This is a genomic window from Microbulbifer sp. ABF4_148, from assembly GCF_056158985.1.
This window is the reverse complement of record NZ_JBSWUI010000001.1, coordinates 3,548,014-4,009,386: the sequence shown is the minus strand read 5'-3', so window position 1 is coordinate 4,009,386 and position 461,373 is coordinate 3,548,014. Positions and strand designations below refer to the sequence as shown.

Sequence of the window (461,373 nt, the reverse complement as noted above, 5' to 3'; positions counted from 1 at the left end):
GATGTTTAATAAGTCGTTAGTAGTCGTTTGTGTTGTATGGTCAAGCGACTAAGCGTATACGGTGGATGCCTTGGCAGCTGGAGGCGATGAAGGACGTAGGAGCCTGCGATAAGCCTAGGGGAGTCGGCACACAGACTTTGATCCTAGGATTTCCGAATGGGGAAACCCACCTGTTTTACAGGTATCCCTAACTGAATACATAGGTTAGGGAGGCGAACCCGGGGAACTGAAACATCTAAGTACCCGGAGGAAAAGAAATCAACCGAGATTCCCTTAGTAGCGGCGAGCGAACGGGGATTAGCCCTTAAGCTTTTAATGTTTTAGTGGAAGGTTCTGGAAAGTACCGCGATACAGGGTGATAGCCCCGTACACGAAAAGGCATTTTAAGTGAAATCGAGTAGGTCGGGACACGTGTTATCTTGACTGAACATGGGGGGACCATCCTCCAAGGCTAAATACTCCCAGCTGACCGATAGTGAACCAGTACCGTGAGGGAAAGGCGAAAAGAACCCCGGAGAGGGGAGTGAAATAGAACCTGAAACCGTATACGTACAAGCAGTAGGAGCCCTTCGGGGTGACTGCGTACCTTTTGTATAATGGGTCAGCGACTTATTGTCTGTAGCAAGGTTAACCGCTTAGGGGAGCCGTAGAGAAATCGAGTCTTAATAGGGCGTTTAGTTGCAGGCAATAGACCCGAAACCCGGCGATCTATCCATGGGCAGGTTGAAGGTTGAGTAACATCAACTGGAGGACCGAACCCACTAATGTTGAAAAATTAGGGGATGACCTGTGGATCGGAGTGAAAGGCTAATCAAGCCGGGAGATAGCTGGTTCTCCTCGAAAGCTATTTAGGTAGCGCCTCGCGTCTCACCCTCGGGGGTAGAGCACTGTTTGGGCTAGGGGGTCATCCCGACTTACCAACCCCATGCAAACTCCGAATACCGAGGAGTGCAATCGCGGGAGACACACGGCGGGTGCTAACGTCCGTCGTGGAAAGGGAAACAACCCAGACCGCCAGCTAAGGTCCCAAATATCAGTTAAGTGGGAAACGATGTGGGAAGGCCCAGACAGCTAGGAGGTTGGCTTAGAAGCAGCCATCCTTTAAAGAAAGCGTAATAGCTCACTAGTCGAGTCGGCCCGCGCGGAAGATATACCGGGGCTCAAACTGATAACCGAAGCTGCGGATGCGTGTTTACACGCATGGTAGAGGAGCGTTCTGTAAGCCGTTGAAGGTGAACTGAGAGGTTTGCTGGAGGTATCAGAAGTGCGAATGCTGACATGAGTAACGATAAGGGGGGTGAAAAACCCCCCCGCCGGAAGACCAAGGGTTCCTGTCCAACGCTAATCGGGACAGGGTTAGTCGGCCCCTAAGGCGAGGGCGAAAGCCGTAGTCGATGGAAAACAGGTTAATATTCCTGTACTCGCTATTACTGCGATGGAGTGACGGAGAAGGCTAGGCCAGCACGGCGATTGGTTGTCCGTGTTTAAGGTTGTAGGCTGGGGACTTAGGCAAATCCGGGTCCCTAAGGCCGAGAGCTGATGACGAGTCTCTTTTTAAGAGACGAAGTGGTTGATGCCATGCTTCCAGGAAAAACTTCTAAGCTTCAGGTAATAGTGAACCGTACTCTAAACCGACACAGGTGGTCAGGTAGAGAATACCAAGGCGCTTGAGAGAACTCTGGTGAAGGAACTAGGCAAAATGGTACCGTAACTTCGGGAGAAGGTACGCCGGTTTTGGTGATGGGACTTGCTCCCTAAGCTGAGGCCGGTCGAAGTGACCAGGTGGCTGCGACTGTTTATTAAAAACATAGCACTCTGCAAACACGTAAGTGGACGTATAGGGTGTGACGCCTGCCCGGTGCCGGAAGGTTAATTGATGGGGTTAGCTTCGGCGAAGCTCTTGATCGAAGCCCCGGTAAACGGCGGCCGTAACTATAACGGTCCTAAGGTAGCGAAATTCCTTGTCGGGTAAGTTCCGACCTGCACGAATGGCGTAACGATGGCCACGCTGTCTCCACCAGAGACTCAGTGAAATTGAAATCGCTGTTAAGATGCAGTGTACCCGCGGCTAGACGGAAAGACCCCGTGAACCTTTACTACAGCTTTGCACTGAACTTTGAGCCTATTTGTGTAGGATAGGTGGGAGGCTTTGAAGCAGTCACGCTAGTGATTGTGGAGCCGTCCTTGAAATACCACCCTGGTATGTTTGAGGTTCTAACTCAGGTCCGTTATCCGGATCGAGGACAGTGTATGGTGGGTAGTTTGACTGGGGCGGTCTCCTCCCAAAGAGTAACGGAGGAGTACGAAGGTGCACTCAGCATGGTCGGAAATCATGCAATGAGCATAATGGTATAAGTGCGCTTGACTGCGAGACAGACATGTCGAGCAGGTACGAAAGTAGGTCATAGTGATCCGGCGATTCTGTATGGAAGGGTCGTCGCTCAACGGATAAAAGGTACTCCGGGGATAACAGGCTGATACCGCCCAAGAGTTCACATCGACGGCGGTGTTTGGCACCTCGATGTCGGCTCATCACATCCTGGGGCTGAAGCCGGTCCCAAGGGTATGGCTGTTCGCCATTTAAAGTGGTACGCGAGCTGGGTTTAGAACGTCGTGAGACAGTTCGGTCCCTATCTGCCGTGGGCGTTGGAAATTTGAGAAGAGTTGCTCCTAGTACGAGAGGACCGGAGTGAACGAACCTCTGGTGTTCGGGTTGTCACGCCAGTGGCATTGCCCGGTAGCTATGTTCGGACGGGATAACCGCTGAAAGCATCTAAGCGGGAAGCCTCCTTCAAGATAAGATTTCCCTGACTCCTTGAGAGTCCTGAAGGGCCCTGGAAGACTACCAGGTTGATAGGCTGGGTGTGGAAGCGTTGTGAGGCGTTGAGCTAACCAGTACTAATTGCCCGTGCGGCTTGACCATACAACAGAGATGGTTACTAACGATTTGGATTGTGTCCAATCGAGAGACGCGCAAGAAAGCTCGTAAGAGCATCGACTTGCGGTGTATTACTACAGAGTGTTTTACCGACTTATTTGGGGTTATCGCCGGTCATAAGACCGAGGCAAACAGCGATAACGCGGCAGGCAGAGCCAAGGCTCTTAAGACCGATGCCAACCCAAGCCAGTTTGCCTGACGACCATAGAGTTGTGGAACCACCTGATCCCTTGCCGAACTCAGAAGTGAAACGCAACATCGCCGATGGTAGTGTGGGGATTCCCCATGTGAGAGTAGGTCATCGTCAGGCTTCTAAATAAAAGAAAGGGCCACCCAATCGGGTGGCCCTTTTTTTATTTATCAAACACACAAATGCCTAATGCCGAACATTCTGAGAGTAGGGTGAGGAGCGGTCGCGCAGGCGACGCAAAGCCTGTTTTGCGAGTGACGGACGCCCGGCTACGGATGACCGAGCGGAGGCTTGATCGGACACGCGCATGTTGCGCTATGGGCGGCGGTACCGAGCTCTATTGCCTCACCAGTTCCAATGGGATCTCGGCAAGAATAAGACTATTGCTCATTATTGCGGCATAGAACCCGGCGCAAATACAGACACTAAAGTCCTAAGTGATATCGTTGCGCCTACAGGGTCCGAAGTTGTTCATATTGCGTGCTGACACGTGGCGGATGATGCTGTACATCGGAACGATACCGGCGCTGCAGGCTGTCGTTTTTTTACACTACTGTGACAGATTACCGGTAGTGCTCACTCCCCGCTATGTATCCCAAAGTTATACACAGAACTATCCCAAGAACATGTGAGTAACCGAAAAATTTTAATTTAGTCAGTGCATGGAGGGTGGCGCTCATTTCATTGCGAAGGGTGTCGACGAGGAGCTCTGCGTAAACAGAAAGGCCGTTTTGAACCTGAAAAATTCGCTACGCGATAAAAAGGAAAGATGGCGGGCGACCTGATTCGAACGGAATGTTTTCCGGGTTGTTGTCAGGGGCAGAGAGTGACGGAATATACTGTCGGGCTATCGCGCTGCGGGGCCTAGTCTGGTGTTTTTGGCTCAGTCGCAGGCCATTGCTGGAAGCGGTAAATCGTGCGGAGACGTGGGGTGATTTTCAGGCACTCGCTATTCCGAACCCCTATGATTTTGCGCTGCCCGGATTGACGTATTTTTAATCTTTCTGAACAGGTTGCCTTCAGCCGTGCGCGTGCGAGGTTTTTTCACGACTTATGCACAGGCTTTTCCCGAGAATCTGTGGATGACGCCAAGTGACCACTTTACCCCTTTGGCCGCACCGCTTATGGTGGGTATTCCCTCCCTATCAGTATTTGGTGAATCGAGCGCTCGTAACGCAATGTCTGGCCCTAATCACGACTTTTCCCGCGATTGGACACAGCTGTTTCTGCTGCCTGCGGAACGGTTCCCCTTGCCTTTGGAGTTACTGGAGTTGGAGGGTGTCCTTGATCCGGCGGAACGTGACCGATATACGCGGATGCGGCCAGAGGTGGCCACACGTTTCTTGTTAGGGCGGTACCTGGCCAAGTCGGTGCTCGCAGACAAGCTGGGTTGCAGCAGCACCGGGATTCATTTCCAGTATGCGAAGTCCGGTAAGCCGAGTTTGCCCGGACGTGAGCCCCTGCACTTCAATATTTCGCACAGTGAAGCGGGCGTTGTGTTTGCGCTTTCGAATTCACCAGTGGGTGTGGACATAGAGACGACGCCGTCGGTGTGTTGGGATCGCTCGGATAGCAACCCCAAAGTCCTGCCGTTGCCGCATCAACAACCGGAGCAGTTTCTGCATCCCGCGACGGCGGCCATTGTGAGTGGTGAAAGTAGGGAACACCAAAGGGCTGCGATGTTCACCCTGTTGTGGACGCTGTTGGAGGCGCAGACGAAGTTACTGGGCGGTTCTATCTTTGATGTCTATCGCAAACTGTCCATAGAACGTATTGGGCACACAGTGCCCCTGCAATTCCACGTGAATGCGAGCGCAAATCCTGAGATAGCGGGATGCCGGTCCGAGTGCACCAGGGCGTTTGAGGACCGTTGCCGACAAAGTATCAGTTTTGCGTTTGCCGACTCTGGAAAACTTGCAGGCCCGTGGCCAGAGATGCCGATGAGGAGCCTGGTGTCGCTCGCGCAGAAGTCTGTTCCGCCGGCGCCAGACCTGTATGAATGGCAGTGGGATTTCCGTCATCGATTCATCCCGGTTGCTACCCCGGTGGCGACGACTTACTGGGATTAGCCGGCTACGTTGCCAAAAAAGGCAGCTCACCGCCTGGTCTTTGCCGATAGCTGTTGTTGTCGTTTGCGCACCAGATAGCGAAATAGCAAAACCAGACTGATGAGCACAATCAGAAACTGCGTGGATAACCCCTGCAGGGTCGGGTTGATGCCGAGCCAGCCTACCGTGGGGAAGCGAACAGAGGATGTCGGTATTACGGTGGCATCCTGCAGAGACAGAATGCCCTTTCCTGCCAAAACAAAGGCCAGCAGTAGAAGCAGGCTGGTCAGTACTCGATAGAGTATATGCTGAGGGAGTCTTTTTGAGCCTCGAAGGATGAGTTCGCCCAGCCCAACCAAAATGGTAATACCGGTAATGATCCCGAGCCACACTGGCCAGCGTTGTCCGACGGCGGATTGGGTCATCAGCGCTTCGTACCTCAGCATCAGCTCAAATGCTTCTCTATACACTGCAATGAACGCGAGCAGGGTAACGCTCCAGCGCAGCGCAATGGGGATACGGCCGACGACAGAGCGCCGCCACTCCCCCGAATCAGATTTGCCCTGCATAAACAGTCCCAGCAAAAGCAGTGCGCTGGCAGCGACGAGAGTCAGTGAGCCTTCACTCAGTTCACGAGTTGCGCCTGAAAAGCCTGCAACGTTGCGATCCATAAACCAGGTCAGCAGGCCAGCGCCCAGTGCCGAGATCCATCCGAGGTGTAAAAAATACAGGGTTTTGCTATGTCCACTGTTAATCAGGATTGCTGCCAGCGACACCACGATCAATAGGGTTTCAAAACATTCCCTGAGGAAAATCAACAGACTGGCAAAAAGCAGGCTGGGATTCGAGAGTTGTGTTCCTTCAAGCAGTTCCTGTGCCTCTCTCAGTGATCTTTGCAGGCGCAGCACATGCAGTTCCACATCGGTTGAGCTGGCACTGGTATTCAGCTTGCTTCTCAGTTGAAGCAGGTCTTTTTCAATCGATTGGCTCAGGTCGCGGTCGCGGGCGATGAGTGGTGAGCGGATTAAATCATACCCATCCAGATACGCACTGATCGCGAGGGACTGGGCACTGTCAAAGCGGCCTGCCCGAAACTCGACCAGTGCGCGGTTAAGCTGGCTACTGGCGACTTCCAGTGGGGCGGTAACCCCTGCAGGGTTGAGGGAAAACATCGCCGCGGCTCTGGTGCGGGCCACCGCGACCATTTCCGGGGTGATTCTGGGGCTATCTGCCACCAGAACGTTTGGGCTGAACAGTACCAGGGATTCCAGGTCGATTTCGCTGGGGTCTGCGTTCGCCGTGCCCAGATACGCCATCTTGCCCACGTATATCGCCAGTGACCAGCGTTCCCGTGAATCCAGCATGGGGTAGGCGGCCATACTGGTGCCGTCGATGCCCTCGCTAATCACTGTATATAAGCCGAGCAGTGACAGGTTGTCCGCCCGCTCGCGGTCATGAAAGTCTGTTGGCAGTGGTTGCATGCCGCGTGCCAGAGGCCCGTCGCCATAGCCTTTTTCACCATGGCAAGCGGCGCAATGTTTCTTATATAGCCGCTTGACCTTGCGGCCTGTGAGGATCGAATTGGGTAGAGTAATTTCCGGGGTCAGTTGCAGGAGTGCCTTGCGTAGCAAGGTACTCTGATACTGAATTGTTTCGACCGGTTCCAGCGCCCCCAGGGATTGTTGCAGCGCGGCTGCCATTTGTTGTGCCTCTCTCGCCGCAGTCGAGGGCTCAAGACGGCCGGTGAGTTTTACCAGATCTCCGGCAAAGTCCAGTATCTTCAGATTCTGGTTGATATCGACGACTTCGCCATCGACAACCGCTTCCGCATAGTCAGCACCAATATATTCCGCCAGGTGCAACATACGTCTGAGCTCTGCGGCACTCGGTGGACGCTGGTTTTTTTCCTGCCCTGTGGGGGAAGCCGTGCTCCTATCGGTCTGCTGTTCTTGCGACGATTCTATCTGCGCGGGAATATCCTGTTGCGCCTGAACAGTGGTAACGGCCAGCATCACGGCAAGAAGCAGGAGATGGATAATTCTAGGCACGGGAAGCTCTCGTTATACCGTTAGGTCGCCCTTCCTCACGGCACCACCATGACATCGGAGTTGGCTTTGGACAGGATGCGTTCCGCGGTATTGCCGAGGAGTATGCCACCGGCTCCCTTGCGTACCCCGCGGCCGACCAGCATTAGCCTGGCTTTGTATTTGTCCACAAGGCGATTCACTTCCCTTGCGGGTTTCCCCGTCGGTAGCTTCAGGTCATCACATTCGACTCCGCTCGCGGCGACATTAGCCAGAAGATGTTCGCGCAGGGCCTGAGCATCCCTTTCGGGTGCGGACTTGCTGAAGCCCAGTTCCTGCAGTAGTGGCGAGTACACCAGAGTCGAAATCGCATCCAGGCGCGCGCCCAGTGCTGTGCCTATATCGCCGCCGGCTGTGAGCACACGTTCGTTCAGGCCGCTGTGCTCCGGGCTGTCCAGGCGGGGATCGAGAGAGATGACAATCCGATTGCGTTTCACCCAGGGGGTTTCCACGGCGAGCCAAAGCGGCACCGAAGACCTTTCGATCAGTTGCCAGTCGATGGATCCAAAGCCTCCTCCGCCAAACTGCTTTTGTGCCGTTTTGATGACAACGCCATAGTTGTGGCGAGCCAGATGTTGCATTACCCATTCGACGATACTGTGATGCCAGATAGCGTCCGTCTGTACATTGCTTCCCAGGCCATGACCGGTGCAGAGTTCGTCCTGCCAGCGTTCGCGGCCGCGCCGGAGGTCATTCACGAGGTCTTCGCCTGCCTGCTGAAACCCCGGCATGTTGAGCAGATCCTCATAAATGAAGCTGACGAGGTGTAACCTGGCGCCGGTTTTCTCTGATAGCTCGAGAGCGCGCTGCAGCGCGATCTGCTCATGCTTGGGCTTGTCCAGTAGGACGAGAATGTCTTTCACGGATCGATTTCTCGAATTTTTATCGGAGTTCTCAGTTTAGTTCGCGTCCGCTGGGGTCAATTGATCTGAATCGTTGGTTACGCGTAGAACATCCCATGATGAGGTTTTTGGTGCCAGCATGGCGATTATTGCCACTTGGGAAGTGGTCTCAGGCTCTTGCCAACAATGCATCTGACAACTAACGTGGCGTGGAAACCGCGCTTTTCGCGGTGCGCTTGGATTCTATTGATGACTCAGGGGAGGGGAAAATGACAGATCTGTATGAGATTCCTGTAACGACTCAGGCCGGTGAGGCGACGACGCTCGAAGAGTTTCGAGGCAAAGTGCTGCTGCTGGTGAATACGGCCAGTAAGTGTGGATTCACGCCGCAGTATGAAGGGCTGGAAGAGCTGTATAAAAAGTACGCGGATCAGGGGCTGGTCGTGCTCGGGTTCCCGTGCAACCAGTTTGGCAGTCAGGAACCGGGTTCCGATGAAGATATTCAGTCTTTTTGCTCGCTGAACTTTGGTGTGAGCTTTCCGATGTATTCCAAGATTGAGGTCAATGGGCCGAATGCACATCCGCTCTACGTTGCGCTCAAGCAGCAAGCGCCGGGTATTTTTGGCACCGAAGGCATCAAGTGGAATTTCACCAAATTTCTCGTCGACCGTGATGGCCAGGTAGTAAAGCGTTTTGCTCCGAAAGACAAGCCGGCGGCGATGGACGAGGAAATCGCCAAGCTGCTCGCCTGAACCACTGCGCGATAGGCAATCGGTGGTAGCGGCTCCCCCGGTCGCTACCGAAACCGCTTAACTATTCACCGGCCGCTTTTGCAGTTTGCGCTGCAGCGTGCGCCGGTGCATGCCAAGGCTGCGTGCGGTTGCGGAAATATTGCCATCGTGTTCAGCCAGCACGCGCTGAATGTGTTCCCACTCCATGCGATTCACTGAGGGCGGCTTTGCAGAAATGCTGGCAGCCGGGGCTGTTGCAGGGGCATCTCCGAGTGCTTTCAGCAGATCCAATGTCGATGCGGGCTTGCACAGATAGTCATCAGCACCAAGTTTGATGGCGGCCACCGCGGTGGCGATACTCGAGTAGCCTGTCAAAAGAAGAATTCGGCAGTGGTCACTGGTCTTGCGCAGGGGCTCAATCAGATTCAGGCCGCTTTCAGATCCGATTTTGAGATCAAGAACGGCGGCATCGTATTGGTGGGTTTGGATCCATTGCATTGCGCCATCGACGGACTCGGCATCGTCGATACAGTAGCCTTCCCGTCTCAATGCCCGCGACATCATGTGTCGGGCGGCATCATCGTCATCGACCAACAAGAGTTTGCGCATGCTCACGAGCGACTCGCCTCTTTTTCTCGTCTGTCCTCAAAGGGAATGCTCAGCGTCGCACAACTACCGATAGTGCGACGGGTCAGTTCAAAGCTTCCTCGCAACTGGTGGATAGCGGCGCGTGTCAGTTGCAGTCCAATACCGAGGCCTGGTGTCTTTACGTCTTTGTCGGATTCGCTCTGGAGCGGGCCTCCCCTGTCGACAACAGAGAGCGTCAGCGCCTGGTGGTTCCACCGGGCCTCGACGGTGATCGGTTCGTCGCTGGCATCCGCAGCATTATTGAGTACGTTAGTGAGTGCTTGCTCGAGTGCCAGCGGGATCACCCGGCAGAGGGCCGTGTCTCCCTGAGCTTGCAGCTGATAGCGCGCTTGGGGGCGCAGGAGTTGCCAGCGATCGAGCACCCGCTGCAGCCATTGCCTAATGGGTAGTGCCTCCGCCGACTCGGGGTCACTGGCCCTCGATTTCAGTTGCTGCAAGGTCTGATTGCAGAGCGACAGCTGTTGATCCAGCAGTTCGATATCCTGTTCGCGCTCTTCAGGGCTCGCATCTGCGCGTTTCAATTCCTCAACCAGCAAGCCCATCGTGTGTAGTGGAGTTGCCAGTTCGTGTGCGGTCCCGGCAGCCAGGGTGGCGATGGACATCAGCTGGTCCTGCTGGGCACGTTCCTGTTGCAGTTGCGTCAGGCGCTGATCACGCCGACGGAGTGCTGCGCTCATCTCGCTGACAAATCCGGCAATGAGGAGGGCGGTCAGGGAAAAGGTTGCCCACATGCCGACAATATGCTGACGAAAACCCGCATCGGCAGGCTGCATATGATGAGCGTGGGTATTCTCGGTACCGGGAAAGTAAATCAGCAGCCAGGTGTAGGTCGCGATGCACAGCGCGGCAAAGGACCAGACCAGAACCCTGGGTAGCGTGGCGGCAATGGTGATCAGCGGTACGAGCAAGTACGTGACAAACGGATTGGAAGCGCCACCGCTGACCACGAGCAGGGGGGTGAGCCAAAGCCAGTCGGCGGCAACATGCAGAAAGAATTCACCGCGTGAGATGGGGTGGCGTGCCAGTGTTCGAATACCGCTCGCGACGGTTGCCAGTGCCCCCAGGGCGACAAACAGGGCGAAGCTAAACTGCAGCTGTCCCTGTTCCCGGGATATCAACCAGAGCCCCGTGAGCGCCAGTCCTGTCAGGGTAATCGCCCGCAGCGCCGTGAAACGCCGGAGGTTGTCCAGAGTCGGATTGGAAAATAGTGAATGGGGATTTGCCTGCATGGATACTGGTACCTCGCTGGCAATAGTGTCCCCATTTTGCCCGGCAGGGTAAAGCGAGGCTGTAGACCCAAATTCGCCTTTGGTCACGACGATACCCTCGATTCGGGAGCCTCCGACTTACCAGCGGTAGGTCGCGCTCAGCTGCCATTGCCGGCCATAGCCGGGCATGCGCGTGCCCTGGGCGATTTCCTGCCCGTTAGGACGGTAGATGCCTGCGAGGTGGTCGAAGTAGCGGCGATCGGCCAGATTGGTCATGTTGAGCCCCAGTGACAGGGCTTCGGACACTGCATAGACGGTCCTGGCATTGACCAGCGCGTAGCCGTTTGATTGCTGCTCCGCATTGATCATGCTGGTCCGGTTCTGGGCTCCGCGAGCCACCAGCTCCAGGGTTGTTTGCCAGCCATCCTGTGCATAGGTCAGGTCGAAGATGCCCTCCAAAGGTGCGAGTCGGTAAAGCGGTTCATTGAGGGTGAGGCTGTCGCCGCGCACATAGCTGATACGCGCGCTGGCTTGCAAGCTGTCATTGAATTGCTGCCGGTATTCGACTTCCAGGCCACGCAAGCGGGCATCGGTGTTGGCGAACTGTAAGGGAGCCTTGCCGCCCATCATGGTGGCCACCCGATTGGCGGTCTCATTGCCACTCGGTGTGCCCTGGATGTAGTCTTCGATCTCCCGCCAAAAAGCCGTTACGTACACCGCTACCGCGTCTTTCTGATAGTGCCAGCCAGCGAGGAGTTCTCGCTGGGATTCGTTCCTGAGACGGGTATCACCGATGTATGTGTATCCGTCGCCCAGGCCCCCGGTAGCTTCCATGGGGATCCACAGATAGAGCTCCTGATAGCTTGGGGCCCGCTCTTTTTGGCTGCCGCCAAATGTCAGGCGTTGTGAGCCGGAGAGGTTGATCTGGCCCTCAGCCACCAGATCCAGCAGGTTGAAGGAGCGGTCGCGGGAACTTTGGGTAAATTGCATCGATAGCATGTCAACCATCGCCTGCATGTCCATCATGGGCATCATCAACATGTCGCCGCCCATCATCATCGGCATCGCTGCACTGGCCGCTCCAGCATCCGTGCTGACACGGCTATAGCGTGCACCCAGCTGCCATTGCACGCCGCCGAGTTCGGGGGTTAGTTCGGCAAAAGCGCTATTTCGTTTGCGTTCGACGGCCTGAAAATTTTCTACCCGAAACATGGGATTATTGGGGTTGGTGATATTCGCATCGTGCTCGCTGGCACGCTGGCTGACGCCGGCGTGCCAGTACCCGTGCTGCCACTCCAGTGCCAGGTCTTGCATCGCGCCATTGGCGGCGGTCAGCCGGTGGCGCATAGGATCCGCATTCTGGCGAAGGGAAAAATTATCCATTGCATGGAATATATCTTGCCGTGCATAGCGAATGCGGAAGGCACCTGCTGACGTTTCCCGCTGCGCGCCGAGGCGCCACTGCTCGCTGTCGATCAGGCCGATATCCATGGGCAAAACCGGCGTGCCGGTGTCGCTGGTTTCCAGCTCGACATAGCTGCCCCGCCACTGCCAGCCCAGCGCTTCAGTCGCGCCGAAGACCTCCGCAGTATTGCGGTCATGACGCGTTGCGACGATATCGCCCCCACCAAAGGACAGGTCATCCCCGGACGAAAGTAGTAAACGGGTTCCCAAGTAGGATCCCTCTGAACCGACACTACCCTGAAATGCAGCCATCTGTTGTGCATCGCTACCTGCTTGCAAGGCAAGGCGGCCCTGCAGTCCTCCTCCGGCCGGATAGGCGCGCTCGATATCTACTGCTCCGCCGAGAGCCTCGGCGCCGGCGCTGACTGGCGCAATGCCGCGATAGTGGTGCGTCCGAACCACAAATGCAGGTATGGCGTAGGAAAGGGGACTGTCCATGGCATTGGGGCCGCCGGTGGCTGGCGCCAACCCGTCGATATTGACCCTGACTCGATCTCCGGATACACCGCGAATCTGCAGGATAGAAGTCAGTGGGCCATTGCCATTCGCATTGACGCCAGCATGTTGTTTGAGTGCGCTACCCGCGTCGAGTGCGATGTGTGTTGTGGAACCTTCCGCGTGATAGCGGGTGCCTACAACAGAGACTTCCTCCAGATCCGTGCCGGAAGCAGCGGCGGCCAGTACGAGTGAGGTGAGCATTTGGTGTCCTACCTGACGGTGCTAAAACTTGGTAGGCACAATTGTAAAAACCAAAGCGGCTTCTGGGGATGCGACGGATTGTCGCAGGGGCGGGACTTGCCCGTATCCGGTGTACCCGGCAGGCTGCCAATCGGATAGCAGCCTGCCGGTGATTTATGCGAGCGGAGTCTGTAGCGGCATGATCTCTACGTCATCGCCCTCGGCGACGTCAGCGCCGTCCTGAGGCAGTACGATAAAACAGTTGGCATTCGCCAGCCCGGACAGGATGTGGCTGCCCTGGATACCGACAGGACTGACCGCCAGCTGTCCGTCAGCGCCCGTAGAAAAGACGCCGCGCTGAAAGTCGGCGCGGCCAGGTTTCTTCCGTAATGGTGCGGTCAACCTGGCGCGCAGTGATAGGGGAGTATCGGGCTTGGATCCGCTGACTTGCTGCAGCGCCGGCACTGCCAACAAATAAAATGTTACCAGTGCAGAAACGGGGTTGCCGGGCAACCCGAAGAAGGGCGTGTTCCGCATACGTCCAAACGCGAAGGGTTTTCCCGGCTTCATCGCGATCTTCCAGAGATGGAGTTCTCCTTCTTGCTCCATCACTTCCCGGGTGTAGTCTGCCTCGCCTACCGAAACGCCTCCAGAGGTAATGATCGCGTCTGCTTTTCCTGCTGCATCGTGCAGCGCCGCGGCGATTTTTTCACGCTGGTCCGGCAGTGCGCCGAGGTCGAGTACGTCGGCACCCAGCTGTTGCAGAGCGCTGGCAAGCGCTACGCGATTGCTGTCAAAAATTTCTCCCGGTGCCAGCGGCTCACCGGGTTGCCGCAATTCATCACCCGTCGAAAAAATAGCGACCACGGGCCGCGCGAGAACGCGGACATGGGCGGTGCCTGCCGCTGCAGCAAGTGCGATATGCGCTGTGGTCAAGCGCTGGCCAGCAGGAATCAGAGTGTCGCCGCTGCGCACATCTTCGCCCTGGACGCGAATATTGTCTCCGCGATGAATGTTCTCCGGGTTTGTAAAAGTCACGCGGCCATTTTCCGCACGACAGTTTTCCTGCATCACGACCGTATCCGCTCCTTCAGGAACGACCGCGCCGGTCATGATCCGAATACAGGTGCCAGAGGGCATCTGCCCCGCAAAAGGTGCGCCGGCAAACGCCTTGCCTGCGAGAGGCAGCGAGTTGTTGCCGGTGATATCAGAGTGACGCAGGGCGTAACCATCCATGGCCGAGTTGTCGTAGGGCGGCAGGTCAACAGCGGCAGCAACTGGGTGGGCAAGAATACGTCCCGCCGCGGCGATCAGTGCGACCTGTTCAGTGCGCTCGAGTGGCGTGATGGCTTCCAGCAGTCGTTGCTGAGCTTGGGGCAGGGGCATCATGCCGGGCTGGTTATTGCAGTCGATCGTCATATCGGAACCGGGTTCGGAGGAAATAGAGGGGCAGGGTAACAAAGCAGGCCAGAGCTGCTCAATGCCGGGGCCTTGCGAGGTTTTGGGGCGCCTAAAGCCTCTTGTGCGCCACCTTGGTGCGGCGCGTGGCGGAATTATCCACCGGATTGTTTTTAATGGGGAGAATTGTGCCAAAAAGCTCCATGGGTAGTCGTGCAAATCCCCATCAAGTTGATACACTGGCCACTGGTTAAACACCGAGTCCCCGCGCCTAAGCGCAGCGCACTATTTGCGTATGGTCAGGGGACCGTGTCCTGGATAGTCCACGGGCACCAGGGTTGTACGGGAAACCGGCCAGCCTCCCGACTTGGAAAGGCGTTTAATGTTACAAGATAATTTTGGGCGAAGGTTTTACTACCTGCGCCTGTCCGTTACGGATGTCTGCAACTTTCGTTGCAACTACTGCCTGCCTGATGGTTACCAGTGCGATAGCTCAGTGGAGCGTGAAAACCCCCTGAGTGTTGCTGAGGTAGCCACGGTTGCCCGTGCATTTGCCAGTCTCGGCACTGAAAAAATCCGCCTCACCGGTGGAGAGCCTTCCCTGCGCCGTGATCTCGTCCCGCTGATTGAAACCGTGAGTGCAACGCCGGGAATTCGTCGCGTGGCATTGACCACAAATGGTTACAAGCTGGTCGAAAGTATCGATCAATGGCAGGCAGCAGGTCTCGACCGGCTGAATGTCAGCATTGACTCGCTCGACCCGGCGCAGTTCCACGCGATTACGGGCCACGACAAGCTGGACAAGATTCTGCGTGGGGTCGAGCGCGCCCTGGCCCTGGGCGTCGAAACCAAGATCAACGCGGTTCTGTTGCGCGAGCATAACCTGACACAGTTTCGTCAATTCCTTGATTGGATTCGTACCACGCCTGTCAGTTTGCGTTTTATCGAGCTAATGCGCACAGGTGACAATCGTGAGTTTTTCGCCAGTAACCACGTGGCCGGTGCAGATATCGAGAAGCTGCTCTTGCAGGAGGGCTGGCAACTGGTTCCCTCTTCCCGCGATGCAGGTCCTGCGCGCGAATATGCCCACCCGGATTACTGTGGACGAATTGGCCTGATTACGCCCTATGGCAAAGACTTCTGCTCAAGTTGCAACCGTTTGCGAATCTCCGCCCAGGGCGCCTTGCACCTCTGCCTGTTTGCCTCCCAGGGAATTGATTTGCGTAAAGTGATTGCGAGTGGGGATAGCGCCTTACTGGCAGAGCGCATACGGGCCTGTATTTCCGGAAAAGAAGCGACGCATTACCTCGATGAGGGGTATACCGGTGCGACGCGTAACCTTGCCATGCTCGGTGGATGACGTGTCTTTTCCAAACGCGTGTGGCGTAGTGCTGGCGGGCGGACGCTCGAGCCGAATGGGGCGTGACAAATCGGAACTGAGGGTTACCGGTGCCGGCACATTTTTACAGTGCGCACGCGCTCGGCTCGAATCGCTTGGCCTGGGGGAGGTGATGGTCAGCGGTGCCGGTGGTGTAAAAGATATTGTCCCGGAGCAGGGGCCCCTGGGTGGACTGCATGCGATTGCAAATCGCACGGTGAAGACGGGCTTGCTGGTTATTCCGGTGGATATGCCACGGTTGTCTTCGGAGACTTTGCGGAAACTCCTGCAAGTCGGCACGCAGTCCAGTCAGGCGTGCTATATCGGACAGTTTTTTCTGCCGGTTTGGCTGCCGCTGAACGAAACGGTGAAGCAATTTCTCCAGCGTGCGGTTGACGGAGAGGGACCGAGATCGTTTCGCGCTCTGCTCACCGAGGTTGCTGCCCGCTCGCTGCCACTGTGTGGCGGCGCCGAAGAGTTTGCCAACATCAATACACCATCGGAATACCGTGCTTTGTTTGCGTCCGGAGCAGCCGGCGCGCAGTACGATTTAGAGAATACAGGATAAGAGAGCTGGCTATGTCAGGACATGCTGCGCGGGAATTTGTCCCGCTGAAAATTGCCGTACTTACGGTTTCGGATACCCGTACGGAAGAAAACGATACTTCCGGACAGTTCCTTGCCGAGGCGTTGCGTACCGAGGGACATCTACTCGTCGACAAGAAGATTGTGCCCGATGACATATACCAGTTACGCGCGGTGGTATCAGGTTGGATCGCAGATGCTGGCGTGCAGGTCGTGTTGGTTACCGGTGGAACGGGCTTTACTGATCGTGATTCCACCCCGGAGGCCCTGCAGCCATTGTTCGACAAGACAGTAGAGGGTTTTGGCGAGTTATTCCGGCATATTTCCTATGGAGAGATTGGCAGCTCCACCGTCCAGTCACGCGCATTGGCGGGCCTGGCCAACCATACCCTGATTTGTTGCATGCCGGGATCAACCGGAGCCTGTCGCACGGCCTGGGAGGGCATCCTGCAACAACAGCTGGACGCTCGTCATCGCCCGTGTAATTTCGTCCCGCATGTTCAGGGCGCACAGCAATGTGACCCGCGGAGTGTTTCGTGAAGGATTTGACCCATCTCAATGCCCGGGGCGAGGCCAATATGGTCGATGTCACTGACAAGGCAGTGACTGAACGTAGTGCCACGGCAGAAAGTGCCGTACATATGTCCGGAGGGGCATTCGCGTCTCTGCGTGCCGGGAACAATAAAAAAGGTGATGTGCTGGCTGTCGCACGTATCGCTGGCATCCAGGCCGCTAAAAAAACCGCCGAATTGATTCCCCTTTGTCATCCGCTGGCGCTCACCAAGGTTGAGTTGGATTTCGAGCTGGATGCTGAAGGCCATTCGGTTCGTGTGCGCAGCTTTTGTCGGCTGGCGGGGCGGACGGGGGTTGAAATGGAGGCGCTTACCGCGGCTTCGGTGGCAGCACTCACCATCTACGATATGTGCAAGGCGGTTGACCCGGCCATGGTAATCGGCCCTACAAAACTGTGTGAAAAGGTCGGTGGCAAGCGCGGCCACTGGCGGGCAGATTCGTCTGCCGAGGAGCGTTAGCGACATGATCAAGGTGCTATTTTTTGCCCGGTTGCGTGCACAGTTGGGTGAGTCGCAACTACAGGTTACAGAATTCTCAGGCAGTGTTGCGGCATTGCTGGATCAGATTTGTCGACAGCAGCCCGATTGGGCGCCGTTGCTGCGTGCAGCCGATATTCAGGTTGCGGTGAATCAAGAGATGGCGTCATGGGAGACTCCGGTAAAGGCGCAGGATGAAGTCGCTTTTTTTCCACCGGTGACCGGGGGCTGATTCGGGTGCCGCGATGGAAGTAAGTAACGCAACGACGATGCACGCACACTCACCGGTTACGGCTGTTCCTGATTGGATTGAAGTGCGTGAAATTAAGATTGATGTGGCCGCTGAGTATTCGGCGTTGCGTAGGCACAATACTGAAGACGGTGCCTGCGCGATGTTTACTGGCTCGGTGAGGGATTTTAATGCGGGTGCCGGCGTTACCTCGCTTGCGCTTGAGCATTACCCCGGCATGACGGAAAAGAGTCTCCAGCGTATCGTCGCCGATGCGCGGACACGCTGGTCGCTCGGTCGCGTGCGTTTGGTGCATCGGGTGGGATCGATGACGGTATCGGAAGATATTGTTTTTGTGGGGGTGACGAGTCGCCACCGTCAGGATGCTTTTGCCGCGTGTCATTACATCATGGATCGACTGAAAACCGAGGCGCCTTTTTGGAAGCTGGAATCCGATGGGTCCGGTGAGCAGTGGGTCGAGGCCCGGGACAGCGATACGCAGGAATTGGAAAAGTGGGCGTGCGACTGATAGCGCTGTGTCTTGCGCTGGTAATTTCTGTGCCCGCGACGGCTGAATGTCGCCTCAGGGTTGCTGTGGCAGCGAGTTTTCGCCCGGCACTGGAATCCGTTTTGCCAGACTTCCGCGAAATGCAGCGTTGCGAGGTGCGAGTCACCAGTGGCAGTTCGGGTGCGCTCTATCAGCAGTTACTGCACGGTGCGCCGTTTGATCTTTTTCTTTCCGCAGACAGCCTGCGGCCTGAGTTGCTCGAACAGGCTCAGCAGGTTCTGCCAGGTTCGCGCCATTCCTATGCGTCAGGACGTCTGGCCTTGTGGGCCCCGGGCGCTGTGCAACCAGATGCCGATACCTTGAAGCACTATCGTGGGCATCTGGTGGTGGCAGATCCCCAGGTCGCCCCCTTCGGTGTCGCGGCGCGGCAGGTGCTGCAGAAGCTGGCGGTGTGGCCAGAGGCTGATGTTGCAGAAGAAATCCAGGCGGCCAGCAACCCCGGTAAGTCGATTCAGCTGGCCATGACCACGAATGCCGGACAGGCGTTTTTGCTGCTGGATAACGGTGCTGCGCCGTTGGGTTTCGTTGCAGCCAGTCAGTTATTTACGGCTGGTAAAACGGCGGGCTTCTGGCTGGTACCCAGTGACTGGCATCAGCCGATAGATCATCAGTTGGCGATCCTTAAGTCGAGCCCCCGCCCCGACGCCGCTGCGGCATTGTCGCGGTTCCTGCGCAGCGCTGCGGTGCAGGCGCGCCTGCAAGAGATCGGTTATGCGGGGGCGCGGGGCTGAGATGTCTGCCGCTGATCTTGAGGCAATCTGGTTGACCCTGCAGCTTGCCGCGGTAACCACCCTGATTCTGCTCGCCATTGGTATACCGCTGGCGTGGTGGCTGAGCCAGTGGCAGAGCCGCTGGCGGCATCTGGTCGAGGTGTTGATTACCTTGCCGCTGGTGTTGCCACCGACAGTGCTCGGTTTTTATTTATTGCTGTTGTTCTCCCCCAATTTTCTGCCGGGACGCTGGCTGGCTGAAGTCAGTGGTGGGCCGCTGGTGTTCTCCTTCAAAGGCCTGGTGGTGGCCTCGGTGATTTATTCGCTACCCTTCATGGTGCAACCATTGGTGGGCGCGTTTGCCCAGGGTGGAGCGCGATTGGCGCAGGTCGCGTCGACACTGGGGCTGCCGCCGGTTGCTGCCTTGCTGCGGGTGGTGTTGCCAGCATGCCGTCCGGCACTCATCAGTGCGTGCGCGCTGACCTTTGCGCATACGTTGGGCGAGTTCGGTGTGGTGCTGATGATTGGTGGTTCCATTCCGGGCGAAACCCAGGTGGTATCCATCGCCCTGTTTCAGCATGTCGAAGCGCTTGAGTACGGCGCCGCCCATCGGCTCGCGCTGACACTGTTTGCACTCACGACGGTGCTGTTGCTCGCTGCACGCTGGCTGTCAGCAGGACGCAGTCGCCCCATGCTGTTTGCGGACGGGAGGGTGCAGTGACGGAAAACTGGCTTCAGGTGCGTGACTTGCACACTGCCGCGAACCCGGGTGAAGCCTGGCAGTTCAGTTTGCCGGACAAAGGTTGTATTGGCCTGAGCGGGCCGTCGGGCGCCGGTAAGACGTCTTTACTCGGAGCGCTGGCGGGAACGGGTTCTGCCAGCGGGCATATTGCATGGGGTAAAAACATTTGGCTGGACGGAAGGCTGCGCACCGCTCCCCATCGCCGCGATGCGTGTCAGGGTTTTCAGGACACCCGTCTTTTTAGTGGTGCCTCAGTCGCTGACAATCTGGCGCTGGCGCATCGCTATAGTCGCAGATCGTTGCCGGAAGAGGAGCGGCGGTCTCTGGTGCGGGCTTTTGGCATTGAGTCACTGCTGTCACGGCCCGTTGAGCAGCTCTCGGGAGGGGAAGCCCAGCGTGTCGCGCTGCTGCGTCAGCTCTTTTCCAATGCCAGACTGCAGCTATGCGACGAAGCCCTTTCTGCAGTGGATCGCCCGCAACGATTGCGTGGATTGTTACCACTGTTGGCGGACTTCTGGCGGCGCCATCCGGCACTGGTGATCTGGACCAGTCACTGCGTCGAGGAAATCCAGCTGCTGGCAGCGCAGTGTTTGTGGCTGGAGGACGGTGCCTTGCAGGGGTTGCTGTCGGTAGAGGAGGTGGCGGCCCGACTCGAGGGTGAGCAAATGCCGGCCTTCAGCCGCCTGCGTGCCGAGGTGGTCTCCCAGGAGGGTGGCTTGCTGGCACTCGATTGCGGTGGCGAGCGTCTCTATGCGGATCGCCTGACCGGGTCCTTTCAGTCCGGTCAGGAAGTGCATTTTCTGTTGGCGGCAGCGGACGTGAGTCTGGCCCTGCAGCCACCGGGCCCCTCAAGCATCCTTAACTGCGTGCCGGTCACGGTGACCGCGGTTGCGCGACTGGACAATGGTCGGAAGCGTCTCGGGCTGAGCGCAGGCGAGGTTCATTTTGCCGCGGACATTTCTGCACTGTCCTCCGAGCGGCTGTCCCTCGAGGTCGGTACCCGGTGTTTCGCTCAGTTCAAGGCCGGTGCGCCCCTGGGCCTCTAGCCCGCCTTGCCCCCTGTGTTTCGCCGGGCCTGCATTGATGCAAAATATACCGTAAATTGCTCTCCTGAATAGGATGTTCATTCCTTGCTGATGCTTCAGTGGGTGGGTTTTTGTTTTTTTATCCCTCAGATGGCATTTTCTTAGGATGCGCATTGAAGCGCGGCTCAGCAGCAGGCTATAGTGGCGCCAACTGAGATCAACCAAGTCGGCCGCTATGCAAACCGCACTTTTCAGCATCGGATCTGCTGCCATTACCCCAGTTTTCTCGCTGCGACTGCCCGGTTGTGGCAGATAATTTTATTCCCCCTCCGTCAGACAGAATTCCACACTTATTGTTGATTCGTGCGTGGACAGCGGCAATGACGCTGTTTAGCCTCGGGCCATACTAGGAGAGCCCAGATGAGTACCCAAAAAGAAAAATTAGTCATCTTCGATACCACATTGCGCGACGGCGAGCAGAGCCCCGGCGCGTCGATGACCAAGGAAGAGAAAATCCGCATTGCCCGTATGCTGGAGCGAATGCGCGTTGATGTGATCGAGGCGGGGTTTGCGATCGCCAGCCCCGGCGACTTCGAGGCCGTGCAAGCCGTCGCCGAAACCGTCAAGGATTCCCGTGTGTGCAGCCTGGCCCGAGCCGTAGGGCCCGACATCATCCGTGCGGGTGAGGCGCTCAAGAATGCCAATGCGTCGCGTATTCACACCTTTATCGCGACGTCCCCGATCCACATGAAATACAAGCTGCAAATGGAGCCGGAGCAGGTTCTGCGGCAGGCAGTCGACGCGGTGCGCCATGCCCGTCAGTTTACCGACGATGTGGAATTCTCGCTGGAGGATGGCAGCCGCTCAGAGCCGGAATTTATGTACCGGATTATTGAGGCGGTCATCGCTGCTGGTGCCGGCACCATCAATATTCCCGACACGGTCGGTTATGGTGAGCCAGGTGAATACGGAGCCATGTTCAAGCGTGTTATCGAGAATGTGCCCAATGCCGATAAGGCAATTTTCTCCACACACTGTCACAACGACCTGGGTTTGGCGGTAGCGAACTCGCTCTCCGCGGTGATGAATGGCGTCCGCCAGGTAGAGTGCACCATCAACGGGTTGGGTGAGCGCGCTGGCAACGCTTCTCTCGAGGAAATTGTGATGGCGGTGCAGACGCGACAGGACCTGTTCCCGGTAGAAACCCGCATTGATACTGCCCACATTGTGCCTACCTCGCGCATGGTGTCGTCTATTACCGGATTCCCGGTGCAGCCCAACAAGGCCATTGTGGGCGCTAATGCCTTCGCCCACGAATCGGGTATCCACCAGGATGGCGTGCTGAAGCATCGCGAGACCTATGAAATTATGCGTGCCGAAGATGTGGGCTGGGGGCAGAACCGACTGGTGCTCGGCAAGCACTCCGGCCGAGCGGCGGTGAAGGCGCGTTATGAAGAGCTGGGTATTGAGTTTGAAGATGCCGGCGAATTCCAGGCAGTGTTCCAGCGCTTTAAGGAGCTGGCTGACAAGAAACACGAGATCTTTGATGAAGATCTTCAGTCTCTGGTAACCGAGGTCGAGGCCCCGGTAGAAAAGTTCGGCCTGGAAGCCATCGATGTGCACAGTCGCAGCGGTCAGCGTCCCAAGGCGATGCTGCAGCTGCGCATTGGTGATCAGGAGGTCAGTGCCGAGGCAGAGGGCAGTGGCCCGGTGGATGCCACGTTCAAGGCCATTGAATCCGTGGTGGAGAGCGGTTCCGATCTCAAACTGTATTCGGTCAATGCCGTTACCCAGGGTACAGACTCCCAGGGCAATGTAACGGTGCGCCTGGAGCGTGATGGACGACTGGTCAATGGTGTCGGTGCGGACACAGATATTCTGGTTGCCTCTGCACAGGCGTACCTGGATGCCTTAAACTTGCTCGCTTCCGGAGAGAGTAAGAAAGTAGGCGTCTAATGCACGAGCGACATCGCGCGGAGTATCTTCAGGCACTGGGTGTTCCCAGCTATATGCCGCGCTTTGTCCTGCCGCTGGCCCCCGCGCCGCGGCAGGCCCAGTTGCCGCCCGCGGCGGCACCGGATAAGCCTGTGCCATCTCACTCTGTCGCCCAGTTGGTATCGGCAGAGTCCATCCCCGATCACAGTGGTTCGTCACCCCTGCCTCCCTCCGCCCTCGGCGAGACCAGCCCTGCCGATACTTCGGCGCTGCAAGCCGCTGTGGCCGGGGTGGCTTCTGAAGTGTCTATCGCCCGCAATGCGCCTTCCCCAACCGCAGTGGCCGCGCCACCGCAGCAGGTTTCGCCCTTTGTGCTGAGCTGCTGGTGGCTGGGAGAGGAACTGTTGGCGGTGGATAGTCGCGAGCCGGGCATTGCGCTGCCGGTCGAGTCGCTGTTCAAGAATATTGTCCGGGCACTGGGCTGGGACCAGCTCACCGGGGAGAGCGAGCGATTGCAGTGGCCACTGGCCGAGAACCCGTTCGCTGCGGCAGCGGGAGCCACTGATGCGCGCGATACCTGCAGTGTCTGGTTAGAGGCGGCCAGTGCGCGTCGTCCGGTTAAAGCCATCTGGTTGATGGGCGCTGCCGCGCGCGAGTACTGCGCCCCCATTTCGCTGGCCACTCCTCTGGTCGAGGGCAGTGAGAGCGATTGGAACGGCATCAGAATAATCGCCATGCCCAGTTTGTCTGATCTGCTGCAGGAGCCCGCGCGTAAGCGTGAACTTTGGGCGCTGTTGCAGCGAGCCTATCCGCAACAGACGCGTCGCCAATGACCCCTGCCGAAGGCGGCGGTGGTGAGTTGCGGCTTGCCACCTTGGCCGATTGTCCGCAACTGGCAGTGTTGGCGGCGATGGCCCACCTTCACCCCTGGAGCGAGCAGCAGTACCGCGATAGCTTGAGTGCGGGGCACGAGTGTTGGCTGCAGCTTGATCCGAGCGGAGAGCCGGTGGCTTGTTGTGTGGTGTCTTCCGTGTTGGATGAGTGCGAAATACTGGATATTGCCGTGGCGCCTCATTGGCGTCGAAGAGGTATCGCGCGAGATCTGTTGCGAAAGGTCATGGCCTCGGTGCCTTCCGGAGGGCGGCTGTTACTGGAGGTGCGTGAGTCCAATCGTGGCGCGCGGGCACTGTACCTCAGTTTGGGGCTTCACGAAGATGGCCGGCGCCCAGGCTATTACCGATTAGCGGATGGGGGTAGGGAAGATGCGCTGCTGATGAGTTGGCAGTGTCCTTAAATCCCGGCATTGGTTTCCCCGGACGAGTAATAACCCGCATGTTGCGGCACGAAACTGGCATTGGCCGGTCACAGGGGGGCACCCCTGTCAGCCTCCTGCAGTCGAAATGAGATATTCATGCTGAAGACCAACCATCCCTCACTGCTGGAAGGCTCTGTCGCCGCGCACCTGAAGCGCCTGGCGTTGCCGATGGTGTGGGGCATCCTCGCCACCATGTCGTTCAATCTGGTGGATACCTATTTTGTTGCTCAGCTGGGCAATGGACCATTGGCGGCGATGAGCTTCACCTTTCCCGTAGTGATGGTGATCAATGCGGTGGCCATTGGCCTGGGGGCCGGTACTTCTTCGTCCGTCGCACGGGCGTATGGTGCTGGAGAGCTCGATCGGGTCCGGCGACTTGTCACGGATTCGGCACTGCTCGCGCTGGTGGTTTCCCTGGTGATATCCGTCGCCGGGCTGCTGACCATTGATCCGCTGTTTCGCCTGTTGGGGGCCGAAGACGATATTCTGCCGATGATCTCCGACTATATGGTGATCTGGTACCTCGGCGCGGTATTCAATGTGGTGCCGATGGTCGCTTTGTCGGCATTGCGTGCCATCGGCAATAGCGCCATTGCCGGTCGGGTGATGTTACTGGTCGCCCTGTTTAACCTCATCCTCGATCCGCTGCTGATCTTTGGGTTGCTGGGTTTCCCACGCCTGGAGTTGCAAGGGGCTGCCCTGGCCACCGTGATCGCCCGTGGGGTGAGTTTCTTTATTGCGCTGTATTTCTTGGTGCGACGCGAGCACCTGTTGGCTGCGCCCGACTGGCACTGGCCGTCGGTGCGCGACTCCTGGGCCGACCTGATGCGGGTCGGCCTGCCGGCTGTCGCGACCAATGTCATTATTCCTGTGTCCGGAGGCGTAGTCGTGGCTCTGGTGGCCGCCCATGGCGCCGATGCGGTGGCCGGGTTGGGGGTGGCGATGCGTATTGAGCCCCTGGCATTGATCATCTTCTATGCCCTGTCTTCGGTCGTGGGGCCTTTCATTGGTCAAAATGCCGGTGGTGGCAAGCCTGAGCGTATGCAGGAAACGGTGCAGGTTCTGGCGCGCTTCTGCCTGGGCTGCGGGGCGGTGTTGGCAGTGATGCTGTACTTCGTTGGTCCGCTGCTGGCGCGACAGTTCAGTGATTCTCCGGAAGTGCTTGCGGTGGCGGTCGCCTATCTGGTGCTGGTGCCCTTCAGTTATTGCGGTTATGGCTTTGTCATGTCTGCGAATGCGGCCTTCAACGGCCTCAGTAAGCCTCTACCGGCTACGGTAATTTCTTTCCTGCGTGTGTTGGGGGTGTACCTGCCGCTGGCATGGGTGGGGAATTACCTGTGGGGGGTGAACGGGCTGTTTCTTGCCGCTGCGGCGGCCAATATCCTGATCGGGTTACTGGCCTGGTGGTGGTTGCGGCGCGAGGTCGGCCATCATGGTGCGGGCGTGCCGGCCACAAGCTAACCTCGCACCAATTCCGCCTGTTTATTTCTCCATTGGGCGGGTTGCCCGCTCAAGCCAGCTGCGCGTCTCTTCACTGACCAGTGGCGAGAGGGTTTCCCTGACCCGCTGATGGTAACGATTCAACCAGTCCAGTTCGCCTTCCGTCAGCAACTTGGGATCGATCAGCTTGCGTTCGATCGGCGCCAATGTGAGTTCTGCAAACTCGAGAAAGCCGGGATATCGCTCGCTCTGTGTCACCACCACCAGATTTTCGATGCGGATACCGTATTGGCCAGTCAGGTAGAAGCCGGGTTCGTTCGACAGGATCATACCTGCTTCCAGTGCGACTCCGGTGCTGACCTTGCCGATTCGCTGAGGGCCTTCATGCACGCTGAGGAAGCTGCCCACTCCATGGCCGGTACCATGGGCATAGTCGAGGCCGACATCCCACAGTGCGCGACGTGCGAAGGCATCGATTTGTTCGCCGCAAGTGCCCGCGGGGAAGCGCAGGGTGGCAATGCCGATGTGTCCCTTCAGTACCCGGGTAAAGTTCTCGCGGGCGTGCTCGGGAAATTGTCCAAGCGCCACGGTGCGCGTCACGTCAGTGGTGCCGTCCGGATATTGCCCGCCAGAGTCGATCAGGTAGAGACCTTCCTCGCGCATCGGCAAGCTGGACTCCGGAGAGACTCGATAGTGAACGATGGCGCCATTGGGGCCATAGCCGGAGATGGAGTCAAAGCTGTCATCGGTAAAGCCGGCGCACGCTTCGCGCTTGGCGCGCAATAGCTGTACCGCCTTGAGTTCGTCGAAGTCGCCGCCGGCGACCGCGCCGGGCAGGGACGCAAGAAACTCGCACAGCGCGGCACCATCGCGCTCATGGGCAGATTGGGCACCGGACAGTTCTACCGGGTTCTTGCAGGCCTTGGCACCGGTAATCGGGTCCCGTTCCAGCTGCAGTTCGATATCCAGCGCGCGGAAATGCTGCAGTGTCCAGCAGTTACTGATTGCGGGATCGACCCAGACTTTGGCGACATGCTGGCGCTGTGCAGCGGCGAACAACTCCGACTTTTCACTGACCAGTTCGACGGAGTCACCCAGATGCTGTCGCAGGACATCGCTGACCGCGTTCGGGTGCAGGTACAGGGTGGCCGAACCATCGCGATACAGGAGCCCACAGGAGAGGGCCACCGGCAGGTGGGGAATGTCGTCCCCGCGAATGTTAAACAGCCAGGCGCAGACCTCGGGATTGGCGAGCCACAGTGCGTCCGCTCGGCGCTCTGCGAGCCGCTCGGCGATTCTCTGACGCTTGCTGGCGGAGCTTTCTCCGGCGAGTGATTCCGGGTGTGGCTTGGCGCCACCACTGGGGCTGGCGGGGCGGTCACTCCAGACCGCGTCGAGCGGATTTTCTTCCAGCGGCTGCAGTGTGATGTCCCGTTGTGCCAGTAAATGGCGCAATGCAGCGAGCCCCGGTTCACTGTGCAGGCGCGGATCGAAGCCTAGTGCCTGGCCGGGCTCGAGATTGTCCAGGAGCCACTGGTTAATGGAGGCCGGATTGAGGTCCAGCTGTTCCAGCGGCTGGTCACCAATTTGTTGCTGGGCCTGCAGGGTGTAGCGGCCGTCCACGAACAACGCCGCATGCTCACCGGCCATGGCAGCGAGTCCGGCGGAGCCGGTAAATCCGGTCAGCCAGGCCAGGCGTTCGTCACAGGCGGGGACGTACTCGTTCTGGTATTCATCCCCGCGCGGGATCAGGAATCCCTGTACATGCTGTTGGGCCAGCTGTCCGCGCAGCGCCGCTAGTCTCTCCGTGCTCATGGCATTACCCCCTGGGTTAAATCGCTGGAACAGGGGCCGGTACGCCCCAAATCCATGTTGAAACTGGTTAAAAAGTCGGCACTTTGCCGGGGTTTGGCGTGTATAATGCGCTGCTTGATTTCCTGCGCAACAGCCGAGTTATTACAGCCTAAATATTATGGGTCAGAGTTCTTCCCTCGCCGGTATTGGCGGCCGCCGTACTTTCGCCATTATTTCCCACCCGGACGCCGGTAAAACGACCGTGACCGAAAAGCTGCTGCTGTTCGGAAACGCGATTCAGCTGGCGGGTTCCGTCAAGGGCAAAAAGGGCCCCCACGCGCGCTCGGACTGGATGACCATGGAGCAAGAGCGGGGAATTTCCGTGACCTCGTCGGTGATGCAGTTTCCTTATAAAGACCGGGTCGTCAACCTGCTGGATACCCCGGGACACGAAGATTTCTCCGAAGATACCTATCGGGTGCTTACGGCGGTGGATTCCGCGTTGATGGTGATTGACGGCGCCAAGGGTGTCGAGGACCGTACCATCAAGTTGATGAACGTGTGTCGATTGCGCACCACGCCGATTCTGTCATTCATCAACAAGCTCGACCGCGATATCCGTGACCCGATTGAGGTGATGGATGAAATCGAGGAGGTGCTGAATATCCAGGCGGCGCCGATCAACTGGCCACTCGGTTCCGGTAAAGAGTTTAAGGGTGTCTACAACCTGTACACTGACACGATCCACGTTTTCCAGCAGGGGCAGGGTCACACCATCCCCGAGGACATCCAGATTAAAGGGCTGGATTCCGATGAGGCCACTGAGTTGCTGGGCGAGTACGCCGACGATATTCGCGATGAGATCGAGCTGGTACGTGGGGCTACCCATGAATTTGACCTGGAAGCCTACCTCGCCGGTGAACTGACGCCGGTATTTTTTGGTACCGCACTGGGTAATTTTGGTGTGCGCGAATTCCTCGATGGTTTTGTAGAGTGGGCACCGGGTCCGCAGACGCGGGAAACCAACGAACGCCGTGTCCAGCCTGAAGAGGAAAAATTTAGCGGTTTCGTTTTCAAGATTCAGGCAAATATGGATCCTAAACACCGTGACCGTATCGCTTTTATGCGTGTCTGTTCCGGCACTTACAGTCGCGGCATGAAAATGAAGCACGTGCGTTTGGGTAAAGACGTCAAGATCGCCGATGCGGTGACTTTTATGGCTGGCGACCGCACCCATGTTGAAGAAGCGATTGCCGGTGACATTATTGGTTTACACAATCACGGCACCATCCAGATCGGCGATACCTTCACCGAAGGGGAAGCACTGAAGTTCACCGGGATCCCCAACTTCGCACCGGAACTGTTCCGTCGTATTCGTCTCAAGGACCCTTTGAAGCTCAAGCAGCTACAGAAAGGGCTGCAGCAGCTGTCGGAGGAGGGCTCCACCCAGGTGTTCTTCCCGCTCGATAACAACGACATCATCGTAGGTGCGGTGGGGGTGCTGCAGTTTGAAGTTGTGGCCTATCGCCTCAAGGATGAATACAAGGTCGAGGCGATATACGAAAACGTGAATGTAAATACGGCGCGTTGGGTCGACAGTGACAATGCCAAGGAGCTGGATAATTTCCGCCGAAAGGCGAGCATTAACCTGGCACTGGACGGCGCTGGGCACTTGACCTATCTGGCACCCACGCGAGTCAATTTGCAGCTGGCCGAGGAGCGTTATCCTGAGGTCCGCTTCTACTCCACGCGAGAGCACTGATGGACCGCAACTCCGATGGTAGTGGCGCAATAAAAAAAGAGAGGGCAGTAACCATGACCACTTCGGTTCCCAACGAGATTCCGGCAGAGGTGCCGCGTCTCCAAAGTCGATTTGTCGGCGCGATCGGTAAGGCGATCGTCAAGCTGATGGGATGGCGTTTTGACGGCGAGTTCCCGGCCGAGAAAAAGCTGATGGTGGCGATGGCTCCGCATACTTCCAATTGGGATTTCTTTGTCGCCATGCCGTTTCTCATGGCGATGCGTATCAAAGTCTCTTACATGATGAAGAAAGAGGCTTTTATTTTCCCGTTCAAGCGCCTGTTTGTCGCCCTTGGCGGTTTGCCGACGGATCGCAAGGCGGCAGGTGGCCTGGCGAAACAGATTTCCCATGCCTACCGACAGAACGAGCGGATGTGGGTCGCAATCATGCCGGAAGGTACACGCAAGCGCGTTGCCAAGTGGAAGAGTGGTTTTCTGCGTATCGCCTATGCAGCGGACGTGCCGGTGCTGTTGATTGCCTGGGACTTTCCGAACAAGCGACTGTGTGTTGACTCCCTCTACCGCCCGACCGGCGACCTCGAGGTGGATATGAAGGAAGTCCAGCGTCGTTTCAGCAAGTATCAGGGCCGTATCCCGGAGCACCAGACCCCGCTGGAAAATCACTGAGCAGCTCTGTGGCTTTTGCACCAGAGGTCACCTGGCTGGTTGCGCTGCTGCTGGTAATGGTGGCCTTTATTGCGGGGTTTGTCAGCGCGATTGCCGGTGCCGGGGGCACGCTGACGCTGCCCGCTTTATTGTGGGCCGGTATTCCTCCGCTGGAGGCTTTGGGGACCAATAAATTTCAGAGTGTCTTCGGGACTCTGTCTTCCGCGATCAATTACTTCCAGAAAGGACATCTGGATCTGCGTTCGATGTGGCCCGGGTTGTGCGCCGCCGGTATCGGTGCTGTGGCCGGTACCATGTGCGTGACCCGACTGGGGGCCGAACAGCTGGAGGTGTTGCTGCCGGTCATGTTGATCGGCATTGCGGTCTATTTTGCGCTGTCTCCGCGGATCGCGGATGTGGATGCGCACCCGCGAATGGACACATCGCTGTTCAACTGGCTGGTTGGTGGTGCCATCGGTTTTTACGGTGGTTTCTTTGGCCCCGGGATGGGGTCGATCGCTGCGTTGGCCTATACGGCTTTACTGGGTTACAACATGCGCAGGGCAACAGCGTATGCAAAACCACTGGTACTGATTACGAACGGGACCGCCATGGTGGTATTTGCCCTGGGAGGGCATTTGATCCTCTGGCTTGCGATCGGTATGTCGGTGGCGCAGGCGGTAGGTGCCCGGCTCGGGTCCAATCTGGTGATCAGCCGTGGGGCTGCGCTGGTCAGGCCCGTAATTATTGCGGCAACCGTCGCGGTATCCGTCAAACTTATTATGGAAGCCTGAGCCAGGGGAGGTTGGGGTATGAGCTTGCTCATCACGCTGCTGATGTCATTCGTGATCTTCGCGGTGGTGATTTGGGGCTTGATGCATTTTAAGACGCCCCGTTTTCGTATGGAGCGGGCTGACTTCCTGCACGGCCTGGAAGATGTGATCGCCGGGCAGGCCGATGACAACGAGTGGCGGGTCCTGGTGGGCTATCCCATGCGACATGATCCGCCCCTGGAAGCGCTCAGGCTGGAATGCCTGACGATAGAGGAAACGGAATATACCGGGCTGATGCCCAACCTGTTCACCGCCGCTGGTATCGAACGCCTCAGGGAAGTGCGGGAACAATTACTCGAATTGATGAAACAGAAAACCTGAGAATATTCTCCAAGGATACAACTATGTTAAAACCCTTGATGACCCTGACTGGCGGAATTTGCGCAGCGCTCGCGGTTACCGCGTTGCACGCCAAATCCCTGTCGCCGGCAGATCTCTCTGTCGCCGAAGCGTTGCGAGACCGCGCTTTGGAATCCTCGGATGCCTACAGTCTTGTAGAGTCCCTGACGGTTGAAGTCGGGCCGCGCCCGGCAGGCTCCGAAGGGGATCGCCGCGCAGTGGCCTGGGCCCAGGAAAAAATGAAGGCGTTGGGTTTTGACCGCGTCTATACCGAGCAGATCGAGGTGCCCCGCTGGGCGCGGGGCCATGCGCATGCTCGCGTGGTAGCGCCGTTCCCACAACCGCTGGTGGTTACGTCACTGGGTTACAGTGTCGGCACGCCGGAAGGTGGGATTACTGCGGAGATCGTTGAGTTCGCCGATGTGGACGCGCTGATGAATGCGTCCGAAAAAGACCTGAAAGGAAAAATCGCCTTTATCAACAAGCGTATGGAGCGCACCCGTACCGGAGAAGGGTATGGCCCGGTCGTTGGAGGTCGCAGCAAGGGCATGGCGGCTGCTGCCGAAAAGGGCGCTGTCGCACTGGTGATTCGCTCGGTGGGTACTGACTCCGACCGCTTTGCACATACCGGCATGATGGCCTTCAAAGTGGATGAGCCGATTCCGGCACTGGCGCTCTCAGCGCCTGATGCCAATCTGGTGGAGGCCATGTTGCGCCGCGGCAAGCCAGTGACCCTTCAGCTGGACGTACACAACCGTCAGCTGGAGGACGGTCCCTCTTTTAACGTCATCGGTGAAATCACTGGCCGGGAAAAGCCGGAGGAAGTGGTCATCATTGGTGCTCACCTGGACTCCTGGGACGAAGGTACCGGCGCTCTGGATGATGGCGCGGGCGTGGCGATTGTGATGGAGACGGCGCGTCTGATCGGCGAGTTGCCGGAGCGTCCGCGTCGTACCCTGCGGGTTATCCTTTATGGTGCCGAGGAAATCGGACTGCTGGGCGCCAAGCAGTATGTCGAAGCGCATAAGGATGAGCTCGACAATATCGTCGCGATTTCCGAGTCTGATTTTGGCGCTGGCAAAATCTGGCGATTCGACACCAATCTGCCGAGCGACAAGCTCGATGTGGCGGATCAGATGATGCAGCTGCTCGCGCCGCTGGGGATTGAGCGTGGCCATAACAAGTCGTACGGTGGCCCGGATAGCAGTGTGTTTGTTGCCAAGGGGGTACCGGCGTTCGGCTTGTACCAGGATGGTACCGATTACTTCGATTATCACCACACGCCGAACGATACCCTCGACAAGGTAGATCCCGAGATTCTCAAGCAGAATGTTGCTGCGTGGATCGTCATGTCGTTTCTCGCTGTAGAAATGGAAGAAGACCTGGGACGAGTACCCAGCCTCGATTGAGTTGAATAGCGCCTGATTGGGTGCTGTACCCTCTTTTGGAAACCCCGCCTCGGCGGGGTTTTTTGTACCCGGATGAATGGCCATCGGGGGATTGCGGATGGTAGGCTGGAGTTGTTGACATGCACACCGCAAACCTTTTGCGCCCGCAATGGTGGCTTGCGAATGATGCCGGTTGCCGACCGCTGGAGGGGGGATGAGCCAGCTGAACTGATAACCAAATAAGGAAGGGTTGTGAAAGAAAAAATAATCATCGCGCTGTTTAGTCTGGCGCTCGCATCCTGCGCTTCGGTGCGCCCACAAAATGCCAGCGATTATGACCGGGAACTGGTTGCCCCGGATGAGACGCCGAACTTTGTGCTGGTTGGCAAGCAAGTGTACGAAGAGCCACTGTTGGGGGTTGGACTGGATTATGAAAACAAGCAGTACCCGACGGATAACATCAACGTCTATGTCTATCCGGTAGATGTTGTCTCCTGGGAGGACACCGACTCGGTGATTTCCTCCGAAATGGACGATGTCCTTGAGGAAATTGATCTCGCTATCCAGTACGGTAGCTACAAGTCGCGCTCGGAGCAGGTGCTTGAAGATTTCTCCTTTACCCATGATGGAAAGGAATTCCGGGGAAAGAAGGCCTCTTTTTCACTCGTTACCCCAAGCGAAGTGATGCTGTATTCGAATAGCTATGTATTTGTGAGTAAAGACAAGTACATCAAGTTTCGTACAAGCTTTGATAGTCGAGCGACCGTGAAGTGGGATGGTGACTCTGCTGTAACGGAAATTTTGCCCGCAATTGAGGTTCCCGACGAATCGCAATATATGAAGGCGTTGCGGGAGGAGCACCAGCGCCAGATTCAGCAAGCCTTGATGAACGCATTGCTTCAGGCTGTCAAGGAAGCGCAGTAGGCTGCCCGGTAGCAGGCCGTGGTGGCGGGATCAATGTACCTGCCCGGCCGATTAAATCGACCGCTCTAGTGTTATTTGGCCGCCAGGTCCTGCGTTTCCAGTAAGAGTTTCAGCGGGTCACTGGCAGGGTTTTCAGTGATGTACTGTGCGGAGTCCAGGAACAGTGCGAAGAGTTCATTTTGCGCGCTGACATGCAGCTTCTCGTAGATGTTCTTGCGGTGCTTGCGCAGGGTGTCGATGGCCACGCCCAGCTCCTCGGCGGCCTCTCTGGTACTGGTGCCGCGGAGCAATAAATCCAGCACAGATTTTTCCCGGCCAGTCAGGATACTGCTACCGAACATCTTCAATGCATGGGCGAGACTGGTCTCCAGGGCATGGTTGCTGTGGTTGAACGCTTCAAAAGTGGTGTTGCGTGCGTTCAGTAAAACCAGTTCGCGTACCAGCTCCTCCCCTCCGCGGAGCAGGGATATTTCCTCCGCGGAAAATGGTGCGGACTCCTCGGCTCGCATTAAACAGAGGTGCACGGCGCGATCATTGTCGATATTGATCATGATCACCGCCTCGTCATTGGTATGCAGGTCGGAGTAATACGTGCGGAAGTAGTCACTGTTATGCAGCTCGCCGGTAAATTCCGCCAGGCGCCGCACCCCCGAAGACTTTTCCCCTTTTAGAAACGCCAGGTAGAACGGGTCCAGCTGGTAGCCGCCGTTCCGATAATTGTCGATTTGTACCGTCTGATGGGTCTCGTCCATGTTGTAGTAGAGCGCCCGGGGAGTGGTACCGCGTCGGTAGAACCAGACCTGGGGGTAGTCAATGTGCACTTGCGCGGCGAGCGCCGCGAGCAATTTGGGGAAAAATCCGGTTCCGCCAATCGCGTGGACGACCTCGGACAGATGCAGGTTCCAGTCCGCCAGCGCGCGGTGATCGTGCATTTCAGACCTCGATGGTGCGCAAAAGCCGACAGGATAGGCAGGATTGGCGCAAAATACTTTATTGTTGGTATCAATATTGCACCGCTCTGGGGCGGTTGCTCGCCGAGCCGGCGCAAACGAATAGCGCCTTTTTCGACATTTGGCTTAGCCTAGCGCCATACGGGTACCTTATCTACCCCAGATGGGGCATTGATGTACCTCTTTTAAGTATGTTGTCATCGTTTTAATCATAAAAAGCAAGGGGAATACAATGACCTATCGCCGTCTTAGGGAGCGGGCTGCCAGCCAGCCATTGCTGAAGAAGAACCAGCTGTCATCGGCAGTGACTGCTGCGGTGCTGTCTTCCGCACTGGCCGTGCCGGTTTCTGCCCAGGTTCTGGAGATTGAGGAAGTTACCGTTACCGCGAGTAAGCGTGAAGAATCCGTACAGGACGTGCCGCTGGCGATTACGGCGCTGTCCGGTGAGTTCACCCAGAAAGTGAACCTTGACGATGTCAAAGACCTGGTTTCCTACACCCCTGGTGTAACCGGTAATAGCCAGGACAGCTTTATCGATGCGATCAGCGTACGTGGCATCCGCACTCAGGATTTTGGCGTGGGTGGTGATCCCTCTGCCGCGTTCTTCAAGAATGACCTCTATGAAGGACGCAATGGCTCTGCAGTGACCAGCCTTTACGATATGGAGCGCTCGGAAATTCTGCGCGGTCCCCAGGGCTTCCTGTTTGGTCGTAACTCCATCGGTGGTGCATTCAGTGTCCACACTCGCAAGGCGGAGATTACCGACGGTGTTACCGGCTATTTCGAAACTGACATCGGTCAGAATGGTCGGGTCGTAGTTGAGGGTGCGGCCAACATTGGTGTGAACGACAACTTCGCCATGCGCCTCGCGGCTTACAGTTCTCAGGAAGATGGTTTCGTTAACAATGCCTTCCCCGGCTCCGAAGACCTGATTGCCCACGAGAAGCAGGCCTTCCGTTGGTCCACGACCTTTGAGCAAGACGCGCTGTCTGTGCAGACTATGGTGGAATACGAGACCCGTGAGCAATCCGGTTCCGTCTATCGCGCAGTGGAAGAAGGGGATATCTGGGAAGCGTTCGTGGATTCCATCGGTGACCCGATGATCGGCGGCGATGCCAGCAAAGGTGATGTCGACGTCGATCGTTTCAGCGGTGACGCCGATGATGCCAACGTGCTGACGCTGGGTGTGCGTGTCGACTATGATTTCGATAACTTCACCCTGACCTCCAATACTGGTTACAAGGACCACGATTACTTCTACACCGAAGATTACGATGGTACCCCGCTGAACATTAACGACTATGGCCAGGATCAGGTAGGCGAATACTTCCAGCAGGAAGTTCGGGTAACCTCCAATAGCGAAGGCCCACTGTCGTGGTATGCCGGTGCTTCCTACTACAAGGAAGAGATCGATGCGAAGTTCCTGTTCCGTGGTGACGAAGACTTCATGTGTGCCTACTATGGCAACTACTACTATCCGGGCAATGGCTTCACCGGTTGTTCCGACCTGTATGCCTATTATGGTTACGCCTGGAGCCCCGCGGCCGACGGCAAACTGACCGAGACTGGCAATATCGTTGGCTCCTACTCTGGCTGGGCGACTTACGTCAACCTGGACTACGCGCTGACCGATACGCTGACCTTTGGTCTGGGTATGCGCTATACCAAGGACGATAAAGACTTCGCGATTAGCGTGCCTACCCCGGAAAGTGAGCTGGGCCCCTACTGGGCTTATGGTTTCTCGACTGACGGCTTCATCGATGGCAGTGAGTCCTGGGGCAAGTTGACCTCCCGTGCCATCCTGACATACCAGCCCAATGACGTAGATACCTATTTCGTCAGCTTTACCGAAGGCTTCAAGTCCGGTGGCTTTGGTAGCTTCAACCTGGCCAGTAACGCGGCTGGTGACCCTGCGATCGGTAACACCGAGCTGACCCAGGCCGATGGTTTTGGCCCGAATGTGTTTGACCCGGAAGAAATCGATTCCTTCGAAGCCGGCTACAAGAGCACCCTGTTCGATGGCCGTGCGCTGTTCGACGTGACTGCGTTCATGTACACCTATACCGACCTGCAGGTTGTGACTTTCGATGGTGGTGCTTCCATCGTGAAGAACGTGGGTGAAGTGGATAGCATGGGCCTCGAAACGTCCATTACTGCCGAGCTGAACGATCACTTCAACCTGATGTTCTCCCTCGGTTGGCTCGATAGTGAGGCCAACAAGCTGCAGGACATTTGTGGACTTGAAGACGCCAGCGGCTGTGAAGGCAGCTCCCTGTTCTGGGCGCCGGAAATCGCCGGTGCACTGGTTCTTGATGCGCACTTCCCGTTCGGCGACGGCACCATCACCGGTAGCCTGGAGACCTTCTGGGAATCCGAGCGTGGCGGTGGCTGGGAAGGCCTGGAAAGCACCAAAATCGATGCTTATCAGGACGTTGCGCTGCGCGTGGGCTATGAGTCCAACGCCAACTGGCGTGTCGATGCGTATGTTGAGAACCTGACCAATGAATTTACCTGGGACGGTCTCAACAACAATGGTGGCATTCTGCCGTCGCATTTCTTCGGACCCAAGCGTCCTCGGACGATCGGCATGCGCTTTGGTATGGACTTCGAGTAATTACTCAGCGTCCTGACCAGAAAAAGCGGTAGCGGCTCGCCGCTACCGCTTTTTTTTGTACGTCTCCCCGGCCTATAGTGGCCGACGAAGTATTAGTGGCCAAAGAAGTATCTTGGGGTAACCGCAATGACCGATCAGCGACTCAGCAAAGCCGAATTTCTCCAACACAACCTGTCGAAGGGACTGCAGGCGCTCTCCCGGGGCGATATTGATACCGCGTCCAAGTGCTGTCAGGCGGTGCTTAAGGTGCAACCGGATCTGGTACAGGGGCACTTCCTGGTTGGGTTGGTGGCACTGGAGTCGCAGCAGCCAAAAATTGCTTTCAGTGCATTCCAGTCAGTCGTCAAGCTGCAGAAAGACCATCCTGCAGCCTGGGCACACATTGCCAAACTGTTCATGCGCGACGGGCACTTCCATGCGGCGGGCAATGCATTGGAGACTGCGGAGGCCTGTGTCGGGCGGGATGGTGCGGTCAATGATCTGATCGGTACCGTCTACTCCATGATGGGGTATTACGATGAAGCGAAGCGATGTTTCCAGCGCGCACTCGACGCCGATCCTGACCACCCCGCCTACCTGCTGAACTATGCGAATAACCTGGTTTACCACGGCGAAACGGCGCTGGCCGAGCAGGCATTCGAAGACATTATTGAGCGACAAAACGACAGCCCGCAGGCGCATTGGGCACTGGCGGGTGCGCGCAAGGCCAAAGACCCGACACACGTGGAGGCCATGCGCGCGCTACTCAAACGAGAGGGTATGCCCGATCGGGCCAAGGCATTTTATTACTACGGCATTGGCAAGGAGCTGGAAGATCTCCAGCGATGGGACGAGGCCTTTGAGGCGTTTTCGTCCGGAGCGCAGGCTCGGCGTAAAACGGTTGCCTATGATGAAGTTGCGGAACAGGCGACTTTTGACTTTCTCCAGCAGCATTACACCCGTGCGTGGTTTGATACGCTGGGAGAGGGAAATCCGGATGCTTCGCCCATTTTTGTACTGGGCCAGCCACGTACCGGTACGACGCTGGTGGAGCGTATTATCACTGCCCATTCGCAGGTGCATTCCGCGGGCGAATTGCAGCAATTTGGTCTGGCCGTCCGTCGCCTGACACAATATACGGATCCGAAACGCTTCTCTGCCAAGCTGTTCGAGGGCGCCCTGAATATTGATACCTCCAAGCTCGGTGGTCTCTATCTTCAGTCTGTGGCCAAGGTGCGCGGCGATACGCCGCGTTTCGTCGACAAGCTGCCGCAAAACTACATGCTCATTCCGCTCATTCTGAAGGCCCTCCCCAATGCCAGGATTGTGCACTTGACGCGAGGTCCGATGGATGCCTGTTTTGCCAGCTACAAGCAGCTGTTCGCCGATGCCTACCTGCACTCCTACGACCAGCGTGAAATGGCCCGTCATCATGCGCGCTACCGCAAGCTGATGGATACCTGGCGGGAGCGTTTCCCGGATCGCTTCCTCGATATCTCTTATGAAGACACTGCGCGCGATCTGGAACCCAATGCGCGGCGTCTACTGGCGTTCCTTGACCTTCCGTGGGAAGACGCCTGTCTGGACTTCCACAAGCAGCAGACGGCAGTTTCTACCGCGAGCGCGGCGCAGGTGCGCGAACCCGCACACACCCGCTCCATTGGACGCTGGCGCCGTTACGAAGCCGAGCTGCAGCCAATGCTGGAGGAGCTGCAGGCACAGGGTGTGCAACCCGATTAACGAATGATTCAATCTGACGGACTGACAGCATGAGCAATAACAACAAAGCGCTGAAGCTACCCGATCTGACCCTGTTTACAGTATCGGCAATTCTGTTACTGGAAACGCTTGCCGGGGCGGCTTCAATTGGGGCCTCGAGCCTGTTCTGGTGGGTTTTCCTCGGGGTTATTTTTTATATCCCCATCGGCCTGATCAGTGCCGAGCTGGGCACCACTTACCCGGAGCAGGGGGGGATCTATGCCTGGTTGCGGAGAGCCTATGGAGGTCGCTGGGCGAGCCGGGCGATCTGGGGTTACTGGGTCAATAATGCAATGTGGATGCCTGCAATCTTTATTCTGTTTGCCGGTATTTTTTCCCAGCTGTTTTTCCCCGGGCTGACCCTGGGATGGCAGATTGCCATTGGTATCGCGCTGTCCTGGCTGGCGGTGCTCATCAATATTGTCACACTGGATATCGGCAAGTGGATTCCCGATACCGGAGCAATTCTGAAGATCCTGATTTTTGCCGCAGTGATCGGTGGATGTTTCCTGCATGTGAGTGACCATGGTCTGGCCAACCCGTTAAACACAACGACCTTGATGCCGTCGCTACAGGGTGGGCTGGAATTCATTCCGGTCATTATTTACGGCATGCTGGGTTTTGAACTGATGTGTGCGACCAGTGACGATATCGAGCAGCCCGAGCGCAATGTGCCGCGGGCGGTATTCTGGTCGGGGCTCATTATTATCACCCTCTACGCCCTCGGCACTTTCTCGGTACTGGCGGCGATCCCACTGGAAAATATCAACCTGGTCGAAGGGCTGATGGATACCCTGCAGCTCTTCTTCGGTGGCTCTGCGATGGGGAATGCGTTTGTGATGGCGCTGGGGGTTGCAGCCTTGTTCACGTTCTTTTCCAACGGTGTTACCTGGGCCATTGGTGTTAACCGTGCGGGTGCCAAGGCCGCGGAAGAGGGCGAGCTGCCGGCGATTCTCGCCTACAAGCATCCTCGCTACGGCACGCCCGTTGGTACCGCGGTGATCACCGGTGTGATCAGTACCGCTGTGTTGCTGTTGTATGGATTTATGGCCGGCAGCAATGAGGAATTGTTCTGGTCCCTGTTTGCGTTCAGTGCGGTGCTGTTCCTGTTGCCCTATATCGGCATGCTCCTGGCGTTTCTCAAAATGCGTACTACAGATGCCGAACGTCCGCGCCCCTACCGGGTTCCGGGCGGGGTTGTTGGTGCGACAATCATGGCCTGGACCTGTATTGCTGTGCTGACACTCAGTATTGTGCTGTTTGTCTATACACCGGGTGAGGGTCTGCAGTTGCCGGTGTTGTACGGTGTACTGGCCACACTCATTATCGGTGAGCTATGTATTTTCTGGGCCGAGAAACAACGCGCTCCAGTCGCAGAATCTGTGACAGGATGATTCGGAGCAAGCTGTGGAATCTTATCGCCAGCTGAATTACTGGTTCGATAGCCTCGGCAGAGAGTTGGTACCCAGAGCCTCTCTGGAAGCCGATCGACAGGTCGATGTTGCGATTGTCGGTGCGGGTTATACCGGGTTATGGACTGCGTATTATCTCAAGCGAAATAGGCCTGAACTGACGGTTGCCATCGTCGAACAGGAAGTTGCCGGCTTTGGTGCGTCGGGTCGCAACGGCGGCTGGCTGATGGGCGAATTCAGCGGTTTGGGTGAATACGTTGCCGCGTTGCCGGAAGCGGAGCGCAACACCGCGCTGGGCCTCGCGACCGGTATTGTCGATGAGGTTTCCAGCGTCTGTGCGCGAGAGGGGATTGACTGCGATCTTGCGTATGAGGGATGGCTCGCCAGCGCTGCACGCTTCCCCGTACAGCAAGACAGAGTCCGCGACGAGCTGGAGCACTACTGGTCTTTGGGCTTCACCGAAGAGGATTTCCGTTGGCTCGACGCAGGCGAAGCCCGCGACCTGGTGAATATCCGCGATACTCGCGGTGGAATGTACGCACGTCATGTAGCGGCAATCCATCCGGCCAAGCTGGTACGCGGTTTGGCGGCAGCGGTTGAGCGGATGGGTGTGACGATTTATGAGCGGTCCGCTGCCACCGATATTCAGCCGCGCAAAGTGTGTACAGAGCGCGGTTCGCTCAATGCCCAGATCGTGGTGTCTGCCCTGGAGGGTTATAGCAATACAGTGCGCTCGCCGTTCAAGCGGCATGCCCTGCCGATTGTGAGCCGACTGCTGGCGACGGAACCCCTCGAGGATAAACACTGGCAGGCTATTGGTTTTGGCCGGCGCGTTGTTAGTTCGGATGCCAGCCGGTTGGTGTCCTACATGCAACGCAGTGCGGATGATCGCCTGTTATTTGGCGCACGCGGCAGCTATGACCTTGGTGGTGTGGTACGCCAGGATCCGCGATTGCTGGATGAAGAACTTCGCACGCAGAGACAACTCCTGTTGGATTTCTTCCCTTCCCTGCAGGGAGTGGAGATCAGTCATCACTGGTGTGGGAATCTGGCTTTTTCACGGCGTATGCGGCCTGCCGCAGTGTTTGACGCGGAGTCTGGCATTGCCCTCGCGGGTGGTTATGGTGGCGAGGGGGTCGGTGCATCCAATCTTTTCGGGCGCACGCTCGCAGACCTGATTCTGCAACGGGAAACCGATCTCACGGCCATGCCCTGGGCATTGCGGGCATCACCCAATCATGTGTTGCGAGGGTGGGAGCCGGATCCATTACCCTGGATTGCGTATAAGGCCATCAACGGTATTTATCTCTGGGAAGAGACCCTCGACCTGGGTCAAGGGACCCGCTGGCAGCTGCCGTTCGCGCGGATGCTGGCCCACTGGAGCTCTGCCGCGCTGTAAGCCGACCGAGTGGATCAACGATGCTCACCGCGCAGTCCCAATACAATATCCTGTAGCGCGTCTGTATTGGCCGAGTCCGCCTCCATGGGCTTGCCGGCCACCACACTCACCCGAGACCAGAATCGACGCGGCCAGGTCGTGAAGGCCCTGCCGTCGCGGTGGCTGAAAAAGCTGCCCCACAGGCCGCGCAGCGCCATGGGGATCACCGGAACCGGGTTCTTTTGCAGAATTTTTTCGATACCGGCTTTAAAGGGCTGCAGTTCACCATTACTGGTCAGTTGCCCTTCCGGGAAGATGCACAACAGATCCCCGTCGTTCAGCGCCTGCTCAATTTCCTGAAATGCCCGCTCGTAGCCCTCTGGATCCTGTTGTCGGGAACAAATCGGGATTGCGCGGCTGGTTTTGAACACGAAATGCAGCACCGGAATTTCATAGATCGGCTTGTACATAATGAACCGGATCGGACGGCGAACGGCGCCCGCCAGGAGCAAGGCATCAACATAGCTCACATGGTTGCAGGCGATGATGGCTGGACCTTCGGTGGGGATCTGCTCCAGCCCTTCATGGCGCACGCGATACATGGTGTGCGACAGGAGCCACACCAGCATGCGCATGGCAAACTCGGGTACGCGGTTAAACACGAATACCGCAACCGCCCCGTTCATCAGTGCAATGACCAGGAAGAACTGCGGGATAGTGAAGTCGAGCACTGTGAGGAAAACGATCCCGAGAATGGCGGAGATCACCATAAACAACGCGTTCAGGATGTTGGCCACCGAGATGACCCGTGCGCGCAGCGCCTCTTCCGTGCGGTCCTGAATCAGGGCGTACAGTGGCACAATATACAGGCCGCCAAAAATACCAATCAACACCATGTGTACCAGGAATGTGTGGGCTCCTTCCGCGTGCCAGAACTCGTTGAGAGTGGGGTTTGACAGGGGTTCCAGGTTTCCGCCGATCACGGCAAGGGCGATACCCGCATAGGTCAGGCCCGCCGCACCGATGGGTACCAGCCCCAACTCGATACGTCCGCCAGAGAGTCGTGCGCACAGCAGAGAGCCGATAGCGACGCCTATGGTAAAGCTGCACAACAGCAATGCCACGAGGGTCTCGCTGCCCTCCAGTACATTTTTGCTAAAGCTTGGCACCTGGGTAAGGTACGCCGAGCCCAGCAGCCAGAACCACGAAATGCCAATAATGGAATAGAACACCGCGGGTTTGTGCCGAATCTCGTCAATGACCTTACGTACCGGGGGGACAGGGTTCAGATGGATTTTCAAATCCGGTACCGCGGGAGGCGCACTGGGAATAAAGCGACATGCCCAGTAACCCAGCAGTGCCACAGATACGATCATCATCGCGATCCAGGGGCTGCTACTTTCGGAATTGCTCGCGCCAGAGAGCACCGTACCGACAATGGTGCCACTGAGAATCGCCACGAAAGTGGCCATCTCCACCAGGGCGTTGCCACTCATCAACTCGGAACGACGCAGGTGCTGCGGCAGAATCGCATATTTGATGGGGCCAAAAAAGGCGGACTGTACGCCCAGTAAAAACAGCACGAGTAGGCACAGGGCATTGTTTTGCAAGAACAGTGCGGCGACGCCCAGCAGGCAGATTCCGATCTCTGCCAGTTTGATTCGACGGATGAGGAGGCTCTTGTCGTACTTGTCGGCGATCTGACCTGCGGTGGCGGAGAACAGGAAAAAGGGCAGTATGAAGAGCGCAGCGGCGAGATTATTGAGTGAATTTGCCGCGTCAGCGGTCAGCCGGAAGGCAATAAGTACCATTAAGGCACTTTTGAATACATTGTCATTAAAGGCGCCAAGGAGCTGCGTCAGGAAATACGGCAGAAAGCGCCGGGTGCGAAGAAGCTCAAATTGATTGTTATGTGCCATGCGATTGTCCGTCCGCGGTGCGCTTTCCAGAAAATAGAGGTTTTTCTTTCGAACCTGATTGTTATCGAAGGTTCTATGGAGATTCAACGGATATTTGCGCGTCGCTCGAGTACACCTGGCGTGCCCGATCAGGCTGGTCGGTGAAAATTCCATCGATGGCGTGCTCATCGCGCAGCTGGACCAGGGTTTGTTCAAAGGCAGGCATTCTATTCCGCTTTTTGGTCGGCAGGCCGGCAAACGGAGCGAGCGCATCGGCGCGTAGCGTGAACGGATGGACCTGAAGCTGGTTCTGCCGGGCAAGCTCCACGAAGGGCCGGCCTGCATCGCTAGTTTTCAGCATGCCCAGAGCCGGACCGACACCCTGGGCGTAGCCAGCGATCTTCTCCAGCCCGGCAGCGGTGAGCATCCAGGAGTAGTCATAGGGCGCCCAGCGTCCCGCCTCTTCCTCCATGGTCTCATTCCAGTCATTTTCTGCGATCAACTGCACCAGCGCGATATCCATATCCATTTCAGGCAGCAGATCGGAGCGAACACGCTGGAGTTCATTGGCATCGAAACTCTGCAGGAAAACCTTGTCCTGCGGTTGCGTATAGCCGTATTGCTTCAGGGTCTCCAGGGCCCGGCGGGCGATGTCCTTGCCTTCTCGATGGTGAAACCATGGCTTCTTGATTTCCGGGTAGATTCCGATGTCGTACCCGAGCGTTTTATTCAGCCCCTGAATCAGCTCAATTGCCTCCTCAAAGGTTGCCAGCTCGAAGCTCGATTTCCACAGCGGGAAGCGACCTGCAAATCTCGGTCGGGTGGTGTTGGCGATACGAAAGAAGGGGGAGGTGACCTGGAGCGTTTTCAGTTCGGCCAAGGTGAAATCAATCGCATAAAAATGGCCATCCGCTCGTGCTTTTTCCGGATAGCGGCTGGCGACATCGGTGATATTGTCGAGATAGAGATCATGCATGACGATCAGATGATCATCTTTGCTCAAGACCAGATCCTGTTCGATGTAGTCGGGCCGCATGGCGTAGGCGAGGGCCGTGGCCTCGAGCGTATGTTCCGGCAGATAGCCGGAGGCACCACGATGTGCGATGACCAGGGGCTGCTCCTCTGCTACCAGGCTGGCAGGGCTGCCGATCAGCAGAAGAGCAATGACGAAGAGCGACGTAAAGGGTATTCGGAACATACTAGGGCTAGTGTGTACGGGATTGCGGAATTCAGGTCACCCTAGCCCGGCCATATGACTGTTTGGTGACAGCGCGTGGGGGAGGGAACCTGTGGGCTCACGCAGCGCCGAGCGACACCAGAAGCCCAATCTGCAATTTGCAACAGAGGATGGTTGGTGGCGAACGCAAGGCAGGCGGTCCGCGTTCGCGCAAGGGGCAGTCGCAAACTGCGCGTCCGCCCCTTGTCTCCCGCTATTCGACCGGTGCTTCTGTGGTCCACTGGTAACCGTGAAACTGCTCGCGCAGATCCTTTTTACTGATTTTGCCTGTGGCGGTGTGTGGAAGTTGTTCAACGATGACGCAGTCGTCTGGTTTCCACCAGCTGGCCACTTTGCCATCGAAACTTTGCAGTATCTGCTGCGGATCGGGAGAGGCTCCCGGTGCAGGCACGATCACCAGCAGTGGGCGCTCTGCCCACTTGTCATGGTGCACACCAATGACTGCTGCTTCGGCAACACCTGCGAAGGTCATCGCGACGTTTTCCAGCTCGATCGATGAAATCCACTCGCCGCCGGATTTGATCACATCTTTGGTGCGGTCTGTGATACCCAGATAGCCCTGGGGATCGATTGTGGCAACATCCCCGGTATCGAACCAGCCGTCGGCGGAGAGTGCTGACTCTTCTGCTCGGAAATAGCGCTCACAGACCCAGGGGCCTCTCACTTGCAGCGCACCGAAGGCTTCGCCATCGTGTGGCAGTGCGGTGCCCTGCTCATCCACGATTCGCATCTCCACGCCAAAGCCGGCGCGCCCCTGCTTCAGGCGCAGCGCGCGCGCCTGTTCCGGTGGCAGCCCTTCGGGAACGCGGGCGTTGTATGTTCCCAGCGGGCTCATTTCGGTCATGCCCCAGGCGTGGTGCACGTAGACTCCATGTTGCCGCTCGAACTCTTCCATGATGCTCCAGGGACAGGCAGAGCCGCCTACCACGACACGGCTCAGCGACGGGATAGTCTGTTGCGCGTCTTTGAGGTAGTTGAGTAACGCCAACCAGACGGTAGGCACACCGGCCGCAATGGTCACGTTGTCGTCGCGCATCATACGTGTCAGTGTCTCGCCATCTGCCATTTTTGGACCCGGCAGTACCAGCTTGGCACCGACCGCCGGCACCGCATAGGGTATCGCCCAGGCGTTGACATGGAACATCGGGACAACCGGTAGCACGGCGTCCTCTTCGCTCAAACCGAAAATATCCGGCAGCAGGATGCAGTAAGTATGCAGCACCAGCGCGCGGTGGCTGTACAGTACGCCTTTTGGGTTGCCTGTGGTACCTGACGTGTAGCACAGGGCGGCGGCGGAGTGCTCGTCGAGCTCTGGCCACTCAAACGTGTCGGGCATATCCGCAATCAGTGTCTCGTAGCAGTGCAGATTCGGCAGGCTACTGTCTGGCATATGTGCTGCGTCAGTCAGTACAACAATACCCTCAACGCTCGTCAGTTTGTCGGCGATCGCTTCGAGCAGCGGTACAAACATGGGATCGACAAACAGCCACCGATCTTCGGCATGATTGATGATGTAGGCAATTTGCTCGGGAAACAGACGGGGGTTGATGGTGTGGCAGACCAGGCCGCTACATGACGTGCCGTAGTACAGCTCAAAATGACGGTAATCATTCCATGCGAGCGTTCCAATCCGATCTCCCTGCGTCGCGCCAAGTCGGGATAGCGCATGCGCGAGCTGAGCACTGCGAGCGAATGCTTCACGGTAGGTATACCGGTGATTAGGGTTGTCTAATGTGAAGGATACGATTTCCTGGTCTGGGAAATGCGCAAGCGTATGGCGGATTACACCGCTCAAATTGAGTTGGGAATTCATCATCAGGCCGAACATCGTCACCACTCCTTTGTTATTTTTTTGGCTGGTCTAGTCGTCAGTACAGCTTTGGTTTTTGAGTTACTTTGTTATCCGTGTTTGTCGAAATTGAGTGAGTGCAATTGCATTTGTGCGAAGAGCTGGCGACTCCTTGAACAGCGCCGCCAGCGGTATGGCGATATGGTTACTGCACGATCTTGATCCATTCTCCCGCTTCGGGTTCGCCGCGCGGATAGTATCCATTCAGCAGCCTTAACTGTTCTTCGGCGTATTCACCAATCTCCATATGGCGCGCCAAAGATGAGAAGGTCGTTTTGTCATTCGCCTGTACGTAACGAATCCTTCTCACGTCAGGTTGTTGGATGTCACTTTTACGCAGTGGGCGGAAGCTGCGAATACTGGTTAGGAACAGGTCATCATATTGCTCTGGCGTTTTCTCTTCGGCGGCTTCTGCAGCGAGAATACGTCCTTCCAGCAGATACTGGCGGCTGCCATAGTAAATGACAGCGACACGATCCGGGCTGGTTTCCGTTTGCGCGGGCAATTTTCCGGTATGCCCCTGCAAGCGGTATTGGTTGAGTTGCTCGTCATCCTTGAGTGTGCGCACGTCATAGGCTTCCCGCAAGGCCATATCCGCTGGTTGATTGCCGGACCGCTGATCTACCCGAATGGTGATGCTGGCGGTGCCGTCCGGGGAGGTGCCGACGATGGATGAGCGTTGGTTCTCCACTTTCCATTCCTGTGGGAACAGCAAAGAGAAGCCCAGACGTTTGTGGTTGTAGCGGTTCTTCTCTGACTGCTGTGCATTTCGCCCGTAAACGATACCCTCGGTCTTGTCCCGATAGTTTTCTACCTTCAGCATGCGTTTCTCTTCCGGTACAGCGAGTTCACCGGCGGCGGCTACCGCTTCCTGAAGACGAATGTCATTGCGCGGGTGGGTCGAAAAGACGCCGTGATAGGTTTTTGGCTTCTTGCCCTCAACACGTGCGCGACGACGGGCGAAGGTTTCCTGGTCCTTGAGCAGGCCGATTACGTTAATCATGGACTGCGGATCATATCCGGCGTTATGCATGTACTGTGCGCCAAAGCGGTCGGCTTCCAGCTCCATCTCCCTGCCGTAGCCCTTGACCGCAGCAGTGGTCCACAGGTTGGCCACATCGCCGACGACGCCACTGCCGGTCACCAGCACCGACAGGACAGATGCAACACCGGCACCGGTTGCTGCGGTTTTCTGACGCACTGCATGGCGTGCGGTGATATGGCCGACTTCGTGGGCGAGCACGGCAGCCATCTCTGCTTCCGAGTGCAGGTACGTCAGGAGGCCGCGATTGATATAGATATAGCCACCGGGCAGTGCAAAGGCGTTGATGTCCTGGCTGTCGATAATAGTGAAGTGATAGGTCAGTTCCGGCCTGTCACTGGCTTTCGCTACCTTTTGGCCTACATAGTCCACATAGGCGGTCAAAACCGGGTCGCGGTAAATCGGCGTGCTTTCGACAATTTTCTCGTGCATTTCCTTGCCGATGCGAATCTCCTTCTCCTCCGACATCAGCACCAGGTCTGGTCGGTTGGTAGCGGGATTAAATGCACACCCTGCCATTGCTACTACGACAAGGGACAATAGCAGCTTCGACAGCACATTCTTATTTTGAGTTTTCATTGTCGTTTGACCTCCCTAGCTAGTGGGACCCTGGCCCGGCAGCAAAAACTCCTGCAGCTGGGATGCCATGCCTTTACAGGCATTGGTTTGTACTCGGGCGATGAGTGGAATGGGTACCACGATGGCCGGCATGTAGGACGTTCCCTTTGCGTCTGCATTGAGTTTGCCCGACAGTTCCTGATCCTGGAAGTCCCATACAGATGCCTCGTAATCGGATTCCTTGTCCCAGGTGCCAAAGCCAAAACATCCTGCACCGCCGGTGCCGATTGAGCAGCCGATCGAACCGGCGCTGGCAGTGGTCTCTGTGGAGCCATCAATCCACACAATGTATTTCACTCCGAACTGCTCAAGGCGCTCGCGCACATTGGGAACTTCCATCAGCCGATCGAGAGACTTGAGGTGTAACGGGGCCGTGCGGGGTTCAAACCAGGGATACATGGCATCGACGAACTGCTGTTCGGGTATCACGGTAACACCGCGGTCGGGATCGTGAAGTTCTCGCCCTACACAGTCAATCAGGTCGGGTTCCGTTTCGTAGTCACTGGAGTGGCGCCGCCCAAGAATTACGACCGTATCACCCTCGGCGAGTTCACCGGAACTGCGGCGGTACTCATCGATGACTACGGTTGTGCATCCCGTTAGCCAGAGAAGACTGAAAAAAAATACAATCCTGGACATGGCAACCTCCTGTTAGTCCACGGGTTGATCGTTGCTGGCGGCATCCTGCGGAGCCTGCAGTGAGAGTGCACGCTGCTTGCTGGCCACCAGAGCTTGTATTTCCGGGATGCGTGCAAAACCCGTGTACAGTGTCGCACCTGCATCTCTCAGGGCGACATCAATGGCCTGTGCTAGCGCGTCTTCCTGGGACTTGAGAAATGCTGTTGGGGTTTTTCCATACGCGGTAATCACCCAGTTGGCGACTTGTTCGCCCTGTGGGTCATAGGCATGCATGTCGTATTTGATCCATACCTCGAAAATATTGACCCGAGTTTCCCTCGGCATGGTGAACTGAAGCTCCCGCACCTCCGGGACAATCACCAACTCCACACTGCCGGGTAACTCCTGTGGGTAACGCGCCAGCGGTATCGCATCGGTAAACATGGATGTCAGCACCGTTTCGAAGAGGTTCTTCTGTGCCTGGCCAGTGTTGATGTTCCATTCCTCGCGATCTTCACTATCTTCGTGATAGGTGAACTTTCGGAAATCCTCACTCAGGTAGAACCCTACGGTAAGCGGATACTGATTGCCCACCGGCTCAGGGTACTTACTGGAAACATTGATTGTATGTGAGCAGCCGCTGATCACCAGAGAGGTGGCAATGAAAAGCCATTGCACAGGCCGCATAATTCCATTTCTTCCGACAACCATTCTTCTCTCCTGAGCAGGGTATTACCTGCGGAAATCATTCAGTCCCACAAAAGTGCCCCCATTGCGATAGGTCAGTTCACGCATCAATGCAGCAAATCTCAGGCCGGTGGTCTGAAGATGCTCCGGGCGGGAAAACTGAATGGGGAATCCGATGGCGTGAATACGGACATTGCGCTTTTCTTCGCCATGCTGGGCATTGACGCGATCCACGGCGAGCATCACATTGCGAATTGACCGGCCGGTGAATTCATCTCCCAAAACATAAATACTGATTTTTTTATCCGGGTCATAAAAACTTCGGACGGCTTTCTGGATGCCTTCGACAGGGCTGGAGTTGCTGAAGGGATTCCAGGAGCCCAGGCGTTTGAGAATCGCTGAACGACGACCGGGCGTGTCGGGAATCCATTTGCCCCGGTAGTTGGAGAACATATAGTCCCCCATATCGTTCATGACCTGAATCCCCTTAACATTGGGATACAGATCCAGCGTGTTGACCATCTCGTCCATCATCCGGTCCCAGCCGTAATTAAACATACTGCCGGAAGTGTCGATAATGAACAGCACGTATTCGCTGTCTACGGGAATACCGCCAATGACATTGTTTTTGCGCTGATAGTTTTCCCCGAGCAGTCGCCGCATTTCTGCCGTCATTGACTGAAGGGCAACGGTCAGCTCGCCCTTGAGTTTGCCTTCCTCGCTTTCTCCCTCTGTACGACTGGCATACTGCGCTTCCAGGGCTTCCAGCTCGCCACGCAGATTGGCAATACGGTCCCGCTCAATATCGAGCTGTTCACGCTTGGCATTCAGGTCCCGATTGAGAATGCGCGTCTCGCCGCGAATCTCCGCAAGCTGTTGCTGCAAGTCCGCCACCCTGCCATCCAGGTCGAGTTCGGCTTCCTCCAGTACGATAGGTTCCACCGTCTTGGCAATCATCAGCAGCAATACGATGGCACCAAAGCCACAGCAGATCACGTCCAGAAACGAAATGCTGAACTCTTCAGAGGAGCGTTTGTTACGATTACGCCTCATGGCCAGTCCCTCGAAGGTGCCAGGAAGGAGCCGTCAGTCTCCATCGCCAGCTTCCAGAATTCGCTGGCGGCGAAAGGGTCGCCCTCCATGGGTGCCAGAATAATGTTGACCGGAACGCCCTTGGGCAGGGCTCTGACCGCCCGATCAAAGAGCTTGCGTCGCTCGCGCGCATCTACCGTATTACCGCGAGGCCGCTTCATGCCCTGTGTGGGCAAGCCGTCGGTGATCAGGATGATGTTGTCAGGCAGTGGTGACATGGTGCTGACTGCGGCAAAAACGCGCTCGAGACTGGTGCCGCCTTCCGGGGTTACCTCGTACAGTGCCTGTACGGCGTCATCGAGCTGGTCCCGATCGTCGACATTCAGCCAGCGATCCTCAGTGCCGGAGAGCGCAGCGCTAAAGCCGGTATTGAATGTGTAAATCTGGTACTGGCTGTCCTGCGGGAACTGTGCGGTAAGCCAGGAAACGGTATCCACGGCGCGCCGCCACTTGTCGGCCTCTCGCTTGGTTCTGGAGGACATATTGCGGATACGGATGACCTTGATGAGTTCGTCCGCCAGCATACTGGCGGAAGAATCCAGCAATACCAGGATCCGGTTACCGCCGAGGCGCAGGCCGGTCAGGTACTGGCGATCTCCATCGCCGACGAATTTCCGGACATTATTACCAAGCTTTTTGTTTTCCGCTTCCAGGTCTTTCTTCGCTTCCTCGAGCTTCTTCAGCTTATCCTGCAGACGCTTGATATCCTCTTCGTCTGTGTTGCTGTCGATCTCCGCAAGGTTGCCCTTGATCTCATCGATTTGCTCGAGGATTCTTCGCGCCAAACCCTGGGCGTCCGCCAGATCATCGGTCGTGGTGTCGAGGGTATTACGGGCAAGTACCAGGTGTTCCCGGCCGAACTCCACTTCTTCTTCCAGCAAGTTCACTTCTGCCGTCAGGTCCTGGTTCTTCGCCTCGATATCCTGATCGGTGCCGTGTTTGATAATCAGGAAAATCAGGGCAACCGCACCAAATCCACAGGACATGATGTCGAGGAACGACAGGCTTGCGGTGCTGAATCGCCGATTCTTACGCGCCATAGTGCTCTACACTGATTGCCGTGATGACCTGTTGTGTCTCCTGGGCGGCTTTTGCATTCTGCGCTGCAACAGCCCCGATGCGATCCCCGGCAGACAGGTTGACCGGTGCATCAATTTCTTCACCGTTCAGCATCAGCTGTGCTCCGGCATCCACTCGCATTGCCAGGCGCCCCGCATGATTGGTCACGGTTGCCGCCGGGTGCGTGGGTGGCGTTGGAGTGACGCTCAGTTTGCCATCCTGCCAACTGACAAATAGCGGCTGCTGGGCAGCCAGTGCACGGTTGCCAAACAGCAAGTGCGTTGCAGCGGCATCGGTTGCGCTGTTGACCTTAACCGCAACCTCGTTGGCGGGTGCGGAGGGGAGGGTGGTTACCAGTCGCAATGCGGCCGTCTCACTGTGTATCTCCTGCCAGCGTTTCGCCACGGCATTGGCGATCGCATCGTGGGGTAGCAGGTGAATACGCTCGGCTAATTGGGCACCGGCGGGAATGTCAGCCCAGCGGTGAGACACAAACACCACGCTGGATGCCTCGCTGAGAGTCTCAATCAGGGCCCTCACCCGGGAAAGGATTGGGGCAGATGCATCCTGCAGTTGGCGCAGGCTCACTTTCGCAGTGCGGTCCTCGAGTTCTGCCAGAACTTCGCCCTGACGCATAGCGTTGCTGATCCATTGCGGCATCAGGTCATAAAGCTGCTGTTCGGCTTCTGCGGAGTGCAGGGGATCAAAACGACACTGCATGATAAAGGCGTCGGTGAACACTCGTGCCCAGGCATCCTGAAGATGCTGCAGCCCTGCGTCACTGGCCGCTTCCGCCATATCCAGTACCGCCTGCTCATGGATGGCGACACGGCTGACCAGGGTCTGGTGACGCTGAAGCTCTACGTGCAGGTGCACCCCCCGCGGGGCCACACTGGACAGGCAGGCGGTGGCGCTATCTACCAGCCCGACCGCATTAACGGGGCTCTCGTTGACGATACCCAGAAGCAGGGCCAGCTGTTCCCGGGTAAAGTTACCGGGTACCGCGAGCATGACTTCCTGGGGCAGGTCGCAATGATCCGCAATGTCGACCAGCTGGCAGTAGGCCAGGTCGGCATGGTGGCGGCAGCGCGCATTCTCTGAACTCAGGGTTTCCAGGCTGAGCCGCCGCCAGAACTGGTTGTTGACTTGCGTTGGATGGCTTCGTGCCCGCATTTGTGCTGCGGTCCCTACGAGAATCTTCTGTGGCTCCACCACGGCGATTCCGGGACTTTCCAGTATTTCATCCGTGCCGCTAAACACCCGCAGCCCACTGTCATTGATTTCCAGTACACCTTGACCCATTGGGTTACTCCTGTCTGTTTAGGATCGCCGCGTTGATCCCGCGACGAACACTGGCACTCAGCTTACTTTTAGGAAGCGCAGCAGGTTGTTGTCACAGTAATTCTGCGTGTCGAGCACCAGTCGTTCCTGCATGAGCTGCAGCTGATGCGTAAAGAACATGATGACAATACTGATGACGAGCGCCACAAAGGTTGAGTTGAAAGCCACACCCAGACTGACAGTCACACCGGCAATGTCGCCCTCGACAGCGCGATGGGCCTGTGACAATGCCTCGCCGATACCACGTACGGTACCGATAAAGCCGATCGATGGAATTGCCCAGGTGATATAGCGGACCATGGCCAATTCCGAATCGAGGCGATCGCCCTCCGTTTCGCATACTTCTTTCACCGAGTTGGAGACGGCGGCGACGTTTCTGGTTGAGCTGAATCGTTGCAATGCAGTCAATAAGGCACGCGGTAGTAGAAAACTGCGCTCTTCTTCCGGTAGCGCCTGTATTGGGCGCGACAGGTCTCGCGCATCTTCCGGCAAAATCGGTGTGCCTTCACGGACATTGAGTAGCGCCTTGTCGAGTAATTTGCGCTCGCGCAGGCTGCGCTGGGCCTTCAAACCCATGATTGCCAGCGCCCAGAGCATCAGGACGAAACAGGCTTCCTGCTCATAGTCCCGCAGCACGATATACATGGAGCGTTGCTGGATATAGGTTTCTCCAGCCTCTTCGCGTGCGAGCTGCTCGGCGATCAACGCGTCGGCATTGGGGCGGATAATGGAAACGTAGATCGCGTGCACCAGAATCACCGCGCCCAGCAAGGCGAAGAGCTGGAACACAAAATCAGACGACTTGAATTTCATGGCTTTCTACTCCGTTCCGAATACGCGACAGTGATGCCTGTTCGGAAATACATTGTGTTGTTCTTGGCGCATAGCGCTTAAATATCGATAGGGAATGAGACTGATAAATCTTCAGAAATCTCTTCGGTTGCCCTGTAATCGTCGGGGTTTTCCTCGGATTGTCTACGTGGCTGGCTCTTTGGCGCAGGAGTTTTCACTTCTGCCTGCGCGATTTGTGTATCGGCTTCATTCTGCTGTTCTTCTTGTGCCTGGGGGGCCTGCTGCGACTCTTCCTGTTGTTCGTCAGACTGGGCCAGTGTCACCGGAGCCAGGCACAGCATGGCCGGCAGGCATACGGCGGCAGCGAGGCGCCAGTGTAATAGCTTGAGCAAGTGATGCTTGTGAATAGGGTTCATTGCCATAGTCTCCTTACTCTACCCAGCGTGCGACTCGAAAGCCGACATCGTTGCGTGGTTCCGCACCGTAGTCGCGGTAAGCGAGCCGCAGCTCGGTGAGGCCGGCGTGGCGCCAGCTGGATCCACGAATGACATGGTAGTCACCATCTTGCGGGCCCACGGGATTCTCCTCGCGGCGCATCGAAAGCCCGGTACCAATGGTGTACAGGTCATGAATCCACTCGGACACATTGCCGCCGAGATCAAAAATTCCCTGTGTATTGGGTTGGTAGCTGGCAACCGGTGCGGTCGCCGGGAAACGGTCGCTGTAACTGCGCAATACCGCCGGCACGAGTTGCGCGGCACTGTTATCGGCATAGTTTCCGGAATTCTTGCCAACCGGTAGCGAACTGCCCCAGGGGAATTTGCGCATGGCACCATTCTCGAAGCGGGCTATCCAGGCCCATTCGGCTTCAGTGGGCATACGAAAGCCATTGGCATCAGGATTAAAACCGGTGATGCGGCCACTCTGTGTCAGGTAAACCGGCTCCAGACCATCTCTTTTGCTCAACCAATTGCAAAACATGGCTGCGTCAGTCCAGCTGATGTTAACCACCGGCAGGTTGTCATTGTCGAGGCTGACACCACGCACGTGGCTGGAGCTGTGCATGCGCTTGAAGCGCCGGAACTCCCGATTGGTGACTTCGGTTACGCCGAGATAGAAGGGGCGCGTCAGCGAGATCTGGCGGAGCACTTCATTGGCCTGGCGGCCCTGCTCACGTCGTGAAGACCCCATGGTGAATTTCGCATTCGGGCGCAGCAGGACCATGCGACCCCCTGCGCCATGATTGATTTCTGCGGGTACCTTGCTCCAGCGTGATTGCTCTGCGGTGAGCAGCACTGCACGAATACTCTGCTCCAGTTTGGCACTTGGAACCACTGTGGTCTGGAAGTCTTCATAGCCATTCTTGCGCACAAGAATCGAATGGCTGCGGGCGGGCAAGGTGAAGGTTTCTCCCGCGGTACCAGCAAGTTCTCCATCAATGTACACCTGGGCTTTCGGAGGGCTGCTGGTGACTTTGACTCGACCGAACACTGCACTGAGGTTGACGTTGAGTTCGCGCGAGATTCCGGGAGTCAATTCGACTCGACGCTCGATTGACCCAAAACCATCCTTGAACAGGCGCAGTTGGTGTACGCTCCCCGGCGCGAGTTCCAGCTCGATGGGTGTTTGTCCGCGAAACTCACCGTTGACGGTCACACTGGCACCAGAAGGGGTACTGGATAGCTGCAGCAGGCCATCGGCAGCGGCCAGCTCCACAGGTGTCAGCGCCTGGTCGACCCCGGCAGTGACGGCAACCGGAATACGGGCCGTCTTGTGCTCGGGTAGAGAAATTTCCACGACCCGATCACCCTGGATGAGCTCGGCATCGAGCGGTGTTGTACCAATGACCTGGCCTTCCACAGTGACCGTTGCGCCGGGTGGTTGGCTGCTGATTTTAACGTTGGCCCAGGCAGGGCGGAGCTTGGCCTGCAACCGCTGGGTATTGTCGAGGCCCTCGATATCCACTTCCTGTGTAAAGGGCAAATAGCGGTCGGTAACGACGGTAATCCGCTTGCGGCCGGCAGGAATATTCTTTGCCAGCCCCTGTTCACTTTGAATTTCCTCGCCGTTCACCAGAACCCGGACGGGCACGGGAGGATCGGCAACCACCTGCAGATGGCCCGGCAGGCGCTCCAGCTTAATGGCATGGCGACTGTTTTTTTCACTGGAAACTTCGACTTCGCCGCTCTGCGGCAGGTAACCCGTTGCACTGACGGTATAGCTGTAGCTGCCTGGCAGTACCAGATGGCCGTCACCGAGGGGAATCGCCAACCCGCTGACACTGACCTTTGCATCAGCAGGTTGGGTTTCGAAAATGAGCGTGCGTGAAATCAGCAGGTAAACGAGCAGCAGGACACCAAGGATCAAACAGCCCACAACGGCCATGGACCTGCCAGAAAACAAGAGCTGACGCTTGCCGACCTGATCCGCAACGGGGGTAAAGCTCACCGGTTGGATATGGGTGAAGTCATCTTCGGCGCGATTGTCTTCGCGCGCAGGTACCGCTTCCTTCGCTGTCATTCGTATTCCCTGTTACTGCGTACTTATTGAGTTATCGCGTTTCGGGGTATTGGCCTGTGACCAGGTTCCAGGCCTGCGCGCTATTCCTTGCGAGCACTTTTGGGTGCATTAAAGCTTAGCTCGCTGGCGTGCAGTACACGGTCACCTGATCGTGGTTTGGCGCTAATTCCATCTTATCGCGCGCACCAAAATTTAAAAGCCGTTCAGCCATAAACGCTCGCTTTTTGACCGCAGGGAAGGCGAACTGTTCGCATTTGGCCGGTGCAGTTAGCCGTTAGAGGCGCCGTTTATCTTTTCTGCACAGCGAATAACAACCACGGGCGGAGTTTCTCCTGGAGCCACGGTGAATTCCCTGCGTACATCCCGGTAACCATCGCGCCTGCCGACGGCCGTGTAGCGACCCGGTCGCAGGGGAATTTCGCGCTCGGCAAAATTACCCAGCTGCCCCACATGGTAGATGGTCACGCTGGTGCTGCTGTCGGACTGCAAGCGCACTGGCACGGGTATCAGCGCAAGGGTCAGGGCGCTTTCCAGAGACTCAATTTGTTGTGCCAGTCGCGGTGTGCCGGCGTCCAGCTGCCGCGCATCATCGAGCACAGTGCGTGCATAGCGGTTTCGTTCACTGCCACCCAGCGTCAGCGGATCCTTCAGCAGATCTTCCAGTTGGTCATCGAGGTTTGCCCGGGCTTCGGCCCGGGCTTTTCCGGTAATCGCGGAAACCAGGCTGGCATCTTTCTTGACCAGTTGGCTATAGCTCGCCACGGCACCGTGCCATTGCTCGGCGCTTTCCTGCGCGCGCGCCTTACTGAACAGCTGTTCAATCTGTGTCTGTACCAGGCCATTGCGAGCCTGTTGCAGGCCGATGCCAGGCTCTGGTGCGCTGGGCTTCAATGCAGCGGCGCGCTCAAATGCCTCGGTCGCTGCGCGAAACTTACCTTCGGCGATGGCGCCATAACCGGCCGACATGGCCTCGCTGTAATCACGCTCGAGAATGGCCGCTGCCACCAGTGGCAGCATTTCCTTGGCGGGGCGGGTTTCCGGATCGACGGCCAGAGATGCTTTCAGGGAGGTTTTCGCCTGATCGAGTTCTCCCGCCTCAAAGGCGGTTTTGGCTTTCGTGAAGGCCGCCCAGGCCTCCGGCAGTTTCTCTGTCCGCTCTTTGCCTTTGAGTCCTCGTGGATGCCCGTCGGAAATCAACAGAACAAGGTCAAAGGCCTGATGCGCCGCCTCGGCATCACCGTTGTCCAGAGCCGTATTTCCCTCTGCCAGATGTTGTTCTATACGCTCTGGAATACTGTCGCGGATTGCCTGCATCGCGGCGAGCGCCTGGCGGTATTGCTCCAGCGCCTCCATGAATCGACGCTGGCGGTAAATACCATCTGCACCAGACGCGATCTCCTGCGCGGCGGTGAACGCTTCCTCGGCCCACTGCTCGACCTGCCGCTCTCGCAGCTCTTCCTGCATTTCCAGGATGTCCTGCAAAACCTGCTGAACCATCCGGCGTTGCTGGGCAATCTCGGCATCGGTATAGGGCGAGGCCTTAACGGCTGCCGGTGCTGGCGCTGTGCTGATAGCAGGCAAGCTGGCCGCAGGGGTTACGCGAGGGGGTTCGACAGTTTGCGGCAGTATCCAGAAAACGCCGATCAGGCCCAGTACCAGACTGACCGCGATTGCGCCCCTGACCACTCGCTGCTTTCCTGCGCGAGAAGCAGTGCCTGGCGTTCGGGGTGCCGTTGGGCCGCTATCGGGGCTCGTTGAGGCAGTCTTCTGATTGTCCCCACCTGCGCCTCCAAAACTGAAGTCTGCAGGTTGAATCAGGTCGTCATTGTTTTCTGAATCGGCGTCGCGGTGTTGCATAGGTGTTCAGCGGTACAAATTATTCTTGGGGCAGGGCACCATCGCCCGCTGGTGTTGACTCAGCGCAGCGCGAGTGTGCCCTGTCTTTAGTTCTGAGCATCGAGCGCGCGTGGCGTGCGTTCGATACCGGTCTCGTTCAAAAGCGATTTACTGGCAGTGCTTCGCGCTAGATATTGGAATCGATCTCGCCCGTTTCTGCCTGATAAATCTCCCGCAGTATTTCCCGCCATTGCTGGTACTGGTTCTCTACGGTGCCGGACAAGGTGACGGTACGATCCTCGAGCTCGACAATTTGCGGTTCGACTTCAGCTTCCATGGAATCGCCCAGTTCCTGCAATGCTTCGATATGCATTTTGGCCTCACTGCGACGGTCAAAACCGCTTTTAACCAGATAGCCGCCGCCGGCAACCGCGACGTGGCCGGCCTGGCGCGCAGCGCCGCCACCGGCTCCCGCTGCAGCAATACCGCCGATGATGGCGGCAGCACCCATGATGGTGTGATTGCGGGCTTTCCGCTTCAGCTCACGCATTTGCTGAACTTCCTCGAAGCTCAGCGCGCGCCACTGCTGATAGGGGACCTCCATCGAGCGGACAAAGGTGCCGTAGTACCCCTGCAGCGTATCGACAAACAGGTAGTCGCGTTCGCGAATTCGGCGTACCCGTTGCAGCATCGGGTCGTCTTCTGCCGGCAGCGCGCGAAGTTCATAAATACCATCTTTGTTCTGAGTCAGGAAACGGTCGAATGCATGGGGTGAAAAGTTTCGCGCAAACTTCATTTCGGAAATGGTGCGGAGCTCCGCCAGATATTGATCTGACAGGCGCTGACGGTATACCAGCATGTCGTTGGCAACCTGGTTGTAAATGCCCTGGAAAGCATCACCTTCGGTTGGGTGTTTGCGATCATAGGCATACTGCGATGCGAGTTCGCTGTACTCCTTGGTAAACCAGGTGCGGCCGCTCGAGTCAGACACAGTGACATTGATGGTGAGCGTCTCACCATCAGACTGCACGATGCGACCTAGTACTGTGACGTCGATGTTGGTGCGCTGACTGGGAATGACACGGACGGCACCCCAGCCCTGACTGGACTGCAATGATTCCGCCAGCGTGACGGCAATATAGCGGGACTCGGCCTGGCGCAATTCGGGGAAAACCAGTTCGTCTTCACTGGCCTCCGCGGTGTCCAGTCCGGGGTCGAATTGCACAATGCCGACGTCGAGCAGGCGATCTTCTGCGATGGCCTCATCCTCGACGGTGAGCGGTTCAAAGGCCGTGGTGCGGACTTCGGTAGTGGTACAGGCGCCGAGTAGTAGCGCCAGCACGGCGATGGTCGCACTGGGCAACAGAGTACTGGCAGATAGTGATTGGATTCTTAACATGCGGTTTCCCTCTGCATTAACTACTGGCCGTTCTTGTATTTGCGATATTCCTCCCAGAGCCGCTCTTGCAGTTCCGGATCGGTTTCGCGCATGGCAGCCTCCCGAATTTGCCGGGCAACCACATCGTCATCATTGCCATCCGGTATGTCGGCTGGCACGACCGTTGCGGTAGCCTTGTGGTCAAATTCTCCTTTGCGACCTGCGGTCGGGAGACCGGGCCCGGTCGCCTGGCCGCTGGAGTTGTTCTGTTCGGGGCCACCGCCCTCTTCACCGCCGCCTCCGGGTGGTGCGGGTATCTCGGCCTCGGCAGATTCGATCAGGTCTTCCAGGGACTCTCCGGGCGGAGGCTCATCCATGGCTTCTTCTTCCTCAGCAGAGGCCGGCCGATTCCGCACGTAGTCCCGTTCGCGCAGGATCATGCCGTCGTAGCTGACCATAGTGGACTCGAATTCCCCCTCCAGCTCGGCGACGCGCTCTGCAGCACTGGCGGGTGCTTCATTAGGCGCGCTGCTGCCCGAGGATGGCGAGCCGCTGGCCGCGGAAGCCGAGCTGCTACTGCTGCTGGACGACGCGCTGCTCGATGACTGCTGGCTGCTGGCTGCTTCACTGGCGCTGGCGGAGGCACTGTTGCTGGAGGCGGAGCTGCTCGAAGAGGCGCTCGACGAGGTTTGCTCTTCCTCGGAAAAATCGATTTCCTCCGGCGGCTCTCCCTGACTGTTAGTCGACGGATCCGGCGGCATATTACTGTCTTCTGCCTGCTGCTCGGACTCCTGGAAAACCGGAGACGAGCGGCTATCTCGCCGCGCGGTGGGATCGGTCTCTCCCGGCGATCCCGGTCGGCTGCGCTGTTTGGACGTCGGATCGCCCTCACCGCTGGCGGAGGCTGTCTGCTCGCCAGATTCCTCGCCGCTCTCGATGCTGGGCCAGGAGCTACTCGGCATACTGCTGCTGGTGCTTGGCATAGAGGGCATCGACTGGCTGGGCGAGCTGCTGGACGGCGAGTTCGGCATGCTGGCCGTCTGAGACTGACTCTGCGATTGGCTCTGAGATTGGCTCTGAGATTGGCTCTGAGATTGGCTCTGAGACTGGCTCTGCGATGGAGAGCTGGCGGAGGGGGGGGATTGCTGTGCCGGAGGCTGACTCTGTGTCTGCTGGCTCTTACAGCCGCTGAGCACGGTCGCAATGACCACTGCCGAGGCGAAGGCTTGCCAGCGCATGCCCTGGCAGGGTTCACTTTTCTGGGTCTTCCTGGCTGTCATTCTTTTCTCCTGCGCCGCACGGGGCAGCGGTGTGTCATCACGATGGGCAGCGCGTGCCGCCAGAACCTGGCCTGGTGTTTTCGGCAAATAGGTTTGCCGTGATGCGTGCCCCGAAGCTGGTAAAGCCTGTGAACATAATCAGGCACCAGAATCGGTACGCTGCCGGGTATTTTTTTCCTTCTACCTAGTCACGAAAATCCGCGCACTTTTAGAGAGTGACGCGGATCCAATGTTCCAGCCCTGCTCGCGCGAAAGCACAAGCGAGACGCCATTCAGTCAAAAACGAAGCGTTGCACGACTCCCCGTGTATCGACGGGCTCGCCATTCTCAAAGCGGGGCCGGAACTTTGCCCGTTTAATGGCTTTGCGCACGCGTGCGCGCATGCTGACATTGTCCGAGGGGTTCGCACTCAAAATGCGAATATTGCGCGCCTTGCCAAATGCGGTGACGTCATAGGAAACCGTCACGTAAGAGTGGGGGCGGGTATCGCGGTCTTCTTCCAGCATCGGGAGATTCGGCAGCGCAGCCGGACGCCCGAAAATATCGTCAATTTCCTGATTGGTGGCGCCGTTGTCCCACAGTGCATGGTATGCCTCTCCGTAGGTTTTCCGCGCCGAGTGCCATTTGTTAAACATCATGTACCAGTCGCCGAGCTCAACCTTGGCTTTGGCCTCGGCTGCCGGGGGGGAATGGGGATTCTTCTGGTAGACGTCAACAATTCTCGCGATGGCGCGCTTGCCACTGCTGTAGCCAGCTGTGCGCAGGTGATTCAGCTCTGCCTGTCGAGCGCTGGGCGGATCAGCGGGCCCGCCAAAAGAGGTGTTGACCGACATCGCCTGCGCGGGCTCACCTTTATAGGTTGCGAGATAATAATGGGTGGCTTTCAGGCCGCGCAGTGCTTCGACCAGGCGCAGGTCGTCATCGCCATAGTTCTGGGAGATGATGTCGACGGCCATTTTGTAAAAGTTGGTTGCGCTGATCAGATGCTCAAACAGCGTCTCACCGCGTTCTTCCATGTAGGCATTCAGATGCCAACGGCTGAGCCGTTCCACGACCGGCAGCATTCGCGGGTCAGAGTTGCCGTAATTGCGCTCATGAAGCCAGAACAGATACTGCTGGTTGTCATTGGCGTCTTCCCACTGGTCGAGCGCGATTTGACTCTCGATCATTTGCTCGATCATCGGGACCTGATTCAGCGAGTAGAGACCCTCGTTGACCCGATTGATCAGCATGGCTCGCCGAAATTCTGAGATGGCTTCCTCATGCGCGCCGGTTTTCTGCAGCGCAGAAGCCAGGCCCATCAGCTGTTCATCGAGACCGGCGCCGTAGGCGCCATATTGCGCTTCGAGCTCCTCAATGCGATCGCGATAATTATCTACGGCTTCAGAAGGGCGCAGCTGTCTTTTGCGGGTTTCCAGAGGCTTGGAAGCGGCCTCGAGAAAAGCCGCAGGTGGGGCACCGGGGTCGGGCTGGAAAGCATCTTCCTGCGCCCACACGTTGCCACACAGCAGTGCTGTGGCTGTAAACATCAAGCCGGTAGCAATGACCTTGGAGGTATCTGTCTGTGTCACGGTTGAACCACTTCTATTCCATATTGTGTTTTCCCGGCGGGCAAATGCATGCCGCGCGCCAGGCACTGATCCCTGATGGTCCTTCGGACCTCGGGGTTTTCTCTCCCTGAAGTGTGGTTCTCTCTTTCCCTGACAGTGCCCGGATTGTTTGTATCCGGCTGCAGCGTTTTTTTGGCGGGGAACTCCCCGTCAGTGGTGCTGCAGTGACACGGCGTATCATTCAATTGATATCTGTGCCGCGTACTCATGAGTATAGCCAACAGGGTCGCGTCGACCCGCTCTCCTGACCTAAATACGGGGACCCGACGTACTTCGGATTAACCGTCTGTTCGAAGCGCGTTCTCGCGCGCGACGCCACGTGGTCAGTGGTTGAAGATGGCGTCACCGAGCGCCATCTGTTTTTCGCAGGTCTGGAGGCAGTATGGTTGATCTCAACCTCAACACCCGGCTATCTGTCACCTTACTAGAGTTTAATTTCGCGTCAAATTCCCTGAGTGTGCGCCGGTGCAAATTCCTGCGTTTCTCCTGCGTCAGCCCCTCTCTTGCCTTTAGCGCATGATGCATCCTAAAAAAGCCGGTTTTAGATCGCTTGTATTGCTCGCTCTGGCTGGCTGGTGGTTTGAGTATTTGGCGAAAGCGAGGCCAAGCGCCATAATCACCACAGATCACAGAGAGGAGAGTCCATGTGAGCGTACTGATTGATCCGGCGGTGGCGGGCGTACTGCGAGGGTATGAAATGCCGGAGCGCCTCGGATTTGGCAAGGTGATGGCGCCGGTTATGTTTCGCGCCGTCTGCCAGGACGGATGCTGGAGTCAGGGTGAGTTGCTGCCCTATGCACCGCTGAGCCTGGATCCTGCAGCCAAGGTCCTGCATTACGCGCAGTCCTGCTTTGAGGGAATGAAGGCGTATCGCATGCAGGATGGCGGGATCAGCCTGTTTCGTCCCGAGAGGAATGCGGCGCGAATGGCGTACTCGGCTGACCGACTATGTATGCCTCCCGTGCCCGAAGCACTGTTCCTGGAGGGCGTGCGTACAGTCGCTGCTTATTGCGCCAACCTGATTCCCGCCAACAGTGGCGAATCCCTGTATCTGCGTCCTTTCCTGCTGGGCTCCCAGCCGGACCTGTCGGTATCCGCATCGACCTCCTATGAGTTCTACGTGATCGCCAGTCCGTCGGAGGCTTATCACGCGGGCAACATGCGTTTGTGGGTGGAGAGAGAGGACGCGCGTGCTGCCGTCGGCGGCACCGGAGATGCGAAGGTAGGAGGAAACTACGCCGCATCCCTGAAAAGTATTTCTCGTCTCAAGGCGCGAGGTTTTGATCAGTCACTGTGGCTCAATCCGGGTAATCGCCATACTGTGGATGAGCTTTCAGGTATGAATTTTTTTGCCGTGATGGATGGCGAGTTACATACCCCTGAACTGAATGGCGCCATTCTTGAGGGGATCACCCGGGATTCGTTGATCGATCTGGCGCGCCACCTGGGTTATTCCGTGCATGAGCGCGCAATGGATATCGATGATCTCCTGGCGCTCATCGAATCCGGAACCTGCAGCGAGGCGTTTGCTTGCGGCACAGCGGCAATTGTCAGCCCCATCAGTGTGATCGGAGATGGCGAAAAAACGTATGCATTGAAGGAGGTTCCCGGCCCGGTCGCAGAACGACTGCGCAATACCCTGTTGAATATTCAGGAGGGTCGGGCTGACGATGTGTTTGGCTGGATGCAGGCGCTGGAGCCGGCAGTAATGGATATGCCGTAATACCGCATCAATGCCTTGCCCGCGGACGTTATGATCTCGAGCAATACGCGGCGGCGGGAATTTCCGCGCGATCAGGTTAAACAGTTGTTTGATTTCGGTCGCGCAATGTTTGGTGACGGGTGAATCGGTAGCATCTCGCTGAATGTGATGTTTCCTGTGGGAACGTAAAGTTAGCGCGATGTGCAAATACCGCAAATGTCGTTGACTTGGCCGTCCCGAGTGATACAACTGGAATCGCAATAAAAATAAGCTGGAACTCAGGGGACGACCTCTTGCGGTACCCCTCACTTTGACAAGTAGTATCCAGAGCAAATTGAGACTGGTTATCCCCGGTCACCCTCCCTCGGGAGGTCATTAGGAGGTTCAGCGACTCCGGTGACCTTTGGCAGTGAGGTTGGGTGAGGTTCCTCGCGATGTGTGAGGAGAACGGGATGTTAGGTTATGTGTACGGAATGCTGGTGCAGCCGCGCCAGCAGTGGCAGGCAATCGGCAAACTCTCCGAAAAGGGGCTTCGCCGCCAGATACCCTATGTCATCATTCTGGCACTTCTGCCGGCACTGGCATGGTATTTCGGTACCACACAAGTGGGTTGGAGTATTGGCGGTGGAGAGACCGTCAGGATCACGAGTCAAAGCGCGCTCTCGCTCGTAGGCGTGTTTTACGTGGCGATGGTCGGCGGTGTCATCGGGGTTGGCTACTTCATTCACTGGATGGCCAAAACCTACGGTGCCGAGTCCTATCCCATGAAAGGGATGGTGATTGCAGGGTTCACTGCCACGCCAATCTTTATCGCCGGCGTTGCCGGTCTGTATCCCGTGTTATGGCTGGATATCTTTGTCGCCATGATTGCGGTGGCCTACGCGGTGTACCTGCTGTACATCGGGATTCCGATTGTCATGGGGGTATCAGAGGAGCGTGGATTCCTGTTCGCCAGTGCGATTGTTACGGTATCGCTGGTGATGGCGGTGATCGTGATGGTTGGCACGGTTTTGTTCTGGAGCTTTGTGGCCGCGCCAGTTTTCCACTGACGCCGCGAAGACCGCGGGGCCTGGCCCCGCGGTAACCTGCAAATGCTTGTTGATCTTTGGGCGGCAAGGACGTAGTTCACGAATGGCGGGAGATGCTGCGACAGCGCTTCTGGCTTAGTCCGCCGTATATTCCGCGATGGTACCGCCGGTACCGCTTCCTGATATCGTGGCTTTCTCTCCTTCAGGTGCACGGGCTTCCCGCATCGTCATCTCTGTGTTGTTCTTCTCGGCGGTCCGCAAGGCTGTGGGCGCATACTCATATTCCAGTACGAGACCATTGGCGAGAGGCAATTGCTTTGCAATGGCCTGGCCACGGGTTAGCTGGAAATCCGCCAGTGCGTGGACGATGGCTTTGGGCTCGGTGTCCTCACAATGCATCTTCATGGCGTCGATCTTTTGATCTTCATTGATCACGCTATGGAGCAAAATACGCACACGAATACTGTCGCCTTGCAGGGTCAGCTGGTAGCCCGGGCCGGAGGGCAAGCGCATACGATAACGTTGTGCCCCCCAGGGGCCACCGCAACGTATGGCGAGATATTCATTGGATTCACTGGCGCCCTCTACCATGGCGTCAATGTAATTGTCGGTGAGCTGGAGCAGATCCTGTTGCACCGTAATACGCTGTCCGTCAGGCGCGACAAAATCTAAATACAGGTTTTCGGAAGCCTGGACATTGCCACTGGCAACCATTGCCAGGGCGAGCAGGCAGGATTTTTTATCCATCTTTTCAGGCCCGCAACAAACGAATGTGGTGTCGACACTACACACACTGTTGCCCGGGGGCAAGTGTCGTCTAATAAGGTGTCAAATCAGGCGGATTGCGTCGAGGGCGTGACGCGACCTGTCGCCGCTGATGACAGCTGGGCAGGTCGCGAATCAGCACGCGCGTCAGCGGGTAACGGACCGTTAGTATCGAATGATTGATGCAGCGGCGACGTGCGCGCGCCGCTGTGCAGCGCATTCCCGCAATTCGACAGTGACCCAGGCGGGCAACAGGTTGCAGGAAATGCGACTGGTTTCTGCTTCCGCTTCTTGCTGGTTTTTCTCATGGGCTTCCAGCAGGGCGACGTAAGCCCGGAAGCGTGCGGCAATTTTTCTCACGTAATCATAGGGCTCGCGGCCGCGGGCATAGCCGTAGCGGGCCTTTTCATAATACTTTTTCTCCGCGAGCAGCAGCATGGCCCTGTCGACGTTGTCGAACCAGACGTTGCGATCCCAGCCTTTTTGCTCTGCGAGATCCTGGGCATCATAGACATGACCCAGGCCCGCATTGTAGGAGGCCAGAGTAAACCACATCATATTCTCTGGACTGATGCCTTTGTCTTCAAATTTCCGGTGCAGCCATTCCAGGTATTTCATGCCTGCGCGCACGCTGGTTTCCGGATCGAACAGATTTTTCTCCCCAACCTGTTTGCCGGTGCCGGGCATCACTTGCATGAGTCCGCGCGCGCCGACCCAGGACTTGGCCTTGGGGTTGAAGGTGCTTTCCTGGAACATTTGCGCCACAATCAGGCGCCAGTCAAAGTCGTATTTGTCAGAATATTTTTTTACGAAATCATCATACGGCGAAATGGAACCGCGCACCGTCAGGTCTTCAATTTCGTCGCGCTTTTTGGCCGGGTCCTTGAAGTACTTGTTAAACAGTACACTTTTGAACTCCTGGACTTTCTTGTCACCAAAGAATTCTTCCACCGCCTTGAGTAGCTGGGGGTTGGTATCGCGCATCATCCAGGCATAAACGTTATCTTCGACGCGCAGGTCAATAAGGTTGTCCACATCCTGCCGCCAGGCATGTTCGATACGTACGGTGACATCGTCGGCGATGGTGAGGTCATACTCGCCGTCGGCAACTTTATCAAGAATCTCCAGATGGGTGAGCTCTTCCGGGGCAAACTCGACATTCACGTTGTCTACGTTCTTCAGCACATCAACCAGTACATCGTACTGGCTGCTCGATTTTAGAACGTGGATGGTGCGTCCTGACAGATCGTCGATGCTGTCAATCTTGTCATCGACGCGACCCACAATACTCACTTCTTCTTCCATATAGGTCGGCCCGAAGGCCAGGCCTTTGTCTTCGCGCCGTTCTGTTTTCGACAGCAGGGCAGCAGCGATGTCAGCCTTGCCATCGATCAGGTACTGTTGCAGGCTCTCGTGGGTCGGTGCCACAATAATTTCCAGGCGTACATCCAGCCGCTTGGCAAACTTTTCCAGTAATTCAAACTCGTAACCAAGAATACGTCCCTTCCACATGTAATACATACCGGGGTGGTTGCGGGTGATTGCCCTGATGACGCCGCGCTCTTTAATCTTGTCCAGGTCTCCGATAAATCGATCGTCGAATCTTGTCAGGCGAAAATGCCGAATGGCCTTGTTGTACTCTTCCTCCAGCATTGGCGAATTCTTGCGGAAGCCCCAGGCCATCTTGTGGGGCTTTTCACCGATTTTGTTTATCTTGAGATTGTCACGATACTGGGAGATCAAATCGAAAATCGGTTCGTTAATGACCGTGAAGTCGATATGTCCCAGAGAAACCTTCTCCGCGAGCTCGGCATAGTTGGTGTCGACGACCTCGAGCTTCGCGCCAGGAAAGTCCTTGAGTTTCCGACGGGCTATGTCCTCAAAGATGGTACCTCTGGTAACGTATACCGTTTTTCCCGCCAGCGAGTCGGTGCCTTCTTTAGCGTCAGGAGTATCTTTGCGCGAGAGTAATAGCACCTTGGCGTCGGCAATGGGGATAGAGAAATCGATTTCGTTGAGACGTTCCTCGGTCACGGTCAGGTTGTTGGCGATGATGTCGCCCTTACCGGCGATGAGCGCGGGAATAAGATCGTCGAAGTCCTCAACGTAGAGAATGACGGGTTCGAGCCCCATGTGCTCTGCCTTGCGTTTGGCTCGATCGATTTCGATATCCTGAAGCGTGGCGGCGCGGTGCAGGGAGTCTGAGTTGCTGATATCCGCGAGGATGCGCAGCTTGCCGCGCTTGCGAATCGCGTCTAAATCACCGGTTTCGATGTAGTTTTCGAAGGCGGCAATCGGCCATTCACCGGTTGTCTCCGGCGACCACTCGGCTTCCTGGCGGGGTTCGCCGCGCTCGGCGGGGCGGCCGAGTGGAGCATTGGGGTCATCGCGTCCCGTTCTGGTCTCGAGAGCATCTTGATCGGTGCTGGCATCGTCGCCAGTTACTTCCTGAGTATTGTTCTCCGACGTGTTCTGGGCGCTTTGCTCGGACGATGAATCCGCAGTGGACGGTTGCTCTCCGGCGTCGGCGGTATCCGCAGGTTGGGCCAGGTTATCTGACGGATTTGGGGCAGGCGCTTTCTCCCCACAACCTGAGACGATCGTCAGCAGGGTGACGAGGGCAAGAGTGAAAAACTGAGAAAAAAGTTTGGCACGCATGGCGTGTCCCTACAGCGGCATCTCATCAAATTTTAGATGGCGAATAGGAACTGGCATTCATTGTCGGCACGCTTTGGCGTGTGATGCAGCGTTTACTGCGACGCCAAACCGTAAAGGATGGCGCCGGGATAGCTCAATTGGTGTTGAAAGTCGTCGGTGCCGCCGATGCGCTGGTGGGTACCAGCCCCCTGAGGAGCAGGGAAACGGTTCTCTCCAGTAGCGGGGAGTCTGCTGGAATCGCTCCGGAGAGAATTTGATACTCGAGATAAAGCACCGATCCCATGACGATCTGTGCGGCCGCTTCGCTGTCGTTTGCGCCGAGAAGCGTGAAAAACTCCTCGATCATATTCTGATTAGCCTGGTTCGCGAGACGGATGGCACGGGTCAGCTGTTCGTTACGCAAGGCTTCGTTACGAAATGCGAGTTCAATCAGCCGCGCGTCCTTGTGTGATGCCTGGGAACGAACATGCGTCAGCACGAAGCGGGTTAATTGCTGGGTCAATTGCCGGCGACCGGCATTGCTGGCCAGTTCATCTGTCGAGAGTGCCCGGGCGGCCGCAAGACTTTCTGATTGCAGCTGTCTGGTATTTTCCAGCCCCTGCTCGACAAAATAAGTGAAAGCGTCGCTGATTAAGTCATTGAGGTCTTTGAAGTAGTACGTGGTTGCCGCGAGAGGCACGTCGGCTTCTTTCGCGACAGCGCGGTGGCGTATACCGCGAATACCATCTTTTACGATAATGCGCAGTGTCGCTTCGAGGATCGCTTTGCGACGTTGGCGACTGTCAGCACGTTGGGCGGGTCTACCGTGATAGACAAGTTCGGGTTGTCCGACATCAGCCATGGAATCGTTTCACCTGTCAAAAATCGAATTTTTTTAATTATTAGTGCGGCGGGCGTGGCCCGTGCGGGCCACTCATTATTAGCGATTACGGGCGCAGTGAACAGGGGCGACTCTGGCCAATTTAGGGGGAAAAAGATTACAGCCGCTTACGAAAGTGGTCGAACCCGAATGATCATTCAGGAAATCTTGCCGGTGGTTCGCACACGCTTGCTGCCGGTCACAACGACTGGTCTTGCACGCCGGCGTTCGATACCGGCGTCGATGGCATTTTTTGCAGCAATTAGCAGTCCGGTGACGAGGAAGGCTCCAGGTGGCAGCACGGCGACGAGAAAGCCGGGATAATTTTCTCCCAAAAGCGTGACTTTCCAGTCTGCTGCGATCGGGCCCAGCAACAGGTCCATGTCCGCAAACAAGGTTCCCTGGCCGACGATCTCGCGGATGGCCCCGATGACGATCAATACCGCCAAAAAGCCCAGTCCCATCATAAATCCATCGACAATTGAGGGCAGAATAGGATTTTTACTGGCAAATGCATCCGCGCGACCGAGAATTGCGCAGTTCGTCACAATCAATGGGATAAAAATACCCAGCACCAGATACAGTTCGTAAGTAAAGGCTTTCATCAATAATTCGATACAGGTCACAAACGTGGCAATGATCATGACCGAAATGGGCAGGCGTACCGTATCCGACATCTGATTGCGTACCAGGGACACCGCAAGATTGGAACAGGTGAGTACCGCCATGGTGGCGAGTCCGAGCCCAATTGCATTCACCACGGAACCCGTTACCGCCAGCAGGGGGCAAAGGCCGAGTAATTGCACCAGTGCGGGATTGTTTTTCCATAACCCGTTATGGGTGATCTCGCGGTAGGCCGGGGTTGCCATCAGGGCGTCTCCTGGGTTTCTGGCTGCTCTATTTCGACGGCACGTTTGGACACCGGAGCAGAGAAAATCTGCTCGTGATGGGCGGCGACAAATTCCAGCACCTTGCGCACCTGGGCGACGACCGCCCGCGGCGTGATGGTGGCACCGGTGAACTGGTCAAACGCGCCTCCGTCTTTTTCCACTCTCCAGAGGTCCGGTGTCGGGTCTTTTAGTGACGTGCCATTAAATTGCAGTATCCAGTCACTTTTTTTGATATCGACCTTGTCGCCCAGTCCCGGGGTTTCGCTGTGGGAAGTAACCCGGACGCCGGCGATCGAGCCATCGCGATTGACGCCGACCAGCAGGTGGATTGGGCCCGAGTAGCCGTCTTGTGTGACGGTGGGAATAATAACCGCGATGATCTTGCCGTCTTCTTCGCGGGCAAGATTGATGTCCCCCCCCTGGGTCAGGCCCAGCGTGGCCCAGTACTGGCGAGGGATTGGATAAGTGTCGAGTAACAGGTCGTTGCTGTGACGCTCCAGGGGGATGATTTCCAGGAGCGCCTTGGCTGCAGCCTTGCGCATTGCCTCGGCGATGGGTTCACGTGTTGTGACCTGGGTGACGGCGAGGGTGCCTGCGGTGGCGAGTGCAAACAAAGCCAGCACCACGGCGTTAATCGTAATGGATCGCTTGAGCATTACTGTCCCTCCACGTCGGTAGCTTTGCGTGCGGCTTTGTGACCGTAGGTTCGCGGCAGTGTGTAGTTATCGATCGTCGGTGCAGCAAAGTTCATCAGCAGCACAGCGAAGGCGACTGCCTCGGGATAGCTGCCCCAGGCCCTGATTACGTAGGTAATCAGGCCCACTCCAATACCAAAGATCAGGCGGCCGCGGGTACTGGTCGCGCCGCTCACCGGATCGGTGATGATGAAGAAGGCTCCGAACATGGTCGCCCCGGACAGGAGGTGTAGCAGGGGCGATCCCTCACTGAGAGAGCTGCCGCTGTCATAAAAGGCCAGGGACAGTAAAGCGATGGTGGCGAGCATGCCGACCGGGGCGTGCCAGCTGATAATGCCGCGGAACAGCAGGAACAGGCCGCCGGCAAGGAAACCCAGGCTGGCAGTTTCCCAGCCGACACCGGCCAGGGTGCCCCGACTGAACACCGCTTCTTCAGTATAGAGCTGGCTGAGCAGGACCGACTCATTCAGGCGGACCAGCTCGAGCGGTGTCGCGCGGGTAAAACCATCAACGCTATAGCTACCGAATACCAGCGCAAAGGCCTCGCCAATATCAGGGGCGCTGCCGATGATCTCCGCGGGGCCAACCCAGCGGGTCATATCTACTGGGAAGCTGATCAGGAGGACCACGTAGCCGACCATGGCGGGGTTGAAAGGGTTGTAGCCCATACCGCCATACAAATGTTTGGCGAGGACGATGGCAACGGCACTGCCGATTACGGGTATCCACCAGGCGCAGTACGGGGGCAGGGCAATACCCAGCAGCAGTGCCGTCACCAATGCGCTGTAGTCGCGCAGGTAGAACAGTACCGGGCGCTTGCGCACCTTCATGATGGCTGCTTCACAGGCGAGCGCCGTCACCGTGCACAGGACAATATTGATGAGCACGCCAATACCAAAATGCAGTACCAGTGCCAGCACGCCGGGGATGGTGGCGGCGGCGACCTGCAGCATGACTTTGCCCGTACGATCGCCGGAGACGCTGTGGGGGGAGGACAGGCGCATCAGGGACATCAGTTGGATCCCCCACCTTGTTGCTCGCGCATTTTTTCTTCCAGCTTGTTCTGCATTTTTTCCAGTGCGGTGGCAAAGGCGTCGACATTGCTGTCGTTCTCCGCCCTGGCCTTTTCCAGGCGCGCCTCCGCTTTCTTGACCCGCGCCTGCAGTGCTTCGATATCCGCGGCGAGTTTTTCTCCAGGCGTCATCGTCGCGCGAGCGGCGGCAGCAGCCTTGGCTCGCTCGATGGCACCCTGGGCGCGGTCAGTTGCGGGTTCTGCGGACGCGTTTTGGGGCTTGCTACTGGCAGAGGGCGTATCTTGTGCGGCGGTGGACGCCAGACGCTCTGCCTCAGACAGCCTGCCCTGGGCTTCCTGCAGTTTCAGCTCCGCGGCCTTCAATTGGGCGGCCAGCTGGTCCTGTTGGCTGCTTTCACCGGCGGCCTCGGCCTCAGCGAGCTTGCCCTGCAGGCGCTGTACCCGATGTTCTGCACTGGTCAGCGTGCGTTTTGCGCGGGCCAGCTGCTGTTCGGGGGTGGCCTGCTTGGCCTTTACCCGCGCCAGTGCCGCGGCCACAACATCGGCTTCCTCGCGCGCTTCCTTGGCTGCCGTTGTGTCGGCTTGCTGCTCACGCTGTTGGCGCGCGCGCTCTGCGGCTTCCTTGCGGGCGCGACGTTTGGCTTCTTTTTCCTGTTCGGCCTTTTCCAGGCGGAGTTTGCGGAATTCGAATCGCTCGCGGGCGCGATCAGATTTCTGCTTTTCTTCCTCTGCAGCGCGTATATCGCCCTTGGCCGCGCGGTAATACTGCACCAGAGGAATACTGCTTGGGCAGACGTAAGAGCACGCACCACATTCAATGCAGTCAAACAGGTTATAGGCCTGCAGTTTTTCCCGGTCATCGGCTCGTGCATACCAGTAGAGCTGTTGCGGCAACAGCGATGCCGGGCAGGCTTCTGCACAGAAACCACACCGGATACAGGCCTGTGCAGGAGGAGGTGGAGGCAGCTCGGTGTCGCTTGGGACAAGGATGCAGTTGGTGGTTTTGGTGACCGGAGACTGACTGTCCTCGATGGCGAAGCCCATCATCGGGCCGCCGATAATGATGCGCTGCAAGCTGGCACGGTCAACCCCGTGCTGGTCGAGGATATACTCGACTGGTGTGCCGAGCGGGACTTCAATGTTGCGCTGGCGTTGCAGGGTCTCCCCTACCACGGTGGTCACACGCTCAATCAGCGGCTCTCCGAAGCGCACAGCCCGGTAGACGGCACGCGCAGTCCCCACATTCTGGCAAACAATGCCGACATTCGCAGGAAGCCCACGGTTGGGCACTTCGCGGCCAGTCAGTATCTGGATGAGCTGGCGCTCGCCGCCAGAGGGGTACTTGGTGGGATACACCATGATGTTGAAGCGGGTACCTTCGGCCGCCGCACGCATCGCCTCGATGGCCTCGGGTTTGTTGTCTTCGATCCCGATCAGTACGCGCTCCGGCTCATCGAGAATGTAAGCGAGAATCTCTATGCCGGCGATAATTTCCCGGGCGCGTTCGCGCATCAGCATATCGTCGGCGGTGATATAGGGCTCGCACTCGGTACCGTTGATGATCAGAGTGTCGATGTCCGCTCCGCCGGGCGGTGAGAGTTTGACCGCAGTTGGGAAGCCCGCGCCGCCCATGCCGGCGATACCGCAATCGCGGATTTTCTCCAGCAGCTCCTCGGGATCTTTCTGGCGAAAATCCTCACAGGGCTGCAGGTGGCACCAGTGGTCCTCACCATCTGTCTGAATGGTGATGGCATCACCGAGAATCCCGGATGGATGCGGTATGGGTGCAGGCTCGATGGCAACCACCTTGCCTGAGCTGGGGGCGTGCACGGTACAACTGACCAGGCCGTCCGCCTCCGCGATGGGTTGTCCCTTGAGAACGTGATCGCCCAGCTTTACCAGGGGAATGGCCGTGGCACCGGCGTGCTGCGAAAGGGAGACGATCAGTTCCGGCGCGAGCGGAATTTTGCCGATAGGCTCCCCGGTCGACTGATGCTTGTTCTCCGGAGGATGAACACCACCGGGAAAATCATTGGGGACCAGTGCGCGGGCTTCTTCGCGGGCGATCAAGCGCGCTTCGCGGTTTGCACGACGTTCACTGGCACTCTCGCGGGATGAAGGCAGCTGCTCGGTACTCATGCCACATCTCTCCTGTCGCTGGCGATCAACTGCACCCCATCGATGGGCTTGTCCGGGTGCCAGCTTTGCATGGGGAGCTCGAGCGGGACCATGTCGATACAGTCGACCGGGCAGGGCTCCACGCATAAATCACAACCGGTGCATTCATCGGCGATCACCGTATGCATGTATTTGGCGGCGCCGACGATGGCATCGACGGGGCAGGCCTGAATGCATTTGGTGCATCCAATACATTCGGCCTCGCGGATGAAGGCGACTTTCTTGACGTCTTCAACACCATGCTCGGCGTCGAGCTCCATCGGCTCTACATCCAGCAGGTTGGCAAGCTCATTGATGGTTGCCTGGCCACCGGGAGGGCATTTGTTGATCGAGTCACCATGCACGATGGCTTCCGCATAGGGCCGACAGCCCGGGTAACCGCATTGGCCGCACTGGGTCTGCGGGAGCAGCGCATCCACCTGGTCTACCAGTGGGTCGCCCTCAACGCGGAAGCGAACAGCCGCAAACCCCAGCAGTGCGCCAAAGGCGAGCGCCATGCCACCCAGGACGAGTAAGGGTGTGGAAATTTCCGGTAACCAATCCAGCATTGCGATCCTCCTACACCAGTCCGGTAAAGCCCATAAAGGCCAGGGACATCAGCCCCGCGGTGATCATGCCAATAGCGGCACCGCGAAACGGGGTGGGAACGTCTGCGGCGACGAGGCGCTCACGCATGGAGGAAAACAGAATCAATACCAGGGAGAAGCCGACAGCGGCGCCGAAGCCGTACAGGGTGGATTGCATAAAGCTCTGCGCTTTGATGGTGTTCTGCAGGGCAACGCCCAGCACTGCACAGTTGGTGGTAATGAGAGGCAAGAAAACACCGAGTACCCGGTACATCAGTGGGCTGGTCTTCTCAATAAACATCCGCGCGAACTGCACCACCACCGCGATGACCAGGATGAAAGATATGGTGCGCAGGTATTCGATACCAAATGGCGCCAGCAGATAGGTGTTGACCAGGTACGAGCAAATGGATGCCAGCGTCAGGACGAACGTTGTCGCACCGGCCATCCCAACGGCGGTTTCCAGTTTGTTGGAAACGCCCATGAAGGGGCACAGGCCGAGGAACTGCACGAGCACATAGTTATTGACCAGGATGGTGCTGAGCAGGATGACGACAAATTCGCTCATTGAATAGTCCGTAGGATGGTGCGGCGGAGATAGCCCCGCGTTTAGCGATGCTGCCCGGAACAACGCAGCGCCACCGCAAGCTGCTTTTACTGGACGCCGACAACCCCAAATTCGGGCCGGATGGGCGTGCAGCTCGCTATTATCGGTGCTTCGCGCGAGGTGTTCAACTCGCCGCCAGCGCGGCGGGAAGTGCGGGGAGCGGATAGGGCGGGGAGACGCACGATATGGGGATGCTCCGTACCGCGGTTAGAGCGGGGCGGTCCGGGAAACCGCCCATAGTAACCGGTAGTCTTTGCCGGTTGGTCAGGCCTGGCTGGTTTCCTCTTCTGCGGGCACCCGGGCGGTGGACGCCTGTCCATCCGTGGCCGCAGTGGGTTCGGATGGCAGTTTCGCGGCTGCCAATGCGTCGGTTTCGGTGGCGGGCTCCGGCGGGATGTAGGTCGGCACAATGCTTTCCTGGTTTTTCAGCGAGCGACGGTTACGGCGGAGCATGTAGGCTTCCAGCATATCGCTATACAGGTGGATGGAATGGAACCCGGCGATGTGCTTGATATTGAACAGGTTGCCGATCCACGCACGCCAGATGCATTGGATACGCCAGAAAAAATTGGGCGATTGGTCCACGCGCATTTTCTTGAACGGGAAGCCGTAAGTGTCCGGTTCATTTGCTGCAGTTTTGATGAACACCCGGAAACCGGTGTGGTAGTACCCCAGCAGCTTGTGCCGTAGCCAGTTGGCAATATGTTGTGTGCCGTTCAGGGGGATCAGGCGCAGTAGGGCCAGAAACCCGCTGAACCCGTAGCCGAATGGCACCATGGGCACCGGGTCGCCGCCGATCTCGAGGCGGTAAACCGGGGTTTTGACCGCACGGAAATAGGCGCGATCGCCGGTGCGCGGGCAGCCATAGACATAGGTCGCGCCGTCGCCATCGGGGTTTAATTCCCTCGTGCTGATCAGGGCCAGCGCGCCCCCGAGGCTATGGCCGAATGTGAACAGAGGGACCCCGGGATGATCAATCAGGTCCTGTTCCAGCAGCGACCGCACATTCTCGAAGGCTGCCTTGAAGCCGGAGTGCACCCGGCCCTCGTTACCGGCGGGCACAAGGGGAAATTTCAGGTCGGTGACGATGTCGCCAGCCTTCATCTCTGTGCCGCGAAATACGAGTAATAGGATGGGGTGTCCGCCACCATCCATTTTCGCCATTAACGCCTGGGTGTCGCCCGTATCGTAGAAATTAATTGGCTCAAAATTATTGTCGCGCAGGGTTTCGCGAATGCCTTCGGCAAGCATGCAGTTATGACTGTGCAGGTGCCGGCTCCAGGATGCGAGAATGGCTTTGCGTTCACTGTCGGAGTCGGCCTCGCCGAGACGTTTCAATATTGCCGTCAGGTCGGAGTCCGGTGTGAAGGGCTCATAAACCAGGCGCGAGAGCTCTGCGCCGATGTAAGCCATGCGGTCGCTGTAAGCGGCCCGGCCGCGCGGGAGGCCTGTCAGGCGTTTCATTCCTTCGAAATAGGTCATGGGCATTCCTTGTTATGTGCCGGAAACATCCGGAGTCGCCGTCGCAGAGTCTAGCGTGTTTCACAATGGATTGTGAGCACCTCCTGACCGCTTGGGGCGATAGCCCGCTGGCGATCCGGCAGAGTGGGAAGGGCTTCAAAAGTTGCTTTTCGCGCCAAAAGGCAGATCTGACAGCAGGAGATTGCGTACTGGTTATCAGCCACACTTGCGAGTTGCGGATACAGCCCCAATAACGTGTGGCACAAGGTCGGTGAGCTGTAGTGCGATGTGTCCCTGGTGGATCAGCAGCTTACCTTACATTTTCGGAAGATGGAGCGTTCAAATTATGCCCGCAAAAGGTTATACGCCACCCAAGGTCTGGCAATGGGAGAGCGACGATGAAAACGGTGGGACTTTTGCCAAAATCAATCGTCCGGTCGCCGGCCCGACTCATGACCAGGAGTTATCCGTCGGTAAACATCCTCTGCAGATCTACTCGCTGGCAACCCCCAACGGGGTGAAGGTCACGGTGATGTTGGAGGAATTGCTGGCGTTAGGCCATACCGGCGCCGAGTACGATGCGCACCTGATTAATATTGGTGAGGGGCATCAGTTTTCCAGTGGCTTTGTTGGGGTGAATCCCAACTCGAAGATTCCTGCATTGGTGGATCGCAGTGGTGACAAGCCGATTCGTGTTTTTGAGTCGGGAGCGATTCTGGTTTATCTGGCGGAAAAGTTTGGTGAGTTCTTGCCAGAGGATCCGGCCAAGCGTGCCGAATGTTTGAGTTGGTTGTTCTGGCAGATGGGAAGCGGCCCGTTCCTCGGCGGGGGATTCGGCCATTTCTATGCTTATGCCCCGGAAAAGCTGGAATACCCGATTAACCGCTACACCATGGAGGTCAAGCGTCAGCTCGACGTACTGGATCGACAGCTGGCCTACCACCCTTACATTGCGGGGGAGGAATATACCATTGCCGATATGGCGATCTGGCCGTGGTACGGCGTATTGGTACAGGGCAAGCTGTATGATGCGGGGGAATTCCTGGACGTGAACTCCTATACCAATGTCGTGCGTTGGACCGAAGAAGTTGCGGCGCGCCCTGCGGTCGAGCGTGGAAGAATGGTCAACCGGACCTGGGGTGAACCTGAGGAACAGCTGCATGAGCGTCACGATGCTGCGGACTTCGATACGCGAACCCAGGACAAGCTTGCGAAAGACACATAAAAGACACATAAACAGCAACGCCGCGGGCGATTGTACAGCTGAATTTTTCCCAATGGGCCGCCGTTTCGAGCGGCCGCATTTTTCTATTCGGTACCCGTGAAAACATCACTCTGATAATGATTGCAGCGTTTTCGCTGGTTTGATTGATGCCGTTGCGAACGTTCAAGGTATTGGGAAGTTGGATCTCCGCACTGTACCCTTCAACGTTAAAATGTCGGTTTGAAAACCGTTCGGACACTTTTTGAGGATAGCGTGATGAGCCTACCGATGTTGACCGCGTTTTTTGGATGGGCAACCCTGCTCAATCTGGTTGGGTTGGTACTGGTGTTTCTTGTATTGACCTGCGCCTCCGGACTCGTGACTTCGATCCATCATCGTTTTTCGGGTCTCTCTGTCGATGAACTGAAGTCCGTATATTTTCGTTTTCTCGCGGCGTACAAACTTGTGACAATTGCATTCTTTCTCGTACCCTATATCGCCCTGCGGATCATGGGTGGCTAACATCTTATGCGCGATGCCTGGTGCCAGACGCCGATTCACAGGGACAGCAAGCAGGAATTTGGAAAGGGTATTTGGGTAGTAAGTAGGGTAGTAAAGTAAGTAGGGTAGTAAGTAGGATGAATAGTTGTATGACAAGTTGGACGCGCTTTGCCGTACTGTTTGGTTTGGTGTGCGGGGTCGGCCTGTCCGCTCAGGCGTTGGCGGAAACCCGCTTTGTCTGTACCAGTGGCAGCGCAGAGAGAATTATCGAAGTGGTTTACCAAAATGCGCCCCAGCAGATTCCCTGTGAAGTGCAATACACCAAAGGTGAGCGAGTCGAGTCTTTATGGCGTTCCAGCAATCAACCCGGATTCTGCGAGGCGCGGGCACAGGAGTTTGCACAAAAGCAAGAGGGGTGGGGCTGGCAATGTAGCACCGCTGTTTCGTCCGAGCCCAGAGAGAAAGTCATGCAGGAAGAGACATCGGGTGAATGAGGTGCGTTTGCCAGAGCCAAGTGGAAAATAAAAAGGGGTGCTAGGCACCCCTTTTTTGTTTTATCTACGCGCTCGATGCACCTGCCTGTGGGTTTGTGGCTTGCTTGATCAGGAAGATCAGCTGTTCCTTATGCGCCTGCGAGCCCGCATCATTTCCGCGGGTATCCAGTGCTTCCTCAACGCGCTTCAGGGAATAGCGGGCCAGTGCCTGTGATTGCTGCAGTGTCGCGTCTCCTTTGGCAGACAGGCTGGCAATCAGTCGATCGACATACTCCCTTTGCAGGGCCTGCCGGAAGCTGTTGACATTGCCTTTGGCGTCGGCGGCAAATATTGCCGCATTCAAATCACCGTACAGCTCGGTCAGTGAATACTGGTTGCCATACAGAGAGGAATCCTGAATGCGCTTGTGTACGACCGGGTGTAACAGGTGGTCCAGTACCACTTTCTGAATCGCCAGTTTATGGTCATGTACCTTGGGATCCTCTGTCTTGCCGTAGAAGAAGAACCAGCGACGCTGTTGCTGCAACTGACGCAGCAGTTCTGGCGAGGTCCGCAGGGCTTCGGGGGCAAAAACATAGCGGCTCAGCACGTCCATTGCGCGCTTTTGCTCTGTCAGGGAAACCGGCGTGAACGGTGTCTGGTCTTCCCGTTGCCCCACCATGGTTCTATCGGTCATGACACCGCCTACGTAGCGTGAGACCGTCTGTGCGGCACGGCCGTAGTAATTCATGGCAAGGCCCGCGGCGTGTACCAGCTCCTGGCGGGATTCCCCCTCTACCAGCAGTTTGTCCGTCATCGTATCCAGCATTTGCTGGCTGCGCTGGAACTGAATTTCGGAATAGCCGATCGCGTCGTCGCTCATATCCCAGATATTGATGCGTGGATCAATACCGGCACCGGGTGCCCGCATATCGTCGGCATCATTGGCAAACGCCAATGCCGGGTCACTGGAGCGCGCAAGGATGGCGGCCAGTCGGGTAGCTTCCTGCTCCGGATCATCCACAGCTGGCGAGTAACCGTATTCGATCGCCCAGCGATCATAGGCACCCGGCTGGACGGTGTAGAACTGCCCGTGTGATTCACCATGTGGTGCCAGATTGGGCGCAGGGTAATCCATAACCGATGCCAGTAAGCCACCATCACGGGTTTTTGTCGGGTTGAACACGTCAGCCAGAGAAGTCATTTGGCTGGCGATGAAGTTGTGGTTCAGGCCGAGCGTATGGCCAACCTCGTGCAGGATCAGGAAGTACAAAAACTCTTCTGAGTAGCGATCCAGCGTGTTGGCCTCCACATTCGCAGCAGACAGTGCGGCAAACCCCAGTGCCCCGCCTGCATAGAGTGCGGAATGGTCATGGGTCGGCAGGGCGCCGGATGCCGCATTGGCCGTCGGCAGGTCAAACAGGCGGGATTCAACCGACCGCATTTGCATCGCTACCAGTTCCAGCATGATATCGGCACCGAGGATCTGACCGGTCAGCGGGTTGGCGACCGAGGGACCATAGCCGCCGAACAGCGGTTTGGGCGAAGCGGTCCAGCGCAAAACGTTATAGCGCAGGTCGCCAGCATCCCATTCTGCGTCATCTGGCTGCACTTTTACCTGTATTGCGTTCTTGAAACCCGCCTGTTCGAATGCCTGGTTCCAGGCGAGTGTGGCATCACGGATGGTATCCCGATACTCGAGTGGGGTGGTGTTCTCAATCCACCAGACGATAGGCTCGACCGGTTCTGACAGCGCTGCGCTCGGGTCCTGCTTGACCAGATGCCAGCGCTGGATCAGATCGCCGTAAGGCGCGACGGTACCAGCGGTCATGTCTTGCTTGAGGGCAGAAAAGTAACCCAGTCGCGGGTCATCCCTGCGCGGTTGGAAATCACTTTCGGGAACCTGGATCAGGCTGTGACGCACGCTGAGCGCGAGGCTACGTGGGTCACCGACGGCGTAGTCTGTGATGTTCAGGCCGTATTCTTTGGGCAGAATCGGCTCCGGGTTTTCATAGACATACTCCACCACTACGTCGGTGTTCTCCGGGTAGTTGTGTAATGCCACGAAGCGGGTCTTGTCGTTGTTGAGCTTGCCCAGTGTCAACTTCTGTCCTGGTTTTGCTTCCGGGTCGGGTGATGGCTTGAGCTGGCTCAGCGCTTCGGACAGGAACAGACTGTCGACGTTAATGTACAGCGCGCCACTCTCTTTATCTTCTGCCTCGATTTTCAGAGAAGCCAGCAGAGGACGGTTGATATTGGCCCGACTGGCACGGCTGACCGCATTGTTGTCATCGAAGGTGAATACGGTGTTTTCCTGCCGAATGTGAATTTTGTCGAAGTGTCGCTCAAAACGGATAACCTGTGGCTGATGATAGGCCCCTACAAATTGGCCAAAGTCACCGACACTACCCGGACCATTGGTTACCTGCATATAGTGCACAACATCGACATCAAGCTGGTCGGGCTTGAGGGCAAGATGCAGACTGCCGGTGGCTTTGTCCTGGTAGAGGTTGAATAGTCCTGCCTTTGAGTGTGCATCACCGGTAATGGCAGCGACCGATTTGGTTTCTGCTTCCCCACCAGCTGCTGAGGTCTCAGTTTTATGTCCACAGGCGACAGCGAAGAAGCTGCAGCTGGCGATCAGCGCAAGCGTGGACGCAAGATGGCGTTTGGCCATAGGTGACTCCCTGATTATCTGATTATTTGGGTACCTCTATTGGCTGGATACTGCTGGCCGGATATAACCTGACGAGTGAAACAGAGTTAGACCGGACCTGTCTACGTTTCCGCGATTACAGCGGATTTCGAGTGTCGAAATTGGCGCTATAAAGACTCGAGTAGCGCAAACAGGGTTTCTTCGATCGGCACGGAAAGCTTGAGAGAAAGCATGCTGTCTGCCCGGGTACGGCCAAGCGACAATGCCGCAATCGGCTGTCCGCGTTCATTGGCCTGCCGACAAAACCGAAAGCCTGAATACACCATGAGCGAAGAGCCGACAACGAGTAAAGCGTCACTATCGCGCAATGCCTGTGATGCCTCCGCGACACGTTCCGTTGGCACGCTGTCGCCAAAAAAAACGACGTCAGGTTTCAGGGTGCCTTCACACCGTGGACAATTGACGATGCGAAATGTCGAAAAATCGACTTCCAGATCGGCGTCGCCATCTGGGGCGGTCTGGGCCCGGAAGTGCTGGAAGGCGGGATTGAGGGAAAAATGGCGCTCATGGATATGGTCGCGGCTACAGCGAAATGCACAGGCCATGCAGATGACTTCATCGGCGCGCCCGTGTAAGTCGATGACCCGCCGGGTTCCTGCGCGTTGATGCAGGCGATCCACATTCTGTGTCACCAGTAATTGGATGTGACCATGTTGTTCGAGTGCAGTGAGAAAGTGGTGTGCCGGGTTCGGTACTGCATTCCGCAATAGTGGCCAGCCCACCAGGCTGCGCCCCCAGTAGCGCCGACGCGTTTCCTCCGAGTGCATGAAATCATGATGCTGAACGGGTTGTGGACGCTTCCACTCCCCTTCCTCATCGCGGTAATCCGGGATGCCCGACCCGGTGCTGACGCCAGCGCCAGTGAGGACGAGCAGTCGCGGATGCTGTCGAATAAAGTTTGCCAGCTGCTCTGCAGCGAGTGCAATTTCCGCGGTATTGGCCATAGTCGGGGAGCTCATGGGCAGAGGACGTCGATCAGTGATTTACACATTGCAGTGTACACCGCGTGAGGGATCGTTTCCGCTGCAGGTCCGCCGAGTGTCGAAACCGCAAGGGGTTACCAGGTGCGCATAGACAGCGCGAAGCGCACCAGTTGTGTGGAATTCGGATAGTTGAAAAAACGCTGGGCAATAAATCCGGCGGCGCAAGCCAGCCCCAGGGCGACCGGTATCGGCACCCGGGCGATCTGCTGTTGAAGATCACTGTGCTGATGCTGCAGCAGCTGGCAAGTTGACTGGCGTTGCTGATCCATATCCCGGGCGCACGCCTGAATCTGTTTATCGAGTTGTCTCAAAGACATCGTGGAATGCCTCTTTTACCTGTTGCTTGCTTTGGGTGAAGCCCACATAGCCACGCAGCTTGCGCAAGCTCAGCAAGATGATCAACGCCAGTAAAACCTGGAACCCAAAAAATGCGGCAAAGCCGATATAGGCGGATTGAGAAAAGTAGTAAGCGATCACGCCAACGCCAATGCAAATGGTCAGGAAAAGCAGCAACATCAGCGGGACCAGGACCAATTGCAGCACCAGCATGCGCTTGCTGGCAGCTATGGTCTGGCGAAGTTCCAGTGTCACCAGGGTTTGCAAATTGTCAAACCAGCTGGATGCCTGCTTGAACGTCTCCTCTACGCCGGCGAGCGTTGCATTGAATTGGGCTTGCTGTTCGTCAGTGAAGTCGCGGGTCGTATCTCGATGGTCATTGTCCGTTGATGTACTGGACGCTTCCCGTTCAGGGTCTTGCGGACCGTCAGGCGTTTTGGGGTTCACCATCTACTGATCTCCGGGGTTGCTGTTCCCTGAACTGACTCGTAGTAACAACGATCGGGCACCCGGTGTGGTGTGCCCGATAGCAAAGTTGCGCGACGAAAGCCTAGTGTCGCAGGGCCGAATTTCCAACGAACCAGTGGCGGCGATTCGCGTGGCTTGAACTGGGTCGATTATTTCAGGATTTTCGCAATCACCCAGCCGACCGCGAATGCACAGCCCACGCTGACCAGAGGGTGATCTTTAATCGCAGATTCGACCCGCTGTTCTATATCAGTCGCGCGTTGTTTCCCTGCCTCCACAGAGGATTTAGCGCGTTCCTTGACTTGGGCCGCAGTATCGCTGGCTGCCTCCTCCGCGAGGTGGTATGCCTGGTGCAATTTGTTGCGGCTGCTGTTTGATGCGTCTCCAAAGGGTTTTGTGCTAGCCATGATAAATGCCTCACAGTAAATAGACTGCATGGGAATCCTAGTGTGGGATATGTCAGGAAACACAAGAGGAGTCGTTGTGTTGCAGCTCCATCGGGTGACCGGTTTGTCGCGCTTCTGCAAGTGTCCGTTAAATATTTCAGTTCTATGAAGTTTGGTTTTGTGACGGCCAGGGGCATAAAAAATACGCTTCAGACGTGATTCCCTAAGGGGATTACCGATTGGAGGGTACCAGTGGGTTTTCGTTCCTGAACTGCTAGTGTGCGCTCGCTGGTTGGTTATTGCGCTGGCGCAGGTGGAGAGGATTGCGGTGGCGAACCCGGACAACAAAAGCAGGCGTTATGAATATGTTACTGTGCAGGCCGACATCATCGATGTCGGTATCGTTGGAAGAGGCATGGTGGCAGAGGTACGTTTTCTTTCCGATAAAATCACCGAGAAAGCATTTTGGCAGTATGTCACCGAAGAGGAATACCCGAATGAGTGCACGAAGCGCAGTATCATTCGGGGGGCACACGAACTCATCGGGATGAGACACCGCCTGGATGGCAATCTGGTCGCGGCCAAGGCCGCCTATCAGCAAGCCGCATCGCGGGAATGGGGCGATCATCTGGATTATTCCAGTGCCGACCGTGGGCTCGAGAAAACGGAGAAAGCCATCATGGCCATGAACCGGTAGCTGCCAGCTCATACACCGGTTGGCACAGCATTACCGTGCATCGAACTGAAGCCCGCTCATTCTGAGTAGGCTTTTTTTTGCTTCAGTTTCCAGTTCTCGATATTTGTGCATACGCCATCCAGCAACCGTTGACGGCTTTCGCGGCTGATCCAGGCGTTATGGGGGGTAACGATCAGGTTGGGGATCTCTGTACTGAGTAGGGGGTGGTCAGCTGGCGGTGGTTCGGTACTCAATACATCCAGGGCGGCACCGCCCAGTTGCCCATTGTTGAGGGCTTCCACGAGAGCCTGTTCATCCACCAGTCCACCGCGGGCAGTATTCACCAGCAGGGCGCCCGGTTTCATTGCGGCAAGAAAATCCCGGTTGACCAGTTTGTCGGTTTGCTCGGTCAGGGGGCAGTGCAGGCTGATCACGTCAGACTCTGAAAGCAGTTGTTTTAACGGAACTCTGCCGCTTTCTTTGCGACCGCTGAACGATTCTGCCACCAGAATATGCATGCCCAGCGCACTACCCAGCGCTGCGGTCCTCTGGCCCAGGTCGCCATAGCCAATAATGCCGAGGTTTTTCCCGGCCAGCTCCATGACGGGGTAGTCCAGTCGGCAGAAGATCGGTGATTCACTCCAGCGTCCCTGCATGACATCATTGTGGTAATGATGCCAGCGGCTTGCCAGTGCCAGAATAAGCGTCAGTGCATGCTGTGGTACAGAGGCGCCTGCGTAACCGGCCACATTAAGCACGGGGATGTGGCGAGCTGCTGCGGCGTCATGATCGATATTGTTGGTGCCTGTGGCGCAGATACAGATCAATTTCAGCTTGGCTGCGGCTTCGATCAGGTTGCGATCCAGAACCACCTTGTTGGTGATGACCACGTCCGCATCTTTGATCCGCTCTGCCACTTGCTCCGGCGTTGTGGTTTCAAAGAACTCCCAATCATCCAGGCTGGATACGAGGTTATTCGTATCCAGTTCGCCGAGGTTCATGGTAAGGGCATCGAGAAAAACACCGCGCATCGGGAGCTCCTTGGATGGCCGGAAACTGGGCACCGGCAACGGTTAGCGAAAACGTTGGAGGAGGGGATGGTAAACCCTGACGGAGAGTATGGCGAGATTACGCATCAGTGCCAGATGCGCCCTGCAGGTGGGCGCTGGCTACTGTGCGCAAAGGTGGGCTGGTGTTATGGATGTTCAGCGGACGCAGCATACCCGCCTTGTGAATGACTGCGGCAAAAATGGGCAACGCTAGCGACCAGACTGGCGAGCAGCACGACTTCGCCGCCGTTTCCAGGTGCCATACCCAGCAGACTGGATGGAATCGCCGCGGTGAGAAACATCGTGGCCGCCCCGATGGTCATCCATGGCCAGCTTTTCTGTCTCCACAGGCTGATGCCGATGCCCAGTATCAACAGCGTGCTGACAATCGAAGGAATTGGGGGGCCATTGCCTTTCACGGGTTCCTGGCCATCGAAACAGAGTTGCGAAGGGTGCAGGCTGGACGTATAGCGCAGGGTTTCCTCGTAGCAGGCGGGTACCAGCTCAAGCCCGATCAGTCCCTCGAACAATCCCAGAATGATCATGCTCATCACCAGTATCCCGACAAAGATTTGCCAGCGGTCGGTGCGGGCCCAGCGAAGACCTGCCTGTGCGGCAACCTGACTGGCGACAAGCATTAGCAGGGGGGTGAGCAGCGCATGCATGGCAAACCGCGGCCAACTCAGGGTCTCCAGTAGTGGACCGATGCCCAGTGATGCCCCCAAAGACAGAATCACATTGTCGTAGGCCAGCGCAGCACAGACCAGAGCGACGATCAGGGTCGCCGCAGTGCGTCGCGAGCGCCATAGGGTCAGTGCCCAGACACAAAGCCCGGCATGACACAGTGCGTAAAAAGGGAAAATGATCGTCGACATGCTGACTCTCCCCCGGTGAGATACCGGTATTGTTTCTGGTCGGCGCTCTGGGCGACGCATCCATCTTTACCCATAGCATCTCTCGACTGGCTATAAGGGCAAGGACAATTGTCAAAAGCGGGGAGGGTTGGGTTTGTCACCCGTGGTAGGGATGTGGAACGCCGAGGATACCGGGGGTTGAAGGTTAGCCGCCAGTAGACATGCCAGTATGAAGCGGTCGGTTGGGTGGGTGACAAGAGCGCAGGACATGGCCCTGCGCTCGGCGGCATGCGTCGTTACATGACCCGCATACCGGGCTGTGCGCCCTCGTGGGGTTCCAGGATCCACAGGTCCTTGCCGCCGGGGCCTGCCGCCAGCACCATGCCTTCACTCACACCAAAGCGCATTTTGCGCGGCGCCAGGTTGGCGACCATTACGGTGTGCTTGCCGATCAGGTCTTCCGGGCTATAGGCGCTCTTGATCCCGGCAAACACGTTGCGAGTCTCGCCGCCAAGATCCAGTGTCAGTCGCAACAGTTTCCCAGCGCCCTCCACATGCTCCGCATTGGCAATCAGGGCGATACGCAGATCCACCTTGGCGAAATCATCGAACTGGATCTGCTCCGCGATCGGATCATCCGCCAGTGGGCCGGTCGGTGCTGGAGCGGCCTCCGCCTGCAGCTGGGCCAGGGATTCTTTGGCGGCTTCCTGCATGGCTTCTACCTGTTTCGGGTCAATACGCTGCATCAGCGGTTTGAACTTGTTGATGGTGTGGCCGGCCAGTGGTGTGGTGGCGGTGTCCCAGTCCAGCGCCGTACCGAGGAACTCCGCCGCTTTTTCGGCGGTTTGCGGCAGTACCGGCGCGAGCCAGGAGATCAACGCACGGAACATGTTCACGCCCTGGGAGCAAATCGCCAGTACCTCTGCTTCCTTACCGGCCTCCTTGGCGAGAGACCAGGGCGCTTTTTCTGCGATCCAGGCATTGGCGGCGTCGGCCAGGCCCATGATTTCCCGCATGGCCCGGGCGTATTCGCGTGACTCGTAGTATTCGGCGATAGTCGGTGCGGCGTCGACGAACTGTTGCCACAGGGCGTCGTCGGCCATCTCTGTGGACAATTCGCCACCGGTCTTGTTGACAAACTTGGCAGTGCGCGAGGCGATATTGACCACTTTGCCCACCAGGTCGGAATTGACCTTGGCAATGAAGTCTTCGAGGTTCAGGTCCAGGTCGTCCACGCCGCCGGTTAGCTTGGCGGCAAAGTAATAACGCAGGTATTCCGGATCTAAGTTGTCGAGATAATTGCGCGCGTTGATAAAGGTGCCGCGCGACTTGGACATTTTCTTGCCGTTGACGGTCAGGAAACCGTGTACACACACCTTGGTGGGGGTGCGGTAGTCGGCGGAATCGAGCATTGCCGGCCAGAACAGCGCATGGAAATTGACGATGTCCTTGCCGATAAAGTGATACACCTCGGCGGTGCTGTCTTTTTTCCAGTACTCGAGCCAGTCGAGGCCCTTCTGATCGCAGTAGTTTTTCAGGCTGGCCATATAGCCCACCGGCGCATCCAGCCAGACATAGAAATATTTGCCCGGTGCGTCGGGAATCTCGAAGCCGAAGTAGGGGGCATCACGGGAGATGTCCCATTCCTGAAGCCCTTCGTCCAGCCACTCCGCCAGCTTGTTGGCCACTTCATTTTGCAGGGTGCCGGAGCGGGTCCACTGTTTCAGGAAGTCTGTGAACGCGGGCAGGGTGAAAAAGAAGTGTTCGGACTCTTTCTCTACCGGGGTAGCACCGGAAATGGCGGATACCGGGTCGATCAGTTCGGTCGGGCTGTAGGTGGCACCGCATGCTTCACAGTTGTCTCCATACTGGTCCGGGGTTTTGCAACGCGGGCAGGTACCTTTGATATAGCGGTCCGCCAGGAACAGCTCTTTTTCCGGATCGTACGCCTGGGTGATGGTACGCGAAGCGATATGGCCATTGGCGCGCAGGCGCTTGTAGATTTCCGCCGACAACTCGCGGTTTTCTTCCGAGTGGGTGGAGTGGTAGTTGTCCACGCCAATCAGGAAGTCAGCAAAGTCGCGCTGGTGCTCGGCCTGCATATTGGCGATGTGCTGTTCCGGTGTCAGCCCCAGCTGTTCCGCCTTGAGCATGATAGCGGTACCGTGGGCATCGTCCGCGCACATATATAGGCAGTCGTGGCCACGGGCGCGCTGGAAGCGGGCCCAGATGTCGGTCTGGATATATTCCAGGATATGGCCCAAATGCAGGGAGCCATTGGCGTAGGGGAGTGCGCTGGTAACAAGAATGTTGCGCTTGTCGGACATCGGTCTTTCCATCGGCTGAGTCGGTGAGGGAACGGGGCCTGCCGGGCTTTTGACCCAGGATTCAGAGCGGCCCCAAAAAGACCGGCGAATATAGCAGAATTGCTGCCGTCACGGCACCCGCTGGCATCCGCGCGGCCCTTCCGACACAATTCGCCCCTATTGTATTGGGCTACCTGATAGAGGGAGACAGGGTGAGCGAGCACGACCACGAACATGAGCATGCGAATTTGCCGGCAGAAGTACAGGATGCGCTGGAGCGCCTGGCTGAATGCCTGGGGCAGCTGCACGATCCGGCGACCGGTCGGGTATTGGATGAACTGGAAGCAGATATTGAAGTCGATTATGGCGATGGAACGGTCTACATCGGCCTGACCCTCGGCTATCCCTGCGCCAGTTCAGAAGAGGACTGGGTTGCGCGGATTTCCGAGGCCTGTATGCCCACATTGCGCGGCGGTCCGATTGCCGGCGCCGAGCTGCAGTTCGAGTTGTTTGCTGACGTGCCGCGCACGCCGTGGCCCGATGCGCCGGCGCCGCTGGCCGGTGTACGCAACATTGTTGCGGTTGCCTCCGGCAAGGGTGGTGTGGGCAAGTCCACCACGGCCGTTAACCTGGCGCTGGCACTGGCCGCTGAGGGCGCCAGCGTAGGATTGCTGGATGCGGATATCTACGGCCCCAGCCTGCCGACCATGCTGGGGACCGAAGGGCAGCGCCCCGGTGTGAAAGAGCAGAAATTTTTTGTACCGGTGGTGGCGCATGGCCTGAAGACCATGTCCATGGGCTACCTCATGACCGAAGATACCCCGGCGGTATGGCGTGGCCCGATGGCCAGCGGTGCCCTGAACCAGATGCTGACTCAGACCTTGTGGACCGCAGAGGATGAGGAACTCGATTACCTGGTGGTAGATATGCCGCCTGGCACCGGCGACATCCAGCTGACCTTGGCACAAAAAACCACCCTGTCAGGCGCGGTCATTGTGACGACACCGCAGGACCTGGCGCTGGTGGACGCCATCAAGGGCGTGGAAATGTTCCGCAAGGTGTCTGTACCAGTGCTGGGGATTGTGGAAAATATGTCGCTGCACACCTGTTCCCAATGCGGACATACCGAAGCTATATTTGGCGCCGGTGGTGGCGAAAAGATCGCGGCGGAATACGGCACCGGCCTACTGGGGCAGTTGCCGCTGGCAATGGAGATCCGTGAGGGAACCGATAGCGGCCTGCCCAGTGTCGCAGCGCATCCTGCGGGCGAAGTGGCTGCTCACTACCGTTCGATTGCCCAGCGGGCCGCGGCACAGATCTGGCTCTCAGCCGACGTAGACGGCATGCCACAAATCGAATTGGATTGATCGACCTTAACGACTGTCACATGGTTGTCACAGTACTGTCTTAATGTCTTGAGTAACTCGGCAAAACACAGGGTTTTGCCGGGGATCTTATCCCAGGCAGGAGGCCAGTATGGGACCGGCAAATACCAAGGTCAGGGTGCAGGAGCCCGGGCACATCCTCTGGCTAACCCCAACGGATGAAGTCACGTACGCGGAAATAGAACAGACGGCTTTGTATCTGGCGGAGAAATACTGGCATCAGTCGCCAATGCGAGTACTGGTCGATGCGCGAGGGGTGGCTGTCCGGGTGACCCCGCAGGAGATCCTGCGGTTCACTGAGTTACTGACGGGGCTCCGGGGGTTTATCGAGGCCCGTATTGCCGTGTTGCATGATGCCGCCTTTAACCCCTTTGCCGCCACGGACCGAGCTGTCCTCAAGAGCGGCTTTGCGCTGCAACGGTTCGTCAGTGAACCGGCTGCCTCCCGCTGGTTGTGCAGTCAGGAGGCGGTGCCTGGTCCCGTCTAAGGGCCTGGCTCAGGCCTTTTTTGTGGAGCGGTCGGTTTCACTCTGGCGACGGCGCTCGGCGTACTTGGCCTGGCGGCGCTCTGCAGTCACTTCCCGGGCATTGTGGCCAATGTGCTGTTCTCCACGCTGGCGAGCCAGTTGAATTTGCTTTTCCCGCTCGCGATAGCGTGCGCGGTCGGAATCCGAGGTCTTGTCGAAGCAGTGCGGACAACTGACGCCCTGCTCGAACTTCTCTGACTGCATTTCCTCTGCCGTTACCGGCATCCGGCAGGCATTGCACTGCTCGTAACTGCCGCGTTCCAGATCGTGGTTTACCGTCACACGCTCATCGAATACGAAGCATTCCCCTTCCCAGAGGGTCTGCTCTTTCGGCACATCTTCCAGATATTTCAGGATGCCGCCCTGCAGGTGGTACACCTCCTCAAAACCCTGTTCCTTCAGGTAGGCCGTGGACTTTTCACAGCGGATACCGCCGGTGCAGAACATGGCTACCTTTTTGTGCTGGGTCGGATCCATATGATCCTTCACATACTGGGGGAACTCGCGGAAGCTGTCGGTGTTCGGGTTGACCGCATTGGCGAAGGTACCAACCTGGTATTCGTAGTCATTGCGCGTATCAATCAGCAGTACTTCCGGATCGCTGATCAGGTCGTTCCAGTCTGCGGGCTTTACGTAGGTGCCTACCGTCTCGCGCGGATCGATCCCCTCTACTCCCATGGTCACAATCTCGCGCTTCAGCTTGACCTTGCTGCGCAGGAACGGCGAAATATCCGTGTAGGATTCTTTGTAATCGAGCTCTGCCAGACGCGGATCCTTCTTCAGATAAGCGAGCAGGGCATCGATACCTTCGCGGGAACCGGCAACGGTGCCGTTGATGCCTTCGCTGGCCAGCAGCAGAGTGCCGCGGACCTCGTGGGCGAGCATGGTATCCAGGGTGGGTTGGCGCAGCGCTTCGAAGTCGTCCAGACGAACGAACTTGTACAGCGCGCATACGACGTACTGTGACATGGGTCTTCCTCATTGCAAGCCGGAGCGTAAATCCGGGGCAAAATCCGGTATAACCGGGTTAAAATCGCCGCGCATTTTATCCCAAAGACGCGCATTTGTCGTACATTTATCAGGCAGCCGCTGCTCGCGGAATTGTGCCTTCAGAGACTGCCCGGACATCGACCGAATCAGTGGGTTTCGGTCACATTCATGACCACAGGAGTCCAGCCAAAATGGAAGAAGAGTTCGAGCCCCGAGAGTCCGCGTTGAGCCAGTCCTACAGCGAGGGCGATTTGAGCGTTCATATCGATATCTATGAGGACGGCGAAGGCGGCTGGCTGCTCGAGATTGTCGACGAGAACAACAACACGACAGTCTGGGAAGACGCTTTCGAATCTGATCAGGCGGCCCTCGACGAGGCCCTGGAAGCCCTGCGTGATGAGGGGATCGCAAATTTTGTTGGTCCCGTCGAAGCCGAGGGCTGACGGTATCGGCACCTGTTGTGTGTACAGACGGAGTCCTTCGCGCCCGAGCAGACTGAAAATTAACTGCTAAGGTTTATCTAGAAGGGAATCGCGACAGTGTGACAGCGCACTACCCAATCACGGTGTGAACGGGGTTCCAGGGAATGCTAACCCCGGCGCACCATCCGATCGCGGTCAGTGGTTTCTGTCGATGCTTTGTTCCCTTCTCAGCCCTTTGTTTCTGCGGACATCCAGCACACCTGGAGCCGTCTCTACGGCAGGTCTTGTTCATCGCTGCCTTCCTCTTCGTCGTTTCCGCTTCTGTGCCATCTCGCTGACGGCGCTGGCGTCACTGTGCTACTGGTTCGCTTTGCCCGCTGCGGCAGAGCCAGTTCGGCTATCGAACGACCGGGTACTCGAAACGGGGCTTGCAGAAGCCAAGCTGATCTCCGAGTTGGCCGGCTACGCGATTGTCGCCGGTCGGAGCTGTTCCCCCTGTGACGAAAATACCGCGATCTATATTCACCAGATTACCTCGCCGGGTGATCTTGATGGGGATGGCGAACCGGATCCGGTCAGCATTGACCGATATACCTACCCGGGCGAGTACCGCGATTATCTCAGCAAAAAGCTGGTGGAAAAAACACGCTTGTTTTTCGGTCGCTGTTTTGAAGGAGAGCCAGCGCTCCTTTGGCTGAGTGAGTATCTGGATGAGAACGGTTGGACCAAAGGTGAATACCTGATTGTATTCACCGATGAAGGGCTGCAGCACAGTTACAAGCCGAATCGCCAGCCGAGCCTGTTTCACGTGAAGAATCAAGACTGCAGGGAATTGCCGGGTATCGAGGCGGAAACCGAACCCTAGTGCGTTTCCATCACGCAAAAAAAAGCCCCGCTGGGAGCGGGGCCTGAGTGCCGCGGGGCGGGACCGCGGCGTATCCTCGAGCAGAGGGGGAAGTTACTTTTTCGGAGGAGACACCCACTCAATCTTCAGGGTTTTCTTACCCCACTTGCGGGCTTTCTTAATGTCTTTCTCCATCCAAACGTCGATTCGCTTCTTGAATCGCTTGTTCATACGGTCGCGTACGATATAAGTACCGGGCAGACCTTGAATTTTCACCTTGGCACCGTTGGTCAGACCGTGTTTCTCAAGGTCACGGGATACCGCGATTACCTTGTCACCGGGACGCAGACGGTTGTTCCAGGCTGCCACCCACGGGTCGTCGTCGGTCTGGCCGGGTACAGAGTTGTAAGCAGTTGCATCGACGACCATAGATTTCTTACCGACGGCCGCAGAGGCGTTAAAGCTCAGTCCCACCGCCAGCATGGCGATAACATAGAGAACTGGGTTGCGCAGAGTCTGTTTAATCATGTCCCGATACCTCCTGGGTTCTTTAATGGCGCCTACTACCTGATTGCTGTTGGGCGCGCTATTTCCACTCAATGCGGACCTAAGTCCGTTTGGAAATAACTGATTAATTTTTAATCAGCGAGGGCCATATTAGCGGTCTGAGATGGCGGCGCAACCCGGGTTGAGCAGCAGGACAACGCTCCTGTCGCACAGCGTCCTTTTTCTCTGGATTAGACATTTTGTCCGCTGAAATGAGTGATATTGGGATGCGGTGTACAAAAAGTGTACACAATTCAGGTGGCTGGCCGCCTATCCGTTGACCTGAGCAATGGACGACCAGTCACCATTCATGGATGACAGCGATGTCTTTCTAAGAAAATGAAGAATCGAAGATTGGTTAAATTTTGATCTAGGGGTGTTGGGGATAAGATTTTTTTCGTCTTTTTTGCGACTGGTGGTTCAAAAGGGCGGGTATTTGCGGGAACACGGTGAAATAGTGCGGGCTAAAGGCTCGTCCAATCGTCTATAACGCCGTCTCCGCCGTGGATTTGGTCGGGTTGACCAGCTCCCGCAGGGCCAGCAGATACTGGAGGTCTTCCTCCAGGTCGGCGAGACCGTGCTGTCGATCCAGCGCTACCGCACGTTCCACCCAGTCAATGGCCTCTTCGAGATTGCCCTGCCATTCGCAGACCTGGCCAATGTTGAAAAAGGTGATCGACAAGTTGTGCCACTCTTCCTGTTGCTCCAGCACGCCGGCCGCATCGCGGTACAACCGATACGCTTCGCGCAGGAACTGGCTGCGCTGGGTCGCGCGCAACTCGTGAGCGGATTGCTGATGGAAAGTGTGTGCCAGGGCCGCGGTTACCCGGGCGGGGGAATGGGTGATCTGACCGCCTGCGGCCTGATAGTCAAGAATCGCCTCAAATTGGGCGCGTGCCAGCGGGTAGTAGGTACCGGGCTCATGCTGGGCCGCCAGCGCATTGAGGATAATGCCGTACCGGTAGCGCAGTTCGTGCTGTTGCCCCGGGTTATCCGCCAGGCTGGAGATCGCGCGCTCGAACAGGGGCAGGGCCGCCTCGTAGTCACCTTCCAGCGCGCGCTGTTCGGCCGCTTCGGCGAGAGCGCTGGAGGACGATAACACCCCCGCGTTCGCGGTATCAGCGGCCCGGACGGGCTGAGAGACCGATGCGAGCAGCGCAAGGCTGTAAACAAAACTGGCCAGGGTGCGATACATCTGTCTGGTCCGGTGTCAGTTTGGGGTGGATGGCGGTCGCGGTGCCTCGTTGCCGTCGGCACCTTTCCACAGTAAACCCTTATTTGCGCATTTGCGCCAGCAATCCCTGCAGTGGATGGCGCAATTCCACCTCTGCAAAGCGCTTACTCTGGCAGCGGCAGGAGTAGCCGCTGGCGAGTAAATCTTCGGTTTCTCCCTGCAGACGCGGTGCCCAGGATTGCTCGAAGATGGTACGGGAGGTTTCCCGGTTGGCGGTTTCGTGGCCATAAGTGCCGGCCATACCGCAGCAACCGAGGCTTTCTGTGCCGAGCTGCATCCCCAGCGCTGCAAACACGGTATCCCAGTCCTTGAGGGAGGCGGTTGCATTGGTCTGCTCACTGCAGTGCGGCAGCAGGCGGAATGCGCGCGGCTCGATCCGCTCACGCTGTTGCTCCAGGTGCTGGCGCTGGCTCGCAAGCCACTCCTGCAGCAGGTGCACGGCGGGGGCCTGGTTGCCGAGCATCTTGCGGTATTCGGAGCGGTAGGTCAGCGTCATCGAAGGATCGACACCGACCAACGGGATATCAAACCCGGCAAGCTCCTGCAGGGACGCCGCGTTGGCTTCGGCCACTCGACGGAACTGGCGCAGGAAACCGTGTACGTGCAACGGCTTGCCATTGGCGCGGAAGGGCGCAACCAGCGGGTGGAAGTCCAGTTGCTTGAGCAGGCGCAGGGCATCCGCCACCACGTTGGCATCGAAGTAACTGGTGAAGGCATCCTGCACGATAATCACGGCTCGCTGTCGCTGGGCCGGTCCCAGCGCTTCCAGACTGGCGCGGCTCGCCACCGGGATACCGAGCTCACGCATGGATTTTTCCAGACTTACCCGCGCCAGCTGCGGACTGTCGACCAGTCCCATCCGTTCTACCAGCCAGCGCACCGGAGGGACCCGCAGTGGCCAGTTGTAGAGCTGCGGTGCCTTGGCAAGCCACGGCATCATGAATTCCAGTCCACCGACAAAGTAGTCTTTCAGCGGGCGCAGGTAGCGGCTGTAGTAGAGCTCGAGGAACTTGGCGCGCAGCTCGGGGACATCCACTTTGATCGGGCACTGGCCCACACAGGATTTACATCCCAGGCAGCCCTGCATGGCGGTGTTGACCTCATGGTTGAAGTCGTACTCGCCGCGCGCCTTGGCCAGGGAATTTTTGATCCGTCCGGGCAAGCCGACAAAGAACGATTGCTCGCGTACGCGTTGCGCGGTTTCCACTGCGTCGATATCGCGCGATGACAGCAGGCGCAGCCACTCGCGCATCAGTGAGGCGCGTCCTTTCGGCGAGTGAATCCTTTCGCGGGTGGCCTTGTAGGAAGGGCACATGGCGTCGTCCGGATTCCAGTTGAAGCAAGCGCCGTTGCCGTTGCAGTGCATGCCCTCGCTGTAGCCTTCCCAGGTTTGTACCGGGATCTGGCGATCGCGCTCGCCGCGGGTCGGCACCGCGTCGATCTTCAAGAGCGAGGATACTTTGCTGGGGGTGGCGATCTTGCCGGGGTTCAGCTGGTTGCGCGGGTCAAAAGCCGCCTTCACCTTCTGTAATTCACCGTACAACTCGCCGAAAAACTCCGGCGCATATTCGGAGCGAACACCCTTGCCGTGTTCGCCCCACAGCAGGCCATGGTATTTCTGCGTCAGCGCGACCACCTTGTCGGTGATCGGACGCACCAGGGCAGCCTGTTGCGGGTCTTTCATGTCGATAGCCGGACGTACATGCAGCACGCCGGCATCTACGTGACCAAACATGCCATATTCCAGCCCGGCATCATCGAGCACCGCACGGAACTCGGCAATGAAGTCCGCCAGGTTTTCCGGCGGTACGCAGGTATCTTCTACAAACGGGATCGGGCGCTTTTCGCCCTCGGCGTTACCCAGCAGGCCGACCGCACGTTTGCGCATGGCCCAGATCTTATTGACCTCGCTGTGGCCGCGGGCAACGGAGTAGCCGAAACCCTTGCCCGGCTGGCCGATCATGGCGTCCACGTGGCCGGTAAAACGATCCAGTGCCTGCTGCAGCTCTTCTTCCGAAGCGGCGGTGTACTCCACCAGGTTGATGCCGCGTACCGGGCGGTCTTCAGTGGGGAAGTACTCACTGACGCTGTGCCACACGATGTCCTGCATCGCCAGGCCGAGCACCTTGCTGTCCACGGTCTCGATCGAGGTGGGACCTGCGCCCATCAGGTCACTGGCGTCGCGCAGCGCATCCTGAAAGTTGTCGTATTTCACGTTTACCAGCGCGACGCACTTGGGGATCTGCAGCACATTGAGCTTGGCTTCGGCAATAAAACCCAGAGTACCCTCGGAACCGCACAGCACGCTGTTGATATTGAAGGGGCGCGCGGTGTTGGCGGCGCGCAGGTGGGCCAGGTCGTAGCCGGTCAGGCAGCGGTTCAGTTTGGGGAATTTGGCCTCGATCAGAGCGGCCTTTTCTTGCGCGATATCGTCGCAAACTCGATGGACACGTCCGATTCGGGTTTCATTTTCGCGCAGGTCGGCGAGGGTCTCGTCGTCGATTGCCGCCGACTCCAGCAGTTCGCCGCCGAGCAGTACCGTGCTCAGTTCGAGCACGTGATCGCGGGTCTTGCCGTAGACACAGGAGCCCTGTCCGGAGGCATCCGTATTGATCATGCCGCCAATCGTCGCGCGATTACTGGTCGAAAGTTCCGGCGCGAAAAAGAGACCGTGTGGTTTCAGTGCCGCGTTGAGCTGGTCCTTGACCACGCCCGCCTGCACCCGTACCCAGCGCTCCTCGGCATTGATTTCCAGAATCTGGTTCATGTGACGGGATATATCCACGACCAGCCCGTCAGTCAGGGATTGGCCGTTGGTGCCAGTACCGCCGCCGCGTGGGGAGAGCACGACCTGCTGGTAGTCTTCCCGCTCTGCGAGTTCCGCCAGTAGCTGCAGGTCCGCGGTATCCCGCGGGTAAATCACCGCCTGCGGCAGTACCTGATAGATGGAGTTGTCCGTGGCCAGCACGGTGCGGCTGGCGTAGCTCGGGCTGGTATCGCCACGAAAACCGGCATCTGTGAGGGCTTGCAGGAACTGCAGGTACAGCGCCTGAACTTCGTCGATTTCACGCAGTGCTGGGATCATGGGGGCGTGCGGGCCTCTCTGCCGTGCTTCTGAGGGGGTCTGGCATTGTAGCGGTGGGTCGCCACAGCGCAAGGGTGCAGATAGCGGGGCTTGTCGGTTGTGCCCGCCGTCAGCGGAAGCTATAAACCTTTTACACAAGCGGGGCGTAATAAAGAGTATGGATATCGAACTACACCCTAACAAGATTCCGGTAGGGATCAGTCAGTGCGCCATGGGAGACCCCGTGCGCTATAACGCCGGTCATAAACACAGCCGGGTGTGTACCCAGTTGCTTGGCCGATGTTTCGAATATGTGCCCCTGTGCCCGGAGGTGGCCATTGGCCTCGGGGTGCCCAGGGATCCGATTCGCCTGGTGAAGAGTGATACGTCACCGGACGCGGAAGTGCGTGTGCTGGGGGTGGTGGATCCATCGCTCGATGTGACCGACGCGCTCAATGGTTATGCCGATCAGGTTGTTCCGGAGCTGGAGGCCGTGCGCGGCTACATCTTTATGCAGAATTCCCCGAGCTGTGGCCTGAAGGGCGTGCGTCGTTACCTGCCGAACGGCCATGGCCACGACAGTGACGGGATGGGTGCCTTTGCGGCGCGTCTGCGCGCGCACTTCCCGCATATGCCAATGGAGGAAGTCGGACGCCTGAACAGTAGTGAAATTCGCGAAAACTTCCTCACCCGTGTCTTCGCCTACGATGCATGGTTCCGCTATGTGGAGCCGGAGCCCCGCAAGGGACGGATCATCGAGTTTTTTACCGCCTACAAATACCTGTTACTGGCGCATCACCAGCAGCTGACTCGTGAGCTGGGGCAGTTCATCGCCAACGCCAAAGCACATGAACCCGCCGAGTTTGCGTTTGAGGTGCGCGGCAAGTTGATGGACATCCTGGGCCATATGGCCAGCCGCAAAGACCGCACCAACGCGTTGATGCATGTGCAGGGGCATCTACGCGAGTTCCTGAACCGCGATGAGCGCGCTGAGCTGACGGAGTTGCTGGAAGAATACCGGCAGGGCCGCAAGCCCGCAGCGGCGGTACTGACCATGTTGCGTCACTACCTGCCGCGCAGCCCCCATCCGTTTATCCACAATCAGGTGCTACTCGCCGCCGAGCCGGCAGAAATGGGTCTGTGTGAATTCCATTGAGCGACGATGGTAGCGGGCGAATGCCCTCTGGAGGATCAGGCGATGGCGTTTGAACGGGGCTTGGTCTGGTTTCGCAACGACCTGCGCGTTGCTGACAACAGTGCCCTCTATCGGGCCTGTCACCAGTGTAAAGATATCGCTGCAGTATTTGTTGCCTGCCCGCAAACCTGGAAGACACATGATGAGGGCGAGCCGGTCGTGGCGTTTCGACTGGCGAGCCTGCGGGCATTGCAGCGAGAACTGCAGGACCTGGGCATTCCGCTGTATTTTCTGGAACTCTCTACCTTTGCGCAGGCGCCCGCGGCGCTGACGTTGCTGGCTGAAAAATTGAGTATTTCGGCGGTGTTTGCCAATGCGGAATACCCGCTGAATGAGCAGCGCCGCGATGATGCGGTAAAAAGCGCATTGCACGAGGCGGGGGTGTCCACTGAATTCTGCACCGATCGCACCCTGGTTTCTCCCGGCGCGGTGACGACGGGTAGCGGCGAGCCGTTCAAGGTGTTTACGCCGTTCAAGCGGGCGTTTATCCGGCAGTACGGGGGCCAGGACTTCAAGCCCTTGCCGGTGCCGAAGCATCGCCAGTCCGGATCAGAGTGGCCCAAGTGGCTGGAGATGCCCACCGCCAATAATCTGGTACAGACCATACCGGAGCGGCTGCGCGGCTACCGCCTGGAGCTGGAGCAAGACGGTGAGGTGCGAGGCTGGCGTGCGGGCGAGGAGGCGGGGCTCAAGAACCTCGCCCACTTCGCCGGCATCATCGAACACTACCAGGAGTGGCGTGATCTGCCGGGAACGGAAGGGACCTCGCGGCTCTCCCCCTACCTTAATTGTGGCGCGGTCTCGATTCGCCAGTGCGCGCATCTGGCTCTGCAACACAATGCTGGCGGGTGGGGTGACGCGAATGCGGGGGCCAGTTGCTGGCTGGGAGAGCTGATTTGGCGCGAATTCTACACCCACCTGATTGCCGCCTATCCGCGCCTGTGTATGCATCAGCCATTTCGTCTGAACACCGAGGGGGTAAAGTGGTCCAGGGACGAAACCGCATTCAAACGCTGGCAGTCCGGCAAGACCGGGATTCCAATCGTCGATGCCGCCATGCGCCAACTGGCGCAAACGGGCTGGATGCACAACCGCTTGCGCATGGTCGTGGCCTCGTTCCTGACCAAGAATCTGCTGATCGACTGGCGCTGGGGGGAGCGACATTTCATGCAAACCCTGGTGGATGCTGATCTGGCGGCCAACAATGGCGGCTGGCAATGGGCCGCCTCCACCGGCACCGATTCGGTCCCTTATTTTCGTGTGTTCAACCCCTACAGTCAGTCGCAAAAATTTGACCCGGACGGTGTATTTCTGCGGCGTTTCCTGCCGGAGCTGGCAGACTTGAGTAACAGGGAAATCCACAGTCCACCCGCGTCGGCGGACTATCCCGTCCCGATGTGTGACGTCAAGGCAACCCGCAAGCAGGCAATCGAGGCCTTCGCCGCATTGCGTTAGGTCAGGCTGGAACCATCAGCGGGTATCGGGTTCTGCGTTGGGGTGAATTGAACGTCACCGAATTATCTGCGGTATGGCCGCCGTTATCTGGGCGCTGATGCGAAAATCCGCCCCGGATCGCGCCGTCAATTACCTCCCCGGTTGTTAAGTTAGTGGCCTGATGAATGATCGGGAAAACAAGATGTACGCACCGCAGTTCAGCTTCCAGAGTGATGCTCTCAACAGCGCAGACGCCGACGTGTGGGCCGTCAGTGACCGTGCCCACGCCATGGCGGATCGGGGGGAAGATGTCATTTTCCTCTGTGTCGGGGATCCGAACTTTGATACCCCGGAGCCAATCCTCGACTTTGCGCGCGCGCGTCTCGGTGTTGGTCGTACCCATTACTCGCCCGCCGCCGGCGAGCCCGTATTGCGCCGGGCCATCGCAGCGATTGAAAGTAAGGTATCCCCGCATCCCTGTGATCCGGAAGATGTTGTGGTGTTTCCCGGTGGCACCAACGCGATCTACGCCACGCTGGCCTGCCTGCTGAATCCGGGCGAGCAGATTCTGATCCCGGAGCCCATGTACATCGGCTATGTGCCCATCTGTGACGCGCTGCGCCTGGACGTGCGCAAGGTGCCCTGTGCGGCCGAGGCGGATTTTTCCTTTGATGTGGAATCCATCAAGGCGGCGATTACCGACGAGACCCGGGTGGTGATGATCAATACGCCGGTGAATCCCACCGGTGCCATGGCGACCCCGGAGCAACTGCGTGAACTGGCCGCCTACTGCCGCGACCGGGGTGTGTGGCTGATCAGTGACGAGATGTACTCGATGATCACGTTCGCGCGGCGCCATACCTCGCTGCGTTCGGCGGCCGAGCACCTCGATAACGTGGTGGTGATTGATGGCCTGAGCAAGTCCCACGCCATGAGTGGCTGGCGCCTTGGCTGGGCGGTGGCCGAGGGCGAGTTGGTGGAGCGCCTGACGCAATTTGCCGGCGCCACCATTTTCGGTTGCCCCCAGTTTGTGCAGGAAGCCGCGGCTTTCGCGCTGGAGTTTGATTCCTACTTTGTCAGCCAGATGCGCGATGCGTACCGCAATCGTCGCGACTTGCTGGTAGATCGCATTGGTAAAATCCCGGGTCTGAGCTGCTACTCACCGGATGCCGGCATGTTTGTGATGGCCGACGTGTCCGCCGTGGCAGAATCCAGCCAGGCGTTTGCCGAGGCCTTGCTGGATGCAGAGCAAGTGTCCGTACTACCCGGTTCCGTATTTGGCCCCAGTGCGCGTAATCATGTGCGCATTACTCTCGCCAAGGATGAGGCAGAGCTGAGTCGCGCGATGGACCGTATCGAGCGTTTCGTCGCCAGCTCCAATCGCCAGGCGAGTTAACCCTCAGCGCCGTTCGCCGTGATACCGCGCAAGACGCCCTCCCGCAGGGCGTTTTTGTTATTTCAGTAGCGGTCGAAGGCGGCTATCCTTGCCCACTAGGGATTTACGCGCACTGGGCGCGGAAACCGTGCGAAGCAAAAGAACACGACTGTGAAAATCGATCGTCACAATTTGAAGATCCTGCAGGCCTTGCAGACCAACTCCCGCATCAGCAACCTGAACCTGGCCGAGCAGATCGGCCTGTCAGAAAGTGCCTGCCTGGCGCGCGTCAAGCGCCTGACCAACGAACGCTATGTGCGCGAGTTCCAGGCCGAGGTGAATCTCGACAAGGTGCGCCATGCAGAGTTCTACGTGAACGTGGCGCTAAAGCGCCAGGACGCACGCACCAGTGAAAGCTTTCGTCGCGCGATCAACGATATCCCGCAGATTGTTTCCTGTGTGAAGATGTCCGGCGAGTTCGACTACATGCTGCGCTTTGTCTGCCCCGACGCAGCAGATTTCAATCGGGTCTCCGAGCAGTTACTGGCGGACGAGGATGCAGCCATTTCCCGCATGACTTCCCATCTGGTGATTGAGAAAACCAAGCCTTTCACAGGTTACCCGCTGGAACTCCTGTTTCAGGATTAACCCGCGTTGCTTCGCGTTGGGCGGCGGGGCTACAGCACGATGGAAAGCGTTCGCTCGATCAGCCAGTAAGCGGCGATGGCGCCAATGAGGTAGGCGCAAAAGATGCCAATACGGGGCGTGGTGAAGATGCCGCTGGTGCCGGCGGTGGCCGGCGATGGATGCTCCCCTTCCGCCAACTTTCCTGACAGCCAACTCCCCCAATGCCTGATTACTGTCAGTACCAGCGCGACCGCGGCAATAAACAGCAGCTGTCCCGCTTCGACTCCGAGGTTAAACAGCGCCAGGCTCAGCGGGACCGCATGGTGAGGCACGCCAATCTCGGCGAGTGCGCCAGCGAACCCCAGACCGTGCAGCAACCCAAACGCAAATGCCACTACCCAGGGAAAGCGGGTGGTCAGTGTGTGCCGCCCTCGTTGCCGCTGCAGTATTTCACTGGCCAGAAACACGATGCTCAGTGCTATGGTGGCCTCCACCGGGGCAGAGGAAAGACTGAGCCAGCCCAATACGGCAGCAATCAGGGTCAGGCTATGGGCGACGGTAAAGGCGGTGATGGTGGCCAGCAGGGATTTCCAGCCCGACACTAACAACACCAGTGCCAGAACAAATAGCAGGTGATCAATGCCCAGCAGGATATGCTCAACGCCCAGAGCGAAATAAGTCTTGGCGATCTCCGTGTTGTTGGCTTGTGGGTTGATAGCCAGCGAAGGGCTATCTGGCAGCAGGCGTGCCACTTGCTCGCGTCCATCGCGCCAGTCGATGCGAACCAGCGCGTCAGTCATGGTGTTGGCGAGGCCGTCAATCTGCACCTGCGTATTGGCGAGCCCGCCGCCGTGTGCGACCTGCCAGCGCTCGATATAAAAGCCATTGGATATCTGCGCTTGTGGCGTATTGATCGGAGAGAGGCGCGGGTCGAACTGTACTCGCAGTGACAGGCGAAGGTCTCCCCGGGCTGGAACACGCCAGGTGACCTGATAGCGGTCCTCTGCGATTTCGCTGATATGCAAATAGGCTGGACGCAGCTCATGCGCAGCGGCAACGTTCGCCAGTACCAGCGCTATCCACGTCAAAAGTACCAGCGTGCCCGGCAGTAGGTATCGCGCATGCTGGTGATGCTGTCGGAAAATCCAGGTGCGAAACTTCATTGGCTGGCGACCGTCTCTGACAGCGTATTGTAAGGCGTTATGTCAATCTGGTAGCGGCTGCGTAATTGCTCATATTGTGCCTGCAAGATTCTTTCCTGTTCTGCGGTCTGCCAGTCCCGAAGTACCGTTGCACGGACGGACTCCAGAGGTGGAAGCGTTGACGGTTGGATCTCCTCGATGTGGACCAGGTGCCAGCCAAAGCCGGAGCGCACGGGCCCGCTCCACTGTCCGCGCGGCAGGCCATCGAGGCTTCCGGCAAATTCACCTCCGAACAGCCTGACGAGCTTGGGTTGTTCCTGGAGGGGATAGTGGGTTGCCAGCAGGGTGCTGTCGCCGAGTGTGTCGGGTGACATGCCATTGTGCAATTGATGCAGTGCGTCGCGCGCTGCGGCCGCGCTATCGTCGTGCAGGCTGGGATTAAAAAACAGCTGGGAAAAGCTGATGCTCACGGGCGTCCGGTAGCGTGCGCTGTTACTGTGGAAAAACGCCTGCAACGCTTCCGCTTGTGGCTCCACCGCATCCGCCAGATCGCGGGCGAGATATTCCATTTTCTGGCGCAGGCGGCGGCGAATGACCGTGTCGTTCGTATCCAGACCCAGATTGCGCGCCTCGCGATACAGGATTTCCTCGCGCACATAACTGTCGATCAGTCCCTGTAATTCCTGCGGTTGTGGAGCACGTTGCCAGGTCTGCTCGAACACGGAGCGGATATGGTGAATGCGTCCCTCGGTTACAGAGATGGTTTCCCGTTCGGGTGTGTCTGGCTGACGTAAACTGTCCGCGCCAAATAGCAGCGCGCCGAGTAACGCAAAGTGCACCAGAGGTTCTTTGAGTAAAGTACTTGCCATTGTCCGTCGTCTCCAGGATCAGTTCGGTGCGTACCAGATCGGGCTGGAAAAGGCCCTTTCCTGATGCTGCAATGGCACATCCTTGTCCGGTTTTACCCCGAATCTCACTGCGTCGTAGAGTGTCCAGCGAGGAGTGGGAATTTCCAGTGCACGCAGGTAATACACCGCGCGCAGCTCGGGATCAAAATCTGGGTCGGTGAACGCACCAATGAGTTCCGGTGCGCCGATGGTATTGGTGTAGGTGGCGGTCTCGAGGTTGACGGTTGAACCGATCGCAGGCAGCTTGCCTGCGCTATCCGGTGTGCGATCCCCGGCCCATTTTACGTCAAAGATTCTTTCGTGCTGTTTGCCCTGCTTGTCGACCCAGCCCTTGATGATCTGGGCGCGGTCAAGGTTGGCGCCCTCGGGGTCTTTCATCACTGCAATCAGGAAAGTGGGGGCACGCTTGTCGGGATCTGCCGGGAGGGTGCCGCCCATGGGGACCCCCCGACTGTAGCCGGTAGTCGCCAGCGCCTTGCCTACATCGGCGTTGCTGAAATCATAGCCGGCAAAAAAACGGACCTGCATGCGCGGGCCGGTGGTGGCGAAGGTCTCCTTACGCATCATCGCGTCCCAGATGGACTCGCGGGTATTTTCCTCTGCCCATACGCCCATAATGCCGGCGGCGGCCTGTTCCCAGCCCATCATGTTGCCGCCTTTGCCTTCAATTAGTGGAAAGTTCCAGCGGTCTTTGTTGGCGGGCTCGAGCGTTTTGAATTTACCGAAGAAGTTGTCTTCCTCTGCCGTAGAGAGTCCGGTGTGTACATCGGTGGCCGCGTTGGCACCATACTGGAATGGATTGATACCCAGTTGGTCCTGCAACCGCAGGCCGGACTTGAGCGCTTCGCGCCAGTATTCTGTTTTGATATCGCCTTCGGATTTGGGTACCAGTATCAGGTTGCCCCGGTCCCAGAGATCCCAGTTGGCAAATTCATCGTTGGGGGATAACTTCGGGTGGGATTCGCTCTGCCCCTTGATTTGTGAGACTTCATAGAGCGGTTCATATCGCGCACGGAGTTCGGCCCACTCCCGGTTCATCGGTGAACCGTCAAACTCCTGTTCCTCAAACATGCGTCCGTTGGACAGGTTGCCGTTGTGGGGGATGGCGAGCACCTTGCCCCCGGTCTTTTGTTCGTAGGCCTGCAGCCACTCCCACAGTTTCCTCGGATCCTGGGTTTCAAAGGTCGTCAGGGGCAGGATGTCCCTTGTGCGATCCGCTCCATCACGAAAGATCACATTGCGATGCAGGTTGTCCCCGCCACCTGCATTCACGGTCCATTCATAGGCAATAAAGGTGCTGAACTTGCCCGGTTGGTTGAATTTTTCCGCCGCATCGACGGTGCGCTGCCAGGCCGATGCCATCCACTTTGGGTCCATCACAATCTTCGGCAGGCGCTCCTCGGACTGCATGATGATCAGTTCGCTTTTGGCTGCGGATGCCGCCTTTGGGTCATCGGAGTTGAGCGCTTTATTCCAGCGTTTGAGGGTTTCATCGGTCATCATCTCGGGATTGCCCGAGGCAATTTCACTGATGACCCCCATGCCATCGGAATGGTCGGTAATCATGAACCAGTCGTAGGGTCGTTCGAGCTTTGCCTTGACGCCGGCGTTGGATTCGATTTCTTCGCCGAGGGCAAAACGATAGGCTTCCTCCGGGGTCTTGATCGCACCATCCATGCCGGCGTCCACGGACCAGCCGGTATGCACATGGGTGTCGCCATAGTAGACATTGCGTGTCGGTATGGCCTCCGGGGGCGGGACTTGCGTATGTTGGTCTTTGCTGCCTTCCGCGGTTGCATCCTGATCCGTTTGCGGTGTCTCTGGCATGGACTCGTCCGTACTGACGGCCACGGCATCATCCGGTGCGTTATTGGTGGATTCACGTTGACCGCATCCCGAGAGGAGGGCAAAAAGGACGATTCCCGCGATCAGCTTGAACAGCAGGGGAACAGTCTGTTGGCAATGGCTGGCCGACATCGGTAAGCAGGATCGAAGCGCCATGGGTTCCTCCGTGAACCATCATTGGAGTCGTGATTTTCGTCGCTGGTGTACTGGCAAAGCGTACGCCGGAGTATAGTCGCCACTTGAGTGGACATTCGCGGAATCCGCTGACTATCTTTAGGCGTGAATACGCGGCAATCGCCAGCGCTGGCCGCCGCCACAAAAAGCCTGCTCATGAGACAGGACGAGAATAAATTCGGCTTCCCCATATCGGGTGCCAGTTGCCTTGGACCAGGTGTATGCGATTTCACGCTTTCAGACCTTCCTTGAGCGCGACTGTATGTGTGCTGTTGCTTTGTGTCTGTTGTGTCTCCCCGCGCGCCGCAGAGTATGCTGGCGTCGAACAGTGCGCCGGATGTCACGCGGAACAGGTGCGTGATTGGGAAAGCAGTCACCATTTCGCCGCAATGGCTGAAGCGACTGCTGAAACGGTATTGGGGAATTTTGACGATGCCACATTCCGATACGGTGATATCACCTCCCGCTTTTTTCGTCGCGATGGCGCCTACTGGGTAGAGACGGATAACGCCGAAGGGGAATTGCAGACCTTTCAAATCGCCTACACCTTCGGTATCGATCCATTGCAGCAGTATATGGTGGCCTTTGAAGATGGGCGGATTCAGGTGCTCACCATCGCCTGGGATAGCCGCCCGAAAGCAGCGGGAGGACAGCGCTGGTTTCACCTGTATCCGGAAGACGGAGAGGAGCATCCCAGTCTCGCCCATGCCGGCGCGGTCACAGCCGATGATCCGCTGCACTGGACTGGCAGCCACTTCAACTGGAACAGCCGCTGTGCCGCCTGTCACTCCACAGACCTGCAAAAACACTATTCCGTGGCGGCCAATCGCTATGAAACACGATGGAGTGACATCAACGTTGCCTGTGAGGCCTGCCACGGTCCAGCGAGCCAGCACCTCAAGTGGGCAGCCGGCACCGCCGCGGAACAGGCGTCAGACAAGCGTGCGGGCTTTGCTGTTTCCCTGAAAAACACCGCGCTGTGGCAGTTTATTGGCGAGCAATCCCCTCTGTCTGACACCCGTCGCCGCAAGGGACGGCACAATGCCCGTCAGGTCGACACCTGTGCCCATTGCCATTCCCGGCGGCAGGAGCTTGCATTGTGGAAACCCCAGCGCACCTTTGCCGACCAGCACGTGCCGCGCTTGTTGGAGCGGGACATGTATTTCGCCGATGGCCAGATGCTCGATGAGGTGTATGTCTACGGCTCGTTCGTGCAGAGCAAAATGCATGCGAATGGCGTGGTATGTAGCGACTGTCATGATCCCCACAGTACCCGCCTGAAGCGACCGGGCGACCAGACCTGCACGCAGTGCCACCGGGAGGAGACGTTCGCGGCAGCCAGCCATCACCACCATCCCCCCGGCAGCGAAGCCAGCCAGTGCGTTTCGTGTCATATGCCGGCAGTGACATTCATGGGCGTAGATCCGCGTCGGGACCACAGCTTTCGCATACCCCGGCCTGCCTTGAGTGCCGAGGTGGGTAGCCCGGATGTCTGCACGACATGTCATCTGGACAAAGATCCGCAGTGGGCTCAGGGCATTGTGGATAACTGGCGCGGAAAAGGTCCAGCGAATGATCCGGTAGAAACTTCGGCATTGGTACTGGTGCAGGCAGATCGGGGAGCCGGAGATCCGGCTGCGCTGACTGGAGTCGCGACGGACCCTCGTCACAGCAATATGGTGCGTGCCAGTGCAGCGCTGCGCCTTGCGGAGGTCATGGATGCTGCCAGCCTGCAAACATTGCCGGAATTACTGGACGACCGTTCCTGGCTAGTGCGGCTGGGCAGTGTGCGCGCGACCGAGAACCTGCCCCTGCATGTACGTTGGCAATTGTTGCGCGGAAGACTCGAAGAGCCGACCCGCGCGGTGCGTTATGAGATTGCCAGGCAGTTGGCAGGCGTACCACCGCAGCAAGTTGATCCGCAACAGGCGCGCAAACTGGATGCGTTGTTCCGCGAGTTTCTGGATGGTGTGCATTTTAATGCGGATATGCCGGAAGCCCAGCTGGTGGCGGCGCGATTCCACCAGCAGCAGGGGCAAATGGCACAGGCTGAACGCGCGTTGAAGCGGGCGTTGGCACTCGCGCCGAAAAATGAAGGTGCCCTGCTCAATCTCGCGGATCACTATCGTGGCACGGGTCAGGACGCGAAGGCGGGAGCGCTAATTCGGGAAGCGGTCAGCACCTATCCGCAGTCCGGCAACGCGCAGTATGCCTTTGCGCTCTGGCACGTTCGGCAAGGGGATTATCTCAATGCTCTGGCTGCGCTGCAGAGGGCCGGACGCCTGCAGCCCGCCAATCCGGAAGTGGTGCTCGCCCATGGCCTGGTGTTGGAAAAACTGGGGCGCCCGGCCGATGCACTGAATCTGTTGCGCCGCTGGCAATCGGATTACGGTACCCGTCCGCAATTGTTGGCACTGCAGGAACGTCTGCAGTAGAAGAGGGCTGACTCAATCCAATTGGGTGCTGTTGCGCGTAACAGACAGGCGTATTGTTGAAAGAGAATGGATCCCGGGGGACACAATGAAAACTACACACAAGCTGATTTATTTATGGCTGAATCTATTGGCCTATATTGCCATTGGGTTGGGTGCGCTGGCGTATCCTGTCGGTTTTGCCAAAGGCCTTAACCTGTCGTTTCTCTCTGCGGTCGCGGTGCCGGAATTCCAGGCGACCTTCGGCGGACTGATGCTGGCGATCGCTGCAGCCATTGGCCTCGCGATCGTACGCCCGGCAACACGCCACGCTGCTTTTTTCCTGTTGACGCTGGCCTATTGTGGTTTTGCCGGCGGGCGTTTGTTTGGCATGCTGGTGCACAGTGGCTTTGACTGGCGCAATGGCCTGTTTTTGCTCGTCGAGGTCCTGCTGATCGTGTGGGGTCTGTTGTGTTACCGCGTCTCCGGCGACGAGCAATCACGCCAGGGTGCGGATCCGGAACGAGCCGGTTGAGCGCCTGGCTGAAAACGCAGACCTGAAAAAAAGCGCGGCGCCGGTTTCCCGGGGCCGCGCAAGTGATTGCGGTGTTTTGCCGATCAGCCGCAAATATCGTTAACCTGTCGCGTTACTCCCTGACAGTGTGTCTGCATTGGTTACCCCGCCTCGGGCACTTTCCTGCGCACCGCTGGCGGCGGTACGGAAGCGTTCCTTGTATTCGGGCAGCTCTGTTCCCATCCAGCGATCCCACCAGGTGAAGTAAAAGCCGTAGTTACCCTGAAATCGCTGGTGGTGCAGGTCGTGATGGGTGGTAGTGGTCATCAAGTCGAGGGGGCTGTCGACCCAGCGTTTTGGGTGAAATTCGCAGCCCGCATGCAGCATCGCATTGCGGAATATCATGATGAAGATAAACGCCAGCCAGATACCCAGGTGCATCGGCAGGATGATGGTGACCAGCGGGGAGAAGATGGCCATCAGGGCGGCCTCTCCCACTGAGAAGCTGTAGGCAGCCCATGGTGTCGGTGTCAGCGACAAGTGGTGCAGGCGGTGGAAATGACGGAACAGCTTCGGGTGATGCATGGCCCGGTGGGTCCAGTAAAAGTAGGCGTCGTGCACCAGAATGACGGCGGGCAGGCTGAGCAGGTTCCACCACATCGGGTAATCTGACCAGTCGGTGTACAGGCGTACAATGCCGGCCTGATAGAGGTGCACGGTCAACATGCCGATACAGGCGAATACCGCCAGCGTCAGCATCGAGTAGCTGACTTCACGCCGGATATCCTGCCAGCGCGCGCGACGCGTCTGTATGCGCCGTCGATTCATCCAGCTGCGGAACAGGATGCTGACGAACAGGCTGACGCCGGCCGCGGCCAACAGGTAACGGAACAGGTCGTGGCCGAAGTGCTCGAGCCACTGTTGGGCAAATGTGAGTAAAAAACCAACAGCCGTATCCATACAGGGTCCCCTTCACCGGGTGGAGCTTCTTGTTCGAGTTCCGGCCAGTGTGGCTCAGTGCGGGAAGCCTTGCTTGCGAAAAACGAAGTTTTACTGACGAATTCCGAAAAGCGTGGGCATTGGTCAGGTTACGGGCAGGCGTTCGCGGCGAAATTCGGTGGGTGTCATTTCGTGACGGCGTTTGAAAGCGGCATTGAATGGGCTGAGCGACCGGTAACCGATATCGAGTGCAATCGTCAGTACCGGCAGGTGGGCCTGGTCGGGATCGGCGAGACGACGGCTGGCCTCGTCGATACGGTATTCATTCAGGTACTCGTTGAAGTTGCGGTAGCCCAGATGGCGATTGATCAGGGCGCGCAGCACGTGCTCCCGCGCACCCAGCTGTTCTGCCAGTTCACGGATGGTCAGGCCGGTATGCCGGTAGCCCCCGTTTTCCATGTGAGCGGTTAATTGGGCAATCAATTGCTGCTGGCTGTCGTCCAGTGGTTCTGGGGGGCTTTCCGGTGCCGGCTTGTCTTCACTCGGAGCGGCGATCTGTGCGGCGACTGATGGTGCCTCCTGCAGGGAGTCCTGCAGGGCCCGGGCGCTGGGATCGAGTAACCACAAGCAGGCAGCCATGGACAACAGACTGGCGAGAATGGCGTGCAGTGCCGGCAGGCCACTGGGCACTGGCCAGTAACTGAACAGGAAGTCAGCGCAAACCACAATGACCATGTAACCGCCAATGACGGCCATCAAGGCAAGGCGCAGGCTGCGTCGTGCCTCGACCAGGTCAGACTGGTACTGGCGGATCAGGGTGACCATGCCCGCGCCCAGCAGCCCGAGTTTCAGCGGCTGCGACAGCCAGTAGGTCAGGTCGTGCAAAAAGGGCGATATACCGGTCAGCAGATGGCTGTTGGCGAGGCCGTCGACCAGCAGTGCGATTCCCACCACCATCCAGCTCCAGTGCGGAAAGGCCTCGCCGTCGTTGCACAAGTGAAACGCGAATAGCCAGAAGGCCGCGGGTACCAGTATGGAGGGGATATCAAGGAGAAAGGCGGCCGGCTGAGGCAGCGGTGGCAGTACTGCCTCGAGCAGGTAGCAGGTGACCCCGACCAGCACCACCACCAGCCAACGGCCGGCGGCCACATGGCGAAACTGGTGTGCCAGTTTGACCGCAGCCAGTACCAGCAAGCTGCAGGCAGCGCCGGTAAAAAACACAAACGCGCTGTTCATGCGGTCATCCCCCAATAATCTGATGTGCCTGGTTATCGCCAGCGATCTGCCCAGGCATCCAGAACTTTGCTGCTGTAGGTATGACGGCCGTAGCTGCCGTTGTAGTAGGCGAGGGCATTGGCCAGGTTCCCTTTGGCCTTGCCGATATAGTGCTTGAGGATGGTGCAGCCGTACCGCAGGTTGGTATCCATATTGATGAGATTGTCGTCCGGCCGTCCAATTTCGTTCTTCCAGAACGGCATGACCTGCATCATGCCCTGGGCACCTACGCGAGAAACCGCATAGGGATCGAATGCGCTCTCGATCTGGATAACTGCCAATACGATCTCCGGTTGCAACCCCGCCCGTGTCGCTTCCCGATGAACGGCCTTGAGCACGTGCATGCGCCGTTCCGGATCCTTGATATAGCGGGCCAGCGGCTGGGACTTGGCCATCAGCCACACTTCCGCATCAAAGCGGTCGGCAAAGCTGCCGGGCTCGCTCACGGCCTGGCTCAGCGCGCGACGCAATTCCGGGTCCACCTGCTTCACGCCCTCAGCCGAAACGACAGAGGAAAGTGACAGCAGGCCGGCGAGGAGCAGGGCAATACCGCTTTTGTTCATGGGGTCGTCATTCGTTACCGGCGCCGGGGCGGAGACCGCCCGCGCTGTCATTGGCGTAAGGTTCGCAGTGCGATTCAGTCGCGCAGTTTTTCCAGCAGGATATCCTGAAGTTGGGATTCCGCAAACTCCTGGCTTTCCGCATCGCGACGGCCTTTGTATTCCACCACGCCCTTTTCCAGGCCGCGATCACCGATAACGATGCGGTGCGGGATGCCCATCAGCTCCACATCGGCGAGCATGCCGCCGAGGCGGGCCTTCGGCTCGTCCATAAACAGGACATCGATGCCTTTCTCACGCAGGGAGTTGTACAGGTGCTCGCATTTCTCGCGAACGACATCGCTCTTGTGCATGTTGATCGGCACAATCGCCAGCTGGAAGGGCGCGATCGATTCCGGCCAGATGATGCCGGAATCGTCGTGATTCTGCTCGATGGCGGCCGCGACAATGCGGGACACACCGATGCCGTAACAGCCCATGGTCATGACCTGTTCCTTGCCATTCTCGTCGAGTACGGAGGCGTTCATGGCGCGGCTGTACTTGTCGCCCAGCTGGAAGATATGACCCACCTCGATACCGCGCTTGATCTCGATGGTGCCCTGGCCATCGGGGCTGGCATCGCCGGCCACCACATTGCGCAGGTCTTCCACGCGCGCGAGCGGCACGTCGCGTTCCCAGTTCACGCCAGTCAGGTGGTAGTCGTCTTTGTTCGCTCCACAGATAAAGTCGGCGAGATGTGCCGCAGAGCGATCCACCAGGGTCTCGATGCCCAGGTTAACCGGGCCCAGCGAGCCCACGCCACAACCCAGTTCTGCGGCGATGCGGGCTTCCGGAGCGAAGGTCAGCGGGCTGGCCACGCCGGGCAGCTTCTCCGCCTTGAGTTCGTTCAGGTCGTGGTCACCGCGCAGTACCAGTGCCACCAGCGGGGCGGTTTCGCCTTCCTCGGCTTCTCCCAGCACAATCAGGGTCTTCACCGAGTGGGCGGCATCGGTGCCGAGAAACTCGCTGACGGCCTCAATGGTTTTCTGGCCCGGGGTGTGGACTTCTTCCAGGGATTTGCCGGGTGCGGGACGCTCACCGCTCGGTGCGACGGCCTCGGCAAGTTCCACGTTGGCAGCAAAGCGGCTCTCGGTGGAAAACGCGATATCGTCTTCACCGCTGTCCGCGAGCACGTGGAATTCATGCGAGCTGGAACCACCGATGGAGCCCGTGTCTGCCAGCACCGGGCGGTAGTCCAGGCCGATCCGGTCGAAGATACGGCAGTATGCGCCGTGCATGATGTCGTAGGTTTCCTGCAGGGAATCGGCGCCCAGGTGGAATGAGTAGGCATCCTTCATGGTGAACTCGCGTGCACGCATAACGCCAAAGCGCGGACGAATTTCATCGCGGAATTTGGTCTGGACCTGATAGAAGTTGGCCGGCAGCTGTTTATAGCTGTTGATCTCGTTGCGGATCAGGTCGGTGATGACCTCTTCGTGGGTCGGGCCCAGGCAGAAGGGATTCTGGTGCCGGTCTTCAATACGCAGCAATTCGGGGCCGTACTGTTGCCAGCGGCCGGATTCTTCCCAGAGCTCTGCCGGTTGCACCACCGGCATCAGTACCTCCAGGGCGCCGGCGCGGTCCATTTCTTCGCGGACGATGCGCTCGACCTTGCGCAGTACACGCAGCCCGGTGGGCATCCAGGTGTACAGGCCTGAGGCCAGGCGACGAATCATGCCGGCGCGCAGCATCAATCGGTGGCTGATGACCACAGCGTCGTTCGGGGTTTCTTTCTGGGTTGCGATCAGATAGCGGGAAGCGCGCATAGGAGGTTCGGTTTGCTCTGTTTTGGGGCGGTTATTCTACGTCGGCCCGGGGGGTGGATGGTAGGGGGCGAGGGCAGGGAAGCGGCAATAAAAAACCCCGCCGAAGCGGGGTTTGAAGCAGCAGGGGCGGAGATTAGTTCTCGGCCATTTCCTTCAGCTTCTTCAGCGGGCGAACTTTGACCTGGATGCTGGCCGGCTTCGCCTTGAATACAGTCTCTTCACCGGTGAAGGGGTTGATGCCCTTGCGCGCCTTTTTGGCTGGCTTCTTCACAGTGGTGATTTTCAGCAGGCCCGGCAGAGCGAATTCGCCGACGGCGCGCTTCTTGATGTGGCCCTCGATCACGTCGGACAGCTCGTCCAGAACAGACTGAACCTGCTTGCGGGACAGCTCGGTCTTCTCGGCGATCTGATTCAGGATCTGGGTCTTGGTGTACTTCTCCTTGATGGCTGTTACTTTCTTAGCCTTGGCCGGAGCGGCCTTCTTGGCTACAGCCTTCTTGGCAGGAGCTTTCTTCGCTGCGGTTTTCTTGGCGGGGGCTTTCTTAGCTGCGGCTTTCTTGCGTGCGGCCATGAGTAGCTTCCTTCTGTATGTTGTTTTTCCAATGAAAATGTATTCGTACACCATGGTACTGGTTCGAAGTATATATAGTTTTTTTTCTCGCGCACCCGCAAAAGCAGGAAAAATAGTGCTTTTTTATCGATTTAGGGCAAGGAAACGGCTGTCTTTTGCGCGGATTCGCGCAATGCCGACCTTTGTTTGTGGCCCATCTTCAGCCTGCCGGGGCGCTCATGTATAATCTGCGCCCATTTTTCTGTAGTACCGGGTGAGTATCGATGCCTATCTACGAATACCAGTGCGGGGCCTGTGGCCACCAGTTGGAGGCCCTGCAGCGCATGAGTGACGCGGCCCTGACTGACTGCCCCGCGTGCGACAAAGCCGAGCTGCGCAAGAAGGTCTCCGCCGCCGGATTCCGCCTGAGCGGGGGTGGCTGGTATGAGACGGACTTCAAAACTGGCAGCAAGAAAAATCTGGCGGGCGACAAGGCCAAGTCCAAGGCGGACGCAGGCTAAGCGCGACAGAATGGCCAATCTTCCATAATTGGCTGTCAAGAATACGGGGGCCGGCAGGAGCCGGTCCGGCAATTACTATCGACAACGGGAATTGACTCCATGCGCAGCGACTATTGTGGCGCCCTTCGAGCCGCGGACATCGACCGCGTCGTAACTCTGTGTGGCTGGGTTGATCGCCGCCGCGACCACGGCGGGGTGATCTTTATCGACCTTCGCGACCGTGACGGTATTGTCCAGGTTGTATTCGACCCGGATGCTGCCGAGCATTTCGAGCAGGCTGACCGCGTGCGCAGTGAATATGTGCTCAAGGTAACCGGCCGGGTGCGCGCGCGCTCCGAGGCCACGGTGAACCCGAGCATGGATACCGGTGAGGTCGAGGTATACGGTACTGATCTGGAGATTCTCAATGCCGCGGAGACCCCGCCGTTCCAGCTGGACGAGCACACGGCGGTGGGCGAAGACGTTCGCTTGCGCTACCGGTATCTGGACCTGCGTCGCAACGAGATGCAGCACAATCTGCGTTTCCGTTCCAAACTGACCAACGCGATCCGCAACTATCTGGACGGAGAGGGCTTCCTCGATATCGAGACGCCAATCCTGACACGCGCCACGCCGGAAGGGGCGCGCGATTACCTGGTTCCGAGCCGTACCCACGAGGGCAAGTTCTTTGCGTTGCCGCAGTCTCCGCAGTTATTCAAGCAGCTGCTGATGGTGTCGGGCTTTGATCGTTACTACCAGATAGCCAAGTGTTTTCGCGACGAGGACCTTCGTGCGGATCGCCAGCCGGAATTTACCCAGATCGATATCGAAACCGCATTCCTGGGTGAAGACGACATCATGTCGATTACCGAAGGGATGGTGCGCAGCCTGTTTACCGAGCTGAAGGGTGTGGACCTGGGGGATTTCCCGCGTATGCCCTACAGCGAAGCGATGGAGCGTTTTGGTTCGGACAAGCCGGACCTGCGCATTCCGCTGGAGCTGGTCGAAATCAAGGATCTGATGACCGAGGTGGAGTTCAAGGTGTTCTCCGGCCCGGCAAACGACCCCAAAGGCCGGGTGGCTGCGCTGAAAGTGCCGGGTGGCAACGACAAGCTGACCCGCAAGCAGATCGACGATTACGGCAAGTTTGTCGGTATCTATGGTGCGAAAGGGCTGGCCTATATCAAGGTCAATGATCGCGCGGACCTGGAGAACGGCCTGCAGTCGCCGATCGTGAAGTTCCTGCCTAACGATGTGCGTGCGGCGATTCTGGATCGCCTGGAAGCAGAAAATGGCGACCTGATCTTCTTTGGCGCGGACAGCGGCAAAGTGGTTTCGGAAGCGCTGGGTGCGTTGCGTTGCAAGCTGGGTGAAGACCTGGATCTGTACACCGCAGAGTGGGCGCCCCTGTGGGTTGTGGACTTCCCGATGTTTGAGGAAGACGATAACGGTGGTCTGACGTCCCTTCACCACCCCTTTACCGCACCTTCTTGTTCCCCCGAGGCGCTGGAACAGGCGCCGCTGGCGGCGCTGTCGCGTGCCTACGACATGGTGCTGAACGGTACCGAGCTGGGCGGTGGTTCCATTCGTATCCACGATCAGGCCATGCAGCAAGCGGTATTCCGTATCCTCGGCATTGATGCTGAAGAGCAGCGCGAGAAATTTGGCTTCCTGCTGGATGCACTGAAGTACGGTGCGCCGCCCCACGGCGGACTGGCGTTCGGCCTGGATCGCCTGGTGATGCTCATGACCGGCACGGACTCTATTCGGGATGTGATTGCCTTCCCGAAAACCCAGAGTGCGGCTTGTGTCATGACTGACGCTCCGGGCGCGGTGGATGCGCGCCAGCTGCGCGAGCTGAGTATTCGCCTGCGCCTCAAGGAAGAGCAGGTAAGCTGATCGCGGGACCGCCCCGCTGTTATAAAGTGTGAAGCGACCGCTTAAACATGGGCGGTCGCGGTATCAGAGAACTTCTGGAGACGAGAGATGGCTGGACATAGTAAATGGGCCAACATCAAGCACCGCAAGGCGGCTCAGGACGCCAAGCGCGGTAAGGTTTTCACCAAGATCATTCGCGAATTGACCGTTGCGGCCAAAGCCGGCCCCAATCCGGATGACAACCCCACTTTGCGTGCGACGATCGACAAGGCACTCGGTGCCAATATGAAGCGCGACACCATCGACAAGGCGATTGCACGGGGTGCGGGCAATGCGGATGGTGAGAACTACGAAGCGGTCACCTACGAAGGTTATGGCGTTGGTGGCGTTGCGGTCCTGGTTGAATGCCTGACCGATAACCGCAACCGCACCGTGGCGGAAGTGCGTCACGCGTTCAGCAAGCGTGGCGGCAACCTCGGCACCGACGGTTCAGTCGCTTACCTGTTCTCCCGCAAGGGCCAGATCAGCTACGCACCGGGTGCAGATGAAGACGCCCTGATGGAGGCGGCTCTCGAGGCAGGTGCGGAAGACATTGAAACCAACGATGACGGCAGTATTGATGTCACGACCGAGTTTCAGGATTACCTGTCCGTCAAGGATGCGCTGGTTGCGGCGGGCTTCGCTCCGGACAACGCCGAAGTTGCCATGATTCCGTCCACCACTGTACCGATGGACAAAGACGGTGCAGAAAAGGTGATCGCGCTGGTGGATATGCTCGAAGACCTGGATGATGTTCAGAGCGTCTACACCAACGCGGATATTCCCGATGAGGTCATGGAGGCGCTGGGCTAAGCGACCAGTTCGTCGCTCACCTTGTGGCGAAAAGGGCGGTCATCCCGATGGGGTGGGCCGCCCTTTTTTGTTGGTCCCGCTAGCGCCCGCCCTTGACGCCATACGCTCGCCTTGGGACACTGCCCCGATTCTGGCAACACTATATAAACATACAGGGAGTCCGCCTTGACCCGGATATTGGGTATCGACCCCGGCTCGCGCAAAACCGGATACGGCATTATCGACGTACAGCGCGGGCAGGCAGTTTATGTGGCCAGCGGGGTAATTCGAGTGCCCGATGAGGCCCTGCCAGAGCGGCTCAAGCTCATTTTCGATGCGGTTTCCCAGATCGCAGGTCAATACAAGCCGGAGCAGATGGCCATCGAGAGTGTGTTTATGTCCAAGAGTGCCGGTTCCGCGCTGAAGCTCGGTCAGGCGCGGGGCGCGGCGATCGTCGCTGGCGCCAATGCGGGATTGCCCGTCGCGGAATATGAGGCGCGCAAGGTCAAGCAGGCCGTGGTCGGTAATGGTGGGGCGGACAAGCTGCAGGTCCAGCATATGGTAAAAACACTGCTGTCGCTGCCAGCTGCGCCGCAGGAAGACGCCGCGGATGCCCTGGCCGTTGCACTGTGCCATATGCATACTCACCAGACGCTGGTCCAGTCCTCGACGGGGAGCCGGGCGCGTTTCCGGCGTGGACGTTTGAGCGTTTCCTGAAGCAAAGTAGGGCGCGGTCGTTGCTGTACCGCTGCCGTGGACTGAGATTGCCGCGAGGCCCGCACAAGGGTGGTAGCGGAACAGAGAAGTTGGAATCACAATGATCGGAAGACTGACCGGAACACTGGCCGCTGTGCAACCGCCGCTGCTGCTGGTGGATGTACAGGGTGTGGGCTACGAAGTGCTTGCCCCGATGACCACGATTTTCGAGTTGCCGCCGCTCGGGCAAACAGTGCAGCTGCAAATCCACATGGCGGTCTCTGAAACCGCGCAACAACTGTACGGTTTCGGTAAAGAGTCCGATCGCCAGTTGTTCCGCACGCTGATCAAGGTGAACGGTGTGGGGCCGAAGATGGCGTTGGCCATTCTCTCCGGTATGGATAGCGCCGCCCTGGCCCGGTGCGTCTCGGAAGACAATGTTGCTGCGCTGGTGAAAGTGCCCGGTGTGGGCAAGAAAACCGCCGAGCGCCTGGTGGTGGAGCTGCGCGATAAGCTGGCGCCGCACTTTGGCGATAGTAACGATATCCCGCTGCTTGCCGCCGTCACTGAACCGGCTGTCGATCATGTCGGTGAGGCAGAGAGCGCCCTGGCGGCGTTGGGCTACAAGCCCACCGATGCCACCAAAATGGTGGCCAAGGCCTGCAAAGAACAGCCCGGCGCTGACAGCGCTACCTTGATTCGCCTGGCGCTCAAGAGCATGGCGCCAGCCTGAGTGCAGCGCGCCGCCGATAAAACGCCCTGAGCAAGTGCGCACATGGCAACCTGATAGTCACCGGAGTAGAGCATGATAGAAGCCGATCGCCTGATTGCGCCGGAGCCCATTGGCCCCAGCGGTCAGGAAGAGCAATATGATCGCGCTGTGCGGCCGAAGTCCCTCGCTGATTATGTCGGTCAGCCTGTGGTGCGTGAGCAGATGGAAATTTTTATCCAGGCAGCCAAATTGCGCGGTGAAGCACTCGACCACACCCTGGTGTTTGGCCCGCCGGGCCTGGGCAAAACCACGCTGGCGAATATCATTGCCGCCGAGATGGGCGTCGCCATCAAAACCACGTCGGGGCCGGTGCTGGAAAAGGCCGGTGATCTGGCAGCCATCATGACCAACCTTGAGCCTGGCGATGTGCTGTTTATCGATGAGATTCATCGACTCAGTCCTCACGTGGAGGAAGTCCTCTATCCCGCAATGGAGGACTATCAGCTCGACATTATGATCGGCGAAGGTCCCGCCGCACGCTCCATCAAGCTTGATTTGCCGCCGTTTACGCTGGTTGGTGCCACCACCCGCGCCGGCCTGCTGACCTCGCCCCTGCGCGATCGCTTTGGTATTGTTCAGCGTCTGGAGTTCTACAACGTTGAGGACCTTACCAGCATTGTGCGCCGTTCTGCCGGCCTGATGGGGGTGGAAATGGACGAGGGTGGAGCGCTCGAAGTGGCGCGCCGGGCGCGTGGCACGCCGCGTATCGCCAATCGTTTGTTGCGCCGTGTGCGCGACTATGCGGAGGTGAAAGGCAACGGTTCTGTGGACTCAGACATTGCGGACGCCGCATTGAACATGTTGAATGTGGATGCGCGCGGCTTTGACCAGCTGGACAGACGTATGCTGCTGGCCATGATTGAAAAATTCGATGGCGGGCCTGTGGGGATTGATAGCCTCGCCGCCGCAGTGAGTGAAGAGCGGGATACCATCGAAGATGTGCTGGAGCCGTACCTGATCCAGCAGGGATATATCAGTCGCACGCCGCGGGGGCGGATTGTGACTGCGCTGGCCTATGAGCATTTCGGGGTGCCCAAGCCCGAATGACCGGTTGGCCGGCCACCATTATGGAAAGCGACAATAATAAGGGGGATGGGTGAGCGAACCCTTCAGTATCCCCGTGCGGGTGTACATCGAGGACACCGACGCGGGCGGCATCGTCTATTACGTCAATTATTTGAAGTATATGGAGCGCGCGCGCACAGAATTCATGCGTTCGCTCGGATATGATAAGCCTGCCATGCCGCAACAGGGGCTGTTGCTGGTGGTGCATTCCGCAGAAGTTCAGTACCGGCGCTCCGCCTGGCTGGATGATGGATTGCGCGCCACGGCCCAGATCGCGCGCCTCGGAAGGGCTGCGGTGACATTCGAGCAGGAAATTTGGCGCGACAATGAAATTATTTGCCGGGGTGTGGTCAAAGTCGCATGTGTCGATGAGGCGAGCCGCAAGCCCTGTGCATTTCCGGAATCCATTTTCTCAGCATTAAAGGCAGTTAGTACACGATGAACGCCGGTGAACAACTCTCCCTCTGGGGACTGATTCAGAATGCCAGTCTACTGGTGCAGCTGGTCATGCTGCTCCTGCTGCTGGCCTCGGTCATTTCCTGGGTCATGATCATCCAGCGGGGCCTGTATTTGTCCCGTGCAAAGAAAGCGATGGTCAATTTTGAGCGTCGTTTCTGGGGCGGCTCCGACCTTAACCAGCTGTTCCGAGACGGCAATGCCCGGGCAGAACAGGGACGCGTGGATGGCGCTGAATCCATTTTTCGCGCGGGGTTTACAGAATTTACCCGCCTGCGGCAGCAGGGCCGCAGTAGCCCTGCAGCAGTCATGGAAGGCGCCGAGCGCGCGATGCGTGTGGCCATGTCCCGTGAACAGGAAATGGTGGAAATGAACCTGCCGTTCCTGGCGACTGTCGGTTCGGTCAGTCCGTATATCGGCCTGTTTGGCACCGTCTGGGGCATTATGAATTCCTTCCGCGGCCTCGCGACCATGCATCAGGCCACCATTGCCACGGTTGCACCCGGTATCAGTGAGGCGCTGGTCGCTACGGCCATGGGCCTGTTCGCTGCAATTCCGGCGGTCATGGCGTACAACCGTTACTCGGCCAAGGCCGAGTGGTTGCTGTCCAGCTATGAAACCTTCGCTGAGGAATTTTCCTCCATTCTGCACCGCAAGGTGCATTCCAGCTGACGCAGGCGGTCCCAAGACATGAGTGTTTTTCGCAAGGGCGGTAAGCGCAGGCTGGTCTCAGAGATCAATGTGGTGCCCTATATCGACGTGATGCTGGTCCTGCTGATCGTCTTCATGGTGACTGCGCCGCTGCTGATGCAGGGCGTCAAGGTGGACTTGCCGGACGCCCCGTCGGCGCCGATTGACGAAACCGACGATGAGCCGCTGATTATCTCTGTACGCGCTGACGGTACTTATTACCTGAACCTGGGGGATGATGAACAGTCCGCGAAACCCATGGCCGAGATCAAGGATACCGTTGCCAAGGTATTGCGGCAGAAGCCCAAGACCCCGGTGCTGGTATGGGGTGATACCGATGCCAGGTACGGCCTGATTGTCGGCGCCATGACCCAGCTGCAGCAGGCGGGCGCACCGAGTGTTGGCCTGGTCACTGAGCCTCCGCAGGAATAAGGGTTGTTACTCGATCAGTATGAATAACGCCAACTCCTATGCCCTGCCGGTTTTCCTCAGCCTGCTGTTTCACGGCGCGCTGATTGCCGTGCTGACGTTTGGTTGGGAGGCGACCGCCAAGCCCGAGCGCAAGCCCTTGCCAAACTTTGTGCAGGCCAAGCTCGTTACCATCGACGCAAAGACCCAGAAAAAGAAAACGCCTCCCAAGGTGGATATCCGCAAAAAACGCGCCCAGCAAGAAGCGGAGCGGCGTCGCAAGGCAGAGGCCGAAAAGAAACGCCGCGCGGCGATAGAGCGCAAGAAGAAGCTCGAAGCCGAGAAGAAGAAAAAAGCCGAGCAGGAACGCAAGAAGAAAGAGGCTGAGGATAAAGCCCGCAAGGAGCGCGAACGCAAAGAGCGGCTTGAGCGGGAGCGCAGCAGTGCCTTCGATGAGGCACTGCAGGAGGAAGAAGAGTTACTGGATGCCGATGAAAGTGCACAGGCTGTCATGTCTGTGGCGCAGGCGATCCAGCAGCGTATTGAGTCAGTCTGGAGTCGTCCGCCCAGCGCACGGAACGGCATGCTGACTGTGGTTCAGATCAATTTCGTGCCCACCGGACGTGTGGTGGCAACCAATATTGTGGAAAGTAGTGGCAATGCGGCACTGGACCGGTCGGTGATCACCGCCATCCGTCGCGTTGAGGTGTTCCCCGAAGTGGCCGATCTGGCCCGCAAGGAGCCCACTGTATTCGAGCGCGAAGTGCGTACAACCCTGTTGAATTTCCGAGTCGAAGACCTGCGACAATGATGAAAAATCTATTTAGAACCCTGTCTTTCGTATTGGTGGCCAGCCTCAGCCTGTCTGCCAAGGCGCAGCTGGTGGTGGATATCACCAGTGGTATTGATGATCCGACGCCGATTGCGGTGTCGCCGTTTAGCTGGTCCGGTGGCGGCGTGCTGTCCGAGGATGTGTCCGGAATCATATCGGCCGATCTGCGCCGCAGTGGTCTGTTCGCTCCGGTGCCGAAAGAGGATATGTTGTCCTTCCCGCGCTCTCCGGACGAGGTCGTGTTCCGCGATTGGCGGATTCTCGGCACCGAATATGTGGTGACCGGCCGAATCGAGCCCCAGGCGGACGGTTATTTGTTGACCTTTGATCTGGTCAACATCTTTGGCCAGCAAAAGATGTTCACCAAGCAGGTGAGTGGTGGGCGGAACCAGTTGCGGGATATTGCCCACCGTGCCGCCGACGAGGTATTCGAGGCGATTACCGGTATTCGCGGAGCCTTCTCTACCGAGATGGTGTACGTGCAGGAAGAGACTCGCAATGGCCAGCCGAGTTACGCGCTGATGCGGGCGGATATCGATGGCGCGCGGCCCAAGATGATTCGCCGCTTCTCCCAGCCGGTGATGTCCCCGGCCTGGTCCCCGAATGGCCAGGAGTTGGCCTATGTGTCCTTCGAAACCGGTCGACCGGCGATTTTCCGCGAGAACCTGCGCACCGGAGCCCGTCAGCAGCTGACCAATTTCAAGGGCCTGAACAGTTCTCCGGCATGGTCTCCGGATGGCAGCAAGCTGGCGATGGTGCTGTCGAAGGACGGCAACCCGGAGATTTATGTGCTGGATCTGGCCAGTGGCCGGTTCACGCGAATGACCCGTCACTTCTCGATTGATACAGAACCGAACTGGATGCCGGACGGAAAATCTCTAGTTTTCACCTCAGATAGGGGAGGTAAGCCACAAATTTACCAATTGACCCTTGCCACCGGCCAAGTTGACCGCTTAACCTTCGACGGCGACTACAACGCAAGACCTCGGGTCTCTCCCGATGGGAAAACGCTGGTGATGGTCCATCGGAGCAGGGGGGTGTTCACAATTGCAACGATGGATATCGTCTCCGGCAGGATGCGTGTCCTCACAGAGACGCGTCTCGACGAATCTCCGAGCATTGCACCCAATGGTGCCATGTTGATGTACGCTACCAAGCGCGGAGATCGTGGAATCTTGGCTGCGGTATCCCTGGATGCCGGAGTTAAGTACCGACTGCCTTCCCAGCGGGGTGATGTACGAGAGCCGGCCTGGTCACCTTACTTTGACTGACTGAGTTGGGGTTCTGTCCTTATGTTCAGGGCAGGTAAAAGCAGTAGTAGTTTAAAAAAAACTGATGGATTTCTCGATAACACAAAAAGCGGAGTAGCTTATGTTTAAATCAGTAAAAACCGGCCTGGGTCTGGCCGCCGCAATGGCCGTACTGGCTGGTTGTACCAATACCGACACCTCTGCTGGTGGCCAGGGCATGGTAGACGCTCCGGCTCCGGTAGTTGAAGACACTACCCCGGCCGAAGTTGTTGCACCGCTGGATAACGTCGTTTACTTCGACTTTGACCAGTCCCTGCTGAAGGGCGAGACCCGCGATCTGCTGATCCAGCACGCTGACCGCCTGCGCGGCACCAGCGCCAATGTTCGCCTGGAAGGCCACGCTGACGAGCTGGGTACCCGTGAGTACAACCTGGCCCTGGGTGAGCGTCGTGCCAACGCCGTTCGTGACTTCCTGGTACTGCAGGGCGTAGATGCCGGCACTATGGAAGTAATCAGCTACGGTGAAGAGCGTCCGGCTGCACCGGGCAGCGACGAGGGCTCCCGTGCCCAGAACCGTCGCGTTGTTATCGTTCAGTAATTAGCCTGAAATACCGATGACTAAATCGACTGACTTTTCGAGCAAGCATTTTTCGATCAGGAAAGTCGCGCTGGCCGCAGCCATGATGGCTGCGGCTTTGCCCGTTTTCTCGCAGGCGCCGATTGTGGATCTGAGCTCGTCCTCGGAAGAACAGTCGGCGCCCGCCTATCGGGATGCCCCCTACACGCCTGAAACCCGTGTTGCGCCCGCCGTTACGGTAGCCGAGCGCCCCCGGGCACGACAGGGCAACCCGCAGGCCGATGCCTATTACCAGATGCAGGTGCTGCAGCAGGAAGTTTCCGAGCTGCGCGGTGCGGTAGAGGAATTGCGCCACGAGGTACGCCGACTCAAGCAGCAGCGTACTGACGACTATATGGACCTGGATCGGCGTCTTTCACGCCTCTCCGGTACCGAGCCGCAGGGCGCGCCAGATAGCGCCGCGCCGGCTGAAGGCCAGAACGGTTCCACCAACGGCGCTGCGCCGCAGGCGGGACAAGCTGCCACCAGTACCACTTCCCCGGCTACCGCCACGGCTGGTGCCTCCGAGCGCGACCGTTACCAGTCGAGCTTCGCGCTGGCGCGGAATGGGGATTACAACGGTGCCAAGGACGCGTTCAAGCAGTTCCTGCAGGATTACCCGACCGGCCAGTATGCTCCGAATGCCAACTATTGGCTCGGAGAGATCGCGCTGGTACAGGGCGATCTGGAAGAGGCACGCCAGTGGTTTGTCGCCCTGTTGGAGGATTTCCCGACGTCCACCAAGGTGTGGGATGGCCGCTACAAACTCGGCACGGTCTATCATCAGCTGGGCGACCAGCAGAAGGCCAAGGAGCTGCTAGAGCAGGTCGCCTCCAGTGAGGCGCGCGCGTCTGGAAAAGCCAAGCGTTACCTGGCGGACAACTTCTGACCAGAGGTTGGCATCCCCTCCTGTCGCTGGTTTTTTGACCACAAAAGCTCTATGATCTCGCGCCCGGACGGCACAGGCCGCCCGGGCGTTTTTCTATGTGCCGGAACCCTATGACCGACCTTTCCACAGAATCCCTGCGTATCAGCGAAATTTTTTACTCCCTGCAAGGGGAGGCGCGCGATGCCGGAATACCGACCGTGTTTGTGCGTCTGACTGGCTGTCCTTTGCGTTGCACCTACTGCGACTCAGAGTATGCATTCTATGGCGGCGAGCGACTGGCTCTGGCGGAGATCCTGCAGGAGGTCGGCAAGCATCCGGCCCGCTACGTGTGTGTCACCGGTGGGGAGCCCCTGGCCCAGCCCAACTGTTTACCGCTGCTGACCGCGTTATGCGATGCGGGATACCGGGTTTCCCTCGAGACCAGTGGCGCCATGCCGGTAGAGGCGGTGGATCCGCGGGTGTCGCGGGTAGTGGACCTGAAAACCCCGGCCTCTGGCGAGCAGCAGCGCAACCGCATGGAGAATCTGGACAGCCTCAGCGAAAAGGATCAGATCAAGTTCGTGATCTGTGACCGCGCGGACTATGACTGGGCCCGGTTCACGCTGGATCAGTACCGCCTGCCGCAGCGGGTGGGCGAAGTGCTGTTCTCCCCCAGCTACGAACAGTTGCCGGCCCGTGAACTGGCGGAGTGGATTCTGGAAGACGGCTTGCCGGTCCGAATGCAAATGCAGCTTCACAAGCAATTGTGGGGCGACTTACCGGGGGTCTGATGCCCGTCCCGTGCGAAAAGAGAAGATCATGACAGCGAAAAAAGCAGTAGTGTTGTTATCAGGTGGCCTGGACTCGGCCACGGTTCTGGCGATGGCTCGTGCGGAAGGCTATGAGTGCTATGCACTGGGGTTCGATTATGGTCAGCGCCACAGCGCGGAACTCACGGCGGCGCAGCGCGTTGCGGCCGACCTTGGCGCGCGTGAACACAAAGTCGTCCAGCTGGACTTGCGTGCCATCGGCGGTTCGGCACTGACAGATGACAGTATTGCCGTACCGGAAGAGGAGACCGGTGGTATCCCGGTCACCTATGTCCCCGCGCGCAATACCGTATTTCTCTCCATTGCCCTGGGCTGGGCAGAAGTGCTGGGTGCGCAGGACATCTTTGTGGGTGTGAACGCGGTCGATTATTCCGGCTACCCCGATTGCCGACCCGAGTACATTGAAGCGTTTGAGAAAATGGCCAATCTGGCTACTCGCGCAGCCGTTGAAGGCCAGGCTTTGCGTATCCGAGCGCCCCTGATTTCGATGACCAAAGCCGATATCGTAACGCGCGGCACCGAACTGGGCGTTGATTACAGCCTTACCGTGTCCTGTTACCAGGCCGCACGCGACGGCGCAGCCTGTGGTCGCTGCGACAGCTGCCGGCTGCGCGCCGCAGGCTTTGCCGATGCAGGCCTTGTCGACCCGACGGTCTACGCCAAAGCCTGACAGCCGCCGCGCAGGGCGGGCGTAAGCCCTTCAAATCCCTAGAATTTTTTTGGCTTCAGGACTTGTGTTTCAAAATTAGATCAGTAAGATACGCAGCTCCTCACGCAGTGAGGCGTTTTAAGGGTCGTTAGCTCAGTTGGTAGAGCAGTTGGCTTTTAACCAATTGGTCGCTGGTTCGAATCCAGCACGACCCACCAGATTCCAAGGGCCGCCGTCAGGCGGCCCTTTTTAATATCTCCGCCGAAACCGCTGTGCGTTTGGCGTCGAGATCACTAACATACGCGAGCTTACGGGTCGTTAGCTCAGTTGGTAGAGCAGTTGGCTTTTAACCAATTGGTCGCTGGTTCGAATCCAGCACGACCCACCATCTAAACAAAAAAGGCCACCCATCGGGTGGCCTTTTTTGTTTAGCCGGCGGGCTCGTCTGGATAGAACCACGTTCGACTAAATGCGCCCCTGGCGCATTTTGCAACGAGGAGCGCAGCGACGAAGCCCGCGTGCGGGTGATTACAGCCCATAGGCTGTAATCATTCATCCAGCAATTCGCTCATCGCTGATTCAGCCACCCATCGGGTGGCCTTTTTTGTTTAGCCGGCGGGTTCGTCTGGATAGAACCACGTTCGACTAAATGCGCCCCTGGCGCATTTTGCAACGAGGAGCGCAGCGACGAAGCCCGCGCGCGGGTGATTACAGCCCATAGGCTGTAATCATTCATCCAGCAATTCGCTCATCGCTGATTCAGTCACCCATCGGGTGGCCTTTTTTGTTTAGCCGGCGGGCTCGTCTGGATAGAACCACGTTCGACTAAATGCGCCCCTGGCGCATTTTGCAACGAGGAGCGCAGCGACGAAGCCCGCGTGCGGGTGATTACAGCCCATAGGCTGTAATCATTCATCCAGCAATTCGCTCATCGCTGATTCAGCCACCCACCGGGTGGCCTTTTTTGTTTAGCCGGCGGGTTCGGGTAAAGCCTCTTCTGAAGAGCGTTATAGCGTGCAGTGCGCTTCCAGGGCTGGCTGCCATCCTCTTGCGCTTCCGAGTTGCGCGTTTAAATCTCGCCACACACAAGACTGATGACCATGGATAAATCTAGTGGTGGCGCAGGGCTTGCTGGATCATTTGTTTCACATATACTTGATCAATCAAGTAAATGTTGAGTGAAAATAGAATGAGCGATACATCGATTTATGGGCGGGCCGCCAAATCTCTGTGGATCAGGAGTGCGGTTATTTCCAAGCAGCTGGATAACAGCCTCGGTGCCGTCCACGGTATTGGTTTCGCGGAATACATGGTGTTGATGAATCTGGTGCGTGCGCCCCATCAGCAACTGCGCCGGATCGACATCGCGGAGTCGGTAGCGCGCACTGCGTCTGCGATTACAAGAATGTTGTTACCTTTGGAGAAAATAGGCTTGGTTGAGAAGGCGTCCAGCGAAAGAGACGCCCGGGTTAGCCTGGTAAAAATTACCGCCTCGGGCATCGAGACTTATGAAAATGCCACAGAGACGCTCTCAGCAAAATCTGAGTCGCTGCTGAATGGTCTTTCGATTGAGGAGGCAGGGGCATTGTTGCGCCTTCTACAAAAATTATGAGTGGAAAGCCGTTCATCTGCGGGTTGCGAGGCCTTTTGATCATGGCAGGCCGTTGCCAATGGTCGTGCTTTCAATCCTGCGACCGCGACGTCACACGATAACGGTTGGCCGTCGGCCTGGTGCGATGTGCTTGCGGCCGCAGCGATGCTGCGTGCTCACGAGACACCAGCGGCGGGAAGGTTGGCGCGCACGCTACACTGCCCACAACTGGACATGGCACTTGCAGCGTGACTTGAGGCTATAATGCGCGCTCTCCGCCGCTGAGCGGTCCAGTCTACAGGTAGTTCATCACAGGAAATCATGAGCCAGAAGACTCAGTCCCAATCTATCGACCCGCGCGCCCTGGTGCAGGCCCATATCGCCGAACCGGTTCCTCACCAATATAGCGAAGAGGAACTGGAGCACTGGCGCGAGCGTATCCGCCGTCTGCTCAAAGAGCAGAATGCCGTTCTGGTTGCGCACTACTACACGGACCCGTTGATTCAGGCCCTGGCCGAAGAGACCGGGGGATGCGTGTCCGACTCGCTGGAAATGGCCCGTTTCGGGGCCCAGCACCAGGCAGACACACTGATCGTGGCTGGTGTGAAGTTCATGGGTGAGACGGCCAAGATTCTCACGCCGAACAAGCGCGTGCTCATGCCGACTTTAGAGGCGACCTGTTCGCTCGACCTGGGCTGTCCGCCGGACGAGTTTTCCGCTTTCTGCGATGCTCACTCTGATCGTACTGTGGTGGTTTATGCAAACACCTCCGCGGCAGTCAAAGCGCGTGCAGATTGGGTGGTGACTTCCAGTATTGCGTTAGATGTTGTGGAACACCTGGATGAGCAGGGTGAGAAAATTCTGTGGGCTCCAGACAAGCATCTGGGAAGTTACGTGCAGCGGGAAACCGGCGCAGATGTATTGTTGTGGGATGGTTCTTGTATCGTGCACGAGGAGTTCAAGGCCAAGGGCGTGTTGGATCTGAAGGCCCTGTACCCGGAGGCTGCAGTACTGGTGCACCCGGAGTCTCCGGCCTCGGTTGTGGAGCTGGCAGATGTGGTGGGCTCCACCTCGCAGATTATCAATGCCGCCAAAACGCGACCGGAAAAACAGTTTATTGTCGCGACCGATCAGGGCATTTTCTACAAGATGCAGCAGCAGTGTCCGGACAAGGAGCTGTTTGTTGCGCCCACCGCCGGTGCCGGAGCAACCTGTCGCAGTTGCGCAAGTTGTCCGTGGATGGCGATGAACTCGCTGGAGAACCTCTGCGGTGTACTGGAGCGAGGCGATAACGAGATCCACGTTGATGCCGCACTGGGCGAGCGGGCGATGCTGCCACTGCAGCGTATGCTGGATTTCCGCAAACCCCTGGATTGATGGGGTTGCGAGCTGATTCGTTTAGATAAGAAAAAGGCCGGGATTTCCCGGCCTTTTTTGGTTGTGTGTGTGGTGTTGACCCGGCTTCCGGTTCAGAGCTCCTTGGCTTTCTGCTGCATGCTGACCACATCCTTGAAGCGTTGTTCAAGAATTGCGTGGGTCTGGTAGTTGTTCTTTGCCAGGCGCATACCGTGGCGCAAGTGCTGCAGCGCTTTGTCGAACACCCCGTTGAGGATGTAGTACTCGGCACGGGCTTCATGCACGCCGACGATATCACCGGCCAGGCCGTGGGTTTCCGCCAGCAGGTACCAGACAGCCGGATCCTTGCGGCGCACGCGGCTGTGTTTCACCAGCAGGCGTTCGGTGGCGAGATAGTTACCAGCCTTAAAGTGCGCGTTGGCCAGCCCCATGGTCAGGGCGTGGTCACCGGGGTCGCGCTTGAGTGCCTTCTCCAGTCGCTCGGTCGCGCTGATGTAATCCTGGCGGGCAACGTCGATGTCTGCGCGGGCCAGAACGAAAGCGGTCTTATTCGGTTCGCGATCCAGCAGTGGCTGCAGCGTCTCCAGGGCGTAATCCGGCTTGGCGGCCGCGATCTGGGCGAGAGCCAGGCCGTAGCGGGCGGCATCCTCGTGGTCGTTGATGCCATCCAGTTCGGCCTGGAAGCGCTTAACTGCCTGCTGGGGGGTCGGTTCTGCCGCGACGCGAATACGCGCGCGCATCAGGTGATACTCACGACTGTTACTGTTTTCCTTGGCGGGCATGCGTCGCGCACGCAGCTTGGCGTCGGCAATCCGCTTTTCTGTTACCGGGTGCGTCAGCAGGAATTCTGGTGGGCGGCGGTAGTAGCGGGTTGCCTTGAGCATTTGTTCGAACATTTCCCCGGCGGCGGCCGGATTCATGCCGGCCTTGGCCAGGGTTTCAATGCCGACGCGGTCGGCCTCCTGCTCGTTCTGGCGCGAGAAACGCAGCTGGTTATCGAGCGCCGCCGCCTGGGTGGCCGTCATGGCGGCAATGCCTGCGTCGCCGCCCGCGGTTGCCGCGATCACCAGGGCGCCCAGCATACCTGCCAGGGTCGGAATGGTGCTGTTGCGCTGCGCCTCGAGGGAGCGGGCAAAGTGGCGCTGGCTCAAGTGGGCCAGTTCGTGGGCGAGTACAGAGGCAAACTGGTCTTCGTTTTCCGCGAACAGAAACAGGCCGGTGTGAACACCGACGACGCCACCCGGGACGGCGAAGGCGTTCATGGTGTTGTTCTTGACCACCACCACGTTCAAATTCTTGTCTTCCAGCGGGGAGTGCTGGGCGAGGGCCTGCAGGGATTCCTCCACGTATTGCTGCAGGAGGGCGTCACTGGAGGTTGGGACCTGGCTGCGGAACATACGCAACCACATTTGTCCGAGCTCTTTTTCCCGCGCACGGGACACTACACCGCTACTACTGTCCCCCAGCTGGGGCAGCTGGATGGTGCTGCTGCCACCGGCGACGACCGCCAGCGGTGCGCTGGTCAGCAGGAATCCGAGTACCACCGGCGCAATCAGGGCCAGATAGCGCCGCAGGCGCTGGGGTACGCCGGGAAGAGAAATGTGTCGGGCGGGCTCGGTCATGGGTTACTGCTCAGCTGGCTCTGCGTGTGCGATATAAGGACAACTCTATACGCTACGCGATTCGGGTGTCGAGGATTTGACCAGTCACGCGACAAAAGGTTCATTGAATCGTGACCGACCTCCCATCCACTGTATCCGCATCAATGTGGCGTAAATCGGTCTCCTCCTGACGAATCGCGTTATAATCCGCTCCCAGATCTGTTCCGTGACCGCGAATTCAATGCCAGTATCCACTCCATCTGAGGATCAATCACTTCCCGGCGCCGAACGCGCGGTGGTGGTGGATGCGCGTGGCCAGCGCTGCCCATTGCCTCTGTTGGCGATGCGCAAGGCGATCCGGGAGCACCCCGCCGGTACGCTGTTGCGGGTTGAGGCGACGGATCCGGGCTCCTGGCGAGATTTCCACAGCTTTGCCGAACTCTCCCAGCACACCCTGGAGCGGGCGGAAAAACATGATGATTACTATTGCTACTGGCTGCGTATCGCTGCGCGGGCTGGCTGAGACATTGGGATAAGGCGAGATGCTGTCGATCGTACGCAACTGGGTAAACCGCTATTTCAGCCAGGAGGAAGTCGTCCTGTTGGTGCTGATCCTGGTGGGCGCACTGGTGGTACTCGCCTCACTGGGCCAGGTACTCGCCCCGGTATTGGCCGCGCTGATTATTGCCTTTCTGATGCAGGGCATGGTGCAGCGACTCAAATCCTGGGGAACGCCCCATTGGGTCGCCGTTACCCTTGCCTGCGTGGTACTGGTCGGCACGATTGTGGCGTTGTTGCTCGTGGTCTTGCCAATTATCTGGCGCCAGCTGGTCAAGTTGTTTGCCGAGCTGCCGAATATGGTGGAGCAAGGGCAGGAGCTGTTGATGCTGTTGCCAGAACACTATCCGACGCTGGTTTCCGCGGCGCAGATCCAGCAGGTTTTCAATACGCTGGGCAATGAACTGGGCAGCTTTACCCAGACACTGCTGACGTTTTCTATCGCAAACCTGCCGATTCTTGCGGGTGTGCTGATTTATGCGGTGGTCGTGCCGATTCTGGTGTTTTTCTTTCTCAAGGATTCCGACAAACTCATCCAGTGGTGCACTTCATTCCTGCCCCGGCATCGCCCCATGCTCCAGCAAATCTGGCATGAGATGAACGATCAGGTCGCGAACTATGTGCGGGGCAAGGTGATTGAAATTGCCATTGTCGCCGTGGTCAGTTACGTGGCGTTCCTGTTCCTCGGGGTCAACTATGCGCTACTGCTTGCGGTTGCGGTGGGGCTGAGTGTGCTGATTCCTTATATCGGCGCCGCTGTGGTGACCATCCCGGTAGCTGCCATTGGCTTGTTTCAGTGGGGCTGGAGCAGTGAGTTTTTCTATTTGATGATGGCTTACGGCATTATCCAGCTGCTCGATGGTAATGTCCTGGTGCCGCTGTTGTTCTCCGAAGCGGTTAACCTGCATCCGGTCGCCATTATTCTGGCCGTGCTGGTGTTTGGTGGCATCTGGGGCTTCTGGGGGGTCTTCTTCGCGATCCCCCTGGCCACGTTACTGAAGGCTATTATCAATGCCTGGCCCACCAGTGAGCATCAGGCTGAGTGGCAAGAAGCCAAAGAGGCCGCAGAGATCGCTCAGGCTGAAGACTAGCGACTGCAGTCGGGCGCGGGCTTTGCTAGAATCCCGCGCCTGATTTTCCTTCAACTTACTCCATCACCTGACAGGTAGGATTCATGAGCCTTGCTGACAAAGTACTGGCCGTCAATGACGATTTGCCCATCCGTACCGACAAGCCCGTGCACAGCGGAAAAGTCCGCTCCGTCTACTGGCTCACTGAAGCTGACAGCCGTCGCCTGATCAAGGAAAAAGGCTATCCGGTGGCGGAGGACGCGCCACTGGCAGTGATGGTGATCTCCGATCGTATATCCGCGTTTGACTGTATCTGGAGCGGCGAGGGAGGGATGCGTGGCGTGCCGGGCAAAGGCGCCGCACTGAATGCGATCTCCAATCACTGGTTCAGGTTGTTCAAGGATCAGGGGCTGGCGGACAGCCATATTCTGGATATTCCACACCCACTGGTGTGGATCGTACAGAAAGCGCGCCCGGTGATGATCGAAGCGATTGCGCGGCAGTACATTACGGGTTCTATGTGGCGCTCTTACAACAAGGGCGAGCGCGAGTTCTGCGGTATCCAGATAGCGGATGGTTTACAGAAGGACCAGAAACTGCATGAGCTTTTGATTACCCCGTCCACCAAAGGCATCCTGAAAGGTATTCCTGGCGTGCCCGAAGCGGACGATGTCAACATTACCCGCCAGAACATTGTGGATAATGCCGAGGCCTTCAACTTCCGCAGTGCCGCTGACGTAGCGGTATATGAAAAGTTGCTGAAGGAAGGCTTTGATGTGATTTCTGCAGAGCTGGAAAAGCTCGACCAGATTTTTGTCGACACCAAGTTTGAATTTGGCTATGTCACCGATGCAAACGGGGAAGAAAAGCTCATCTATATGGATGAAGTTGGCACTCCGGATTCATCGCGCATCTGGGATGGTGCGGAATACCGGGCGGGCAATATCGTCGAGAACTCCAAAGAGGGCTTCCGTCAGGCATTGCTGGCGTATTTCCCTGATCCGGACATCCTGCTGAACAAGGATCGCATGGAGGAGCGTCTGGCGTTGGCCAGTGATAATGAGCTGCCGGAATCCATGCTGATGGATCTGTCAGCAACTTACGTCGGTATCGCAGAGAAAATTATTGGTCAGCCTCTGAACATTTCTGACAACCCCAAGGCGGAAGTCGTGGAAATACTGAAAAGTGACTACGGTCTCGTCGACTGACTCTGATTCGACTTCAACGCATGAAAAAACCGGCGCAATGCCGGTTTTTTTGTCTAGGAAGCCCCGCTGCCACAATTTGCCATATTTCCGCCCTGTTTTCGTCAGGGTCTCTCCCGCTCACTGCCTGATTGACCGCGTTTAATGCCTCCAGGACTTGAATTGAACTGGAGGGGAACCCCGTGAGCAGAACACTCTTTAGCGGCCAGCGTATTCCACGTGAGCTGGTGATCCTGCCGAGCCATGAGTATTACCGTCGTCGCTATCGGTCGGACAGCGCCCGCGGTTGGTGGCTGTTTGTGGTCACGGTCGTGGCGGTATTGGTGGCAGCGGCGGGGGCCAGAGCGGACGCCATGCCTGCCGCATCTGAGGCAGATGCTTCCGCGGGAACCGCACAGGCACATTTGGGAGAGGTAGGACTTAACGCAGTCTCCAGCGGCGACCTGATGCTGGTAGGGCAGTCGCAGGGGCGGTACCAGCCCGCCATTCACTTGAATAGCCGCGCCAGTATCCGCGTGCGTGGGTTGCTGGCTGAGGTCACCCTGGAGCAGGAGTTTAAGAACGTCAGTGATGCCTGGCGCGAGGCGGTCTATGTGTTGCCACTGCCGGACCGGGCGGCGGTGAGTGGGCTGGAAATTCAGATCGGCGAGCGGCGGATCGTCGGCAAAGTCCGCGAGCGTCAAAAAGCCGCAGAAATTTATCGCGCCGCCAAGGCGGCGGGGAAGCGCGCAGCGCTGCTGGAGCAGCAACGTCCCAATCTGTTTACGAACAAGGTCGCGAATATCGGGCCCGGTGAGCAGGTAAAAGTACAAGTGCGTTTTTTACAGCCGCTGACGTTCGATGCGGGAATCTTTTCCCTGCGTCTGCCGACCACGCTGACACCACGCTATATCCCCGGCCAGCCCCGGGCAGTATCGGACGCGGATGACGGCACAGAGGCGACAATAACCGTCGGCGGCAGTGGCTGGGCGCTACCCACGGATCAGGTGCCGGATGCAGATCGTGTTAGCCCGTATATGGCCGCTGCCAGTGAATTGGCGGGGCAGGGGAGTCACCGTATATCCGTGGATGTCGATCTCGACAGTGGGCTGCCTCTGGCGGATATTGCCGCGCCCTATCACGACATTGAAACCCGACGCGTAGCCGTCGGCCATCACCAGATTGCCCTGAGGGGTCATACCGCTCTGATGGATCGGGACTTTGTCCTCAGGTGGCGGCCGCGGGCATCCACCTTGCCTCAGGCAGCATTGTTCGCCCGCTCTTTCGATGCACCCGCTGAAGGGGGTTACCTGCAGCTGCTATTGCTGCCGCCGCAGGTCACGCACAGCAGTCCCCGCCTGCCTCGTGAAGTGGTTTTTGTGATTGATACTTCCGGTTCCATGGGAGGCAACTCCATTCGCCAGGCCAAAGAAAGTTTGTTGCTCGCACTGGGCAGGCTGCAGCCGCATGACCGCTTTAATGTCATTGAATTCAACAGTATGCATCGTTCCGTATTCCCGCGCCCGGTCGCGGCCGATCCTGCGAATATCGCGGTAGCGCGTGCGGCGGTAGAAGGACTGCAGGCCAGCGGGGGTACCGAGATGGCGCCGGCATTGCGCAGTGCATTGAGTCAGCAGTTGCCTGGTGACGATACCGTGGTTCGGCAAGTGGTGTTTATCACCGATGGGGCGGTGGGCAATGAGTCGGCGCTGTTTGAGTTGATCCGGCAGGCTATCGGCAGGGCCCGCTTGTTTACGGTGGGAATTGGCTCTGCACCGAACGGGCATTTTATGCGCAAGGCCGCTCAATATGGCCGCGGCAGCTGGGTGACCGTGGGGGATGTGAATGAGGTGCAGGCGCAAATGGAAATGCTGTTTCAAAAGCTGGAGCGTCCACTGGTCACCGATCTTCAGGTGCAGTGGCCGCAGGGGATTCGGGTTGAGGCGTTCCCCCGTCGCCTGCCCGATTTGTATCAGGGAGAACCGCTGCAGCTGGTGGCAAAGCTGGAAGGTGCGTTGGCGGGAGATGTGCTGATTCGTGGCAGGTTGGCCGGCCAACAATTTCAGCGCAGGATGGCGCTGTCGGGAGGCGTCGACCTCGGGGCTGGTATGGATGGTGGCATTGGTGCGCTGTGGGCGCGCGCCAAGATCGAATCCCTTCGGGATGGGCAGCGGGAGGTCGGGGAGTCCAGCCGGGAAGGGCAGGCGTTACGAAGCCAGATTCTCCAGCTTGCGCTGGATCATCAGATCGTGAGCCCCTATACCAGCTTCGTGGCAGTGGAGGAGGTCATTGCGCGCCCCCAGGCGGAAAACCTGAAGCGGAGCGCGGTGGTCAATGCGGTGGCGCGCGGGCAGGTGCTGCAGCGCCAGGCATACCCGCAGACAGCCACCGGTGTGTTTACACAGTTGCTCGTCGGGTTCGGCTTGCTGGGCGCTGCAGTGGCGCTCCACGGCCGCCGTCTGATCGCCAGGATACGCTGTCGACTATTGCGGATCCTCAGGGCGCTGATTCCCAATCCGCATGGTTCAGGTCGCAGGGAGCGTCGCTGATCATGGCCGTCGGCTGGCGAAACGTTGTACCCGGTTGGCGCGCCGTGCTGACGATCATCCTGCTGGTTGCGGCCGGCTGGCAACTGGTAGGCGGCAGCTGGGTTCTGGTAAAGGCCAAGCTGGCCTACCACCTGATTGACGACGCGTGGGAATCACAGCTGGCAGGGGGGAATGCGGTAAAGCCCTGGCCGTGGGCTGATACCTGGCCCGTTGCCCAGCTCCTCGTCGCGGGCAGGCGACTGCCGGTAATGGCGGGTACCAGTGGTCAGGCGTTGGCGTTTGGCGCGGGGCTGCTCGAAGGGAGTGCGGAGCCGGGTGGGTCCACCACGACGGTGATCGCGGCGCATCGCGATACCCATTTTGCCGGGTTGGCACAGTTGCGCTTGGGTTCGATAGTGGCGGCGCAAAATCGTCGCGGTATCTGGCACAGCTATAGGGTGGTCGCCACACGCGTCGTCGACAGCCGTAAAGAGCAACTCCCCCTGTTTGACCAGCCGGGGCTTCTACTCGTGACCTGCTATCCCTTTGACGCGCTCGCGGCGCGCGGCCCGCTGCGCTATTTGGTCTATGCTGTGCCGGAGCCAGCGGAGCCGTCCGTTTTATTGTGACCGGTCAACGATATCCAGCCCCAATTTTGTAGTCAGTTTTCGCCTTTTGACGACAATATCTTCCGTTGAAGTGAGAATTTGGAGCGGATTTGTTTTTGATTTTGGTTTTAATTGTTACTAATCGTCCTATCTAGAAAAAGCTTTGTAGTAATACTACAATCTGCCGCGCTCAGGTTTCGCCGGCACCGGATTAAACCGGTTTTGGGGCTTACTGCTCCCATAACATGGCGGCGATTCCTGCACACACCGTCAACTTGATACGGACGGCGGCCAGCGTGCCGGCGTCAGGCGCAGATTATTCCTGAACATCGTACAGGGTGGAGGCCAACGGCGGCCGCCTCTGCATTTACGCCACCGATGATGGTGTTTCGGCCAAATTCGTAAAAAACACAGGCAATTTCCGCGTTGCGCGGTAACTTGCCCCGATTGCCGAATATCCAGATATTTCAATAAGTTACAAAAGAAACGACTCGACGTCGCACCAACCGCCGAGGAGCATTTGATGCACGAAGAAACTGACATTCAGGAAACGCAGGAATGGCTTGATGCGCTGCAAGCGGTGATCCGCTACAGCGGCAAGGAGCGCGCTGCGTTTTTGCTCAAGCAGCTGTCTGACCGGGCCACCGATGTGGGCGTCAAGCTGCCCGCGGCCATCACTACCCCTTACCGCAACACGATCCCGACCAATGCGGAAAAACGCATGCCCGGCGATCTGTTCATGGAGCGTCGGATTCGCTCCCTGATTCGCTGGAATGCCCTCGCCATGGTGGTGCGTGCCAACTCCAACAGCGACAGTCTGGGCGGCCACATTGCGAGCTTCTCTTCCGCGGCAACGCTTTACGATGTCGCCTTCAACTATTTCTTCCGCGGAAATGAAGGGGAAGAGCGCGGCGACCTGATTTTCTTCCAGGGCCACAGTGCTCCGGGTATTTACGCGCGCTCCTATCTTGAAGGGCGTTTTGATGAAGACCAGTTGGATAACTTCCGCCGTGAAGTGAACGGCAATGGCCTGTCTTCTTACCCACATCCGTGGTTGATGCCGGAGTACTGGCAGTTCCCGACCGTTTCCATGGGTCTTGGCCCGATCCAGGCCATCTACCAGGCGCATATCATGCGCTACCTGTCTGCCCGCGGCCTGTCTCCGCGCGGTGATCGTAAGGTGTGGGCATTCCTCGGTGACGGTGAGTGTGACGAGCCGGAAACCCTCGGCGCGATTTCCATGGCGGGCCGCGAAAACCTGGAAAACCTGGTGTTCGTGGTCAACTGTAACCTGCAGCGCCTGGACGGCCCGGTACGTGGTAACGGCAAAATCGTGCAGGAACTGGAAGGCGTCTTCCGCGGCGCTGGCTGGAACGTGCTCAAGGTCCTGTGGGGCCGACTGTGGGATCCGTTGCTCGAAAAAGACGACAAGGGCCTGTTGCAAAAAGTTATGGACGAGACCGTCGACGGCGAGATGCAGAACTTCAAAGCCAACGGCGGCGCCTATACCCGTGAGCATTTCTTCGGTAAATACCCGGAGCTGCTCGAGATGGTCAAGGACATGTCCGACGACGAGATCATGAAGCTTAACCGCGGTGGCCACGACCCGTACAAGGTGTACGCGGCCTACGCCGAAGCGATGGCGAGCAAGGGCAAGCCCACGGTGATCCTGGCGCAAACGGTTAAAGGGTATGGCCTGGGTGCTGCCGGCGAGGCGGCGATGGATACCCACAACGTCAAGAAGATGGACACCGAGGCGCTGAAGCGTTTCCGCGATCGTTTTGCCATCCCGCTGACCGACAAGGAAATCGAAGAGGTTCCGTATTACCGTCCGTCACCCGACAGTCCGGAAATGAAGTACATGGCCGAACGCCGCAAGGCGCTGGGTGGTCCGGTACCTTCCCGCAGTACAGAAGTTGCGAAGCTTGAGATCCCGGAACTGGACGCGTTCAGTGCACTGACCAAGGGCTCCGGCGACCGTGAAATCTCCACCACCATGGCGTTCGTGCGTGCGCTGTCCGTGCTGGTGAAAGACAAGAAAATTGGCCAGAACATTGCGCCGATCGTACCGGATGAGGCCCGTACCTTTGGTATGGAAGGCCTGTTCCGCCAGTTGGGCATCTACTCTTCCCAGGGGCAGAAATACACCCCGGTCGACCACGGCCAGATCATGTATTACAAGGAAGACAAGAAAGGCCAGGTTCTGGAAGAAGGCATTAACGAAGCTGGTGCGATGTCCGCGTGGATGGCGCTGGCAACCGCCTACTCCAACCACGGCGTACCGATGGTGCCGTTCTACATCTACTACTCGATGTTTGGCTTCCAGCGTATTGGCGATTTGGCCTGGGCCGCCGGTGATATGCAGGCGCGCGGCTTCCTGATTGGCGCAACTGCCGGCCGTACCACCCTGAACGGTGAAGGCCTGCAGCACCAGGACGGCCACAGCCACGTGCTGTCCGGCACTATCCCCAACTGTAAGAGTTACGATCCGGCCTATGGCTACGATCTTGCGGTCATCATCCGCGAGGGCCTGAAGGAGATGTATGAAGAGCAGAAGAACCTGTTCTACTACGTCACCATCGAGAACGAAAACTACCTGCAGCCGGAAATGCCCCAGGGCGTTGAAGAAGGCATTATCCGCGGTATCTACAAGCTCGAAGGCAACTCCCGCAAGGCAGGCAAAGGCAAGGCGGCGAAGAAGCACGTTCAGCTGGTGGGCGCTGGCACCATCTTGCGCGAAGTACTGGCAGCGGCCGACATCCTCGCCAGTGAATTTGGCGTGACCTCCGATGTCTGGAACCTGACTTCCGCCACCGAAGCTTCGCGTGAAGCACAGGACGTGGCGCGCTGGAATATGCTGCACCCAACCGAAGCACCGCGTAAGTCCTGGGTGAGCGAGCAGTTCGAAGGTAACGAAAATCCGGTGATTATTTCCACCGATTACATTCGTTCCTATGTCGAGCCGCTGCGTGAGTTTATTGATGGTGACGTGATTGCATTGGGCACGGATGGTTTTGGCCGCAGTGACAGTCGCGAGCAGCTGCGTCGCTTCTTCGAAGTAGACCGCAACTACGTGACCATCGCTGCGCTGACAGGCCTGGCGAATCAGGGTGTGATCGATGCCAGCGAAGTAGCGGCAGCCATCAAGAAACTGAACGTCGACGCGGAAAAAGCTAACCCGCGCCTGGTTTAACGCTCGCTGGAAAAGGAAGGCAATAACATGGCAAAACAAGTCATAAAAGTGCCTGATCTCGGCGGCGCCGATCAGGTAGATGTAATTGAAATTTCCGTGGCCGCGGGTGATACCGTCGCAGCGGAAGATTCCCTTATTGTTGTGGAGGGCGATAAAGCCTCCATGGATGTGCCGGCACCGGTTGCAGGCAAGATTCTCAGCATTACTGTGTCCGAAGGCGACAAGGTTTCCGAAGGCGATGTCATCGGCGAAATGGAAACCGAAGCTGCCGGCGAGGAAGCTGCAACTGAGGAGGCGCCGGTCGCGGAAGCCGCTCCTGCCGCAGCACCGGCTGCCGAGCCCGTTGCAGAAGCTGCCCCTGTTGCTGCAGAAGCAAAGGAAGAGACGGTCACTGTTCCCGATCTCGGTGGTGCCGATGCGGTGGATGTGATCGAAATCTCCGTGCAGCCCGGTGATGAAGTTGCGGAAGGGGATTCCCTGATTGTTGTGGAGGGTGACAAGGCCTCCATGGATGTCCCTGCGCCGTTCGCCGGCACTGTGGTGTCGATCGCGGTCAAGGAAGGTGACAAGGTTTCCACTGGTGATGCGCTCGGCGTGATGAAGACCGCCGCGGCGGCACCGGCAGCCACACCGGCACCGGCGGCCCCCGCACCGGCACCGGCTGCTGCGCCGGCTCCCGCTGCCTCTGCCAGTGTCGAGCCTCCGGCAGCGCCGCAGAAAGACCATGCGCTCGAGCGTGACCTCGGGCCATCCGCGCAGGTGTATGCGGGTCCGGCGGTACGCAAGCTGGCGCGTGAGCTGGGTGTAACGCTGAACAAGGTCAAGGCAACCGGTCCGCGCAATCGTATCTCCAAGGATGACCTGCACGCTTATATCAAGGAGCAGGTGAAAAAGGCCGAGAGCGGTGCAGTGGGTGTCGGTGGCGGCATCGGTATCGCGCCGATGCCGGAAATCGACTTCAGCCAGTTCGGCCCGGTCAATGTGGAGCCGATGAGCAAGATCCACAAAATCACCGCGGCCAATATGTCCCGCAACTGGCTTAACGTCCCGCACGTAACCCAGTTTGACGATGCGGACATCACCGAGCTGGAAGATTTCCGCAAGTCTATGAAGGCCGAAGCCGAAAAGCACGGCGTAAAACTGACTCCGGTACCTTTCCTGCTGAAAGCTGTGGCTGCGGCGCTGCGCGCGGAGCCCAGTTTTAATGTGTCGCTGCACAACGACGGTGAGCACATTGTTCGCAAGGACTATGTCCACGTTGGTATGGCAGTGGATACGCCGAAGGGGCTGATGGTGCCGGTGATTCGGGATGTCGATAAAAAAGGCATTTACGAGCTGGCAGAAGAAGCGACCACGATGGCGCTGGCCGCCCGAGATGGCAAACTCAAGCCGCGTGATATGCAGGGCGCTTGCTTCACGATCTCCAGCTTGGGCGCGATCGGTGGCACGGGCTTCACTCCGATCGTGAACGCGCCCGAGGTGGGTATCCTGGGTGTTTCCAAACTGAGTGTGAAGCCGGTCTGGAACGGCTCCGAGTTTGTACCGCGTAAAATGCTGCCGCTGGCGTTGTCTTATGACCACCGTGCAGTGAATGGCGGTGACGCCGGTCGCTTTATGACGTATCTGGCCACTGCGCTGAGCGACGTTCGTCGCCTCTTGCTGTAAGCTGGCTGGCGACCGATCTCCGGATCGGTCGCCAACGCCTTTCCCTTCCCCGATTCCGCACTCATTGCCTCCAATCGGCAAACTTGCCTGCCAATTGCGTTGAAAGCGACGCAGATTTCTTGCCCGCTGGCGTCCGCCTGATCCCGCGCGAACTACACTGAAAAAGCATCGGTTGAATACGCCGATCTGAAGTAAGTGAGGTATTCAGAAATGCAGCGTATAGGGATATTCGCTCTCTGCCTAAGTGCACTGGTTGGGCTGCAGGGTTGCGTGTTTGTGCCCGCGGAGACCAGTGATCAATCAGACCCATTTTCCTACAACCCTGATCAGGTAGTACCGCGCGCCGATTTTATGGCGGCCGGTTATCAGCAGCCGAATTCCTACGGAGACACGACATCTCGCCGCCAGTGTGCGGTGAATGCTGACCCTTCTGCCGTTGGATCCGCCTGCTGGTTTTTCCCGATCATGCGGGTCTACTGAGTCAGGAAATTGATCGGCGGGCGCGGGGTTGAAGCCGGCCTGCCGATCGACAATTGAGGTACGTTTCCGATGAACAGGCCGATAGCAACAATGTCATTACTGGCGACGCTGATTGGCAGCGTGGGCTGTGGAACAGCGGATACCCGAGACCAGCAGGTGGTGTATCCCAACAGCCCGCCGATCCCGCGGGCCGCGGAAGTCAGGGCGTCACAACCTGCACCTGCCGCGGAACCGCGCAGAAACTACGCCTCGTGCCCCGGGGATGCGGAAGAGCTGGCGGAGGGGTCGATCTGTCCTCCCACTGCGCAGTGCTTTGAGATCTCTGGCGGTACCCGCTGTATCGTTTACAAGAAATAGACAGGACAACAAGTGAAACAGCTCAAGCTGGCTGGTGCCGCAGTCATTGTGATATGCAGTGGCTGCGCAATGTATCCCAATATCGATGTCGACGGATTTCGTGCAGACCTCTGCGGTACGCCCGAATTTTATAGCTATAGGGACCGCAAGCTCCCGCTGGTACAAATGCCGGCATTCCCTCGCGCTTGTATCGACGACGATGTCGAAGTGGCTTCACCCGAACAGTGTGTTGCCGGGATGAGTGATTGTTATCAGTTGGATACGGGGAATTGGTGCACCGCACCGATGGTGGCATACATGGAGCCGCCGCCAGCCCCAGCTCCTGAGCCTTCGCCTGAATCCGAGAAGTGAAGGTTGCCCGGCCCGAGCACTGAAGTGGACAGGGCAGAGGGCAGGGAATGAGCTGGATAGGCAATGTGCTGGTCGCCATCGACCAGCTCGGCAATGCGCTGGCGGGAGGAAATCCGGACGCCACCATATCCGCCCGTACCGGTTTTTTCGCCAACGATGGGCACCCCAAAATTAAAATTTATTGGGTGCTGTTACAGGGGATCATTGACTTTACCTTTCTGCCGATAGACGGCCCTCGCCATTGCTACCGAGCTTACCTCAATGACAAGGACGAACATCATCGGGATGGCAGTGACCTCGCGCGGGCGTTCCTGGGTATCCTGGTGGTCGTTTGCTGTATTCCGCTGGCGGTGATCACGCGATTGTGGGTGATCGTATTTCCCTCAGCGAAATATACTGCCCCTAGTTTGGCATGTCGGGTTGCCAGGGCAGCCATAGCTGTACCTGTAAACCGCCGTTTTCCCGATTGTGTAATTGCAGTGTGCCACCGTGGGCATCGACAATTTCCCTGCACAGGGCCAGGCCCAGCCCGACACCATCTGGCTTGGTTGAGTAGAAGGGCAGCAGTGCCTGCTGCAGGACTTTTTCGCTCATACCATGGCCGCGATCCCGTACGGTCAGGGTTTGTCCACGACTGTCCGTGCGGATGGAAAACTCAATCTCCTCAGGTGCGCTGCCTGCCTCTGCGGCGTTTTTAAACAAATTTAATAACGCCTGTTCAACCTGCACTGGATCAAAGTATCCCGGTCGGCTGGGAGGCTCTCCAACGACAGCAAACTGATGCAGGGGCTCCAGCTGCCGGATCAGCGCGCGCCATTCGACGGTTTCGCAGGAAGGCGCGGGCAGCTTGGCAAACCGGGCATAGCCCTGGGTAAATTCGGTCAGGTGCCCGCATCGATCCGCAATCACATCAAACACTTTTTCGAGAGATTGCTGACGAACCTGCTGTTGTGTCGCCGACTCCCCGGCAGGTGCACCAATGAGCAGGCGTCCGCTGTGGGCAAGTGAGGAAATGGGGGCGAGGGAATTGTTCAGCTCATGGCTGATCAGGCGAATCACCTTTTTCCAAACCTGTACCTCGGCTCGGGTCAGTTCACGGGTCATTTCCCGAATCACAATCAACCGGTGTCGGTGGGCGTTCAGGACAAACTGACTGTTGGCGAGATGCTGGGTCTTGGCGCCTTCACTGTCGGTGTAGCTCACCAGCCCATTCTCTCCAGAGAGAATACTTCGCGCGAGTTCGTCCGGACAGTTGGGCAGCAGGTTGTCGAGCTTCAATCCCTGAATCGGTTTACCGTTGTTCATCAGATGGCGGGCGCTGTGGTTGGCGTAGATGATCCTCTGCTCCTGATCAATCAACACCAGAGCTTGCGGTGCGCTCTGGATGACGGTGTCCAACAGTAGCTCGCGCTGATAAATGTGCGCGCGCTCACGTCTCAGAATTTCGCCGACCTCATTGAACAGCGTCGCGATATCGCCGAGCTCGTCGCGTTGCTTGAGCGCCAGGGAGACGGAAAAGTCGCCGTCGCGGAAGTTCAGTAGTCCCCCCTCGAGCGTCGTCAAAGCGCGATTCATCGGCTGGGTAATGCCTCGCAAGGTAAAAACGACAAGCAGTAGCGCCAACAGCAGTCCGCCGGCCAGGGCGAGGCGTAAATTGAGGCCCAGCAGGGTCAGGGCAAACGGAATGGTGGTGCCCGCCAGCACCGCTAGTGCCGAGGCTGCAAGAATTTTTCCTTCCAGCGACCACCGATTGCTGCGCATCAGTACGGAATCCCGAATTTATCCAGGCGGCGGTAAAAGGCCTGGCGACTCATGCCCAGCTCGCGCGCCGCCTGTGCAATGACGCCATTACAATTTGCCAGGGTCTGCTGCAACAGTTCCCGGCTGGGTTCGAAGCTGTGGTCCGGACGCTTGAGTGGCTCATGTTCAGGCAGCGCCAGCAGTGCCTCGTCGATCATTTCACCGCGACACAGAACCGCGGCCCGCTGCATCGTGTTTTGCAGTTCGCGGACATTGCCGGGCCATGGGTAGCGCTGCATGGTTTGCTGTGCGGCAGACGTCAGCTGTTTGTGCTCGCCAAGGAAGTTGCGCGCCAGCGGCAGGATGTCTTCACTCCGCTCACTCAGTGGCGGTAATTGCAATTCAATCACATTGAGCCGGTAGAACAGGTCCTGGCGGAAGGAACCCTCGGCAATCTGGCGAGGCAGGTCACTGTTGGTAGCGCTGATGACCCGCACATTGACTTTGCGGGTCTGGCTGCTGCCCAGCCGCTGAAATTCTCCCGTCTGCAGAACCCGCAGTAACTTTACCTGGCCACTTGCGGAGAGTTCTCCAATCTCATCGAGGAAGAGCGTACCGCCGTCAGCAGCTTCGAACCGCCCCTGACGCACCTTGTTACCCGCACCGGTGTAAGCGCCGGCCTCTGCCCCGAACAGTTCCGCTTCCATCAGCTCTTCGGGCAGCGCGCCAACATTCACCTTGATGTAGGGGCCATTGTGCACGGTCGAATTGGCCTGGATGATATCTGCGATTTTTTCCTTGCCGGCGCCATTTGGACCGGTGATCAGCACGGGAATATCGGCACGCGCGACCTGTGTCGCCATCTCCAGAAGCTTCTGCATCGCATCGCTGCGATACACGATACCCTGCAGGTTATAGTCCCTGCGCAGTTTCTCCTGGGCCTCGGACGCCAGTACCCGGGCGCGACGTTGCTGGCGTTGCAGGTCATTCAGCTCGAGGAGATTTTGTACCGTCGCGATGAGCTTGTTGTCATCCCAGGGCTTGCCCAGGTAATCCGCAGCGCCCGCTTTCACCAGCTCCACTGCCATTTCTAGCTGGGTCCAGGCGGTCAGCAGAATGACAGGCAGATCGGCTGACAGGTCGCGTATCGCGAAAAAAAGTTCACGGCCCTCCTCACCGGAGGTCGTGTCTGCAGAAAAGTTCATGTCCTGGATGACGAGGCCAACATCGTCATTGTCTTGCAGTAGTTGGAGGCCTGCCTGGGGCGTAACAGCACTCAGGGTCGGGATGCCGTGAACGGACAGCAATACCTCCAGCGCAGAGATAATGCCGGGGTTGTCGTCGATGATGAGGACTTTATCCATGCGTCTTTTGTGCCTTGCTAAACGACACACGCCGGGGCCTCCTGGCGCCCGGCGCGTACACCCGATCATCTTGATGATCGGGCGGTTGAACTCCTGGGGTCAGACGCTGCGGGTGGCAATGGCCGGAGAGATTCCCGCGGCCCGGATTGCCGGTACCAGCGCTGCCAGGATGCTGACGGAGACCAGTATTAACGCACAGGTCCCGAGCATCGGCAACGATAGCTGTGGCTGGCTCAGCTTGCTCACCAGAACGCCATTGATAATGGTTGCCGTTGCAGCGCCGATGGACAGCCCGGTGGCGGCAATCAGCGTGTTTTCCACCAGGTGGTAGCGACTGATATCCGCACGCGTTGCACCGAGTGCTCTGCGAACACCGATTTGCTTGCGCCGCTGGTTAATCCAGAAGATGGTCAGGCCAACAATGCCCAGGGCAACGATGAAGGTCAGCAGGATGATCACAGTGCTCAACACTTTCACCATGATGTTGTCCTCGACGTAGCTCTGTTCCAGTCGCTCACTCAGGGTGTTCACATAGATCACACGCTGCGGGTCTCGCTCTGCCAGCGAATCCTCAACCTGCTTGAGCACCGCATCGCGTTCGCCCGGCTCCGCGCGAATCAGGTAGCGCTTGTGCCCAGTTTCCGTCAGAAGGGGATAGAACACGACATTGCCGGCCAGCGACCAGCTGGGCCATGCGCCCATATGACGCTCAACAATACCGATGATTTCCATCGGCTTATCATCACCCCCGCCGTACAGATAGTTACCCAGTGCATCACCGTCAGGGTAAGTCTCATCGGCGAACTGCTTGGTGATCATGACCACTTGGGCATCGTAGCGGTCATTTGAACCGATCGTATCCATTTCCGCCTCGGTAAACAGGCGCCCCTCGATGAGCTTCAGCCCGAGCGTGTTCAGGAAGTTCGGGTCGGTGTGGTAATAGTTGGCCGTATAGCCGCCAATTTCCTGATTGGGCTCTGTGTAGTAACCGCTGGCGGAGCCAGAACCGGAGACCGGGATCTGGCTCGATACCGACGCATCGACCACTCCGGGCAAGCTGCGCAGCATATCCAGGTCTGCGCGGACGGCACCGGCCATATCATAATCCTGCGGGATTGGCAGGAAGGTAACGGTGACGATGTCTTCGATCTGCATCCCGGTAGGGCGTGCCATTTTGTCGATGCGATCCTGCACGATGACCGCCGCATTGCTCACGATGGCCAGTGTCAGGGCGAGTTGCAGCGCAATGAGAAGTGCCGAGGCTTTATTCCGCCACAGCGCCGCGAGCATGGGTTTCAATTCCAGCATTTTCGGATCCTCACTGCGTTTTCAGATAAATAGAAGGGTTGGTACGGCTGATCCGCCAGGCGGGATAGGCTCCAGCCACCAGGCTCGCGATAATTGCCACCAGGATGGATGTCACCACCATGAGCCAGTCCATTGACGCGATACGATCAATCTGGCCAAAGGCCAGTTGACGAATGCCCTGAAGTCCAAGGACAGCGAGAAGAATTCCGAAAATTCCCCCCAGCCCGCCAATCAATGCACTTTCGATCAGGTGTTGGGTAAATACTGCAGATCGGCTGGCACCGAGCGCACGTCGCACACCGGCCTCCGGTGCCTTGCGCAGGAACTTGGCCAGCAACAGGGCGACGGCATTAACGATGCACACCAGGAGGAATGCCAGTGACAGCCAGCTGAGAACGCGATTGTCATCTTCCAATACTTCGTTCACTACCAGCCATTCTGACGGGCTTGTCAGGCCAAATTTGAGTGGGCGTTGCATCCGCCCCTGCTCTTTCTGCTGGTTGATGTATCCAGTCAGGAACTCACGGTAGGCCTCGAGCTGTTCAGCGGATTCAATCTCTACCCAGTACTGGATCCACACACTCTCACTTTGCAGGAAGCCCTCATAGCCTTCCTGCTCATTGTTAGCCCAGCCATTGGTGTTACCCCAGCTATAAATTTCGAAGGTGCGGTGCAGGCCGAACGGGACGAAAATTTCCTCAGCATCATGGAAGGGACCATTGTTCAGGTCGTACACTTTGGGGGCCGGCTGCCAGTGATCAATGACGCCGATCACAGTAAAGGGTTCGCCATTCAGGTTGACGGTACGTCCTACGCTATCTTCGCCACCGAACAATTTCTCGTTGGTTGCTTTTGACAGCACCACTTGCTGAACTGGAGACGAATCTGCGCCGGTATCCCAGGTGTCGCCATACAGGAATGGGATATCGAACAGCGAGAAGAAATCGCGAGTGGTGACCCGGGCTTCGGCACTAAAGGGACGTAATTCCGATTCGTCCAGATGCACGGTAAAGCCGTAGCGGTGCATGGCGACCTGGCGCGTGGGAATATCCGAGCGCAGCAATGCCGTTGCATCAGGGTACGTCAGCTGCCAGGGCATGCCGGTAGAGGAGCGGCCGTAGGCTTCATTGGGATCCCAGGCATCGATTTGCACTGCGTACAGCACGTCATCTTTATGCTCCAGCGCGTTCTGGGAAATCATGTAGTTGAGCGTGAGTACTGTCATGTAGGCTCCCACACCCACCGCAATTGCGGCGACCATGAGCGCAGAGAGTATGGGCGTTCCGCGCACGCTGCGCATCGCCAGGGAAAGATAATATCCAAACATGGCGGCTACCCCTTATGCGGTTTCGGCGACAGCGGCAGCGTTGGCGCTATCTGTCTGGCGCAAATCGGAAACCTGGCCATCGACGATCTGGATATTGCGGTGAGCGCGTCGGGCGAGTTCTGGATCGTGCGTCACCATAATGATGGTGGTGCCCCATTCATTCACAAATTCCAGCAACTCCATCACCTGTCTTGCCATCAGGGAGTCGAGGTTGCCGGTGGGCTCGTCCGCGAGCAGGAAGCGCGGTTCGCCTGCCAGTGCGCGCGCGATAGCCACTCGTTGTTGCTGGCCACCGGAAAGCTGTGCCGGGAGGTGTTTTGCCCGGGCAGCCAGACCGACCTGTTCGAGTACCTTCTCGATACGACGGCGACGCTCTTTTGCGTTGAAGCCGCGATAACGCAGCGGCACGTCGATGTTGTCGAACAGACTGAGATCCGGGATCAGGTTGAATCCCTGGAAGATAAAGCCGATTTTCTCATTGCGCATGCGTGAGCGATCGCGGTCATTCAGGCCACTGATATCCTCACCGTCCAGCAGGTACTGGCCACCGGTGGAGGTCTCCAGCAAACCAGCAATGTTCAGGAAAGTCGTCTTGCCAGAGCCGCTCGGGCCGGTAACAGAGACGAACTCTCCCTCGTTCACTTCCAGGCTGAAGTCACGCAGGGCGTGGGTTTCGATAGTGTCTGTGCGATAACTCTTGCGAATGTTGTGCATCTGGAGCATGGCGATATTCCCTGGTTTGAAAATTTATTGGTCCAATTCTGATTACTGTTCCAGCGCGACAAGCTGGGCATTTCTAAGTTCTTCTGCGGCGGATACGATGATCTGGTCACCGGCCTGCAGTCCCGACACGATTTCGACCTGGCGCAAGCCGAGGGCGCCGATCTGGATTGGCACGCGAACGGCCTGATCCTCATCGTTCAGCTTCCAGGCAAAGCGGCCACCATCCTGATCGAGGAAAGCCCCGCGCTTGACCAGCAGAACATCATTGCGATTTTCCAGCAGCACGCGGGCAGTCAGACGCAGGTTCTGACGCAGCTTGTCGGGTTGTCCGTCGGTGAAGCGGACGCGCGCGATCACCTGGTTGTCGATGACTTCGGGGGAGATCGCGGTGATGGAGCCGGGGATCTTGCCGCCCGCAAGATTGATTTCGACGGCCATTGCCAGCCCCAGGTCGTCGGCATAGTTTTCCGGTACCGCCGCCTCAAGCTCGAAGCTCGACAGGTCGACGACCGTCATCAGTGGTGCGTTGGGGGCGATCGCACTGCGTTGTGTTACTGCCAGGCTGCCAACCGTGCCGGCGACCGGAGAGCGGATATCGAGCTCTCCAACCTTGCGCTGTAATTCCTCGACCATCAGGGTTTGCTGGGAGCGCTCCAGTTCGAGCGTTCGGGTCTCGAACGCCAGGGCTTCTTTCTCCAGTTCTGCGTTCTGGACCGCCTGTTCGTACTCGAGCTGCGCGCGCGCCAGATCGTCCGCTGCTTTTTCGAAGTCCAGCTGGGAAATGATCTGCTTTTCCATGGAGAGTTCTGCGCGTTTCAATTCACGACGCGCAGCGGTGAGGTTGACCTTGGCCAGGTCAGCTTTCTGGCGATTCTCCAGTTGCTGGCGCTTGGCCTGGATCTTGTGACGCTGCAATTCAACCGACAGCTTGTTCAGCAATGCCTGTTGCTGCGCCAGTTGGTTGGACAGCTCCGGGCTGTCAACCTCTGCGAGCAACTGTCCCTGTTCGACGGAATCCCCGGCCTTGACCACAAAGCGGACGATGCCCTGAGCCGGGCTGAACAGGGTGGGGCTGTTGGCTGCCACGACTCTTCCCTGAACGACCAGGTCACGCACCAGATCGCCGCGGGATACCTCCGCCACATTGATACGCGACAGGGACACAGTCCCATCCACTGCGCCACTGGTTTGCCAGGCTTTGATGCCCCAGGCAAAAAGGGCCAGCGCGAGGACAGCGGCGGCGGCGCCCTGCTGGTGGGAGCGGCGCTGCCACCAGGGTGCCTGGGTCAGCTGAATGTCCTGTGCTGAAGTATCTCTGATCATTATTTTTTCCGCAGGTTGTTAATGCCCCGATTGGCAGCCCGCTTTGTGCTCTTTGACGCAATGCGGCAGCCCGTTGGATGCAGTCGCTGTCCGGACTTTTTTCCGGTGTTTGGAGGGCGTTAGAGCAAGGGGTGTGCCAACTTTTGGGTTGTTTGTAACTATATGTTTTTATTGGGTTTTTTCTTTTTTGTAGGTGCGTGGGAGTCAAGCAATGGGAAATGGGGTGTCCGCTGAATGTGTCCGCTGTCCGGCGTAGCGGGCCGGCGGACGCTCGTACCCTGCGACGCCAGTGAGACCTTCGGCATTTTCGCGCAGCGGGCCCTTCGACTTTATGGCGACAGGGCCTCGTGGTAGAGTGCGCGGCTTTTTCGACCAACCTCAATCTCCATCCCCGCTATGCTTTGCGACGGGGTTTTCGCATCCGCCCTGGGCGCTTTTTCGTTATGTTGCTTTCTTCTACTTTGTTCTCGTCTACCAAAGCCGACTGGTTCGGTAATATCCGCCGCGACGTACTCGCTGGCCTGGTTGTGGCTCTCGCGCTGATTCCCGAGGCGATTGCCTTCTCCATCATCGCCGGTGTTGATCCCCGTGTCGGTCTGTACGCCTCATTCTGTATCGCGGTAGTGATTGCGTTTGTTGGCGGCCGCCCGGGCATGATTTCTGCCGCGACCGGGGCCATGGCGCTATTGATGGTGACGCTGGTCAAGGAGCATGGGCTGCAATATCTGCTTGCGGCTACGTTGTTGACGGGCGTGCTGCAGATCATCGCGGGCTACCTGAAACTGGGTAGTCTGATGAGCTTTGTGTCACGGGCTGTTGTGACGGGGTTCGTCAATGCGCTGGCGATTCTGATCTTCATGGCGCAGATGCCGGAGCTGGTTGGTGCCGGCTGGCAGGTCTACGCCATGACCGCTGCTGGTCTGGGAATCATTTACCTGTTCCCTTATATCCCTGTGATCGGCAAGTCGGTGCCTTCACCGCTGGTCTGCATCCTGGTACTCACCGCGGTAGCGGTTGCACTGGGGATGGATATCCGCACGGTCGGTGATATGGGGGAACTGCCGGATACGTTACCGATCTTCCTGTGGCCGGATGTGCCGTGGAATCTGGAAACCCTGAAGATTATCTTCCCGTACTCGGCCGGCCTGGCGGTGGTGGGCTTGCTGGAGTCCCTGATGACCGCGACCATCGTTGATGATCTGACCGACACCAACAGCGACAAGAACCGTGAGTGTAAGGGTCAGGGCATTGCCAACATTGCCGCCGGTACACTCGGCGGCATGGCCGGCTGTGCGATGATTGGCCAGTCGGTGATTAACGTGAAGTCGGGAGGTCGGGGGCGCCTGTCGACACTGGTTGCCGGTGTCGGCCTGCTGACGCTGGTAGTGTTCCTCAGCGACTGGGTCGCGGTTATCCCAATGGCTGCGCTGGTAGCAGTCATGATCATGGTGTCGATCGGTACCTTCGACTGGAGTTCCGTGCGTAACCTGAAAAAGCTGCCACTGTCCACCAACGTGGTAATGATCGCTACGGTTGTGGTGGTAGTGTGGACACACAACCTTGCCTATGGTGTATTTGTCGGAGTCCTGTTGGCTTCCCTGTTTTTTGCCAACAAGGTCAGCCACTTTATGTATGTGGCCTCGGAGCTGGATGAATCGCAGAGTTGCCGTACCTACCGGGTTGTTGGACAGGTGTTCTTCAACTCTTCGGACAAATTCGTTGCGGCATTTGACTTCAAAGAGGTGCTCGACAAGGTCGTGATCGACCTGAGTCGCGCGCATTTCTGGGATGTTTCGGCTGTGTATGCGCTCGACAAGGCGGTAGTGAAATTCCGTCGCGAAGGCGCAGAGGTAGAGCTGATCGGCCTGAATGAGGCCAGCGAGACCATCGTTGACCGTTTTGGCGTGCACGACAAGCCGGAAGAAATTGAGCGGGTCCTTGGAGGACATTGATGAGCGACCACAACAATAATGATCAATCGGCAGATACTGCCGCTGGTCGCGATCCGCTGGTGTTGGCCTGCATCGACGGATCCCGCTATACCGGTGCCGTCTGTGACTATGCTGCGTGGATCGCGCGCGGCACTGGCGCGCCGGTGAAATTGCTGCACAACATTGAGCGGGGCAATGTGCCTGCGGTCGCCGACCTGACCGGTGCCATTGGCCTCGGCAGCCAGGAAGAGCTACTCGAAGAACTCACCGTGCTCGAACAGCAGCGTTCGCGTTTGCTGGTGGAGCAGGGCAAGCGCGTGTTGCGTGCAGCGGAGGAGCGGGTCACCGGTGCTGGTGCCGCTGACGTCGAGACCTGCCAGCGCCACGACAGCCTGGCCGAATCTCTGGTGGAGCTCGAAGACCATATTCGCGTGCTGGTACTCGGCATCCGCGGCGAAGAGCATGGCGATTCCTCCGAGGGCATCGGCTCGCAGTTGGAAACGGTGGTACGTGCGCTGCATCGGCCGATTCTGGTGGTCAACCAGGAGTTTCGCGAGCCGCGTAAAATCCTGCTGGCCTACGATGGCAGCGAAGCAGCGCGCAAGGCCCTGCACATGATGGCAGAGAGCCCCGCCTTTCAGCAGGTGGCCTCCTGTCACCTGGTCTTTGTTGGCGATGGCGAGCGTGCCGAAAGCTTGCTCGCAGAAGCCAGCGCGGAACTCGATGCCGCTGGTGTGCCGGTTACCGCCAGTCAGTTGCAAGGCAAAACCGTCGATATGCTGGTGAAATACCAGCAGGAACACGATATTGACCTCACCGTAATGGGGGCGTTCAGCCACAATCGCCTGCGTGACCTGCTGCTCGGCAGTATCACTGCCAAAATGCTGCTGAACACCCGTCAGCCTTTGCTGCTATTACGCTGAGGCCTCCTGCCCTCTAGCTTGCCAATTTCTGCAGCGGGGCACGCTCTTCTTCCGCCTGCTGCTGGCGCAATTGCGCCAGCGACATGCCCGCCTTGGCGTGGGGGGTTGGTTTGCCCTGATCGTCCAGGGCAACAAATACCATTCTCTCCACCTGCAGAATCAGGGCGCGAGTCTGTTTGTTGCGCACTTCGCAGTGCACAGTGATGGACGTGCGACCGATATCCACGAGCTCGAAGCCGAATTCGACGACATCGCCGCAGCTGGCGGAGCTGACAAAATCGATCTCTGACATCAACTTGGTGACCACCATGGGGGTGCCCATTTGGCAACCCGCGAAGATGGCAGCCTCCTCATCGATCCAGGCGAGTAGTTGCCCGCCGAACAGGCGTTGGGCCGGATTCAGGTCAGCGGGCTTCACGAAGTGACGGGAATAATATTTCATCGCGGGGTACCTCTTTAGGAGTAAAACCGGGAAAAGGGCGGCCGCGAGGGCCGACCAGCAGATAGTTGCATCAAGCGTGCCAGTGCTGGCAGTTGGCGGATATTGCCCGTGACCGGCGCGCCATCTCTTCAATGTGCGACACACAGGCGCCGGTTGCGGGGGACTGGTTTGGCCAAATTGGCCGAGGGCAGGGATATTCTGGCCGTCATGGTGGGGGGAGATCTTCGCCTGCACTGGACTGGGGCTGATACGCCCTTAGAATGAGCCGTCAAAGTGACCGGTGAACCACTGAGCGGTGGTCCTGTCCCGCACCGGTCTGAGCCACAACCCCAGGGGAGAGTGATCCAGGCATGATTATCCAGCCAAAAGTGCGCGGTTTTATTTGTACCAATGCCCACCCACAGGGCTGCGCTGCGAACGTGCGCGAGCAGATCGAATATATCCAGTCCCAGCCTGCCATTGAGAGCGGGCCAAAAAACGTTCTGGTTGTCGGGGCCTCTACGGGTTACGGCCTCGCATCCAGAATCACCGCGGCATTTGGCTGTGGTGCGAACACCCTCGGCGTCTTTTTTGAAAAGCCACCGACAGAGAAACGTACCGCTTCCGCGGGTTATTACAACTCTGTGGCGTTTGAACAGGAAGCCAAACAGGCTGGCCTGTATGCCAAGAGTATTAATGGCGACGCATTCTCTGACGAGATCAAGGCGAAGGCCATTGAAGCCATCAAGCAGGACCTGGGCAAAATTGACCTGGTTATATACAGCCTGGCGTCCCCGCGTCGGACCGATCCCAAAACCGGAGAGCTGCACTCCTCGGTGTTGAAGCCTATCGGCAAGTCTTACACGGCGCGCAACCTCAATACCGACAAACTGGAAATTGGTGATATCACCCTGGACCCGGCGTCTGAGGAAGAAATCGCAGCGACCGTCAAAGTGATGGGCGGTGAAGACTGGGAATTGTGGATGCAGGCACTGGGCGATGCGGGTGTCCTGACTGATGACTGCAAGACCGTTGCGTATACCTATATCGGTGAACAGCTGACCTGGCCGATCTACGGCCACGCCACCATCGGCCGCGCCAAGGAAGATTTGGATCGCGCGGCCACGGCAATTACGTCCAGTGGTCAGGCGGACGCGCATGTTGCTGTCTTGAAGGCTCTGGTAACCCAGTCCAGCTCCGCTATCCCGGTGATGCCGCTGTATATTTCCCTCGTCTATAAAATCATGAAGGAAGAGGGCACGCACGAGGGCTGTATTGAGCAGCTCTATCGCCTCTACACCGAAGGTTTGTATACCGACACCCCGCGCCTCGATAGTGACAATCGTTATCGCATGGACGACAAGGAGTTGCGTCCTGAGACCCAGGCCAAGATCGAAGAGCTGTGGCCACTGGTAACGGAAGAGAACCTGTTTGAGCTGACCGACTATAAAGGCTACAACGAGGACTTCCTCAAGCTGTTTGGTTTCGGTAACGACGGTGTCGATTACGAAGCAGACACCAGCCCGATGGTGGCAGCAGATTTCGAGTAATCGGGATCACTGAAAAAGCCGGCGTTCACCGCCGGCTTTTTTTTGCCTGCTCGTCGCTCGCCCTGTGTTGCGCGGAGCGGCATAATGACCGTGAAAACGCGCAAGGATAACGCTATGGAAACCCGTCGCCTCGGCCTCACCGATCTGTATGTCAGCAAGCTTTGTCTGGGCACCATGACTTATGGGGAACAGAATTCGGAAGAGGATGCCTTCGAGCAGCTCGATTATGCGACTGCGAACGGTATTAACTTTATTGATTGTGCAGAAATGTACCCGGTACCTCCCAGGGCAGAAACCTGTGGCCTGACAGAAACCTATATTGGTAACTGGCTGGCAGCGCGCGGGCAGCGCGATCGGCTGGTAGTTGCGACCAAAGTGACCGGTCGGGGAGAGAGCAATTCAGGGGTTGCCCATATTCGCCAGGGGCCGCGACTCAATCGCGAACAAATTTTTGCCGCGTGTGATGCATCGCTGCGGCGTTTGCGCACCGATTATATTGATCTCTACCAGGTGCACTGGCCTGAACGGCAGACCAATTTTTTTGGTCAGCTGGGCTATCGCCATGGTGCGGACGATGGTGTACCGATTGCTGAAACTGTGGACGCCCTGGAAGCGCTGGTAAAAGCCGGCAAGGTGCGCCATATCGGTATCTCCAACGAGACCCCCTGGGGCATGATGGAATACCTCAAGCTCTCGGCCGCACTGGGGAAGCCGCGGATCGCCAGTATTCAGAACCCCTACAGCCTCCTGAATCGCACCTTTGAAGTGGGCAACGCAGAAATGGCGTTGCGGGAGAAGTGCGGTTTGCTTGCCTATTCACCACTCGCATTTGGCAGCCTCTCCGGTAAGTACCTGAACGGTAAGCGACCGGAGGGTGCGCGTCTCACACTCTTCGAGCGATTCCAGCGCTACTCGGGAGAGCGTACGCAAACAGCCATTGCTGCCTATGTTGATGTGGCGAAAAAATTTGGCCTGGATCCCGCGCAAATGGCACTGGCGTTTGTTACCGGGCAGCCTTTTGTCACATCGAACATTATTGGGGCGACCACCATGGTGCAACTGCGTAGCAATATCGCCAGCGCAGAACTCAGTCTCACAGAAGAGGTTTTAGAGGCGATCGAGGCGGTGCACAACATGAATCCCAACCCTGCGCCTTGAGCTGCCTGAAGACCCAATAAAAAAGGCCGGGAATTTCCCGGCCTTTTCCGTTCAACGGTTTAGAACGTATAGGTCGAAGACAGGTAAGCGAAGCGTCCCTGGCCGTTGTGAATGGTGGTGGTGAAGCCCATAAAGTCGGAATAATCCATCGGGGGCTCCTCGTCGAGCAGGTTGGTAATGCCCAGGGTTACAGCAACCTTTTCGAAGCCGAAGTAATTCACAGTTGTGTCCACCGTGGTCATCGCGTCGATATCACTCATACCAGGCGCCTGGACTGAGGCCTGCTGAGCAAAGCTGTCGATATAGTTTACGGCTACCCGCGCAGCGATGTCATCGCGACTCCAGTCCACCGCAGCTGTCCAGCGCATTTCGGGCAGCTCATAGTCGCCTTCCTGCAGATTCACGCGTGAACCGCCATCTGCGTCGGGACGCAGGTCCTCATAGTCGAGCATGTAGTTCAGTGCGTAGGAGAAGCCGAAGCTACCCAGGTCCGTATCCAGCGAGTAACGCACATCGAGGTCAAGGCCGCTGGTATTCAGGTCGCCGATGTTCTGGAAGGAATCGAAAACCGTTACCACTTCACCGGGATCGTTCGGATCACTTGATGGCAGGCGCTGGACAACGGTGGGATCGTTGCCGAAATTACTGAATACAAACTGCGTGTCCGAATCGATGATGTTCTCGATTTGGTAGTTGTAGTAATCCAGGGTTACCGACAGGTCTTCGGTGGGGCTGACGATCAAGCCAATGTTGTAGTTCTCGGACTCCTCCGGGCCGAGATCCGGGTTACCGGCAAAGACGGCGGTGTACTCCTGCGGCTCACATGCCTTGTTGATATTGCCCACCGCATTACAGCGGATGGTGTCCACCAGATTGGGGGATTCATCGGTTCGACCGAGCCCCAACTGTGCCAGAGAAGGCGCACGGAAAGCGGTGCCCCACGAGCCCCGCAGGGAGACGCTCTCGGAAGCGGACCAGAGGAAGGCGACCTTCGGATCGGTGGTGGTGCCGAAATCGCTGTAGTCCTCATGACGCAAGGCCAGCTGGAGCTCCAGGTTGTCCAGCACCGGAACCGCCAGCTCTGCGAATACAGCGGTATTGTCGCGGCTGCCGTTTGCCTGGGTGGCCTCGGTACCAAATATATCTCCACGCAGGAACTGGTCATCGGGGTTGTCGCTGATGGAGTCCTGTCGGTATTCGGCCCCAACGGCCAGCATCAGGTCACCGCTGGCCATGGACATCAGGGGACCCGAGACCTGCGCGTCCACCGAGCGGGTGGTGGATTTACCAACCCGGGCGGTGGTGGTCTCGATGAAGGCAAGTGCTTCCGGTGAGTTAGCAGAGGGTTCGAAGGGGTTCCACAGGCCGCTGTCGATCGCTTCCTGCACACGACGGGAATTGGGGTAGCCATCGACGCCGCGCTCCACAGCATCACTCTTGATGTAGCTGTAGGCCGTTTCCCAGTTCCAGCTGCCGATTTCACCTTCCAGGCCAATAACGGTACGGAAGTAGTCACTTTCCACTTCCTTGCGTCGATTGCCGATATCTACGGTACGGCGACGCATGGTCAGATCTTGCTCGTAGAAGGGGTGGGTCGGGTCGTTGGCGAATGGATGGTTGGGATTGTCACCCGCCATAAACAATTCATTGAAGCTGGGGCTGCCGGCACCTTTGACGGTGGTCTTGGCATTCTGCCCATTGAATTCCGCGAAGGCCTCGACCGACGGGCTCAGGGTGTAGCGTCCCAGGTAACTGAAGCTGACGCGCTCGGTGGAGGGGACCATGCTCATGTGTGGCGCGTAATCATAGCGACACAGGTTATTGGCCGTATCGATATCTTCAGCGGCACAGACATCGTTGCCGAAAGTGTCTGGCAGACGCACGGTAGGGTCTGAGGCGAGGGCGATCGTGCCCGGAATACCCGAGGAACTGCGGAAGTCGGTGGCAAAGGGATCGTTGGGGCGCAGTGCCTGCTGGTTGGCGGAGCGAGAATAGTCACGATCGGCATACAGCACTTCGTCGCGATTCAGGTAATCGACGATCAGGGTGTGGCTCGCTTCGTCTGTACTGGTGCCCCAAACCATACTCAAACTGGTTTCGCTGCCGCCGCCATCGGCGGTACCGCCGACTTTGCCGGACAGTTCAACGCCGTCAAAATCATCGCGCAGGATGATGTTGATCACCCCGGCGATGGCATCGGAGCCATAGGTCGCGGAGGCGCCGTCCTTGAGCACGTCCACGCGCTGGATTGCCGCCAGCGGAATATTGTTGATATCCACAAAGGCGGTATCGATGCTCTTGGCAAAAGGGCTTACCGACACGCGGCGACCATTGACCAGAATCAGGGTCGAGTCGGCCCCCAGCCCGCGCAATGAGACTGATGAACCGCCGTTGGCAGTGTCATCACTGCTGTTGGCCTGGGTGGAAAAGGTGCCCTGGCCAGAGATGGGTAATTTGCTAAACAGCCCGATCAGGTCGGTGACTCCGGTGGCGGCTATATCCTCTGCGGTAAGGCTGGCGACTGGTGATGGCCCGTCCATTTCCAGTCGTTTGATGTGGGAGCCGGTGACTTCGACCAGTTCCAGTTCGCCGGCGTCATTGCCCGGGGTCGCTTCCTGGGCAAAGGTTGGCAGTGTGCTGATGCCGAGTACGGCGGCGCTCAGGGTGAGGGGAAAACGCTTAAGAGTAACCCGGTCCATAGGTCGTCTCCTTATTTAAGTGTGTTTTATTAAACTTTTGTTCTACTTACCTCACTTTTGAACATATCACTGTGCTACTGGGGCGGACAGAGGCTTGCGGCGAATTGTCGCCACAGTGTGATCGATGCCCGGTTCTGCTGGCTATACTTCTGATCATCGGACCAACCCCTGTTTAGCCCGGCACAGCCAGTGGGAAGTACCATCATGGAAACCAACCCTTATCACACCCTCAATGATCTCTTTGCGCAGCTTGGTCTGGGCAGTGACGACGCGGAAATCGAGACCTTTCTGGCCGGGCACCGTCTGCAGGATGATGAAAAGCTCGCCGGGGCATCCTTCTGGTCAGAAGGGCAGCGTCGTTTCCTGTTGGAGGCATTGGAGGAGGATTCCGACTGGTGCGAGGTGGTCGATACGCTGGACAGCCTGCTGCGTCATTGATGATCTGCCCCCATCGGGCAGTTTCCACACCGTCAGCCTCATTTCTCCCCTGATGGGTCCGCGTCAGGCCGCCGTTCCGGTATAATGCGCCGCCTCCGATCTGTACGGCGTCTGTTACCCGATGGAAAAACCGCACTTCCGCCCGGCCCTTTTGCACCCGCGCTACTGGCTCACCTGGCTGCTCTTTGGCATTTGGTTTCTAGCCGCACAATTGCCCTATCGCTGGCAGATGGCGATCGGACGCCAGCTGGGGCGCCTGATGCAGCGCCTGGCGCCCAGTCGCCGCGCGATTGCTGAACGCAATCTGGCCCTGTGTTTTCCCGAAAAGTCCGATGCCGAGCGCGCACAGCTGCTGCGACAGAACTTTGAGTCCAACGGTATTGCCTTGATGGAAACCGGGATGGCCTGGTTCCGCAGTAGCCGCTGGCTGCGCAAACGTTTTTCTATTGAGGGCCTGGAATATCTGCAGCAACCCCACGAACGTGGACAGGGTGTGGTACTGCTGGCCATGCACTTCACCACGCTGGAGATTGGTGCGGCCATGATGTCGATCAGTCATCCGGTCGACGGCATGTACCGTCCGCACAAGAACCCCGTGTACGACTACATGCAGCGCAAGGGGCGCGAGCGACACGGGGCAGATACCGACGTGTTTCAGCGCAAGGATGTCCGTGGAATGATGCGTGCGCTCAAGCGCGGTCGAGCGGTGTGGTATGCCCCAGATCAGGATTACGGGATCAAACAGGGGGTATTTGCGCCTCTATTTGGCCAGCCGGCGGCCACCGTAACGGGAACCTCCCGTTTTGCACGGGCAGGGCGCGCCCAGGTGGTACCGTATATCGTTACCCGCCTTCCCGACGGTGGCGGATACAAAGTGGTGGTCTACCCGCCGATTGAAGAAATTCCCTCGGGCGATGAACAGCGTGATGCGGAACTGGTCAATCAATTTGTCGAGGCGCGTATGCGCGAGGTGCCGGAGCAATACATGTGGGTGCACCGTCGCTTCAAGACCCGCCCGGAGGGGATGGAGCCGGTTTACAGCGGTATTCGCAAGCGCAAGAAGAAACGGCGTAAACCTCGCGCCGCGGGCGGTTAGCACTGGTATCCACCCAACGGCCTAAGTAACATACCCGTTTTGTTTTTGGGCGCATTTGCCGGGCCGTTTGGCCGATAATGGCGGGCCTGCGTCTGGTTTGTGAGGAGAAGGAATGATTTCCGGCAGTATGGTGGCCCTGGCCACACCAATGTACCCCGATGGTGGCCTCGACTGGGATAGCCTGCACAATCTCGTGGAGTGGCACATCGAGCAGGGTACCCGTGCACTGGTTGCAGTGGGTACTACCGGGGAATCCGCCACGCTGGATGTCAACGAGCACCTGGAAGTGATCCGTCGTGTTGTCGATCAGGTGGCCGGCCGGATTCCGGTGATTGCAGGTACCGGGGCCAATTCCACTTCCGAGGCCATTGAGCTGACCGAGAATGCGGCCAAATGCGGTGCCGATGCCTGCCTGCTGGTGACGCCGTACTACAACAAGCCAACCCAGGAAGGCCTGTTCCAGCACTACAAGAAAGTCGCGAAGGCCGTTTCAATCCCGCAAATTCTCTACAATGTTCCCGGACGCACCGCCGTGGATATGCTGCCGGAAACCGTGCTGCGCCTCGCCGCGATAGGCAATATCATCGGGATCAAGGAGGCGACAGGTGACCTCGATCGTGCGCGGGAATTGATCGAAAATGCACCAAAGGATTTCGCCATCTATTCTGGCGATGACGCCACAGCGTGTGAGTTCATGCTGGCGGGTGGCCACGGTGATATCAGTGTCACCGCCAATGTGGCACCGGCCGCAGTGGCGCAAATGTGTGAGGCTGCCATCAATGGCGACGCCGAAACCGCCCGAGCCATCGATCAACGTATCCAGATATTGCACAAAGTGCTGTTTGTGGAGTCCAACCCCATACCGGTGAAGTGGGCCCTGGAGGATATGGGGCGCATTGATGCCGGTATTCGTCTGCCGCTGACGCGCCTCTCCACCGAGCACCATGCGACCGTGCGGGAAGCCCTGCGTAGCGCCGGCGTACTCTAATAGTAAGGGCCTGCCCCCGCGGCCAGCCCGAAAGGTTTGACCCTAAGGAACGAATAATGACAAGACTTGCAGCGGGAGCCGCGCTCTGTATCGCCAGTATCGCATTGTCTGGTTGCGGTGTGATCGGTGGTGACGACGGCTACTTTCGGGATCGTAGCGATGACTACCAGTTGGCCAACAGCTTGCCCCCACTCCGTGTGCCGGAGGGGGTAACCACCAAGCAGCAAGAAGAGCTCTATGAAATCCCGCGGCTCGGCAATTCAGAATTGGAGCGCGGCAAGTTTGAGGTGCCCCGTCCACAGGCGCTGTCCGTGAATGTGGGCCTGGACCGCGTAAAGATTCAGAAGTTGGGAAGCCGTCGCTGGGTGCTTGTTTCGCAGCCACCCGCTGAAGTCTGGCCACAATTGCACTATTTCCTGCGCACCGCAGGATTGCAGCTCGAGCGTTCAGATGCCTCGATGGGCATTATGGAAACGGCGTGGCTGTCATTCCGGGACACCCCGGAAATCCGGGACAAGTACCAGTTGCGCATCGAGTCGGGTGTGCAGCCCGACACGACAGAAATTCACGTTCGCCATATCTCCGCGCCTGCAGACGCACCGGTCCAGCAGCCAGTTGAGTGGCCGGCCCTGTCCCAGAACCAGGAGCGTGAAGGCTGGATGATCGATGAGATGTCCAACGCACTGGCGGCCGAAACCTCTGGTGCGGCGGCCTCGCTGATGGCGCAGGATATCGGTCGCAGCGACAGCAAGGTGAAGCTGATTGAACCGGCGGGCCGCGACCCCTATCTCTCGCTGGAGCTGGTGATGGGGCGCGCCTGGGCGACCGTCGCACACGCCCTGAATGCCGGTGCCTATCGCCTCCATCTGGAAGATGTCGAGCAGCGTGTCTTTTACGTGACCTACGATGAGGATCGGGAAGTCACTCAGGAAGAGAAAGGCTGGTTCTCGCGCTGGGGATCCGATGATTCGGACGAGCTCGCAGAAAAGGCAGCGACCTTCTCCATGGAAGAGGTCTTTGCCAACGTCGATGCCGCCGCGGATCCGGTGCTGTTTGGCGGTATTTCCGGCATTGGTATCGGTAGCCCGAGGGAGATCCCCGGCTACCTGATCGTCCTGCGCGAAGTCGATGGCATCATCCAGGTACATATCCGTACTACCCGGGGACAGCCTCTGTCACGTTTAAAAGCGTCTGAGCTCCTGCTGGCAATCCGGCAGAATCTGATCTGATGCCGCTGCGCTTCGCTTCCCTCGGTAGCGGCAGCAAAGGCAATGGCACCCTGGTCTCCAGCGGGCAACACTGCCTGCTGGTAGATTGTGGGTTCAGTATCCGCCAGACCGAGCGACGGATGTCGCGGCTTGGTGTGACGCCCGCTGACCTCTCTGCGATCCTTGTGACCCACGAGCATAGTGACCACCTTTCCGGGGTGGCACCGCTCGCGCGCAAGTACAACCTGCCTGTCTACCTGACACCCGGCACCCTGAGGGCCCGGGACATCGGCAAGTTACCGGCCGTGCATTTGATTGAAGGCCATCAACCCTTTGATGTTGCCGACATTCAGGTGACGCCGGTAGCAGTACCGCATGATGCCCGTGAAGCCGCGCAGTTCGTGTTTCGGTATGCCGGTCGCAGCCTGGGGCTGCTGACCGATCTCGGCACGGTCACTCCTCATGTGGAAGCCAGCTACTCCGATCTCGATGCCCTGGTGCTGGAAGCCAATCACGATCCGCAAATGCTGGCGCAGGGGCCCTATCCGCCGTCTCTGAAGCGTCGCGTTGGTGGTGCCTACGGGCACCTGAGCAACCAGCAGGCCGCCGGTTTTCTCGAGCGAGTCGGTTTCGAGCAGTTGCAACATCTGGTCGTAGGCCATATCAGTGAGAAGAACAATACGGTCGAACTGGCCCGGCAGGCATTGGCGGCGCCAGCAGAAACCGTCGCCAACTGTATCTTTGCCTGCCAGGAGCAAGGGTTTGACTGGCTCCAGGTGGATTGAGCCTCACCTGCGGATTCGTTCGATTCCTACACAAAAACCACAACACGCGTATCGGGAGGCGCTATGGAGACTCTGCTTGTCTATCTGCTGGTCGGAGCGGCTGCCGGTACCATAGCGGGATTATTTGGTGTTGGGGGTGGCCTCATTATCGTGCCCGCGCTGGTGCTGGTGTTCACGGTACAGGGTATCGCGCCAGATCTTCTGACACATATGGCGGTAGGGACTTCTCTCGCGACGATAGTGATTACTTCGATCAGTTCGATCCGCACGCATCATCTCAAGGGTGCGGTTGACTGGAAAATCTTCTGGACCATGACACCCGGCATTTTGCTCGGTTCATGGTTGGGTGGAGTGACCGCCCACCTGTTGCCGGGTGCGTGGCTCCAGCTGCTGATCGGTGTGTTTGCAATAGCGATTGCGTTGAAAATGTGGCGTGACAGCTTTCGTAAAGTGCCGCTGCCGACCGACGGTGGTCGCGTGCCAGGCAAGCTGGTGTTGGCCGGTGTCGGTGGCTTTATCGGTTGGGCGTCGGCGATTTTTGGCATTGGCGGGGGTTCTCTAACCGTACCGTTCTTATCGCGCTGTCATGTATTGATGCAGCGCGCGGTGGCGACATCCGCCGCTTGCGGTTTACCGATCGCCATTGCCGGTGCCCTGAGTTTCATGGTTCAGGGATGGGGGCACGCCGATTTGCCGGCGTACAGTTCGGGCTACATTTATTGGCCGGCATTTATTGGAATCGTTGTTGCCAGTGCGCCTTTTGCAGGATTGGGTGGCAACCTGGCACATCGTCTCTCTCCAAAGGTGCTGAAAAACTGTTTTGCCGGTTTACTGTTTTTGATTGGCGTGCGTTTTGTATGGTCTAACGCGGGGTTATTGAGCCTGGCCTGAGCGATATTCGCAGGGTGGGCATTCACCCGGTGGTCGTTGCGGTCGGGAGATAAATTCCCTTCGCAGCACAGGCCACTTGCCTGCCTGCCGGCGACAGGCTAGTCCCAGGCCAATAGATCTGCATCCTCAAGTATTGCCTTGATTGGTGCGAGATTTTCTTGGTGATTTTTCCATAGATTTCTCGAGGCGCGGTTGATCGGTCTGCGTACCTGGGCGGCGCTGGCGGTAGCGGTGCCGCGCCCCTCCATCTGATAAAACTTCAAATAGTCTTCCTGCCACTCCAGCCTGCAGAATTCGAATACTTGGCGGCCTGTTTGCGACGGCCTGTCGGTCAGCGACTCATAGTGTACGTTCAGGAATCCTCCGGCATATACGTGTTGCCAGTGGTGCATCAGTCGTCGATAGGCGGAGTAATACTGTGCGAGTATTACCTGGTTGTAGGAGTAGGGGTGCGCACCGCGCGTGGCGCTGCTGCGAAACAGGGTTTTGAGGATGGCATAGCAAGTATCCATTGGATCTCGACAGATGTGCAGGATTTTGGCCGCCGGTAGTGCTGCCCGTATGGCACCCAGGTAGAGATAGTTGGCCGGATTTTTGTCGATGAGCAGACTGTTTGCGGACGATTCGGTTCGTCGCGCCATTAACTCGAGGTACTCTCTTCCCAGCGCAGCGAAATTGATTTTCGGACTGTTGCGGATGAGTGCAATCTGGTCAAATGGTTGCGACGGCGAGAGCAGGCCGGCGTGCCTGTAGAATAACTGTCCGAAGGTCTCTGGCTCGCCAGCGGACTCGACACCAGCATGCGCGCTTAATAGACGGTCAACCAATGTGGATCCGGTTCGCGGCATCCCCAGTATAAACACTACGCCTTCACCCAGCTGTTCATCGGCGCTCGGAGGCGGGCGTGACCAGGCTTCAGTCATCGCCTCAATCGCTGCGATATCGCTATCCGGTTGGTACTGCAAGTGTGCCTGCTGTAATCGGCATCCCGCATCCAGTGCGCTGAAGCTTTCGCGATAGCGCTGCAGGTCTTCCAGTTCCTTGGCCAGCGAAAAGTACAGCTGCACTTTTCCCTCGCGCGTATGGGTTGCCTGCAATTGTGTCTGCATCTGCTCGATGTGATGGTTGTTTTTTGTCTGGCGTTGGAGCCCGGAGCGCAGCCAGTAGGCCGGATAATAGTCTGGCGCCAACGTGATGACTTGATCGTAAAGGTGCTCGGCCTCTTCCAGCCTGCCCAGTGCACGTAGCGCGGCTGCGCTATTGAATAGCAGCTCCGGATCGTTTTGTTTGTTTGCCCGGGCACGCTCGAATGCCGACAGGGCTGCAGCATGGTCTTCACAGAGAGCCAGCAAATATCCTGCGCGCGCGGCGAGTTCCGGCTGTTCGGTAGCTGCGACCAGGTCCGTGTCCAGTACGGCCCTTGCCGCACCCAGGTCCCCTTCCTTTACAAGGAGGCTGGATAAGTGCACTTGGAGTGACAGGCAGGCCTCTGTGTCCGCGCTGCGGAGATTGGCAATGGCGCTTGCCAGACAGGCTTTCGCCGCTTCCAATTGCCGAGAGGCGATCAGTATGTCGGCTTTCAAGTGCCAGTTTTTCGCCGTGGATGGGGCGAGTTCGAGAGCCCGGTCCACGTTCGCGTGTGCCGCCTGGTGATTGCTGCGGGACAGTGCGGCTTGCGCTTTGCGGAAAAAAGCCTCGGCTTCCGTCGCAATTTCATCCGAAACCATGACTTGCATCGGGTGCTTCCGTTTGTTGTTTATACGGTTATTTGAGAGGCAAAGCGCGGCGACGATTGCCGCGCTTTGCCAGTTTTACCGCTTAGGTGGTTTTAAAAATCCAGCGTCGCTCCAAGGAAGGCGTAGCGACCCAGAGCGTCGTAGGTGCCGGGGAAGGTATTGCCATTGCCATAGATTTCCGCGCCGGCATCAGAGGTGAGCGGCGGTTCTTCGTCCAGAACATTGGTGATACCCGAGCGGATCGTAATGCGTTCGGTGGTTGCCCAGGCCAGAGAGACATCGAAGTAATCGATCGCATCAAAGTTGGCCTGGTTGGTTCCCAGATCATCGACTGAACTGAGATGTCGCCAGGCTCCCGTCACACTCAAGCCATCCACCGGAGTCCCCCAGGTCGCACGCAGGGTGCTGACGAACTCAGGCGTTGGGTCTGCACAGGAATTGCCCCAGTAGCCGACGCAATCGATGACTTCCGCACCGGGAATTTCCTGCTGGTCCCATTTGGTAAGGTAAGTAGCGATATAGTTGAGTTCCATATTGCCCATGTCGCCCAGTTCAAGGCCGTAATTGGCGTTGATGTCGATACCGGCTGTCTGGAAGAAACCAATGTTCACATTGGTCGACACGATGGAGGCGCTGCCGATCCACAAGTTACCGTTCGGTCCCCGGTTGATCTTGTTACAGAGAGCGGTATCGCCACTGGCCAGGCATTGGTCGAGCAGGAAGCCCGGATCCACTGCGTCAATGGCATCGGTGACTTCGATGTCAAAATAATCGACGCTCAGACTCAGGCCGTCGATCTGGCTTGGTGTATAGACGAAGCCTACCGCGATGGTTTCAGATTCCTCCGGGCTGAGTTCGGGATTGCCGCCCTGCACATAGTTGTACTGGCCGGCTGGGCTATTCGGGATGCTGCCATATTGTTCCTGCGTTACACCCGAGTTCGCACATTCGCTGAGGCTCGCCGTTGGTGTCGCACCGCCACAGGGATCGATATCCATATCAAACAGTGCCAAGCCCTGTCCGGTAAACAGCTCGCGGATGTTGGCATGACGCGTCGCCACCTGGTAGCTGGTGCGAAGTTTGAGGTCTTCAATCGGCTGCCAGTCGACCCCGACTTTATAGGTGTTGGTGGTAACGTCGGTGGAGTAGTCAGAGTAACGATAGGCGAGCTCCAGACCCAGGTACTCGGCACCCGGTGCGCCGGAAATCAGCGGTGCATTCAATTCAGTAAATGCCTCGCGTACGCTGAGAGAGCCGCTCACCGGATTCGTTGGCCCGCCTTGTCCTGCGCCATCGCCGGTGCGGTAGCCGCTGTCCGGGCTGAAGGTCAGGGCTTCCCTGCGGCTTTCCAGGCCGAATACCATTGCCAGACCTTCCTCAGCAGAGGGCAGCTGTAAACCGTAGTTGCCGAGGTCCGCTGTCACGTAGCCGGAATAGATTTCCTGCTCCGTGGTACCGCGGGCAAACAGCGGCAAGATCAGGTAATCGAGCGCTTCCTGGGTAACCCCATCCTCGCGGAAAATATTCCAGGGCACACAATTGGGATCGGACCCGTCCAGTGCCGACTGGCATACCGCCTCGCCACTGTCGGGATCGGTGACGACATTGAGTGCACGGCCGATACGGGTGGTAGAGAGATCGTTGAGGTATGTCTGTTCCATGCTGACCTCCGCATACTGTGCGTAGAAGTCGTAGGACCAGGTTTCATTGATATCACCGCGTATGCCAAATACGCCGCGGAAAGTGGTGTGGCGAATGTCATCCTGACGGGGGCCACCTTCTACATTGCGTCGGCCAATGTAGTAGGGCGCATCCTCATCGGGGCTGAGCCCCGCGCAGATCAGATCCCGCTGTTGATCGGACAGGAGCGGATTGTCGCAGTTGATGGAGTCTGTAACGAAGAAATTACCCGACGGCGCGATCTGGGCAACGGTGCGATCATCCGCGAAGGATAGCTGGGTATATACCGTTGTGGCCTCGTTCAGATCGTAATGACCGAATACGCCCATGGTCCAGCGCTCATCCGGACGCTGGAAATAGTTGAGTGGACCGTAGTTGTAATAGTTGCCGTCCCAGGGCACAAACTCATCACCGGATACCGTGAAGTAATTCCCTTCAAAGTCGGAGAAGAAACCGGACGGCAGGGTCGCAGAACCGCCGCAACCAAACGAGGATGCCGGGCCGCCGCTCAGGGCGCAGCCGCTGTAATCACGATCGGACTGCAACACGGCCTCGATTCGGCGGAAGTTTGCATAGCCGGTGACATTGCCTCGTCCATCGTCCAGGTTGGCACCCATTATCAGTGAGAAATCGTTGATCTCCCCATCGGTGACGCTGCCATCGGCCACGTCATAACCACTATCCCTCACCAGATCCTGCATGAAGCGATTGTCGTTATCGTGCTGATAGGCGCTGGTCTGTGTCTCGAAGCGAACACCTTCGAAGTCGTCGACCATAATGAAGTTAATCACGCCCGCGATCGCATCGGAGCCGTAGGTTGCCGATGAGCCCCCGGTCAGTACATCGACCCGCTCCACAAGAGCGGCGGGAATCTGATTGAGATCCGCGCCGCTACCATCTTCGATGGGAGAGCCGGCGGGCATACGGCGGCCATCGATCAGTACCAGGGTGCGTTCCGGCTTGAGTCCGCGCAGGGAAACCGTGGCCGTTCCCGTAGAGCCGTTGGCAATCCCCGCATTCTGGGTCGCTGCCACCTGGGGCAAGTCGTTGATCAGGTCTTCAACGCGTACCACGCCGGTGGTTTTGAAGTCCTCTGCACTGACCGTTGCGATCGGACTGACGCTGACATCATTGGCTCTCTCGATACGCGTACCGGTGACGACAACCTCTTCCATGTCCTGAGCCTGGGAGGTTGGCTGATCCTGAGCAATGGCCATCGGCATCACCACCAATGTGGTTAATCCGATGGCACTTGCTACCGCTACTGAAAGTTTGCTTCTTTGCATATTGCATCCCTCAAAGTTGGGGCTTTGATTGTTGTTACATCCTTGGATGACAGCGTGACTGTTTGTTGGAAGCCGTTCGCCATCGAAACCATGCTGCCAGTGCTGAGGGGTAAGTTGGGTGAGACTGCGATCGAAGGTTGGTCTGGCGAGCCGAATCCCCGGTACTCGGGGGAACTCGGTTGGCCGACTGAGATGAAGTGTTGGGACGCTGGGATCAGTGGTTGGGTTCAGCCGTCATTGCGATGAAGCGAGTGGCGTGAATTTGTTTCTTTTCGTCTTATCGCAAAAAAAATTTGAACAATGAAATAGGTTTGAAATAAAAAAGGCCGCTGTTTCCAGCGGCCTTTGCGATCGAAATGAAGCCGTGCTTCAGCGATCTTCCTTTCAGGCAGTTTTGGCACCGCTCTCGCCAGGTTCGACCGGCTGAGCTGCTTCGCTGTGCCCTTCCCAATGCTTGGCCTTGAGGCTCAGCAGGGCAATGACGATACCGACACCGATACCAAACAGGCTGATCTGCAGGTAGAGGTTTGGCAGTTCAGAAATATTGTTCGGGTCATAATTACCGGCGAGCAGACCGGAAATGATGTTACCGATAGAGTATGTCAGTACGAACACACCCATCATCTGACCGGCAAAGCGGCGCGGAGACAGCTTGCTGACGGCACTCAGTGCCACCGGGCTCAGGCATAGTTCACCGACGGTGTGCAGGAAGTAAGTGGTCACCAGCCAGTATGGTGCGACTTTCAAGCCTTCAGCCGCATACTGTGCAGCCATAAACATAACGATGAAACCGGACGCCATGATCACCAGGCCGATCGCACACTTCAGTGTGTAGGACGGCGAGATCATGCGCTTGCCGAGATTGATCCACAGGGCGGCAAAGAATGGAGACAGGATGATGATGAAGGTGGGGTTCAGGTTCTGGAACCAGGTGACCGGTACTTCAAACGATCCGATCATACGGTCAGTGTAGTCGCGAGTGAACAGGTTCAGAGACGAACCAGCCTGCTCAAAACCGGACCAGAAACAGGCCGAAGCAACGCAGACCAGGAACAGGGCCCATAGCTTCTTCTTCTCACCGTCTTCCAGCTGACCGCCAAAATAGATCACACCAAAATAGATAAAGAAGATCAGGGTAAACGCGACCGCCACATACTTGGCCACTGCAACCGGATCGATGGTGATCATGCCGTTCATGGTCAGGCCTGTGATCAGGGCTACCAGCACGACAACGGCGCCAATGACCCGCCATGCGAAAGAGGTCTTGGCCGGAGTCATGGGGTTTTCCGGCTCGGCGCTGGCATCGCCCAGATTGCCGATGGTTTTGCGATACTGGACGAGACCAATTGCCATCCCCACGGCTGCGGCGCCGAAGCCCCAGTGCCAGCCGATATTCTCGCCGAAATAGCCACAGATCATGTAACCGAGTACGGAGCCGATGTTAATGCCCATGTAGTAGAGGGCATATCCGCTGTCCCGACGCACGTCTTCGGGCTGGTACAGGTGGCCGACCAGCGCGCTGATGTTGGGCTTCAGCAGGCCGGTACCAGTGGCGACCAGAATCAGTCCGATGAAGAAGGTGCTGCTGCTGGGAATCGCGAGCACAATATGGCCACACATGATAATGATGCCGCCATACCAGACGGTACGCTGGCCCCCGAGCAGGCGGTCAGCGATCCAGCCTCCGGGCAGGCCCAGGAAGTACACCGCACCGGTATACAGGCCATAGATGGCGGCGGCTGCGGCAACGGTGAAACCGAGGCCTTCTTCCTGGAGGCTGGCAGTCATGAACAGTACGAGCAGAGCGCGCATACCGTAGTAACTCATTCGCTCCCACATCTCTGTGAAAAAGAGGGTGGAGAGTCCTTTGGGATGGCCGAAGAAACCTTCGGCATTCTGGTGTGCATTCGACGACATAAGCTGAATTTCCACTTGTTATTGCTATGTCCGCGATCGACAGGCGACCGCGCCGAAGAACCCCGAACCATATTGAGCAGCACAGGCAGTACGCCGCCGCTCACATGTATCCGGGAAGCAGCCGGGGCCCCGCAGTAGGGATAGAGCCAGTAAGTGATTACTCACATTTGGCGGCCGGCTATTCAAAAAATAAAACCTCCCGAGTGTAACAGTTGCGGAATAGTCACGCGAATCGTTGCAGCTGAAACCGCTGAATTTGTCGCAAAGCTGTTCACAGTGAGGCTAAAAAGTGTTAAATCCTGTATAAAAGATAAACAGCAGAGGAAAGTAATGATGCGGCCCGGCATTCTGTTGATTGGTCTGCTGCTCCTGAGCGGCTGCAGTGGTGTGGCGCACCATGGTCAGGGCACAGCGGAGATGACCCCGCCCGATACGGCGACACTGCTGAGTGGCTCGGCGCTGTTTGATCGCCCCGTGCGGGAGTCTGAGCTCCCCACACCCGCCCTGATGGAACTCTCCCCTGAAATGGAGTCATTTCTTGCTGGAATCCGCCCCGGTGCGGCCCCGCAGCTTCGACTCGCCGCGCTGATCGACGCTTTTGAGGCGCAGCAGTTTAGTGTGGTGTATGACGCAGATGCGACCCTGACTGCCTCGCAGACCTTCCATCAACAACGTGGTAACTGCCTCGCGTTTACCCTCATGATGGTGGCGATGGCTCGGGAGCTGGGTGCTTCCGCTTATTTCAACGAAGTGGAGGTGCCGCCGGTCTGGGGCAACGACGACGAGCAAACCTTTGTTGTCTACCGGCACATCAACATGGTGTCCAAAAGTGCCCGGGGGCGTCGGGTCGTCGACTTCAACCTCGAAGCTTATGACCCGGTGTACGATCAGAGAAAACTTTCGGACACCAAGGCGTTCGCCCAGTTTTACAGCAACCGCGGTGTAGAATTGATGCAGGAAGGAGAAATTCGGCCTGCTTTCCTGCATTTCCGTAAAGCGCTATCCCTCAACCCGGCGAGTACCGATCTGTGGTCCAATCTCGGGGTTTTATACAGCAGGGCAAATCAACCGGCACTTGCGGAGCAGAGCTACCAGCAGGCGTTGCAACTTGATCCGGGCCACCTCGTCGCCATCAGTAATCTGGAGCGTCTGTTTCGCGCTGACGGTCGGCTCGAGCTGGCAGATGCGTATGCCAGCAGAGCGCGGTATCACCGACAGCGCAACCCCTATTACCTGTATTTCCAGGCGCGCAGTGCCTATGAGGGCGGCGAGTATAAACTGGCGAGCCAGCAACTCCGTCGGGCCCTCAGAATGTATAGCGATGACCACCGTTTCCATTTCCTAATGGGGCTGACGCGACTGCGTCTTGGGGAGCCGAAAAAGTCTCGCGAACACCTCTCGCAGGCGTTCCTGCTCGTGAGTAATCCGTCTGTCGAGAATATTTATGCGAGGAAACTCATGGCGATTTCCGAGGGTGAATTACAGCTGGAATCGCCCTCGCGCCCAGCGGATGACAGTAGAGTGCGCAGCGGTCACAGATTCCGCGGGATGCTCGATTGGAGGAATCGCGTTCACTGACCGTTGGTCGAACGCGGCGATCTAAAAAAGATGCGCGAAGTGTGGGAATCCCGGCTTTTCTCGCAGCTGAATGTACAGAGTCTGAAAAAGATCTGTTTGCGCAATTTGATCCAGTGCATTGATGGTATCGGCTAGCGTACCGTTATTTGCCCGACAGCACTCCATGTAGGTCGCCAAGACTGCCTCAATACTTTTGCCCCGAGCGCGTAACGTTTTCTCGATATGCAGGAAATAAATGGCGCCGCCCCAATACATGGTCGGATAATTTCTCGTGGCAATCAGCAAGGGTGTCGCACCGATAAAGGGTTGCTGTTCAAACTGAGTATTTGCGGCGTATGCATTACTCGCGCGCTGGATCCGCGCCTTGTATCGGGCCGATGATTGCTCCGGTGTTAATACGGACATCGTTTCCATCACCCGATATTGCATATAACTGGCAAATCCCTCTGCAAACCACGCGTTGTCGCGTCCCAAGTACGGTAGCAGCAGGTGGCTGAGCTCATGGGGGGCGGTCCAGTCCGCGAGGAATGCGTCAATGGGATAACTTGGATCCACATGGAAGTTAATACCCTGCCTCTCATCCCGCCGGGTATTGGCCCAGGGAACCGGCTCTCCGCGCCCATCGCGTCGATAAAAATGAATATGAATATCCATGGGAAGTGGCGCGACACGGGCCTCGAGAGCATCTTTGGTTTGTGTAATCCAGCGTACCAGCTTGTGCTTTTCCGCCGCAGTGAATTCTGCTTCCCAATGCCAGTGCACTGTTGACGTCGCGTAACTGGAAGGACTCAGCAGTAATGCGGCAAGAATCCACAGCAATGGGAGCATACGGGAAAAACAAGTCACAGGAATAAACCTCGCACGGTATCAGGTTATGCCGTCCGTTGTTTTTCTATAGTAATGGGCGGTGGTCAGAGTGTCTCGCTGGTTTCGTGAACGAAACTAAAAAGGGCGCCATGATTAGGCGCCCTTAATGGTTGTTGACGACAACGCGTCATTTACGAAAGCCGAACCTGTTTAGAAGCGGTAGCTTGCACCCGCCCACAGGTAGCGACCTTTGAAGTCATGACTGCTGTTCCAGTCGCCATAGCCTGAGGTGTCCGCCGGCTCTACATTGGTCACATTATCCAGGCCTGTTGACAGGCGCAGGGCTTCGGAGACATCCCAGCCAGCCTTCAGATTCACGTAAGTGTGAGAGGGCACGCTGGTATAGGCACTCTCGCCAGAACTGAGGTATTGCACTTCCGTTCCTGCTTCCCAATCGTTGCCCTGCCACATGGCGCTCGCCAGTCCGCGCCACTTCACATACATGCCGCTGGTGGTCCCCACGTAGTCGAGATTGTCTGATTCGGTACCGGACTGGTCGTTGTACTCCATGTACTCGAGCAGTCGAGTTGCCTGAGCGCGCAGCGCCAGATTACCGGCGTCGAAGCCGATATTCTGAACGATGTCCAGGTCGATACCGCGGGTATCGATTCGACCAATATTCATCTTGGCGCCTTCCAGCTTGACGATCTGGTCGCCGGCACCACGGGTTACAAAGGCACAAGCGCTCTGGATGCCATCGCGGTAACAATCATCGAGAATTCGCTGAAGGTCCGGGCTGGTGATCGCATCGTCGATCTGAATGTCGAAGTAATCCAGGGTTACCGAGAGATCTTCAACAAAATTGGGTGTCCACACCAGGCCAGCCGTAAAGGTTTTTGCTTCTTCAGGAGTGAGGTCTTCGTTGCCGCCAATATTGGTGGGCACCTGGTTGCCACTTTGCTCGAAGCCCGGGCCGACCATTGCGCAGTTTTCGCCTTGTCCCTCAGTATTTGAGGCAGCGGTGCTGCACGGATCGATCAGGAATTCATAGCTTTGTGCCGCGCCACTGTAAAGCTCGTAGACACCGGGTGCACGGAAAGCGGTGGAGAGGCTGGTACGGAAACGCAGGCTGTCGATTGGTGCATACACCACACCGAGCTTACCGGTGCTCTGTCCACCGAAAGTGCTGTAATCGGAGTAGCGCACGGCCAGGTCTGCAGATAGTTCTTCTGCGTAGGTGGCACCCTCTAGGATCGGTAATTTTAATTCCGCAAACACTTCCGCAACATCGTAGTCGCCGCCGGTCGCGTCTTGCTGGTTACCGAAGGTATCTCCGCTGCGAGTTTCTTCGCTCGGATTAAATTCACCGGATTCCTTGCGGTATTCGATACCAGTGGCAAACCCGGCAGGACCACCCTGGAAGCTGAGCGCTTCGATATCACCGGAGAGTGCTGCACCGATGTTGACGAGTTCATACTCGTTATCTTCGCGGTCGGTGTAGCTGAAATAGTCGATGATTTCCGGGCTCATACCGCCAGCAAAGTCGAAGTCGATGCCCGCGCTGCCATCAAAAATTTCATTCAGCTTGCGCTTGTTGTAGGAATTTGCCGTGGTATTTTCGCCTTTGTTCTTGCCATAGCTTGCGAAGGTGTCCCAGCTCCATCCGTTGGCAAAATCACCGCGCAACCCACCTGCGAAGCGGAAGGTATCGGTGGTTTGTTCATAGTCGCGGGTACCGCCTGCGACCGGACGGATACGCATATCATTAAAGCCATCGACCCAGCTATCGCCCGGGTAGGCTGGCATTTGATCTTCAGCCACGCCCGCAGCGACGGCTGCATCGTATGCGTCTTTCGCGGATTGCCATTCCGCCTGCAATGCATCCTGTAGTTCTTGCGGCAAGTGGGTCGACGGATCAATGTTGAAGCCATTGCCGGCGTACATTGGCTGGGCGGCCAGTTGCTGATTGGTGGTTTTTCGGGTGTAACTGGCTTCACCGAATGCCTCAACACTGTCAGTGATGGAGTAGGTACCGGCCAGATTCACGCTGCTGCGCTCCATAGCGCCGGATAGCCACATGTGCTGTCCGATATCGTACGGTGTCCAGCCTTCGCTAATCGATTGACCATCCTCACCGACGGTAAAACTGCCATAGCTGGTAAAGATATTGCCGTTCGGCGACATGGAACTCATCAGTCCTGCCCACTCGCGATCATCGTAGGTGATTTCGTCGCGCTGGCTGTGGGAAATATTGCCGATAAAGTTGCCGCGCTCGCCGGTGCCGCCGAAGGTAATCGAGAGGTCTGCATTTTCGCCGCCACCCTCAGTGGTACCGCCCGCGCGTGCGGTCACTTCGACACCTTCAAAGGATTTCTTGGTGACGATATTGATCACGCCGGCAATCGCGTCGGACCCATAGACGGCGGATGCGCCATCGGTCAGAACATCGATCCGTTCGATCATGGCTACCGGGATGTTATTCATATCCACCGCGGAACTGACACCGGAAGCAGAGGAAACGAATCGGCGTCCATTCACCAGGACGAGTGTGCGCGAAGAGCCGAGGTTACGCAGGTCGACAAATGCCAACCCCTGGCCTCCGTTATTATCGTTGGCGTTGATGCCGGTGGTGCCCATGGAGGGCAACTGGTTGAGGAGTTCATCGATCGTGCCAACGCCGGAACGCTGGATGGCCTCGGCGTCAACGACGGTGATCGGACCGGTAGTGGAGAGGGGATCCCGCGCGATGCGGGAGCCGGTCACGATGACTTCCTCTACAGCGGCCCCGGGCAATCCTTCTTGTGCAGCAGCGACGCCTGACGCGATGGTGCCCATTGCCGCGATGGCGACACTCAGCTTGGTCTTGAACATAAATGCATCCTTCTTATCACATTGAACTTATGAAGAAATTATTACTTTGTTGTTTTTATGTGCTGGACGACTTTATGCGCCAATAGTTATTTATGTAAATAACCTGCCATAAGTGATTTATGTATGTGGCCTATCTGTTGATTGTTAAGTATTCAGTTTGGTTGTTTAGTGATCTAGGCGGGATTATATTTATCCTAATATTTAGTGATTTATTGGTTTGTTATCTATAAGTATATTTATTTATAAGGATGGACAATGCTAACTGCGAGATTTGAGCGCCTCGGTGTTTGCCGGGGCGCATCAATAGACTCTTCGGTCGTACGGAGCCGATCGTGGGGAGGGGAGGATTACACGAGCATTTGAGTGCGATCCCCCTGTCGTGGATTCGGAGTTTTGCTGGTGTATTAATCGAGACTCTGTTTGATACCGTCCAGAAACAGTTGTACTGCCAGCATCACCAGAACCATACCCATCAATCGTTCGACCGCGATCAGGCCACGTCCGCCGAGTAACTTGGCCAGCGGGGACGATGCCAGCAGGATTACGGCGGAGACCGCCCAGGCGCCCAGTAGTGCGAGCGTCCAGTCCAGTAGTGCTCGCCCTCGCTGTTGGTCATCAACATCAGAATCGCCATGGTCGAGGGGCCCGCCACAAGTGGTACCGCGAGCGGCACGAAGAAGGGTTCGCCCTCGACGCGCTCCCCCATGATGCCGCCTTCGCTCGGGAAGACCATTTTGATGGCGATCAAAAACAGGATGATCGCACCGGCAATGCGGATTGCCTCCTGCGACAGTCCCAGCCACGCCAGGACAAAACGCCCTCCGTACAGGAACACGAGCAGGACGATCAGCGCGAAAATGAGTTCGCGCATAATGACGAAAAGTTGACGTTTTTGCGGCACATTCTTCAGTGCGGCGAGGAAAATGGGAATGTTCCCCAGGGGGTCCATAACAAACAACAGGGTGAGGAATGCGGTTAGGGTGTCCAAAGTATCTCGTCCATATTGAGCGTGAGGCTTTTCGATGCTGGCTGGAGGCTTCTCCATAGGGGGCGTTATTTTTGCGAATTATAGTCTCTGTTGCGCCAATTGAAGTTTGAGGGAGGAAAGCAGTGGGGTACGCATCAATAAAAAAGCCCCTTTGCCTTTCGGCAAAGGGGCTGATACGAAGGAACAAGCTAAGTTATTGACTACTTACTCGTTCCTGCTGACTGCTGATTAGAACTTGTAGTTGACACCTGCCGTAACGTAACGACCAAGAATGTCGTAAATGCCGATCGCGGTGAAGGAATTCACAGCAACAGGCGGTTCCTCATCGAACACGTTGCGTACGGACAAGCTGGCACTTAGGTTTTCATTGAAGTTATATCCAACAAACGCATTGTGCAGCCAATAATCCGGAGCGACAGGGATATCGCGCGATTCAGCGGTATCGTCGTTGTCGACATTGGCTTCACCGATGTACTGTGCACGCCAACTGGCACTCAGATTGTCAAGGGTGTAGGACAGTGCCAGTGTGTTTTGCAGCTCGGAATAGCCAATCTCACCTTTGTCGACTTCCAGGTCCTTGCCAGTTACAGAGAACTGCTGCTCCTTGATGTGGTAAGTCTGCATTGCCACATTGAAGGAACCAGGTACATTCCACTGGTTTAGATCGAAGTTGTAATTGATGTCGGACTGCACGGCGCTAAAGTTGTAAAAACCGGCATTGCGGAAACCGGTGGTGAAGTCCACGATCTGGAAGTTCTCGTCGCGAGTAAAGTTTCCACAGGCCGCGTTGCCCTGGTCGCCATCGTAGCAGGCTTCCATCAGAATCGTCAGGGACAGGGACTCGATCGCATCTTCGATGTCGATATTGACCCAGTCAACCGACCACTCCAGGCCGTCCACAAAACCTGGCGCCCAGACAAAACCGAAAGTAGAAGCGTCGGCTCGCTCATTCAGCAGGCCAGCGTTACCACCGGTAAAGCCTTGTTTGGTCGCGTTAACAATTTCAGACTGATAGCTGTTCGGATCGTATGCGAATCCTGCGGCAGCAGCTTCTGCCTGACAGTTAGCCAGTCGCTGAGCCGGGTTTTCGCCCTGACCGACAAATCGCTCGTCACAGGGATCACTGGCGCTTGAGAACGTCTCGGACAATGGCAACAACGCTTCCGTTACAGCAGGTGCCCTGATGGACTCGGTCACGTTACCGCGCAGAGTCAAATCGCCGATTACAGGGACATCCAGCAGGATTCGGGTACCGATAGACCAGGTGTCATCGGTACCAGCCTGGGAGTGGTCGACATTCCGCCAGGCGCCTTCGAATTCCATTCCGGCTACACCGGGGATCAGGTCATCCGGAATTACCGGGATTAGGAATTCAGTGTAGGCTTCTTTGGTATCAAAGCCGCCGGAAAGCGGTGACAGTGCGGCGGAACGGCCAAGACCCTGACGCATGAAGTCGTCAGGTCTGAAGGTGGACAGCTCATCGCGCATCTCGTAACCAACGGCTACGGCGAGAGGACCTGCGGGCAGGTCGATAACATCACCATTGAGGTTAAAGCTGATGATTTCCTGTTCCAGGTCACCATAGGTGAACCCCTGGGTGGTAACGTAGTTGATCGCCGCCTGATCGGTAACAATACCCAGTACGTTTAACGGTACACAATCCGGGTCGGAAGACGCGCATACGATGTTGCCGCTGCCATCAGTAGTAACGTCGATAGCCTTCTCGTAGTTCTCCTGGATCAGCTGAGTGCGCGCAGTTTCAGAGCTGGTTTCTCCCTTGTTATACGAAAAGTCCCACGCCCAATCACGGCCAGCCAGGGAGAAGTCGCCCTTGACGCCCAAAACGTAGCGCAGCATTTCATTCTCGCCGCCAGTGCGGCCGCTCTGGGACAGGTCGTTCATTGCTTTGTGCAAATAGAACACGCCATCTGCAGCGATACCGTTAGCCGTCAGATATGCACGGTCCTGATCGTTCAGGTAAGGGTTGTTGATGGAGACCGGCAGAGCAGCGGAATCGCCACCGAAAATACCGGATTGATAGAACGGCTGAGCATTGGGGTCACTGGATTCGGAGGTGTAGTAATTCAACTCCGCATAAGCTTCGATATTATCAGTGATATCGTAGTGGCCCAGTGCGTTAAACAGGTGACGTTCGATCGGTGCCCGGATTGAGTCATAATCTTGCAGCAGCAAGCCGTCACCACCAATGAAGTTGATGATGCTGCCGGAAGGCGTGCCGAGATCCAGTTGGGTCAAGTGACCGTCACGGCCAAAGCCCAAAGCGTTGCCATCGTCATCGTACATCGCGTTGATACCAAGCGCGAACAGAGGAAGACCGCCACCCTGAGTCGGAACGCCTTCCTGGGTCAGTACGGCGATAGAGCGGCCTTTATCAAAGATGCGATCAGGAATACCGTCGGTCGCACCTTCGCTCTCTGGGTTTTCGAAGAAGTAATAGTAATCGCGAGTGAAGGCGCGGTCATTCATCAGTACCGCGTCGGTCTTATTATATTCATAACTGGCTACAACATTACCGCGGTCATTGTTGAAATTTTGGCCGATGGTGATGGACGCTTTATGGTCGCCAGCATCATTTTCGCCATCAGCAAAGCCCGAGGTGAACTCGGTTTCCACACCTTCGAAGTCATCTCTCAGGATGACGTTAATAGTGCCGGCAATGGCGTCTGAGCCGTAGATCGGCGCACCACCGATGGAGACCACTTCAACACGGTCGATGAGCGCTGTCGGCAGGGAATTCAGGTCAACCTGCAAACCGCCGTCTGCACCAAATGCAGTAGGAGCATTGGCTGATACTACCCGGCGACCGTTGACTACGGTCAACGTACGCTGGGAGCCCAGGCCATAAAAATCAGCGAACGCCTGGCCTACGTTGTTGGGATCGGATTCCGCCAGGTTGGTACCGGAGGCGGCCATCATCGGCAGGCTGTTCAGTGCATCAGAGACGTTGGTAAAGCCATTTCTGCCAAAGAAGTCTTTGTCCAAAGTGGTTGCAGGCTGCATGGTGTCGAAACCAGCTCGTGCAATTCGCGATCCGGTTACATACACCTCTTCGATTAGCTCGGCTTCGGGTTTTTCCTTGGACTCTGCCTCGGTCGCATTCTGTGCAAAAGCTGGAACCATAATTGCGGCTGCAGTAAGGCCGATGGCCCCTCTTACAGCAAGGGAAAGAAGATCCTTTTTCATTGTGCTTACTCTCTTGACCATTAGATTTTTCGAGAAGCGCCCGATCTCGGGCGAGAGGAGTCTCGGCATCCCCGATGCGAGTCTTTGAATCCTCTAATATGAAACGAACAAGAGAAAGCTTTCCTCAATATTTAGAACAATATTTCCATTTCATGGAAAATTTAGCTTTTTTGGATCTTTCTATGCATTTTGTACGCAGAATTTAGAATTTTGTCGCGAAAAACATTTTCGTTGGTCGATGCTTCCTACTTGAGGAGATCAAGATCCCCCTGAGCAAAGCGAAGGAGCGTGTTTCTCTGGCGCGACGGCTGGCGGCCTCCTTAGCGGCGGCCCAAGGATATATCTCGAAAAACTGGATCGAAATCCGTCCCCTGGGTTATGTATCGGGTGACAGGTCGAGATTAGTTTTGTTGGCGGAGCAGTGAAAAGTCGTGTGTGCAGTCGTGAAACAATGGATGAAATCACTATCGCTTAGAAAGTACGCACTAATCCCGGCTGAGCAAGAGCCCGTTTCATCGATTGAACCGGTCGGCATGGTGAGGATGTTGGGCTGGCAAATAACGGTAAATTGTTGAGGTTGTTAACAGGATACAGTGGATCGTGCGACTACGCTCTACGAGGAATATGACCTCGCGCGAGCGATACTGCCGTAGTATGGAAAATGCAACAAAGCCTTTTTGCGAAAGGCTTCATGCAAGATCATATATCGCCCACTTGTTTGCAGCACACTTTGTAATGCCGAGATTAATGTCTTCGAATTTTTCTTATGGCGTACCGGGAATCTCTGCGTTCTACAACTTCTAGCGCAACATGTAGAGAAGTATTGTTCTAAGTGGACTATTCTGGCTCAGTGAAGCACGAGTTAGACAGAAAATGTCAGGATTCCTGGAACCAACCGCTAATCGCAAGCCGAGCACGCGGCGCAAACGGAGCGACGCAGGTGACCGAATGTATTTCTTGTACATCAAAAAGGCAGAGAGAATTGTACATCGGGCTCCAGGACTCTGTAGGGTTTCCCGGTTGGTCAAAAAACTGGAGGATTCCTCCCCAATCAGGATGCCAGTCTGGGGTGAGGTTAATGACAAATGCTACTTTACGACCGTGAGGGCCGATATCATCGCGGTGGCGGGTCAAAAAATCTCCGGCACGCATTGCGGTAATTTGCGCTGTCGCAGAGCGAATTTTATTTTCCCCGGTAATAGAGCGCACAAGCTTCAGAACAGATTCACTGTTGAGCCATTCGAACAATGACTTTTCAGCTCCAGCCATGTTTTCATTGAGCCCTTGCCGTCCATACCAGAATCCCTCCCCATGCGCTGCTCCCGAATAGACAGCGTGAATTAGCTCTTGTCTTTGTTCGGCGGAGAGCTGTCTAAACTCTTCAGCGCTTACTTCAAAGTACTTTCCGTTTAGGGAGTAAGCTTGCCGAAACTGACGATCTTCGGAAGCTATTTTTGTCAACGCCAGGGCACTAGCGTCTTCAAAAAATCCGGGGATGCGACACTTGCCATCACGGCTGTAGTCAGTGGCATAGTTTTGAGCTGTAAAGTGTTTAATGTCAAAGCTGGATTCAGACATGGGTTTCTCAATCAAAATAAATATGGATATCTGTGACGTGTAGTGCAGACGTACGAGGTTGTTAGGCTAGGCGACGGGCATCAAAAGCAATGGTTATACGCTCTGCGTTATGCGCAAACGGGACCGTTCCATGCCACATGTAGCTGGGAAAAATCACGAGTTTGCCGACCGTTGGTTGCACAAACCGATGAGCTTTAAGGTGTTGGTTGTCCGGCAGGTCGAGGTTAGGTTCTCCCAACTTGAGCCAACCCTGATGGTCACTATCTGCGTCGATCTCCGGAAGCGCAACGTAGAAAACTGCACTTAACCAGCCCATAGGATGGACGTGCGACGCATGGAAACCGTTTTCTTTCAGGATTACAGACCAGGATCCGGAGAACTGCCATTTCTCGGCGGTACGAAAGCCAATGGACGTGTCGAGCAAGGTGCGAGTAGCCGAAACGTATTCAGATATTTTCCTGTTCGCCTGTGACTGTATATGCTGTACCAAAGGATTGGGATCTTGGAACAAGTTGCCACGCGTTTGAGATCCGTTTACCAGTGTCTGATCGATGGGCTCAAAGCTGCCCCCATGGATAGAGCATAAGTAGTGTTTCAGGTCTCGGCAGAATGCTTCAATTGTTTCGTAGCTCGAGGGTGGTTCAATGACAAACTCACGAACCATCTCTTTGTAATTATTAAGTTGAGCATACTTCTGATTTCCCGTGAGTCTCCAGCAAGTTCCGAGGTAAGCCAGGGCCATCTGGTCATCGGGCTGATCGAGGGTGACGCGTTCTAACAGTGTCTGCGCGGCCGCTTCATTTCCAGACTCTATTTGCATCCGCGCCAAGGATACGAGTTGCTCGGGGCTCGCGCTTGGGTCCTCTACTAGAGGTAGCTGAGCTGCAACTGCGCTAAAAATGTCTCCCGTCCCCTTGAGTGCGCGCCCAGAAAGACTGATTAATTCCGGGTTGCGCAAAAGCTCCGGATTGGAATTTTGGAGTTTTTCTATTTCTGTCAGTGCCTGTTTAAAACGAGAAGTGCAAATCAATGCATCAATATGCCCTAGATGTAGCTCAGTTGCCTGGGGATACATTTGCAAGACACCACGGTAAGAAGCCAGGAACTCATCATGTCTTCCTGTCTCCCAAAGTAGATCATTCAGATTTTTATGTGATGGAGCATAAAGCGGGTTGAGAGATATCGCCTTGCGATACAAGTCGATGGCCTGATCATTATCGGCGCAGTCAGAAAGCGCATTAGCAGCATTGTGAAACAGCTGATAATTTTTAATGCCTTCATTAAGCAGAGCCTGGAAAATCGTCAGTGCATCTCTCGGGGTCCCTGCGAGTCGGAGAGTTAGAGCCAAATTGTGGCGCAGTGGGACTGAGTTCGGCTTTTTTTCGATCAGTTGGCGATATACTGAAATGGCCTCGGGGTATTTTTCTTCTGCGCGGAATAGCTTTGCTTGGCTTTCTTTCAGTCGACTTTCGTCTGGCCAATTTTGCTTTGCAGTTTCGAGTTGTTGACGTGCGAAATCAATTTCGTCTGACTCAATAGCAAGATTAATTTGAGCTACATAAGCATCGAGATAGTCTGGCTTTTGTCGAATAGCCTCACCGTAAAGCTCTAGCGCCTGGCTGAGATTCCCCAACTGGTGCTCACAGCTGGCGAGGTTGTTGATCACGTGGGGCTGAGCGTTATGCAGCGCGAGCGAATGTCGCATTAGGTCTCTGGCCGACTCGGGCTGCCCAAGTCGTGCGTGTATGACGCCCAATAACTGTAGTGCATTGAAGTCTTTCGGGTTCGATTGCAGGTGGGTTTCGAGAAGCTGTTTTGCTGACGCGACATCCCCAGACTGCATTTTTTTGACGGCTTGCTCCAAGTACATGCTGCCCACTGCTCCTTTGAACTTGTTAGGGTCTGTTTGCCTCAATTTTCCAGGCAACCGCCTGCTCGTATTCCGGGAGTATAAACGGACTGATGTGGATATCTTGGAATTTTGAACCTTCAATGAGCTGTTCTAGCTCATCAATACTTTTCTTGGACAACGTCGCACCGCGGATATCGGAAAGGCGTTGCAGCGAGCGTTCATGCTCTCCCTTCATGGCTTTGAGCCATTCCAATATGTCTTTATGTTCGTATCGCTCCCGGTTACAGAACATTTGTCGAAAACCTTGGTATAGATGAGCATGAAACCCGAAAGGAAACTTTTCGGTAAAGCTAGATAATTGTGGCTCGATCTCGGTGAATGCGGTCACTGCAGCACGCGCAGCGCTGTCATTTCCTGACGTTGTTTCATGTGTTACAGCGATTGCGCGGTCTATAAACTGGGTCGAAGAGACAAGCTCAAGACCTTGGAGTTCAACTTGGTTGCGGCTATCGATAACGCCGTTCTCGATATGGGCGATTATGCGCAACTTGCCCCCAGGGGCGACGAGTCGTAACGCTTCTTTGAAGCCGGGCATGCCCGCGTACTCGACGCCAAATTGACTGACTACGATATCAAATGAGCCATCGGCAGCTGGAACTTCGGCGGCAGAGCAAACGATCGTTTCCACTTCGGGCATGCGCTGGTTGAGCTGTTGGATCGCTTGATAGGAAAGGTCTGCGGCAACCAGTTGGCAGCCGGTTTGTTCGGATATATCTGCGAAGATAGAGCCAGCACCGCAAGCAAGGTCGATAACACGATTGTCTGGGGTCAGGTTGGAGAGCGTATGTCTCCAGTATTGGCGCAGTGCATGATGCTTTTCACCTTGTTGGTTGACGAACACTTCACCTGTGGTGCTTTCGTTCGACCAGTACTCGGTCCATTGGCCCTTGGCATCTGTCATTTTCTTTACCTCAAAAAAAAGGGGTGGGCAAATGCCCACCCCTTAGTGTCGCAAACTTATGCCACAGCCTTAGAAATCGGCTCGCAGGCTGAGGTAGTACGTGCGACCAAACACGTCATAAGTTGCGGGGTAGGTGTTAGCCTGCTCCTGGTTGTCACCGAGGATCGGCGGCTCATCGTCCAGCAGGTTGTCTACACCGAAGGTTACCTTGTAGTTCTCCATGAAGCCGTAAGATACGGTTGCATCGAAGTAGTTGGTAGAGTCGATAGTTTCTACGAAGTAGGTGGTGCTATCGTCGTCATCGCTAACTTCGCCAACATGGCGCCACAGCAGCTGTGCAGTCAGGCTTTCCTGGCTGTACTGCAGGGCAACACGGTGCTTGTATTCCGGTACCGGCTCACCACAGTCCAGACCGAAGTTGCCGGAGCACTCGATTACCTCGCCGCCGGCGAACGGCAGGAAGTCGCTCTCGGTGGTTACGGTACCGATGTAGTTGATGCTGGCAAAGCCGTTCATCAGATCGAAGTCGTAGCTAGCCTGAACGTCGAAGCCTTTCAGGGTAACAGAGGCAACGTTCTGGGAAGCTTCCAGTACGGACTCGATAGTACCGTCTGGACGACGAGTGATGGCGTTACAGAAGTCAGAACCTACACCACCAGCTGCATTGCTAGGATCGTAGCAGGTAGACAGGATGTTGTTGGCACCACCACCGAACGCGGAGATAGCATCTTCGATTTCGATGTCGAAGTAGTCCAGGCTGACAGACAGGTTGTCCATCGGAGTAACTACAACACCAACAGTCATGGTTTCTGCGGATTCTTCGATCAGATCCGGGTTACCACCGCTCAGAGAGCGAACCTGGCCAGAAGCCGGGTTGATTGCAGCGGTGTGAACCGCACCAGCCGGTACGCCAGTAGCGATACAGAGGTCACGTACGGCCTGGCTCTGGTCCGGGGAGTTGCCCGCACACGGGTCAGTTGCGCCCGGGAAGCCTTCGTTGATCGGAGAGAACAGTTCGAAGATGTTCGGAGCACGAACGGCAGTGTTGAAGCCAGCGCGCAGGCGAACCATTTCGATCGGTGCCCAGGAGCCAGATACCTTGTAGCTGTCTACAGAACCAACGGTGCTGAAGTCAGAGGAGCGGTATGCCAGTTCCATGTCGAGCTGCTCTGCGAAAGGAGCGCCAGACAGGATCGGCAGGTAGGCTTCTGCGTAGAATTCCTTAACGCTGTAGCCACCTTCCAGTGCTGCTGCGCCGTTGAAACCAGCGATGGTGCCAGCTGCCAGGTCCTGAGACGGATCGAACGCGAAGTTATCGCGACGAGTCTCGAAACCAGTTGCCAGGCCGATTGCACCGCCAGGCAGGGAAACCAGACCTTCAGTGTCGCCACTCAGGTTGATCGCAGCAACTTCCTGGTCAAATACAGCGGTAGAAGCAACCGCGGTGCGCAGGAACGCAGCGCCAGCTTCAGAGATGTTTCCTTCACCCCAGATGTTGATCGGGGAACAGCCTACGGTGCCACCGTTAGCGCCAGTGTCAGCACATACGCCACCGTTCGGATCTGCGTCCAGGTCGAGCAGCAGAGCTTGCTGGAAGCGATCACGGTTTACGTTACCGTACTGGTTTTCGGTGTTGACTACGCGGCCCTTCTGGTAGTACGCGTCGTAGCTCCAGTTGGTGTCAGCGATCTCACCGCGAATACCAGTGTTAACCTGCCAGGAGCTGAAGCCAGCCTTGGCGATACGCGGGCCAACTTCTTCCAGACGACGACGTACAAACGCAGTACCAGTATCGGCAATGCCGTCCATATCGGTATCTACGTCGCCACCCAGAGCGTCAGACAGAACCTGCTGAGCTTCGGAGGTCAGGAAGGGGTTGCCGTCCAGAGTGAAGTCAACAGTCTGGAAGATCGGGGTCGGAGCCAGCTGCTGCGGTACAGAGCTGTTGGTGAACATTGCGCGGCCGTAAACTTCAGCGTTCTCGGTCAGCTCCAGGTGGCCCATGGCGTTGAACTGGTAACGCTCCTGCGGCAGCTGGATGTAGTTAACCGGCGCGTAGTTGTAGAAGTCGTTGGTCTCGCCAGTCTGGAAAGGACGGATGCTGCCATCTGGATTGAAGGTAACACCGAAGCTGTCCGGAGAGTAAGTACCCAGAGCGCCAGAGAAGATAGAGGTGCCCGGGATACCGGAGGAACCACCGTCGATCAGGATCGGGTTGCCGTTCGCGTCAGTATCGTCGAACTGGGCAAAGGTAGAAAAGTCACGGTCGCCCTGGAACAGAGCTTCACGAGAGGTGTAGCCAATGTTCAGAACCGCATTACCACGACCGTCAGCGAAGTTGCCACCGATGGTCAGGTCAATGCTGTCTACGCCAGCATCGCTGTCGCCAGTCATTTCGGAGCTAGCGTTCAGAGAAACGCCTTCGAAATCGTCTTTCAGGATGAAGTTAACAACGCCCGCAACCGCGTCGGTACCGTATACCGCGGAAGCACCACCAGTCAGAACTTCAACGTTCTTGATCAGGGCAGTCGGGATCTGGTTGATATCAACAACACCGCTGGAAGTGGTCGGAACCATACGGGTGCCGTTTACCAGAACCAGGGTACGGTTGGAACCCAGACCACGCAGGTCAACGGTAGCAGTACCGTTACCAGGGTTGTTAGAAGTACGGTCCAAACCCGGAACAACCTGCGGCAGGGTGTTCAGCAGGGATTCGGTGTTTACAGTACCGGTCAGGGCGAACTGCTCTTCACCGATAGTAGAAACCGGAGCATTAGAGACGAAGTCTGCCTTCTTAATACGCGAACCGGTAACAACAACCTCTTCGACCATGGTGGCGTCTTCTTGAGCGAAGACTGGCATGGCAGGAACCGTGATCGCAGCGGCAACCGCTACGGACAGGAGGTTCTTTTTCATTGTAAATCCTCTCTTGATCGTTGGATTTATGTTTTGTGCCTCGGATTAAGGCGATGATGAAAGCAGCCGCCCCCAAGCGGCCACTTCGCTCCCAACAGTTACAAGACGACCGAATCGGCAGGTCCCTCAACAAAAAGTTGAAATTATTTCGAATTTCTCAAAATGTCAGGTTATTACGCAAAGGTCGCTCAAAAAACGATCAGTTTGGTCGTGGGCGGAGCGTTTGTGCGGGAGGGGGAAGGGAGGAGAGGCCCCGCCGGAAGGGCGGGGCCTGGACAACATTAGAACGACAGGGTGACTCGACCGTAGAAGAATCGACCAACGGTGTCGTAATTGATAGGAATTGTATTCATGTCATCGTAGTTGGTGACATAGGGTGGATACTGGTTAAACAGGTTGCGGATACCACCGGAGATGGTGATGTCCTCCCAGCGGTTGTAACGCAGGTTCCAGTCGGTATACCAGGTGCGGTCCACATGGGTGCTGAAGTCGGTGTCACCCGGGAGGATGTCATCTACCTCGCCTTCCATACGGACAATGAAGGTGGTGCCCCAGCAATCGTACTCGTAGTCGAGGCTCAACCAGGTCTTCCACTCGGGGAAAGCCGCGATCCGGGTAGTCACCGGGTCCGAGCCATAGAAGCCGGCCAGGTCGATGGTCGGCTCGAACTCACTGGCCTGGTATTCCCACTCGTGCAGGTAGGTCGCCACGAAGTCGACTGTGAAGACGCCCTCGTTGAACTCCATGCTGTAGGTCGCGCCCAGATCCACACCAGAAGTTTCGAATGTGGAGATGTTCTGTGACGTCAGCTGCTGACCAGCGATGGTTCCACCAGTCTCACGGAACTGGCTGCCGGCCAGAGGCGGCAGGCCGACCGCAGATGGGCCTTCAATCAGTGCACAGGATGGGGAACTGAAGTTCTCACTCAGATAACAGTTGGTGACGATGGTATCGGTGGTAAAGGTACCGATGGCGTCGTCGACACTGATATCGAAGTAGTCGACTGAAAAGCTCAGGTCCTCAACAAAGGTGGGGGTCCACACGATGCCAAAGGTCCAGCTCTCCGATTCTTCTGCCTTCAGGTCCTCATTACCACCAAATTCACCCGTGGCCTGCGGAGAACTCAGCTCGAAATCCGGAGGCAGGCCATCCGAGGCGCAGTTTGCGCGGATGATTGGGTTACCGCTTTGTCCCCAGTTCTGACACGGGTCCGTATAGCGTTCAGCCGATACGGTGGGTGGCAGGAACAGGTCATCCAGGCCTGGAGCGCGGAAGCCCTCAGAGTAAGTGCCGCGCAGTCGCAGCTGCTCAAAGGGTGCCCATTCGATCACGCCCGCGAAGGTCGTGTCGTCACCGATGGTGTCGTAATCGGAGTAGCGAGCAGAAAGCTCCACCGCCAGCAGGTAGGCCCACGGGCAATCTTCGATCAGCGGTGCACGCATTTCGACGTAGACTTCGTCGACATCATACTTGCCGCCCCAGTCCTGTCCGCTCACAAAGTAAATCTGTCCGAGTTGGGCTGCACCGTCTGCGGTGACTTCGACACGCTCACGGCGACGCTCGTAGCCCGCTGCCCACTGCCATTCTTCGGATGAGTTGGGCATGGTGAAATCACCAAAGTCACCCACTACGTTGAACTGCAGGCTGTTGAGGGTCGATTTCTCCACGGGGGAGTTGGTGACCAGCGCGTAGTCTTGGAACGCCTGGGTAAAAGTGTCGACCCGGAAGGGGTCCCAGGCGGTGACGCCCGACGCCGAAGCTGCTGCGGCACAATCCGGATCGTCAGCACAGGCAACAGGATCGAGTGTTGTGGTGATACGGTCGGGGTTGGATCGACCGCGGTCAATCTGCGCATCCACCCAGCGAGAGTAGTTGTAGGAAAGATCCCAGACCCACTCGTTACAGAACTCACCTTCAAAGCCGATTACGCCGCGCCAGGTGCTCAGGTCCTGAGTAAACGAACGACCGCCGGTTTCAGCCAGGCGCCGGTTAACAAAGACATCTGCGCCTTCAGGGTTGCCGGGGTTATTGGCCGGTACCAGCGGCGAGAAGAAGGTGCCTTCCGGAGCCAGTAACTGGTCGGACTGGCGGTTGGCGTAGAGCAGTTCCGCGAAAGTGTTGAACGTGGAAAAGTCTTCCCAGTCCCAAAGTTCGTGGGTACCCCAGCCATAGATGGAAAACACTTCCTGCGGGGTGACCAGATAGCTGACTTCGGCGTAGTTGTAGCCATCCGTCGCCGTGTCAAAGTCGCGCACCTGGCCCGTGGTGGGGTCGACGATGCGGCGACCGGTAAAGCTGCCATCCGCGCTGGTATAGCGACCCGGATAGCTGGTGCTACTACCACCACACTGAATCTTGCCACCACCTTCGAACAGTGGGCAGTCAGAGAAGCTGCGATCGCCCTGGAAAATGTCGTGACGACGGGTGTACTGGGTGTTCAGTACCACGTGACCCTTGTCGGAGGTTGCACCGAAGGTCATCGCGGCAAGGTATTCCTCACCATCACCCTCTTGAGAGGTACCGGCGTCAAAGGTGACCTCGGCGCCTTCAAATTCTCTCTTGGTGATGATGTTGATCACGCCCGCGATCGCATCGGAACCATAAATGGTGGAAGCGCCGTCGCGCAGAATTTCGATGCGCTCAATGATCGATGTGGGGATCGTGTTCAGATCCACAACGCCGGTTGCGGGTCCGGAAGAGCTCAGTCGGCGGCCGTTCAGCAGGATCAGGGTGCGAGAGGAACCAAGGCCTCGCAATGAAACGGTTGCCAGGCCCGGATTGCCGTTGTTAACCGTTGAGCCGAGCTGGCCACCGGTCATCGACGGGATTTCCTGAAGAAAGTCTTCCAGAGTTGTCTGGCCTGAATTCTCCAGTGTGGCAGCGTCAAAAACGCTGATCGGTGTTGCACTGGTGGCGTCGGTTGGACGCTGAATGCGTGAACCGGTGACGACGACTTCTTCCACTTCCTGTTCCTGAGCAAACGACAAAGTGGCAAAGCTTGTTGATACGACGGAGGCCGCAATCGCGCCCGTAATTGCCCGGGATAGACGGGATCTGTCCATGGTATACCTCTCCTGATACCGCTGCTAAACGCCGAATTTGGCTGGGCCCTCCCTGACAACTGCTTACTACTATCAACAGAGGCTTGCTAAAACACTAGAACAATTTTTCTGCAAGAAAAGAATCCATCGAACAATCGCACGCCTTTGGCGCAAGAGTGCGATTACTTTAATGTCAGGGCTGAGGAAGTGGCCTGCGTCGGGAATAACGCGAGAGGCGGCGAAGGTGAGAAAGTGCTCAGATTTTCACGGTGCCGGAGGCGGCATTTACCAGTCAAAAGAAATCGTGGTGTATAAGAAGCGTCCGGTGAGGTCGTAGGTTCGGCCGTCATAGCTGTCATTAAACGCCGTGGCGGCGAAAGGCGGCGCGCGATCAAAAATATTGTCTACGCCAAGTGCCAGGCGAATGCCCTGCGAAGCGGAGTAAGCAACCTGCATATCGTGGCTCGCCCAGGGATTAATTTTTCGACGTTCGAGCGCGTCTGTCTTCTCGACGAGTTCGGAGAGGTGGTGCACGTAGTGGATGGTGTAACCGCCTTCCCAGCGATCCCGCTGCCAGTAGAGACCTGTGTTGGCTTTCCACTTCGGTAGGGAACCGGCGCCACCACTCGCCTGATCGGCGAATGTACCGGCGAGGTCTTCGACGGGCGAGTTGGGATCAGCCTGGTTCAAGTAACGATCTAGGTAGCTGGAATTAAATGCCCAGCGCAAACGCCCCAGGTGCTCACCAAAATATTCGTAGCGCAGTGCCATGTCCACGCCGCGTACCTCGCGGGCACCAATATTCAGGCGGGTGGCAACGACTTTGGTGATGTTGCCTTCTGCATCCCTCAGTACCCGATCAGTGAACAGGGCGCGCTGTGCATTCTGATCAATCAGGAACTGTGGGCTGGCATCGATCACGTCGTTCTGGCGAATATCGAAGAGATCGAGCGTCGCGCTAAAGCCTTTGAGGGACTGTGGTGTCCATACGGCGCCAAGGGAGAGGTTCTCGGACGTCTCTGGTTCAAGCTCCGGGTTGCCGCCGAACTCTGTCAGGTACTGGATGCGTACGCTATCGACCTGTCCGTTACATCCGGGCAGGTTGGCCGCCTCTCCGGTTGAGCAGGGGTCCGATAACAGCTCCTGGCTCTGGAAGCCGGTCTGGTTCATATCCACCAGGTTGGGTGCGCGGAAGCCGGTGGCATAACTGGTGCGCAACATCAGGGTGGGGATGGGTCGCCAGCGAATGGCGGCTTTTGGGTTGGCGGTGCTGCCGAAATCATTGTAGTCGGAGACGCGGATGGCGCCGTCGAACCAGAGCTTGTCACGAAGTAGGGGGGCAGACACTTCGGCGAACGCTTCTCCGATCATGCGATTGCCAACGGCACTGCCCGCATTGGCACCGCCAATCAGGGAGACGCCGGCAGGTTCGGAGGACTGGAAGTCGATAGATTCCCGCCGGAACTCGACGCCGGTAGCGCCGAGGATTTCACCTGCATGGGTATTGAAGAGAATACCGTTGGTAATCAGCGAGACCGATGCCATGTCGGTGCGTCCATCGATCAGGCTACGGGTTCGAATGTAGTCGAGTTGATCCTGATCGAGACTGCCTGCCGGGCCAACCAGATTGACGGGCACGCAAGCGGCGGCGGCATGACATTGATCTGGCCCTTGCAGTGCCAGCTTCAGGCGGTCGGGATCGATCAGGTTGGAAAGCTCTTCGGTCGCCTCGGTGCGATGTGCGGCAAGCCCGAGTTCCCACTGCCAGGATTCCACTTCACCTTTGATGCCGGAGTTGAGGCGCACGGTACGCGTGTCATTGGTCTGCTGACGCGGACCGAGTTCGATGACGCGCCGGCGCAAATCCGGTATGTCCTCACCAAACGGGTTGTAAATATTGTCGGCGCTTACAGAAAATCCATCATTATCGAAGCGCGTAAATACAGGGGTGGGAGCCATTTGTGTTTTGGCTGTGGTCTCTACAGCCATTGCTTCCACGTAAGCCAGCGTCTCATCCGCAAACGTCTTTTCTCCTGCCAGATACAGAGAGTTGCGTTCGACCGGGACGACCGCCGTGGTGAGATCGCGGAAGTTATAGCGGTCTTCCAGGGTCCAGAGCCGATAGCCGCCGCCGTCAGCGTTGGTGAGCGCCGTATTCTCCAGACCAATAAATGTGCTCGGAATGGCGCCTGAGCGGCGGTCAGTGCCGCCTTGTGGTCGCCCATCTGCTGAAGAAGACAGGACGCGGTCGCGACTCATGATGGCGCCCTGGCTGTAATGGGCGAGGCTCAACATGATGTGGCCCCCATCGAGCGCCTTGCCCCAGGTCAGGTGATGCGTGGTCGTACGCTGGTCCCCGCGATCTGCTGAGCCATAAAAGGTCTCCGCACTCAGCCCCTCGAAGTCCCGCCGCAAAATGATGTTGACCACGCCCGCGATGGCGTCCGAGCCGTACACTGCGGATGCGCCATCTTTGAGGATCTCAATGCGGTCCACCGCGGAAAGGGGGATGGTGTTGAGGTCCGCGGCGTCACCGCCAAACCCGTTGTTGACGATGCGGCGGCCGTTGATCAATACCAGCGTGTTGCTGGCTGGCAGGCCGCGCAGGGTAACCGTAGCGCTGCCATCGCCGCCGTTGCTGACAGCTGTGCTGGTGGAGTTGCCGGATACGGCGGGCAGAAACTTGAGAAGCTGAGAAATCGTCTGGGCGCCGGTAATCTCGAGGTCCGGGTGGGCAATGATGTCGATGGGCGCATAGCTATCGAGCTGAGTGTGCCGCAGGTGGCTACCGGTCAGATTGTGCCCGGTCACGACCACCTCTTCAGTGGCGAGGTGGTTACCGGACATTTCCGGGACGGATTCGGGTGCCGCGCGAGGGATGACGGCGACTGCGTTTGAGCCAATGATTTTGTAGGTAAACGGCGAGTCTTCCAGCAACTGGGTCAGGGCAACCCGGAAATCACCGTCCTGGCTGTCGAGTGTCACCTCTGGCACGCGATGATTGTTGGCTGCAGAGGCTTTGACCAGCACAGAAATCTTGCACTGTTGCCCCAGGGCGATCAGGGCATCTGACAGGTCTCCGGCGCGCAGCCGAACGCCGTCCTCGGGGCAGTCGCCCAGAGCAGGGGGAGCTAGCAAAATTAGAGAGGCCAGCAAAATGCCGGCTTGGCCTGTCTTCAAAGGTTCGCCCGTGTCGCCGTCGTGGCCCCTCAGTGTTCGAAGGGCTCCTTCTTGTGGATCTGTGCTGAGGCGAGGGCTTGTGGCCCGGGTTGTACAATAATTGTTCGCCCCGGGCGAGTTTATAACTCAGTTCGGTGGAGGTGACAAGAGAGTCAGGTTGGGCGCGCTGGTATCTTCATATAAGTCGAGCGCCGCGGCGATGGCCTTGAGGGTGTTGTTCGGGTCCGAAAGCTCGAAGGTACCGGAGAGCTGGCGATCCGCCACACTTGGTGCTGCTGCTGCAGGAACATCCAGATAGCGGTTCAATTCTTCCAGGGCATCTTCCAGCGGGGTTTCTTCGAACACCAGTACGCCGCGGGTCCAGTCCAGTGCTTCGTCAGCACTTGTTGGGCGGACTTTACTGATGCCTTCGGAAGACACCGTGACTTTCTGGTTTTTCTTCAGTTTCACCGATTCCGGGGCCAGTGTACTGTCTTCCCGTGATTCGCTGACCGAAACAATGCCGCCAGTCACGGAAACCCGGGTGTTGTTGGCATTGCGCTCGACATTAAACTCGGTGCCCAGTACGCGAATATCTGCGGTGCCCGCAGAAACCGTAAAGGGGCGTGCGGTCTGGCGGGCCACATCGAAGAAGGCTTCTCCGCGGGTCAGTTGGGTACGGCGCTCGTTGCGGCTGTAGGATACCCGCAGTTCTGAATTGGTGTTGAGCTGCACCAGCGTTCCGTCGGCGAGCTCGAGCGTCTCGGTTTCCCCGACCGCCGTGATGTAGACCTGTTCTGCATTTTTACCGGTTGGCAGCCACTGATTGCCTACCCATACCGCAACCACCAGACAGGCCGCAGCCATTGCGCCGCCAGTGATCCACTGGGGGAGGGTCCAGGAGGTCTCGGACTGCCGGGTAGTGCTGGCGCGGGCCGCAGGAGTGGCGGTCGCCGATTGCAGAGGTGTATCCGGAAACAGTTGTTGCAGGGGCAGATTGCTCAGCGCACCGAGGTCACCCCACAATTCGGCGATCTCATCAAAAGCGGCCTGATTCTCCGCGGATTCTGTAAGCCACGCAGCAAAGGCATGACGCTCGCTCGGAGAGATCTCGTCAGAGCGCAAGCGAGCAACCCAGGCGCACGCCTGATCCAGACGTTCTTCCGACGTCCGGCTAGTTACTTCTGATTGTGCGTTGCTGGTGTTCACCGCTGAATGTCCTGCTCAAATCCTGTTTGCCGTTTAAAGCATCGATGCCTGGCCGCGTGGCACCGTTTTGGTGCAAAGGCTGAAAATACTGGCCTTATGGCGCGCATTCCATCGTGTTTTCCGTTGGCAGCGCAACAACTGCTGCAAATCGGGGGGAAGCTTAGCGTTTTCTGTTTTCAAACGCCCTAACTTCTTGTTCAAATGACCGCGCTTTGAGATAAAACGATCTGGCGCGCTCTTTCCTCAATAAAACTTGTGAATATTTTCGTGAATTAGTGCACGAAATGGGTGCATAACTCGGGGCTACCAGCCAAATTTTGAGTGTGCTGACCCAATGTTCAGCTTTTGTGACCGCCTGGAGTCTGATCGTCGCTCAAACCGATGGTTCGGCGCGATCTTCAGTACATCTTCTCCATCTTCCGTCGACAGGTCTTCAGGGCCTGCAGAATGTACTTCTCCACACTGCTCACGGAAGTGCCCATTTCGCGGGCGATTTCATTGTAGGAGAGTCCGCGGGTGCGGTGCAGGAGAAATGCCTGTCGGCACTTCACTGGCAGGCTGTCCATCGCGTCATAGATAGATTGCAATTGCTGTCGGGCGGCTAGTACCCGTTCCGGGGACTGGTGGTCGGCATGCTCATCCTTGGGCTGCTCGCCCTCCATCGGGACCTGCTGGCTGACATAGTCCATATGTAGCTTGCCCCGACGCAATTGGTCCACGGCGAGGTTGTTGGCAATCTGGTAGAGGTAGGCACGGGGGTTTTCGAGCTCCCGCTCATCGCTCATCCGCTGCAGGCGCAGGTAGGCCTGCTGAGCGATATCTTCGGCGTCCTCGGTATTGCGCACGATTCGCGTCACGAAGCGCACCAGCGCCTGACCGTGTTCAGCGAACAGCTTCTCGAGGAGCGATTTCCGGGCCTTGTTCATCAATGAAGAGGGGTCCTTACTACGCCCAGTATGATTGTAGTTGTGTGGGCTGGCGCACAGTTATAACACAGGCGTTCGGGTCCAGACGAGAGCCTGTTGCATGGTGCCTGTGCGGCGGCGTTTATCCCGCTATAATGGCCGGCGCGCCATTGGCGCCCAAGAAAACATTAGCGCCGCTGGCGCTGGAGAGCGAATGAGTTATCAAGTACTGGCGCGCAAGTGGCGTCCGCGGCTATTTCGGGAAATGGTAGGGCAGGAGCATGTCCTGCAAGCGCTGATCAACGCGCTCGACAATGGCCGCCTGCACCACGCTTATCTGTTCGCCGGTACCCGGGGTGTGGGGAAAACCACTATTGCCCGAATTCTGGCGAAGTGCCTGAACTGCGAGACGGGTGTCAGCTCCGAGCCTTGCGGGCAATGTACCGCCTGTACTGAGATCGCCGAGGGGCGCTTTGTCGACCTGATTGAAGTGGATGCCGCGTCGCGCACCAAGGTCGAGGATACCCGCGAGCTGCTGGAGAATGTGCAGTACGCGCCGACCCGCGGCCGCTACAAGGTGTACCTGATTGACGAGGTACACATGCTGTCCAACAGTTCCTTCAATGCCCTGCTGAAAACGCTGGAGGAGCCGCCTCCCCACGTTAAATTCCTGTTGGCAACGACGGATCCGCAAAAACTGCCGGTGACCGTACTGTCACGGTGCCTGCAATTTAACCTGAAGAACATGAGCCCCGAGCGGGTAGTGGAGCATTTGCGCTTCGTACTCGGCCAGGAAATGGTTCCTTTCGAGGAGGGGGCGCTATGGCACCTGGGTCGCGCGGCCGATGGCAGTATGCGCGATGCCATGAGCCTGACCGACCAGGCGATCGCGTTTGGCGGTGGCAAAGTTGCCGAGTCCGAAGTCCGGGCGATGTTGGGCAGTATCGATACGGGTCTGGTGTGGAAGCTGCTGACGGCGCTGGCTGAAGAGAGTCCCCAGGCGTTATTTGCGGCAGTAGAAGCACTGGCTCAACAGGCACCGGATTACAGTGCCGCCCTGGCGGAGCTCGCCAATAATTTGCACCGCGTGGCTGTCGCGCAGGTGTTGCCTTCGTCCATCGATAACACGCTTGGTGACGGCGAGCGTCTGCAGCAGTTCGCGGCTCAGTTGGCTCCGGAAAATGTCCAGCTGTTTTATCAGATGGCCTTGCTGGCGCGTCGTGACCTGCCTCTGGCACCGGATCCGCGCAGTGGCTTCGAAATGGCCCTGTTGCGCATGCTGGCATTCCGTCCGCAAGGGGTCGCGGATATCCCGACGGCACCGCTCAATAGTGATGCGGCGCCCGCGGAGATCTCGGTTGAACAGAGCCCTGCCGTGACCACCACAGCGGATGCGCCGATGCAGGCCCATGCGCCGACCGACCAACCGCAGGCGGGACCGGGCTTGCACTCGCAGTCTCAGGGGGCGTCCGAAGCTGGATCGCCGTCGAATGTTGCAGCGGATGTGCCGCAAACCGGTGTTGAGCCGCTCACAGCATCAGTCCCGACACAAAACCCGGTGGACGCGGTGGGTACACTGGATCAGCCCCAGACCAGCAGTGCGGCGCCAACCCAGAGTATTTCGCCCCAGGATCTTGGAGATACCTTGTCCCAGGCTGCTCTCGGTGGGGAACCCACGCCGAAAGATGAGGCCGCCCCCGGAAAAAAGCCGTTCCCTGAAGTCGCTCCGGCATTGGCCGGCGAAGCGGCATTGGCCGCGCCGGATTCGATGTCCGCTGAGGCGGACGGTGCTGTGCCGGCACCGGTGGAACCCGCCGATGTCCCACCCTGGGAGCCTGTTCCCGCGACCGTGACAACACCGGCCGGCTCTGCCAGCATGACTGCTGCACCTGCACCTGCACCTGCACCTGCACCTGCACCGGCCGTCGACGCGTCACAACCCGCGGTGGATGAGCGGACTTCAATCCGTGAACAGCTCAAGCAACAGGTCGCCGCGGTTGAGTCTGCCCCGGCACCTGTGGCGCCCGTCGGTCAGCCTCGGCCAGTGGCAGAACCGACGGGTCCGGCAGCACAGCTGGATGCGCTGACCCCGGGTAGTTGGCCGGGTCTCTACAGCCAGCTGGGAATCACCGGTATTTTGCACTCCATCGCCTATCATCTCGAGTTGGTCGGCCGGCAGGAGAATATACTTTCTTTTACCCTCGACGAGACTTACAGCAGCTTGTATGACGAAGTGCACCAGCGGCGATTGGCCGACGTGCTGACAGATTTCGTTCAGCAGCCGGTTGTGGTGCAGATTCAGGTCGGGGTTGTGCATGGCAAGACGCCTGCGAGATTGGCGGCCGCGACGCGTGAAGCCCGTGCGGTGGCAGCACGTGATGCGTTGTCCAAAGACGCCCTGGTGCAAGAGTTACAGGAAGCGCTCGGCGCAGAGCTCCTTCCGGACTCTGTCGAATACCTGGGCGAATCCTGAGGCTGTTTTGATAGACGCTGGTTTTAAACCCGCTTTAACGAGTGAGAGTCATGAAAGGTTTAAATGATTTAATGCAGCAGGCCCAGCAGATGCAGGCCGACATGCAGGAAAAAATGCAGAAGATGCAGGCGGAACTCGATGAGCTCCGTGTCTGTGGTGAAGCGGGCGCTGGTATGGTCAAGGTCACGATGAACGGCCGGCACGATGCCACCGCTGTGGAAATTGACCCGTCGCTGCTCAGCGAAGACAAGGAAATGCTGGAAGATTTGCTGGCCGCGGCCATCAATGATGCGGTACGTCGCGTTGAAGAAACGACCCGCGAAAAACAGCAGCAAATGATGGGTGGCCTGACTGGGGGCATGGATTTGCCCGGCGGTTTCAAGTTCCCGTTTTAAGATAGATAGCAATTTGGTGCATCGGCTTCCATGTTTAGTCCCCTTATCGAAGATTTGATCCGAGCACTGCGGTGCCTGCCGGGTGTTGGTCCCAAGTCTGCACAGCGCATGGCGATGTATCTGCTGGAAAAAGATCGTGACGCGGCGAACCTGTTGTCACGGACACTGGAAGAGGCGGTTGAAAAAGTGAGTCGCTGCTCACTCTGTCGCACGCTCACTGAGCAGGAAACCTGCTCGTTATGTACCAGTGCCCGCCGAGATGGCAAGGCGCTGTGTGTGGTGGAAACACCGGCGGACGTGCTGGCGATTGAGCAGGCGGGTAATTACCACGGTCGTTACTTTGTGCTGCACGGCCACCTGTCCCCGATCGACGGGGTGGGGCCGGCGGATCTCGGCATAGACCTGTTGGAACAGCGACTACGCGAAGAAAAGCCCGCAGAGTTGATCGTGGCGACCAACCCGACGGTGGAGGGCGAGGCAACGGCGCAATTTATCGCCGAGCGGGCCCGTGCACTCGGTATTTCCGTCAGCCGTATTGCCCACGGTGTGCCTATCGGTGGCGAACTCGAATACATCGATGGTGGCACACTGGCACATGCGCTCAACAGTCGTACCGCATTCTTTTCCGGTGGTTGAGTTGTGACAGCATTACGAGTCGATACCAATCCAATCTGGATCCGGGATGATCAATCCCTGGCAGAGGCCTGCGCAAAATGGCAGCAGCGGGGTGCAATTGCCCTCGATACCGAATTTATGCGCAGCCGAACCTTCTACCCCCTGCCGGCGCTCGTGCAGGTAGGGGATGGAGAGCACTGCTACCTGATCGATAATTTGAGCATTGAGGATTTGGCACCCCTGCGGGCGCTGCTGCTGGACACCCATGTGGTCAAGGTGATGCACTCCTGCAGCGAGGATTTTGAAACCCTCGATCGTCTTCTGGGGGTGATTCCGGAACCCATCTTCGATACCCAGGTGGCGGCGGCCATAGCGGGAATGCGGGCAGGTCTCGGTTACGCGGCGACGGTGCGGGATCTGCTGGGTGTTGATTTGCCGAAGAGTGAAACACGTTCGGACTGGCTCCAGCGCCCGCTGAGCGAGGCGCAGCAATCCTATGCTGCGCTCGATGTCGCGTGGCTGCTGCCGGTGTATGCGATGCTCTCGAAGCGACTGAAAGAGGCTGGGCGCCTGGAGTGGCTGCAGGAAGACTGCGCTGCACTCGTGGCTGCCGCACGCAACCCCGCACCACCGGAACTGTATTATTTACGGGTGAAGGGCGCATGGCGCTTGCGCGGGGCGAATCTCGCGGTATTGCAGGATCTGTGTGCCTGGCGCGAGCGTGAGGCGCGTCTGCGAGATATGCCGCGTAATCACCTGCTCAAGGAAAATTTGTGTTTCGCGATTGCGCAGCAGCTGCCAAGGCACAAGGGGGCGCTTGCCCAGGTTGGCCTGGAGGGGCGAGCACTGCGTAATCTGGGAGATACCTTGCTCGACATTGTCGGACGCGCTGTCTCTCGCGAGGATGCGCCCGGCGCACTGCCGCAGCCACTCAATCGAAGAGAGGGAGAGTGGCTGAAGGAACTGCGCGGCAAAGTGCAGGAAATAGCCGAGCAAAGCGGGTTGCCACCGGAAATCCTGGTGCGTAAGAAAGAACTCGAACATCTCGTGCAGTCCCCGGATCGGGTGTTGCACGGTCGTCTGTGCGGCTGGCGCGGGCAGGTCATTGGTCAAGCGCTGCTGGAGACTTTGGATCAGCTGCGCGGTGAGGAAGTAAAGTGAAAACAGTCTGTGATGTATACAGAAGCCCGCGGGAAGAGGAAATGTACCTCTATGTGGATAAGCAGGAAGGACTCGAGCGGGTCCCGGAAAAATTGCTCGAGTTGTTTGGCACGCCCGAGCATGTGATGACGATGCTACTGACCGCAGAAAAAACGCTTGCGCGCGCAGACAGTGCGAAAGTGCTGGAGGATATTGGCTCGAAGGGCTTTTATTTGCAGATGCCGCCTGCGACCGATGACGAGATGCGGGCAATTTCCGCACAAAACAGTAAGCTGCAACGCTGAGCCTTGCCGAAATGTCTTCGCGACCTTTCTGGATTGAGAAAACGCTCGAGGAAATGAGCGAACAGGAGTGGGAAGCTCTGTGTGACGGCTGTGGTCGCTGCTGCCTGCATCGCCTGGAGGAAGAGGACTCCGGCGAAGTGTACACCACCAATGTCGCCTGTCGTCTGCTGGATACCCACAGTTGTCAGTGCAGTGATTACCCCAATCGCAAGCAGCAGGTCCCGGACTGTATCCAGTTACGGGTTCAGGATGTGAAAGCCTTCGACTGGCTGCCGCGTACCTGTGCCTACCGAACACTGGCCGAGGGGCGGCCCCTGGAGGACTGGCATCCACTGGTGAGTGGCAGCCAGGACAGCGTGCATCAGGCGGGAGTTTCTGTACGCGGCTGTGTCGTCAGCGAAGAGCTGGTGCATCCTGATGACTTTGAGGATCATATCGTTACCTGGGTCGGCGATTGAGGGTGCGATGACTGCCGGAGGCCGTTGGCGCACGCTGTTGGTTTTGCCGGAATGCGCCTGCGACCCTGTTGACGTATAAGTGGGCGATGCCCCGATGTAAGGAAAATGAGCGCGGAATAATGATTGAAGAATATCAAATGGCGTGGATGGTATACGCGTCAGGTACCCTGGTCCTGTTGCTCGTGGGCTGGTGGTTTATGCGCAAATGGAGCTGGTCCTGGGTGCGTCGAGGGATTTTGCTGATACTGGCCGCGGTGTTGCTGACGCCAGCGCCGGGACGTATCGCCGATGCGCCCTCGATGCCGGTGTTGCCGATGTTCCTCTATCAGAGCCTGTTTGAGGAAGATGGTGCGGCCCCGGAAGTCATCGCCAACCTGGTGTTTGCTGCGGGCGGTGCGCTGGTTGCCATTTGCCTGTGGGCGTTGATCTCCCTGTTTGTTGGCCGTCGCCGCGAGCGCAAGCGTAAATTCGAAGACGACCCCTATTTCAGTAATCAGTGACTTCATTTGGCGGTCCGGTGCTGTGGCCGCCTGATCGCCCTGTCGAGCGATTGCCCTGTAAGCGGGTGTGCCCTGCATCGGCATGAATTTCCTCTTCCGGTCCCACTTCTCACTCTCTCAGCTGCTATATCTATAGAGCTGGCCTCGCCATCTGTGAGGCGTCTTCACGACAAAAATGCCGGCAGGTTTTCGGGAGCGTCACGCTCCCGGTGGATGCTGGCTGGGGATCTGGGATGCTCGACCACCTGCTCATTTTGACTGCTGTCATGCTGGTTTCTGGTGTGCTTGGTGGACTCGTGAACTATTACCAGATGTTGTTCACTGAGGAAGACCCCGCTGGTCTGGCGCGATGCCTCATTATGGGGCTGTGCGGTGCCCTGATGGTGCCGATTTTCCTCAAATTCACCCAGAGTGATCTGCTCATCGAGATCCAGGGCGACCCTTCCCGGTTGTTGCTGTTCACCGGCTATTGCCTGCTTGCTGCCATCGCTTCGCGGATGTTTGTCTTCAACGCTGCACGTCGCCAATTACGTGATGCGAGTATTGCGCGCGCCCGGGTTGAGAGTCTCGAGCAGGAGCTGCGCGCCATGCAGCTGGAAATGATGCCCCTGTTGGAGCATGAAATTGAGGGGGATCCCGACCAGGGACCAACGCTCGATTTCAACCAGATTCGCAAACTCGACGACAATGCCCTGCATGTACTCAACCTGCTTAACAGTGGCGATTGCGTCTTCCGCTCGCTGGGCGGCATGGTGCAGGAGGGGGGGATGGAGTCGAATTCCGCTGCGCGTGCGCTCAACAGCCTGCTGGTACTGGAAATGGTGGGCAAAATTCACAGCCACCTGGGTATCCGCTGGTACATTACCGATAAGGGGCGGCAGGTTGTGCGACGCAGAAGCAGCAGCTCCCAGGCGATGGCCAACTGACCACCTGGTTCTGATTTTCTAATTGCCACACCGATCCAACGTCCATATCTGGTCCCTGCTTACCCCTTCGGCCAACTGGCGCCGTCAAAAAGGTCATTGAACTCCCGCCTGCTTTCTTTACCATGCCCGAATGCACTTTGTGGGAAAGCAGCCATGAAATTTACCGGTACCGATCAATACGTAGCGACAGACGACCTGCAAATGGCCGTCAACGCGGCGGTCGCGCTCGAGCGTCCGTTGCTGATCAAGGGGGAGCCCGGCACCGGCAAAACCCTGCTGGCCGAGGAGGTGGCGCGCGGCCTCGGTTGTCCCCTGATCCAGTGGCATATCAAGTCGACCACCAAAGCCCAGCAGGGGCTGTATGAGTACGATGCCGTCTCTCGCCTGCGGGATTCCCAGCTGGGGGTCGACGGGGTCAACGAAATCGGCAACTACATCAAGAAGGGCAAGCTGTGGGAAGCGTTCGATGCTGATCAGCGCGTGGTCCTGTTGATCGACGAAATCGACAAGGCCGATATCGAGTTCCCCAACGACCTGCTGGTTGAGCTGGATCGTATGGAGTTCTTCGTGTACGAGACAGGCGAGACGGTCAGGGCCAAACACCGCCCCATCGTGATTATTACCTCCAACAATGAGAAGGAGCTGCCCGACGCATTTCTGCGCCGTTGTTTCTTCCATTACATCAGCTTCCCGGATCGCGAGACGATGCAGCAGATCGTCGATGTGCACTATCCATCCATCAAGCAGCAGCTGGTGAGCGAGGCGATGGATATATTCTTCCAGCTGCGCGATGTGCCCGGCCTGAAGAAAAAGCCGTCGACCTCTGAGTTGATCGACTGGCTAAAACTTCTGATGGCGGATGATATTCCGGAAGAAGTCCTGCGCGAGCGGGATGGTTCCAGCGCGATTCCGCCGTTGTATGGCGCATTGCTGAAAAATGAGCAGGATGTGCATATGCTCGAGCGTCTGGCCTTCATGGCCCGCCGCGAAGGCCGTTAGGGCCCCGTGCCACGGTATTTGCCATGCTGATCGGTTTCTTCCTGACATTGCGCCGTTACCGCTTGCCGGTTTCCATCACGGAGCTGCTTGCGCTGCTTGAGGCACTCAAACAGCGCCTGGCATTTGCCAATATGGAGGATTTTTATTTCCTCGCCCGATTGAGCATGGTGAAGGATGAAAAGCACTTCGATAAATTCGATCGTGCCTTCGATGCCTATTTCAAGGAGCTGGAGTCGCTCGACGATATTCTCGAGCAGATGATTCCTGACGAGTGGACGCGGGCGGAGTTCCAGCGGCAGCTAAGCGATGAAGAAAAGGCAAAAATTCAGAGCCTCGGTGGACTGGAGAAGCTGCTGGAGGAATTCCAGAAGCGGCTCGAAGAGCAGAAAAAACGTCATAGCGGCGGTAACCGCTGGATTGGCACCGGTGGCACCAGCCCATTTGGTAATAGCGGATACCATCCGGAGGGCATTCGGGTGGGGGGCGAGAGCCGCAACAAATCTGCAGCCAAGGTCTGGGAGAAACGCCAGTTTCGCAATTTGGATGACAGCGTCGCCCTGGGGACGCGCAACATTCAGGTTGCATTGCGTAAGTTGCGCAAGTTCGCGCGCTCGGGTGCGGCGGAAGAGCTGGATCTCGATGACACCATTGCGTCCACTGCGCGCAACGCGGGATTGTTGGATATCCGTATGGTGCCCGAGCGGCACAATGCCATCAAAGTGCTGATTTTTTTTGACGTGGGCGGGTCGATGGATCCGTACGTCAAGGTCTGTGAAGAACTGTTCTCTGCCTGTCGTACCGAGTTCAAGCATCTCGAGTATCTCTATTTCCACAATTTCATCTATGAGCACGTGTGGAAAGACAACCAGCGCCGCCTCCGTGAAACAACGCCTCTGGCCGAAGTGATGCGGACCTACGGCAAGGATTACAAGGTGCTTTTTGTCGGGGATGCCTCTATGGCGCCCTACGAAATCAGCAGCCGCTACGGTAGCGTGGAACATATGAACGAAGAGCCTGGCGCAGCCTGGATGTCGCGCGTGACGGATCATTATTCGGATCTGGTTTGGCTAAACCCGGTGGGTGAAGAATACTGGCAATACACCGCCAGTATCGGTATGACGCAAGACCTGGTTGCCGGGCAGATGTTCCCGATGACGCTCGAAGGGCTGGACCGTGCAATCTCCAGGCTGGTGAAGGGGCGCTAACCGCTGCTCGCTACCTGTTCGCGCTTCCCGCAATCGCTTGCAGGGAAGCGCGCTCATATCTGTTGGCTGACCCACCATCCCTGGCGTGGTAGCGCGTGATCGGCGCGGCAGCTACTGTTTGAAGTGCTTCTGCGGGGCGCCTTCATGATCGGCAGTAATGCCAATTTCCTCCTGGGTAGTCGGCTTGAACTGGGTGTGTTCCTCCTCCGCACCGTGCATCCAGTCCACCAGTTTGTTTCGCAGGAAGAACAGGATGATGCCGGCCACAATTGCGGCAATGGCGACACCGCCGAAGGTGGCCAGAGGTCCGCTTTCGCCCACCAGCTTACCGATTTCAGCGGCACCCTTGTTGGCAATGCCGATAAAGGCAAACCAGAGGCCCATCATCAGCGACAGGTAACGCAGCGGCGAGAGCTTGGTCACCATGGAGAGCCCGATAGGGGACAGGCACAGCTCCCCGATGGTGTGGAAGATGTAGGCAAACACGAGCCACCAGAGGCTCGCCTTGATGGTTTCCGAGTCACCAATCTGCAGGGCTGCGCCACACATGGAAACAAAGCCTAACCCGAGAAAAATCAGTCCCATACTGAATTTGGCCGGGGAGTTGGGTTCGCGGTCACCGAGCCCTATCCAGATGCTCGCCATAATCGGGGCGAGAATAATGATGAAGATCGGGTTCACCATTTGCAGCCAGCTCGCCGGGATTTCGAAGCCACCCACGTTCAGGTCGGTGTTGTATTTGGCAAACAGGTTCATGGATCCGGCTGCCTGCTCGAAGCCGGCCCAGAAGATGACGGTGAATACACCCAGAATCAGGATGACTTTAATCCGGTCACGCTCCTCCGGTGTCAGGGGGGCGTGCTTATCGGCGGATTCCTGTTTTAGTCCTAGCTTGGCCGATGGCTGTTTGCCGACCTCGCCGAGGTAGCGGTCGGCCTGCGTCATTTGCAGGATGAGGCCCAGCAGCATACCCAGTCCAGCCACGAAGAAGGCCAGCTGGTAGTCGATTTTCTCTCCGATCCAGCCGATCACCAGATAGCCCAGGATCGAGCCCAGGTTGATCCCCATGTAGAAGATGGTGAAGGCGGTATCCCGTCGCGCGTCTCCCTCTTCATAGAGATCGCCGACCATGGTGGAAATATTCGGTTTGAAGAAACCGTTACCCACAATCAGCAAGGCCAGCCCCAGCCACAGCATATAGATCTCGCTGCCATTGGGTAGCCAGCTGTGGGGGAAGCCCAGGGCAAACTGCCCGAGCATCATCAGCACACCGCCGAACATGATGCAGCGCCGCTGCCCCCACATATTGTCAGCCATCCAGCCGCCGATAATGGGGGTGAGATAGACCAGCATGGCGTACCAGCCCAAATAGCTCAGGGCGATGGACTGTCTTTCGGTATCGGACAGGGCCTCCCAGCCAAACACCGCGGCGGCTGCGGCCGAGGTCAGATAGAAGACAAAGATACCGCGCATACCGTAGTAGCTGAGACGCTCCCACATCTCTGTGCCGAACAGCAGGAACAGCCCCTTGGGGTGACCGAGCATTTCTCCGGCTGCGGCAGGGGGTTTGGGCTTGATCTCTTGCATGGGATACCTCTGGCTGCAATGAGAAAGGAACAGCGTCGCCGCGTTGGCCACTGCGATGGCACGACGTTGCCCTGAGTATAGTTCAGCGCCAAAACAGCGGGTCGGCCGACGCTGGCTTGCCCGAGGACCGCGGGTATAATCGCCGCTTTGCAGTCAGTCCCCCGGATTATGAGTCACACCGATTCCAAGGCCCTGTTTCAGACCCTCAGTGCCCAGCTCAAATCGCAACTACCCCACTGTATGGGGCGTGATCGCGCGCGTCTGCGCCGGTCCCTCGATAGTGCGCGTCGGCGCCTGTCTGAGGGCAAGCCCGCGGACCGGCTATTGGGGCAGCTGGCCGAAGATCTGCAGGCATCCTGTGCCCTGGCAGAGGCGCGTAGGGACAAGTTGCCGGCGGTGAGCTGGCCCGAAGCGCTGCCGGTCGTGGCGCGCCGTGATGAAATAGCCGCCCTGATCGCCGAGTATCAGGTTGTAGTGGTGGCGGGCGAGACAGGGTCGGGTAAAACCACCCAGCTGCCCAAAATCTGCCTGGAACTGGGACGCGGTGTTTTTGGCCAGATAGGGCATACCCAGCCGCGCCGTATCGCCGCACGCACGGTGGCCAACCGGATAGCCGAAGAGTTGCAGCAGCCGCTGGGAGAGTCCGTCGGCTATCAGGTACGTTTCACGGATCACAGCACAGAGCATACCCATGTAAAGTTGATGACAGACGGTATCCTGCTGGCTGAGATTCAAAGGGATCCGTTGCTGTTCAAGTACGACACCCTGATTATCGACGAGGCCCACGAGCGCAGCCTCAATATCGATTTCCTGCTCGGCTACCTGAAGACCATCATGCCCAAACGGCCAGACCTGAAACTGGTGATCACCTCGGCGACGATTGATCTGGAAAAGTTCTCCCGGCATTTTTCCGACGCGCCCGTCGTCGAGGTCTCCGGGCGGACCTATCCCGTCGACATCCACTACCGCCCACCGGTAGATAGCGATGCAGACCTGAATACCCAGGTGATTGAGGCCGTCGAGGAGTTGTTGCAGCAAGAGCAGTCGAGCGAGCGCCGTGGTGGCGACGTACTGATCTTCATGAGTGGTGAGCGCGAAATTCGCGAGTGCGCGCTGGCCTTGCGCAAGGCTTTCACCGAGCGCGGCGGAGCCGCGGCCCATCTCGATATTTTGCCACTGTATGCACGTCTCAGCCTCGCCGAGCAGAACAAAGTGTTTCAGGCGCATCGCGGCCGGCGCATTGTACTGGCGACCAATGTGGCGGAGACTTCCATCACAGTGCCGGGAATTCGCTATGTGATTGATCCGGGTACTGCGCGCATCAGTCGATATAGCTACCGAAGCAAGGTGCAACGACTGCCGGTAGAGCCCATCTCCCAGGCCAGTGCCAATCAGCGTGCGGGACGCTGCGGTCGCGTCAGCGCAGGTGTTTGCATACGTCTTTATGACGAGCAGGACTTTTTACAGCGTCCCGAATTCACCGACGCGGAAATTCTGCGGACTAATCTGGCGGCGGTGATTCTGCAGATGTTGCAGTTGCGCATCGGAGACATCCGTCAGTTCCCGTTTGTCGATGCGCCGGATGATCGGCTGATCAACGACGGTTACAAGTTACTTGAGGAGTTGCAGGCGGTCGACAGCAAGGGCAAGGTGACGCCCATGGGGCGGTCCCTGTCCCGTCTGCCTGTCGATCCGCGTCTCGGTCGGATGCTGATGTCGGCCGCCAATAGCGGCAGCTTGCGCGAGGTGTTGGTGATTGCCAGTGCGCTGGCGGTACAGGATCCGCGTGAGAGACCAGCCGAGAAGCGCCAGGCGGCTGACGAAAAGCATCGGCAGTGGCAACACGAGCAATCAGACTTTCTCTCTTTCGTGCAACTATGGGACGGGTTCGAGGAACAGCGCCAGGCGCTCAGCCAAAACCAGCTGCGCAAATGGTGTCAGAAAAACTTTCTATCCTGGCTGCGCATGCGTGAGTGGAGGGATATCCACCACCAACTGCGCCTCGCTATTCGCGACCTGAAGCTGCGGGAAAACCGCGACCCGGCAGATTATCCGGCGGTCCATCAGGCACTGTTGCCCGGTTTGCTGGGTAATATCGGCGTGCGGGAAGAAAACAAGGAATTTGTCGGATGTCGTAACCGGCGCTTTCATATCTTTCCCGGTTCCGGTCAATTCAAGAAGCCACCCCGCTGGGCGGTGGCGGCGCAGCTGCTCGAAACTTCGCGATTATTTGCCCATACCGTGGCCAAGATCGAGCCGGACTGGGTGTTGGGCTGTGCCGAGCATCTCGTGCGCAGAAACTATTTCGAACCCCACTATGATGCGCGCGCGGGCCAGGTAATGGCCTACGAGAAGATCTCTCTGTATGGGTTGGTACTGGTCGAGAAACGCCGTATTCACTTCGGCAAACTCGATCCCGAAACAGCGCGGGAGGTGTTTATTCGCCAGGCGCTGGTCGAGCAGCGTTATGGAAAGAATCGCCGCGCAAAAGGGAAGTTTTTCGACCACTATCTCCAGCTGCTATCGGAACTGGAAGACCTCGAAGCCAAGTCGCGTCGCCGCGATATCCTGGTGGATGATGAAGTGGTGTTTCGCTTCTTTGACGAGCGTGTACCGGCGGAAGTGGTCAACCTCGCGGGGTTTGAGCACTGGCGCAAGACGGCGGAAGCCAGTGATGCCAAACTCCTGTACGTCCCCCGTGAGCTATTAATGCAGCAGAGTGCCGAGCATATTGGTGAGGCACAGTTCCCGGACAGCCTGAATACTGGCGGGATTGAATATCCCCTCCAGTATCACTTCGAGCCTGGCAGTGACGCCGACGGTGTGAGTGTGCAGGTCCCGGTCGGCGTCCTTCACCAGGTGCCGACGGCGCGGCTCAGCTGGCTGGTGCCGGGGTTACTGCGGGAGAAATGTGTCTCCCTCGTGAAGGGGTTGCCCAAGCAATGGCGCAAGTATTTTGTGCCGGTGCCGGCGGCGGTAGATCGGGCCTTGCCCCGTCTGCGTCCAGGCGACACGCCCCTGTGGGAGTCTCTGGCCCATGAGTTAAAACGTCAAACCGCTCAGGAGGTTCCGGAAGCGGCGTGGATGGACGCAGAAGCTGCGCTGGAAGACTTCTATCGCATGAATATCCAGGTGCTCGATGAACAGGGGCAGTTGCTTGACCAGGGGCGTGACCTGTCCGAACTCCAGGTGCGTTACCGGGATCGGGTTCAACAGCAACTGGCGTCTGCGGGGGATACGTTTGAACGGGATGGCATCGTCGAGTGGGATTTTGACGAACTGCCCGAGACCTACATCCTCGATCGCGGCGGGCTGAAGGTGCGGGCTTACCCGGCGCTTTTGGACAATCGTGACAGTGTTGAGCTGAGGCTTCTCGATAACCCGTCGGAGGCAGCGCGACTGTCACGAACGGGGATTTGCCGTTTGGCGCTGCTGCACCTGCCAGAACCGGTTAAATATCTGCGCAAGGAACTGTTGCGCGGCAAAGAGCTGGGGCTGAGCGCCGTAGACATGGGGCGGCGCGAAGACGTTGCGGACGATATTCTGATGGCCGCCGTGCGCGAGCTTTTCTGGGGCGATGAGGTCTGGCCGCGTACGCAGGCGGATTTCCATGCCGCGCTGGAGCAGCGAACGGAATTCATTGGCGTCGCACAGGAAATGGCAGACCTGCTGATCAAGTCGCTGGCGCTATTGGTGCCTCTGCGTAAAAAGATCAAACAGCAAAAAAACCTGGCTGTCGCGATGGCGGTTGGTGATATTCAGCAGCAGCTGACGAGCCTGTTTTACCGCGGCTGCCTGTTCGATACCCCCCGTGAGTGGCTGCGCCAGTTTCCCCGCTACCTCAAGGGCATAGAGGTACGCCTTGAAAAGGCTGCGTTGGATCCGAACCGGGACCGTCGACTGCAGCATGAATTTCAGCAGTCGTCCGAGCGCTATGCGGATCTGCGTGCCAACTACGACGCGCGCACTCTGGCCGGAGACCAGGATCTCGTCCGGTATCGCTGGATGCTGGAAGAGTACCGGGTGTCTCTGTTTGCGCAGACCCTCAAGACCCTGATGCCCGTATCAGGCAAGCGCCTGCAGAAGTCCTGGGCAGAAGTTGTGCAATCCAGCCCTCTGGTTTCCGCGTAAACGCCTATAGCGGGATGCGAGGAAGGCGGTCGTGTCGAGGAAACCCAAAGGGCTCTGAGAGGGCTGAAGGTCAAAGGATATACAGAGGCACTAAGAGGGATGCGTGGCCCGGCCATGGCAGAATCAGAAAGATTTTGTGCTCTCTCTGTAAGAACTGCGAGGCCACGCCGACTAAACCGCAGAGATCAGAAAAACACGTTGAATGCCATTGAACGCTTGAACGTGACCGTTGGTCTCACCCGGTAACCGCAACTCGGGGATGTCACTATAATCCCCGTGAGGCGGCTAAGAGACGCCGTCGGCGTTGTAATAGGACTAATAGGGTATTATCAGGAGAATTGTTATGACTAAGAAGAATTTACCCCTTGCAGCGGCGGTAGGTGCAGCATTTCTGGCTTCCGCCTCATTGAACGTGTCCGCCGGTGTTGGCAACGCCAACCCGTTTGCTGCCGAGCAGCTTTCTTCCGGTTACAACCTTGCCATGCTGCAGCAGGAAGGTAAGTGCGGTGAAGGTAAGTGTGGTGACAAAAAGAAAGAAGGTAAGTGCGGCGAAGGTAAATGCGGCGACAAGAAAAAAGAAGGTAAGTGCGGCGAAGGTAAGTGCGGCGACAAGAAAAAAGAAGGTAAATGTGGTGAAGGTAAGTGTGGTGCCTGATCACCACGCTTGAGGAAGGGGGTCGGTTCAGCCGGCCCTTTTTCTTATGTGGGATGGATCACTGTCGCGTCGACAAGCTGATCCGGTGTAGTGAGGACGAATGATGAAAAGTGCGGTTTCCACTCAGCAGTATCCTGTACAGGGTGTCGGGCTCGGGTTGCGACGTTCGATGATGGGCGAGGACCTGTCCGATCGCGCGGTGGACTTTCTCGAGGTGGCACCGGAGAACTGGATTAATGTGGGTGGCCGTTTAGGGCACTGGTTCCGTAGCTATACCGAACGTTTCCCGTTTGTTACCCATGGCCTTTCGCTGTCGATTGGCTCTCCTGCACCGCTGGACCTGGATCTGGTCCGGGCTATACGGGACTTTATCAGAACCCATGGTATCCGTTGTTACAGTGAACACCTCAGTTATTGTTCTGATGAGGGGCACTTGTACGATCTGTTGCCGATTCCGTTCACGGAGGAGGCGGTAAAGTATGTGGCGGCGCGGATCCGCACTGTGCAGGATGTTCTGGGCTGTCGCATGGCGATGGAAAACGTGTCCTACTACGCGACACCAACCCGCGAGATGACGGAACTGGAGTTCATCAATGCCGTGCTGGAAGAAGCGGACTGCGACCTGTTGCTCGACGTTAACAATATTTACGTGAATGCTATCAACCACCGCTACGATCCGAAGGAATTCCTGCGGGGGCTACCGGGCGAGAGGATTCGCTATGTTCACATCGCCGGGCATTATGATGAGGCAGAGGATCTGAAGGTCGACACCCACGGCGCATCTGTCATTGACCCGGTGTGGGAGCTGCTCGAGACGGCGTACACGCACTTTGGCCCCATGCCGACATTGCTGGAACGGGACTTCAACATCCCGCCTCTGCCTGAGCTACTTGGTGAAGTGGAGCATATTCGCGGCGTGCAGCGCAGGGCGGAACAGGAGGTGGTCGATGTCCGCGCACACCGATAAATCGTCCGGCACCGGGAAAGCGGATTTTCGAGCGCTGCAAAAAGGTTTTACGCGCCATTTGCGTGACCCTGCGCATGTATCGCCGCCTGAGCACATCGAAGACCGCCGCATGGGTATCTACCGGGATCTTATTTACAACAATATTGAATCCTTTATCGATGGCGCCTTTCCGGTATTGCGCAGCATCACGCCAGACGCACGATGGCATAACATGGTCCGTGGATTTGTGCGCGGGCATCTGTGTCACAGTCCTTACTTTCTGGAAATCAGTGAGGAATTCCTGAAGTATCTGCAGGATGAATACCGGCCAGACCCGGAGGACCCGCCCTTTCTGCTGGAGCTGGCGCACTATGAGTGGGTGGAACTGGCCCTGGATGTGAATCCGGCCGATTTCCCACAAGAGGTGCAAACGCTTGCGCAGCTGGAAGGGGATGTAATGGCGTGTACCCCGGTTGTGTCTCCGCTGGTATGGAGTCTCTGTTATCGTTTTCCGGTGCATCAGATTGGTCCCCAGTTTCAGCCCCGAGAGGCGCCGGAAACTCCGTCCTTTCTGTTTGTCTACCGCAATCGGGCAGACGAGGTCGGGTTTATGGAAGCCAATGCCGCCACTGCACGGCTGCTGCAGCTGGCGCAGGAAGGCAATTGCAGTGGTTACGAGTTGCTGCAGGCGCTTGCAGAAGAGATGCAACATCCGGATCCTGCGGCGTTGACGGAGTTTGGCCAGGACCTGATTACCAAGCTGTTGAGACTGGATATTTTGGCCGGGTTACAGCGCTCATAGTCGGAAGCGCTAGAATTACGAAAGATTCGTTCGAAATATTTCATTGTTAGGGACGCCGCGTGCTCTGGCTCGCGGCACGGGACGGCGCTAGAATCTGCGGCCAATACCCGCTCCGCAAGTCATGAGGAATACGCTTTTGCTGGGACGCACCAAACGAATAGCCCTTTCCCTGTTGCTCATCGCAATGGGAACGGCTGCGATTGCGCAGGAAGACCCTTTCGCAGGCGGTACCTCCGAGGCCCTGGAAGAGTTGGCGCCCGCTTCTGGTGAAGAAGCCGGAGGCGAGTCGACCGGCTCGGAAACGCCGAACGACCCCTTTGCCGAAGGGGAGGGCGCCGATGGCAGTGGTCAGAATGACGGGTCAGATAGCCTCGAAGATGAGTACGGCTTTGATCCGGCTGAAGAATTTGGCGCCACTGAATCGATGGCTGAGCGCGATCCCTGGGAAGGGTTCAATCGCAAAGTCTTTGGCTTCAATGATGCTGCGGATCGCTGGGTGTTGCGCCCGGCAGCGGTCAGCTATCGGCAGATCACCCCGATTTTTATGCAGACGGGTGTCAGCAACTTCTTCAGTAACCTGAATGAAGTCACCAATACCATTAACAGTGTTCTGCAGTGGAAGTGGGGTTCTGCCGGAAATGGCGCTGGTCGTTTCCTGATTAATAGTACAGTCGGCCTGGTCGGGCTGTTCGACGTGGCTCAGTACGTTGGCCTGGAGTCAGATGATGGCGAGGATTTCGGCCAGACGCTCGCCGTTTGGGGTGTGCCCTCAGGTCCTTATGTGGTGATTCCCTTTGTCGGGCCGTCCACCGTGCGCGGTATTCCCGGCGAAGTGGTCGATTTTTACACCAACCCGATGGCCTATATCGATCACGACCCGACGCTCTACTCTCTGATCGCACTGGATTTGGTACAGACGCGCGCGGGCCTGTTGCAAACGGAAGCCCTGTTGCTCGACAGCAAGACGGATCGCTATGTGCTGATTCGTGATGCGTATCTGCAGCGTCGGGATTTCCTGATCCGTGATGGACAGTCTTCCACGGACGAAGACAGCGCGGATGGCGCTGACAGTTCCTCTGGAGAAACCTCCGATGGCGAAGACGCTTCCGGAAGCGCAACACCGGAAGACAGTGATCCCTTCGCATTTTGACGATTTGGTCGAGCTAGGGCACTCTTGTTGTCTATGGCTCGACGTCTAAACCTTTTATTGATCGAACCCGATCGTCCTTCGCGTGACTTCGTCCGAAAGTGCCTGGTGCGCCTGGGCTACGACGTTGTTGTGGCCGAAACCGGACTGGAGGGTATTTCCTGTTTTGTTCCCGGTGAGTTCGAGTTAGTAATTACTGACTTGCATCTGCCCGATATGGGTGGCCTGGAAGTACTGCGCAAAATAAAAAATCTGTGCGATCACACGGCGGTGGTGGTACTGGCCTCCAACAGTGAGGTGACCGACGTGGTGCAGGCGCTACGCCTGGGGGCCAACGATTACCTGCTCAAGCCGCTTGAGGATGTCGCCGTCGTCGAGCACGCTGTAAAGCGGATTACCGAGGCGAACGCGCTGGCGCGAGAAAACCGCGAGTATCGCGAGCAGCTGGAAGAGCGCAATCAGGAATTGCGCGAACATATCGAGCTGTTGCAGCGCGACCATCAGGCCGGGCGATTGCTCCAGCAGCACTTGCTACCTCGTACCCCTTACCAATATCCCGCGGATATCACCGCTGCCTACCGCCTGTTGCCCTCCCTGTACCTGAGCGGCGACTTTGTTGACTACGGTCTTTTTGCTGAACGATTTGTGGCGTTCTACCTGGTCGATGTGTCCGGACATGGTGTGTCCTCGGCGCTGGTGACGGCACTGATCAAGCACAGTATTAATCACTTGTTGAGAGAGCGCCCTCTGTTCAGCCATCTGGAAGGGTTGGATGATGACCTGCTGGATATCCTGCGCTTGGTGAACAGTGAATTGCTGGGTTCGGGTCTGGATAAGCACGCGAGTATGTTTGTTGGGGTGGTTGATACCCGGGCGCGCCAGCTGCACTACGCGGTCGCGGGGCAGGTGCCAATGCCCGCACTGGTGACGGCGGAGGGTGTCGACTGGCTGCCCGGCAAGGGGCGCCCGCTGGGGCTTTTCCAGGCGGGAAACTGGCAGGTATTGCATGCTTCGCTGCCGACGGACTGGCGGCTGGTTGCCTGCTCTGATGGTGTCCTTGAACTACTGGAAGGCGACTTATTGGAACGTGAGGCACGTTTATTGCAGCTCATTGAGCAAAGTAGTGGCGAGCTGGAGTCCCTGTGCCAGGGATTGCAAATGGACACCACCCAGGCGCCTCCCGACGATGTGACCATCCTCACGGTCGGACAGGGGAGGAGCGAGCTTTCGGGTTGACCGGGCAGTCTGGCAATGTGTTCGAATCTTCTTGTCAGCCTCTGGAGGCAGGAGTAAGCTCCGCTCGATTAATGCACGAAAGTGGCAGGTTTATGTCAGATTGTTGACGATAAGCTTGCTGTGTTTGGGTAAACAATCGCCACCTGTCGCACTGTGACGCAGCGCTGTTGAGGTGGTCTGAGGTCGATATGCAGTCCGGGCAAATTATGGTGGCCGCCCATCATGGGGTCTACGTCATCAAGCTGGTGGGGGATGTTCGCCTCAACCTGTGTACTTCTTTCGATAGTTTCATTGACCAGATGTTTGAAAATGGCGATTTCAACGATGTGGTCTTTGACCTGCATTCCGCCGAAGGGCTGGATAGCACTACGCTCGGCCTGATGGCCAAAGTGGCGCTGCGGGCGCTGGAACAGGGCTGCCAAAAACCTCTGGCGCTGAGTGGGGATGCGGGTATCCGCCACCTGCTCGACGCGATGGGCTTTGATTCGCTGATGGAAATCAGTGACCAGCAGCGCAATTATTCCGAAGAGCCCACGCCGCTCAACTGTAGTACCCCCGACGAATGTGCCGCGCGTGAGAAAGTGCTCGAAGCCCATCGCGTACTGATGAGCCTGAATGAGCACAACGCAGAGACCTTCCGCGATCTCGTCCACACCCTCGAGCGCGAGTGCGAAGCCACTCCGGATCATCCCAAACGCATGCACTGAACGTTCATCCTCCCCCACCAAAAACGTTCTTCCGCCTTAACAGCCTGATCACTTCGACAATTTGGCGTTCCCCGTTGGGAAGGGAGAGTGGTGTGCGCAGGGTGGATGTCAGTCAGGAGGGTAGGGGCAACTGTGGGTTGCCCCTTCGACGTTTCGACTCGAAGATTAGTGTGTGCTAACCGCGGTGCAGGTCGCGGGCCTCGGCACGCGCTCTGGTGAAGAGGCCGTGCGGCAAATAGATCAGGTCTGAAACCCGGCGGATCAGATGTTCCTCAAAGGCGTCGACCACACCATCGGAAAAGGCGACCTGCCACATCTGGCGCACCAGCTGATATTTCTGCGCTTCATTGAACTGCGCGTTGACGGCCTGGGTGAATTCGTACAGCGAAGTCGTATGCTCGCGGTTGTCGAGAGCCTCAGCGACCATCTCCCGGCTGGATTCTGCATCCAGGGCATAATGCTCGCAGAGTAATCGCTCGAGCGTGGCTCGCTCCCGTTCATCCAGATTTTGGTCGACAGTGGCGACCTCGGCCATCAGCGCCGCGCTGATCATGCGGACGTCGCGCTCGTCGCGGACCTCGATATCATCACCGGCGCCGATCTGGTCAAACAATTTTCGGAGTTGAGCGAGCATCCTTGTCTCCGTGGTGGCCCAGCGTTATTGAGTGAGCAGGGTCTCGAGGCGTTCCTGGTCGAGAATAAAGTTACGAATTCCTTCCGCCAGCTTTTCTGTGGCCATCGCGTCCTGGTTGAGCTGGAACCGGAATGTGGCCTCTGACAGGGGCTCCGCAGGCCTTGGCTTGGTTTCCGTCGGTAGCTGGAGTCCAGCTGCCAGCGTGCCTTTATCGGCTTCCAGTTCTTCGAGCAGCGCGGGGCTGATGGTGAGGCGGTCGCAGCCCGCCAGCGCTTCGATTTCACCGGTATTTCGGAAGCTGGCTCCCATCACCACCGTGGGGTATTCCCGTTCCTTGTAGTAATGGTAGATGCTGCGCACCGAAGCCACCCCCGGATCCTCTTCGGCAGAGTAGTGATCACGACCGGTGCTGGCTTTGTACCAGTCCAGAATGCGCCCAACGAAAGGAGAGATCAGTGTCGCGCCGGCCTCAGCGCAGGCGACGGCCTGGCAGAAGCTGAACAGCAAGGTGAGGTTACAGGCGATTCCTTCGCGCTCCAGAATCTCCGCCGCCTTGATGCCTTCCCAGGTGGAGGCGATCTTGATCAGAACGCGCTCGCGCGCAATGCCGGCCTCCTCGTACAGCGCAATCAGGTTTCGCGCGTACGCCAGAGTCGCCTCGGTATCGAATGACAGGCGTGCATCGACTTCTGTGGAAACCACGCCCGGGATCAACTGCAGAATTTCCCCGCCGATGGTGACGGCGAGCTTCATGGCGGCAAGCTTTTCCAGCTGTCCCTGCTGGCGTGATGCCCAGGCAAGGGAGGATTCAAGATGCTCGCGATACTCCGGAAGCTGGGCCGCCTTGTAGAGCAGGGAGGGGTTGGTCGTCGCGTCGTGCGGGCGATAGCGGCGGATGGCCTCAATTTCCCCGGTGTCTGCCACGACCTGGCTGCGTTCCCTGAGTTGTTCCAGCTTGCTCATAACGTCCCTTATTGTTACCTGATGATTCCGTTGATCCGCAGGCGATCATCAACCTGCTGTTTCCGCGTTGGTCCGTGCGTTGGACTCAAGCTGCATCCTGCATCATTGCAAGCGCTTGCTCAACGACTTCTACGCCGGAACCGCGCTTGTGGGCGCTTTCGCTCAGGTGACGCCGGAACCGACGGGCGCCGGGAACCCCCTGAAATAATCCGAGCATATGCCGGGTGATATGGTTGAGGCGCTGACCGGCGTCTAGTTCCCGTGCGATATACGGCAGCATACGCTCCACGACCGTTGTTGCGCTGATGGGCACTGTTGCCTGGGCATCGTCGAATAACTGGCTATCGACTTGTGCCAGGATCATCGGCGTCTGGTAGGCCGCACGGCCGAGCATGACCCCGTCTACGTGCTCCAGATGCTGCTGGCATTCCTCCAGCGTATTGATCCCACCATTCAAGACAACTTCCAGCTGCGGATAGTCTTTCTTCAGCTGATAAACCATTTCCACCTTGAGTGGCGGAATCTCTCGGTTCTCTTTGGGGCTCAGCCCCTGCAGCCAGGCTTTGCGCGCGTGGACGATAAACGTTTCGATACCCACTGCAGCCTGTGCTTCCACAAAACGCGTAAGACCGCTGTACTCCTCCATATCATCGATACCGATGCGATGCTTCACCGTCACCGGTATGTCTACGGCCGCGCGCATCGCTGACAGGCAGTCGGCGACCAGTTCCGGCTCTGCCATCAGGCAGGCGCCAAACCGGCCTGACTGGACCCGGTCGCTGGGACAGCCGCAGTTCAGGTTGATCTCATCGTATCCCCATTCCTCGGCGATTTTTGCGCACTGTGCCAGCTGGGCGGGATCACTCCCTCCCAATTGCAGGGCTACCGGGCCTTCGGATGGGTCGAACTGGAGGTGTCGTTGCTGGTCTCCATGCAAGATGGCGCCAGTGGTGACCATCTCGGAGTAGAGCACTGCGTGTTGGCTCAACAGGCGCCACATGTAGCGGCAGTGGCGGTCACTCCAGTCCAAAAGCGGCGCGGTACAGAATCGATGGGAGATGGGCTGGGCGGACGTGTTGGGCATAAAAGCGGGAAAACCTGCAGGCAGTAATCGATTAATGCGCGCCATTATAGGGGAAAGCCCAGCGACTGAAACCGAGCGCCAATGGCTGGTTGGTTCCCCTTAGAGGTTTTGCTCCTGTTCCCGCGCGCTTTTGCGGTTGGCAGGCGTTTTATCCCGCAGGCGCGAGGGGTTGCCGCCTTCCAGTATCGGCTTCAGGCGCTGCAGGACTTTGCGCGCGGTAGCGCGATAACTGGTGAGTTTACCGCCGGCGACCGCGACAACGCGCGGGCAGAGATCGTCGTCAGTGCAGATCATGGTCTCGCGGGGGCGCGAGAAGGCGCTGCCCTGAGCGCGGGGCAGCACCCGCAGGCCCGCCCAGCTGTCACTGATATCCTGCGGGCGCAGTGATCGGGTCTGTGGGAAATGCTGATGGAGCGTTCGCAGGAGGTAGCGTTCTTCCTCGATGGTGGGCATGACATCTTGTGGCTCCCCCTGGTACTTCCTTTCCGTGGTGCCGACCAGGGTGTGGCCCTTCCAGGGCATCACGAATACGGCCCGTCCGTCGTCGGCTTCAACATAGAAGATTTTGTCCCCGAGGCTGATGGGCAATTCGATGTGGGTGCCGGCAACCAGATCGAGAGGGGGCAGTACGGCCGGAGGGGTGCACAGCGCATTGGTGCCCTCCACCCAGGGGCCGCTGCAATTCACCAGGGCATTGACGTGCAGGGTGTGCAGTTGGCCATCGGCCACATAATCGACCAGTAGTTGCTCGCCGACGCGCTGGGCTCCGACCAGGCTCGCCGGGCAAAGTAATTGCGCGCCATGTTGCATGGCCGCGCCGATCACATCACGGGTGAGCGCGGTGTCATCTGTTTGCGCATCATAATAGCGAAAGACCGCTCGCAGGCCGTTGGTCTCCAGCCCGGAGAGGCTGTCCCAGTGACGTTCGGGAATACTGCGAAACCGATTGAATCGGCTGCTGGCGCCCGCCAGCATGGCGTAGAGCGTCAGGCCCAGCCGGACCTTCCAGGCCGGACGGGTGCCATGGCTATAGATGGGCAGGTAAAACGGCACCATTCGCACCAGCTGAGGCTTGTGCGTGAGCAGCCAGCGCCGCTCCTGCAGACACTCGCGCACCAACTGGAACTGACCGCTTTCTAGATAACGGAGGCCGCCGTGAATCAGCTTCGACGATCGACTGGAGGTGGCTGCGCCGACACTACTTTGCTCGAGCACAGCAACGCGGAATCCGGCTTCGGCAAAGGCTTCGGCGACGCCGGCGCCCTGTATGCCGGCACCGATGACCAGCAGATCAAAATCCGTAGACATCGCTGGCTTCCCGGCAGCGCATCAGCAGGGGGAGATTGTCGGTGAGGAGATGATGGGCGCCTCTCCGCCGCCACTGGACCGCCTCATCAGTAGAGGAGACCGTGTAGACGACCCACTGCCAGGGTCCGGGAGGCAGCTCCTCACAATCGACGTTGGCCGCATCGATAAATAAATAATCGGGGGCCAGGGTCAATACATTGACGGACAGGCATTCCGCGATACTGCCAACCTTCAGCGCGACTCGGTGGCAACCCAGGCTGCGCGCCATACGCAGACAGCGCATGTCACTGGACAGCAGGGCAAACGCGTCGCAGTCGCGGCACGTCATGCCGGCATAAGCCTCCACGACATCCTGCAAGCCGTGACGGTTCAAACAGTCGTCGCCAACTTCGATAAACCACTCCAGATGTCGGTGCCGGCTCGCCCAGTCGACCACGTCCTCCATCGAATTGATGGGTAACTTGCGCAGCTCGAGGTCGCGCAGGCCGCTGATATCCCGCGGGCAAGTTTGCTCCGGGGAAGTGTTACCAAGGCTCTGCAGGCACCACGGCGTGCCATTGGCGCTGAAGTGGACTTCTGTATGGATCGCACACGCACCCAGGCCATGGGCAGCTTCAAAGGCGGCAATGGTATTGGCGGGCTGCTGGGTGGTATCGCCTCTCTGGGCTATCAGCATGGTCAAAAACCTGATGAATATTTGGCTTCAAATGGGCGGGTGGCTCGCCCCTGGACGCAGCGGGCATGGCGTCCGATTGGCACTTCAGTCGACCCATTGGCGGGGTGTCTCATCGTGCGGTTCTAAGAGGAAAAATAGTCGCTGGGCGGCGGGTTGCAAGGATGGCGAATGGGAATCGTGCGCCGGTTTCTGAGCACGTATCAAGGCTATCGACTGCGATGGCTAAATGCTTTCTAAACTGAAGGTATTCCCCCGAAAACCGTAGTAGAGGTTTAGCAGTGGTTCAGGGACGAATACTTCGATCTGGTGGCGTGTTAAGCATCGCCGTCGCCATTGGCATGGCGATTGGCTGTGCTCTGCTCACGGGCATGCCCAGCTGGGCGCAGGCTGCTGACAACGCGAGCGCATCTGCGGTTGCGCGCATTACGCTGAACCTGCCTCCCCGGGTGGCGCTGCTGCCAGCGTCAACGGCCCAGCAACGTCGTCTCTGCGCGTTCCGGATTCCGGCCAACCAATATCGATGGGTTGTGAGCGCTACCGAGACGGACAGTGGCCAGGCCCATACGGTGTTGTCCAGCACACAGGGGGCGTCCTGCATCCCGTGGAACAACATGAAGACGCCAATGTCCAATGGATCTCTGGTCATTATTGAAGCCCTCTGACGGTGTCTTGCCAGACCGACATTCTTTGCGCAGTGCTTTAAGGCGTTGTCCTGGTAGCGTTTGAGTGAGGTACCGGTGTGGCGCAGATAGGCCTGTTCCGCGTACACTGGAACCTGTTTTTGATATTGAATGTTCGCCATGCCCTTACGCTCCGCTTTTGTCCGTTCTCTTACATCGCTGCTCCCGGTTGCGGCGCTGCTGGTCGGTGCAGTGATGCCTGGTTCGTTGCAGGCGGCCATGTCGGTCGACAAAATTATTGTCTATCTGGATGATGCCCCGAATTCCCGTGACGACATCGTGGTTTCGAATCCTGACGAGGAAACCCTGTACCTGCAAACCGAAATTTATCGGGTCGATAACCCGGGCATGCCTGACGAGCAAAGAGTGCGAGTTGTGGATCCGAAGGAGTTCAAGCTGCTGGTCAACCCTTCCCGCGCAGTGCTCGCGAGTGGAGAGCGCAAGCGTTTTCGCCTGATGTCACTGGAGCGCGATCTCGAGCAGGAAAAAGTCTACCGGGTTACGTTCAAACCCGTCGTGGGCGAAATTAAATCCGATCGCACGGCGCTAAAGATTCTTGTCGCGTACCAGGCGCTGGTGTTTGTGCAGCCTGAGGGTGGTGCTTACCGCGTTGAGGTGGAGCGTGACAACGGGCAGGTCCGCCTGCGTAACAGCGGCAACATCAATGTAGAAGTCGTTGAGGTTCAGCATTGCGTAACCGCAGACGATTGCCGCAAGCTGGAGCTGGTCGGACGACTGTACGCGGGAGGGGCGCTGGATATCGAAGAGGATCTGCAAGGCGGAGAGTTGGCCATATTATTGCGCGGCCGGGAAAGCGAAAGGATCCGGTTGCCCCTTTGATCGGGGACTATCTACTGACTTGTTACGGTAACGGTCAGAGTATCAGTATAAGTTGGCTCTTGTGCGCTGATCCAGTCATTTGCCGCAACGCTCACGGTGATTCGGGCATTGTCGGAGAGGCAGCTTTCATCCGAAGTCCGTAGGAAGGATCCGGACACATCTCCCCCGGCCCCGGGAATCGATCCGCCCGAACTTCCCAGGTCATCGGTAAAAGTGACGGAATAGGGTAACCGCTCTGCAGCGCCAGCCAGTTCAAAGGGTGTGGCTCCGGAGCCGCCTGTACTCCCATTGGTGCTGCGCAAGTTGACCACGTAACGGTCAAATCCTTTGCCTCCTACGCAGAAATCTTCTGTTCCCTGAATGGCCTGACCTATCGATACTCCATTATTGGTAAGGTCCATGTCGCCCAGATTACGGATGACGATATTTGGCTGAACTGTCACTTCCAGCGTAAATTCGGCGGTAATCGTGCGAAGCGGAAAAATAAAGATGTATTGCACCAGGGTCATTTCAAACGTCCCAGAATAGCTCGTGGCAGATAACGATTGCCCGTCAGGGATTGCAATACCAAGTCTGGCAGGAGCATCCTGACGGCTGCCATCGAAAAAGCCCGCTTCCACGCTGGGGGTGAGCGAGGCTGTGGGCCCGCTGTCCTGTGAAAAGGTTAGCGAGACGTTGAGGGGCTCACCGGTAGTTGAATACAGGGTGAAAGTGCTGCCTACCAGTGGTGCGACGGATACAGTAAAAGGCAGGACGGTTTGGCCCTGGGTGCGGCTGCGGGTTTCCAGATTCAATTCTTTCTGGGCCGTATCGATATCAAACGTGTGGGTACCTTCCAGATTACAGATACGGAACTGTCCACTTCCGGTGCAAGTCTGCGCTATGGCCGGAGTCCATACGCTGATCGACAAAAGCGCTACGAAAGTTAGCGTTACCCAGCGGTTAAGACTCTGCATTTTTGTTCCTTAATGCGAGCTGCTCTGGGCAACGGGCAGTCGAGAGATCCACTACACCCAAATTCAACCAGTCTTTACCAGAGGATTGTGCCGGGAGAGGGACGCGGCAGTCCCCCCAAATGACATCGGGAGAACGCATGGTTTTTGGATCGCCATACATTTCCATCTGAAAGACTCCCATGTCGTCCGTCACCGCGGAGAATTCACCAATCGATATTTTTGTATTTGCCAGCGGCTTGCCTTCTCGCATGATACGGCCCAATACCAGCACGAGAGTCCGAATCTCGTAATCGGTAGCTGTAACGTTACCCGGATAAAGGGTAACGGTATTGCGCTTTTCCTGAAAATTATAAAACCCGTCGTCGATAGGTCGAAGTGAAATGTCGTAACTCTCAAATGCGGGGAGATTGATCACCGATCGCTCTCCGCCATTGGCGTATCCATGCCGATTGCCATCGACAAGAATTTCGAATTGCTGATCGTCGCTACCCTGGATATCCACGATCACGGCGCTTTCCAAAGTTCGCTCGCCGCCCCAAGCGAAGCGGCTCCCATTGCTGATCAAATTGGTGCTGAACGCGCCTACATAGTTGACCGCACTGGTATCCAGCGTATCAACATAGCTGATCGTGGAGTTCACGTAACCGCGACGTCCAGCCAGATGTGATCGACTCTCGAGGAAGGCATCGTCAGGGGTGAATTCCACTGCGACCTGTTGCTCAAAATCTGCTGCCCAGCGATCCAGGTCATTCCACCGAGTGCGCAATCCTGCCCGAATATCGCTGTCGGAGTCTGGGCGTTGCTCCGCGCGGAAATTTGCGGTGTTGTTCCAGCGGTCTTTCTTGTGACGCAGCTGTATTCCCAGGCTGGCGTAAGGATCCCCGTCAGCATCGCTATAGGTAAGGGTGAAATCACCGAGCCAGTGGGCGTTTTGCAGGAATCCGCGGCGGTATTCGAGCGTTGTCAGGCGTTGAGCGCCGGTGAATACGTCGTCCAGGTCGAATTCGCCTGATGCGAGTACTTGTGGGCGATCTCTCTCGCTATACCTGAGTGAAAGTTGACCACCCAGCGCCCGTCCCAATAAAGAAACGTTGCGTTGAAAATAGCCGCTGGCGAGCAATTGATAATTACTCAGGCCGGGCAGTTGTCCTGGAGAGGAAGTGCTATCCAGGCGAAGCTCAGAAAGGCTGGCGGTTAACAGTGGGGTTCTGAGGATGGCTTGCAACCGGTACCCGTTACGCCCATCGGAATCGCGGACAACGCTTGGGGCTACCTCGAAAGTAGGCCCAATCCAGCGTGTTCCAAGCTCCAGCATTTGCTGGTTTTCAGTCGCTGCGCTTGTGGCGAAAAGCCCTGTACTGTCAGAAAGACGACGCGCGAGAGAAGCTTGAATCAGGCTGTCGTCGAAGGATTCGGGGATGCTGGTGTCGATTCCCTGGATGGCCGGTTTACCCGCGAGCAGGCTCCATCGCCACTCGCCCGGGGGCGGCAACAAGGCATCTTTGGCAAAAAACTGGGTAAATTGCTCCAGCGCGCGACCGGCCTCGTCAAAGGTGCGAATCTCAATGTCGTACGCGCCCCCCGGGAAAGAGGACGTATTCAACAGGCGATTCCCGGCCTCCAGCAGCTCGCTATGGATGAGCCTGCCATCCCGGTAGATTTCTATACGGCCGCGAACCGGCATATTGACTTCTACCGGCGCGCCCTGTTGCTGGCTAATGTCTGTCCGAGTGCGTAGAGAGCTGCGGTACTCAATCCCGTACAAAGACTGATTGGGTGCGAAATAGCTGAATCCACCGGCTGGTTGTAACAGCCCTAATGAGGTCGACTTGCCTTGGTAGTCGCGGGTCCAATGCAGGGTCTGGAGGCTGGTGCCCTGCGCGTCTGTCGCACTCCACTGGGCGTGCACCGCACTCTCGCCAAAGCTGAAAATGGTATTGCCCAACAGGGTGGCCGAGTTGAATGCCACATTGCCGCCTGCACCATTCGAGTCCACTCCCGACCAGGCACCGGTCAGGTTCTGCACGATGGCGAAATCGCTACTGGAATCCGGCAGATAGGGGTTGTCAATGGCTGCCTGTTGCGGGAGCAGCTCGGGCGAAAAGAAGATGTCGACACGATATCGACTCTCGTCATAAATGACCGCGACGTCGTTTGGAATCAAGAAGCCACAATTTTGGGTTTTCCTGTCGTGACAGACCCGGTGTGCATTGCGATCAAGATTCTCCCGCAGCCGTTGCAATACGGTATCAGCAGAGAGAGTTTGAGGGAGCTGCGCCAGTACCGCCTCGGGATCCTGAAAGCGAATGGATTCCGGTGTGGTAATAACCTGCGCAGCGCCGAGCGCACGGTTACCAAAATAGAGGTCAGCAACGACCTGCTGCGGTTCCGTCAGTTCGGCAAAGCCTTCGGGCGCCGCCGTCTCCAGCAGAAACGCGGCAGCAGCCAGGGCGGTATTGGAAAGGGGGGCTTGTGCGAGGCTGACGGCCAGCGCAAGCCGCCCCGCATAGCTTTTCATCATAGTGCGCTGGTGGCAGAGCCGGGCACGGGTGCCCGGCGTGCTGTTATTACTCGGAAGTAACGGTGATCAGCAGGGTATCGGTGTAGCTGGTACCGTCCAGAACGGTTGCGTTTTCCCAGTCAGCGTTGTCGATAGTGACCTCGAAACGCGCATTGTCGGTACCGCTACAGGAGGCCGCATTACGGGGCAGGCCGGTAATGTCAGTACCTTCGGTTACGTCGGTGTAGGTACCAGCAAGGCTGTTGTCGAAACCGACGCTGTACGGAATGGTGGTGGTGCCGTCCGTCAGGCTGAACGCCGTGTCATTGACGCCGTCGTTACTTTCAAACTTGATGCTGAAAGTGCCGAAGCCGATACCACCAACACAGAACTCGTCGCTGCCGGTGGCATTGGTGCCGGTCGCAGGGTCGGTGATGGTGACGTCGTCGACCTGGGCAATTTCGATGGCCGGGGTCAGTGACAGGGTGATGACGCTGGATGCGTTGTCGTCAGCAGCGAAAGAATTCATCGCTACGGCGGTGGCTCCCGCCAGAATCAGGCTGCGAAGAGCAAATTTCATAGTGCTTCCCCAAGTAACAGGTTGTTGTATTTACTATTTACAGTTTCAACCGAAGCGTTCCCTGGGCCCTGCCCATTCGGCGATGGGGATATCGTACTGTTTTCCCACGCTCGGTACATGACGAAGATGATACCCTTTTTGTGAATCATGTCACGCTTTTTGGGTTGGTTTTTCTCCTAATTGGTACTTTTGTAATCATTTGTAACAATTTTGTTACATTTCTAGAGCCTGTTGGGGGTGGGCCCAAGCGGGGATATAATGCCGCGCTTTCTACGCATTGCCCGTGAAGCGGGCAATGATCCCAATCTGAACCTGCATCAGGCTTTCCATGACAGTAAGAACTCGTATCGCGCCGTCTCCCACCGGCGATCCCCACGTAGGCACGGCCTACATTGCCCTGTTCAACCAGTGCTTTGCGCGTGCCCAGGGCGGGCAGTTTGTGTTGCGTATCGAGGATACGGATCAGCAGCGCAGCACGCCCGAGTCAGAGCAGGCCATCCTGGATAGTTTGCGCTGGCTCGGGTTGGAGTGGGCCGAGGGTCCAGACGTGGGCGGGCCACACGGGCCCTATCGCCAGAGTGAGCGCGGCGACACCTATAAGAAGTACTGTGACGAGTTGGTCGATAAGGGGCATGCCTTCCACTGCTATCGCACCTCAGAAGAGCTCGACCAGCTGCGCGAGCAGCTGCGTGATGCGGGGCGTACTGCCCTGAAGCCCAGTGATCTCGCATTGCCGGAAGCCGAAGTCGAGCAGCGCAAGGCCGCCGGCGCACCCTACGTGGTGCGTATGAATGTGCCCGAAAGCGGTACTTGTGTGGTGGAGGACCTGCTGCGCGGGTCAATTGAGATTGACTGGGCTCAGGTTGATGCTCAAATTTTGCTCAAGTCCGATGGTATGCCCACCTACCACCTGGCGAATGTAGTGGATGATCACCTGATGGAGATTACCCATGTATTGCGTGGTGAAGAGTGGATCAACTCGGCGCCCAAGCACCAGCTGCTGTACGAATACTTTGGTTGGGAGATGCCGGTGCTGTGCCACCTGCCGCTGCTGCGTAACCCGGACAAGACCAAGCTGTCCAAGCGCAAGAACCCGACTTCTATCCTTTATTACCAGCGCGCCGGCTTTATGCCCGAGGCGCTGCTGAACTACCTGGGGCGTATGGGCTGGTCCATGCCCGATGAGCGGGAGAAGTTTTCTCTCGACGAGATGCTCGAACACTTCGATATCCAGCGGGTATCACTTGGTGGGCCGGTGTTCGACGTCGAGAAGCTGTCCTGGCTGAATGGCCTGTGGATTCGCGAGCTCGAAAACGAACAGTTGGCAGATCGCCTGCAGGACTGGCTGTTGAATCGGGACAATCTGCTCAAGGTGCTCCCCCATGCCCGCGAACGCATGGAAACCTTCGGTGATTTCGCGCCCCTGACCGCTTTCCTCGCGGCAAACCAGCTGGGGCTGACCGAAGCGGACTTCAGTGCGAACAAATTGGAACTGGATGACCAGAAAAAGCTGCTGCAATTCGCCCTCTGGCGGCTCGAGGCGCTACGCACCTGGGATCGTGACAGTATCTTCCAGACCGTAAAGTCCCTGGCCACCGCGATGGAGATCAAGCTCAAGGATTTCAATGCGCCGCTATTTGTTGCGGTCAGCGGAACCACAGCATCGTTTTCGGTCATGGACGCTATGGTCCTGTTGGGCCCGGACCTCACCAGGGCAAGGCTGCGCCAGGCGGTCGATCTGCTGGGTGGCGCGGGCAAGAAGGTGCTCAAGCGCTGGGAGAAAGAGTACGCGGGTCTGGGTTGATCTCGCGCGGCAAGCCTCCAGCTCGACTGGTATATGCGCGCTGCGGCCCATTTGCTCGATGTCCATGTTCGGCCATGCCCGTTTGGGTCTCTTGGCGTTGTCGGCTAGTGGTGGCGAACGGATCAAGAATAGTGCAGGCGCACCTTGGTAGTGCGAGTATGGGCGGACATCGTCGGTGGTGTGCTTGGGTGAGAGGTTGATTCTGGCTGACGTCCCGGTCCGTAACTAGTTGATAAAAAAGTGGTTTTTTCTTGTTGACAGCGGAGCCTGCACTGTTAAAATGCGCCCCGCTTTCGAGAGAAAGCACATCAATTTGGGGCTATAGCTCAGCTGGGAGAGCGCAACACTGGCAGTGTTGAGGTCAGCGGTTCGATCCCGCTTAGCTCCACCAAATATGAAACCCCCGCATCGCAAGGTGCGGGGGTTTTTTGGTTTTCGTGCCGCGAGTTTTTATTTGGGCGATGGTCCCATTCTTGCATACAGGGTCACTACTTTCGGCGAGCTGAGTGAAAATGTAATGGCGCGTAATTTAACTACATGGTGATGTAGGTGCATTGATGAGGTAGAATCCGCCCTTCAAAATCGCCGCAAAAGCGGACTTAATGGTCGAGCAGTCTCGTTTGTGGTGTTGACGAGAATTAGAACTCCCTTCATTTAATGATTCTATTGAGGGGGCTTGAAAGGGGTTGCGAGAGCGACTTTGAATTTGCGAGGCGACGCTGGCCACGTATTCAGAAGAAGAGCCAAAAGAAATAGTTGTATGAAAGCTCTGGCCAACCGAACTCCCTGGCAGATTCAGCTCGATGTCATTCGCGCTTTACTTGTTCGTGAGATGAAGACCCGTTTCGGCAGGTGGCGCTTGGGCTATGCGTGGGTGCTGCTCGAGCCAGCGATGCATATCTTATTATTTGCCTACTTGATTAGTCTAATTGGCCGTGAGCTGTATCCCGGTTTGCACACTATGTTGTTCATGCTGGGCGGCATAGCCCCCTTTTTGTTTTTTTCCCATTGCTTCTCGAAATCACTTGCGGCTGTAGAGTCTAATAAGGGGTTATTCAATTACCGGCAGTTGCGGCCATTTGACGCTGTTCTCGCCCGTGTAGTGTTGGAATTTTTCATTTACATTTTTAGCGTTGTTGCGCTTCTTTCCATATTGGCATGGTTTGGCGTAGCTGCTCCCTTCAACGACTTTTTGTTGTTGGTTGTAGTTAGCTTTCTTTATCTCTGCTTTTGCTTCGGTGTCAGCCTTGCAATTTGCGTTGTTGGTGCTAAATACCCGGAGGCTGGTAAATTTGGGCCAATGATCCAACGCCCGCTGTACTTCATGTCTGGAGTGTTCTTTTCGCTAGAGCAGATTCCTAAGGAATATCATCCGTATTTGATTTGGAACCCCTTACTCCATGTCGTGGAACTAACTCGAGAGGGGCTCTTTCTGCCTTATAAGGCGAACTACGCAAGCTTGGAATATCTTGCCTTTTGCGCTGTCGCTATGTTGTCGTTTGGGTTGTTGGTTTATCGCAGCCAGTGGCAGGATTTGGTGCGGAGTCAATGATAGAGCTCAGAAATCTCACCAAGTCTTTTAGAACACCGGGGGGGAGGAAGGTCCTATTCCGGGATGTTTCGGCATCCTTTCCTGAAGGTAAAAATATCGGAATACTTGGGAGAAACGGCGCGGGTAAATCAACTCTCCTCAGAATAATGGGTGGAATTGACTATCCAGACAGCGGCCGAGTTGTTACCGATCAGAGAATCTCTTGGCCTATGGGATTGTCCAGTGGCTTTCAGGGCAGTATGACTGGAAGGGAAAACTGTGAATTTATCTGTGGGATACACGGAATTTGGTCCGCAGCACGCCGAAAGGTTCTGGACCGGGTGCAGGAATTTGCAGAAATTGGGTCGTATTTTGATTCGCCGGTTAAGTCGTACTCGTCAGGTATGCGATCGAGGTTGGCATTTGGGTTAAGTATTGCGGTCGATTTTGACGTGTATCTTGTAGACGAGGTCATGTCGGTTGGCGATGCGCACTTTAAGCACAAGTGCCAGGCGGTAATTGCAGAAAAAAGAAAGGTTTCAAATTTTATTATCGTGGCTCACTCCATGGATATCTTGAGAAGAAACTGTGATGTCGGTCTTTTTCTGGATGGTGGGCAGTTGAAGATATATGAAGACCTTGAGGATGCGATTACTTCGTATCAATCAGGAGCCAAACAGCAAAAGAAGGCGACTCGCTAGCGTTGGTGGGGTCGAAGCGACTAAATAGCTATGGAAAACAAAGAAGTTTCAACAACACTAGAGCGAAAGCCGCATTTATATACGCTGCTGCGTAGGGCCCTTAATGTTTTCAGATTAAAAAGCATTAAGACGTCGCTTCGTCCGTGGTTGGGTGTCGGTCTCTTTGTCGGGTTGCCATTGGCACTTGTTACTCTGTATTACGTTTTTCTCGTATCTGACCGGTATGTAAGTAGTACACAGTTGATTGTTAAAGACAGTGGGTCTGATCAGGTAATGCCAGCTGCCTTGGGGTTTCTGACTCCCGGTGCGACAGGGGAAAGCCAGGACGCATATCTGGTGGTGAATTTTGTCCACTCGCTGGATATGGCTCTGTATCTGGACGAGGAGCTGAGTCTATCTGAATACTACAAAAGTGAGCGGTATGACTGGTTTTCTCGCTTGAACCCTGACGCCTCCCAGGAAAGCTATCTGGAATATTATCGAGAGCGGGTTCGCGTCAGTTTCGATGAGAAGACAGGTATTGTAACAATCGCGGTGGAAGCTTTTGAGCCGGAGTACGCGAAGCAAACCGTTGAGGTGATTATTTCCAAATCCGAAGCGTTTGTGAATGAAGTAAGCAATCAGCTCGCGGAAAAGAAAGTCGCGTTTGTTCGAAGTGAATTGGAGCTGGCTCAAGACAAATTACGCGGTGCCAAGCAAGATATTCTGGATTTCCAAAACCGTAACGAGATCGTCAGCCCTGAGGAGCTAACGAAAGGGATTAGTACGATCATACAGGGCCTGGAGGCAAGGGCCTCAGAGCAGCGTGCAAAACTTACGGCGGCGCGCACCTATTTGAATGCTGACGCTTCCCAAGTTGTTTCCCTGCAGTCTGAGATCTCTGCTTTGGAGCAGCAGGTGCAGGCCGAGCGAGTTCGCTTGGTGGGTGTCGAGGAAAATGATGGTCAGCAGCGCCTGAACTCACTTGGGGCAAACTTTCAGAACTTGGAACTGAACCTCAGGTTCGCGATGGATACGTATCAGGCGGCGCTGACATCTCTGGAGACTGCCCGAATTGAAGCCACAAATAACCTGAAGCACTTGATGGTGGTAAGTCAGCCTTCTCAAGCTGAAGAGGCGGAATACCCCAGCAAGCTATATAACCTCGCGAGCCTTGCAGTGATCCTTTTAATGTTATACGGCATCGGGAAAATGCTCGTTTCTAGTATCCGGGACCACAGAGTATGAGCAGAGTGGCCCGAACTTACATGAATAGAGTCATACGGCGTAATGTTCAAATGCAACTAGCAAAAGTGATGATAGATAAATTAATAGCGGCATTTGTCTGTGCCACCCTCTTGGTTGGCGTTGGTGCTCAGGCGCTGGAGACGCAAACCGTAGATAGCGAGCTCGCAGAAGAAGAAAATAGCAGGGTACCCGTCTTTGGTGGGAGCCTGTTTCGAGGTGCCTTTAAGGATCAGCCTTTTACCGGCTTCAACCCCTCTTACCGGATTACTGTGGGTGACCGGGTAAATCTCCAGTTGTGGGGCGCCTATAGTTTCTCGGCCTCCCTCGTAGTTGACCCGCAGGGAAATATCTTTATTCCGGAAGTTGGTCCTGTAAGGGTTGGAGGCGTGCGCAATGGCGACCTTAATGATTTTGTTTTGCGGCACGTAAAGCGGGTCTTTAAAAGTAACGTGCGAGCTTATGCCAACCTAGAGGCCAGTCAGCCAGTAAAAGTATTTGTTACCGGGCATGTTCGGAAGCCAGGGCTTTACTCAGGATTTTCTTCCGATTCCGTCTTGTACTACCTGGATAGTGCCGGTGGTATATCCCATGATAGCGGCAGCTTTATTGATGTCCGGGTTCTGCGCGGCGATGACGTCATTCAATTGGTTAACCTGTACCAGTTTCTGACAGACGGCACCATGCCTGCATTGCAGCTTCACAATGGCGATGCAATCGTTGTTGGTCCGCGCAAAGGTACCGTTACTTTGGAGGGAGCCGTTCAGCAGTCTGCGCAAATGGAATTTGTTGGGCCGACGACGCAACTTGGTGAGATGTTGCTCATTACGAAGCCAGATCCTCAGGCAAACTTTGCCCGAATTACCCAGGTGATCGACGCAAAGCAGCAGGCAAAGTACCTACCGCTTGATTTGGCATTGCTGGAGCCGCTGCACCCAGGTGCAAAAGTAGAGTTGGTAAAAGATAGTGACGTGGAGTCGATCTCGGTGCACGTGAAAGGCGAAACTGATAGCCCTACCACATTTGTGCTGCCCTACGGTGCTACTTTAGGCGATCTGCTTAAAGACTTGCAGTATCGCGAGAGCTCGGATCCTTCAGCTGTGCAGCTCTATCGGGAAAGTGTGGCGGAAAAGCAGCGCATCGCGCTTGATCGTTCACTCGATGCACTGCAGATGGAGGTGCTGACAAGGCAGCCCGTTACTGAGTCGGAGAAGACGACACAGCGTGATACGGCGACAATGATCCAAAACTTTATTGCCCAGGCACGCAAGGCGAAGCCGCGTGGACAGGTTGTGCTATCGAATACTCCAAACGCCGCTGAAATGTTGTTGGAGGATGGCGATGAGTTAGTGGTGCCCCTGAAGATGTCGACTATCTCAGTAGTTGGTGAGGTGGTATTCCCAACCTCATTGGTATTTAACGAAAAGCGAACTCTTGATGATTACATCGAGCTGGCCGGGGGCTTTGCCAATAATGCCAATCGTAAGGAGCTTATCGTCTTGCATTTGGATGGGACAATCAGTCGTATCGATGATGGTGATTTTGGTAAGCGCCCGAAAGGTAGATTGCGTCCCGGCGACGAAATTATGGTAATGCCTGAAATTAAGGCAAGCGAATTGCAAGTAACTAAAGACATTACCGAGATCCTCTATCGTATCGCTGTGGGTACCGCGGCAGTGCTGTCTTTCTAGTATGCAGGTTGCGGGATTCTGATCAGACCAGACCAGACCAGACCAGACAAGACCTGAGCGGGACAGTTGATACTGTCTTGGTAAATCATTTTAAGAATTTTAGAAATTGGGGGCATTGTGGATAATTCGACAAACCGAAAGGGCATAATCTTGGCGGGTGGTTCCGGTACTCGTTTGTACCCGCTTACGAAAGGCGTTAGCAAACAGCTGATGCCGGTGTACGACAAGCCAATGATTTACTACCCTTTGACTACATTGATGTTGGCGGGTATTCGCGACATTCTGGTTATTACAACCCCTCAAGAGCAAGTGCTATTTCAAAACCTGCTTGGCGACGGAAGCCAGTGGGGAATTAATCTTTCTTACGCTGTGCAGCCTTCACCCGACGGGCTGGCGCAGGCATTTATTATTGGTCAAGAGCATGTTGGGAATAACCCAAGCGCCCTGGTTCTTGGAGACAATATCTTCTATGCGGAACACTTTAATGAAGTTCTCCGCAATGCAGACTCCCGTACCTCTGGTGCTACCGTCTTTGGGTATCATGTGGCCGACCCAAGGGCTTACGGTGTTGCTGAGTTTGACAGTGCTGGAAAAGTAATCAGCATTGAAGAGAAACCCTCCGAGCCCAAATCTAACTACGCAGTCACAGGGCTCTATTTCTATGATAGTTCGGTATGTGATCTGGCAAAGGAGATCAAGCCGAGTCCGCGTGGTGAGTTAGAAATTACTGACCTCAATCGTATGTACCTTGATCAGGGGTCCCTAAACGTCGAGCTGATGGGGCGCGGCTCCGCATGGCTCGATACAGGAACCCATGATAATTTGCTCGAGGCAGCCCAGTTCGTTCAGACCATCGAACGCAGGCAAGGCCTTAAAGTTGCGTGTCCCGAAGAAGTAGCATTTCGGAAAGGGTTTATTTCTGCAGACGAATTAGAGGCGCAGGCGCAGCCGCTGATTAAGAGCGGTTACGGTGTTTACCTGATGCAACTCCTGCAAGAGTCGAAAAGTGACCACGCGTTTAGCCGATAACTAGCCGATTGTAACTTTGGAAGTCCTCTTTAGGGGTTGTGGAATTAAACGAATAGGTTCATTTGATGAACATTGTTGAGACATCTATTTCTGACGTAAAAATTATCGAGCCAAAAGTGTTCGGCGACGAGCGAGGTTTTTTCTTTGAGTCGTATCGTCAGGATACTTTCAATCGAGAATGCGCGGAACGAGTTTTTGTTCAGGACAACCATAGCAAGTCATCCCAAGGGATTTTGCGGGGTTTGCACTATCAAACTCAGCAGACGCAGGGCAAGCTTGTTCGTGTTACACGGGGAGAGGTGTATGACGTCGCGGTAGATATGCGGCGGAGCTCCCCAACATTCGGGCAGTGGGTTGGGGTTTTTCTCTCGGAAGAAAACAAGCGTCAGCTTTGGGTTCCGGAAGGTTTTGCCCATGGCTTTTACGTCACGAGTGATTCTGCGGAGTTTGTGTATAAATGCACAGACTACTATGCGCCGCAATACGAGCATTCTTTGCGCTGGGACGATCCCCTGCTGGATATCGATTGGCCGCTCGTTGGTGGGGAGCCTCCTCAGCTTTCGCAGAAAGATGCGGAAGGGAAGTTCTTGGCTGATGCTGAGACTTTTGATTAATAGAGATGCGTGGCGAATTGTCTGCTGAATAGAATGGCCTCCGCTTGAGGAGGCGAGAACTATTGATGAAGCCCCAGATCGCTGGTTTTTTGACAAGTACGAGCGTACTTGTGGTTACAGCAAGAAACTATTTATAGATGAAAGTATTTATCACCGGAAAAAATGGCCAGTTAGGTCGCGAGCTACAAAAGCGCTGTCCTGAAAATGTAGAGCTGTTCTCGTTTTCTCGAGAAGAGTTGGACATTACCGACGCACAAGTTGTCCAGGAAATGTTTGCCAAGGTGTCTCCCGATGTGGTGATCAACGCTGCTGCGTATACAGCTGTGGATAAGGCTGAATCAGAGGCTGAATTGGCATTTTCCATCAATGCTAAAGGTCCTGGTGTGCTTGCAGCGGCCTGTGAAGCAATTGGTGCGCGTTTCATTCACGTTTCCACTGATTTTGTGTTTGATGGTAGCCAGTCGACGCCTTACAAAACTGACGATCCTATCGCTCCGCTAGGTGTCTATGGCGAAAGTAAGGCAGAGGGAGAGCAGGCCGTTTTGGCTGCATCAGCTGGTGCTGTTATCGTGCGTACAGCCTGGGTTTACGCTGCGCATGGTAATAACTTTGCAAACACCATGCTGCGCCTGATGGGCGAGCGTGAGAATCTAAGTGTTGTTGCGGATCAAATCGGCACACCAACCTCCACAACCACTTTGGCAGCCGTACTTTACGGATTGGCAAAATCTTCAGATGCAAAGGGTATCTATCATTGCACTGATGCTGGAGTAGCCAGCTGGTACGATTTTGCTGTGGCGATCTACGAAGAGGGCAAAGCGTTGGGTGTGTTGGAGCCTGAAAAGAGCGTCAATATCAACCCCATTTCGACATCTGATTACCCGACACCTGCAAAGCGACCTGCATATAGTGTGTTGGACAAGGCCCGCCTGGCAGACGAGTTGCAAATTGACTTTCAGCACTGGCGAGAAGTATTGCGGAAAACGCTAAAAACTAAGGGGTTGTCGGGCTCTGCTTGATAAGTGCAAATACTCAACGAGAGCTGAAAACCGCATTTGGATACTGGAAGCAATGGCCAGTAACGGGACTAATAGGCTTCCGACGTCGAGCGGAAGAGAGAAAAATTAATAGGGAAAAACAATGAGTAATCTTTTGGTAACTGGGGGCGCGGGCTTTATTGGTGCCAACTTCGTTCATTACTGGATGGAGACATACCCACAAGATAAGGTTGTGGTACTGGATGCACTCACATACGCCGGCAACAAATCCAATCTAGATCTTGTAGCTTCTAACAGTAATTTTACCTTTTGTCACGGGGATATCTGTGACACAGGTCTCGTTGAAACTCTTTTGAAGGAACATCAGATTGATACCTTGGTGCACTTCGCGGCGGAAAGTCATGTTGATCGATCAATTACCGGCCCGGATGCGTTTATCGAAACAAACATTATCGGCACCCATAGTCTGCTAAAGGCTGCCAAGAAGATTTGGCTGGAAGAGGGTTTGAATAAAGATTCTCACCGCTTCCATCATGTGTCTACGGATGAGGTATACGGCACGTTAGAAGCTGATGATCCGGCATTTGCAGAAACCAAAGCTTACGAGCCAAACAGTCCCTATTCTGCGAGCAAGGCAGCGTCTGATCATTTGGTGCGTGCGTACCACCATACCTACGGACTTAATGTAACGACCAGTAATTGTTCCAATAATTACGGTCCCTATCATTTCCCCGAAAAGCTAATCCCTCTGGTAATTACCAATATCCTCCATGACAAGCCTTTGCCGATCTATGGCGATGGTCAGCAGATTCGGGACTGGCTGTATGTGGAAGATCACGCTCGTGGCATTGATTTAGTAATCAAAAAGGGACGCCTTGGTGAGTGTTACAACATCGGTGGTATTAATGAATGGGCAAATATCGACATCGTAAAGAAAATTTGCGAGTTGATGGATTCAGCCTTCAAACAGGATTCTTCTCTTGCTGCCCGGTTCCCGAATGCATCGCGAGCTGCTACTGGAAATTCGGCAGGTTTGATCACCTATGTTAACGACAGAGCTGGGCATGACAGGCGTTACGCCATAGACCCAGCGAAATCGAATAGTGAGTTGGGATACCAGCCCAGCCATTCGTTTGAGCAGGGTATTCAGGACACCATTGACTGGTTCCTGGTGAATGAAGATTGGTGGAAGGCCGTAATGGATGGTAGCTACCAGGATTGGATCGAAAAGCAGTATAAGAAGTAGGACGTAGCAATGCCCAAGATACAACCCGTAATTATGGCCGGCGGTACCGGCAGTCGTTTGTGGCCGGCGTCCCGTAAAATGATGCCAAAGCAATTTCTGAGTCTGGCGTCTGATAACTCGATGCTGGTCGATACTTTACTTCGGCTCAAAGACCTGGACACGGCGCCTCCCATCGTTATCTGTAACGAAGATCACAGGTTTTTGTGTGCCGAAGAGATGCGAAAAGCTGGTGTAGATCATGGCCAGATTATTCTGGAGCCTGAGGGTAAGAATACTGCGCCCGCGATTGCCTTGGCAGCTCTTGCATGTGATGCATCTGATTCTTTGTTGGTGCTTGCCGCAGATCACCTGATCCAGGGTGAAGAATATTTTAACCAAGCTGTCCTCAAGGGCTTTGAACGTTCTGCAGCTGGGGCCTTGGTGGCGTTTGGTGTTGTGCCTTCCCGTCCCCATACTGGCTACGGCTATATCAAGGCTGGATCTGTAGAGGAAGTCTCGAAGATCAATGAGTTTGTAGAGAAGCCAGATTCGTCTACTGCCCAAAAATACCTCGAAAGTGGGCAATACCTGTGGAATAGCGGGATGTTTATGTTCTCTGCAGAGAGCTATTTAGAGGAGTTACGCGCGCATCGCGAAGACATTTTCGTGGCTTGTGAGCGTGCCATGGGGTCGGCTTCGACGGATATGTTGTTTATACGCCCCGATGCTGAAGAGTTTGCTAAGTGCCCGGACGACTCTGTGGATTATGCGGTTATGGAAAAAACCGCTAATGCAGAGGTTGTGCCTTTGTCGGCGCGTTGGAGTGATCTTGGGTGCTGGGAAAGTCTCTGGAGCGTCTCGGAGAAAGATGCAAACGGAAATGTTTTCCGAGGTGATGTCATCTCTGAGCACAGTGAAGATTGTTACATCGACGCCGGAGACAAGTTGGTGGCGACAATCGGCTTGAAGAATGTAGTTCTTGTGCGCACAAAGGATGCAATTCTAGTTGCAGATAAATCCCGAATGCAGGATGTCAAGAAAGTTGTCGAAAAATTGAAGGGAGAAGGGCGCAAAGAGTATGTGCATGGTCGTGAGGTTGTACGGCCATGGGGGAAATACGACTCGATCGATTTTGGCGATCGGGATCAGGTAAAGCGGATCACCGTCAACCCTGGCGCGAAACTGTCTGTCCAGATGCACCATCATCGGGCCGAACACTGGATTGTTGTGTCTGGTACTGCCCGGGTAAGGAATGGGGATAGCGAGTTCTTTGTGAGTGAGAATGAGTCGACATACATTCCAATCGGTCAGGTCCACTCATTGGAGAATCCGGGGAAAATTCCTCTGGAGATGATTGAGGTCCAAACGGGAACCTACTTGGGTGAGGACGATATAGTCCGGTTTGAAGATAAATATGGCCGCACCTGAGGGGTGGTGCGGGCAATAGCAGATTTTGATTATGGGGCGTAGAAATGTTGGACAGATCGAGTGTGGAATTGGCTGAAGACGAACTTCGGAATGAAAGCGTTGGTGCGGGAGAATCATTGCCTGAAAGTCGTCCGGTAGAAAACCGGGAAAGTGTTGCAGGTGAGGTCGAACCCGTGGGGAGGATCGATCGAATAGACGCTGGCATGATTTCTGGCTGGGCGGCCGTTGAGGGTGAGGATGGCGCGCTGCCAGTTCAGGTGCTCGTGGGGGATCATGTAGTCGCTAGTGGCATGGCGAATCAGTATCGCGAAGACCTTAAATCTGCTGGTGTTAATCGTGGTGAGCACGGATTTAATCTTCCGCTCGAGCCCATTTTGGGTAATGCCGGTAAAGTTGCATTGAAGGTGATTCGTGGTGACACACTCGAGCCGGTGAAGCATGCCGAGCTGGAAGTAGAGTTTGAGCAGGTGGGGATTTTCGCTGAAATTGTTAGGGTCCGGGGCAGTCACCTAATCGTTATGCTGACCAGTCAACGGCCCATCGGGCACCGTACTATCACGCTGTATCACGAAGACGAAAAAGTCATAACTCGGGAGGTGAGCTCTCCGGAAATTCGCTGTGAAGTTGCCCTGCCGGTGCCAACCCAGTATCAGGATGGTAAGAGCAGGCTTTACAAGTTGGGCGTCCAGGGTAGCCCTGATGTGCTAGGTATGGGCTATTTTGTTGTTCATCCGGTGCAGACGCCCTGGCAGTATCTTAAAGAGAGCTATCGAGAGCCGGGCTTCATGTCCCGTCCAAGCGAGGCAGGTCATAGGTATGAATCCCTGAACTATCAACTGGAAGCGCAAGTTGCGGGAGCGTCGAAAATTTCACCGGCTGACCTGTTGACTGTGCACAAGGTGGTTGTAGAGGGATATGAGAATAGGAAAAACTTCCCGAAGTTCGCTTTGCCAAAGTGTGATGCACCCCGAGTTTCGGTCGTAGTGCCTGCGTATAATAAATTCCCTTTAACTTACCACTGCATAGCATCTATCGCATTGGCCTTTAACAAAGTCAGCTATGAAGTGATTTTGGCTGACGATTGTTCAAACGATGAGACAGCGCGAGCTGAGCAAATTATAGGCAATTTGGTTGTTTCTCGTAACGAAGAGAATCTGCGTTTTTTGCGAAGCTGCAACCGTGCAAGCCAAGTTTGTCGTGGTGAGTACGTTGTATTCCTGAACAACGATACCGAAGTAACTTCATTCTGGCTTGATGAACTGGTAGCGAAGCTGGATCAGGACAAAGATGTAGGTATGACAGGTTCGAAGCTGCTTCACTCAGATGGCTCTCTTCAGGAGGCTGGGGGGGTCGTATGGGGCAATGGTGAGCCTTGGAATGTTGGCCGCGACGCAAACCCCTATGCGCCTGAGTACTCCTACGCCCGAGAGGTAGACTACTTGACTGGAGCGGCAATGTGTATCCGCAAGTCACTTTGGGAAGAAGTGGGTCGCTTCAGCGATGAATTCGCACCGTGTTACTACGAGGATACAGACCTTGCATTCAAGGTCCGTGAAAGAGGCTACAAGACAGTATTTGTACCACACTCTACTGTTATTCATTTTGAGGGTAAAAGTCACGGCACAGATGTTAATAAGGGGCTAAAGAGATACCAAGTTACTAACGAGCGGAAGTTCCGGAGTAAGTGGTTTAGCGAATTCCGGCATAACGGCGAGCCCAGCTATGAAGCGCTGGCAGGCCAAAAGGATCGTAATGTCGACCAAAGGATTTTGGTGATCGACTACGCGAGCCCCATGCCAAACAAAGATGCTGGCAGCTATGCTGCGGTTCAAGAAATCAAGTTGATGCTTTCTCTTGGTTTCAAGGTCACCTTTGTTCCGGAAAACATGGCGCACTTCGGCAAGTACACGACAGAGCTGCAGAGAATGGGTGTCGAGGTGCTTTATGCGCCGTTCTACACAACGGTGTTCAATGTGCTGGAGCGCCGCCTTCTGGAATTTGATGCCGTGTATATCACGCGGTACGAAGTCGCGGAAAAATATATCCAAGCGATTCGTGAAAACTCGAATGCGAAAATTGTCTTCAATAACGCCGATCTGCATTTTTTGAGGGAGATGAGAGGCGCTCTGAAGCATGGGCGTGATGAGGAGCTCGTGCAGCGGGCGCTTGAAACCCGTGAGCGGGAGTTGCAGGTTTGCCGAAATGCGGATGCGGTACTTTGCTATAACTCGACCGAACATGCGGTGATTACTTCGCACATTCTCGAGGCCGACAAGTTGCACCTCACGCCCTGGGTTTTAGGTGATAAGCCCGAGGGGCCGGGTTTCTCGGAAAGAGTGGGCATTTCATTCCTCGGTGGTTACAACCATACACCTAATGTTGAGGCGGTGGAGTTCCTTGTAAAACAGGTTATGCCACTTCTACAGCAGACTCGACCGGATATTTGCTTGCATGTATACGGTAGTAATATGCCGGAGCAGTTCAGGTCCTACGAAGCTGAGAATGTCCGTATGGTTGGATTTGCAGAGACGTTGGACGATGTTTTTCATGCGCATCGTGTGTTTGTAGCTCCGCTACTATCTGGAGCGGGCATAAAGGGTAAAGTGCTGGAAGCCATGGCGTACGGAACTCCGATGGTGCTTACCGAGGTGGCAGCAGAAGGTACAGGGGTTTCTAATTCAGTTAGTGCTTCTATTGTTGAAGGTCCCCAGGCTTGGGTTGATGCAATAGTACGCCTATACGACGATGAGAAACTCTGGTCACAATATGCTGAAACCGGAAAAGTTCTAGCTAAAGAGCAGTTTTCTTTCGATGGCGGAAAGCAGCGGTTCAAAGAAATTTTTTCAAGTGTGGGAATTTACTCTTCACGCTAAATTATTAGGCTAAATGGTGAGTCGAATGGCTGACAATCAAGTAAGTCTCGAGATATCTGATTCTGAATTGAATCAAATGACACAGAGTTCTTCATGGGATGAATTGGTAGCAAAGACTAATGACTTTGTGGGGCGAAACGACGTACGTCCATCTGTTCTATTTTTCCGTGGGAATGCGTTGCTCAATTTGAGTCGTGATGGAGATGCGCTTGAAGTTGTTCAGTTGGGGCTTGCCCTGGCGCCCTCGAATAGCTGGGGGAAAGTCTTGGAGTTTAAAGCGATGCTTTCCCTAGGGCAGATAGAAGAAGCGTTTTTGGGGCTGCAGGAATACGTAGAGAACGAAAGCGGAGAGAACAAAGAGGTTGCGAAAACTATATTCGTTGATGAAGCGGTTAAGTTGCGTAAATATGCGTTGGCTGAAGCTGTCAACGACACCAGAAAGGTAATAAAAGAAGACAAGTTACGGCCGAAATACGCAGTAGCAATTCAATGCTTCAATAAGAGCGATACGCTTGCAGGTTTGTTTGAAACACTTGTTAAATGTGACGATACCGCATTATATGGGCTTGTTATTTTGCAAGATAGTGCAGAACAGTCTAAGAAGCCAGAGCAGTATGCAGTTGAAGTGGATCAGGTGCGGCGGGTTATTGCTGAATGGTTGCCAAGGTTGTCTGCATGTTTTGGATTCGTGGAGCTAATTACAAACCCAGCGAATAAGGGAACGGCCCCTAGCTGTAGAAGACTGCTCGATTTTGTCTGTCAAAATTATGAAGGCTTTCTATTTCTAGAGGACGACTGCCTAGTGTCGCAAGACGCTCTATCCTGGGCAAACTACCACTTGGAGCATAACGTTTCACGTTACGGATACTGGTTTGCTACCTGTGAATCCGTTTTCTTCAATAGCAGAAACTCGGAGCTTACCAGTAGCGTACGAGAGAAAGCGGTGAGGTTCGCTGCACGACAGGATGTTAGTGCCTCGTATATTGATCTTGATTTTGTCCCTTCTACCTGTTTTATAACGACGAAAGAAATTTGGACTCACGTGTCGGGTGTCAGAAGCTTTTCGCGAGGCCCGGAAAGTTTATCGCAGTATCTTGGTGAAATGAATGTCAAAACATTAGCGCCTGTTGTGCCCCGCGCATATGATATCGGCATGCTTCATGAATCTGGTTATAGTGTCGCAATGCTCGGGAAAGAGAATGTCAAAGAGCTCAAAAGTGTATATCTCACTTCTGAGGGGCCTCTTAATGAAAGTAAGGTCCTTCGTTTTGCCGGTGATAAAGATGCTGTATATGCAGCGACTGTTAATTTAGATGAAGAGTGCTTCGAAAAGCTGTGAACTGAAGAGGGTGTTTGTTAGCTCTCGAGGAGATTGGCTTTGCTTGGCTCTTGAGTGGATTGTTGAAGCCTGCACGCACCATAGGTGTTTACTTATTGAACGAATAATTCTCTTGCGAATAGAGGGTTAGCTAGGTCCGAGTTTGTTTATGAAAATTGTAGTTGCGGGAACTGGGTACGTCGGCATGTCAATGGCGGTACTGCTATCCCAGAAAAGCGAAGTGGTTGCTGTAGACATCGATAAGGAGAAGGTGCGTCTTATCAATGATCGCGTTTCTCCTATTGAAGATGCTGAGGTTGAGTGTTTCCTGCGCGAGAAGCAGTTGAATCTGACTGCTACGACTTCCTGGAAGGATGCGTACGTGGATGCTGATTTTGTCGTTGTGGCCACTCCGACTGATTATGATCCTGATACTAATTTCTTTAATACTCGCTCAGTTGAGTCGGTTATTCGGGATGTGCGTTCAGTGAATCCCGATGCACTCATTGTGATCAAATCAACTATTCCTGTTGGTTTTACTGAGAAAGTTAGAGCTGATTACGGTCGTGACATTATTTTCTCTCCTGAGTTTCTTCGGGAAGGCAGGGCGTTATACGACAATCTGTATCCTTCGAGAATTGTTGTAGGCGATGATTCTGATCGGGCGAAGCAATTTGCAGACCTGTTGGTGGAAGGCGCTGTCGACTCAGATGTTCCGGTATTGTTTGTTGGCTCATCTGAGGCCGAAGCTATTAAGTTGTTTGCGAATACTTATCTGGCTATGCGCGTTGCGTATTTTAATGAGTTGGATACATACGCCGAGTCGCACGGATTAAATAGTCGTCACATTATTGATGGTGTTGGCTTAGACGCACGAATAGGGGCGCACTACAACAATCCATCTTTTGGGTACGGAGGATACTGCCTCCCGAAGGATACAAAGCAATTGTTGGCCAACTATGCCGATGTTCCAAACAACCTGATTGGTGCTATTGTCGCAGCCAACACAACTAGGAAGGACTTTGTCGCAAACTCAATCCTTGCAAAGAAGCCTCGAGTCGTCGGAATTTATCGACTAATCATGAAGTCTGGTTCCGACAACTTTAGGGCATCATCTATTCAGGGAGTGATGAAGCGTATCAAGGCTAAGGGTGTTGAAGTTGTTGTTTACGAGCCTGTGCTCCAGGAGAGCGAGTTCTTTCATTCTCGGGTAATTAGTGATCTCGAAGAGTTTAAGCGGATTTCCGATGTCGTAGTTGCAAATAGAATGGTCGATGAAATTCGTGATGTGGCGGATAAGGTCTATACAAGAGATCTGTTCGGGTCTGACTAAGTCATCCGTTAAGTATTTGTCTAAATGTCGCTAAGTAATGTAGGTTGGGAAAGTAGTATGTCGTCTCCTTGTGTTGGTATAGCGGCGATTTTCAAAAATGAGTTTGAGTATATTCTCGAGTGGATAGCGTACCATCAACTGCTGGGTGTTGACCGCTTCTTCATAGCGGATAATGTTAGCGATGATAATTCTTCCGAGCTACTTGAGGCACTTGACTCTCTTGGCGTTATTACTCGCGTACATCATCCGCGGGTTGGAGATCAGGGGCCCCAGGCCGGCGCTTATAACCGAATTCTGCAACGCTATGGTCAAGAGGTAGACTTGTTGGCCTTTATCGATGCTGATGAGTTTATCGTTACCACTAACGAGCACTCATTCAAGGACAACTTGTCCGACTTTTTTTGCTCGCCTGAAGCAGCAGCAATGGCGCTAAACTGGAGGAATTTCGGGTCCTCAGGATTGGTCTTGCAGGATGCACGTCTGGTAATCGAGCGGTTTACACAATGTTCGGAGCAGCATCACGACTTTAATCGGCACATCAAGACGATCTTGAAACCATCGTTTGTAGCCCGTATGAATATTCATGAGTGCGAACTGGAATCCGGCCAGTATGTGATGCCGGATATGACAGCTGCATCGTTTGAAGGTGGTGCGGCTTTTGGGCCAAAGACGACATCGGTGTCTTATCCTGGGCTGCGGATTAATCACTACGTGGTCAAGTCCAAGCAAGAACATATTGTCAAGAAAGATCGTAAAGGTTCTGGAGCGGGAAGTGCGAAGAGAAGAAAAGGGGAAGGCTACTTCCGCGGTCATGATTTAAACAGTGTGAAAGACGTTAGTCTCGCTAATTTTGTCCCCGATGTACAGGCTCGGATTTCAGAGTTGAAGCATCGTCTTGTGTCAGAAACTCCGTTTATGTCATTTGGCACCGGATATGCTGATGTGGCCGGCAATATTGTCTCCGGTTGGCTTACCTCTGAATGTACTGAAGTTTTGCACGCGAAAATTATGGTCAATGGAAATGAGTTTGTAGTTGCTGCGAATAGGGAGCGTCCCGATGTTCTTCGCAAAGGCCTTTCGAAGAGCCTTCGCTGTGGCTTCTGGTTTAAGTATGAGCGTGAGCTGACAGAAGACGATCAGGTTGAAGTGTTTATCTACGGGTCGTTGACCGAATGTAAGGTAAATTTTTCTGTGCAAAGTGGTAACTAGAGCTTTAGATGTTTTTTAGGTCTAAGAAGACGCGTCCACTGCTATTTGTACATATTCCAAAAACAGCAGGAACTAGCTTCAGAGTCGGGGCTGAGAAGCAGTTTGGTGCCTCTCGAGTATGCCGTGACTACGGCTCAGACGCGCGGGCGACTGCCGAGGTGGTTCGTTCGTTGGTCTATGCAAAACCAGATTTTTGGGCTTTTCGAGAAGCTCTGCAGTCTCGAGGGTGTAGATTTTTGACTGGCCATTTTCAGGCAGCCAGATATGTCCCTCTATTTGGCGTAGATTCAGCGATTACTTTCTTACGTGAACCCACCGCTAGGGTATTCTCTGAGTATCGACACGCTTGTGAGCTTCATAGCTTTCAGGGCACATTTGCTGATTTTTTTCGAAAACCCGAGAATGTAAACAGACAAACCAGAATTCTCAGCGGTGTGCCTTGGGCTGCGATGGGGTTCGTTGGTATTACCGAAATGTATAAAGAATCGGTGATGTTGTTTAACTCTGAGTACTCCGCACGAATTCCATATCTTAAGAAAAACCAGTCTACATCCTCCGTATCCTGGGACTCTAGTACCGCCAAAGAGCTGCTTGAACTAAACTGGCGTGATGAAAAGTTGTATCTTGAGGCTGTGGAACAGCTGAAGTGGCGGCTCCGGTTAAATTCGTGTGGGCAGTCTTATGTGCATGGCGAGTTCGAAGTTAAGGGCGACGGCACGGTACTGGGATGGGCATTTAGTCGAAATTCATTGGAGGCTGTTACCGTTGAGATTTTGGTTGATGGTCAACAGGCCGGTATTTTAACTGCTACAGAGTTCTCCACTGATCTACGGCAAGTCAATGCTCCTCGTGGAGGGTACGTAGGGTTTTCAACGAAAGTAGACTCTTATACAAAAGGCCAGTCAGTGTGCGTTGCCGTTCCTGGCACGGGGCAGTTACTTGCGAGAAAAATTTAGCGCGTCCAACTCAGTTAACTTTCTAGTATGTGAAGTAGATGATTAAAGCATTAGGCAATTATTTTTATCCCGATCTCACCAGTAGATTGATTCCTGGTAGTAATGTGGTTGGTACGGCTCCGGGGTCTGAGTATTTGTGGGAGTCAACATCAGACGATCCACAGTTTGGGTTGGATGGTGTTACCTTAAAATCTGGTTGGTATATGCTTGAGCTGCTCATCAGGCACAGTTGTCCCTCTGCGGACGCACGAATTTATTTTGATTCCGGTAATGGTTTTAACGAAGCCGAGTCTGCCTACTTGCCGGTAAAGTGTAACAGGGTTACTAAAAGGCTCGTTTACTTGCCTAAGAAGATCTGCTCTTTGAGATTTGACCCTATCGAATCTAAAGGCTTTTTCTCTGTTGAGCACTTTCGCTTTGTTGGTCTGGCCCAGCCATTTGCTATGGATCGTTTGTATCAACGTTTGGCAAGTATGCATGACAGTTTGCGGGGATGCTCCAAAGCTGTAGTTAAGAAGCGGTTGGTAGAGGAGGCTCGAAAATCTGGAGAGGATTTGAGAGATATTTCTCTGGTTTACTATAATGAAACTTTTGTTCGGCGCCGACAGAGCAGGGATTATCAGCACTGGATTGATCATGAAGAGCAATCTCAATTCGGTTCTGATGGTGTGGCGTATCCTGTTGGCGATGCTATTCGCCCTCTAGTCTCGATTATAGTGCCGACCTATAACTCAAATATTCGCTTTCTTCAGGAGTGTATAGACTCCGTTCGAAATCAAACTTACGAGAATTGGGAGCTCTGTATAGCGGATGATAGTTCTACCGTACCGGGGTTGAGTGAATTTCTACAAGAAAGCGCCGCTTCTGACGCCAGGATTAAAGTGGTCTTCCGAGAGAAAAATGGCCATATTTCGGCTGCCAGTAATACTGCTTTATCCGTAGCAGCTGGTGATTATATTGCTCTTTTGGATCATGACGACGTGCTTTCTCCGTACGCTCTTGAGCGCGTTATGGCACGTTTTACGAATAATTCTGCGTTGCAGTTTGTTTATACTGATGAAGATAAAGTAGATGAACTCGGTGTGAGGTTTGACCCGCATTTCAAACCAGGCTGGAATCCAGACCTTTTACTGTCTCAGAATTATATTTGTCATTTTTCGGTTTTTTCTGCAGAGCTTGTCCGGAAGGTTGGAGGATTTCGAGTAGGGTTCGAAGGGAGTCAAGATCATGATTTGCTCCTTCGTTGTTTGCCTTATTTGACAGCTGAGGCTGTCGCTAGAGTGCCATTGATTTTGTATCATTGGCGCGCTATGGAGGGCTCGACAGCGCTTGAAGCCAGCGGGAAAACCTATACGTCGGATGCTGGCTTGCGTGCCGTGCAGGAATGCGTTGATAGTATCGGTGTCAGCGCTACGGTCGAGTTAGGAAGCCTCCCAAATACGTATCGTGTGAAGCGCCATTTGCCAGATACTCCCCCGTTGGTTAGTTTGTTAATCCCGACTCGAGATGGAGTTGACATTCTTCAGCCGTGTGTTGATGCGATTCTGCAAAGAACGGAATATACCAATTTCGAGGTCTTGATTCTCGACAACCAGAGTTCTTGCCCCAAGACGTTAGAGTACTTGCGTTCCGTAACGGCGGATTCTCGTGTTGAGGTATTTCGCTGGGATCACCCATTCAATTACTCGGCAATTAACAACTTTGGGGCGTCAAAAGCCAGGGGAGATATTATCGCCCTAATCAATAATGATATCGAACCAATTAATGGCGAGTGGTTGTCCGAGATGGTCACGCATGTCCTGAGGGAAGAAATCGGTTGTGTCGGTGCAAAACTGTACTACCCTGATGACTCAATTCAGCACGCCGGGGTAATACTTGGAATTGGTGGCGTAGCGGGTCATGCACACAAGTATTTCAGTCGTCACGATTATGGATACTTTTCGCGCTTGCACCTTGTGCAAAACCTTTCTGCGGTAACCGCTGCCTGCTTGCTCGTACGTCGGGATGTATTCTCTGAGGTTGGTGGTTTAGACGAAGATAACCTTTCGGTTTCGTTTAACGATGTAGATTTTTGTCTAAAAGTTCGTGCAGCAGGCTATAGGAACCTTTGGACGCCTTACGCAGAGCTCTACCACCACGAGTCAGTTTCCAGGGGTGCTGACGATACGACGGCGAAGCGTCGTAGAGCAGATGCCGAAGCGACCTATATGAAACGCAAGTGGGGGGCGGCTTTAAATTCAGACCCGGCCTATAATCCTAACTTGACGCTTATTCATGAGGATTTCTCGTTAGCTTGATAGTGTTAACGATAAGTGCTTCGCAATTAAAGTGCATGATAAGTACGGGGTGAATAGCAATACTAACCATCGCCAGGTGATTGGTATTGCTATTTTTGCCTATTTTTTGGGTGGTAAAACTCGAGGCTTTTGTGCAACCACTGTGCTTCCCTCTGGCACTTCAAAGTTTAGTACCGCACCTGCACCAACCTGAACGTTATTTGTGACATGGAAACCACCGATTACGACACTGTTTGCTCCAAGGCGAACGTCATCTCCGATAGTGGGATTCCCATGCTTGCCACTACCAACCGTAACATTTTGATTAAACCAGAAGTTTTTACCAATTTTTATTGCGTAAATAATACTGGAAAAGCCGTGTTCTATATATAAACCTGGCCCAATATCGGAACATGAAATGAACATATTCGTTACGTACAGCCAACTTGCATTCCCTGCAATTTTTTCGACTTCGGCTATGACGTTCAGCGGGCAGTCAAATTTTTGCTGGCAAATGCCGATGCGGTATCGGATGAGGCTCCTGAATTCCTGCCTGCTATCCCATAGTTTTTGAAATGCTTCAGATTCCTGTTTTCTCGTGTTGTGACTCCATCTGGGTAGATCCTGAAGAATATAATCGAAGGCCTTTCTCGGAAGGGAATTGAACAGATTATGGGTTTGTTGTGCTTTGTTCATGTCTGAGCCCAGCTGTTGATGATCACCTCGGCTGAGGTGGCAATGCAGTGGCAGTTTTCTATGCGCTTCGCATTGGTTGTCTAGTCGTAGAGGTATGCAACAGGTCGCTTTAGTGGTTTCAAGTCCCTAGACTCATAGTCTGATGTGGGGATTTGAGGGTGCATGCATGATCTTCAACGGAAGCGCTTGGTTGCACTTGTAGCCCCTCTTTCGGATCTTCATTTCTTCATGTCTGGGATATTCAGTCTGGTGAGAATTTGGAAAGCTCTGTATTCTTGGTATCTTAGATGTCCCCGGGTACACGCATATATCCTTCTCTTCTTGCATTTCAATGCTCCAAGAGCGCTGTAATCTTTGGCATGCTGGGAAGATTTCCTGTTTTCTGTGTAGAGATCGACTTCTTCGATAGCGTATTGTATGAATTTTGTTCAATTGCTGGTGGCGCTACTGTTTATAGGTGTTGTACTGACACTTATATTCACTCGTCTGAGACCTTCGTTGGTATTTGCTGGCGCTGCCACTGCGTGCTTTTTGATGGGGGTCGTTTCGGAATCAGATGTATTGCATAAAGCGGTCAACCCTGGTCTGGTTACTCTTATTGTTCTTATGCTGGTCTCAGTAGGGCTGGAGAAAGCGCGCTGGTTGAAGGCCATTTCAGAGGGACTTCTGCAAGGGTCGTTAAAAATGAGCCTAATCCGCCTTACAGCAGCCACAGCTGTCAGTTCCGCTTTCTTAAACAATACCGCTGTTGTTGCAGCTCTAGCATCGACTATTAAGTCTCAACGGCGACATGCTCCGGCAAAGTTGCTGTTACCTCTTTCTTACGCGGCAATATTGGGTGGAACTCTCACACTAATAGGCACATCCACTAACCTTATTGTGAATAGCTTCGTACTGGATAGGGGATTAGAGGGGTTGGATTTCTTCGCATTCCTTCCTGTGGGCATTGCGGCCCTATGTGTTGGACTGATAGTGATTTTCTTAACAAGTCAATATCTCCCTGATGGCACACAAGAAGAGTCAGCTATAGCAGAATATTTAATTGAGGCTGAAGTTGAAGACGGATCGGCTCTTGATGGCCGTTCAGTGGAGGCGAATCAGCTACGCCGCTTGGAAACACTCTACTTGGTCGAAATTTTTCGTGAAGGTAGTGTTATTAGTCCTGTGTCTCCTACTGAAATTGTTCGGGCCGGTGATAAGCTCATTTTCAGTGGTGACGTTAGTGATGTTGGGCGCCTTCAGGATATTGACGGTTTACGGCAGTTTGCGCAGGAGGATCCAACATTAACGGCGAATTTGACAGAAGTCGTGGTGACCCCGAATTCTGGTATTGTCGGGGAGACGCTAAAGAGCATTCAGTTTCGTACTCGCTTTGATGCGGCAGTTGTTGCCATGCGCCGAGGAGGTGAGCGTCTTTCTGGAAAGCTCGGTGAGATAGAACTCCGTGCTGGTGATGCTTTATTACTGGCCGTTGGGCCAGACTTTAGGCACCACCGTAATATCGATAAAAACTTCTATGTCATTAGCGGAAGTGAAGTTCGCCGGCAATTATCGAAGAGAGATAGCTGGCTTGTAGGCTTGGGTTTTGCGGTGGTAATCACTGGCGCTGCGCTTGGTTTTTTTTCACTTCTCAAGGGCCTAATCGTATTACTTGGCAGTATGATTTTGACCAATATTTTGTCGACAACAGAGGTCCAGCGTCGTTTTCCTTTTCAGATTTGGCTAATTATTGCCAGCGCCTTGGTGTTGGCGGAGGCATTTACTCAAACGGGATTGGCTGATCAGTTAGCCTATGGCTTAAGAAGCAGCGTGCAAGATTCCGGCCCTTATATCGCAATGATTGGCATCTTCCTATTGACGCTGGTTTTGACAGAGTTGATGACTAACAACGCAGCTGCGGCCCTAGTGTTCCCTCTTGCCTGGAGCCTTTCTGAAAGTTTCGGAGTCCGTTGGGAGCCATTTGTGATGGCAGTGGCTTATGGGGCGAGTGCCAGCTTCCTGACGCCCTTTGGTTATCAGACCAACCTGATGGTGCAGAACCTTGGGGGGTACCACCTACGGGATTTCTTCCGTGCTGGATTGCCGCTGACGATCGCCTACTCTGCAACGGTCTTGTTGTTGCTGCCGTTGGTCTTCCCTTTCTCCTGATACCACGATGCAGAGTCGGTAATTAGTCATGACAAGCAGTAAATTCGGGGGAGGACCCGTCCCGTCAGGGCGTTGTTTTGTGGTCGAAGAGCGTTTGAACCCTTCCACAGATTATTTTGTTCTGCCGTACTTGCGCACGTCAGGACTTGAGCCGATCAAAGTGGGATTTGATGAGCTGCCCGAGGCCTCATCGCTCGAGTCGGCGCATGTCATATTTGTGCGCTATATCCCGCGAAGATGGCGCACACTGGTAACGAACCAGAAGGCCCGTTTGAGCTCCATCCAGTTCTTTATGGACGATGACCTGTTTGATCGCACAGCGCATTCCAGTACACCGCTGAAATATCAGTATAAACTGTGGCAGTTGTCCTTTCGTCATCAGGGGTGGCTGCGTCGTATGGGGGCTCAATTGCTGGTGTCGACTCCATACCTGCAACACAAGTATCACCAGTGGTCTCCGACCTTGTTAGCTCCCCAGCAGCTCGAGCCTGCGACGCCAACGGTAAAACTCTTCTATCATGGCTCGGCCTCCCATTCGGACGACATCCGCTGGTTGTACCCTGTGGTAGAAAATGCGTTGGCGCGTGTGAGTCATCTTGCCTTTGAAATTATTGGCGACGACAAAGTTAACCGAATGTTCAAGCGATTGCCGCGAACGCAAGTCGTGCATCCCATGTCGTGGGATAGTTATCGACAGTTCGTCTTGAGTGGTGACCGTCATATTGGCCTGGCCCCCCTGTTGCCCTGTGCATTCAATGCCGCCCGTTCTCATACCAAGTTTCTGGACATCACCCGAGCTGGTGCAGTTGGTATTTACGCAACGGGGGACGTATACAGCTCCATCGTGCAACATGAGAAGAATGGCATGCTGCTGCCGATGGACCAGAACACCTGGGTCGAGACGATCGTCGATCTTGCGCAGAACGCAGCAATGCGACAGCGACTTTTGCATGAGGCGGTTGACGCATGTCGTTAATGGCCTACTGCGCGGCCGGTATTGCGCGTATCCCGCACTTGCAGGTATTGCTGGAAGCACCGGTAAAGCGTTTTTATTGGCGGCCCCCCTCCGAGTCGACGAGTCTATTGGGGTGGGGACGCAAGCCTACTACTGAGCGACCACGTCGAATTGCGAAGCGACGAGGCTTGCCGTTTGTCAGCATCGAGGACGGATTTCTCCGCTCGCTCGGGTTGGGCGTTGAGGGTGCGAAGTTGCACAGCCTGGTGGTGGACTACACAGGTATCTACTACGACGCGTCCAGGCCGAGCGACTTGGAATCCCTGATAGCGGAGGCCGAGTTTTCTGCAGTTGAGCTCGAGCGTGCTCGGAGTTGCATGGCGCAACTGGTAGGCCACCGGCTGAGTAAATACAACCACGCTCCGGATTATCCGTTGGAGTGGCCCCCGCATCGCCGTGTGTTGGTGGTAGACCAGACGTGGGGTGATGCCTCCATAGCCTTTGGCGGCGCTGACGCCGGCGCGTTCCTGCGTATGCTCGATGCGGCCATTGACGAAAACCCCGGGGCGGAGGTCTGCGTCAAAGTTCATCCGGATGTCATCGCGGGGAAGAAACGAGGTCATTTGCTCGATCATGCCCTCGCACGTGGCTGTCGGGTGCTGTCGGACGATATTTCTCCGTGGGCGGTGTTGGATGCAGTAGAAGACGTATACGTTGTCACCAGCCAGCTGGGGTTTGAGGCGCTGCTCGCGAACAAGCGCGTCCATTGCTTTGGCTTGCCTTTTTATGCGGGGTGGGGGCTAACGGAAGACCGGGTTTTCTGTGAGCGCCGTGGAAGAAATCGTCTTTTGGAGGAGGTATTCTGCGCAGCGTATTTGCGATATGCACGATATGTGAATCCGTATACCGGTGAGCGCTGCGATCTGGAAGACACAATCATGCTGCTGGCGGAGCAACGCGATCGGCGCCCCAAAGTTGGGGAGCGCTGGGTGGCTGCCGGCTTTTCACCATGGAAACGCCAGTTCGTACCGCAATTCATCGGACGCGCGGAACAAGTGTACTGTATTCCCGCTCGCGTTACGGCATTGGATCGGGTAGCGTCCGGCGCTCGAGTGGCTGTCTGGGCAAGCGGACCACATCATGAGTTCGTCGAAGCGTGCCGTGCACGCCATTTATCGGTATCGCGGCTGGAAGATGGCTTCCTGCGTTCTGTGGGGCTGGGTGCTGATCTCGTCGCCCCCTTGTCATTGGTTCTGGATAGCCGTGGTATTTACTACGATGCAAGCGGTCCCAGTGATCTCGAGTATCTGCTGAAATCGCAGAGATTTAGCCAGGCCTTGGTGGCTCGTGCGCGGCGGTTGCGTTTGCGTCTGGTCGCGGCCGGGATGAGTAAATATAACGTCGGGCACGATCGTGCTGCGGCACTTGCGCCGGCAGAAGGGCAGCGGGTGTTGCTGGTGCCGGGACAGGTAGAGACCGATGCCTCTATTCTGTGCGGCTCGCCAAAGTATCAATCAAACCTGGAGCTGCTTGAGGCGGTGCGCGCTGCAAACCCGGATGCCTATGTGGTTTACAAACCTCATCCTGATGTCCTCGCGGGGGCAAGGCTTGGGGAGCTATCGCAAAGCAGGTTTGATAGCGCGGATGGTAGCGGTGGTCAGGCGCCCTACGATTACCTGGTTACGGATGTTTCAATGCCGGCGCTGCTCGCGCAGGTGGACGAGGTGCATACGCTCTGTTCATTAACCGGCTTTGAGGCGTTGTTGCGTGGCCTTTCTGTGGTCACCTATGGCATTCCGTTTTATGCGGGTTGGGGGCTGACCCGGGACTGTTTACTCGACAGTGATGCGATTGATACTCCGAGTGCTTGGGATGTCAACGCCCGGCGCGGTAGAGCGTTATCCCTGGATGAACTGGTTGCCGGTGTGCTGATTCTGTATCCACGCTATCGGGATCCTCAGTCCGGGGATCTGATCAATGTTGAGACCGCGATCGATATCCTCGAACAGCAGCGGCAGTCTGGGTCGCGAGCGAGTGTAGGTCAGCTGGTATATCGCCTATGGCGGAATAGGTTCTTGCGCCGTTAAGTTTTGCAATGTTCGGAGCCTCGGCAGGCTCCAGCCCTGAAGGAAGTTCTGGGGCAAATCGCAGTATAGAGAGATGTTGGATGAAGATGGTCAGGCGTGTGGTCAACCGGTTGTGGCAATGGCCAGTTCGGCTGCTGAAGTGGGTGCTGGAGTTGTTCTCGTGGGGCAAGAGCTTTAAAAATAACCGAATTATCGGTAATTACTGGTTAAACCTGTGTGGTTTGCACGTGCTGCGAGTTGTACTGGCTCAGCTCCTTTTTCGCGTGCGGTTACTGTTATTGTCTCCGCTGGTGCCTGCGCAAGACCGTCGGGATTTCCTGCGGGATGGGTTCGTGCTCAAGCGTAATTTCTTACCGGCAGAGCAATTTACCCGATTGGCATCTGAACTCAAGCAATATCAGGGCCCGATTCGTGAGACGGTTGAAGGCACCACTTTGACGCAGCGCGCCTTCATGACGCACGATATCAGGGCATCGATGCCTGAAATGCGTGCATTCGCGGAAAACCAAACGCTGAACCGACTGATGCGGTACTGCTCCTCAAAGAATCGTCCCCCGCTTTTCTATATCGAAAATCTGTGCAACCACGCCAATGTAACGCCGCGCCCCGACCCCCAGCGCGATATGCATGCCGATACGTTTCACCCTTGCGTGAAAGGCTGGTTATTTATTGATCCGGTTGATGAGGGGAATGGCCCGCATATTAATGTGCCCGGATCACACCGGCTGACCTGGAGGCGGCTCAAGTGGGAATATGTGCAGAGCCTGGAAGCCTGCAAGCGCGGTGAAGCGCGCGCTCCGGGCCGATACTGGGACGGTTCTTTCCGGGTTTCCGATGCGGAACTCGAGGCAATGGGCTTCTCTCCGCGTAAGTTTTGTGTCCCGGCGAATACTTTGCTGATTGGCAACGTTTACGGTTTCCATCGGCGAGGTGAGGCGGGACAGCCCTCAAACCGGATGACCATCTGGATGCAGGCCCGTGACAATCCCTTCAATCCGTTGTTCACATTCTGGCCTGCATCAACGGGCAAGCTGTTCGAGCGCGTGTGGAGCAAAGTGCTCGAGCGCATGGATGGCCCTCGCGAAGCGGCGGGCGAACAGCGCAGCTATTCCGGGAGCTTTTCTCGCGAAGGTTAATCTTGTGCTTCCTTCGAGCTGTCATCTGGTACATCTATTGCAATATTTAAGTGCCAGAGTAGGCATCGATCCCATGGTGCGGTGCAAGTTGCTTTTTGATCAAAAAGTGTACGCTTGTGTCGGTGAATTACGCCGGATTACAGCGGGCGGACATTTCCTGACTAAATAGGTAGAATGCGCGCCACCTTTTTTGTCTTGTCGTGTAAACCGACGGTGATCCGTTCGCGTTTTACTAGGCAGGTCTTTGCTTGCCGTTTATTGGCAGGATATTTGTAAGGCTTTTCGCGTAACGCCTTTATCGTTGCGCATTGGGGGGTTCTGCGGGGGCAGGACTCAGGGGCTTTTCCGGACGAGTAATACTGCGTCCAGAAGAGTGCGGTAGATGTTTCGGCTTTTTAGCCGGTTTGGGGGGACTTTGTCTTCGGTCGTCTTTTTGCAGGGACCGCTAGGGCCTTTTTTTGCCAAATTGGCGCGAAATTTATCGCGACATGGCGTGGAAACCCACAAAATTGCCTTTAACGGCGGAGATCGCCACTTTGGCTGGGCCGACCATCAGGTTGACTTCAGAGGCAAGCCGGCGGACTGGCCGGTCTTTTTCCGCACTTATCTGCAGGAGCACGGCGTAGACGTCGTGCTGGTGTACGGCGACTGCCGCTATTACCACCGGGAAGCGCGTAAAGTGTGCGACGCTTTGGGTGTGGCATTTGGCGTGTTTGAAGAGGGCTACCTCCGCCCTGACTTTGTCACCTTCGAGTGGCATGGTGTGAACGGCAACTCCCTCACGGATTGGTCCGTATCCGCAATTGAGTCTTATCAACCGAAAGGACGGGCTCCGTCAGTCACGGTGGGACAGACATTCTGGCAGCGTACCAAGTATGCATGCCGCTATTATCTGGCAGCCCGCTTTGCGCGAGACCAATTCCCCAACTATCTGCATCATCGTAATCGCGATTGGCTGGGCGAGGGTGTTTGCTGGATTAAGAGTTTCTATCGAAAGTGGCTGTACAAGTTGACCCAGCGTGCGGTCGTAGAGCAGTTGACCGGCGATTTATCCGGTCGCTTTTTCCTGTTTCCGCTTCAGACCCGCGATGATTTCCAGCTGCGTACCCACTCTGATCTGCTGACCATTGAAAACTCCATTGATCAGGTGGTCTCCTCATTCGCGCGGAATGCCGATCTGGACGACTACCTGGTGATCAAGCACCATCCGATGGATCGCGGTTTTTGCCATTACGGCGAATTGATCAAGGTCCTGGCGCGCCAGAAAGGCGTGGCTGGCCGGGTGATCTACTGCCACGACCAGCACCTGCCGACTTTGCTGGATCACACCAAGGGTGTGGTGACCATCAACAGTACCGTGGGGATTTCCGCTTTGCTGCACCGGGCACCAACCAAGCTGATGGGGCGGGCCATTTACGATATTCCGGGGCTTACCCATCAGGGCGAGTTGTCCGATTTCTGGCGTTCGCCGGAAACCGTCGATATGCCGCTGTTTAAGCGATTTCGTCAGTACCTGTATGAAACCACCCAGTTGGATGGGAGCTTTTTCAAGCTGATGGGGTATGCGATCAGCGCGAGCTGCCTCCGATTGTTGCCGGTGGTTGAAGCGCGCCGTCATATTGCCAAGGTGTCTGTCGCAACCAATATCCGGGAAACACAGCCCTGATTTGAGGTTGATGCTGTATTTGTGCGCCAACTGTTACAGTTTTGTCTTAATAAACTGTTAAATGCGTCACAAAAATTTGGCATCATTTCTGCATTAGTACTGAAACGGACTGATTTCGGGCTATTGCCTCAGTGTCGAGGCACATTCGATCTAGAAACGGAAGTCAAAAAGTAATAACAGGAGCTGAGAATGCGTTCAGTAAAAAAAGCGGTGATTCCGGTAGCGGGTCTGGGGACTCGTATGCTGCCGGCGACCAAAGCCATTCCCAAGGAAATGTTGCCGATTGTCGATAAACCGCTGATTCAATATGTGGTAAACGAGGCCGTTGCGGCTGGCATCAAGGAAATCGTGCTGGTGACGCACGCCAGTAAGAATGCCATTACCAACCACTTCGATACCTCATTCGAACTCGAAGCTCAGCTTGAGAATCGATTGAAGCGCCAGATTCTGGATGATGTGCGCTCGATTGTTCCCGAAGACGTGACCGTGATCTCGGTGCGTCAGGCCCAGGCAAAGGGCCTCGGACATGCGATTGCCTGCGCGCGCCCGGTTGTTGGGGATCAGCCGTTTGCAGTATTGCTGCCTGACGTGCTGGTCGATGAGTATCGCGCCGATCTGCGCTATCACAACCTGGCGGCCATGGTGAACAACTTTGAGACCACCGGCCACAGCCAGATTATGGTAGAGCCTGTGCCCTGGGAAGAAGTGAACAAATACGGTGTTGTTGACTGCCTCGGCGCGGAACTGCATGAGGGCGGTGTCGCCAAAATTGACGGGATGGTTGAGAAGCCCAGCGTCGACGCTGCCCCGTCAAATATGGCCGTCGTCGGTCGCTACGTGCTGCCGGCGGAAATCTGGGATCTGCTGGACGAAACACGCCCGGGTGCAGGTGGGGAAATCCAGTTGACCGACACGATCGATACGTTGCTGGAGAAGCAGCCAGTGGATGCCTACCAGATTATGGGGCGCAGCCACGATTGCGGTAACAAGCTCGGTTATATGAAGGCGCAGATTGTCTACGGCCTTCAGCACAAGGAAGTCGGTGAGCAACTGCTCGACTACCTCGGAACCTTCAAGCAGCCGGTGCTGGAAGACGCGTAAGCGATGCCAGTCTCCCTCGGTGGAGATACTGATAGGTTCGACAAAAGGCCCCTGACGGGGCCTTTTTTGTTGCGAATTTCCTCTGTGGCGCATGAAGTGCAGCGTACGCAGAGGATCAATCCCTTGCCGAGAGCCTCCTCCAGCTCCATCTAAAGTAAGCGCATGCTCTTTGAGCAATGGCAGTCTGCGCTTACGCATTGACCTGACTGGCCGTTCATGGGTTGGTGAAAAAATAGGCTGTCAGTGGCTGGGGAACCTGATAGACTGCGCGGCCTTTTGTCCCCGGCCAGAAACTGGCCAGTGTGAGACAAGAGTCTTATTGGGTAACAGGCCCCTTGCCAGGGTTTCTGTACTGTGTTGAATGAGCTTGAGATAGCGGGTGCTATTACTGGGCTTCTTCGCCAGCCCAGCAATGTGCGGTGTGCGCTATGTTTACCCCATCGGTGACATGGCTACGGCAAGCCCCCCTTGATAGATCCAAGTGAATTCCGAAATGAGTGAAACCTCCCCTAGCACCGGCTTTGCCGGGCTGAACCTACCCGCTTCTATTCTCAGCGCGGTTGAAAAACTCGGTTACGAGACTCCGTCACCGATCCAGGCCCAGACCATTCCGTCGCTGATGGACGGGCACGATGTGCTGGGCCAGGCCCAGACAGGTACCGGCAAGACTGCCGCTTTCGCCTTGCCGATGCTGGCACAGCTGGACCTGAAGAGCCGTCGTCCGCAGGCGTTGGTGCTGGCGCCAACCCGCGAGCTGGCGATTCAGGTGGCAGAAGCCTGCCAGTCCTATGCGCAGAACCTGAAGGGCTTCCATGTGGCACCTATCTACGGTGGTGCGGACTATCGTGGCCAGATCCAGCAATTGAAACGTGGCGTGCAGCTTGTGGTGGGTACACCTGGCCGTGTGATGGATCATATGCGCAAGGGCACACTGGACCTCTCCAGCCTGAAGACCCTGGTACTCGACGAAGCGGATGAAATGCTGCGCATGGGCTTTATCGATGACGTGAAGTGGGTACTGGAGCAAATTCCGGACGAGCGCCAGATTGCGCTTTTCTCTGCCACCATGCCCAAAGAAATAGCCTATATTGCCCGCGAACACCTGCAGGACCCGGTAGAGGTCAAGATTAAGGTCAAGACTGAGACCGCTGACACCATTCGCCAACGCTACTGGCCAGTGGGTGGGCTGCACAAGATGGATGCGCTGACCCGTATTCTCGAAGCCGAGCCGGTGGATGCGACGATTATTTTCGTGCGTACCAAAAACAGCACAGTGGAACTGGCCGATAAGCTGGCGGCACGGGGCTTTGCCAGTGCGGCGCTCAACGGTGACATGGCGCAGAACCTGCGTGAAGGCGTGATCGACAAGCTCAAGAAGGGCAAGCTCGATATCGTTGTTGCAACCGATGTTGCTGCGCGGGGTCTTGATGTGGCGCGCATCAGCCATGTCATCAATTACGATATTCCTTACGACACCGAGGCGTATATTCACCGGATCGGTCGTACCGGTCGCGCGGGGCGCGAAGGTGATGCCATTTTGTTCGTGGCGCCGCGTGAGCGACGTATGCTGCGTATTATTGAGAAGGCGACGAAAAAGCCGATCGAACAACTGCAGCTGCCCAGCGCAGCGCAGGTCAACGACGCGCGTATGCAGCGTTTTCGTGAGCGAATTACGACCACCCGCGAGGGCAGTGTCGATCTGGCTCCATACCGCCAGCTCGTTGAGCAGTATCTTGCGGAAAACGAGGTCGATCCGCTGGACGTTGCCGCGGCGTTGGCTGCTATGGCCCAGGGTGACCAGCCACTATTGCTGGAAGAGAGACCGGTAAAAACGCGGGAAAAACGCCATCGCGATGAGGACGATTCCCCTCGTGCGCGCAAACAACGCGGTTATGACAAAGACAAGAAAATGCCGCCGCCCGACGAAGGTATGGAGCGCTTCCGTATCGAAATCGGGCGTGAAGCCGGTGTGCGTCCGGGCAATATTGTCGGCGCTATTGCCAATGAAGTGCAGCTCGACAGCAACTATATCGGCCGTATCGAGATTTACCCCGAGTACACCACGGTGGACCTGCCTGAAGGCATGCCTAAAGAGGTATTCCAGCACCTGAAAAAAGTGCGGGTTTCTGGCAAGCCGATGAATATTTCCAAGTTTGTCGAAGGGGAAAGTGATTCCCGACCGCCGCGCAAGAAATTCAAGGGCGATAAAGGTCGGGGCGGCCAGGACAGTAGTGGCAAGCCGCGTGGAAAAGGTGGTCCCAAAAAGGGAAAGCCTAATTCAGGCAAACCGCGTAAGCCTCGCTTCGAGGACTAGTCCGGAATAGTGCGCAAGGGGAAAGGTATTTCCCCTTGCCAAGCAGAGCTCTCTTCTTCAGCGCCCGGCCCCTGCCGATCAAGCGGCGCTCCATTGCACCGCCATGGGCAGTGGAAGCCCGTCATCTCTGGAGCGTTTATCAAACCGCTGCGTAACTGTCTCGAGTCATGTTCTCGTTGCGGTCCGCGTGCACGATTACATTGTCCTCGATGCGCACGCCACCGAACGGACGCAGCTGTTCGACTTTATCCCAGTGCACTTCGCTGGCCAGTGGGCCGTTTTTAAGGTCGGCCAGCAGGCTATCAATAAAGTAGAGCCCCGGCTCAATCGTAAACACCTGGCCAGCCTCCACATTGCGGGTGGTACGCAGGAAAGGATAATTCGCCGGTGGTGGCGTGGTGCCGCCCTCTGGTGCGCTCTGGTGTCCGCCCACGTCGTGTACCTGCAGGCCGAGGAAGTGTCCGAGGCCGTGGGGCATAAAGGTGCCCGTCAGGCCGGATTCCATGGCGTTCTCGGCTGAAGTCTTAATCACCCCGAACTGGCTCAGCAGTTGTCCGATTTTCAGGTGGCACTGTCGGTGCAGCTCTACATAGGACGTGCCGGCCTGCAGTCCCGCGACCAGCTCCAGCTCCTTCTCATCCATTGCCGCTACCAGCTCGGCAAACTCTCCTTCGCGATACGCGTAAGTGCGCGTGATGTCTGCGCAATAGCCATTGCAGTCTGCGCCCGCGTCAATCAGGAAGCTGTGGCGCTCAGGCTCGGGCAGTCGTCGGGTGTTCAGGTGGGTGTAGTGCAGAATAGCGCCGTGCTCATTCAGGGCGACAATGTTGCCATAGGGCATTTGGCCCTCACCCTGGCCGGCGGCCTGCAGGTAGGCAAGGTTAATCTCGAATTCGCTGGCACCATCACGGAATGCCTGTTCCGCCGCGCGGTGTGCCCTGACGGCGATATGGTTGGCCTCTCGCAGGCAGGCCATTTCATAGGGGGTCTTGTAAGCGCGTGCCCAGTGCAGTTCTGCCAATAAATGTTCTGGATTGCGCGCACCCAGAGCCCAGTCGTCGAGGCCGTCCGTTTCACCGATGAAGGCTGCGCCCTCCGCGGTGAGGAATGCACGTGCGTCTTCCGGTTTGCTCAGTAACTCTATGTCGTAGCTATCGCTCCAGAACGTCTGGGGTGCAGGTGGCACGTAGTGCCAGAAGTCCACGGGTCGGTAAAACAGCAGTTGAGGTTTTTGTCCCCTGCGGAAGATCACCCAGCTATGTGGATTGTCAGTAACCGGGACCAGTGCCTTGAACTGTGGGTTGCAGCGGAACGGATAGTAATTGTCATCCAGGAACTGGATCTTGGGGCGACCGCTAAAGACCTGCAGGGTATCAAAGCCTGTCTTTTCCAGAATGGCGTCGTAGCGGGCGGTCAGTTCCGCCAGATGTTGTGTGAAAAGCGTCTTGTCCATGGAAATCCTGGGTGCCTGGCCCTGTTCAAGGGGTTGTTATGTGAATCCGGTAATCGCCATAGTGTATAGTCAGATCTCCCGAGAGATGGACTGAATTTTGGGCATGGAAAAGAAGATACTGCTAACGGACTGTGCGGATGACAAAGGGTTGATCGCCAAGATCACCAATATTTGTAGCAAGCACCAGCTGAATATCATCAAAAACGACGAATTTGTCGACCGCCAGCAGGGGCGTTTCTTTATGCGAACCGCGTTGGAGGGGATCTTCAACGATACGACCTTGCTGGAAGATCTCGATATGGCGCTACCCGAGGGCGCCGAGCGTCGCCTGGTCAGCAGCGATCGCAAGCGGCTGGTGTTGATGGTCACCCGTGAGCCACATTGCCTCGGCGACATTCTGATGAAGTGTTACGCGGGCGCGCTCGATGTGGAGATTGCCGCAGTAATCGGCAACCATCCCGATCTGGGTGCGCTGGTTGAGAAATTCGATATTCCCTTCCACGGTCTGTCAGCCGAGGGTCTCGAACGCGAGCAGCACGAAGAGCAGGTCATGCAGCTGGTAGATGGCTACGCGCCGGATTATCTGGTGCTTGCCAAATACATGCGCGTGCTGACACCGGCCTTCGTTGCACACTATCGCGGCCGGATTATCAATATCCATCACTCTTTCTTGCCTGCGTTTATTGGCGCGCGTCCTTATCAACAGGCCCATGACCGCGGAGTGAAGATCATCGGCGCGACTGCGCACTTTGTGACGGATGATCTGGATGAGGGGCCGATTATCGAGCAGGATGTTATTCATGTCGATCATGCCTACTCGGCAAGCGACATGGCCGCCGCGGGTCGTGATGTGGAAAAGTCCGTGTTGAGCAGGGCGTTGCACCTCGTGTTACAGGAGCGAGTGTTCATTCACGGTAATCGCACTGTGGTCTTCAAGTAAGCCGTATCCGGCTGAAGCTTATGGTTTGGCGGACAGGAAAATTTTAATAACCCGTTGAGTGAGGTGGGCGCTCCATGATCAGCATAGTGAGATGGCTTGGGCGAGTATTGCCGGTACTGTGTGGTGTCGGCATCTTTTCGCTGGTAGCGGGCTGCTCCAGTAATGAGGCCGTCCCGATTCCCGGCTTGCAGGAGCGTTTTGATACGCAGGTTGCGGCCGATGGCACCAAGCGTTTTACCTATCGCCTGGAGATGGCGCGTCCCGATGTGCCGCGTCCGGTGACTTCCGCAGATCGTCAGCGCAGTCGTATGCCCCAGTCCCCGCGCGACGTGCAGCGTCAGCGCAGCCGTGCCAATAACAATTTGGCGCGACTGTTTGACCGATCTTTACAGGAGAAGCTGGCGCAGACGGGTTTTTGCCGCGAAGGTTATTTTGAACTGGAGCGTACCCTGCACGCTGGCGGCGGCGAGGTGCGTGGTGAATGCCGCGAGGCGGCGCAGTAAATTCTAGCTGGGCGCGCAACGGCAAGTGGTGATCGGTATAGCGAGCGGCCCGCGCGGCGCTCGAGGAAGCCGGCGGGCGGAGCTGTCTGCCATTGGCCAGGTGAAGGGCAGGGAGATAGTCGGGCCGCCCGCAAAGGTAGCGGCCACAGTTTTCCAGGCGACTGCGTGCCCTGAGCGTTATTTTTTGAGTGAATCGGGCAGCCTGTCCTGTTCCAGCAGAGGCTCCCCGGGGTCGCCATCTTGCCGCAGGCGCTTGACCCAGAGGATAGTGCCGCCGGCAACCGCAGCGGGCATCACAAAGATGTTCAGGATCGGAACCATCTTCGCCATCATTACCGTACCGCCAAAGCCGAGGCTGGTCAGCTTGCGGCGTAACAGCACGTCTTTCAATTCATAGAAAGGACGCTGGTGGTTGTCGATCGGATAGTCCACGTACTGGATCGCCATGCACCAGGCACCCCACAGTGCGGTGAGTGCGGCGGGGATGAACACCGTCCAGCTGGTGATCAGGGCGACGAAGAAAATTACCAGTCCCCAGCCGATGAAGTAGAGGAGCTTGCGCAGCTCCCTGCCGATGGTGCGCCACACCATGCTGGCCAGGGGCTCAGCGGGAGGGGCTTTGCCGGTCAGAAGCTCCTCAACCTTTTCAGCAAGAATGCCATTGAACGGGGCGGCAATGATATTGGTGATAATGCCAAACGCATAGCCGTATACGAACAGGAACAGTAGCACCACAGCGATGGCGATCAGCCATGTGAGCCATCCGAAGACGCTGGCTGCCCAGGCTGCACCTTTGGCCAGCACAGCTTCCCACCAGGACATGTTGTCGGTATTCACCTCAGAGTGGGTGATCAGGCTGCCGAGATACTCTGCCAGCCCGCCAATCTGCGACAGCATCAGGATGCTGAGGGCGATAAACAACACCAGATTAATCAGCAGGGGCACAATAACAAACGGGCGTAACTCTCGCCGTGTCAGTATCTGCGCGCCCTGGATCAACGCGTCGGTGCCGTGGACGGGGTTTGAGGTCATGGCTGTGCTTCCTCTCCGATATGCGCCTGCGGGGTTTACTGTGCCCCGGATGCGCGCATCGCGGCGATGTACTCTTCACTCTGACGGTGTTCCTGCATCCGCGTGAGCAGATTCTTACCATCGGGGCCTGTGCAATTGATATCGTGGCCTGCTTTGGTAAAGAGCTGTAAAAAAGTGGCAAAGTTTTCCGCCTTCATGCCGCGGTAAGCGCGTTCCAGCAGATAGTAGTCCAGAGGCATGCCATCGGGCGCCTGACCTTCGAGAAAACCAGCGATGCGCTCTTCGTCAAAGTGCTCGCCCAGTACCTTCTGTTTGTCTTTCTTCATGTTCATAGTGAGAATTCCTTATAGATCCTGATCATGCTTTAGGCTGAGCAGCAAGCGCTGCCCGCCGTGTGCGATCAGAGCAATGCGTCAAGCTTCTCTTTCAGTATTTTATTGATCATTTGTGGATTGGCTTGCCCCTTGGAGGCCTTCATGATCTGGCCGACAAAGAAGCCCATCATCTTGGGGCGTTTCGCTTCATCTGCATTGCGGTAATTTTCCACCTGTGCAGCGTTGTTGGCGATCACATCATCGACCAGTTTTTCGATTGCACCAGTATCTGAAACCTGTTTCAGGCCCCGTTTCTCGATAACGGAATCCGCGTTCCCCTCACCTGCGGCCATGGCTTCAAATACCTGTTTGGCAATCTTTGAGGAAATCGTGCCGTCCTTGATGCGGGCGATCAGTCCGGCAAGATCCTCGGCAGCAACCGGGGAAGCACTGATAGGGACTTCTTCACGATTCAGCAGTGCTGCCAGCTCTCCCATAATCCAGTTGGCTGCCAGCTTGGCTTCGCCACTGGCTTGCGCTACTGCTTCGAAGTAGTCGGCAATCGCACGTTCCTGGGTGAGCTGGTCGGCATCGTAAGCGGAAAGGCCGTAGTCACTGGTGAACCGCTGACTCTTGGCATCGGGTAATTCCGGTAGGGTTTCACGCAGTGAGTCGACATAGTCATCGCTTAATACCACCGGCAGCAGATCCGGACAGGGGAAGTAGCGATAGTCGTTCGCGACTTCTTTGCTGCGCATGGAGCGTGTCTCGTTCTTGTCGGCGTCATACAGGCGTGTTTCCTGGGTGACGCTGCCGCCATCTTCGATCAAGTCGATCTGGCGCTGGGCTTCCACCTTGATGGCACGTTCCACGAAACGGAATGAGTTGATGTTTTTGATCTCTGTACGCGTACCCAGTTGCTCCTCACCTTTCAGGCGAACTGAAACGTTGGCGTCACAGCGGAGGGATCCCTGAGACATGTCGCCATCGGAAATATCCAGATAGGTCACGATGCTGTGTATTTTTTTCAGGTAGGCGACGGCTTCGGCGGCACTGCGCATATCCGGTTCAGAGACGATTTCAATCAGCGGTGTGCCGGCACGGTTGAGATCGATGCCGGACATGCCGTGGAAGTCTTCGTGCAGAGATTTCCCGGCGTCCTCTTCCAGGTGGGCATGGTGCAGGCGCACGGCTTTACTGCTGCCGTCCTCCAGGTGGATATCCACCACGCCTGCGCCCACGATAGGCTCGTCGAGCTGAGTGGTCTGGTAACCCTTGGGTAGGTCCGGGTAGAAGTAGTTTTTGCGCTCAAACACAGAGCGCTTGCCAATGGCGGCATTCATGGCCAGGCCGAATAAAACGGCAGAGCGGAACGCCTTTTCGTTGGGTACCGGCAAGGTGCCCGGCATGGCCAGGTCAACGGCGCAGGCCTGGGTATTGGGTGCGGCACCAAAGGCGGTGCTGGCTCCGGAGAACAGCTTGGACTTGGTGGAGAGCTGGACGTGCACTTCCAGTCCGATAACGATTTCCCATTCCACGATTATTCTCCCGCTCCATCAGTGGCCGGCGTGCAGGTCTGGTGCCAGTCGGTGGCCTGCTGGTATTGGTGCGCGACATTCAGCATGCGTGCTTCGTCGAGGTAATTGCCGATGATTTGCAGACCCACCGGCAACCCCTCGGCAGTACCGCATGGCATTGACATGCCGGGTAAACCAGCCAGGTTGACGGCGATGGTGTAAATGTCTTCGAGGTACATGGCCACCGGATCGGCCTGTTTCGCCCCCAGGGCGAAGGCGGGCGAGGGTGCGGTTGGCCCCATAATTACATCCACCTGTTCAAATGCCTGTACAAAGTCCTGTTTGATCAGACGGCGAACCTGCTGTGCCTTGTTGTAGTAGGCATCGTAATAACCGGCAGACAGTGCGTAGCTGCCCACCAGGATGCGACGCTTCACTTCCTCGCCAAACCCTTCTCCGCGGGAGCGCATATACAGGTCGCGCAAGTCGCTGGGGTTTTCGCAGCGATGGCCGTAGCGAACGCCATCAAACCGGGACAGGTTGGCTGAGGCTTCCGCGGGAGCGATCACGTAATAGGCGGGTACCGCAAGGTGGGTGTGGGGCAGGCTGATCTCTACCAGTTCCGCACCCAGCTTTTCATAGGTTTTCAGCGCATCCTGCACACGGGCCGCAGCCTCCGCGTTCAGACCTTCGCCAAAGTATTCCTTGGGGACACCGATCTTCAACCCGGCAATACTGTCGTTCAGGGTCGCAGTAAAATCTTCTACCGGGCGATTCAGGCTGGTGGAATCCCGGTGGTCGTGGCCGGCCATGACATTCAGCAGCAGCGCAACATCTTCTGCGGTACGCGCGATGGGACCGCCCTGATCGAGGCTGGAGGCAAACGCAATCATGCCCCAGCGAGATACCCGCCCATACGTGGGTTTCAGGCCCGTGGTATTGGTCAGGGCCGCAGGTTGGCGGATAGAGCCGCCTGTATCGGTTGCGGTTGCACCCGGTGCCAGTCGGGCTGCCACTGCGGCAGCCGAGCCGCCAGACGAGCCGCCCGGGACGCGGGCGGTGTCCCACGGGTTCCGCACGGGGCCGTAATAGCTGCTTTCATTGGATGAGCCCATGGCGAACTCGTCCATATTCGTTTTGCCCAGGGAAACGGCGCCGGCAGTGTTAAATTGCGTCACCACGTGCGCGTCGTATGGGGGGATGAAATTGTCGAGCATCTTCGATCCGCAACTGGTCTTGATGCCGTTGGTGCAAAAGATGTCCTTGTGCGCGATCGGTACACCACACAACGCGGGGGCGTCGCCTTGCGCCAGCCGGCGATCGGCCTCGGCGGCTGCAGTAAGGGCCTGCTCGTCGGTGACGCTGATAAAGCTGTTGTATTGGCTGTCGAGGCGATGAATGCGCTCGAGGAAATGGCCGGTAATCTCCGTGCTGGAGAACGTCCGTTCACGCAAGCCGCGAATGATTTCGGCAATGGTTAAATCGTGCATAGCTAACCCGATAGTCTATTTTGGGGCGGCGAAACTTGGGGGTGATCCCGCGGTGAGTCAGTCGATGACCTTGGGCACCAGGTACAAACCTTCCTCGGTTTGTGGGGCAAGGGCCTGGAAAGCCTCGCGCTGATCGCTTTCGGTCACCGCGTCTGCACGCAGCACCTGTACCTCATCCAGCGGGTGCGCCATCGGGGGCACACCGTCGGTATTGACCGCTTGCAGCTGGTCTACCAGCTGTAGGACTTCACCCAGGCTCTGGCTGACTTCGTCGATCGTTTCCTGGGAAATGGCGATGCGGGCCAGCTCCGCCAGCTTTTCTACCGTCTGCGCATCCACTGCCATGACAATTGTGGCTCCAGCTATTTAGAAGGGATTGATGTCTCTTTATCACGCTCCGAACCGGGAGTCTGGCTCGGGGGGTATAGAAGGCGGACAAATTTAGCACGAAAGGCGGAAATTCTCACGAATCCGTTGCCGACATTGCGCGAGGAAGCTTGAATCCCTTGCTGGCTGCTGGATCAACCGTCTTTATTTAACCTTGCCCTGACACCCCGCCATTGTTAGAGTTTGCCGATTCTGTACGCGGAGTGTACGGCGCCACCTGTCTGAGGTGCCTCCGCAGTGGGGAAGGTTATACCCGCTGAGTAAGATTGTTGAAAAGTGCGCCGGGTAGCTCAGAAATTCCGTTGCGGGTCCGATAGGCTTGGTTGCCAACAAAGGGGCCCGGCTGGCTTGCCTGCTTGGGTGGGCCACAGCATTACAAGGTAACCATATTCGATGTTTGGATTGAAAAAATTACGCGGCGTTTTCTCCAGCGATCTGTCGATTGACCTGGGAACGGCCAACACCCTGATCTACGTCCGCGATCGCGGCATCGTGCTGGACGAGCCTTCCGTGGTCGCTATTCGCCATTACAACGGCCAGAAGATTGTTGAGGCGGTAGGGGTCGAGGCAAAGCGTATGCTGGGCCGTACCCCCGGTAACATTACTGCGATTCGCCCACTGAAAGATGGCGTCATTGCCGACTTTCAGGTCACAGAGAAGATGCTGCAGCATTTCATCAAGAAGGTCCACGAGCACAGCTGGATGCGTCCGAGCCCGCGGGTTCTGGTTTGTGTCCCCTGCCAATCCACCGAGGTTGAGCGTCGCGCCATCCGCGAATCCGCGATGGGCGCAGGTGCCCGGGAAGTCTGGTTGATCGAAGAACCGATGGCAGCGGCCATCGGCGCGGGGCTCAAGGTTGAAGAAGCCAGTGGTTCTATGGTGGTGGATATCGGTGGTGGCACGACCGAGATTGCCATTATCTCGTTGAACGGGGTGGTGTACTCCGACTCGGTGCGTATCGGCGGCGACCGCTTTGACGAGGCGATCGTTAATTATGTGCGCCGTAACTACGGTAGCGTGATTGGTGATGCCACTGCCGAGCGTATCAAAGAAGAAATCGGCTGCGCCTATGCCGGCAGTGAAGTGCGGGAAATCGATGTGCGCGGTCGCAACCTGGCCGAAGGGGTACCCCGCAGTTTTACCCTGAACTCCGACGAAATTCTGGAGGCCCTGCAGGAACCCCTGACTGGCATTGTGCAGGCGGTAAAGAGTGCGCTGGAACAGTCTCCGCCTGAACTGGCCTCGGATATCGCCGAGCGCGGCATGGTGCTCACCGGAGGTGGTGCCCTGTTGCGTGATCTTGACCGTCTGCTGATGGAAGAATCCGGGCTGCCGGTGATCGTCGCCGATGATCCGCTGACCTGCGTTGCCCGTGGCGGCGGTAAAGCTCTGGATATGATGGACAAGAGTCGTCTGTATCTCGTCTCCAGCTGATCCTCCCAGGGCTCAGAAGTACCGATAAGAAAAACCAGGCCAGTTAGTGGGGGTCGCCCGTCAAACCGCTATTCACTCGTGGCCCGTCGCCCGAATCCCGCATTTTGGTGCTGGGCTTACTGGCGGCGGTGCTGATCGCTATCAGTCTCTACACCGATTGGCTGCAACCTCTGCGCGAGCGCGCGTCGGCGCTGGTCACCCCGTTCTATTGGCTGACCGGTACGCCGGAGCGGGTGGGTGACTGGGCGGATGAGAATTTTCGCTCGCGCGAGGAGCTACTCGAAGAAAACAGCCGGCTGAAGCGGCAGGTACTCCTGCTGGAACAGCGCAGCCAGCTGCTGGCTGCCGTGAAGGCGGAAAATACCCAGCTGAAAGAGCTGATGAATTCAGCCGACAACCTCGATGAGCGGGTCCTGGTGGCCCAGGTTATTGGCGTCTCTCCTGATCCCCTGCAACATATCCTGTTAATCGATAAGGGTCGCGATGATGGTGTGGTGCCCGGCACGCCGATCATGGATGCCAGCGGTCTACTCGGGCAGGTGATCGAGGCTGGCGACAGTTCCAGCCGTGTCCTGTTGATCACCGATTCGAGTCATGCGCTGCCGGTGCAGGTCCTGCGGAACAGCGTGCGCGCGGTGGCCGAGGGCACCGGTGACCTCTATCGGCTCAAACTGCGCCATCTTGCCAATACCAGTGATATCCGTGAGGGCGATCTTTTATTGAGCTCGGGCCTTGGGGGGCGTTTCCCCGCAGGATACCCGGTGGGCGAGGTGATTTCCGTGCATCGCGATCCGGGACAGGCTTTTGCGGAGGCCGATGTGCAGCCACGGGGGCTGATGAATCGCAGTCGCTTCGTGCTCGCGGTGATCGCGGAAGGGGATGACACCGTTGGAACCCCATAATCGCTGGTTCATCGCCCTCACCCTGGTGGTGGCGCTTATGCTGGCGGTGATGCCGCTGCCGCACCTGTGGCTGTGGTTCCGCCCGGCCTTTGTCGCCCTGATGGTCATTTTCTGGATTAACCGGATGCCTCAGCATCTGGGCGTCGGTTTTGCGTGGCTGGTGGGGCTTGTTGAGGATCTCGTGGTTGGCGCGCCGCTGGGAACCCACGCGCTGGCGCTCGCCGTGGTGGCCTACTTCTGCCTGCTGACCTACCAGAGAACGCGGGCCTTTAATCCCGCGCAGCGACTCATGTGGGTATTTATCCTCATTGGTATTCATCAGGTTGTAGGGAACTGGGTGCACGGTTTGGCCGGCAAGCCCGTACCTGGCCTGACATTTCTCTGGCCGGCTCTGACCAGCGCCCTGGTCTGGCCCTGGGTGGCTCCCTGGCTGGATCGCACGGCGGTGAGGCTGCAGGTGCATTGAACGGTTATCCACAGCGGCCTGTCGGGGCGTCTCGCCGGTCAGGTGACTTGGGCGTCCTCTCTGGTCAGTGAGCGTAAAAAAGAAGAAAATTCGTGTTTTATGACTGGCGTCTGATCAATTTTCAACCAGTCGCGGTATACTGCGCTTTTCGCCAGACCCCACTTAACCCGCAAGAATAACGAGAGCCGTGCGACCCCAACTAACCTCGTCACGCCTGCTGCTCGCTTCCGGCTCACCCCGCCGGGCGGAGCTGCTAACTCAGCTCGGAGTGCGCTTCCGACAGGCTCCCACTGATGTGGAGGAGTTGTTGCGTCCTGCAGAAGCCCCGACGGAGTACGTATCACGCCTTGCGGACAGCAAAGCCCAGGCCGGTCTGGCGCTGTTTCCTGAGACCAGCTGGTCGCTGGGTGCCGATACCGTGGTGGTGGCCGCGGACCGGATTCTGGAGAAGCCTGCGGATTTTGCCGAGTTCTCCGAGATGATGCACTTGCTCTCCGGTGCGCAGCATTCTGTCTATACCGCGATCTGTCTTTGTGGCAACGCGCGACGATTCTCTGCGGTTGTCGAAACCCGGGTGCGCTTTCGGACTCTCAGTGATGGGATGATCGCGCGCTACTGGGAGACCGGAGAGCCCTGTGACAAAGCCGGAGGTTACGGCATTCAGGGTTTGGGCGCGGCCCTCGTGGTCTCTGTCGATGGCAGTTATACCAATGTGGTCGGCTTGCCGCTGGAGGCGCTGGTGCCCATGCTCGAAACCGCGGAAATTCCCTATTGGCTCGCAGGAGGCGATGCGTGAGCGAAGAATTATTGATCAACGTGGCTCCCACCGAAACCCGGGTGGCTCTGGTTGAAAATGGTGTATTGCAGGAAGTCTACCTGGAGCGCAGTGCCCGGCGCGGTATCGTTGGCAATATTTACAAGGGAAAAGTCGTCCGCGTGCTGCCCGGCATGCAGGCGGCATTTGTGGATATTGGGCTGGAGCGAGCCGGATTTATCCACGCATCAGATATTGCGCCGCTCGATGAGGATGGCATGGAGGCGCGCGAGGCAGAAGTAGCAGATATTCGCGCCCTGGTCCGGGAGGGGCAGTCGCTCGTGGTGCAAGTGGTGAAAGACCCGATCAGCAGTAAGGGCGCCCGGCTCACGACCCATCTCTCGGTATCCGCTCGCTATCTGGTTTATATGCCCCAGACCCGCCACATCGGCGTGTCCAACCGGATCGAAGATGAGGGGGAGCGCGAGCGCCTGCGCGAGTTAGTGGAGCAGGCGGCCGCGAAGTTGGCCGATGAAGGGCAGTCCGGAGACGGCGGATTTATTCTGCGGACCGTCGCCGAGGGTGGCAGCGAAGAAGAGCTGTTACGGGATATCCCGTTTCTATACAAACTCTGGGGTGAGCTGGAGCAGCGCATCCGTACGCGGCCGGTCCCTTCCGTTGTCTATGAGGATCTGCCCCTATTTATGCGTGCGCTGCGGGATCTCGCCAGGCCGCATACGGAAAAAATACGTATCGACTCGCGCGAAGCGCATGGTCGGGCGGCGGAATTTGCCGGCAAATATGCGCCGGAAATCGCCGGCCGCCTGGAACACTATCCGGGCGAACGACCCCTGTTTGATCTGTACGGGGTAGAGGAAGAGATTCGCAAGGCGCTGGAGAACAAAGTGACCCTGAAATCGGGTGGCTATCTGCTGGTCGAGCAGACCGAGGCGATGAGCACCATTGATGTGAACACCGGGGCATTTGTCGGTCATCGCAATCTGGAAGAAACGATTTTCAAGACCAATCTGGAGGCGGCGACGGCCATTGCGCGTCAACTGCGTCTGCGCAACCTCGGCGGGATCATCATCATCGACTTTATCGACATGAAGGATCCTGAGCACCAGCGCCAGGTGCTGCGTACTTTGGAAAAGGCCCTTGAGCGCGACCATGCCAAGAGCAGTATTACCGGTGTTTCCGAGCTTGGCCTGGTGGAAATGACCAGAAAGCGCACCCGGGAGTCCCTCGGACAGATCCTGTGTGAACCCTGTCCAGTGTGCAGTGGGCGCGGCACCCTGAAGAGTGCGGAAACGGTCTGCTTTGAAGTGTTCCGCGAAATTATTCGTGAGGCCCGGGCCTACGACAGCGAGAAAATCATGGTGCTCGCCAGTCAGGTCGTGATTGACTTGCTACTGGACGAGGAATCAGCCAACGTAGCGGACTTGGAAGAGTTTGTCGGGCGTCCCATCCAGTTTCAGGTGGAGCCTATCTATAACCAGGAGCAGTACGACATTGTTCTGGTGTGAGTTACCCATGAGCAGCTTGCGGTCCGTCGCGCCCCGGCGGCCAGTTCCCGGAGGAATTGGCTGATGCTGTGGTTGCGCTGGCTTGCGCGTAAATTCTGGCTGCTCGCGGTAACACTGGTGATTGCGCTCGCGATCCTGGTGCAGACTGGCCGAATGTTGTCTCCGCAAGTCGAACGCTACCGGCCGCAGATCGCTGCCTGGTTGTCCGCCCAGCTGGGTGCACCGGTGGAGATGGACGGGATATCCCTGCGCTGGCAAGCGCTGGAAGTGGCGCTGCAGCTCGACGGCGTGCGGCTCGGCGACCAGGGGCAGGCCAGTATGGGCTATGGGCTGTTCCACCTGGACTTGCTTGCCAGTCTCTGGCATCGCGAGCTGGTATGGAAAAACCTGCAGGTGGATGGCTTTCAGGCCCAGCTGTCCCGCAGTGCAGAGGGGCACTGGCGAATCGAAGGATTTCCGGTAGCGAAAGATGTCGCGGGCACCGCCGCCTCTCCGGTGAGCCTGAATGACCCGGCACGTATCTTCCTGCTCGGTCCAAAAGTCCAGGTACGCAACGCCAATATCACACTGAGCCTTGCCGGCGGCCAGCAGGCGCAAGTGACCCTGCCGCAAATCCTGCTCGAAAACAGTGGCGACTTCCATCGCCTGAGTGCGCGGGCCTTTATTGCAAGTCCCGGAGAGGAGCCTTCCCTTCGCGCTAACTCGGAAACCTTGCGCTTGATACTCGAGGGAAAGGGCGATCCGCGCGACCGGGAAAACTTCTCCCTGTCCGGATACCTGCAGCTGAGCGAATTGCTGGTTGCCGAAGACACCGTCGCACTGATTCACCAGTTAACCCCTTTGCCGGACCGGTACCACTGGTTAGGACGTAAACTCGCGCGAGGCAGCCTCTGGCTGGATAGTGACAGCGAGCAGGGATATCAGCTGCGCGGACACCTCAATCTGGCCCACGTCGAGTCAGCGCCAGAGTCGGAATCGACCGAGGTGGCTGCGGCGGAGAATACCGAGGTCCCTGCTGCGGCAGGGGAGCAGCAGGGAGAGGCGCTCGAGCCCTTGCAAGCGCTTGCCGGCGATATCTCCGGACACTGGCTGCCCGGCGGAGATTGGCGGCTGACGCTACAGGATATCTATTTCCACTGGCGTGACCTGCCGATGCCCCCCCTGAATATCCAGGCCAGTGGCAGTCCTACAGAAGGGGTGTCACTGGCGGTTGATCGGTTTGATCTCGGGGTGTGGGGGCAGGTCGTGGGTCGGATGGATTTGTTGCCCGGTAAAGCGGCTACGTGGCTGTCCGCACTGCAGCCCACCGGTGAACTGCAAAACATTCGTTTTCGACGTGACGGCGCGGGCGTGGTCGGTTTGTCGGCCAATTTGCACAATGTTCAGGCGCAAGCGCATCGCGGTGCGCCGGCGGTCTCCGCGCTCGACGGATTTCTTCGAGTGAAGGGCGGCAACGGTGAGGTCCAGCTGGACGCGGGCGAAGGGTTCGCGATGCACTTCCCCAAGCTGTATCAGGCTCCTTTTACGTTCAGCCAGGGGCGTGGCACCGTCGCCTGGGCCGTCGATCGCACGGCCAATTCGGTACAGGTTTTTTCAGGGCCACTTGATCTCGACGGCCATCTGGGTGGGCTGCGCGGCCAGTTTCTGCTGGAGTTGCCATTTGTGGCCCACAGTCGCCCGGCGGCGCTGACATTGTCGATGGGGCTGCGGGATGCGCCCGTCTCGGTTCAGTCGAGTCTGGTACCAACGACCGTGAGTGATCAATTGCGGGAGTGGCTTGGACGAAGCCTCGGTACGCGCAATCCCGGGCAAGTCAAAGCAGCCGGTTTTGTGTATCGGGGCTACAGCTATCGTGATGGAAAAGATCCCGCGCTACTGGCGCTGGGCGGTAATCCTCATCGTCAAACCGTACAGCTCGCCATCGATCTGGAACAGGGGCGGCTCGATTATGCCGCTGACTGGCCGCTGGCCGAGCAGCTCGATGCGCGCCTGCTGGTCAGCGATCGACACGTGAAGGTGACGGCGGAGCATGCGCGCCTGTGGAATATTGATGCGAGTGACTTATTGGTAACCGTCACACCGGATGTTTCCGGGGTGGGCACCCTGCTCGGCGTCGAAGCCGCTCTGGCGGGCCCGGCCGCTGACGGGCTACGCCTGCTGCGCACGTCTCCGTTACGCAAGCAGCTGGGATCCGCCTTTGATGACTGGACGCTAACCGGGGATCTCGACGGCTCAATGGCGCTGTCGATGCCACTGGGAGGTTCTCCGCAAACACCGCATCAACGTGTGGACCTGAACCTCGCCAATGCGCATCTGCAAATGGCGCAAGCCAAGCTGGAATTCGACCACTTGGGGGGCCGGGTGCTGTTTGACAGTGAAACAGGCCTGACGGGCAGTCGGTTCGTCGGAAAGCTCTGGGACAAACCGCTGCAGGCGGAGTTGCAACACCTGGGGCAGGGCGAGTTGCGTGATACCCAGGTGGTGATCCGGGGAGAGAGTACCGCCGCTGCAGTGGGACGCTGGAGCGAACGTCCCGAATTGCAGTGGCTGCACGGTGCATTTAACTACCAGGCGCTGGTGACGATTCCCGCCAAGGCGAAGGATATGCCCTACGCCGCGGTATTGGAGTTGAAGTCAGATCTGGTGGGGGTGCAGGTCACTTTGCCGTCGCCGTTGGGTAAAGCGACGGATGAGGCTGAGAACTTTGTGCTGAGGGTGCCGATTGGAAAGGATGGTGCCCTCTACCACCTTGATTATGGCGAGCACTTGAGTGCGCGCTTCTGGAAGTCCGGAGATACCGTAGAGCGTGGAGCGATTGCCCTCAATGCGGAACCGGCGTTGCCTGATGAGCGCGGCATTGCGGTGACCGGCGATCTGTCGAGCGTGGACTTTGATCAGTGGCGAGAAAAGCTCGAGATTTACTCCACTTCTGCGGAAGGCACCGATAGCGGGGCGAGTAGCGACCAAAACCCAATGCCGATTTTACTCGACCTCAGCACGGATCGGTTGGTGCTGGGCGAGTTTGAAATCGAGCATATTGATGTGAACGGTCGGGGGCTGGGTGCAGAGTGGCAGCTGGTTTTTGACAGCGAGGTGGCAGCCGGCACGCTTGATGGTGTGTTAAATGCAGAAACCCCGATGCAGCTGAATCTCGCGCATCTGCGCCTGCCCGCGGCCGCGGCGAATGACGAAGGGGAGAATCAAGACGCTGCAGAAGCGGCGGAAGTGGATGCCGAGACGGGGGCTGATCCCCTGGCGGGCTTTGATTTTTCCGAGCTGCCGCTGGTGGATTTTTCTGCGGAAAGCGTCCAGCTTGGTGATGAATCCCTCGGGCGCTGGTCATTCCGTTTGCGACCCTCTGCGACGCGACTGGTGGTGAGTGATATCCGCGGTGCGTTCCGCGGGGTTGCGATTGAAGGGCGGGGTACGGGCGAAGGCCGGCTCGGAGCCCAGTTGATGTGGATTCGTGGTGAGGATGGCGAGGAGTCGTCGCAGTTTATCGGACGATTGGAATCCACCGATCTGGCGGATGTCCAGCGTGCCTGGGGGCAAGAGCCGGCAATTGAAAGCCGCTACGCAAGCTTTGATACCGCGTTGCGCTGGCAGGGCTCTCCCGCGTCGATGGCCGCGGAAAAACTGGCCGGTGAAATTGAAATTGATGTGCGCAACGGTCGCTTCTTGCGCGCGAGCGATAATGCCGGTTCGGCACTCCTGCGCCTCCTCTCCCTGTTCAATTTTGACACCTGGGCACGTCGCTTGCGCTTGGATTTCTCTGACTTGTACCAGAGTGGCATGGCCTTCGATAACGTGCGCGGGGAAGTAGTATTTGAAGGGGACGGCAATCTTCTGATCGCGGTACCCATTCAGGTAGAAGGCCCGACCAGCGAACTGCAGATGGCTGGGCGAGTGAATCTCAAACGGGAGGATCTCAACCTGACGCTGGTGGCGACTCTGCCGGTGGGGAATAACCTCGCCCTGATCGCAGCCGTCGCCGGTGGTCTGCCCGCGGCAGCGGGCGTATACATCATCAGTAAAGCGTTTAAAAAACAGGTCAATCGAGTTGCCAGCGTCAGCTACCGCATCAAAGGAGGCTGGAGCGAACCCGAGATGCGTTTCGACAAGCTGTTTGACGGGCAGGGCGCGGAGCGAGAGGGCAATGAGGCGGAGCAGCAAGGGCAACTGGAAAGAAATTTGGCCCAGGGAGCGGGAACCTTATCACCTTGAGCGTCTTCACCAGAGCGGTGAAGGGGAATTCTTTACTACAGCAGGCTGTCTAAGATTTTGCGGACAGGGTTTTTAGCTAAGTGCGAGGGGGTGGTTGTGAGAAGCAAGCTGATCGCGGTAATGGTGGCGGTGCTGGCATTGCCTGCCTGTATCGAAGCGGACGGGCCGGGCGCAAACACGATGTCCGAGACGGAGGCTCGTGCCATCATCCAGTCTGGGAAAAGCCTCGAGACCATTCCAAAGTCGGTATGGAAGCAGATACTGTCTCCTCAGCAATATGAAGTTCTGTGGGAGAAAGATACCGAGCGGGCGTTTACTGGCAAATGGCTGGATAACAAGGCTCAGGGGACGTATGTGACCGCTGGATGCCGCTTGCCGGTATTCAGCTCGGAACACAAGTACAAGTCGGGTACCGGCTGGCCCAGTTTCTGGGAAGTCGCTCATCCGGAAAATGTGGTGCTCAAAGAGGACTTCAGTTGGGGCATGCGCCGGACAGAAGTCCTGTCGCGGTGCGGGGAGCATCTGGGCCACGTATTCAAAGACGGGCCCGCGCCGACCGGATTGCGCTACTGCCTGAATTCACTGGCTCTGGACTTTGTGCCGAAAGCCGCAGAGTAGACCCGTGGGTCTTGAAAAAATTGAATAATTATTCAATATTTGCCCCTGGCGCGGCGCATTAGCTGTCGTCTTGAAGAAAAACAAGAACCAGAGGTCTGGAGATATGTCCGACGTGGCTGCCGTTAGCTTGCCTGACAACCGCTATTTGCTTTTCCGCGTGTTCAAGTACACGGTGTACTTGCTGCTCGCCTATAACGTTTACGCATTTTTTGTAGAGAATCATGCGGCTGCCGGGGCTATCTTTGCGGACGGTATCCAGCTTGGCCGTATCATCGAGGCCTATAACGACTCCATCGATACCCTGGCATGGGTATTGTTGCTTCTGGTTTTCGAGCTGGAGACCTATGTCCTGGACGACGAGCGCATTCGCGGCTGGGTCAAATGGGCGCTAAACGGCGTCTCTGCATTTTGCTACCTCGTGATTGCCTATTCGGTGTATGGGTATATTGCCGAAATGCTGTACCTCACCGACCTCGCCCCGGTCGCCCAGTCTGCCTGTGACCTGGCAGCAAGCGGCGGCTGGCAACTTGCGCTTGGTCAGGACGATTATGTCGCGCTAACGGCACAGAATTGTGCTGAGCTGGGCTCTGACGGCCTCAAGTTATCCGATGTCCAGATTATTGGTAGTGCAGAGACCTGGGGTGAAATTAAATGGCTGGCCTGGACGGACGTGATCAATGCCAGTGCCTGGTTGCTGGTCGTTGCAATTCTGGCATTTGATGTCTGGTTACAGTTGCGCCATGAATTGTCTGGTGCGGTCATGCGCTACTCCCAGATGATCAAGGCGGTACTGTATTTCACCTTGTTGTTGTGTGCGGTTTACTGGGGCATCAATGGCAGCTTCCTGGATTTCTGGGATGCCTTCCTGTGGCTGGTGGCTTTCTTCTTTATCGAAATGAACCTGTTCCAGTGGCAGGCGGAAACCAGCGCGCAGGCGCACGACTAGCGCCGCCGGCGTGACTCAATAAAAAAGGAGAGCAAGTGCTCTCCTTTTTTGTATCTGCAAGTCTCGGGGCTTAGCTCTCTTCGGCATCCACCATGAAGAAGTCCCTGAGAAAGCGGAACAGCTTGCGTTGGTGCGTGGGCGGCTTTCCGCGCTCGATCTCCCGGCAGGCATCGCGTACCAGCTGACGCAGTTGCTGGTGATCGGCGCCCGGATAGCGATCAAAGAACTCGCTCTGCGCTTGTTTGCCGCCCTCCAACAGTCGGGTCCGCCACTCTTCCGCCATGCGGTCGAAACGCAGATGCTGCTGATCCCGATCCTTGAAGCGCGCCAGGACCGTTGAGATTGCTTCGGCATCGGCGCCGCGCATCAACTTGCCGATATACTGCATTTGTCTGCGGCGCGCTTCGTTGGATTTGATGCGGTGCAGCGTATCGATGGCTTCGCGCATGTCATCATCCAGCGGTACTTCTCCCAGCTGCGCCTTACTCAGCAGGGTCAGCTGCTTTCCCAGCTCCTGCAGCTCGTGCATTTCCTGCTTAATCTGGGTTTTGCTCTTCGGCTCTTCCCCATCAAATTCGTCAAATTCTTCGTGATCTTGCATAACTTCTTTCATTGTTAGCCAACAGGCTTGGTAAGGCCGCCCTTGCTGTTCAACCGCTACGCGTAGAACAGGGTGGCGAGCCCGAGGAAGGAGAAAAACCCGACCACGTCCGTGACTGTGGTCAAGGCGACGCCTCCGGCCAGGGCGGGATCGATGCGCATTGCCCGCAGGACTACCGGCAGTATGGCACCGGCTGCCGCGGCCGTGATGAGGTTAATGATCATGGCCGCCACGATAATCAGTGCGATACGCGTATCGCCGAACCAGAGTGCGGCAATCGCCCCCATGACGCTGGCCCACAACAGCGCGTTGAGCGCGCCCGCGCCGAGTTCTCGATTGAGCAGCCAGTTCAGGTTGCTGCGTCCAATTTGCCCAAGGGCCATGCCCCGAATGACCACCGTCAGGGTCTGGCTGCCGGCCACGCCGCCCATGCTTGCGACGATTGGCATCAGCACCGCCAGCGCCACGACGCGGTCGATGGTGTCCTGAAACAGGTTGATGACGGCTGACGCCAGTAGCGCCGTGAGCAGGTTGATACCCAGCCAGATAGCGCGGCGCGGCACGGTGCGGCGCACTGTCGCAAAGGTGTCTTCCTCTTCATCGAGGCCGGCGAGGCTCATCAGGGAATGATCGGCGTCCTCGCGGATCACGTCCACGACGTCATCGATGGTGATGCGGCCGAGCAGGTGGTTGTGTTCGTCGACAACCGGTGCGCTGACCCAGTCGTACTTGGTAAACAGCCGCGCGACATCGGTGTCCGGGAAATCCGCCGGAATCGGATCCACATCGGTGCTCATGATTTCACGGACCGTCGTCGACGGGTCAGATGTCAGCAGGCGCGACAGCGGCAGCAGGCCGATATACTGGTCCCGACGGTTGACGACAAACAGGTTGTCGGTGGAGGGGGGAGCTGATCGTGGCGGCGCAAATAGCGCAGCACCACGTCGAGGGTCAGGTCCGGCCGCACGGAAATCGTATCCGTGTCCATCAGGCCGCCGGCGGTCTCTTCATCGTACGCGAGCACGCTCTCGACGCGCTGTCGATCTGCCTCGCTCATCGCCGACAGGACTTCTGACATGACGCGTCCGGGCAGCTGCTGGAGGATGTCGGCGACGTCGTCTGCGTCCAGCCCCTCCATGACAGTCACCATTTCTTCGGTGTCCATCATTTCCAGAATTTGCGACTGCACGTCGTCGGACAACTCTTGGAGTACCTCGCCTTCCGACTCGAGATCGATGAGTTTCCAGAGTACCTGGCGGATATGTGGCGGGCAGCTCTCCAGCAGCTGGGCAATGCTCTGCGGTGACAGAGTGCTCAGCATGCGGCGCACGTCGCGACCCGTGCCGCTATCTAGGGCGGCAAACAGCTCCTTGAGGCGATTCTGGGCGCGGAATTCGATTTCTGCCGTGGGTGTGCTGGACAAGATGTTTCCCCGACTGCGCGACTGGAACGGGCGTTGCTGCCCTAGATTGGGGAGGGATTTTATGACTTCCGAGACGGCACCGCCATAGTGAGGCGGCGCGAATTATTCTGCCTCGCCGAAGCGGTCAGCGACCAGCGCACAGATCGCCTCCACCGCTGCATCTTCATCATTGCCTGCGGCTTCGACTTCGAGGTCGGAGCCTTTGCCTGCGGCGAGCAGCATCAGAGCCATCACACTCTTTCCATCCACGGCCTTGCCCTGGCAATGCACGGTAATCTCCGCAGAGAAACGTGCGGATGTCTGGGCAAACTTGCTCGCCGCACGTGCGTGCAGGCCCAGCTTGTTGATGATGGTTAGACGGCTTTTCTGCATAGTTGGCGATCCTGCGTGGGCGCAGCCTGGTGGGTTGTCGACCAGTGGCCATCAACGGTTTTGATGTCGTTTTTGATCCGTTCGGCGGCTCAGCGCTGCTCCCGATGTCGAACCTGTATATTGTCAAACTCGGCAGAGAATGTCTTGGCCAGTTGCTCCACCATGTAGACCGAGCGGTGGCGGCCGCCCGTGCAACCGATGGCGACGCAGGTGTAACTGCGATTGCTGTCCTGGTACGACGGCAACCAGCGACGGAGGAACCGGGTAATGTCCTGCTCCATTTCCTGTGTTTCCTCGTGTCCCTGCAGGTATTCGGCAATCTCCGGATCAAGGCCGGTCTTATCCCTGAGTTCCGGGACCCAATAGGGGTTGGGCAAACAGCGCAGATCAAACACCAGGTCGGCATCCACGGGAACACCATGCTTGAACCCGAAAGACTGGAAGAGGATGGCCATGCTGTGGGTGTCCGCGCCTACCACACGCGTTTTCACCTGTTCGCGCAGCTGGTGCAGGCTGAGGCTGGAGGTGTCAATCACCAGGTCTGCAATACCAGCCAGTGGGGCGAGCAGTTCTTTCTCCTGGTTGAGCGCTTCGAGCAGGTGGGTGCGGTTGTCACTGAGCGGGTGTTTACGGCGGGTTTCGCTGAACCGCTGCACCAGTACCGGGGAACGTGCATCCAGATACACCACGTCACAGGGTACGCCGCTCGCCCGCAGGTCTTCGATGACCTGGGGGGCTTGTTGAACATCCTCCCAGAGATTGCGGGCATCAATGCCAAGTGCAAGCCGGGTGTCGTCTACCTGCGGTTGCTGCTGCACCCGGCGTACCAGCTCGGGAAGCAGGCTGGCCGGCAAGTTATCGATACAGTTAAAGCCGACATCTTCCAGCAGCTGCAGTGCAGAACTCTTTCCCGAGCCTGAGCGGCCACTAATAATTACCAGGCGCATACCGTTGACTATCCGTTTGCAGAAGCGTGGGTCCAATGATGTTCGATTGCGCGGCTGGGCACAATCCTGACTCTATGAAAGTGGTGGTGGGGAGGGGGTGCGAGTAGCGTTTCGATCGATCGCGCTGGTGCCTCGGTGGGGCGAGTGCGGCAGCGCATGCGCAACAAGATCCGCTGACGCGGTCAGGCAGGATTATGCGGCGGAGGCGCTGTCGATCGCATGTGCGTAGAGGGCGTCGCCGCTGTCGGCCTGGCGTAACTTCTCCCGAACGCGACTGTCGCTGAACAGGGCGGCAATCTGCGCGAGCGTGTCCAGGTGATCTTGCTCTGCGTCTTCGGGTACCAGTAGCGCAAACAGCAGGTCGACAGGCTGGCGATCAATGGCGTCAAAATCTACTGCAGGCTCTGTCGTGCACAGCACACCGATAGGTTCCTGACAGCCAGGCAGGCGGCAGTGAGGGATGGCCACCCCGTCACCAATGCCGGTGGAACCCAGACGTTCGCGGGCAATCATTTGCTGGAAGATGGTATCCGGATCCAGATGCGGCTTCTGTTCTGCGATTGTCTGGGCAATATTCAGCAGCAGCTTCTTCTTGCTGCTCCCCGCCACACGACTCAGGCAAAGGCGGGGAGTGAGTAAATCTTCCAATGTCATGGTTTACCGGTAATTTCGCAGCTTTTCTTTGTGCTTCAGCAGCTGGCGATCGAGCTTGTCTGTGAGTGAATCAATGGCGGCATACATATCGTCAGACTCGGAGTCAGCAAAGATGTCGCGACCGTTCACATGCACCGTGGCCTCGGCCTTCTGAATCAGTTTATCGACGGAGAGCACCACTTCTGTTCGTGTGGCCACGTCGTTATGACGGGAGAGTTTATCCAACTTGGATTCACAGTAATCGCGGATGGATGGGGTCACATGCAGGTTATCGCCACTGATGTTGATCTGCATAGAAGTCTCCTTTGTGAGCGCGTCTTATGACGTAAAAGTCATGGAGCCCACTCCGTCAGGGCGGCAACCCTACTAGGAAGTGGGTCAGAATGGAAGGATACACTCAAGGATTGGGGTTTGGTTGCAGGAAAAGAGGGTTATTCTGCCTGTAATTGGCGACTGACCTTGTTGTTTCAGTCAGCTTGTTCTTAAACGAGGCGTTTGCGCTCGCTGGAGGAGGGGATACCCATGGATTCGCGATATTTCGCGACGGTTCTGCGCGCGACTTTGATGCCCTGCTTATCCAGTTCCTGGGTGATCTTGTTGTCGGACAGGGGCTTGCGTGGCTGCTCTGCATCGATGAGCTTGCGGATCATCGCGCGAATTGCAGTGGACGATGCATCTTCACCGGAGTCGGTACTCACGTGGCTGGAGAAGAAATACTTCAGCTCGAATACGCCGCGGGGCGTGAACATATACTTTTGAGTGGTCACGCGAGAGATGGTCGACTCGTGCATGCCAATGGTTTCTGCGATATCGGCCAGTACCATGGGCTTCATGGCTTCCGGGCCATGCTCAAAAAAGCCCTGTTGTTTCTCCACGATACTGGAGGCCACTTTGAGCAGGGTTTCATTGCGGCTCTGCAGGCTTTTCAGAAACCAACGCGCTTCCTGCAGGTGGTCTCTCAGGAAGTTGTTATCTGCCGAGGTGTCGGCGCGCTTGATCAGGGCCGCGTAGCCACTGTTGATGCGCAGGCGGGGCGTGGTTTCCGGATTCAGTTCTACCTGCCAGCGGTCCTGTCGGCGGCTGACGATCACATCCGGTACCACATACTGCGGGTCTTCATCACCGAAGCTCTCGCCGGGGTGCGGGTTGAGTGTCTGGATCAGGCGCATCACTTCGCCGAGCTCGGACTCGCTGAGGCGTGTGCGTCTGCTGAGTTGACGGAAGTCCCGTTTGCCGAGCAGGTCCAGGTGCTCTCCGACGACCGCGCGCGCCTGCTCCAGCCAGAGTGTATCCAACGGCAGTTGCGCAAGTTGCAGTAGCAGGCACTCACGTAAGTCGCGGGCGCCGCAACCAGCCGGCTCGAATTGCTGGATGGCCTTCAGGACGGCGATGACTTCATCGGTTTCCGCACCGAGAGATTCCGCGATTTCCGCGATTGGCGACTCCAGGAACCCCCTGGGGTTGATATCGTCAATCAGCGCTTCGGCGATGCGTTTGTCCTGTTCGGTCAGTGGTGTCAGGTTGAGTTGCCAGAGGAGGTGGTCATTGAGATTGTCGGGAGCGGCATTGCGCAGCTCCAGCGTGCTGTCTTCCATTGGCCCGGCGCTACTGCCGCCGCTGTAGATATCGTCCCAGTGTGTGTCTACCGGCAGGTCTTCGGGGATATCCTTGTTCCAGTCTCCCTCCGCCAGCTGCTCTGACTCTGTTTCAGCGGCTGCTGTGGGTTGTTGAGCTTCCAGAGGTTGCGGATCTTCAGTGTGCGCTTCCGCGTGCTCTTCCGCCTCGACTTCCAGCATGGGGTTGCTGTCCAGGGCCGACTGCACCTCTTGCTGCAGGTCCAACGTCGAAAGCTGGAGCAGACGAATGGCCTGCTGCAGCTGCGGCGTCATCGTGAGCTGCGTGCCGAGTTTTAGCTGGAGAGACTGCTTCATGGGTGTCGGTAAGTTACTGCGGCGAAAGAATCTTCTGTTTATCCATGACGCCGCAGACTAACCTTCTGCAATCGCGATTACAAGCAATAAGTATGCCGAAAATGATGGGCGTGCGCGGAGCCGGCGGATCTTAGTCCAGTAGATTACGTTGGCGGGGTTCGCTAGGACAAACTACTGCGCCGGTCAGATCGTGAATTCGTGTCCCAGGTAGACCTCACGTACTTGCTGGTTTGCCAGCACCTCTTCAGGGGTGCCTGCGGCGATAATATGCCCCTCACTGACGATATAGGCCGTTTCACAGATATCCAGCGTTTCGCGCACGTTGTGGTCTGTAATCAGCACGCCAATATTGCGGTCGCGCAGGTGGCGAATAATCTGCTTGATATCGTTTACCGAGATCGGGTCCACTCCGGCAAAGGGTTCATCGAGCAAAACAAATGCGGGATCGGTGGCCAGTGCGCGTGCGATTTCCACGCGACGACGTTCGCCACCGGAGAGGGCCATGCCGGGACTGTCGGCGATATGGGTAATATTGAATTCTTCCAGCAGCGCATCAGCCTGCTGTTGGCGCTGCGCCCGGTTCAGGTCTTTGCGGGTTTGTAGGATGGCCAGAATGTTGTCCCGCACTGACAGGCGTCGAAATACCGAGGCCTCCTGGGGCAGGTAACCGATACCTTTGCGCGCCCGTCCGTGCATGGACAGGTGGGTCATGTCCTCGCTATCGATGAGAACCTGGCCGGCATCGGCGCGTACCAGACCGGCAATCATATAGAAGCACGTGGTTTTGCCGGCACCATTTGGGCCTAGCAGTCCCACGACCTGCCCACTGCTGACGCAGACAGAGACATCTTGTACGACCTTGCGCTTTTTGTACTGTTTGGCGAGATGTAACGCTTTCAGCGTCGGCATATTGTGGTCCTGCAGTGCCGACAACCGGGGATTGGTTGCTCGGCCGAAATTATCTTTGGTGGCCCATGGCAAGTCCGGGAGCCAGGCCGTTTACAGCCCGCGGCTACGAGTCTTCCTGTGTCGCTTGCTGGGGGTCCTGTCCTTTGACATTGCCCTGATCGTTTTGCGGCTGCTGCGGTTCGTTCTGTGGGGTTGCATTGGCTTCGGGCTTCCAGATCATTTCCACCCGGTTTTCCCCGGACTGGCCCTGTGCCTGGATTTGCTCGCTGGCCAGGTCGTAGTCAATGCGCTGCGCGCTCAGGGTGTTGCCATCGCGGTCGACATGGGCATCCCCGGTTAGCAGCAGCTTGTCTGCGTTGATTTTGAACTCAATACGCTTTGCCCGTGCCTTGATCGGTGCCTGGGTCTGCTCGACGGATTGCTGGAAATGGGCGGGTTTGCCGGTCGCAATGACCCGGCTGATTTCACCCTGGTCGTTGCCGTGAACTTCCACCCGGTCTGCGCGGATTTGCAGGGAGCCTTGGGTAATGACCACGTTACCAATGTACACCGACGTGTTGGTGTTGCGGCTCGCCTGGAGCTTTTGTGCCTGAACCTTGACCGGTTGCTGGCGGTCTGTCGGCAGCGCGATGGCGGCCGTTGTCATCAGCGTGGCGATCACGGCCAATGGGAGCAGGAACTTAGTCTGTTTCATAAGTGCTCGTTACCTGGGAGAGAATCTCCACCCGCTCTTTTTTAAGGTCCGCGCGAAGGCCCTTGCCCTGTGTGCGGTTGGAGCCGGTGACAATGTTAACAACTTTGTCGGTCTGCGCGAATTCCCGGTGGGGGAAGATCGTGATTGCCGGTGTGTTCAGTTGGATCCCACCGGGTTCTGGTAGTTCTGTAATGTTTACTTCGCCACTCAGCACCACTCTCTGCCCATTGTTGTGCGCCACCCCGGTCTGCGAAACCGTGAGCCATTTTGGTTGGTCTTCCTGAAAGAAGACGATTCTGGGCATGGTCAGGTCTGCGCGGTCCCTACGCCCGAACTGGTAGAAGCTGATGGCTTCTGCATCCACCCGATAGGCTTGCTTGCCCTCGAGGTTGAAGTGTCGGGTTTTTGCGCCGCGAATCACGAGGTCGGCGGCCTGGTCCTGCTGTTTTGGGGTGGGGCGCTTGCCGAGCAGCTCTCCCGGCTGGCTATCCGTGAACCAGATGGCTGCAGTGACAAGGCCGACGATAATAAACAGCGGTAACCAGGTGCGCATCAGTTGTTTCCGATATAGGGGGCCAGTGCAGCATCAAATGTGCCCTGGGCCTGCATGATGCGGTCGCAAACTTCCCGTACGGCCCCCTCACCACCACGCGCGTCGGTCACCCACACGGCGCGCTCACGCACAGGGGGAGCCGCATTGGGAACGGAAATGGGGCAGCCCACCCGGGTCATGACGAGCAGATCAGGATAGTCGTCGCCGACATACGCGATGTCCTCAAGCCGGCAGCCGTCTTCGGCGAAGATTTCTTCGAGGGCGGCGAATTTGTCCTCCCGCCCCTGGATCAGCTTGCGAATCCCCAGGTCATGCGCGCGGCGCTCAACCACACTGCTGCGGCGACCGGTGATAATCGCAACACCCACCCCGGACTTTTGCAGCATTTTGATGCCATGGCCGTCCAGCGTGTTGAAGGTCTTCAGCTCGTTGCCGCTGTTGTCAAAATACAGGCGGCCATCGGTGAGGACGCCGTCGACGTCCAGCACCAGCCAGCGGATCTTGGCGAGGCGCGCATGCAGCTCTTTTGGTGAAATTTCGGTAGAACTCACTGCTTTGTTTCCCTGTGGGTCAGATAACGCCGGCGCGCAGTATATCGTGCATATGCAAAAGGCCAATCGGATGGTGCTCGTTGTCCTCGACAACCAGCGCGGTAATCTTGTTGTCCTCCATGATACGCAGGGATTCTGCCGCTAGCGTATCGCCAGAAACCGTTTTCGGTCGCCGGCTCATGACTTGCTCCATGGTGGCTTGATCCAGTTCAAACCCCTGGTCAATGACGCGGCGCAAATCGCCGTCGGTGAATACACCCATCAGGGTGCCATCTTTGTCGACGACCGTGGTCATACCGAAGCCTTTGCTGGTCATTTCCAATAGCGCTTGTGAAAGACGGGTGGATGGGGCGACCTGGGGCAGTTCCTCACCGGCGTGCATAACGTCCGACACGCGCAGCAGCAGGCGGCGTCCCAGTGCGCCACCAGGATGTGAAAATGCGAAGTCTTCCGCCGTAAAACCGCGTTTCTCCAGCAGGGCGACTGCCAGGGCGTCGCCCATGACGAGCGTGGCGGTGGTGGATGAAGTGGGCGCCAGGTTGAGGGGGCAGGCCTCGGTGTCCACGGAAATGTCCAGATTGACATCCGCGGACTGCGCCAGCGGCGAGTCTGGCTTGCCAGTCATTGTGATCAGTGGGACACCAAGACGCTTCAATAGGGGCAGCAGGGTGAGTACCTCTGCGGAGCTACCGGAATAGGAAATCGCAATGACTACATCTTCCCGGGTAATCATGCCCAGGTCGCCATGGCTGGCTTCGCCAGGATGTACGAAGAAGCTGGGGGTGCCGGTGCTGGCGAGGGTTGCGGCGATTTTATTGCCGATATGGCCGGATTTGCCCATGCCAGTGACAATGGTGCGGCCCTGGCCTTCCAGGATGAGCTCGCAGGCACGCTTGAAGTCCCCGTTAATGCGTTGCTCAAGGGAGTTGACCGCCTGTGCTTCCATTCGCACAGTGCGCTGCCCCGCCTCGAGAATCGGGTCCTGATTCATACTTTCTCTCTGTCGTTCGGTGATTTTGTTCATTGTTGTCAGCCCTAAGGCTAAAAAAACGCCACTTTGGGCGATAAAGGGACCCCGGCAGTGGAACGCCTGCGACATGCTAACCTCATATATAGAGGATGAATCGCGCGATTGCTCCCGTCTGGTGACCGCGGTAAGCGCTACCCAGCCGAATTGTCGCGTTGTTTGGCGTTGGGCCCCTCTTTTAAGCGCGGTCATGGTATAGTTTGCCGCCGCTGCTGTCAGCTGGACCAGTGTGTGGAAGTTGGGGACGACCGGTACCGAGAGCGGGAAGCTTCTCAAATTAATGCCGACACGACATGCCAAGGGGTGTTGTTCGTGTAGGGGCGTCCAAGGATAGATTCGCGAATGGGAGAGATCAGTGAACTTTTCGGCTTTTTTGACCCGCGGCAACCCGCTGCAAAAATTCCCCCTGGCGCTCGTCGCGCTGCTGCTGGCGCTGTGGTCGCCGTTCAGTAGTGCCTCCCAGAATCCCTATACCCTCATAGAGGGTGTATCCCAGAAGCTTCTGGGGGTGATTCGCGCAAATTCCCAGTATATGAATTCCGATCCGCAGCGTTATTACAGCGCGGTGGATAGCGTTCTCGCCCCGGTAGTGGACTTCAATTTCATTGCCAGAGGCGTTATGGGGCGTCACGTGAAACAGTCCTCTGCCGCTCAGCGTGCGCGCTTCGCGAGTGCTTTCCGCCGCGACCTGGTATCGACCTTTGCCCGCGGTGTCGCGACCTTTGGCGATATGAATGTCCGTGTGGTGAACCCCGGCAGCATGCCGAAGGGGAACCGGGTGAATGTGCTGCAGGAAGTGCGCAGCAAGGAAGGGTTGACCAAGGTGTCGTACACCCTGGTGCGCAACAAGGCGGGTCAATGGAAGTTGATCAACGTGATCCTGAATGGCGTCAATCTCGGCAAGACTTTCCGCAGCCAGTTTGATCAGGCCATGGCGACCCATGGCAATATCGATAAAGTAATTGATAACTGGTCCGCAGCAGAGCGTGTGGCCAACAAAGTAGGATAAGACGTCAATCCACCGTGGACTGGTGCTCATGTACCAGTCCCACGTCTGTCCTTACCTCCGAATTTTCAATTCCAACGATTTTCCCGAATATGCAACCTGAAGAAATTACATCCCTCATTGAAGGGCATATCCCCGATAGCCAGGTAGAAGTCGCCTTTGAAGGTAGTCACCTGCTGGTCACCGTCGTAAGCCCTGCGTTTGAAGGGTTGAGCCGGCTTAAAAAACAGCAGCTGGTTTACGGAGCGCTTGGAGACAAGATTGCGGACGGTACCTTGCACGCGGTTCAGATGCAGACGCTGACGCCCGCCGAAGCAAGCGAGTAGGGTCAACGAAGAAATGGATAAGCTGATTATCGAGGGCGGCCGGCCAATTTCCGGCAACCTGCGTATTTCCGGTGCGAAAAATGCCGCGCTGCCGATTCTTGCCGCGGCGTTGCTGGCCGACGGGCCCGTACATATCCGCAATTTGCCTCACCTGAACGATATCACCACGATGATCACCCTGCTGCGCTGCATGGGTTGCGAGGTGACGATTGATGAGAAGCTGGGGGTCGAGATTGATCCTCGCTCGGTCAATGAACTCACCGCGCCCTATGAGCTGGTGAAAACCATGCGCGCATCGATTCTGGTGCTCGGTCCGCTACTGGCCCGGCACGGGGTTGCCAACGTCTCATTCCCGGGAGGTTGTTCGATCGGTAGCCGTCCGGTGGATATCCACCTGAAAGGGCTGGAGGCGATGGGCGCCGAAATTGAAATTGATGAAGGTTTCATCCGGGCTCGCTCCAATGGCCGCTTGAAGGGCGCAAATATCGTCATGGAGAAGGTGACGGTAGGCGGCACGGAAAACCTGCTGATGGCCGCGGTTTTGGCCGAGGGTACCACCGTGTTGCACAACGCTGCACGCGAACCCGAAATCGTCGACCTGGCCGAGTTCCTGATTGCGATGGGGGCCCAGATCGAGGGGGTTGGTACCGATACCATGCGCGTTCATGGTGTCTCGCGGCTCTCTCCGTGTGCCTTTTCCGTCATGCCTGATCGCATCGAGACCGGCACGTTTCTGGCGGCTGCCGCGGCGGCGCGCGGTAAGGTACGCCTGACCGAGACCCGGGCAGATATCCTCGATGCGGTGCTGCTCAAGTTTGAAGAAGCAGGCGCGCACCTGAGTACCGGTGACAACTGGATTGAGCTGGACATGAAGGGCAATCGCCCCAAGGCGGTCAGTTTCAGGACTGCGCCTTATCCGGCCTTCCCCACCGACATGCAGTCCCAGTTCATGGCCATGAATGCCGTCGCAGAGGGTAAGGGGACCGTGACGGAGACGATTTTTGAAAATCGGCTTATCCAGGTCCACGAGCTCAATCGCATGGGCGCAGATATTCAGCTCGAGGGGAATACCGCGATCGTGACTGGTGTTGAGCGGCTGAAAGGTGCGCCGGTCATGGCGTCTGACCTGCGGGCATCGGCGAGCCTGGTCATTGCGGGCATGGTGGCAGAGGGCACCACGGTCGTGGATCGTATTTACCATATTGACCGCGGCTACGAATGTATCGAAGAAAAACTCCAGCAGTTGGGAGTGGCTATCCGACGCGTTCCCGGCTGACACGCGTGCTCATGATTGCCGGGGTGCCGAGAGAGTGATCGGAGCTCGGTGCCCGGATTCCATTGATTTATAGAGCGCGCTGGATAGGTGCATCCCCGCTAGTAGACTGACACTCAGGAAAATAAAGCGAACACAATGCAGATAACGATTGCGTTGACCAAGGGGCGGATTCTCAAGGAAACCTTGCCGTTGCTGGCAGCGGCAGGGCTCGAGCCTCGCGAAGATATCTCCAAAAGCCGCAAGTTGATCTTCGAAACCAATCAGAAGGATGTGCGCCTGCTGATTTTACGTGGTTCCGATGTGCCGACTTATGTGCAGCATGGTGCGGCAGATCTGGGCGTGGCCGGCAAGGACAACCTGCTGGAGCATCGCACAGACGGCTTGTATGAACCGCTCGATCTCGGTATCGCACGCTGTCGACTCATGACTGCCGGTATCAAAGGGGCCGAATTGCCCCCGGGACGCATCCGGGTGGCGACCAAGTTCGTAGAAAGTGCCCGTCGTCACTACGCCGCCAAGGGGCGTCAGGTGGATATCATCAAGTTGTATGGTGCGATGGAGCTGGCCCCGCTGATGGAGCTTGCCGATGAAATTGTCGATATTGTGGATACGGGCAATACGTTGTTGGCGAACGGCCTTGAGGCGCGTGAAGAGATCGCCGATATCAGCAGCCGGTTAATCGTCAACAAGGCCTCCATGAAAATGAAATATACGCCGATCAACGCGTTGATCGAGCGTCTTGCCACTGCGGTGGCCGGTGACTGAGAGTGTGAATGGGTCTGATGAGTAAGGAAACTGTGCGCCGGCTGGATGCCTCCGGTCCGGACTTTGATCGCCAGCTCGAGGAGCTGCTAGCCTGGGAAGCTGTGGCTGACTCGGGGGTTGAGCAGACCGTGGATGAAATTCTCAGCGCAGTCCGCAGTAATGGGGACGCCGCGGTCATCGAATACACCAACCGTTTTGATCGGCGCAATTTGCGGCAGGCAAGCGATTTTGTCCTGCAGGCAGCGGAACTCCATGCCGCGCTGGAGCGAATACCAGCGGCAGAGCGTGCGGCGCTCGAAGCGGCTGCTGATCGGGTGAAAATCTATCACGAGCATCAACTGCAGGATTCCTGGCAGTACACGGAGCAAGACGGCACTGTGCTCGGGCAAAAGGTCTCGCCGATGGAGCGTGTCGGAATCTATGTGCCCGGTGGGAAAGCCAGTTACCCGTCGTCAGTGCTGATGAATGCCATTCCGGCCAGGGTTGCCGGTGTGGATGTTGTCTCTATGGTGGTGCCCGCACCGGACGGAGAACTGAATGATCTGGTGCTCGCGGCTGCGGCCATTGCCGGGGTTGACCAGGTGTTTACGGTTGGTGGTGCGCAAGCCGTGGCAGCGCTCGCCTACGGAACGGAGACCATTGCCAGGGTCGACAAGATTGTGGGTCCCGGAAACATTTATGTCGCTGCAGCCAAGCGGGCGGTGTTTGGCAGGGTTGCCATCGACATGATTGCCGGGCCGTCTGAGATCCTGGTGATTTGTGATGGTGGTACAGATCCGGATTGGGTTGCCATGGATCTGTTGTCGCAGGCTGAGCATGATGAGCAGGCTCAGTCGATCTTGTTGTGTCCCGACGCGGCTTTTATCGACGCTGTGGTTGACGCGCTTGACCGGCTACTGGCTGAATTGCCGCGGCGTGATATTGCCGCCATCTCGCTGGCGGACCGCGGTGCTGTTGTGAAAGTGGATTCCATTGAGCAGGCCATCGCGGTGTCGAATCGCATCGCGCCGGAACATCTCGAGCTGTCTGTTGAGGATCCCGAGCAATACCTGTCAGAGGTGCGCCATGCCGGTGCCATTTTCATGGGGCGATATACCGCGGAAGCCCTCGGCGATTACTGTGCGGGACCGAACCATGTGTTGCCGACCAGTGGTACTGCGCGTTTCTCTTCTCCGTTAGGGGTGTATGATTTCCAGAAGCGCAGCTCCATCATTCATTGTTCTGCCACTGGCGCGAGTGCCCTGGGAAAAATCGCCAGTGTTCTGGCTCGAGGTGAAGGGCTTGATGCCCACGCACGCTCGGCAGAATACCGGGTCAAGTCCTGACCCGGTGACTGTGCTGGAAGACGCTTAGTCTTCTGCAGGGATGCGTGTCGCCTGCCAGGCGACCGCTCGCCACTCCCCGTCCCGTTTGACAAAAGTGCCGGTATTGAAAAAACGCATATCCTGCACATTCTCATCATCACTCTTCGCGACCAGCATAAAAGCGGCGACTGCAGTACCGTCGAACAGGCGAATGTCCATTTGTTCGGCACTGTAGCGCACGCTGCTGGGCTCTTGCGGAGTGGCGGGCATGCCGGAAAGAATGTCCGCCTTGCCGAAGCGCTTGCCCGCTGAGCTGGTATAAATCAGATCTTCTGCCCAGATCCGCTCGTGTTGTGCGCGTTGGTCGGCGCCCGCCAGAAACTGCTCGATCAAAACGCGCAGTTGCTGGAAGTCCATACCTTCATGATCTTCTGCGGTGGCCTGCAGTGAAAAAACTGCTATCAATGCAATGAGGAGTTGCCTCATGATGGATGCCTCAATGGTTGCTTGTTGTTCTAGTCATGCTGGTGATAGCGGGCTCAGGTCTGATGTTGTTCCTTGGGAGGTTCTGACGCTGTCGCTGTCACCGTGCTTTGTTCACCGTTGCGCAAGTAGGTGATCGAAACGCGATCTCCGGGGCGGAGTGTTGCCATCGTGGCCTCTCCCCGCCGCCCGTCAGTGATCGGCTGCCCATCGATATGGGTAATGATATCGCCAGGTCGCAGTCCCGCCTGATGTGCCGGGCCGTCTTTGTAGATGCCGGTCACCGGCACGCCTTGCGAAGAAGACAGTCCAAACGCTCTGGCGACATTGGGATCCGATTCAATGCCCAGCCATCCAGGCACCACTCGCCCATATTCGATCAGATCCTGCATGATCTTCAGGGCAATGTTGGAGGGGATGGCGAAGCTGATTCCCCCGGAATAACCGCTTTGGTTGACCACAGTGGTATTGATGCCCAGTAACCTTCCGCGTGCATCAACCAATGCACCACCGGAGTTCCCTGGGTTGATGGCTGCGTCTGTCTGCAGAAAGTTCTGCAGTGCACTGCCGACGCCCGCGTTGTGCAGGTAGCGGCCGGTGGCGCTGATAATCCCTTGAGTCACTGTCTGACCGACCCCAAAGGGATTGCCAATCGCCAGGACGACGTCGCCCACTCTGGCGAGCTCTGGTTCGCCGACTTCAATGGCGGTGAGCTCGGACAATTCAATTTTCAGTACGGCCAGATCGAAACTCGGGTCTGTACCAACAATTTGTGCCTGGGCTTCGCGCCCGTCAGCGAGCAGCACGGTGATTGCGCGGGCCTGATCAATGACATGGTGGTTGGTCAAAATGTAGCCGTCGCTATTGACGATCACGCCGGAACCGAGGTTGGACTCCATTCTCTCTTTTTGCGGCTGCGGCAGATTCATACTTTCCAGCAGCCGACGAAAAGTCGGATCATTAAAGAGAGGGTTGCGCCGTTGTGGAACTGCGGTGCGGGTATAAATGTTTACTACGGCAGGTCCTGCCAGGTTGACCGCCTCGGCGTATGAGGCCGGTCCACCGGAGTAGGGCGCTGGGGCCTCGCCGTCTCGCAGCTGTGGCAGGGCAAAAAGCAGCAGGGCGGCAACCACGAGTCCGACCAGCGCCGGGGCCACCCAATCATGGAATATTCGGTTCAGGGACACACTCGCCTCCTTATTTCCCCACAGTATACGGCCAAAGGCATGGTTCCCGCTAAAGTCCACCCCTTACCGCATTTTGGGAATGTAGGTCTGGCACGTATAATGTTCCGCTCAAAATTTTCTTCCCCGCGTTTTGATCATTCAAATGGAGAGTTCTATGTCGCTAGTGCGTCCACATGGCAGTGTCGAATTACAGCCCCGTTTCGTATATGACAGTGAGAGGCATCACGCGCTGATGCATGAGGCGGAGACTCTTCCGTCGATTGTGGTCAGTTCTGCCGCCGCGGCGAACGCCGTGATGCTGGGAGCGGGCTACTTCAACCCGCTGCACGGTTACATGAATCTGGCGGACGTGCTGAGTGTCGCAGATAGCCTGCGTACTGCGGATGGCCTGTTCTGGCCGGTTCCGGTGGTCAATATGGTGGAAGATACCAGTGCGATTGAGGGCGCCAGCCGAATTGCCCTGCGTGATCCCAATGTCGAGGGCAACCCCGTCCTGGCCATTATGGATATCGAGGCCATCGAGACGATTTCCGACGAGCAGGTCAATGCGGTAGTGGAGCAGGTCTACGGCACCCTGGATGAAAAGCACCCGGGTGTGGCTACCTTCAAGTCCTCCGGACGCAAGTTGATCTCCGGCCCGATTGAAGTACTCAACTTCAGCTACTTCCAGACAGATTTCCCCGATACCTTCCGTACAGCGGTAGAAATTCGTAACGAATTCACCGAGCGCGGTTGGAACAAGGTTGTTGCGTTCCAGACCCGCAACCCTATGCACCGTGCTCACGAAGAACTGTGCAAGATGGCGCTCGACGGCGTGGATGCGGATGGTGTTCTGATCCACATGTTGCTGGGTCAGCTGAAGCCGGGAGATATCCCCGCACCGGTGCGCGATGCGGCGATTCGCAAAATGGTAGAGCTGTACTTCCCGGCCAACACCGTGATGGTGACCGGCTATGGTTTTGACATGTTGTATGCCGGGCCGCGCGAAGCCGTGTTGCACGCGGTATTCCGCCAGAACTGTGGCTGCAGCCACCTGATCGTTGGGCGTGATCACGCTGGCGTTGGTGACTACTACGGTGCGTTCGACGCGCAGACTATCTTCGACGACAAAGTGCCGGAAGGTGCGCTGGAGATTGAAATCTTCCGTGCGGACCACACCGCCTACTCGAAGAAGCTGAACAAGGTGGTCATGATGCGCGACGTGCCGGATCACAGCAAAGAGGACTTTATCCTGCTGTCCGGTACCAAGGTGCGCGAAATGCTGGGAGATGGTATTGCGCCGCCTCCGGAGTTCTCTCGTCCTGAAGTGGCTCAGATCCTGATGGATTACTATCAGTCTCTGTAAGCAAAAGGCAGTGGGTGACGGCGCGTTTTGGCATTCGGGTGGCCCGATTCGAAGCGCGCTAACACCATAAAAAAAAGGGCAGGATTTTCCTGTCCTTTTTTATTTGGGGATGGGGTAGCTCTAGCGGCCGGCAGTGCCTTCCGGTTTTTCCGCGGTTTCTTTGTCGAGACCGAAATCTTCCGCCAGGGTACCTTTGGCTCCTGGCTCTTTGGGCGCCCAATCCCGGGGAGGCTCTACCGGTTTCAGGTTGGGTTCGCTCTTGCCCAGTTGGTTGCTGCCGGCCTCCAGCATTTGCCGGCCAATGTCGTGGCTGGATAGCCGGATTGCGCTGTTCGACAGGTACTCGTGAACCTCTTTATAGCTCTCCGTCAGGTTGTGAACGAGCTGTGAAGTCTGGTCAAAGTGCTGATTGACCTGCTGCTGAAAATCTTCGAGCTTGTCATTCGCTTCATGCAGGCGCTGCTCGAGTTCTTCTGTGCGATCTTCGCCAGTTCGAGAGCGGCTGGCGATGAATGCCAGGAGGGCGCCTACAGCCAGGCCGGCGAGGCCTACCAGAATCAGTACCGATGTAGAGTGCAAAACAACTATCTCCTCAACTTGTCTGTGGTCGCAGCCACGATCGAAGGGGTCCAGTATACGCGATTCCGCGGCCAGCGGTAGAAAAGTGGCGAGCCAGTCACGCTGCGCCTTCTGGCGATATTTGGTAAAGTGGCGCCCCTTGTCACCTTTACCCCAAATTGAGTTCTCCTCTAATTGAGTATGTCTCTTTCGTCCAAACACCCCCTGTCGCCCAGGGAGCGCTATCAGCGAGACCTGCAGCGTCCCGATTTTGTTGCCGATTCCGCGCAGGCGGCCGCGGTGGAAGAGCTGCACGACCTCTATCTGCGTCTGCAGCAGGCCGATGAACGGGTCGGGTTAGGCGAGCGCGTGCGACGCTGGTTCGGTGGCACGCCGGCCCCGGAGTGTGGCTTGTATTTCTGGGGTGGGGTAGGGCGCGGCAAGACCTACCTGATGGATGCGTTTTATGAGTCGCTGCCTTTTCCTGAGAAGCAGCGGACGCACTTTCATCGCTTTATGCGTGACGTGCATCGGCAGCTGAAATCGCTGGCGGGAGAGAAGAACCCGCTGGAAGAGGTGGCTGCGCGGGTTGCCAAACGCGCGCGGGTCCTGTGTTTTGACGAGTTTTTTGTCTCCGATATCACTGATGCCATGATCCTGGCCAATCTGCTCGATGGCCTGTTTCGCCGGGGGGTCACCCTGGTAGCGACGTCTAATATCCAGCCAGATGGGCTCTATCGGGATGGTTTGCAGCGCGCCCGCTTCCTGCCGGCCATCGATCTGCTGAAAAAGCATACCAAGGTGCTCAACGTCGATGGGGGGACTGACTATCGGTTGCGTGCGCTCGAATCTGCCGAGCTGTATCACAGTCCATTGGATGCCGAGGCGAATGCGAGCCTGGAGCGCAGTTTCCGCAGTTTGATGGTGGAAGGCTGCGAGATCCATGAGCAGGTGGCGCTGGATATCGAGGGTCGAACGATCACAGCCCTCAAAGAGGCAGATGACGTTGCCTGGTTCAGCTTTGCCGAGCTTTGTGATGGCCCCCGGTCGCAGAACGACTATATCGAGCTGGCGCGCGAGTACCACACCGTGTTGCTGGCGGATGTGCCCTGTTTTGATGGTCGGATGGATAACCAGGCGCGTCGCTTTATCAATCTGGTAGACGAATTCTATGACCGTTGCGTCAAGCTGGTTATCTCCGCGGAGGCCCCCGCAGAGGACCTCTATAATGGTGCAAGACTGCATTTTGAGTTTCAGCGTACTGTGAGTCGCCTTCTGGAGATGCAGTCGAGGGAGTATCTGGCGCGACCGCACCGGCCCGAGTAGTGTGACCAGGCCCAGCATGGAGGGCGCGCAGAGCGTGGATTTTGGGGTTATTGGGTGAGGTTAAAAACTGTCCAGATAATCCTTGAAATGCCACCAGCGCTTATGTAGTATTCGCGCTCTTTTCGTGGGACGGCTCCTAATTCCGGGGGCCTCAAACAGGTGTTTATAACATGAAGACATACAGTGCCAAGCCAGAAGCGGTAACCCGCGACTGGTACATTGTCGACGCTGCGGACAAGACTCTCGGACGGATTTCCGCCGAGATCGCTACCCGTCTGCGCGGCAAGCACAAGCCTGAATACACGCCCCACGTGGACACTGGCGATTACATCATCGTAATCAATGCTGAGAAGGTCCGCGTGACCGGCAATAAGGCCAAGGACAAGATCTACCACAGCCACTCTGGCTACCCTGGTGGTCTGAAGTCCATCAGCTTTGAAAAGCTGATTGAGAAAGCTCCAGAGCGCACTATCCAGAGCGCGGTCAAGGGCATGCTGCCCAAAGGTCCGCTGGGTCGTGCAATGTTCAAGAAGCTGAAGGTATACAGCGGCAGCGAACATCCTCATGCGGCGCAGCAGCCGATTGAACTGTCGATCTAAGGGGAAGCATTCTCATGGCAACTACACAATATTACGGAACAGGCCGTCGTAAGACCTCCACCGCTCGAGTATTCCTCGTGCCGGGCGAAGGCAAGATCACTGTAAACGGTCGTTCTCTGGACGAATACTTCGGTCGCCAGGTTGCTCGCATGATCGTGCGCCAGCCGCTGGAGAAGGTCGACCTGGTCGAGAAATTCGACATCAATGTCACTGTTAAAGGTGGTGGTTCGTTTGGTCAGGCGGGTGCGATCCGTCACGGCCTGACCCGCGCCCTGATGCAGTATGACGAAGCGCTGCGCCAGCCGCTGCGTGCTGAAGGTTACGTTACTCGCGACGCCCGTGCGGTGGAGCGGAAGAAAGTCGGTCTGCGCAAAGCGCGTAAGAAGCCGCAGTTCTCCAAGCGTTAATCTTTTCCAAACCCGGCTTCAGGCCGGGTTTTTTCTTTCTGCAGTTTGCGCTGGCCCTGTGGCTCGCCGCTGCCCCTATTCGCCACTTCTGGTTACTTTGTCGCCGTTTTGCGTGGTATTCCCGCGGTACACCCCCGGATAGGGCCTGTGACCGCCTTGTATCAAAATGGCATTTTCTTTAACATTGCGCGGATTTGTATCCGCTTGATTTTTGGGGTTAATCCGGCCGGCCAAGCCGTCGTGCTGGATTTGATTAATAGCCCGTAGCAAACAGCTTTTTTGGGTTTGGGCCAGCGAGTACCTCGCTGTGATGGGAGAAAAACGTCATGAGTGATGACGGTGTAAACGTAGGTCGCCGCCGCTTCCTCACTGCCGCCACGACTGTGGTAGGTGGTGCCGGGGCAGTCGGTGTTGCCGTACCTTTTGTAAAATCCTGGAATCCGAGTGCCAAGGCCAAGGCCGCCGGTGCTCCGGTCAAGTACAACGTGGGCAAGCTGGAACCGGGCCAGATGGTCACCGTAGAGTGGCGTGGCAAGCCGGTGTACGTTGTGCGTCGCACGGAAGAAGTGCTGCAAAACCTCGAGAAGACGGCGCCAATGCTGCGCGACCCCAACTCCGAGGAGTCATCCCAGCCCGATTACGTAAACCCGCAGAATCGCGCGATCAAGCCGCAGTTGCTGGTCCTGGTCGGACTTTGTACGCACCTGGGTTGTGCGCCGATGTATCGTCCGGAGGTCGGTGCCACTGACCTGGGTGGTGCGGACTGGCTGGGTGGCTTCTTCTGCCCCTGCCATGGTTCCAAGTTTGACCTGGCTGGACGCGTGTTCCAGGGCGTTCCCGCTCCCCTGAACCTCGAGGTCCCGCCTTACTCCTATGAGAGTGACGATGTGATCGTGATCGGTGTTGACCAGGAGGGCAGAGCATGAAGTGGCTGACAGCATTGGGGGACTGGGTCGATCATCGCCTGCCGATCTATCGCGCCTGGGATACCCACATGGGCAAGTATTACGCGCCCAAGAACTTTAACCTCTGGTACTTCTTCGGCGTGCTGTCGATGATCGTGCTGGTTAACCAGCTGCTGACCGGTATCTGGCTGGTCATGAGCTACACCCCGTCCGCTGAGGCCGCATTCGCCTCCGTCGAGTACATCATGCGCGACGTCGAGATGGGCTGGCTGATTCGCTACCTGCATTCCACCGGCGCCTCCGCTTTCTTCGTGGTGGTCTACCTGCACATGTTCCGTGGCCTGATGTATGGCTCCTACAAGCCGCCGCGTGAGCTGGTGTGGATCTTCGGTATGTGTATCTACCTGGTGCTGATGGCTGAGGCCTTTATGGGCTATGTACTGCCATGGGGCCAGATGTCCTACTGGGGTGCCCAGGTGATTGTATCCCTGTTCGGTGCGATCCCGGTGGTCGGCGAGGACCTGGTACAGTGGATTCGTGGTGACTACCTGATCTCGGGCATTACCCTGACGCGCTTCTTCTCCCTGCACGTCATTGCTTTGCCGCTGGTGCTGGTATTGCTTGTTGTCCTGCACATTCTTGCGCTGCACGAAGTGGGCTCTAACAACCCCGACGGCATCGAGATCAAGAAGAACAAGGACGAGAATGGTATCCCGCGTGACGGTGTGCCCTTCCACCCGTACTACACCGTGCACGATCTGGTCGGCATCGCGGTGTTCCTGTTTATCTTCTGTGTCGTGGTGTTCTTCTTCCCGGAAATGGGTGGATTCTTCCTGGAGTACGCCAACTTTGAAGAGGCGAACCCGCTGAAGACCCCGCCGCATATTGCGCCGGTCTGGTACTTCACGCCGTTCTACGCGATCCTGCGTGCGGTCACCATGGATATCGGTCCGCTGACCGCGAAATTCCTTGGTCTGGTGGCGATGGGTGCCGCGATTGCGATTCTGTTTGTGCTGCCGTGGCTGGACAAGAGTCCGGTGCGTTCCATTCGCTACAAAGGTTGGATGCCCAAGGCTCTGTTGATGGTGTTTGCAGCGATGTTCATCATCCTGGGTTACCTGGGTGTGAAGTCCCCGACCCCTGCACGCAACTTCCTGGCGCAGGTAGGCACGCTGTTCTACTTCGCTTACTTCTTCACCATGCCGATCTGGACCAATCCGCAAGAGCGTAAAGGCCTGCTGTCCTGGATCGTCAGTGCCGTGTTTGGCGTACTGTTCCTGTGGATGGCGGTTGAAAATTGGTCTGCCAGTACCGCAGTAGGCATCATGAGCCTGGTATTTGCCGCGTTCTTCGCCGCTGTGCCGTGGCTGACCAGCCGTGACACTGTGTATCCGGTACCCGAGCGTGTCACCAGCCCGTCCGGTGGTAAGACGTTTGGATTCCTGTTTGGTGGTCTGGTGGTTGTCGGTCTGCTGACCTTCCTGCCGATCAAGGCGGTCGGTGCCGAAGTTGATGTTGAGCTCGATCACATCAACATCGACCTGGAAGACAAGGCTTCCCTGCAACGCGGCGCCAAGTACTTCGTCAACTATTGCATGGGTTGTCACAGTGCGAACTTCTCCCGTTGGGAGCGAGTCGCGACTGATCTGGAGATTCCGCCAGAGCTGATGACCGAGCACCTGGTATTGGGCGACGCCAAAATCGGCAATCTGATGGAAATTTCCATGCGCCCGGACGATTCCAAGGTTTGGTTTGGCGCAGCGCCGCCCGATCTGACCCTGGTTGCGCGCTCCCGTTCCCCAGAATGGCTCTACACTTACCTGCGCAGCTTTTACCGTGACGATTCCCGTCCGGTAGGCGTCAACAACAAAGTGTTCCCGAACGTCGGCATGCCGCACGTATTGATGGAGCTGCAGGGGCTGCCAGAATGTGCGCCCGGTCCGAAGCGTGAGCACGGACAGGTGGTACGTGATGAGCTGGGCAACCCGATTATGGATGCCGACTGTGGCAGCCTGCAGGTTGGTGACGTTAAAGGTTCGATGAACGAAGCCGAGTTCGATCAGGCGGTCTTTGACCTGGTCAACTTCATGGAATATATCGCAGAGCCAATGGCTCTGGAGCGCAAGCGTCTGGGCTTCTATGTTCTCGCCTTTATTGTGGTGTTCTTCCTGTTCGCGTGGTTGCTGAACCGCGAATACTGGAAAGATATTCATCACTGATCGAGGGTTTGGTCGCCTCAGGTGACCGCGCCCTTCGGGCAATATCGAGATGGGCGGTGGGGTTTCTCTGCCGCCCATTACTTTTTCTGAATTGATGGCTGGCGCAATGCTGGCAACTAGTTTGAGGTAGTTTCACATGGGTGTGCCGACGAACAAGCGCTCCTCAATGACCTTCTTCTCCGATGGTCGTAGTCACCTGAGTCACCGTGTGCGGATCGTACTGGCGGAGAAAGGTGTTTCCGTAGAAATCATTGACGTCGACCCGGATGACAAGCCCGCGGAGCTTGCCGACCTCAACCCCTACAATTCCCTGCCAACTCTGGTGGACCGTGATCTGGTGCTGTTTGAAACCAAGGTCATGATGGAGTATCTGGATGAGCGTTTCCCGCATCCGCCGCTTCTGCCGGTGTACCCGGTAGCTCGCGCGCAGAGCCGCCAGATCATGCATCGTATCGAGCGCGACTGGTGTCCGCTGGTCGACAAGATTCTTGCAGGCGGTAAAGACGTGGCGGCAGCACGCAAGGATCTGCGTGACAGTTTCGTCGGCATTGCGCCAATGTTTACGGATTTGCCTTACTTCTTTAACGAAGAGTTCTCGCTGGTAGATTGCTGTATGGCGCCGTTGTTGTGGCGCTTGGAGCAGTTCGAGATCAGCCTGCCGAAAACCAAACAAGCCAAGCCGCTGCTGGATTACATGGATCGCCTGTTTACTCGCGAAGCCTTCCAGCAGAGTTTGACCGAGTACGAACGCGAAATGCGTTGAGGTGACCGTTGACTAAGCCGGCCATGACTTCCAGTCGCCCCTACCTGTTAAGGGCGTTCTACGAGTGGATCAGCGACAATCGCTGCACGCCCTATATTCTGGTGGATACTCATTTGCCGGGTGTGCTGGTGCCCCAGCAGCATGTCAATGAAGATGGCCAGATCGTGCTGAATATTTCTGAGTCAGCCGTTGTGGGATTGCAGATGGATAACTATGCCATCCGCTTCAACGCCCGCTTCGGTGGCGTGCCGACGGATATCCAGGTTCCTGTTGGCGCCGTTGTGGGTATTTATGCGCGTGAAAATGGTCAGGGAATGGTTTTTGAGGCAGAGGAAACTCCCGAGCCACCAGACCCCACTCCGCCGATCAGTCTCGGTAAGAAATCTGCGAAAAAACCCTCGCTACGTGTCGTTAAATAGTGACCTCTCCCCGGGCGTGCGCGTGACGCCCTGTCCGGGGAGTGTTGTCTCCTGTTGTTCCTTTCTGGCCGATTGCGCCTAGTTGCAAGCACTCCCCGGTATGCGCGCAATTCCCCCCTGGTTGAGAAATTTTTTGCTGCCGTTGCTGGCCTGTTTGATCGCGGCTGAGATGAGCCTGGGGTTGGTCCGCGCGCCTTTTCCCGGTAGTGACAGTTTCGCGGCGCTGTCATTGTTGGCCGCACTGTGCCTTGGGCTGTACTTCAAAGCCAGTCGTATTGCCCTGACCGCGGTGGCAGTGGCAGCAGGTTTTGGATTGCTGACCTATCTTTCTCCACCCAACCTCGAGTGGTATCAGTCATTTGGTAGCGCGCTCGCGCTGGTGATGATTGCCGCCGTCAATACCACGGCTGATCGAAGTCTGTTCACCGGAGCTGGCGCATTGACTGTGCTGTTCATATGCGGTGCTTTCGGGCTGCTGGCTTGGGGAGAGCAGCATTGGGCTGGGCCTGCGGTGTATGTGAACTTACCTCCGCTTGGATCGCTGAGCCTGACTGAAGATTGGTCCGTTCGGCTGGACGAGCTGCTCATGGGGCTGGGCGTTTTGTGGTCTGCGCATATTGCGTGGAGTCGCAGTGATGTCATCAGTGCTGGCTTGTTGGGCTGTTGCGTACTGCTGCTGGGGTTTGCTTTTGGCCACCTGTCTGCGCTACTGACCGCGAATATCCTGGGTGGGTTGCTATTTATGCTCGGGTTAAGCGCGGCTTACGATCTCGCGTTTATTGATGAGTTGACGGGGATCCCTTCCAGGCGGGCATACAGTCGACATTTGCTGACACTCGGAAGGCGATTTTCGATGGCGGTTGTCGACATCGATCACTTCAAACGGCTCAACGACCGGTATGGGCATCCTGTGGGCGACCAGGCGCTGCGCATGGTGGCGGCCAGAATTCATCGTGTTGCGGTTAGTGCCGGCGCGCGGGCTTTTCGATACGGCGGAGAAGAATTTGTCGTGGTCGCGAGTGGGCGCAGAGCGGACCGTTTGCCCGAGGCGATGGAGCGCTTGCGCCGCGACATCGCCTCCGGACCACTGACGCTGCGCGACACGCAGCGATCCGGCAGGGCGTTGCGCGGTGCAGGCAAGCGCAAGCAGTCTGTCGGGGTCACCGTCAGCGTGGGTATCGCGCAGCGCTCATCCGCCCGTAAGAATGCGCCGGGAGTGCTCGCAGCGGCAGACAAAGCGTTGTACCAGGCCAAGCGTGCAGGGCGAAATCGCGTCGTCAGCGCGGGCTAAGATCAATTTAGACGCAAAATTTGGCGTCTTATTTCGGTTTGGCATTGGTTATTGAGCGCGTTGCCCCCGATACTGCTAGCAGTACAGTGAAGGGAGATATCGCGTGCGAATTTTGAGTCATACCCTCGGAATCCTGACTAACCCTGACAAGGAGTGGGAAGCCATCCGTGCTGACAAACACTCTTTCGCTCAGGTGTTTCTCAGCCACGTGCCGTTTCTGGCGCTGATCCCCACGCTGAGCCTGTATTTTGGTGTCACGCGAGTGGGCTTCGCAGTCGGCGATAATGTAGCCAAATTGACCCCCACCAGTGCCGGCGCACTGGCAGTCGTCACCTACGTATCACTACTTATTGGCGTCTATTTATTCGGTGAATTTATCAACTGGATGGCGAAGACCTACAAGGTCGAAGGGGATGACGACACGCGCCATTACGAAGGGACCGCGCTGGCAGTTTTTGTCACCACGCCAATTTTCCTGGTGGGCTTTATCGGGCTGTATCCGAATCTCTGGTTGAACGCGGCAGTGACGATGCTGGCGGCGTGTTACTCGATTTATCTCGTGTTCGAAGGGATTCCGATCCTGATGAATATGAACAAAGAGCGCGCTTTTATGTACGCCGTATCGGTGGTGACCGTTGGTCTCGTGTTATTGGTGACCGTCAGGATTGGTTCGGTGATTCTCTGGAGTATGGGCATAGGGCCGGTATACCAGAGTTAATAACGCAAACCCGTTTTGCGATACAAAAAAGGCCGGCTAAATAGCCGGCCTTTTTTGTATCGCGCGTGTGGCTTTCTGTCGCCATCAGCCGGTCACGGCGTCAGCCTCCGGCTCCCCGACGCTGGTGCCACTGGCAGCAGTGCCCGATGGAATTGGTGGCATCGGGCAGTCGAGGCAGTCAGCGATTGCACGCAGGAGCTCAAGCTCCTCTGCCTCGATGACGCCATCATGTGCCATGGTTGCTGCCATCGCCTTCAGCAGCGCGGGTTTCTGTAGAGGCTGCAGGGACGCGGCGACGGCTGTCGCCTTGTCCATCCTCGGCAGGGTGACTTCAGTCTGCGAGGGTAGGGGGACTTTGCCTAGATTGGCTTTTGCCAGACCGGCTTCAAACGCTTGATTCGCTGCCAGATATTCCCGGTTGCCGGCATAGGCCATGGCGGCCAACAATAAGGCAATCGCACTATCTCGCGCGCTCTTGCGGTAAGCATTGACCTGGCGGTGGTCCCGGGGCTCCAGCGCGTGCATGAGAACCCGATACAAAGACCATTCCCAGATCTCCACTGTGCCACTACAGCGCAGCAGTTTGATGAGGTTGCGTTTGAACACCTGATATTGCTGTGTCGCCAGGGATTTCAGCGCGGGCACACAAAGATCGATGAGTGCCAGTCGTGCCGCTCGTGGCATCCCCGCGAAATGAGGTTCAAGTCTCGTCATCTCTCGAATGACACCCGGGTGGGCATTCGCCTGGAGGAGCTCACGTTGTGCGAGTCGCTGGCTTTTGCTGGCATCGAGCAGCAGGCTATAGACGATTGCGCGGGCAGAAAACGGATCGTGCGCGGCCTCCCTCAGGGGGGCGGGTACGGCGGTCAGTAGCTTGCGTCCACAAGCGATGTGTTTCCTGTCTGGACTGGCGATACTGTTGTCCACGTGCGCTATCACATCGTCCAGGGTAGAGCCGCCAACGATACCTATGACCTGCTCTGCGGCAGCGTGCGCCATGCCGGGCTGCGCTGTGGACAGGCGCTCGGGGGTGGGGAAATAGCCGTTCCAATCCGGATCCAGTCGGCGGATGCGCTGATCGAGTGGTGGATGTGTGGCAAACAGATTGGTGAATGACTTGCGCAGGCCGCTAGCGAAGTACATGTGGCTGAATTCGGATGCCTGGGGCGCATGAAACGAGGAGCCGTAGGCGTGGCCGCCGATCTTCTTGAGTGCCCCGGCGATCCCGGATTGATCACGGGTGAACTGCACGGCCGAGGCATCCGCCAGATACTCCCGTTGACGGCTAACGGCAGACTTGATCAGGTTGCCAAAAAATGTACCGGTATAGCCCAATACCATCAGCCCGCCGCCGATGCCGAGCAGAGCGGCCCTGCCGCGGTTATCTCGTCCACTGCTGAACTGGCTGCCGCGCAGCAGCCAGTAGCCGATCATGCCGATAATCAGGATGCCATGGAGGAGGCCGACAATGCGGATATTGAGGCGCATGTCGCCGTTGAATATATGGCTGAACTCATGTGCGACAACCCCTTGCAGCTCGTCGCGCGTCAGGTGCTCGACCGCGCCGCGAGTCAGCCCGACAACGGCATCGCTGGAGTGGTAGCCTGCGGCAAAAGCATTGATGGCGTCGTCTTCGATCAGATACACATCGGGTACCGGCGTACCCGAGGCAATTGCCATTTCCTCCACCACGTTGAGAGCGCGTTCTTCTGCGGCACTCTGGGGTGACAGGTTGATTTTGCGCCCACCGAGAGACTCGGCGACGACACGGCCGCCTGCAGACAGCTGGTTGAGCTTGTAAAGGCTGCCCAGCGCGATCGTACCGACGATGGCGCCGGCGATCGTGGCGATGGTGTCCCAGCCCAGCAGTGTGCCAATGGCGGCAACGTCAAAGGGCTGTCCTGACGAGTAGGCCGTCAACAATCCGGCCAGCAGCACAGTGACGATAACGAGCAGGCAGATGGCGAAAGCGAAGAGTCCTACCAGCGCCGCACTGTTTCGGCGGGCCTTGTCCTGATACTCGAAAAAGTTCATTTAAAACTCTACGCGAGGCGCAGACTGGATAATTTCGGAATCTGCGAATTCGAGCAGCTTGCCGTGGTCCCGGTGACCAAAGAACCCGGCAAAGAAGACCGGCGGGAAGCTCTGCTTGTAAATGTTGTACGCCATCACCGAGTCATTGAACGCCTGGCGGGCAAAGGCCACCTTGTTTTCTGTGCTGGTCAGCTCTTCGGTCAGCTGCATCATATTCTGGTTGGCTTTCAGATCCGGATAAGCCTCCATGACGACATTGAGGCGACCCAGCGCGCTGCTCAGCAGTCCCTCGGCCTTGCCCAAATCTTCAATGGCACCCGCATTTCCCGGATTCGCCGCGGCATTGCGCAGTCCACTGAGTGCCGAATTACGTGCTGAAATGACGGACTCCAGAGTTTCCCGTTCATGTTTCAGGTAGCCTCGGGCAGTTTCCACCAGATTGGGGATCAGGTCGTAACGGCGTTTTAGTTGTACCTCAATTTGTGCAAACGCGTTCTCATAGCGATTCTTCAGAGAGACGAGCTTGTTGTAGATGCCTACGACGTAGAACAACGCTGCGGCAATGGCGATCAGCCAAATGATGCTGGAGACTTCCATTCGATACTCCTGTTCCGATGCTTATTGTTGATTTCCATGCCTTGGATAGTAGCACGTCATCATCAAATAAAAATTATCACCGGAATATCGCTCCGCATTCCCACGACCAAGGGGGGATGGAAGTTGCCGCCGGAGGATTATTATAATGAGCCCCAAATTTGTACTGGCCCCCACCCGAGGTAGCCAGGTAACTGATAGTGGAGCACCGAGAATGAGCGATGTGAAAGATCCAGTGGTGATTGTTGGTATGGCCCGTACCCCAATGGGGGCGATGCAGGGAGCACTTTCGTCTATGCCTGCTCCGGACCTGGGCGCGGTGGCGATTCGTGCAGCACTGGAAGACGCCGGTGTTTCCGCTGAGGATGTCAATGAAGTGCTGATGGGGTGCGTATTGCCCGCCGGTGTTGGCCAGGCGCCGGCAAGACAGGCTGCGATTGGCGCAGGGGTGCCCTTGGGTACGCCGACCGCGACCGTCAATAAGGTCTGCGGGTCAGGTATGAAGACCATGATGATGGCGAGGGATGCGCTCCTTGCGGGCGACGTCGATGTGGTGGTCGCCGGCGGTATGGAGAGCATGAGCAACGCACCGTATATGCTGCCAAAAGCCCGCAGTGGCATGCGTCTGGGACACGGCAAGACCCTCGACCATATGTTCACTGATGGCCTGGAAAATGCCTACGACGGCCAGCTGATGGGCAACTTCGCTGAATGCACGGCCGACAAGTACGCCTTCACCCGCGAAGAGCAGGATAACTTTGCCCTGGAATCACTGGCGCGTGCCAGCAAGGCCATTGAGGAGGGCGCTTTTGCCCGTGAGATTGCCCCGGTCACTATCTCGAGCCGTCGCGGTGATCAGGTGGTGGATACCGACGAAGGGCCCGGCAGTGCGCGCCCTGACAAGATTCCCCAGCTCAAACCCGCTTTTCGCAAAGACGGTACCGTTACCGCGGCCAACGCCAGCTCCATCTCTGATGGCGCGGCGGCGCTGGTTCTGATGCGCGAAAGTGAAGCGAAGGCCCGCGGTCTCGAGCCGTTGGCGTTTTTGCGCGGGCAGACCCAGTTCGCGCATGAGCCGGAGTGGTTTACTACGGCCCCGGTAGGCGCGATGCAGAAGCTGCTCGAGCGTACCGGCTGGAGCGTGGACGATGTAGATCTGTTCGAGATCAATGAGGCGTTCGCGGTGGTCACGATGGCAGCGATGCGCGAGCTGGGTCTGCCGCACGAGAAGGTCAACGTCAATGGTGGGGCCTGCGCGTTGGGGCATCCGCTGGGCGCCAGCGGAGCCCGGATTATCGTTACCCTGCTCGGCGCCTTGCAGCGTCGCGGCCTGAAAAAAGGCGTGGCCAGCCTGTGTATTGGTGGCGGCGAGGCTACCGCGGTGGCGCTGGAACTGGCGTAGTGCCGATGCCCAGCTGTGGCAACTGCTGAATAAAAAACGGAGGCAATGCCTCCGTTTTTTTATGCCATGAGAAAGGGCGATGTCAGCTTCAGTCGATGTACTCGACAGCCTTGACCACTTTCTGAACTCCGCCGATGCTGCGCGTGGCATCCGCTGCACGCTCTGCCTCTCCGCGGGTCAGCAGGCCCATCAGGTAGACCACACCATTTTCCGTCACCACATTGATTCGACCGCTGTCGATCTCTTTGTTGGCCATCAGGGTCGTACGTACTTTCGTGCTCAACCAGGCATCACTGCTGCTCGCCAGCAGGGTGACATTGCCACGCACCTGAATTTCGTTGTACACCTGGCGCACATTCAACACGTTTTGGGCAGTGCGACCTGCGAGCAGGCGCAGATCATTGTCGGTGACCTGCCCGGTTAGCAGCACAACACCGTTAAACACGTTGACATTGATATTGGCCGCCTTCAGGTCGGGGTGCGCCTTATTGATATTTACCTTGGTGACTGTCTCGATTTTCTGATCATCGATATAAGTACCAAAGCTGCGCTTGCCGGGGTCCTGTTGAATCGGGCCGTCAGATGTAGCTTCCATGACTGTGGCACAGCCAGAAAGAGCGAAGACCGCTGTAAACAGGGCGCTGATTGCCCAGCGCGTTTTCAGTTGGCTTGTTTTCATCAGTTATTCCTCGTAACCGCCAAACAGACTGCTGTCTATCAGGTCGCAAAGACAAAAAATGGTCAGCATATGGACCTGGTGCACCTCTGCTGCGACTTCAGATGGCACACGGAGTTCAATATCGTGGGTATCGAGCAGGGCTGCGCAATCACCACCGTCTCCACCGGTGAGTGCCAGGATGCCCATATCGCGATCTCGCGCAGCGCGCATTGCCTGCACCAGATTGGAGTCGTTGCCGTCGTTGGAGACAATTACCAGCAGGTCTCCCGGTTGCCCGAGTGCACGCACAGAGCGCGCAAATGACTCGGCCCGGCCGTGATTGCGTGCAACGGTGCTGAGCGAAACGGCATCACCATTGATGGCGATGGCGGGCAGCCCGGGTCGCTCTCGTTCAAAACCGCCCACCAGTTGGGCGCAAAAACTCTGGGCGAGAGCACCGCTGACGCCATTGCCACACAGGAGTAACTTGTTTTCACCCAGCAGGGAGTGCACCACCATTTCACTGGCTTCGGCAATCAGGGGGGCCAGAATCTCACCGGCGTTCATGGTGGCTTCGAGGCTGCGGTGAAACAGGGTAACTACACGTTGCTCCATGAATCCTTTGTTCCATTGGCGTTCATCTGCGGTGGGAGAGGCAGAATGAACAAAGTCGATTTTCCGTCATTATGTATTGTTGCGGCGCCAATGTCCCGACGTAAGTCGTACTCAGTGCCTGAGCAAACAGGTCAGCAGAAGGCGTCGCGAATCCAGGTGATATTGTCCGGGGTGCCATCAATGGCGATCACGTCAAAGCGACACGGACAGTCCAGCTTGCGCTGCAGGAGGTAAGTCTCGGCCGTACGCTGCAGCTTTCGTTGCTTGCGGAAATCCACGGAAGCACCGGCACCGCCAAATTGGCTGTTGCGACGGTAGCGGACCTCGACAAATACCAGCACATCCCCGTGTTGGACGATCAGATCGATCTCGCCAAAACGGCTACGGTAGTTGCGTTCGAGAAGTTGGCAGCCGACTGCCTGCAGGTAGTCGGCTGCGGCTTGCTCCATCTTCTGGCCGGTCTCTCCCGTGACCGCCACAGCAGGCCCTAGAGCGCCTGCTCGACGGCGCCTGCCGGGCGTTCCTGCGAAACGATCGCTGGAGCCGGCACGCTGGTGACCGGGCGCGGAGTGCCCTGCTCGATCTGCGCCCAGATCTGCTCGCGGATGATGCGGCCATCGGGGCTGAGGCTCAGGGCGCCGGTCAGGCCATAGACCTTTTGCTGCGGAAACTGGCGCAGCATGGGCAAGCGCGGATACAGGCGGAAAGCGTCGGCGCCCAGGGCGTAGAGGCGGCTGAAGGCCGCACTCGGTGCCGCCATTTTTTCGATCGCTACCTTGGTTTCGTTGCTGCGCTCGAACAGCCATGGCAATGCTGTAAAGCGAACCCCGTTCAGATCCCCGTCCCGGCGCGGGTTAATCCGTCCCTCGAAGATATGTGAGGCGGCAAAGACGGGCAGGTCAGCGGCGTAGAAGTAGGTCATCATCGGGTTGATCTGGCGGGCCTGTTGCGGCTTGGCCAGCAGGAACACCATATCCACATCGCCGCGACGGCGGGGGGTGAATTCCAGTGAGGAGGCGATCTTGCGGCGCAGCGTGGCCTCGCGGGCCTTGCTGTCAGAAATCAGCAGAGCCTCACTCATCAACTGCGAGAAATTACTGCGGTCCTGGAAGGTCTGTTTTTTGCTGACCTTACCGCCAAGCTGTTCCCACTCTTCCTGGAAAGCCTCCGCACCGCGCTGGCCCCAGCCCGTGTTTGCGGCAATCACCATCGCCTGGCGATGGCCCTGGCGGTAGGCGTAGCGAGCGACCTGGCGGGCTTCATCTTCGACCGCGAGGCCGAATTGCACCAGATCATTGGTCAGTCGGCCCTGATCTCCGTAGTTCAGTGCGAGGGTTGGGACAGGCAGTTTTTCGGTGGCGAGCAGGTTTGCGACTTTCGACTTGTCCAGGGGGCCCACAATCATCTGGGCTCCACCGTCCACTGCGGCCTGGTAAATCTCCTCGAAAGACTGGTCGCCGGCGGTGTCGAACACCTGCACACGTGGCGTCGGAGCACCCGCCTGCAATGACGTGTAGTAGGCGGCCATAAAGCCATCGTGGATGGCGCGGCCGGCGGACCCCAGCGGGCCGGAAAGCGGCAGCAATAAAGCAACGCTGTCTGCGCGCTGCGTCGCCAGCTGTTCCAGCAGACGCAGGGCCTGCGGGGGGTTCATACCGGCGGTGTGGTTTGGCCAGGCCTGGCGCCAGCGCGCCAGGTCGGTCAGCTGTGAGCTGAGGTCACTCTGGGTGTTGCGCCCCACCATGGCCAGTTCATACCAGCCGCGCATGGTTGAATCGGCGGTTTCATCGGCGCGCAGCTGCAGCTCGCCAGACGGTAGCTGGGTCAGCAACTGCCACAGGCCATCGTTATTCGCATTCACCGCAGACTCGTTTACAGCCAGGCTTGAAATGACCTTGCGCTCCTGAATGGCACTGTCGAGATCGCCCAACAGGCCCCAGAGGTCGGCGCGCAGCTCGCGCAGTGGCAGCGCGGTATCGTCACCCAGCTGCAGCCAGCTGCCCTCGATGCGTTCGTCGGTGGCCAGGTCCAGGGCCTGGAAGAATTCGTCTTCGGCGACCAGCAGGCTGCCATAGACTTGTGCATAGCGCGCATACTGAATATCGCTCAGTTGCTCGGGAGATACGCCGGTAATGGCTGTCTTGGCGGTCGCATTATCGCCCAGTCCGTATAGAATGGCGGCCGCCTCGAGTTGTCTCTGGTCCCGCTCCGGCGAGGGCAGGGCAGTCGCGCTTTGCAGCATGGCCATCGCGGTGCCGCGGTCCGCGGACTGCGCCGCGACCGGACTGGCGGGCAGCTGGGCGCCCGGTTTGGAAGCGGGGGGCTGGCACCCGGCGATGCTGATGGCCAGCAGGCCAGTGGCAAGTCGCAGGGCTACCGTTTTTGAGCGCCGAACAGAGGCGAGCATACATTTCTCCCGAAAACTGATATCTGGAGTGCGCTATGGGGCCGGATCCGGCGCTTTACGTGGTCGCAACACCCATCGGAAATCTGGCCGATATGGTACCGCGAGCGATCGAAGTTCTACAATGCGCCGATGTGGTCGCGGCAGAAGACACGCGTCACAGTCAGCGCCTTTTTTCCCATTTCAGCATCGATACGCCGCTGATTGCCTACCATGACCACTCAGACGACCAGCGCACGGCCCGTATCCTCGAACGGCTCGAAGCCGGGCAGACGGTCGCGCTCATCTCCGATGCGGGCACACCACTGATCTCCGATCCGGGTTATCGACTGGTCCGGGAAGCCCGGTCACGCGGTTTCAGGGTGGTGCCGGTGCCCGGGGCCTGTGCCTTTGTGGCGGCATTAAGTGCGGCGGGTTTGCCTTCTGATCGCTTTTCCTTTGAAGGGTTCCTGCCCTCCAAGGCCGGTGCACGTGAGCGGGCCCTGCAGGATCTTGCCGGCGAGACCCGCACCCTGGTGTTCTACGAGGCCCCACACCGTGTGGCCGATACCCTCACCGCTATGGCAGAGGTCTTCGGTGCCGCCCGTGAGGCGGCCATCGCCAGGGAGCTGACCAAAGCCTTCGAGACCATCCACATGGCGCCGCTGGGCGAGCTGTCAGAATGGGTCCGTGCCGACAGTAACCAGCAGCGCGGCGAAATTGTACTGATGGTGCGGGGGGCAGATCCGCGCCCTGCCGGGGCACTGGATAGTGAGGCCGAGAGGATCATGCGCCTGCTGATGGCAGAGTTACCGCCAAAACGCGCCGCCGCGATTGCCGCAGAGATCACTGGCGTGAACAAGAAAGTCCTCTACAACTGGGGTCTGGAGCAGAAGTGACACTGGGCGGTCACTGAAATACCAAAAAATAGCGTATTGAATCTGGGGCTGGGATGCCTTGCATTCCCCGGGGCAGGTCATTAGGCTTGCCGCCGAGCTGGCCGGGCAATCGCTGTTTCCTTTCGGGGAGATGGAGGAAAGTCCGGGCTCCATAGGGTGGAACGCCAGGTAACGCCTGGGGGGCGCGAGCCTACGGAAAGTGCAGCAGAGAGTAGACCGCCGATGGCTTCCCTGGATTTCGGTCTGGGGCAGCACAGGTAAGGGTGAAAGGGTGCGGTAAGAGCGCACCGCGCGGCTGGTAACAGTCCGCGGCACGGTAAACCCCGTTCGGAGCAAGACCAAATAGGCCCTCTACAGGTGTGACCCGCACTGAGGGCGGGTAGGTCGCTTGAGGTGTCTGGTGACAGGCATCCCAGATGAATGATTGTCCTCGACAGAACCCGGCTTACAGGCCAGCTCATCATTTTCTAAACAAGGGCGCTATACAGCGCCCTTGTGCATTTTTGACTGGTCAGTTTGACAAGTCACTACTGACTCCTTAGAGTCCCCGCCCGTCCCAGGTGCCTGCCGCGCTTCGAGCGCTGGGTAGGTTAAAAGGGAAGTGAGGTACGCCGGCCCGACTTCGGAGCCGCGCCAAGCCTACGCTGCCCCCGCAACGGTATGCAGATTCCTGCGAGCCCGATACCTGCCTGGAACACGCAACGATGGAGCGGAGGGCTTCATGTAAGGTTGCCCGGTGCTCCGAGCGGTTCGGCGGTGTGCCGCGTTCCCTGATCCCCTCCCTCAGTCGCCATTACTTCGGCAATTGAGGATTACAATGCGTATTCAATTCCCCCTGACCGCACTGGCGTTGGCCTGTGCACCGGTTGCCCTTGCGCAACCTGAAACCGAATCTGGCAACAAGCTGGAACAGATTGTTGTCACTTCCTCCCGAATAGAGATGCCCCTGCGTTACGTGGCCACTTCTGTGTCCGTCATAACTGCGGAAGAGATCGAGGCCCGTGGCTTTACCACCATTCAGGAAGTGCTGCGCAGCCAGCCTGGTGTTGCGATCAGTAGCAACGGCGGACTGGGTGCGACGTCGGCGTTGCGTATCCGCGGCGAAGATGGCTTCCGCACCCGCGCCTATCTCGATGGGATTTCTCTCGACGATACTTCCGGGCCGCAGGCCGCCCCACGCTTCGAGCACCTGCTGAGCAGCGGCATCGCCCGCGCTGAAATCCTGCGTGGCCCCCAGGGGTTGATGTACGGCGCGGATGCCGGCGGTGTGGTTAGCCTGACGACCGCTTCTGCCGCAGAGCGCTTTGCCGGACAGCTACATGCGGAAGGCGGACAGTTCGGGACCCGTCAACTCGGCAGCAACCTGAGCGGTACCAGCGGACCGGTAGACTGGGTCGTGCTGGCTAGCGACGTCGAGACGGATGGCTATAACGCACGCTCAACCGATAGCGTTGCAGCGGACGACGATGGCTACCGCAACACCAGCCTGCACACCAAGCTGGGCTGGCAGGCCGGCGACAAGTTGCGCTTTGAATGGGTGGGTCGCGATGTGCAGTCCAGCAGTGATTACGATGGGTGCTACACCGCGGCGTTCTCTCCCAGCAATGAATGTCGCAGCGACTTCGACCAGCGTATCTGGCGCTTGTCGGCAGAGTACGGCAGCGGTGCCTGGCAGCATCGTTTGAGTGTGGCCGATAACCAGACGGATCGACAGGCTTACACCGAGAGCTCCCCAACCTTTGGCAGTGAAGGCGAACAAACCCGCTGGACCTATGTGGGTGATTTCAACGCACTGGAAAGCGCCACCAATACCTTGCGTTTTGTGTATGGCGCTGAGTCATTGACCGAGTCGTTCGATGATGGGAGTGGTGGACGCGAGCGGGATCAGTTAGCCGGCTTTGCCGAGGTGCAGGCGGGCACCGGCAATCTGTTCGTTACCCTGGGGGCTCGTCAGGATGACAACGATGACTTTGGCCAGTACAGCACTTTCCGGGTCAGTGCGGCGTATCGCATTCCCGTTGCCGGCGGCGAATGGAAACTGAAGAGCAGTTACGGTACCGGCTTCCGTGCCCCCAGTTTGTATGAGGAAGCTTACAATGCAGGCCCGTACGCCTGGGGTGAGGCGCTCACCACCGATCTGAAGGAAGAGCAAAGCAAGGGCTATGATCTCGGCGCGGCGCTGGCGCTGGACAGTGGCCTCTACCTGGAAGCTACGTATTTTGACCAGGTGATCGATAACGAGATCTTTTACGACCTGGTGGCTTATACCGGTTACCTGCAGAGCAGTGGGCGCAGTGAGTCCACCGGCGTTGAACTGACCGCAGAGCTGCCGGTGAGTGACAGTCTGTCGTTGACTGCCAACTACACCTACAACGATGCGAAGACCCGCGAAGATGGCCCGCGTGCCCGCCGTCCTGAGCACCTCGCCAATATCGGTGTGGTGTGGATGCAGGCACAGTGGCGAGTCGGTGCCCACCTGCGTGGCTCGTTTGATGCAGTGGATACTGACGGTACCGCGCTGGACGACTATCAAGTGCTGGATATCAATGGCAGCTACGATCTGCGTGATAACCTGCAGTTGTTTGCCAGGGTGGAGAACCTGCTGGGTGAGGCATTCGAAGAGGTGCCCACCTATTACGCCCCGGATACGGCAGCCTATGCCGGCGTCCGTTACCAGTTCTAACTGTTGATCTGCATCTAACCTGAAGGAGTGTGCCTGTGACGCAAAAGTCTGACGAAACACAACGCAAGGATGAGCGTCACAAGGCCGCGATGGTCAAACAGAAGGAAAAGGTGGATGCCAATATTGCTGCCGCGAGTGAAGAGCGGGGTGTGGCTGTTCTGATCACCGGCAATGGCAAGGGTAAAACCAGCTCGGCGTTTGGCATGGTGATACGTGCGCTGGGGTACGGCCAGAAGGTCGGCGTGGTGCAGTTCATTAAAGGAGTGCAGTTATCCGGTGAAGAGCTGTATTTGCGCGATCATTGTCCGCAGGTCGAGTTTCACCAGATGGGCACCGGGTTTACCTGGAATACCCAGGATCGCACCGGCGATATTGCCGCTGCCGAGCGCACCTGGGCACTGGCTGCGCCGATGCTGGAAAATCCCGAGATTGACCTGGTGGTGTTGGACGAGTTGACCTATATGCTCGGCTACGATTACCTCTCCAGGCCAATGGTGCTTGAGGCCATAGCCAACCGTCCGCGAGAGCAGAGCGTCGTAGTCACAGGCCGCGGTGGCGGCAGTGAGCTGCAGGCAGTGATGGATACGGTATCGGAAGTGAAAGATATCAAGCATGCGTTCAAGGCGGGTATCAAGGCACGCCGCGGTGTGGATTACTAAACGTTTGTGATGGCTCCTGTAATCCCGCCAAATGAGGCAGCCACAGCACTGATGGTGCAGGGCACCACATCCGATGCCGGTAAAACGGTTTTGGTGGCGGGCCTGTGTCGTTTGCTGGCACGCCGTGGTGTCAGGGTTGCTCCCTTCAAACCGCAGAACATGGCCCTCAATAGCGCAGTAACATCCGATGGTGGCGAAATTGGCCGGGCCCAGGCCCTGCAGGCGCAGGCTGCTGGCATTGTGTCGCATACGGATATGAATCCAGTGCTGCTAAAGCCTAATACCGATACTGCGGCACAAATCATTATTCACGGTGTTGCCCGGCATGAAATGGATGCGCGGGATTACCACCAGTACAAAACCACCGCCATGGCGGCGGTCATGGAGTCCTGGCGCAGGCTTCAGGATCAATACGAGGTATTGCTGGTGGAGGGCGCCGGCAGTCCTGCCGAGATCAATCTGCGCGACCGCGATATCGCCAATATGGGCTTTGCCGAAGCCGCCGATGTGCCCGTGGTTATTGTGGCGGACATTGACCGCGGTGGGGTGTTCGCGCATCTCGTCGGAACGCTCGAATTATTGTCTCCGTCCGAGCAGGCGCGTGTGCGCGGGTTTGTGATCAACCGGTTTCGCGGAGATATCAGCCTGCTGCAGCCCGGACTCGACTGGTTAGAAGAACGTACCGGTAAGCCTGTGCTCGGTGTATTGCCCTACCTGCATAACCTGCAGCTCGATGCGGAAGACGCGATTGCCGTCGAGCAGTCTCTGTTGGATTCTGGTGAGCGCCTGAAGGTGGTGGTGCCGGTATATCCGCGGATATCGAACCACACCGACTTCGATGCATTGCGACTGCATCCCCAGGTGGATTTGCAGCTGATAGGCCCGCACCAGAAAATACCGCCGGCCGACCTGATAATTTTACCGGGCTCCAAGAGCGTTCGTACTGACCTCGACTGGTTGCGCGAGCAGGGCTGGGAGCAGTCCATCCAGCGCCACTTGCGTTTTGGTGGCAAGGTGCTGGGTATTTGTGGCGGCCTGCAAATGCTGGGTGAGACGGTCGCGGACCCGATGGGGGTCGAAGGTAAGCCAGGCGTCTCTACTGGTCTCGGATTGTTGCCGTTGGCTACCGAATTGCACGCGGAGAAGCATTTGCACAATGTACAGGGGGTGCTCTCCAGTGCTTTCCCTGATGGAAGCGCTGGTAAGGAAATGGTGGCCGTTGCGGGATATGAGATTCATTGTGGGGAAACCCGTGCAACCGACGCTGTCCGCACACTGGTCACACTGGAAGACGGGCGTTCAGACGGGTATTTCAGCGTAGATGGCCAGGTCGCCGCCACTTACCTCCACGGAATACTCGACTCACCGCAAGCCTGTGTGGCGGTACTGCGCTGGGCGGGATTGGAAAATGCACAGCCGATCGACCGCGACCTATTGCGTGAACAGGAGCTCGAGCGATTGGCCGACTGTCTCGAAGCGCATCTTGATATTGGGACCCTGTTTGCCCACTCCGCTGCGCTCCACGAGAAAACGAATTCCGCTTAACACTCACCGTCGTCGCATTCACCTGTGCGTCGATCGGTATTTCTGGTCGATGCGCCTCGCTCTTGGCTGCTGACGCCCAGGCCTTGCCGGTGGGTAAAACCATCGCTGTCGGTGTCCCCGCAAGTTTTCCAGATTGAGCCAGACTGAGAGATCGACAGTAGATCTGCTGGTCCCCCCGGCTCATTTCAGGGAACTCCAATGGCGGCAAAAAAAATCCCGTTAACCGAAGCCCAGTATCTGGGCCTGTTGGCGCTCACCTTTGCGATTTTCCTGGTCGCCAATGATTTCACCGCTTTTTCGGTGGCCTTGCCTGCCATGGAGAAAGAATTTCAATCTGATATCACCACTACCCAGTGGGTCATCAATGGCTATTCGCTGGTATTTGGCATCCTGATTGTGTCCGGTGGACGGCTCGCAGACATGTTTGGCCGGCGGCGCATATTTTTTATCGGCACGACCATCTTCGTGGTCTTTTCGGTGCTCGGCGGGCTGGCTGTCGATATGAACATGCTGCTGGCCTGCCGGGCATTGATGGGTATTGGCGCGGCGATGATGTGGCCGTCGATTCTGGGCATGACTTACGCCATCATGCCGGACGACCGGGCCGGTCTCGCCGGAGGGCTGATCATGGCCGTGGCGGGCTTTGGCAACTCGGTAGGTCCGCTACTGGGTGGTGTACTCACCGACCTGTTGAGCTGGCGTTGGATTTTCTTCCTCAACTTACCCATCGCGGCGCTGGCAATGTTTGTGTGCTGGAGGGTGGTTGAAAATGACAAGCCGGAGAATCGTAAAGAGCGTATTGATTATGTGGGGGTGACTTGTCTTTCCCTGAGTCTTTTCGGCCTGCTACTGGCGTTGGACCTTGTGGTTGATCTCGGCTTCAAGAGCCCGATTATTGCTGCGCTATTGGGCGGGTTTCTGGTGTTTATGATCGGCTTTGTATGGAATGAGCGACGCGTCGGCTTTGGCGCACTCATCCCCAAAGATGTCGCGGAGAATCGAAAGTTTTTTGCGGCGGGTCTCACCACGCTGCTGATGTCGGTGGTTTTCTTTGCCGCACTGCTGTATCTGCCACAATTTTTCACCAAGGTGCTGGGCTACTCGGCGATGCGCGCGGGGGCCGGATTGCTGCCGATGATGGTGACTTTTTGCCTCGTCTCTTTTGTGTCCGGCTACCTGTATGAAAAACTCGGGGCAAAAACTATCGTCACAGTGGGCGCGGCTTGTCTGGCGATCGGTATGTATATGTTGTCGCATCTGCACAAGGACACCGGCTACAGTGCGTTAGTACCAGGCATGATGGTGTTGGGCGCGGGCATTGGGATTTTCTACTCCTCGATCACGACGGCCGCGATTACCGTAGTAGACCCCAGTCGGGCGAGTCTGGCCGGCGCCATCCTTTATATGTTTCAGATTGCCGGAGGTGCGATCGGACTGGGCATGAATACAACGATCGTGGCCATGTCGTCTGATCTGACATCTGGTATCGATCGGGCATTTACGGTGAATGCCTATCTGGCGTTGGCGGGTGTGATTGTGAGTGTGCTGTTTGTTACCGGAAAGCCAGTGGATGCTGCCGACGCGGAAGTTCTGGGGTCAGAGGACGACCCCTGAATCCGGCCGGCACGTAACTTGGGTTCTCCTCTTGGCAGGCAAGTTTGGCGTGCCTTGTGATCGCTCATTCCTGCTTGGTTTTTTCCCAGTCAAATGCTGCGTACACCGGCAGCTCTAGCTGAATGTCTTTCTCACCTTGTGCTGCCTTCTCGCGAACCTCCCGGCGAAGTCGCTCCAGATCACGCGGAAGCTGGGCACGCATATCGCGTAACTGGTTCCAGTAGTGGTCAAAGTGCTCTGGGGTCTCGCCTTTCTTGTAAGCGGCGAGCATCGGGCCGACAACGGCGAAGCCGGCATAGATACGCTTGGCCTGGGCCCGTTCAAACTGGTCCAGCTTCTCCATGGCGGCCAGCAATGCGGGGTTGTCCGTGGATTCGGCGACCGGATGTGGGGGCAGGGCCGCCAGCTGCTCGATAATCTCCTCACTCTTCATGTTGGCGGCGTTCGCCCAGATATACAGATTGTCCCGGTTGAGAAGCTGTTGGCTCTCGGGGTCAATGGCCAGCAGGGTAGGGGTGCCGAAGATCACGGGCAGGCCAAAACGCTGATTCACGTCGAAATTGCTATTCAGGTAGGCCACATCCACAAACAGGAGTTCGAAATCGCGGGCGATCTGCTCGGCGATTTTTGGGCTTTGGAATTGTGAGGCCAGGGCACGGCTGTCATGGCACCAGTTTGCCCCCATAACGATGAGAGCGCGCTTGTTGGCCTGTCGCGCGGCATCGAGTGTGGCGTTCACCGATGCGGTCGTATCGGACAAAGGTTGAAATACCTCTCCGCCCTTGTCCGCGGCGGTTACGCCTGAGGCGAGTCCAGTGGCCAAGAAGAAAACGATGATCTGAAGGCATTTTTTCATGCGAGCTGTCCTGATTCGCGGTGGACCCGGGGGTTGGCTGGCGCTCAGTATGCCTCGAGTGCTGCGGAAGCACTATTTTCCTTTGTTGCTTTTCGCGCCAGCCGGCCGCATCCAGCCCGGCAGTTCGCCGATCTGGGGTGTCGTTCGATGCTGGTGACCGGATTGGGAAAAATTCAGTTAGTGGGTGCTAACTTTATTGTGTGTGAAGGGGGTGGCAGAAAAACTTAAAGTAAAACCTTAGGATTAATAAGTAAGTGTTTGCTTATTGGTGCAATTGTAATCAGCTTTTCTTCAGGCACTAATGTGCTCCCTTCCTGCAGCCCCCGTGGTTACTCACTTTTCTCCTGAAATGCCCTGCCTATTTCCTTGACTTTGCGCAGTCCAGATTTATAGTGTCGGCGGTGGAAAAAAGTGGAATTTTGTGGGGTTTGGTGGTTTATTTGATGAAGTGAGTGGGTATTTACACCGCTCCGTTGAAAATCGTGCAATAAATCATCAGGTTTGGCGCAAAAAGCATTGCGCATCGAATTGGGACGATCGTGTATCTAGGTAGCCACGCAATCAATATGGACGCCAAGGGGCGTCTGGCGATTCCGGCGCGAGTAAGAGACTCGCTGCTGGAAGATTGCAGTGGGCGCCTGGTTGTTACTGCGCATACGGAAGAGCGCTGCCTGCTGGTCTACCCGGAACCCCAGTGGCAGGAGGTCCTGCCCAAGATCGAAGGGTTATCCAACTTTAATAAAAAGGCGCGTCGAGCCCAGCGATTACTCATCGGTTATGCCTGTGAATTGCAGGTCGATGGAAATGGCCGGGTGCTGATCCCGCCGACGCTGCGCGAGTACGCAGGGTTGGAGAAGAAATTGATGTTGGTTGGGCAAGGTAAAAAGCTCGAGCTGTGGAGCGAAGATCGTTGGATGGATTGGCTCGACAGTAGTGATGAAGATGGCGAAATGCCGGAGGAAATGGCGTCGCTTTCCCTTTAACAGTGTTTTGATTGGAGATGACCCGGGTGTCTCAGGAATTGCATCGCAGTGTGTTGTTAAGCGAAGCCGTGGACGCCCTGGTAACGGATCCCGGTGGCTTTTATATCGACGGCACTTTTGGTCGTGGTGGTCACAGCGCGGCCATTCTCGAAAAGCTGAGTGAAAACGGCCGATTGATGGGGATCGATAAAGATCCGCAGGCGATTGCGTTTGCCAAAGAACGTTTTGGCGACGAGTCGCGTTTTCAGATATGGCACGGTTCCTTTGCCGATATGGGCGAGGCCGCCGCGACAGAAAAAGGCCGTGTGACGGGTGTTCTGCTGGACCTGGGGGTTTCTTCCCCTCAGTTGGATCAGGCTGAGCGCGGATTCAGCTTTATGCAGGATGGGCCGCTGGACATGAGGATGGATACCTCGCGCGGTATCAACGCGGCGGATTGGGTGAACAGCGCCAGTGAAGAAGAGATGGCGCAGGTCTTCCGGGATTATGGCGAGGAGCGGTTTGCCCGGCGAATGGCAGCGGCCATTGCCCGGCGCAGGGTGGATGAACCCTTTGTGCGCACTCTGGATCTTGCGGAAGTGGTAAAAGCGGCGAATCCCGCGTGGGAAAAGGGAAAGCACCCTGCCACCCGGGTATTCCAGGCCATCAGGATTCACATCAATGCTGAACTGGCTGATCTGGAGAAAGCCCTGGAGCAGGCGCTGGAGTTGCTCGCTGTTGGTGGCAGGTTGGTCATCATCAGCTTTCACTCTTTGGAAGACCGGATGGTGAAGCGCTGGATCCGCGATAAAGAGCGCGGTCCGAAATTACCCAAGGGTTTGCCGGTGATGGAGCGTGAAATTCACAAGCCTTTGCGGGCGCTGGGTAAGGCCGTCAAGGCGGAGGCGCAGGAAGTCGGGGAAAACGTGCGCTCCCGCAGCGCGGTGATGCGCGTGGCAGAGAAACTGGGATGAGTGCACGTCAGTGGTTGGCTGTTTCGATGCTCTGGCTGGGGGCGCTCGCTTCAGCGCTGGGTGTGGTCTACACGACCCAGCGCAATCGTGCATTGACCGCCGAATTGGTCGGTGCCCAGAAAGCACGAGATGAGCTGCGCTTCGAACAGGAAAGGCTTTTGCTCGAGCGTGGTGCCTGGTCGGCCTACAGCCGGATCGAGCAGGTTGCGCATGAAGATTTGAAGATGCGAGCTCCAACCGCCAAAGAGCGGGTGCTCGTTTCTGCCGAGTAAATTTTTACTACAACGAAAACGTACAGGGACAATGGGATGGGTGCTGTAAAGAAGCAGCCGACACAGTTGGGGATTGCCCGCTGGCGCTTTGCGCTGGTGGCAGTGCTGCTGTGCCTGCTCGCTTTTGCCCTCGTGTTTCACCTGGCGCGTTTGCAGGTCTTGCCTGAAACGGAGCGCGGCTACCAGTTTCTGCAGGATCAGGGACGCGCACGCACCATCCGTACCGAAGAAATAGCCGCGTATCGCGGCGCCATTGTTGATCGTAACGGCGAGCTGTTGGCGGTCAGTACGCCGGTGCATAGCTTGTGGGCGAATCCTCAATTGCTCAAGCAGGCCTCTGCGGGTGAATTGCGCTCCCTTGCGTCTGCACTCGAAACCTCACCGAAGAAACTCGCTCAGCGGTTGGAAAAATACCGCAATAAAGAGTTTATGTACCTGCGCCGTCATCAGACCCCTGAGCAGGCTGGCCAGGTGCTGGCGTTGGATGTTGCCGGGGTCTACAGCAAGAAGGAATATCGTCGCTTCTATCCCGCGGGTGAAGTTGTCGCGCAATTGCTTGGCTTCACCAATATCGATGACCGGGGCCAGGAAGGGCTCGAGCTCGCCTACAACGACTGGTTGACCGGAGAGCCGGGGCAGCAACAGGTGGTGAAGGACCTGAAGGGTCGTACGGTGCAGGATCTCGCGACACAGCGCGAGGCGCGCCCGGGAAGGGACCTGAAACTCACCATCGATATGCGCCTGCAATACCTCGCCTACCGTGAGCTGAAGCGCGCCGTGGCAGAAAATGAAGCGGCCTCCGGCTTTATGGTGATCCTGGATACGCATACCGGTGAAGTACTGGCGATGGCCAATCAGCCTTCGTTCAACCCGAATAATCGCGCCGGGGTTGGCGCGGCGGCAATGCGGAACCGTGCCTTGATCGATCAGTTTGAGCCGGGTTCAACCGTGAAGCCGCTGACTGCGCTGGCCGCCCTCGAGAGCGGTCTCTATCAGCCAAACACCCCGATTAGCACCAGTCCGGGCTATATCCGTTTGCCGGGTAAAACGTTGGTGGATCCGGTGAATTACGGTCAGCTGGATTTGACCAGCGTGATTACCAAATCGAGCCAGGTGGGTATCACCAAGGTGGCGATGGATCTGGAGCCAGATTCCTTGCGCGAACTGTTTTATCGACTTGGCCTCGGAGAGGCGGTGGGTAGCGGCTTCCCCGGTGAAGCGGCGGGGATTCTTCCCAGCCGCAGTCGATGGCACCCGATCGAACTAGCCAACTTTGCCTTCGGCTACGGTTTAACAGTTAACGGTGTTCAGTTGGCGCAGGCCTACAGTGTACTCGCCAATGCCGGGCTCAAGCGCCCGGTTTCCCTCGTTTTGGATGGTAGTAAACGCGCTGCGCCCGAACGGGTCGTGGAGGCGCCGCTGGCGGGTCAGGTCACCGATATGCTGGAGACCGTCATTGGCAGCAAGGGTACTGGTAAACGCGCTGGGGTAGAGGGTTATCGCGTCGCTGGAAAAACCGGCACCGTGCATAAGGTCGGCAGCGAAGGGTATGTGGATAACCGCTACCGCTCGGTATTTGCGGGCTTTATCCCTGCTGATCGCCCGCGGCTGGCCGCGGTGGTTGTGGTTGATGATCCCCGTCGTGCCAAGTACTACGGCGGTGAGGTAGCGGCACCGGTGTTCGGTGCGGTGATGAGTGGTGCCATGCGTCTGTTGCAGGTGCCGCCGGAAAATATTGCGCCTGCTGATCAGCAGTTGGCTGTGCAGTTGAGCGAGAGAGGTAGCAAATCGTGAGTCAGCGCAAAGTTTCCATTCAGCAGTTGGTACCGGGCTATGCCGGTATTCCTGACGTTGAGGTTTCCGGCGTGTGTCTCGATAGTCGCAAGCTGGTCGCGGGCGACATGTTTATGGCGCTGCGTGGCACTGTGGTAGATGGACGCGAATTCATCGATACCGCCATTGAGAATGGTGCGGCTGCGGTGTTGGCAGATAGCGACAAGCTGTCTACTGAAACCCGCAAGGGTGTGGCAGTAGTGGCGGTGCCCGGGCTTGCCAAAAGAGTTGGCGAAATCGCGGCGCGCTTTTATGGCCACCCCACCGAGTCCATGTATCTGGTGGGTGTGACCGGTACCAATGGTAAGTCCACGTGTGCCTATCTGGCCACGCAGTTGCTGGCGCACCATTTTGGCAGTGCTTCGGTGATGGGCACCATCGGCAACGGCATCTGGAAAGGTGGGGATGTCACTCTTCAGGATACCGGCCTGACCACGGCCGACCCGGTGCGACTGCAGGCAGACTATGCCGAATTTTTCGCTGAAGGTGCGCGCGCTGGCGCGATGGAAGTTTCGTCTCATGCGCTTGCCCAGGGGCGAGTGCACGGACTGGTCTTCGACACCGCGATCTTCACCAACTTGTCGCGCGACCATCTCGACTATCACGGCAACATGGCGGCTTACGGTGCGGCCAAGGAAAAGCTGTTTGGGCTGCCGAAACTAAAGCGCGGCGTCATTAATATCGATGATCCATTTGGTGCGCAATTGGCGGAGCGGTGCCGCCTGCGCGGATTGCGAGTGATCACCTACGGATTGCAATCCGGGGACCTGCACGTCAACGACCTGCGTCGCCATGAAACCGGATTTACCGTTCAGCTGAATACGCCCTGGGGTAGCGGGGAGCTGAATGCCCCCTTGATTGGTGATTTCAACATCTACAACGCGCTGGCAGTAGTTGCAGCGGTGGCTGCGGCAGGCATGCCACTTGAGCGTATTCTCGAGGTCTTTCCCGAGATTCGCGCGGTGCCCGGGCGGATGGAGAGAGTGGGCGAGGTCAGCGAGGAAGTGGGCGTGCTGGTTGACTACGCGCACACCCCCGAAGCATTGCGTGCAGCGCTGGCGGCGGCACGTCCCTATTGCCGCGGCAACCTCTGGTGCGTGTTTGGTTGTGGTGGTGATCGCGATACCGGCAAGCGTGCGCCAATGGGGCGCATCGCTTCTGAAATGGCGGACCATGCCATTGTCACCAGTGACAATCCGCGCAGCGAAGATCCCCAGAAAATCATTGACGACGTGCTCGAGGGTGCGGCCAGTACCATCGAGGTAGAGCCCGATCGTGCGGTGGCGATTCATCGCGCGGTTACCTCTGCCGAGCCCGGCGATATTGTCCTGATTGCCGGCAAGGGGCACGAGGATTACCAGATCATTGGTAATGAAAAACTGCATTTCTGTGATCGCGAGCATGCACAGCAGGCGTTGCGGGCCAGAGATGATGCGGACAGGGAGGATGACAAGTGATCAGCCCGTTAAATCTGCAGGCGCTGTATGAACGTTTCGGCGGCGAGCTTTTGAATGGCTTGGTGACCTTTGACCGTGTGTGTACCGATACGCGCAAGTTGGACGAAGACGCGCTGTTCGTTGCTCTGGTCGGCGAGAGCTTCGATGCCCATGACTTTGCCGGAGAGCTCGAGGGTAAAGTGCTGGGTCTGGTGGTGCAGCGTCCTGTCGAGGGGAGCAGCATGCCCCAGTGGGTGGTACCGGACACTACGGTAGCGCTCGGGCAGATTGGTCTTTTGTGTCGCGAGCAGTTTGAAGGTCCTGTGATTGGCATCACTGGCTCCTGTGGCAAAACCACTGTCAAAGGTTTGCTGTCAGCGATTTTTTCCCAGCGACATACGCCCTGTGTGACTCAGGGCAATCTCAACAACCAGTTTGGCGTGCCTATGACGCTGTTCGGACTGGAGTCGCGTCATGATGTGCTGATCCTGGAGATGGGCGCCAACGGACCGAACGATATCGGATATTTGTGTGGTATCGGCAAGCCGAAAGTGACGGCAGTCAACAATGTGCGACCGGCGCATGTAGAGGGTTTCGGTTCGGTCGATGGCATCGCTGCAGCCAAGGGCCAAATCTACACCAGCCTCGAGCCGGGTGGCTGCGCGGTAGTGAATGCGGATGATAACTACGCGGAGTACTGGCTTGAGAATATGCCCGAGGGCATCAATGTGTCCCGGGTGGGTTTGGGTAGCGATTGCGATATCAGTGCAACCAATATTTCGGTTAATCAGCATGGATGTCCGGCTTTTGACCTGGTGATAGAAGGAATTGCACATCCAGTGCAGTTGCGCCTGCTGGGTGAGCATAACGTGCACAACGCGCTGGTTGCGTCCGGATGTGCATTTGCCGCTGGAATTCCCGCGGCTGAGATTGCAGCAGGCCTCTGTGCAGCCGTTGGCGTTGCCGGGCGTCTTCAGGTAATAGCAGGGCGTCGCGGCGCAACGATTATCGATGACAGCTATAACGCCAACCCCGGGTCGGTGGCCGCGGCGATCGAGCTGCTTTCCCAGCGTGAGGGTCGCAAGGTTTTGGTGTTGGGGGATATGGCTGAGCTCGGTCCTGATGCAGAAAAAATGCATCGTGAAATGGGTGAGTTGGCATTGGAGAAGGGCGTCGACCAGCTCTTTACGGCAGGCCCGCTGGGTATGGCCGCGAGTGTGGCCTTTGCCAAAGGCCAGGATCGGACCTTACACAACTATACAGAGCGCGAGCAATTGATTGCCGCGCTGGATCATGAAATGCAGATCGGCACGACCGTGCTGGTCAAAGGTTCCCGCAGCGCACGGATGGAGTTGGTGGCGCAGGCGCTGGAAGCGTCGGGAATCAATGAGGGGAATGGCTAATGCTACTTTGGCTGGCTGAATTACTACAACAGCATGTGAGCACCTTTTCGGTGTTCAACTACCTGACCGTACGCGCGATTCTGGGCGCATTGACTGCACTTGGCATTTCGCTGCTGGTTGGGCCGCGCATGATCACCTGGCTGAATCAGCTGCAGGTGGGGCAGGCGGTTCGGGATGATGGCCCGCAGACGCACTTGAGCAAGTCAGGCACCCCGACCATGGGGGGTACGTTGATCCTTGCCTCGATTTTTTCCTCGGCATTGCTTTGGTCCGACCTTTCCAATCGCTACGTGTGGGTCACCCTGATCGTAACCTTTATTTTTGGTGCGGTAGGCTTTGTCGATGATTACAAGAAAGTGGTGGAGAAAAATCCACGTGGGCTAATCGCGCGCTGGAAATACTTCTGGCAGTCGATCGCCGGGTTGGGCGCTGCAGTGTATCTCTATATGAGTGCCACCAGTCCGGCAGAGACCCAGTTTTTTGTGCCTTTCTTCAAGGATGTCGTGTTTGATCTCGGCCCGGTGTTCTTTATCGTGCTGACGTATTTCGTGATCGTCGGCACCAGTAACGCGGTGAATCTGACCGATGGTCTCGATGGTCTGGCAATTATGCCCACAGTGCTGGTGGGTGCGGCGCTGGGTGTCATCGCCTATCTGGTGGGGCACGTGGAGTTTGCCACTTACCTGCATATTCCTTCCATCAATGGGGCCGGGGAGCTTGCCGTATTCTGTGCAGCACTGGGTGGCGCCGGACTGGGCTTCCTCTGGTTTAACACCTACCCCGCACAAGTCTTCATGGGGGACGTGGGCGCACTGGCGCTGGGGGCAGCGCTCGGCATTATCGCGGTCATCACCCGCCATGAGATCGTACTGTTCATTATGGGCGGCGTCTTCGTGATGGAGACCGTTTCGGTGATCTTGCAGGTGGCCTCCTTCAAGCTGACTGGAAAGCGCATTTTTCGCATGGCGCCCCTGCATCATCACTTTGAATTGAAAGGCTGGCCGGAGCCGCGGGTGATCGTGCGCTTCTGGATTATTACCGTGGTACTGGTCCTGTTGGGCCTCGCCACCTTGAAACTGCGTTGATGGCTGAATAAATGACCCTGATCGCAACATCGGAAAGAAAAGTCGTTGTCGGCATGGGCGCTACCGGGATATCGGTAGTGCGCTTCCTGCTGCGCGAAGGTTCTGTCCCCGTTGTGGTCGACAGTCGTGAAGCCCCTCCCGCACTGGAAACGTTCCGGAAGGACTTTCCTGAGGTCGCGGTCGAGACCGGCGAACTGAATCCGGAGACCTTGCTGGCGGCCAGTGAAATCATCCTCAGTCCGGGAGTTGCCCTGAGCGAGCCGGCGCTGCGCGCCGCGGCGGAAGCCGGGATCCCGATTGTGGGTGATATCGAATTGTTTGCGCGGCAGCTCAACGGGCTGGAAGTGCCACCAAAGATTGTTGCGATCACCGGCTCCAATGGCAAAAGCACCGTAACAACACTGGTTGGTGAGATGGCGCAGCGCGCCGGTGTCGATGTCCAGGTCGGCGGCAATATTGGCATCCCTGTACTCGACATGCTCACCAAGGCATTGCCGGAACTATATGTGCTGGAGCTTTCCAGTTTCCAGCTGGAGACCACTTTCACTCTGGCGCCAACGGTGGCAACCATCCTCAATATGAGTGCGGATCATATGGACCGCTATGCCGGGATGGCGGATTACCATCGCGCCAAGCAGCGTGTCTACCGCCACGCCCAGCAGTTTGTCATTAACCGTGCGGATCCCCTGACCCGGGGCCCGCTTGCACGGGAGCATATTGAGTGGAGTTTCGGCCTGGATCGGCCGGACCTGCGACAGTTTGGTCTTGTGCAGATTGGTGGTCAGGCCATGCTGGCGCAGGGTACGGAGGCTTTGCTACCGGTGTCAGAGCTCGGCATGGTCGGTCGGCACAATGTTGCCAACGCCCTGGCTGCGTTGGCGCTGGGGAATGCAGTGGGTCTGCCGATGGCATCAATGCTCGCAGCCCTGCGGGAATTTAATGGGCTCTCGCATCGCTGTGAGCGTGTCGCGGATATCGATAGAGTCACCTTTGTGAACGATTCGAAGGGGACCAATGTCGGGGCCACCGGTGCCGCCCTTGAGGGGTTGGCAGATGCGCAGCGGAAAATTGTCCTGATCGCTGGAGGTGACGGGAAAGGCGCAGATTTCTCACCCCTTGCAAAGTCGGCAAATGCCCTGCGTGGTCTGGTTGCCATTGGTGTTGATGGTGACAAGGTCGCCTCTGTGTTCGGGGGCGAAACGCCTGTCGCACGCGCAGAGACGATGACAGAGGCCGTAGCCTCAGCGAAGGCCATGGCGCGGCCAGGCGATTACGTCCTGTTGTCTCCCGCCTGCGCGAGCTTTGATATGTATCGTAACTTTGAAGCGCGCGGCGAAGATTTTTGCAAGGCGGTAGCCGAGCTGCAGACGCAGGCATCACAAGTCGGGGGTGCGCAATGAGCGAAAAGCATACCCCGGCACTGTCGCAACAGTTTGATGCCAATTGGGTGTTGCCATTCTGCGTGCTGGCGCTCGCCAGCATCGGCGTCGTGATGGTGGCTTCTGCTTCGATTGCCTACGCTGCCGACCTTTATGGAGACCCGTGGTATTTCCTCAAGCGTCACCTGGTGTTCTTGGTGCTCGGCGCGATCGTGGCGCTGGTGGTCAGCCAGATTCCGCTATCGGTGTGGTCACGTCTGTCCTGGCCCTTGTTGCTGTTTGCCACGTTGCTGCTGCTGGTGGTCCTCGTGCCGGGAATTGGCCGAGAAGTGAATGGCAGTCGCCGTTGGCTGGTGTTCGGACCGATCACGGTGCAGCCGGCGGAAGTGGCGAAGTTTTGTTTGCTGGTGTTTTTTGCCAGCTTTCTGACCCGGCGTAATCGCGAGCTGCGTCATTGGAGTAGTTTCATGATCCCGGTATTCATCCTGGGATCAGTCGCGCTGCTGTTACTTGCGCAGCCGGATTTCGGGTCTGTTGTGGTGATTTCCGGCACCGTGCTGGCGATGGTTTTCCTGGCTGGTGCGCGATTGCCGCATACCTTCACGCTCGTCGGGCTGGCCGCGAGCGCATTGGCGCTCATGGCACTTTTGAGTCCATACCGTTTACAGCGGCTGACAACGTTTCTCGATCCCTGGGGGGATCAGTTTGCGAGTGGCTACCAGTTGACCCAATCGCTTATCGCGTTTGGTCGTGGAGAATGGTTTGGCGTGGGCCTGGGGAACAGCGTGCAGAAGCTGTTTTATCTCCCGGAAGCGCATACAGACTTTATTTTCGCGATTCTTTCCGAAGAGTGGGGCATGGTCGGCGGATTGTTGGTGATCGGACTGTTTGTCGCGCTTAGCTGGGCATTGTTGCGACTGGTGCGCTTGGCGCTTTCGCGTCAGGAATTTTTTGCGGCACTGCTGGTTTTCGGTATCGCCGTGCTATTTGCTGGCCAGGCCTTCGTGAATATGGGTGTGGCATCGGGGCTGCTCCCGACCAAAGGGTTGACGTTGCCGTTTGTCAGTTCAGGTGGCAGTAGCCTGGTGGTGTGTTGTGGCCTGTTCGCCCTGGCGTTACGTGTGCAAATTGAGATGCAGAGTGCAGATTCGCGCAAAAGCGGTCGCTCCGAGAGTGGCAAGTCACGCGTTAAGAAGTTACCCATTTTTAATCCGAGCCAGCTGGGCGACGGACCGAAAGAGGAGGCCGCGTGATGATGTCTGACGAGCAGGCCTTCGCAGGCAAGAAGTTTTTGGTGATGGCCGGCGGTACCGGGGGGCATGTGTTTCCGGCTCTGGCCGTTGCGCGGGCCCTGATTGCCGCCGGTGCGGAGGTTGAGTGGCTCGGTACTGCGCGTGGTATCGAAGCGCAGCTGATCCCGGAAGCGGGCATTCCGCTCAACTTTATTACCGTGGAAGGCATTCGCGGAAAAGGCAAGCTGGCGCTGTTGAAAGCCCCCTTGCAGATCAGTCAGGCAGTCTGGCAAGCGCGCAGTGTGATTAGCAAGGTGCGGCCCGATGGCGTGCTGGGCTTTGGTGGTTTTGCGACGGGCCCTGGCGGTGTCGCTGCAAAGCTGGCCCGCGTGCCGTTGATTATCCATGAGCAAAATGCCGTCGCCGGGACAACCAATCGCCTGTTGGCAAAGATCGCCGATCGTGTTCTCGAAGCCTTTCGCAGTGGTTTGCCCCGTGCTGAACAGGTCGGTAATCCGGTCCGTGAAGAGATTGCCCAATTGCCGGATCCCGCTGAAAGGATTGGCGCTACGCGTCCGCTGCGCCTTCTGGTGCTCGGCGGCAGTCTCGGAGCGGTAGCGATTAATGAGCTGGTGCCACGCGCCGTCGCTGCGCTGCCCGAGCAGCTTCGGCCGCAGATTGTGCATCAGGCTGGCCAGCGGCACCTGGAGCTGGCGCAGGCTGCCTATAAGCAGGCTGGCATTGAAGCAGAAGTGGTGCCGTTTATCGGCGATATGGCATTGGCTTATGGGCAGGCTGATCTGCTTGTATGTCGCGCGGGTGCGTTGACCGTATCTGAGGTCGCAGCTGCTGGCGTGGGGGCCCTGATGGTGCCATTCCCATTTGCGATTGATGATCACCAGACAAAGAACGCCGAATGGCTGCAGTCGGCGGGCGGCGCACAGGTGTTTCCGCAGGACACGTTGACGCCGGAAGCTTTGGCCGCAACGTTGGCGGACCTGTTTGGACAGCCAGACAAATTACTGGCGATGGCGGAAGCCGCACGTGCAGTTGCGACCACAGATGCAACCACACGGGTATTGCAGGTTTGCGCTGAAGAAGTGAATAAGCGATGAGGTGGTATTGGGTATGACGATAAAAAAAGAAATGGTAGCAGACGTATTTAGTGTGCCGACCATGCGTCGTATTCGCCGTATCCACTTTATTGGTATTGGCGGCGCTGGCATGAGTGGCATCGCTGAAGTCCTGCACAACCAGGGATATGAAGTGTCCGGCTCCGACCTCAAAGAGTCGCGGGTGACCAAGCGCTTACGGGACCTGGGTGTGAAAATTTTTATTGGGCACACCGCCGATAATATCCGCGGAGTGGATGTGGTGGTGAACTCGTCGGCGATTTACGGGGATAACCCGGAGCTGACCGCAGCACGGGAAAACCGTATCCCGGTTGTGCGCAGGGCAGAAATGCTCGGCGAGCTGATGCGGTATCGCTACGGCATTGCGGTGGCGGGTACCCATGGCAAGACGACTACGACCAGCTTGATCTCCTCGATCTTTGCGGCGGACAAGAAAGACCCCACTTTTGTGATTGGTGGGCTGGTCAACGCTGCGGGAACCAATGCGGCGTTGGGTGAGAGTCGCTACCTGATTGCAGAAGCCGACGAGAGCGATGCCTCGTTTATTCATCTGCAACCGATGGTGACTGTGATCACCAATATCGACGCTGATCACATGGAAACCTACGGAGGCGATTTCGAGAAGGTAAAACAGATCTTTGTCGATTTCGTCCATAACCTGCCGTTTTATGGCCTGGCAGTGGTATGCGGTGATGACGTGCATGTGCAGGAAGTGATTCCGAAGTTTTCGCGTCCGGTCGCAACCTACGGTTTCGAGGAAGGCAATGACTTCCGGATTTTGGATGTGAAACAGGAGCCGCTGTGCAGTCACTTCAGTGTGCACCGGCCAGATGGCAGTGTGTTGGATGTCACGGTGAACACGCCTGGCATCCATAACGTACTCAATGCCACTGCGGCAATTGCCGTGGCGACGGATGAGGGGATTGGAGACGAGGCCATTAAAGCGGGCCTCGCTGGTTTCCAGGGGGTAGGGCGACGCTTCCAGATTTTTGGAAGTTACTCGGTGAGTGACGAGTCCGACGCTGAGAAAGTGATGCTGGTGGATGATTATGGGCACCACCCACGGGAAGTGGCGGCAACCATCCAGACGGTGCGCGACGGCTGGCCTGATCGTCGACTGGTGATGATCTATCAGCCGCATCGATACACCCGCACGCGGGATTTGTTCGAGGACTTTGTACAAGTGTTGTCGCAGGTCGACAAACTCATCTTGCTGGATGTGTACAGTGCGGGTGAAGCCCCTATACCCGGGGCGGACGGTCGAACCCTGGCGCGCAGTTTGCGCAATCGCGGCCAGGTGGATCCGATTTTTGTAGAAACGGTGGAGCAGGTTCCGCCGTTGGTGGCCGACCTGGTCGAGCCGGGCGATATCGTGTTGACCCAGGGGGCGGGCAATGTGGGTGCGCTGGCGCAACAGCTTGCTGCCTGGCGTCTCGGTGATAGCGAACAGTGATCCAGTGGCCGTGAAGGAAAAGAAAGCGGGTAAAACGCCGGTTTCCGGTAAGAAAAAGAAATCGGGCAAGCGCAACCAGAGCGTCGCCCGTGGTGCCAGCGCGAAGCGCAGGGCCGAGCCTGCAGAAAGCAGTGGCTTACTGCGTACGTTGGCGCTGGTACTGCTTATGACCTCGACGGTTGGCGGTCTGGCTTTTGGTGCGATCTGGTTATGGCAGCGTGCGCCGGTAGAGGCGCTGGCCAGGGTGGATGCGCTGGATCAGGTCAAGGTGCAGGCGCCTTTTGCAGCGGTTTCGCAGGAGGAACTCGAGAACCTGATGTTGCCGTTTCTGGGCGGAGGTTTTTTCGGCCTGGACATTCAGGGGATGCGATCGGCATTGCTCGCGCATCCCTGGATCACGGCGGCGAGCGTCAGTCGCCGCTGGCCCAGAGGTGTTGAGGTTACCGTCGAGGAGGCGCGTCCTCTGGCGGTGTGGGGCGGGGAGCGTTTGCTGGTTGCAAGCGGCGAGCTGTTGCCACGACCGCCGGGCTTGCAGGCTGGCAGGCTGCCGGAGCTTGCGGGAGACGACGAACTGGTAGAGCGGATCATGACGCAGTACCAGGCTCTGGCAAGGCTGCTGACGTCGCGGGATATGGAGGTGCGAAGACTTTCCTTCGACGATCTGGCGGGGTGGCATCTGGAACTGGTGTCAGGGATTGAGCTTCACCTGGGGCATGACGAGTTGTTGGAGCGGGTAAACCGCTTCCTGAATTTGAGCCGGGGGGTCTTGGCTCCACATCTGGGCAAGGTTGCCCGGGTTGACGCACGGTACAGCAATGCATTGGCTGTACGCTGGAAGGAAAACGAAGAAGCAAAATAGAGCTGGCAGATTTGTCAGCCAAAGAGATAACAGTAAAAGCGATAGCTGGAATCTGGTCCGTTATTCCCAATGCGGACTGGAAGAAAGTTAAGCAAGGTTGGTACAAAAATGACGCAAGCATCCGACAACCGAATGATTGTTGGCCTGGATATCGGGACATCCAAGGTGGTGGCCATTGTTGGCGAAGTCGACGCCGAGGGTGGGTTGAACATCGTCGGCATTGGATCCCATAAGTCCACCGGCATGAAGCGCGGTGTGGTGGTGAATATCGAGTCCACTGTGCAGTCGATTCAGCGAGCAGTTGAGGAAGCTGAATTGATGGCGGGATGCGAGATTCACTCGGTCTATGCAGGCATTGCCGGTAGTCATATTCGCAGCTTGAACTCCCACGGCATCGTGGCGATCAAGGATCGCGAAGTGACCCAGCAAGACCTGGATCGGGTCATCGATGCGGCGCGCGCGGTAGCCATCCCTGCTGACCAGAAAATTCTGCACACCCTGCCACAGGAATATCTCATCGATAACCAGGAAGGCGTGAAGGAGCCGCTGGGAATGTCTGGCGTGCGCCTGGAGGCGAAAGTACATCTCGTCAGCGGCGCAGTGAATGCGGCACAGAATATTGAGAAATGTATCCGTCGCTGTGGCCTCGAAGTGGAGGACATCATCCTCGAACAGTTGGCTTCCAGCTACGCGGTACTGACAGACGACGAGAAAGAGCTCGGGGTCTGCATGGTAGATATCGGCGGAGGGACTACAGATATCGCGGTTTTTACCGGTGGTTCGATTCGCCATACCGGAGTAATTCCAATCGCCGGGGATCAGGTCACGAATGATATTGCGATGGCACTGCGCACACCGACGCCTCATGCGGAAGAGCTGAAGATCAAGTATGCCTGCGCTCTGGCAAAGCTGGCGCGCGAAGGCGAGACCATCAAGGTGCCGAGTGTGGGTGACCGTGCGCCGCGCGATCTTTCCCGTCAGGCACTGGCAGAGGTGGTTGAGCCGCGTTACGACGAGCTGTTTACGCTGGTACAGGCGGAGCTGCGCCGCAGCGGATTTGAGGATCTTTGTGCGGCTGGCGTTGTGTTGACCGGAGGCTCCTCGAAGATGGAAGGCGCGGTCGAACTCGCGGAAGAAATTTTCCATATGCCAGTGCGTCTCGCGGTGCCGCAGGGGGTATCGGGTCTGACCGATATTGTGAGCAATCCGATCTATTCCACCGGTGTTGGTCTGTTGATGCATGCCATGCAGCAGGAAGACACTCAGCGTGGGGGCAAGCGTCCAGCGAGCAATGACAATCAGTGGTGGGACAAGGTCAAACACTGGTTCCGCGGCAACCTGTAAAAAATAGCGGCGGGTCGCGGAGGCGACCAGCTGTACTAGGGATCGAAAACAAAAATTGACATGAGCAAAAAAGGGGAACAGTAATGTTCGAACTCGTTGATAGCGTACAGGATAAGCCTGTAATCAAAGTGATCGGTGTCGGCGGCGGTGGGGGTAATGCCGTCAAGCACATGATCGCGAGTGAAGTGGACGGTGTGGATTTCATCTGCGCCAACACCGATGCACAGGCGCTGAAAGATGTAGAGGCGCGCACCATCCTTCAGTTGGGTAACACCATTACCCGTGGTCTCGGCGCTGGCGCCAACCCGGATGTTGGTCGTCAGTCCGCTCTGGAAGATCGCGATCGTATCGCCGAAGTTTTGCAGGGTGCCGATATGGTGTTCATCACTGCGGGCATGGGTGGCGGTACTGGCACCGGTGGAGCGCCGATCGTCGCGGAGATTGCCAAGGATCTCGGCATCCTGACGGTCGCGGTGGTTACCCGCCCGTTCAAGCTCGAAGGCAAGAAGCGTTCGGTGGTGGCGGAAGAGGGTATTCTGGAGCTCCGCGACAAGGTCGACTCCCTGATTACGATCCCCAATGATCGCCTGATCGAAGTATTGGGTGGCAAGATCACCATGAAGGCCGCCTATAAGGAAGCCGACAACGTATTGCTGGGTGCGGTTCAGGGCATTGCGGACCTGATGATCCGCCCGGGAATCATGAACGTAGACTTCGCCGATGTACGTACCGTGATGTCCGAGATGGGTATGGCCATGATGGGCTCTGGTGCTGCCGTTGGCGAGAACCGCGCGCGTGAAGCGGCTGAGAAAGCTGTTCGCAGTCCGCTGCTGGATAACGTCAACCTGCAGGGTGCCCGCGGTATTCTGGTGAATATCATCACCGGAAGTGAGGAGGCTGGCTGCCAGGAACTGACACTGGGTGAGTACTCCGAAGTGGCAGAGATTGTGCAGGAGATTGCTTCTGATGATGCCACGGTAGTGATTGGCACTGCGGTGGACGACAAGCTGGGTGACGAAATGCGGGTAACCGTTGTCGCGGCCGGTCTCGGTGACGTAGCGGAGCAGGCGGCGCGACCGAAAAAGGTCGTCGACAATACCCTGCGCAAGGACGCACGCGAAGTCCCGCCGGCGCCGGCCCCGACGCCGACTCGGGAAGCACCGGAAGCTCGCTCACTGGAGACGGAGCGTCCGAAGCGCACGGCTGCCTCCCTGGGAATGGCCGATGATATGGAATACCTCGATATTCCGGCCTTCCTGCGCCGCCAGGCAGACTAGCGGGAAAGTGATCCCGCAGGGCCCCCTGCTCATGTCCGCCCGGCCCTCGGGCCGGGCAGGGGCCCGGTGGGATCGCTGCATTCGGTTCGCCCGTGGGTAAGCAAGGCGTCTTATGGCGTCCCGGTCGTCGCCCCGCGATCACTGGACTATTCTGATAGTTAGGGCTGACTAACCAGCCCGGGAAAATGCTGTGACTGCTGCCCCAGCTGTAGTTTTGGCGTTATTTTTTTGCTATCCTTGCCGGCTCGCTTTGGCACAAGTGCCGTTTACTTAACGGGAAAAAACCGATACATGATCAAGCAGCGTACTCTCAAAAATGCTATTCGCGCCACGGGCGTGGGCCTGCACACCGGTAAAAAGGTAGTGCTGACCCTGAAACCGGCTCCGGTTGATAGTGGCATTGTGTTCCGTCGCGTAGACCTCGACCCGGTAGTCGAGATCGAGGCGCGTGCAGAGAACGTCGGTGACACCCTGTTGTCCACCACGCTGGTTAAAGGCGATGTGCGTGTGGCAACCGTCGAGCACCTGCTGTCCGCGATGGCGGGACTGGGTATCGACAACGCGATTGTCGAGCTGAGCGCTCAGGAAGTCCCGATCATGGACGGAAGCGCTGGCCCGTTTGTATTCCTGATCCAGTCTGCGGGTATTCAGGAGCAGTCTGCGCCGAAGAAGTTCCTGCGCATCAAGCGTCCGGTCACCGTGGAAGAAGGCGACAAGGTCGCGAGCTTCCTGCCGTTTAACGGCTTCAAGGTGTCCTTCACCATTGATTTTGACCATCCGGTATTCCAGGGACGCAACCTGTCGTCTTCTGTGGATTTCTCCAGCACCTCCTTCGTAAAAGAAGTGAGCCGTGCGCGTACTTTCGGCTTTATGCACGAAATTGAGTACCTGCGCTCCAAAGGCCTGGTGCAAGGTGGTAGCGTCGATAACGCGATTGTGATCGACCAGTATCGCATCCTTAACGAAGGCGGCCTGCGCTACGAGGATGAGTTCGTTAAGCACAAGATTCTCGATGCCATCGGTGACCTGTACCTGCTGGGTACCAGCGTGATCGGTGAGTTCAAGGCGTTCAAATCTGGTCATGCTTTGAACAACAAGTCCCTGCGTACACTGATGGCGCAGGAAGATGCCTGGGAAATGGTCACGTTTGAGGGAGAGCAGGAAGAAGCACCGATCTCCTACGTGAAGCCAATCCTGGCAGTCTGATTAGACAAATTTTGCAAAGCCGGCATGGAAATTGCCGGCTTTTTACTGTGTGCCAGGGGCATTTATGTGCCGGTGCACAGTTTTGATGGTTGGTCAGTGGTACTGTGGATGCAGTGCACCGGAATACTTGGCCAGCCGGTAGCCATTGGAAGGCGTGGAAACAGTCGTCATGACATTGATGCCATTTGTGGTGGCACTGTTTCGTATAGCAGCATGCAGGGGTGCATGCACGCGGACGTTCCGCGACCAGCGTGATCACAAGTAAAACCTATAACGTATTGCGATCCAGACACGCCTGATATGAAAATTATTCTCATCAGTGAGCGCGGGGCCACAACCCGCAGTTTCCGTTTTGGCGGACTCAGCCGTGCATTGCTGGGGCTGTGCCTCATCGGTATGCCAGTTGGCGCATTCCTTGCCGGCACCTCTATCACTGGCTCAGATTCTGACGTCATCGACTCCCGTACTGCCAAGGCCTGGGGAAAGGCGCTGCGTAAACAGCAGGAGCAGATCGACGAGGCGGATAAACAGGCGCGCGAGAAACTTGCGGCCATGACCGTAAAGCTTGCGGAAATGCAGGCCCGTCTGACCCGCCTGGATGCGCTGGGCGAGCGTCTCACCAGTGTCGCGAATCTCGACGAAGGCGAATTCCAGTTTGGTAGTTCCCCCGCCCTGGGTGGTCCGGAAGACCCCGGTATCGCGGGTGCGGCAGAATTGCCTTATCAGGCGCCGGATCTTTTGGAGGCCATCGAAGGGCTGTCCCATCAGGTGGAAGATCGCCAGATGCAGCTTGAGACCCTCGAAGGGTTGCTGGCGAAGCGAGAGCTTGCCGATGCCCAGTTTATTGCGGGGCGCCCCATCTCCCGCGGCTGGATGTCTTCTCGTTATGGCTATCGCACCGACCCGTTCAGCGGGCGCCGTTCCTGGCATAAAGGTGTCGATTTTGCCGGCAAGATGGGCTCCGATGTTGTGTCGGTGGCCGCTGGCGTCGTGACCTGGGCAGATGATCGCTACGGCTACGGCCAGCTGGTGGAAATCAACCACGGTAACGGGTACAAGACCCGCTACGGTCACAACAGCAAGCTCAAGGTCAAAGTCGGTGACGTGGTCAAGCGCGGCCAGGTGATCGCAGAGATGGGGTCCAGTGGTCGTTCGACCGGTCCTCATGTGCATTTTGAAGTCTACAAGCATAATCGGGCAGTAGACCCCGCTTCATACATCCGCCGCACAGGCAGATAACAACTATCCTTTCATACTGCCGAGCTCTGGCCTCCGAGGGAGTTGCCAGCGCTGGCGCCTTCCTGTTTACTTGCACCCCTTACTGAATCCCGGTACGGGGTTGCACGTAGCCCCCGGCCTGACTGGCCGGCACTGCATATTGATTGAGTGGTTCCTGAATAATGATTGGCAAACTGATAAAAGCGGTCTTTGGATCGAAAAACGACCGCGAACTGAAGCGCATGCGCCGCGCTGTGGCGAAGATCAATGCGCTCGAAGAAGACTATAGCCAGCTAGATGATGCGGCCCTGAAGGCCAAAACGGATGAGTTCAAACAGCGCCTGGCACAGGGGGAGACCCTCAACCAGCTGCTCCCGGAGGCCTTTGCTGCGGTTCGAGAAGCCGGTAAGCGTACCCTCGGCCTGCGTCATTTTGACGTTCAGTTGATTGGCGGCATGACCCTGCACGAGGGCCGCATTGCCGAAATGCGCACCGGTGAAGGTAAAACCCTGGTTGCGACCCTGCCGGCCTACCTGAATGCCCTCGAAGGCAAGGGCGTTCATATTGTGACGGTCAACGACTATCTGGCCAGTCGCGACGCCAACTGGATGCGTCCGGTATATGAGTTCCTGGGGCTGAGCGTGGGGGTTATCGTGTCCCAGCAGCACCCGGATGACAAAAAAGACGCCTATCAGGCCGATATTACCTACGGTACCAACAACGAGTTTGGTTTTGACTACCTGCGCGACAATATGGTCCTGCGCAAGGAAGACCGTACCCAGCGTCCACAGCACTTTGCCATTGTCGATGAGGTGGACTCCATCCTGATCGATGAGGCGCGCACCCCGCTGATTATCTCCGGTGCAGCGGAAAACTCCTCTGAACTTTATATGGCGATGAATAAGCTCGTCCCGCGCCTGGAGCGTGCGGAAGAGGGCGCAGAAGGCCATTACACGGTGGACGAGAAAACCCGTCAGGTGGAACTCAACGAAGAAGGGCATCAGCTGGTCGAGGAGTTGCTGTCACGCAACGGTTTCCTCAAGAACGAGGATTCTCTCTACGCGCCGTCCAACCTAGGGTTGCTCCACCATGTTCACGCCGCCCTGCGTGCGCATGTGCTGTTTAACCGGGATGTGGATTACATCGTCCAGAACGGCCAGGTGGTGCTGATCGATGAGCATACAGGCCGGACCATGCCGGGCCGTCGCCTGTCCGAAGGCCTGCACCAGGCGCTCGAAGCGAAAGAGGGTGTACAGATCCAGAGCGAGAGCCAGACCCTGGCCTCCACCACCTTCCAGAACCTGTTCCGTTTCTATCCGACACTGTCTGGTATGACCGGTACAGCGGACACCGAAGCATTCGAGTTCCGCCAGATCTATGGTCTCGACGTCGTGGTGATTCCCACCAACCGGGAGATCCAGCGTCAGGACCTGAATGACCTCGTCTATCTCACCAAAGACGAGAAGATGGAAGCCATCATCGAAGACATCAAGTACTGCCGTGACAAGCAGGCGCCGATTCTCGTAGGTACCGCTTCTATCGAAACGTCGGAAGAGATGTCCAAACTCCTGGCCAAGGCGAATATCAAGCACCAGGTGCTGAATGCCAAATACCACGAGAAAGAAGCCCAGATTATTGCTCAGGCCGGCCGTCCCGGCACCGTGACCATTGCCACCAATATGGCCGGTCGAGGTACCGATATCGTGCTTGGCGGCAACTGGGAAGCAGAGATCAATGCGCTGCACGAAAAGAAAGGTGAAGCGCCCACCGAAGCCGAGATCGAGCAGATCAAGGCGGATTGGCAGCAGCGCCATGACACCGTGATTGAAGCGGGTGGCCTGCACATTATCGGTACCGAGCGCCACGAATCCCGCCGTATCGATAACCAGCTGCGTGGTCGCGCCGGTCGTCAGGGTGATCCCGGGGTAACCCGATTCTACCTGTCTCTCGAAGACAGCCTGATGCGAATTTTTGCCTCTGATCGGGTCAAGAATTTCATGCAAATGCTGGGCATGGAGCGCGGCGAAGCCATCGAGCACCGCATGGTGTCCAACGCCATCGAGAAAGCGCAGCGCCGCGTCGAGGGTCGCAACTTCGATATTCGTAAGCAGCTGCTGGAATATGATGATGTGGCCAACGACCAGCGTCAGGTGATTTACGGCCAGCGCAATGAGCTGCTCGAAGCCGAAGACATCACCGACACCGTTACCGCCATTCGCGATGACGTAGTAAACGGTATGATTTCTGCGTTCGTTCCCCCGCAAAGTGTTGAAGAGCAGTGGGATATCCCCGGGCTTGAGAAACAGTTGGCGAGCGAGATTGCCCTGGAGTTGCCGCTTCAGCAGTGGCTCGAGGAAGACAGCACCCTGCATGAAGAAAGCTTGCGGGAAAAAATCGTCACTGCCGCCCAGGATGCCTACGACGCGAAAGTTGTTCGTATTGGCGAGAGTACTGGCGACGCCAACATGATGGCGAACATCGAGCGCCAGGTCATGTTGCAGGTTCTGGACCAGTTGTGGAAAGAACATCTATCGAGCATGGATCACCTGCGTGCCGGTATCGGACTGCGCGCTTACGCGAACAAGAACCCGAAACAGGAGTTCAAACGCGAGTCTTTCCACTTGTTCCAGAGCCTGCTGGATAGTCTCAAGCATGACGTGATCCGTATGCTGGCGCATGTGGAGCCGATGACCCGTGAGCAAATTGAGGAAATGGAGCGCCAGCGCCTGGAAGCCCAGCGTCGTCAGCAGCTCGAGCTGCAGCATGCGCAAGCTTCCGCCATGCCCGAAGCCGAAGGTGAGCCCGCACCAGCGGAACCGCAGCGACGCGGTCCCAAGGTGGGTCGCAACGAGCCGTGTCCTTGCGGCAGTGGCAAAAAGTACAAGAATTGCCACGGCAAACTGACCTCTTCTGCGTCTGCGCCATAAATCCCAATATGACGCCCCTGCCTTTGGTGGGGGCGTTGTCTGCCCGAGCCATCCGGGCTGCGCCTTTTACACCCGCTTTTCGAAACCTAAGGAGCGGCAATCGCCGCAGCACAATGCCTGATTTCTCTTCCCTGTGTGTACCCGGTGTGCGTCTCTCCAGCGTGCCAGCCCGAATCAAGGATTGGCAGCGAGACGACCTGTTGTTGATCGCTCTGGACGAAGGGGCGGCGGTTTCCGCGACGTTTACCCAGAATGCGTTTTGCGCGGCTCCTGTTACGTTGGCCAGGCAGAATCTTGCCGCGGCGCCAGTTCGCGCGCTGCTGATTAATGCGGGCAATGCGAATGCGGCCACCGGCGAGAAAGGTATCGTTGCCGCGCGTGCCTGTTGCGCGGCTGCGGCGAGCGCACTCGGCGTCGCCGAGCAGCAGGTCTTGCCCTTCAGTACCGGTGTCATTGGTGAGCATCTGCCCTACGAGCGCATCGAAGCGGCGATGCCATTGGCGGTTGATCGCTTGGCTGAGACTGGCTGGCTGGCAGCGGCCAAGGCCATTATGACTACTGATACGCGCCCCAAGGTTGCCGAGCGCACGCTGGAACTCGGAGGCCAAACAATCACGGTTGCGGGCATTGCAAAGGGGGCCGGAATGATCCAGCCCAACATGGCCACGATGCTCGCCTATGTGGCGACGGATGCGCGGGTACCTCAGCATCTGGTGGATCGCTTGGTAAAGGAATCGGTGGCCGCGTCTTTCAATCGCATTAGTGTGGACGGTGATACCTCGACGAATGATGCCTGCGTTTTGATAGCCACCGGGAAAACCGGCCCTGATCTGGACAACCCTGACGAAGACAGCTATCAGCTGCTCAAGGCCGCGATCGAAGCTGTGCACATCGAACTGGCTCAGGCGATTGTGCGCGATGGAGAGGGGGCGACCAAGTTCGTGACCGTCAACGTGCGGGGGGCGGCCAGTTCTGAAGAGGCGCTAAGAGTGGCGTTTGAGGTGGGGGAGTCGCCGCTGGTGAAAACCGCCCTGTACGCATCCGACCCCAATTGGGGGCGTCTGGTGATGGCCATTGGCAATGCGGGCGTGGACGATCTGGACGTGAGCCAGGTGAATGTCTACCTGGATGATGTTCAGGTGGTTGAAGCCGGCGGGCGCGCATCGGATTACACGGAGGAAGCCGGAGAAAAAGTGTTTTCCAAAGAGGCGTTTGCGATCACTGTCGACCTCGGTCGTGGTGCAGTCGCAGAACATATCTGGACCTGCGATTTCTCCCACGACTACGTGACCATCAATGCGGAATATCGAACCTGAGCTCTATCCGTACAAGCGCAATCAATAAACCGGGAGAAGTATCCATGACCCTCATGGATAAGCAGGCGAACAAAAAAGTCGTACACGTTGCGGTTGGAGTCATATGCCATCCGGAGGCGGCGCAAATCCTCATTGCCCGACGTCCCGATCATTTGCACATGGGCGGACTGTGGGAGTTTCCGGGAGGGAAGGTGGAACCCGGTGAGACCCTCCCCCAGGCGCTGGCGCGCGAATTACATGAAGAGCTGGACATTGATGTAATTGACCAGGCGCCGCTGATCGAGATTCGACACGACTATCCGGATAAACGGGTTCTACTGGATACCTGGTGGGTGACCGAGTTTTCCGGCATACCGCGAGGGGTAGAAGGGCAGGAAACCCGCTGGGTACCGATTGCCGAACTGGGTGAATACACATTCCCCGAGGCTAACCGCGCGATACTGACGGCAATCCTGGCGGCGGGCGAAGGCGCTCAGGCCGGCTGAGCGGACGCCGCGAAAAGGCATCGATAGGGGCTCAATGCCTGGTCTGATTCGGGTCCAGGTCTTCACTCAACACATCATCGTAGACTGGCTCACCGGGGATCCGATGGCCTTCGCTGGCCCACTCGCCCAGGTCGATCAGCTTGCAGCGCTCGCTGCAAAAAGGGCGGAAGGGGAAGCGGTCACTCCACTCGATGGGCTTTTTGCAGGTAGGGCAGGTGACGCTAGCCTGGGATTTCTGCTCGGACGAATGGCTCATGATGTTACAGCAAACTTTCTGGCGGAATGAATCGGTAGTCACTGCCAATAACACTGGCAGGGCTGCCTAAATTACCCGCTGAAGGCCGCGAACTCAATCCCAAACCCAGATTCGGTGCCGGGAGGTGGTCTATGGATGTAGACCAGTTGCCTACAAAAAGACCTTCGGGCTATACATGCCATGGAAGCCCTGGGGAATATGGAAGTCGAGCTTGATCGTTGCCAGGGGCTCGTCAAAACGTCGGCTGTCTACCACAACCACCTCAGATTTGTCGGTATTGCCGTTGTACACATAACTGAGGCAGTAAAATTCATCTTCCGCATCGGTATCTGGCTTGGCGACCATGAGCGGCTCCCCGGTAAACCGGTAGCTGCCAAAATCATGGGTCTCGACCTTTCCGGTTTTACGGTCAATCTTTTGTATGGCATTGAAGTAGGTTTGCGGACCGTCCTCGGTATAGCCCGTAGAGATGGCATACCGGTTTTCTGACGTGGTTCGTGTCCAGTCCCACTGGGGGAATTCCCCCTCCAGGGCGTCGTCAATGTATTCCGCCTGAAAGCGTCGGCGCTTTAAATCGATGACGCATCGTTTATAGCGCGCCGCGCCGGATCGGAAATTAACGTCTTCGGAAAACAGCTGCAGTGGCTCAATCTTGTGATCCGGCGTGCCGAACCCAGTCTCCTTGGTTTCCATCAGGTCAAAATGGATTTCCCCATTTTTCTCATAGGCGTTACCAAAATGCAGGCAGGCGATAGGATCTATTTCAACTGTGTCGACCAGCTTTAGATTGTGTACATCGACGATGATGATTTTATTGGTGAGGCGATTGTCATAGCGCATCAGATCAGCAAACGACTCGTTCTTCAGCATGGTCATCAACAGGTTGCCCTGCATCGAAACGGACGACTGAATAAAGATGGCATAATTTTCCGTAAGGGCGAAGTCGTGCAACAACGGCATGTGGTCCATCGTGAAGCGGGCGCGATCAACCAACTGTCCTGTTGGGTCGATTTTGTACATTTCGAATCCAGGTTTAATACCGCGCAGGCTGAAGTCGAAGCACAAGCCGAAGTTGTAGTAGTAGCCGGTTTTGGGGTTTATTTTTCCATGGGCGCTGAACATATTCATCTTGCCCAGGTTATCGCCGTAGGTGAACTCCCCTTCGGTGTCGAGTGTGGCGGGGTCAACGGCGAAAGGCCGACCGCCCTCATTCAGGGCCAGAAATTTGCCCCCATGTAATATCAGTCCCGTGTTGGCAGGATTGGCGGGCGGCGCAAAACGCTTGAAGAAGTTACCTTTGGGCGCACCACCGAATCCGCGATAGAGGGGTTTGCCGGCTGCGGTCTCATCCACATATTTTGGGGTGCGGATAAACCGGTTGGAAAAATGTACCTTGCCGTTGGTGAAGGTTGTGCGGGCGATCATGCCATCGCCATCAAACCAGTGTCCAAACTCTTCGCCCCCCAGCTTGAGCCGGCCTGGCCCGTTGCGGAAGAATGTGCCGGTGAGGTCACTGGGTACCTGGCCCTCAATATCGGATACCCAGTAGTCGTACTCTTTTTCCTGGGCCTCAAAATTGCCTGTGACGGTCGGCGCTCGAACGGCTTCCCTGGTGATTGCTTCAATGGTCATGGAATTCTCCATTCAGTATTCGCAAGGGGGACCTGCGGATCCAAAGCCTGGTGCGAGGTCGAAAGTACCGGGCACCTTGCGGTGCTTGCCTGTGGCGCCACGCCGGCAGTCGTTGGTGCACCCCGCCACAAGGGCGGGGCCGACGACTCGGGTTAGTTGAAGCTTCGACGCAGGGTCAGACCATAAGTCGACCGAGGAGCAACAACGCCGGCATAGCCACCAATGGTGGGAATGTCGATACCCATCAGGAAGTACTCTTCATCCAGCAGGTTTTTTCCCCATGCTACCACTTCCCAGTCCCGGTTCAGGTTGGTCAGGGTGAAACGCAGGTTGATCAAGTCGATCGCTTCATTGTAAAGATTGGTGTCGAGGTCCTGATCGAGATAGTGGGCGTCCACATAATTATGTTCGAGGCGCGCAATCCCGAGCAGGTTGGAAGACAGCTGCTGCTCGTACTGGGCGTAGGAACTGAAGGTCCACTCGGGAGCATTGTCCAGAGTTTTTCCGGCCAGGTCCGTTACGCAGGGCGCGGACGGGTTGGCCAGCGACCAGAACAGGGAGTCCATCGCCGTACACTGTCCATTGTCAAATGTCTTGTACTCAGCCTTGTTGTAGCCGATTGCGCTGCCGAGCGTAAATTGCTCGCTGGCCGCGAATAAGATGTCGAACTCAGAGCCATAGCTTTCCAGGGCGCCGGCATTGGTGACTGTGGTACTGGCGCCGTCGAAGGCTTGTGCCTGAAAATCCTCATAATCGACGAAATAGAGTGTGCCGTTCACAATCAGGCGGTTATCCAGAAGGGCGCTTCGCCAGCCGAGTTCGTAGCTGGTTGCTTCTTCCTCGTCGAATTCGCCAGCCGCATCATTGCCTCCATTGATCGCGCCGAAGTTTACGACCGGGACACGCCGCTGGTCGAAGCCGCCAGATTTGAAGCCTTTACTCACACTGGCATAGGTCATGACATCTTCGCTGACGAAGTAGCGCAAGTTGAATGACGGGGAAACATTGCTGTCTGAGCGCTTCTGGTCAAAGTCGACATCCGCCCCTGCAATCGGAGCCAGGTCAAAAGGCAGAAACTGGAAGGGCGGCAGTGACTCGGGGGGAAGTCCCGGCAGTGGGGTGCGCAGTGTGCGTTGTGAACCGGTACGTGCCTTTTCTTCCTGCGTTACCCGCAAGCCAAAGGTTGCGCTGAGTGCCTCGCTGATATTCCATTCTACCTGTCCAAACATGGCAAGACTGCTGGTGGTGTACTCGTTGATATCGATATTTTGCGAGCGACTCCCGAGGATGGCCGACAGCGGCGGCAATCCGGGTGAAAGTGCCGGGGAATTGAGCAGGATTGTCTCGTTCATTCCCAGGCTGCCCTCGGTCTCGAAGGTAGAGTAATAGCCGTACAGGCCAACCTGGTAAGACAGCGTCTCGGTTCCCAATGAGGCGATGCGAAGCTCAGTAGAAAGCTGATTGAGCTCTACATCGGTTGTGGCTGCGGAAGCGGCGTCATAGGCCGTGAAGTCACCGTCGTAGCTACTATTGGATGAGTAGGTTCGCGCGGCGTTGATAAAGGTAACGCGATGGGAGTCCGCTACCTCCATATTCCACTCTGCAGATACACCACCAACTTCCACGTTGTTGGCCAGCTCGTCATTGAGCCAGTAGTCGTCCCCGAAAGGATCTGCGGTGGGCGGCGAACCAATGCTGCCTGGGGCGGTTTCCAGCGCGGTATACGGCAGGCCCGGCAGCATCGCGGAAGGCACATTGGTCATGGGCGTGCCAATCATGATGGGCGATACGCCGTTGTAATCGATCACCGCCAGAGCGCAACAATCCGTGCTTTCCTTCGAGTAGTCGGCATTCAGGAGTAATTCGCTGTTTGCCAGGTTAAACAGCACGCGTGTTTTCAAGCCCCACTTGTCGGCATTGTTGAGGCCCTCACCCGTAAACGTATTGTTGTACAAGTGGTCACCATTGATGACGAACGCACTCATACGCATGGCGTTGCCGGAGTCGCCCAGTGGCAGGTTGATCATGGATCTCAGCTCTTGCCGATTATTATTGGCAAATTCTACGTCGGCCTCTGCCTCAAACTCAGAGGATGGCTTGGAAGTAATAATGTTGATCGCACCGGCCGCGGTATTCTTGCCGTACAGGGTGCCCTGGGGTCCCCGTAAAACCTCGACGCGCTCAATATCGACCAGATCGCTGATATTCATGCCGGCGCGGCCCTGATAGACACCATCGACAAACACCCCGACACTGGGATCGATACCCGCGTTGGATCCCGCGGAGCCGATTCCGCGAATGCGAATGGATGTTGTACGCGAGTCGGGACCGGACTGTATTTTCAGGCTCGGTGTGTATTGCTCCAGCGCGTAAAAATCGGTTTCACCCGAGTCTTTAAAGAAGTTACTGTCAAAGGCGGTGACAGACATCGGCACTTCCTGGATGTCTTGCTCGCGCTTGTTGGCTGTGACAGTGATGTGTTCGATGCTCAGGTCGGGTTCGGAAAGGCTTTCTTGAGCAAGTGCAGGTACCGCAAGATGGGTAAGCAGGATACCGCTGAGTGGTGCGAAGTATCTCTTCATTATCATCCCTTTGAGCCGGACGGCTATTGTAGTTATATTGGGTAGACCGCTTTGAATCCGTTCAGTCTTGCGGGGTGCCGGTACGCTGGCCCCCTCTCTGGTTTACCATAACAAAGGCAAAATACGATAACAAACAGATCGGACTGTTTTTTTGTGTTTTGGCTGCGTCCACATTCAGAGCGAGTGGGTAGCCGTTAAAGGCTTGGCGTGAAACTCTTCACGGTGGCGCCAAATGCAACTTGGGTAGCGATTGTTTGTCGGGCCGGTTGCCAGGAATTCACGATTGATCAGAAGTACCTTATGACGCAGCAGTCTGATTTTCTCCGCATGGCACTGATTCTCGGGTTGCTGAGCTGTGTGGGGCCCTTCGCGATCGACATGTATTTGCCCGCCTTGCCGGATATTGGCCGGGACCTCGCGGCGCCGGTGGAGGCCGTGCAACATACGCTGACGGCCTTCTTTATCGCTTTTGGTGTGTCGCAGCTGTTTTACGGTCCGGCGGCAGATATGTTTGGCCGTAAGCCGCCGCTGTATTTCGGTTTACTGCTGTTCCTGGTTGCCTCGATCGGTAGCGCATTGGCGCCCACCATCGAGTGGCTGATTGTCTGTCGATTCTTTCAGGGCGTTGGTGGTGCCGCTGTTATGTCGATACCCCGGGCAATCATCCGGGATCGCTATACCGGTAATCAGGCCACGCGACTGACAACCACTGTCCTTCTGATTATTTCAATTTCACCGATGCTTGCACCGCTGGCGGGCGGCGCCATGACCGGGCCCTGGGGTTGGCGATCGGTGTTCTATGCCGTGGCCGTTGCTGCAGTGTTGTGTCTATTGCTGGCCTGGCGGGGTCTACCGGAAACCCTGAAAACGGAAGACCGGGTACCACTGTCTGTTGGCGAGCTAAAGCAGGCATTTTCGGTGCTGTTGGCTGATCGTAGTTTTATGGGGCTGGTGTTGATCAGTGGTCTGGGGACTGCCACCTTCTTTATGTTCCTGTCCGCCTCGCCATTTCTGTATATCGAGCATTATGGCTTGTCGACAAACCAGTTCAGCCTGGCTTTCGCCCTGAATGCGCTCGGCTTCTTCTGCGCCAGTCAGTTCGCGGCGACCCTGGGTGCACGTATTGGACCGATGCGGGTGATCCGTCTTTGCGTGCTGCTCTTTGCATTGAACGGGCTCGCTATGCTGGTGGTGTTTGGCAGTGGTTTTGATAGCTTTTTTGTACTCGTGGCTATGTTACTGGTCAGTAATAGCTGTCTCGGGTTGGCTCTGCCCACCGCCATGGTGATGTCCCTGGATGATCATGGGGATATTGCGGGGACGGCCGCTTCATTCGGAGGGGCGCTGCAGATGATTCTGGGTGCGGTGGGTACCCTGGTGATCAGTTTCTTCTTTGACGGGGCGCCGTTTACCCTGGTTATCGGTGTGGCCGCATGCGCTTTGTTGGCCCAGCTGATGGCCATACTGACCCTGCGTCGCAGTGCGCCTCTGGCGCTGCAACCCTGAGGGTTTGGGGCTGTAAGAAATTGCCATCTTGTACGACTAAGGCTTGGACCCTGGCTGGAACTGCCGCGCGTAGCGAATGCGCTCACGAGCAGTCCGGTCAACATTCACTGAATCAAGGAATCGCACTATGTCACTTCGCCTGTTGTCAGCACTCGGTGCTGCCTGCCTGGGATTGGGCCTGATTGCCAATGTTGCTGCCCAGGATATCAAATTACCCACCATGCAGCCTGATCTGGAAGTCACTGAGCAGGCCGCTCTGGGAACCGTGTCCCAGGGATTGAAAGCCGGGGAACAGCTGCCTGAGTTCAAGGCCAAAGCGCATACTGGAGAGCCGGTTGAGAGCGTGAGAGTACTGGAACAGGCACCTGTGCTGGTAGTGTTTTATCGTGGCGGGTGGTGCCCGTACTGCAATGTCCAGATCCGCCAGCTCACCGAAGCGTTTCCGGAATTCAGGAAGCGCGGTGTAACGCCGGTCGTGATCAGTGCCGATAAGCCTGATGCCAGCGCCATGGCGCAGGCGACCTATGAAATCCCATTCCCGGTACTGTCGGATCCGGACCTGCAGGCCCACGAGGCCTTTGGCGTGGTGATCCAGATTGATGAAGCGACAGCGAAACGCTACCGGGACTATGGCATCGTGCTCGAGGACTGGTCCGGACGTGATCATCACAAAATTGCCGCTCCTGGCATTTTCCTGGTGGACGCCACGGGTAAGGTGTTGTGGTCCCATGTCGCTGACGACTATAAAACCCGCCCGAGTGTCGAGCAGCTGCTGGCAGTGCTGGACGCCCAGCAGTAAACGGCTCGTCTTTGTGGCGTGATAAAAAAGCCCGCAGGAGTGCGGGCTTTTTTCATGGGGCGGTGCTCCATCTGTACTTTGTGGTGCGCTATGGGAAAATGGCGTCAATATCGATCCAAGGATGCCCTCAATGAGCGAAACCCGAAAAGTCTGGCGTACGCCAAAAGCTGGTGCAATCAGTCATCTGGCTTTGGTCGAGGAACCACTGGAAGCACTCGCCACGGATAAAATCCGGATTCAAGTGGCGGCGGTGGGCCTTAATTTTGCGGATATCTTCGCGCTCACGGGTCTTTACTCAGCCACGCCGGAAGGGACTTTTATCCCGGGGCTGGAATTCTCTGGCACGGTCTCAGCGCTCGGTGCCTCGGCGCAAACCGACCTGCAGGTAGGCGATCGGGTTTACGGTTGTATTCGTTTTGGCGGATACGCAGACACCGTCGATGTGCCGCCACAGCATTGTCAAAAACTACCCGAGGATTGGTCTTTTGCCGAGGGCGCTGCTTTCCCTGTGCAAAGCCTGACCGCCTACTATGCACTGACCGACCTGGGTGCAGTAAAGCCCGGGCAAGTGGCCCTGATTCAGAGTGCCGCCGGTGGCGTGGGCTTGCAGGCGATGAAAATGTTGCGGCAAATGGGCGCCACACCGATTGGTACGGTGCGCTCAGCCAGTAAAGCGCAGTTTTTGGCCGAGCAAGGATTCGAGGAGGTGATTGTTCGCGGCGAGCATTTCGATGCGCAACTGCAGCAACAGTTGCGCGGGCGTCCGTTACACGCCGTACTCGATGGCATTGGTGGCAAAGTACAGCAAGCGTCTTTCGAAGCGCTCGCCCCCACCGGACGTCTTGTGGTCTTCGGCGCAGCGCAGTTTACCCCCGGAGATCGTCCCAACTGGATTAAAGCGGCCTGGTTGCACCTGACCCGCCCCCGATACGATGCCATGGAGATGATCAGCAGCAATCGTTCCGTATTGGCTTTCAACCTCATCTGGTTATGGCAGGAGCAGGCAATGTTCGACGCGCTGCTGAAGGGGTGCTCCGGACTTGGGTTGCCCGCCCCGCACGTGGGCCACCAGTTTGATTTCGAGCAAGCCCATCAGGCGATAGAGTGCCTGCGAACCGGAGACTCCGTCGGCAAGGTGGTCCTCACCGTGCCAGGTCACTGACCTCAAGAAATCTCACCCTGGGCGCCGATCCCTGTCGGCGCCAGCGTTTCATGTCCACCTTGCTCTCCAGTCTGGCGCCACCGGCTCGTTTCGTAATGGGGTTGTAGAATTTTTGATCATTTGCGGCCATTTTGGCGTTTGTCTTATTCACAGGCGGCGCTCCAGCGGCTTATCACAAGCTATATGCATAATAAATTATTCTAAAACTGTAGAAAGTGAAGAATTTATTCGGTAGGGTGTGGGCTGTCGGTGCGTTGGGGTGTGTGCGCAACGGAAAGGAGCCGTGAGACTCCGCGCCAAAATGACAGCGATGTCAAACGCGAGTTGGATTCTCCCGGTAACAGAGAGCCTCTGCGGCGCTCAAGATAACTATAAGGGTGAGATTGACTATGTCATCGAATGAATTTCGTAAGAGCTTGCTGGCGAGTGGTATCGCTCTGGCGCTTGCTGGTGTCAGCGCACCGCTGGCAATGGCTCAGGAAGATGAGCTGAAAAAGAAGAGTGATCAGGAACGCGCCGAGCTGGAAGAAGTTTCCGTGGTTGGTTTCCGTGCAGCTCTGGAACGCAGTATCGATACCAAGCGATTCGCGACCAATGTCATGGATAGCATCAGTGCGGAAGATATCGGTAAGTTCCCGGATAAAAATATCGGCGATGCGTTGATGCGGATCCCTGGTGTCGGGATCGAGCGTCGATTTGGCGAGGCGGACGGCGTTAGCATTCGCGGCCTGGACCCATCTCTCAGCCTGACTTACCTCAACGGCCAGTCCATTTCCACCGCACAGTGGTTTGAAGGCTATCGTCCGACCCGCGGTTTCCGCTCTGATATGCTGGCGGCTGAGCTGGTTTCTTCTCTGGAGGTTTACAAGTCTCCCCGTGCCGATCTGCCGGATGGTTCCATCGGTGGCACCATCAATATTAAAACCGCGCGCCCGCTTGATCTGGATAGCGGCACGGCCCGTGGTTCCATGGAGTACCAGTACTCGGAAAACGCTGAGCGTTGGGATCCGGCATATTCCGGCCTTTACAGCTGGAAATCCGAAGATGAAAAATTCGGTGTGCTATTCAGCGCGTCCCATCAGGAGCGCTTCACCACTTACGATGCCATGGAAAACTACTACGGCACCAATGTGGAAGCGAAGGATGCCGATGGCTCCGGTGACTTCACCCATGCAACCTGGGGTGCCGGTCATGCGATTTTCCAGCAGGAGCGTGAGCGTACCGCATATAACCTGGCCGCGCAGTGGCGTCCCACCGAAGAGCTGGATATCGTTGCCAACTACCTGAACTTTGCGCTCTCTGCAGACAACGTGAATTCCAATTATCTGGTGATTCCCGGGCGTGTGAATGAGCTGAACAATGTGACGGCCACCAAGGACTTCCCGGCGGGTGTCGGTGTCCTGAAACACGACTCTACCCTTGGTGACGTTGAAGGCGTTAGTGGTGACGACTGGTGGTTCGGCCCGGATTCCTATTTCCGCAATACCAACCCGGAAGCGCAAGCGTTCGATATCGATGCGACCTACAGCACCGATGCGTTTGAAGCACATGCGCAGATTGGTCACACCGAGGCCGAAGGTGACATCATCGTGATCGGTTACTCTGGCCAGATGAATGCCAGCAACATCGGTGCCACGGGCCTGACCGGGGACGAAGTACTGACCCTGGACCTGACAGGTAATAAACTGGGTGTTGAGTTTGATGGATTTGATCCTTCCAACCCGGGCAACTATCCGCTGGCGATTCGTGAGAATAATCCGCACATCATGGACTCCGATGAGGAGACTTATGCGCAGTTTGATCTGACGGTTCCCGTCGATATTGCTGGCGTGATCACGTCAGTAAAGACTGGCCTGAAATATCAGGACCGTGCGAACGAACGCCATCTGTACAACTTCACCGCTGAAATTCCTGCGAATCTGGCCAGTGACGCGACTTATGCCGACCTGCCGGTGAATACCGGCTGCGGCCAGTATGAGGAGACGGCCAAGTCTTCCACACTGACTTGCCTGCCGACGCTGGACCTGGATGGCATTCGTGGCCTGTCTTCCCGTGTAACGCCGGGCAACACCATGCAGCGTGAAAGCCTCAGTGACTTCTACAAGATTGAAGAAGACAAGCTGGCGGTTTATGCCATGGCGGAGTTCGAGTATGACAAGTTCAGCGGTAACTTCGGCATTCGCTACGTTGACTATGACCTGAACTCCATTGCCAACCAGGTAGCCAATGGTGTTGATGTCCTGAACGTGCCAACAACCAATGACTACAACGAAGTGCTGCCCAGCCTGAACGTGGTGTATAACATCAACGATGATTTGCTGGTGCGTGGTGCAGCGGCTCGTGTGATGTCTCTGCCGAACTACCAGGACTTGCGGAATACCTTTAGCTACAACAGCACGACCCGCACGGGCTCTGCTGGTAACCCTTACCTCGAACCGTGGCTGGCGACCCAGCTCGACCTCGGCGTTGAGTGGTACTTTGCAGAGGGCGCGCTGGCCAGTGCAACCTACTTCCGTAAAGATATCGAGTCCTTCCTGTTCTCCTTCTCTGAAATTGAGACGCTGCCAATTATTGATGAGAACACCGGGCAGGAGTTTGTTGCGGACATCGAGATTTCCCGTACTCGTAATGGTGGTGAAGCGGAGCTGCAGGGTATTGAGCTGCAGGTACAAACGGATATCGCCTACGGCTTTGGCGTGAGCGCTAACTATACCTACACCGATGCGGAAGTTGTGGATAACGAAGGTGTTGCGGGCCTGAATCTGCCGGGTAACTCCGATACCATGTGGAACGCCACTGCCTACTGGGAAAATGACCGTTACAGTGCGCGTCTGATGGCGAACCATCGCGGTGAATTCTTCAATGGTGTACGTATTGGCACCGCCTCGGAAACAGAGGAGTTTACTTCTGTTGATGTCGCTTTCTCCGCAGACGTTACTGACAACGTGACGGTGAGCCTGCAAGGTATCAACCTGACTGGTGAGTTGTATCGTACCAAGAACTCCCAGGACTCCTGGGATGGTATTTTCCAGCTGATCAACGATGGCGGTACCCGTTGGTTCGTCAACACTTCCGTAAAGTTCTGATTGCGGATCGCGAGCCGGTCACCTGTCTGGGGGATCGGCGAGCACAAAAAAAACCGGCTTTTGCCGGTTTTTTTTGTGCATGGATTTAATCGTCCACTAAATTGTTTGGAAGCGATGTTCTTTGAGCTGGTTTAGCAGAGTGCGGTTCGTGATGAGATGTTGAGGTGTCTCTCGACGCATTTGTGCGATGCGGGCAAAGTTTTCCCGGGCATAGTCCAGATGCGGCAGCCTGGCTGGATTCAGTGGATACTGATGATGCAGTCCCATGCCATAGAGGATGAACTCATAGCTCTCCCGCACGAAGGGTTCCAGCGCATTACTCATTTCGAAACGCGATGGCGGATGGTGCTGCCACCATTGCAGGTTTTCTTGAAGAGTATCCGGAACAGATTCCGGGCGTGAATTCTCGATCCAGAACTCGGAATCCTGTCGTTTGGAAAGCAGGTAATGCAGCTTGATGAAATCCACTACGCTGTGCCAGCGGCTGAGAAACGACGCGTTGTACTTTTTCTCCAGCAGGCTCATCATTTCCCGTGTGTTCGGAAATAGCTCGCCCAGCATATTGCAGGAGGCTTCGATCAGGAAAATCGCGCTGGCTTCCAATGGCTCCAGAAAGGCTGCTGCCAGCCCCATGCCGACACAATTCTTGTGGAAGACCTTCTCCCGGTAGCCGAGCTGCATGCGGATATGTTTGGCATCCAGGGATTCTGAGTCCGGCCCCAGATAGGCACGCAGGCGAGCCTCTGCTTCGTCGGGGGTAGTAAAGTCGTCACTATACACATGGCCGGTGCCCCTGCGGCTCTGCAGCCCGATATCCCAGATCCAACCCGCCGTCTGCGCGGTGGATATTGTCGGACTGGCGATGGGTGTGTCGTTTTCCGCGTAGGGCATTTGAATAGCGACCGCACGATTGACGAACAGCGTGTCCTTGACGGAACGAAGGGGAATATCAAAAGTCTTTCCAAGCAGCAGTGAGGCAAAGCCGCTGCAGTCGATAAAGAAGTCGCCGGCGATTTCACCGGATTCCCGCGTGGTCACGGAATGGATGAACCCTTCCTGATCGAGATTGACGTGCTCGATATGCGCTCGCACATGCGTCACGCCGAGCTTTTGCGTTGCAAAGCGAGCCAGCATTTTGGTGAACTTGCCGGCATTCAGGTGGTAGGCATAATTTAAAATGCCCTCATACGCCGGCGTTGTCATGGTCTTGGGGGCGAAGTTGCCCAGGCAGGCCGAGGGTTGCGGGGAAATTGCCTCGGCATAGGGTTGTTTCAATTCCTCTGCCAGATATTGCCAGTAGGGGCCGGGCGATGTGCGCCATTGCTTGTGGGGCAGCTCAAAGGAGTGGAAGTACGCACGGTCGATACCATCATCCGGTGATGCATGCCAGTTTACAAACTTGGTGCCTTGTTTAAAGGATGCATCGCATTCGCGAATAAAGTCGGTTTCGTCGATACCAATCCTCTTCAAGGTGTTGCGTATGGTGGGCCAGGTCCCTTCGCCTACACCAATGGTTGGCGTATCGGGAGATTCAATCAGAGTAATGCTGATTTCCGGGTCATCGACCACATTGAGCTGTTTCGCAAGGGACGCTGCGGCGAGCCAGCCGGCGGTACCACCGCCGACAATGATAATACTTTTTATTGTTGTCACAGCCTGCTCCACGGCTGTTGTCCACAGCCAAAATCGGTGTTGTAATCAAAAAAATATTGAACAGAATTATACGGTGATTTGCCTCGCGATGGTGAGCCGCTTTGCCCCCGGAGTGTAACAATGGGTACCCCTTTTTCGATTGTGATTGTTGGTGGTGGCACCGCCGGCTGGATGGCGGCAAATCTGATGGCAAAGCACTGGCATGGGCAGCCGGTTTCTATCACATTGGTAGAGTCCGATACGATAGGTACTATCGGTGTGGGCGAGGGGAGCACACCTTATCTGAAGGGGTTTTTCAAAAAACTCAATATCCCCGAGTCAGAATGGATGCCGGCCTGTAACGCGACCTATAAATGTGGGATTCGCTTTCCTAACTGGTCTACTGTGCCTGGCTATGAATCCTACTATCATCCATTTTTCTCACCATTGGATCGTGAAGTGGGGCAGGTATTTTTTCAGCAGGCTGAATTGCGTCGACGTGGTGAATCGATAGCGGCCCTGCCTGACCACTTTTTTCATGCGCCCTACCTGTCGTCTGACTGTCGAGCGCCCATCCCCAAGCGACCTTTGCCCTTTGAGCTGGATTACGGCTATCACTTTGACGCCGGATTGTTGGGGCAATTCCTGCGCGGCAGGGCCATCGAGCAGGGGGTGGAGCATTGTGTCGATACTGTGGTGCGCGTCGAGCGTGAAGGCGACACTGTTCTGGCAATACACGGGGAGCGGAGCGGCAAGATGGTGGCCGACTTGTTTATCGACTGCTCCGGGTTCCGTTCGTTATTGATCGCCGATGCACCTGGCTATCAATTTCGGGAATACCGCAAAACGCTCTTCAACAACGCGGCCGTGGCTGTGCAAAGAAAGACCAGTGCCGAAGCGCCGCTACCCTCGGAGACCGTGTCAGAGGGGCTTTCCAGTGGGTGGATGTGGTCGATTCCACTGCAGTCCCGTACCGGCCATGGCTATGTCTACAGCACGCAATTTGTTTCCCCAGACGAAGCCGAGCAGGAATTACGCCAGCGGCTGCACCTGAACGATGCCGAGACCGTGCGACATCTGAACATGCGAGTAGGACGGGTTGAGGAGCACTGGCAGGGGAATGTACTGGCGGTCGGTTTATCGCAGGGCTTTATCGAACCGCTGGAAGCGACGGCCTTGATGTTAGTGCAATTTACCATCGAACGTTTTCTGCAATGCTCTGAAGTGGGCGTGCCCGACCAGTCAGGAGCGGACAGCCGCGACGGCTTTAACCGACAGATCAACGCACTGTTCGATGGCGTGCTGGACTATGTAGCAGGGCACTATCGGATTAATACCCGCGCAGATACTCCCTACTGGCGTGCGGCGAGAGAAGAGATGCAGGTGCCAGAGCGTTTGTCCGCGCTGCTGGAGTGTTGGGATTCCGGCGGCAACGTGGACAATTTTCTGTTGAATCAGGGCAGTGAACTGATCTATTCACGCGCAAGTTGGTATAGCTTGCTGGCGGGCATGGGACGATTTCCCGAGGGTGTTTTACGACAACCGCAGGAGACTCGAGATGCCGAAGCGGTTGCCGAGTTTTGCCGTAGCAATTTACGGCAGTTCTGGGGGCATCGCGACAAGCTAAACGCGCTGAAAAATACCGCGGTAGAGCCCGCGTAAAAGTTGGCCTGTCAGTCTGGGGGTTGAATGGCCGACTCAGGCGGTCGGCGCTTTGAACCTTTCACGTAGTGCTTTCCGGGCTGGGGTGGCACAAAGATTGCTGTTTGACAGCGCACAGGCCTGTTACGGCACTCGAGCGTTGTTTCGATTTGTGGTACGTCTAAGCCCATGTCTTCTGTAGGGAAATCGTGGCTCCCATCTCGCCCGATCAGGTCTGATCTCATGCCGCGAAGAAGACCTGTGTATGGCAATTTATTGGCGAGCTCGGTATTTTCTGCCATGTTTAGCGGAACTTTTTATCTGGATGGGATGTTTAAATAGAGGTCAGGCGCCCACTCAGTCAGGCTACGTTCGCAGTGGAAAAATTTCCTAAGAAAATAACGAGGAAAGAATAATGCTTCCTAATTTTCGACTTCGTCGCAACGCAAAGTGGCATTTTGCGCCTGTTATTGCGTTCCTGATGGCGCTTGCAGGTTGCGGTGGGTCCTCTGATCCCGCTGCAGAAGCCGCCAATCAGGCTGCAGTCAAACTGGATCCAAACAAGCTTGCCGCAGACCAAACACTGGTTCGTGGCGGGGGATCTGAGCCGGAAACCCTCGATCCCCACAAGATTTCCGGTACACCTGAGTCCGCGCTGGTACGTGACCTGATGGAAACTCTGGTTATTGCCGCCCCGGATGGCGGCGTGCGGCCTGGCGTGGCTGAGAGCTGGGAGACCAGCGACAACCAGCATTACATTTTCAAACTGCGGCAAAACGCCAGGTGGTCGAACGGAGACCCGGTTACCGCGGACGATTTTGTGTACTCGTGGCGACGCCTTGTTGATCCCGCGACCGCTTCGAAGTACGCCTGGTATCTCGGTGCGGGAAAGGTGAAAAACGCCAAGGGCATTACCGAAGGCAAGCAACCGGTTGATAGCCTTGGGGTTGAGGCACTGGATGCGCATACCTTCAAGGTGACACTGGAAGCAGCCGTCCCATACTTTGTCGCAATGCTCGTGCACACCTCTACCTCACCTGTACACCGGGGTACTGTTGAAAAGCATGGTGAGCAGTGGACCCGAGTGGGAAATCATGTGGGCAATGGTGCGTTCAAACTCACCGAGTGGGTCGTCAATGAACGTATTGAATATGTCAAAAATGAATTTTACTGGGATGCGGAAAACGTCAAGCTGGAGAGAGTGCGCAGTTTGCCCATCCAGTCTCCCAATGCCGAATTGAAGCGTTACGAGGCGGGCGAAATCGACTTCACCTGGGAAGTTCCGATCGAGCACATCAAGCGACTGCGGAAAGAGCGTGCCGACGAAGTAAAGACAGCACCCTACATCGGTACCTACTATTACGAGTTCAACACCACTCAGCCCCCGTTTGACGATTCCCGAGTACGCCGTGCGCTCGCATATGCCATTGACCGCGATATTATGGCGAACAAGGTAATGGGGCGTGGTGAAAAGCCGTCATTCCACTTAACTCCGGGAATTGTGACAGGATTTGATGCGCCGGAGACGGCGTGGAGCCTGCTTTCGCAAGCCGAGCGAATCCAGCAAGCCAAAGCGTTGCTCGCAGAAGCGGGTTATAGTGAGCAAAATCCACTTGAATTTAGCTTGTTGTACAACACAAACGACAATCACAAGAAAGTGGCCGTAGCAATTTCAGCGATGTGGAAGCAGGCCCTGGGCTTTGTTGATGTGACGTTGGAAAACCAGGAGTGGAAGACCTACCTCGATACGCGCGCCAATACCGCCTTTGATATGGCGCGTGCTGGCTGGATCGGCGATTACAATGAACCCTCCACCATGCTAAAGCTCCTGCTGACCGGAGGCGGTAGTAATTACCCCAAGTACAGTAACCCGCGATACGATGAGCTATTCGCAAAGAGTGCGAAAGAGTTGGATGTCGCCAAGCGTGCTGAATACTATGCACTTGCGGAAGAAATCCTGGCTGAGGATATGCCGATTGCACCTATCTACCAGTATGTCACTCAGCATCTGGTGAAACCCCATGTGGGCGGATACGCTCCTGACCCCTTGGACAATTTCTATGCCAAGGACATGTGGATTATTGAACACTAAGTGAGAAAAGGCCCGGCAGCCCAGTGTGGCTACCGGGCCTTTTTCGTTTCAACGCCAAGGAAGCGATTCAGAACAAGTAAGTTCCCAATAAAATCTAAATAGAACACGCTTATGTTGAGATTTATCGCCAAACGCGTACTCGAAGCCATTCCTACACTATTTATTCTGATCACAGTTTCTTTTTTCCTGATGCGCTTTGCGCCCGGAAATCCTTTCTCTGCGGAGATTGCCATGACGCCAGAGGTCATGGCGAATATCGAGGCCAAGTACGGCTTTGACAAGCCAGTATACGAACAGTATTTCAATTACCTGGGGAGCTTACTGCAAGGTGACCTCGGGCCCTCGTTTAAGTACAAAGACTTTACTGTCAATGAGCTGGTGGCCCAGGCATTGCCGGTTTCCGTAAAAATCGGACTCTTCGCCTTTATCGTTGCGGTTACCTTTGGGGTCACCTTTGGCACCATTGCGGCGCTCCGGCAGAATACCTGGGTGGATTACACCATTATGACCAGCGCGATGGCGGGGGTGGTGATTCCCAGTTTCGTACTAGCGCCCTTGCTGGTCCTGATTTTTGCCATAGGACTCGAATGGCTTCCGGCGGGAGGTTGGCATAACGGTGCAGCCCAGTATGTCGTGCTTCCGGTTATCGGTATGTCCTTGTATTACATTGCGTCGATTTCTCGCATCATGCGCGGCAGCATGATTGAGGTGCTGAACTCCAATTTTATTCGCACCGCCAAGGCCAAGGGGCTGTCCATGCCCTATATCATCGTCCGGCATGCGCTGCGTCCAGCGATCCTGCCCGTATTGTCCTATCTCGGTCCGGCACTGGTGGGCATCATTACTGGCTCGGTAGTGATTGAAACTATCTTCGGCTTACCCGGTATCGGCCAACTGTTTGTCAATGGTGCGCTGAATCGTGATTACTCTATGGTACTTGGGCTGACGATTCTTGTTGGTGCCCTGACCATAACCTTCAATGCCATTGTCGACATTCTGTACGCTGTGGTCGATCCGAAAATCCGCTACTCATAATTCGAGGCTTACGAGATGTTATCCACTACAGCCAATAAAGAAGCGGTTGAAAACTTCTCCGATCAGCTGGAGGTGAAAGGCCGCAGCTTGTGGGACGATGCCCGTCGCCGCTTTTTCAGTAACCGGGCCGCTCTTGCCAGCCTGATCATTCTGGGATTTGTGACTCTATTTGTGTTCGCCGGCCCAATGCTGAGTCAGTTTGCATTTGATGAGGTGGACTGGGGAGCCATGCATGCGGCCCCCTCGATGGCCTCCGGCCACTACTTCGGCACAGACTCCCTCGGACGTGACCTTTTTGTCCGCACCGCTATGGGTGGGCGTATTTCACTCATGGTCGGCGTGATGGGCGCGCTGGTGGCGGTTTTGATCGGCACCTTATACGGTGCAGCCGCCGGGTTTATTGGTGGCCGTACCGACCGTGTGATGATGCGCACACTTGAAATTCTGTACTCCTTCCCGTTTATGTTCTTTGTCATTCTGCTGGTGACCTTTTTCGGCCGTAATATCCTGCTGATCTTTATTGCCATCGGTGCGGTGAGCTGGCTGGATATGGCGCGAATCGTTCGCGGCCAGACCCTGAGTATCAAGGGTAAAGAGTTTGTCGAGGCGGCAACCGTGTACGGCGTTTCCAAGTGGGCCATGATTACCCGTCACATCGTGCCGAATGTGTTGGGCATAGTGGCCGTGTATGCCACGTTGCTGGTGCCGCAGATGATTCTTTTCGAATCTTTCCTGAGTTTCCTCGGGCTGGGTGTGCAGGAGCCGATGACTTCCTGGGGTTCCCTTTTGAATGAGGGAGCGCAGACCATGGAGATTGCCTTGTGGCAATTGATTGTGCCGGCCGGTTTTATGGTCACAACCCTGTTCTGCTTTAACTTTATCGGCGATGGTCTGCGCGATGCGCTGGACCCGAAAGATCGTTAGGGAGTTGCTTCATGTCGTTACTAACTGTGAAAGATTTACGAGTAGAATTCACAACGCCTGAAGGGGCGGTGACTGCCGTGAACGACCTGAATTTTTCCCTGGATGCGGGTGAGACGCTGGGTATTGTTGGGGAATCCGGATCCGGAAAAACCCAGACGGTATTCTCTATGATGGGTTTATTGGCCAAGAATGGCGTTGTTAGCGGGAGTGCCCAGTTCAAGGGGCAGGAGATCCTCGGCTTGCCCGAGCGAGACCTGAACAAGATCCGTGCCGAGAAAATCGCGATGATTTTCCAGGACCCGATGACTTCCCTGAACCCTTATATGAAAGTGGGTAACCAGCTGGCGGAAGTGTTGGTGAAGCACAAGGGCATGAACAAGAGGGCCGCACTTGTGGAAGCGGTACGCATGCTCGATGCGGTAAAAATCCCGGAAGCGCAAAAGCGTATCAACATGTATCCCCATGAGTTTTCCGGCGGTATGCGCCAACGAGTCATGATCGCCATGGCCTTGTTGTGTAGCCCTGAACTGTTGATTGCTGACGAACCGACCACAGCGCTGGACGTTACCGTTCAGGCCCAGATTCTCGCATTGTTGAACGAACTCAAACGGGACTTCAACACGGCAATCATTATGATTACCCATGACCTTGGTGTGGTGGCCGGCGCCTGTGACAAAGTGCTGGTGATGTATGCCGGCCGTACCATGGAGTACGGTAGCGCCGATGACATTTTTTATCGCCCGACCCATCCTTACAGTGAAGGTTTGTTAAAAGCTATCCCGCGACTCGATACCGGGGGTGAGGCGCTGCCCACCATTCCCGGTAACCCACCCAACTTGCTCAGCCTGCCCTCCGGCTGCCCATTCCAGGAACGCTGTCATCGCGCGCAGGATCGATGCCGTCATGAAGCGCCGGCACTGCAGGCATTTGATGGTGAGCGTATGCGTGCATGCCACGCTGATGTCACAGAGATACTGGAGGCCAGCTGATGACCATTGCAGAAAAAGAATTGTTGCTGGATGTTCAGGATCTCAAGGTGCACTTCTCGGTCAAGAAGGAGAATGCATGGCCCTGGAGCAAGCCTGCGAACCTGAAGGCGGTAAACGGGGTGGATCTGCAGCTCTATGCCGGCGAAACCCTTGGTGTCGTGGGTGAATCGGGCTGCGGCAAGTCTACCCTGGCGCGAGCCATTATCGGCCTGATCAAGGCGACAGATGGCAGCGTGCTCTGGTTGGGCCAGGATCTCACAGAGCTGGATAGCAAAGCGCTGCGTGTGACCCGATCCGATATCCAGATGATCTTTCAGGATCCGCTGGCCTCCCTGAACCCGCGTATGACCATCGGCGATATCATTGCGGAACCGTTGCGCACCCTGCGTCCGGATGTCCCCAGGGAAGAGGTCGCCGATCGTGTGAAGAGCATGATGCGGAAAGTGGGCCTGTTGCCGAACCTGGTCAATCGCTATCCGCACGAATTCTCCGGCGGCCAGTGTCAGCGCATTGGCATTGCCCGCGCGTTGATTCTGGAACCCAGGCTCATTATCTGTGATGAGCCGGTGTCTGCACTGGATGTCTCCATTCAGGCGCAGGTTGTCAACCTGCTCAAAGAATTGCAGCGCGAGATGAACCTGTCGCTCATTTTTATCGCCCATGACCTCTCAGTGGTAAAGCATATTTCTGATCGTGTCGTGGTGATGTATCTGGGAAATGCGGTTGAGGTGGGTACGGCCGATAAGCTATTCGCCAATCCTCAACACCCGTATACCCAGGCGTTGATGTCTGCGGTGCCGATTCCGGACCCCAATATCGAAAAAAGCAAAACGATTCAGCTATTGGAAGGCGAGCTACCGTCCCCGATCAATCCTCCCAGTGGCTGTGTATTCCGCACCCGCTGTCCCTATGCGAATGCCGGCTGTGCGTCAGAGGTGCCGGACTTGCGCGGAAGTGAAGACCACCAGAGTGCCTGTTTGCGGACTGGTGACTTTTAGCCGGTATAAACCATGCCTGCAGGCCGGCGCGTTTGCGCCGGCTTTTGACCAGTCACAAGGTAGTGTTCCGGTAATCTAATCACACGCGCTCAATCACGGACATTGGCGACATAGGTATTGGGCAGCTGGATATACTCCAGGAAGCGGCGGCCAAGCTGTGCAAAAGATGAATCTTTGCTGGCAGCATTTCCGAATAGAATTTCTCCCATATTCAGGCTAACGCCGACATACAGTTCCCGTCGACGTGATTCGCCCAAACGTTCTTAGCTCAGGGTGAAGCCTCGGGCGAAGTAACCACCGTGTAATTCAAGGAAGCGGGCGGGATGTCGGCGAGGCAGGTTAAAGCCGCTTAACTTCAATGCGAGTACATACTTCTGCCCGGAATAGTCTGAGTGGGGCTTGAACCCTATATTGTTGCCAGAAGGAACGTATTCGAGGCGATAATCCAGCTTTTCCCGTAAGCCGGGGATGTTGCGCCGCAGGTACGATAGGCCGACCCCTGTGGTGTTGGCAACAATGTCTTCTCCAGCGAATCCGTGTTCACTGGCATAGCCATCGCCAATTTCTACCAGCAGCATGGTGGTCCAGGCGATGGCGGCCGCTGAAGCTTCTGCACCTCTGGCGTCCTGTGCGCGGTAATGGATGGCGTCGGCGAGTAGATCACTCATGACATAGGAGCCGTGAATATGGCCGAGTTTGTCCATACCACCGTTCGCGGTGTCCAGGCCAAAGAAACCTTCGCTGGTTGTCTTGAAGTTGCTCGATCCCCATCCCCAGTCGCCCAGCCCTAACGCCAGTGTGCCAGCCAGCAGGCCCGTGGTCTCATAAGGGATGGCTTTTACATGCTGACTGAATCGTGAGACCTCGAAGCCTTGCCATCGATCACCTTCAACGGGGTAGTTATGCAAGTAACCCGGCCACCAGGAGGTTTGCACTGTATCGGTTTCGGGCTGTGGGAGGGATTGCTTTCCGTCCGCATTCGCCACGCTCACATGACTCATCATGGCTGTGACGAGTAGCGCGCAGGAAAAGAGTTTCATTGAGTATTACTGCTGGGAAAAAATTTTATGTGTAGGGGGATATCGTATGGTTTTTTCTAATGTCGATCACTGGGTTTAGGTGTTTTGCTGCGTTTTTGATTGCTTTCGAGGTGGTGGGGTAGTTTTACCGCATGTGTCAAAGAGGATTGATATTGTGGGGGGGAAGGCTTTTTATCCGGCCGGGCTACTCAAAAGCCTAGAGGCCGTGTAACTGCGTAGGGTTGCGCGATGTTGATTTTGCTGTTGACAAAATCGGTCGAGCCGGGCACTCGTTAAGGTGGGGGTTGAATCTCATTCTTTTATAAGAAAAATAAAAAATCTTTATAAATCAAGCTGTTGAGATCGATATTTCGCAGTGCAGGCTAGATATCAGGAATTTTTGGGATCGAGTGATAGCGAGCGCCCTGAGTTTTCCCCCTCTCATACTTTGATCGTTCGGTAAATTGACTTGGTGACCTCTAGAGTCTGGATAACGGGTTCGGGAAAGTTACTTTTCGGATTACGAGAATCGAAACGCATGGCCGAATTGCTCTTCGAATCTTGATCTTCCTGTTTAGAGGATTCCCATTCAGATCACCTTCGCTTTGAGGTCTCCAGAGCAATGATGGTTCGGAACAACTGAGCCTCTTATGGGTTTGGGTATGTTGATGCGGAGTCTGGATCCCATCAAATAGATTCAAATGCTTCCTGTGCAAATGCACTTATCCACTAGGTTGCCCTCTGAGGGGTTGGGTCTATTTGGGGAGGAATTTGTTATGGAAGTGTTATTGCAGAAAATAGCAGTGTCTGGTTAAAAAAAGAACAAGGCTGCGATAAGTAATCGATTGTTGTGGCTTTTGTCTCAAATCAGCTTGGCGCAAAAAAATTATGGGATAGTGTCGCAATAATATGCGGACTTACAGAAATATAAATCCTGTATATTTGTCTTAGCGTTGATGAATTTCTAGCGGGTGGAGGCGTGGGAAGGTTGTCGCCGGGTAAGAGTGTTTCTTTAACTCGCTATTGAGATTCAAGGAAGAGAGTATTCGGGAAAGGTAGTTTTACAGTCTAAAGTCTTTATATGCCGAATGGGAGTATACCGTGAATAACTTTAAGTTGCTGATGTTCATTTGTTTCTCTTTTCCTTTCAGTTTTTGTTTTGGGAATGAGCGATTCGAAGATTGGAGAGTTGTCAAGGGCGAAAGATACGAGCTTTGTCAGGATGCCAATGAGTTATTTAACTCTATTGGAGATGAGTTGGTCCTTAGCAATTACTTTCCCAAGATGAGTGGTGGAAATTTTGCTGAAATGAAACGGACTTACGTTGATAAGCCCTCTAATTATTTTCCTTTATTTGAAGATTACTATAGAAATAGGTTTCCGACGCTGTCTGATGAGGTTCTTGAAAGGCGGGTGGATTTTTTTCTTGACGATATACGGGTGCGTATCAATAGAGGAGATCAGTTTGTCTGGGAGTCAGCGATAGATCTCGACGCCGATGGTAAGGCTGAACAGGTGCTGCTCATTGAGACTGAATGGGCGGGGGGGCTATTTCCAGAGGACCCTGATGGGGCCAAGTTTTCGCCTGGGCTACTTTTTATTCCCTTTGAAGGGGGGCACTCCATCAGAAAATATCTGGTCTCAAGGGGGGGGATACCATTCCTCTATGACGGAAAAATCCGCTTCTTTAATTGGCTTTATAGTGAGCGGTTTGGCCGATACGAATACAGGATTCTCGATTTTATTCATCACCCGGGTTCAAAAAGATCGGCCCTGGTTGAAGTGTGTAAGTTATTTCGCAATGTAGATTAAGGGTAAGTGGAAATGATTGAAAGAAAAATCGAATTGTGTATTGGCCGAAAATTCAACATTTGATATTTTGACCGGAGGTAAGGTTTGTTGGCTTGCTACCGGGAGCGGATACGGTCTGCGTTCGCGCGAAAGAAGTGGTTTTTCATCCGGCCGGACTAAATAAAAAGGCTAAGGGCCCCTGCGGGCTTCGCCTCCGCCAGCGTGTGCTCGTTGTTGATTGTGCTGTAAGCACGATTTCGACGGTCCGACGTTTCGGCTGGGGTGCCGGGCTCGCCGACCTTCCGGTACAAACAAAAAAGGCCCGCGGGTGCGGCGATTATGGGGTTCTTAATCCGGCCGGACTACTCAAAAAGCCTAGGGGCTTTTTGCCCCCTTCGGGGCTGCGCAACCGTAGCCGGTTGCTTGGTGTTGTTTGCGTCTGGGACGCAAACTCGACGGTCCGACGTTTCGGCCGGGATGCCGGTTCTCACCAGACCTCAGATGCCAAACATAAAAGGGCCCGCGGGTGCGGCGATTATGGGGTTCTTAATTCGGCCGGACTACTCAAAAAGCCTAGGGGCTTTTTGCCCCCTTCGGGGCTGCGCAACCGTAGCCGGTTGCTTGGTGTTGTTTGCGTCTGGGACGCAAACGGTCGAACCGGGATGCCGGTTCTCACCAGACCTCTGGTACCAAACAAAAAAGGCCCGCGGGTGCGGGCCTTTTTTGTTTGGTACCAGAGGCCGGACTCGAACCGGCACACCCGTTAAGGCGGGGGATTTTGAATCCCCTGTGTCTACCAATTTCACCACTCTGGCAATGCTGGAGGCGTGTGTTTGCATGCCTCAGCGAGGGGGACGATTATAGCGATGGGTTTTGCCCGGTCAACTGGATTTGGCGATGGGGCTGGATTCCGTTAACCTTCGCGCCCAGTTCGTTCAATGCCTGCCAACCCCGAGCACCTACACTGAAGCCATGCGTCGCCAGGATTTTCACTTCGATCTGCCCGATGAGCTGATTGCCCGTACTCCCGCTGCCGAGCGCCGTGGGAGCCGTTTACTGTGTCTGGATGGTCCCAGCGGGGCTGTGTCCCACCGTCAGTTTGCGGATTTGCCCGACCTGGTAAGGCCCGGTGACCTGCTGGTGTTCAATGATACCCGGGTGATCCCTGCGCGCCTGTTTGGGCGCAAGGCCAGTGGTGGCAAGCTAGAGATTCTGATTGAGCGTGTGCTGGACGAAGAACGCGCGTTGGCGCATATCCGCTCGAGCAAGTCGCCCAAGCCCGGTAGCGAGATCCTGCTGGAGGACGATACTGTGCTGGAAATGGTGGCGCGCCACGATGCGCTGTTTGAACTGGCTTTCCCGAAGAGTGAAGGGGTGTTGCCGGTGCTGGAGCGTCTGGGGCATATGCCATTGCCGCCCTATATTGACCGGCCAGATGAAGAGTCCGACAAAGAGCGCTACCAGACGGTCTACAGCCGCGAGCCCGGAGCAGTGGCGGCGCCGACGGCGGGGCTGCATTTTGATGACGATATGCTCGATACTCTGCGCAATATGGGCGTCGAGACCGCATTTGTAACCCTGCACGTGGGGGCGGGTACCTTCCAGCCCGTACGGGTCGACAGTATTTTTGAGCACCAGATGCACAGCGAGGTACTGCACGTACCGGAATCGGTGTGTCACGCCGTGCGGGATTGCAAAGCCCGCGGCGGTCGCGTGATTGCGGTGGGCACCACCAGTGTGCGCGCACTCGAGAGTGCCGCCGCCACTGGTGAGCTGAAGCCGACGGTCGGCGAGACCGATATCTTTATCTACCCGGGCTACCAGTTCCGGGTGGTCGACCGGTTGATCACCAATTTCCACCTGCCGGAATCCACTTTGATGATGCTGGTGAGTGCCTTCGCGGGTTATCAGAACACCATGGATGCCTACCGGATGGCGGTGGAAGAACGGTATCGCTTTTTCAGTTACGGTGACGCGATGCTGATCGAGCGCAATAACGACGTCGAAGGGCTCGACTAGAATCGGGCACGAACGCTGCCCGCCGACAGTCTCTTCTGTCGGCCTTTCCCATATTTGAATACCGAGGATGACCCATGAGCGGTGCTGAAACCCGCCCCGAATGCTTTATGCAGTTTGAGCTGGACACTACAGACGGCAAGGCCCGTCGTGGCCGGCTGCGTTTCCCCCGTGGAGTGGTGGAGACGCCTGCATTTATGCCGGTAGGTACCTATGGCACGGTCAAGGGGATGTTGCCGCGCGATGTGGAAGCGATTGGTGCGCATATCATTCTGGGTAATACCTTCCACCTGATGCTGCGTCCCGGCACGGAGGTGGTGCGGGAGCATGGCGACCTGCACGACTTTATGCAGTGGCACGGGCCGATCCTGACCGACTCCGGTGGTTTCCAGGTGTTCAGCCTGGGCAAGATGCGCAAGATTACCGAGGAGGGGGTTTCCTTCCAGTCGCCGGTGGATGGCAGCAAGGTCTTCCTGGACCCGGAGGGCTCCATGCGGGTCCAGCGGGAGCTGGGCTCCGATATTGTGATGATCTTTGACGAGTGCACCCCGTACCCGGCCACGCCGGACGAGGCGCGCAAGTCGATGGAGTTGTCCCTGCGCTGGGCCGAGCGTTCCAAAACCGCCCATGGTGACAGCCCTTCGGCACTGTTCGGCATTGTCCAGGGTGGCATGTACCCTGAATTGCGCGATGTGTCACTGAAGGGCCTCACCGATATCGGCTTCGATGGCTACGCGATTGGCGGCCTGTCGGTAGGCGAGCCCAAGGAGGAGATGATCAAGGTGCTTGATCATCTGGCGTACAAGATGCCGGAAGACAAGCCGCGCTACCTGATGGGCGTGGGCAAGCCGGAGGATATTGTCGAGGCGGTGCGTCGGGGGGTGGATATGTTCGACTGCGTGATGCCCACCCGCAACGCGCGCAACGGCCACCTGTTTACCTTCGAGGGGGTGGTGAAGATCCGCAATGCCAAACATCGCCACGATACGCGCCCGCTGGAAGAAGACTGCGATTGTTATACCTGCCAGAATTTTTCCCGCAGTTACCTCCACCATCTGGACAAGTGCGGCGAGATTCTCGGGTCCCAGCTCAACACCATTCACAACCTGCGGCACTACCAGCGCCTGATGCAGAACCTGCGTGACGCCATTGCAGCTGGAGAACTGGATGCGTATGTCTCCAAGTTTTATGCCGGCCTCGGTCGCGAGGTACCGTCGCTGGATCCGTCGGGCGAGTGATCCCTGGCAAAAAGCGTGGGGCGCGTCGCCCCTGCCGTCTTTTTGTCCACGGTTGGTGGTTTTTTAGCCTATTCTCCCTGGTCACAGGGCGCGATTTGTGCCGCAAGGTGATCCCCGTATAATCAGCTGCCTCTGCGGGGTAGGGGTACGCCTTGCAATTTGCCGGTTGTGCCCTCATCTCCCTCGAATCGATAAAAAGACCGGCCCGAGGTTCGGGTCGTAGCATTAATTACGAGAGCAGCATGAATCGCTACCCCCTCTGGAAATATCTCCTGATTCTCGCGGTCGTGAGCCTTGGGTTCCTCTACGCCGCGCCCAACCTGTACAAGCCCGATCCGGCGGTACAGATTTCCGGCCAGTCGAGCGCCATGACCATCGATCAAAATGTGCTCAATGAGGCGCAGTCCGCGCTGGATGCCGCCGGCATCGAGTACTTTGGTGGTGAGGTGACCGAAAAGGCGGTACTGCTACGCCTCAACTCCATTGAGGAGCAGCTGCCCGCCAAGCGTGCGATTCAGGAAGCCCTTGGTCACAGCGATTATGTGGTCGCGCTCAACCTCGCCTCAACGACGCCACAGTGGCTGGCGGACCTGGGGGCTGGCCCGATGAAGCTTGGTCTCGACCTTGCTGGTGGTGTTCACTTCCTGATGGAGGTCGACACCAACACCATCGTGAAGACCAACATGGAAGGTTACGTCCAGGACGTAAAGACCAAACTGCGTGCCGCCAAGGCACGGTATCGCAGCGTCGACCTGGTCAATGATCGGGAAATCGTTGCCCGTTTCCGCTCCGAGGAGCTGCGCAATCTGGCCGTGTCGACCTTGCGCAAGGAGTTCCCAACACTGACCATCGAGCAGACTGGTGGGGGCGAGAATCTGGTGGTACGCGCCACGCTGTCTGATCAGGAGATCAAGCAGCTGGAAGATTATGCGGTCACCCAGAACCTGACCACGCTCCGTAACCGGGTGAATGAGCTGGGTGTGGCTGAGCCGATTGTCCAGCGCCAGGGTCGCAGCCGCATTGTGGTGGAGCTGCCGGGTGTGCAGGACACCGCTGAGGCGAAGCGTATCATCGGTAAGACCGCCAACCTCGAATACCGTATGGAAGCCCGTCCGGACGAGCTGGTCACCAATAAAGCCTATTTCGAATATCGCAACGAGCAGCAGGCCGCGGCCTACGGTGGTGCCTGGCTCGAGCGCAAAGTCATTATCACCGGTAACCGGGTGACCGACGCCCGCGTAGGCTATGACGAGAGCGGTTTCCCCCAGGTCAACATCACCCTGGATTCCCGCGGTGGCGAGCTGATGCATCGCGCCACCTGGAAGAACGTTGGCCGCCGTATGGGCACCCTGTTCATTGAAAGCCGCTTTACTCCGGAAACCAAAATTGACGAACAGGGCAACGAAATCACGGTGCAGAAGCGCTCCGATGAAAGGAAAATCATCAGCCTCGCGACGGTGCAGAGTGCACTGGGCCGCCAGTTCCGCATTACCGGCCTGGACAGCCCGGCAGAAGCCCAGGAACTGGCGCTGTTGCTGCGTGCCGGTGCGCTTGCCGCACCCATGTACTTCGTCGAAGAACGTGTAATCGGTCCTTCTCTGGGCGCGGATAACATCAAGGTTGGTGTGACGTCGGTGAAAATCGGCCTGGTCGGCGTATTGATCTTTATGCTGCTGTTCTACCGGGTGTTCGGTCTGGCTGCGAATATCGCCCTGGCGGTGAACCTGGTGCTGCTGGTGGCGGTCATGTCGATGCTCGGAGCGACGCTCACCCTGCCGGGTATTGCCGGTATCGTCCTGACAGTGGGTATGGCGGTGGATGCCAACGTGCTGATCTTCTCGCGAATACGGGAAGAGCTACGCAATGGGTTGCCGCCGCAGACGGCCATCAATGCCGGTTTTGACAATGCTTACAGCACCATTGTGGATGCGAACATCACCACGCTCATTGTGGCGGTGATTCTCTATGCGATTGGTTCCGGCCCGGTGCAGGGCTTTGCGGTCACCCTGTCTATCGGCATCCTGACCTCCATGTTCAGTGCCATTATGGGCACACGGGCGCTGATTAACCTGATCTACGGCGGTCGCCGTGTCGAGAAGTTGTGGATTTGAGGAGCGCGACCATGAGCAAGAACAACAACGTTACTGTGAACGCGGAAGGCAAAATTACCGAGTACATGGGGCAGCGCGTTTTCGACTTTATGCGCTGGCGCAAGCTGGCGATCCTGTTGTCCGCGATTACCCTGATCGCTTCTATTTCCGCCCTGGCGATGAATGGACTGCAGTTCGGTCTGGATTTCACCGGCGGTACCCAGATTGAAGTGGGTTACGAAGAGGCGCCCCGTATTGAGGACGTGCGTCAGCAGCTGGATGCTGCGGGCTATGAAGGCGCGACCGTGGTCAACTTTGGTTCGGATAACGAACTGCTGATCAAGCTGCCGCCCAAGGTTACCGAGCAGCAAACGCAGACACGCGCGCGTGACGAGAAAGCCTCGCAATCCATTGGTGATGAAGTCGTCAACGTTTTGCGCCAGGGTACGTCTGGCAAAGTCGATCTGCGCCGTGTCGAAGTGGTCGGTCCGCAGGTCGGTGAGGAGCTGCGTGACGATGGCGGCCTGGGGATGCTGTTTGCACTGGTGGTGGTGATGGCTTACGTCGCGCTGCGTTTCCAGTACAAATTCTCGATCGGTGCGGTTGCCGCATTGGCTCACGACGTCATTATCGTGCTGGGCTTTTTCGCCCTGCTCAAACTGGATTTTGACCTGACCGTACTGGCGGCAATCCTGGCCGTTATCGGTTACTCGCTGAACGACACCATCGTGGTATCAGACCGTATTCGCGAGAATTTCCGTAAAGTGCGCAAGGGCACGCCGGAAGACATTATCAACATCTCACTGAGCCAGACTCTTGGCCGTACCTTGATGACGTCTGCGACCACCTTGCTGGTACTGATGGCATTGCAGTTCTTTGGCGGTGAGTTGATCCACAACTTCTCCCTGGCCCTGATCGTGGGTGTGTGGGTAGGTACCTACTCCTCCATTTATGTGGCGGCCAATATCCTGATGATGATGGGTATTACCAAAGAGGACATGATGCCTCCGGTGAAAGAGGGCGCAGAACTCGAAGAGATGCCCTGATCCCAGATCAGGGGTGAGCGCCATGCTCGCCACGTTGATTTTCCTGCGGGACCCAATTCGGGTCCCGTTTTTGTTTGTCCCGATGCAAACAGGTCTTTCGATCGGGCGTGCTGCTGAGGCGGGGTTTAACGGGTTGCCAGTCGGGATGCCACGACGGCACTTCACTCTTCTGGTCGACGCTGGCAGGGAGGTGTGTTGGGGCGCGGGGTGCACTTGCCAATGGGAGAAGCGCTCCAGGGCTGGGCAATCGCGATGGGCCCTTGGCGCCATGGGGCGTAAGCCGGGGCGCGCTGGAAGGTATTCACCGCCATACGCTGAAGTACCGGCTGAGGGTACTTCAGGGGCGTAAACGGTTTCGCCAGATGGCGCGGGTCAGATCAGCTGCGGGGCTTTTTGCCCAGGGTGATGTGCTTGGGGCCGGAAGTGTTGGTTTGGCCACTGACGCCCTTGGGCACCTGCTCAATCTTGCCACCAGATTGCAGGAAGGCCTGTACCTGCGCTTCGATGCTTTCACTGGTCTCGAGGGGATCTGCCTGTTTGCGGCTAGCTGCTTTCTTGGCCACTTTTATATCCGTTATCTTGTGTAAACGGCGCATTTTAACCGAAGTTGCACAAAAAATCACCTTTTCGCGGTTTTCGACCGAAAAATGTTTTTCACGTCAAGCTTTTTGCTGGGCAATCTCCGGTCGGCAGTCGCAACCTCCGCGCTGACAGGGTGGTGTGTCTCTGCGTTAGAGCCGGGAGGTCGGACGTGGCCAGACGCTCTGGATACGGCTATGTTGAGGGCTTGCAGAACCGCGGCGTCTTGCACTGTCCGGAAAAAAATATGGGCCCCGGCTGGGGCCCATGGTGTCTGGATGGAAGGGGATCAGGGGCAATTTCCTAGTTCGAAATAACCGTCACTGGTTTCTGCCAGGGTCGTCGTGACAAAGACGTTATACAGTCCCAGGTTGTCGCCCGACCCGACCGCATAGGTATAACCCAGGGATGTGGTTGCGCGACCGGCGAGTACATGGTTGTAGTTGTTGGCGGTGTACTCGGTACAGGCTACCTCACCATCTGGCGTGCTGTCGCAAGCATTACCGATACCGTCGTTGTCATTGTCTTCCTGGCCGGGGTTGGCAATTGCCGGGCAGTTATCGACGTCGTCGCTGACACCATCATCATCGGTATCTGACGGAACGCCGTCAGGCGTGCTGTCGCAGGCATTGCCGATACCATCGTTATCGTTGTCTTCCTGGCCGGAGTTGGCAACCGTCGGGCAGTTGTCGGCGCTGTCGGTGACACCATCGCCATCAGTATCTGCCGGCGTACCGTCGGGCGTGCTATCACAGGCGTTACCGATCCCATCGTTGTCGTTGTCCTCCTGACCCGCATTGGCGTCGTTGGGGCAGTTGTCGAGGGCGTCCTCTACGCCGTCCCCATCGGTGTCCGTGGGTGCGCTGCCGCCACCACCGCTGGCACAGGCCTGTACCGGTCCGGCACAGCTGCTGTCGCCGTCAGCAATCCACTGGCAGTCGCTACCGGAGGGATATTCGCGCATGGTAAATGGGGAGGTGCCGAACGCGAGGTAACAGGCTGAATAGCCCACGCCCCAGGTGATATGGCCGGCACTGATATGGAAGTTGTAATCCCCTGTCTGGCCTGCATCAATGTCAAAGCTGACGCTATCGGTGCTGGCAAGCTGGGTTGTATCCGTGGCGGTGACGGTGGCCTGGTTGGCGCCACCGGGCAAGTTGCAGCCCTGCGCCGAGTAGCTGTTGCCGGAGAGGCTTGCGGCAACGTTGCCGTTGCTAAAGCCGACGATCACCGTATCGAGGTTCTGGTTGGCATCCACCACTGTACCCGTCACGGTGGCACACTGGCCGGAGACGCTGGCGGCGATGTCACTCAGTACCGGTGCGGTGGCGGGCGGTTCTGGCCCGACGCGCTGAGTGACCGATACCACGTTACCTTCGGCGCCCTCGTTGTCTACTGCCTTGGCGCTGACCTCGTAGAGTCCGTCGGCAAGAGCATCACTGGTTGCACTGAAGAATCCGTCACTCGGTGCCGCCTGGGTGTTGAGCGTCTCCACCACGACGGGGGAGCCGCCGTCGATGTTGCTGATGGAGATGGCCACGTTCGAGACGCTGCCCTCGGCATCCAATGCATTGCCACTGATTGCCAGTGCGCCGTTGCTATCGGTCGCAGTCAGGTTGCTAATCTCGGGCCCGGTATTGCGGTCAACGCGCTTATTGTTGGCGCGGAAGAACTGTCCCAAATAGCTCGCGTAGTTGATGCCGTTACCATTGATATAGCCACCACTGGCACCTTCACCCCCTGACCAGGCGTGATCGACATTATCGAACCACAGCATGGATACACGGCCATCTTCCCAGAGGAATTCTTCGGCGGTGCGCGTCGGGCCCTCGCTGATCACATTGCTGCCAGACAGTTGGCTGACCCCATAGACGCCGGCCATGCCATTCGCGTTTTGCTCGTTGTAGCAAAGGTTGACCGTCGTATCGTCCCGCCCAAAAGCAATCGAGGCAATTTGGGTATCGAAGCTGCCCTGATAGGTGCCCGCATAACTGTTACAGCGGCTGGTCACATTTGCCTGCTCGCAGGGGCCGAGGGCGCCGTTAGAGCTGGTGCCGATGCTGGGTCCGGCGCTACTGGCCATACCGGCAAAAACATCCGGTGCGATACAGGCGGTGGTGTTGGCGAATGCAGCGCCGGACGATAGCCCGGCGATGTATACCTGATCCGGGTCGATGTCGCGGGCGGCATCACCCGACATGGTGTTCGCCAGGTTGATCAGGTTGCGGTAGTCGCCGGAGGAGCGGTTGCGCGCGCCTTCCCAGTAAGACCAGCAGCTGAAGCCAGCCTTGTTGACGGCATCCGGTACCGCCACCACCATCCCGTGCTCTTCTGCTGCGACTTCCAGATTCGCCGTGAGGTAGTTGTTGATGGGTTGGGCGCAACCGTGCAGCACGATCAGTAGTGCCTTGCCATCACCGATCGACGAGCGACTGTCCGGGGTGTAAATGTTGACGCTGTTGAAACCGCCGATGGCGACATTTTGCCGCCAGCTGCCGGCGAGAGAGGAAGAACTAGAGAACATGAGCGCAGACGCCATTAGCCCGGAAAGGCCAAGGCGCCCGATTTGGGGTAGTTTCATCGCTGTTACCATTATTGTTTTTTTGCGTTGTTGCACAGCGAGGGTAGGTGGCAGCAGGAGAGGGTGCCTATGCGACCTTGGTCGGATGTTGCACTAAATTGGCGCAAGGTTGCACAATTTTGGCACCCTGTTTCACGAGGTGGTCTGCTTGGCGTGAAATCAGTGCACAGTGGGGCTGTGGATTGTCTCCCGGTTGCAGAGGGCGAGTCAGCGCTGAAAGGTTTCGAATTGCTGCAGCCGCGATGTGGATGTGGCTTCCGGGTTGGGGAAGAGTTGTCGATCTGCTGTTGAGGCGGATTCGCGGCATTCGCCCCGCACGGTGCCGCGCCCCCGGGCCAGCAGTCGGTCCAGTTCAAAGTAGCCTTCGCGGCAATAGCCAGAGGTTTCCAGCCTGGCTAACAGGCCAGATTCGAGCGCACGCTCCATGCGTGCCTGCATCTTGCTCTGCATGGCTTCCATCTGACTGGCGTCGGGGCGACCGCCTTTTCCGCCTTTGCTCCCGCGACCGCCTGTTCCCCCGCCCATGCTGCGTCTTCCCTCGGGGCGTTGCATGGCAATCGTATACTCGAATGTCTTGGAACCATCCTCGCGGATCAGGGTGTTGAAGTGTTCGGTTTTTTCCGGGGCGCGGCGTTCAGGTTGATGGTTGCAGGCGCTGAGTAGCAAAACGGCGGTGACGACCGCAACAGAGGATGTGACAGCTTTCATGAGGGCTCTCTCGATGGGTTTCGGGAGAGCTTAAAGGGGCGCCTCGTGTAGAGGCGTTTAGAACTGGTAAGAAGTGTTAAAAATCCGCGATGTCTGTTTATTCGGGGATGTCTGTGGATTCGGGCAGGGGCCAGCCACCCATGTCCCGCCAGCGATTAACGATACCGCAGAACAGTTCCGCGGTTTTCTCTGCATCGTAGTCCGCCGAGTGGGCACTGCTGTTATCGAAGGCAATGCCGGCGACCTGGCAGGCTTTCGCAAGAACGGTCTGGCCGTAGGCAAGCCCCGCCAGTGTGGCAGTGTCCATGCAGGAAAACGGGTGGAACGGGTTGCGCTTGATCCCGCAGCGTTCGACAGCGGCATTGAGGAAGCCGAGGTCGAAGTGGGCATTGTGCGCAACCATGACCGCGCGCGTGCAACTGTGCTTTTTGATGGCGGTGCGGATCTTGCGGAACATCTCCGGCAGGGCAATTTCCTCTGGCCAGGCTTCGCGCTCCGGGGATTCCAGGTCGATACCGATAAAGTCCAGTGCGGATTGTTCTACATTGGCCCCCTCGAAGGGGTCGATGTGAAAACTATGGGTTTCTTCCGGATACAGCGTACCCTCGTCGTCCATGTTCAGGATGACAGCGGAGATTTCCAGCAGTGCGTCGGTGCGTGCGTTAAAGCCGCCGGTTTCGATATCCACCACCACGGGCAAAAAGCCGCGAAAACGCTGGGCCAATGGGCTCTTTGGGCCGGTGGGTTCTTCCGCAGGGGTCACTTGGTGTCCTTGGTCGTTCAATGAATTCCGGCCGGTCAGGCCTGTGCGATAGTGCAAAGCGGTTTGCCGGGAATCGCCACTGGGGCTCCCGGCAAACCGGATACCGATGGTGCCTAGGGTACCAGACGCCAGTGCAGGGTCTCGCCGGCACGCAGCGGGATCAATGGTTCATCCCCCATCGGCAGGCTTTCCGGCAGGGTCCAGGTTTCACGTTTCAGGGTGATGGTACCTTCATTACGCGGCAGGCCATAGAAGTCAGGGCCAAACTCACTGGCAAAGCTTTCCAGCCTGTCCAGTTTGCCCGCGCGCTCGAAGGTTTCCGCATACAGCTCAATGGCGCTGTAGGCGGTGTAGCAACCAGCGCAACCGCAGGCGGTTTCCTTTTTGTCCTGGGCGTGCGGAGCAGAATCCGTGCCGAGGAAGAACTTCGGGTTACCGCTGGTGGCGGCCTCGATCAGCGCGTCCTGGTGGTAGCCGCGTTTCAGGATCGGCAGGCAGTAGTAGTGCGGGCGGATGCCGCCCACCAGCATATGGTTGCGGTTGTACAGCAAATGATGCGCGGTAATGGTTGCGCCCACGCCTTCGCGCGCCTGGCCAACAAATTCTGCGGCATTGGCGGTGGTGATGTGCTCGAGCACAATTTTCAGGGTGGGGAAGTCGTCCACGACGGGTTTGAGGATTTTCTCAATAAATACCTGTTCGCGATCAAAAATATCGATGTCGCTGGTGGTTACCTCTCCGTGCAGCAGCAGTTTCATACCGCATTCCTGCATCGCCTCGAGGGCCGGGTAGATGTTCGCAATATCAGTGACGCCCGAGTCAGAATTGGTGGTAGCGCCGGCCGGGTACAGCTTTGCGGCGACGACGCCAGCTTTATGCGCCAGCTTGACCATCTCTGCATCGGTGCGATCGGTGAGGTAAATCACCATGAGCGGCTCAAACGGGTTGCCCGCTGGGATATGTTCACGAATCCGCAGCTGATAGAAGAGTGCGTCCTCTGCGTCAACAACCGGTGGCACCAGGTTGGGCATGACGATGGCGCGCCGGAACTGGCGTGCGGCATCGCCGACGGTGCGGGCCAGGGCGTCGCCATCTCGCAGGTGAATGTGCCAGTCATCCGGGGTACGAATCGTGAGTGTGTCCATCTGGTATCCGTGGGGTCTTCTGAGGGGTGTTTTCGCGGCGCCGATGCTAACCGAAGCTGTGCAAAATTGCGACGGTTTGCTGCCGTTGCATGGCGGGCAGGGTGTTCAGTTCGTGTCTATAAAATAGACAGTCAGTTTATGTTAACGCTTCTCTAATTGAATGAACTGGTCGAGCGCAGTCTGAAGCGCTACAATCGCGCCCCGAAATTAGGGCGGCAAGTCCGCCTACTGGGCACACCTCCAACAATAATTCCCCCAGAACGACACCTTTAATGACGTCTTATGCGGCATGAATCCCCATGCTGCAGACGGTTTGGTGTCGCTTGGACTCCCAGCAGAGGATAGCAATGAGCAATATCAACAAGGTTGTACTGGCATATTCGGGTGGCCTCGATACCTCGGTAATCGTGCGCTGGCTGCAGGACACCTACGGGTGTGAAGTGGTGACCTTCACCGCCGATATCGGCCAGGGTGAGGAAGTGGAGCCGGCGCGTGCCAAGGCTGAGGCCCTGGGCGTCAAGGAAATCTACATCGACGACCTGCGCGAAGAGTTCGTGCGGGACTTCGTGTTCCCGATGTTCCGCGCCAACACCATCTATGAAGGTGAATACCTGCTGGGCACTTCCATTGCGCGTCCACTGATTGCCAAGCGCCTGATCGAGATTGCCAACGAGACCGGAGCGGATGCGATTTCCCACGGTGCCACCGGCAAGGGGAATGACCAGGTGCGCTTCGAACTGGGCGCTTACGCGCTGAAGCCGGGTATTCAGGTGATTGCTCCCTGGCGCGAGTGGGATCTGAACTCCCGCGAGAAGCTGATGGAATACTGCGAGCAGCATAAAATTCCGGTGGACTTCTCTTCCAGCAAGAAGAAATCCCCGTACTCCATGGATGCCAACCTGCTGCATATCTCCTATGAGGGCGGCATTCTGGAAGAGCCCTGGGCCGAGGCCGAGGAAGATATGTGGCGCTGGAGCGTCAGCCCTGAGGCGGCTCCGGACAAGCCCACCTACATCACCGTTGATTTCGAAAATGGCGACCCGGTTGCCATTGATGGTGAGCGCCTGAGCCCGGCAACCCTGCTGGAACGCCTGAACAAAATCGGAGGCGCCAACGGTATTGGCCGCCTGGATATCGTCGAGAACCGGTACGTGGGCATGAAGTCCCGCGGCTGCTACGAGACACCCGGTGGCACCATCCTGCTGAAAGCGCATCGCGCTATTGAGTCCATCACGCTGGACCGCGAGGTGGCACACCTGAAAGACCAGTTGATGCCGCGCTATGCAGAACTGATTTACAACGGCTACTGGTGGTCCCCTGAGCGCGAGATGCTCCAGGCGGCCATCGACCAGTCCCAGTCAGTGGTCAACGGCGAAGTGCGCCTGAAACTGTACAAAGGCAGCGTGAGTGCCGTGGGCCGCCGCTCGGCGGACAGCCTGTTTGATGAGCGCATCGCCACTTTTGAAGACGATGCCGGCGCCTACGATCAAAAAGACGCCGAAGGCTTTATTAAATTGAACGCTCTGCGCCTGCGTATCGCAGCAGGTAAAGGACGTGAATTGATCTAGATCAGCTGATTTTCGGCGACTTTACGTTTAAATCCTCCCCGCCAGGCAGCTGCTGGCTATCGTGAGGGGGAGAGTCGTAATAACAACGCCGTAACAACAGGGAGCGGGTGCGTGCCCGCTGATCGCAACGATTTTTTTTTGAGCAACGGAAGTAACAAAATGACGACAGCCGTGGCAAAGACCGGCCCCACGCCGGACTATGACTACAATATCGTGCGCCAGTTCGCCATCATGTCGGTGGTCTGGGGCATTGTTGGGATGGGAGTTGGCGTTTTAATCGCCGCCCAGTTGGTTTGGCCGGAAATTAACGACTTGTTCCAGCCGTACAGCCACTTTGGCCGCCTGCGCCCACTGCACACCAATGCAGTGATTTTCGCGTTTGGTGGTAGCGTGCTGTTCGCCACTTCCTACTACATTGTGCAGCGCACCACCCAGACCCGTCTCTGGGGTGGCTGGCTGATCCCCTTCACCTTCTGGGGCTGGCAGGCGGTGATCGTTGCCGCTGCAATTACTCTGCCGCTGGGTATTACCAGCGCCAAGGAATACGCCGAGCTGGAATGGCCGATCGATATCCTGATCGCGCTGGTGTGGGTTGCTTACGCACTGGTGTTCTTCGGTACCCTGGTGAACCGTCGCACTTCCCACATCTATGTGGCGAACTGGTTCTTCGGTGCCTTCATCATTACCGTTGCCTTCCTGCACATCGTGAATAACCTCGAAGTGCCGGTGACCCTGTGGAAGTCCTACTCCATTTTCTCCGGCACCAAGGATGCGATGATCCAGTGGTGGTACGGACACAATGCCGTAGGCTTCTTCCTGACCGCTGCATTCCTCGGCATGATGTACTACTTCGTACCGAAGCAGGCCGGCCGTCCGGTTTACTCCTACCAGCTGTCCATCGTGCATTTCTGGGCGCTGATTTCCATCTATGTTTGGGCCGGTGCGCACCACCTGCATTATTCTGCGCTGCCCGACTGGGCGCAGAGCCTCGGCATGGTAATGTCCCTGATTCTGCTGGCACCCTCCTGGGGTGGCATGATCAACGGCATCATGACCCTGTCAGGCGCCTGGCATAAGCTGCGCACGGACCCGACCCTGCGCTTCCTGGTGGTTTCCCTGTCCTTCTACGGTATGTCCACCTTCGAAGGTCCGATGATGTCCATCAAGACCGTAAACGCCCTGTCCCACAACACTGACTGGACCGTGGGCCACGTGCACTCCGGCGCACTGGGCTGGGTTGCCATGATTTCTATCGGTTCCCTGTATCACCTGATTCCGGTGCTGTTCAACCGCACCCAGATGTACAGCGTGCGCCTGATCAATACCCATTTCTGGCTGGCGACTGTGGGCACCGTACTGTACATCGCTTCCATGTGGGTGAACGGTATTACCCAGGGCCTGATGTGGCGTGCGTTTAACGCCGACGGCACCCTGACCTACAGCTTTGTAGAAAGTGTGGTGGCGAGCTACCCGGGTTACTTTGTGCGCTTCCTGGGCGGAGCCATCTTCCTGCTCGGCATGTTCCTGATGGCCTACAACGTGTTCCGCACCATTACTGAAGACAAGCCGGTCGACAAGTTCGACGAAGGCGAAGTAAAGCCTGTCACGGCATAAGGAGCGCAGACCATGAAGAACCATGACATCGTAGAAAAGAACGTTGGCCTGCTGATTTTCTTCACCATTATTGCAATCAGCTTTGGTGCGCTGGTGGAGATCGTGCCGCTGTTTGGCCGTGAAGATACCAAGGTGCCGATTGCCGGCCTGAAACCCTGGGGACCTGTGGAGCTGGAAGGTCGCGATATTTACATTCGCGAGGGCTGCCACGTATGCCACACGCAGATGGTGCGTCCGCTGCGCGCAGAAGTTGAACGCTACGGCCACTACTCCATGTCCCAGGAGTTTGTGTACGAACACCCGTTCCTGTGGGGCTCCAAGCGTACCGGTCCGGACCTGGCACGTGTGGGCGGCCGTTACTCTGATGAGTGGCACCGCGCGCACCTGTACGATCCGCGCAATGTGGTGCCTGAGTCCAACATGCCTGCATTCCCGTGGCTGTTCGACAACGTCGTGACCGGTGAGCACACCGCCGCCAAGATGCGCGCATTGCGCCTCGTCGGCGTGCCCTATACCGACGAAGACATCGCTAACGCCAAGCAGCCGTTTGTTGGTGGCAAGGTGAAGGAAATCGATGCACTGGTCGCCTACTTGCAGCAGCTGGGCATCCTGGTCAAGCAGAAACGCTAAGGAGTAGCGTCAAGTGGATATCAATACTCTGCGGGGACTCTCTACAGTCTTTGTACTGATTGCGTTCCTGGGGATCTGCTGGTGGGCCTTCTCACCCAGGCGCAAGAAGCGCTTCGAAGAAGATGCCAAGCTGCCATTTGCCGATGAAGAGCAGCATCAGCAGACCAGAGATCACGAGGACGCAGAGGCGTCCGCCGCGGCCGACCGCGATGACAATGAAGAAGGGCAGGACAAGAAATGAGTACTTTTTGGAGTTTATGGGTCATTGTGCTCACGCTGGCCAACCTGGTGTTGGTGACCTGGGTTCTGTTCGCGAACCGTAAAGTGGCGGTGAGCGACCACGACGAGCCGGGCAACCAGACTACTGGTCACGTCTACGACGGCATCGAGGAGTATGACAACCCGCTGCCGCGCTGGTGGTTCCTGATGTTTGTCGCCACCCTGGTGTTCTCCGCTTTTTACCTGGCGGTGTACCCGGGTCTGGGCAATTACAAGGGCCTCCTGAACTGGACCTCTGTTAACCAGCTGGAGCGACAGCAGGCCAAGGCGGTGGAGCAGTTCGACGAGTCTTACGGCAAATACGCCGATATGAAGATCGAAGAAATTGCTGAAGATCGCCAGGCCCTGAAAATGGGTGCGCGTATCTTTGCCAACAACTGCGCGGTGTGTCATGGCGCAGACGGTGGCGGCAACTTCGGCTTCCCTAACCTGACTGATGGTGCCTGGCTGTATGGCGGGACCCCGGACAAGATCATGGAAACCCTGATTCAGGGGCGCCAGGGCATGATGCCGCCTCAGGCGCCAATGATCGGTGGGGAAGAAGGTGTGCGTAATGCTGCGGAATACGTGCTGGCCATGAACGGACTTGAGCATGATGCGGCGATGGCCGAACAGGGCAAACAGATTTTCGGCACCGTGTGCATGGCCTGCCATGGCGCGGACGGAAAGGGTAACCAGGCACTGGGTGCTCCTGACCTGACCGACAACATCTGGCTGTACGGTGGTACCCGTGACGAGATTCGCCACTCCATCCGTAGTGGCCGCTCCAACCTGATGCCGGCCCAGTCTGACAAGCTGCGCGATGACAAGATCCGTCTTGTTGCTGCGTATGTTTACAGCCTGTCCCGTCAGGATGAGGCTGCCCAGTAAGGGCCGCCTCGAGGACACATTTAGCCGATAAGCCGGCCCCGCCCAGGCGGGGCCTCGCAAGGACACAGGCGCACAGGGACGAAAAAGAAAAGCCTCATCATTTTCTGGCAGAGTACCTGTTTGCGCCTGGCGCCAGGATATAAGAGAGGTTTTGTGAGCGACCTGATTCCCTCCCGAGAGGAAAAAGACCCGCAGGACAACGATGGCGAAGTGCGCTATCGGATGCTCTACGAGGCAGATGACAAAATTCACATCCGCCATATTCGCGGTTTCTTTACCCGGGTACGCAAGTACACCGGACTGCCATTGTTACTGGCATTTTTCTTTATCCCCTGGCTGAACATCGATGGTCGCCAGGCGGTGCACTTTGATCTTCCCGCCCGACAGTTCCATGTTTTCTGGACCACCTTTGGCCCGCAGGACGGTTTTCTGCTGGCGTGGCTGCTGATCATTTGCGCTTTTGCACTTTTTGCGGTGACGTCGTGGCTCGGCCGGGTATGGTGTGGCTTCACCTGTCCGCAGACGGTGTGGACCATGATGTTTATCTGGGCCGAGCGGGTGTGTCAGGGGGATCGCGCCAAGCGCATGAAACTCGATGCGTCCGGTTGGAACTTTGACAAGGTGGTGCGCAAGGGCAGCACCCACCTGCTGTGGCTGTTTATTTCCCTCGCCACGGCACTGGCGTTTGTCGGATATTTTTACGGCATACGCGATCTGGTGCTGGACCTTGCGCGTTTTGAGGCTCATCCCCAGGCGGTGTTCTGGACGGCATTCTTTACCCTCGCCACCTATGGCAATGCCGGTTTCCTGCGCGAGCAGGTGTGCAAGTACATGTGTCCCTATGCGCGCTTCCAGTCGGCCATGTACGACGAAGACACCCTGGCAGTTTATTATGATGAGCGCCGCGGCGAGTCTCGCGGGCCGCGTAAAAAGGGTATCGACTATAAAGCGGAAGGGCTCGGGGACTGTATCGACTGTTCCTGGTGTGTGCAGGTGTGCCCGGTCGATATCGATATCCGTGACGGCATGCAATACGAGTGCATTAACTGCGGTTTGTGTGTCGATGCCTGTAACAGCGTCATGGACAAAATGGAGTACCCCCGCGGACTGATCCGTTTTACCTCGGAAGACGAACTGAAGACCGGCAACACCAATTACTTGCGGCCCCGCCTGCTTGGCTATGGGCTGGTACTGCTGGCGATGATCGGCGCATTCAGCTATCAGGTCGCGACCCGCAGTCCGGTGGATGCCGAAGTGTTGCGAGATCGTGGCACGCGCCTGTTTCGGGAGTACCGCGGTGACATCCAGAACGTCTACACGGTCAAGATCAACAACAAGGATCGCAAGGAGCACGTATTTACCATCTCCGTGGAGGGCAAGGAAGGTTATCGCTACTCGCTGCGCAAGCCCCGGGAAATTTTTGTCGAGTCCGGAGAAATTCTCGCCGTACCGATTCGGGTAAGTGTGCCCAAAGAAGAATTGCAGGAAACCAAGCACAATATCACTATTGTGATCCAGGCCGAGGACCGGCCCGAACTGACCGACCGTCATCGCACGGTGTTTATCGGTCCCAAACGATAATCGGCCCTGTGCCGCAAGAGTGAATTTGTCGTGACACAACAGAAGTCCAACCCCTGGTACCGTGAGCCGTGGGCCTGGTTTATTTTGACCCCTCTGATTGTGGTGGTCGTGGTATGCACCCTTTACATGTCTGTCGCCCTGCGGCATGCGGATGACACGGTCAGTGATACCTATTACAAAGACAGCCGGTTGTATCACTACAGTGCCGGGCAGGATGATCGGGCACGGGAGCTCAACCTGCGGGGTCTGCTCAAGTTTGATCGTGATGAGCGTGTGGTTAGCCTCGAGTTATCGGGCCAGTTACAGTACCCGGAATCATTGCTGCTGACGTTCAGTCATCCGGTTGAGGCGGACCGGGATCATCATATCGCCATGCGTATCAGCGCCCCCGGACGCTATCAGGGAGAGTTGCCGGAAAACCTGCAGCACCGCTGGTACCTGCGTGTCATGCCCGAGATGGACCCCGAACAACACCTCGAATCCGATTGGCGCCTCAAGGGCGAGATAGACTTTGCGCTCGGGGATGCAGTCCCGCTGAGCTCGGCGGAGTAATGGCCGGACAACCTTGTTACCACTGCGACCTGCCGGTTCCGGAAGGCAGCGACCTTGCCGTTACCATCGATGGCGCACCTCGCCCGATGTGCTGTCCCGGTTGCGCGGCGGTTGCCGGTGCGATTGTGGAAGGCGGGCTGGAAAACTTCTATCGCTTCCGTGATAGCAATAGCGAGCGACCGGACACCGTGGCCGCGGGAGACCAGTGGGCGGCTTATGATGTGCCGGAGGTACAGCAGGAATTCGTGCAGGAGGTGGCCGGCGGTTTGCGCGAGGCCATGCTGCTGGTTGGCGGCATTACCTGTGCCGCCTGCGTTTGGCTGATCGAAAAACATCTGGCGCGTATTCCTGGCGTGGAGCGCGTGTCCGTCAACGCGACAACCCAGCGCGCCAGAATTGTCTTTGATCCCGCGCAGGTGCAGCCCGCGGCACTCTTCGCTGAACTGTCGCGTATTGGCTATCGTCCCGCGGCCGCGACTTCAGCCAACAGTGAGGCGTTAATCCAGCGTGAACAACGCACCGCGCTGCGCCGACTGGGTGTGGCCGGTCTGGGTACCATGCAGGTCATGATGTTTGCCATCGCCATGTACTTTGGTGCGGCGAGCGATATTGATTCCGACATGGAACGCTACTTTCGCTGGGTGTCGCTGCTGGTGGCGACTCCAGTGGTCTTATTTGCGGCCCGTCCATTTTTTGCCGGTGCCCTGCGCAGCCTGAAAAGCCGGCACCTGAGCATGGATGTGCCGGTTTCACTGGCGATTGGCCTCGCCTATCTTGCCAGTTTCTATGCCACGGTTTTCCATACCGGCGAGGTGTATTTTGAGTCCATCTCGATGTTCACGTTCTTCCTGTTGTTGGGGCGCACTGTGGAGATGCGCGCTCGACACCGGGCGGGACTGGCCAGTGGCGGCCTGGCGCAATTGCTGCCCCTCACGGCCACACGCCTGCAAGATGGAGGCGAGGTATCGGTGCCGGTCGCCGCGCTCAGTGCCGGTGATGAAATCCTGTTGCGTCCGGGCGATACCATTCCCGCCGACGGAGAGGTGCTCACGGGCACCAGCGGTGTCGATGAATCCCTGCTCAGTGGTGAGTCCCTGCCACAGATCAAAGCGGCAGGCAGCCCGGTGTATGCGGGTAGCGTCAACGGTGAGTCTTCGCTCACCGTGCGGGTCAGTGCCGCTGGCCAGGCGACCCGTCTGTCCGCGATTGAGCGATTGGTTGAGCGCGCGCAGGCGGACAAGCCTGCACAGGTGGCGCTGGCTGATCGGTTGGCGGGGACCTTTGTGGGACTGGTGCTGCTGGCTGCAGTACTGGCGTTTCTGGTGTGGTGGCAACTGGATCCTTCGCGCGCATTCTGGGTGGCATTGTCGGTTCTGGTGGTGACCTGTCCGTGTGCGCTTTCCCTGGCGACGCCGGCGGCGCTGGCGGCGGCGACGTTGCGGCTACAGCAACTCGGTATGCTGGTAGCCAGTGGTTCGTTGCTGGAAACGCTGCCTCGTCTGACTCGCGTGGTATTTGATAAGACCGGCACACTCACGCAGGGTAAGCCGAAAGTCGTCAGTGTTCAGCCGCTTGCGGAGGGCTGGGACACGCAGGCCGTGGTGGATACCGCCGCGGCTCTGGAAGCGCATAGCAATCATCCCCTGGCCACGGCGTTCTCATCGTGGCGTGGCAAGCGCCAGGCAACGGAGCTGCGCAGCTATACCGGTCTCGGTGTTGAGGGCGTGCTGGCCGGCCAGCGGCTGCGTCTTGGTCGCGCGGATTTTGCCTGCGCGGAGGCGCCGCAGGCACCCCGGGAACCCGGGCAGTGGCTGCTGCTTGGCGACGGCGAAAAAGCCATTGCCTGGATTGCGCTCGGTGATCAGGTGCGCGCCTCGGCTGTCGGCACCATCGCCGATATTGAAAGCGCCGGTTTGACGGTCGAGTTATTGAGTGGAGACCAGTCCGGGGAAGTTGATCGGCTCGCACAGTTCGTTGGTATCGATACACGTCGCTCAGGCGCCTCTCCGGAAGACAAGCTCACCCATGTGCAGGGGCTGCAACAGCGTGGCGAACGGGTACTGATGGTCGGCGACGGTTTGAACGATGTGCCGGTGCTCTCCGGTGCCGATGCCTCCGTGGCAATGCTGTCCGCCGCCGATCTTGCCCAGTCGCGTGCCGATGCGATTCTGCTCGGTGGTGAATTGAGCGTGTTGCCGCAGGCGCTCCGGTTTGCACGGCAGTGTCGGCGGGTGGTGCGCCAGAACCTGGCCTGGGCCCTGGGCTACAACGCGCTGGCTCTGCCGCTGGCGGTGTGCGGGCTGGTGCCGCCGTGGGCGGCGGCGATCGGCATGTCGGCAAGCTCGCTGATCGTGGTCGTTAATGCGATGCGCCTGTCGCGCTGGACGCCGCAGACCACGGCTGGGCCGTCGGCCCCGGCACCGGTCACGTTGTCGAAGCGTTCGGCCGCCGGCGAATAATTCGTAAGAAGAGGACTGGGTCGCCCAGACGGCGACAAGGTAGACAAGTGGATAGCCTGTATTTTCTGATTCCCATTGCCATCGTGTTTGTTGGCATCGCCGTGAAAGTATTTTTTTGGGCGGTCAATAACGGTCAGTACGACGACCTGGAAACCGAGGCGCATCGCATCCTGTTTGATGAGGATGTACCGACTGAGACGCGGCAGGAACGCGATCAGGATGGAGAGGGCGCTTAATGCTTGATTGGGGGCTGATCGCCGCTGCGCTCGCGGTGGGTTTTTTCGGTAGCGGACATTGCGTAGGCATGTGCGGTGGTATCGCTGGTGCGCTCGGTATGGCAACGCCCGGAAGCGGGCAGCAGTGGCCGCAATTACTCGGTTATCAATTTGGGCGTTTGGGCAGCTATACGCTGATGGGTGTGTTGGCCGGGGCGCTCGGTGCTGCAGTGGAACCGCTGCTGCCGTCGTTGCGCCTGGTGGCCGGTTTGCTGCTGATTGCCATGGGGCTTTATGTCGGTGGCTGGTGGTACGGTCTCACCTGGCTGGAAAAGGGCGGTGCGGTGTTCTGGCGACGCCTGCAGCCGCTGTCTGCGGGATTGCTTCCGGTGCGCAGTCCAATACACGCGGTGGGGCTCGGCGCAATTTGGGGTTGGTTGCCCTGTGGTCTGGTATACAGCGCGCTCGCCTTTGCCCTTACGCAGGGTAGCCCGGCGGAGTCTGGCCTGGCCATGCTGGCGTTTGGTATTGGGACCCTGCCAGCCATGCTGGCGACTGGGGTGGCCGCTGGCCAAATGAAGCAGGTGTTGCAGGGGCGTGGCATGCGCACCGTAATGGCCATCTGTTTGCTCGCGTTTGGTGTCTGGACTGCTTTCATCGCGCTTCAGCACGCGGGTCATAATGCCGCCGGTCACAGTCACCACGGTGCTCATTCGGCGGTCGACCACAGTTCCATGGACCATTCTGGTCACGGGGAATCGTCACCTGAAAAAGGCGAGGCCTCGGACGAGCCCGTCAGCCCGCCGGAGGACGCCGGGCATCACCACCATCATCACGGCGATCAGCAAGAAGCCGGGGAAGGCGACGCAGGTTAGTGCGCTCCCTGGTTGCGTTGTGGCAAAGTGCCCGGGCTGTCTACAGGCTGATACGCAACGAGAGATCGATCGCGGTCAGATGCTTGGTCAGGCTCCCGGAAGAAATGTAATCCACCTGCAAGCCTGCTAACTGAGAGAGTCGCTGACTGTCGACACTGCCGGATATTTCAATCTTCGCCTTGCCGTGTGCCATTTGCAGTGCGGTTTGGGTGTCCGCATCGGTGAATTCATCCAGCATGATGACATCGGCACCGTTGTCCAGGGCTTGCTGTAATTCCGCGAGACTCTCCACTTCCACTTCGACCAGGGCGCCGGGTTTGATGGTGTGGGCCTGTTCGATTGCCTGGCGAATACCGCCGGCCGCCGCAATATGGTTTTCCTTGATCAGGAACGCGTCGTAAAGGCCGATACGATGGTTGTGGCAGCCGCCGCACAGGACAGCGTATTTCTGCGCGCTACGCAAACCGGGAATGGTCTTGCGGGTATCGAGAATCTTGATTTCTGTTCCCGCTGCCAGCGCGGCGAAATGCGCTGCCGTGGTGGCGGTGCCGGAGAGCGTTTGCAAAAAATTGAGCGCGGCGCGTTCGCCGGTAAGGATGCTGCGGGCATTGCCATCGAGTTCAAATAGCGTGGCATTCGCCGGGACCTGGTCCCCGTCTTCAAAATGCCAGGTCAGTTTTAATGCCGGATCCAACTGTCGAAAGACCGCCTCAACCCAAGCGCGACCGCAAAGGGTGCAGTCTTCCCGCGTGATGACCCGAGCATGTGCCTGACGCTCCGCGGGGATCAGCTGCGCGGTGATATCGCCATCTCCAATATCTTCCTCCAGGGCTATCGCGACAGCGCGTTCCAGGTCTTCAAGAAGGTTCGGGATAGTGGCATCTTGGGGGTGCATGGGATTACTCTCGACTCAGGTGCGGCGAGTTTAGGGCCTGAGTGACCGAAATGCGATACCCGTTAGGGTTCCCGGGGTAGCATATAGTGACCAGTTGGTCATGCATCCGGGTGCGACATGGCGTGTCAGCGAGTTGGTTGAAATTTGTGCTGTAGGGCGGTTTCTGCCCAGATTTTGCGATAAATTGCGCCATCTTCTGCTGTGAACCGCTTCTCAATTTGGAAATGGCAGTTTTTTCTTCCGCCCATCCATAGGTAGAATGGCGCGCAGGTTAAACTGCTGTCGCGGTTGGTCTGTTTCCCCCAAAGACAAACTGATAGCCCGCTCCCCCGTTCATGAAGAGGTACCGACGGGGCTAGCATGTATTTCCGCTGCCGCGTGTGATTGGCGGCCGGAGAGGACCCTGTGGAATGAATGAGTCCGACAATATTGTTGCTTTGCCGCGGTCCGGGGTGGATAAGCCCACGGCGGCGAGCCCTGTAGACCTCGATAGCCCGGTGATCGCTGGGTTGCGTCGATTGACGGCCGAGCAGCTGTCCGAGCGCCTCAAGCAGGCCTTCAGCAAGGCTGATGACTCCCTGTTTACCACTGCCGAACGTGCCCACCAGCAGGAAGAGCAGGATGGGCTGTTCCAGGCGTTGCGGCTATTGCGGGTTGAGCGCCATAAGGTCGCAGAGCGGTTCCGCGAATATCTCGATCAGGCTTTTGGCCTGACCCGTGTGCTGAGCACCGACAGTGCGCCTTCCGAAGGACTGTCCCTGGTTCACAACGATGAGCTCGAGCAGTTAGTCGCGGCGGACTCCATGACCGCAAATGCTAAGCGCGAATGCTCCCGCCAGATTTCTGAGCTGTGTTTACGGCTGAATACCCTATATAGCCGCAAGGTCCACGAAAAGAACCTGCCCATGGGGCCGGACATGGTGTGCGATGCGTTTATCGAAGCATTGCGCCCACTCGAATTACACATTCGAGCCCGCCTGACGTTGCTCAAGAAGTTTGAGCAGGAACTGATGGAAGGGCTGGAAGAATTCTACGATGCCTGTAACCGCCTGCTGATCGACAAGGGGGTTTTGCCAAATCTCTCTGAGGGGCGGAAGGCTCGCGTACGCAAGTCAGCCCAGTCTGCGCCGGAACAACGTCGCGAGCACCAGGGGCCCGGTACAGTGCCGGTTGGTGCTGGCGTGCCGATCGGCATGGGTTTGCTGCCAGTGGGTACCGTTGGTGTGCCGGCGATGCCAGCAGAAGATTTGCTTTCGCACCTGGCCGCATTGCAGGCTCAGCAGGGTGGGGCAGACAGTGCCAGCCTCGAGTTACTCGATATCGCGCAAATGCTGCGCTACCGACTGGCCGAGGCACAGAAGGCCGCGTCCCTGACCAAGGCGGACAATGATGTTATTCGCCTGGTAGAGCTGCTGTTTTCGTTCATTCTTGAAGACCGCAACTTGGCCGACGAGGTCAAAGCGTTGCTTGGCAGGTTGCAGTTGCCCCTGTTGAAAGTGGCGGTCTCCGATAAATCGTTCTTCAGCACCGGCGGGCATCCTGCTCGCAAGCTGTTGAATGCATTGGCCGATGCCGCCACAGGCTGGCAGGCTGGTAAAAATCTCCAATCCGATCGCCTTTACCGTGAAATCTGCCGGGTGACCGACCGGGTGGTGAACGAGTTTGATCGGGATCTGAACTTGTTCTCCGATCTTCTGGAAGAGTTCGAGAGCTTCATTACCCGCGAACGCAAACGTGCTGAGACGCTCGAGCGCCGGGTCATTGATGAGGCGGATGGTCGCGCCAAAGCGCTCGCAGCCCGTGCCAAAGTCGCTGCGGTGCTCGATGCGTTGTCGGCGGGCCGGGAACTGCCATCGGTGGTTTCCGAGTGGCTGGAAAAGGTCTGGAGCAATGCGATGTTCCTTACCTGCATCCGCGAAGGTGTCGAAAGCGAGGCGTGGAGTCGCGACTTGCGCGCTGCGCGGGATCTGGTCTGGAGTGTCCAGGCGCCCATGCCAGAGAGTCGCAGTCAGTTATATGCCTTGTTGCCCTCTCTGCAGGAGCGGCTCAAGGCTGCGGTCGGCGGCATATCCCTGAGCCCCGTGGAAGGGCGCCGATTGTTTGCCGAATTGAAAGAGGTCTATCGGGAGCGGTTTGCGATTACCGAGCCCGAGCGCCCGGTGGAAGAACCGCTGGAAGCGGTTGAGTCGGCCGTTGTTGAAGGTCAGCTGGATGCAGGGGTAGCCGCATCCAATGAGGAAGCGCCGGTTAGTGAGGCGCTGCCGCCGGTGGTGGAGTCAGCGGTCGCCGGCGTAGAGCTGACGGCCAATGAGACGCCGACCGTCGAAGCACCGTTGGCCGTCACCGAGGATGCCGATCCAGAGGTTCAGGTCGAAGCGCCGGCGACAGCAGAGGCAGTCGCTGACGAAGCGACCGCTTCCGATGTCGCGGGTGAAACCCGGCAGCTACTGGATACCGCAGAGCTGGCTGAGGTTGCGGAGCAGGCAGAAGTGCATGTTGACCCGGAAGTGGCCGCCACTCTTGAAGAGTTGTCCGAAGATGATCCGCACTGGAAGCAGACGTTCCGTATGGCGCAGGGCAGTTGGTTTGAATTCCATCGCGCGGAGGATGATCAGTTCCGCTGTCGTCTGGCCGCCGTTATTCGCGACATCGACCAGTTTATTTTTGTGAATCGCAACGGCGCCAAAGTGGCTCAGTTCTCGCGCCTGGAGTTGGCCCATGCGTTGCGCGCGTCACGTCTGATGCCTCTCGATGACGGCATGTTGTTCGAGCGCGCGTTGCAGTCAGTGATCAGTAATGTTCGCAAGGGACGTGATCAGCAACCCTGACGATAGGCCGCACTGACGGGTCTGGCCAGGTCGGTCAAATCTGGTGACCAATTGGTCCGTTGGGTCACCAGATTTGTGCGCGATTACCAAAAAAATTCGTGTAATTTGACGTAATGCGCCAAACTCATCCTGTCTTTCGTGTCTTTGCTGTCACATCGAAATAAAAAACTGTCAAATTAGTGCATTAGTCATTAGAGTCATCTTGCACGCCGACCTGTTTTGCCCGATATTCCACTTGGCACGTATTTACCACTTTTTATGTGACGACTTCCACGGGTTGTGCGCGAAATTCATTGATTGATTTTTCGCCAGTGCCGATTGTAAGGATGTTTGTCCCCTGGAGTCCCAATCGCTTCCGCGACGATGTATTTAAGCGCCAGCGAGTCAGGCCGAGAGCCTAAAAAAAGGATTTTTTTGACGCCCTGCGCGTATTGAGGCCAGTAATGGAAAAACAAGAATTCCCGCGTGTGGTGAATTTGTCATCCGCCAAGGGACGCAAGTCATCAGCACAGACAGAGTTCTCTCGCACAACGCTTTCTCCCACGCTCGCTTCGGTAAGGGACACCGCCAGTAGTTGGCTGTTCGCCCGTATGAAAGAGGTGTTTTCCTCGGTCGATGACAGTCTTTTCGAAATTGCGGAAAAGCTGCACCACCAGGACGAGCAGGATGGTGTATTCCACGCCCTGCGCACCCTGCGCCTGGAGCGCAACAGCATCATTGAGCGTTTCGTTACTCAGGTTCAGCACGGGTTTGTTGAGGTGGAAGAGCGCCCGGAGAGCCTGGAAGAGTCCGACGATGCTTCCGGTGGCCTGTCTCTGGTTCAGGATGAAGAGCTCGAACAGCGTGTTGCACTGAAAGAAATCGTCAACAACGCCTCGCGGGACTTTGCCACGCCGATCGCCGAGCTCGTCGCACGGCTCGATACGCTGCTCCCGGTAAAAATTTACGATGAGAATATGCCCCTTTCGCCGGCTGCACTGTGCCGGGCGCTGCGTTTTGCGCTCAAGCCGGTGGACATCCACGTTCGGGCACAGCTGACCATTCTCAAAAAATTCCAGCAGCGTCTGGCACAGAAGCTGGACGCGCTTTATCTCGACAGCAATCAGCTGTTGATCAGTAAAGGTGTGCTGCCTGATCTGAAAAACCCTTTACTCGCTCGTCGCCCCGGCGGCCGTCCGGGTGCGCCCGGTGGTGCTGCGCCTGGCCAACCGAATGCCGCGGGAATGACCCCCGAAGCGATGGCCGCACAGATGGCCCAGATGGGTATGACGCCAGGTATGATGCCGCCGAATGGCATGAACCCGGGCATGCCGGGTATGCCGATGGGCGATGCCAGCGGTTTCGGTCTGGTGGCGGCCGCCCCCGGGGTTGCCCCCATGCACACCCCCGATCTCTTACAGCATTTGGGTGAGCTGCAGATCACTGTGCCGATGCAGGCGCAGGCGCTGGGTCAGGTCCTGAATGTCAATTCTCTGCTGCAGGAGCGGCTGGTGACTTCCCAGCAGCGCGCCTCGCTGCAGGATCTGGATGTCGAAGTCATCCGCATGGTGGATATGCTGTTCTCGTTTATGCTCGAGGACCGCAATCTGGCAGAGCCGATTAAAGTTCAGCTCATCCGCCTGCAGTTGCCACTGTTGCGGATTGCCGTTGCTGACAAAGAATTCTTCAGTAAAGGTGGCCATCCCGCCCGTAAACTCTTCAACGCACTGGCCGATGCCGCCATCGGCTGGCAGCCTGGGGATAACTGCGAAAAAGATCCGCTGTATTGCGAAGTCTGCGAAATCGTAGAGACGGTGCTGCGGGAATACACCAGCGACGACGGTATTTTTGAAACCTTACTGGAATCTTTCAGTGAGTTTACCCAGCGAGAGCAACGCCGTGCCAAGGTCATGGAGCGGCGTATTGTCGATGAGGCCCAGGGCGCGGCCCGCATTCAGGCTGGTAAGGCTCGGGTAGCGGCAGTATTCGAGGCACTGACCGCGGAGCGACAGCTTCCGCGCATCGTGCACGAGTGGCTGAACCGTGTCTGGAACCACGTTCTGTTCCGTACCTGTATCAAGGAAGGCACTGATAGTGACAACTGGCGTCGCAGCGTACTGACCGCCCGGGACCTTGTGTGGAGTGTGGTCGCTCCCATGCCGGAAAGCAGTTTCAAAATGCAGCAGCTATTGCCGGGCCTGATGAAGCGTCTGGACGGCGGTGCCCGAGCGATCGGTGTGAGCGCTGCAGAACTCGGACGTCTGCTGGGTGGGCTCAAGGCACTGTATAGCGAACGCCAGAAACTGGCCGAGCGGGTAGAGTCCGAGCGCGAGCGCCGTACCCGCGAACGGGTTGTACAAGAGCTGCTGCGCGAAGCCGATAGTGTCCTGAAGATTCCGGATGCGCCGGCGATTGATTCCTCTGATGCTGCAGAAGAGGACGCCGAAGCACAAAACGAGATTCCAACGCAAACCCACAGTGAGGAGCTCGACCAGGACTCCGACATTCCGCGCGTTGCGGAGCTTCAGCAGGTGGCAGAGGAAGCGCCTCTCAAGGCTCAGGCGGAAGAGACTGTGCCGGCGCTGCCCAACGATGACGAGTTCTGGCGGCAGACCTATCACCTCAAATACAGCTGGTTCAAACTGGCCAAGGAAGAGGGCGCGATGCCGGTGCGTTGCCGTTTGGCGGCCATCATCAAGGATCTCGACCAGTTTGTGTTCGTCAACCGCTCGGGTGCCAAAGTGGCCACTTACAGCCGTTTGCAGCTGGCGCATTCCCTGAAAGAGAGCATTCTGCAGCCACTCGACCAGGGGCCACTGTTTGAGCGCGCTCTACAGTATGTGGTTGGCGAAATCACCGATAGCAAGATCCCGGTTACCGTCGATGAGTCGGTGACCACCGAGCCGGCCTGATCCTGCCGATTCAGGCAAATTGGCAACTGCCGCTGTGCTTCCATAAAATGGCGCCAGTAGATGCCCGATTTCTATCGGGCACAACTGGAGGCCAGTGAGTGCAATATCAAGTTGAGTCCGGCTGGATGCAGGATGCGCGGCGGGTGCCAAGTCCCCACTGCAATAATCGACCGTCTGGCGAAGTGGTTGACCTTTTGGTCATTCACAGTATCAGTCTGCCACCGGGGGAGTACGGCGGCCCCTACATCGATTCCTTTTTCCTCGGTCAGCTGGATATCGACGCCCATCCGTATTTTGCCGAAATCGGCACCATGCAGGTTTCCGCCCACGTACTGATCGATCGCAACGGTGTGGTGACTCAGTATGTACCCTTCGATCGCCGGGCCTGGCACGCTGGGCAGTCCGAATTCTGTGGCCGATGTGGCTGTAACGACTTCTCCATTGGGATCGAGCTCGAGGGGATCGATACCGATACCTATACCGAGGCCCAGTATGCGTCGCTGGCCCAAGTGACCGCTGCCATCATGGACGCCTATCCGGCCATTACCCGTGAGCGTATTGCCAGTCACTCCGATATTGCGCCGGGCCGCAAGCTGGATCCTGGTCCGGGATTTGACTGGTCCCGCTACATTGATCACCTGCAGCCGCTTTTGCCCTCCTGATGCCTGCACAGCCCCGATTCGGGGCTCAAATGCCTTCCTGATGGTTTTTTATCCCCGTCCCGCGCGGTATTCTTGGCGCATCCGTTTGAATCAGGAACCGGTATGAATCTGATAATCGTGTTGATGGCCCTGGCGTTGGTACAACTCTGGGGGTCTGGCGGCCCCCTGCACCGCGATGGGTGGTTCGCGCGTTGGCAGGAATGGGTGTCTGCCCGCAAGGAAGTTGAGCGTAATCCCGGGCTCGGCATTGCGTTCGCGATCCTGCCCTGGGTCCTGCTGGCGGCCGTTATCATGGTGCTGGTGCAGTCCATGTTGGGCTGGCTGGGTACCCTGCTCGCGGGTGTGCCCCTGCTGTTGTACTGCCTGGGGCGCGGCAACTTCAATGAAATGCTGTCGAGTTACCTGCGCAACTGGTATCAGGGCGATATCGATGGTGCGCGCGAGGCGGCGTCGCCCTTGTTGCGGGAATTGCACGAAGAAGCGGGAGATGGCGAGCAGCTGCACGAGCAGGTTTTTCGCGGCGCGGCCTACTGCGCGTTTGAGCGCCTGTTCGCGGTGTTGTTCTGGTTTGTGTTGCTGGGTATTCCCGGCGCGCTGCTGTACCGGCTGAGTATGCTCTATCGCGAAAATGCGTTGGGCACCGAAGGTGAAGAGCTGGCTTCGCGCTGGCTGTGGTTGCTGGAGTGGCTGCCGGTGCGTGTCATGGGGTTCAGTTTCGCGATTGTGGGTAACTTTGCCGGTTGTTATCACGCCTGGCGCCAGTGCCTGGTCTGCCGTGAGCGGCAGACCGATGAAGTGCTGGAGTCCTACCTCGAAGGGGCGCTCGGCGGCATCGATGCGAGCCACTGTAGCGCGGGCGCTGAAGTGGCCGAGGGCCAACGGGTTTGTGGTGCGCATCTGGAAGCACTGCAGTCCCTGTTGTCGCGCGCGCTGCTATTGTGGATTACCGTCCTCGCCCTGGTGGTCCTGTTTGCCAACTGAGTGGCATGACCGACATAATGCATCTGTTCACGGCACAGGGTTGAACTGTGCCGCGAAACGAGAGATTACGGTGTGCGCGGTCTTGACTTGAAGAGGTCGTGTTTCATCATTGCGGGAAAGCGGGCGTGCCATTGTTGCGCCCCATGGATGTCCTGAATAATAAAAAACCCACAGCATTTTTACTCGTAGGATTGAGTGAATGGCAGTAGCAACGCTGGAACTAGAAATGACTACGGAACCCTCCCAGGCTGCAGATCTCAGCAGCAATATGGCAAGCCTCGTTGCCGGATTGCGCACCTACTTTCGCAGTGGCGTGACCGCCGAACTCTCCTGGCGCCGCAAGCAGCTTTCGCAGCTGCGCAAGTTAATCAGCGACCATGAAGAGCGATTTCTGCAGGCCCTGAACAAAGACCTTGGCAAGGCCCCTCAGGAAGGGTTTATGACCGAGGTATCGGGGCTGTATGGAGATATTGACCACTCCCTGAAAAAACTGAAGAAGTGGACGCGTGCACGCCGCGTTTCCACACCGGTCGTCGCCCAGCCGGGCCGCAGTTATATCCAGCCCGAGCCATTGGGCGTGGTGTTGATTATCGGTGCCTGGAACTACCCGCTGCAGCTGTTGTTGTCACCACTGGTACCGGCGATTGCCGCGGGGAACTGTGCGGTGGTCAAGCCCTCCGAGCTCGCGCCTGAGACCTCCAAGTTGATTGCAGAACTGCTGCCCAAGTACCTGGATCGTGATGCGTTTGCCTGTGTAGAGGGTGCGGTGGAGGAAACCACCGCGCTGCTGGAACAGCGCTGGGATCATATCCTTTATACCGGCGGCGGCAATGTAGGCAAGATCGTCATGTCGGCGGCCGCCAAACATCTGACGCCGGTTACCCTGGAGTTGGGTGGCAAGAGCCCCTGTATTGTTGCGGATGATGCCGATGTCGAGGTGGCCGCGCGCCGCATTGCCTGGGGTAAGTTCACCAATGCCGGACAGACCTGTATTGCGCCCGACTATTTGCTGTGTACATCCGCGATGGCGGAAAAGCTGTTGCCTGCGATAGAGTCTGCGGCGCGGGAAATGTTTGGGGACAGCCCGAAATCTTCGCCGGACTATGGCCGTATCGTCAATGAGCGCCATACCCAGCGCCTGGCGGCGTACCTCGAGGACGGCGATATTGTGTATGGCGGCGACGTGGACGTTGCCGAGCGCTATGTTGGTCCGACCATCGTGCGCAACGCTGGCGTGGATGCGGCGGTGATGCGCGAGGAAATCTTTGGTCCCATTCTGCCGGTGATCGAGCTGGATGATATCCAGCAGGCAGAAGAATTTGTGATCGGCCGCGAAAAGCCGCTGGCCCTGTATGTGTTTACCGCTGACGACGCGCTGGCCGATCGGTTCTTGTCCCGTTGCAGTTCAGGCAATGCCTGCGTCAACGACTGCATGATGTTTATGGCGGTCCACGACCTGCCATTTGGTGGCGTCGGCCCCAGCGGCATGGGCGCTTACCACGGTGAGCATGGTTTCAAGACGTTCAGCCACTTCAAGGCGGTCATGAAACGCAAGAATATCCTTGATCTCGACCTGCGTTACGCGCCATTCAACGCCAGGAAATTCCGCCTGCTGCGGCTGCTACGCTGACCCAGATGGCGCCCCCTGGGGCGCCTGCCTCCCTTCGCATCAAACCGGCCATTTCGGAGATACCTGCCATGCCAGCTGATGCTGTCGAAACTGTGGACCTGGACCTGCCAGACAATGCCGAGGTGTTTTCGGCTGCGCAGAATATCGCCGGGCGTTTGCACCTTACACCGCTCATGCAGAGTCAGCAGCTCGATGCCATCAGTGGTGCGCGCTTGTGGTTCAAGTGTGAGCACCTGCAAAAAACCGGTGCCTTCAAGGCCCGCGGTGCGCTCAATGCCATGTCGCTGCTGCCGGACGGTATCACCACCGTGGCAACACATTCCTCCGGTAACCACGGCGCCGCTCTGGCCTGGGCAGCGGCAGAGCGCGGCCTACGCTGTATTGTGGTCATGCCGGACAATGCGCCGCAGGCCAAGCGCGCGGCGGTTGCCGGTTATGGGGCAGAGATTGTGCTGTGCGCGCCCACTCTCGCTGATCGGGAGGGCACGCTGCAGCGTGTCGTCGACGACACCGGAGCACACGTTGTCCCGCCTTTCGACGATCGCCGCATTATTGCGGGGCAGGGCACCGCTGCGGTGGAAGCGTTCAGCCAGTGTCGCGAGCAGGGTTTTACCCCGGATATTGTCATTGCCCCGGTTGGTGGGGGCGGTTTGCTCGCGGGCACTGGCCTCGCGATGGAGGCGCTGGCCCCCGAGGTCATTGTCCTCGGCGCTGAGCCCGCGGGTGCCGATGACGCGCAGCGATCGTTACGCAGCGGGGTTCGGGTCACTGAGCAGCAGCCAAACACCATTGCGGATGGCTTGAGGACGGTAATCGGGGCGCGCAATTATGAGGTGGCGCGCCGCACCGTCAGCGACGTGGTGACCGTAACGGAAGAGGGGATTGTGCGTGCCATGGAACTTCTGTGGAGTCGCACCAAACAGCTGGTTGAACCCTCGGGTGCGGTTTCACTGGCGGCTGTTCTCGAGCATCCGGCGCGATTCCGGGACAAAAGGGTCGCAGTAATTATCAGTGGCGGTAATATGGATTTGGCCGAGGCTGCCCGCCTGTTCGCAGCCCCGGACGCAATAACCAACGACTAAGATGCCAGTCATCTCGGTTCTGCCCAGTGGTCGGGCGGAAAAACTGGCGCCGAAGACGGGATCCTGAAATGCCTCAGCTTACTTCTTGGTTTTGCCCGCGGCTATGCACTGGGGCGGCTGCTAGACTGGTGTCTGCACTTGTGCTGTTGGTTGCTCCCATTATGTCGGCTGTCGCCACGGGTTCCGGTCATTTCCAGCTTTCCTCTCCTACCCTCGAGCCCGGTGGGAAAATGCCCATGGAGAGCGTTTACCATGATTGCGGTGGCGATAACCTGTCTCCTGAATTGAACTGGAGCGGCGCGCCGGAAGGAACCAAAAGCTTTGCACTGACGGTGTTTGACCCCGATGCCCCCACAGGGCGGGGCTGGTGGCACTGGGTAGTGTTTAATATCCCCGCCGATAGAACCAGTCTTGAAATGGGCGCCGGTGATCTGAAAGTAGGGGCCATTCCTGAAGCGGTGCAGGTACGCAATGACTATGGCGCGCCCGGTTATGGTGGCGCCTGTCCTCCCCCAGGGCATGGTGATCATCGTTACCAGTTCAAGCTGTATGCACTCGGGGTAGAGGAGCTGGCACTGGACGAAGATGCGACACCGGCAGAGGTTGGCTTCCAGATCGATGCCAACAAACTTGGGGAAGCAGGTCTCGAAGTTATCTGGGGACACTGAAGCATCACCGGATGACTTCCAGCTTGGCAAAGGGACCCGGACCTGACCTGAATAGTTGGGAAAGCAAAAAAAAGGGATAGCCGATGGCGGAGCAGAAAATAACCTGGCGTGAGTCACTGAAGGCCTATACACGGCCCCGGGTTATCGCCATGTTTTTCTTCGGCATCTCGGCGGGGCTGCCATTCCTGCTGGTTTTCTCCACCATGACCGCCTGGCTGGTGGATAATAATATTGCCCGCACCACCGTCGGTTTTACAGCCTGGATCGGGCTGACCTACTCACTGAAATTTTTCTGGGCGCCCATCGCCGACTCAATCCCGATTCCATTTTTGACGCGTTGGCTGGGCAAGCGGCGCAGCTGGATCCTGATTTCGCAGATTGGCGTTGCCACTGGCCTGTTTTTCCTGAGTCAAACCAATCCCCAAACGTCGTTAACGGCGGTATTTGCGTTTGGCGTACTGGTGGCTTTTTCTTCCGCCTCGCAGGATGTGGTGATCGATGCGTATCGTATTGAGGCGATCGACAGGAACTACCAGGGCGCCATGGCTGCCATGTATATCTTCGGGTATCGCGTTGCCTTGCTGATAGCCGGTGCCGGGGCCCTGTATATCGCCGATATCGGTAACTGGTCGATTTCCTACCTGAGCATGGCCGCCCTGATGGGGGTGGGTATCCTCACCACGCTGGCCGTTGCCGAGCCCGATCATGCCAAGTCGCAATTGCAGGGAGAGGACTTCCAGCACGAATGGGTGGACAAAGTGCTGGGCAGTGGCAAGCACAGTGGGTTTAACGAGTGGCTGGTGAAGTATGTCGCTTGCCCGTTTATCGACTTTTTCAAGCGCTACGGCAAGTTGGCGCTGTTGTTGCTCGTGTTTATCGGTATCTACCGGGTGAGCGACATCGCGATGGGCATCATGGCCAATCCGTTCTACCTGGACCTGGGCTTCACCAAAACGGATATTGCCCAGATCGGCAAGGTGTTTGGTTTCTTCTGCACCCTGCTGGGGGCATTCCTGGGCGGTAGCCTGGTGGTCCGGTTTGGCATTATGCGGCCACTCATTCTGGGGGCTGTACTGGTCGCGGCCTCCAATCTGCTGTTTGCGCATATGGCCACGATCGGGCCTGACAAAACCTGGCTGGCCATTCTTATCAGCGCGGACAACATCAGCGCCGGTATCTCCAATACCGTATTGATTGCCTATCTTTCGAGTTTGGTGAACCAGTCGTTTACGGCTACCCAGTACGCCCTGTTCAGTTCCCTGATGACGTTGCCGGGCAAGTTCATCAGCGGATTCTCCGGGGTGCTGGTCGATGCCCGCGGTTACGAGGAGTTCTTTATTTTCGTGGCCATTATGGGGATTCCGGCCATTGTGCTGTCCACCTACCTGTGGCTGCGGTCACGCCGGGAGAAGCAGCAGGAACCCGGTGCGCCCGCTTGAATTTTCAGTCACGGTTGCCAGCGATAGCGCTTTAATTCGACGCGTCCGTTCAGCAGGGTGATCCCATCGCGCTCCAGCCGCTCGCGTTGCTGGGCTGCTGCCGGCTCCGGCAGTGAGATTTTGCCCTGAGCGTTGATCACCCGGTGCCAGGGCAAGCGGGTCCCTTTTGGTAGCTTGCGCAGGACGCTGCCCGCCATTCTGGCTGCCCGGGGGTAGCCGGCCATTTCCGCCAGGTCTCCGTACGTAATTACCTTGCCTTTTGGGACGCACGCCAGTACCCGGCAGATACGGGCTGTGGCATCATTGAGGTCGTTTTTTTGTGAGATAGCCATCGGGCTCCCGGGGCCCCTAGTTGAGGTTGTAGTGTTTGCTCGCCGCGCGTTCTTCGCCGTTTCCGCTCTTATTCTATCGCTGCTCTGCACCACCGCCAGTGCCGGCGTGCTGACCCTGACCAACGGAGACCGTATCAACGGTCAGCTGGTGCTGGTGGAACGGGATCACGTGGTCTGGTCCTCGGAGAACTTTGGTGAGCTGCGCCTGGAGAAGACCAAGATCCTCTCGATCGACACCGATGTCGACCTGAAGATTGCCGGCCGCGATGACGCCTGTGTACTGGCTGGTCACCGTCGCCAGCAGTGGGAGCTGTACTGCGATGAAGGCAGCGGCTGGGTAATGGACTTCCCGGCGATTGACCGCGCCGAGCCATACGTGAATTTTGCTGGGCGTCCGATGACCGTGCGTGGGAATGCCAATGTGGCCGGTACACTGGAAAGCGGTAACCGCGAGCGCGAGGACGTGGACGTGAACGTGAACCTCGATATGCGCCACGGTGACTTCCACCACCTGATCGCGGCCCAGTACCTGAGCCAGAATAACCCGGAGGTCGATTCGCTGGAAAAATCGCGGCTGGCCTACAACCTGCGCTGGATATTTGCCGAGAAATGGTTTGCCGCGGCGAACACCGCGTTGGAGCGGGAAGAAGCGCGCAACCTGGACCTGGGTACAACGCTCGGTCTCGGTTTTGGTTACCTGTTCTATGACACCGACAAGAAAGCGCTGTCCATGCAGGGCGGTCTCAGTAGCCTCAACGAGCGCTTTATCGACCCCACCCTCAGCGAAACCCAGGACGAGCGTTATGCCGCGGCCCGTGGCGTAGTGAACTATCGCTACAAGTTCGATTGGGGCCCGGAAGTGTATTTTGATCAGGAAGTACTGCAATCACTGGCCAGTGGAGACGACTACCAGACCAACGCCAAGTTGGGTTTGCGTACGCCGCTCGCCGAGGGCCTCCTGACCGAGATTGCCTATCATTGGCTCTACGACAATACCCCGTCGTTACAGAGCGAGAAAGAAGACACCCGGCTGACCGTCGGTGTCGGTTACCAGTGGTGACAAGCGAGAAGCCGTGGCACAGCGGCAGCATTGAGAGGAGACAACATGAACATTGAAGGCAAAGTCGTTGCCATTACCGGCGGCGGCCAGGGGCTTGGTCGCGCCATGGCGGAATACCTGGCTGAGCGCGGTGCGCGCCTGGCGCTGGTGGATTTGAATGAAGAAGTACTGCAGGAAGCCGTCGCGGCCTGCAGCGCCAAGGGCGCTGAAGTGCGTCACTATGCCTTTAACGTCGCCGATGAGGCCCAGGTCGATGCGGGCTTTGCCCGGATTGCTGCCGACTTTGGCGGCCTGCACGTGCTGGTGAACAACGCGGGCATCATGCGCGACGGCATGCTCCTCAAGGTAAAAGATGGCAAGGTCAGTGACCGGATGTCGCTGTCCCAGTGGCAGTCGGTGATCGATGTGAACCTGACCGGTGTCTTCCTGTGTGGTCGCGCGGCGGCTCAGCAGATGATCGACAGCGGTACCTCCAGCGAAGATGGGGGTGTCATCGTGAATATCTCCAGTCTCTCGCGTGCGGGCAACATGGGTCAGACAAATTACTCGGCGGCCAAGGCTGGCGTTGCCACCATGACCGTGAGCTGGGCGAGGGAACTGGCACGGTTTGGTATTCGCGTTGCGGGTATTGCCCCCGGCTTTATCGGCACCGACATGGTCGCGCAGATGCGCCCGGAAATTCTCGATGCACTGGTCAAGCAGGTGCCTCTGCGTCGGCTGGGTGCGCCCGCTGAGATCGCCCAGACGGTGGGCTTTATTATCGAGAATGATTACCTCAGTGGCCGGGTGCTGGACATTGACGGCGGCGCCCGCCTCTAGGTCTCTCGCTCCAAAAGCCATCATCTCCCGGGCTGGCGCACGTCAGCCCCGGACTTCCCTCAGCACACCCGCTGTACACCACCTTCCCGTTTTTCGCTGAAGACCCACTGCCACAGCTGAATGTGTCGTGCGCGGAATGCGCCGGCGCAGGAGAGCAAATAATATCGCCACATACGATAGAAACGCTCGCCAAATCGATCGGCAAACTGTGGCCAGCTCGCCTCAAAATTGCTGTGCCAGGCCATGAGCGTGCGATCGTAGTCAGTGCCAAAATTATGTACATCTTCACAGAGCAGGAGGTCGTCGGCGGCCTCGGTAATCTGGTCGGCAGAGGGCAGGTCGCCATTGGGGAAGATGTAGCGTTCAATCCAGGGATCTGGAATCGTGCGGCGTTTGTTTTTGCCGATCGTGTGCAGTAGCAGCAACCCGTCCGGTGCCAGACAGCGCTGTGCCACCTGCATAAAAGCGCGGTGATTTTTGTGGCCCACGTGCTCAAACATTCCCACGCTGGCAATGCGATCGAACCGTTGTCCCGGACCGCCGCTCAGGGTGCGGTAGTCCTGCAGTTCCACCTTGATGGGCAGCTCTGCATAGTGCTCTGCCACGTAGCGGCTCTGCTCTTTGGAGATGGTAACGCCCACGCATTCGACGCCGTAACGCTCCGCGGCGAAGCCCGCGAGGCTGCCCCAGCCGCAACCGATATCCAGCAGGCGCATGCCCGGCTGCAAGCCGAGCTTTCGGCAGATAAGGTCGAGCTTGGCCTCCTGAGCCTGGGTCAGGTCCTCGGCCTCGCGCCAGTAGCCGCAGCTGTAGGTCATGCGGGGGTCGAGCATCGCCTGGTAAAAATCGTTGCCGAGGTCGTAGTGGTGTTCACCCACCTGAAAGGCGCGGCGCCGGCTCTGCAGGTTTACCAGTGTCGCGCGCAGGTAGCGCCACAGGTTACGCCAGGATTTGATATAGCGGGCCAGGTCGGCGCGCAGTACCCGGTAGAAGAATTGGTCGAGGGCGGCCACGTCCCAGTCGCCGCGCATGTAGCTTTCGCCCAGGCCGAGACTGCCGCGGGTGAGGATCTCGTCCAGGGCTGCGGGTTGGTGGACCTGCATGTCCCACGGCCGCTCGCCATTCACCTGAATATCGGCAGTCTGCAGGGCCGCCGTTACCGGGTGAATATCTGTGGATTGGCGTTCAGCCGCCATACTCTGGGAAGGCTCCCCTGTCATTTTGGTCCCCCACCTGTGTAATCTTTCGGGTCATCGCGAATGGCCGTATGTTGTGGGGCTGCCCTCTTGAAGTCCTTGAGATGGCCCCAAAATGCCATTGTTGGAAGCGAAATGCGCCAACTGATGGTGCGCCGAGACAACCGGAGGGGTAGAGTGAGGCCCCTGTCCGGGAACCGCTCTGCGCTAACAGAACAAAATAGACACTAACCGGCGGGCCAACAAGTTCGTCGAATTCGGAGTGACCATGCGAATCCTGTTATTGATGTTCATCGCCATCCCGGTGATCGAGATGTGGCTGCTGATTGCCGTCGGGCAGGAGATTGGCGCACTGCCGACTATCGGCCTGGTACTGCTGACGGCGGTGGTGGGCTTGGCGTTACTGCGGCGCCAGGGGCTGTCGACGGTGATGCGCGCGCAGCAGAAAATGCAGGCTGGCGAGCTGCCCGCCCGGGAAATGGCAGAGGGGATCTTCCTGGCCGTTGGCGGTGCGCTGTTGTTGACGCCGGGATTCTTTACCGATGCACTCGGCTTCGCCTGCCTGATCCCGGGGCTCCGGCAATTACTGTTGGGGCGTATCCTGCGCCATGTGGTGGTCGTGCAAGGGGGCACCTTCAATGCCGATGGCCCCGGCGGGCCAGGTCATTACGGTCAGGGCAAGGATTCTGACATCATCGAAGGCGACTTCACCCGTGATGCCGGTGACCGCTCCCGGAGCGGGCAGTTTGACGGCCCGGACCACGGTGACAAACCCCGCCCCATTGACCACCGTCACCGCGATGGTGACGACTGAATTGGTCGAAAAGTAACCGGAAAGCGGTGTCTTTGCGCGATTGCGTATTTTTTTTCTTCCCCACTGTTGAAATCCCCCCGGGTGCCCATAGATAGGCAGTCACCCCAAGATTTTGCCCCGGCTCTGCCGGTCAGAGCGGGGTGCTGTACCAGGGCTCCCGAGCGCTGGGCAGCACGACTGTAAAACCTTAAGAAATGACTCAATGGAGAGCTTATCCATGAAAATTCGTCCTTTGCACGACCGCGTCGTAGTACGCCGTAAGGAAGAAGAAGCCAAGTCCGCTGGCGGTATCGTTCTGCCGGGCGCAGCCAAAGAAAAGCCAAACCAGGGCGAAGTGGTAGCCGTGGGCGAAGGCAAGCAGCTGGATAACGGTGACGTGCGCGCGCTGTCCGTAAAAGTTGGCGATACCGTTGTATTCGGTCGCTACGCCGACAGCAACACCCTCAAGGTGGACGGCGAAGAGCTGATCATCATGAGCGAAGGCGACATCTACGGCGTGCTGGAAGGCTAAGCCCAGCCCGCTCACACCGCATATACAGAATTTGAGGAATAAGAATCATGGCAGCTAAAGACGTTAAATTTGGTGATGACGCTCGTCAGAAAATGCTGAACGGCGTAAACATCCTGGCCGACGCAGTAAAAACCACCCTGGGCCCGAAAGGCCGTAACGTGGTACTGGACAAGTCCTTCGGTGCACCGACCGTTACCAAAGACGGTGTATCTGTCGCCAAAGAAATCGAGCTGAAAGACAAGTTCGAGAACATGGGCGCCCAGATGGTGAAGGAAGTCGCTTCCAAAGCGTCCGACACCGCGGGTGACGGCACCACCACTGCTACCGTTCTGGCCCAGGCAATCGTTACCGAAGGCCTGAAGTCCGTTGCTGCGGGCTTTAACCCGATGGACCTGAAGCGCGGCATCGACAAAGCCGTTGTTGCAGCCGTTGATCACATTGCTGGTCTGGCGACTCCGTGTGAAGACACCAAGTCCATCGCCCAGGTTGGCACCATTTCTGCCAACAGCGACGAGAGCGTTGGCACCATCATCGCTGAAGCGATGGAGAAAGTGGGTAAAGAAGGCGTTATCACCGTTGAAGAAGGTTCCGGCCTCGAGAACGAGCTGGACGTGGTTGAAGGTATGCAGTTTGACCGCGGCTACCTGTCTCCTTACTTCATCACCAACCAGGAAAACATGACCGCTGAGCTGGAAAGCCCGTTCATCCTGCTGGTCGACAAGAAGATCTCCAACATCCGTGATCTGCTGCCGCTGCTGGAGCAGGTTGCCAAGGCTTCCAAGCCGCTGCTGATCATCGCTGAAGACGTAGAAGGCGAAGCGCTGGCCACCCTGGTTGTGAACAGCATGCGCGGCATCGTTAAGGTTGCTGCGGTTAAGGCGCCGGGCTTTGGTGACCGTCGCAAGGCCATGCTGCAGGACATCGCGATCCTGACCGGTGGAACCGTAATTTCTGAAGAAGTTGGCCTCGAGCTGGAAGCCACCACCCTGGAGCACCTGGGTACCGCCAAGCGCGTAACCCTGTCCAAGGAAAACACCGTTATCGTTGACGGTGCCGGTGACGTTGCTGACATCGAAGCACGTGTTAAGCAGATCCGTGCCCAGATCGAAGAGTCCTCCTCTGACTACGACAAAGAGAAGCTGCAGGAGCGCGTAGCCAAGCTGGCTGGCGGTGTTGCCGTGATCAAGGTTGGCGCTGCCACCGAAGTCGAAATGAAAGAGAAGAAAGCCCGCGTTGAAGACGCCCTGCACGCAACCCGCGCTGCGGTAGAAGAGGGTGTTGTACCTGGCGGTGGTACCGCTCTGGTTCGCGCTATCCAGGCGATCTCTGTAACCGGCGACAACGAAGACCAGAACCACGGTATTGCTGCTGCGCTGCGCGCCATGGAAATGCCGCTGCGTCAGATCGTTACCAACGCTGGTGACGAAGCCTCTGTGGTTGTCGACAAGGTCAAGCAGGGCGAAGGCAACTTCGGCTACAACGCTGGTACCGGCGAGTACGGCGATATGCTGGAAATGGGTATCCTGGACCCGGCCAAGGTCACCCGCTCTGCACTGCAGGCGGCTGCCTCCATCGCCGGCCTGATGATCACTACCGAAGCCATGGTTGCTGAACTGCCAGAAGACAAGCCGGCTGTTGCAGCACCTGACATGGGTGGCATGGGCGGCATGGGCGGTATGGGCGGCATGATGTAAGCCAGCCTTTCGGCCTATCCAAAAAAGCCCCGCACTAGCGGGGCTTTTTTATGCCTCAAATTTGTGACGAGGTAGCGATGACGTAGTGGGGCCGTTGTTCCGTTACACCTGGCCCAGGCATAAGGCGGTCCATTGGGCTCAGAACGCCTTTACTACCGCGATTTACTACGTGGGTATAAATCTCAGTGGTCGAAATGTCTGAGTGTCCAAGTAATTCCTGAATAGTCCGTAAGTCATAACCTGCTTCCAATAAATGCGTGGCGAAACTATGCCGAAAAGCGTGGGTGCGAGCTGGCTTCAGCACGCCCGCTGCGCGCACCGCCGCCCGGATCTGACGACCCAGCGTCGTAGGATGCATATGGTGCCTGCGCAATACGCCGGAGCGAGGATCGCGCCCAATCTGCGTAGAGGGGAATAGAAACTGCCAACCCAGCTCTTTCGCGGCGCCAGGGTACTTCCTGCATAGTGCATCGGGTAAGTAGACTTCACCGTAGCCTGCATTGATGTCCCTTTTGTGTAAAAGGCTGACCTCACGGATCTGCTGGCGTAGTGGGCCTTCCAGGCCCTGCGGTAACATCGTTGTTCGATCCTTGTTCCCCTTGCCTCCACGAACCACAACGTTGCGGCTGCCGAAATCGATGTCCTTGACCCTGAGTCCCAACAACTCTGCGCTGCGCAGTCCGGCCCCGTACAGAAGCATAACCTGAAGTCGGTACACACCACTTAATTGAGCCAGTATTGACTGTATCTCCTCTCTGGAATAAACCACTGGCAGCCGGCGAAACTGCTTTGCTGGAGTGAACTCGAGCCCCTCAATTTCGCGCCCAAGAAACCGCTTGAATAAATACATCAGTGCATTGAGTACGAGCTTCTGCGTATTGATAGCGCAATCGCGCTGCCCAGCAAGATGATTGAGGTATGCCTCAATGTCCCTCACGCCCAGCTCCTGTGGGTGCCGGAGCTTGTGAAAATGAATAAACCGCTTGATCCAGTGTGTGTATGTCTGCTCGGTGCGAAAGGCCAGCCCAGACTGCCGCATATGATGACGGAGCAGATCCATGAATCGCTCTGGCTTCTTTGGTAATCGGTGGCGAATGTCATCCATGAGACTCCCTCCTTTAAATACTGTTTATCTATACAGTTTATCTGCGGCCTGGTGATGAATACCATCGTATTCAGCTGCAGCGGGCGCCTGCTTCCCTGTCTTTAGGGTAACCTGTTGACTTTAAAGGGAATTAAAATAACATCGAGTGCAGCTCTATTTAGGGTTATAGAGAATCGCTGCTTGAATGTTCGGACAGGAAAAACGATCGTGTTCTCTAATCTCTTGATATCTAAGCTGTTTTTACCCTTCCCGATTTTCGGCCAGGAGAATTATAGAGAACAGAGTTATAAAGCAGCGTCTTTTGAATAAACTGTTATACGGCTAAGTAGAAATGGCATCGTTTATAAATGAGTTTCTTAAGCCTGAAATTAGTCCAGAGCCGTACGTGCCAGAAAGCGATGTTGTTGCTTATAAAGCAATTAAAGATGAGCCGGTGATTCTGGAAGTCTACTGTCACGAAAATGGTTCTTACGGCTTTCGGTACAATAGCTGGGTTGCGTGGCGTGACGCCGGGAATGAGGTTCGTTCGCATGACTGGGACCTCACATACCCCTCAATAACGACGTATTCAGACAAGATCGTCACGGCGTTCGAGGCCGCAGACCTGGATGCTAAAGAAAGATCTCTGGACATCGGTGGGGGCTGGAAGTATGCCGTATAACAAGGCCGGGCAATTTGCTCCGGGCCTGCGGCCCTCCGCGGGACAGCTTACCTTGTGCACCTTTTGCGCAGGTCGCTACGCTCCCATTATTGCGCAAAACGCGCACAAGCTAAGCTGCCCCTGCCGGCGGCGTTATGTTTTCGCAAAGATTTGAAGTATGCCTCGAATAATATTTATCTCAGTATTGATGGTAATGGCTGGTGTAAACGTCCTCATGGATTTTCTGCGTCACGCCACGTTCTCTGATATACACACAAATGTTGTTGTTTCAGCTGTACTTGCTGGCTTCGCTACAGCTTTACCTGCTGGCCTAGCCTTATTAATAGCAACCAAAACTCGCTTTAAACTGGCGGGCGTCAGCATATATCGTCTGGCATCTGACGTTGTTCTTGGTGTGGGGCTGTTGGCTTGGTTCTATTTATTGTTTATACGCGAGCGCCCAGAGTATTATGAGGGTGCTTCGCATATGTATGTAGCAACATGGCCGGTACTACTTTGTGTGATTGCTATCTTTCTTTATCTAGCCTGTTTGGCAACTCAGGGCGCACATTGGGTAGTCAAACATAACAAGTCAAAGCAGCAAGGGCCTGCGGCCGGGACGCGCTAACGCGCGCCCCTGTTTGAGGCGTTATGTGTCGTAAGGAGTAAGCAAATTGCTTATTGTCGCAGCTGTATTACTCATCGGAATTGGTATCGCTCATTCATACTTAGGTGAGCGATATATTCTCACTAGGTTGTTTAGACGAAATGACTTGCCGAAATTATTTGGCAGCTCTGATTTTACAAAAAATACATTGCGATTTGCTTGGCACTTAACCACAGTAGCATGGCTCGGATTTGCGCTAATACTAGTTCACTTGTCTACTTCGACTATTAGTTTTACTGTTGTGTGTAATATCATTGGCCTTACATTTTTAATACATGGCTTCGCTGCTCTTATCGGATCTAAAGGTAAGCACCTGTCATGGCCGGTGTTTTTAGTGGTAGGGTTCTTAGTCATCTATGTAGCAAACACATAACAAGGCCGGGCAATTTGCTCCGGGCCTGCGGCCCTCCGCGGGACAGCTTACCTTGTGCACCTTTTGCGCAGGTCGCTTTGCTCCCATTTTCGTGCAAAATGCGCACAAGGTAAGCTGCCCCTGCCGGCGGCGTTAGATTTCTATGGCCAGGTCTATATCAGCTGTTCTTCTAGTAATCTTGATGTTGTTTGCTATGAAGCAGTGGATGCTTTCCAAAGATAAGCAAGAGCAGCTTGCGAGATACAATGGAATTGGAACAGCAGAGCAATGCGTGTCGGTTGGTGGAGAGTTTCGCCCAGTGTGCTTGTCGGGTCACGAGATGTGTATTGTGGACTACACAGATGCCGGGAAGTCGTGCTTAAGTAGCTCGCAGTGCCAGGGTGAATGTAGGGTTTCAGAGAGTAAGGCTGGCAATGTTTTTGCCGTAGGGCAGTGCTCTAAATCCAATAATCCCTGTGGTTGCTGGGCAAATGTCGAGTTAGGTATGGTAAACCATGCAATTTGCTCCGACTAAATCTAACAAACGCAAGCAGAATGCTACGGCCCTTTGGGCCTCCGCGGGACGCCCAACGCCATGCACGTTTTGTGCGGGTCGCTGCGCTCCCAGTTTCGCACAAAACACACATAGCGTTGGTCGCCCCTGTTGCGGGCGTTAAAACTCAATGAGAAAAATTCTGAGTCTACTTCTTGTCTCCTTTACAACGAACGCGCTTGCTGACGACGATTGTTCATCTATCGCTAAAGGATTTGAAAGAAATGATGAAATATTCGTACTTTGCCGAGATCTAAACCGCTATACAGATCGCGAAGCTTCAGAGAAAGTAAAATCTGTATTAGCTCAGTATCATGGCCCGCCAGACGAATTGGCCGTTTACTTTGTGTCCAAGCCAGAACTGATTGGAAAAACAAGAATTAGTGGTCCCGGAATTGTTGGTTTTTACTACACGCACGAAGGTGTTTTGCGGATAAATCCCAATTCAGAATCAAGTAGGACCGTCAGAGTTGAGTGAGGTTTTAACAAACGCAGGCAGGATACTCCGGCCCCTGACGGGGCCTCCGTGGGACGCCCAACGCTATGCACATTTCGTGCAGGTCGCTGCGCTCCCAGTTTCGCACAAAATGTGCATAGCATTGGTCGCCCCTGCTGCGGGCGTTATAAATCATGAATGAATTCAGTGCAGAAGAATGCCAAGCGATTTATAGAGCGTTAAAGCACTGGATCTATAAGTGGAACTGGGAGTGCCCAACTCTTTTCGGCCTAGAAAAATCGCAGATGCAGTCACTAGTTGAAAACTGGCCGCAGTCTCTTGAAGCGCAACCTCAACTAGTGGCTTCAGCAGCTTTGAGTAGCTTCAGGGAGATACTTTACGGAGCTAGTTCCGTTCCGCGTCCCAACATTATGGAGATACTGGGTATCTCCTACGAACATGCTGGGGCGCTATGTAATGTACTCCGCGGGGAGCGTGAGTGTGATTTATAACAAGGCCGGGCAATTTGCTACGGGCCTAGGGCCCTCCGCGGGACAGCTTACCTTGTGCACCTTTTGCGCAGGTCGCTTCGCTCCCATTATTGCGCAAAACGCGCACAAGGTAAGCTGCCCCTGCCGGCGGCGTTATAGCTAATTGAGATTCATGAAAAAACTGATTTACATAAAAGTTTATAAGGGCTATATCGAAGCGAGAACTGTTGGCTCCAATAACGAGCGCCAATTTCGATCGAAAGGCTTGAGCCACCCAAGATCGCTGGCTGGAAAATTTATTGAGGTAGAGAAAACATTTAAAGAGGCAATCTCTGCTCAGCCAAAAGTGCTGTTTGGTTTGTTGAAGCCAAAGGTTCTAGTTCATTTAGTTCCAGAAATGGAAGGTGGGTACACTGAACTAGAGCTAAGGTTTTTCCGCGAGGCAGCTTTAGGTGGCGGCGCATCCGAAATATATTTATTAGATAGTAAATTCGGCCCTCAGCCGGACAGGGAGCTTCTAGATATCAGAAGGTGGCTATAACAAAGCCAGGCAGTAAAGCTACGGGCCTTCGGCCCTCCGCGGGACAGCTTACCTTGCGCACGTTTTGCGCAGGTCGCTGCGCTCCCATTTTTGCGCAAAACGCGCACAAGGTAAGCTGCCCCTGCTGGCGGCGTTATGCCTCTGATACATCATGCAATCACAAGGAGAATCTATGTCAGATCAAGTTTTAATCCCTAAAGAAGCAGAAAGAGAGGAAGCAGCTAAAGGGTTGTCCGTCGATATAGATCATGACAGGCTAAAGTACTTCTTTTATATGATGAATGGAGAGCCAAGTAGTCGTGTAGAAACGTTCTCTGGCGCAATTGCTGTTTCAAAAGCTGACATAGAAGTTCTAGTAAACTCATTGATTGACAAGCTAAAGCTATCTCACATACGTGACTACACTATAAAGATAGGAGTTGGGTTCGAGAAAACGATCGTTGAAAAAAGCTACTCTGATTTTTTAAGTTACTCTTGGAATGAATCAGCAAACACTAAAGAGGTAATAATAAAAATAAATTGTCTCTACGAAGATTATGATACTGGCAACCCGTTAAATCATTCAATGTTTATACGAATAGCCAGAAAGATGAATGCAGGGAATGTATTTCAAATGCTTGCATCTTCCGATCTATCTAAACTGGACGAATTTGATACTCTGTTGGCTCCAGTGTTTTGTAGAACAGATTATCTTGATGATGAGCTGAGTAAATCTTTAATGGGGGCAGTCGATGAATGGCACAAAGGTCAAAAACAGCCTCCTATAATCTCAAAAACATTTTCATTCGCCAAGAAAAACAAAGCTAGAATAGCTAGGTTTATACACTATATTTTTCCTGCAGCGTCGGCCACTATAGTTTGCTTGGCAATATTTGCAGTCAATTCATATCTTAATGGAAATCAAAATTTACTTCCCACACTGATGTCCATACTTATGGCTGGAATTTTTTTCAATACATTTTTTGCCAACCATGGCAGGAAGAGGGCAGGAAGGATCTATGAGTCCCTGTCAGAAATTACTAATCAAGATGTGATTTTTGATATTACGCGTGGTGACGACAAAGAAAATGCCGAACGAATAAACGAAAATAAAGAAGCATTCTCTTCAGCAAAAGGCGTGTTTTTATGGTCTCTTGTGCAGTCCGTTGGGGCCAGTTTAATTGCAGCAGGTTTATTTAGATGGCTGGTAGGTTAAAGGCATAACAAGCAAAGGCAGCGGATGCTTCGCACCGCTGCTTTGGGCGTTAGGCAGAAGACTTACCCACGTTTAGTAGACACCCTGTATAGTTAGGTTTCGGCCTAACACGGAGGTGTACCATGGGTAAGAAAAGAACTCAGGCGTATACGGAAGAGTTCCGCAGAGAAGCGGTTAAGAGGGCAGAGAGGCCCGGTGCGACAACCGCATCAGTTGCTCGGGAGCTTGGTGTCAGTGCCCAGCAGATCTATAACTGGCGTCGACAGTTTCGGCGACTGTCCGAAAAGCAGTTCAATAGCCTGGATGGCGTTGACTATTCCAAACAGGAAAGTGCGGAAGTTCGCAGGCTGAAGAAGGAACTGCATGAGGCTCGGCAGGAGGTCGAGTTCCTAAAAAAGGCAGCTGCGTACTTTGCGAACCACCAAGAGTAAAGTACGCACTGATACAGGAGCATGTGGGACTATTCCCGATAGGCTTGATGTGTCGGTGTTTGGAAGTCTCAAGATCGGGATATTATCGTTGGCTCGGCCGCTTGGTGTCCCCTAGAGCTCTGAGAAGGGTTCGGATAGCCGAGAAGGTGAGGGAGACCTTTGCAGAGTTTAGAGGCCGCTATGGAGCGCCCAGAATCACTCGGGAGCTTCAAGAGGCGGGTGAGCCATGCTCAAAGAACTATATCGCTGCGCTTATGCGAAAGGAACATATAAGAGCGAGAAACGGCAAAGGCTTTCGATACAGCAAACCGGCTGAAGCCAATATCAACGTCGCGGCCAACTTGCTTAAGCGCTGTTTCAATGTGGATCAGCCAAATCGCCGTTGGACTAGTGATATTACATACATCTGGGTGCGAGATCGCTGGTTGTACCTGGCCGTAGTGATGGATCTCTACTCTCGGCGTATCATCGGCTGGGCGTTCGATTCCCAGATGAGCGATGAATTGACGCGGCGGGCGTTGAAGATGGCTTTGGCGCAGCGACAATCGAGGCCTGGATTGATTGTTCACTCTGACAGGGGGGTCCAATATCGGTCGCAGAAGTATCAGGATCTATTGTCTGAGAATAAGTGTAAGCCCAGCATGAGCCGTCAGGCCAACTGTTGGGATAATGCCGCAATGGAGTCCTTCTTTAGTCGACTAAAAGTTGAATTGGTCTACGCAGACCCGTTCCAAAGTGAAGAACAGGCGAAATCCGAAGTGTTTGAATACATCGAGGTTTTCTACAATAGGATCCGTAGGCACTCCGCCTTGGGCTATGTGAGCCCGGCAGAGTATGAGCGCAAATGCGCATAGTTAGAATGTCTACTTTTTGTGGGTAAGACCAGTGATCATTTAATCATGCATGAAGAAATCACCTTCGTGATCGGACACGACTTTATTCTGTATATCATCGCTGGAATTCTTTCGATCGCTTTCCCGTTTTTGCTGTATTTTATTGTGAAAGATGATAGTTGGGCCCTGCTAAGGAATGGTTTTGTAATTTTTATTCTGAGTATTTTTGGTGTTCTTTGGGCTGGTTGGTATTTTGTTTCACTTTATTCGATTTATACGGTAGAAAATCGAAAGGCACTCATATCAGGTGATCTCCGGGATAGGAATGTGGTCTTTCATGAGTCTGGGTTAGTCAGAGGGGTAAGCATTAATCCAGAAAATGAGGGTGGAGCAGATGGTGTTAAGGTGGGTAGTGTAATTTTCCGTACAAGTTATCCACCTTCTAACTGCATTAATAGAAAATTATGGTATAAGTCCTACTACAGGAAAGAGCATGAAAAATATATATTCGATGTAGAGTATTTAAAACTTGATTTTGGTGCAGTAGACGGCCCCCAGAATTTCAATGCTTGCTTGATAAAGTTGACGATAAAGAGCCCTGAATAAATTGTCCTTCGCTGTCGGGTTCAAAGCACATAACAAGCGCAAGCAGTTTGCTACGGCCCTTCGGGCCTCCGCGGGACGCCCAATGCTGTGCACCTTTTGCGCGGTCGCTACGCTCCCATTATTGCGCAAAATGCGCACAACATTGGTCGCCCCTGTTGCGGGCGTTATGTTTAAGAGAGCATCATGAGCGAGATAGCATGTCCAACATGCAAAACGGCACCTGTATTCGAAGTTGGAGAAAATCCAACTGGTGTAAAGTACTTTGTTTGCTCTCGCTGTAATGAATCGAAACGATGGTGTCCCAGGTGTGATCAAGGTTGGATTTATAAATGGGTTAATCCGGCCTCAAATGAGATGCTATTCAACTGTGAAGAATGTGAGGCAACTTGGGGCTCTATCGATAAGGTCGGGTCTAAAGATACATCCCAGTTCAACAGACCTTTTGAAGGCAGCATTGAGTCATTCGAAAAAGTAAAGACCTATGAAAAAGCTTAACAAGGCCACGAACTTCGTGCCTGGTGGCGCCGGACAGCGTTAGACGCTCAAATAGCACATAGCAAGGTTTCTCTCAATGAAAGGTGAGTATGATTCTTGTGTTTATGAAATTATCGATAGCGGAGTTAAGACTTTCACGCTGGTGATGGTCCGTCGAGACGAGCGAATAGATGTTTATCTCGGACGAAAAGGTCCGGAAGCCAAGATTGAAAAATACTCAATAAGTGAATCTGAATTCGAAAAAGTTTGCAATCAAGTGCACTCTCCAGAAATGGAAAAGTATATGTTCCAGCTCAATAAACCGCTGCTAGAAAGCACTAAAGAATATCGTTCATCTGTGCATATTTTCTACGTAAAAGGAAACGCTGTCTCAGAAAATTATTGCCACTATAAAGTCCAGTTTGGTGAAGAGAGTAGGTGTGTGAAGGATCTACTTGGCATGGTTAGATCCCTGATGCCAGCGCATGGCTAACATGCGCAAGGAAGTTGCTCCGTCCCTTCGGGCGTCCGCGGGACGCCCAACGCAATGCACATTTTGTGCGGATCGCTTCGCTCCCAATTTCGTACAAAATGTGCACAGCATAGGTCGCTCCTGTTGCGGGCGTTAGGAATCAGTTTGGGAAGTTTATTTGAAGTAAATGATACGTACTCTAATCAGCTTGACGGGCTCAAAGAGACTAGCGACTGGTATGAGGTGATTGGCGATTTCGGCCTTGGAGAAGCTGAGGTTCTTGAACTGGAGGATTCATGGCCGCTGTGGCAGGAAGCGCTCAAGAATGAGGTTTCAGCTATTAGGTACCTCTTCACAGGAAGATATCACCCGTTACTAGATTCTGGTGGTGATCCTGCAGTAGGCTATATCGACGGTGCCACTGTCAGTGCTATCTCAGATATTTTTCAGTCGACTGAACAGGAAGAGTTTGAAGTCATTTTGGCTAAAACCGGTTTTGACCCCGAGCATGATATCTGGCTGTACAATGAGCTTAAGAGTTTTTTCTACGGCGTGAATGCGCGTAATTCAGCAATTGTGATATTGCTTACCTGATACGAAGCTCCTAACAAGCGCAAGCTGATTGCGCCGGGCCTCCGGGGGGCGCCCAGAACTATGCACATTTTGTGCAGGTCGCTGTGCTGCCAGTTTTGTACAATATTGGTCGCTCCTGTTGTGGGCGTTATAACTCAAGAGTAACTATCAGCCTCGTATGAGAAGAACATATATTTCCTCTATAGCTTTTCTACTTGTAACACTCGGTGGTTATTTTGTGGTCAAAGTTGTCAATCAGCATATTGACCAAAAATCTGCTGTAATTGTCGAGGAGGCGTTATCAGATAATGCTATCTATCAGCTTAAGCTAATTGCGGAGATTCAATCGCTGCTGGACGCAGGCAAACTTGAGGAGGCAAAGTCAAAACTAACAGAAGCCTCTGATACTTTGCTGTATATATTGGAAGAAAACTGTAATTTGGATAAATGTGAAGATGCGCTCCGTAACAATAAGTACCGATAGGCTTATAGCAAGAACGGGCAAATTTCTCCGGGCCTTCGGCCCTCTGCGGGACAGCTTACCTTATGCACTTTTTGCGCAGGTCGCGACATTTCCATTTTCACGCAAAAAGCGCTCAAGGCCAGCTGCCCCTGGTGGCCGCGTTATGTTCTAAATTGGTAATAAATAAGCTATGAAATGTAAACCAATATTTTTTTGCATAGTATTTTTGGCAGGATGTGATGGAGCTATCGACAAATTCTTAGACAAGAACTCAGATACGTTCAATGCGTCTTTCAAGGAGTCTTTTCTTGAGGCTTGTGTAAAGCCTGAAAACACGGATGAAAAAGGACGAGTATGCTCATGTCTAGCAGATGATTTGATTGGTAATCATTCACCTAGCGAGCTTATAGATCAAGAGAGGATTGGCACATACATTGAAGAGGTTGCCATTCAAAAGTGTATAGGCGAGCGCGAGGCTGAAACATAATAAGGCCGGGAAATCTGCTCCAGGCCTGCGGCCCTCTGCGAGACAGCTACTTTTTACGGAGGTCGCTGTTCTCACATTTTCGCGTAAAATGTGCAAAAGGTACGCTGCCCTGCCGGCGGCGTTAAATGTCTATGAGATATCTCATACTTCTTACAATACTTATAGTTATTTCAGGCTGTACCGTTGCAGCTAAGAATCATCATTTTGAATTGGTGGAGTATGCCTCCAAGGAATATGATGACTTCAATAATATTTGGTGCTTTACCGCCAACCAAAGTGCATCAGCCGTTCTTTGCTCTTCTCCGTATAAGCGTCGCTCAGAATCCATTGGCATCATTGTCCCAATATTCCCACAGTCCGATCGTAGCTCACGCCTCGCCTATGATATTAGTCATGAGAGAGTGGTTGAGTTCAAAAACATTGATTCCACTGTACCTATCCAATTGAGTGATTTCCTGGCCGATTTTGAGCTATGCGCTGATGAATATGCAAAAGTATGTGAGGCTCAATCAGCTATTACAATTATGCCAAGGAGCTCCGTGTGGCTTAAGGTGCCAGCAGGTGAATCTCATGAGTTTTCAATAACCATTGGTAATACAAAATATCGTGGAGCACTCAAAGAATTCAACGAAACTAGGTGGCACCAAGTAAGCGTATGAGCGCAGTATTTAACAAGACCGGGCAATATGCTCCGGGCCTCTGGCCCTCCGCGGGACAACTTGCCTTGTGCACGTTTTACGCAGGTCGCTTTGGTCCCATTTTTAAGCGAAACGCGCAGAAGGTCAGCTGCCTCTGCCGGCGGCGTCATGCGTAGTAGAGGGATTCTCCTTTGATTAAGAACTTCATATCTACAATTCTTCTACTTGTAGCGAGTCAACCCAGTTTCAGCTCCTATGAGTTGAATCCAAGGCTACTAGAGAGGCAAGTCTTAGAAGATCCAATTTCCGGATGGATTAAGATCAGGAAAAATGGAGATGGACAAGTGATAGTTCCTGCCAATGGGTATAAGTGGAAAGCGCTCTCCGGAGAAGCTGTCTACCTATCTTCTAGAGGGAATGTTGAGAGCACTTCTGATCTGGGTAAATATAAATCTCCAGATAATTTCGGACCAGTAGCATTTGAAAAGCTGCATTCATTTCAAATAGATAGATTTAATGAAAAACTAAAAAATAGATTTGGCATTGAGAGTAAACTTGAACACTTGTATCACCTGAGGGTGTTTGGGGCCAACAGCAGATTTCCAATACCAGATTATTTCGCATATGATTTGACTCTATATTCAGACGGTAAAACACTTCATTATATCTTGGTTTGTCGTGATTATTGCCATAAATCTGAACCGGAAATAGTGTTCGTAGATCAGGGGTAATCGCACAACAAGGTGCGGCAGTCCAATGTCTTATTTTGCGAACTTTTTGTGCATTCGTTACGCTCATATTTGCGCGCCAAAATTCAAAAATTCAGCCGCCGCTGCGCGCGGTGTTAGAGGTCGAATGGGTCATCTAGTCAAGCTATTGGTGTTGAAATTATCCTTGTTTTTAACAGCATGTGCTTCGCAGCAGGCTATAGATTTGTCCGGAGAGGCGCGCATCTACAAATGTCTTGTTCCAAAGCATAAGACAGTGATAGCAATGCGCTGGGATACATGCCCTTTATTCGGGGTTAAACCGCAGCATGCGATGATTGGACAAAACTGGGAGCTAATCCCGATAGTTTCTTTAGAAAGTAAACGGTACTACGATGGGCAAAAAGAGCTCCAAAGTAAGCTAAATAAAGAACGTAGAAATTGCTCGTTGCCTTCCCAGATATCTGAGATTGTGGAGCTTTCAGAAGATACAGAAATTCATATTAAAGATATGTACACCTATCGCAATCCGTCTTACCAGGGAGTTGGTTTTTCCGGGGAGTTGGCTGTGTCAGGAGCGACTTATCTTGTCGAGTACCGAGGTCATCTCAATGAGGCCAACGAGCTAACGGGGTACAATTTGAGTGCTTACTTCGAATCTTGCCCGGCAACCTCCAATAATTTTGCGCAAGCGACGCCCTAGCGAATGCACCTGATGATAACGTCAGAAAATAGTCAATATGAAATCAATTTTGCCGCTGATGATTCTCTTTTTCTCAAGCGCAGTTTTTGCTGACAGCTTCGAAGCAAAGGTGCTATTTGCTCAGGCGGCAATCGAATCTGAGAAAGGGCAGAAGTACGAAAAATTGGTCAGAGAAAGTACGTGGGTTGCGGATAGTAAGTGCTTTCAGGATTCAGAAAAAATCAGAGCAACGCCAGGTTACTATGAGCTAGTTGCCACTATAGATCACACCGGTAAAGTTGAGACTGTTGAGGTGCGTCCAGTACATCATTACTCTTCGTGTGTGGCAATATGGTTTGTCAATAACAGATTTCCAAGTCCACCACGAGATGGCTGGCCCGTACGGTTGAAGGTGAATATACAGCCATAGGTGGTGCTTCATACCTAACAATCACAAGCAATATGCTTCGGTTATCCATGGAACGTTTCAGTCGGCGTGCATTTTTTGTATAGTTCGCCTTGATTCAGTTTCTTCGCAATGAACATATAACATATGCTGACAGTGTCGGTTTTGATGGTCCTTCAGAGGTGGCAATGATAAAGCCTGTTTTTATTTTTTTGTTTCTTATTGGTGTAAGTAAGTATTCCAGTGCGAATAGCATCATGGAGAAGAGTATATTTGACGATCAGATCAGAATACCTACATTTCAACAGCATGAGCCGGTTTGTGAATCTGATTTTGGAATTTGGAGTTACATGAACAAAGCGTATGGTCGTCCTGGGGTTGTGCATCTCTTGTCATGTTTCTCAGATGTTGATCTTAGAGATTCTGAGTCGGATGCGGTGGGTAGTGTCATCATGTTGTTTTTTGACAACCGATACAGAAGCGGTAATGTCTCTGAGGAGAGCTTTGTTGATATCAAAAAAGAGTTTTCTGATGAGCATAACCAAATAATTGAATATTCGAAGAACCAGGTTAATTCAGATACTGATATTCAGTTGAGAACAGGGAATTCAATGGAAAATCTGTCTGGATCTGATAGTGTGAGTTCTCAGTTGATCAGAGATAACGACCGCTCTTATTTGTACCAGATTGATATGAATGTATCGTATGAACTGGATGGTAAATATATAGAAGAGCGGACATTGAAAATTGTCGGGTATGTGTTGTTGGATGGGTGGCCGATTAAGATCAATGCAATGTATACAGATTATGCTCAAGACGAGAAGAAACAGAGCATAAGCATGGTTCTTGAATGGGTGGACGAGATTGTATTGGAAAATAATAGTTAGCTAATCATATTTGGTTTTCAGGAATGGCAAGCCAGTGAACTTCTATCCCTACGGTTGGCGTACGCACTAGAACAAAACCATGATCTGTAACAAATGTTTTAGGTGCTGCAGAAACATGAAATTTATTGTCTTGATTTTCGCTGCTTTTGCCCATGACGTTTTTGTAGAAGTTGATCTCGCCAGTGTAGATAAGTCAGAAAATCGGCTCTAACCGCTGGATGGCCAAGAGGTGGTTCGTGAGTGCCATGTCGCTTTTGGTGAGAATCCTAGAGGGCACAAGCAGCAAGAGCGCGATAAGAAAACACCGGAGTCCCGTTACCTCCTGGATTACAAGAAAGGGGACTCTGCATTTTACAGGACGATGCACATTTCTTATCCAAATCACGCAGACAAAGGTTTTCGGAGCAGCAAGGCGTGTCGCCGGGTGGTTTCATCATGGTTCTCCGGCAGCGAAATGGGCTTGGATGGCTTGTCCCACTCATGCAGCGTTTTAACTGGACTACTGGCTGTATTGCTTTGACGAATAGTGAGATGGAGGAATTCAAGAGGCTTGTGAAGGTTGATGCCCCGATCGAAATTGATTGGTAGATTTCATGTGTAAAGCGCTGCAGCTGATGTCTAGCTATAGATATGCTGTATTCGGTCTTGTAGTGGCGATTATCGTCGAGAATGACTCGTAGTAATTCGTAATTAGTTATTGGTTATGGTCTTGCTGTCCCTGGAGGGGTCATGAAAGGATTGCAAATTACGGGTTTGACGATCTCCATGTTGTCTCTTCTGCTAGCCTGCGTATTTCTTATGCCAATTAAACTAGACCACGCGGCTTCAACGGCCGGGACGGCTGGTCTTGGCCTGATGTTTATTGTATTTCCTGCTTTGGGCGTGTCCGCAATTCTGATTGTGCCGTCATCCATCGCATTGCTATGGGATAATTTTCGATCGCGCGCGCATTTCAGCGGTCCCTTCTGGTATTGCGTTTGGGCTTTAAATAGTATATTTGCTACAGGTTACATCCTGTTAGTCGTATGGCTGATGTATTTGTTGGTGTTTTATGGTTAAGCGGAAGCATGCGCCATGCTGATCAATAGTCGGGTTTTTAGGCGTGCCAGTGTTGCGGCGCCAAAAACATCGGTTATGAGATTTGGTATTATTTTAGAGTGTTTATTAAGGTTAGACTTTGCGAATGGTATTCCAGAGAAGTATCAGATTAAAGTTTTGATGCTATGTTGAATTTGCTGTTTTCTGGGGGTTGTGCCTTTACGTATCGATAGATCGGAGAAAATACATGAGCATGATGAAAGGAATCAATGCATATTTCAAACAACTCACAGATGTAGAGATCGAGAATAATTCACATAGGGAATTCGTCGGTGGATTGTGGGAAGAGTTAGGAGTTTTGCAGCTTGAATTTTTGATCAATTATGGTCTCAAGCCATCTCACAAACTATTGGATATCGGTTGCGGATGCTTGCGTGGTGGAGTTCACTATGTCAATTACCTTGAAGAGGAAAACTATTACGGATTGGATATTAATTCTTCATTGATTGATGCAGGTAAAATTGAAATAGAAAAAGCGGGCCTTGCCCATAAAAAACCTCACCTGGTTGTCGATGACAAGTTCTCATTTGACAAACTGCATTCGAAGTTCGACTTTATGGTATCAGTTTCAGTGTTTACCCATTTGCCAATGAATATTATTGTAAGGTGCTTGAATAAAGTCAGGGAGAGTCTCGCTCCAGATGGGGTTTACTATTCGACATTTTTCCAGGCTCAAACTCCTGCTCATCTGGATCCTATCACACAGATTCCCGGAAACATCGTCACTCAATACGATTCAGATCCATTTCATTATTCGGTGGATGAGATGGCTTATATGTCTAGGCTGGCAAAACTTAACCTGGAGATTGTCGGAGATTGGGGTCATCCCAGAAATCAAAAAATGGCGGCCTTTAGGTTGCAAAATTGAGAAAGCAGATACGTTGCTCTCCTGGTCATTTATTTTCGTTGTGAGGCGTAAGACTTGACAATAGCCTGTTTGCCAATCTTCATAGGTGAGCACATATCATGAGACTGAGGCAGAGGCTTGTTGTTGATGTGTGTCGCAGTATTTCCTTTGCCGATTTCGCGCTCTCAGAAGCTATTGGAGTACGCTGCCTAAAATCGGGGTGCTACTCTTGAACTTCGAATAGGTTTGGTGGCGCATTGGGCCTATTTTGAAACATTGTTGCTCGTTTGAGTAGACGTTTTTACTGTTCCTTTATGATTCAGCGACGCTCGGTGCGAATGTATGAGTTATTCGGATATTACTTTAAACGACCCAAATGTTGTTAAGCGCTATTTTCAGAGAGCACGTTTTGAGACGGCATTGAGGTTGTATTCGAATAGCGGTAGTGAAAGGACGGTTCTCGACTTTGGTGGTGGTGACGGAGAGTTGTGCATTAGACTGTCTGGGATTGATACTGATTCTCATTTTATCTGCTACGAGCCTGCGAGTGGTATGTATCAGCAGGCGCACTCGAGACTTTCCGGGCGGTCAAAGATTTCTTTGGTTGACTCTCTTGGTTTAATTTCGGACAACTCGGTAGACATCGTATTCTCATTAGAAGTGTTTGAGCATTTGCCGAATGTAGAGATGGAGCAGGCATTAGAGGATGTCTACAAGATTTTGAAGCCTGGTGGCACTTTTATTGTTGGTGTGCCAAATGAATTATTTGGCGCAGCTCTATATAAAGGGCTCTTTCGGATGATGCGTAGGTACGGGGAATATGATGCTCAGTTGTCGAATATATTTCGATGTGTCCTGGGTAGGCCACCTCGTTTAAGGCCCATTGGGGAGATATCGGAAGGAAAACGGTATCATTTCTATCATCTCGGCTTTGATCATCGCCTGTTGAGAGAATCCTTGAGTATTCGATTCTTGGGATTTAAGCAGTATTGCAGTCCGTTTCGTGTATTGGGTTCGTGGTTTAGTCCGGAAATCTATTTCGTAGTTCATAAACCGGATCAGGGCTGTAGCGGTGATTGCTAATTTGGTACTTTGGTTCTGAATTGCTTAGAGCTCGTGGCTTATCTGCTGATGTTGACCTTGTTTGAAGCAGTCAAAATATGACTAGATAGAGTTTTCCGTTGCTACTTGTTGGGAATCGACAGCTAAGGGAGATCGCCAGCGCATGGGGCGATATTGTCTGTTTTTAATTCGGTTTTGTTCTGTTTTTTTGCTTTGTTTGCTGAGCGCCCCTCTGTTCGGAGAGGAGCCTGGGCCAGTAAATTGCCATGGGCCTGAGTTCAGGCATGGCAGCTTCGGGGATATGGGTATTCTCCGTCTTGGTGAATCCATTTCTCTTGAAGCGGTATTGAAGGAGTCTCTGCAGGCGCTGTCGCGGGAGGCCGAAATGCTGTCCGCTATCCGTCCATTGGACGAAGAGCGCGAGCCTTATATTCAAGATGCGATCCACCTTCTGGAGGGGGGTGAAAAGGTCTACTCGTGCTTTGCCAATGTCTTGCGCAGTACGGATTTAATTCGCAGATTCGAAGAATTCGATGGCGTTCAGTCGAGAACGGGGTTTGTCATATTGCGCGCGGATCGTCCCGTGGCGTACTTCTATAAGGCCATTATATTTGGCATGTGATGCTAGGTTCTCCCTGCATGTCTGGCGGAGTAGGGAACCGAATCTATATGGCGGATGGTGGTACCCCGCTTTATTTTGTTTGTCCGCTGTGTAATCACCTATCGGAGTCATAGCGCGAGGCCCATTAACGTGTGCAAATTGCAGAGCTGGCGGTAACACATCATGGTTTTTGAACCGTTTGATCCCCAAATGACGGACCGTATTGTTAGTCACTTCACGGCGGTGTTCGGCGCTTCCGAGGGGGAGGCTGAGGGACAGCAGATTGGCGCTTTGGTGTCTAACCTGATCGCCACTACTGCGCCCGGGGATCTATATGGCTATGTTGCACGTAGTGAGCAGGCGGTGGTGGGGGCGATTTTTTTCAGTCGTCTCTGGCTTGAGGGCGGCGAGCCGGCATTCATTCTTTCGCCGGTTGCGATCGCCACGCAGCATCAGGGCCGGGGGATCGGGCAGAAGTTGATTCGATACGGCATTGCGCGGCTGACCGAGCAGGGTGCAGCGCTGTTGTTTACCTATGGAGATCCGCAGTTTTACACGCGGTTGGGTTTTCAGCCGGTGGATCCCGTCCAGGTGCCAGCGCCTCAACCGCTCTCCTACCCCCATGGATGGGTGGCCCAGTCGCTGACGGGCGGCTCCGTGGGGCCATTCTCCGCACCCGTGCGCTGTGTCGATGCCCTGAATAAGCCCGAATATTGGTAGACGCGGCGCTTCAGGACGTTCCGGTTGGGGTATACCGGCCCTCTCTGACGAATCCCCGTAGCCGCTCGTACGGCGCTCTCGCCTGTGGCCGTTCGCCGTCGTGTGTTGAATTGTGTGGCTAATCCAGAAATAATTTCTGCAGGTGCGATCCCAGCTGGCCGGTGTGACCGGGTTGTGGCCGGGAAACAGGATGTGTCACTAACCAGGAAAGGGACTTATGGCATCAGAGGGAAGTTTGGATTGGAGTGTCCCCATGTGGGAGCGGGAGCGCCCAAAGCGCTTCTGGGATCCGGGTCGCAAGCTGTTGAAGGCGATCCGTGACTATCAGGCCTTAAAGCGCTCTCGAAACCCGCTGAGATTCCTGGGGCTGCGTTTGTGTGTGCTTCGGCATCGTTTCTGGAGCGTGGTAACCGGTGCGGAAATCGATTTGTCCTGCCAGATTGGCGGTGGGCTGCAGATTCCCCACCCCAACGGCATTGTGATTCATCCCAAATCGGTGATCGGCCCGAACTGCCTGATATTCCAGCAGGTTACCCTGGCGGGCATTGTCGAGCTGGGTTATCACGTTGATATTGGCGCCGGAGCCAAACTACTGGGCCCGATCAAGGTCGGTGACAATGCACGGGTAGGTGCCAATGCGGTGGTGAAGGGCGATGTGGCCGAGGGTGATACGGTTGTCGGTGTGCCGGCTGTCAGCGTGGGGCGCCGGGCGACAGCCCCGCCCAAAGAAGCAGCGGTCACCGCTGAACCCTAGGGCTGTGGGAGTCGTGCGCAGAGCGGCACCGGGCTGAACAAAAAATGGCGAGCCGAGGCTCGCCATTTTTTATGCTGACGGGACTGCAATCAGTCCATGTAGCTTTCCACCGGTGGGCAGGAGCAAATCAGGTTGCGATCGCCAAACACGTTGTCGATGCGGTTGGATCCGGGCCATACCTTGTGGTCCTTGAGCCATGGCGCCGGGCGGCCAGCCACATCTCTCGAGTAGGCGTGCGTCCAGTCGTCGGTCATCACATCTTCCAGCGTATGCGGGGCATTGTGCAGCGGATTGTCTTCTGCGGTGTACTTGCCGCTGGCAACGTCTTCCACTTCCTGGCGGATCGTGCTCATGGCCAGGATAAAGCGATCCAGTTCTTCCTTGGACTCACTCTCTGTAGGCTCGATCATCAGTGTGCCGGCAACCGGGAATGACATGGTGGGCGCATGGAATCCAAAGTCCATCAGACGCTTGGCAATGTCTTCCTCGGTGATACCGCTGGCTTCCTTGAGCGGGCGCAGGTCCACAAGGCACTCGTGCGCGATAAAGCCATTGGTGCCGGTGTACAGCAGTGAGTAGTGCTCGCTCAGGCGCTTGGCCACATAGTTCGCATTGAGGATCGCGGTCTCGGTTGCCAGTTTCATGCCGCGCTTGCCCATCATCCGGATATACATCCAGCTGATAGGCAGAATGCTGGCGGATCCCCAGGGCGCTGCGGAAATCGTGCCATTGGTAGGGTCGGTTTCCGGAACCTCAGTCACCGGGTGGCCGGCCAGATACGGCTTCAAGTGTTCGCCCACGGCAATCGGACCCATACCCGGGCCACCGCCCCCGTGCGGGATACAGAAAGTCTTGTGCAGATTCAGGTGAGAGACGTCACCGCCAAATTTGCCCGGCGCGGCCACGCCGATCAGGGCATTCATATTGGCGCCGTCAATGTACACCTGGCCGCCGGCCTGGTGGATCAGGTCGCAGATTTCGCGAATGCCTTCCTCGAATACGCCGTGGGTGGACGGGTAAGTGACCATCAACGCGGCGACGCGGTCGCCGTGCTCTTCCACTTTGGCTTTCAGGTCAGCCATGTCGACGTTGCCCTTATCATCACAGGCAACGACCACGACTTTCATGCTGACCATCATGGCGGACGCCGGGTTGGTACCGTGGGCGGAAGCGGGGATCAGGCAGATATCGCGCTGGGTTTCACCCTTTGCCTCAAAGTACTTTTTGATGGCGACCAGACCCGCGTACTCACCCTGGGAGCCCGCATTGGGCTGCAGACTCACGGCATCGTATCCGGTGCAGGCGGCCAGCATGTGTTGCAGCTGGCGGAACATCTCTGCGTAACCTTCGGCCTGTTCGGTCGGGGCGAAGGGGTGCAGCTTGCCAAACTCGGGCCAGGTCACCGGGATCATTTCGGCGGTGGCGTTCAGCTTCATGGTGCAGGAACCGAGCGGAATCATCGAGTGGTTGAGGGCGATGTCCTTGGACTCCAGGGTCTTCAGGTAGCGCAGCATTTCGGTTTCAGAATGGTGCGTGTTGAAGACCGGGTGCGTCATAAACTCCGACGTACGCGCCAGGGAGGCCGGCACGCCCTGCGGGCCTTTTGCAGCGATCTCGCTATCCAGCTGCTGCAGGTCGATGCCGTGATCGTTTCCGACAAACACAGACAGGATGTCTGAGACATCCGCCAGGGAGGCGGTCTCATTGAGGCTCACGCCCAAGGCGTCGTCACCGACTTTGCGCAGATTGATTTCTGCGGCGAGCGCGCGCTGATAAATGGCTTCGCGCTGGTCGCCGACTTTGACGGACAGTGTGTCGAACCAGCTGTCATGGGCCAGTTGGAAGCCCTCTTTTTGCAGGGCCAGGGCGAGAATGTCCGCAAGCCGCTGGATGCGCGCAGCGATGGTTTTCAGGCCTTCTGGGCCGTGGTAAATCGCGTAGAAGGCGCTCATGACGGCGAGCAGTACCTGAGAGGTACAGATATTGGAGTTGGCCTTTTCACGGCGAATGTGCTGTTCTCGGGTTTGCATGGCCATGCGCAGGGCGCGCTTGCCCTTGCTGTCGACTGACACGCCGATAATACGGCCGGGTGCCGAGCGCTTGTAGGCTTCGCGGAAAGCGAAGAAGCCGGCGTGCGGCCCGCCGTAGCACATGGGGATACCGAAGCGCTGATTACAGCCTACGACGACATCTGCCCCCATTTCACCCGGGGCCTTGAGGGCCACCAGGCTCATCAGGTCAGCGGCCACAGTGACCAGGCCGTTGGCCTCGTGAACTTTGCTGATGATGTCGGTGAGGTCGCGGACCACGCCGGTGGAACCGGGGTACTGCAGCAGTGCACCGAAGAGTTCTGCGGGGATGTCGCTGTCGATATCACCCACTACGACGTCAAAGCCGAAATGCTCCGCGCGGGTTTTTACCACGGCAATGGTTTGTGGATGACAGTTGGCGTCCACAAAGAAAACATTGGATTTGTTGCGCTTGGCCTGGCGCTTACACATGGCCATGGCTTCTGCCGCAGCGGTGCCTTCGTCGAGCATGGACGCATTCGCCAGGTCCATGCCGGTCAGGTCCATGATCATTTGCTGGAAGTTCAGCAGACCTTCGAGGCGGCCCTGGGCAATCTCCGGCTGGTAAGGGGTGTAGGCGGTGTACCAGCCCGGGTTTTCCAGCACATTGCGCAAAATGACATTGGGTGTAATCGTGTCGTGGTAGCCCATGCCGATAAAAGTGCGGTAGATTTTGTTCCGCCCAGCGATGGCCTTCAGCTCGGCCAGCGCTTCCTGCTCGTTGACGGCATCATCGAGGTCCAGGTCATCGGTTTTACGGATCGCCGCCGGCACGGTCTTCTCGATCAGCTCTTCCAGGGAAGAGACGCCAAGAGTGTCCAGCATCTCTTTAACTTGAGCCTGATCGGGGCCGATATGCCGACCGATAAATGCGTCGTGTTGTTCCAACTGCAGCAGAGATGGCTGGGTCATATATTCCGTTCCTGTATCGCGGGAATCATTCGCAGAGAGTGCGTCTACTGCCGGTGCCGCTGGAATCGTGGCACCGGGTAAAAATAGCAGAGCAGCCCGGGGCGTCGGGGCCAGAAATGCTTCGTCACGTGGGATTCCCACGCGGAGTAGCGTCGGGGTGCTCGGCCTGGCTCGGGAGCGATGTCCGGTGCTGCCTCGGAGGGCGACCGTGACTGGGGCTCGCAAGCCGGGCGCATCTTAGCAATCGGCCGCGAAACGGGCAATCGAGGGGTTTTTGGCGGGTAAAGTGCTGCTCAAGCGGAGAATCGGCGTGTAATTGTCGATCTTTCCACGCGTGACACTATTTTATTCTAAAATTTGTGGTTAGCCCCGGGGGTGCGTGGTCGGTTAGCTGTTGATGAACGTGCCGGTAAGGTGTTACCGGCGCATCGCGGGTGTCTTTGGCGCCCATCACATCCAATTCTAACGGGACGGCCGGCAAGGATATGCGCAGGCCAACGGGGAGTCGCGAGGGACATGCAACTTCATAGCCTGCGGGTGAAGGTGACCCTTTATTCACTGCTGCTAGTGATGGCAATGTGTGCCTTCTTTATTGTGGTGGATTACCGCAGCCTGCAGTCCCTGCTGGAGAAAAACCGCAACAGCCGCTACCTCTCTTACCAGCAGCAAATCGAGGCGCTCCTCAGCGATTCCCGTGAGGACCTCAGCCAGCTCACCGACCTGTTTGTACTCTGGCGCGGCGGACGCGCGCCCGGCTCGGGCATTCTGCAGCGCCTGATCGACCAGCAGTGGGCGTACCTGGAGGAAAGCTGGGGCCTCGAATCGCTCAAGCTCTATAGTCTCGACGGTCGCCCCCCGATGGTCTGGGGGGAGCCCACCCGCAGGCTGACCGAGTCCCAGATTGAAGAGCTGCGTCTCGGCGGCCCCCCTCTGGAACGGGTCCACTGCGGCCAGACTTGTGTACAGAGCCTGGCGATGCTGGTGACCGCCGGCGATCGCAGCGAGGAGTATTTGCTGCAGGTGGATCGCTCCCTGGACAATGAGTTGCTCGCATTCCGTCAATTGACGGAGTCCGATATCGGCATCCTGTCGGCGCCTGGCGCGCAGGATCAGACCACCGCATTGCGTCACTTGCGCCACTGGAAGCGCTCTGTGATTGCGATGACCTCGCAAGATGCCCTGATGCCATTGCTGCGCTCGGTTTCCGCTGCCGAAGTTGGCTTGCCTGAGTTGCGTTATTCCCACAGTCACACATTTGGCGCGCGCAGTTTTGACGTAAAGACGTTTCCCCTGTCGCCGGTGGACCCGCTGGGGGCGCAGTTTGTGATTGTGGATGATGTGACCGACCAGGTTCGGCACATCAAAGATTCAATCGCCCTGCTGATGGTGGTGTCGGTGGTGGGGGCGCTGGTGTTTGTCTCGGCGCTGATTGCCATTCTCTGGCGACCGATTGTGCGCTTGCGCCGTCTGGCAGAAGCCCTGCCGCTGCTCAGTGGCGGTGAGTTTGACTCGGCACGAGACCTGATTCAGCCCATACAAAAACCGCGCTCGCGCTACGATGAAATTGATGTGCTGGACTCCACCGGCTTGACGGTCTGTGATCAGCTGGAGTTGATGAAGGAGATTGTTGCGCACAATACCGCCGAGCTCGAGCGGATTGCCATGCACGACACACTCACCGGACTGGCCAACCGCCTGTGCCTGCTGGAGGAGTTGGAAAGATACCTGCACGCTGAAGCCATCAAGGGGACCAGTACTGGCTATGTGTTCTTTATTGACCTGGATGATTTCAAGCAGGTCAACGACTCCCATGGCCACCAGTGTGGCGACGAGCTGTTACGCGTGGTGGCGCGCCGCCTGGTCAGCGTCATGCGCCAGGAGGATATGGTGGCGCGCTTGGGCGGTGATGAGTTCTGTGTGTTCGTGCGTTCGGCAGAGGGTGAGGGTGCGCACCGGATACTGGCAGAAAAGTTGCTGGGCACCGCGGCGGAACCGGTCAAGGTGGGCGGCGAGGTCCTGCGCATCACCCTCAGCATCGGTATTGTGGCCATTCCGCAGCACGGCCTGACGATCGAAACCATTATGCAAAAGGCGGATACCGCGATGTATCACGCGAAGTACCGCGGAAAAAATAACTACCAGTTCTATTCTGAGGCGTTGCCTGGCATCGAAGATCTCAGTACTACCTACCTCCAGCGGCGCCTGCCAGAAGCGGTGTCCGCCAGCGGCAATGATGGTTGACGCTTGATTACCTTTTCTGCCCTCCTGTCGTCGCGCAATCTCGTGCGCCTGAACTATCTTTAAACATACCCCCTCAATATTTTGAGAAGCTGCGGGCAACACTGATAAGGAAAGGCGCTCGCCTGAGCTGCCTGTCGCTACGAGTTGCGGATATTTTCTAAATGGCGCGCAAAATCTATATCGCCAGCGATCAATTGCTGGTTAGTCATCTGCAAATTTTGTTGGAGAAAGCCGGAATATCGGCCATTGCCCAGCAGTCGGTGGTTGATGCGCCGGCGGCCGACGCGGTGCCGCTTGCCTGGCGCTCCGAGCTCTGGGTGCTGAAAGATGGTGATGTGGCGCGCGCCCTGCGTTTGCTGCAGGAAGTGGTGCAGCGGTCAGAGAAGGACCGCAGCGACGATCATATTGCCCGTGTGGGGCGAGGCCGGGTGGTTGCCCGTACCAGAAGCCAGCTCAACGTGGTCGCACTGACTCCGGTTGTTTCATCCGCGGCGAGCGTTTAAATCCGTTCAATCCCACCGCCCTGATACCTGCCAGAAGGCATAACGCACGGGCGCGACTGTCACCCGACAACAAGTTCCTCACTCCAAGATGCATTGCAGGCAGGCCGCCGGGGCGGCGCTGCCGGATTACATCTGTTCGAGCACCTCAATGCCCAGCAAATCGAGGCCAGTGGCCAGGGTGCGTGCCACCAGGTTGCAGAGCTGCAGGCGGCTTTGCTTCTGCGCTTCACTGACCCCTTCTTTCAGCACCGGACATGCCTCGTAAAACGCCATGTAGGAGCTGGCCAGATCGTACAGGTAGGTGCACAGCACGTGCGGGAAGGTGTCTTTGGCCACCTGGTCGAGCACTTCACCAAACTGACTCAGTTTGATGGCCAGCGCGCGTTCCTCGGCGGTGTCCAGCGCAATGGGCGCTGTGAGGGATTCCGGATCCACGCCGGCACGACGGAAGATACTGCGCACGCGGGTATACGCGTATTGCAGGTAGGGTGCCGTGTTACCTTCGAAGCTGAGCATCGCGTCCCAGTTGAAGATGTAATCATTGGTGCGGGTCTTGCTCAGGTCGGCATATTTGACGGCGCCGATGCCCACCGCACGACCGATCTCGGCACAGGCTGCAGCATCGAGCTCCGGATTTTTCTCGGCAACCAGTTTTTGCGCGCGTTCTACCGCCTCATCCAGCAGGGCAGCGAGTTTGACGGTTCCGCCGGAACGGGTTTTGAACGGCTTGCCGTCGTCACCCATCATGGTGCCAAACGCGCAGTGCTCGAGGCTCACCTCTGGCCCGACGAAACCGGCTTTACGCGCGCCGGTAAAGGCTTGCTGCAGATGCAGGGATTGGCGGGTGTCCACGACGTACAGGATACGGTCGGCATCCAGGGTTCCCGCACGGTAGCGGATCGCTGCCAGGTCAGTGGTGGCATACAGATAGCCGCCATCTTTCTTTTGCACGATCATCGGACTGGGGTTGCCTTCCTTATCGGCCATTTCTTCGAGGAAGACCACCACGGCACCCTGATCGCGAACGGCGATACCCTCGTCCAGCAGCTCCTGTGTGAGCACGGGGAGGTCATCGTTGTATTTGCTCTCGCTGTAAATGTCGCCATGTTTCAGGGTGACCTTGAGCTTTGAATAGATCTCTTCTGCGTGGCTGATGGAGATATCAATAAACTGCTTCCACAGCTTCAGGCAGCCAGCATCGCCCCCCTGCAGTTTCACCACGTATTCGCGGGCGCGGTCGGCGAAGCCTTCCTCTTCGTCGAAGCGCACCTTGGCCTCGCGGTAAAAGACCTCCAGGTCTGCCAGCGCGACTTCTGCGGCGCTGTCTTCCAGTTTGTCGGAAAGGTGAGCGAGCAACATGCCGAACTGGGTACCCCAGTCCCCCATGTGGTTCTGGCGGATGACCTTGTGCCCCTGGAACTCCAGCAGTCGCGCCAGCGCGTCACCGATGATGGTGGTCCGCAGGTGGCCCACATGCATCTCTTTAGCGAGGTTCGGGGACGAATAGTCGATAACGATGTTCTGCGGTGCGGCGACCGAGGCAATATGCAGGCGAGGGTCACGCGCAGCTTCCTGCAGGTTGTTGGCCAGCCACCGTTCACTGAGGTGAATATTGATAAAGCCCGGGCCGGCGATCTCAACCTTGTCGATCATGTCGCCCTTATCCAGCGCTTCGACAATTTTGCTGGCCAGCTCACGCGGGTTGGTGCCCATGCGTTTGGCGGCACCCATCGCACCGTTGGCCTGATAGTCACCGAAGCCAGCCTTTTTGGCCGGGGCAACAATCGGGCTGCACTCGGCGGGTACACCGGCGGCCTGCATGGCGGCCTGGAACTTGTCGGAAAGGAGCTGGCGGATGTTCATAGGTTGGACTATCGCTGTGATCAATCAAAACGCGCGATTTTAATGGGCGCCAGCAGCATTGCAACTGCCGTGCTGTCGGGGCGCTGCCTGGTCTCTGGCGTGGGCCAGAGGGCCGGGATCGCAATGACTAATGGTCGCCCTGTGCCTGGGGGATGTCCAGATACAAGGGGCGTCAATGTTATGATGCGAGCCGAGTGTTGCGTGGAGCAGCCCCGAAATGGTCCAAAGGACGGCGAACGGCAAGTTGGAGAGAAGAGCAAGGTGAGCAGCACAACCCTTTACTGGCACGATTACGAGACCTGGGGCATCGACCCCGGTGCCGACAAGCCCTCCCAGTTTGCCGGTATCCGCACCGATGAGGACCTCAACATCATCGGTGACCCTCTCATGGTTTACTGCCGCCCTGCCAGTGATTGCCTGCCGCAGCCAATGGCCGCGCTGGTTACCGGTCTCAGCCCGCAACTGGCGCTGGAGCAGGGTGTCCCCGAGTTGACGTTTATCCAGCGCATCCTGGTGGAGCTGGGGGCACCGGGTACCTGCGGGGTGGGATACAACAGCCTGCGTTTCGATGATGAGGTAACCCGCCATACCCTGTACCGGAATTTGCTGGACCCCTATGAGCGCGAATGGCGTAGCGGCAACAGTCGCTGGGACATCATCGACATGGTGCGACTCACCTATGCCCTGCGGCCCGAGGGGATTGAATGGCCCGAGCGCGAGCCCGGTGTGCCGTCTTTCCGGCTGGAGGAATTGACCGCGGCGAATGGCATTGCCCATGAAGGTGCGCACGATGCCCTGTCCGATGTCCGCGCCACCATTGATATGGCCCGCCTGATTCGCACCCGCCAACCCCGGCTGTACGACTATGTTTTCAAGCTGCGGCGCAAGCAGGAGGCCGCCCGCCTGGTAGACCTGCAGGCGCGCAAGCCTCTGTTGCACGTCTCGGGCAAGGTGCCGGCGAGCCAGGGGCATATCACCTACGTACTGCCCCTCGCCATGCATCCGGTCAACCGCAATGCGGTCATCGTGGCCAACCTGGCAATGGATCCGGAACCGATTCTGTCTCTCGACGCGGATGCGCTGCGCGAGCGGCTGTATACCGGGCGCGACAAGCTGGCAGAGGGGGAGCTGCCCGCGGGTCTGAAGCTGGTCCACCTCAACCGCTGTCCGGTGCTGGCGCCGCCCAATATGCTGGACGACCAGCGCGCGGCTGCGTTGGGAGTGGATAAACAAGCCTGTGAGGCACACTGGCAGCAACTGAAAGACGTGAACCTCACCGAGAAATTGCACCGGGTCTATCTGGATAGCGAGTTTCCCAAGCGGGATGCCGAAGCGTCTCTGTACGATGGGTTTCTCGGCGATGGTGATCGCGACCTGTGTCGCGCATTGCATCGGGATCTGGCCGAGCGCGGCCCGGAGGCCCTCGGCGGCGAGATCCCGTTTGCGGACCAGCGCCTGCCGGAACTGCTGTTCCGGCTGCGGGCACGGAATTTCCCCGAGACCCTTAACCCTGCCGAACAGCAGCGCTGGGAGGAGTGGCGCTTCCGTCGCCTGACCGATCCCAGTGCCGGTGCCAGTATTACGCTCGAGCCCTATTTCGAGGAGTTGGCGAGGCTGCGCGAACAGTTCCCCCAGAGGGGTGCGCTGCTGGATCAGCTGGAGCAGTGGGGAGATGGCCTTCTGGGGTGAGGTGATCCGGCGGGTCAATACTCGGCTATCTTCTTCTGGCCCCCGGCGAGTAGAATAGCGCCCCGATAAGCGCGCCCGGTGGGCGCAGGCAATGGAGTAACCATGGATTTTATCGGAGCCAATATTCTTTCCGTCAGCCAGTTCGAGCGGGCGGATATCGATCGGGTGTTCGCCGTCGCGGACACCATGGTCCCTTTCGCCAAGCGCGAAAAAGTGACACGTGTTCTCGAGGGCGCCATTCTGGGCAATATGTTCCTCGAGCCCAGTACCCGTACCCGGCTCAGCTTCGGGGCGGCATTCAATCTGCTCGGCGGCACCGTGCGGGAAACCGTGGGCTTCACGGCCAGCGCCATGGCCAAGGGTGAGTCGCTGTACGATACCGCGCGGGTGCTGTCTGGCTACAGCGACGTGATCTGCATGCGCCATCCGGAAGAGGGCAGTGTGGCGGAATTCGCCGCGGCCAGCCGGGTACCGGTGGTGAACGGCGGCGATGGCGCAAACGAGCATCCCACCCAGGCCCTGCTGGACCTGTATACCATCCGCAAGGAGCTGGAAACCAAGGGGCGCTCGCTGGATGATTTCCGTATCGCGATGATCGGTGATCTCAAATACGGCCGTACGGTGCATTCCCTGTGCAAACTGCTGTGCCTGTTCAAGCAGGTGAAACTGACGTTTGTTTCACCGCCAGAACTGGCCATGCCCGATGCGGTGGTGGAAAAACTGCGGGCGGCGGGGCATTCGGTCACCATTACCGACCAGCTGGAGTGTTCCATCTCGGGAGTGGATATCGTCTATTCCACCCGTATTCAGGAAGAGCGCTTTGCGTCGCAAGACGAGGCCAATCAGTATCGCGGACGCTTCCGTCTCAATCGCGAGATTTTCACCCGCAATGCCGAGCCTAATACGGTCATCATGCATCCGCTGCCGCGGGACTCGCGCGCGGAAGCCAATGAGCTGGATACCGACCTGAACGAGCATCCGGGCCTGGCCATTTTCCGCCAGACCGATAACGGCCTGTTGGTGCGCATGGCATTGTTTGCCATGCTGCTGGGGGTCGAGAACGACGTTGAGAAATATGCTCGCCCGGTCACCTGGCACAGCCGGCGCAATCCCGCCTAGCGTGCCTAGCGGCTTCGTGTCGCTGAATTTTCCGCAACATCTCTGGGTGACATTGTCCGGTGTTTCCACACCGGACTCCCTCCCCGCCATTTTCTGGTAACCTCAATCCATAGATAAACCAGCATCCGGGAGATGCCATGCCCAAATGGATTGTGGGAGGTTTCTTCGGCGCGATTCTCTTCGTGCTGCTGTCTTTCGTCGAGGCTCACGCGCAGGCTCAGCCTGCGCAGGAAGATGCTTCAACGGAGGAGGTCGAAATAGACGATGCCCTGGGCATTCAGGGGCCGCATATTGCGCTCCTGTCGATCAAAGGGGCCATCGGTCCTGCCACCACGGATTACCTTACCCGCGCGATGGAAGAGGCACAGGAGCAGGGTGCCCGCCTGGTGATTCTGCAAATGGATACCCCGGGGGGGTTGGACGCCGCCAGTCGCGACATCATCAAGCACATCCTCGCTTCGCCAGTGCCGGTCGCAACCTTCGTGCATCCCGCTGGGGCCCGCGCTGCCAGCGCCGGGACTTATATTCTGTACGCCAGCCAGATTGCGGCGATGACGCCAGCCACGACGTTGGGCGCAGCCACGCCGGTGCAAATCGGGCCAGCCCAGCCCGGTAGCCCGCCAGGGACGCAGCCGCCTGCAGAGGACAAGCCGGCAGAAGAGGCCGCGGAATCCGCTGACGACAAGGCCGCAGAAGAAAATAGTGACAAGGCACCACCACCCGCCAGCGCGATGGAGCGCAAGGTGGTGAATGATGCGGTGGCCTTTATCCGTGGGTTGGCCAATCGCTACGGGCGCAATGCGGAGTGGGCAGAAAAAGCGGTACGGGATGCGGCGACCCTGACGGCCCAGGAGGCGCTGGAAGAGAACGTGATTGATATCGTCGCGACAGATACCGGCGACCTGGTGAAGCAGTTGCCCGGGCGCAAGGTCAAACTGGAGTCTGGCGAGATCACCGTATCTGAGGAAATCGCCACGCTGCCGATCAAGGCTTACGCACCGGACTGGCGCAACGAGTTGCTCAGTCTCATTACCAATCCCCAGGTCGCCTATATTCTGTTGCTGGTTGGGATTTACGGCCTGATCTTCGAGGGGTACAACCCGGGTGCGCTGGTGCCGGGCATCGTGGGGGTGATCTGCCTGTTGCTGGCGTTTTATGCGCTGCAGGTATTACCGATCAATTACGCCGGCCTGGCGCTGATTATTCTCGGTGCGTTACTGATTGTGGCCGAAGTATTTATGCCGAGTTTTGGCGCGCTCGGAATCGGTGGCGTCATCTCGCTGGTCATTGGTTCGGTGATGCTGATTGACAGTGATGTACCGGGCATGCAGGTGTCGAAAGAGTTGATCGCTGCGATTGCCGGTGTGAGTGGCCTGCTGATGCTGGGCCTGGTTACGGCGGTTGGCCGCAGTATGCGGCGACCGAAAGTCCCCGCGGACCAGGCGCTGGTCGGCAGGACCGCAGTGGTGGGTGCGCCCGACGATGACGGGCACGGCGGGGCGCTGATCGTGCATATCGATGGTGAGCTCTGGCGTGCGCACTCAACGGCATCGCTGGAGGAAGGGCAGTTGGTGACCATCGTTGCGCAGCATGGACTGGAATTGACCGTTGAGCCCCAGGGGGGCGAGTAGGAACAGCGAGTAGGAAGGTAGTGAGTGCGGTTGAACCCGCAATAACAACAGGAGAAAAGCATGGTGAGCTATTTCGTCGGGCTATTGATTGCCGCGATTGCGCTGATTGTGATGTACGCGATCCGGATCCTGCGGGAGTACGAACGGGCAGTGGTATTTTTTCTCGGGCGCTTCCAGTCGGTCAAAGGTCCTGGCCTGATCATCATTATTCCGGTGATCCAGACCATGGAGCGTGTCGACCTGCGGACCGTGGTTATGGATGTACCAACACAGGATGTGATCAGTCGGGACAACGTATCGGTCAAGGTGAATGCCGTTGTTTATTATCGGGTGGTCAACCCCCAGTCGGCGATCATCAATGTCGAAAATTACCATGAAGCCGTCAGCCAGTTGGCGCAAACCACACTGCGCTCGGTACTGGGTAAGCATGAGCTGGATGAAATGCTTTCCGAGCGGGACAAGCTCAACGTGGATATCCAGAAAATCCTCGATGAACAGACGGATGCCTGGGGTGTCAAAGTCACCAATGTTGAGATCAAGCACATTGACCTTGATGAAAGCATGATTCGCGCCATTGCCCGGCAGGCAGAAGCGGAGCGTTCCCGCCGTGCCAAGGTGATTCATGCCGAGGGTGAAGCTCAGGCGGCGATGAAGCTGACCGAAGCGGCGGATGAGCTTTCCAAAAACCAGAATGCGATGACGCTGCGCTACATGCAGACACTGATCGACATTGCGGGTGAAAAGAATTCCACCATTGTGTTCCCGCTCCCCATGGACTTGATTGAGCCAATGATGAAGAAGTTGAACAGCGGCTGAGGCTCTGACTGTCCGCCCCGGAATTTGTGGGGCGTGAAGCCTTGTAGGCTGGATAACGAAAAAGGGCCCGCAATTTGCGGGCCCTTTGGGTTCTGGCGAGCTGTCGGGCTACGAGGCCCGCTCTGGGCTTAGAACAGTAGCTCGAGCAGTTTCTTGCTGGAGCCATCCCAGCCCTCTGTGGAGCCGCCATTGGAGGCTTCATGCACGGCAGTGCCGAGCAGTTTGCCCAGCTCCACACCCCACTGGTCGAACGGATTGATGTCGAGCAGGCAGCCACCGACAAATACCTTGTGTTCGTACAGGGCCAGCAGGGCACCCAGGTGCTTCGGATCCAGCCGCTCCACAATCATGGTGTTACTGGGACGGTTTCCGGGGATCACTTTATGGGGTGCCAGCTCGTGCGCGTCGGCGTGAGTGTGTCCCTGTGCTTCCAGCTCTTCGCGCGCTTCGTGCAGGCTCTTGCCTTGCAGCAGAGCCTGGCTCTGGCTGATACAGCAGGACAGGAGCCAGCGATGCTGGTCAGTCAGGCCCGAGGTGGGCTCTTTTACCGCGATAAAGTCTGCCGGGATCATATCGGTTCCCTGGTGCAGCAGCTGGTGGAACGAGTGCTGGCCATTGCTGCCCTCTGTTCCCCAGATCACGCTACCACTCGGGTAATGCAGTGCCTGACCTTCGCGGTTGACGCCTTTGCCCAGGCTTTCCATATCCAGCTGCTGCAGCCATGCGGGCAGCTTGGCCAGTCGCTGCGCATAGGGCAGCACCACGTGGCTGCCGGTCTGCCAGCACTGTCGGTACCAGAAGTGAATCAGCGCGAGCAGCACAGGCAGGTTTTGCTCAAGTGGTGCGCTGGCGAAATGCTGGTCCATTTCATTGGCCCCGCTCAGCAGCGCCTCGTAGTTTTCAAAGCCACATGCGAGGGCGATAGGGAGACCGATCGCAGACCAGAGCGAGTAGCGACCGCCAACCCAATCCCACATCGGGAAGATGTTTTCCGGTGCAATACCAAAGTCCTGCGCGGCGACCAGATTGGTACTCACGGCGACAAAGTGTTTTGCCAGCTGGGACTCGGTACAACCCGCATCGAGCATCCACTGGCGCGCGGACAGCGCGTTCTCACGGGTTTCCAGTGTGGAAAACGACTTGGAGGCGACGATGAACAGGGTGTTCTCGGCGGGCAGTTTTGCCAGTGTGTCGCTGAGGTCTGCACCATCCACGTTGGCAACAAAGTGTGCGGTTATATCGCTGCGCTGCCAGGGTACGAGTGCCTCGACGACCATGCGCGGTCCGAGATCTGAACCACCAATACCGATATTGACGATGTGTTCGATGCGCTTGCCGCTAAAGCCTTGCCATTCACCGCTGTGAACCTTGCTGCAGAATGCTCGCATTTGCTCACGGCATTCCGCGACTGCGCGCTCGTGCTCATCCTTTGGTGTTCCCTGGAAGCGCAATGCCGTATGCAGGGCGGGGCGGTGCTCGGTGTTGTTGACGATGGCGCCTGACAGTAACTGTGAGATTTTTTCGGGCAGGTCGATTTGTTTGGCAAAATCGAACAGCATCGCCAGCGTCTCTTCGCGCAGGTGATTTTTGCTGTAGTCGAGATAGATTCCGGCAGCGCTCGTACTCAGTTTGTCAGCACGCTCCGTGTCCGTCGTAAACAGTTCGCGCAGAGACCACTTGTGCTCGTCCTTGTGCGCCTTGAGTTTTGCAATAGCTGCGGTCCGGCTGACCGGCAGTGTTTCAGCTGTCATGGCTAGTCTTATTTCGGTTGTAAAACGGGATGGGAACCGTGAGCGGAGTGATGGGTACAGCGGGGCACTCCCGAACGGTTTGGCGCGCTAATCCTACCGTTAAAGGCTGGACGAGGCCAGTGTCAGCGGGTGCACTGTATGGGAGAAATGGCCAGAAGGCAGAGACAAAAAAGCAAATGCCGCCCGAATAGAGCGGCATTGCTATGTTTGCATGGAGGTGGTCTTACTTGACCACTTTCATGCAGCGCGTATTGTCGGAGGCCATCCAACAATCGGCATCCGCCGGGCAAGCCATTGAAAGCGGAATTTGCTCAGAGCCCGGAGGGCAGGAAGCGGGAACCGGAGGTGCGGCGCAGCAACCTGCCAGAACCAGTGCACTGATAATTCCAATTAAGTACTTGGCTGGAGTGAAATTCATCCCCTAACTCCTTTCCGTTGATGTTAGCCATTAGCATAGACAATAAAACGTCACCTGTTTGGTCTGCTTTGTAAAAAGATTTTCTACAAAGGTACCGCCCAATTGGAGTGTAATAGGCACGCGGAAAAAATAGCTGCCAGTGGTTAAGTCGGGATAATTACTGTGCCAGTTTGTCGTAGAAAAACGCCTATATTTGAAGGGTTTTCTGCCAATTTGCTGGTTTGTCTCTTGCCGGGCGCAAACAGTTTTTTTGTAACTTTTTTTGCGAAAAATTTTTCCAAAAACGCGATGTGGTTTTGGGTGTCAGTGAAGTGATTTTTCCGCCAGGTGTCAGACGCTATTTCGCGGCAATCCGGCAGCCAAAAGTGTAGGTGCTGTTGCCGTGGATCCGGGTGGCTGGCGGTTGGCCGGGCGTCGGTTGACGGGATCTGTTTGCGGAGGGTGGCGTGGCCCGCAAAGGAGCGCACGCCAAACGAGGCTGTTGACCCCGCTGCAGCCGTTTAGTGTGTGGGGCCGGAACCACGCAAAAAATTTCCAAAGATGGTTGCCAGCTGTTCCGGTCGTTGGGGGTCACGGAGGATGCCCAGCAGGCGATCCCGGTTGGCTGGAATAAACATCAGGTCTGCGAGCATCAGGTTGAAGGTATTCTGGTCTCCGGTATCCGCGAGGGCGTTCAGCCACGCTGAGGCCAGCGTCTCGTCGAGCAGGTCCTCGGGGCAGCGACTGCCGATGGCTGCCAGAACCTCTACTTCGTTGCGCAGGGGGCGCTTCAGGATCTCGAGTAGAAAGTTGCGCCGCAGCCCTTCGGCGACAGAGAGCGACACTCCCCGTACTGCCGCGGCAATCAGTGCTGGATCGACGGCATCCCCTTCGAGGCACGCTTTGGCGCGGTCGAGGATGGCGCCAGCCAGCCTGTGATCGATGCGCTCGCTCTCGAGGCAATGGCACAGGTTGTTAAACACCGGCGCGGGTACGGTCGTGAGAGCGGTGCAGAGTAACGCAGCGTGCTCCTCCCAGCGAGCTGCCACATCAGCGATACCTTGCAGGCCCAGTTGTTCCCACTGCCCATTTTGCGGCGACTGCAGGAACTGAAGGACCCGCTGATAATGCTCGCTGGGGAGCCGACGCAGAATCATGCCGGCATGGGCGTGGAAGGTTGCACGTCGATCGGGTGCCGGGGCATAGACCAGGCCGCTGTCATCCAGGGCACGCCCCAGTTGTTGGGCGGCGTCGCCGTCTTTCGAAAGCGCCTCGGTAAGGCGCCGGATAAACCCATCGCGCACCGCAAACTGCAATTTGCCCTGTTCGTCCAGCGGAAAGCGCAGAAACCAGACCGCAGACTCACCGCCTTCTTGTGGCCAGAGCAGCAGTCCTATCCAGGCGTGACGAAGGTAGGGAGAGGGCCAGGCGATGTTGCCGCTCTCAAAGGCTTCGACCGTCGACTGGGGGACGGTGCGCAAGCGCCGTCCCAGGTCGAACCAGCGGGAGCGATATTGTGCCTGCTGGAGCAGCGCGGTGAGACTCAGTGATTCACTCATATTATGCGGGTTGCTGTGCGACCGGCTGGGAGCCGAGCGGGACCTGTTTGAAACGGGTCCAGCCGTAAGCGATGGCCAGCAGCGGGCAGATAATGTTGAACAGGGCAAACGGCGCGTAGGCAAACGTGGCGATGCCGAGCGTCGCGCTCATGTAAGCGCCGCACGTGTTCCAGGGAATGAGCACAGAAGTAATGGTGCCGGAATCTTCCAGGGTGCGGGACAGGCTGAGACCGTGCAGGCCCTTGTCGGCATAAGCCTCGCGGAACATCCGCCCGGGAATGATGATCGCCATGTACTGGTCGCCGGCGGCGGCGTTCATGCCGAAGCAAGTCAGTACTGTGGAAGTGATCAGGCCGCCGACGGTCTTGACCCGGGAAATGGTCCAGTAAACGATGCGCTCGAGGAATCCAGCGCGTTCCATCACGCCGCCAAATGCCATCGCAGAGATAATGAGCCACACCGTGTTGAGCATGCTGCTCATGCCGCCTTTTGACAGCAATTTGGCGACCGACTCGTTGCTCGACGTCGAGACATAGCCATCAAACAGGGCGTACCAGGCTCCTTTGATTCCCGCCAGGAAGTCGTCACCGCCACCAAGACGGCGCGCAGTTTCTGATTCAAAAATCAGGGCGATGATGCAGCCTACCAATGCGCCAATGATCAGCGTCGGATAAGCGGGAATTTTGCGCCAGGCCATAAACAGCAGCAGTGCCAGTGGCAGCAGGCTGACCATCGAGATATTGAATTCTTCCTGCAGCGCGCCCAGCAGTTGGTTGATGTCATCGCTGGTAGTGGTCGTGGATTCTGCCGAGAGACCCAGTACCGAGAAAACCACCAGGGCAATGACAAACGCCGGGATGGTGGTCCAAAGCATATTGCGGATGTGCAGGAACAGATCGTTGGAGGTCACTGCGGCCGCCACGTTGGTGGTGTCTGACAGTGGGGACATTTTGTCGCCGAAGTAAGCCCCGGAGATCACCGCGCCGGCGGTAATGGCCGGCGACAGGTTGAGCGCTGCAGCGATTCCCATCAGTGCAACACCCAGGGTGCCGGCGGTAGTCCAGCTGGAACCGATGCTCAGGCCCACGATGGCGCAAATGATACAGCTGGCCGCGTAAAACCACTCCGGGGATAGGATCTGCACACCAAAGTAAATCATCGACGGCACGGTGCCGGCCAGAATCCAGCTGCCGATCAGCGAGCCGACTGCCAGCAGAATGAGGATGGCGCTGAACACCAGGCCAATCCCGTGGAGCATGCCTGATTCCATTTCCTTCCAGGTATTGCCGTTCTTCATGCCCACCAGCGCGGCGACGCCGGCGCACAGCAGCAGGGCAATCTGGTTGGGGCCATAGGAAGAATCGGCACCGTATAGGTAGACCGACAGGGAGAGCATGAGGATCAGTGTGATGAGGGGGATGAGCGCATCGCCCAGGCTGGGCTGACGGCCGCTCGTGGGCGCGATGGAATCGGGTGTGCTGGCGTGACTCAAGTGAGGCTCCTGGTCTACTTCTGTGGCCGCCTGGCCGGCGGCATCATCGTTATCGTTGTGGCCCGCGGCTTGCGCTGGGCTAAACGGGCTATTCTCGCGACTGCGGCCGACCCTGTCCACACCGGATAGTCGCGCGCGGCACTGGCGGTTCGCCAGCGCTTCCGGTATGTTCTGCGCCAATTTGTGCGCCGCCACCCCAAATGGCCCCCAAGGTCAGGCTCGGGAAGCGCCGCGCGCCGCCGGCCCCGGCGGATTGACCTACAAATAAGAATGAGCCTATGCCCGTGTCGGTAGTGGACAGTCGGGCAAGTTGGCAGGTAGTGAATCCATGAGAGCAAGTAACCTGGACCCCTCGCAGTTTGAGGATATTCGGCCCTATCGCGACGACGAGGTGCGCGAGGCTTTGCGGCGCTTGATTGCCGACCCGGAAATGTCCCAGGCGGTCGCGCATTTTCTCGTTCCCAAGCTGGCCTGGCTGGAAGGCCCGGTGGCGTGGATGGCCCGTCAGTTCCTGCGGTTCGAGTTCCGTGGCGTGCGGGACGTGCGCGGTGTACAGGACGTGGTGTCCAAATACATGGGCAAGGTGGTGGATCGCACCTGTGATGCGTTTACCGTATCTGGGTTGGATACCTTGCCAAAAGACCGTGCCTGTCTGTTTGTCAGTAACCATCGCGATATCGCCATGGATCCCGCACTGTCGATCCTGGCGATGTACCGGGAAGGGCATGAGACCTCGCGTATTGCCATTGGTGACAACCTGCTGTCCAAGCCGTTCGCGGCAGACATCATGAAGTTGAACAAGTGCTTTACCGTAAAACGCCAGGCGGCCAACCGGCGCGAGAAGCTGGAAGCGGCTACCAAACTGTCCAATTACATTTACCACTCGGTGGTCAATGAGAATGAGCACGTCTGGATCGCCCAGCGTTCCGGTCGGGCGAAAGATGGCCTGGATCGCACGAATCCGGCCCTGCTGGCCATGTTCGCCATGACCAAGGACAAGGAAACCCCGTTCGTCGACTTCTGGCGCAAGCTGCACATTGTCCCGCTGACCATTTCCTATGAATGGGATCCCTGCGACCGGCAGAAGGCCCGGGAAATCTACGTGAAGGAAAACAAGGAAGAGTACCGCAAGTCCAAGCACGAGGACCTGGGGGCGATTGCCAAGGGCGTGGTGGGGCAAAAGGGCCATGTCCATGCGGCTTTCGGAGAGCCTATCGAGGGCGACTTTCTGGACGTGTCGCAGATGGCTGAGGAAATCGATCGCCAGATTATCGGTAATTACGTGCTGCACCCGACCAACTTCATTGCCTATGAGATGCTGTACGGCTCCGTGCCCGACTTGCCCGTCGGCTGGCCGGCCAGGCCCTGGCGCGCGGAAGAGCATCTCGAAGTCCGTGCCCGGTTCGAAGAGCGTATGGCGAAGATTGACGAGCGCTGGCGCAGGAACGCGATCCAGGGGTATGCGAACCCCGTGGTATCCAAGTTGGCATATCACTGAGTCTCCCCCTGCGGTGCGCGGACACTGAATAGGTGGAGTGCGGCAGGCGCATCGGTGATAATGCGCCACAGTCGCCGCTCTCGGCCATTCCCTGTATCCAGATACCGCGTCCATTGTGTTAAGCAAAGAAAACAAGCAGTCCATCCAGACGGCCTATAGCGAATTCCTCGCCGGCCGTCAGCTCAAATCCCGTTATGGTCAAAAGCTCATGGTGGCTGCGATCGCGCGAACACTCGGTGCCATTGAGCAAGATGCCGCGGGTGAGCGGGATCCGCAGAAAACCGACGGGCAGCATATCTGTGTGGTCGAGGCCGGTACCGGGACCGGCAAAACCGTCGCCTACCTCCTGGCCGCTATTCCCCTGGCGCAGGCGCAAGACAAGAAGCTGGTTGTCTCGACGGCGACCGTCGCGCTGCAGGAACAGATTGTTTACAAAGACCTGCCCGAGGTTGCCCGCCACAGTGGGCTCAAATTCGATTTCGCCCTGGCCAAGGGGCGCGGGCGCTACCTGTGTCTCAGCAAGCTCGACCAATTACTGACGGAATGCAGCGGCAACGGCGCCGGCACCAGCATCGGCCTGTACCCCGATGAGAAGCCCCTCGTGAGCGAGGAGAGCGTGACGCTGTATCGCGAAATGGCCGACGGTCTCGCTACCGGGAAGTGGGATGGGGACCGGGATAACTGGGCGGAAACCATTGCCGTCGACGAATGGGCGCGAGTGACCACCGATCATCGCCAGTGCTCAGGGCGTCGATGCCCCCATGTGGGCAATTGCAGTTTCTTCCGCGCCAGGGAAAGCATTGGTAAAACCCAGGTGATTGTCGCCAATCACGATTTGCTGCTGGCGGATTTGGCGCTGGGTGGCGGCGCCATTCTGCCGCCTCCGGAAGAGACCATTTACATCCTCGATGAGGCGCATCACTTGCCCGACAAGGCGCTGAATCATTTTGCCCATCACAGCCGTGTGGGGGCTTCTACCGGCTGGCTGGACCAGGCCAACAAAAATCTCGGCCAGATGTTGGGGGAGATCGGTGACGGCGCCGATCTGGAGCGCAGCGCGGAACAATTGCCGGCCGTACTGACCTCTGCCAAGCAGGGGCTCGAACAGATGTGGCCTATGCTCGAGGATGAATGTGAGTTTGAGGATGAGCGCGGCAACACGGTGAGGCATCGCTTTGAGGGTGGTGTGGTGCCTGAGGCGATCTCCGTGCTGGCGGAAAAGCTGCGGGAAGATTTTGATGAGCTGGAATCTTTGCTGGGCAAGATGTTGCTGGCGGCCCAGCGCATGCTCGAAGATGTCCACAGTCCGGTACCTGCGGTGGATCTGGAGCGCTGGTATCCACTGATTGGCAGCTGGTATGGGCGCGCGGAGTCGAACCTCCAGTTGTGGGCCAATTACGCCCGCCCGGACGCCGAGGATGCGCTGCCTCAGGCGCGCTGGGTCACACTGGTCGACTGGGGTGGCTCGACCGACTTTGAGGTGTGCAGCTCACCGATCCTGGCCGGGAAAACGCTCGAATACAGTTTGTGGCGCCGCTGCTATGGCGCCGTGTTGACCTCGGCCACGCTGACCGCACTGGGGAAGTTTGACCGACTGAAAATGCGTGCAGGCACACCGGACAATGCCGCTTACGAGGTGGTGCCCAGCCCGTTTGATTTTTCCCGCGCGACGCTGCAGGTTCCCTCCGCAGCCGTGGATGCGGGCGATGCAGCGCGGCATACCGATGCGGTGGTTGATGTACTGCCCGACCTGCTCGAGGACAATGGCGGCGCGCTGGTGCTGTTCTCGTCGAGGCGGCAGATGGAAACGGTGTATGAGTCGCTGCCTGGTACCTGGCGCAGTCGTGTCCTGATGCAGGGGCAGCAGTCCCGCCAGCAGCTGCTCGATCAGCATCGCAAGTCTGTCGATGCCGGCGGGCGCAGTGTCCTGTTCGGTCTGGCAAGCTTTGCCGAGGGGCTGGATTTACCGGGAGATTACTGTCGCCACGTGGTGATCGCGAAATTGCCGTTCGCGGTACCGGACGATCCGATTGAGGCCGCCCTGGCGGAATGGATCGAGGCCCGCGGTGGCAATGCCTTCATGCAAATTACCGTGCCCGATGCCTCGGTCAAACTGGTTCAGGCGGCCGGTCGATTGCTGCGCACAGAGAAGGATGAGGGCACCGTGACGCTGCTGGACCGAAGGGTGGTTTCCCGGCGCTATGGGCGCGCAATGCTGGACTCCCTGCCGCCGTTTCAAAGAAGAATTGAAGGCTGATTGCGGCGCTGTTAAAGGAATACCAATGAAACCGATCTACGTAGATGTTGCCGAGTTGTTGCTCGCGCTAGAGGTGGAAATGCGTCGACTGGCGCTCTGGCAGGAAGAGCAGCCGCCTGCGGAAGCATTGGCCAGCCAGGAACCGTTTTGCGTCGATACCCTGACTTTGCCGCAGTGGCTTCAGTTTATTTTCTTGCCGCGTATGATCCAGCTGATTGAGGTGGAGGCGCCGTTGCCGCCCAAGTGCGGGATTGCACCGATTGCCGAGGAGTATTTCCGCGAGGGTGGCGATTCCGGTGATCTTGTTCGCCTGTTGGGGGAGATCGACAGCCGGCTTGAGCGCGGTTAACCCCGCGAGGTGCCCAGGGTTGCTGTCGGGAGTCGTCCCGCTCTGTGCAGCGCGGAGACTATGGGGTAGTATCGGTGGTTTATTTTCGGTGGGTATGGATTCTCCGAAACTCGGGATACAGGGATGGAAACATTGCAAATTTCGCATTGGGCTGGCCGATCGGCCCTAAGGTAGTCTGGAATAATGCGGTTTTTTCCCCTTTTGGGTACGTTGCTTGCCTGCCAGGTATTGGTGGGGTGCGAATCTCTGCCGCAGTTTGGCGGGGGCGCAGCTGTTCCCGCTGAATCGCAGGCGCCTGCGATTCAGGACGTCGTTCCTCCTTTTCAGTGCCCGGAACCGGAGACTGTCGTCTGCGCCGAGCCTGAGGTGAAGGTGGTCGAACGCGTGATTGAACGCCGCTACGAGAAGATCGTAGAGGTGCCCGTCGCCAAGGACAAACTGGTGCTGGGTTCGGTGGAATACGTGACGATGGAACCCGGCGGAGCCCTGCTGGAGGCCCAGATCAATACTGGTGCACCCACCTCGACATTAATCGTCCGTGAGATGAAGCCATTTGAGCGGGACGGAGACGAGTGGATCCGCTTCAGCCTGAATCCCGCGGTGCTCCGCGCGGACGACGCTGCTGCCGAGCCTGAAGAGTCTGACGCGGCAGATGCGGTCACGATCGAGCTGCCGATCAAGCGATATGTCAGAGTCTCCAGACCTGGGTTCGAGCGCCAGCGTCGGCCGGTCGTCGATATGAGCCTGACGGTCGGTGAAGCCACGCACATGGTGGAGGTGAACATCACCGATCGCAACGGGCAGCGGTACCTGCTGTCTGTGGGGCGTAATTTCCTGAAAGATGTCGCGGTCGTGGACGTCAGCCGGCGCCATGTACAGGGACAACCTGGTGTGCAGGCCCCGGACGACAGCAAGTAGTGGGTGCTTGACGCCAGCTTAACGACAAAAATTATTATGATGAGCGGCGCTTAGCGGTCCGCAAAAGCAATGGGGATTGGCGGATGTCGCCACGGGCTCAGGTCTATATTCTTGCCGCAATTCTCGCCCTGATGGGCGTCGGCCTCACCGTCTACAAAAACAGGGAACTGGGCTTCCCGCTGCTCCCGGGTGAATACCGTACCGTTTGGACAATTGAGGCCAAGGTGCGTTTTACTGCCGATGGCGGGCCCGTCAAAGCTGCCCTGACGTTGCCGCGCGAGCAGCGCAATATGGAAATCCTCGGGGAGACGTTCAGCTCCTCGGGCTATGGCTTTAATGTCATCCGCGAGGACGACGAGTATCGCGCGGTGTGGTCACGACGCAGTGCCGAGGGTAATCAGACGCTGTTTTACCAGCTCGATGTCCACCAGAAACCTGGTGCGCCCCTGGAGCAGCCTCTCGATTTGAGCAAAGAGGTTCAGGTGCCCTTTTTGGGGGCTCAGGAGCAGGAGGCGGTCCGGCAGGCAATTTACTCCATGATCGACGACGCTCGCTCTCGCTCCGCCGGCGTGCAGACGTTTACCACCCAGTTGCTTACGGATCTTGCGGATACACGCAACCAGGACCGCAACCTGATTTTTGGTTACTTCAAGAATCAGTCTCTGGTCGACGTGGCCCTGCTCATGCTGGCGACGGCGGAAATCCCGGCACACCGCATTCGCGGTCTTTACCTCGAGGATGATCGCAGTCGTCTCGACCCCGAAGACCTGCTGGAAGTCTACACCGGAGATCGCTGGGTGGTTTTCGAGCCACAAAGTGGTTCGCCCGGGGTGCCGAAGAACTTCTTTATCTGGCAGCGGGGCGGAAAAAGCCTGTTGGATGTGGAGGGAGGCAAGCGCTCACGGGTGACTTTCTCCGTGATTTCCAACGATGTGCCGGCGCGTGATGTGGCGATGCTCAGTACGAGCAAAGAAAAAGAAGCGCTGGTGGATTTCTCCATCTACAGTCTGCCGATCGAGCAGCAAAGTATCTTCAAGCTGATTTTGCTGGTGCCAGTGGGTGCTTTGGTCGTGGTGCTGTTGCGGGTATTTGTCGGTATTCGTACGTCGGGCACCTTTATGCCGGTTCTGCTGGCAATCGCCTTTATCGAGACCCGGTTGCTGACCGGACTGTCGATCTTTGTGCTTATTCTGATCCTGGGACTTTGGGTGCGGTTTTACCTGAGTCGGTTGAATCTGCTGCTGGTCGCCAGGATTGCCGCTGTGGTGATCACGGTGGTGATACTCATGGGGGCGATCAGTGTCGTGAGTTACAAGCTCGGCATTGAGCAGGCCCTCACGGTGACATTTTTCCCAATGATTATCCTGGCCTGGACCATCGAGCGAATGTCGATTGTCTGGGAAGAGGATGGCCCTTACGAAGTGGTCGTGCAGGCCGGCGGCAGTTTGCTGGTGGCAGTGCTGGCCTACTGGGTGATGACCAACCGCTACATCGAGCACTGGACTTTCAATTTCCCCGAGTTGTTGCTGGTACTGCTGGCCTTTGTGTTGATCGTGGGTAACTACACCGGTTACCGGTTGGGTGAGCTGATGCGTTTCCGGCAGCTGGTGCCCTAGATGAGTCAGTTTTCGCTCTCTACATTCGCGGCGAAAATCAGGGGCGGTATCGTATCGCCGTTGCGCCTGCAGCGGCTCGGAGTGCTCGGGATGAATGCGCGCAATGTTGAGTACATTGGGCGGTATAACGATCGAAACCTCTATCCCATTGTCGACGACAAGCTCAATACAAAGCATGCCGCGCGCCGAGCGGGTATCCCCGTTCCCGAATTGATTGCCGATTTTCGAACTCAGCCCAGTCGGCGCAAGATCATGGAAGTGATCGCGCCGCTTGGCCAGTTTGTTATCAAGCCGGCGAGGGGGTCGGGTGGCAAGGGTATTCTGGTGATCGTCGGGCGCGACGGATACAACTATCTGAAGCCGTCCGGTGCGCCAGTGACGGCCATGGATATCCAGCGGCACGTGAGTAACATCCACAGTGGCCTGTATAGTCTAGGTGGCAAGCCTGACCGGGTGATGATTGAAGCACTGGTGGATTTCGATCCGGTATTTAACAACTATTCCTTTGAGGGTGTGCCGGATATTCGTGTCATTGCCTTTCGCGGTTTTCCGGTGATGGCGATGTTGCGGTGCTCCACCCACTCTTCCGATGGCAAGGCGAACTTGCATCAGGGGGCGGTCGGTGTGGGGATCGACCTGGCGACAGGCAGAAGCTGCCACGCGGTACAAAACGGTCTGCGAGTAAGCCAGCACCCGGATACTGAGATGCCATTTGATGAATTACAGGTGCCCGGTTGGCGTGACTTGCTGCGTCTCGCGGCTAGTTGTTACGAAATGACGGGACTGGGCTATCTGGGTTGCGATATTGTTCTCGACCGAAAGCGGGGTCCTTTGCTCCTTGAGGCGAATGCCCGGCCGGGGCTGGCTATTCAGATTGCCAACGGTGTGGGCCTGAGAACCCGTCTTCAGCCAATTGAAAATATGGACCTGGAAGATCTCGAGCGAAATGTCGAGGAGCGCGTGACCTATTCGGTGCAGCAGTTCGCCGCGCAGCGCGCTGAGTAAATCCCTCCGTGATTTGGTTGGCGCGCTTGTGCCGGGCCAGCTGAAGGCCTAAGGCATTGGTTGCTGTTAATCGGTCATTGTAAGGCATAAAAAAAGGGCGATCCGTGGATCGCCCTTTTTTATGCAGTGGCCGTTAAGCGGCTGCGGGATTGATGTGGAACTGTTCCATCATAATCTTCAGGCGCTTGCGCTGCATTTTCAGGCCATATTCCAGCTCTTTCACCCGTGTACGAATTGCCGCACTTTCCCAGCGCGCCATCAGGCGCTCACGGGCATTTTCGTAGCGCTGTGACTGGAGCTCTTTCCACTCTCCCAGTGCAGCGGAGAATTCCTGAGCCTCTTTTTCCAGCAATTCGCGCCAGCTTTCCTTATGCGAGGATTCCTGCAGGCGCTGCTCGGCGCGCTTGAACTGCATGTCCAGCATGGCACGTTGAATGCGAATGTCCGGTACCGTCTTCAGGTTGCGAGCAAGACCAAACCAGCTGGCGGTCTTGATCAGCCACTTGGTCGGATCCCACTGGTACCAGCGGATACCATTGCGGTAGTCGGTCTGAAAAATATGGTGATAGTTGTGGTAGCCCTCACCAAAGGTGAAAAATGCCAGCAGGTCATTGTCGCGGGCAGTATTTTCGTCGGTATAAGGACGGCGTCCCCAGATGTGCGCGAGCGAGTTGATAAAGAACGTGGTGTGATGATTCACCACGATACGCAGCACGCCAGCCAGCAGCATCATGCCGATGATATCGCCGGTAGCCCAGCCGAGTAGCAGAGGCAGGCCAATATTCATGGCCAGAGTGATGGCGATGTAGTTGTTGTGCTGCCACATGACGATCTTGTCGCGCTGCAGGTCTTTGGCATTGTCAAAATCGACTTTGCCGCTGGGGTAGTCGCGCAGCATCCAGCCAATGTGCGAGAACCAGAAACCGCGCTTGGCGGAGTAGGGGTCGCGCTCGTTGTCATCCACGTGACGGTGATGGCGGCGATGGCCCGATCCCCAGATGAGGATACTGTTTTGCAGAGAGGCCGCACCAAACAGGGCAAACAGCAGGCGCAGAGACCAGTGTGCTTCATAGGTGCGGTGAGACCACAGGCGGTGGTAGCCGGCAGTGATCGACAATCCACACAGTGCACCAATAACGGCAAATGCCAGCCATTGGTACCATTCATAGCCCACCAGCACGCCGTACAGCGGTACCAGAATCAGTGCCGCCAGAGCGGTACTGGAAAAAAGTATTGTGGTAACCCAGAGGCGGGGAGCGTGGGGAACAGCATTCATATGTACAACCTTTGTGAGAGTGCTACAGCCTAGGGCGCGGACAGGGGGGAAGCCCCTGGATGAGGAAGTCTCTCTGACTCCGGCAACCTGTCAGCAGGATAAAGGCACTGTTGCGGGCGGATCCAGTTGAGCACTTCGCCCACTGCACTTGGCATTTTTGGGTAGTGCGGTCGCCCAAGTAGGGATGCTACCGGAATGGGGCCTATAAGGCACCCCCGGACCCCATTCTTGTGAACTTTTTTGCGTGACTGGTCATTCTCGCTTTATTTTGGTGCGCTGGTGATCTCTGAGGTGCCAGTTTGGCGCCAAAATATTCTTTTTGGCGGTGTTTCTCTCTCATAGTTCCATCAAACGTTGGAATTTCTCAGGGAGTTTGCGGTGTCTGGTTACTCATTCTGGGCGTTCATCACGCGGTTTTGACGAGGAAATTCCAAAAAAAATCCCTGGTTTAAAAAGTTGGCACACCGATTGCTTTATACAGGGTGTGTTGCCGCAAGGCACACTGAACGGGACCCCATCACGGGTTATGGCAACTGGTTATTAATGCGTGACGTCCCGTTTTCTCTCATCATCGCTGATTTGAGCCCCGCTTTGCGGGGCTTTTTTTTGTCCTGCCGATGCTGCCGGTCGCGTCCGGTCCTCTTTTATTAATGGCGGATAAGTGATTCACTAGGCTTGATTGTCTACCTCTGCCCACCGGCGCTAATCCATGTCGTCAAGCGAATCTCAAGGGGCTCCACTGCAGCTGCGGCTGTCCGCGGACCCCAACCAAAGCAGCCAGCGCGAATTGGCGCAGCAAGTGTCGTTGCTGCGCCAGATTCTGCGTGATGCGCGCTGTGGCATTTGGGAGTGGCACCCGCACTCGGGCCAGCGGGATTTCTCCGGCGATATCTGGGGTTTGTTTGGGGAGACTTCTGATGCCGCGTTTATGGCACTTTGGGGGGACGTGGGCCTGACACAGGTCCATGTCGGAGACCGAGACAAGGTGCGTGATGCGCGTCAGCAACTGATGCAGGCCCCCGCGTCCATTGACCTGACTTTCCGCGCGGTGACCCCGTCTGGCCGGCAAACCTGGTTGCGCTGGTGGGGTCGCTCGCTGCTGTGGCCCGAAGCGGGCGGCAACCATGCTGATAATGACGTCAGTGAAAATGGAGATGCCGGTGACAATGACCTGGTGCTGATGGGCGGTTGTGTGGATTACACCAACTCCCTGAGTATGCGGGATCAATCGGGATTGCAAGGCGAGCGTGCCCTCTGGGCGGTGGCGAGTGTTGGCGACGGTTTGTGGGAATGGGATCTTCGGGCCGATGAAGTCGTCCTCGATCATGCGTGCTGGGCAATTCTGGGTTACGACATGAGTCAGGTGGGGGCGGACGTCCGCAGTGCCATTAAACTGTGGAAGTCCCGTGTGTTCCCGGAGGATTTTCCCAGCACGGACCAGGCGTTTCGCGACCATGTCGCCCAGGGCTTACCACTCGACGTCGAGACGCGGATGTGGCACCGCGACGGTGGTGTGCTGTGGTTGCGGGTAAGAGGTCAGTTACAACGGGATAACGAGGGGAATGCACTGCGCGTCCTCGGCGTGGTGCAGGATGTTACCGGTTATCGCGAGCGCCAGCGGCGCATGGAAAAAGAATTGCAGGAGCAAAGCCGGGAGAGCACTGCGCGCTCGGAACTGCTGCTCAGCATGAGCCATGAATTACGCACCCCACTGAATGCCATTCTGGGGTACAGTCAGATGATTGAGCTCGATATGAGTGTGAACTCGGAGCAGCGTCAGCGCCTCGGCGAGATTCGTCGTGCGGGACAACATCTATTGCATCTCATTGGCGATGTGCTCGAGCTTGCCAGAATCGATAGCAAGCGCCTGGAGCCGTCCATGGAGCCGGTACAGCCGGCCGCGCTGGTCGCAGACTGCAAGCGTCTGCTGGAGCCGCTGGCAGAGACCCGGCGGGTGAACCTGATATTCGAACCCCTCGGCTGGGAATCGGCGTATATCTTTGCCGATGCCGTGCGCTTCAAGCAGGTGGTGCTGAATCTCGCGGGCAACGCAGTCAAATACAACCGGGATAATGGCCGGGTGGTGATCAACTTCTCCCCACAGCCTGGGGGATGGTTGCGGTTGAGTATTCTGGATACTGGCAAGGGAATCCCCGAGCAGCGCCGCGCAGAGGTCTTTGAACCGTTCAACCGGCTGGGTGCTGAAAGTGGCGGTATTGAGGGCTCCGGTGTCGGTTTGGCGATCGCCAAGCGCTTGACGGAAGCGATGGGCGGGAAAATCGACTTCGAAAGTCATGAGGATCAGGGGTCGGTTTTCTGGATCGAATTCCCGCTCATCGATGCACCGGTTGAGGTCATGCAGATGTCGGCTAAGAGCCAGCAGTCTGTGCAGTTGCCCCCCAGCCGAATTTTACTGGTCGACAGCCGGCCTTCTTCGGCTGCGCGGATTCAGTCTTTGCTGCGCGGGCAGGAAGAAGCGCAGTTGCTGAGCGCAACAGATGCGGTTGAGGCGATTTTTATCGCGCGTACACACCCTGTTGATGTGGTGCTCTTTGAGCATTGTCTGCCGGGGATGAGTGCGGATGATATGCAGCGCGTACTGCAGGAGGATCCCTCTATTGGGGAAGTGGGCCTGGTGTTGCTGGGCGGTCCTGACCAATCGCGTGTGGCGCGGTTACCGGATGATTTTACCCTGGTGCAACTGACCAAAGTGGTGCACCGTCTCAAGCTTGCTGCGATGTCAGATTAGGGGGCGGCGGTATCTTCAGGCTGAAGTGAGCTGATGTCAGCCAAATCGACAGAGGAGTAGCGCGAAAAATACATTGGTCGAATATCGCCAGCCGGTACCAGTGTTATAAAAATGACGCGCGTGAAAATGAATTCAATGGTGGCAACCGAATGAAAAGCTGGATTTCGGCGATCTCTTTGCATTCCCGCTATACAGGGCGAGCAGATCCCCAAATCTGGGTGACCGTCCTCTATTTCGCGGTGATCAACGCTGCGCTGGTGCTTTTCAGCAAGAAAGTTCTCGGCCATGACGATGGTGCTGCCGCGCTCTGGCTGGCAGATTCGGTCGCCATCGCTTTTCTGTATCGCCGGGCACTCTACGAGTGGCCGATTCTGATTGCCGTTTACGGCTTTATCAATGTTTCCTGTGGCCTGTTCCTCGGGTACACGCTGCAAAGCTCTGTGGTGTATATGCTGGCGGGATTGTCACAGGTCCTGATCGCGTCGGTGTTGTTGGTGCGTTACTGCCCTCGCGCAGACTTCTTTGATGGCCTTCAGCAATGGTATCGCTTTGCCCTGGCTTCTGCCGCGATCTCCCCGTTGTCCAGTGCGACCCTGGGATCGCTCTATCTCCACTACGCATTTGATACTGCCTTTTTTGAAGTATTCCTGCTGTGGTATACCGCCGATGCGATGGGTACGTTAATTCTGCTGCCAGTGTTCCTGTTGTGGTTCGAGCGCGGTGGGTTTTCAGGGGCAGAATGGCGTAACCCCCTCCGGTTTTCCCTGATCGCAGCGGCGGCCATTGGCTCGTCGCTGTTGTTGATGGGGCTTGTCACTTACCCCTTCGTCTACGTTGCACTGATCCTGTTATGGACGGCCACCTTGCTCTCGCTGATGCAGACGCTGGTGGTGATTTGTGTCGCGAGCGTATTGTTGGCGGTGCGCTTTGTTGCGCTGGAAGGCCTGGTTGGCCAGATCGCGTCCGGACTGGAGAACAATCTGGCGCGTGTGGATTTTCTGGTGGCGACCTTCGCTTCGGTGATCCCAGCGTATGTACTGGCGGTGTATACCAATATCGAACGCCAACGGAACGCGCGTATTACCGAAGTGGAGGGCAGCTTCCGCTCGGCCATCGAGGATTCCCGTATCGGGATGCTGGTGATTTCCCTGGAGGGCGAAATTCTGCAGGTTAATCGCAGTCTCTGTCATTTTCTCGGGTATCACTCCGAGGAGCTTGAGGGGCGCCGCCTGCAGGATATTTTACGAGGCGAGAATCTCGCCGCCCCGGAAGGGGAGTTGTCGCCGGCTCTCGACCGCTCCTCCCAGTGTATGGAGCAAAGATTTAAGCGCAGCGATGGCAGTCTTGCCTGGGGCTTCCTTTCGTTTTCTGTTGCCAGGGATATTCACGGGAACGCGCTTTACGTGCTGGCCCAGGTTGAAGATATCGAGTGGCGTAAAATCAGCGAAAACAAATTGCTGGAAGCCAAGGAGCATTTGCAGGTTA

At 56.7% G+C, this 461,373-nt stretch carries 386 protein-coding genes, 4 tRNA genes, 2 rRNA genes, 1 other RNA gene, 1 pseudogene and 2 riboswitches (1 of these 396 only partly in view); of the genes and pseudogenes, 253 read left to right on the top strand and 141 right to left on the bottom strand.

Annotated elements, in window-relative coordinates; genetic code table 11:
* Nucleotides 1-38: 38 nt before the first annotated feature.
* From ACXAD0_RS17625 to ACXAD0_RS17615, 3 genes are all read left to right on the top strand, one after another.
* A 23S ribosomal RNA gene (locus ACXAD0_RS17625) occupies nucleotides 39-2,923 on the top strand.
* Nucleotides 2,924-3,132: 209 nt separating this feature from the next.
* Nucleotides 3,133-3,248 (top strand): 5S ribosomal RNA (gene rrf, locus ACXAD0_RS17620).
* 1,058 nt (nucleotides 3,249-4,306) lie between these two features.
* Nucleotides 4,307-5,197 carry a 4'-phosphopantetheinyl transferase family protein gene (locus tag ACXAD0_RS17615; protein WP_475090044.1) on the top strand — a complete coding sequence of 297 codons (891 nt, stop codon included), beginning with the start codon at nucleotides 4,307-4,309 and terminating at the stop codon, nucleotides 5,195-5,197.
* 26 nt (nucleotides 5,198-5,223) lie between these two features.
* Here the strand turns inward: ACXAD0_RS17615 and ACXAD0_RS17610 are convergent, their stop codons facing one another.
* Nucleotides 5,224-7,224 (bottom strand): cytochrome c/FTR1 family iron permease, encoded by a 2,001-nt coding sequence (locus ACXAD0_RS17610; RefSeq protein WP_475090042.1) that lies wholly within the window; start codon nucleotides 7,222-7,224, stop codon nucleotides 5,224-5,226.
* A 35-nt stretch (nucleotides 7,225-7,259) separates the two neighbouring features.
* Nucleotides 7,260-8,123 (bottom strand): universal stress protein, encoded by an 864-nt coding sequence (locus tag ACXAD0_RS17605; RefSeq protein WP_475090040.1) that lies wholly within the window; start codon nucleotides 8,121-8,123, stop codon nucleotides 7,260-7,262.
* A gap of 248 nt (nucleotides 8,124-8,371) precedes the next feature.
* On the opposite strand from ACXAD0_RS17605, the gene ACXAD0_RS17600 reads away from it, so the two are divergent.
* The gene (locus ACXAD0_RS17600; RefSeq protein WP_475090039.1) at nucleotides 8,372-8,854 is read left to right on the top strand and encodes a glutathione peroxidase; all 483 of its coding nucleotides are present in this window, start codon (nucleotides 8,372-8,374) and stop codon (nucleotides 8,852-8,854) included.
* A gap of 57 nt (nucleotides 8,855-8,911) precedes the next feature.
* On the opposite strand, the gene ACXAD0_RS17595 is transcribed toward ACXAD0_RS17600, so the two are convergent.
* The 4 genes from ACXAD0_RS17595 to moeA all read right to left on the bottom strand — a co-directional run bounded on the left by ACXAD0_RS17595 (nucleotide 8,912) and on the right by moeA (nucleotide 14,250).
* A complete protein-coding gene (locus ACXAD0_RS17595) occupies nucleotides 8,912-9,442 on the bottom strand; it encodes a response regulator transcription factor (protein ID WP_475090418.1) in 531 nt (176 codons plus the stop codon).
* Between the two features lie 2 nt (nucleotides 9,443-9,444).
* Nucleotides 9,445-10,710: a sensor histidine kinase gene (locus ACXAD0_RS17590; RefSeq protein WP_475090037.1), complete on the bottom strand. Its 1,266-nt coding sequence runs from the start codon at nucleotides 10,708-10,710 to the stop codon at nucleotides 9,445-9,447.
* Between the two features lie 117 nt (nucleotides 10,711-10,827).
* The gene (locus ACXAD0_RS17585) at nucleotides 10,828-12,852 is read right to left on the bottom strand and encodes a TonB-dependent receptor (protein WP_475090036.1); all 2,025 of its coding nucleotides are present in this window, start codon (nucleotides 12,850-12,852) and stop codon (nucleotides 10,828-10,830) included.
* A 153-nt stretch (nucleotides 12,853-13,005) separates the two neighbouring features.
* A complete protein-coding gene (gene moeA, locus ACXAD0_RS17580) occupies nucleotides 13,006-14,250 on the bottom strand; it encodes a molybdopterin molybdotransferase MoeA (protein WP_475090035.1) in 1,245 nt (414 codons plus the stop codon).
* Between the two features lie 222 nt (nucleotides 14,251-14,472).
* Nucleotides 14,473-14,623: riboswitch (molybdenum cofactor riboswitch) on the top strand.
* Between moeA and moaA the strand changes: the two genes are divergently transcribed.
* From moaA to ACXAD0_RS17515, 13 genes are all read left to right on the top strand, one after another.
* Nucleotides 14,612-15,589, top strand: a complete 978-nt coding sequence (moaA, locus tag ACXAD0_RS17575) for a GTP 3',8-cyclase MoaA (RefSeq protein ID WP_475090033.1) — start codon at nucleotides 14,612-14,614, stop codon at nucleotides 15,587-15,589. (Overlaps the previous riboswitch by 12 nt.)
* A gap of 1 nt (nucleotide 15,590) precedes the next feature.
* Nucleotides 15,591-16,175 (top strand): molybdenum cofactor guanylyltransferase, encoded by a 585-nt coding sequence (mobA, locus tag ACXAD0_RS17570; RefSeq protein ID WP_475090031.1) that lies wholly within the window; start codon nucleotides 15,591-15,593, stop codon nucleotides 16,173-16,175.
* Nucleotides 16,176-16,186: 11 nt separating this feature from the next.
* Nucleotides 16,187-16,732 carry a molybdenum cofactor biosynthesis protein B gene (gene moaB / locus ACXAD0_RS17565; RefSeq protein WP_475090029.1) on the top strand — a complete coding sequence of 182 codons (546 nt, stop codon included), beginning with the start codon at nucleotides 16,187-16,189 and terminating at the stop codon, nucleotides 16,730-16,732.
* The gene (gene moaC / locus ACXAD0_RS17560; protein WP_475090027.1) at nucleotides 16,729-17,223 is read left to right on the top strand and encodes a cyclic pyranopterin monophosphate synthase MoaC; all 495 of its coding nucleotides are present in this window, start codon (nucleotides 16,729-16,731) and stop codon (nucleotides 17,221-17,223) included. The genes moaB and moaC overlap by 4 nt, the downstream gene beginning before the upstream one ends.
* Before the next feature lie 4 nt (nucleotides 17,224-17,227).
* A complete protein-coding gene (moaD, locus tag ACXAD0_RS17555) occupies nucleotides 17,228-17,473 on the top strand; it encodes a molybdopterin converting factor subunit 1 (protein ID WP_475090025.1) in 246 nt (81 codons plus the stop codon).
* A gap of 13 nt (nucleotides 17,474-17,486) precedes the next feature.
* Nucleotides 17,487-17,999 carry a molybdopterin synthase catalytic subunit MoaE gene (gene moaE, locus ACXAD0_RS17550; protein ID WP_475090024.1) on the top strand — a complete coding sequence of 171 codons (513 nt, stop codon included), beginning with the start codon at nucleotides 17,487-17,489 and terminating at the stop codon, nucleotides 17,997-17,999.
* Complete coding sequence (gene modA / locus ACXAD0_RS17545) at nucleotides 17,990-18,769, top strand: molybdate ABC transporter substrate-binding protein (protein WP_475090023.1); 780 nt, start codon at nucleotides 17,990-17,992, stop codon at nucleotides 18,767-18,769. The genes moaE and modA overlap by 10 nt, the downstream gene beginning before the upstream one ends.
* Before the next feature lies 1 nt (nucleotide 18,770).
* Nucleotides 18,771-19,469, top strand: coding sequence for a molybdate ABC transporter permease subunit (gene modB, locus ACXAD0_RS17540; protein WP_475090021.1), 699 nt, complete (start codon nucleotides 18,771-18,773; stop codon nucleotides 19,467-19,469).
* Nucleotides 19,466-20,536 (top strand): ATP-binding cassette domain-containing protein, encoded by a 1,071-nt coding sequence (locus ACXAD0_RS17535; RefSeq protein ID WP_475090020.1) that lies wholly within the window; start codon nucleotides 19,466-19,468, stop codon nucleotides 20,534-20,536. The genes modB and ACXAD0_RS17535 overlap by 4 nt, the downstream gene beginning before the upstream one ends.
* Nucleotides 20,537-20,935: 399 nt before the next feature.
* Nucleotides 20,936-22,471 carry a 2-isopropylmalate synthase gene (locus ACXAD0_RS17530; protein WP_475090018.1) on the top strand — a complete coding sequence of 512 codons (1,536 nt, stop codon included), beginning with the start codon at nucleotides 20,936-20,938 and terminating at the stop codon, nucleotides 22,469-22,471.
* The gene (locus ACXAD0_RS17525; protein WP_475090016.1) at nucleotides 22,471-23,283 is read left to right on the top strand and encodes a uracil-DNA glycosylase family protein; all 813 of its coding nucleotides are present in this window, start codon (nucleotides 22,471-22,473) and stop codon (nucleotides 23,281-23,283) included. Before ACXAD0_RS17530 ends, ACXAD0_RS17525 begins: the two co-directional genes overlap by 1 nt.
* Nucleotides 23,280-23,744, top strand: coding sequence for a ribosomal protein S18-alanine N-acetyltransferase (rimI, locus tag ACXAD0_RS17520; RefSeq protein ID WP_475090014.1), 465 nt, complete (start codon nucleotides 23,280-23,282; stop codon nucleotides 23,742-23,744). The genes ACXAD0_RS17525 and rimI overlap by 4 nt, the downstream gene beginning before the upstream one ends.
* Nucleotides 23,745-23,861: 117 nt before the next feature.
* Complete coding sequence (locus ACXAD0_RS17515) at nucleotides 23,862-25,226, top strand: MATE family efflux transporter (protein WP_475090012.1); 1,365 nt, start codon at nucleotides 23,862-23,864, stop codon at nucleotides 25,224-25,226.
* 21 nt (nucleotides 25,227-25,247) lie between these two features.
* Here ACXAD0_RS17515 and ACXAD0_RS17510 read toward each other — a convergent pair whose 3' ends face one another.
* Nucleotides 25,248-27,020 carry an aminopeptidase P family protein gene (locus ACXAD0_RS17510; RefSeq protein ID WP_475090011.1) on the bottom strand — a complete coding sequence of 591 codons (1,773 nt, stop codon included), beginning with the start codon at nucleotides 27,018-27,020 and terminating at the stop codon, nucleotides 25,248-25,250.
* A gap of 157 nt (nucleotides 27,021-27,177) precedes the next feature.
* Between ACXAD0_RS17510 and ACXAD0_RS17505 the strand changes: the two genes are divergently transcribed.
* The 6 genes from ACXAD0_RS17505 to ACXAD0_RS17480 all read left to right on the top strand — a co-directional run bounded on the left by ACXAD0_RS17505 (nucleotide 27,178) and on the right by ACXAD0_RS17480 (nucleotide 32,889).
* On the top strand, nucleotides 27,178-28,761 hold the full coding sequence (locus ACXAD0_RS17505) for a peptide chain release factor 3 (RefSeq protein ID WP_475090009.1): 1,584 nt from the start codon (nucleotides 27,178-27,180) through the stop codon (nucleotides 28,759-28,761).
* A 53-nt stretch (nucleotides 28,762-28,814) separates the two neighbouring features.
* Nucleotides 28,815-29,426: a 1-acyl-sn-glycerol-3-phosphate acyltransferase gene (locus ACXAD0_RS17500; RefSeq protein ID WP_475090007.1), complete on the top strand. Its 612-nt coding sequence runs from the start codon at nucleotides 28,815-28,817 to the stop codon at nucleotides 29,424-29,426.
* Nucleotides 29,427-29,434: 8 nt separating this feature from the next.
* Nucleotides 29,435-30,199 carry a TSUP family transporter gene (locus ACXAD0_RS17495; protein ID WP_475090005.1) on the top strand — a complete coding sequence of 255 codons (765 nt, stop codon included), beginning with the start codon at nucleotides 29,435-29,437 and terminating at the stop codon, nucleotides 30,197-30,199.
* Between the two features lie 18 nt (nucleotides 30,200-30,217).
* On the top strand, nucleotides 30,218-30,559 hold the full coding sequence (locus ACXAD0_RS17490; protein WP_475090003.1) for a hypothetical protein: 342 nt from the start codon (nucleotides 30,218-30,220) through the stop codon (nucleotides 30,557-30,559).
* A gap of 23 nt (nucleotides 30,560-30,582) precedes the next feature.
* Entirely contained in the window at nucleotides 30,583-31,986 is a 1,404-nt protein-coding gene (locus ACXAD0_RS17485; protein ID WP_475090002.1) for a M20/M25/M40 family metallo-hydrolase, read from the top strand.
* A gap of 231 nt (nucleotides 31,987-32,217) precedes the next feature.
* A complete protein-coding gene (locus ACXAD0_RS17480; RefSeq protein WP_475090001.1) occupies nucleotides 32,218-32,889 on the top strand; it encodes a hypothetical protein in 672 nt (223 codons plus the stop codon).
* Nucleotides 32,890-32,960: 71 nt separating this feature from the next.
* Here ACXAD0_RS17480 and ACXAD0_RS17475 read toward each other — a convergent pair whose 3' ends face one another.
* The gene (locus tag ACXAD0_RS17475) at nucleotides 32,961-33,821 is read right to left on the bottom strand and encodes a helix-turn-helix transcriptional regulator (protein WP_475090000.1); all 861 of its coding nucleotides are present in this window, start codon (nucleotides 33,819-33,821) and stop codon (nucleotides 32,961-32,963) included.
* Nucleotides 33,822-34,071: 250 nt separating this feature from the next.
* Between ACXAD0_RS17475 and ACXAD0_RS17470 the strand changes: the two genes are divergently transcribed.
* From ACXAD0_RS17470 to ACXAD0_RS17455, 4 genes are all read left to right on the top strand, one after another.
* The gene (locus tag ACXAD0_RS17470; RefSeq protein ID WP_475089998.1) at nucleotides 34,072-36,453 is read left to right on the top strand and encodes a TonB-dependent receptor; all 2,382 of its coding nucleotides are present in this window, start codon (nucleotides 34,072-34,074) and stop codon (nucleotides 36,451-36,453) included.
* Nucleotides 36,454-36,579: 126 nt separating this feature from the next.
* On the top strand, nucleotides 36,580-38,172 hold the full coding sequence (locus ACXAD0_RS17465) for a tetratricopeptide repeat-containing sulfotransferase family protein (protein WP_475089996.1): 1,593 nt from the start codon (nucleotides 36,580-36,582) through the stop codon (nucleotides 38,170-38,172).
* Nucleotides 38,173-38,201: 29 nt separating this feature from the next.
* A complete protein-coding gene (locus ACXAD0_RS17460; RefSeq protein ID WP_475089994.1) occupies nucleotides 38,202-39,584 on the top strand; it encodes an APC family permease in 1,383 nt (460 codons plus the stop codon).
* A gap of 13 nt (nucleotides 39,585-39,597) precedes the next feature.
* Nucleotides 39,598-41,001, top strand: coding sequence for an NAD(P)/FAD-dependent oxidoreductase (locus ACXAD0_RS17455; RefSeq protein ID WP_475089993.1), 1,404 nt, complete (start codon nucleotides 39,598-39,600; stop codon nucleotides 40,999-41,001).
* Between the two features lie 14 nt (nucleotides 41,002-41,015).
* Here the strand turns inward: ACXAD0_RS17455 and ACXAD0_RS17450 are convergent, their stop codons facing one another.
* The 15 genes from ACXAD0_RS17450 to ACXAD0_RS17380 form a co-directional block, all read right to left on the bottom strand.
* On the bottom strand, nucleotides 41,016-42,899 hold the full coding sequence (locus tag ACXAD0_RS17450; RefSeq protein WP_475089991.1) for an MFS transporter: 1,884 nt from the start codon (nucleotides 42,897-42,899) through the stop codon (nucleotides 41,016-41,018).
* Between the two features lie 73 nt (nucleotides 42,900-42,972).
* Entirely contained in the window at nucleotides 42,973-44,076 is a 1,104-nt protein-coding gene (glpQ, locus tag ACXAD0_RS17445; RefSeq protein WP_475089989.1) for a glycerophosphodiester phosphodiesterase, read from the bottom strand.
* Between the two features lie 232 nt (nucleotides 44,077-44,308).
* The gene (locus ACXAD0_RS17440; protein WP_475089987.1) at nucleotides 44,309-45,943 is read right to left on the bottom strand and encodes a long-chain-fatty-acid--CoA ligase; all 1,635 of its coding nucleotides are present in this window, start codon (nucleotides 45,941-45,943) and stop codon (nucleotides 44,309-44,311) included.
* A 166-nt stretch (nucleotides 45,944-46,109) separates the two neighbouring features.
* Entirely contained in the window at nucleotides 46,110-47,585 is a 1,476-nt protein-coding gene (locus ACXAD0_RS17435) for a M48 family metalloprotease (RefSeq protein ID WP_475089985.1), read from the bottom strand.
* Nucleotides 47,586-47,600: 15 nt separating this feature from the next.
* A complete protein-coding gene (locus tag ACXAD0_RS17430; protein ID WP_475089983.1) occupies nucleotides 47,601-48,263 on the bottom strand; it encodes a hypothetical protein in 663 nt (220 codons plus the stop codon).
* Between the two features lie 12 nt (nucleotides 48,264-48,275).
* The gene (locus tag ACXAD0_RS17425) at nucleotides 48,276-48,920 is read right to left on the bottom strand and encodes a hypothetical protein (RefSeq protein WP_475089982.1); all 645 of its coding nucleotides are present in this window, start codon (nucleotides 48,918-48,920) and stop codon (nucleotides 48,276-48,278) included.
* A gap of 54 nt (nucleotides 48,921-48,974) precedes the next feature.
* Complete coding sequence (locus tag ACXAD0_RS17420; RefSeq protein ID WP_475089981.1) at nucleotides 48,975-49,982, bottom strand: VWA domain-containing protein; 1,008 nt, start codon at nucleotides 49,980-49,982, stop codon at nucleotides 48,975-48,977.
* Nucleotides 49,979-51,061, bottom strand: coding sequence for a vWA domain-containing protein (locus ACXAD0_RS17415; RefSeq protein WP_475089980.1), 1,083 nt, complete (start codon nucleotides 51,059-51,061; stop codon nucleotides 49,979-49,981). The genes ACXAD0_RS17420 and ACXAD0_RS17415 overlap by 4 nt, the downstream gene beginning before the upstream one ends.
* A complete protein-coding gene (locus ACXAD0_RS17410; RefSeq protein WP_475089979.1) occupies nucleotides 51,051-52,382 on the bottom strand; it encodes a hypothetical protein in 1,332 nt (443 codons plus the stop codon). The genes ACXAD0_RS17415 and ACXAD0_RS17410 overlap by 11 nt, the downstream gene beginning before the upstream one ends.
* A 57-nt stretch (nucleotides 52,383-52,439) precedes the next feature.
* Nucleotides 52,440-53,234, bottom strand: a complete 795-nt coding sequence (locus tag ACXAD0_RS17405) for a MotA/TolQ/ExbB proton channel family protein (protein ID WP_475089978.1) — start codon at nucleotides 53,232-53,234, stop codon at nucleotides 52,440-52,442.
* A 77-nt stretch (nucleotides 53,235-53,311) separates the two neighbouring features.
* Entirely contained in the window at nucleotides 53,312-53,629 is a 318-nt protein-coding gene (locus ACXAD0_RS17400) for a hypothetical protein (protein ID WP_475089977.1), read from the bottom strand.
* Nucleotides 53,630-53,642: 13 nt separating this feature from the next.
* Nucleotides 53,643-55,733, bottom strand: coding sequence for a PEGA domain-containing protein (locus ACXAD0_RS17395; RefSeq protein WP_475089976.1), 2,091 nt, complete (start codon nucleotides 55,731-55,733; stop codon nucleotides 53,643-53,645).
* Nucleotides 55,734-56,000: 267 nt separating this feature from the next.
* Nucleotides 56,001-57,419 (bottom strand): hypothetical protein, encoded by a 1,419-nt coding sequence (locus tag ACXAD0_RS17390; RefSeq protein WP_475089975.1) that lies wholly within the window; start codon nucleotides 57,417-57,419, stop codon nucleotides 56,001-56,003.
* A gap of 337 nt (nucleotides 57,420-57,756) precedes the next feature.
* Nucleotides 57,757-58,968: a hypothetical protein gene (locus ACXAD0_RS17385; RefSeq protein WP_475089974.1), complete on the bottom strand. Its 1,212-nt coding sequence runs from the start codon at nucleotides 58,966-58,968 to the stop codon at nucleotides 57,757-57,759.
* 20 nt (nucleotides 58,969-58,988) lie between these two features.
* Nucleotides 58,989-59,405: a hypothetical protein gene (locus ACXAD0_RS17380; RefSeq protein WP_475089973.1), complete on the bottom strand. Its 417-nt coding sequence runs from the start codon at nucleotides 59,403-59,405 to the stop codon at nucleotides 58,989-58,991.
* 1 nt (nucleotide 59,406) lies between these two features.
* Here ACXAD0_RS17380 and ACXAD0_RS17375 point away from each other — a divergent pair, with 1 nt between their 5' ends.
* Nucleotides 59,407-59,682 carry a hypothetical protein gene (locus ACXAD0_RS17375; protein WP_475089972.1) on the top strand — a complete coding sequence of 92 codons (276 nt, stop codon included), beginning with the start codon at nucleotides 59,407-59,409 and terminating at the stop codon, nucleotides 59,680-59,682.
* 135 nt (nucleotides 59,683-59,817) lie between these two features.
* Nucleotides 59,818-59,991: a hypothetical protein gene (locus tag ACXAD0_RS17370; RefSeq protein WP_475089971.1), complete on the top strand. Its 174-nt coding sequence runs from the start codon at nucleotides 59,818-59,820 to the stop codon at nucleotides 59,989-59,991.
* 508 nt (nucleotides 59,992-60,499) lie between these two features.
* Here ACXAD0_RS17370 and ACXAD0_RS17365 read toward each other — a convergent pair.
* Nucleotides 60,500-61,798, bottom strand: coding sequence for an energy transducer TonB (locus ACXAD0_RS17365; protein WP_475089970.1), 1,299 nt, complete (start codon nucleotides 61,796-61,798; stop codon nucleotides 60,500-60,502).
* 685 nt (nucleotides 61,799-62,483) lie between these two features.
* Between ACXAD0_RS17365 and ACXAD0_RS17360 the strand changes: the two genes are divergently transcribed.
* Together ACXAD0_RS17360 and ACXAD0_RS17355 are read left to right on the top strand one after the other, a co-directional pair.
* Entirely contained in the window at nucleotides 62,484-63,560 is a 1,077-nt protein-coding gene (locus tag ACXAD0_RS17360) for a branched-chain amino acid aminotransferase (RefSeq protein WP_475089969.1), read from the top strand.
* A gap of 431 nt (nucleotides 63,561-63,991) precedes the next feature.
* The gene (locus tag ACXAD0_RS17355) at nucleotides 63,992-64,588 is read left to right on the top strand and encodes a Yip1 family protein (protein ID WP_475089968.1); all 597 of its coding nucleotides are present in this window, start codon (nucleotides 63,992-63,994) and stop codon (nucleotides 64,586-64,588) included.
* 114 nt (nucleotides 64,589-64,702) lie between these two features.
* Here ACXAD0_RS17355 and ACXAD0_RS17350 read toward each other — a convergent pair whose 3' ends face one another.
* The 10 genes from ACXAD0_RS17350 to ACXAD0_RS17305 form a co-directional block, all read right to left on the bottom strand.
* Nucleotides 64,703-65,314 carry a hypothetical protein gene (locus tag ACXAD0_RS17350; RefSeq protein WP_475089967.1) on the bottom strand — a complete coding sequence of 204 codons (612 nt, stop codon included), beginning with the start codon at nucleotides 65,312-65,314 and terminating at the stop codon, nucleotides 64,703-64,705.
* 183 nt (nucleotides 65,315-65,497) lie between these two features.
* Complete coding sequence (locus ACXAD0_RS17345; protein WP_475089966.1) at nucleotides 65,498-67,990, bottom strand: MltF family protein; 2,493 nt, start codon at nucleotides 67,988-67,990, stop codon at nucleotides 65,498-65,500.
* A 133-nt stretch (nucleotides 67,991-68,123) separates the two neighbouring features.
* A complete protein-coding gene (locus tag ACXAD0_RS17340) occupies nucleotides 68,124-68,831 on the bottom strand; it encodes a TetR/AcrR family transcriptional regulator (protein ID WP_475089964.1) in 708 nt (235 codons plus the stop codon).
* A 176-nt stretch (nucleotides 68,832-69,007) separates the two neighbouring features.
* Entirely contained in the window at nucleotides 69,008-69,718 is a 711-nt protein-coding gene (locus ACXAD0_RS17335) for an electron transport complex subunit E (RefSeq protein ID WP_475089963.1), read from the bottom strand.
* Nucleotides 69,718-70,395: an electron transport complex subunit RsxG gene (gene rsxG, locus ACXAD0_RS17330; protein WP_475089962.1), complete on the bottom strand. Its 678-nt coding sequence runs from the start codon at nucleotides 70,393-70,395 to the stop codon at nucleotides 69,718-69,720. The genes ACXAD0_RS17335 and rsxG overlap by 1 nt, the downstream gene beginning before the upstream one ends.
* Nucleotides 70,395-71,447, bottom strand: a complete 1,053-nt coding sequence (locus ACXAD0_RS17325; RefSeq protein WP_475089961.1) for an RnfABCDGE type electron transport complex subunit D — start codon at nucleotides 71,445-71,447, stop codon at nucleotides 70,395-70,397. Before ACXAD0_RS17325 ends, rsxG begins: the two co-directional genes overlap by 1 nt.
* Nucleotides 71,447-73,606 carry an electron transport complex subunit RsxC gene (gene rsxC, locus ACXAD0_RS17320; protein ID WP_475089959.1) on the bottom strand — a complete coding sequence of 720 codons (2,160 nt, stop codon included), beginning with the start codon at nucleotides 73,604-73,606 and terminating at the stop codon, nucleotides 71,447-71,449. The genes ACXAD0_RS17325 and rsxC overlap by 1 nt, the downstream gene beginning before the upstream one ends.
* Complete coding sequence (gene rsxB, locus ACXAD0_RS17315) at nucleotides 73,603-74,193, bottom strand: electron transport complex subunit RsxB (RefSeq protein WP_475089958.1); 591 nt, start codon at nucleotides 74,191-74,193, stop codon at nucleotides 73,603-73,605. Before rsxB ends, rsxC begins: the two co-directional genes overlap by 4 nt.
* A 10-nt stretch (nucleotides 74,194-74,203) precedes the next feature.
* Nucleotides 74,204-74,779, bottom strand: coding sequence for an electron transport complex subunit RsxA (gene rsxA, locus ACXAD0_RS17310; RefSeq protein WP_475089957.1), 576 nt, complete (start codon nucleotides 74,777-74,779; stop codon nucleotides 74,204-74,206).
* A gap of 303 nt (nucleotides 74,780-75,082) precedes the next feature.
* Complete coding sequence (locus tag ACXAD0_RS17305) at nucleotides 75,083-76,300, bottom strand: lipase family protein (RefSeq protein ID WP_475089956.1); 1,218 nt, start codon at nucleotides 76,298-76,300, stop codon at nucleotides 75,083-75,085.
* Between the two features lie 325 nt (nucleotides 76,301-76,625).
* On the opposite strand from ACXAD0_RS17305, the gene yghU reads away from it, so the two are divergent.
* The 3 genes from yghU (at nucleotide 76,626) to ACXAD0_RS17290 (ending at nucleotide 78,478) form a co-directional block, all read left to right on the top strand.
* Nucleotides 76,626-77,504, top strand: a complete 879-nt coding sequence (gene yghU, locus ACXAD0_RS17300; protein ID WP_475089955.1) for a glutathione-dependent disulfide-bond oxidoreductase — start codon at nucleotides 76,626-76,628, stop codon at nucleotides 77,502-77,504.
* 255 nt (nucleotides 77,505-77,759) lie between these two features.
* Nucleotides 77,760-78,005: a DUF6868 family protein gene (locus tag ACXAD0_RS17295; protein WP_475089954.1), complete on the top strand. Its 246-nt coding sequence runs from the start codon at nucleotides 77,760-77,762 to the stop codon at nucleotides 78,003-78,005.
* Nucleotides 78,006-78,133: 128 nt separating this feature from the next.
* A complete protein-coding gene (locus ACXAD0_RS17290; RefSeq protein ID WP_475089952.1) occupies nucleotides 78,134-78,478 on the top strand; it encodes a hypothetical protein in 345 nt (114 codons plus the stop codon).
* 64 nt (nucleotides 78,479-78,542) lie between these two features.
* Here ACXAD0_RS17290 and ACXAD0_RS17285 read toward each other — a convergent pair whose 3' ends face one another.
* From ACXAD0_RS17285 to ACXAD0_RS17265, 5 genes are all read right to left on the bottom strand, one after another.
* Nucleotides 78,543-81,134, bottom strand: a complete 2,592-nt coding sequence (locus ACXAD0_RS17285; protein ID WP_475089951.1) for a zinc-dependent metalloprotease — start codon at nucleotides 81,132-81,134, stop codon at nucleotides 78,543-78,545.
* A 146-nt stretch (nucleotides 81,135-81,280) separates the two neighbouring features.
* Complete coding sequence (locus ACXAD0_RS17280) at nucleotides 81,281-82,132, bottom strand: NAD-dependent protein deacetylase (RefSeq protein WP_475089949.1); 852 nt, start codon at nucleotides 82,130-82,132, stop codon at nucleotides 81,281-81,283.
* Between the two features lie 98 nt (nucleotides 82,133-82,230).
* Nucleotides 82,231-82,473 (bottom strand): hypothetical protein, encoded by a 243-nt coding sequence (locus ACXAD0_RS17275; protein ID WP_475089948.1) that lies wholly within the window; start codon nucleotides 82,471-82,473, stop codon nucleotides 82,231-82,233.
* A complete protein-coding gene (locus ACXAD0_RS17270; RefSeq protein WP_475089947.1) occupies nucleotides 82,451-82,942 on the bottom strand; it encodes a hypothetical protein in 492 nt (163 codons plus the stop codon). Before ACXAD0_RS17270 ends, ACXAD0_RS17275 begins: the two co-directional genes overlap by 23 nt.
* Before the next feature lie 167 nt (nucleotides 82,943-83,109).
* Nucleotides 83,110-83,397 (bottom strand): hypothetical protein, encoded by a 288-nt coding sequence (locus ACXAD0_RS17265; protein WP_475089946.1) that lies wholly within the window; start codon nucleotides 83,395-83,397, stop codon nucleotides 83,110-83,112.
* Between the two features lie 277 nt (nucleotides 83,398-83,674).
* Between ACXAD0_RS17265 and ACXAD0_RS17260 the strand changes: the two genes are divergently transcribed.
* On the top strand, nucleotides 83,675-84,043 hold the full coding sequence (locus ACXAD0_RS17260) for a hypothetical protein (protein ID WP_475089945.1): 369 nt from the start codon (nucleotides 83,675-83,677) through the stop codon (nucleotides 84,041-84,043).
* A 56-nt stretch (nucleotides 84,044-84,099) separates the two neighbouring features.
* On the opposite strand, the gene ACXAD0_RS17255 is transcribed toward ACXAD0_RS17260, so the two are convergent.
* From ACXAD0_RS17255 to metG, 3 genes are all read right to left on the bottom strand, one after another.
* Entirely contained in the window at nucleotides 84,100-85,053 is a 954-nt protein-coding gene (locus ACXAD0_RS17255) for a D-2-hydroxyacid dehydrogenase (RefSeq protein ID WP_475089944.1), read from the bottom strand.
* Nucleotides 85,054-85,217: 164 nt separating this feature from the next.
* Nucleotides 85,218-85,946, bottom strand: coding sequence for a hypothetical protein (locus ACXAD0_RS17250; RefSeq protein WP_475089943.1), 729 nt, complete (start codon nucleotides 85,944-85,946; stop codon nucleotides 85,218-85,220).
* A 275-nt stretch (nucleotides 85,947-86,221) separates the two neighbouring features.
* Nucleotides 86,222-88,252 (bottom strand): methionine--tRNA ligase, encoded by a 2,031-nt coding sequence (metG, locus tag ACXAD0_RS17245; protein ID WP_475089942.1) that lies wholly within the window; start codon nucleotides 88,250-88,252, stop codon nucleotides 86,222-86,224.
* Between the two features lie 191 nt (nucleotides 88,253-88,443).
* Between metG and apbC the strand changes: the two genes are divergently transcribed.
* A complete protein-coding gene (apbC, locus tag ACXAD0_RS17240; RefSeq protein WP_475089941.1) occupies nucleotides 88,444-89,598 on the top strand; it encodes an iron-sulfur cluster carrier protein ApbC in 1,155 nt (384 codons plus the stop codon).
* A gap of 109 nt (nucleotides 89,599-89,707) precedes the next feature.
* Complete coding sequence (locus ACXAD0_RS17235) at nucleotides 89,708-90,103, top strand: hypothetical protein (RefSeq protein ID WP_475089940.1); 396 nt, start codon at nucleotides 89,708-89,710, stop codon at nucleotides 90,101-90,103.
* A 9-nt stretch (nucleotides 90,104-90,112) separates the two neighbouring features.
* On the opposite strand, the gene trhO is transcribed toward ACXAD0_RS17235, so the two are convergent.
* A complete protein-coding gene (trhO, locus tag ACXAD0_RS17230) occupies nucleotides 90,113-91,111 on the bottom strand; it encodes an oxygen-dependent tRNA uridine(34) hydroxylase TrhO (RefSeq protein ID WP_475089938.1) in 999 nt (332 codons plus the stop codon).
* A 212-nt stretch (nucleotides 91,112-91,323) separates the two neighbouring features.
* Here trhO and ACXAD0_RS17225 point away from each other — a divergent pair, with 212 nt between their 5' ends.
* A complete protein-coding gene (locus ACXAD0_RS17225) occupies nucleotides 91,324-91,575 on the top strand; it encodes a hypothetical protein (RefSeq protein ID WP_475089937.1) in 252 nt (83 codons plus the stop codon).
* Nucleotides 91,576-91,765: 190 nt separating this feature from the next.
* Nucleotides 91,766-92,419: a hypothetical protein gene (locus ACXAD0_RS17220; RefSeq protein ID WP_475089935.1), complete on the top strand. Its 654-nt coding sequence runs from the start codon at nucleotides 91,766-91,768 to the stop codon at nucleotides 92,417-92,419.
* A 93-nt stretch (nucleotides 92,420-92,512) separates the two neighbouring features.
* Here the strand turns inward: ACXAD0_RS17220 and ACXAD0_RS17215 are convergent, their stop codons facing one another.
* The 3 genes from ACXAD0_RS17215 to ydiJ form a co-directional block, all read right to left on the bottom strand.
* Nucleotides 92,513-92,926 (bottom strand): 3D domain-containing protein, encoded by a 414-nt coding sequence (locus ACXAD0_RS17215; protein WP_475089933.1) that lies wholly within the window; start codon nucleotides 92,924-92,926, stop codon nucleotides 92,513-92,515.
* 502 nt (nucleotides 92,927-93,428) lie between these two features.
* A complete protein-coding gene (locus ACXAD0_RS17210) occupies nucleotides 93,429-94,139 on the bottom strand; it encodes a tetratricopeptide repeat protein (protein WP_475089932.1) in 711 nt (236 codons plus the stop codon).
* 79 nt (nucleotides 94,140-94,218) lie between these two features.
* Nucleotides 94,219-97,263: a D-2-hydroxyglutarate dehydrogenase YdiJ gene (gene ydiJ / locus ACXAD0_RS17205; RefSeq protein ID WP_475089930.1), complete on the bottom strand. Its 3,045-nt coding sequence runs from the start codon at nucleotides 97,261-97,263 to the stop codon at nucleotides 94,219-94,221.
* 157 nt (nucleotides 97,264-97,420) lie between these two features.
* Here ydiJ and ACXAD0_RS17200 point away from each other — a divergent pair, with 157 nt between their 5' ends.
* The 4 genes from ACXAD0_RS17200 to ACXAD0_RS17185 all read left to right on the top strand — a co-directional run bounded on the left by ACXAD0_RS17200 (nucleotide 97,421) and on the right by ACXAD0_RS17185 (nucleotide 101,894).
* The gene (locus ACXAD0_RS17200) at nucleotides 97,421-98,398 is read left to right on the top strand and encodes a YbgA family protein (protein ID WP_475089928.1); all 978 of its coding nucleotides are present in this window, start codon (nucleotides 97,421-97,423) and stop codon (nucleotides 98,396-98,398) included.
* A gap of 42 nt (nucleotides 98,399-98,440) precedes the next feature.
* Nucleotides 98,441-99,892, top strand: a complete 1,452-nt coding sequence (phrB, locus tag ACXAD0_RS17195; RefSeq protein ID WP_475089927.1) for a deoxyribodipyrimidine photo-lyase — start codon at nucleotides 98,441-98,443, stop codon at nucleotides 99,890-99,892.
* A gap of 181 nt (nucleotides 99,893-100,073) precedes the next feature.
* Nucleotides 100,074-101,267 (top strand): pyridoxal phosphate-dependent aminotransferase, encoded by a 1,194-nt coding sequence (locus tag ACXAD0_RS17190; RefSeq protein WP_475089926.1) that lies wholly within the window; start codon nucleotides 100,074-100,076, stop codon nucleotides 101,265-101,267.
* Nucleotides 101,268-101,417: 150 nt separating this feature from the next.
* Nucleotides 101,418-101,894, top strand: coding sequence for an Lrp/AsnC family transcriptional regulator (locus ACXAD0_RS17185; RefSeq protein WP_475089925.1), 477 nt, complete (start codon nucleotides 101,418-101,420; stop codon nucleotides 101,892-101,894).
* Between the two features lie 29 nt (nucleotides 101,895-101,923).
* Here the strand turns inward: ACXAD0_RS17185 and ACXAD0_RS17180 are convergent, their stop codons facing one another.
* The 3 genes from ACXAD0_RS17180 to ACXAD0_RS17170 are packed head-to-tail and all read right to left on the bottom strand — an operon-like array spanning nucleotide 101,924 to nucleotide 105,924.
* Complete coding sequence (locus ACXAD0_RS17180) at nucleotides 101,924-103,036, bottom strand: HupE/UreJ family protein (RefSeq protein ID WP_475089923.1); 1,113 nt, start codon at nucleotides 103,034-103,036, stop codon at nucleotides 101,924-101,926.
* Nucleotides 103,033-103,884 (bottom strand): peptidyl-prolyl cis-trans isomerase, encoded by an 852-nt coding sequence (locus tag ACXAD0_RS17175; protein ID WP_475089922.1) that lies wholly within the window; start codon nucleotides 103,882-103,884, stop codon nucleotides 103,033-103,035. The genes ACXAD0_RS17180 and ACXAD0_RS17175 overlap by 4 nt, the downstream gene beginning before the upstream one ends.
* 18 nt (nucleotides 103,885-103,902) lie before the next feature.
* A complete protein-coding gene (locus tag ACXAD0_RS17170; RefSeq protein WP_475089920.1) occupies nucleotides 103,903-105,924 on the bottom strand; it encodes a DUF3604 domain-containing protein in 2,022 nt (673 codons plus the stop codon).
* 266 nt (nucleotides 105,925-106,190) lie between these two features.
* Here ACXAD0_RS17170 and ACXAD0_RS17165 point away from each other — a divergent pair, with 266 nt between their 5' ends.
* Nucleotides 106,191-108,377, top strand: coding sequence for a tetratricopeptide repeat protein (locus ACXAD0_RS17165; protein ID WP_475089919.1), 2,187 nt, complete (start codon nucleotides 106,191-106,193; stop codon nucleotides 108,375-108,377).
* An 85-nt stretch (nucleotides 108,378-108,462) separates the two neighbouring features.
* Complete coding sequence (locus ACXAD0_RS17160; protein WP_475089917.1) at nucleotides 108,463-108,888, top strand: DUF4345 family protein; 426 nt, start codon at nucleotides 108,463-108,465, stop codon at nucleotides 108,886-108,888.
* Nucleotides 108,889-108,987: 99 nt separating this feature from the next.
* Here ACXAD0_RS17160 and ACXAD0_RS17155 read toward each other — a convergent pair whose 3' ends face one another.
* From ACXAD0_RS17155 to ACXAD0_RS17135, 5 genes are all read right to left on the bottom strand, one after another.
* The gene (locus ACXAD0_RS17155; RefSeq protein ID WP_475089916.1) at nucleotides 108,988-109,827 is read right to left on the bottom strand and encodes a sterol desaturase family protein; all 840 of its coding nucleotides are present in this window, start codon (nucleotides 109,825-109,827) and stop codon (nucleotides 108,988-108,990) included.
* A 123-nt stretch (nucleotides 109,828-109,950) separates the two neighbouring features.
* Nucleotides 109,951-111,042, bottom strand: a complete 1,092-nt coding sequence (locus ACXAD0_RS17150; RefSeq protein ID WP_475089915.1) for a helix-turn-helix transcriptional regulator — start codon at nucleotides 111,040-111,042, stop codon at nucleotides 109,951-109,953.
* 32 nt (nucleotides 111,043-111,074) lie between these two features.
* Nucleotides 111,075-111,644 carry a lytic transglycosylase domain-containing protein gene (locus tag ACXAD0_RS17145; RefSeq protein ID WP_475089914.1) on the bottom strand — a complete coding sequence of 190 codons (570 nt, stop codon included), beginning with the start codon at nucleotides 111,642-111,644 and terminating at the stop codon, nucleotides 111,075-111,077.
* A gap of 74 nt (nucleotides 111,645-111,718) precedes the next feature.
* Nucleotides 111,719-113,446 (bottom strand): proline--tRNA ligase, encoded by a 1,728-nt coding sequence (locus ACXAD0_RS17140; protein WP_475089913.1) that lies wholly within the window; start codon nucleotides 113,444-113,446, stop codon nucleotides 111,719-111,721.
* Between the two features lie 133 nt (nucleotides 113,447-113,579).
* Nucleotides 113,580-114,017, bottom strand: a complete 438-nt coding sequence (locus ACXAD0_RS17135) for an HU family DNA-binding protein (protein ID WP_475089912.1) — start codon at nucleotides 114,015-114,017, stop codon at nucleotides 113,580-113,582.
* Between the two features lie 263 nt (nucleotides 114,018-114,280).
* Between ACXAD0_RS17135 and ACXAD0_RS17130 the strand changes: the two genes are divergently transcribed.
* From ACXAD0_RS17130 to nadA, 19 genes are all read left to right on the top strand, one after another.
* Nucleotides 114,281-114,517 carry an FmdB family zinc ribbon protein gene (locus tag ACXAD0_RS17130; protein WP_475089911.1) on the top strand — a complete coding sequence of 79 codons (237 nt, stop codon included), beginning with the start codon at nucleotides 114,281-114,283 and terminating at the stop codon, nucleotides 114,515-114,517.
* A gap of 99 nt (nucleotides 114,518-114,616) precedes the next feature.
* The gene (aspS, locus tag ACXAD0_RS17125) at nucleotides 114,617-116,395 is read left to right on the top strand and encodes an aspartate--tRNA ligase (RefSeq protein WP_475089909.1); all 1,779 of its coding nucleotides are present in this window, start codon (nucleotides 114,617-114,619) and stop codon (nucleotides 116,393-116,395) included.
* 87 nt (nucleotides 116,396-116,482) lie between these two features.
* Nucleotides 116,483-117,226, top strand: a complete 744-nt coding sequence (locus ACXAD0_RS17120; protein WP_475089908.1) for a YebC/PmpR family DNA-binding transcriptional regulator — start codon at nucleotides 116,483-116,485, stop codon at nucleotides 117,224-117,226.
* 165 nt (nucleotides 117,227-117,391) lie between these two features.
* Nucleotides 117,392-117,922, top strand: a complete 531-nt coding sequence (ruvC, locus tag ACXAD0_RS17115) for a crossover junction endodeoxyribonuclease RuvC (RefSeq protein WP_475089907.1) — start codon at nucleotides 117,392-117,394, stop codon at nucleotides 117,920-117,922.
* A gap of 100 nt (nucleotides 117,923-118,022) precedes the next feature.
* Complete coding sequence (ruvA, locus tag ACXAD0_RS17110; RefSeq protein WP_475089906.1) at nucleotides 118,023-118,634, top strand: Holliday junction branch migration protein RuvA; 612 nt, start codon at nucleotides 118,023-118,025, stop codon at nucleotides 118,632-118,634.
* Between the two features lie 72 nt (nucleotides 118,635-118,706).
* Nucleotides 118,707-119,720, top strand: coding sequence for a Holliday junction branch migration DNA helicase RuvB (ruvB, locus tag ACXAD0_RS17105; protein WP_475089905.1), 1,014 nt, complete (start codon nucleotides 118,707-118,709; stop codon nucleotides 119,718-119,720).
* 49 nt (nucleotides 119,721-119,769) lie between these two features.
* Nucleotides 119,770-120,180, top strand: coding sequence for a tol-pal system-associated acyl-CoA thioesterase (gene ybgC, locus ACXAD0_RS17100; RefSeq protein WP_475089904.1), 411 nt, complete (start codon nucleotides 119,770-119,772; stop codon nucleotides 120,178-120,180).
* A complete protein-coding gene (gene tolQ, locus ACXAD0_RS17095; protein WP_475089903.1) occupies nucleotides 120,177-120,866 on the top strand; it encodes a protein TolQ in 690 nt (229 codons plus the stop codon). Before ybgC ends, tolQ begins: the two co-directional genes overlap by 4 nt.
* 18 nt (nucleotides 120,867-120,884) lie before the next feature.
* A complete protein-coding gene (tolR, locus tag ACXAD0_RS17090; RefSeq protein ID WP_475089902.1) occupies nucleotides 120,885-121,316 on the top strand; it encodes a protein TolR in 432 nt (143 codons plus the stop codon).
* A 19-nt stretch (nucleotides 121,317-121,335) separates the two neighbouring features.
* On the top strand, nucleotides 121,336-122,103 hold the full coding sequence (gene tolA, locus ACXAD0_RS17085) for a cell envelope integrity protein TolA (protein ID WP_475089901.1): 768 nt from the start codon (nucleotides 121,336-121,338) through the stop codon (nucleotides 122,101-122,103).
* Nucleotides 122,103-123,395, top strand: a complete 1,293-nt coding sequence (gene tolB / locus ACXAD0_RS17080) for a Tol-Pal system beta propeller repeat protein TolB (RefSeq protein ID WP_475090417.1) — start codon at nucleotides 122,103-122,105, stop codon at nucleotides 123,393-123,395. Before tolA ends, tolB begins: the two co-directional genes overlap by 1 nt.
* 100 nt (nucleotides 123,396-123,495) lie before the next feature.
* A complete protein-coding gene (locus ACXAD0_RS17075) occupies nucleotides 123,496-123,972 on the top strand; it encodes a peptidoglycan-associated lipoprotein (protein WP_475089900.1) in 477 nt (158 codons plus the stop codon).
* A 16-nt stretch (nucleotides 123,973-123,988) separates the two neighbouring features.
* Complete coding sequence (gene ybgF, locus ACXAD0_RS17070; protein ID WP_475089899.1) at nucleotides 123,989-124,879, top strand: tol-pal system protein YbgF; 891 nt, start codon at nucleotides 123,989-123,991, stop codon at nucleotides 124,877-124,879.
* 110 nt (nucleotides 124,880-124,989) lie between these two features.
* On the top strand, nucleotides 124,990-125,649 hold the full coding sequence (gene queE, locus ACXAD0_RS17065; protein ID WP_475089898.1) for a 7-carboxy-7-deazaguanine synthase QueE: 660 nt from the start codon (nucleotides 124,990-124,992) through the stop codon (nucleotides 125,647-125,649).
* Between the two features lie 28 nt (nucleotides 125,650-125,677).
* Nucleotides 125,678-126,358: a 7-cyano-7-deazaguanine synthase QueC gene (gene queC / locus ACXAD0_RS17060; RefSeq protein ID WP_475089897.1), complete on the top strand. Its 681-nt coding sequence runs from the start codon at nucleotides 125,678-125,680 to the stop codon at nucleotides 126,356-126,358.
* Between the two features lie 121 nt (nucleotides 126,359-126,479).
* Nucleotides 126,480-126,555 (top strand) — tRNA-Lys (locus ACXAD0_RS17055).
* Between the two features lie 94 nt (nucleotides 126,556-126,649).
* Nucleotides 126,650-126,725 (top strand) — tRNA-Lys (locus ACXAD0_RS17050).
* An 801-nt stretch (nucleotides 126,726-127,526) separates the two neighbouring features.
* Nucleotides 127,527-127,949 (top strand): MarR family winged helix-turn-helix transcriptional regulator, encoded by a 423-nt coding sequence (locus tag ACXAD0_RS17045; protein ID WP_475089895.1) that lies wholly within the window; start codon nucleotides 127,527-127,529, stop codon nucleotides 127,947-127,949.
* 300 nt (nucleotides 127,950-128,249) lie between these two features.
* Nucleotides 128,250-129,305: a quinolinate synthase NadA gene (nadA, locus tag ACXAD0_RS17040; RefSeq protein WP_475089894.1), complete on the top strand. Its 1,056-nt coding sequence runs from the start codon at nucleotides 128,250-128,252 to the stop codon at nucleotides 129,303-129,305.
* Between the two features lie 92 nt (nucleotides 129,306-129,397).
* On the opposite strand, the gene ACXAD0_RS17035 is transcribed toward nadA, so the two are convergent.
* The gene (locus ACXAD0_RS17035; RefSeq protein WP_475089893.1) at nucleotides 129,398-130,906 is read right to left on the bottom strand and encodes a M48 family metalloprotease; all 1,509 of its coding nucleotides are present in this window, start codon (nucleotides 130,904-130,906) and stop codon (nucleotides 129,398-129,400) included.
* Nucleotides 130,907-131,126: 220 nt separating this feature from the next.
* Between ACXAD0_RS17035 and ACXAD0_RS17030 the strand changes: the two genes are divergently transcribed.
* The 9 genes from ACXAD0_RS17030 (at nucleotide 131,127) to ACXAD0_RS16990 (ending at nucleotide 142,879) form a co-directional block, all read left to right on the top strand.
* The gene (locus ACXAD0_RS17030) at nucleotides 131,127-131,408 is read left to right on the top strand and encodes a sulfurtransferase TusA family protein (protein WP_475089892.1); all 282 of its coding nucleotides are present in this window, start codon (nucleotides 131,127-131,129) and stop codon (nucleotides 131,406-131,408) included.
* A gap of 19 nt (nucleotides 131,409-131,427) precedes the next feature.
* A complete protein-coding gene (locus tag ACXAD0_RS17025) occupies nucleotides 131,428-132,534 on the top strand; it encodes an AI-2E family transporter (RefSeq protein WP_475089891.1) in 1,107 nt (368 codons plus the stop codon).
* A gap of 83 nt (nucleotides 132,535-132,617) precedes the next feature.
* Nucleotides 132,618-133,721 (top strand): phosphoribosylaminoimidazolesuccinocarboxamide synthase, encoded by a 1,104-nt coding sequence (locus tag ACXAD0_RS17020; protein WP_475089889.1) that lies wholly within the window; start codon nucleotides 132,618-132,620, stop codon nucleotides 133,719-133,721.
* Nucleotides 133,722-133,900: 179 nt separating this feature from the next.
* Nucleotides 133,901-136,246: a marine proteobacterial sortase target protein gene (locus tag ACXAD0_RS17015; protein ID WP_475089887.1), complete on the top strand. Its 2,346-nt coding sequence runs from the start codon at nucleotides 133,901-133,903 to the stop codon at nucleotides 136,244-136,246.
* Nucleotides 136,247-136,248: 2 nt separating this feature from the next.
* Nucleotides 136,249-136,854: a class GN sortase gene (locus ACXAD0_RS17010; RefSeq protein ID WP_475089886.1), complete on the top strand. Its 606-nt coding sequence runs from the start codon at nucleotides 136,249-136,251 to the stop codon at nucleotides 136,852-136,854.
* 502 nt (nucleotides 136,855-137,356) lie between these two features.
* Nucleotides 137,357-140,026 carry a pyruvate dehydrogenase (acetyl-transferring), homodimeric type gene (aceE, locus tag ACXAD0_RS17005; RefSeq protein ID WP_475089884.1) on the top strand — a complete coding sequence of 890 codons (2,670 nt, stop codon included), beginning with the start codon at nucleotides 137,357-137,359 and terminating at the stop codon, nucleotides 140,024-140,026.
* Nucleotides 140,027-140,053: 27 nt separating this feature from the next.
* Nucleotides 140,054-141,691 carry a dihydrolipoyllysine-residue acetyltransferase gene (gene aceF, locus ACXAD0_RS17000; protein WP_475089882.1) on the top strand — a complete coding sequence of 546 codons (1,638 nt, stop codon included), beginning with the start codon at nucleotides 140,054-140,056 and terminating at the stop codon, nucleotides 141,689-141,691.
* Nucleotides 141,692-142,240: 549 nt separating this feature from the next.
* On the top strand, nucleotides 142,241-142,528 hold the full coding sequence (locus ACXAD0_RS16995) for a hypothetical protein (RefSeq protein ID WP_475089881.1): 288 nt from the start codon (nucleotides 142,241-142,243) through the stop codon (nucleotides 142,526-142,528).
* A gap of 12 nt (nucleotides 142,529-142,540) precedes the next feature.
* The gene (locus ACXAD0_RS16990) at nucleotides 142,541-142,879 is read left to right on the top strand and encodes a hypothetical protein (protein WP_475089879.1); all 339 of its coding nucleotides are present in this window, start codon (nucleotides 142,541-142,543) and stop codon (nucleotides 142,877-142,879) included.
* A 402-nt stretch (nucleotides 142,880-143,281) separates the two neighbouring features.
* On the opposite strand, the gene ACXAD0_RS16985 is transcribed toward ACXAD0_RS16990, so the two are convergent.
* From ACXAD0_RS16985 to ACXAD0_RS16960, 6 genes are all read right to left on the bottom strand, one after another.
* On the bottom strand, nucleotides 143,282-144,640 hold the full coding sequence (locus ACXAD0_RS16985) for a sensor histidine kinase (RefSeq protein WP_475089877.1): 1,359 nt from the start codon (nucleotides 144,638-144,640) through the stop codon (nucleotides 143,282-143,284).
* Nucleotides 144,640-145,983, bottom strand: a complete 1,344-nt coding sequence (locus ACXAD0_RS16980; protein ID WP_475089876.1) for a sigma-54-dependent transcriptional regulator — start codon at nucleotides 145,981-145,983, stop codon at nucleotides 144,640-144,642. The genes ACXAD0_RS16985 and ACXAD0_RS16980 overlap by 1 nt, the downstream gene beginning before the upstream one ends.
* Before the next feature lie 99 nt (nucleotides 145,984-146,082).
* On the bottom strand, nucleotides 146,083-147,291 hold the full coding sequence (locus tag ACXAD0_RS16975; RefSeq protein ID WP_475089874.1) for an FtsX-like permease family protein: 1,209 nt from the start codon (nucleotides 147,289-147,291) through the stop codon (nucleotides 146,083-146,085).
* A gap of 10 nt (nucleotides 147,292-147,301) precedes the next feature.
* Nucleotides 147,302-148,618, bottom strand: coding sequence for an ABC transporter permease (locus tag ACXAD0_RS16970; protein WP_475089872.1), 1,317 nt, complete (start codon nucleotides 148,616-148,618; stop codon nucleotides 147,302-147,304).
* 12 nt (nucleotides 148,619-148,630) lie between these two features.
* Complete coding sequence (locus ACXAD0_RS16965) at nucleotides 148,631-149,341, bottom strand: ABC transporter ATP-binding protein (protein WP_475089870.1); 711 nt, start codon at nucleotides 149,339-149,341, stop codon at nucleotides 148,631-148,633.
* A gap of 42 nt (nucleotides 149,342-149,383) precedes the next feature.
* The gene (locus tag ACXAD0_RS16960; protein WP_475089868.1) at nucleotides 149,384-150,664 is read right to left on the bottom strand and encodes an efflux RND transporter periplasmic adaptor subunit; all 1,281 of its coding nucleotides are present in this window, start codon (nucleotides 150,662-150,664) and stop codon (nucleotides 149,384-149,386) included.
* A 443-nt stretch (nucleotides 150,665-151,107) separates the two neighbouring features.
* Between ACXAD0_RS16960 and ACXAD0_RS16955 the strand changes: the two genes are divergently transcribed.
* Together ACXAD0_RS16955 and ACXAD0_RS16950 are read left to right on the top strand one after the other, a co-directional pair.
* Nucleotides 151,108-152,616: a SulP family inorganic anion transporter gene (locus tag ACXAD0_RS16955; protein ID WP_475089867.1), complete on the top strand. Its 1,509-nt coding sequence runs from the start codon at nucleotides 151,108-151,110 to the stop codon at nucleotides 152,614-152,616.
* Nucleotides 152,616-153,518 carry a universal stress protein gene (locus tag ACXAD0_RS16950; RefSeq protein WP_475089865.1) on the top strand — a complete coding sequence of 301 codons (903 nt, stop codon included), beginning with the start codon at nucleotides 152,616-152,618 and terminating at the stop codon, nucleotides 153,516-153,518. Before ACXAD0_RS16955 ends, ACXAD0_RS16950 begins: the two co-directional genes overlap by 1 nt.
* A gap of 13 nt (nucleotides 153,519-153,531) precedes the next feature.
* Here ACXAD0_RS16950 and ACXAD0_RS16945 read toward each other — a convergent pair whose 3' ends face one another.
* The gene (locus ACXAD0_RS16945) at nucleotides 153,532-153,960 is read right to left on the bottom strand and encodes an acyl-CoA thioesterase (RefSeq protein WP_475089863.1); all 429 of its coding nucleotides are present in this window, start codon (nucleotides 153,958-153,960) and stop codon (nucleotides 153,532-153,534) included.
* A 350-nt stretch (nucleotides 153,961-154,310) separates the two neighbouring features.
* On the opposite strand from ACXAD0_RS16945, the gene fabV reads away from it, so the two are divergent.
* Entirely contained in the window at nucleotides 154,311-155,489 is a 1,179-nt protein-coding gene (fabV, locus tag ACXAD0_RS16940) for an enoyl-ACP reductase FabV (RefSeq protein WP_475089862.1), read from the top strand.
* Nucleotides 155,490-155,603: 114 nt separating this feature from the next.
* Nucleotides 155,604-156,647, top strand: a complete 1,044-nt coding sequence (locus ACXAD0_RS16935) for an NADP(H)-dependent aldo-keto reductase (RefSeq protein WP_475090416.1) — start codon at nucleotides 155,604-155,606, stop codon at nucleotides 156,645-156,647.
* A 59-nt stretch (nucleotides 156,648-156,706) separates the two neighbouring features.
* Here ACXAD0_RS16935 and ACXAD0_RS16930 read toward each other — a convergent pair whose 3' ends face one another.
* Nucleotides 156,707-159,346: a TonB-dependent receptor plug domain-containing protein gene (locus ACXAD0_RS16930; protein ID WP_475089861.1), complete on the bottom strand. Its 2,640-nt coding sequence runs from the start codon at nucleotides 159,344-159,346 to the stop codon at nucleotides 156,707-156,709.
* Between the two features lie 204 nt (nucleotides 159,347-159,550).
* Here ACXAD0_RS16930 and ACXAD0_RS16925 point away from each other — a divergent pair, with 204 nt between their 5' ends.
* The 6 genes from ACXAD0_RS16925 (at nucleotide 159,551) to ACXAD0_RS16900 (ending at nucleotide 164,752) form a co-directional block, all read left to right on the top strand.
* Entirely contained in the window at nucleotides 159,551-159,784 is a 234-nt protein-coding gene (locus tag ACXAD0_RS16925; RefSeq protein ID WP_475089859.1) for a DUF2789 domain-containing protein, read from the top strand.
* 121 nt (nucleotides 159,785-159,905) lie between these two features.
* The gene (gene lpxL / locus ACXAD0_RS16920; RefSeq protein ID WP_475089858.1) at nucleotides 159,906-160,880 is read left to right on the top strand and encodes an LpxL/LpxP family Kdo(2)-lipid IV(A) lauroyl/palmitoleoyl acyltransferase; all 975 of its coding nucleotides are present in this window, start codon (nucleotides 159,906-159,908) and stop codon (nucleotides 160,878-160,880) included.
* 112 nt (nucleotides 160,881-160,992) lie between these two features.
* Nucleotides 160,993-161,868 (top strand): 4-hydroxy-tetrahydrodipicolinate synthase, encoded by an 876-nt coding sequence (dapA, locus tag ACXAD0_RS16915; protein WP_475089856.1) that lies wholly within the window; start codon nucleotides 160,993-160,995, stop codon nucleotides 161,866-161,868.
* 56 nt (nucleotides 161,869-161,924) lie between these two features.
* The gene (bamC, locus tag ACXAD0_RS16910) at nucleotides 161,925-163,097 is read left to right on the top strand and encodes an outer membrane protein assembly factor BamC (protein ID WP_475089855.1); all 1,173 of its coding nucleotides are present in this window, start codon (nucleotides 161,925-161,927) and stop codon (nucleotides 163,095-163,097) included.
* Nucleotides 163,097-163,861 (top strand): MBL fold metallo-hydrolase, encoded by a 765-nt coding sequence (locus ACXAD0_RS16905; protein ID WP_475089853.1) that lies wholly within the window; start codon nucleotides 163,097-163,099, stop codon nucleotides 163,859-163,861. Before bamC ends, ACXAD0_RS16905 begins: the two co-directional genes overlap by 1 nt.
* Nucleotides 163,862-163,924: 63 nt before the next feature.
* Nucleotides 163,925-164,752 carry a sulfite exporter TauE/SafE family protein gene (locus tag ACXAD0_RS16900; protein ID WP_475089852.1) on the top strand — a complete coding sequence of 276 codons (828 nt, stop codon included), beginning with the start codon at nucleotides 163,925-163,927 and terminating at the stop codon, nucleotides 164,750-164,752.
* 98 nt (nucleotides 164,753-164,850) lie between these two features.
* On the opposite strand, the gene ACXAD0_RS16895 is transcribed toward ACXAD0_RS16900, so the two are convergent.
* The 3 genes from ACXAD0_RS16895 to ACXAD0_RS16885 form a co-directional block, all read right to left on the bottom strand.
* Entirely contained in the window at nucleotides 164,851-166,488 is a 1,638-nt protein-coding gene (locus tag ACXAD0_RS16895; RefSeq protein WP_475089850.1) for a tetratricopeptide repeat-containing sulfotransferase family protein, read from the bottom strand.
* Nucleotides 166,489-166,580: 92 nt separating this feature from the next.
* Nucleotides 166,581-169,454 carry a TonB-dependent receptor plug domain-containing protein gene (locus ACXAD0_RS16890; protein WP_475089849.1) on the bottom strand — a complete coding sequence of 958 codons (2,874 nt, stop codon included), beginning with the start codon at nucleotides 169,452-169,454 and terminating at the stop codon, nucleotides 166,581-166,583.
* Between the two features lie 384 nt (nucleotides 169,455-169,838).
* Nucleotides 169,839-171,371 carry a peptide MFS transporter gene (locus ACXAD0_RS16885; RefSeq protein ID WP_475089847.1) on the bottom strand — a complete coding sequence of 511 codons (1,533 nt, stop codon included), beginning with the start codon at nucleotides 171,369-171,371 and terminating at the stop codon, nucleotides 169,839-169,841.
* 333 nt (nucleotides 171,372-171,704) lie between these two features.
* Here ACXAD0_RS16885 and ACXAD0_RS16880 point away from each other — a divergent pair, with 333 nt between their 5' ends.
* Nucleotides 171,705-172,949 carry a tetratricopeptide repeat protein gene (locus ACXAD0_RS16880; RefSeq protein WP_475089845.1) on the top strand — a complete coding sequence of 415 codons (1,245 nt, stop codon included), beginning with the start codon at nucleotides 171,705-171,707 and terminating at the stop codon, nucleotides 172,947-172,949.
* Between the two features lie 21 nt (nucleotides 172,950-172,970).
* Here ACXAD0_RS16880 and ACXAD0_RS16875 read toward each other — a convergent pair whose 3' ends face one another.
* From ACXAD0_RS16875 to ACXAD0_RS16815, 13 genes are all read right to left on the bottom strand, one after another.
* Entirely contained in the window at nucleotides 172,971-173,795 is an 825-nt protein-coding gene (locus ACXAD0_RS16875; RefSeq protein WP_475089844.1) for a hypothetical protein, read from the bottom strand.
* A gap of 171 nt (nucleotides 173,796-173,966) precedes the next feature.
* Entirely contained in the window at nucleotides 173,967-176,627 is a 2,661-nt protein-coding gene (locus tag ACXAD0_RS16870; protein WP_475089842.1) for a TonB-dependent receptor plug domain-containing protein, read from the bottom strand.
* Nucleotides 176,628-177,031: 404 nt separating this feature from the next.
* Complete coding sequence (locus tag ACXAD0_RS16865; protein WP_475090415.1) at nucleotides 177,032-177,163, bottom strand: MarC family protein; 132 nt, start codon at nucleotides 177,161-177,163, stop codon at nucleotides 177,032-177,034.
* Nucleotides 177,164-177,168: 5 nt separating this feature from the next.
* Nucleotides 177,169-177,615 carry a MarC family protein gene (locus tag ACXAD0_RS16860; RefSeq protein ID WP_475089840.1) on the bottom strand — a complete coding sequence of 149 codons (447 nt, stop codon included), beginning with the start codon at nucleotides 177,613-177,615 and terminating at the stop codon, nucleotides 177,169-177,171.
* A gap of 228 nt (nucleotides 177,616-177,843) precedes the next feature.
* Nucleotides 177,844-180,819, bottom strand: a complete 2,976-nt coding sequence (locus ACXAD0_RS16855; RefSeq protein WP_475089838.1) for a TonB-dependent receptor domain-containing protein — start codon at nucleotides 180,817-180,819, stop codon at nucleotides 177,844-177,846.
* Between the two features lie 876 nt (nucleotides 180,820-181,695).
* Complete coding sequence (locus tag ACXAD0_RS16850) at nucleotides 181,696-182,397, bottom strand: 2OG-Fe(II) oxygenase family protein (RefSeq protein ID WP_475089836.1); 702 nt, start codon at nucleotides 182,395-182,397, stop codon at nucleotides 181,696-181,698.
* 61 nt (nucleotides 182,398-182,458) lie between these two features.
* Nucleotides 182,459-184,267, bottom strand: a complete 1,809-nt coding sequence (locus ACXAD0_RS16845; protein WP_475089834.1) for a tetratricopeptide repeat protein — start codon at nucleotides 184,265-184,267, stop codon at nucleotides 182,459-182,461.
* A gap of 25 nt (nucleotides 184,268-184,292) precedes the next feature.
* Nucleotides 184,293-185,210: a class I SAM-dependent methyltransferase gene (locus ACXAD0_RS16840; protein WP_475089832.1), complete on the bottom strand. Its 918-nt coding sequence runs from the start codon at nucleotides 185,208-185,210 to the stop codon at nucleotides 184,293-184,295.
* Between the two features lie 69 nt (nucleotides 185,211-185,279).
* On the bottom strand, nucleotides 185,280-188,126 hold the full coding sequence (locus ACXAD0_RS16835) for a TonB-dependent receptor domain-containing protein (protein WP_475089830.1): 2,847 nt from the start codon (nucleotides 188,124-188,126) through the stop codon (nucleotides 185,280-185,282).
* A 281-nt stretch (nucleotides 188,127-188,407) separates the two neighbouring features.
* Nucleotides 188,408-191,188 carry a TonB-dependent receptor domain-containing protein gene (locus ACXAD0_RS16830; protein WP_475089828.1) on the bottom strand — a complete coding sequence of 927 codons (2,781 nt, stop codon included), beginning with the start codon at nucleotides 191,186-191,188 and terminating at the stop codon, nucleotides 188,408-188,410.
* Nucleotides 191,189-191,452: 264 nt separating this feature from the next.
* Nucleotides 191,453-194,305 (bottom strand): TonB-dependent receptor, encoded by a 2,853-nt coding sequence (locus ACXAD0_RS16825; protein WP_475089826.1) that lies wholly within the window; start codon nucleotides 194,303-194,305, stop codon nucleotides 191,453-191,455.
* 168 nt (nucleotides 194,306-194,473) lie between these two features.
* Entirely contained in the window at nucleotides 194,474-195,535 is a 1,062-nt protein-coding gene (locus ACXAD0_RS16820; protein ID WP_475089825.1) for a FecR family protein, read from the bottom strand.
* Between the two features lie 398 nt (nucleotides 195,536-195,933).
* Entirely contained in the window at nucleotides 195,934-196,461 is a 528-nt protein-coding gene (locus tag ACXAD0_RS16815) for an RNA polymerase sigma factor (RefSeq protein ID WP_475089823.1), read from the bottom strand.
* Nucleotides 196,462-196,654: 193 nt separating this feature from the next.
* Between ACXAD0_RS16815 and dnaX the strand changes: the two genes are divergently transcribed.
* From dnaX to ACXAD0_RS16765, 10 genes are all read left to right on the top strand, one after another.
* Complete coding sequence (dnaX, locus tag ACXAD0_RS16810; protein ID WP_475089822.1) at nucleotides 196,655-198,913, top strand: DNA polymerase III subunit gamma/tau; 2,259 nt, start codon at nucleotides 196,655-196,657, stop codon at nucleotides 198,911-198,913.
* Nucleotides 198,914-198,963: 50 nt separating this feature from the next.
* The gene (locus ACXAD0_RS16805) at nucleotides 198,964-199,308 is read left to right on the top strand and encodes a YbaB/EbfC family nucleoid-associated protein (protein ID WP_475089820.1); all 345 of its coding nucleotides are present in this window, start codon (nucleotides 198,964-198,966) and stop codon (nucleotides 199,306-199,308) included.
* A gap of 30 nt (nucleotides 199,309-199,338) precedes the next feature.
* Entirely contained in the window at nucleotides 199,339-199,944 is a 606-nt protein-coding gene (recR, locus tag ACXAD0_RS16800; protein ID WP_475089818.1) for a recombination mediator RecR, read from the top strand.
* Nucleotides 199,945-199,947: 3 nt separating this feature from the next.
* Nucleotides 199,948-201,084, top strand: coding sequence for a ribonuclease D (gene rnd, locus ACXAD0_RS16795; protein ID WP_475089816.1), 1,137 nt, complete (start codon nucleotides 199,948-199,950; stop codon nucleotides 201,082-201,084).
* The gene (locus ACXAD0_RS16790) at nucleotides 201,081-201,368 is read left to right on the top strand and encodes a YcgL domain-containing protein (RefSeq protein ID WP_475089814.1); all 288 of its coding nucleotides are present in this window, start codon (nucleotides 201,081-201,083) and stop codon (nucleotides 201,366-201,368) included. The genes rnd and ACXAD0_RS16790 overlap by 4 nt, the downstream gene beginning before the upstream one ends.
* Nucleotides 201,369-201,379: 11 nt before the next feature.
* Nucleotides 201,380-201,826 (top strand): YcgN family cysteine cluster protein, encoded by a 447-nt coding sequence (locus ACXAD0_RS16785; RefSeq protein ID WP_475089812.1) that lies wholly within the window; start codon nucleotides 201,380-201,382, stop codon nucleotides 201,824-201,826.
* Nucleotides 201,827-201,963: 137 nt separating this feature from the next.
* A complete protein-coding gene (locus ACXAD0_RS16780) occupies nucleotides 201,964-202,326 on the top strand; it encodes a hypothetical protein (RefSeq protein WP_475089810.1) in 363 nt (120 codons plus the stop codon).
* Between the two features lie 233 nt (nucleotides 202,327-202,559).
* Nucleotides 202,560-203,252, top strand: coding sequence for a YEATS-associated helix-containing protein (locus tag ACXAD0_RS16775; RefSeq protein WP_475089808.1), 693 nt, complete (start codon nucleotides 202,560-202,562; stop codon nucleotides 203,250-203,252).
* A gap of 153 nt (nucleotides 203,253-203,405) precedes the next feature.
* A complete protein-coding gene (locus ACXAD0_RS16770) occupies nucleotides 203,406-204,251 on the top strand; it encodes an AAA family ATPase (protein WP_475089806.1) in 846 nt (281 codons plus the stop codon).
* 23 nt (nucleotides 204,252-204,274) lie between these two features.
* Complete coding sequence (locus tag ACXAD0_RS16765; protein WP_475089805.1) at nucleotides 204,275-205,456, top strand: vWA domain-containing protein; 1,182 nt, start codon at nucleotides 204,275-204,277, stop codon at nucleotides 205,454-205,456.
* Between the two features lie 111 nt (nucleotides 205,457-205,567).
* Here ACXAD0_RS16765 and ACXAD0_RS16760 read toward each other — a convergent pair whose 3' ends face one another.
* On the bottom strand, nucleotides 205,568-207,043 hold the full coding sequence (locus ACXAD0_RS16760) for a peptide MFS transporter (protein WP_475089803.1): 1,476 nt from the start codon (nucleotides 207,041-207,043) through the stop codon (nucleotides 205,568-205,570).
* 168 nt (nucleotides 207,044-207,211) lie between these two features.
* Between ACXAD0_RS16760 and hrpA the strand changes: the two genes are divergently transcribed.
* From hrpA to ACXAD0_RS16725, 7 genes are all read left to right on the top strand, one after another.
* Complete coding sequence (gene hrpA, locus ACXAD0_RS16755; RefSeq protein WP_475089802.1) at nucleotides 207,212-211,174, top strand: ATP-dependent RNA helicase HrpA; 3,963 nt, start codon at nucleotides 207,212-207,214, stop codon at nucleotides 211,172-211,174.
* Between the two features lie 343 nt (nucleotides 211,175-211,517).
* The gene (locus ACXAD0_RS16750; RefSeq protein WP_475089800.1) at nucleotides 211,518-211,829 is read left to right on the top strand and encodes an HvfA family oxazolone/thioamide-modified RiPP metallophore; all 312 of its coding nucleotides are present in this window, start codon (nucleotides 211,518-211,520) and stop codon (nucleotides 211,827-211,829) included.
* Between the two features lie 100 nt (nucleotides 211,830-211,929).
* Nucleotides 211,930-212,796, top strand: a complete 867-nt coding sequence (locus tag ACXAD0_RS16745; RefSeq protein WP_475089799.1) for an HvfB family MNIO-type RiPP peptide maturase — start codon at nucleotides 211,930-211,932, stop codon at nucleotides 212,794-212,796.
* The gene (locus tag ACXAD0_RS16740; RefSeq protein WP_475089798.1) at nucleotides 212,777-213,577 is read left to right on the top strand and encodes an HvfC family RiPP maturation protein; all 801 of its coding nucleotides are present in this window, start codon (nucleotides 212,777-212,779) and stop codon (nucleotides 213,575-213,577) included. Before ACXAD0_RS16745 ends, ACXAD0_RS16740 begins: the two co-directional genes overlap by 20 nt.
* A 136-nt stretch (nucleotides 213,578-213,713) precedes the next feature.
* Entirely contained in the window at nucleotides 213,714-214,727 is a 1,014-nt protein-coding gene (locus tag ACXAD0_RS16735; protein ID WP_475089796.1) for an MlaA family lipoprotein, read from the top strand.
* Nucleotides 214,728-214,760: 33 nt separating this feature from the next.
* The gene (locus ACXAD0_RS16730) at nucleotides 214,761-215,960 is read left to right on the top strand and encodes a PP2C family protein-serine/threonine phosphatase (protein ID WP_475089795.1); all 1,200 of its coding nucleotides are present in this window, start codon (nucleotides 214,761-214,763) and stop codon (nucleotides 215,958-215,960) included.
* Between the two features lie 188 nt (nucleotides 215,961-216,148).
* Nucleotides 216,149-216,667 carry an STAS domain-containing protein gene (locus tag ACXAD0_RS16725; RefSeq protein ID WP_475089794.1) on the top strand — a complete coding sequence of 173 codons (519 nt, stop codon included), beginning with the start codon at nucleotides 216,149-216,151 and terminating at the stop codon, nucleotides 216,665-216,667.
* A gap of 175 nt (nucleotides 216,668-216,842) precedes the next feature.
* On the opposite strand, the gene ACXAD0_RS16720 is transcribed toward ACXAD0_RS16725, so the two are convergent.
* From ACXAD0_RS16720 to ACXAD0_RS16700, 5 genes are all read right to left on the bottom strand, one after another.
* On the bottom strand, nucleotides 216,843-217,301 hold the full coding sequence (locus ACXAD0_RS16720) for a tellurite resistance TerB family protein (RefSeq protein WP_475089793.1): 459 nt from the start codon (nucleotides 217,299-217,301) through the stop codon (nucleotides 216,843-216,845).
* A gap of 24 nt (nucleotides 217,302-217,325) precedes the next feature.
* Nucleotides 217,326-218,264: a transaldolase gene (gene tal / locus ACXAD0_RS16715; protein WP_475089792.1), complete on the bottom strand. Its 939-nt coding sequence runs from the start codon at nucleotides 218,262-218,264 to the stop codon at nucleotides 217,326-217,328.
* Nucleotides 218,265-218,349: 85 nt separating this feature from the next.
* Complete coding sequence (gene dusA / locus ACXAD0_RS16710) at nucleotides 218,350-219,348, bottom strand: tRNA dihydrouridine(20/20a) synthase DusA (protein WP_475089791.1); 999 nt, start codon at nucleotides 219,346-219,348, stop codon at nucleotides 218,350-218,352.
* Between the two features lie 99 nt (nucleotides 219,349-219,447).
* Nucleotides 219,448-220,656 carry a glycerol-3-phosphate dehydrogenase/oxidase gene (locus tag ACXAD0_RS16705; protein WP_475089790.1) on the bottom strand — a complete coding sequence of 403 codons (1,209 nt, stop codon included), beginning with the start codon at nucleotides 220,654-220,656 and terminating at the stop codon, nucleotides 219,448-219,450.
* Nucleotides 220,640-221,332, bottom strand: a complete 693-nt coding sequence (locus ACXAD0_RS16700) for a PI-PLC domain-containing protein (RefSeq protein ID WP_475089789.1) — start codon at nucleotides 221,330-221,332, stop codon at nucleotides 220,640-220,642. The genes ACXAD0_RS16705 and ACXAD0_RS16700 overlap by 17 nt, the downstream gene beginning before the upstream one ends.
* Before the next feature lie 311 nt (nucleotides 221,333-221,643).
* Between ACXAD0_RS16700 and ACXAD0_RS16695 the strand changes: the two genes are divergently transcribed.
* Both ACXAD0_RS16695 and ACXAD0_RS16690 read left to right on the top strand, forming a co-directional pair.
* Nucleotides 221,644-221,994, top strand: a complete 351-nt coding sequence (locus tag ACXAD0_RS16695; RefSeq protein WP_475089788.1) for a hypothetical protein — start codon at nucleotides 221,644-221,646, stop codon at nucleotides 221,992-221,994.
* Nucleotides 221,995-222,132: 138 nt separating this feature from the next.
* Nucleotides 222,133-222,852, top strand: coding sequence for a fimbrial biogenesis chaperone (locus ACXAD0_RS16690; RefSeq protein ID WP_475089787.1), 720 nt, complete (start codon nucleotides 222,133-222,135; stop codon nucleotides 222,850-222,852).
* 11 nt (nucleotides 222,853-222,863) lie between these two features.
* Here ACXAD0_RS16690 and ACXAD0_RS16685 read toward each other — a convergent pair whose 3' ends face one another.
* The 3 genes from ACXAD0_RS16685 to ACXAD0_RS16675 are packed head-to-tail and all read right to left on the bottom strand — an operon-like array spanning nucleotide 222,864 to nucleotide 226,888.
* Nucleotides 222,864-223,808: a hypothetical protein gene (locus tag ACXAD0_RS16685; protein WP_475089786.1), complete on the bottom strand. Its 945-nt coding sequence runs from the start codon at nucleotides 223,806-223,808 to the stop codon at nucleotides 222,864-222,866.
* Nucleotides 223,795-226,329 (bottom strand): TcfC E-set like domain-containing protein, encoded by a 2,535-nt coding sequence (locus ACXAD0_RS16680; protein ID WP_475089785.1) that lies wholly within the window; start codon nucleotides 226,327-226,329, stop codon nucleotides 223,795-223,797. Before ACXAD0_RS16680 ends, ACXAD0_RS16685 begins: the two co-directional genes overlap by 14 nt.
* Before the next feature lie 46 nt (nucleotides 226,330-226,375).
* On the bottom strand, nucleotides 226,376-226,888 hold the full coding sequence (locus tag ACXAD0_RS16675; protein WP_475089784.1) for a hypothetical protein: 513 nt from the start codon (nucleotides 226,886-226,888) through the stop codon (nucleotides 226,376-226,378).
* 328 nt (nucleotides 226,889-227,216) lie between these two features.
* Between ACXAD0_RS16675 and gltX the strand changes: the two genes are divergently transcribed.
* The 17 genes from gltX to ACXAD0_RS16590 all read left to right on the top strand — a co-directional run bounded on the left by gltX (nucleotide 227,217) and on the right by ACXAD0_RS16590 (nucleotide 249,119).
* Nucleotides 227,217-228,692 carry a glutamate--tRNA ligase gene (gltX, locus tag ACXAD0_RS16670; RefSeq protein WP_475089783.1) on the top strand — a complete coding sequence of 492 codons (1,476 nt, stop codon included), beginning with the start codon at nucleotides 227,217-227,219 and terminating at the stop codon, nucleotides 228,690-228,692.
* 315 nt (nucleotides 228,693-229,007) lie between these two features.
* A tRNA-Ala gene (locus ACXAD0_RS16665) sits at nucleotides 229,008-229,083 on the top strand.
* 369 nt (nucleotides 229,084-229,452) lie between these two features.
* Nucleotides 229,453-230,244, top strand: coding sequence for an ABC transporter permease (locus ACXAD0_RS16660; RefSeq protein WP_475089782.1), 792 nt, complete (start codon nucleotides 229,453-229,455; stop codon nucleotides 230,242-230,244).
* The gene (locus ACXAD0_RS16655) at nucleotides 230,241-230,924 is read left to right on the top strand and encodes an ABC transporter ATP-binding protein (RefSeq protein WP_475089780.1); all 684 of its coding nucleotides are present in this window, start codon (nucleotides 230,241-230,243) and stop codon (nucleotides 230,922-230,924) included. Before ACXAD0_RS16660 ends, ACXAD0_RS16655 begins: the two co-directional genes overlap by 4 nt.
* A 30-nt stretch (nucleotides 230,925-230,954) precedes the next feature.
* Nucleotides 230,955-232,151 (top strand): KpsE/RkpR family capsule polysaccharide export protein, encoded by a 1,197-nt coding sequence (locus ACXAD0_RS16650; RefSeq protein WP_475089778.1) that lies wholly within the window; start codon nucleotides 230,955-230,957, stop codon nucleotides 232,149-232,151.
* Nucleotides 232,152-232,201: 50 nt separating this feature from the next.
* Nucleotides 232,202-233,839: a polysaccharide biosynthesis/export family protein gene (locus ACXAD0_RS16645; RefSeq protein WP_475089776.1), complete on the top strand. Its 1,638-nt coding sequence runs from the start codon at nucleotides 232,202-232,204 to the stop codon at nucleotides 233,837-233,839.
* Nucleotides 233,840-233,953: 114 nt separating this feature from the next.
* Nucleotides 233,954-234,868 carry a glucose-1-phosphate thymidylyltransferase RfbA gene (gene rfbA, locus ACXAD0_RS16640; protein ID WP_475090414.1) on the top strand — a complete coding sequence of 305 codons (915 nt, stop codon included), beginning with the start codon at nucleotides 233,954-233,956 and terminating at the stop codon, nucleotides 234,866-234,868.
* 65 nt (nucleotides 234,869-234,933) lie between these two features.
* Entirely contained in the window at nucleotides 234,934-235,482 is a 549-nt protein-coding gene (rfbC, locus tag ACXAD0_RS16635) for a dTDP-4-dehydrorhamnose 3,5-epimerase (RefSeq protein ID WP_475089775.1), read from the top strand.
* A 137-nt stretch (nucleotides 235,483-235,619) separates the two neighbouring features.
* Nucleotides 235,620-236,501 carry a dTDP-4-dehydrorhamnose reductase gene (gene rfbD / locus ACXAD0_RS16630; RefSeq protein ID WP_475089774.1) on the top strand — a complete coding sequence of 294 codons (882 nt, stop codon included), beginning with the start codon at nucleotides 235,620-235,622 and terminating at the stop codon, nucleotides 236,499-236,501.
* A 121-nt stretch (nucleotides 236,502-236,622) separates the two neighbouring features.
* The gene (gene rfbB, locus ACXAD0_RS16625) at nucleotides 236,623-237,726 is read left to right on the top strand and encodes a dTDP-glucose 4,6-dehydratase (protein ID WP_475089773.1); all 1,104 of its coding nucleotides are present in this window, start codon (nucleotides 236,623-236,625) and stop codon (nucleotides 237,724-237,726) included.
* A gap of 9 nt (nucleotides 237,727-237,735) precedes the next feature.
* Complete coding sequence (locus tag ACXAD0_RS16620) at nucleotides 237,736-239,133, top strand: mannose-1-phosphate guanylyltransferase/mannose-6-phosphate isomerase (RefSeq protein ID WP_475089771.1); 1,398 nt, start codon at nucleotides 237,736-237,738, stop codon at nucleotides 239,131-239,133.
* Between the two features lie 62 nt (nucleotides 239,134-239,195).
* Nucleotides 239,196-242,006 carry a glycosyltransferase gene (locus ACXAD0_RS16615; protein WP_475089770.1) on the top strand — a complete coding sequence of 937 codons (2,811 nt, stop codon included), beginning with the start codon at nucleotides 239,196-239,198 and terminating at the stop codon, nucleotides 242,004-242,006.
* Between the two features lie 25 nt (nucleotides 242,007-242,031).
* Nucleotides 242,032-243,345: a glycosyltransferase family 2 protein gene (locus ACXAD0_RS16610; RefSeq protein ID WP_475089769.1), complete on the top strand. Its 1,314-nt coding sequence runs from the start codon at nucleotides 242,032-242,034 to the stop codon at nucleotides 243,343-243,345.
* A gap of 148 nt (nucleotides 243,346-243,493) precedes the next feature.
* Nucleotides 243,494-244,657 (top strand): nucleotide sugar dehydrogenase, encoded by a 1,164-nt coding sequence (locus tag ACXAD0_RS16605; protein WP_475089767.1) that lies wholly within the window; start codon nucleotides 243,494-243,496, stop codon nucleotides 244,655-244,657.
* A gap of 57 nt (nucleotides 244,658-244,714) precedes the next feature.
* Nucleotides 244,715-245,866, top strand: a complete 1,152-nt coding sequence (locus tag ACXAD0_RS16600) for a glycosyltransferase family 2 protein (protein WP_475089765.1) — start codon at nucleotides 244,715-244,717, stop codon at nucleotides 245,864-245,866.
* A gap of 8 nt (nucleotides 245,867-245,874) precedes the next feature.
* A complete protein-coding gene (locus ACXAD0_RS16595; protein WP_475089763.1) occupies nucleotides 245,875-246,822 on the top strand; it encodes a hypothetical protein in 948 nt (315 codons plus the stop codon).
* Between the two features lie 38 nt (nucleotides 246,823-246,860).
* Nucleotides 246,861-249,119 (top strand): glycosyltransferase family 2 protein, encoded by a 2,259-nt coding sequence (locus ACXAD0_RS16590; protein WP_475089762.1) that lies wholly within the window; start codon nucleotides 246,861-246,863, stop codon nucleotides 249,117-249,119.
* Nucleotides 249,120-249,218: 99 nt separating this feature from the next.
* Here the strand turns inward: ACXAD0_RS16590 and ACXAD0_RS16585 are convergent, their stop codons facing one another.
* Nucleotides 249,219-249,794, bottom strand: coding sequence for a DapH/DapD/GlmU-related protein (locus ACXAD0_RS16585; RefSeq protein ID WP_475089760.1), 576 nt, complete (start codon nucleotides 249,792-249,794; stop codon nucleotides 249,219-249,221).
* Nucleotides 249,795-250,211: 417 nt separating this feature from the next.
* Between ACXAD0_RS16585 and ACXAD0_RS16580 the strand changes: the two genes are divergently transcribed.
* The 7 genes from ACXAD0_RS16580 (at nucleotide 250,212) to ACXAD0_RS16550 (ending at nucleotide 261,201) form a co-directional block, all read left to right on the top strand.
* Entirely contained in the window at nucleotides 250,212-251,942 is a 1,731-nt protein-coding gene (locus ACXAD0_RS16580; protein ID WP_475089759.1) for an SLC13 family permease, read from the top strand.
* A 28-nt stretch (nucleotides 251,943-251,970) separates the two neighbouring features.
* On the top strand, nucleotides 251,971-252,918 hold the full coding sequence (locus tag ACXAD0_RS16575; protein WP_475089757.1) for a glycosyltransferase family protein: 948 nt from the start codon (nucleotides 251,971-251,973) through the stop codon (nucleotides 252,916-252,918).
* Nucleotides 252,909-254,984 (top strand): capsular polysaccharide biosynthesis protein, encoded by a 2,076-nt coding sequence (locus tag ACXAD0_RS16570; RefSeq protein WP_475089755.1) that lies wholly within the window; start codon nucleotides 252,909-252,911, stop codon nucleotides 254,982-254,984. The genes ACXAD0_RS16575 and ACXAD0_RS16570 overlap by 10 nt, the downstream gene beginning before the upstream one ends.
* Before the next feature lie 80 nt (nucleotides 254,985-255,064).
* Entirely contained in the window at nucleotides 255,065-256,120 is a 1,056-nt protein-coding gene (locus ACXAD0_RS16565) for a phytanoyl-CoA dioxygenase family protein (protein ID WP_475089754.1), read from the top strand.
* 493 nt (nucleotides 256,121-256,613) lie between these two features.
* Nucleotides 256,614-257,786 carry a capsule biosynthesis protein gene (locus ACXAD0_RS16560; protein ID WP_475089752.1) on the top strand — a complete coding sequence of 391 codons (1,173 nt, stop codon included), beginning with the start codon at nucleotides 256,614-256,616 and terminating at the stop codon, nucleotides 257,784-257,786.
* A gap of 189 nt (nucleotides 257,787-257,975) precedes the next feature.
* Nucleotides 257,976-258,887 (top strand): UTP--glucose-1-phosphate uridylyltransferase GalU, encoded by a 912-nt coding sequence (gene galU / locus ACXAD0_RS16555; protein ID WP_475089751.1) that lies wholly within the window; start codon nucleotides 257,976-257,978, stop codon nucleotides 258,885-258,887.
* 493 nt (nucleotides 258,888-259,380) lie between these two features.
* A complete protein-coding gene (locus tag ACXAD0_RS16550) occupies nucleotides 259,381-261,201 on the top strand; it encodes a DEAD/DEAH box helicase (RefSeq protein ID WP_475089750.1) in 1,821 nt (606 codons plus the stop codon).
* 139 nt (nucleotides 261,202-261,340) lie between these two features.
* On the opposite strand, the gene pepQ is transcribed toward ACXAD0_RS16550, so the two are convergent.
* Nucleotides 261,341-262,654: a Xaa-Pro dipeptidase gene (pepQ, locus tag ACXAD0_RS16545; protein WP_475089749.1), complete on the bottom strand. Its 1,314-nt coding sequence runs from the start codon at nucleotides 262,652-262,654 to the stop codon at nucleotides 261,341-261,343.
* Between the two features lie 103 nt (nucleotides 262,655-262,757).
* On the opposite strand from pepQ, the gene purU reads away from it, so the two are divergent.
* Nucleotides 262,758-263,594: a formyltetrahydrofolate deformylase gene (purU, locus tag ACXAD0_RS16540; protein WP_475089747.1), complete on the top strand. Its 837-nt coding sequence runs from the start codon at nucleotides 262,758-262,760 to the stop codon at nucleotides 263,592-263,594.
* A 74-nt stretch (nucleotides 263,595-263,668) separates the two neighbouring features.
* Nucleotides 263,669-264,097, top strand: a complete 429-nt coding sequence (locus ACXAD0_RS16535) for a hypothetical protein (protein WP_475089745.1) — start codon at nucleotides 263,669-263,671, stop codon at nucleotides 264,095-264,097.
* Nucleotides 264,098-264,274: 177 nt separating this feature from the next.
* On the opposite strand, the gene cysZ is transcribed toward ACXAD0_RS16535, so the two are convergent.
* The 5 genes from cysZ to gatC form a co-directional block, all read right to left on the bottom strand.
* Nucleotides 264,275-265,129 (bottom strand): sulfate transporter CysZ, encoded by an 855-nt coding sequence (gene cysZ, locus ACXAD0_RS16530; protein WP_475089744.1) that lies wholly within the window; start codon nucleotides 265,127-265,129, stop codon nucleotides 264,275-264,277.
* A 35-nt stretch (nucleotides 265,130-265,164) separates the two neighbouring features.
* On the bottom strand, nucleotides 265,165-265,461 hold the full coding sequence (locus ACXAD0_RS16525) for a PA4642 family protein (RefSeq protein ID WP_475089743.1): 297 nt from the start codon (nucleotides 265,459-265,461) through the stop codon (nucleotides 265,165-265,167).
* Between the two features lie 68 nt (nucleotides 265,462-265,529).
* Nucleotides 265,530-266,981: an Asp-tRNA(Asn)/Glu-tRNA(Gln) amidotransferase subunit GatB gene (gene gatB / locus ACXAD0_RS16520; RefSeq protein ID WP_475089742.1), complete on the bottom strand. Its 1,452-nt coding sequence runs from the start codon at nucleotides 266,979-266,981 to the stop codon at nucleotides 265,530-265,532.
* 2 nt (nucleotides 266,982-266,983) lie between these two features.
* Entirely contained in the window at nucleotides 266,984-268,450 is a 1,467-nt protein-coding gene (gene gatA, locus ACXAD0_RS16515) for an Asp-tRNA(Asn)/Glu-tRNA(Gln) amidotransferase subunit GatA (RefSeq protein ID WP_475089741.1), read from the bottom strand.
* Nucleotides 268,451-268,507: 57 nt separating this feature from the next.
* A complete protein-coding gene (gene gatC, locus ACXAD0_RS16510) occupies nucleotides 268,508-268,795 on the bottom strand; it encodes an Asp-tRNA(Asn)/Glu-tRNA(Gln) amidotransferase subunit GatC (protein ID WP_475089740.1) in 288 nt (95 codons plus the stop codon).
* A gap of 435 nt (nucleotides 268,796-269,230) precedes the next feature.
* On the opposite strand from gatC, the gene ACXAD0_RS16505 reads away from it, so the two are divergent.
* The 8 genes from ACXAD0_RS16505 (at nucleotide 269,231) to ACXAD0_RS16470 (ending at nucleotide 279,707) form a co-directional block, all read left to right on the top strand.
* On the top strand, nucleotides 269,231-270,271 hold the full coding sequence (locus ACXAD0_RS16505; protein ID WP_475089739.1) for a rod shape-determining protein: 1,041 nt from the start codon (nucleotides 269,231-269,233) through the stop codon (nucleotides 270,269-270,271).
* Between the two features lie 107 nt (nucleotides 270,272-270,378).
* Nucleotides 270,379-271,173 (top strand): rod shape-determining protein MreC, encoded by a 795-nt coding sequence (mreC, locus tag ACXAD0_RS16500; protein ID WP_475089738.1) that lies wholly within the window; start codon nucleotides 270,379-270,381, stop codon nucleotides 271,171-271,173.
* On the top strand, nucleotides 271,151-271,639 hold the full coding sequence (gene mreD / locus ACXAD0_RS16495) for a rod shape-determining protein MreD (protein WP_475089737.1): 489 nt from the start codon (nucleotides 271,151-271,153) through the stop codon (nucleotides 271,637-271,639). Before mreC ends, mreD begins: the two co-directional genes overlap by 23 nt.
* A 187-nt stretch (nucleotides 271,640-271,826) precedes the next feature.
* Nucleotides 271,827-272,435, top strand: coding sequence for a Maf family protein (locus ACXAD0_RS16490; protein WP_475089736.1), 609 nt, complete (start codon nucleotides 271,827-271,829; stop codon nucleotides 272,433-272,435).
* Nucleotides 272,432-273,919, top strand: a complete 1,488-nt coding sequence (gene rng / locus ACXAD0_RS16485) for a ribonuclease G (RefSeq protein WP_475089735.1) — start codon at nucleotides 272,432-272,434, stop codon at nucleotides 273,917-273,919. The genes ACXAD0_RS16490 and rng overlap by 4 nt, the downstream gene beginning before the upstream one ends.
* Before the next feature lie 63 nt (nucleotides 273,920-273,982).
* Nucleotides 273,983-278,143, top strand: coding sequence for a YhdP family protein (locus tag ACXAD0_RS16480; protein WP_475089734.1), 4,161 nt, complete (start codon nucleotides 273,983-273,985; stop codon nucleotides 278,141-278,143).
* A 96-nt stretch (nucleotides 278,144-278,239) separates the two neighbouring features.
* On the top strand, nucleotides 278,240-278,761 hold the full coding sequence (gene msrB / locus ACXAD0_RS16475) for a peptide-methionine (R)-S-oxide reductase MsrB (RefSeq protein ID WP_475089733.1): 522 nt from the start codon (nucleotides 278,240-278,242) through the stop codon (nucleotides 278,759-278,761).
* A 103-nt stretch (nucleotides 278,762-278,864) separates the two neighbouring features.
* The gene (locus tag ACXAD0_RS16470) at nucleotides 278,865-279,707 is read left to right on the top strand and encodes a hypothetical protein (protein ID WP_475089732.1); all 843 of its coding nucleotides are present in this window, start codon (nucleotides 278,865-278,867) and stop codon (nucleotides 279,705-279,707) included.
* 70 nt (nucleotides 279,708-279,777) lie between these two features.
* Here the strand turns inward: ACXAD0_RS16470 and yjgA are convergent, their stop codons facing one another.
* The 12 genes and pseudogenes from yjgA to ACXAD0_RS16410 all read right to left on the bottom strand — a co-directional run bounded on the left by yjgA (nucleotide 279,778) and on the right by ACXAD0_RS16410 (nucleotide 289,333).
* Nucleotides 279,778-280,308, bottom strand: a complete 531-nt coding sequence (gene yjgA / locus ACXAD0_RS16465) for a ribosome biogenesis factor YjgA (protein WP_475089731.1) — start codon at nucleotides 280,306-280,308, stop codon at nucleotides 279,778-279,780.
* Between the two features lie 56 nt (nucleotides 280,309-280,364).
* A pseudogene (mgtE, locus tag ACXAD0_RS16460) lies at nucleotides 280,365-281,707 on the bottom strand (magnesium transporter).
* 126 nt (nucleotides 281,708-281,833) lie between these two features.
* Nucleotides 281,834-282,103 carry an HPr family phosphocarrier protein gene (locus ACXAD0_RS16455; RefSeq protein ID WP_475089730.1) on the bottom strand — a complete coding sequence of 90 codons (270 nt, stop codon included), beginning with the start codon at nucleotides 282,101-282,103 and terminating at the stop codon, nucleotides 281,834-281,836.
* Nucleotides 282,104-282,192: 89 nt separating this feature from the next.
* A complete protein-coding gene (gene rapZ, locus ACXAD0_RS16450) occupies nucleotides 282,193-283,050 on the bottom strand; it encodes an RNase adapter RapZ (RefSeq protein WP_475089729.1) in 858 nt (285 codons plus the stop codon).
* 192 nt (nucleotides 283,051-283,242) lie between these two features.
* On the bottom strand, nucleotides 283,243-283,704 hold the full coding sequence (gene ptsN / locus ACXAD0_RS16445; protein ID WP_475089728.1) for a PTS IIA-like nitrogen regulatory protein PtsN: 462 nt from the start codon (nucleotides 283,702-283,704) through the stop codon (nucleotides 283,243-283,245).
* A gap of 3 nt (nucleotides 283,705-283,707) precedes the next feature.
* Nucleotides 283,708-283,998 carry a ribosome hibernation-promoting factor, HPF/YfiA family gene (gene hpf, locus ACXAD0_RS16440; protein ID WP_475089727.1) on the bottom strand — a complete coding sequence of 97 codons (291 nt, stop codon included), beginning with the start codon at nucleotides 283,996-283,998 and terminating at the stop codon, nucleotides 283,708-283,710.
* Between the two features lie 188 nt (nucleotides 283,999-284,186).
* The gene (locus tag ACXAD0_RS16435; protein WP_475089726.1) at nucleotides 284,187-285,635 is read right to left on the bottom strand and encodes an RNA polymerase factor sigma-54; all 1,449 of its coding nucleotides are present in this window, start codon (nucleotides 285,633-285,635) and stop codon (nucleotides 284,187-284,189) included.
* Nucleotides 285,636-285,818: 183 nt separating this feature from the next.
* A complete protein-coding gene (lptB, locus tag ACXAD0_RS16430) occupies nucleotides 285,819-286,544 on the bottom strand; it encodes an LPS export ABC transporter ATP-binding protein (RefSeq protein WP_475089725.1) in 726 nt (241 codons plus the stop codon).
* Nucleotides 286,545-286,647: 103 nt separating this feature from the next.
* A complete protein-coding gene (gene lptA / locus ACXAD0_RS16425; protein WP_475089724.1) occupies nucleotides 286,648-287,238 on the bottom strand; it encodes a lipopolysaccharide transport periplasmic protein LptA in 591 nt (196 codons plus the stop codon).
* Nucleotides 287,225-287,791 carry an LPS export ABC transporter periplasmic protein LptC gene (gene lptC, locus ACXAD0_RS16420; RefSeq protein WP_475089723.1) on the bottom strand — a complete coding sequence of 189 codons (567 nt, stop codon included), beginning with the start codon at nucleotides 287,789-287,791 and terminating at the stop codon, nucleotides 287,225-287,227. The genes lptA and lptC overlap by 14 nt, the downstream gene beginning before the upstream one ends.
* On the bottom strand, nucleotides 287,791-288,342 hold the full coding sequence (locus ACXAD0_RS16415; protein WP_475089722.1) for a KdsC family phosphatase: 552 nt from the start codon (nucleotides 288,340-288,342) through the stop codon (nucleotides 287,791-287,793). Before ACXAD0_RS16415 ends, lptC begins: the two co-directional genes overlap by 1 nt.
* A 19-nt stretch (nucleotides 288,343-288,361) precedes the next feature.
* Complete coding sequence (locus ACXAD0_RS16410; protein ID WP_475090413.1) at nucleotides 288,362-289,333, bottom strand: KpsF/GutQ family sugar-phosphate isomerase; 972 nt, start codon at nucleotides 289,331-289,333, stop codon at nucleotides 288,362-288,364.
* Between the two features lie 391 nt (nucleotides 289,334-289,724).
* On the opposite strand from ACXAD0_RS16410, the gene ACXAD0_RS16405 reads away from it, so the two are divergent.
* From ACXAD0_RS16405 to hisD, 5 genes are all read left to right on the top strand, one after another.
* The gene (locus ACXAD0_RS16405; RefSeq protein ID WP_475089721.1) at nucleotides 289,725-290,378 is read left to right on the top strand and encodes an MlaC/ttg2D family ABC transporter substrate-binding protein; all 654 of its coding nucleotides are present in this window, start codon (nucleotides 289,725-289,727) and stop codon (nucleotides 290,376-290,378) included.
* Nucleotides 290,379-290,467: 89 nt separating this feature from the next.
* Nucleotides 290,468-290,701, top strand: coding sequence for a BolA family protein (locus tag ACXAD0_RS16400; RefSeq protein WP_475089720.1), 234 nt, complete (start codon nucleotides 290,468-290,470; stop codon nucleotides 290,699-290,701).
* 13 nt (nucleotides 290,702-290,714) lie between these two features.
* Nucleotides 290,715-291,977: a UDP-N-acetylglucosamine 1-carboxyvinyltransferase gene (gene murA, locus ACXAD0_RS16395; RefSeq protein WP_475089719.1), complete on the top strand. Its 1,263-nt coding sequence runs from the start codon at nucleotides 290,715-290,717 to the stop codon at nucleotides 291,975-291,977.
* Nucleotides 291,978-292,112: 135 nt separating this feature from the next.
* Complete coding sequence (gene hisG, locus ACXAD0_RS16390) at nucleotides 292,113-292,742, top strand: ATP phosphoribosyltransferase (protein ID WP_475089718.1); 630 nt, start codon at nucleotides 292,113-292,115, stop codon at nucleotides 292,740-292,742.
* Nucleotides 292,743-292,759: 17 nt separating this feature from the next.
* Nucleotides 292,760-294,067, top strand: coding sequence for a histidinol dehydrogenase (gene hisD, locus ACXAD0_RS16385; RefSeq protein WP_475089717.1), 1,308 nt, complete (start codon nucleotides 292,760-292,762; stop codon nucleotides 294,065-294,067).
* A 24-nt stretch (nucleotides 294,068-294,091) separates the two neighbouring features.
* Here hisD and ACXAD0_RS16380 read toward each other — a convergent pair whose 3' ends face one another.
* Both ACXAD0_RS16380 and ACXAD0_RS16375 read right to left on the bottom strand, forming a co-directional pair.
* Nucleotides 294,092-294,532, bottom strand: a complete 441-nt coding sequence (locus tag ACXAD0_RS16380; RefSeq protein ID WP_475089716.1) for a nuclear transport factor 2 family protein — start codon at nucleotides 294,530-294,532, stop codon at nucleotides 294,092-294,094.
* Between the two features lie 53 nt (nucleotides 294,533-294,585).
* On the bottom strand, nucleotides 294,586-295,716 hold the full coding sequence (locus ACXAD0_RS16375) for a S1C family serine protease (RefSeq protein ID WP_475089715.1): 1,131 nt from the start codon (nucleotides 295,714-295,716) through the stop codon (nucleotides 294,586-294,588).
* A 154-nt stretch (nucleotides 295,717-295,870) separates the two neighbouring features.
* Between ACXAD0_RS16375 and sat the strand changes: the two genes are divergently transcribed.
* Nucleotides 295,871-297,061, top strand: coding sequence for a sulfate adenylyltransferase (gene sat / locus ACXAD0_RS16370; protein ID WP_475089714.1), 1,191 nt, complete (start codon nucleotides 295,871-295,873; stop codon nucleotides 297,059-297,061).
* Between the two features lie 120 nt (nucleotides 297,062-297,181).
* Here sat and ACXAD0_RS16365 read toward each other — a convergent pair whose 3' ends face one another.
* Nucleotides 297,182-297,640: a Z-ring associated ZapG family protein gene (locus ACXAD0_RS16365; protein WP_475089713.1), complete on the bottom strand. Its 459-nt coding sequence runs from the start codon at nucleotides 297,638-297,640 to the stop codon at nucleotides 297,182-297,184.
* A gap of 180 nt (nucleotides 297,641-297,820) precedes the next feature.
* On the opposite strand from ACXAD0_RS16365, the gene zapE reads away from it, so the two are divergent.
* From zapE to ACXAD0_RS16320, 9 genes are all read left to right on the top strand, one after another.
* A complete protein-coding gene (zapE, locus tag ACXAD0_RS16360) occupies nucleotides 297,821-298,945 on the top strand; it encodes a cell division protein ZapE (RefSeq protein ID WP_475090412.1) in 1,125 nt (374 codons plus the stop codon).
* A gap of 170 nt (nucleotides 298,946-299,115) precedes the next feature.
* Nucleotides 299,116-299,544 (top strand): 50S ribosomal protein L13, encoded by a 429-nt coding sequence (rplM, locus tag ACXAD0_RS16355; RefSeq protein WP_475089712.1) that lies wholly within the window; start codon nucleotides 299,116-299,118, stop codon nucleotides 299,542-299,544.
* 14 nt (nucleotides 299,545-299,558) lie between these two features.
* Complete coding sequence (rpsI, locus tag ACXAD0_RS16350) at nucleotides 299,559-299,951, top strand: 30S ribosomal protein S9 (RefSeq protein WP_475089711.1); 393 nt, start codon at nucleotides 299,559-299,561, stop codon at nucleotides 299,949-299,951.
* Nucleotides 299,952-300,277: 326 nt separating this feature from the next.
* Entirely contained in the window at nucleotides 300,278-300,877 is a 600-nt protein-coding gene (gene petA / locus ACXAD0_RS16345) for a ubiquinol-cytochrome c reductase iron-sulfur subunit (protein WP_475089710.1), read from the top strand.
* The gene (locus ACXAD0_RS16340) at nucleotides 300,874-303,075 is read left to right on the top strand and encodes a ubiquinol-cytochrome c reductase (protein ID WP_475089709.1); all 2,202 of its coding nucleotides are present in this window, start codon (nucleotides 300,874-300,876) and stop codon (nucleotides 303,073-303,075) included. Before petA ends, ACXAD0_RS16340 begins: the two co-directional genes overlap by 4 nt.
* Nucleotides 303,076-303,211: 136 nt before the next feature.
* Nucleotides 303,212-303,838, top strand: coding sequence for a glutathione S-transferase N-terminal domain-containing protein (locus ACXAD0_RS16335; protein ID WP_475089708.1), 627 nt, complete (start codon nucleotides 303,212-303,214; stop codon nucleotides 303,836-303,838).
* Nucleotides 303,839-303,861: 23 nt separating this feature from the next.
* Nucleotides 303,862-304,257, top strand: a complete 396-nt coding sequence (locus tag ACXAD0_RS16330; RefSeq protein WP_475089706.1) for a ClpXP protease specificity-enhancing factor — start codon at nucleotides 303,862-303,864, stop codon at nucleotides 304,255-304,257.
* A gap of 100 nt (nucleotides 304,258-304,357) precedes the next feature.
* A complete protein-coding gene (locus tag ACXAD0_RS16325) occupies nucleotides 304,358-305,548 on the top strand; it encodes a GGDEF domain-containing protein (RefSeq protein ID WP_475089705.1) in 1,191 nt (396 codons plus the stop codon).
* A gap of 103 nt (nucleotides 305,549-305,651) precedes the next feature.
* Nucleotides 305,652-306,266 carry a Yip1 family protein gene (locus ACXAD0_RS16320; RefSeq protein WP_475089704.1) on the top strand — a complete coding sequence of 205 codons (615 nt, stop codon included), beginning with the start codon at nucleotides 305,652-305,654 and terminating at the stop codon, nucleotides 306,264-306,266.
* Between the two features lie 84 nt (nucleotides 306,267-306,350).
* On the opposite strand, the gene ACXAD0_RS16315 is transcribed toward ACXAD0_RS16320, so the two are convergent.
* Together ACXAD0_RS16315 and ACXAD0_RS16310 are read right to left on the bottom strand one after the other, a co-directional pair.
* On the bottom strand, nucleotides 306,351-308,300 hold the full coding sequence (locus tag ACXAD0_RS16315; RefSeq protein WP_475089703.1) for a M48 family metallopeptidase: 1,950 nt from the start codon (nucleotides 308,298-308,300) through the stop codon (nucleotides 306,351-306,353).
* Nucleotides 308,301-308,897 (bottom strand): LemA family protein, encoded by a 597-nt coding sequence (locus ACXAD0_RS16310; RefSeq protein WP_475089702.1) that lies wholly within the window; start codon nucleotides 308,895-308,897, stop codon nucleotides 308,301-308,303.
* Between the two features lie 220 nt (nucleotides 308,898-309,117).
* Between ACXAD0_RS16310 and ACXAD0_RS16305 the strand changes: the two genes are divergently transcribed.
* A complete protein-coding gene (locus ACXAD0_RS16305) occupies nucleotides 309,118-310,296 on the top strand; it encodes an acetyl-CoA C-acyltransferase (RefSeq protein ID WP_475090411.1) in 1,179 nt (392 codons plus the stop codon).
* Nucleotides 310,297-310,384: 88 nt separating this feature from the next.
* Here ACXAD0_RS16305 and ACXAD0_RS16300 read toward each other — a convergent pair whose 3' ends face one another.
* The 4 genes from ACXAD0_RS16300 to ACXAD0_RS16285 all read right to left on the bottom strand — a co-directional run bounded on the left by ACXAD0_RS16300 (nucleotide 310,385) and on the right by ACXAD0_RS16285 (nucleotide 313,976).
* Nucleotides 310,385-310,975, bottom strand: coding sequence for a BON domain-containing protein (locus tag ACXAD0_RS16300; RefSeq protein WP_475089701.1), 591 nt, complete (start codon nucleotides 310,973-310,975; stop codon nucleotides 310,385-310,387).
* A 3-nt stretch (nucleotides 310,976-310,978) separates the two neighbouring features.
* Nucleotides 310,979-311,569 (bottom strand): SIS domain-containing protein, encoded by a 591-nt coding sequence (locus ACXAD0_RS16295; RefSeq protein WP_475089700.1) that lies wholly within the window; start codon nucleotides 311,567-311,569, stop codon nucleotides 310,979-310,981.
* Nucleotides 311,570-311,700: 131 nt separating this feature from the next.
* Nucleotides 311,701-312,048 carry a YraN family protein gene (locus ACXAD0_RS16290; protein WP_475089699.1) on the bottom strand — a complete coding sequence of 116 codons (348 nt, stop codon included), beginning with the start codon at nucleotides 312,046-312,048 and terminating at the stop codon, nucleotides 311,701-311,703.
* 8 nt (nucleotides 312,049-312,056) lie between these two features.
* Nucleotides 312,057-313,976, bottom strand: coding sequence for a penicillin-binding protein activator (locus ACXAD0_RS16285; protein WP_475089697.1), 1,920 nt, complete (start codon nucleotides 313,974-313,976; stop codon nucleotides 312,057-312,059).
* Nucleotides 313,977-314,011: 35 nt separating this feature from the next.
* On the opposite strand from ACXAD0_RS16285, the gene rsmI reads away from it, so the two are divergent.
* The 6 genes from rsmI to ACXAD0_RS16255 all read left to right on the top strand — a co-directional run bounded on the left by rsmI (nucleotide 314,012) and on the right by ACXAD0_RS16255 (nucleotide 321,352).
* Nucleotides 314,012-314,851: a 16S rRNA (cytidine(1402)-2'-O)-methyltransferase gene (gene rsmI, locus ACXAD0_RS16280; RefSeq protein ID WP_475089696.1), complete on the top strand. Its 840-nt coding sequence runs from the start codon at nucleotides 314,012-314,014 to the stop codon at nucleotides 314,849-314,851.
* A 93-nt stretch (nucleotides 314,852-314,944) separates the two neighbouring features.
* Nucleotides 314,945-315,315, top strand: an RNA gene (rnpB, locus tag ACXAD0_RS16275) — RNase P RNA component class A.
* A 77-nt stretch (nucleotides 315,316-315,392) separates the two neighbouring features.
* A riboswitch (cobalamin riboswitch) is annotated at nucleotides 315,393-315,558 on the top strand.
* A gap of 110 nt (nucleotides 315,559-315,668) precedes the next feature.
* Complete coding sequence (locus ACXAD0_RS16270) at nucleotides 315,669-317,534, top strand: TonB-dependent receptor plug domain-containing protein (protein ID WP_475089695.1); 1,866 nt, start codon at nucleotides 315,669-315,671, stop codon at nucleotides 317,532-317,534.
* 35 nt (nucleotides 317,535-317,569) lie between these two features.
* On the top strand, nucleotides 317,570-318,193 hold the full coding sequence (gene cobO, locus ACXAD0_RS16265) for a cob(I)yrinic acid a,c-diamide adenosyltransferase (RefSeq protein WP_475089694.1): 624 nt from the start codon (nucleotides 317,570-317,572) through the stop codon (nucleotides 318,191-318,193).
* 9 nt (nucleotides 318,194-318,202) lie between these two features.
* Nucleotides 318,203-319,738, top strand: a complete 1,536-nt coding sequence (locus tag ACXAD0_RS16260; protein WP_475090409.1) for a cobyric acid synthase — start codon at nucleotides 318,203-318,205, stop codon at nucleotides 319,736-319,738.
* A gap of 198 nt (nucleotides 319,739-319,936) precedes the next feature.
* Nucleotides 319,937-321,352, top strand: coding sequence for an MFS transporter (locus tag ACXAD0_RS16255; protein ID WP_475089693.1), 1,416 nt, complete (start codon nucleotides 319,937-319,939; stop codon nucleotides 321,350-321,352).
* Between the two features lie 64 nt (nucleotides 321,353-321,416).
* Here ACXAD0_RS16255 and ACXAD0_RS16250 read toward each other — a convergent pair whose 3' ends face one another.
* The gene (locus ACXAD0_RS16250) at nucleotides 321,417-322,208 is read right to left on the bottom strand and encodes a thioredoxin family protein (protein ID WP_475089692.1); all 792 of its coding nucleotides are present in this window, start codon (nucleotides 322,206-322,208) and stop codon (nucleotides 321,417-321,419) included.
* Between the two features lie 539 nt (nucleotides 322,209-322,747).
* Here ACXAD0_RS16250 and mraZ point away from each other — a divergent pair.
* The 15 genes from mraZ to lpxC all read left to right on the top strand — a co-directional run bounded on the left by mraZ (nucleotide 322,748) and on the right by lpxC (nucleotide 340,056).
* Nucleotides 322,748-323,191, top strand: coding sequence for a division/cell wall cluster transcriptional repressor MraZ (gene mraZ, locus ACXAD0_RS16245; protein ID WP_475089691.1), 444 nt, complete (start codon nucleotides 322,748-322,750; stop codon nucleotides 323,189-323,191).
* A gap of 26 nt (nucleotides 323,192-323,217) precedes the next feature.
* Nucleotides 323,218-324,144 (top strand): 16S rRNA (cytosine(1402)-N(4))-methyltransferase RsmH, encoded by a 927-nt coding sequence (gene rsmH / locus ACXAD0_RS16240; RefSeq protein ID WP_475089690.1) that lies wholly within the window; start codon nucleotides 323,218-323,220, stop codon nucleotides 324,142-324,144.
* On the top strand, nucleotides 324,141-324,416 hold the full coding sequence (ftsL, locus tag ACXAD0_RS16235; RefSeq protein WP_475089688.1) for a cell division protein FtsL: 276 nt from the start codon (nucleotides 324,141-324,143) through the stop codon (nucleotides 324,414-324,416). The genes rsmH and ftsL overlap by 4 nt, the downstream gene beginning before the upstream one ends.
* 36 nt (nucleotides 324,417-324,452) lie before the next feature.
* Nucleotides 324,453-326,210, top strand: a complete 1,758-nt coding sequence (locus ACXAD0_RS16230) for a peptidoglycan D,D-transpeptidase FtsI family protein (protein ID WP_475089687.1) — start codon at nucleotides 324,453-324,455, stop codon at nucleotides 326,208-326,210.
* Nucleotides 326,207-327,706 (top strand): UDP-N-acetylmuramoyl-L-alanyl-D-glutamate--2,6-diaminopimelate ligase, encoded by a 1,500-nt coding sequence (locus ACXAD0_RS16225; RefSeq protein ID WP_475089686.1) that lies wholly within the window; start codon nucleotides 326,207-326,209, stop codon nucleotides 327,704-327,706. The genes ACXAD0_RS16230 and ACXAD0_RS16225 overlap by 4 nt, the downstream gene beginning before the upstream one ends.
* A complete protein-coding gene (locus ACXAD0_RS16220) occupies nucleotides 327,703-329,088 on the top strand; it encodes a UDP-N-acetylmuramoyl-tripeptide--D-alanyl-D-alanine ligase (protein WP_475089685.1) in 1,386 nt (461 codons plus the stop codon). The genes ACXAD0_RS16225 and ACXAD0_RS16220 overlap by 4 nt, the downstream gene beginning before the upstream one ends.
* Entirely contained in the window at nucleotides 329,088-330,173 is a 1,086-nt protein-coding gene (gene mraY, locus ACXAD0_RS16215) for a phospho-N-acetylmuramoyl-pentapeptide-transferase (RefSeq protein WP_475089683.1), read from the top strand. Before ACXAD0_RS16220 ends, mraY begins: the two co-directional genes overlap by 1 nt.
* A gap of 11 nt (nucleotides 330,174-330,184) precedes the next feature.
* Entirely contained in the window at nucleotides 330,185-331,573 is a 1,389-nt protein-coding gene (gene murD / locus ACXAD0_RS16210) for a UDP-N-acetylmuramoyl-L-alanine--D-glutamate ligase (RefSeq protein WP_475089681.1), read from the top strand.
* The gene (ftsW, locus tag ACXAD0_RS16205) at nucleotides 331,570-332,805 is read left to right on the top strand and encodes a putative lipid II flippase FtsW (protein ID WP_475089680.1); all 1,236 of its coding nucleotides are present in this window, start codon (nucleotides 331,570-331,572) and stop codon (nucleotides 332,803-332,805) included. The genes murD and ftsW overlap by 4 nt, the downstream gene beginning before the upstream one ends.
* A complete protein-coding gene (murG, locus tag ACXAD0_RS16200; protein WP_475090408.1) occupies nucleotides 332,805-333,899 on the top strand; it encodes an undecaprenyldiphospho-muramoylpentapeptide beta-N-acetylglucosaminyltransferase in 1,095 nt (364 codons plus the stop codon). Before ftsW ends, murG begins: the two co-directional genes overlap by 1 nt.
* 13 nt (nucleotides 333,900-333,912) lie before the next feature.
* Nucleotides 333,913-335,370: a UDP-N-acetylmuramate--L-alanine ligase gene (gene murC, locus ACXAD0_RS16195; protein ID WP_475089679.1), complete on the top strand. Its 1,458-nt coding sequence runs from the start codon at nucleotides 333,913-333,915 to the stop codon at nucleotides 335,368-335,370.
* On the top strand, nucleotides 335,312-336,229 hold the full coding sequence (locus ACXAD0_RS16190) for a cell division protein FtsQ/DivIB (RefSeq protein WP_475089678.1): 918 nt from the start codon (nucleotides 335,312-335,314) through the stop codon (nucleotides 336,227-336,229). The genes murC and ACXAD0_RS16190 overlap by 59 nt, the downstream gene beginning before the upstream one ends.
* A 108-nt stretch (nucleotides 336,230-336,337) precedes the next feature.
* Complete coding sequence (ftsA, locus tag ACXAD0_RS16185) at nucleotides 336,338-337,573, top strand: cell division protein FtsA (RefSeq protein WP_475089677.1); 1,236 nt, start codon at nucleotides 336,338-336,340, stop codon at nucleotides 337,571-337,573.
* Between the two features lie 83 nt (nucleotides 337,574-337,656).
* Nucleotides 337,657-338,850 carry a cell division protein FtsZ gene (gene ftsZ, locus ACXAD0_RS16180; protein ID WP_475089676.1) on the top strand — a complete coding sequence of 398 codons (1,194 nt, stop codon included), beginning with the start codon at nucleotides 337,657-337,659 and terminating at the stop codon, nucleotides 338,848-338,850.
* A 291-nt stretch (nucleotides 338,851-339,141) separates the two neighbouring features.
* Entirely contained in the window at nucleotides 339,142-340,056 is a 915-nt protein-coding gene (lpxC, locus tag ACXAD0_RS16175; RefSeq protein ID WP_475089675.1) for a UDP-3-O-acyl-N-acetylglucosamine deacetylase, read from the top strand.
* 93 nt (nucleotides 340,057-340,149) lie between these two features.
* Here lpxC and ACXAD0_RS16170 read toward each other — a convergent pair whose 3' ends face one another.
* Nucleotides 340,150-340,287 (bottom strand): hypothetical protein, encoded by a 138-nt coding sequence (locus tag ACXAD0_RS16170; protein WP_475089674.1) that lies wholly within the window; start codon nucleotides 340,285-340,287, stop codon nucleotides 340,150-340,152.
* Nucleotides 340,288-340,356: 69 nt separating this feature from the next.
* Here ACXAD0_RS16170 and ACXAD0_RS16165 point away from each other — a divergent pair, with 69 nt between their 5' ends.
* From ACXAD0_RS16165 to mutT, 4 genes are all read left to right on the top strand, one after another.
* Complete coding sequence (locus tag ACXAD0_RS16165; RefSeq protein WP_475089673.1) at nucleotides 340,357-341,295, top strand: M23 family metallopeptidase; 939 nt, start codon at nucleotides 340,357-340,359, stop codon at nucleotides 341,293-341,295.
* A 161-nt stretch (nucleotides 341,296-341,456) separates the two neighbouring features.
* Entirely contained in the window at nucleotides 341,457-344,201 is a 2,745-nt protein-coding gene (secA, locus tag ACXAD0_RS16160; protein ID WP_475089672.1) for a preprotein translocase subunit SecA, read from the top strand.
* 113 nt (nucleotides 344,202-344,314) lie between these two features.
* Nucleotides 344,315-345,517: a bifunctional glutamate N-acetyltransferase/amino-acid acetyltransferase ArgJ gene (gene argJ, locus ACXAD0_RS16155; RefSeq protein ID WP_475089670.1), complete on the top strand. Its 1,203-nt coding sequence runs from the start codon at nucleotides 344,315-344,317 to the stop codon at nucleotides 345,515-345,517.
* 44 nt (nucleotides 345,518-345,561) lie between these two features.
* Nucleotides 345,562-346,002, top strand: a complete 441-nt coding sequence (gene mutT, locus ACXAD0_RS16150) for an 8-oxo-dGTP diphosphatase MutT (RefSeq protein WP_475089668.1) — start codon at nucleotides 345,562-345,564, stop codon at nucleotides 346,000-346,002.
* A gap of 31 nt (nucleotides 346,003-346,033) precedes the next feature.
* On the opposite strand, the gene yacG is transcribed toward mutT, so the two are convergent.
* From yacG to ACXAD0_RS16135, 3 genes are all read right to left on the bottom strand, one after another.
* Entirely contained in the window at nucleotides 346,034-346,258 is a 225-nt protein-coding gene (gene yacG / locus ACXAD0_RS16145) for a DNA gyrase inhibitor YacG (RefSeq protein WP_475089667.1), read from the bottom strand.
* A 150-nt stretch (nucleotides 346,259-346,408) separates the two neighbouring features.
* Entirely contained in the window at nucleotides 346,409-347,890 is a 1,482-nt protein-coding gene (locus ACXAD0_RS16140) for a carotenoid oxygenase family protein (RefSeq protein WP_475089666.1), read from the bottom strand.
* 152 nt (nucleotides 347,891-348,042) lie between these two features.
* A complete protein-coding gene (locus ACXAD0_RS16135; RefSeq protein ID WP_475089664.1) occupies nucleotides 348,043-350,472 on the bottom strand; it encodes a TonB-dependent receptor in 2,430 nt (809 codons plus the stop codon).
* 300 nt (nucleotides 350,473-350,772) lie between these two features.
* Here ACXAD0_RS16135 and ACXAD0_RS16130 point away from each other — a divergent pair, with 300 nt between their 5' ends.
* The 4 genes from ACXAD0_RS16130 (at nucleotide 350,773) to ACXAD0_RS16115 (ending at nucleotide 357,025) form a co-directional block, all read left to right on the top strand.
* Nucleotides 350,773-351,978, top strand: a complete 1,206-nt coding sequence (locus tag ACXAD0_RS16130) for a multidrug effflux MFS transporter (protein WP_475089663.1) — start codon at nucleotides 350,773-350,775, stop codon at nucleotides 351,976-351,978.
* A gap of 127 nt (nucleotides 351,979-352,105) precedes the next feature.
* On the top strand, nucleotides 352,106-352,777 hold the full coding sequence (locus tag ACXAD0_RS16125; protein WP_475089661.1) for a peroxiredoxin-like family protein: 672 nt from the start codon (nucleotides 352,106-352,108) through the stop codon (nucleotides 352,775-352,777).
* Between the two features lie 130 nt (nucleotides 352,778-352,907).
* Nucleotides 352,908-353,939 (top strand): zinc-binding dehydrogenase, encoded by a 1,032-nt coding sequence (locus ACXAD0_RS16120; protein ID WP_475089659.1) that lies wholly within the window; start codon nucleotides 352,908-352,910, stop codon nucleotides 353,937-353,939.
* A gap of 389 nt (nucleotides 353,940-354,328) precedes the next feature.
* Nucleotides 354,329-357,025 (top strand): TonB-dependent receptor, encoded by a 2,697-nt coding sequence (locus tag ACXAD0_RS16115; protein WP_475089657.1) that lies wholly within the window; start codon nucleotides 354,329-354,331, stop codon nucleotides 357,023-357,025.
* A 96-nt stretch (nucleotides 357,026-357,121) separates the two neighbouring features.
* Here ACXAD0_RS16115 and ACXAD0_RS16110 read toward each other — a convergent pair whose 3' ends face one another.
* The gene (locus ACXAD0_RS16110; protein ID WP_475089655.1) at nucleotides 357,122-358,678 is read right to left on the bottom strand and encodes a tryptophan halogenase family protein; all 1,557 of its coding nucleotides are present in this window, start codon (nucleotides 358,676-358,678) and stop codon (nucleotides 357,122-357,124) included.
* Between the two features lie 120 nt (nucleotides 358,679-358,798).
* Here ACXAD0_RS16110 and ACXAD0_RS16105 point away from each other — a divergent pair, with 120 nt between their 5' ends.
* The 6 genes from ACXAD0_RS16105 to oppF all read left to right on the top strand — a co-directional run bounded on the left by ACXAD0_RS16105 (nucleotide 358,799) and on the right by oppF (nucleotide 366,336).
* A complete protein-coding gene (locus ACXAD0_RS16105; RefSeq protein ID WP_475089653.1) occupies nucleotides 358,799-360,319 on the top strand; it encodes a tryptophan halogenase family protein in 1,521 nt (506 codons plus the stop codon).
* 394 nt (nucleotides 360,320-360,713) lie between these two features.
* Nucleotides 360,714-362,390 (top strand): peptide ABC transporter substrate-binding protein, encoded by a 1,677-nt coding sequence (locus ACXAD0_RS16100; RefSeq protein WP_475089651.1) that lies wholly within the window; start codon nucleotides 360,714-360,716, stop codon nucleotides 362,388-362,390.
* Nucleotides 362,391-362,501: 111 nt separating this feature from the next.
* Complete coding sequence (oppB, locus tag ACXAD0_RS16095) at nucleotides 362,502-363,425, top strand: oligopeptide ABC transporter permease OppB (protein ID WP_475089649.1); 924 nt, start codon at nucleotides 362,502-362,504, stop codon at nucleotides 363,423-363,425.
* A 15-nt stretch (nucleotides 363,426-363,440) separates the two neighbouring features.
* Entirely contained in the window at nucleotides 363,441-364,349 is a 909-nt protein-coding gene (gene oppC, locus ACXAD0_RS16090) for an oligopeptide ABC transporter permease OppC (RefSeq protein ID WP_475089648.1), read from the top strand.
* A gap of 11 nt (nucleotides 364,350-364,360) precedes the next feature.
* Entirely contained in the window at nucleotides 364,361-365,338 is a 978-nt protein-coding gene (oppD, locus tag ACXAD0_RS16085) for an oligopeptide ABC transporter ATP-binding protein OppD (protein ID WP_475089646.1), read from the top strand.
* Nucleotides 365,338-366,336, top strand: a complete 999-nt coding sequence (gene oppF, locus ACXAD0_RS16080; RefSeq protein WP_475089645.1) for a murein tripeptide/oligopeptide ABC transporter ATP binding protein OppF — start codon at nucleotides 365,338-365,340, stop codon at nucleotides 366,334-366,336. Before oppD ends, oppF begins: the two co-directional genes overlap by 1 nt.
* Before the next feature lie 89 nt (nucleotides 366,337-366,425).
* On the opposite strand, the gene ACXAD0_RS16075 is transcribed toward oppF, so the two are convergent.
* Nucleotides 366,426-366,593 carry a hypothetical protein gene (locus tag ACXAD0_RS16075; RefSeq protein ID WP_475089643.1) on the bottom strand — a complete coding sequence of 56 codons (168 nt, stop codon included), beginning with the start codon at nucleotides 366,591-366,593 and terminating at the stop codon, nucleotides 366,426-366,428.
* Between the two features lie 6 nt (nucleotides 366,594-366,599).
* The gene (locus ACXAD0_RS16070; RefSeq protein ID WP_475089642.1) at nucleotides 366,600-367,376 is read right to left on the bottom strand and encodes a DUF2279 domain-containing protein; all 777 of its coding nucleotides are present in this window, start codon (nucleotides 367,374-367,376) and stop codon (nucleotides 366,600-366,602) included.
* 1,080 nt (nucleotides 367,377-368,456) lie between these two features.
* On the opposite strand from ACXAD0_RS16070, the gene ACXAD0_RS16065 reads away from it, so the two are divergent.
* Nucleotides 368,457-369,167, top strand: coding sequence for a hypothetical protein (locus tag ACXAD0_RS16065; protein WP_475089641.1), 711 nt, complete (start codon nucleotides 368,457-368,459; stop codon nucleotides 369,165-369,167).
* Between the two features lie 707 nt (nucleotides 369,168-369,874).
* Here ACXAD0_RS16065 and ACXAD0_RS16060 read toward each other — a convergent pair.
* A tRNA-Leu gene (locus tag ACXAD0_RS16060) sits at nucleotides 369,875-369,961 on the bottom strand.
* A 157-nt stretch (nucleotides 369,962-370,118) separates the two neighbouring features.
* On the opposite strand from ACXAD0_RS16060, the gene queA reads away from it, so the two are divergent.
* The 4 genes from queA (at nucleotide 370,119) to secF (ending at nucleotide 375,536) form a co-directional block, all read left to right on the top strand.
* Nucleotides 370,119-371,165, top strand: coding sequence for a tRNA preQ1(34) S-adenosylmethionine ribosyltransferase-isomerase QueA (gene queA / locus ACXAD0_RS16055; protein ID WP_475090407.1), 1,047 nt, complete (start codon nucleotides 370,119-370,121; stop codon nucleotides 371,163-371,165).
* 107 nt (nucleotides 371,166-371,272) lie between these two features.
* Entirely contained in the window at nucleotides 371,273-372,400 is a 1,128-nt protein-coding gene (tgt, locus tag ACXAD0_RS16050; protein ID WP_475090406.1) for a tRNA guanosine(34) transglycosylase Tgt, read from the top strand.
* Between the two features lie 242 nt (nucleotides 372,401-372,642).
* Nucleotides 372,643-374,511 (top strand): protein translocase subunit SecD, encoded by a 1,869-nt coding sequence (gene secD, locus ACXAD0_RS16045; RefSeq protein WP_475089640.1) that lies wholly within the window; start codon nucleotides 372,643-372,645, stop codon nucleotides 374,509-374,511.
* 11 nt (nucleotides 374,512-374,522) lie between these two features.
* Complete coding sequence (gene secF / locus ACXAD0_RS16040) at nucleotides 374,523-375,536, top strand: protein translocase subunit SecF (RefSeq protein ID WP_475089638.1); 1,014 nt, start codon at nucleotides 374,523-374,525, stop codon at nucleotides 375,534-375,536.
* 377 nt (nucleotides 375,537-375,913) lie between these two features.
* Here secF and ACXAD0_RS16035 read toward each other — a convergent pair whose 3' ends face one another.
* From ACXAD0_RS16035 to pyrC, 5 genes are all read right to left on the bottom strand, one after another.
* A complete protein-coding gene (locus tag ACXAD0_RS16035; RefSeq protein ID WP_475089636.1) occupies nucleotides 375,914-376,099 on the bottom strand; it encodes a hypothetical protein in 186 nt (61 codons plus the stop codon).
* Between the two features lie 305 nt (nucleotides 376,100-376,404).
* Nucleotides 376,405-378,696 carry an extracellular catalytic domain type 1 short-chain-length polyhydroxyalkanoate depolymerase gene (locus tag ACXAD0_RS16030; protein ID WP_475089634.1) on the bottom strand — a complete coding sequence of 764 codons (2,292 nt, stop codon included), beginning with the start codon at nucleotides 378,694-378,696 and terminating at the stop codon, nucleotides 376,405-376,407.
* Nucleotides 378,697-378,903: 207 nt separating this feature from the next.
* Nucleotides 378,904-379,404: a hypothetical protein gene (locus ACXAD0_RS16025; RefSeq protein WP_475089633.1), complete on the bottom strand. Its 501-nt coding sequence runs from the start codon at nucleotides 379,402-379,404 to the stop codon at nucleotides 378,904-378,906.
* 97 nt (nucleotides 379,405-379,501) lie between these two features.
* Nucleotides 379,502-380,167 (bottom strand): ribonuclease T, encoded by a 666-nt coding sequence (gene rnt / locus ACXAD0_RS16020; protein ID WP_475089632.1) that lies wholly within the window; start codon nucleotides 380,165-380,167, stop codon nucleotides 379,502-379,504.
* 113 nt (nucleotides 380,168-380,280) lie between these two features.
* Nucleotides 380,281-381,312: a dihydroorotase gene (gene pyrC / locus ACXAD0_RS16015; RefSeq protein ID WP_475089631.1), complete on the bottom strand. Its 1,032-nt coding sequence runs from the start codon at nucleotides 381,310-381,312 to the stop codon at nucleotides 380,281-380,283.
* Nucleotides 381,313-381,659: 347 nt separating this feature from the next.
* On the opposite strand from pyrC, the gene ACXAD0_RS16010 reads away from it, so the two are divergent.
* The 10 genes from ACXAD0_RS16010 (at nucleotide 381,660) to ACXAD0_RS15965 (ending at nucleotide 391,955) form a co-directional block, all read left to right on the top strand.
* Nucleotides 381,660-382,880: an argininosuccinate synthase gene (locus ACXAD0_RS16010; RefSeq protein WP_475089630.1), complete on the top strand. Its 1,221-nt coding sequence runs from the start codon at nucleotides 381,660-381,662 to the stop codon at nucleotides 382,878-382,880.
* 159 nt (nucleotides 382,881-383,039) lie between these two features.
* Nucleotides 383,040-384,494, top strand: coding sequence for a cytochrome-c oxidase, cbb3-type subunit I (ccoN, locus tag ACXAD0_RS16005; RefSeq protein WP_475089629.1), 1,455 nt, complete (start codon nucleotides 383,040-383,042; stop codon nucleotides 384,492-384,494).
* 12 nt (nucleotides 384,495-384,506) lie between these two features.
* A complete protein-coding gene (ccoO, locus tag ACXAD0_RS16000; RefSeq protein WP_475089628.1) occupies nucleotides 384,507-385,124 on the top strand; it encodes a cytochrome-c oxidase, cbb3-type subunit II in 618 nt (205 codons plus the stop codon).
* 13 nt (nucleotides 385,125-385,137) lie between these two features.
* Complete coding sequence (locus tag ACXAD0_RS15995) at nucleotides 385,138-385,365, top strand: cbb3-type cytochrome oxidase subunit 3 (protein WP_475089627.1); 228 nt, start codon at nucleotides 385,138-385,140, stop codon at nucleotides 385,363-385,365.
* Nucleotides 385,362-386,273, top strand: coding sequence for a cytochrome-c oxidase, cbb3-type subunit III (ccoP, locus tag ACXAD0_RS15990; protein ID WP_475089626.1), 912 nt, complete (start codon nucleotides 385,362-385,364; stop codon nucleotides 386,271-386,273). The genes ACXAD0_RS15995 and ccoP overlap by 4 nt, the downstream gene beginning before the upstream one ends.
* 153 nt (nucleotides 386,274-386,426) lie before the next feature.
* Nucleotides 386,427-387,854: a cytochrome c oxidase accessory protein CcoG gene (ccoG, locus tag ACXAD0_RS15985; protein ID WP_475089625.1), complete on the top strand. Its 1,428-nt coding sequence runs from the start codon at nucleotides 386,427-386,429 to the stop codon at nucleotides 387,852-387,854.
* A 30-nt stretch (nucleotides 387,855-387,884) separates the two neighbouring features.
* Nucleotides 387,885-388,406 (top strand): FixH family protein, encoded by a 522-nt coding sequence (locus tag ACXAD0_RS15980; protein ID WP_475089624.1) that lies wholly within the window; start codon nucleotides 387,885-387,887, stop codon nucleotides 388,404-388,406.
* Complete coding sequence (locus ACXAD0_RS15975; protein ID WP_475089623.1) at nucleotides 388,406-390,865, top strand: heavy metal translocating P-type ATPase; 2,460 nt, start codon at nucleotides 388,406-388,408, stop codon at nucleotides 390,863-390,865. The genes ACXAD0_RS15980 and ACXAD0_RS15975 overlap by 1 nt, the downstream gene beginning before the upstream one ends.
* A 47-nt stretch (nucleotides 390,866-390,912) precedes the next feature.
* On the top strand, nucleotides 390,913-391,101 hold the full coding sequence (gene ccoS, locus ACXAD0_RS15970) for a cbb3-type cytochrome oxidase assembly protein CcoS (RefSeq protein WP_475089622.1): 189 nt from the start codon (nucleotides 390,913-390,915) through the stop codon (nucleotides 391,099-391,101).
* The gene (locus tag ACXAD0_RS15965) at nucleotides 391,101-391,955 is read left to right on the top strand and encodes a sulfite exporter TauE/SafE family protein (RefSeq protein ID WP_475089621.1); all 855 of its coding nucleotides are present in this window, start codon (nucleotides 391,101-391,103) and stop codon (nucleotides 391,953-391,955) included. The genes ccoS and ACXAD0_RS15965 overlap by 1 nt, the downstream gene beginning before the upstream one ends.
* 40 nt (nucleotides 391,956-391,995) lie before the next feature.
* Here the strand turns inward: ACXAD0_RS15965 and nadC are convergent, their stop codons facing one another.
* Nucleotides 391,996-392,850, bottom strand: coding sequence for a carboxylating nicotinate-nucleotide diphosphorylase (nadC, locus tag ACXAD0_RS15960; protein WP_475089620.1), 855 nt, complete (start codon nucleotides 392,848-392,850; stop codon nucleotides 391,996-391,998).
* Between the two features lie 410 nt (nucleotides 392,851-393,260).
* Here nadC and ACXAD0_RS15955 point away from each other — a divergent pair, with 410 nt between their 5' ends.
* From ACXAD0_RS15955 to ACXAD0_RS15920, 8 genes are all read left to right on the top strand, one after another.
* A complete protein-coding gene (locus tag ACXAD0_RS15955) occupies nucleotides 393,261-395,678 on the top strand; it encodes a DUF1631 family protein (RefSeq protein ID WP_475089619.1) in 2,418 nt (805 codons plus the stop codon).
* 443 nt (nucleotides 395,679-396,121) lie between these two features.
* Nucleotides 396,122-398,569 (top strand): DUF1631 domain-containing protein, encoded by a 2,448-nt coding sequence (locus ACXAD0_RS15950; RefSeq protein ID WP_475089618.1) that lies wholly within the window; start codon nucleotides 396,122-396,124, stop codon nucleotides 398,567-398,569.
* A gap of 98 nt (nucleotides 398,570-398,667) precedes the next feature.
* Entirely contained in the window at nucleotides 398,668-399,231 is a 564-nt protein-coding gene (gene ampD / locus ACXAD0_RS15945) for a 1,6-anhydro-N-acetylmuramyl-L-alanine amidase AmpD (protein ID WP_475089616.1), read from the top strand.
* Between the two features lie 102 nt (nucleotides 399,232-399,333).
* Nucleotides 399,334-400,212: a regulatory signaling modulator protein AmpE gene (ampE, locus tag ACXAD0_RS15940; RefSeq protein WP_475089615.1), complete on the top strand. Its 879-nt coding sequence runs from the start codon at nucleotides 399,334-399,336 to the stop codon at nucleotides 400,210-400,212.
* 199 nt (nucleotides 400,213-400,411) lie between these two features.
* Nucleotides 400,412-401,842 (top strand): aldehyde dehydrogenase family protein, encoded by a 1,431-nt coding sequence (locus tag ACXAD0_RS15935; RefSeq protein ID WP_475089614.1) that lies wholly within the window; start codon nucleotides 400,412-400,414, stop codon nucleotides 401,840-401,842.
* Between the two features lie 68 nt (nucleotides 401,843-401,910).
* Nucleotides 401,911-402,924, top strand: a complete 1,014-nt coding sequence (locus ACXAD0_RS15930; protein WP_475089613.1) for a threonine ammonia-lyase — start codon at nucleotides 401,911-401,913, stop codon at nucleotides 402,922-402,924.
* A 236-nt stretch (nucleotides 402,925-403,160) separates the two neighbouring features.
* Complete coding sequence (locus ACXAD0_RS15925) at nucleotides 403,161-403,592, top strand: YbhB/YbcL family Raf kinase inhibitor-like protein (protein WP_475089611.1); 432 nt, start codon at nucleotides 403,161-403,163, stop codon at nucleotides 403,590-403,592.
* A gap of 83 nt (nucleotides 403,593-403,675) precedes the next feature.
* Nucleotides 403,676-405,031 carry an AmpG family muropeptide MFS transporter gene (locus ACXAD0_RS15920; protein WP_475089610.1) on the top strand — a complete coding sequence of 452 codons (1,356 nt, stop codon included), beginning with the start codon at nucleotides 403,676-403,678 and terminating at the stop codon, nucleotides 405,029-405,031.
* Between the two features lie 8 nt (nucleotides 405,032-405,039).
* On the opposite strand, the gene ACXAD0_RS15915 is transcribed toward ACXAD0_RS15920, so the two are convergent.
* Entirely contained in the window at nucleotides 405,040-405,363 is a 324-nt protein-coding gene (locus ACXAD0_RS15915) for an MGMT family protein (protein WP_475089609.1), read from the bottom strand.
* Between the two features lie 31 nt (nucleotides 405,364-405,394).
* On the opposite strand from ACXAD0_RS15915, the gene ACXAD0_RS15910 reads away from it, so the two are divergent.
* Entirely contained in the window at nucleotides 405,395-406,423 is a 1,029-nt protein-coding gene (locus ACXAD0_RS15910; protein WP_475089607.1) for a DUF481 domain-containing protein, read from the top strand.
* 45 nt (nucleotides 406,424-406,468) lie between these two features.
* Complete coding sequence (locus ACXAD0_RS15905) at nucleotides 406,469-407,242, top strand: SDR family oxidoreductase (RefSeq protein ID WP_475089605.1); 774 nt, start codon at nucleotides 406,469-406,471, stop codon at nucleotides 407,240-407,242.
* 59 nt (nucleotides 407,243-407,301) lie between these two features.
* On the opposite strand, the gene cfa is transcribed toward ACXAD0_RS15905, so the two are convergent.
* Entirely contained in the window at nucleotides 407,302-408,438 is a 1,137-nt protein-coding gene (gene cfa / locus ACXAD0_RS15900) for a cyclopropane fatty acyl phospholipid synthase (protein ID WP_475089604.1), read from the bottom strand.
* A gap of 268 nt (nucleotides 408,439-408,706) precedes the next feature.
* On the opposite strand from cfa, the gene ACXAD0_RS15895 reads away from it, so the two are divergent.
* From ACXAD0_RS15895 to groL, 3 genes are all read left to right on the top strand, one after another.
* Complete coding sequence (locus ACXAD0_RS15895) at nucleotides 408,707-409,252, top strand: FxsA family protein (RefSeq protein ID WP_475089602.1); 546 nt, start codon at nucleotides 408,707-408,709, stop codon at nucleotides 409,250-409,252.
* Between the two features lie 217 nt (nucleotides 409,253-409,469).
* Nucleotides 409,470-409,763, top strand: a complete 294-nt coding sequence (locus ACXAD0_RS15890) for a co-chaperone GroES (protein ID WP_475089600.1) — start codon at nucleotides 409,470-409,472, stop codon at nucleotides 409,761-409,763.
* A gap of 47 nt (nucleotides 409,764-409,810) precedes the next feature.
* The gene (groL, locus tag ACXAD0_RS15885) at nucleotides 409,811-411,457 is read left to right on the top strand and encodes a chaperonin GroEL (RefSeq protein ID WP_475089598.1); all 1,647 of its coding nucleotides are present in this window, start codon (nucleotides 409,811-409,813) and stop codon (nucleotides 411,455-411,457) included.
* Nucleotides 411,458-411,512: 55 nt separating this feature from the next.
* On the opposite strand, the gene ACXAD0_RS15880 is transcribed toward groL, so the two are convergent.
* Complete coding sequence (locus ACXAD0_RS15880) at nucleotides 411,513-412,562, bottom strand: integron integrase (RefSeq protein WP_475089596.1); 1,050 nt, start codon at nucleotides 412,560-412,562, stop codon at nucleotides 411,513-411,515.
* 331 nt (nucleotides 412,563-412,893) lie between these two features.
* Between ACXAD0_RS15880 and ACXAD0_RS15875 the strand changes: the two genes are divergently transcribed.
* The 17 genes from ACXAD0_RS15875 (at nucleotide 412,894) to ACXAD0_RS15795 (ending at nucleotide 425,096) form a co-directional block, all read left to right on the top strand.
* The gene (locus ACXAD0_RS15875; RefSeq protein WP_475089595.1) at nucleotides 412,894-413,223 is read left to right on the top strand and encodes a hypothetical protein; all 330 of its coding nucleotides are present in this window, start codon (nucleotides 412,894-412,896) and stop codon (nucleotides 413,221-413,223) included.
* A gap of 214 nt (nucleotides 413,224-413,437) precedes the next feature.
* Nucleotides 413,438-413,830 carry a hypothetical protein gene (locus tag ACXAD0_RS15870; RefSeq protein WP_460806081.1) on the top strand — a complete coding sequence of 131 codons (393 nt, stop codon included), beginning with the start codon at nucleotides 413,438-413,440 and terminating at the stop codon, nucleotides 413,828-413,830.
* 1,074 nt (nucleotides 413,831-414,904) lie between these two features.
* On the top strand, nucleotides 414,905-415,252 hold the full coding sequence (locus ACXAD0_RS15865; protein ID WP_475089594.1) for a hypothetical protein: 348 nt from the start codon (nucleotides 414,905-414,907) through the stop codon (nucleotides 415,250-415,252).
* 621 nt (nucleotides 415,253-415,873) lie between these two features.
* Nucleotides 415,874-416,242, top strand: coding sequence for a hypothetical protein (locus tag ACXAD0_RS15860; protein ID WP_475089593.1), 369 nt, complete (start codon nucleotides 415,874-415,876; stop codon nucleotides 416,240-416,242).
* A 172-nt stretch (nucleotides 416,243-416,414) separates the two neighbouring features.
* Nucleotides 416,415-417,437 (top strand): hypothetical protein, encoded by a 1,023-nt coding sequence (locus ACXAD0_RS15855; RefSeq protein WP_475089592.1) that lies wholly within the window; start codon nucleotides 416,415-416,417, stop codon nucleotides 417,435-417,437.
* 122 nt (nucleotides 417,438-417,559) lie between these two features.
* The gene (locus tag ACXAD0_RS15850) at nucleotides 417,560-417,868 is read left to right on the top strand and encodes a transposase (protein ID WP_475086650.1); all 309 of its coding nucleotides are present in this window, start codon (nucleotides 417,560-417,562) and stop codon (nucleotides 417,866-417,868) included.
* Between the two features lie 8 nt (nucleotides 417,869-417,876).
* Nucleotides 417,877-418,722 carry an IS3 family transposase gene (locus ACXAD0_RS15845; protein ID WP_475090290.1) on the top strand — a complete coding sequence of 282 codons (846 nt, stop codon included), beginning with the start codon at nucleotides 417,877-417,879 and terminating at the stop codon, nucleotides 418,720-418,722.
* Between the two features lie 18 nt (nucleotides 418,723-418,740).
* Nucleotides 418,741-419,307, top strand: coding sequence for a hypothetical protein (locus ACXAD0_RS15840; protein ID WP_475089591.1), 567 nt, complete (start codon nucleotides 418,741-418,743; stop codon nucleotides 419,305-419,307).
* Nucleotides 419,308-419,878: 571 nt separating this feature from the next.
* Nucleotides 419,879-420,274, top strand: coding sequence for a hypothetical protein (locus tag ACXAD0_RS15835; protein WP_475089590.1), 396 nt, complete (start codon nucleotides 419,879-419,881; stop codon nucleotides 420,272-420,274).
* A 144-nt stretch (nucleotides 420,275-420,418) separates the two neighbouring features.
* Nucleotides 420,419-420,847: a hypothetical protein gene (locus ACXAD0_RS15830; protein ID WP_475089589.1), complete on the top strand. Its 429-nt coding sequence runs from the start codon at nucleotides 420,419-420,421 to the stop codon at nucleotides 420,845-420,847.
* A 157-nt stretch (nucleotides 420,848-421,004) separates the two neighbouring features.
* Entirely contained in the window at nucleotides 421,005-421,310 is a 306-nt protein-coding gene (locus tag ACXAD0_RS15825) for a hypothetical protein (protein WP_475089588.1), read from the top strand.
* Nucleotides 421,311-421,479: 169 nt separating this feature from the next.
* Nucleotides 421,480-421,776: a hypothetical protein gene (locus tag ACXAD0_RS15820; protein WP_475089587.1), complete on the top strand. Its 297-nt coding sequence runs from the start codon at nucleotides 421,480-421,482 to the stop codon at nucleotides 421,774-421,776.
* 125 nt (nucleotides 421,777-421,901) lie between these two features.
* Nucleotides 421,902-422,435: a hypothetical protein gene (locus ACXAD0_RS15815; RefSeq protein WP_475089586.1), complete on the top strand. Its 534-nt coding sequence runs from the start codon at nucleotides 421,902-421,904 to the stop codon at nucleotides 422,433-422,435.
* Nucleotides 422,436-422,605: 170 nt separating this feature from the next.
* Nucleotides 422,606-423,145: a hypothetical protein gene (locus tag ACXAD0_RS15810; protein WP_475089585.1), complete on the top strand. Its 540-nt coding sequence runs from the start codon at nucleotides 422,606-422,608 to the stop codon at nucleotides 423,143-423,145.
* Nucleotides 423,146-423,170: 25 nt separating this feature from the next.
* The gene (locus ACXAD0_RS15805; RefSeq protein WP_475089584.1) at nucleotides 423,171-423,824 is read left to right on the top strand and encodes a hypothetical protein; all 654 of its coding nucleotides are present in this window, start codon (nucleotides 423,171-423,173) and stop codon (nucleotides 423,822-423,824) included.
* Nucleotides 423,825-423,861: 37 nt separating this feature from the next.
* Nucleotides 423,862-424,233, top strand: a complete 372-nt coding sequence (locus ACXAD0_RS15800) for a hypothetical protein (RefSeq protein WP_475089583.1) — start codon at nucleotides 423,862-423,864, stop codon at nucleotides 424,231-424,233.
* Between the two features lie 89 nt (nucleotides 424,234-424,322).
* Nucleotides 424,323-425,096 carry a hypothetical protein gene (locus tag ACXAD0_RS15795; protein ID WP_475089582.1) on the top strand — a complete coding sequence of 258 codons (774 nt, stop codon included), beginning with the start codon at nucleotides 424,323-424,325 and terminating at the stop codon, nucleotides 425,094-425,096.
* 4 nt (nucleotides 425,097-425,100) lie between these two features.
* Here the strand turns inward: ACXAD0_RS15795 and ACXAD0_RS15790 are convergent, their stop codons facing one another.
* The gene (locus tag ACXAD0_RS15790; RefSeq protein ID WP_475089581.1) at nucleotides 425,101-425,250 is read right to left on the bottom strand and encodes a hypothetical protein; all 150 of its coding nucleotides are present in this window, start codon (nucleotides 425,248-425,250) and stop codon (nucleotides 425,101-425,103) included.
* A gap of 575 nt (nucleotides 425,251-425,825) precedes the next feature.
* Between ACXAD0_RS15790 and ACXAD0_RS15785 the strand changes: the two genes are divergently transcribed.
* The 6 genes from ACXAD0_RS15785 to ACXAD0_RS15760 all read left to right on the top strand — a co-directional run bounded on the left by ACXAD0_RS15785 (nucleotide 425,826) and on the right by ACXAD0_RS15760 (nucleotide 430,178).
* Nucleotides 425,826-426,155: a hypothetical protein gene (locus ACXAD0_RS15785; RefSeq protein ID WP_475089580.1), complete on the top strand. Its 330-nt coding sequence runs from the start codon at nucleotides 425,826-425,828 to the stop codon at nucleotides 426,153-426,155.
* A gap of 226 nt (nucleotides 426,156-426,381) precedes the next feature.
* Nucleotides 426,382-427,062, top strand: coding sequence for a class I SAM-dependent methyltransferase (locus tag ACXAD0_RS15780; RefSeq protein ID WP_475089578.1), 681 nt, complete (start codon nucleotides 426,382-426,384; stop codon nucleotides 427,060-427,062).
* 321 nt (nucleotides 427,063-427,383) lie between these two features.
* Nucleotides 427,384-428,124 carry a class I SAM-dependent methyltransferase gene (locus ACXAD0_RS15775; protein WP_475089577.1) on the top strand — a complete coding sequence of 247 codons (741 nt, stop codon included), beginning with the start codon at nucleotides 427,384-427,386 and terminating at the stop codon, nucleotides 428,122-428,124.
* 280 nt (nucleotides 428,125-428,404) lie between these two features.
* Nucleotides 428,405-428,725, top strand: coding sequence for a hypothetical protein (locus tag ACXAD0_RS15770; RefSeq protein WP_475089576.1), 321 nt, complete (start codon nucleotides 428,405-428,407; stop codon nucleotides 428,723-428,725).
* A gap of 162 nt (nucleotides 428,726-428,887) precedes the next feature.
* Complete coding sequence (locus ACXAD0_RS15765) at nucleotides 428,888-429,424, top strand: GNAT family N-acetyltransferase (protein WP_475089574.1); 537 nt, start codon at nucleotides 428,888-428,890, stop codon at nucleotides 429,422-429,424.
* Nucleotides 429,425-429,641: 217 nt separating this feature from the next.
* Nucleotides 429,642-430,178 carry a serine O-acetyltransferase gene (locus ACXAD0_RS15760; RefSeq protein WP_475089572.1) on the top strand — a complete coding sequence of 179 codons (537 nt, stop codon included), beginning with the start codon at nucleotides 429,642-429,644 and terminating at the stop codon, nucleotides 430,176-430,178.
* Nucleotides 430,179-430,267: 89 nt separating this feature from the next.
* Here the strand turns inward: ACXAD0_RS15760 and gcvP are convergent, their stop codons facing one another.
* Nucleotides 430,268-433,159, bottom strand: a complete 2,892-nt coding sequence (gcvP, locus tag ACXAD0_RS15755; RefSeq protein WP_475089570.1) for an aminomethyl-transferring glycine dehydrogenase — start codon at nucleotides 433,157-433,159, stop codon at nucleotides 430,268-430,270.
* A gap of 516 nt (nucleotides 433,160-433,675) precedes the next feature.
* Between gcvP and ACXAD0_RS15750 the strand changes: the two genes are divergently transcribed.
* Together ACXAD0_RS15750 and ACXAD0_RS15745 are read left to right on the top strand one after the other, a co-directional pair.
* Nucleotides 433,676-435,400, top strand: coding sequence for a diguanylate cyclase domain-containing protein (locus ACXAD0_RS15750; RefSeq protein ID WP_475089569.1), 1,725 nt, complete (start codon nucleotides 433,676-433,678; stop codon nucleotides 435,398-435,400).
* Between the two features lie 161 nt (nucleotides 435,401-435,561).
* Nucleotides 435,562-435,903 (top strand): putative signal transducing protein, encoded by a 342-nt coding sequence (locus ACXAD0_RS15745; RefSeq protein WP_475089567.1) that lies wholly within the window; start codon nucleotides 435,562-435,564, stop codon nucleotides 435,901-435,903.
* Between the two features lie 126 nt (nucleotides 435,904-436,029).
* Here the strand turns inward: ACXAD0_RS15745 and argS are convergent, their stop codons facing one another.
* Nucleotides 436,030-437,766 (bottom strand): arginine--tRNA ligase, encoded by a 1,737-nt coding sequence (gene argS / locus ACXAD0_RS15740; RefSeq protein WP_475089565.1) that lies wholly within the window; start codon nucleotides 437,764-437,766, stop codon nucleotides 436,030-436,032.
* 261 nt (nucleotides 437,767-438,027) lie between these two features.
* Between argS and sbcB the strand changes: the two genes are divergently transcribed.
* From sbcB to ACXAD0_RS15720, 4 genes are all read left to right on the top strand, one after another.
* Entirely contained in the window at nucleotides 438,028-439,455 is a 1,428-nt protein-coding gene (gene sbcB, locus ACXAD0_RS15735; RefSeq protein WP_475089564.1) for an exodeoxyribonuclease I, read from the top strand.
* Between the two features lie 102 nt (nucleotides 439,456-439,557).
* Complete coding sequence (locus ACXAD0_RS15730) at nucleotides 439,558-440,574, top strand: aspartate carbamoyltransferase (RefSeq protein WP_475089563.1); 1,017 nt, start codon at nucleotides 439,558-439,560, stop codon at nucleotides 440,572-440,574.
* 137 nt (nucleotides 440,575-440,711) lie between these two features.
* On the top strand, nucleotides 440,712-442,205 hold the full coding sequence (locus ACXAD0_RS15725) for an NfeD family protein (protein WP_475089562.1): 1,494 nt from the start codon (nucleotides 440,712-440,714) through the stop codon (nucleotides 442,203-442,205).
* 60 nt (nucleotides 442,206-442,265) lie between these two features.
* Nucleotides 442,266-443,021, top strand: a complete 756-nt coding sequence (locus ACXAD0_RS15720; protein WP_475089561.1) for a slipin family protein — start codon at nucleotides 442,266-442,268, stop codon at nucleotides 443,019-443,021.
* Nucleotides 443,022-443,149: 128 nt separating this feature from the next.
* Here ACXAD0_RS15720 and pgi read toward each other — a convergent pair whose 3' ends face one another.
* The 3 genes from pgi to nhaC form a co-directional block, all read right to left on the bottom strand.
* Complete coding sequence (pgi, locus tag ACXAD0_RS15715) at nucleotides 443,150-444,772, bottom strand: glucose-6-phosphate isomerase (protein WP_475089560.1); 1,623 nt, start codon at nucleotides 444,770-444,772, stop codon at nucleotides 443,150-443,152.
* A 918-nt stretch (nucleotides 444,773-445,690) separates the two neighbouring features.
* Nucleotides 445,691-446,728 carry a DUF3549 family protein gene (locus ACXAD0_RS15710; RefSeq protein ID WP_475089559.1) on the bottom strand — a complete coding sequence of 346 codons (1,038 nt, stop codon included), beginning with the start codon at nucleotides 446,726-446,728 and terminating at the stop codon, nucleotides 445,691-445,693.
* Between the two features lies 1 nt (nucleotide 446,729).
* Entirely contained in the window at nucleotides 446,730-448,193 is a 1,464-nt protein-coding gene (nhaC, locus tag ACXAD0_RS15705; RefSeq protein ID WP_475090405.1) for a Na+/H+ antiporter NhaC, read from the bottom strand.
* A 355-nt stretch (nucleotides 448,194-448,548) separates the two neighbouring features.
* Here nhaC and ACXAD0_RS15700 point away from each other — a divergent pair, with 355 nt between their 5' ends.
* From ACXAD0_RS15700 to ACXAD0_RS15675, 6 genes are all read left to right on the top strand, one after another.
* Nucleotides 448,549-449,718, top strand: a complete 1,170-nt coding sequence (locus ACXAD0_RS15700) for a 1-acyl-sn-glycerol-3-phosphate acyltransferase (RefSeq protein ID WP_475089558.1) — start codon at nucleotides 448,549-448,551, stop codon at nucleotides 449,716-449,718.
* 115 nt (nucleotides 449,719-449,833) lie between these two features.
* A complete protein-coding gene (dinG, locus tag ACXAD0_RS15695; protein WP_475089557.1) occupies nucleotides 449,834-451,975 on the top strand; it encodes an ATP-dependent DNA helicase DinG in 2,142 nt (713 codons plus the stop codon).
* Nucleotides 451,976-452,000: 25 nt separating this feature from the next.
* Nucleotides 452,001-452,324, top strand: a complete 324-nt coding sequence (locus tag ACXAD0_RS15690) for a YqcC family protein (protein ID WP_475089556.1) — start codon at nucleotides 452,001-452,003, stop codon at nucleotides 452,322-452,324.
* Nucleotides 452,325-452,507: 183 nt separating this feature from the next.
* On the top strand, nucleotides 452,508-453,242 hold the full coding sequence (locus tag ACXAD0_RS15685; protein ID WP_475089555.1) for an ATP-dependent zinc protease family protein: 735 nt from the start codon (nucleotides 452,508-452,510) through the stop codon (nucleotides 453,240-453,242).
* A gap of 83 nt (nucleotides 453,243-453,325) precedes the next feature.
* A complete protein-coding gene (locus ACXAD0_RS15680; RefSeq protein ID WP_475089554.1) occupies nucleotides 453,326-454,858 on the top strand; it encodes an inactive transglutaminase family protein in 1,533 nt (510 codons plus the stop codon).
* Nucleotides 454,859-455,863 (top strand): alpha-L-glutamate ligase-like protein, encoded by a 1,005-nt coding sequence (locus ACXAD0_RS15675; protein ID WP_475089553.1) that lies wholly within the window; start codon nucleotides 454,859-454,861, stop codon nucleotides 455,861-455,863.
* A gap of 133 nt (nucleotides 455,864-455,996) precedes the next feature.
* Here ACXAD0_RS15675 and ACXAD0_RS15670 read toward each other — a convergent pair whose 3' ends face one another.
* A complete protein-coding gene (locus ACXAD0_RS15670; RefSeq protein WP_475089552.1) occupies nucleotides 455,997-457,139 on the bottom strand; it encodes an acyl-CoA desaturase in 1,143 nt (380 codons plus the stop codon).
* 709 nt (nucleotides 457,140-457,848) lie between these two features.
* Between ACXAD0_RS15670 and ACXAD0_RS15665 the strand changes: the two genes are divergently transcribed.
* On the top strand, nucleotides 457,849-459,888 hold the full coding sequence (locus tag ACXAD0_RS15665) for a hybrid sensor histidine kinase/response regulator (protein ID WP_475089551.1): 2,040 nt from the start codon (nucleotides 457,849-457,851) through the stop codon (nucleotides 459,886-459,888).
* 149 nt (nucleotides 459,889-460,037) lie between these two features.
* On the top strand, nucleotides 460,038-461,373 hold the beginning of the coding sequence (locus ACXAD0_RS15660) for an EAL domain-containing protein (protein ID WP_475089550.1). The gene runs 1,673 nt beyond the window's last position; only the first 1,336 of its 3,009 coding nucleotides appear in the window; the start codon lies at nucleotides 460,038-460,040; the stop codon falls past the right edge of the window.

Excerpts from the sequence above, each read along its gene's own strand:
- lptB (WP_475089725.1), bottom strand. The coding sequence starts at position 286,544 with ATGCCGACGCTGAAAGCGTTACATCTCGCCAAACAGTACAAAAAGCGC.
- ACXAD0_RS15780 (WP_475089578.1), top strand. The coding sequence starts at position 426,382 with ATGAGCATGATGAAAGGAATCAATGCATATTTCAAACAACTCACAGAT.
- purU (WP_475089747.1), top strand. The coding sequence starts at position 262,758 with ATGGAAAAGAAGATACTGCTAACGGACTGTGCGGATGACAAAGGGTTG.
- rsxC (WP_475089959.1), bottom strand. The coding sequence starts at position 73,606 with ATGAGTACCGAGCAGCTGCCTTCATCCCGCGAGAGTGCCAGTGAACGT.
- ACXAD0_RS17235 (WP_475089940.1), top strand. The coding sequence starts at position 89,708 with ATGGGACCGGCAAATACCAAGGTCAGGGTGCAGGAGCCCGGGCACATC.
- rfbB (WP_475089773.1), top strand. The coding sequence starts at position 236,623 with ATGAGTAATCTTTTGGTAACTGGGGGCGCGGGCTTTATTGGTGCCAAC.
- ACXAD0_RS16550 (WP_475089750.1), top strand. The coding sequence starts at position 259,381 with ATGAGTGAAACCTCCCCTAGCACCGGCTTTGCCGGGCTGAACCTACCC.
- ACXAD0_RS16830 (WP_475089828.1), bottom strand. The coding sequence starts at position 191,188 with ATGGACAGATCCCGTCTATCCCGGGCAATTACGGGCGCGATTGCGGCC.
- ACXAD0_RS16770 (WP_475089806.1), top strand. The coding sequence starts at position 203,406 with ATGAAATTTACCGGTACCGATCAATACGTAGCGACAGACGACCTGCAA.
- ACXAD0_RS17155 (WP_475089916.1), bottom strand. The coding sequence starts at position 109,827 with ATGGATACGGCTGTTGGTTTTTTACTCACATTTGCCCAACAGTGGCTC.
- ACXAD0_RS16300 (WP_475089701.1), bottom strand. The coding sequence starts at position 310,975 with ATGAAAACAAGCCAACTGAAAACGCGCTGGGCAATCAGCGCCCTGTTT.
- ACXAD0_RS16760 (WP_475089803.1), bottom strand. The coding sequence starts at position 207,043 with ATGCAAGAGATCAAGCCCAAACCCCCTGCCGCAGCCGGAGAAATGCTC.
- ACXAD0_RS16950 (WP_475089865.1), top strand. The coding sequence starts at position 152,616 with ATGAGCGACCACAACAATAATGATCAATCGGCAGATACTGCCGCTGGT.
- ACXAD0_RS15875 (WP_475089595.1), top strand. The coding sequence starts at position 412,894 with ATGGCATCGTTTATAAATGAGTTTCTTAAGCCTGAAATTAGTCCAGAG.
- ACXAD0_RS15785 (WP_475089580.1), top strand. The coding sequence starts at position 425,826 with ATGAAAGGATTGCAAATTACGGGTTTGACGATCTCCATGTTGTCTCTT.
- tolB (WP_475090417.1), top strand. The coding sequence starts at position 122,103 with ATGAAAAATCTATTTAGAACCCTGTCTTTCGTATTGGTGGCCAGCCTC.
- ACXAD0_RS16985 (WP_475089877.1), bottom strand. The coding sequence starts at position 144,640 with ATGCGCAGCAATCGGTGGTCGCTGGAAGGAAAAATTCTTGCAGCCTCG.
- ACXAD0_RS16330 (WP_475089706.1), top strand. The coding sequence starts at position 303,862 with ATGACTTCCAGTCGCCCCTACCTGTTAAGGGCGTTCTACGAGTGGATC.
- hpf (WP_475089727.1), bottom strand. The coding sequence starts at position 283,998 with ATGCAGATCAACATCAGTGGCGATAACCTGCATGTGACCCCATCCATC.
- ACXAD0_RS16380 (WP_475089716.1), bottom strand. The coding sequence starts at position 294,532 with ATGAGGCAACTCCTCATTGCATTGATAGCAGTTTTTTCACTGCAGGCC.
- mutT (WP_475089668.1), top strand. The coding sequence starts at position 345,562 with ATGACCCTCATGGATAAGCAGGCGAACAAAAAAGTCGTACACGTTGCG.
- ACXAD0_RS15700 (WP_475089558.1), top strand. The coding sequence starts at position 448,549 with ATGAGAGCAAGTAACCTGGACCCCTCGCAGTTTGAGGATATTCGGCCC.
- fabV (WP_475089862.1), top strand. The coding sequence starts at position 154,311 with ATGATTATCCAGCCAAAAGTGCGCGGTTTTATTTGTACCAATGCCCAC.
- ACXAD0_RS17285 (WP_475089951.1), bottom strand. The coding sequence starts at position 81,134 with ATGGCCAAACGCCATCTTGCGTCCACGCTTGCGCTGATCGCCAGCTGC.
- ACXAD0_RS17465 (WP_475089996.1), top strand. The coding sequence starts at position 36,580 with ATGACCGATCAGCGACTCAGCAAAGCCGAATTTCTCCAACACAACCTG.
- ACXAD0_RS16925 (WP_475089859.1), top strand. The coding sequence starts at position 159,551 with ATGGAAACCAACCCTTATCACACCCTCAATGATCTCTTTGCGCAGCTT.
- ACXAD0_RS15890 (WP_475089600.1), top strand. The coding sequence starts at position 409,470 with ATGAAAATTCGTCCTTTGCACGACCGCGTCGTAGTACGCCGTAAGGAA.
- ACXAD0_RS16850 (WP_475089836.1), bottom strand. The coding sequence starts at position 182,397 with ATGTCTGAATCCAGCTTTGACATTAAACACTTTACAGCTCAAAACTAT.
- queA (WP_475090407.1), top strand. The coding sequence starts at position 370,119 with ATGCGTCGCCAGGATTTTCACTTCGATCTGCCCGATGAGCTGATTGCC.
- ccoN (WP_475089629.1), top strand. The coding sequence starts at position 383,040 with ATGACGACAGCCGTGGCAAAGACCGGCCCCACGCCGGACTATGACTAC.
- ACXAD0_RS15680 (WP_475089554.1), top strand. The coding sequence starts at position 453,326 with ATGTCGCCACGGGCTCAGGTCTATATTCTTGCCGCAATTCTCGCCCTG.
- ACXAD0_RS17265 (WP_475089946.1), bottom strand. The coding sequence starts at position 83,397 with ATGCAGTCTATTTACTGTGAGGCATTTATCATGGCTAGCACAAAACCC.
- rpsI (WP_475089711.1), top strand. The coding sequence starts at position 299,559 with ATGGCAACTACACAATATTACGGAACAGGCCGTCGTAAGACCTCCACC.
- ACXAD0_RS15835 (WP_475089590.1), top strand. The coding sequence starts at position 419,879 with ATGAAAGGTGAGTATGATTCTTGTGTTTATGAAATTATCGATAGCGGA.
- lptC (WP_475089723.1), bottom strand. The coding sequence starts at position 287,791 with ATGCGCACCTGGTTACCGCTGTTTATTATCGTCGGCCTTGTCACTGCA.
- ACXAD0_RS15930 (WP_475089613.1), top strand. The coding sequence starts at position 401,911 with ATGCCAGCTGATGCTGTCGAAACTGTGGACCTGGACCTGCCAGACAAT.
- ACXAD0_RS15745 (WP_475089567.1), top strand. The coding sequence starts at position 435,562 with ATGGCGCGCAAAATCTATATCGCCAGCGATCAATTGCTGGTTAGTCAT.
- sat (WP_475089714.1), top strand. The coding sequence starts at position 295,871 with ATGTCGCTAGTGCGTCCACATGGCAGTGTCGAATTACAGCCCCGTTTC.
- ACXAD0_RS17435 (WP_475089985.1), bottom strand. The coding sequence starts at position 47,585 with ATGAAAACTCAAAATAAGAATGTGCTGTCGAAGCTGCTATTGTCCCTT.
- ACXAD0_RS15950 (WP_475089618.1), top strand. The coding sequence starts at position 396,122 with ATGGAAAAACAAGAATTCCCGCGTGTGGTGAATTTGTCATCCGCCAAG.
- moeA (WP_475090035.1), bottom strand. The coding sequence starts at position 14,250 with ATGACGATCGACTGCAATAACCAGCCCGGCATGATGCCCCTGCCCCAA.
- ACXAD0_RS17280 (WP_475089949.1), bottom strand. The coding sequence starts at position 82,132 with ATGAGCTCCCCGACTATGGCCAATACCGCGGAAATTGCACTCGCTGCA.
- queC (WP_475089897.1), top strand. The coding sequence starts at position 125,678 with ATGACAGCGAAAAAAGCAGTAGTGTTGTTATCAGGTGGCCTGGACTCG.
- ACXAD0_RS16780 (WP_475089810.1), top strand. The coding sequence starts at position 201,964 with ATGGCGTGGATGGTATACGCGTCAGGTACCCTGGTCCTGTTGCTCGTG.
- rsxB (WP_475089958.1), bottom strand. The coding sequence starts at position 74,193 with ATGCTGGATTGGTTACCGGAAATTTCCACACCCTTACTCGTCCTGGGT.
- ACXAD0_RS15775 (WP_475089577.1), top strand. The coding sequence starts at position 427,384 with ATGAGTTATTCGGATATTACTTTAAACGACCCAAATGTTGTTAAGCGC.
- ACXAD0_RS17025 (WP_475089891.1), top strand. The coding sequence starts at position 131,428 with ATGCTGTCGATCGTACGCAACTGGGTAAACCGCTATTTCAGCCAGGAG.
- ACXAD0_RS16455 (WP_475089730.1), bottom strand. The coding sequence starts at position 282,103 with ATGCAGAAAAGCCGTCTAACCATCATCAACAAGCTGGGCCTGCACGCA.
- ACXAD0_RS16600 (WP_475089765.1), top strand. The coding sequence starts at position 244,715 with ATGTCGTCTCCTTGTGTTGGTATAGCGGCGATTTTCAAAAATGAGTTT.
- ACXAD0_RS16025 (WP_475089633.1), bottom strand. The coding sequence starts at position 379,404 with ATGAAAGCTGTCACATCCTCTGTTGCGGTCGTCACCGCCGTTTTGCTA.
- ACXAD0_RS15730 (WP_475089563.1), top strand. The coding sequence starts at position 439,558 with ATGGATTTTATCGGAGCCAATATTCTTTCCGTCAGCCAGTTCGAGCGG.
- ACXAD0_RS17175 (WP_475089922.1), bottom strand. The coding sequence starts at position 103,884 with ATGGCAAGTACTTTACTCAAAGAACCTCTGGTGCACTTTGCGTTACTC.
- nadA (WP_475089894.1), top strand. The coding sequence starts at position 128,250 with ATGAGCCAGAAGACTCAGTCCCAATCTATCGACCCGCGCGCCCTGGTG.
- ACXAD0_RS17030 (WP_475089892.1), top strand. The coding sequence starts at position 131,127 with ATGCCAGTATCCACTCCATCTGAGGATCAATCACTTCCCGGCGCCGAA.
- ACXAD0_RS17335 (WP_475089963.1), bottom strand. The coding sequence starts at position 69,718 with ATGGCAACCCCGGCCTACCGCGAGATCACCCATAACGGGTTATGGAAA.
- ACXAD0_RS16970 (WP_475089872.1), bottom strand. The coding sequence starts at position 148,618 with ATGTTTGGATATTATCTTTCCCTGGCGATGCGCAGCGTGCGCGGAACG.
- ACXAD0_RS15870 (WP_460806081.1), top strand. The coding sequence starts at position 413,438 with ATGGATTTTCTGCGTCACGCCACGTTCTCTGATATACACACAAATGTT.
- ACXAD0_RS15860 (WP_475089593.1), top strand. The coding sequence starts at position 415,874 with ATGAAAAAACTGATTTACATAAAAGTTTATAAGGGCTATATCGAAGCG.
- ACXAD0_RS16890 (WP_475089849.1), bottom strand. The coding sequence starts at position 169,454 with ATGCAAAGAAGCAAACTTTCAGTAGCGGTAGCAAGTGCCATCGGATTA.
- ACXAD0_RS17415 (WP_475089980.1), bottom strand. The coding sequence starts at position 51,061 with ATGGCGCGTAAGAATCGGCGATTCAGCACCGCAAGCCTGTCGTTCCTC.
- ACXAD0_RS16295 (WP_475089700.1), bottom strand. The coding sequence starts at position 311,569 with ATGGAGCAACGTGTAGTTACCCTGTTTCACCGCAGCCTCGAAGCCACC.
- ftsZ (WP_475089676.1), top strand. The coding sequence starts at position 337,657 with ATGTTCGAACTCGTTGATAGCGTACAGGATAAGCCTGTAATCAAAGTG.
- ACXAD0_RS16765 (WP_475089805.1), top strand. The coding sequence starts at position 204,275 with ATGCTGATCGGTTTCTTCCTGACATTGCGCCGTTACCGCTTGCCGGTT.
- ACXAD0_RS16960 (WP_475089868.1), bottom strand. The coding sequence starts at position 150,664 with ATGATCAGAGATACTTCAGCACAGGACATTCAGCTGACCCAGGCACCC.
- ACXAD0_RS17410 (WP_475089979.1), bottom strand. The coding sequence starts at position 52,382 with ATGGGTCAAGGTGTACTGGAAATCAATGACAGTGGGCTGCGGGTGTTT.
- ACXAD0_RS16955 (WP_475089867.1), top strand. The coding sequence starts at position 151,108 with ATGTTGCTTTCTTCTACTTTGTTCTCGTCTACCAAAGCCGACTGGTTC.
- ACXAD0_RS15955 (WP_475089619.1), top strand. The coding sequence starts at position 393,261 with ATGAATGAGTCCGACAATATTGTTGCTTTGCCGCGGTCCGGGGTGGAT.
- ACXAD0_RS17595 (WP_475090418.1), bottom strand. The coding sequence starts at position 9,442 with ATGCGCAAACTCTTGTTGGTCGATGACGATGATGCCGCCCGACACATG.
- ACXAD0_RS15920 (WP_475089610.1), top strand. The coding sequence starts at position 403,676 with ATGGCGGAGCAGAAAATAACCTGGCGTGAGTCACTGAAGGCCTATACA.
- ACXAD0_RS17045 (WP_475089895.1), top strand. The coding sequence starts at position 127,527 with ATGAGCGATACATCGATTTATGGGCGGGCCGCCAAATCTCTGTGGATC.
- gatA (WP_475089741.1), bottom strand. The coding sequence starts at position 268,450 with ATGCACGATTTAACCATTGCCGAAATCATTCGCGGCTTGCGTGAACGG.
- ACXAD0_RS17220 (WP_475089935.1), top strand. The coding sequence starts at position 91,766 with ATGCTTTGTTCCCTTCTCAGCCCTTTGTTTCTGCGGACATCCAGCACA.
- gatC (WP_475089740.1), bottom strand. The coding sequence starts at position 268,795 with ATGGCAGTGGATGCGCAGACGGTAGAAAAGCTGGCGGAGCTGGCCCGC.
- tgt (WP_475090406.1), top strand. The coding sequence starts at position 371,273 with ATGCAGTTTGAGCTGGACACTACAGACGGCAAGGCCCGTCGTGGCCGG.
- ACXAD0_RS17215 (WP_475089933.1), bottom strand. The coding sequence starts at position 92,926 with ATGATTAAACAGACTCTGCGCAACCCAGTTCTCTATGTTATCGCCATG.
- ACXAD0_RS17585 (WP_475090036.1), bottom strand. The coding sequence starts at position 12,852 with ATGCTCACCTCACTCGTACTGGCCGCCGCTGCTTCCGGCACGGATCTG.
- ACXAD0_RS16260 (WP_475090409.1), top strand. The coding sequence starts at position 318,203 with ATGGCTCCTGTAATCCCGCCAAATGAGGCAGCCACAGCACTGATGGTG.
- recR (WP_475089818.1), top strand. The coding sequence starts at position 199,339 with ATGTTTAGTCCCCTTATCGAAGATTTGATCCGAGCACTGCGGTGCCTG.
- ACXAD0_RS17615 (WP_475090044.1), top strand. The coding sequence starts at position 4,307 with ATGTCTGGCCCTAATCACGACTTTTCCCGCGATTGGACACAGCTGTTT.
- oppB (WP_475089649.1), top strand. The coding sequence starts at position 362,502 with ATGTTGAGATTTATCGCCAAACGCGTACTCGAAGCCATTCCTACACTA.
- ACXAD0_RS16190 (WP_475089678.1), top strand. The coding sequence starts at position 335,312 with ATGTGGGTGCGCTGGCGCAACAGCTTGCTGCCTGGCGTCTCGGTGATA.
- ACXAD0_RS16880 (WP_475089845.1), top strand. The coding sequence starts at position 171,705 with ATGCGGCCCGGCATTCTGTTGATTGGTCTGCTGCTCCTGAGCGGCTGC.
- rsmI (WP_475089696.1), top strand. The coding sequence starts at position 314,012 with ATGGGGCCGGATCCGGCGCTTTACGTGGTCGCAACACCCATCGGAAAT.
- ptsN (WP_475089728.1), bottom strand. The coding sequence starts at position 283,704 with ATGACATTGGAAGATTTACTCACTCCCCGCCTTTGCCTGAGTCGTGTG.
- cysZ (WP_475089744.1), bottom strand. The coding sequence starts at position 265,129 with ATGACCTCAAACCCCGTCCACGGCACCGACGCGTTGATCCAGGGCGCG.
- moaA (WP_475090033.1), top strand. The coding sequence starts at position 14,612 with ATGTTACAAGATAATTTTGGGCGAAGGTTTTACTACCTGCGCCTGTCC.
- ACXAD0_RS17305 (WP_475089956.1), bottom strand. The coding sequence starts at position 76,300 with ATGACCTATTTCGAAGGAATGAAACGCCTGACAGGCCTCCCGCGCGGC.
- ACXAD0_RS16505 (WP_475089739.1), top strand. The coding sequence starts at position 269,231 with ATGTTTGGATTGAAAAAATTACGCGGCGTTTTCTCCAGCGATCTGTCG.
- ACXAD0_RS16705 (WP_475089790.1), bottom strand. The coding sequence starts at position 220,656 with ATGTCTACGGATTTTGATCTGCTGGTCATCGGTGCCGGCATACAGGGC.
- aspS (WP_475089909.1), top strand. The coding sequence starts at position 114,617 with ATGCGCAGCGACTATTGTGGCGCCCTTCGAGCCGCGGACATCGACCGC.
- ACXAD0_RS16720 (WP_475089793.1), bottom strand. The coding sequence starts at position 217,301 with ATGCTCGCTCAACTCCGAAAATTGTTTGACCAGATCGGCGCCGGTGAT.
- trhO (WP_475089938.1), bottom strand. The coding sequence starts at position 91,111 with ATGTCACAGTACGTCGTATGCGCGCTGTACAAGTTCGTTCGTCTGGAC.
- ACXAD0_RS17160 (WP_475089917.1), top strand. The coding sequence starts at position 108,463 with ATGAAAACTACACACAAGCTGATTTATTTATGGCTGAATCTATTGGCC.
- ACXAD0_RS17270 (WP_475089947.1), bottom strand. The coding sequence starts at position 82,942 with ATGGTGAACCCCAAAACGCCTGACGGTCCGCAAGACCCTGAACGGGAA.
- ACXAD0_RS17210 (WP_475089932.1), bottom strand. The coding sequence starts at position 94,139 with ATGTATCGCACCCTGGCCAGTTTTGTTTACAGCCTTGCGCTGCTCGCA.
- dusA (WP_475089791.1), bottom strand. The coding sequence starts at position 219,348 with ATGCCCAACACGTCCGCCCAGCCCATCTCCCATCGATTCTGTACCGCG.
- yjgA (WP_475089731.1), bottom strand. The coding sequence starts at position 280,308 with ATGCAAGATCACGAAGAATTTGACGAATTTGATGGGGAAGAGCCGAAG.
- ACXAD0_RS16470 (WP_475089732.1), top strand. The coding sequence starts at position 278,865 with ATGTCCGACGTGGCTGCCGTTAGCTTGCCTGACAACCGCTATTTGCTT.
- ACXAD0_RS16120 (WP_475089659.1), top strand. The coding sequence starts at position 352,908 with ATGAGCGAAACCCGAAAAGTCTGGCGTACGCCAAAAGCTGGTGCAATC.
- ACXAD0_RS16570 (WP_475089755.1), top strand. The coding sequence starts at position 252,909 with ATGTCGTTAATGGCCTACTGCGCGGCCGGTATTGCGCGTATCCCGCAC.
- ACXAD0_RS16655 (WP_475089780.1), top strand. The coding sequence starts at position 230,241 with ATGATAGAGCTCAGAAATCTCACCAAGTCTTTTAGAACACCGGGGGGG.
- ACXAD0_RS17255 (WP_475089944.1), bottom strand. The coding sequence starts at position 85,053 with ATGCGCGGTGTTTTTCTCGATGCCCTTACCATGAACCTCGGCGAACTG.
- ACXAD0_RS16585 (WP_475089760.1), bottom strand. The coding sequence starts at position 249,794 with ATGAACAAAGCACAACAAACCCATAATCTGTTCAATTCCCTTCCGAGA.
- ACXAD0_RS17340 (WP_475089964.1), bottom strand. The coding sequence starts at position 68,831 with ATGGCTGATGTCGGACAACCCGAACTTGTCTATCACGGTAGACCCGCC.
- dapA (WP_475089856.1), top strand. The coding sequence starts at position 160,993 with ATGATTTCCGGCAGTATGGTGGCCCTGGCCACACCAATGTACCCCGAT.
- ACXAD0_RS16130 (WP_475089663.1), top strand. The coding sequence starts at position 350,773 with ATGACGCAGCAGTCTGATTTTCTCCGCATGGCACTGATTCTCGGGTTG.
- ACXAD0_RS17460 (WP_475089994.1), top strand. The coding sequence starts at position 38,202 with ATGAGCAATAACAACAAAGCGCTGAAGCTACCCGATCTGACCCTGTTT.
- rfbD (WP_475089774.1), top strand. The coding sequence starts at position 235,620 with ATGAAAGTATTTATCACCGGAAAAAATGGCCAGTTAGGTCGCGAGCTA.
- lpxL (WP_475089858.1), top strand. The coding sequence starts at position 159,906 with ATGGAAAAACCGCACTTCCGCCCGGCCCTTTTGCACCCGCGCTACTGG.
- ACXAD0_RS17420 (WP_475089981.1), bottom strand. The coding sequence starts at position 49,982 with ATGAGGCGTAATCGTAACAAACGCTCCTCTGAAGAGTTCAGCATTTCG.
- ACXAD0_RS15895 (WP_475089602.1), top strand. The coding sequence starts at position 408,707 with ATGCGAATCCTGTTATTGATGTTCATCGCCATCCCGGTGATCGAGATG.
- galU (WP_475089751.1), top strand. The coding sequence starts at position 257,976 with ATGCGTTCAGTAAAAAAAGCGGTGATTCCGGTAGCGGGTCTGGGGACT.
- bamC (WP_475089855.1), top strand. The coding sequence starts at position 161,925 with ATGACAAGACTTGCAGCGGGAGCCGCGCTCTGTATCGCCAGTATCGCA.
- rapZ (WP_475089729.1), bottom strand. The coding sequence starts at position 283,050 with ATGCGCCTGGTAATTATTAGTGGCCGCTCAGGCTCGGGAAAGAGTTCT.
- ACXAD0_RS15965 (WP_475089621.1), top strand. The coding sequence starts at position 391,101 with ATGCTTGATTGGGGGCTGATCGCCGCTGCGCTCGCGGTGGGTTTTTTC.
- ACXAD0_RS17450 (WP_475089991.1), bottom strand. The coding sequence starts at position 42,899 with ATGGCACATAACAATCAATTTGAGCTTCTTCGCACCCGGCGCTTTCTG.
- modB (WP_475090021.1), top strand. The coding sequence starts at position 18,771 with ATGTCTGCCGCTGATCTTGAGGCAATCTGGTTGACCCTGCAGCTTGCC.
- ACXAD0_RS16100 (WP_475089651.1), top strand. The coding sequence starts at position 360,714 with ATGCTTCCTAATTTTCGACTTCGTCGCAACGCAAAGTGGCATTTTGCG.
- ACXAD0_RS17020 (WP_475089889.1), top strand. The coding sequence starts at position 132,618 with ATGAGCCTTGCTGACAAAGTACTGGCCGTCAATGACGATTTGCCCATC.
- ACXAD0_RS15790 (WP_475089581.1), bottom strand. The coding sequence starts at position 425,250 with ATGGGCAAAAGCAGCGAAAATCAAGACAATAAATTTCATGTTTCTGCA.
- ACXAD0_RS16610 (WP_475089769.1), top strand. The coding sequence starts at position 242,032 with ATGGCTGACAATCAAGTAAGTCTCGAGATATCTGATTCTGAATTGAAT.
- glpQ (WP_475089989.1), bottom strand. The coding sequence starts at position 44,076 with ATGTTCCGAATACCCTTTACGTCGCTCTTCGTCATTGCTCTTCTGCTG.
- ACXAD0_RS16645 (WP_475089776.1), top strand. The coding sequence starts at position 232,202 with ATGCAACTAGCAAAAGTGATGATAGATAAATTAATAGCGGCATTTGTC.
- ACXAD0_RS16935 (WP_475090416.1), top strand. The coding sequence starts at position 155,604 with ATGGAAACCCGTCGCCTCGGCCTCACCGATCTGTATGTCAGCAAGCTT.
- aceF (WP_475089882.1), top strand. The coding sequence starts at position 140,054 with ATGGCAAAACAAGTCATAAAAGTGCCTGATCTCGGCGGCGCCGATCAG.
- mreD (WP_475089737.1), top strand. The coding sequence starts at position 271,151 with ATGACACCGTTGGAACCCCATAATCGCTGGTTCATCGCCCTCACCCTG.
- secD (WP_475089640.1), top strand. The coding sequence starts at position 372,643 with ATGAATCGCTACCCCCTCTGGAAATATCTCCTGATTCTCGCGGTCGTG.
- ACXAD0_RS16580 (WP_475089759.1), top strand. The coding sequence starts at position 250,212 with ATGAATTTTGTTCAATTGCTGGTGGCGCTACTGTTTATAGGTGTTGTA.
- ACXAD0_RS15825 (WP_475089588.1), top strand. The coding sequence starts at position 421,005 with ATGAGAAGAACATATATTTCCTCTATAGCTTTTCTACTTGTAACACTC.
- ACXAD0_RS17430 (WP_475089983.1), bottom strand. The coding sequence starts at position 48,263 with ATGTCCAGGATTGTATTTTTTTTCAGTCTTCTCTGGCTAACGGGATGC.
- ACXAD0_RS16565 (WP_475089754.1), top strand. The coding sequence starts at position 255,065 with ATGAAGATGGTCAGGCGTGTGGTCAACCGGTTGTGGCAATGGCCAGTT.
- ACXAD0_RS17400 (WP_475089977.1), bottom strand. The coding sequence starts at position 53,629 with ATGAACCCTATTCACAAGCATCACTTGCTCAAGCTATTACACTGGCGC.
- moaB (WP_475090029.1), top strand. The coding sequence starts at position 16,187 with ATGTCAGGACATGCTGCGCGGGAATTTGTCCCGCTGAAAATTGCCGTA.
- ACXAD0_RS16675 (WP_475089784.1), bottom strand. The coding sequence starts at position 226,888 with ATGAAATTTGCTCTTCGCAGCCTGATTCTGGCGGGAGCCACCGCCGTA.
- ACXAD0_RS15925 (WP_475089611.1), top strand. The coding sequence starts at position 403,161 with ATGGAGAGCGTTTACCATGATTGCGGTGGCGATAACCTGTCTCCTGAA.
- ACXAD0_RS15905 (WP_475089605.1), top strand. The coding sequence starts at position 406,469 with ATGAACATTGAAGGCAAAGTCGTTGCCATTACCGGCGGCGGCCAGGGG.
- ACXAD0_RS17600 (WP_475090039.1), top strand. The coding sequence starts at position 8,372 with ATGACAGATCTGTATGAGATTCCTGTAACGACTCAGGCCGGTGAGGCG.
- ACXAD0_RS16660 (WP_475089782.1), top strand. The coding sequence starts at position 229,453 with ATGAAAGCTCTGGCCAACCGAACTCCCTGGCAGATTCAGCTCGATGTC.
- ACXAD0_RS16750 (WP_475089800.1), top strand. The coding sequence starts at position 211,518 with ATGACTAAGAAGAATTTACCCCTTGCAGCGGCGGTAGGTGCAGCATTT.
- ACXAD0_RS17325 (WP_475089961.1), bottom strand. The coding sequence starts at position 71,447 with ATGTCCCTGATGCGCCTGTCCTCCCCCCACAGCGTCTCCGGCGATCGT.
- ACXAD0_RS16325 (WP_475089705.1), top strand. The coding sequence starts at position 304,358 with ATGCGCGCAATTCCCCCCTGGTTGAGAAATTTTTTGCTGCCGTTGCTG.
- oppD (WP_475089646.1), top strand. The coding sequence starts at position 364,361 with ATGTCGTTACTAACTGTGAAAGATTTACGAGTAGAATTCACAACGCCT.
- ACXAD0_RS16680 (WP_475089785.1), bottom strand. The coding sequence starts at position 226,329 with ATGATGAAAAGCTATGCGGGGCGGCTTGCGCTGGCCGTCAGCCTCGCA.
- ACXAD0_RS16285 (WP_475089697.1), bottom strand. The coding sequence starts at position 313,976 with ATGCTCGCCTCTGTTCGGCGCTCAAAAACGGTAGCCCTGCGACTTGCC.
- moaE (WP_475090024.1), top strand. The coding sequence starts at position 17,487 with ATGGAAGTAAGTAACGCAACGACGATGCACGCACACTCACCGGTTACG.
- ACXAD0_RS17250 (WP_475089943.1), bottom strand. The coding sequence starts at position 85,946 with ATGTCGACGATCATTTTCCCTTTTTACGCACTGTGTCATGCCGGGCTT.
- murD (WP_475089681.1), top strand. The coding sequence starts at position 330,185 with ATGACCCTGATCGCAACATCGGAAAGAAAAGTCGTTGTCGGCATGGGC.
- ACXAD0_RS17525 (WP_475090016.1), top strand. The coding sequence starts at position 22,471 with ATGCACGAGCGACATCGCGCGGAGTATCTTCAGGCACTGGGTGTTCCC.
- ACXAD0_RS17290 (WP_475089952.1), top strand. The coding sequence starts at position 78,134 with ATGACAAGTTGGACGCGCTTTGCCGTACTGTTTGGTTTGGTGTGCGGG.
- ACXAD0_RS16885 (WP_475089847.1), bottom strand. The coding sequence starts at position 171,371 with ATGTCGTCGAATGCACACCAGAATGCCGAAGGTTTCTTCGGCCATCCC.
- hrpA (WP_475089802.1), top strand. The coding sequence starts at position 207,212 with ATGAGTCACACCGATTCCAAGGCCCTGTTTCAGACCCTCAGTGCCCAG.
- ACXAD0_RS17505 (WP_475090009.1), top strand. The coding sequence starts at position 27,178 with ATGGGTCAGAGTTCTTCCCTCGCCGGTATTGGCGGCCGCCGTACTTTC.
- ruvB (WP_475089905.1), top strand. The coding sequence starts at position 118,707 with ATGATAGAAGCCGATCGCCTGATTGCGCCGGAGCCCATTGGCCCCAGC.
- ACXAD0_RS17190 (WP_475089926.1), top strand. The coding sequence starts at position 100,074 with ATGTACGCACCGCAGTTCAGCTTCCAGAGTGATGCTCTCAACAGCGCA.
- ACXAD0_RS17440 (WP_475089987.1), bottom strand. The coding sequence starts at position 45,943 with ATGTTCGGCCTGATGATGAATTCCCAACTCAATTTGAGCGGTGTAATC.
- ACXAD0_RS15665 (WP_475089551.1), top strand. The coding sequence starts at position 457,849 with ATGTCGTCAAGCGAATCTCAAGGGGCTCCACTGCAGCTGCGGCTGTCC.
- ccoO (WP_475089628.1), top strand. The coding sequence starts at position 384,507 with ATGAAGAACCATGACATCGTAGAAAAGAACGTTGGCCTGCTGATTTTC.
- ACXAD0_RS16845 (WP_475089834.1), bottom strand. The coding sequence starts at position 184,267 with ATGTACTTGGAGCAAGCCGTCAAAAAAATGCAGTCTGGGGATGTCGCG.
- ftsL (WP_475089688.1), top strand. The coding sequence starts at position 324,141 with ATGAGTGCACGTCAGTGGTTGGCTGTTTCGATGCTCTGGCTGGGGGCG.
- ACXAD0_RS16700 (WP_475089789.1), bottom strand. The coding sequence starts at position 221,332 with ATGCTGATAGCCCAGAGAGGCGATACCACCCAGCAGCCCGCCAATACC.
- ACXAD0_RS17200 (WP_475089928.1), top strand. The coding sequence starts at position 97,421 with ATGGATATCGAACTACACCCTAACAAGATTCCGGTAGGGATCAGTCAG.
- tolR (WP_475089902.1), top strand. The coding sequence starts at position 120,885 with ATGAGTGTTTTTCGCAAGGGCGGTAAGCGCAGGCTGGTCTCAGAGATC.
- ACXAD0_RS17170 (WP_475089920.1), bottom strand. The coding sequence starts at position 105,924 with ATGGCGCTTCGATCCTGCTTACCGATGTCGGCCAGCCATTGCCAACAG.
- ACXAD0_RS15865 (WP_475089594.1), top strand. The coding sequence starts at position 414,905 with ATGAGAAAAATTCTGAGTCTACTTCTTGTCTCCTTTACAACGAACGCG.
- ACXAD0_RS16740 (WP_475089798.1), top strand. The coding sequence starts at position 212,777 with ATGTCCGCGCACACCGATAAATCGTCCGGCACCGGGAAAGCGGATTTT.
- ACXAD0_RS16125 (WP_475089661.1), top strand. The coding sequence starts at position 352,106 with ATGTCACTTCGCCTGTTGTCAGCACTCGGTGCTGCCTGCCTGGGATTG.
- ACXAD0_RS16140 (WP_475089666.1), bottom strand. The coding sequence starts at position 347,890 with ATGACCATTGAAGCAATCACCAGGGAAGCCGTTCGAGCGCCGACCGTC.
- phrB (WP_475089927.1), top strand. The coding sequence starts at position 98,441 with ATGGCGTTTGAACGGGGCTTGGTCTGGTTTCGCAACGACCTGCGCGTT.
- pgi (WP_475089560.1), bottom strand. The coding sequence starts at position 444,772 with ATGACAGCTGAAACACTGCCGGTCAGCCGGACCGCAGCTATTGCAAAA.
- ACXAD0_RS15760 (WP_475089572.1), top strand. The coding sequence starts at position 429,642 with ATGGCATCAGAGGGAAGTTTGGATTGGAGTGTCCCCATGTGGGAGCGG.
- ACXAD0_RS16480 (WP_475089734.1), top strand. The coding sequence starts at position 273,983 with ATGCTGTGGTTGCGCTGGCTTGCGCGTAAATTCTGGCTGCTCGCGGTA.
- ACXAD0_RS16745 (WP_475089799.1), top strand. The coding sequence starts at position 211,930 with ATGATGAAAAGTGCGGTTTCCACTCAGCAGTATCCTGTACAGGGTGTC.
- ACXAD0_RS16590 (WP_475089762.1), top strand. The coding sequence starts at position 246,861 with ATGATTAAAGCATTAGGCAATTATTTTTATCCCGATCTCACCAGTAGA.
- ACXAD0_RS17075 (WP_475089900.1), top strand. The coding sequence starts at position 123,496 with ATGTTTAAATCAGTAAAAACCGGCCTGGGTCTGGCCGCCGCAATGGCC.
- ACXAD0_RS17515 (WP_475090012.1), top strand. The coding sequence starts at position 23,862 with ATGCTGAAGACCAACCATCCCTCACTGCTGGAAGGCTCTGTCGCCGCG.
- ACXAD0_RS15710 (WP_475089559.1), bottom strand. The coding sequence starts at position 446,728 with ATGAGTGAATCACTGAGTCTCACCGCGCTGCTCCAGCAGGCACAATAT.
- ACXAD0_RS16685 (WP_475089786.1), bottom strand. The coding sequence starts at position 223,808 with ATGCAGAGTCTTAACCGCTGGGTAACGCTAACTTTCGTAGCGCTTTTG.
- ACXAD0_RS17145 (WP_475089914.1), bottom strand. The coding sequence starts at position 111,644 with ATGAACAAAAGCGGTATTGCCCTGCTCCTCGCCGGCCTGCTGTCACTT.
- ftsW (WP_475089680.1), top strand. The coding sequence starts at position 331,570 with ATGAGCGAAAAGCATACCCCGGCACTGTCGCAACAGTTTGATGCCAAT.
- ACXAD0_RS15915 (WP_475089609.1), bottom strand. The coding sequence starts at position 405,363 with ATGGCTATCTCACAAAAAAACGACCTCAATGATGCCACAGCCCGTATC.
- ACXAD0_RS16165 (WP_475089673.1), top strand. The coding sequence starts at position 340,357 with ATGAAAATTATTCTCATCAGTGAGCGCGGGGCCACAACCCGCAGTTTC.
- ACXAD0_RS17275 (WP_475089948.1), bottom strand. The coding sequence starts at position 82,473 with ATGTCTTTGAGACAACTCGATAAACAGATTCAGGCGTGCGCCCGGGAT.
- ACXAD0_RS16980 (WP_475089876.1), bottom strand. The coding sequence starts at position 145,983 with ATGGATAAAGTCCTCATCATCGACGACAACCCCGGCATTATCTCTGCG.
- ACXAD0_RS16010 (WP_475089630.1), top strand. The coding sequence starts at position 381,660 with ATGAGCAATATCAACAAGGTTGTACTGGCATATTCGGGTGGCCTCGAT.
- ACXAD0_RS16870 (WP_475089842.1), bottom strand. The coding sequence starts at position 176,627 with ATGTTCAAGACCAAGCTGAGTGTCGCCATCGCGGCAATGGGCACCATC.
- ACXAD0_RS15690 (WP_475089556.1), top strand. The coding sequence starts at position 452,001 with ATGAAACCGATCTACGTAGATGTTGCCGAGTTGTTGCTCGCGCTAGAG.
- ACXAD0_RS15880 (WP_475089596.1), bottom strand. The coding sequence starts at position 412,562 with ATGGATGACATTCGCCACCGATTACCAAAGAAGCCAGAGCGATTCATG.
- ACXAD0_RS16900 (WP_475089852.1), top strand. The coding sequence starts at position 163,925 with ATGGAGACTCTGCTTGTCTATCTGCTGGTCGGAGCGGCTGCCGGTACC.
- ACXAD0_RS16605 (WP_475089767.1), top strand. The coding sequence starts at position 243,494 with ATGAAAATTGTAGTTGCGGGAACTGGGTACGTCGGCATGTCAATGGCG.
- ACXAD0_RS16730 (WP_475089795.1), top strand. The coding sequence starts at position 214,761 with ATGGCTCGACGTCTAAACCTTTTATTGATCGAACCCGATCGTCCTTCG.
- metG (WP_475089942.1), bottom strand. The coding sequence starts at position 88,252 with ATGTCCGACAAGCGCAACATTCTTGTTACCAGCGCACTCCCCTACGCC.
- ACXAD0_RS17140 (WP_475089913.1), bottom strand. The coding sequence starts at position 113,446 with ATGCGCGCTTCCCGCTATCTGATCGCAACCCAGAAAGAAACCCCGAAC.
- ACXAD0_RS16250 (WP_475089692.1), bottom strand. The coding sequence starts at position 322,208 with ATGAAAAAATGCCTTCAGATCATCGTTTTCTTCTTGGCCACTGGACTC.
- ACXAD0_RS16855 (WP_475089838.1), bottom strand. The coding sequence starts at position 180,819 with ATGAAAAAGGATCTTCTTTCCCTTGCTGTAAGAGGGGCCATCGGCCTT.
- ACXAD0_RS15685 (WP_475089555.1), top strand. The coding sequence starts at position 452,508 with ATGCGGTTTTTTCCCCTTTTGGGTACGTTGCTTGCCTGCCAGGTATTG.
- ACXAD0_RS16835 (WP_475089830.1), bottom strand. The coding sequence starts at position 188,126 with ATGAAAAAGAACCTCCTGTCCGTAGCGGTTGCCGCTGCGATCACGGTT.
- ACXAD0_RS16895 (WP_475089850.1), bottom strand. The coding sequence starts at position 166,488 with ATGCAAGTCATGGTTTCGGATGAAATTGCGACGGAAGCCGAGGCTTTT.
- murG (WP_475090408.1), top strand. The coding sequence starts at position 332,805 with ATGATGTCTGACGAGCAGGCCTTCGCAGGCAAGAAGTTTTTGGTGATG.
- ACXAD0_RS16030 (WP_475089634.1), bottom strand. The coding sequence starts at position 378,696 with ATGAAACTACCCCAAATCGGGCGCCTTGGCCTTTCCGGGCTAATGGCG.
- ACXAD0_RS17345 (WP_475089966.1), bottom strand. The coding sequence starts at position 67,990 with ATGCGTGCCAAACTTTTTTCTCAGTTTTTCACTCTTGCCCTCGTCACC.
- ACXAD0_RS16270 (WP_475089695.1), top strand. The coding sequence starts at position 315,669 with ATGCGTATTCAATTCCCCCTGACCGCACTGGCGTTGGCCTGTGCACCG.
- lptA (WP_475089724.1), bottom strand. The coding sequence starts at position 287,238 with ATGAAACAGACTAAGTTCCTGCTCCCATTGGCCGTGATCGCCACGCTG.
- ACXAD0_RS16400 (WP_475089720.1), top strand. The coding sequence starts at position 290,468 with ATGCAACCTGAAGAAATTACATCCCTCATTGAAGGGCATATCCCCGAT.
- ACXAD0_RS15670 (WP_475089552.1), bottom strand. The coding sequence starts at position 457,139 with ATGAATGCTGTTCCCCACGCTCCCCGCCTCTGGGTTACCACAATACTT.
- ACXAD0_RS17120 (WP_475089908.1), top strand. The coding sequence starts at position 116,483 with ATGGCTGGACATAGTAAATGGGCCAACATCAAGCACCGCAAGGCGGCT.
- ACXAD0_RS15720 (WP_475089561.1), top strand. The coding sequence starts at position 442,266 with ATGGTGAGCTATTTCGTCGGGCTATTGATTGCCGCGATTGCGCTGATT.
- ftsA (WP_475089677.1), top strand. The coding sequence starts at position 336,338 with ATGACGCAAGCATCCGACAACCGAATGATTGTTGGCCTGGATATCGGG.
- rplM (WP_475089712.1), top strand. The coding sequence starts at position 299,116 with ATGAAGACATACAGTGCCAAGCCAGAAGCGGTAACCCGCGACTGGTAC.
- ACXAD0_RS16785 (WP_475089812.1), top strand. The coding sequence starts at position 201,380 with ATGTCTTCGCGACCTTTCTGGATTGAGAAAACGCTCGAGGAAATGAGC.
- ACXAD0_RS17405 (WP_475089978.1), bottom strand. The coding sequence starts at position 53,234 with ATGAAATTCAAGTCGTCTGATTTTGTGTTCCAGCTCTTCGCCTTGCTG.
- ACXAD0_RS17035 (WP_475089893.1), bottom strand. The coding sequence starts at position 130,906 with ATGACCGAGCCCGCCCGACACATTTCTCTTCCCGGCGTACCCCAGCGC.
- ACXAD0_RS16840 (WP_475089832.1), bottom strand. The coding sequence starts at position 185,210 with ATGACAGATGCCAAGGGCCAATGGACCGAGTACTGGTCGAACGAAAGC.
- moaD (WP_475090025.1), top strand. The coding sequence starts at position 17,228 with ATGATCAAGGTGCTATTTTTTGCCCGGTTGCGTGCACAGTTGGGTGAG.
- ACXAD0_RS15770 (WP_475089576.1), top strand. The coding sequence starts at position 428,405 with ATGGGTATTCTCCGTCTTGGTGAATCCATTTCTCTTGAAGCGGTATTG.
- ACXAD0_RS17395 (WP_475089976.1), bottom strand. The coding sequence starts at position 55,733 with ATGACAGCGAAGGAAGCGGTACCTGCGCGCGAAGACAATCGCGCCGAA.
- pepQ (WP_475089749.1), bottom strand. The coding sequence starts at position 262,654 with ATGGACAAGACGCTTTTCACACAACATCTGGCGGAACTGACCGCCCGC.
- ACXAD0_RS17350 (WP_475089967.1), bottom strand. The coding sequence starts at position 65,314 with ATGGATAAAAAATCCTGCCTGCTCGCCCTGGCAATGGTTGCCAGTGGC.
- murC (WP_475089679.1), top strand. The coding sequence starts at position 333,913 with ATGACGATAAAAAAAGAAATGGTAGCAGACGTATTTAGTGTGCCGACC.
- ruvA (WP_475089906.1), top strand. The coding sequence starts at position 118,023 with ATGATCGGAAGACTGACCGGAACACTGGCCGCTGTGCAACCGCCGCTG.
- tal (WP_475089792.1), bottom strand. The coding sequence starts at position 218,264 with ATGAGCAAGCTGGAACAACTCAGGGAACGCAGCCAGGTCGTGGCAGAC.
- ACXAD0_RS16930 (WP_475089861.1), bottom strand. The coding sequence starts at position 159,346 with ATGGACCGGGTTACTCTTAAGCGTTTTCCCCTCACCCTGAGCGCCGCC.
- rsxA (WP_475089957.1), bottom strand. The coding sequence starts at position 74,779 with ATGAGCGAATTTGTCGTCATCCTGCTCAGCACCATCCTGGTCAATAAC.
- rfbC (WP_475089775.1), top strand. The coding sequence starts at position 234,934 with ATGAACATTGTTGAGACATCTATTTCTGACGTAAAAATTATCGAGCCA.
- yacG (WP_475089667.1), bottom strand. The coding sequence starts at position 346,258 with ATGAGCCATTCGTCCGAGCAGAAATCCCAGGCTAGCGTCACCTGCCCT.
- ACXAD0_RS16105 (WP_475089653.1), top strand. The coding sequence starts at position 358,799 with ATGGGTACCCCTTTTTCGATTGTGATTGTTGGTGGTGGCACCGCCGGC.
- ACXAD0_RS17135 (WP_475089912.1), bottom strand. The coding sequence starts at position 114,017 with ATGGCCGCACGCAAGAAAGCCGCAGCTAAGAAAGCCCCCGCCAAGAAA.
- ACXAD0_RS16725 (WP_475089794.1), top strand. The coding sequence starts at position 216,149 with ATGCAGTCCGGGCAAATTATGGTGGCCGCCCATCATGGGGTCTACGTC.
- ACXAD0_RS16905 (WP_475089853.1), top strand. The coding sequence starts at position 163,097 with ATGCCGCTGCGCTTCGCTTCCCTCGGTAGCGGCAGCAAAGGCAATGGC.
- zapE (WP_475090412.1), top strand. The coding sequence starts at position 297,821 with ATGTCTCTTTCGTCCAAACACCCCCTGTCGCCCAGGGAGCGCTATCAG.
- hisG (WP_475089718.1), top strand. The coding sequence starts at position 292,113 with ATGCAGATAACGATTGCGTTGACCAAGGGGCGGATTCTCAAGGAAACC.
- hisD (WP_475089717.1), top strand. The coding sequence starts at position 292,760 with ATGAGTAAGGAAACTGTGCGCCGGCTGGATGCCTCCGGTCCGGACTTT.
- ACXAD0_RS17180 (WP_475089923.1), bottom strand. The coding sequence starts at position 103,036 with ATGAAGTTTCGCACCTGGATTTTCCGACAGCATCACCAGCATGCGCGA.
- ACXAD0_RS16995 (WP_475089881.1), top strand. The coding sequence starts at position 142,241 with ATGAACAGGCCGATAGCAACAATGTCATTACTGGCGACGCTGATTGGC.
- gcvP (WP_475089570.1), bottom strand. The coding sequence starts at position 433,159 with ATGACCCAGCCATCTCTGCTGCAGTTGGAACAACACGACGCATTTATC.
- ACXAD0_RS16975 (WP_475089874.1), bottom strand. The coding sequence starts at position 147,291 with ATGCTGGAATTGAAACCCATGCTCGCGGCGCTGTGGCGGAATAAAGCC.
- ACXAD0_RS15725 (WP_475089562.1), top strand. The coding sequence starts at position 440,712 with ATGCCCAAATGGATTGTGGGAGGTTTCTTCGGCGCGATTCTCTTCGTG.
- ACXAD0_RS16525 (WP_475089743.1), bottom strand. The coding sequence starts at position 265,461 with ATGAACATGAAGAAAGACAAACAGAAGGTACTGGGCGAGCACTTTGAC.
- ACXAD0_RS17510 (WP_475090011.1), bottom strand. The coding sequence starts at position 27,020 with ATGAGCACGGAGAGACTAGCGGCGCTGCGCGGACAGCTGGCCCAACAG.
- aceE (WP_475089884.1), top strand. The coding sequence starts at position 137,357 with ATGCACGAAGAAACTGACATTCAGGAAACGCAGGAATGGCTTGATGCG.
- ACXAD0_RS17490 (WP_475090003.1), top strand. The coding sequence starts at position 30,218 with ATGAGCTTGCTCATCACGCTGCTGATGTCATTCGTGATCTTCGCGGTG.
- queE (WP_475089898.1), top strand. The coding sequence starts at position 124,990 with ATGACCGACCTTTCCACAGAATCCCTGCGTATCAGCGAAATTTTTTAC.
- ACXAD0_RS16535 (WP_475089745.1), top strand. The coding sequence starts at position 263,669 with ATGATCAGCATAGTGAGATGGCTTGGGCGAGTATTGCCGGTACTGTGT.
- ACXAD0_RS17380 (WP_475089973.1), bottom strand. The coding sequence starts at position 59,405 with ATGGTCAGCTACGACGGCATGATCCTGCGCGAACGGGACTACGTGCGG.
- ACXAD0_RS15850 (WP_475086650.1), top strand. The coding sequence starts at position 417,560 with ATGGGTAAGAAAAGAACTCAGGCGTATACGGAAGAGTTCCGCAGAGAA.
- ACXAD0_RS16775 (WP_475089808.1), top strand. The coding sequence starts at position 202,560 with ATGCTCGACCACCTGCTCATTTTGACTGCTGTCATGCTGGTTTCTGGT.
- ACXAD0_RS16135 (WP_475089664.1), bottom strand. The coding sequence starts at position 350,472 with ATGAAGAGATACTTCGCACCACTCAGCGGTATCCTGCTTACCCATCTT.
- ACXAD0_RS16310 (WP_475089702.1), bottom strand. The coding sequence starts at position 308,897 with ATGGAAGTCTCCAGCATCATTTGGCTGATCGCCATTGCCGCAGCGTTG.
- ACXAD0_RS16315 (WP_475089703.1), bottom strand. The coding sequence starts at position 308,300 with ATGAACTTTTTCGAGTATCAGGACAAGGCCCGCCGAAACAGTGCGGCG.
- ACXAD0_RS17150 (WP_475089915.1), bottom strand. The coding sequence starts at position 111,042 with ATGAACAGCGCGTTTGTGTTTTTTACCGGCGCTGCCTGCAGCTTGCTG.
- secA (WP_475089672.1), top strand. The coding sequence starts at position 341,457 with ATGATTGGCAAACTGATAAAAGCGGTCTTTGGATCGAAAAACGACCGC.
- lpxC (WP_475089675.1), top strand. The coding sequence starts at position 339,142 with ATGATCAAGCAGCGTACTCTCAAAAATGCTATTCGCGCCACGGGCGTG.
- ACXAD0_RS15975 (WP_475089623.1), top strand. The coding sequence starts at position 388,406 with ATGGCCGGACAACCTTGTTACCACTGCGACCTGCCGGTTCCGGAAGGC.
- ACXAD0_RS16575 (WP_475089757.1), top strand. The coding sequence starts at position 251,971 with ATGACAAGCAGTAAATTCGGGGGAGGACCCGTCCCGTCAGGGCGTTGT.
- ACXAD0_RS16115 (WP_475089657.1), top strand. The coding sequence starts at position 354,329 with ATGTCATCGAATGAATTTCGTAAGAGCTTGCTGGCGAGTGGTATCGCT.
- ACXAD0_RS15750 (WP_475089569.1), top strand. The coding sequence starts at position 433,676 with ATGCAACTTCATAGCCTGCGGGTGAAGGTGACCCTTTATTCACTGCTG.
- argJ (WP_475089670.1), top strand. The coding sequence starts at position 344,315 with ATGCCTGATTTCTCTTCCCTGTGTGTACCCGGTGTGCGTCTCTCCAGC.
- ACXAD0_RS15800 (WP_475089583.1), top strand. The coding sequence starts at position 423,862 with ATGAAATCAATTTTGCCGCTGATGATTCTCTTTTTCTCAAGCGCAGTT.
- ACXAD0_RS17385 (WP_475089974.1), bottom strand. The coding sequence starts at position 58,968 with ATGTTAAGAATCCAATCACTATCTGCCAGTACTCTGTTGCCCAGTGCG.
- gltX (WP_475089783.1), top strand. The coding sequence starts at position 227,217 with ATGACAGTAAGAACTCGTATCGCGCCGTCTCCCACCGGCGATCCCCAC.
- ACXAD0_RS16815 (WP_475089823.1), bottom strand. The coding sequence starts at position 196,461 with ATGAACAAGGCCCGGAAATCGCTCCTCGAGAAGCTGTTCGCTGAACAC.
- nadC (WP_475089620.1), bottom strand. The coding sequence starts at position 392,850 with ATGCACCCCCAAGATGCCACTATCCCGAACCTTCTTGAAGACCTGGAA.
- ACXAD0_RS16805 (WP_475089820.1), top strand. The coding sequence starts at position 198,964 with ATGAAAGGTTTAAATGATTTAATGCAGCAGGCCCAGCAGATGCAGGCC.
- ybgF (WP_475089899.1), top strand. The coding sequence starts at position 123,989 with ATGACTAAATCGACTGACTTTTCGAGCAAGCATTTTTCGATCAGGAAA.
- yghU (WP_475089955.1), top strand. The coding sequence starts at position 76,626 with ATGCCCGCAAAAGGTTATACGCCACCCAAGGTCTGGCAATGGGAGAGC.
- ACXAD0_RS17530 (WP_475090018.1), top strand. The coding sequence starts at position 20,936 with ATGAGTACCCAAAAAGAAAAATTAGTCATCTTCGATACCACATTGCGC.
- ACXAD0_RS15815 (WP_475089586.1), top strand. The coding sequence starts at position 421,902 with ATGTCTATGAGATATCTCATACTTCTTACAATACTTATAGTTATTTCA.
- secF (WP_475089638.1), top strand. The coding sequence starts at position 374,523 with ATGAGCAAGAACAACAACGTTACTGTGAACGCGGAAGGCAAAATTACC.
- ACXAD0_RS15765 (WP_475089574.1), top strand. The coding sequence starts at position 428,888 with ATGGTTTTTGAACCGTTTGATCCCCAAATGACGGACCGTATTGTTAGT.
- ACXAD0_RS15675 (WP_475089553.1), top strand. The coding sequence starts at position 454,859 with ATGAGTCAGTTTTCGCTCTCTACATTCGCGGCGAAAATCAGGGGCGGT.
- ACXAD0_RS17485 (WP_475090002.1), top strand. The coding sequence starts at position 30,583 with ATGTTAAAACCCTTGATGACCCTGACTGGCGGAATTTGCGCAGCGCTC.
- ACXAD0_RS16690 (WP_475089787.1), top strand. The coding sequence starts at position 222,133 with ATGCCCTTACGCTCCGCTTTTGTCCGTTCTCTTACATCGCTGCTCCCG.
- ACXAD0_RS15805 (WP_475089584.1), top strand. The coding sequence starts at position 423,171 with ATGTCTTATTTTGCGAACTTTTTGTGCATTCGTTACGCTCATATTTGC.
- ACXAD0_RS16595 (WP_475089763.1), top strand. The coding sequence starts at position 245,875 with ATGTTTTTTAGGTCTAAGAAGACGCGTCCACTGCTATTTGTACATATT.
- petA (WP_475089710.1), top strand. The coding sequence starts at position 300,278 with ATGAGTGATGACGGTGTAAACGTAGGTCGCCGCCGCTTCCTCACTGCC.
- ACXAD0_RS17130 (WP_475089911.1), top strand. The coding sequence starts at position 114,281 with ATGCCTATCTACGAATACCAGTGCGGGGCCTGTGGCCACCAGTTGGAG.
- tolA (WP_475089901.1), top strand. The coding sequence starts at position 121,336 with ATGAATAACGCCAACTCCTATGCCCTGCCGGTTTTCCTCAGCCTGCTG.
- ACXAD0_RS16435 (WP_475089726.1), bottom strand. The coding sequence starts at position 285,635 with ATGAAGCAGTCTCTCCAGCTAAAACTCGGCACGCAGCTCACGATGACG.
- ACXAD0_RS17475 (WP_475090000.1), bottom strand. The coding sequence starts at position 33,821 with ATGCACGATCACCGCGCGCTGGCGGACTGGAACCTGCATCTGTCCGAG.
- ACXAD0_RS16340 (WP_475089709.1), top strand. The coding sequence starts at position 300,874 with ATGAAGTGGCTGACAGCATTGGGGGACTGGGTCGATCATCGCCTGCCG.
- ydiJ (WP_475089930.1), bottom strand. The coding sequence starts at position 97,263 with ATGATCCCAGCACTGCGTGAAATCGACGAAGTTCAGGCGCTGTACCTG.
- ACXAD0_RS15855 (WP_475089592.1), top strand. The coding sequence starts at position 416,415 with ATGTCAGATCAAGTTTTAATCCCTAAAGAAGCAGAAAGAGAGGAAGCA.
- ACXAD0_RS17295 (WP_475089954.1), top strand. The coding sequence starts at position 77,760 with ATGAGCCTACCGATGTTGACCGCGTTTTTTGGATGGGCAACCCTGCTC.
- ACXAD0_RS16230 (WP_475089687.1), top strand. The coding sequence starts at position 324,453 with ATGGGTGCTGTAAAGAAGCAGCCGACACAGTTGGGGATTGCCCGCTGG.
- ACXAD0_RS17590 (WP_475090037.1), bottom strand. The coding sequence starts at position 10,710 with ATGCAGGCAAATCCCCATTCACTATTTTCCAATCCGACTCTGGACAAC.
- rsxG (WP_475089962.1), bottom strand. The coding sequence starts at position 70,395 with ATGCTCAAGCGATCCATTACGATTAACGCCGTGGTGCTGGCTTTGTTT.
- ACXAD0_RS16335 (WP_475089708.1), top strand. The coding sequence starts at position 303,212 with ATGGGTGTGCCGACGAACAAGCGCTCCTCAATGACCTTCTTCTCCGAT.
- ACXAD0_RS15820 (WP_475089587.1), top strand. The coding sequence starts at position 421,480 with ATGAAATGTAAACCAATATTTTTTTGCATAGTATTTTTGGCAGGATGT.
- ACXAD0_RS16410 (WP_475090413.1), bottom strand. The coding sequence starts at position 289,333 with ATGAATCAGGACCCGATTCTCGAGGCGGGGCAGCGCACTGTGCGAATG.
- ACXAD0_RS16945 (WP_475089863.1), bottom strand. The coding sequence starts at position 153,960 with ATGAAATATTATTCCCGTCACTTCGTGAAGCCCGCTGACCTGAATCCG.
- ACXAD0_RS17355 (WP_475089968.1), top strand. The coding sequence starts at position 63,992 with ATGTTAGGTTATGTGTACGGAATGCTGGTGCAGCCGCGCCAGCAGTGG.
- ACXAD0_RS16255 (WP_475089693.1), top strand. The coding sequence starts at position 319,937 with ATGGCGGCAAAAAAAATCCCGTTAACCGAAGCCCAGTATCTGGGCCTG.
- tolQ (WP_475089903.1), top strand. The coding sequence starts at position 120,177 with ATGAACGCCGGTGAACAACTCTCCCTCTGGGGACTGATTCAGAATGCC.
- dnaX (WP_475089822.1), top strand. The coding sequence starts at position 196,655 with ATGAGTTATCAAGTACTGGCGCGCAAGTGGCGTCCGCGGCTATTTCGG.
- murA (WP_475089719.1), top strand. The coding sequence starts at position 290,715 with ATGGATAAGCTGATTATCGAGGGCGGCCGGCCAATTTCCGGCAACCTG.
- groL (WP_475089598.1), top strand. The coding sequence starts at position 409,811 with ATGGCAGCTAAAGACGTTAAATTTGGTGATGACGCTCGTCAGAAAATG.
- cfa (WP_475089604.1), bottom strand. The coding sequence starts at position 408,438 with ATGGCGGCTGAACGCCAATCCACAGATATTCACCCGGTAACGGCGGCC.
- argS (WP_475089565.1), bottom strand. The coding sequence starts at position 437,766 with ATGAACATCCGCCAGCTCCTTTCCGACAAGTTCCAGGCCGCCATGCAG.
- ACXAD0_RS16070 (WP_475089642.1), bottom strand. The coding sequence starts at position 367,376 with ATGAAACTCTTTTCCTGCGCGCTACTCGTCACAGCCATGATGAGTCAT.
- ampE (WP_475089615.1), top strand. The coding sequence starts at position 399,334 with ATGAATCTGATAATCGTGTTGATGGCCCTGGCGTTGGTACAACTCTGG.
- rimI (WP_475090014.1), top strand. The coding sequence starts at position 23,280 with ATGACCCCTGCCGAAGGCGGCGGTGGTGAGTTGCGGCTTGCCACCTTG.
- ACXAD0_RS16650 (WP_475089778.1), top strand. The coding sequence starts at position 230,955 with ATGGAAAACAAAGAAGTTTCAACAACACTAGAGCGAAAGCCGCATTTA.
- ccoP (WP_475089626.1), top strand. The coding sequence starts at position 385,362 with ATGAGTACTTTTTGGAGTTTATGGGTCATTGTGCTCACGCTGGCCAAC.
- ACXAD0_RS17010 (WP_475089886.1), top strand. The coding sequence starts at position 136,249 with ATGGCCGTCGGCTGGCGAAACGTTGTACCCGGTTGGCGCGCCGTGCTG.
- ACXAD0_RS16965 (WP_475089870.1), bottom strand. The coding sequence starts at position 149,341 with ATGCTCCAGATGCACAACATTCGCAAGAGTTATCGCACAGACACTATC.
- mraY (WP_475089683.1), top strand. The coding sequence starts at position 329,088 with ATGCTACTTTGGCTGGCTGAATTACTACAACAGCATGTGAGCACCTTT.
- oppF (WP_475089645.1), top strand. The coding sequence starts at position 365,338 with ATGACCATTGCAGAAAAAGAATTGTTGCTGGATGTTCAGGATCTCAAG.
- ACXAD0_RS17225 (WP_475089937.1), top strand. The coding sequence starts at position 91,324 with ATGGAAGAAGAGTTCGAGCCCCGAGAGTCCGCGTTGAGCCAGTCCTAC.
- ACXAD0_RS16620 (WP_475089771.1), top strand. The coding sequence starts at position 237,736 with ATGCCCAAGATACAACCCGTAATTATGGCCGGCGGTACCGGCAGTCGT.
- oppC (WP_475089648.1), top strand. The coding sequence starts at position 363,441 with ATGTTATCCACTACAGCCAATAAAGAAGCGGTTGAAAACTTCTCCGAT.
- ACXAD0_RS17470 (WP_475089998.1), top strand. The coding sequence starts at position 34,072 with ATGACCTATCGCCGTCTTAGGGAGCGGGCTGCCAGCCAGCCATTGCTG.
- pyrC (WP_475089631.1), bottom strand. The coding sequence starts at position 381,312 with ATGGACACACTCACGATTCGTACCCCGGATGACTGGCACATTCACCTG.
- ACXAD0_RS17500 (WP_475090007.1), top strand. The coding sequence starts at position 28,815 with ATGACCACTTCGGTTCCCAACGAGATTCCGGCAGAGGTGCCGCGTCTC.
- ACXAD0_RS15935 (WP_475089614.1), top strand. The coding sequence starts at position 400,412 with ATGGCAGTAGCAACGCTGGAACTAGAAATGACTACGGAACCCTCCCAG.